The sequence below is a fragment of the Actinomadura madurae genome, assembly GCF_047130825.1.
Taxonomy (GTDB): Bacteria; Actinomycetota; Actinomycetes; order Streptosporangiales; family Streptosporangiaceae; genus Spirillospora; species Spirillospora madurae.
In genome coordinates this window covers 622,424-1,075,731 of record NZ_CP083237.1, presented here as the reverse complement: position 1 = coordinate 1,075,731, position 453,308 = coordinate 622,424, and the positions used below count along the sequence as shown (strand labels likewise).

Annotated in this window: 392 protein-coding genes, 2 tRNA genes, 3 rRNA genes, 3 pseudogenes and 2 riboswitches (2 of these 402 running past the window's edge); of the genes and pseudogenes, 184 read left to right on the top strand and 216 right to left on the bottom strand. The window is 73.8% G+C overall.

Features of this window, described 5'->3' with window-relative positions; genetic code table 11:
- From K8Z49_RS04885 to K8Z49_RS04870, 4 genes are all read left to right on the top strand, one after another.
- Positions 1-191: the final stretch of a biotin transporter BioY gene (locus K8Z49_RS04885; protein WP_412517682.1), read on the top strand. It extends 397 nt beyond the left edge of the window; 191 of the gene's 588 nt are visible here — the last part of the coding sequence; its start codon lies off the left edge, out of view; the stop codon is at positions 189-191.
- Between the two features lie 192 nt (positions 192-383).
- Positions 384-1,652 (top strand): isochorismate synthase, encoded by a 1,269-nt coding sequence (locus K8Z49_RS04880; protein WP_075025024.1) that lies wholly within the window; start codon positions 384-386, stop codon positions 1,650-1,652.
- 111 nt (positions 1,653-1,763) lie between these two features.
- Positions 1,764-2,246, top strand: coding sequence for a cation:proton antiporter regulatory subunit (locus tag K8Z49_RS04875; RefSeq protein ID WP_412517681.1), 483 nt, complete (start codon positions 1,764-1,766; stop codon positions 2,244-2,246).
- Between the two features lie 5 nt (positions 2,247-2,251).
- Complete coding sequence (locus tag K8Z49_RS04870) at positions 2,252-3,496, top strand: cation:proton antiporter (RefSeq protein ID WP_075025026.1); 1,245 nt, start codon at positions 2,252-2,254, stop codon at positions 3,494-3,496.
- Positions 3,497-3,513: 17 nt separating this feature from the next.
- Here K8Z49_RS04870 and K8Z49_RS04865 read toward each other — a convergent pair whose 3' ends face one another.
- Both K8Z49_RS04865 and K8Z49_RS04860 read right to left on the bottom strand, forming a co-directional pair.
- Entirely contained in the window at positions 3,514-4,329 is an 816-nt protein-coding gene (locus K8Z49_RS04865; RefSeq protein WP_075025028.1) for an Fpg/Nei family DNA glycosylase, read from the bottom strand.
- Between the two features lie 22 nt (positions 4,330-4,351).
- A complete protein-coding gene (locus K8Z49_RS04860) occupies positions 4,352-5,383 on the bottom strand; it encodes a fatty acid desaturase family protein (protein WP_412517680.1) in 1,032 nt (343 codons plus the stop codon).
- Between the two features lie 203 nt (positions 5,384-5,586).
- Here K8Z49_RS04860 and K8Z49_RS04855 point away from each other — a divergent pair, with 203 nt between their 5' ends.
- On the top strand, positions 5,587-6,381 hold the full coding sequence (locus tag K8Z49_RS04855; protein ID WP_075021824.1) for a tyrosine-protein phosphatase: 795 nt from the start codon (positions 5,587-5,589) through the stop codon (positions 6,379-6,381).
- A gap of 202 nt (positions 6,382-6,583) precedes the next feature.
- Here the strand turns inward: K8Z49_RS04855 and menD are convergent, their stop codons facing one another.
- The 3 genes from menD to K8Z49_RS04840 all read right to left on the bottom strand — a co-directional run bounded on the left by menD (position 6,584) and on the right by K8Z49_RS04840 (position 10,162).
- Positions 6,584-8,251: a 2-succinyl-5-enolpyruvyl-6-hydroxy-3-cyclohexene-1-carboxylic-acid synthase gene (menD, locus tag K8Z49_RS04850; RefSeq protein ID WP_075021823.1), complete on the bottom strand. Its 1,668-nt coding sequence runs from the start codon at positions 8,249-8,251 to the stop codon at positions 6,584-6,586.
- Positions 8,248-9,198: an o-succinylbenzoate synthase gene (locus K8Z49_RS04845; protein ID WP_412517679.1), complete on the bottom strand. Its 951-nt coding sequence runs from the start codon at positions 9,196-9,198 to the stop codon at positions 8,248-8,250. Before K8Z49_RS04845 ends, menD begins: the two co-directional genes overlap by 4 nt.
- A 64-nt stretch (positions 9,199-9,262) precedes the next feature.
- Entirely contained in the window at positions 9,263-10,162 is a 900-nt protein-coding gene (locus K8Z49_RS04840) for a 1,4-dihydroxy-2-naphthoyl-CoA synthase (RefSeq protein ID WP_021596294.1), read from the bottom strand.
- 113 nt (positions 10,163-10,275) lie between these two features.
- Between K8Z49_RS04840 and K8Z49_RS04835 the strand changes: the two genes are divergently transcribed.
- A complete protein-coding gene (locus tag K8Z49_RS04835) occupies positions 10,276-11,439 on the top strand; it encodes a class I adenylate-forming enzyme family protein (RefSeq protein ID WP_024936034.1) in 1,164 nt (387 codons plus the stop codon).
- A gap of 259 nt (positions 11,440-11,698) precedes the next feature.
- Positions 11,699-13,087: an RNA polymerase sigma factor gene (locus tag K8Z49_RS04830; RefSeq protein WP_021596296.1), complete on the top strand. Its 1,389-nt coding sequence runs from the start codon at positions 11,699-11,701 to the stop codon at positions 13,085-13,087.
- A gap of 76 nt (positions 13,088-13,163) precedes the next feature.
- Here the strand turns inward: K8Z49_RS04830 and K8Z49_RS04825 are convergent, their stop codons facing one another.
- From K8Z49_RS04825 to K8Z49_RS04815, 3 genes are all read right to left on the bottom strand, one after another.
- Positions 13,164-14,363: an esterase-like activity of phytase family protein gene (locus K8Z49_RS04825; protein WP_412517678.1), complete on the bottom strand. Its 1,200-nt coding sequence runs from the start codon at positions 14,361-14,363 to the stop codon at positions 13,164-13,166.
- Between the two features lie 83 nt (positions 14,364-14,446).
- On the bottom strand, positions 14,447-15,331 hold the full coding sequence (locus tag K8Z49_RS04820) for an ABC transporter permease (protein ID WP_024936032.1): 885 nt from the start codon (positions 15,329-15,331) through the stop codon (positions 14,447-14,449).
- Positions 15,332-15,333: 2 nt separating this feature from the next.
- Positions 15,334-16,317: a daunorubicin resistance protein DrrA family ABC transporter ATP-binding protein gene (locus tag K8Z49_RS04815; protein WP_021600240.1), complete on the bottom strand. Its 984-nt coding sequence runs from the start codon at positions 16,315-16,317 to the stop codon at positions 15,334-15,336.
- A gap of 116 nt (positions 16,318-16,433) precedes the next feature.
- On the opposite strand from K8Z49_RS04815, the gene K8Z49_RS04810 reads away from it, so the two are divergent.
- Positions 16,434-16,943, top strand: a complete 510-nt coding sequence (locus K8Z49_RS04810) for a MarR family winged helix-turn-helix transcriptional regulator (RefSeq protein ID WP_021600241.1) — start codon at positions 16,434-16,436, stop codon at positions 16,941-16,943.
- Here K8Z49_RS04810 and K8Z49_RS04805 read toward each other — a convergent pair.
- The 4 genes from K8Z49_RS04805 to K8Z49_RS04790 all read right to left on the bottom strand — a co-directional run bounded on the left by K8Z49_RS04805 (position 16,895) and on the right by K8Z49_RS04790 (position 21,475).
- Positions 16,895-17,659 carry a sirohydrochlorin chelatase gene (locus K8Z49_RS04805; RefSeq protein ID WP_412517677.1) on the bottom strand — a complete coding sequence of 255 codons (765 nt, stop codon included), beginning with the start codon at positions 17,657-17,659 and terminating at the stop codon, positions 16,895-16,897. The two genes, K8Z49_RS04810 and K8Z49_RS04805, sit on opposite strands and share 49 nt — an antisense overlap.
- Positions 17,652-18,866 carry a uroporphyrinogen-III synthase gene (locus K8Z49_RS04800; RefSeq protein ID WP_412517676.1) on the bottom strand — a complete coding sequence of 405 codons (1,215 nt, stop codon included), beginning with the start codon at positions 18,864-18,866 and terminating at the stop codon, positions 17,652-17,654. The genes K8Z49_RS04805 and K8Z49_RS04800 overlap by 8 nt, the downstream gene beginning before the upstream one ends.
- Positions 18,850-19,242: a nitrite reductase small subunit NirD gene (gene nirD / locus K8Z49_RS04795; RefSeq protein WP_412517675.1), complete on the bottom strand. Its 393-nt coding sequence runs from the start codon at positions 19,240-19,242 to the stop codon at positions 18,850-18,852. Before nirD ends, K8Z49_RS04800 begins: the two co-directional genes overlap by 17 nt.
- Before the next feature lie 88 nt (positions 19,243-19,330).
- Positions 19,331-21,475: a molybdopterin oxidoreductase family protein gene (locus tag K8Z49_RS04790; RefSeq protein WP_412517674.1), complete on the bottom strand. Its 2,145-nt coding sequence runs from the start codon at positions 21,473-21,475 to the stop codon at positions 19,331-19,333.
- A gap of 289 nt (positions 21,476-21,764) precedes the next feature.
- On the opposite strand from K8Z49_RS04790, the gene K8Z49_RS04785 reads away from it, so the two are divergent.
- Positions 21,765-22,274 (top strand): NUDIX domain-containing protein, encoded by a 510-nt coding sequence (locus K8Z49_RS04785; RefSeq protein WP_024936028.1) that lies wholly within the window; start codon positions 21,765-21,767, stop codon positions 22,272-22,274.
- A gap of 38 nt (positions 22,275-22,312) precedes the next feature.
- Here K8Z49_RS04785 and K8Z49_RS04780 read toward each other — a convergent pair whose 3' ends face one another.
- Positions 22,313-22,561, bottom strand: coding sequence for a hypothetical protein (locus tag K8Z49_RS04780; protein WP_021598789.1), 249 nt, complete (start codon positions 22,559-22,561; stop codon positions 22,313-22,315).
- 193 nt (positions 22,562-22,754) lie between these two features.
- Between K8Z49_RS04780 and K8Z49_RS04775 the strand changes: the two genes are divergently transcribed.
- Positions 22,755-24,128 carry a nitrate/nitrite transporter gene (locus K8Z49_RS04775; protein WP_021598788.1) on the top strand — a complete coding sequence of 458 codons (1,374 nt, stop codon included), beginning with the start codon at positions 22,755-22,757 and terminating at the stop codon, positions 24,126-24,128.
- Here K8Z49_RS04775 and K8Z49_RS04770 read toward each other — a convergent pair.
- Entirely contained in the window at positions 24,076-24,798 is a 723-nt protein-coding gene (locus K8Z49_RS04770; RefSeq protein WP_021598787.1) for a maleylpyruvate isomerase N-terminal domain-containing protein, read from the bottom strand. The genes K8Z49_RS04775 and K8Z49_RS04770 overlap by 53 nt on opposite strands.
- A 180-nt stretch (positions 24,799-24,978) precedes the next feature.
- Positions 24,979-25,395, bottom strand: coding sequence for a plectin (locus tag K8Z49_RS04765; protein ID WP_075021816.1), 417 nt, complete (start codon positions 25,393-25,395; stop codon positions 24,979-24,981).
- A gap of 132 nt (positions 25,396-25,527) precedes the next feature.
- Here K8Z49_RS04765 and K8Z49_RS04760 point away from each other — a divergent pair, with 132 nt between their 5' ends.
- Positions 25,528-26,094, top strand: coding sequence for a TetR/AcrR family transcriptional regulator (locus tag K8Z49_RS04760; RefSeq protein WP_024936027.1), 567 nt, complete (start codon positions 25,528-25,530; stop codon positions 26,092-26,094).
- Positions 26,095-26,110: 16 nt separating this feature from the next.
- Here the strand turns inward: K8Z49_RS04760 and K8Z49_RS04755 are convergent, their stop codons facing one another.
- The 3 genes from K8Z49_RS04755 to K8Z49_RS04745 are packed head-to-tail and all read right to left on the bottom strand — an operon-like array spanning position 26,111 to position 28,955.
- Complete coding sequence (locus K8Z49_RS04755; RefSeq protein WP_111831592.1) at positions 26,111-26,761, bottom strand: LutC/YkgG family protein; 651 nt, start codon at positions 26,759-26,761, stop codon at positions 26,111-26,113.
- Positions 26,758-28,230 (bottom strand): lactate utilization protein B, encoded by a 1,473-nt coding sequence (locus K8Z49_RS04750; protein ID WP_218163700.1) that lies wholly within the window; start codon positions 28,228-28,230, stop codon positions 26,758-26,760. Before K8Z49_RS04750 ends, K8Z49_RS04755 begins: the two co-directional genes overlap by 4 nt.
- Positions 28,227-28,955, bottom strand: a complete 729-nt coding sequence (locus tag K8Z49_RS04745) for a (Fe-S)-binding protein (protein ID WP_024936024.1) — start codon at positions 28,953-28,955, stop codon at positions 28,227-28,229. Before K8Z49_RS04745 ends, K8Z49_RS04750 begins: the two co-directional genes overlap by 4 nt.
- Positions 28,956-29,235: 280 nt before the next feature.
- Between K8Z49_RS04745 and K8Z49_RS04740 the strand changes: the two genes are divergently transcribed.
- Positions 29,236-29,439 (top strand): DUF5999 family protein, encoded by a 204-nt coding sequence (locus K8Z49_RS04740; RefSeq protein WP_021600469.1) that lies wholly within the window; start codon positions 29,236-29,238, stop codon positions 29,437-29,439.
- A 97-nt stretch (positions 29,440-29,536) separates the two neighbouring features.
- Here the strand turns inward: K8Z49_RS04740 and K8Z49_RS04735 are convergent, their stop codons facing one another.
- Positions 29,537-30,154, bottom strand: coding sequence for an alpha/beta family hydrolase (locus tag K8Z49_RS04735; RefSeq protein WP_024936023.1), 618 nt, complete (start codon positions 30,152-30,154; stop codon positions 29,537-29,539).
- Positions 30,155-30,205: 51 nt separating this feature from the next.
- Between K8Z49_RS04735 and K8Z49_RS04730 the strand changes: the two genes are divergently transcribed.
- Positions 30,206-30,631, top strand: coding sequence for a PPOX class F420-dependent oxidoreductase (locus K8Z49_RS04730; RefSeq protein WP_021599399.1), 426 nt, complete (start codon positions 30,206-30,208; stop codon positions 30,629-30,631).
- On the opposite strand, the gene K8Z49_RS04725 is transcribed toward K8Z49_RS04730, so the two are convergent.
- Both K8Z49_RS04725 and gcvP read right to left on the bottom strand, forming a co-directional pair.
- A complete protein-coding gene (locus K8Z49_RS04725; RefSeq protein WP_075021815.1) occupies positions 30,628-31,761 on the bottom strand; it encodes a tetratricopeptide repeat protein in 1,134 nt (377 codons plus the stop codon). The genes K8Z49_RS04730 and K8Z49_RS04725 overlap by 4 nt on opposite strands.
- A gap of 93 nt (positions 31,762-31,854) precedes the next feature.
- A complete protein-coding gene (gene gcvP, locus K8Z49_RS04720; protein ID WP_412517673.1) occupies positions 31,855-34,725 on the bottom strand; it encodes an aminomethyl-transferring glycine dehydrogenase in 2,871 nt (956 codons plus the stop codon).
- 168 nt (positions 34,726-34,893) lie between these two features.
- Positions 34,894-34,988, bottom strand: a riboswitch (glycine riboswitch).
- A gap of 267 nt (positions 34,989-35,255) precedes the next feature.
- Here gcvP and K8Z49_RS04715 point away from each other — a divergent pair.
- Positions 35,256-37,745 (top strand): lysylphosphatidylglycerol synthase transmembrane domain-containing protein, encoded by a 2,490-nt coding sequence (locus K8Z49_RS04715; RefSeq protein ID WP_024936022.1) that lies wholly within the window; start codon positions 35,256-35,258, stop codon positions 37,743-37,745.
- A 23-nt stretch (positions 37,746-37,768) separates the two neighbouring features.
- Here K8Z49_RS04715 and K8Z49_RS04710 read toward each other — a convergent pair whose 3' ends face one another.
- The 8 genes from K8Z49_RS04710 to K8Z49_RS04675 form a co-directional block, all read right to left on the bottom strand.
- The gene (locus tag K8Z49_RS04710; protein WP_021599258.1) at positions 37,769-38,374 is read right to left on the bottom strand and encodes a MerR family transcriptional regulator; all 606 of its coding nucleotides are present in this window, start codon (positions 38,372-38,374) and stop codon (positions 37,769-37,771) included.
- A gap of 353 nt (positions 38,375-38,727) precedes the next feature.
- The gene (locus K8Z49_RS04705; protein WP_021599257.1) at positions 38,728-39,198 is read right to left on the bottom strand and encodes a bifunctional nuclease family protein; all 471 of its coding nucleotides are present in this window, start codon (positions 39,196-39,198) and stop codon (positions 38,728-38,730) included.
- A 142-nt stretch (positions 39,199-39,340) separates the two neighbouring features.
- A complete protein-coding gene (locus K8Z49_RS04700) occupies positions 39,341-40,087 on the bottom strand; it encodes a MerR family transcriptional regulator (RefSeq protein ID WP_024936021.1) in 747 nt (248 codons plus the stop codon).
- 27 nt (positions 40,088-40,114) lie between these two features.
- Positions 40,115-40,645 carry an FHA domain-containing protein gene (locus K8Z49_RS04695; protein ID WP_021599255.1) on the bottom strand — a complete coding sequence of 177 codons (531 nt, stop codon included), beginning with the start codon at positions 40,643-40,645 and terminating at the stop codon, positions 40,115-40,117.
- A 311-nt stretch (positions 40,646-40,956) separates the two neighbouring features.
- Positions 40,957-41,730 carry a DUF881 domain-containing protein gene (locus K8Z49_RS04690; RefSeq protein WP_075021813.1) on the bottom strand — a complete coding sequence of 258 codons (774 nt, stop codon included), beginning with the start codon at positions 41,728-41,730 and terminating at the stop codon, positions 40,957-40,959.
- Complete coding sequence (locus K8Z49_RS04685) at positions 41,727-42,059, bottom strand: small basic family protein (RefSeq protein WP_111831589.1); 333 nt, start codon at positions 42,057-42,059, stop codon at positions 41,727-41,729. The genes K8Z49_RS04690 and K8Z49_RS04685 overlap by 4 nt, the downstream gene beginning before the upstream one ends.
- Positions 42,060-42,081: 22 nt before the next feature.
- Entirely contained in the window at positions 42,082-42,990 is a 909-nt protein-coding gene (locus K8Z49_RS04680; RefSeq protein ID WP_412517672.1) for a DUF881 domain-containing protein, read from the bottom strand.
- A 42-nt stretch (positions 42,991-43,032) separates the two neighbouring features.
- The gene (locus K8Z49_RS04675; RefSeq protein ID WP_111831588.1) at positions 43,033-43,671 is read right to left on the bottom strand and encodes a LysE family translocator; all 639 of its coding nucleotides are present in this window, start codon (positions 43,669-43,671) and stop codon (positions 43,033-43,035) included.
- 92 nt (positions 43,672-43,763) lie between these two features.
- Between K8Z49_RS04675 and K8Z49_RS04670 the strand changes: the two genes are divergently transcribed.
- The gene (locus tag K8Z49_RS04670; RefSeq protein WP_024936019.1) at positions 43,764-45,104 is read left to right on the top strand and encodes a PLP-dependent aminotransferase family protein; all 1,341 of its coding nucleotides are present in this window, start codon (positions 43,764-43,766) and stop codon (positions 45,102-45,104) included.
- A gap of 25 nt (positions 45,105-45,129) precedes the next feature.
- On the opposite strand, the gene K8Z49_RS04665 is transcribed toward K8Z49_RS04670, so the two are convergent.
- The 3 genes from K8Z49_RS04665 to K8Z49_RS04655 all read right to left on the bottom strand — a co-directional run bounded on the left by K8Z49_RS04665 (position 45,130) and on the right by K8Z49_RS04655 (position 49,594).
- A complete protein-coding gene (locus K8Z49_RS04665; RefSeq protein WP_021599816.1) occupies positions 45,130-47,628 on the bottom strand; it encodes a mannose-1-phosphate guanyltransferase in 2,499 nt (832 codons plus the stop codon).
- The gene (locus tag K8Z49_RS04660; protein ID WP_244938639.1) at positions 47,625-48,329 is read right to left on the bottom strand and encodes a CDP-alcohol phosphatidyltransferase family protein; all 705 of its coding nucleotides are present in this window, start codon (positions 48,327-48,329) and stop codon (positions 47,625-47,627) included. The genes K8Z49_RS04665 and K8Z49_RS04660 overlap by 4 nt, the downstream gene beginning before the upstream one ends.
- Positions 48,330-48,433: 104 nt before the next feature.
- Positions 48,434-49,594, bottom strand: a complete 1,161-nt coding sequence (locus K8Z49_RS04655) for a sensor histidine kinase (RefSeq protein ID WP_218163699.1) — start codon at positions 49,592-49,594, stop codon at positions 48,434-48,436.
- Between the two features lie 141 nt (positions 49,595-49,735).
- Between K8Z49_RS04655 and K8Z49_RS04650 the strand changes: the two genes are divergently transcribed.
- The 3 genes from K8Z49_RS04650 to K8Z49_RS04640 all read left to right on the top strand — a co-directional run bounded on the left by K8Z49_RS04650 (position 49,736) and on the right by K8Z49_RS04640 (position 53,503).
- On the top strand, positions 49,736-50,824 hold the full coding sequence (locus tag K8Z49_RS04650) for a hypothetical protein (RefSeq protein ID WP_111831586.1): 1,089 nt from the start codon (positions 49,736-49,738) through the stop codon (positions 50,822-50,824).
- A gap of 82 nt (positions 50,825-50,906) precedes the next feature.
- Positions 50,907-51,020: riboswitch (TPP riboswitch) on the top strand.
- On the top strand, positions 51,016-52,740 hold the full coding sequence (gene thiC / locus K8Z49_RS04645) for a phosphomethylpyrimidine synthase ThiC (protein ID WP_111831585.1): 1,725 nt from the start codon (positions 51,016-51,018) through the stop codon (positions 52,738-52,740). Its footprint overlaps the riboswitch before it by 5 nt.
- Positions 52,741-52,915: 175 nt before the next feature.
- A complete protein-coding gene (locus K8Z49_RS04640) occupies positions 52,916-53,503 on the top strand; it encodes a TetR/AcrR family transcriptional regulator (RefSeq protein WP_024936016.1) in 588 nt (195 codons plus the stop codon).
- Here the strand turns inward: K8Z49_RS04640 and K8Z49_RS04635 are convergent.
- Together K8Z49_RS04635 and K8Z49_RS04630 are read right to left on the bottom strand one after the other, a co-directional pair.
- Positions 53,500-54,363, bottom strand: a complete 864-nt coding sequence (locus K8Z49_RS04635) for a metallophosphoesterase family protein (protein ID WP_021600221.1) — start codon at positions 54,361-54,363, stop codon at positions 53,500-53,502. The two genes, K8Z49_RS04640 and K8Z49_RS04635, sit on opposite strands and share 4 nt — an antisense overlap.
- A 34-nt stretch (positions 54,364-54,397) precedes the next feature.
- Positions 54,398-54,964, bottom strand: coding sequence for a helix-turn-helix domain-containing protein (locus tag K8Z49_RS04630; protein ID WP_181663297.1), 567 nt, complete (start codon positions 54,962-54,964; stop codon positions 54,398-54,400).
- An 80-nt stretch (positions 54,965-55,044) separates the two neighbouring features.
- Here K8Z49_RS04630 and K8Z49_RS04625 point away from each other — a divergent pair, with 80 nt between their 5' ends.
- The gene (locus tag K8Z49_RS04625; RefSeq protein WP_412517671.1) at positions 55,045-56,478 is read left to right on the top strand and encodes an alpha/beta hydrolase family protein; all 1,434 of its coding nucleotides are present in this window, start codon (positions 55,045-55,047) and stop codon (positions 56,476-56,478) included.
- A 55-nt stretch (positions 56,479-56,533) separates the two neighbouring features.
- On the opposite strand, the gene K8Z49_RS04620 is transcribed toward K8Z49_RS04625, so the two are convergent.
- Both K8Z49_RS04620 and K8Z49_RS04615 read right to left on the bottom strand, forming a co-directional pair.
- Positions 56,534-57,037, bottom strand: a complete 504-nt coding sequence (locus K8Z49_RS04620; RefSeq protein WP_021598655.1) for a DUF1772 domain-containing protein — start codon at positions 57,035-57,037, stop codon at positions 56,534-56,536.
- 32 nt (positions 57,038-57,069) lie between these two features.
- Entirely contained in the window at positions 57,070-57,918 is an 849-nt protein-coding gene (locus tag K8Z49_RS04615) for an NAD(P)H-binding protein (RefSeq protein ID WP_111831582.1), read from the bottom strand.
- An 81-nt stretch (positions 57,919-57,999) separates the two neighbouring features.
- Between K8Z49_RS04615 and K8Z49_RS04610 the strand changes: the two genes are divergently transcribed.
- Positions 58,000-58,968 carry a cupin domain-containing protein gene (locus K8Z49_RS04610; RefSeq protein ID WP_412517670.1) on the top strand — a complete coding sequence of 323 codons (969 nt, stop codon included), beginning with the start codon at positions 58,000-58,002 and terminating at the stop codon, positions 58,966-58,968.
- Here the strand turns inward: K8Z49_RS04610 and K8Z49_RS04605 are convergent.
- The gene (locus tag K8Z49_RS04605; RefSeq protein ID WP_235206505.1) at positions 58,965-60,080 is read right to left on the bottom strand and encodes a carbohydrate kinase family protein; all 1,116 of its coding nucleotides are present in this window, start codon (positions 60,078-60,080) and stop codon (positions 58,965-58,967) included. The two genes, K8Z49_RS04610 and K8Z49_RS04605, sit on opposite strands and share 4 nt — an antisense overlap.
- Positions 60,081-60,149: 69 nt before the next feature.
- Positions 60,150-61,481 (bottom strand): hypothetical protein, encoded by a 1,332-nt coding sequence (locus tag K8Z49_RS04600; protein WP_075021808.1) that lies wholly within the window; start codon positions 61,479-61,481, stop codon positions 60,150-60,152.
- A 226-nt stretch (positions 61,482-61,707) separates the two neighbouring features.
- Here K8Z49_RS04600 and K8Z49_RS04595 point away from each other — a divergent pair, with 226 nt between their 5' ends.
- The 6 genes from K8Z49_RS04595 (at position 61,708) to K8Z49_RS04570 (ending at position 65,821) form a co-directional block, all read left to right on the top strand.
- Entirely contained in the window at positions 61,708-62,412 is a 705-nt protein-coding gene (locus tag K8Z49_RS04595) for a GntR family transcriptional regulator (protein WP_021598660.1), read from the top strand.
- A 101-nt stretch (positions 62,413-62,513) separates the two neighbouring features.
- A complete protein-coding gene (locus K8Z49_RS04590; protein ID WP_412517669.1) occupies positions 62,514-63,950 on the top strand; it encodes a PTS ascorbate transporter subunit IIC in 1,437 nt (478 codons plus the stop codon).
- A 46-nt stretch (positions 63,951-63,996) separates the two neighbouring features.
- Complete coding sequence (locus tag K8Z49_RS04585; RefSeq protein WP_021598663.1) at positions 63,997-64,299, top strand: PTS sugar transporter subunit IIB; 303 nt, start codon at positions 63,997-63,999, stop codon at positions 64,297-64,299.
- Positions 64,296-64,733, top strand: coding sequence for a PTS sugar transporter subunit IIA (locus K8Z49_RS04580; RefSeq protein WP_021598665.1), 438 nt, complete (start codon positions 64,296-64,298; stop codon positions 64,731-64,733). Before K8Z49_RS04585 ends, K8Z49_RS04580 begins: the two co-directional genes overlap by 4 nt.
- Positions 64,726-65,463 carry a sugar isomerase domain-containing protein gene (locus K8Z49_RS04575; RefSeq protein WP_024936524.1) on the top strand — a complete coding sequence of 246 codons (738 nt, stop codon included), beginning with the start codon at positions 64,726-64,728 and terminating at the stop codon, positions 65,461-65,463. Before K8Z49_RS04580 ends, K8Z49_RS04575 begins: the two co-directional genes overlap by 8 nt.
- Positions 65,464-65,563: 100 nt before the next feature.
- Positions 65,564-65,821, top strand: a complete 258-nt coding sequence (locus tag K8Z49_RS04570; RefSeq protein ID WP_021598535.1) for an EF-hand domain-containing protein — start codon at positions 65,564-65,566, stop codon at positions 65,819-65,821.
- Positions 65,822-65,931: 110 nt separating this feature from the next.
- Here the strand turns inward: K8Z49_RS04570 and pgi are convergent, their stop codons facing one another.
- Positions 65,932-67,599: a glucose-6-phosphate isomerase gene (pgi, locus tag K8Z49_RS04565; protein WP_412517668.1), complete on the bottom strand. Its 1,668-nt coding sequence runs from the start codon at positions 67,597-67,599 to the stop codon at positions 65,932-65,934.
- A 195-nt stretch (positions 67,600-67,794) separates the two neighbouring features.
- Between pgi and K8Z49_RS04560 the strand changes: the two genes are divergently transcribed.
- The 4 genes from K8Z49_RS04560 (at position 67,795) to K8Z49_RS04545 (ending at position 72,186) form a co-directional block, all read left to right on the top strand.
- The gene (locus tag K8Z49_RS04560; protein WP_412517667.1) at positions 67,795-68,601 is read left to right on the top strand and encodes an acyl-CoA thioesterase; all 807 of its coding nucleotides are present in this window, start codon (positions 67,795-67,797) and stop codon (positions 68,599-68,601) included.
- A gap of 24 nt (positions 68,602-68,625) precedes the next feature.
- Complete coding sequence (locus K8Z49_RS04555) at positions 68,626-69,615, top strand: hypothetical protein (RefSeq protein WP_412517666.1); 990 nt, start codon at positions 68,626-68,628, stop codon at positions 69,613-69,615.
- A gap of 90 nt (positions 69,616-69,705) precedes the next feature.
- Positions 69,706-70,737, top strand: a complete 1,032-nt coding sequence (locus K8Z49_RS04550; RefSeq protein ID WP_412517665.1) for a lactonase family protein — start codon at positions 69,706-69,708, stop codon at positions 70,735-70,737.
- Between the two features lie 69 nt (positions 70,738-70,806).
- Positions 70,807-72,186 (top strand): NADP-dependent succinic semialdehyde dehydrogenase, encoded by a 1,380-nt coding sequence (locus tag K8Z49_RS04545; protein WP_412517664.1) that lies wholly within the window; start codon positions 70,807-70,809, stop codon positions 72,184-72,186.
- 3 nt (positions 72,187-72,189) lie between these two features.
- On the opposite strand, the gene K8Z49_RS04540 is transcribed toward K8Z49_RS04545, so the two are convergent.
- From K8Z49_RS04540 to K8Z49_RS04510, 7 genes are all read right to left on the bottom strand, one after another.
- Entirely contained in the window at positions 72,190-73,191 is a 1,002-nt protein-coding gene (locus K8Z49_RS04540) for a proline racemase family protein (protein ID WP_412517663.1), read from the bottom strand.
- Positions 73,191-74,132 carry a dihydrodipicolinate synthase family protein gene (locus K8Z49_RS04535; RefSeq protein WP_412517662.1) on the bottom strand — a complete coding sequence of 314 codons (942 nt, stop codon included), beginning with the start codon at positions 74,130-74,132 and terminating at the stop codon, positions 73,191-73,193. Before K8Z49_RS04535 ends, K8Z49_RS04540 begins: the two co-directional genes overlap by 1 nt.
- The gene (locus K8Z49_RS04530) at positions 74,129-75,481 is read right to left on the bottom strand and encodes an NAD(P)/FAD-dependent oxidoreductase (RefSeq protein WP_412517661.1); all 1,353 of its coding nucleotides are present in this window, start codon (positions 75,479-75,481) and stop codon (positions 74,129-74,131) included. Before K8Z49_RS04530 ends, K8Z49_RS04535 begins: the two co-directional genes overlap by 4 nt.
- Positions 75,478-75,744: a (2Fe-2S)-binding protein gene (locus K8Z49_RS04525; RefSeq protein ID WP_021600446.1), complete on the bottom strand. Its 267-nt coding sequence runs from the start codon at positions 75,742-75,744 to the stop codon at positions 75,478-75,480. The genes K8Z49_RS04530 and K8Z49_RS04525 overlap by 4 nt, the downstream gene beginning before the upstream one ends.
- Entirely contained in the window at positions 75,741-76,898 is a 1,158-nt protein-coding gene (locus K8Z49_RS04520) for an NAD(P)/FAD-dependent oxidoreductase (RefSeq protein ID WP_412517660.1), read from the bottom strand. The genes K8Z49_RS04525 and K8Z49_RS04520 overlap by 4 nt, the downstream gene beginning before the upstream one ends.
- A gap of 90 nt (positions 76,899-76,988) precedes the next feature.
- A complete protein-coding gene (locus K8Z49_RS04515) occupies positions 76,989-77,600 on the bottom strand; it encodes a helix-turn-helix domain-containing protein (protein ID WP_024936520.1) in 612 nt (203 codons plus the stop codon).
- 80 nt (positions 77,601-77,680) lie between these two features.
- The gene (locus tag K8Z49_RS04510) at positions 77,681-78,658 is read right to left on the bottom strand and encodes an ornithine cyclodeaminase family protein (RefSeq protein ID WP_412517659.1); all 978 of its coding nucleotides are present in this window, start codon (positions 78,656-78,658) and stop codon (positions 77,681-77,683) included.
- A 160-nt stretch (positions 78,659-78,818) separates the two neighbouring features.
- On the opposite strand from K8Z49_RS04510, the gene K8Z49_RS04505 reads away from it, so the two are divergent.
- From K8Z49_RS04505 to K8Z49_RS04490, 4 genes are read left to right on the top strand one after another with little or no spacing between them, the layout of a single operon-like run.
- Positions 78,819-80,024 carry a branched-chain amino acid ABC transporter substrate-binding protein gene (locus K8Z49_RS04505; protein ID WP_021596798.1) on the top strand — a complete coding sequence of 402 codons (1,206 nt, stop codon included), beginning with the start codon at positions 78,819-78,821 and terminating at the stop codon, positions 80,022-80,024.
- A gap of 24 nt (positions 80,025-80,048) precedes the next feature.
- On the top strand, positions 80,049-80,948 hold the full coding sequence (locus K8Z49_RS04500; protein WP_021596799.1) for a branched-chain amino acid ABC transporter permease: 900 nt from the start codon (positions 80,049-80,051) through the stop codon (positions 80,946-80,948).
- On the top strand, positions 80,945-82,723 hold the full coding sequence (locus K8Z49_RS04495) for an ABC transporter permease subunit (protein ID WP_412517658.1): 1,779 nt from the start codon (positions 80,945-80,947) through the stop codon (positions 82,721-82,723). The genes K8Z49_RS04500 and K8Z49_RS04495 overlap by 4 nt, the downstream gene beginning before the upstream one ends.
- Positions 82,720-83,454 (top strand): ABC transporter ATP-binding protein, encoded by a 735-nt coding sequence (locus K8Z49_RS04490; protein WP_021596801.1) that lies wholly within the window; start codon positions 82,720-82,722, stop codon positions 83,452-83,454. The genes K8Z49_RS04495 and K8Z49_RS04490 overlap by 4 nt, the downstream gene beginning before the upstream one ends.
- On the opposite strand, the gene K8Z49_RS04485 is transcribed toward K8Z49_RS04490, so the two are convergent.
- On the bottom strand, positions 83,438-85,567 hold the full coding sequence (locus tag K8Z49_RS04485) for a thiamine pyrophosphate-dependent enzyme (RefSeq protein ID WP_412517657.1): 2,130 nt from the start codon (positions 85,565-85,567) through the stop codon (positions 83,438-83,440). The two genes, K8Z49_RS04490 and K8Z49_RS04485, sit on opposite strands and share 17 nt — an antisense overlap.
- Before the next feature lie 211 nt (positions 85,568-85,778).
- Between K8Z49_RS04485 and K8Z49_RS04480 the strand changes: the two genes are divergently transcribed.
- The 3 genes from K8Z49_RS04480 to K8Z49_RS04470 are packed head-to-tail and all read left to right on the top strand — an operon-like array spanning position 85,779 to position 89,606.
- On the top strand, positions 85,779-87,317 hold the full coding sequence (locus K8Z49_RS04480; RefSeq protein WP_412517656.1) for an aldehyde dehydrogenase family protein: 1,539 nt from the start codon (positions 85,779-85,781) through the stop codon (positions 87,315-87,317).
- Between the two features lie 8 nt (positions 87,318-87,325).
- Positions 87,326-88,471 carry an NAD(P)/FAD-dependent oxidoreductase gene (locus K8Z49_RS04475; RefSeq protein WP_412517655.1) on the top strand — a complete coding sequence of 382 codons (1,146 nt, stop codon included), beginning with the start codon at positions 87,326-87,328 and terminating at the stop codon, positions 88,469-88,471.
- A complete protein-coding gene (locus K8Z49_RS04470) occupies positions 88,464-89,606 on the top strand; it encodes a Glu/Leu/Phe/Val family dehydrogenase (RefSeq protein ID WP_412517654.1) in 1,143 nt (380 codons plus the stop codon). The genes K8Z49_RS04475 and K8Z49_RS04470 overlap by 8 nt, the downstream gene beginning before the upstream one ends.
- Here the strand turns inward: K8Z49_RS04470 and K8Z49_RS04465 are convergent.
- The 3 genes from K8Z49_RS04465 to K8Z49_RS04455 all read right to left on the bottom strand — a co-directional run bounded on the left by K8Z49_RS04465 (position 89,584) and on the right by K8Z49_RS04455 (position 96,048).
- The gene (locus K8Z49_RS04465) at positions 89,584-90,510 is read right to left on the bottom strand and encodes a LysR family transcriptional regulator (RefSeq protein ID WP_250355333.1); all 927 of its coding nucleotides are present in this window, start codon (positions 90,508-90,510) and stop codon (positions 89,584-89,586) included. The two genes, K8Z49_RS04470 and K8Z49_RS04465, sit on opposite strands and share 23 nt — an antisense overlap.
- A 75-nt stretch (positions 90,511-90,585) precedes the next feature.
- On the bottom strand, positions 90,586-92,643 hold the full coding sequence (gene paaZ, locus K8Z49_RS04460; protein WP_412517653.1) for a phenylacetic acid degradation bifunctional protein PaaZ: 2,058 nt from the start codon (positions 92,641-92,643) through the stop codon (positions 90,586-90,588).
- A gap of 90 nt (positions 92,644-92,733) precedes the next feature.
- Positions 92,734-96,048: a hypothetical protein gene (locus tag K8Z49_RS04455; protein WP_412517652.1), complete on the bottom strand. Its 3,315-nt coding sequence runs from the start codon at positions 96,046-96,048 to the stop codon at positions 92,734-92,736.
- 99 nt (positions 96,049-96,147) lie between these two features.
- Between K8Z49_RS04455 and mgrA the strand changes: the two genes are divergently transcribed.
- Both mgrA and K8Z49_RS04445 read left to right on the top strand, forming a co-directional pair.
- Entirely contained in the window at positions 96,148-97,173 is a 1,026-nt protein-coding gene (mgrA, locus tag K8Z49_RS04450; RefSeq protein ID WP_024936635.1) for an L-glyceraldehyde 3-phosphate reductase, read from the top strand.
- Between the two features lie 25 nt (positions 97,174-97,198).
- The gene (locus tag K8Z49_RS04445; protein ID WP_218163697.1) at positions 97,199-97,468 is read left to right on the top strand and encodes a DUF6343 family protein; all 270 of its coding nucleotides are present in this window, start codon (positions 97,199-97,201) and stop codon (positions 97,466-97,468) included.
- Positions 97,469-97,519: 51 nt separating this feature from the next.
- Here the strand turns inward: K8Z49_RS04445 and K8Z49_RS04440 are convergent, their stop codons facing one another.
- A complete protein-coding gene (locus K8Z49_RS04440; RefSeq protein ID WP_111831567.1) occupies positions 97,520-98,425 on the bottom strand; it encodes a helix-turn-helix transcriptional regulator in 906 nt (301 codons plus the stop codon).
- A gap of 102 nt (positions 98,426-98,527) precedes the next feature.
- On the opposite strand from K8Z49_RS04440, the gene K8Z49_RS04435 reads away from it, so the two are divergent.
- A complete protein-coding gene (locus K8Z49_RS04435) occupies positions 98,528-99,961 on the top strand; it encodes an MFS transporter (protein WP_024936634.1) in 1,434 nt (477 codons plus the stop codon).
- Positions 99,962-99,983: 22 nt separating this feature from the next.
- Here the strand turns inward: K8Z49_RS04435 and K8Z49_RS04430 are convergent, their stop codons facing one another.
- The 3 genes from K8Z49_RS04430 to K8Z49_RS04420 form a co-directional block, all read right to left on the bottom strand.
- Entirely contained in the window at positions 99,984-100,589 is a 606-nt protein-coding gene (locus tag K8Z49_RS04430; protein ID WP_412517651.1) for a flavodoxin family protein, read from the bottom strand.
- Between the two features lie 66 nt (positions 100,590-100,655).
- On the bottom strand, positions 100,656-101,498 hold the full coding sequence (locus K8Z49_RS04425) for a glycosyltransferase (RefSeq protein ID WP_412517650.1): 843 nt from the start codon (positions 101,496-101,498) through the stop codon (positions 100,656-100,658).
- Positions 101,499-101,508: 10 nt separating this feature from the next.
- Entirely contained in the window at positions 101,509-102,396 is an 888-nt protein-coding gene (locus K8Z49_RS04420) for a glycosyltransferase family 2 protein (protein WP_024936631.1), read from the bottom strand.
- A 225-nt stretch (positions 102,397-102,621) separates the two neighbouring features.
- Here K8Z49_RS04420 and K8Z49_RS04415 point away from each other — a divergent pair, with 225 nt between their 5' ends.
- The 10 genes from K8Z49_RS04415 to K8Z49_RS04370 are packed head-to-tail and all read left to right on the top strand — an operon-like array spanning position 102,622 to position 113,597.
- Complete coding sequence (locus K8Z49_RS04415) at positions 102,622-104,262, top strand: carbamoyltransferase (protein ID WP_024936630.1); 1,641 nt, start codon at positions 102,622-102,624, stop codon at positions 104,260-104,262.
- Positions 104,259-105,788, top strand: a complete 1,530-nt coding sequence (locus K8Z49_RS04410; RefSeq protein WP_412517649.1) for an HAD-IIIA family hydrolase — start codon at positions 104,259-104,261, stop codon at positions 105,786-105,788. Before K8Z49_RS04415 ends, K8Z49_RS04410 begins: the two co-directional genes overlap by 4 nt.
- Positions 105,785-106,810, top strand: a complete 1,026-nt coding sequence (locus K8Z49_RS04405) for a glycosyltransferase family 9 protein (RefSeq protein ID WP_021600194.1) — start codon at positions 105,785-105,787, stop codon at positions 106,808-106,810. The genes K8Z49_RS04410 and K8Z49_RS04405 overlap by 4 nt, the downstream gene beginning before the upstream one ends.
- On the top strand, positions 106,807-107,802 hold the full coding sequence (locus tag K8Z49_RS04400) for a glycosyltransferase (protein WP_412517648.1): 996 nt from the start codon (positions 106,807-106,809) through the stop codon (positions 107,800-107,802). Before K8Z49_RS04405 ends, K8Z49_RS04400 begins: the two co-directional genes overlap by 4 nt.
- Positions 107,799-109,016 (top strand): glycosyltransferase, encoded by a 1,218-nt coding sequence (locus K8Z49_RS04395; protein WP_412517647.1) that lies wholly within the window; start codon positions 107,799-107,801, stop codon positions 109,014-109,016. Before K8Z49_RS04400 ends, K8Z49_RS04395 begins: the two co-directional genes overlap by 4 nt.
- Positions 109,016-109,618, top strand: coding sequence for an SIS domain-containing protein (locus tag K8Z49_RS04390; RefSeq protein WP_412517646.1), 603 nt, complete (start codon positions 109,016-109,018; stop codon positions 109,616-109,618). Before K8Z49_RS04395 ends, K8Z49_RS04390 begins: the two co-directional genes overlap by 1 nt.
- Positions 109,615-111,012 carry a D-glycero-beta-D-manno-heptose 1-phosphate adenylyltransferase gene (gene rfaE2, locus K8Z49_RS04385; protein ID WP_024936625.1) on the top strand — a complete coding sequence of 466 codons (1,398 nt, stop codon included), beginning with the start codon at positions 109,615-109,617 and terminating at the stop codon, positions 111,010-111,012. The genes K8Z49_RS04390 and rfaE2 overlap by 4 nt, the downstream gene beginning before the upstream one ends.
- On the top strand, positions 111,009-111,686 hold the full coding sequence (locus K8Z49_RS04380; RefSeq protein ID WP_021600547.1) for an SDR family oxidoreductase: 678 nt from the start codon (positions 111,009-111,011) through the stop codon (positions 111,684-111,686). The genes rfaE2 and K8Z49_RS04380 overlap by 4 nt, the downstream gene beginning before the upstream one ends.
- Positions 111,677-112,630, top strand: a complete 954-nt coding sequence (locus tag K8Z49_RS04375) for a glycosyltransferase family 9 protein (protein WP_412517645.1) — start codon at positions 111,677-111,679, stop codon at positions 112,628-112,630. Before K8Z49_RS04380 ends, K8Z49_RS04375 begins: the two co-directional genes overlap by 10 nt.
- 10 nt (positions 112,631-112,640) lie before the next feature.
- Positions 112,641-113,597, top strand: coding sequence for an NAD-dependent epimerase/dehydratase family protein (locus K8Z49_RS04370; RefSeq protein ID WP_152564144.1), 957 nt, complete (start codon positions 112,641-112,643; stop codon positions 113,595-113,597).
- On the opposite strand, the gene K8Z49_RS04365 is transcribed toward K8Z49_RS04370, so the two are convergent.
- The 5 genes from K8Z49_RS04365 to K8Z49_RS04345 form a co-directional block, all read right to left on the bottom strand.
- Positions 113,598-113,999 carry a DUF2267 domain-containing protein gene (locus K8Z49_RS04365; protein WP_021599440.1) on the bottom strand — a complete coding sequence of 134 codons (402 nt, stop codon included), beginning with the start codon at positions 113,997-113,999 and terminating at the stop codon, positions 113,598-113,600. It abuts the gene before it with no gap.
- 55 nt (positions 114,000-114,054) lie between these two features.
- Complete coding sequence (locus K8Z49_RS04360; protein ID WP_412517644.1) at positions 114,055-114,948, bottom strand: polysaccharide pyruvyl transferase family protein; 894 nt, start codon at positions 114,946-114,948, stop codon at positions 114,055-114,057.
- Positions 114,949-115,164: 216 nt separating this feature from the next.
- On the bottom strand, positions 115,165-115,527 hold the full coding sequence (gene crcB, locus K8Z49_RS04355) for a fluoride efflux transporter CrcB (protein ID WP_412517643.1): 363 nt from the start codon (positions 115,525-115,527) through the stop codon (positions 115,165-115,167).
- The gene (locus K8Z49_RS04350) at positions 115,524-116,009 is read right to left on the bottom strand and encodes a fluoride efflux transporter FluC (protein ID WP_412517642.1); all 486 of its coding nucleotides are present in this window, start codon (positions 116,007-116,009) and stop codon (positions 115,524-115,526) included. The genes crcB and K8Z49_RS04350 overlap by 4 nt, the downstream gene beginning before the upstream one ends.
- Positions 116,010-116,135: 126 nt before the next feature.
- Positions 116,136-116,567 carry an SRPBCC family protein gene (locus K8Z49_RS04345; protein WP_021599444.1) on the bottom strand — a complete coding sequence of 144 codons (432 nt, stop codon included), beginning with the start codon at positions 116,565-116,567 and terminating at the stop codon, positions 116,136-116,138.
- Positions 116,568-116,734: 167 nt separating this feature from the next.
- On the opposite strand from K8Z49_RS04345, the gene K8Z49_RS04340 reads away from it, so the two are divergent.
- Complete coding sequence (locus tag K8Z49_RS04340) at positions 116,735-117,523, top strand: SigB/SigF/SigG family RNA polymerase sigma factor (RefSeq protein ID WP_021599445.1); 789 nt, start codon at positions 116,735-116,737, stop codon at positions 117,521-117,523.
- A 47-nt stretch (positions 117,524-117,570) separates the two neighbouring features.
- Here the strand turns inward: K8Z49_RS04340 and K8Z49_RS04335 are convergent, their stop codons facing one another.
- The 5 genes from K8Z49_RS04335 to K8Z49_RS04315 all read right to left on the bottom strand — a co-directional run bounded on the left by K8Z49_RS04335 (position 117,571) and on the right by K8Z49_RS04315 (position 123,486).
- Positions 117,571-118,461, bottom strand: coding sequence for a trypsin-like serine peptidase (locus K8Z49_RS04335; protein WP_412517641.1), 891 nt, complete (start codon positions 118,459-118,461; stop codon positions 117,571-117,573).
- Positions 118,461-119,978: a glycerol kinase GlpK gene (glpK, locus tag K8Z49_RS04330; protein WP_024936622.1), complete on the bottom strand. Its 1,518-nt coding sequence runs from the start codon at positions 119,976-119,978 to the stop codon at positions 118,461-118,463. The genes K8Z49_RS04335 and glpK overlap by 1 nt, the downstream gene beginning before the upstream one ends.
- Before the next feature lie 36 nt (positions 119,979-120,014).
- Positions 120,015-120,845, bottom strand: a complete 831-nt coding sequence (locus K8Z49_RS04325; RefSeq protein ID WP_111831556.1) for an MIP/aquaporin family protein — start codon at positions 120,843-120,845, stop codon at positions 120,015-120,017.
- A gap of 191 nt (positions 120,846-121,036) precedes the next feature.
- Positions 121,037-122,716 (bottom strand): thiamine pyrophosphate-binding protein, encoded by a 1,680-nt coding sequence (locus K8Z49_RS04320; RefSeq protein ID WP_111831555.1) that lies wholly within the window; start codon positions 122,714-122,716, stop codon positions 121,037-121,039.
- On the bottom strand, positions 122,713-123,486 hold the full coding sequence (locus tag K8Z49_RS04315) for a cyclase family protein (RefSeq protein ID WP_021599085.1): 774 nt from the start codon (positions 123,484-123,486) through the stop codon (positions 122,713-122,715). The genes K8Z49_RS04320 and K8Z49_RS04315 overlap by 4 nt, the downstream gene beginning before the upstream one ends.
- A gap of 219 nt (positions 123,487-123,705) precedes the next feature.
- On the opposite strand from K8Z49_RS04315, the gene K8Z49_RS04310 reads away from it, so the two are divergent.
- Positions 123,706-124,827 carry a serine hydrolase domain-containing protein gene (locus K8Z49_RS04310; RefSeq protein WP_412517640.1) on the top strand — a complete coding sequence of 374 codons (1,122 nt, stop codon included), beginning with the start codon at positions 123,706-123,708 and terminating at the stop codon, positions 124,825-124,827.
- Between the two features lie 85 nt (positions 124,828-124,912).
- A complete protein-coding gene (locus K8Z49_RS04305) occupies positions 124,913-125,758 on the top strand; it encodes a siderophore-interacting protein (RefSeq protein ID WP_111831553.1) in 846 nt (281 codons plus the stop codon).
- A gap of 6 nt (positions 125,759-125,764) precedes the next feature.
- Here the strand turns inward: K8Z49_RS04305 and K8Z49_RS04300 are convergent, their stop codons facing one another.
- Positions 125,765-127,123: an ABC1 kinase family protein gene (locus tag K8Z49_RS04300; protein WP_021599082.1), complete on the bottom strand. Its 1,359-nt coding sequence runs from the start codon at positions 127,121-127,123 to the stop codon at positions 125,765-125,767.
- Positions 127,124-127,214: 91 nt separating this feature from the next.
- Positions 127,215-127,862, bottom strand: coding sequence for a QsdR family transcriptional regulator (locus K8Z49_RS04295; RefSeq protein WP_021599081.1), 648 nt, complete (start codon positions 127,860-127,862; stop codon positions 127,215-127,217).
- Positions 127,863-127,954: 92 nt separating this feature from the next.
- Between K8Z49_RS04295 and K8Z49_RS04290 the strand changes: the two genes are divergently transcribed.
- Both K8Z49_RS04290 and cphA read left to right on the top strand, forming a co-directional pair.
- Entirely contained in the window at positions 127,955-128,788 is an 834-nt protein-coding gene (locus tag K8Z49_RS04290; protein ID WP_021599080.1) for a cyanophycinase, read from the top strand.
- Between the two features lie 2 nt (positions 128,789-128,790).
- Entirely contained in the window at positions 128,791-131,430 is a 2,640-nt protein-coding gene (gene cphA, locus K8Z49_RS04285) for a cyanophycin synthetase (protein WP_075021770.1), read from the top strand.
- Here cphA and K8Z49_RS04280 read toward each other — a convergent pair.
- The 10 genes from K8Z49_RS04280 to K8Z49_RS04235 form a co-directional block, all read right to left on the bottom strand.
- Positions 131,387-132,214: a phosphatase PAP2 family protein gene (locus K8Z49_RS04280; RefSeq protein ID WP_250355310.1), complete on the bottom strand. Its 828-nt coding sequence runs from the start codon at positions 132,212-132,214 to the stop codon at positions 131,387-131,389. The two genes, cphA and K8Z49_RS04280, sit on opposite strands and share 44 nt — an antisense overlap.
- A gap of 193 nt (positions 132,215-132,407) precedes the next feature.
- Positions 132,408-133,565 carry a 4-hydroxybenzoate 3-monooxygenase gene (locus tag K8Z49_RS04275; protein WP_075021769.1) on the bottom strand — a complete coding sequence of 386 codons (1,158 nt, stop codon included), beginning with the start codon at positions 133,563-133,565 and terminating at the stop codon, positions 132,408-132,410.
- A gap of 59 nt (positions 133,566-133,624) precedes the next feature.
- Complete coding sequence (locus tag K8Z49_RS04270) at positions 133,625-134,437, bottom strand: IclR family transcriptional regulator (protein WP_024935264.1); 813 nt, start codon at positions 134,435-134,437, stop codon at positions 133,625-133,627.
- 28 nt (positions 134,438-134,465) lie between these two features.
- Entirely contained in the window at positions 134,466-134,855 is a 390-nt protein-coding gene (gene pcaC, locus K8Z49_RS04265; protein WP_021598600.1) for a 4-carboxymuconolactone decarboxylase, read from the bottom strand.
- Positions 134,852-135,628 carry a 3-oxoadipate enol-lactonase gene (pcaD, locus tag K8Z49_RS04260; RefSeq protein ID WP_021598601.1) on the bottom strand — a complete coding sequence of 259 codons (777 nt, stop codon included), beginning with the start codon at positions 135,626-135,628 and terminating at the stop codon, positions 134,852-134,854. The genes pcaC and pcaD overlap by 4 nt, the downstream gene beginning before the upstream one ends.
- On the bottom strand, positions 135,625-136,797 hold the full coding sequence (pcaB, locus tag K8Z49_RS04255; RefSeq protein WP_083597757.1) for a 3-carboxy-cis,cis-muconate cycloisomerase: 1,173 nt from the start codon (positions 136,795-136,797) through the stop codon (positions 135,625-135,627). Before pcaB ends, pcaD begins: the two co-directional genes overlap by 4 nt.
- Positions 136,787-137,338 (bottom strand): protocatechuate 3,4-dioxygenase subunit alpha, encoded by a 552-nt coding sequence (gene pcaG, locus K8Z49_RS04250; protein ID WP_021598603.1) that lies wholly within the window; start codon positions 137,336-137,338, stop codon positions 136,787-136,789. Before pcaG ends, pcaB begins: the two co-directional genes overlap by 11 nt.
- Entirely contained in the window at positions 137,339-138,004 is a 666-nt protein-coding gene (pcaH, locus tag K8Z49_RS04245) for a protocatechuate 3,4-dioxygenase subunit beta (RefSeq protein ID WP_412517639.1), read from the bottom strand.
- A 124-nt stretch (positions 138,005-138,128) separates the two neighbouring features.
- The gene (locus K8Z49_RS04240; protein WP_021598605.1) at positions 138,129-139,106 is read right to left on the bottom strand and encodes a sigma-70 family RNA polymerase sigma factor; all 978 of its coding nucleotides are present in this window, start codon (positions 139,104-139,106) and stop codon (positions 138,129-138,131) included.
- 8 nt (positions 139,107-139,114) lie between these two features.
- On the bottom strand, positions 139,115-143,656 hold the full coding sequence (locus K8Z49_RS04235) for a tetratricopeptide repeat protein (protein WP_412517638.1): 4,542 nt from the start codon (positions 143,654-143,656) through the stop codon (positions 139,115-139,117).
- A gap of 317 nt (positions 143,657-143,973) precedes the next feature.
- On the opposite strand from K8Z49_RS04235, the gene K8Z49_RS04230 reads away from it, so the two are divergent.
- Positions 143,974-147,630, top strand: coding sequence for a helix-turn-helix domain-containing protein (locus tag K8Z49_RS04230; RefSeq protein ID WP_412517637.1), 3,657 nt, complete (start codon positions 143,974-143,976; stop codon positions 147,628-147,630).
- 30 nt (positions 147,631-147,660) lie between these two features.
- On the opposite strand, the gene K8Z49_RS04225 is transcribed toward K8Z49_RS04230, so the two are convergent.
- Positions 147,661-148,158, bottom strand: a complete 498-nt coding sequence (locus tag K8Z49_RS04225) for an XdhC family protein (RefSeq protein ID WP_021597976.1) — start codon at positions 148,156-148,158, stop codon at positions 147,661-147,663.
- A gap of 150 nt (positions 148,159-148,308) precedes the next feature.
- Between K8Z49_RS04225 and K8Z49_RS04220 the strand changes: the two genes are divergently transcribed.
- Genes K8Z49_RS04220 through K8Z49_RS04210 form a run of 3 tightly spaced genes read left to right on the top strand, consistent with a single transcriptional unit; the run spans position 148,309 to position 150,397 of the window.
- Positions 148,309-148,863 (top strand): universal stress protein, encoded by a 555-nt coding sequence (locus K8Z49_RS04220; RefSeq protein ID WP_024935267.1) that lies wholly within the window; start codon positions 148,309-148,311, stop codon positions 148,861-148,863.
- A 14-nt stretch (positions 148,864-148,877) separates the two neighbouring features.
- On the top strand, positions 148,878-149,522 hold the full coding sequence (locus tag K8Z49_RS04215; RefSeq protein WP_021597974.1) for an adenylate kinase family protein: 645 nt from the start codon (positions 148,878-148,880) through the stop codon (positions 149,520-149,522).
- Positions 149,519-150,397: a 1-aminocyclopropane-1-carboxylate deaminase/D-cysteine desulfhydrase gene (locus K8Z49_RS04210; protein WP_021597973.1), complete on the top strand. Its 879-nt coding sequence runs from the start codon at positions 149,519-149,521 to the stop codon at positions 150,395-150,397. Before K8Z49_RS04215 ends, K8Z49_RS04210 begins: the two co-directional genes overlap by 4 nt.
- A 3-nt stretch (positions 150,398-150,400) precedes the next feature.
- On the opposite strand, the gene K8Z49_RS04205 is transcribed toward K8Z49_RS04210, so the two are convergent.
- From K8Z49_RS04205 to K8Z49_RS04190, 4 genes are all read right to left on the bottom strand, one after another.
- Positions 150,401-151,474: an acyl-CoA dehydrogenase family protein gene (locus tag K8Z49_RS04205; protein ID WP_075021765.1), complete on the bottom strand. Its 1,074-nt coding sequence runs from the start codon at positions 151,472-151,474 to the stop codon at positions 150,401-150,403.
- Entirely contained in the window at positions 151,471-152,664 is a 1,194-nt protein-coding gene (locus tag K8Z49_RS04200) for an acyl-CoA dehydrogenase family protein (RefSeq protein WP_412517636.1), read from the bottom strand. Before K8Z49_RS04200 ends, K8Z49_RS04205 begins: the two co-directional genes overlap by 4 nt.
- Positions 152,665-152,791: 127 nt before the next feature.
- Positions 152,792-153,208, bottom strand: coding sequence for a nuclear transport factor 2 family protein (locus K8Z49_RS04195; RefSeq protein WP_412517635.1), 417 nt, complete (start codon positions 153,206-153,208; stop codon positions 152,792-152,794).
- On the bottom strand, positions 153,205-153,603 hold the full coding sequence (locus K8Z49_RS04190) for a nuclear transport factor 2 family protein (protein ID WP_021597969.1): 399 nt from the start codon (positions 153,601-153,603) through the stop codon (positions 153,205-153,207). The genes K8Z49_RS04195 and K8Z49_RS04190 overlap by 4 nt, the downstream gene beginning before the upstream one ends.
- A gap of 80 nt (positions 153,604-153,683) precedes the next feature.
- On the opposite strand from K8Z49_RS04190, the gene K8Z49_RS04185 reads away from it, so the two are divergent.
- The gene (locus tag K8Z49_RS04185; RefSeq protein WP_024935268.1) at positions 153,684-154,283 is read left to right on the top strand and encodes a TetR/AcrR family transcriptional regulator; all 600 of its coding nucleotides are present in this window, start codon (positions 153,684-153,686) and stop codon (positions 154,281-154,283) included.
- Here the strand turns inward: K8Z49_RS04185 and K8Z49_RS04180 are convergent.
- Positions 154,278-156,294: pseudogene (locus K8Z49_RS04180) on the bottom strand (HelD family protein). The gene K8Z49_RS04185 and the pseudogene K8Z49_RS04180 sit on opposite strands and share 6 nt — an antisense overlap.
- 146 nt (positions 156,295-156,440) lie before the next feature.
- On the opposite strand from K8Z49_RS04180, the gene K8Z49_RS04175 reads away from it, so the two are divergent.
- Both K8Z49_RS04175 and K8Z49_RS04170 read left to right on the top strand, forming a co-directional pair.
- Positions 156,441-157,244, top strand: coding sequence for an SDR family NAD(P)-dependent oxidoreductase (locus tag K8Z49_RS04175; protein ID WP_412517634.1), 804 nt, complete (start codon positions 156,441-156,443; stop codon positions 157,242-157,244).
- 85 nt (positions 157,245-157,329) lie between these two features.
- On the top strand, positions 157,330-158,175 hold the full coding sequence (locus K8Z49_RS04170; RefSeq protein WP_412517633.1) for an ABC transporter ATP-binding protein: 846 nt from the start codon (positions 157,330-157,332) through the stop codon (positions 158,173-158,175).
- On the opposite strand, the gene K8Z49_RS04165 is transcribed toward K8Z49_RS04170, so the two are convergent.
- From K8Z49_RS04165 to K8Z49_RS04145, 5 genes are all read right to left on the bottom strand, one after another.
- Positions 158,108-161,323 (bottom strand): carboxyl transferase domain-containing protein, encoded by a 3,216-nt coding sequence (locus K8Z49_RS04165; protein WP_412517632.1) that lies wholly within the window; start codon positions 161,321-161,323, stop codon positions 158,108-158,110. The genes K8Z49_RS04170 and K8Z49_RS04165 overlap by 68 nt on opposite strands.
- 39 nt (positions 161,324-161,362) lie before the next feature.
- Positions 161,363-162,724 carry a GH1 family beta-glucosidase gene (locus K8Z49_RS04160; protein ID WP_033331770.1) on the bottom strand — a complete coding sequence of 454 codons (1,362 nt, stop codon included), beginning with the start codon at positions 162,722-162,724 and terminating at the stop codon, positions 161,363-161,365.
- Positions 162,725-162,790: 66 nt separating this feature from the next.
- On the bottom strand, positions 162,791-163,681 hold the full coding sequence (locus tag K8Z49_RS04155; RefSeq protein WP_021599289.1) for a carbohydrate ABC transporter permease: 891 nt from the start codon (positions 163,679-163,681) through the stop codon (positions 162,791-162,793).
- Positions 163,674-164,696 (bottom strand): carbohydrate ABC transporter permease, encoded by a 1,023-nt coding sequence (locus tag K8Z49_RS04150; RefSeq protein ID WP_075021759.1) that lies wholly within the window; start codon positions 164,694-164,696, stop codon positions 163,674-163,676. The genes K8Z49_RS04155 and K8Z49_RS04150 overlap by 8 nt, the downstream gene beginning before the upstream one ends.
- A gap of 3 nt (positions 164,697-164,699) precedes the next feature.
- Positions 164,700-166,058 carry an ABC transporter substrate-binding protein gene (locus tag K8Z49_RS04145; RefSeq protein WP_024935274.1) on the bottom strand — a complete coding sequence of 453 codons (1,359 nt, stop codon included), beginning with the start codon at positions 166,056-166,058 and terminating at the stop codon, positions 164,700-164,702.
- 155 nt (positions 166,059-166,213) lie between these two features.
- Here K8Z49_RS04145 and K8Z49_RS04140 point away from each other — a divergent pair, with 155 nt between their 5' ends.
- The 3 genes from K8Z49_RS04140 (at position 166,214) to K8Z49_RS04130 (ending at position 169,755) form a co-directional block, all read left to right on the top strand.
- The gene (locus tag K8Z49_RS04140; RefSeq protein ID WP_075021758.1) at positions 166,214-167,455 is read left to right on the top strand and encodes an ROK family transcriptional regulator; all 1,242 of its coding nucleotides are present in this window, start codon (positions 166,214-166,216) and stop codon (positions 167,453-167,455) included.
- 37 nt (positions 167,456-167,492) lie between these two features.
- Positions 167,493-168,110: a TetR family transcriptional regulator gene (locus tag K8Z49_RS04135; RefSeq protein ID WP_021599954.1), complete on the top strand. Its 618-nt coding sequence runs from the start codon at positions 167,493-167,495 to the stop codon at positions 168,108-168,110.
- Positions 168,111-168,246: 136 nt separating this feature from the next.
- Complete coding sequence (locus K8Z49_RS04130; protein WP_024935276.1) at positions 168,247-169,755, top strand: RtcB family protein; 1,509 nt, start codon at positions 168,247-168,249, stop codon at positions 169,753-169,755.
- Positions 169,756-169,771: 16 nt separating this feature from the next.
- On the opposite strand, the gene K8Z49_RS04125 is transcribed toward K8Z49_RS04130, so the two are convergent.
- Complete coding sequence (locus K8Z49_RS04125; protein ID WP_412517631.1) at positions 169,772-171,205, bottom strand: aldehyde dehydrogenase family protein; 1,434 nt, start codon at positions 171,203-171,205, stop codon at positions 169,772-169,774.
- Between the two features lie 133 nt (positions 171,206-171,338).
- On the opposite strand from K8Z49_RS04125, the gene K8Z49_RS04120 reads away from it, so the two are divergent.
- The 4 genes from K8Z49_RS04120 to K8Z49_RS04105 all read left to right on the top strand — a co-directional run bounded on the left by K8Z49_RS04120 (position 171,339) and on the right by K8Z49_RS04105 (position 176,101).
- Entirely contained in the window at positions 171,339-172,520 is a 1,182-nt protein-coding gene (locus tag K8Z49_RS04120) for an acyl-CoA dehydrogenase family protein (RefSeq protein WP_075021756.1), read from the top strand.
- 167 nt (positions 172,521-172,687) lie between these two features.
- The gene (locus K8Z49_RS04115; protein ID WP_021596147.1) at positions 172,688-174,022 is read left to right on the top strand and encodes an MFS transporter; all 1,335 of its coding nucleotides are present in this window, start codon (positions 172,688-172,690) and stop codon (positions 174,020-174,022) included.
- Between the two features lie 10 nt (positions 174,023-174,032).
- Positions 174,033-174,710, top strand: coding sequence for a response regulator transcription factor (locus tag K8Z49_RS04110; protein WP_021596148.1), 678 nt, complete (start codon positions 174,033-174,035; stop codon positions 174,708-174,710).
- Positions 174,707-176,101, top strand: coding sequence for a sensor histidine kinase (locus tag K8Z49_RS04105; protein WP_021596149.1), 1,395 nt, complete (start codon positions 174,707-174,709; stop codon positions 176,099-176,101). Before K8Z49_RS04110 ends, K8Z49_RS04105 begins: the two co-directional genes overlap by 4 nt.
- Here the strand turns inward: K8Z49_RS04105 and K8Z49_RS04100 are convergent.
- From K8Z49_RS04100 to K8Z49_RS04085, 4 genes are all read right to left on the bottom strand, one after another.
- Entirely contained in the window at positions 176,098-177,021 is a 924-nt protein-coding gene (locus K8Z49_RS04100) for a TAXI family TRAP transporter solute-binding subunit (RefSeq protein ID WP_412517630.1), read from the bottom strand. The genes K8Z49_RS04105 and K8Z49_RS04100 overlap by 4 nt on opposite strands.
- Positions 177,022-177,255: 234 nt before the next feature.
- Entirely contained in the window at positions 177,256-178,047 is a 792-nt protein-coding gene (locus tag K8Z49_RS04095; RefSeq protein ID WP_024935278.1) for an enoyl-CoA hydratase/isomerase family protein, read from the bottom strand.
- The gene (locus K8Z49_RS04090; protein ID WP_412517629.1) at positions 178,044-179,009 is read right to left on the bottom strand and encodes an alpha/beta hydrolase; all 966 of its coding nucleotides are present in this window, start codon (positions 179,007-179,009) and stop codon (positions 178,044-178,046) included. Before K8Z49_RS04090 ends, K8Z49_RS04095 begins: the two co-directional genes overlap by 4 nt.
- Before the next feature lie 78 nt (positions 179,010-179,087).
- Positions 179,088-179,837: a gamma-glutamyl-gamma-aminobutyrate hydrolase family protein gene (locus K8Z49_RS04085; protein ID WP_021596154.1), complete on the bottom strand. Its 750-nt coding sequence runs from the start codon at positions 179,835-179,837 to the stop codon at positions 179,088-179,090.
- A gap of 514 nt (positions 179,838-180,351) precedes the next feature.
- Here K8Z49_RS04085 and K8Z49_RS04080 point away from each other — a divergent pair.
- Positions 180,352-181,482 (top strand): globin domain-containing protein, encoded by a 1,131-nt coding sequence (locus K8Z49_RS04080; protein WP_024935279.1) that lies wholly within the window; start codon positions 180,352-180,354, stop codon positions 181,480-181,482.
- A gap of 9 nt (positions 181,483-181,491) precedes the next feature.
- On the opposite strand, the gene K8Z49_RS04075 is transcribed toward K8Z49_RS04080, so the two are convergent.
- Positions 181,492-182,292 (bottom strand): helix-turn-helix domain-containing protein, encoded by an 801-nt coding sequence (locus K8Z49_RS04075; RefSeq protein ID WP_021596156.1) that lies wholly within the window; start codon positions 182,290-182,292, stop codon positions 181,492-181,494.
- Positions 182,293-182,413: 121 nt separating this feature from the next.
- Here K8Z49_RS04075 and K8Z49_RS04070 point away from each other — a divergent pair, with 121 nt between their 5' ends.
- Positions 182,414-182,818 carry a PaaI family thioesterase gene (locus K8Z49_RS04070; RefSeq protein ID WP_075021754.1) on the top strand — a complete coding sequence of 135 codons (405 nt, stop codon included), beginning with the start codon at positions 182,414-182,416 and terminating at the stop codon, positions 182,816-182,818.
- 113 nt (positions 182,819-182,931) lie between these two features.
- Here the strand turns inward: K8Z49_RS04070 and K8Z49_RS04065 are convergent, their stop codons facing one another.
- Both K8Z49_RS04065 and thyX read right to left on the bottom strand, forming a co-directional pair.
- A complete protein-coding gene (locus K8Z49_RS04065; protein WP_021596158.1) occupies positions 182,932-183,654 on the bottom strand; it encodes a dienelactone hydrolase family protein in 723 nt (240 codons plus the stop codon).
- Positions 183,655-183,715: 61 nt separating this feature from the next.
- Complete coding sequence (thyX, locus tag K8Z49_RS04060; RefSeq protein WP_412517628.1) at positions 183,716-184,513, bottom strand: FAD-dependent thymidylate synthase; 798 nt, start codon at positions 184,511-184,513, stop codon at positions 183,716-183,718.
- A 161-nt stretch (positions 184,514-184,674) separates the two neighbouring features.
- Between thyX and K8Z49_RS04055 the strand changes: the two genes are divergently transcribed.
- From K8Z49_RS04055 to K8Z49_RS04040, 4 genes are all read left to right on the top strand, one after another.
- Positions 184,675-186,717 (top strand): molybdopterin-dependent oxidoreductase, encoded by a 2,043-nt coding sequence (locus tag K8Z49_RS04055; protein WP_412517627.1) that lies wholly within the window; start codon positions 184,675-184,677, stop codon positions 186,715-186,717.
- A gap of 147 nt (positions 186,718-186,864) precedes the next feature.
- A tRNA-OTHER gene (locus tag K8Z49_RS04050) sits at positions 186,865-186,942 on the top strand.
- 404 nt (positions 186,943-187,346) lie between these two features.
- Positions 187,347-188,951, top strand: a complete 1,605-nt coding sequence (locus K8Z49_RS04045) for a TROVE domain-containing protein (RefSeq protein WP_412517626.1) — start codon at positions 187,347-187,349, stop codon at positions 188,949-188,951.
- A 54-nt stretch (positions 188,952-189,005) separates the two neighbouring features.
- Positions 189,006-190,256, top strand: coding sequence for a DUF1266 domain-containing protein (locus K8Z49_RS04040; RefSeq protein WP_412517625.1), 1,251 nt, complete (start codon positions 189,006-189,008; stop codon positions 190,254-190,256).
- Between the two features lie 16 nt (positions 190,257-190,272).
- Here the strand turns inward: K8Z49_RS04040 and add are convergent, their stop codons facing one another.
- Positions 190,273-191,298, bottom strand: coding sequence for an adenosine deaminase (add, locus tag K8Z49_RS04035; RefSeq protein ID WP_021597938.1), 1,026 nt, complete (start codon positions 191,296-191,298; stop codon positions 190,273-190,275).
- A 100-nt stretch (positions 191,299-191,398) separates the two neighbouring features.
- Between add and K8Z49_RS04030 the strand changes: the two genes are divergently transcribed.
- Positions 191,399-192,406: a helix-turn-helix transcriptional regulator gene (locus K8Z49_RS04030; protein WP_412517624.1), complete on the top strand. Its 1,008-nt coding sequence runs from the start codon at positions 191,399-191,401 to the stop codon at positions 192,404-192,406.
- Here the strand turns inward: K8Z49_RS04030 and K8Z49_RS04025 are convergent.
- The 3 genes from K8Z49_RS04025 to K8Z49_RS04015 all read right to left on the bottom strand — a co-directional run bounded on the left by K8Z49_RS04025 (position 192,390) and on the right by K8Z49_RS04015 (position 195,954).
- Entirely contained in the window at positions 192,390-193,307 is a 918-nt protein-coding gene (locus tag K8Z49_RS04025; protein WP_075021748.1) for an SDR family oxidoreductase, read from the bottom strand. The two genes, K8Z49_RS04030 and K8Z49_RS04025, sit on opposite strands and share 17 nt — an antisense overlap.
- A gap of 68 nt (positions 193,308-193,375) precedes the next feature.
- Positions 193,376-193,522, bottom strand: a complete 147-nt coding sequence (locus K8Z49_RS04020) for a GPGG-motif small membrane protein (RefSeq protein WP_021597935.1) — start codon at positions 193,520-193,522, stop codon at positions 193,376-193,378.
- 272 nt (positions 193,523-193,794) lie between these two features.
- Entirely contained in the window at positions 193,795-195,954 is a 2,160-nt protein-coding gene (locus tag K8Z49_RS04015; protein ID WP_083597753.1) for an anthranilate synthase component I, read from the bottom strand.
- Between the two features lie 202 nt (positions 195,955-196,156).
- On the opposite strand from K8Z49_RS04015, the gene K8Z49_RS04010 reads away from it, so the two are divergent.
- From K8Z49_RS04010 to K8Z49_RS03955, 12 genes are all read left to right on the top strand, one after another.
- A complete protein-coding gene (locus tag K8Z49_RS04010; RefSeq protein ID WP_021597933.1) occupies positions 196,157-196,714 on the top strand; it encodes a VOC family protein in 558 nt (185 codons plus the stop codon).
- Between the two features lie 192 nt (positions 196,715-196,906).
- Complete coding sequence (locus K8Z49_RS04005; RefSeq protein WP_021597932.1) at positions 196,907-197,155, top strand: DUF3311 domain-containing protein; 249 nt, start codon at positions 196,907-196,909, stop codon at positions 197,153-197,155.
- Between the two features lie 4 nt (positions 197,156-197,159).
- A complete protein-coding gene (gene mctP / locus K8Z49_RS04000) occupies positions 197,160-198,770 on the top strand; it encodes a monocarboxylate uptake permease MctP (RefSeq protein ID WP_021597931.1) in 1,611 nt (536 codons plus the stop codon).
- Between the two features lie 162 nt (positions 198,771-198,932).
- Complete coding sequence (locus tag K8Z49_RS03995) at positions 198,933-200,048, top strand: hypothetical protein (RefSeq protein WP_412517623.1); 1,116 nt, start codon at positions 198,933-198,935, stop codon at positions 200,046-200,048.
- Complete coding sequence (locus K8Z49_RS03990; RefSeq protein ID WP_075021746.1) at positions 200,045-200,995, top strand: DUF6772 family protein; 951 nt, start codon at positions 200,045-200,047, stop codon at positions 200,993-200,995. Before K8Z49_RS03995 ends, K8Z49_RS03990 begins: the two co-directional genes overlap by 4 nt.
- A gap of 14 nt (positions 200,996-201,009) precedes the next feature.
- On the top strand, positions 201,010-201,354 hold the full coding sequence (locus tag K8Z49_RS03985; protein ID WP_075021745.1) for a hypothetical protein: 345 nt from the start codon (positions 201,010-201,012) through the stop codon (positions 201,352-201,354).
- 11 nt (positions 201,355-201,365) lie between these two features.
- On the top strand, positions 201,366-202,883 hold the full coding sequence (locus K8Z49_RS03980) for an ABC transporter substrate-binding protein (protein ID WP_412517622.1): 1,518 nt from the start codon (positions 201,366-201,368) through the stop codon (positions 202,881-202,883).
- Positions 202,880-203,935 carry a LacI family DNA-binding transcriptional regulator gene (locus tag K8Z49_RS03975; protein ID WP_021598356.1) on the top strand — a complete coding sequence of 352 codons (1,056 nt, stop codon included), beginning with the start codon at positions 202,880-202,882 and terminating at the stop codon, positions 203,933-203,935. Before K8Z49_RS03980 ends, K8Z49_RS03975 begins: the two co-directional genes overlap by 4 nt.
- Positions 203,935-204,861 carry an ABC transporter permease gene (locus K8Z49_RS03970; RefSeq protein ID WP_075021744.1) on the top strand — a complete coding sequence of 309 codons (927 nt, stop codon included), beginning with the start codon at positions 203,935-203,937 and terminating at the stop codon, positions 204,859-204,861. The genes K8Z49_RS03975 and K8Z49_RS03970 overlap by 1 nt, the downstream gene beginning before the upstream one ends.
- Positions 204,858-205,739, top strand: coding sequence for an ABC transporter permease (locus tag K8Z49_RS03965; RefSeq protein ID WP_412517621.1), 882 nt, complete (start codon positions 204,858-204,860; stop codon positions 205,737-205,739). Before K8Z49_RS03970 ends, K8Z49_RS03965 begins: the two co-directional genes overlap by 4 nt.
- 25 nt (positions 205,740-205,764) lie before the next feature.
- Positions 205,765-206,799: an ABC transporter ATP-binding protein gene (locus K8Z49_RS03960; protein WP_111831530.1), complete on the top strand. Its 1,035-nt coding sequence runs from the start codon at positions 205,765-205,767 to the stop codon at positions 206,797-206,799.
- On the top strand, positions 206,796-207,815 hold the full coding sequence (locus K8Z49_RS03955) for an ABC transporter ATP-binding protein (RefSeq protein ID WP_021598351.1): 1,020 nt from the start codon (positions 206,796-206,798) through the stop codon (positions 207,813-207,815). The genes K8Z49_RS03960 and K8Z49_RS03955 overlap by 4 nt, the downstream gene beginning before the upstream one ends.
- Here K8Z49_RS03955 and K8Z49_RS03950 read toward each other — a convergent pair.
- The 7 genes from K8Z49_RS03950 to K8Z49_RS03920 all read right to left on the bottom strand — a co-directional run bounded on the left by K8Z49_RS03950 (position 207,812) and on the right by K8Z49_RS03920 (position 216,552).
- Positions 207,812-208,450, bottom strand: coding sequence for a TetR family transcriptional regulator (locus K8Z49_RS03950; RefSeq protein ID WP_021598350.1), 639 nt, complete (start codon positions 208,448-208,450; stop codon positions 207,812-207,814). The genes K8Z49_RS03955 and K8Z49_RS03950 overlap by 4 nt on opposite strands.
- A 119-nt stretch (positions 208,451-208,569) precedes the next feature.
- Positions 208,570-211,461, bottom strand: a complete 2,892-nt coding sequence (locus K8Z49_RS03945; protein WP_412517620.1) for a M36 family metallopeptidase — start codon at positions 211,459-211,461, stop codon at positions 208,570-208,572.
- Between the two features lie 245 nt (positions 211,462-211,706).
- Positions 211,707-212,321, bottom strand: coding sequence for a TetR/AcrR family transcriptional regulator (locus K8Z49_RS03940; RefSeq protein ID WP_021599708.1), 615 nt, complete (start codon positions 212,319-212,321; stop codon positions 211,707-211,709).
- Positions 212,322-212,408: 87 nt separating this feature from the next.
- Positions 212,409-213,257, bottom strand: coding sequence for a hypothetical protein (locus K8Z49_RS03935; protein ID WP_412517619.1), 849 nt, complete (start codon positions 213,255-213,257; stop codon positions 212,409-212,411).
- 80 nt (positions 213,258-213,337) lie between these two features.
- On the bottom strand, positions 213,338-214,492 hold the full coding sequence (locus tag K8Z49_RS03930; RefSeq protein WP_075021740.1) for an FAD-dependent oxidoreductase: 1,155 nt from the start codon (positions 214,490-214,492) through the stop codon (positions 213,338-213,340).
- A complete protein-coding gene (locus K8Z49_RS03925) occupies positions 214,489-215,073 on the bottom strand; it encodes a hypothetical protein (RefSeq protein WP_075021739.1) in 585 nt (194 codons plus the stop codon). Before K8Z49_RS03925 ends, K8Z49_RS03930 begins: the two co-directional genes overlap by 4 nt.
- 36 nt (positions 215,074-215,109) lie before the next feature.
- Complete coding sequence (locus K8Z49_RS03920; protein WP_083597750.1) at positions 215,110-216,552, bottom strand: FG-GAP repeat protein; 1,443 nt, start codon at positions 216,550-216,552, stop codon at positions 215,110-215,112.
- A 208-nt stretch (positions 216,553-216,760) separates the two neighbouring features.
- On the opposite strand from K8Z49_RS03920, the gene bglX reads away from it, so the two are divergent.
- Complete coding sequence (gene bglX / locus K8Z49_RS03915; protein ID WP_412517618.1) at positions 216,761-219,148, top strand: beta-glucosidase BglX; 2,388 nt, start codon at positions 216,761-216,763, stop codon at positions 219,146-219,148.
- A 15-nt stretch (positions 219,149-219,163) separates the two neighbouring features.
- On the opposite strand, the gene K8Z49_RS03910 is transcribed toward bglX, so the two are convergent.
- From K8Z49_RS03910 to sigJ, 3 genes are all read right to left on the bottom strand, one after another.
- Entirely contained in the window at positions 219,164-219,715 is a 552-nt protein-coding gene (locus K8Z49_RS03910) for a dihydrofolate reductase family protein (RefSeq protein WP_024935288.1), read from the bottom strand.
- A gap of 123 nt (positions 219,716-219,838) precedes the next feature.
- Positions 219,839-220,996 carry an NAD(P)/FAD-dependent oxidoreductase gene (locus tag K8Z49_RS03905; protein ID WP_412517617.1) on the bottom strand — a complete coding sequence of 386 codons (1,158 nt, stop codon included), beginning with the start codon at positions 220,994-220,996 and terminating at the stop codon, positions 219,839-219,841.
- 68 nt (positions 220,997-221,064) lie between these two features.
- Positions 221,065-221,937 (bottom strand): RNA polymerase sigma factor SigJ, encoded by an 873-nt coding sequence (gene sigJ, locus K8Z49_RS03900; RefSeq protein WP_024935290.1) that lies wholly within the window; start codon positions 221,935-221,937, stop codon positions 221,065-221,067.
- A gap of 117 nt (positions 221,938-222,054) precedes the next feature.
- Between sigJ and K8Z49_RS03895 the strand changes: the two genes are divergently transcribed.
- The 4 genes from K8Z49_RS03895 to K8Z49_RS03880 all read left to right on the top strand — a co-directional run bounded on the left by K8Z49_RS03895 (position 222,055) and on the right by K8Z49_RS03880 (position 225,583).
- The gene (locus K8Z49_RS03895; protein WP_021598529.1) at positions 222,055-222,777 is read left to right on the top strand and encodes an SDR family oxidoreductase; all 723 of its coding nucleotides are present in this window, start codon (positions 222,055-222,057) and stop codon (positions 222,775-222,777) included.
- Between the two features lie 153 nt (positions 222,778-222,930).
- Positions 222,931-223,503, top strand: coding sequence for a DUF1989 domain-containing protein (locus K8Z49_RS03890; protein ID WP_021598528.1), 573 nt, complete (start codon positions 222,931-222,933; stop codon positions 223,501-223,503).
- A gap of 49 nt (positions 223,504-223,552) precedes the next feature.
- Positions 223,553-224,683 (top strand): tRNA-dihydrouridine synthase, encoded by a 1,131-nt coding sequence (locus tag K8Z49_RS03885; protein WP_075021736.1) that lies wholly within the window; start codon positions 223,553-223,555, stop codon positions 224,681-224,683.
- A gap of 33 nt (positions 224,684-224,716) precedes the next feature.
- Positions 224,717-225,583, top strand: a complete 867-nt coding sequence (locus K8Z49_RS03880; RefSeq protein ID WP_412517616.1) for a polysaccharide deacetylase family protein — start codon at positions 224,717-224,719, stop codon at positions 225,581-225,583.
- Positions 225,584-225,623: 40 nt separating this feature from the next.
- Here the strand turns inward: K8Z49_RS03880 and K8Z49_RS03875 are convergent, their stop codons facing one another.
- On the bottom strand, positions 225,624-227,180 hold the full coding sequence (locus K8Z49_RS03875; RefSeq protein ID WP_412517615.1) for a PucR family transcriptional regulator: 1,557 nt from the start codon (positions 227,178-227,180) through the stop codon (positions 225,624-225,626).
- Positions 227,181-227,209: 29 nt separating this feature from the next.
- Between K8Z49_RS03875 and K8Z49_RS03870 the strand changes: the two are divergent.
- From K8Z49_RS03870 to K8Z49_RS03860, 3 genes and pseudogenes are all read left to right on the top strand, one after another.
- Positions 227,210-228,373 (top strand): annotated as a pseudogene (locus K8Z49_RS03870) (cytosine permease); the annotation flags it as partial.
- Between the two features lie 26 nt (positions 228,374-228,399).
- On the top strand, positions 228,400-228,711 hold the full coding sequence (locus K8Z49_RS03865; protein ID WP_412517614.1) for a hypothetical protein: 312 nt from the start codon (positions 228,400-228,402) through the stop codon (positions 228,709-228,711).
- The gene (locus tag K8Z49_RS03860; protein ID WP_412517613.1) at positions 228,711-229,682 is read left to right on the top strand and encodes an asparaginase; all 972 of its coding nucleotides are present in this window, start codon (positions 228,711-228,713) and stop codon (positions 229,680-229,682) included. Before K8Z49_RS03865 ends, K8Z49_RS03860 begins: the two co-directional genes overlap by 1 nt.
- Positions 229,683-229,838: 156 nt before the next feature.
- Here the strand turns inward: K8Z49_RS03860 and K8Z49_RS03855 are convergent, their stop codons facing one another.
- From K8Z49_RS03855 to K8Z49_RS03835, 5 genes are read right to left on the bottom strand one after another with little or no spacing between them, the layout of a single operon-like run.
- Positions 229,839-230,669, bottom strand: coding sequence for a carbohydrate ABC transporter permease (locus K8Z49_RS03855; RefSeq protein ID WP_024935293.1), 831 nt, complete (start codon positions 230,667-230,669; stop codon positions 229,839-229,841).
- Entirely contained in the window at positions 230,659-231,600 is a 942-nt protein-coding gene (locus K8Z49_RS03850; RefSeq protein ID WP_412517612.1) for a carbohydrate ABC transporter permease, read from the bottom strand. The genes K8Z49_RS03855 and K8Z49_RS03850 overlap by 11 nt, the downstream gene beginning before the upstream one ends.
- Positions 231,600-232,850, bottom strand: a complete 1,251-nt coding sequence (locus tag K8Z49_RS03845; protein ID WP_412517611.1) for an ABC transporter substrate-binding protein — start codon at positions 232,848-232,850, stop codon at positions 231,600-231,602. The genes K8Z49_RS03850 and K8Z49_RS03845 overlap by 1 nt, the downstream gene beginning before the upstream one ends.
- 15 nt (positions 232,851-232,865) lie before the next feature.
- Positions 232,866-234,464: an FAD-dependent oxidoreductase gene (locus K8Z49_RS03840; protein ID WP_021598445.1), complete on the bottom strand. Its 1,599-nt coding sequence runs from the start codon at positions 234,462-234,464 to the stop codon at positions 232,866-232,868.
- A 1-nt stretch (position 234,465) separates the two neighbouring features.
- The gene (locus K8Z49_RS03835) at positions 234,466-235,482 is read right to left on the bottom strand and encodes a LacI family DNA-binding transcriptional regulator (protein WP_218163693.1); all 1,017 of its coding nucleotides are present in this window, start codon (positions 235,480-235,482) and stop codon (positions 234,466-234,468) included.
- 221 nt (positions 235,483-235,703) lie between these two features.
- Here K8Z49_RS03835 and K8Z49_RS03830 point away from each other — a divergent pair, with 221 nt between their 5' ends.
- A complete protein-coding gene (locus K8Z49_RS03830; RefSeq protein ID WP_412517610.1) occupies positions 235,704-237,572 on the top strand; it encodes a hypothetical protein in 1,869 nt (622 codons plus the stop codon).
- Positions 237,573-237,574: 2 nt separating this feature from the next.
- A complete protein-coding gene (locus K8Z49_RS03825; RefSeq protein WP_181663291.1) occupies positions 237,575-238,549 on the top strand; it encodes an alpha/beta hydrolase in 975 nt (324 codons plus the stop codon).
- A gap of 46 nt (positions 238,550-238,595) precedes the next feature.
- On the opposite strand, the gene K8Z49_RS03820 is transcribed toward K8Z49_RS03825, so the two are convergent.
- Together K8Z49_RS03820 and K8Z49_RS03815 are read right to left on the bottom strand one after the other, a co-directional pair.
- Positions 238,596-239,252, bottom strand: a complete 657-nt coding sequence (locus K8Z49_RS03820) for a response regulator (protein ID WP_021599588.1) — start codon at positions 239,250-239,252, stop codon at positions 238,596-238,598.
- Positions 239,242-241,314 (bottom strand): histidine kinase, encoded by a 2,073-nt coding sequence (locus tag K8Z49_RS03815; RefSeq protein WP_412517609.1) that lies wholly within the window; start codon positions 241,312-241,314, stop codon positions 239,242-239,244. The genes K8Z49_RS03820 and K8Z49_RS03815 overlap by 11 nt, the downstream gene beginning before the upstream one ends.
- Positions 241,315-241,504: 190 nt before the next feature.
- Between K8Z49_RS03815 and K8Z49_RS03810 the strand changes: the two genes are divergently transcribed.
- A complete protein-coding gene (locus K8Z49_RS03810) occupies positions 241,505-243,160 on the top strand; it encodes a carboxylesterase/lipase family protein (RefSeq protein WP_412517608.1) in 1,656 nt (551 codons plus the stop codon).
- Positions 243,161-243,270: 110 nt separating this feature from the next.
- On the opposite strand, the gene K8Z49_RS03805 is transcribed toward K8Z49_RS03810, so the two are convergent.
- Positions 243,271-244,017: an SDR family NAD(P)-dependent oxidoreductase gene (locus tag K8Z49_RS03805; RefSeq protein WP_024935300.1), complete on the bottom strand. Its 747-nt coding sequence runs from the start codon at positions 244,015-244,017 to the stop codon at positions 243,271-243,273.
- 105 nt (positions 244,018-244,122) lie between these two features.
- On the opposite strand from K8Z49_RS03805, the gene K8Z49_RS03800 reads away from it, so the two are divergent.
- A complete protein-coding gene (locus K8Z49_RS03800; protein WP_021599507.1) occupies positions 244,123-244,710 on the top strand; it encodes a TetR/AcrR family transcriptional regulator in 588 nt (195 codons plus the stop codon).
- Positions 244,711-244,866: 156 nt separating this feature from the next.
- Here the strand turns inward: K8Z49_RS03800 and K8Z49_RS03795 are convergent, their stop codons facing one another.
- Together K8Z49_RS03795 and K8Z49_RS03790 are read right to left on the bottom strand one after the other, a co-directional pair.
- Entirely contained in the window at positions 244,867-245,472 is a 606-nt protein-coding gene (locus K8Z49_RS03795) for a response regulator (RefSeq protein ID WP_075021728.1), read from the bottom strand.
- A 16-nt stretch (positions 245,473-245,488) separates the two neighbouring features.
- A complete protein-coding gene (locus tag K8Z49_RS03790) occupies positions 245,489-247,246 on the bottom strand; it encodes a sensor histidine kinase (protein WP_412517607.1) in 1,758 nt (585 codons plus the stop codon).
- A 101-nt stretch (positions 247,247-247,347) separates the two neighbouring features.
- Between K8Z49_RS03790 and K8Z49_RS03785 the strand changes: the two genes are divergently transcribed.
- A complete protein-coding gene (locus tag K8Z49_RS03785) occupies positions 247,348-249,303 on the top strand; it encodes a serine hydrolase domain-containing protein (protein ID WP_412517606.1) in 1,956 nt (651 codons plus the stop codon).
- A 24-nt stretch (positions 249,304-249,327) separates the two neighbouring features.
- Here the strand turns inward: K8Z49_RS03785 and K8Z49_RS03780 are convergent, their stop codons facing one another.
- The 3 genes from K8Z49_RS03780 to K8Z49_RS03770 form a co-directional block, all read right to left on the bottom strand.
- On the bottom strand, positions 249,328-250,557 hold the full coding sequence (locus tag K8Z49_RS03780) for an acyl-CoA dehydrogenase family protein (RefSeq protein WP_021597656.1): 1,230 nt from the start codon (positions 250,555-250,557) through the stop codon (positions 249,328-249,330).
- Positions 250,558-250,646: 89 nt separating this feature from the next.
- Positions 250,647-251,630, bottom strand: coding sequence for a glucosyl-3-phosphoglycerate synthase (locus K8Z49_RS03775; protein ID WP_021597655.1), 984 nt, complete (start codon positions 251,628-251,630; stop codon positions 250,647-250,649).
- Positions 251,631-251,784: 154 nt separating this feature from the next.
- Positions 251,785-253,221 carry a helix-turn-helix domain-containing protein gene (locus K8Z49_RS03770; protein ID WP_024935302.1) on the bottom strand — a complete coding sequence of 479 codons (1,437 nt, stop codon included), beginning with the start codon at positions 253,219-253,221 and terminating at the stop codon, positions 251,785-251,787.
- Positions 253,222-253,370: 149 nt separating this feature from the next.
- On the opposite strand from K8Z49_RS03770, the gene aceA reads away from it, so the two are divergent.
- From aceA to K8Z49_RS03745, 5 genes are all read left to right on the top strand, one after another.
- On the top strand, positions 253,371-254,654 hold the full coding sequence (gene aceA, locus K8Z49_RS03765) for an isocitrate lyase (RefSeq protein WP_021597653.1): 1,284 nt from the start codon (positions 253,371-253,373) through the stop codon (positions 254,652-254,654).
- Between the two features lie 211 nt (positions 254,655-254,865).
- Entirely contained in the window at positions 254,866-256,383 is a 1,518-nt protein-coding gene (locus K8Z49_RS03760; protein ID WP_075021725.1) for a M1 family metallopeptidase, read from the top strand.
- A gap of 113 nt (positions 256,384-256,496) precedes the next feature.
- The gene (locus tag K8Z49_RS03755; RefSeq protein ID WP_111831514.1) at positions 256,497-257,285 is read left to right on the top strand and encodes an ABC transporter permease; all 789 of its coding nucleotides are present in this window, start codon (positions 256,497-256,499) and stop codon (positions 257,283-257,285) included.
- 10 nt (positions 257,286-257,295) lie between these two features.
- Positions 257,296-258,081 carry an ABC transporter permease gene (locus K8Z49_RS03750; protein WP_021597650.1) on the top strand — a complete coding sequence of 262 codons (786 nt, stop codon included), beginning with the start codon at positions 257,296-257,298 and terminating at the stop codon, positions 258,079-258,081.
- Complete coding sequence (locus K8Z49_RS03745) at positions 258,081-259,076, top strand: ABC transporter ATP-binding protein (RefSeq protein ID WP_021597649.1); 996 nt, start codon at positions 258,081-258,083, stop codon at positions 259,074-259,076. The genes K8Z49_RS03750 and K8Z49_RS03745 overlap by 1 nt, the downstream gene beginning before the upstream one ends.
- Here the strand turns inward: K8Z49_RS03745 and K8Z49_RS03740 are convergent.
- The gene (locus K8Z49_RS03740; protein ID WP_024935306.1) at positions 259,025-259,690 is read right to left on the bottom strand and encodes a response regulator; all 666 of its coding nucleotides are present in this window, start codon (positions 259,688-259,690) and stop codon (positions 259,025-259,027) included. The two genes, K8Z49_RS03745 and K8Z49_RS03740, sit on opposite strands and share 52 nt — an antisense overlap.
- On the bottom strand, positions 259,687-261,360 hold the full coding sequence (locus K8Z49_RS03735; RefSeq protein ID WP_052357480.1) for a sensor histidine kinase: 1,674 nt from the start codon (positions 261,358-261,360) through the stop codon (positions 259,687-259,689). The genes K8Z49_RS03740 and K8Z49_RS03735 overlap by 4 nt, the downstream gene beginning before the upstream one ends.
- 158 nt (positions 261,361-261,518) lie before the next feature.
- Between K8Z49_RS03735 and K8Z49_RS03730 the strand changes: the two genes are divergently transcribed.
- Genes K8Z49_RS03730 through K8Z49_RS03720 form a run of 3 tightly spaced genes read left to right on the top strand, consistent with a single transcriptional unit; the run spans position 261,519 to position 264,389 of the window.
- Positions 261,519-262,364, top strand: a complete 846-nt coding sequence (locus tag K8Z49_RS03730; RefSeq protein WP_075021723.1) for an ABC transporter ATP-binding protein — start codon at positions 261,519-261,521, stop codon at positions 262,362-262,364.
- Entirely contained in the window at positions 262,354-263,277 is a 924-nt protein-coding gene (locus K8Z49_RS03725; protein WP_412517605.1) for an ABC transporter permease, read from the top strand. The genes K8Z49_RS03730 and K8Z49_RS03725 overlap by 11 nt, the downstream gene beginning before the upstream one ends.
- Before the next feature lie 56 nt (positions 263,278-263,333).
- Entirely contained in the window at positions 263,334-264,389 is a 1,056-nt protein-coding gene (locus tag K8Z49_RS03720) for an ABC transporter substrate-binding protein (protein WP_021600110.1), read from the top strand.
- Between the two features lie 108 nt (positions 264,390-264,497).
- Here the strand turns inward: K8Z49_RS03720 and K8Z49_RS03715 are convergent, their stop codons facing one another.
- Positions 264,498-264,992, bottom strand: coding sequence for a hypothetical protein (locus K8Z49_RS03715; protein WP_024936805.1), 495 nt, complete (start codon positions 264,990-264,992; stop codon positions 264,498-264,500).
- A 184-nt stretch (positions 264,993-265,176) separates the two neighbouring features.
- Here K8Z49_RS03715 and K8Z49_RS03710 point away from each other — a divergent pair, with 184 nt between their 5' ends.
- The 6 genes from K8Z49_RS03710 to K8Z49_RS03685 all read left to right on the top strand — a co-directional run bounded on the left by K8Z49_RS03710 (position 265,177) and on the right by K8Z49_RS03685 (position 270,521).
- Positions 265,177-265,887, top strand: coding sequence for a hypothetical protein (locus tag K8Z49_RS03710; RefSeq protein ID WP_412517604.1), 711 nt, complete (start codon positions 265,177-265,179; stop codon positions 265,885-265,887).
- Between the two features lie 6 nt (positions 265,888-265,893).
- Positions 265,894-266,439 carry a hypothetical protein gene (locus K8Z49_RS03705; RefSeq protein ID WP_412517603.1) on the top strand — a complete coding sequence of 182 codons (546 nt, stop codon included), beginning with the start codon at positions 265,894-265,896 and terminating at the stop codon, positions 266,437-266,439.
- A 168-nt stretch (positions 266,440-266,607) separates the two neighbouring features.
- Positions 266,608-268,017, top strand: a complete 1,410-nt coding sequence (locus K8Z49_RS03700; RefSeq protein ID WP_412517602.1) for an aldehyde dehydrogenase family protein — start codon at positions 266,608-266,610, stop codon at positions 268,015-268,017.
- A gap of 453 nt (positions 268,018-268,470) precedes the next feature.
- Positions 268,471-268,959, top strand: coding sequence for a hypothetical protein (locus K8Z49_RS03695; RefSeq protein WP_412517601.1), 489 nt, complete (start codon positions 268,471-268,473; stop codon positions 268,957-268,959).
- A gap of 93 nt (positions 268,960-269,052) precedes the next feature.
- A complete protein-coding gene (locus K8Z49_RS03690; RefSeq protein ID WP_021599926.1) occupies positions 269,053-269,907 on the top strand; it encodes a helix-turn-helix domain-containing protein in 855 nt (284 codons plus the stop codon).
- Between the two features lie 71 nt (positions 269,908-269,978).
- On the top strand, positions 269,979-270,521 hold the full coding sequence (locus K8Z49_RS03685; RefSeq protein ID WP_412517600.1) for a hypothetical protein: 543 nt from the start codon (positions 269,979-269,981) through the stop codon (positions 270,519-270,521).
- A gap of 4 nt (positions 270,522-270,525) precedes the next feature.
- Here K8Z49_RS03685 and K8Z49_RS03680 read toward each other — a convergent pair whose 3' ends face one another.
- The 3 genes from K8Z49_RS03680 to K8Z49_RS03670 are packed head-to-tail and all read right to left on the bottom strand — an operon-like array spanning position 270,526 to position 272,909.
- Positions 270,526-270,855 (bottom strand): DMT family transporter, encoded by a 330-nt coding sequence (locus K8Z49_RS03680; RefSeq protein ID WP_021600428.1) that lies wholly within the window; start codon positions 270,853-270,855, stop codon positions 270,526-270,528.
- Complete coding sequence (locus K8Z49_RS03675) at positions 270,855-271,724, bottom strand: LLM class flavin-dependent oxidoreductase (RefSeq protein ID WP_021600429.1); 870 nt, start codon at positions 271,722-271,724, stop codon at positions 270,855-270,857. The genes K8Z49_RS03680 and K8Z49_RS03675 overlap by 1 nt, the downstream gene beginning before the upstream one ends.
- 51 nt (positions 271,725-271,775) lie before the next feature.
- Positions 271,776-272,909, bottom strand: coding sequence for a helix-turn-helix domain-containing protein (locus K8Z49_RS03670; protein ID WP_075021718.1), 1,134 nt, complete (start codon positions 272,907-272,909; stop codon positions 271,776-271,778).
- Positions 272,910-273,036: 127 nt separating this feature from the next.
- Between K8Z49_RS03670 and K8Z49_RS03665 the strand changes: the two genes are divergently transcribed.
- Complete coding sequence (locus K8Z49_RS03665) at positions 273,037-273,831, top strand: class II aldolase/adducin family protein (RefSeq protein WP_021599566.1); 795 nt, start codon at positions 273,037-273,039, stop codon at positions 273,829-273,831.
- Between the two features lie 9 nt (positions 273,832-273,840).
- Here the strand turns inward: K8Z49_RS03665 and K8Z49_RS03660 are convergent, their stop codons facing one another.
- Together K8Z49_RS03660 and K8Z49_RS03655 are read right to left on the bottom strand one after the other, a co-directional pair.
- Positions 273,841-275,280 (bottom strand): ATP-binding protein, encoded by a 1,440-nt coding sequence (locus K8Z49_RS03660; protein ID WP_412517599.1) that lies wholly within the window; start codon positions 275,278-275,280, stop codon positions 273,841-273,843.
- Between the two features lie 50 nt (positions 275,281-275,330).
- A complete protein-coding gene (locus tag K8Z49_RS03655) occupies positions 275,331-276,980 on the bottom strand; it encodes an FAD-dependent oxidoreductase (protein ID WP_235206373.1) in 1,650 nt (549 codons plus the stop codon).
- A 112-nt stretch (positions 276,981-277,092) separates the two neighbouring features.
- Here K8Z49_RS03655 and K8Z49_RS03650 point away from each other — a divergent pair, with 112 nt between their 5' ends.
- Positions 277,093-278,148, top strand: a complete 1,056-nt coding sequence (locus K8Z49_RS03650; protein ID WP_024934898.1) for a Gfo/Idh/MocA family oxidoreductase — start codon at positions 277,093-277,095, stop codon at positions 278,146-278,148.
- Between the two features lie 235 nt (positions 278,149-278,383).
- On the opposite strand, the gene K8Z49_RS03645 is transcribed toward K8Z49_RS03650, so the two are convergent.
- The 7 genes from K8Z49_RS03645 to K8Z49_RS03615 form a co-directional block, all read right to left on the bottom strand.
- Positions 278,384-279,403 carry a coiled-coil domain-containing protein gene (locus tag K8Z49_RS03645; protein WP_075021717.1) on the bottom strand — a complete coding sequence of 340 codons (1,020 nt, stop codon included), beginning with the start codon at positions 279,401-279,403 and terminating at the stop codon, positions 278,384-278,386.
- Between the two features lie 188 nt (positions 279,404-279,591).
- Positions 279,592-280,032: an HNH endonuclease gene (locus tag K8Z49_RS03640; RefSeq protein WP_021600284.1), complete on the bottom strand. Its 441-nt coding sequence runs from the start codon at positions 280,030-280,032 to the stop codon at positions 279,592-279,594.
- A gap of 25 nt (positions 280,033-280,057) precedes the next feature.
- Positions 280,058-280,128: transfer RNA gene (locus K8Z49_RS03635), tRNA-Asn, on the bottom strand.
- 138 nt (positions 280,129-280,266) lie between these two features.
- Positions 280,267-281,253 carry a GNAT family N-acetyltransferase gene (locus tag K8Z49_RS03630; protein ID WP_412517598.1) on the bottom strand — a complete coding sequence of 329 codons (987 nt, stop codon included), beginning with the start codon at positions 281,251-281,253 and terminating at the stop codon, positions 280,267-280,269.
- 78 nt (positions 281,254-281,331) lie between these two features.
- A complete protein-coding gene (gene meaB / locus K8Z49_RS03625) occupies positions 281,332-282,318 on the bottom strand; it encodes a methylmalonyl Co-A mutase-associated GTPase MeaB (protein ID WP_412517597.1) in 987 nt (328 codons plus the stop codon).
- Entirely contained in the window at positions 282,315-284,528 is a 2,214-nt protein-coding gene (scpA, locus tag K8Z49_RS03620; RefSeq protein WP_111831508.1) for a methylmalonyl-CoA mutase, read from the bottom strand. The genes meaB and scpA overlap by 4 nt, the downstream gene beginning before the upstream one ends.
- A complete protein-coding gene (locus K8Z49_RS03615; protein WP_111831507.1) occupies positions 284,525-286,348 on the bottom strand; it encodes a methylmalonyl-CoA mutase subunit beta in 1,824 nt (607 codons plus the stop codon). Before K8Z49_RS03615 ends, scpA begins: the two co-directional genes overlap by 4 nt.
- A gap of 106 nt (positions 286,349-286,454) precedes the next feature.
- On the opposite strand from K8Z49_RS03615, the gene K8Z49_RS03610 reads away from it, so the two are divergent.
- The 3 genes from K8Z49_RS03610 to K8Z49_RS03600 all read left to right on the top strand — a co-directional run bounded on the left by K8Z49_RS03610 (position 286,455) and on the right by K8Z49_RS03600 (position 288,141).
- Positions 286,455-287,633 (top strand): acyl-CoA dehydrogenase family protein, encoded by a 1,179-nt coding sequence (locus K8Z49_RS03610; RefSeq protein ID WP_021600297.1) that lies wholly within the window; start codon positions 286,455-286,457, stop codon positions 287,631-287,633.
- Between the two features lie 113 nt (positions 287,634-287,746).
- Positions 287,747-287,956, top strand: a complete 210-nt coding sequence (locus K8Z49_RS03605; RefSeq protein WP_021600298.1) for an HGxxPAAW family protein — start codon at positions 287,747-287,749, stop codon at positions 287,954-287,956.
- A gap of 2 nt (positions 287,957-287,958) precedes the next feature.
- Complete coding sequence (locus tag K8Z49_RS03600; protein WP_021600299.1) at positions 287,959-288,141, top strand: hypothetical protein; 183 nt, start codon at positions 287,959-287,961, stop codon at positions 288,139-288,141.
- Between the two features lie 2 nt (positions 288,142-288,143).
- Here K8Z49_RS03600 and K8Z49_RS03595 read toward each other — a convergent pair whose 3' ends face one another.
- On the bottom strand, positions 288,144-288,272 hold the full coding sequence (locus K8Z49_RS03595; RefSeq protein WP_021600300.1) for a hypothetical protein: 129 nt from the start codon (positions 288,270-288,272) through the stop codon (positions 288,144-288,146).
- A 190-nt stretch (positions 288,273-288,462) separates the two neighbouring features.
- Between K8Z49_RS03595 and K8Z49_RS03590 the strand changes: the two genes are divergently transcribed.
- On the top strand, positions 288,463-289,551 hold the full coding sequence (locus K8Z49_RS03590) for a carboxylate-amine ligase (protein ID WP_024934901.1): 1,089 nt from the start codon (positions 288,463-288,465) through the stop codon (positions 289,549-289,551).
- A 216-nt stretch (positions 289,552-289,767) separates the two neighbouring features.
- Entirely contained in the window at positions 289,768-290,715 is a 948-nt protein-coding gene (locus K8Z49_RS03585; RefSeq protein ID WP_024934902.1) for a sensor histidine kinase, read from the top strand.
- Between the two features lie 16 nt (positions 290,716-290,731).
- Here the strand turns inward: K8Z49_RS03585 and K8Z49_RS03580 are convergent, their stop codons facing one another.
- Together K8Z49_RS03580 and K8Z49_RS03575 are read right to left on the bottom strand one after the other, a co-directional pair.
- Entirely contained in the window at positions 290,732-291,676 is a 945-nt protein-coding gene (locus K8Z49_RS03580; protein WP_052357399.1) for a phosphotransferase, read from the bottom strand.
- An 11-nt stretch (positions 291,677-291,687) separates the two neighbouring features.
- Positions 291,688-292,230 (bottom strand): hypothetical protein, encoded by a 543-nt coding sequence (locus K8Z49_RS03575; RefSeq protein ID WP_412517596.1) that lies wholly within the window; start codon positions 292,228-292,230, stop codon positions 291,688-291,690.
- 240 nt (positions 292,231-292,470) lie between these two features.
- Here K8Z49_RS03575 and K8Z49_RS03570 point away from each other — a divergent pair, with 240 nt between their 5' ends.
- From K8Z49_RS03570 to K8Z49_RS03550, 5 genes are all read left to right on the top strand, one after another.
- Complete coding sequence (locus K8Z49_RS03570) at positions 292,471-292,914, top strand: hypothetical protein (RefSeq protein WP_412517595.1); 444 nt, start codon at positions 292,471-292,473, stop codon at positions 292,912-292,914.
- A gap of 64 nt (positions 292,915-292,978) precedes the next feature.
- Positions 292,979-293,611, top strand: coding sequence for a GNAT family N-acetyltransferase (locus K8Z49_RS03565; protein WP_111831504.1), 633 nt, complete (start codon positions 292,979-292,981; stop codon positions 293,609-293,611).
- A gap of 310 nt (positions 293,612-293,921) precedes the next feature.
- The gene (locus K8Z49_RS03560) at positions 293,922-294,704 is read left to right on the top strand and encodes an SAM-dependent methyltransferase (protein WP_083597746.1); all 783 of its coding nucleotides are present in this window, start codon (positions 293,922-293,924) and stop codon (positions 294,702-294,704) included.
- Between the two features lie 211 nt (positions 294,705-294,915).
- Positions 294,916-296,229 carry an acyltransferase family protein gene (locus tag K8Z49_RS03555; protein ID WP_083597745.1) on the top strand — a complete coding sequence of 438 codons (1,314 nt, stop codon included), beginning with the start codon at positions 294,916-294,918 and terminating at the stop codon, positions 296,227-296,229.
- A gap of 21 nt (positions 296,230-296,250) precedes the next feature.
- The gene (locus K8Z49_RS03550; protein WP_033331132.1) at positions 296,251-297,429 is read left to right on the top strand and encodes a PucR family transcriptional regulator; all 1,179 of its coding nucleotides are present in this window, start codon (positions 296,251-296,253) and stop codon (positions 297,427-297,429) included.
- Positions 297,430-297,466: 37 nt separating this feature from the next.
- On the opposite strand, the gene K8Z49_RS03545 is transcribed toward K8Z49_RS03550, so the two are convergent.
- From K8Z49_RS03545 to K8Z49_RS03535, 3 genes are all read right to left on the bottom strand, one after another.
- Positions 297,467-298,363, bottom strand: coding sequence for an alpha/beta hydrolase (locus K8Z49_RS03545; protein WP_412517594.1), 897 nt, complete (start codon positions 298,361-298,363; stop codon positions 297,467-297,469).
- Between the two features lie 75 nt (positions 298,364-298,438).
- Entirely contained in the window at positions 298,439-299,314 is an 876-nt protein-coding gene (locus K8Z49_RS03540) for a DMT family transporter (protein WP_021598801.1), read from the bottom strand.
- Entirely contained in the window at positions 299,314-301,392 is a 2,079-nt protein-coding gene (locus tag K8Z49_RS03535) for a phosphatase PAP2 family protein (protein WP_412517593.1), read from the bottom strand. Before K8Z49_RS03535 ends, K8Z49_RS03540 begins: the two co-directional genes overlap by 1 nt.
- Positions 301,393-301,625: 233 nt before the next feature.
- Between K8Z49_RS03535 and pfkB the strand changes: the two genes are divergently transcribed.
- The 7 genes from pfkB (at position 301,626) to K8Z49_RS03500 (ending at position 306,770) form a co-directional block, all read left to right on the top strand.
- Positions 301,626-302,552, top strand: coding sequence for a 1-phosphofructokinase (gene pfkB, locus K8Z49_RS03530; protein WP_244938630.1), 927 nt, complete (start codon positions 301,626-301,628; stop codon positions 302,550-302,552).
- Positions 302,553-302,598: 46 nt separating this feature from the next.
- Complete coding sequence (mtlA, locus tag K8Z49_RS03525) at positions 302,599-303,810, top strand: PTS mannitol transporter subunit IICB (RefSeq protein WP_021599331.1); 1,212 nt, start codon at positions 302,599-302,601, stop codon at positions 303,808-303,810.
- 17 nt (positions 303,811-303,827) lie between these two features.
- The gene (locus K8Z49_RS03520; RefSeq protein WP_021599330.1) at positions 303,828-304,127 is read left to right on the top strand and encodes a hypothetical protein; all 300 of its coding nucleotides are present in this window, start codon (positions 303,828-303,830) and stop codon (positions 304,125-304,127) included.
- Complete coding sequence (locus K8Z49_RS03515; protein ID WP_412517592.1) at positions 304,120-304,608, top strand: PTS sugar transporter subunit IIA; 489 nt, start codon at positions 304,120-304,122, stop codon at positions 304,606-304,608. The genes K8Z49_RS03520 and K8Z49_RS03515 overlap by 8 nt, the downstream gene beginning before the upstream one ends.
- Positions 304,605-305,645 (top strand): zinc-dependent dehydrogenase, encoded by a 1,041-nt coding sequence (locus tag K8Z49_RS03510; RefSeq protein WP_412517591.1) that lies wholly within the window; start codon positions 304,605-304,607, stop codon positions 305,643-305,645. The genes K8Z49_RS03515 and K8Z49_RS03510 overlap by 4 nt, the downstream gene beginning before the upstream one ends.
- Before the next feature lie 23 nt (positions 305,646-305,668).
- On the top strand, positions 305,669-305,944 hold the full coding sequence (locus tag K8Z49_RS03505) for an HPr family phosphocarrier protein (protein WP_412517590.1): 276 nt from the start codon (positions 305,669-305,671) through the stop codon (positions 305,942-305,944).
- 64 nt (positions 305,945-306,008) lie between these two features.
- Complete coding sequence (locus tag K8Z49_RS03500; protein WP_024934906.1) at positions 306,009-306,770, top strand: DeoR/GlpR family DNA-binding transcription regulator; 762 nt, start codon at positions 306,009-306,011, stop codon at positions 306,768-306,770.
- Between the two features lie 51 nt (positions 306,771-306,821).
- Here K8Z49_RS03500 and K8Z49_RS03495 read toward each other — a convergent pair whose 3' ends face one another.
- The 5 genes from K8Z49_RS03495 to K8Z49_RS03475 are packed head-to-tail and all read right to left on the bottom strand — an operon-like array spanning position 306,822 to position 311,585.
- Positions 306,822-308,138: an ABC transporter substrate-binding protein gene (locus K8Z49_RS03495; protein ID WP_024934907.1), complete on the bottom strand. Its 1,317-nt coding sequence runs from the start codon at positions 308,136-308,138 to the stop codon at positions 306,822-306,824.
- Entirely contained in the window at positions 308,056-309,261 is a 1,206-nt protein-coding gene (locus K8Z49_RS03490; RefSeq protein WP_218163691.1) for a branched-chain amino acid ABC transporter permease, read from the bottom strand. Before K8Z49_RS03490 ends, K8Z49_RS03495 begins: the two co-directional genes overlap by 83 nt.
- 2 nt (positions 309,262-309,263) lie before the next feature.
- Entirely contained in the window at positions 309,264-310,142 is an 879-nt protein-coding gene (locus tag K8Z49_RS03485) for a branched-chain amino acid ABC transporter permease (RefSeq protein WP_021593670.1), read from the bottom strand.
- Positions 310,142-310,849: an ABC transporter ATP-binding protein gene (locus K8Z49_RS03480; RefSeq protein ID WP_021593671.1), complete on the bottom strand. Its 708-nt coding sequence runs from the start codon at positions 310,847-310,849 to the stop codon at positions 310,142-310,144. Before K8Z49_RS03480 ends, K8Z49_RS03485 begins: the two co-directional genes overlap by 1 nt.
- Positions 310,842-311,585, bottom strand: coding sequence for an ABC transporter ATP-binding protein (locus K8Z49_RS03475; RefSeq protein ID WP_021593672.1), 744 nt, complete (start codon positions 311,583-311,585; stop codon positions 310,842-310,844). Before K8Z49_RS03475 ends, K8Z49_RS03480 begins: the two co-directional genes overlap by 8 nt.
- A gap of 273 nt (positions 311,586-311,858) precedes the next feature.
- Here K8Z49_RS03475 and K8Z49_RS03470 point away from each other — a divergent pair, with 273 nt between their 5' ends.
- The gene (locus K8Z49_RS03470) at positions 311,859-312,461 is read left to right on the top strand and encodes a TetR/AcrR family transcriptional regulator (protein WP_075021705.1); all 603 of its coding nucleotides are present in this window, start codon (positions 311,859-311,861) and stop codon (positions 312,459-312,461) included.
- Between the two features lie 30 nt (positions 312,462-312,491).
- Here K8Z49_RS03470 and K8Z49_RS03465 read toward each other — a convergent pair whose 3' ends face one another.
- The 3 genes from K8Z49_RS03465 to K8Z49_RS03455 all read right to left on the bottom strand — a co-directional run bounded on the left by K8Z49_RS03465 (position 312,492) and on the right by K8Z49_RS03455 (position 316,113).
- A complete protein-coding gene (locus tag K8Z49_RS03465; protein ID WP_412517589.1) occupies positions 312,492-314,132 on the bottom strand; it encodes a long-chain fatty acid--CoA ligase in 1,641 nt (546 codons plus the stop codon).
- Positions 314,133-314,277: 145 nt separating this feature from the next.
- Positions 314,278-314,730: a MaoC family dehydratase gene (locus K8Z49_RS03460; RefSeq protein ID WP_021593675.1), complete on the bottom strand. Its 453-nt coding sequence runs from the start codon at positions 314,728-314,730 to the stop codon at positions 314,278-314,280.
- 351 nt (positions 314,731-315,081) lie between these two features.
- Entirely contained in the window at positions 315,082-316,113 is a 1,032-nt protein-coding gene (locus K8Z49_RS03455; protein WP_412517588.1) for a phosphotransferase family protein, read from the bottom strand.
- A gap of 443 nt (positions 316,114-316,556) precedes the next feature.
- On the opposite strand from K8Z49_RS03455, the gene K8Z49_RS03450 reads away from it, so the two are divergent.
- Positions 316,557-317,420: an alpha/beta hydrolase family esterase gene (locus K8Z49_RS03450; protein ID WP_021593677.1), complete on the top strand. Its 864-nt coding sequence runs from the start codon at positions 316,557-316,559 to the stop codon at positions 317,418-317,420.
- A 33-nt stretch (positions 317,421-317,453) separates the two neighbouring features.
- Here K8Z49_RS03450 and K8Z49_RS03445 read toward each other — a convergent pair whose 3' ends face one another.
- The 4 genes from K8Z49_RS03445 to K8Z49_RS03430 form a co-directional block, all read right to left on the bottom strand.
- Positions 317,454-317,651 carry an MbtH family protein gene (locus tag K8Z49_RS03445; protein ID WP_021593678.1) on the bottom strand — a complete coding sequence of 66 codons (198 nt, stop codon included), beginning with the start codon at positions 317,649-317,651 and terminating at the stop codon, positions 317,454-317,456.
- A gap of 16 nt (positions 317,652-317,667) precedes the next feature.
- Positions 317,668-318,939 (bottom strand): lysine N(6)-hydroxylase/L-ornithine N(5)-oxygenase family protein, encoded by a 1,272-nt coding sequence (locus K8Z49_RS03440; protein ID WP_244938628.1) that lies wholly within the window; start codon positions 318,937-318,939, stop codon positions 317,668-317,670.
- 14 nt (positions 318,940-318,953) lie between these two features.
- The gene (locus K8Z49_RS03435; protein ID WP_412517587.1) at positions 318,954-319,976 is read right to left on the bottom strand and encodes an iron-siderophore ABC transporter substrate-binding protein; all 1,023 of its coding nucleotides are present in this window, start codon (positions 319,974-319,976) and stop codon (positions 318,954-318,956) included.
- 111 nt (positions 319,977-320,087) lie between these two features.
- Positions 320,088-332,102, bottom strand: a complete 12,015-nt coding sequence (locus tag K8Z49_RS03430) for an amino acid adenylation domain-containing protein (RefSeq protein ID WP_412517586.1) — start codon at positions 332,100-332,102, stop codon at positions 320,088-320,090.
- Positions 332,103-332,222: 120 nt separating this feature from the next.
- Here K8Z49_RS03430 and K8Z49_RS03425 point away from each other — a divergent pair, with 120 nt between their 5' ends.
- Positions 332,223-333,527 carry a salicylate synthase gene (locus tag K8Z49_RS03425; RefSeq protein ID WP_021593683.1) on the top strand — a complete coding sequence of 435 codons (1,305 nt, stop codon included), beginning with the start codon at positions 332,223-332,225 and terminating at the stop codon, positions 333,525-333,527.
- Between the two features lie 8 nt (positions 333,528-333,535).
- Here K8Z49_RS03425 and brxD read toward each other — a convergent pair.
- Positions 333,536-334,692: pseudogene (gene brxD, locus K8Z49_RS03420) on the bottom strand (BREX system ATP-binding protein BrxD).
- Positions 334,692-335,120: a hypothetical protein gene (locus K8Z49_RS03415; protein ID WP_412517585.1), complete on the bottom strand. Its 429-nt coding sequence runs from the start codon at positions 335,118-335,120 to the stop codon at positions 334,692-334,694. The pseudogene brxD and the gene K8Z49_RS03415 overlap by 1 nt, the downstream one beginning before the upstream one ends.
- Before the next feature lie 385 nt (positions 335,121-335,505).
- Between K8Z49_RS03415 and K8Z49_RS03410 the strand changes: the two genes are divergently transcribed.
- From K8Z49_RS03410 to K8Z49_RS03400, 3 genes are all read left to right on the top strand, one after another.
- The gene (locus K8Z49_RS03410) at positions 335,506-335,772 is read left to right on the top strand and encodes a hypothetical protein (RefSeq protein ID WP_412517584.1); all 267 of its coding nucleotides are present in this window, start codon (positions 335,506-335,508) and stop codon (positions 335,770-335,772) included.
- A gap of 441 nt (positions 335,773-336,213) precedes the next feature.
- Positions 336,214-336,474 carry a hypothetical protein gene (locus tag K8Z49_RS03405; RefSeq protein WP_412517583.1) on the top strand — a complete coding sequence of 87 codons (261 nt, stop codon included), beginning with the start codon at positions 336,214-336,216 and terminating at the stop codon, positions 336,472-336,474.
- 116 nt (positions 336,475-336,590) lie between these two features.
- Positions 336,591-337,883: an RDD family protein gene (locus K8Z49_RS03400; protein ID WP_412517582.1), complete on the top strand. Its 1,293-nt coding sequence runs from the start codon at positions 336,591-336,593 to the stop codon at positions 337,881-337,883.
- A gap of 1 nt (position 337,884) precedes the next feature.
- Here the strand turns inward: K8Z49_RS03400 and K8Z49_RS03395 are convergent, their stop codons facing one another.
- Positions 337,885-338,721, bottom strand: a complete 837-nt coding sequence (locus K8Z49_RS03395) for an AraC family transcriptional regulator (protein ID WP_412517581.1) — start codon at positions 338,719-338,721, stop codon at positions 337,885-337,887.
- 126 nt (positions 338,722-338,847) lie between these two features.
- Here K8Z49_RS03395 and K8Z49_RS03390 point away from each other — a divergent pair, with 126 nt between their 5' ends.
- Positions 338,848-339,633 (top strand): phytanoyl-CoA dioxygenase family protein, encoded by a 786-nt coding sequence (locus tag K8Z49_RS03390; RefSeq protein ID WP_111831493.1) that lies wholly within the window; start codon positions 338,848-338,850, stop codon positions 339,631-339,633.
- Between the two features lie 179 nt (positions 339,634-339,812).
- On the opposite strand, the gene K8Z49_RS03385 is transcribed toward K8Z49_RS03390, so the two are convergent.
- The 4 genes from K8Z49_RS03385 to K8Z49_RS03370 are packed head-to-tail and all read right to left on the bottom strand — an operon-like array spanning position 339,813 to position 342,070.
- Entirely contained in the window at positions 339,813-340,223 is a 411-nt protein-coding gene (locus tag K8Z49_RS03385; RefSeq protein WP_021593695.1) for a VOC family protein, read from the bottom strand.
- A gap of 5 nt (positions 340,224-340,228) precedes the next feature.
- Entirely contained in the window at positions 340,229-340,642 is a 414-nt protein-coding gene (locus tag K8Z49_RS03380) for a helix-turn-helix transcriptional regulator (RefSeq protein WP_111831492.1), read from the bottom strand.
- Between the two features lie 3 nt (positions 340,643-340,645).
- A complete protein-coding gene (locus K8Z49_RS03375; protein ID WP_075021694.1) occupies positions 340,646-341,257 on the bottom strand; it encodes a glyoxalase in 612 nt (203 codons plus the stop codon).
- Between the two features lie 60 nt (positions 341,258-341,317).
- On the bottom strand, positions 341,318-342,070 hold the full coding sequence (locus tag K8Z49_RS03370; RefSeq protein WP_075021693.1) for an enoyl-CoA hydratase/isomerase family protein: 753 nt from the start codon (positions 342,068-342,070) through the stop codon (positions 341,318-341,320).
- 190 nt (positions 342,071-342,260) lie between these two features.
- Here K8Z49_RS03370 and K8Z49_RS03365 point away from each other — a divergent pair, with 190 nt between their 5' ends.
- A complete protein-coding gene (locus K8Z49_RS03365) occupies positions 342,261-343,139 on the top strand; it encodes an NBR1-Ig-like domain-containing protein (protein ID WP_021593699.1) in 879 nt (292 codons plus the stop codon).
- A 9-nt stretch (positions 343,140-343,148) separates the two neighbouring features.
- Here K8Z49_RS03365 and K8Z49_RS03360 read toward each other — a convergent pair whose 3' ends face one another.
- Together K8Z49_RS03360 and panD are read right to left on the bottom strand one after the other, a co-directional pair.
- Positions 343,149-344,717, bottom strand: a complete 1,569-nt coding sequence (locus tag K8Z49_RS03360; RefSeq protein WP_412517580.1) for a (2,3-dihydroxybenzoyl)adenylate synthase — start codon at positions 344,715-344,717, stop codon at positions 343,149-343,151.
- Between the two features lie 2 nt (positions 344,718-344,719).
- On the bottom strand, positions 344,720-345,121 hold the full coding sequence (gene panD / locus K8Z49_RS03355; protein WP_021593701.1) for an aspartate 1-decarboxylase: 402 nt from the start codon (positions 345,119-345,121) through the stop codon (positions 344,720-344,722).
- Positions 345,122-345,199: 78 nt separating this feature from the next.
- Here panD and entS point away from each other — a divergent pair, with 78 nt between their 5' ends.
- Entirely contained in the window at positions 345,200-346,447 is a 1,248-nt protein-coding gene (gene entS, locus K8Z49_RS03350) for an enterobactin transporter EntS (RefSeq protein ID WP_111831489.1), read from the top strand.
- Between the two features lie 4 nt (positions 346,448-346,451).
- On the opposite strand, the gene K8Z49_RS03345 is transcribed toward entS, so the two are convergent.
- From K8Z49_RS03345 to K8Z49_RS03335, 3 genes are read right to left on the bottom strand one after another with little or no spacing between them, the layout of a single operon-like run.
- Positions 346,452-349,847 carry an amino acid adenylation domain-containing protein gene (locus K8Z49_RS03345; protein ID WP_412517579.1) on the bottom strand — a complete coding sequence of 1,132 codons (3,396 nt, stop codon included), beginning with the start codon at positions 349,845-349,847 and terminating at the stop codon, positions 346,452-346,454.
- A 52-nt stretch (positions 349,848-349,899) separates the two neighbouring features.
- A complete protein-coding gene (locus K8Z49_RS03340; protein ID WP_075021689.1) occupies positions 349,900-350,919 on the bottom strand; it encodes a FecCD family ABC transporter permease in 1,020 nt (339 codons plus the stop codon).
- Positions 350,916-351,977: a FecCD family ABC transporter permease gene (locus K8Z49_RS03335; protein ID WP_412517578.1), complete on the bottom strand. Its 1,062-nt coding sequence runs from the start codon at positions 351,975-351,977 to the stop codon at positions 350,916-350,918. Before K8Z49_RS03335 ends, K8Z49_RS03340 begins: the two co-directional genes overlap by 4 nt.
- 131 nt (positions 351,978-352,108) lie before the next feature.
- On the opposite strand from K8Z49_RS03335, the gene K8Z49_RS03330 reads away from it, so the two are divergent.
- The 3 genes from K8Z49_RS03330 to K8Z49_RS03320 are packed head-to-tail and all read left to right on the top strand — an operon-like array spanning position 352,109 to position 355,315.
- Complete coding sequence (locus K8Z49_RS03330) at positions 352,109-352,786, top strand: TetR/AcrR family transcriptional regulator (RefSeq protein ID WP_412517577.1); 678 nt, start codon at positions 352,109-352,111, stop codon at positions 352,784-352,786.
- The gene (locus tag K8Z49_RS03325) at positions 352,779-353,681 is read left to right on the top strand and encodes an ABC transporter ATP-binding protein (RefSeq protein ID WP_021599067.1); all 903 of its coding nucleotides are present in this window, start codon (positions 352,779-352,781) and stop codon (positions 353,679-353,681) included. The genes K8Z49_RS03330 and K8Z49_RS03325 overlap by 8 nt, the downstream gene beginning before the upstream one ends.
- The gene (locus K8Z49_RS03320) at positions 353,678-355,315 is read left to right on the top strand and encodes an ABC transporter permease (protein WP_412517576.1); all 1,638 of its coding nucleotides are present in this window, start codon (positions 353,678-353,680) and stop codon (positions 355,313-355,315) included. The genes K8Z49_RS03325 and K8Z49_RS03320 overlap by 4 nt, the downstream gene beginning before the upstream one ends.
- A 6-nt stretch (positions 355,316-355,321) precedes the next feature.
- Here the strand turns inward: K8Z49_RS03320 and K8Z49_RS03315 are convergent, their stop codons facing one another.
- From K8Z49_RS03315 to K8Z49_RS03275, 9 genes are all read right to left on the bottom strand, one after another.
- Positions 355,322-355,468 (bottom strand): hypothetical protein, encoded by a 147-nt coding sequence (locus K8Z49_RS03315; protein WP_021597837.1) that lies wholly within the window; start codon positions 355,466-355,468, stop codon positions 355,322-355,324.
- Positions 355,465-356,484 (bottom strand): aromatic ring-hydroxylating dioxygenase subunit alpha, encoded by a 1,020-nt coding sequence (locus K8Z49_RS03310; protein WP_021597838.1) that lies wholly within the window; start codon positions 356,482-356,484, stop codon positions 355,465-355,467. Before K8Z49_RS03310 ends, K8Z49_RS03315 begins: the two co-directional genes overlap by 4 nt.
- A 97-nt stretch (positions 356,485-356,581) precedes the next feature.
- Positions 356,582-357,376, bottom strand: a complete 795-nt coding sequence (locus tag K8Z49_RS03305) for an IclR family transcriptional regulator (protein ID WP_412517575.1) — start codon at positions 357,374-357,376, stop codon at positions 356,582-356,584.
- Positions 357,373-358,875 (bottom strand): acyl-CoA synthetase, encoded by a 1,503-nt coding sequence (locus tag K8Z49_RS03300; protein ID WP_024934917.1) that lies wholly within the window; start codon positions 358,873-358,875, stop codon positions 357,373-357,375. Before K8Z49_RS03300 ends, K8Z49_RS03305 begins: the two co-directional genes overlap by 4 nt.
- Positions 358,876-358,880: 5 nt before the next feature.
- On the bottom strand, positions 358,881-359,927 hold the full coding sequence (locus tag K8Z49_RS03295; protein ID WP_083597741.1) for a branched-chain amino acid ABC transporter permease: 1,047 nt from the start codon (positions 359,925-359,927) through the stop codon (positions 358,881-358,883).
- Entirely contained in the window at positions 359,924-360,787 is an 864-nt protein-coding gene (locus tag K8Z49_RS03290) for a branched-chain amino acid ABC transporter permease (protein ID WP_021597842.1), read from the bottom strand. The genes K8Z49_RS03295 and K8Z49_RS03290 overlap by 4 nt, the downstream gene beginning before the upstream one ends.
- Positions 360,784-361,536, bottom strand: coding sequence for an ABC transporter ATP-binding protein (locus tag K8Z49_RS03285; protein WP_412517574.1), 753 nt, complete (start codon positions 361,534-361,536; stop codon positions 360,784-360,786). Before K8Z49_RS03285 ends, K8Z49_RS03290 begins: the two co-directional genes overlap by 4 nt.
- Positions 361,533-362,297 (bottom strand): ABC transporter ATP-binding protein, encoded by a 765-nt coding sequence (locus tag K8Z49_RS03280; protein WP_075021684.1) that lies wholly within the window; start codon positions 362,295-362,297, stop codon positions 361,533-361,535. The genes K8Z49_RS03285 and K8Z49_RS03280 overlap by 4 nt, the downstream gene beginning before the upstream one ends.
- Entirely contained in the window at positions 362,294-363,493 is a 1,200-nt protein-coding gene (locus K8Z49_RS03275) for an ABC transporter substrate-binding protein (RefSeq protein ID WP_021597845.1), read from the bottom strand. Before K8Z49_RS03275 ends, K8Z49_RS03280 begins: the two co-directional genes overlap by 4 nt.
- A gap of 137 nt (positions 363,494-363,630) precedes the next feature.
- Here K8Z49_RS03275 and K8Z49_RS03270 point away from each other — a divergent pair, with 137 nt between their 5' ends.
- The 3 genes from K8Z49_RS03270 to K8Z49_RS03260 all read left to right on the top strand — a co-directional run bounded on the left by K8Z49_RS03270 (position 363,631) and on the right by K8Z49_RS03260 (position 365,649).
- Complete coding sequence (locus K8Z49_RS03270; RefSeq protein ID WP_200871800.1) at positions 363,631-364,482, top strand: PaaX family transcriptional regulator C-terminal domain-containing protein; 852 nt, start codon at positions 363,631-363,633, stop codon at positions 364,480-364,482.
- A gap of 95 nt (positions 364,483-364,577) precedes the next feature.
- Positions 364,578-364,973: an STAS domain-containing protein gene (locus tag K8Z49_RS03265; RefSeq protein ID WP_412517573.1), complete on the top strand. Its 396-nt coding sequence runs from the start codon at positions 364,578-364,580 to the stop codon at positions 364,971-364,973.
- Positions 364,974-365,016: 43 nt separating this feature from the next.
- Positions 365,017-365,649 carry a TetR/AcrR family transcriptional regulator gene (locus K8Z49_RS03260; RefSeq protein ID WP_075021683.1) on the top strand — a complete coding sequence of 211 codons (633 nt, stop codon included), beginning with the start codon at positions 365,017-365,019 and terminating at the stop codon, positions 365,647-365,649.
- Positions 365,650-365,679: 30 nt separating this feature from the next.
- Here the strand turns inward: K8Z49_RS03260 and K8Z49_RS03255 are convergent, their stop codons facing one another.
- The 3 genes from K8Z49_RS03255 to K8Z49_RS03245 form a co-directional block, all read right to left on the bottom strand.
- Positions 365,680-367,476 (bottom strand): sensor histidine kinase, encoded by a 1,797-nt coding sequence (locus tag K8Z49_RS03255; protein WP_075021682.1) that lies wholly within the window; start codon positions 367,474-367,476, stop codon positions 365,680-365,682.
- Between the two features lie 305 nt (positions 367,477-367,781).
- Positions 367,782-368,456, bottom strand: a complete 675-nt coding sequence (locus K8Z49_RS03250) for a response regulator transcription factor (protein WP_024934920.1) — start codon at positions 368,454-368,456, stop codon at positions 367,782-367,784.
- Complete coding sequence (locus tag K8Z49_RS03245) at positions 368,447-370,264, bottom strand: sensor histidine kinase (protein ID WP_075021681.1); 1,818 nt, start codon at positions 370,262-370,264, stop codon at positions 368,447-368,449. The genes K8Z49_RS03250 and K8Z49_RS03245 overlap by 10 nt, the downstream gene beginning before the upstream one ends.
- A gap of 438 nt (positions 370,265-370,702) precedes the next feature.
- Here K8Z49_RS03245 and K8Z49_RS03240 point away from each other — a divergent pair, with 438 nt between their 5' ends.
- Entirely contained in the window at positions 370,703-371,557 is an 855-nt protein-coding gene (locus K8Z49_RS03240) for a hypothetical protein (protein ID WP_412517572.1), read from the top strand.
- Positions 371,558-371,563: 6 nt separating this feature from the next.
- Here K8Z49_RS03240 and K8Z49_RS03235 read toward each other — a convergent pair whose 3' ends face one another.
- Together K8Z49_RS03235 and dinB are read right to left on the bottom strand one after the other, a co-directional pair.
- Positions 371,564-372,370: an SAM-dependent methyltransferase gene (locus K8Z49_RS03235; RefSeq protein WP_075021679.1), complete on the bottom strand. Its 807-nt coding sequence runs from the start codon at positions 372,368-372,370 to the stop codon at positions 371,564-371,566.
- Positions 372,371-372,474: 104 nt separating this feature from the next.
- Positions 372,475-373,650 (bottom strand): DNA polymerase IV, encoded by a 1,176-nt coding sequence (dinB, locus tag K8Z49_RS03230; RefSeq protein WP_412517571.1) that lies wholly within the window; start codon positions 373,648-373,650, stop codon positions 372,475-372,477.
- Between the two features lie 243 nt (positions 373,651-373,893).
- Here dinB and K8Z49_RS03225 point away from each other — a divergent pair, with 243 nt between their 5' ends.
- Positions 373,894-374,727, top strand: a complete 834-nt coding sequence (locus K8Z49_RS03225; protein ID WP_412517570.1) for an RNA polymerase sigma factor — start codon at positions 373,894-373,896, stop codon at positions 374,725-374,727.
- On the top strand, positions 374,724-375,770 hold the full coding sequence (locus tag K8Z49_RS03220; RefSeq protein WP_021599007.1) for a hypothetical protein: 1,047 nt from the start codon (positions 374,724-374,726) through the stop codon (positions 375,768-375,770). The genes K8Z49_RS03225 and K8Z49_RS03220 overlap by 4 nt, the downstream gene beginning before the upstream one ends.
- 55 nt (positions 375,771-375,825) lie before the next feature.
- Here K8Z49_RS03220 and K8Z49_RS03215 read toward each other — a convergent pair whose 3' ends face one another.
- Positions 375,826-378,714 (bottom strand): glycoside hydrolase family 48 protein, encoded by a 2,889-nt coding sequence (locus tag K8Z49_RS03215; protein WP_412517569.1) that lies wholly within the window; start codon positions 378,712-378,714, stop codon positions 375,826-375,828.
- A 151-nt stretch (positions 378,715-378,865) separates the two neighbouring features.
- Positions 378,866-379,903: a LacI family DNA-binding transcriptional regulator gene (locus K8Z49_RS03210; RefSeq protein WP_024934924.1), complete on the bottom strand. Its 1,038-nt coding sequence runs from the start codon at positions 379,901-379,903 to the stop codon at positions 378,866-378,868.
- Positions 379,904-380,195: 292 nt separating this feature from the next.
- Here K8Z49_RS03210 and K8Z49_RS03205 point away from each other — a divergent pair, with 292 nt between their 5' ends.
- Positions 380,196-381,071: a cellulase family glycosylhydrolase gene (locus K8Z49_RS03205; RefSeq protein WP_412517568.1), complete on the top strand. Its 876-nt coding sequence runs from the start codon at positions 380,196-380,198 to the stop codon at positions 381,069-381,071.
- Positions 381,068-382,789, top strand: coding sequence for a glycoside hydrolase family 6 protein (locus tag K8Z49_RS03200; protein WP_021599731.1), 1,722 nt, complete (start codon positions 381,068-381,070; stop codon positions 382,787-382,789). Before K8Z49_RS03205 ends, K8Z49_RS03200 begins: the two co-directional genes overlap by 4 nt.
- A gap of 141 nt (positions 382,790-382,930) precedes the next feature.
- Here the strand turns inward: K8Z49_RS03200 and K8Z49_RS03195 are convergent, their stop codons facing one another.
- Both K8Z49_RS03195 and K8Z49_RS03190 read right to left on the bottom strand, forming a co-directional pair.
- Positions 382,931-383,986: a lytic polysaccharide monooxygenase gene (locus K8Z49_RS03195; RefSeq protein ID WP_412517567.1), complete on the bottom strand. Its 1,056-nt coding sequence runs from the start codon at positions 383,984-383,986 to the stop codon at positions 382,931-382,933.
- 79 nt (positions 383,987-384,065) lie between these two features.
- Positions 384,066-385,025 (bottom strand): LysR family transcriptional regulator, encoded by a 960-nt coding sequence (locus K8Z49_RS03190; RefSeq protein WP_412517566.1) that lies wholly within the window; start codon positions 385,023-385,025, stop codon positions 384,066-384,068.
- A gap of 111 nt (positions 385,026-385,136) precedes the next feature.
- On the opposite strand from K8Z49_RS03190, the gene K8Z49_RS03185 reads away from it, so the two are divergent.
- Genes K8Z49_RS03185 through K8Z49_RS03175 form a run of 3 tightly spaced genes read left to right on the top strand, consistent with a single transcriptional unit; the run spans position 385,137 to position 388,196 of the window.
- Positions 385,137-386,480 carry a CitMHS family transporter gene (locus tag K8Z49_RS03185; RefSeq protein WP_412517565.1) on the top strand — a complete coding sequence of 448 codons (1,344 nt, stop codon included), beginning with the start codon at positions 385,137-385,139 and terminating at the stop codon, positions 386,478-386,480.
- Positions 386,481-386,500: 20 nt separating this feature from the next.
- Positions 386,501-387,868 (top strand): acyclic terpene utilization AtuA family protein, encoded by a 1,368-nt coding sequence (locus K8Z49_RS03180; RefSeq protein WP_033331182.1) that lies wholly within the window; start codon positions 386,501-386,503, stop codon positions 387,866-387,868.
- Entirely contained in the window at positions 387,831-388,196 is a 366-nt protein-coding gene (locus K8Z49_RS03175) for an AtuA-related protein (RefSeq protein WP_021598347.1), read from the top strand. Before K8Z49_RS03180 ends, K8Z49_RS03175 begins: the two co-directional genes overlap by 38 nt.
- On the opposite strand, the gene K8Z49_RS03170 is transcribed toward K8Z49_RS03175, so the two are convergent.
- The 3 genes from K8Z49_RS03170 to K8Z49_RS03160 are packed head-to-tail and all read right to left on the bottom strand — an operon-like array spanning position 388,171 to position 391,276.
- Positions 388,171-388,998: a carbohydrate ABC transporter permease gene (locus tag K8Z49_RS03170; RefSeq protein WP_021598346.1), complete on the bottom strand. Its 828-nt coding sequence runs from the start codon at positions 388,996-388,998 to the stop codon at positions 388,171-388,173. The genes K8Z49_RS03175 and K8Z49_RS03170 overlap by 26 nt on opposite strands.
- On the bottom strand, positions 388,995-389,987 hold the full coding sequence (locus tag K8Z49_RS03165; protein WP_021598345.1) for a carbohydrate ABC transporter permease: 993 nt from the start codon (positions 389,985-389,987) through the stop codon (positions 388,995-388,997). The genes K8Z49_RS03170 and K8Z49_RS03165 overlap by 4 nt, the downstream gene beginning before the upstream one ends.
- Positions 389,984-391,276, bottom strand: coding sequence for an ABC transporter substrate-binding protein (locus K8Z49_RS03160; RefSeq protein WP_021598344.1), 1,293 nt, complete (start codon positions 391,274-391,276; stop codon positions 389,984-389,986). The genes K8Z49_RS03165 and K8Z49_RS03160 overlap by 4 nt, the downstream gene beginning before the upstream one ends.
- A 268-nt stretch (positions 391,277-391,544) precedes the next feature.
- Here K8Z49_RS03160 and K8Z49_RS03155 point away from each other — a divergent pair, with 268 nt between their 5' ends.
- From K8Z49_RS03155 to K8Z49_RS03145, 3 genes are read left to right on the top strand one after another with little or no spacing between them, the layout of a single operon-like run.
- Positions 391,545-392,579 carry a LacI family DNA-binding transcriptional regulator gene (locus K8Z49_RS03155; protein WP_024934929.1) on the top strand — a complete coding sequence of 345 codons (1,035 nt, stop codon included), beginning with the start codon at positions 391,545-391,547 and terminating at the stop codon, positions 392,577-392,579.
- The gene (locus K8Z49_RS03150; RefSeq protein ID WP_337959920.1) at positions 392,576-394,939 is read left to right on the top strand and encodes a glycoside hydrolase family 3 N-terminal domain-containing protein; all 2,364 of its coding nucleotides are present in this window, start codon (positions 392,576-392,578) and stop codon (positions 394,937-394,939) included. The genes K8Z49_RS03155 and K8Z49_RS03150 overlap by 4 nt, the downstream gene beginning before the upstream one ends.
- A complete protein-coding gene (locus K8Z49_RS03145) occupies positions 394,936-396,459 on the top strand; it encodes a glycoside hydrolase family 43 protein (RefSeq protein ID WP_412517564.1) in 1,524 nt (507 codons plus the stop codon). The genes K8Z49_RS03150 and K8Z49_RS03145 overlap by 4 nt, the downstream gene beginning before the upstream one ends.
- On the opposite strand, the gene K8Z49_RS03140 is transcribed toward K8Z49_RS03145, so the two are convergent.
- Positions 396,456-397,661: an ROK family transcriptional regulator gene (locus K8Z49_RS03140; RefSeq protein WP_033331136.1), complete on the bottom strand. Its 1,206-nt coding sequence runs from the start codon at positions 397,659-397,661 to the stop codon at positions 396,456-396,458. The genes K8Z49_RS03145 and K8Z49_RS03140 overlap by 4 nt on opposite strands.
- 90 nt (positions 397,662-397,751) lie before the next feature.
- On the opposite strand from K8Z49_RS03140, the gene xylB reads away from it, so the two are divergent.
- Positions 397,752-399,134, top strand: coding sequence for a xylulokinase (gene xylB / locus K8Z49_RS03135; protein WP_412517563.1), 1,383 nt, complete (start codon positions 397,752-397,754; stop codon positions 399,132-399,134).
- A 10-nt stretch (positions 399,135-399,144) separates the two neighbouring features.
- Positions 399,145-400,302 carry a xylose isomerase gene (gene xylA, locus K8Z49_RS03130; RefSeq protein WP_021597353.1) on the top strand — a complete coding sequence of 386 codons (1,158 nt, stop codon included), beginning with the start codon at positions 399,145-399,147 and terminating at the stop codon, positions 400,300-400,302.
- A 64-nt stretch (positions 400,303-400,366) separates the two neighbouring features.
- Here xylA and K8Z49_RS03125 read toward each other — a convergent pair whose 3' ends face one another.
- Genes K8Z49_RS03125 through K8Z49_RS03110 form a run of 4 tightly spaced genes read right to left on the bottom strand, consistent with a single transcriptional unit; the run spans position 400,367 to position 403,852 of the window.
- Complete coding sequence (locus K8Z49_RS03125) at positions 400,367-401,575, bottom strand: ABC transporter permease (protein ID WP_021597352.1); 1,209 nt, start codon at positions 401,573-401,575, stop codon at positions 400,367-400,369.
- Positions 401,572-402,258: an ABC transporter ATP-binding protein gene (locus K8Z49_RS03120; RefSeq protein ID WP_021597351.1), complete on the bottom strand. Its 687-nt coding sequence runs from the start codon at positions 402,256-402,258 to the stop codon at positions 401,572-401,574. Before K8Z49_RS03120 ends, K8Z49_RS03125 begins: the two co-directional genes overlap by 4 nt.
- Positions 402,255-403,295, bottom strand: coding sequence for a peptidoglycan-binding protein (locus K8Z49_RS03115; protein WP_412517562.1), 1,041 nt, complete (start codon positions 403,293-403,295; stop codon positions 402,255-402,257). Before K8Z49_RS03115 ends, K8Z49_RS03120 begins: the two co-directional genes overlap by 4 nt.
- Positions 403,295-403,852: a hypothetical protein gene (locus tag K8Z49_RS03110; RefSeq protein ID WP_021597349.1), complete on the bottom strand. Its 558-nt coding sequence runs from the start codon at positions 403,850-403,852 to the stop codon at positions 403,295-403,297. The genes K8Z49_RS03115 and K8Z49_RS03110 overlap by 1 nt, the downstream gene beginning before the upstream one ends.
- Before the next feature lie 176 nt (positions 403,853-404,028).
- Here K8Z49_RS03110 and K8Z49_RS03105 point away from each other — a divergent pair, with 176 nt between their 5' ends.
- From K8Z49_RS03105 to K8Z49_RS03095, 3 genes are read left to right on the top strand one after another with little or no spacing between them, the layout of a single operon-like run.
- Entirely contained in the window at positions 404,029-404,685 is a 657-nt protein-coding gene (locus tag K8Z49_RS03105) for a response regulator transcription factor (protein WP_021597348.1), read from the top strand.
- Positions 404,682-405,914, top strand: coding sequence for a sensor histidine kinase (locus K8Z49_RS03100; protein ID WP_412517561.1), 1,233 nt, complete (start codon positions 404,682-404,684; stop codon positions 405,912-405,914). Before K8Z49_RS03105 ends, K8Z49_RS03100 begins: the two co-directional genes overlap by 4 nt.
- Positions 405,911-406,426, top strand: a complete 516-nt coding sequence (locus tag K8Z49_RS03095) for a mycothiol transferase (RefSeq protein WP_412517560.1) — start codon at positions 405,911-405,913, stop codon at positions 406,424-406,426. The genes K8Z49_RS03100 and K8Z49_RS03095 overlap by 4 nt, the downstream gene beginning before the upstream one ends.
- Here the strand turns inward: K8Z49_RS03095 and K8Z49_RS03090 are convergent.
- The 5 genes from K8Z49_RS03090 to K8Z49_RS03070 all read right to left on the bottom strand — a co-directional run bounded on the left by K8Z49_RS03090 (position 406,413) and on the right by K8Z49_RS03070 (position 412,382).
- On the bottom strand, positions 406,413-407,717 hold the full coding sequence (locus K8Z49_RS03090) for a glycosyltransferase family 4 protein (RefSeq protein WP_412517559.1): 1,305 nt from the start codon (positions 407,715-407,717) through the stop codon (positions 406,413-406,415). The two genes, K8Z49_RS03095 and K8Z49_RS03090, sit on opposite strands and share 14 nt — an antisense overlap.
- Before the next feature lie 61 nt (positions 407,718-407,778).
- A complete protein-coding gene (locus K8Z49_RS03085; RefSeq protein WP_021597344.1) occupies positions 407,779-408,972 on the bottom strand; it encodes a L,D-transpeptidase in 1,194 nt (397 codons plus the stop codon).
- Positions 408,973-409,177: 205 nt separating this feature from the next.
- Complete coding sequence (locus K8Z49_RS03080; RefSeq protein WP_235206376.1) at positions 409,178-410,314, bottom strand: L,D-transpeptidase; 1,137 nt, start codon at positions 410,312-410,314, stop codon at positions 409,178-409,180.
- A gap of 159 nt (positions 410,315-410,473) precedes the next feature.
- On the bottom strand, positions 410,474-411,253 hold the full coding sequence (locus tag K8Z49_RS03075; RefSeq protein ID WP_235206377.1) for a VC0807 family protein: 780 nt from the start codon (positions 411,251-411,253) through the stop codon (positions 410,474-410,476).
- A 202-nt stretch (positions 411,254-411,455) separates the two neighbouring features.
- Positions 411,456-412,382 (bottom strand): LysR family transcriptional regulator, encoded by a 927-nt coding sequence (locus tag K8Z49_RS03070; RefSeq protein ID WP_021597341.1) that lies wholly within the window; start codon positions 412,380-412,382, stop codon positions 411,456-411,458.
- Between the two features lie 144 nt (positions 412,383-412,526).
- On the opposite strand from K8Z49_RS03070, the gene K8Z49_RS03065 reads away from it, so the two are divergent.
- From K8Z49_RS03065 to K8Z49_RS03055, 3 genes are all read left to right on the top strand, one after another.
- A complete protein-coding gene (locus K8Z49_RS03065) occupies positions 412,527-413,864 on the top strand; it encodes a pyridoxal phosphate-dependent aminotransferase (protein WP_412517558.1) in 1,338 nt (445 codons plus the stop codon).
- A 296-nt stretch (positions 413,865-414,160) separates the two neighbouring features.
- On the top strand, positions 414,161-414,733 hold the full coding sequence (locus K8Z49_RS03060) for a hypothetical protein (protein ID WP_024934936.1): 573 nt from the start codon (positions 414,161-414,163) through the stop codon (positions 414,731-414,733).
- Between the two features lie 218 nt (positions 414,734-414,951).
- Positions 414,952-415,509: a CGNR zinc finger domain-containing protein gene (locus tag K8Z49_RS03055; protein ID WP_021600258.1), complete on the top strand. Its 558-nt coding sequence runs from the start codon at positions 414,952-414,954 to the stop codon at positions 415,507-415,509.
- 27 nt (positions 415,510-415,536) lie between these two features.
- Here K8Z49_RS03055 and folP read toward each other — a convergent pair whose 3' ends face one another.
- On the bottom strand, positions 415,537-416,382 hold the full coding sequence (gene folP / locus K8Z49_RS03050; RefSeq protein WP_033331140.1) for a dihydropteroate synthase: 846 nt from the start codon (positions 416,380-416,382) through the stop codon (positions 415,537-415,539).
- Between the two features lie 178 nt (positions 416,383-416,560).
- Here folP and K8Z49_RS03045 point away from each other — a divergent pair, with 178 nt between their 5' ends.
- The 5 genes from K8Z49_RS03045 (at position 416,561) to K8Z49_RS03025 (ending at position 422,064) form a co-directional block, all read left to right on the top strand.
- Complete coding sequence (locus K8Z49_RS03045) at positions 416,561-417,595, top strand: GDP-mannose 4,6-dehydratase (RefSeq protein ID WP_024934938.1); 1,035 nt, start codon at positions 416,561-416,563, stop codon at positions 417,593-417,595.
- 32 nt (positions 417,596-417,627) lie between these two features.
- On the top strand, positions 417,628-417,891 hold the full coding sequence (locus K8Z49_RS03040) for a ubiquitin carboxyl-terminal hydrolase 14 (protein ID WP_024934939.1): 264 nt from the start codon (positions 417,628-417,630) through the stop codon (positions 417,889-417,891).
- The gene (locus K8Z49_RS03035; protein ID WP_412517557.1) at positions 417,891-419,459 is read left to right on the top strand and encodes an MFS transporter; all 1,569 of its coding nucleotides are present in this window, start codon (positions 417,891-417,893) and stop codon (positions 419,457-419,459) included. Before K8Z49_RS03040 ends, K8Z49_RS03035 begins: the two co-directional genes overlap by 1 nt.
- 82 nt (positions 419,460-419,541) lie before the next feature.
- On the top strand, positions 419,542-420,420 hold the full coding sequence (locus tag K8Z49_RS03030; protein WP_021599871.1) for a LysR family transcriptional regulator: 879 nt from the start codon (positions 419,542-419,544) through the stop codon (positions 420,418-420,420).
- Between the two features lie 51 nt (positions 420,421-420,471).
- Positions 420,472-422,064 (top strand): Na+/H+ antiporter, encoded by a 1,593-nt coding sequence (locus K8Z49_RS03025; RefSeq protein WP_021599872.1) that lies wholly within the window; start codon positions 420,472-420,474, stop codon positions 422,062-422,064.
- Between the two features lie 64 nt (positions 422,065-422,128).
- Here K8Z49_RS03025 and K8Z49_RS03020 read toward each other — a convergent pair whose 3' ends face one another.
- Entirely contained in the window at positions 422,129-423,043 is a 915-nt protein-coding gene (locus K8Z49_RS03020; RefSeq protein WP_021599873.1) for an Lrp/AsnC family transcriptional regulator, read from the bottom strand.
- A gap of 709 nt (positions 423,044-423,752) precedes the next feature.
- Between K8Z49_RS03020 and K8Z49_RS03015 the strand changes: the two genes are divergently transcribed.
- The 6 genes from K8Z49_RS03015 to K8Z49_RS02990 all read left to right on the top strand — a co-directional run bounded on the left by K8Z49_RS03015 (position 423,753) and on the right by K8Z49_RS02990 (position 429,669).
- Complete coding sequence (locus tag K8Z49_RS03015) at positions 423,753-425,189, top strand: GuaB1 family IMP dehydrogenase-related protein (protein ID WP_021600430.1); 1,437 nt, start codon at positions 423,753-423,755, stop codon at positions 425,187-425,189.
- Positions 425,190-425,324: 135 nt separating this feature from the next.
- Positions 425,325-425,936, top strand: a complete 612-nt coding sequence (locus K8Z49_RS03010) for a hypothetical protein (protein WP_024934941.1) — start codon at positions 425,325-425,327, stop codon at positions 425,934-425,936.
- Positions 425,937-425,981: 45 nt separating this feature from the next.
- The gene (locus K8Z49_RS03005; protein ID WP_021599896.1) at positions 425,982-427,460 is read left to right on the top strand and encodes an LCP family protein; all 1,479 of its coding nucleotides are present in this window, start codon (positions 425,982-425,984) and stop codon (positions 427,458-427,460) included.
- A 74-nt stretch (positions 427,461-427,534) separates the two neighbouring features.
- Positions 427,535-427,969, top strand: coding sequence for a hypothetical protein (locus tag K8Z49_RS03000; RefSeq protein WP_024934942.1), 435 nt, complete (start codon positions 427,535-427,537; stop codon positions 427,967-427,969).
- A gap of 75 nt (positions 427,970-428,044) precedes the next feature.
- Entirely contained in the window at positions 428,045-429,106 is a 1,062-nt protein-coding gene (locus K8Z49_RS02995) for an enolase C-terminal domain-like protein (protein WP_021599894.1), read from the top strand.
- Positions 429,103-429,669: an AAA family ATPase gene (locus K8Z49_RS02990; RefSeq protein WP_075021668.1), complete on the top strand. Its 567-nt coding sequence runs from the start codon at positions 429,103-429,105 to the stop codon at positions 429,667-429,669. The genes K8Z49_RS02995 and K8Z49_RS02990 overlap by 4 nt, the downstream gene beginning before the upstream one ends.
- Before the next feature lie 6 nt (positions 429,670-429,675).
- Here the strand turns inward: K8Z49_RS02990 and K8Z49_RS02985 are convergent, their stop codons facing one another.
- From K8Z49_RS02985 to K8Z49_RS02965, 5 genes are all read right to left on the bottom strand, one after another.
- A complete protein-coding gene (locus K8Z49_RS02985) occupies positions 429,676-430,980 on the bottom strand; it encodes an RDD family protein (protein WP_412517556.1) in 1,305 nt (434 codons plus the stop codon).
- 88 nt (positions 430,981-431,068) lie between these two features.
- Entirely contained in the window at positions 431,069-432,223 is a 1,155-nt protein-coding gene (locus K8Z49_RS02980) for an acyl-CoA dehydrogenase family protein (RefSeq protein ID WP_412517555.1), read from the bottom strand.
- Positions 432,220-434,181 carry a biotin carboxylase N-terminal domain-containing protein gene (locus tag K8Z49_RS02975; protein ID WP_412517554.1) on the bottom strand — a complete coding sequence of 654 codons (1,962 nt, stop codon included), beginning with the start codon at positions 434,179-434,181 and terminating at the stop codon, positions 432,220-432,222. The genes K8Z49_RS02980 and K8Z49_RS02975 overlap by 4 nt, the downstream gene beginning before the upstream one ends.
- A gap of 8 nt (positions 434,182-434,189) precedes the next feature.
- The gene (locus K8Z49_RS02970) at positions 434,190-435,782 is read right to left on the bottom strand and encodes an acyl-CoA carboxylase subunit beta (protein WP_181663284.1); all 1,593 of its coding nucleotides are present in this window, start codon (positions 435,780-435,782) and stop codon (positions 434,190-434,192) included.
- Positions 435,779-437,722: an acyclic terpene utilization AtuA family protein gene (locus K8Z49_RS02965; protein ID WP_412517553.1), complete on the bottom strand. Its 1,944-nt coding sequence runs from the start codon at positions 437,720-437,722 to the stop codon at positions 435,779-435,781. The genes K8Z49_RS02970 and K8Z49_RS02965 overlap by 4 nt, the downstream gene beginning before the upstream one ends.
- A 100-nt stretch (positions 437,723-437,822) precedes the next feature.
- Here K8Z49_RS02965 and K8Z49_RS02960 point away from each other — a divergent pair, with 100 nt between their 5' ends.
- Positions 437,823-438,431 (top strand): TetR/AcrR family transcriptional regulator, encoded by a 609-nt coding sequence (locus tag K8Z49_RS02960; RefSeq protein ID WP_021598136.1) that lies wholly within the window; start codon positions 437,823-437,825, stop codon positions 438,429-438,431.
- 15 nt (positions 438,432-438,446) lie between these two features.
- Here the strand turns inward: K8Z49_RS02960 and K8Z49_RS02955 are convergent, their stop codons facing one another.
- Positions 438,447-438,869: an SAM-dependent methyltransferase gene (locus K8Z49_RS02955; protein WP_075021664.1), complete on the bottom strand. Its 423-nt coding sequence runs from the start codon at positions 438,867-438,869 to the stop codon at positions 438,447-438,449.
- A 154-nt stretch (positions 438,870-439,023) separates the two neighbouring features.
- Between K8Z49_RS02955 and K8Z49_RS02950 the strand changes: the two genes are divergently transcribed.
- From K8Z49_RS02950 to K8Z49_RS02940, 3 genes are all read left to right on the top strand, one after another.
- Complete coding sequence (locus K8Z49_RS02950) at positions 439,024-439,317, top strand: YciI family protein (protein ID WP_412517552.1); 294 nt, start codon at positions 439,024-439,026, stop codon at positions 439,315-439,317.
- 447 nt (positions 439,318-439,764) lie between these two features.
- Positions 439,765-441,258 (top strand): phytoene desaturase family protein, encoded by a 1,494-nt coding sequence (locus tag K8Z49_RS02945; protein ID WP_021598139.1) that lies wholly within the window; start codon positions 439,765-439,767, stop codon positions 441,256-441,258.
- Entirely contained in the window at positions 441,255-442,034 is a 780-nt protein-coding gene (locus K8Z49_RS02940) for a fatty acid desaturase family protein (RefSeq protein ID WP_021598140.1), read from the top strand. The genes K8Z49_RS02945 and K8Z49_RS02940 overlap by 4 nt, the downstream gene beginning before the upstream one ends.
- Positions 442,035-442,075: 41 nt before the next feature.
- On the opposite strand, the gene K8Z49_RS02935 is transcribed toward K8Z49_RS02940, so the two are convergent.
- The gene (locus K8Z49_RS02935) at positions 442,076-442,396 is read right to left on the bottom strand and encodes a zinc ribbon domain-containing protein (RefSeq protein WP_412517551.1); all 321 of its coding nucleotides are present in this window, start codon (positions 442,394-442,396) and stop codon (positions 442,076-442,078) included.
- A 217-nt stretch (positions 442,397-442,613) separates the two neighbouring features.
- Between K8Z49_RS02935 and K8Z49_RS02930 the strand changes: the two genes are divergently transcribed.
- On the top strand, positions 442,614-443,228 hold the full coding sequence (locus K8Z49_RS02930) for a TetR/AcrR family transcriptional regulator (protein ID WP_075021661.1): 615 nt from the start codon (positions 442,614-442,616) through the stop codon (positions 443,226-443,228).
- Positions 443,229-443,270: 42 nt separating this feature from the next.
- Here the strand turns inward: K8Z49_RS02930 and rrf are convergent.
- The 8 genes from rrf to K8Z49_RS02890 form a co-directional block, all read right to left on the bottom strand.
- A 5S ribosomal RNA gene (gene rrf, locus K8Z49_RS02925) occupies positions 443,271-443,387 on the bottom strand.
- A gap of 154 nt (positions 443,388-443,541) precedes the next feature.
- A 23S ribosomal RNA gene (locus K8Z49_RS02920) occupies positions 443,542-446,661 on the bottom strand.
- A 425-nt stretch (positions 446,662-447,086) separates the two neighbouring features.
- Positions 447,087-448,584: ribosomal RNA gene (locus tag K8Z49_RS02915) — 16S ribosomal RNA — on the bottom strand.
- Together the 16S, 23S and 5S rRNA genes form the textbook arrangement of a ribosomal RNA operon.
- Positions 448,585-449,200: 616 nt before the next feature.
- Positions 449,201-450,478, bottom strand: coding sequence for a tyrosine--tRNA ligase (gene tyrS / locus K8Z49_RS02910; RefSeq protein WP_412520982.1), 1,278 nt, complete (start codon positions 450,476-450,478; stop codon positions 449,201-449,203).
- 76 nt (positions 450,479-450,554) lie between these two features.
- Positions 450,555-451,007 carry a hypothetical protein gene (locus tag K8Z49_RS02905; protein ID WP_412517550.1) on the bottom strand — a complete coding sequence of 151 codons (453 nt, stop codon included), beginning with the start codon at positions 451,005-451,007 and terminating at the stop codon, positions 450,555-450,557.
- A complete protein-coding gene (locus K8Z49_RS02900; protein WP_111831636.1) occupies positions 451,000-451,635 on the bottom strand; it encodes a DNA-3-methyladenine glycosylase in 636 nt (211 codons plus the stop codon). Before K8Z49_RS02900 ends, K8Z49_RS02905 begins: the two co-directional genes overlap by 8 nt.
- Before the next feature lie 58 nt (positions 451,636-451,693).
- Positions 451,694-453,112, bottom strand: a complete 1,419-nt coding sequence (gene argH, locus K8Z49_RS02895; protein WP_075024400.1) for an argininosuccinate lyase — start codon at positions 453,110-453,112, stop codon at positions 451,694-451,696.
- A 138-nt stretch (positions 453,113-453,250) separates the two neighbouring features.
- A protein-coding gene (locus tag K8Z49_RS02890; RefSeq protein WP_021596134.1) for an arginine repressor crosses the window boundary here: on the bottom strand, positions 453,251-453,308 show its 3' portion. 446 nt of this gene lie beyond the right edge of the window; the window shows 58 of its 504 coding nt (coding positions 447-504); its start codon lies beyond the right edge, outside the window — the gene reads right to left on this strand; its stop codon occupies positions 453,251-453,253.

Here is a 453,308-nt window from a genome sequence, read left to right as displayed (position 1 = left end):
CGATGCTCACCGGAACCCTCGTCATGTACGCCACCGGCGTCCCCTACCTGATGGCCGCCCTGAACATCGACCTCGCCAGGGCCCTCCACCTCGGCGTCACCCCGTTCCTGGCCGGCGACGCCCTGAAGGTCCTGCTGGCCGCCGCCCTGCTGCCCGCCGCATGGAAGATCACCCGCGCCGCCCGCCGCTGACCCGCCCGGCCCCGGCCCGTCTCGCTCCCGCACCCGCGCATGGGAACCGGACGGGCGGGCACACGCCCCCGCGAAGACCGCCACCGCCCCGCACCGAACCGGCGCACACCCCACCGGATGTGGCGCACACCTCACCGCGCACCGCCACCCCGCCCGTTTGAACAGGTTCAAATCTGTCGTACAGTGGCTTGCGTGAAGCTCGCCGTGACAGCACCGGACCGACTCACCGTCCGCACCGTCCCGGTCCCCGACCCGGGCGACCTCATCGCACGGCTCCCGCACCCCTCCGCCCTGGCCTGGATCCGCCACGGCGACGGAATCGTCGGCTGGGGCGAAGCCGCCCGCCTCACCCTCCCCGGCGGCGACGACCGCTTCACAGCCGCCGCCCGCATGCTCGGCGACCTGTTCGGCGCCGCCGCCGTCGACGACCCCGTCGGCGTCCCCGGCTCCGGCCCCGTCGCCTTCGGCACCTTCGGCTTCGACCCCAAATCCCCCGACTCCACCCTCATCGTCCCCCGCCGCGTCCTCGGCCGCCGCGACGGCCGCGCCTGGCTCACCACCATCGGCGACGACACCGACCCCCTCACCCTCACCACCCCACCCCAACCCCCCACCGGCCTGCACTGGAGCGACGGAGCCCTCCCCGAACACGCCTGGAAGGACGCCGTCGCCGCCGCCGTCCACCGCATCCGCGCCGGCCACCTCGCCGCCGGCCCCCCGCACCGCCGCACCGGCCTCGGCAAGGTCGTCCTCGCCCGCGACCTCACCGTCCGCGCCGACGCCCCCATCGACGCCCGCGTCCTCCTCCAGCGCCTCGCCGCCCGCTTCCCCGCCTGCTACACCTTCTCCTGCGCCGGCATGGTCGGCGCCACCCCCGAACTCCTCATCCGCCGCACCGGCGGCGACATCGAATCCCTCGTCCTGGCCGGCACCACCGCCCGCGGCGACACCCCCGCCGACGACCGCGCCCGCGCCGCCCGCCTCTTCGCCTCCCCCAAAGACCGCGAAGAACACCGCTACGCCGCCGAGATGGTCCGCGACGCCCTCACCCCCCTGTGCGCCGACCTCACCGTCCCCACCGAACCCGAACTGCTCACCCTCCCCAACGTCACCCACCTCGCCTCCCCCCTCCGCGGACGCCTCGCCGCCGACCGCTCCGTCCTGGACGTCGTCGCCGCCCTCCACCCCACCCCCGCCGTCTGCGGCACCCCCACCGGCACCGCCCTGGACCTCATCCGCGAACTCGAAGGCATGGACCGCGGCCGCTACGCCGGCCCCGTCGGCTGGGTCGACGCCCGCGGCGACGGCGAATGGGGCATCGCCCTGCGCTGCGCCGAGATCGACGGCACCCGCGCCCGCCTCTTCGCCGGCTGCGGCATCGTCGCCGACTCCGACCCCGACGCCGAACTCGCCGAAGCCCGCACCAAGTTCCGCCCCATGCAGTACGCCCTCCACGGCTGAACGCCCCCCCACGGCCGACCCGACCACACCGGTCCCCAACTGCACCGACACCCCCACCAACCCGGTACGGTCATCCACGGAAATACCACCCCGAGACGGAGAACAACCACCGTGGACGTCGAACGGACCGCCCTGCCCGGAATCGGCCTGCAGCACATCATGACCACCGGCCGAGGCCGCCAGATCGGCGTCATCTCCCACCGCACCGGCCGCCGCGACCTCGTCATCTACGACAAAGAAGACCCCGACAGCTGCATCGCCACCGTCGCCCTCAACCCCGACGAGGCCAACGCCATCGCCGAACTCCTCGGCACCGGCCGCATCATCGAGCACCTCGCCGAACTCCACCGCCAGGTCGAGGGACTCGTCACCGAACAGATCCCCATCGCCCCCGGCTCCCCCTACGACGGACGCCCCCTCGGCGACACCCGCTCCCGCACCCGCACCGGCGCCTCCATCGTCGCCGTCGTCCGCGACGGCCAGGTCATCGCCAGCCCACGCCCCGACTTCATCTTCCACGCCGGAGACATCATCGTCGTCGTCGGCACCGGCGAAGGCACCGCCGCCGTCGCCCAGATCCTCTCCGACGGCTGACCCGCATGCACACAGCCGTACAACTCATCGAACTCGGCGCCATCATCCTCGCCCTCGGCCTCCTCGGCGCCGTCTCCGTCCGCTTCTCCATCTCCCCCATCCCCCTCTACCTCATCGCCGGCCTCGCCTTCGGATCCGGCGGAATCCTCCCCCTCACCACCAGCGAGGACTTCGTCGCCACCGGCGCCGAAGTCGGCGTCATCCTCCTGCTGTTCACCCTCGGCCTCGAATACACCGCCGACGAACTCGTCGGCACCCTGCGCACCTCCGCCCCCGTCGGCCTCGCCGACATCGCCCTCAACGCCACCCCCGGCGTCGCCGCCGCCCTCCTCCTCGGCTGGGGCCCCGTCGCCGCCGTCGCCATGGGCGGCATCACCTACGTCACCTCCTCCGGCATCACCGCCAAGGTCATCGGCGACCTCGGCTGGCTCGGCAACCGCGAAACCCCCGCCGTCCTGTCGGTCCTCGTCTTCGAGGACCTCGCCATGGCCGCCTACCTGCCCATCCTCACCGCCCTCCTCGCCGGCGCCGGACTCCTCGGCGGCGCCGCCGCCCTCGCCATCGCCGCCGCCACCATCAGCGTCATCCTCTACATCGCCCTCCGCCACGGCACCCTCGTCGAACGCTTCGTCGCCAGCCCCAGCGAAGAGGTCCTCCTCCTCAAGGTCCTCGGCCTCACCCTCCTCGTCGCCGGCATCGCCCAGCAACTCCAGGTCTCCGCCGCCGTCGGCGCCTTCCTCGTCGGCATCGCCCTGTCCGGCAGCCTCGCCCACACCGCCCAGAAACTCCTCGCACCCCTGCGCGACCTGTTCGCCGCCGTCTTCTTCGTCTTCTTCGGCCTGCACACCGACCCCGGCGACCTGCCGCCCGTCCTCGGCATCGCCGCCGCACTCGCCGCCACCGGCATCCTCACCAAACTCGGCACCGGCTGGATCGCCGCACGCCGCGCCGGCGTCGCCGCCACCGGACGCCTCCGCGCCGGCGCCGCCCTCACGCCCCGCGGCGAGTTCAACATCGTCATCGCCGGCCTCGCCGTCAGCGCCGGCGCCGACTCCCGCCTCGGCCCCCTCGCCGCCGCCTACGTCCTCATCCTCGCCGTCGCCGGACCCATCCTCGCCCGCAGCGCCGAACCCCTCGCCGCGCGCCTGCGCGCCCGCCGGGCCCACCGCCGCACGGCCCAGACCGACGCCGACGTCCCCGCACCCGCGACCATCCGCATCAGCGAAGAGGACACCGCCGGCACCCCCTGACCCTGCACCCCGGCCCGCTACACCGCCGGCGGCTGGCACCCCGGACACCAGAACAGGTTCCGCCCCGCCAGCTCGGCCGCCGCCACCGCCGTCCCGCACACCAGGCACGGCCGCCCCGCCCGCCGGTACACGTACACCTCGCCCCCGTGGCCGTCCACCCGCGGCGGCCGCCCCATCGCCTCCGGCGTATGCTCCGGCCGCACCGTGTCGATCCGCCCCGCCCGCACACCCTCCGCCATCAGCAGCACCAGATCGTCCCAGATCGCCGACCACCGCTCCGCCGGCAGCGACCGCCCCGGCAACCGCGGATCCACCCCCTGCCGGAACAGCACCTCCGCCCGGTAGATGTTCCCCGGACCCGCCACCACCGACTGATCCATCAGCAGCACCGCCACCGGCGTCCGCGACCGGCTGATCCGCCGCCACGCCACCCCCGGATCCGCGTCACCCCGCAGCGGATCCGGCCCCAGCCGATCACGCAGCAGCTTCACATCCCCCGGCTCCAACAGCGCACACGCGTTCGGCCCCCGCAGATCCGCGTAACGCCCGCCGCCCACCAGCCGCAACCGCACCGCCCCGACCGGCGCGGGCACCGGCGCCTCCCCGAACACGTACTTCCCGTAAATCCCCAGATGCACGTGCAGCGTCCGCTCATCGTCGAACCCCAGCAGCAGATGCTTGCCATGCGCGTCCGCCGCCGTCAGCACCCGCCCGTCCAGCCACCGCGCCCCCTCCGCGAACCGCCCCTGCGGGCTCGACGCGGAAACGGCGAGGCCGCCGAACATCCGCTGATGCTCGGCGGCCAGACGGTGAATCGTGTGTCCCTCGGGCATGGCCCGGAGCATAGCCCCGCACCTACCGCAGCGGCTCGCCGATCTGCCGCATGTGACCAAGGGCCTCCCGGTAGGACGCCACCAGCCCGGTCTCGGTGTAGGGGACGCCGACCGCGGCGCAGTGCTCGCGGACCATCGGCTGCATTTTGCGCAGGTTGCACCGGGGGACGCCGGGGAACAGATGGTGCTCGATCTGGTAGTTCAGCCCGCCCATCACCCAGTCGGTCACCGGGCCACCGCGCACATTGCGGGAGGTCAGCACCTGCCGGCGCAGATGACCCCACCGCTGCCCCGGCTCGGGCATCGCCATCCCCTTGTGGTTGGGCGCGAACACCGCACCCAGATGCAGCCCGAACAGCGCATGCTGCACCACCATCAACACCACCGCCTTCTCCACCGGCAGCAGCGACAGCGCCAGCACCAGGTACCCGACCGCATGGGCGACCAGCAGACCGCCCTCCACCACCCGGTCACGGCGTGAACGCCCCCGCAAGAACAGCACACTGCCGACCTTGAGGTTCACCCCCTCCAGCGTCAGCAACGGGAAGAACAACACCGCCTGGTGCCGCGCCACCCACCGCAGCACACCCCGCTGCCGCCCCGCCTGCTCCGCCGTCCACGCCAGCACCCCCTCCCCCACATCAGGATCCTTCCCGACATGATTCGGGTTCGCGTGATGACGATTGTGCTTATCGCTCCACCACCCGTGCCCCATCCCCAGCAGCAGATTCCCCAGCACCAACCCCAGCCACCGATTCACCCGCGCACTCCGCGCGATCTGCCGATGCCCCGCGTCATGACCCAGAAACCCCGTCCGCGCCGCCAACACCGCCAGCGGAACACCCAGCAGCACCGTCCACCAACTGTCCCCCGCCCACGCCACCGCCCCCCACACGGCGGCCGTCGCCGCCAGGTTCAGCCCGATCGCCCGCACGTAATAGCCGCGACGCCGATCGAGCAGCCCGCTGTCACGGACACGCCGCGCCAGCGGCGCGAAATCACTGCCGGCCCCTTGCCGGGACGGTCGGGAGGGAGCGTGCAGGGCCGCGGGCATGAAGCCTCCAACGGGAGCGGGGACACGATCCCCCGAAGTTACGGAGGGTCAGCCCCAGGGGTCGCCCCGCCAAAGAGCCATCCCGGGTCTGGCTCGCAGGTCCCGGTTCCCACCGCGACCCGTCGCTCCCCTGAATGATCATCGATGGAACCCGCACCCCTGCGCGAAAGCGCCTGCTACGCCCCGATATAAGGTCACAAGTCATGGACGACGACTCTCGGTGGATCGAACTGGACGGTGCCGTCAACGCCCGCGACCTCGGCGGCCTCCCCACGACCGACGGCCGCACGACCCGCCGCGGACGCGTCCTGCGCTCCGACAACCTCCAGGACCTCACCGTCGCCGACGTCCGGCTCCTCCTGGACGGCTACGCCCTCAAGAACGTCATCGACCTGCGCAGCGACGCCGAAGTACGCCTCGAAGGACCCGGCCCCCTCACCCGCGTGCCGTCCGTGACCATCCACCAGCTGTCGCTGTTCCCCGAAGGCGGCCGCCACACCGACGTCGCCGCCGACGTGGACGTCGACAAGGCCCTGCCCTGGCAGGAACGCCCCGCCGACGGCGCCGAACAGGACCGTTCCATCGGCCACTACCTCGGCTACCTCACCGACCGCGGCGACTCCGTCGTCGCCGCCCTGCGCGTGATGACCCGCACCGACGGATCCGCGCTTGTGCACTGCGCCGCCGGCAAGGACCGCACCGGCGTCGTCTGCGCCCTCGCCCTCGACGCCGCCGGCGTCACCCGCGAGGCCATCGTCGCCGACTACGCCCAGACCGGCGAACGCCTCGACGCGATCCTGCGGCGCCTGCGCGGCAGCGACACCTACGCCGCCGACCTCGACTCCCGCCCGGCCGACACCCACCAGCCCCACGCCGCCATCATGGACAAGCTCCTCGCCCGCATCGACGAGGAACACGGCGGCAGCCTCGGCTGGCTGGCCGGCCACGGCTGGACCGACGACGACACCCGAGCGCTCCGCGACCGCCTCCTCGGCTGAGTGACCCCCACACCGCCCACTCACAGCCCGCACGCGTGCCGCGATCCTCGACCCGCCCGCACGCTGGGGATCTCGGCTGATGCTAGATGATGGGTTTTTGGGATTGCAGGTGGGAGGTTGGGCAATCCACTCGGCGCCTTTACGTTGTAAGTTTCAAAGAAAGACGGCAGACGGCGCGGGGGCTTCCCGCCTTCTCGGTCGATCAGGTGAGGACGGCGCGGACGGCGGCCTGGGCGGCCTGGCGGAGGTCGGCGTGCAGCGCCGCGTTCGCCTCCCGGTCGGTGCGGGCCTCGACGATCCGCAGCCCCTCCCCCGCCATCGCCTTCGGCAGGTCCGCCGCCGCGTCCAGGCGGCGGTACGGGACGCCGTGCGCGGCGGCGACCGCCTCCAGGTCCACCTGGTGCGGGGTGCCGAAGACCCGCTCGAACGGGCCGTGCAGCGCCGCCTGCGGCAGCAGCGAGAAGATCCCGCCGCCCCGGTTGTTCACCACGATGATCGCCAGGTCGGGCCGGCGGTCCCGCGGCCCCACGATCAGCCCGTTCTGGTCGTGCAGGAACGCGAGGTCGCCCAGCAGCGCGTAGGAGCGGCCGCTGTGCGCCAGCGCCGCCCCCATCGCCGACGACACCAGCCCGTCGATGCCGCTCGCGCCCCGGTTCGCCATGATCCGGATGCCGCGCCGCGGCCGCATCACCTGGTCCAGGTCGCGGATCGGCATGCTCGCGGCCGTGAACAGCAGCGACCCGCCCGGCAGCCCCGCGACCAGGTCCCGCGCCAACCGCGGCTCGCTGACCTCCGGCACCGCGTCCAGCACCGCGTCCACCGCCGCCGCCGCGGCCAGGTCCGCCGTCCGCCACGACTTCAGCCACGCGTCGTCACCCGACACCACCGGGATCTCCACCTCCGGAGCCACCTGCGTCGCCGACCGGACCGGGTCGGGCCAGTGCGCCAGGTCCGGCGCCAGCACGATGTGCTCCTCGGCCCGGCGCAGCAGCGACAGCAGCGGGCGCGACAGCCCCGGCTTGCCCAGCGTCACCACCACCTCGGGACGGTGCCGCTCCACGAACTCCGGGACGCCCAGCAGGAAATGGTGCGACGACAGCGCGTGGTCGCCGTAGCGGGCGTTGCCGTTCGGCTCGGCCAGCACGGGCCAGCCGGCCATCGACGCGGCCGCCACGTACCGCTTGACGTTCATCGCGCCGTCCCCGACCACCAGGACGCCGCGCCGCGTCGGCGGGACGTGCAGCACCGACCCCGGCGTCGCCGGCCGCACCTTCGTCCACGCGCCCGTCGCGTCACCGTCGAGCGGCTCGCACCACGTCTCGTCGCCGTCCGGGATCAGCGGCTCCCGGAACGACGCGTTCACATGCACCGGCCCCGGGACCGGCGCCTGCGCCAGCCCCCACGCGCGGCTCATCAGCGACCGCCAGTACGCCACCATGCCCGGCCGGTTCTCAGGCACACCGATCTCGGTGCTCCACCGCACCGCCGTCCCGTACAGCTTCACCTGGTCGATCGTCTGGTTCGCGCCGGTGTCGCGCAGCTCCGGCGGACGGTCCGCCGTCACCACCAGCAGCGGGATGCCCGACTCGTGCGCCTCCACCACCGCCGGATGGAAGTTCGCCGCCGCCGTCCCCGACGTGCACACCAGCGCCACCGGACGGCCCGACCGCTTGGCCAGGCCGAGCCCGAGGAACGACCCCGAACGCTCGTCGATCCGCACATGCATGCGGACCCGGCCCGCCTCCTCGGCGGCGTGCAGCGCCAGCGCCAGCGGCGCCGACCGCGACCCCGGCGCCAGCACCACGTCGGTCATCCCGCACCGCAGCAGCTCGTCGACCAGGACGGTCGCCAGCGCGGTCGCCGGGTTCACGGCCCCTCCTCGATCACCGCGGGGCCGTCCAGGTACGCCTGGGCCTCCAGCGCCCGGCCGCGCCACCGCGTGCCGGGGACCTCCCAGCGCCGCAGCGCCTCCTCGTCCACCACCGGCCGCCGCACCTCGATCTCACCCTCCACGGGCCGCAGCGGATCGCGCACGACGTCGCCCTCAAGCAGCGCCAGCGTCCCCAGCCCGCACGCGTACGGCAGCTCCGGCAGCGCGGCCGCGAGCGCGAGACCCGCCGCCAGCCCCACCGACGTCTCCACCGCGCTCGACACCACCACCGGCAGCCCGCACGCCTCCGCCACCCGCAGCGCCGCCGCGACCCCGCCGAGCGGCTGCACCTTCAGCACCGCGATGTCGGCGGCGCCCGCCGCCCGGACCTTCAGCGGATCCTCGGCGCGGCGGATCGACTCGTCCGCCGCGACCGGGACGTCCACCAGCCGCCGCAGCCGCGCCAGCTCCTCCAGCGTCGCGCAGGGCTGCTCGGCGTACTCCAGCTCCCACCGGTCCAGCGCCCGGATCATCCGCGCCGCGCGGTCGACGTCCCAGCCGCCGTTCACATCGATCCGGACCCTGCCCTGCGGGCCGATCGCCGCGCGGACCGCCTCCACCCGCGCCAGGTCGTCGGCCTCTCCCTGCCCGCGCTCGGCGACCTTCACCTTCGCGGTCCGGCAGCCGGACTCCTTCACCATCTCGAACGCCCGCTCCGGGCCGACCGCCGGGACCGTCACGTTCACCGGGACCCGGTCGCGGACGGGCGCGGGCCAGCCCTCGCACGCCGCCTCGCGGGCGGCGGCCAGCCACCGCGCGCACTCGGCCGGGCCGTACTCGGCGAACGGCGAGAACTCCCCCCAGCCGGCGGGGCCCTGGATCAGGGCGCCCTCCCGCCGCGTCACACCGCGGAACCGCGTCCGCATCGGGATGGAGAACACCCGCACGCGCCGACCCCCTGACCTGCCCGCTGAATCAACGTATTCCGGATCACACCGTCCGTACGAACAATTAGTAGTACCACGGGAAACGCGACCAATCGGGATCGCGCTTCTCCAGGAACGCGTCGCGTCCCTCGGCCGCCTCGTCGGTGCCGTAGGCGAGCCGGGTCGCCTCTCCGGCGAACACCTGCTGCCCCACCAGACCGTCGTCGACCATGTTGAACGCGTACTTCAGCATCCGCTGCGCCGTCGGGCTCTTGCCGTTGACCTTGCGCGCCCACTCCAGCGCCACGGCCTCCAGCTCGGCGTGCGGGACGACCGCGTTGACCATGCCCATCCGGTGCGCCGCCTCGGCGTCGTAGGCCTCGCCCAGGAAGAAGATCTCGCGGGCGAACTTCTGCCCCACCTGCCGCGCCAGGTACGCCGACCCGAACCCGCCGTCGAAGCTCGCCACGTCCGCGTCGGTCTGCTTGAACCGCGCGTGCTCTCGGCTGGCGAGCGTCAGATCGCACACCACGTGCAGGCTGTGCCCGCCGCCCGCGGCCCAGCCCGGCACCACGCAGATGACGACCTTGCCCATGAACCGGATCAGCCGCTGCACCTCCAGGATGTGCAGCCGTCCGGCCCGCGCCGGGTCGATCGTCTCCGAGGTCTCCCCCTCGGCGTACTTGTAGCCGTCCTTGCCCCGGATCCGCTGGTCGCCGCCGGAGCAGAACGCCCAGCCGCCATCCCTGGGCGACGGCCCGTTCCCCGTGATCAGCACGCACCCGATGTCGCTGGACATCCGCGCGTGGTCGAGCGCCCGGTACAGCTCGTCCACCGTGTGCGGGCGGAACGCGTTGCGCACCTCCGGACGGTCGAACGCCACCCGCACCGTCCCGTGGTCCACGGCCCGGTGGTAGGTGATGTCGGTGAAGCCGAACCCCTCCACCTCTTTCCACGCGTCCGCGTCGAACAGCTCCGAGACCATGTCATCCTCTCCCGTCGGCGACCGCGCCGCGGCCGGGTCCGCGGCGCGCGTGACCCATTCAACCGGTCCCGCGTTTGAACGCGTTCAGCGGGGTCGTCTACCCTGATCAGATCATGGATCGCCCACTGCACGCCGCCGTTCTGCCGCCCGGTCCGCGCCTGTTCCAGGCCCTGGCCGACGCCCTCGACGGCGGTCCCGCGATCTGCCCGCTCTCCCCCGACCTGCCCGAGCCCGCGCTCCGCGACCTCCTGGACGCCCTGAGCCCGGACGCCGTCCGCACACCGGACGGGCTCGCCCCCCACCGCCCGCACGGCGGCCAGGTCCCCGCCGACGCCGAGACGGCGGTGCTGATCGCCACGTCCGGCTCCACCGGCCCGCCGAAGTTCGTCGAGCTGCCGGCCGGCGCGCTGCGCCACTCCGCCGCGGGGACGCTCGCGCGCATCGAGGCGGCCCCCGGCGACCGGTGGCTGTGCTGCGTGCCCACCAGCCACATCTCCGGCGTCCAGGTCCTCGTCCGCGCCCTCGTCGCCGGCACCGACCCGGTCATCATGCCGCGCTTCGACGCCGCCGCCGTCGCCGCCACCGAGGGCGCGCACGTCTCGCTCGTCCCGACCCAGCTGCGCCGGATCCTCGACACCGGCACCGACCTGTCCCGGCTCGGCGCGATCGTCCTCGGCGGCGCCGCCGCCACGCCCGGGCTGCTCGCCGAGGCCCGCGCCCGCGGAGCCCGGGTGTTCACCACCTACGGCATGAGCGAGACGTGCGGCGGCTGCGTCTACGAGGGCGTCCCGCTGGACGGCATGCGCGTCGGGCTCGGCGCCGGCGGCCGGATCCGCCTCGCCGGGCCGTCCCTGTTCACCGGCTACCGGCTGCGGCCCGAGGAGTCCGCCGAGGTCAGGGACGGTGAGTGGTTCGTCACCCAGGACCTCGGGGCGATCGAGGACGGCCGGCTCCGCGTCCGCGGCCGCCTCGACGACGTGATCAACACCGGCGGGGAGAAGGTCGTCGCCGGCGAGATCGCGACCGTGCTGTCCCGGCACCCGAAGGTCCGCGACGTGGTCGTCGTCGGCCGGCCCGACCCCGAGTGGGGCGAGCGGGTCACCGCCGTCGTCGTCCCCGCCGCGCCCCGCCCGCCGGACCTCGCCGAGCTGCGCGCGTTCGTCCGGGAGACGATGCCGGCGCACGCCGCGCCGCGCGAGCTGGAGCTGGTGGACGCCATCCCGCTGCTGGCGTCCGGCAAGCCCGACCGTGCCCGGTTGCGCACCCCGGCACCCTGACCCCGTGGTCTTCATCACGCTGCCTTCGACCAGCGTCCTTTACGTAGTAAAGTAGGGCAGGATCGGATCGGGCCGTGTGAAAGCGCCGGTCAGGGGCACCACGACCTCCTGGATCGGTCCTCCCCGATCCCGTGCGGAGCGCCGCCGCCCACGGCACCGGGAACAAGAACCCGGTCCTGCGACGTTCCGTTAAGTGCGTGCGCCACGAGCGAACACAATCCGCGCCGCACTCACACACCGAAGGGAGGGGGGTGTCTCCATGCCGCGAAGCGCCGTCGAGACCCCGCTCACGGAGTCGGCGGGCCCCGCGCTCAACGACCTCCTGAAGCGTGGCCGTGCCCAAGGGCACCTCTCGCTCGACGAGGTGAGGGGGGCCTTCGAGTCCGCCGGGCTCAGCCCGGCCCAGGGCCGCTCGATCCTGCGCGAGCTGTCCGAGGCCGGCATCAGCCTGGCCGGCGAGTCCGACACCGCCCGCAAGCGGGCGGCCGCCGCCGACCACGCCGCCGACCACGCCACGGGGGAGACCGCCCAGAAGACGCCCGGCACCGCGAGGACCGCCGGGAAGCGCGCCTCCCGCAATGCCGCCGCGAAGACCGCCTCCCCCAAGGACGCCGGGACCGGCGAGTCCGCCGCCAGGGCGCCGCGGGCGGCCGCCCAGGCCGACGCCCCCGCCGACGGGGGGTTCGAGGTCACCGAGGTCGAGGCCGACGAGAGCCAGGCCGACCTGGACGACCAGACCACCGGGATGGGCGACTCCGTCCACACCTACCTCAAGGCGATCGGCCGCCGGCAGCTGCTCACCGCCGAGCAGGAGGTCGACCTCGCCAAGCGGATCGAGGCCGGCCTGTACGCCGAGTACAAGCTGGAGACCGAGGACCTCTCCCCCGCCCTGCGCGCCGACCTGGAGTGGGTCGCCGCCGACGGGCGCCGCGCCAAGGCCCACATGCTGGAGGCCAACCTCCGCCTCGTGGTGTCGGTCGCCAAGAAGTACTCCGACCGCGGCCTGTCGCTGCTGGACGTCGTCCAGGAGGGCAACCTCGGCCTGATCCGCGCCGTGGAGAAGTTCGACTACTCCAAGGGCTACAAGTTCTCCACCTACGCGATGTGGTGGATCCGGCAGGCCATACAGCGCGGGTTCGCCGACTCGGCCCGCACGATCCGGCTGCCCGTGCACGTGCTGGAGATGCTCAGCAAGCTGAGCCGCGTCGAGCGCGACATGCACCAGCGGCTCGGCCGCGAGCCGACCCCGGAGGAGCTGGCCGCCGAGCTCGACAAGAGCCCCGAGCAGGTCCGCGAGCTGCTGCGCACCAGCCGGCAGCCGATCAGCCTGGACTCCACCATCGGCGAGGACGGCGAGACCCGCATCGGCGACCTCATCGAGGACACCGACAGCCCCGAGGCGTCCGAGCTGGTGGACCGCCAGCTCATGGCCGACCAGCTGCGCCGCACCCTCGACATCCTGTCCCCGCGCGAGGCCAAGATCATGGCGATGCGGTTCGGGCTGTACGACGGGACGCCCCGCACGCTGGACGAGATCGGCAAGGCCCTCGGGCTGACCCGGGAGCGGATCCGCCAGCTGGAGAAGGAGTCGCTGTCCAAGCTGCGGCACCCCAGCAACGCGCGCCCGCTGCTCGACTTCGCCGTCTGAGGCGTCCCGCCGGCACGCGAAGGGCCCGCCCAGCCATCCCGGCTCGGCGGGCCCTTCGCGTTTCCCCGGGCGCGGGTCAGCAGCCCCGGACGGCGAACGCGAGGAACTGGGTGACCTCCCGGCGGTCGAAGTTGTCGTCCGAGCCGGCGACGAGCGTGCACTCGCCCGACCTCAGCCGCGGCCCCCACGCCAGCGCCTCCAGGTTCTGCTCGGGGGCGGCGTGGCGGCCGAGGTCGGCGACGAGCCGCTTGCGCACCGGACGGAACCGCACGCCCTCGCCGAGGCGGTCGCGGTGCAGCACGTCCGTGGCGCCCCGCACGTCGAACTCGTACAGCCTGTTCCGGTAGCCGACGCCCTCCAGCCAGGTCCGCTCCAGCGCCAGGAACCGGTGGCCGTCGACGGCGAGGATCTCCGAGACCCCGCTGTCGGCGATGCCCGAGGGCGGCCGCGGCGCGGCCGGGAGCCGGTCGACGGGGTAGGCGTACTGGGCGCGGACGCGGCCGGCGCGGCTCCAGAGCGTGAGCCGGGTGAGGGCGCCGTGCCCGGCGGCCGGCGGGGCCCCGTCCTCGTAGCGCGGCCCCTCGACCATCGCGGCGATGCCGTGGGAGGTGAAGGTCAGCGCCTCGAAGCCGGAGTTGCGGCGCGGGCCCCGGTGCTCCCCGGTGAGCCGCAGGCCCGGCGGCAGCGGCAACCGGCCGGCGTACCGGCCGTCCCGGGACGCCCAGCGCAGCGACATCTGCGACAGCGGGACGTCCGGGTGCGTCTCGTCGGGGCGGTCGCCCTCGCTGCCCCAGAGCACCCGCCGCGACCGCGGGTCGTACCGGATCGTCTCCGGGTCGACCGACCCGGGCTTGCCGAACCCCGGGTAGGGGCCGCCGTCCGGCCGCCTCAGCGTCGACACGCCGCTGATCCGCACACCGGTGAACGCGCCCGTCGCCGGGTCGATGTCGAGCCGCCCGGTGTAGAACCGCGCCGGGTCGTACCGCCACCGGTCGTCGGAGACGAAGTACCAGGTGCCGGTGCGCGGATCGCGGTCGAGGCCCGACAGCCCTCCGAGCGTGGTACCGGCGACCTTCGTCATGTGCGGGAGGCGCCGCTCGCCGAGGAACCGCGTGATCCGCAGCTCGTTCCGCACCGCCCGCGGCCCCGCCGCCGCGTCCGCGGCCCGCGCGGCGGTCCGCGCGTCCACGACCGCGGCACCCGCCATCGCCGCGAGCACGGCGGCCGTCGCCGCCGCCCCGCGCCACATCGTCCCGTCCCCGTTCAGATCGCCCATCGTCACCCTTCGCATCCGATCGAGCGCGCAGCGTCGCGCACGGTCAGTATGCGTCATCACGGCGGGTGACGGCGGCGGTTCCGTCAGTCGGCGCGGCGGAACTCCCAGATGGCCACGCCCATCAGGCCGACGCCCATGGCGAGGACGATGAGGAGCTCAAGCCAGATCGGCACGACCCAGCCGCCCCAGGTGACACCCGGGTCGAACGTCCGCATCAGCTCCGGCGAGACGTCCAGCCGGGTGAACACCGCGTGCCGCAGCGGATCGACCGCGTAGGTCAGCGGGTTGAAGCGGGTGAGAACGGTCAGCCAGGTCGGCAGCCCGCTCAGCGGGTACAGGGCGCCGGACAGGAACATCATCGGCATCATCGCCATCTGCATGAGGCCGAAGAACGACTGCATGCTGGTGATCCGCGCGGCCATCATGACGCCGAACCCGGTCAGGGCGAACGCCCCGAGGAACATGATGGCGAGCATCTCCAGCAGGAGCAGCGGGTCGTAGGGGACGCCGGCCAGGCCCGCCAGCAGCACGATCACCGCGCCCTGCAGGGTCGCCACCAGCGCGCCGCCGACGCACTTGCCGACCACGATCGCGCTGCGGCTGACGGGCGCGACGAGCATCTCGCGCAGGAACCCGAACTCGCGGTCCCACACGATCGACCCGGCGGAGAACATCGCGGTGAACATCACCGACATGGCGCACACGCCGGGGAAGATGAAGGTCTTCAGGTCGACGGTCCCGGCGGTGCCGCCGCCGCTGGCCATCAGGTTGGACAGGCCGGTGCCCATGACCAGCAGCCACAGCACCGGCTGGACGAGGCCCGACACCATCCGCAGCTTGTCGCGCCAGAACCGGATCAGCTCCCGGTGCAGGACGATCTTCACGGCGCGCAGGTCCTGCCGCAGGCCGCGCTCGGGCACCCGGACCCGGACGACCTCGGTCGCCGCCGGCTCGGCGGTGCTCGCCATGGTCACCTCCTCATCGCGCGCATCGCGGTGCGCATCCCGTCGCTCGCCGACGCCTCGGCGTCGCGGATCGTCGTGCCGGTGAACGACATGAACACATCGTCCAGCGAGGGCCGCGCCACGTTCACCGCCACGATCGGGACGCCCAGCTCGGCGAACAGCCGCGGCACGAACGCCTCTCCGGAGGCGACCGAGAACGTGACCGCGCCCTCCGACACCACCGCCTCCAGGCCGAACCGGTCCTTGATCGCCGCGATCGCCGCCTCGTCGTCGGCGGTCTGGATCCGGATCCGGTCCTCGCCGACGCCGGCCTTGAGCGCCTCGGGGGTGTCGAGCGCGACGATCCGCCCCGAATCCATGATCGCGATGCGCTCGCAGAACTCGGCCTCGTCCATGTAGTGCGTCGTCATGAAGATCGTGATCTCCTCGGCCGCCTGGAGCTGCCGGATGTACTCCCAGATCGACGCCCGGGTCTGCGGGTCGAGGCCGACGGTCGGCTCGTCCAGGAACAGCACCCGCGGCGAGTGCAGCAGGCCGCGGGCGATCTCCAGCCGGCGCTTCATGCCGCCGGAGAAGGTCTGCACCAGGTCGCCGCGCCGGTCCCACAGCCCGACCATCTCCAGGACCTGCCGGATGCGGCCAGCGGTCGCCGACCGCGGCACGCCGTACAGCTCGGCGTGGAAGCGCAGGTTCTGCTCCCCCGACAGGTACCCGTCGAGCGTCGGGTCCTGGAACACCAGGCCGATGTTGCGGCGCACGGCGTCGCGCTCGGTCACCACGTCGTGGCCCGCGACGCGCGCGCTGCCCCCGCTCGGGCGCAGCAGCGTGCAGAGCATGTTGATGGTCGTGGATTTGCCCGCGCCGTTCGGGCCGAGGAAACCGAAGATCTCTCCCGGCCGCACCGAGAGCTCGATCCCCCGCACGGCCTCCACGTCGCCGAACCTCTTCGTCAGGCCGTCGACCTCGACGGCCGGTCCCCCGTCCGGCATGGGGCCTCCCTCCGCGTGGAGCACGAGCCCATGTTTTGGGCCATCCAACGTTAGGTGTACCCTATCTCTCACGTCAAGAGAGATTAGAAGCGCCAACGAAGTCCGAGGAGCCGGACGTGGAGGACCGCCCCGATCCGCTGTACGACTCGCCGACCTACCTCATGTTCGAGACGGTGCGGCTCGTCCGGCGCACCGCGACGCGGATGTTCCCCGGCCAGCCGCGGCTGCCGCACCTGCTCGTCCTGTGGTGCGCGGCGCGGCACGGGCCGCTGTCGCAGCGCGAGGTCGCCGAGCGGCTGCGGATGGACGCCGGCGACCTCGTCGGCATCGTGGACGCCCTGGAGGACGCCGGCCACGTCCGGCGCCGCCGCGACCCCGAGGACCGGCGGCGCTACGCGCTGGAGGCAACCGAGGACGGCCGGCTCAAGCTCGGCGAGGCCCTGGACGCCCGCGTCCGCCTCAACGAGATGCTGTTCGAACCGCTGTCACCGGAGGAGCGGCACCTGTTCCGGGACATGCTGCTGCGGATCCTCGCCCATCACGACGAGCGGTTCACCGGCGCTCTGGAACCGCCCGGTCAGCAGACCGGCACCGGGGTCTCGAGCCGCAGCCGCGCCTCGTCGTAGCGGCGCAGCACCAGCCGCGCGGCGGCCGTGTGCGCGCCGACGGGCGGCGCGACGGCGTCGGCGCCGCAGGCCGCCATGCGGTCGTGGAAGCGGCCGGGCGCCAGCAGGTAGGACGCCACCGCCACGCGCCGGGCGCCGCCCGCGCGCAGACCCGCGACGACCTCGTCCAGCGACGGGCCGCCCGCCGCGACGAACCCGCAAGGGACGGGCCGCCCCAGCCGCCGCGCCAGCAGGCGGGCGGCCCTCCGCACGTCGGCGATGCCCGCCGGATCGGCGGACCCCGCCGCGCCCAGGACGACGGCGTCCGGACGGCGCGACGGGGCCCGGTCCTCCCCTCCACGGGGAGACGGTCCCCCGCGCTCCCCGGCCGGGCGGGCCGGTGCCGCCAGCCGGTCGGCCAGCGCGCCCGCCAGTAGCGCGTCCGGGCCGAGCGGCCGGGAGGTCACCGATCCCGGCAGCAGCCGCCCCGCCCGGTCGGGGATGTCGATGAGCGCGTGGTAGCCGCGCGCCAGCATCAGCGGGACGACGACCACCGGGCCGCCGCGCAGCCCGCGGGCCGCGTCCTCCAGCGACGGCCGCGACAGCTCGCCGTAGGCCTCGGCGACCCGCAGCCCCGGCCGCATCGCCCGCACCCGGGCGAGCAGCGCGCCGACGACGGCGGGCCCGGCCGGATCGCGGGTACCGTGCGCGACGGCCAGCAGGGCGGGCTCAGCCACCGGCGCCCGCCGCGAGCCGGTCGGCCAGGCGCGGGTCGCACGCCAGCCGGTAGCCGCGCTTGACGACCGTCTCGACGATGCCGGGGCGGCCGAGGCCGCGCCGCAGCCGCGCCACCGCCATCTCCACCGCGTGCTCGTCGGCCTGCGGGCGGGCCTCCCGCGGCCGCCCGTCCCGCGTCCAGGCGTCCCTGCCCGCGGGCGCGCCGACCAGCCGGCTCGGCAGGACCCCGCACAGCTCGGCCCGCGACACCACGTGCCCGGGACGCCGCGCGAGCGCCCGCAGGATCGCCATCGGCGCGGGCGCGATGGGCCGCAGCTGGCCGTCCAGGACGACGGCGTGCCCGCGCAGCTCCAGCGAGAACCCGCGCACCGACAGCCGCCGGGACCGGCGCCTCGGCAGGTCCGAGACCAGGGCCCGCACGAGCGCGCCCAGCCTGGCGCGCTCGGGCTGGACGGTGGGGACGTCGCGGTCGGTGAGCGCCTGCGCGGTCACCGGGCCGACGCACGCCGCGACGACCTGGGTGCGCATCGCCTCCAGCAGGGCCTCCTCCAGCCCGTCCTCGGCGGCGACGGCCAGCGTCGCGGCGACCGCGGGCGCGCTGGTGAACGTGATGGCGTCGACCGTGCCGGCGACCGCCTGCCCGACGAGCCGGCGCAGCGGCGTGGAGTCCTCCGACCGCGACCAGCGGTACACCGGGATCTCGATCACCTCGGCGCCGGCGCCGCGCAGCGCGCCGGTCAGCTCCGGCTCCCGCTCCCCGTACAGCTGGACCGCGACCCGCGCCCCGGCCAGGTCCTTCTCCAGCAGGTGGCGGATGACCTCGGCGCACTCCTCCGACTCCGGCGACCAGCGCTCCTGCAGGCCCTCCGAGCGGATCGCGCCGCGCGCCTTCGGCCCCCGCGCCACGATGTCGGTCTCGGCGAGCCGGGCGATCAGCCCGTCGCGCAGCCCGTGCCCGTCGGCGGCCTCCAGCCACGCCCGGAACCCGATCCCGGTCGTGACGACGACGTGGTCGAGGGAGGCGTCGACGCACGCGCGGGTGGCCTCCAGGAGCTCGGTGTCGTCGGCGAGCGGGACCAGCCGGATGGCGGGGGCGAGCACGACCCTGGCGCCGCGCCGCTCCAGCAGCGTCGCGAGCTCCTCGTGGCGGCGGGCCGCGGTCACGCCCACGGCGAACCCGGCCAGCGGCTCACTGCCGGTGCTCATCGGTGAGCGCCACCTCCACCCGGTCGCCGGCGCGGCGGACCGGGAAGGCCGGCACCGCCACCCGCGGATCGTCCAGGCAGGTCCCGGTGCGCAGGTCGAACACCTGCTTGTACATGGGGGACGCGACGGTGGGCGTCCCGTGCCGGGTGCCGAGGATCCCCCGCGACAGCACGCACGCGCCGCTGAACGGGTCGAGGTTCGACAGCGCGTACAGGGTGCCGTCGAAGGTCCGGAAGATCGCCACCTGCGTGCCCTGCACCATCGCGCAGGCGCCGCGCTCGGGAGTCAGCGCGGCGTAGGAGCAGATGTCGAACCACCGGACCGCGGGCCGGACCGCCCGCTCCCTGACGATCGTCGCATCGGGTGAAGTGGTCATCGCGCGGCAACCTCCTGGCGGGAACTGTCGATGGTCCGATCCTCGGCAGAGGCCGTTTCGCGGTTGGGTCCCCTTTGTCACCGGCGTGTTAAAAGGGGCTCACGGCCGGCGCCGGGGACGCGCCGGCGGAACGCGGCCCGGCGTCCTCCTCGCCCTGCTCGACCGGGGCCAGCCGGACGGCGCAGACCTTGAACTCCGGCATCCGCGACACCGGGTCCAGCGCGGGGTTGGTCAGCAGGTTCGCGCGCCCCTCCCCGGCCCAGTGGAACGGGATGAAGACGGTGTCGTCGCGGATCGCGTCGGTGAGCCGCGCCCGGACGGTCGCCGCGCCCCTGCGGCTCTGCACCCGCACCTCGGCGCCGTCCTCGATGCCGAGGCGCCCGGCCAGGTCGGGGTGCAGCTCGACGAAGGCCCCGGGCGCCGCCTCGGCCAGCTGCCGGACGCGCCTGGTCTGCGCGCCCGACTGGTACTGCGCCAGGACCCGACCGGTCGTCAGGTACACGGGGAAGTCGGCGTCCACGTCCTCCGCGGCGCCGTGATGCTCGACCGGGACGAACCGGGCCCGCCCGTCCGGGGTGGCGAAGCGGTCCAGGTAGGGGCGCGGCGTCCCCGGGTGGCCGGCGGACGGGCACGGCCAGAACACCCCGCCCTCGGCCTCGATCCGCTCGTAGGTGATGCCGGAGTAGTCGGCGGCGCCGCCGGCGCTGGCGCGGCGCAGCTCGCCGAACACCGCCTCGGGGTCGGTGCTCCACTCCCCCGGCGCCGCCAGCCTCCCGGCGAGCGCGCCCAGGACCTCCAGGTCGGTGCGGACGCCGTCCGGTGGCCGGACGGCGCGCCGCCGGCGCAGCACCCGGCCCTCCAGGTTCGTCATCGTCCCCGACTCCTCGGCCCACTGCGCGACCGGCAGGACCACGTCGGCGCGCCGCGCGGTCTCCGACGGCACGAAGTCGGCGACCACCAGCAGGTCGAGCGCGCCGAGCCGCTCCTCCACGGCCGCGGCCCGCGGCGCCGACACGACCGGGTTGGACCCGAACAGCAGCAGCGCCTTCGGCCCGTCGGCGGTGCCGAGCGCCGACAGCAGCTCGTAGGCCGACCGCCCGGGTCCCGGCAGCGAGCCGGGATCGACGCCCCAGACCCGCGCGACGTGCGCGCGGGCCGCCGGGTCGTCGATCCTGCGGTAGCCGGGCAGCTGGTCGGCCTTCTGCCCGTGCTCGCGCCCGCCCTGGCCGTTGCCCTGCCCGGTCAGGCAGCCGTACCCGGAGCCCTCGCGGCCCGGCAGCCCGAGCGCGAGGGCCAGGTTGATGAAGGCGCCGACCATGTCGGTGCCGCGCGCGTGCTGCTCGGCGCCCCGCGCGGTGAGGACGTGGGCGCGGCCGGCGCGGGCGAGCAGCCGGACGGCCTCGCGCATCAGCGGGACGGGCACCCCGGTGATCCGCTCGGCCCGGTCCGGCCAGTAGGCGTTCACGACCGTCCGGACGGCGTCGAACCCGGCGGTGCGGGAGGCGATGTACTCCTCGTCGGCGAGGCCCTCGGCGAGCGCCAGGTGCAGCAGCCCGTTGGCGAGGGCGATGTCGGTGCCGGGCGTCGGCTGCAGGTGCAGGTCGGCCTGCCGGGCGGTGGCGGTGCGGCGCGGGTCGACGACGATGAGGGCGCCGCCGCCCTCGCGCATCTCGGTCAGGTGCCGCATGAACGGCGGCATCGTCTCGGCGACGTTGCCGCCCGCGAGCAGGACCGCGCCGGACGCCGCCAGGTCGGTGACCGGTCCGGGCAGCCCGCGGTCCATCCCGAACGCCCGCGCGGACGCCGCCGCGGCCGACGACATGCAGAACCGGCCGTTGTAGTCGATCTGGGACGTGCCGAGCGCGACGCGGGCGAACTTGCCGAGCTGGTAGGCCTTCTCGTTCGTCAGCCCCCCGCCGCCGAACACCGCGACGGCGTCGGGGCCGTGCCGGTCCCGCAGCCGCGTGATGCCGGCGGCGATCCGGTCGAGCGCCTCGTCCCACGTGCAGGGCTCCAGCGGCGCCGTCCGGCTCCGGCGCATCATCGGGGTGGTCAGCCGGTCGGGGACGGTGAGCAGCTCCGCCGCCGTCCAGCCCTTCTGGCACAGCCCGCCCCGGTTGGCCGGCACGTCGTCGCGGGGCGCCACCCGCAGACCGCCCACGTCCTTCTCGTCCCGCAGCGTCATGCCGCATTGCAGGGCACAGTACGGGCAGTGCGTCGGAGTCCCGATCATGCGCCGAGACTCGGCGGGCGCCGTTTCGCCGGCGAGTCCCGGAGGTGACTCCGGCGTTAAATGCGCTTCACCCCCGCGCGTCCGCCGAGGTCAAAAGCCCAGCATGGCGGCGCCCCGGCGACCTTGACGAACGCGTGTCAAGCGTTGTCGAGCCCTGTCATGGCCCTTTCGTCGTCATTTGCCCGCCTATCGAACGGATTCATGGTGACCCGGCGATCTCGCGGTGAATGCGGGCGCCGCCCCGGTACGCCCCGGATCATCGCACGGTGATCACGCCTAACCTCGGTACATGCCCGACCTTGCCTACTACGCCTCCCTGCCGCGCGCCCGCGGCGCCGCGGCGGCCCTGCTCCTGGACGAACTCGGGCGGGTCCTGCTGGTCAAACCCACCTACAGCGAGGGCTGGTACCTCCCCGGCGGGGTGATCGAGGCCGACGAGTCCCCGCTGTCGGCGTGCGTGCGCGAATGCGAGGAGGAGCTCGGCCTCGTCCCCCGGCTCGACGGCCTGGCCTGCGTCGACTGGGGCCCCCCGCGCGACGACGGCGTGGACGCCGTCAACGTCTTCGTCTTCCACGGCGCCATCACCGGCGAGCAGATCGCCGCGATCCGGCTGCCGCCCGAGGAGCTGTCCGACCACATGCTGGTGGCGCCGGAGAAGGTCCCCGAGCTGGCGCCGCCGCACGTGGCCCGCCGGATGGACCCCAGCCTGCGGGCCATGTCCACCGGCCGCGCCGTCTACCTGGAGGACGGCCGCGAGCAGCCGTTCGGCGCCCCCGCCCCCGAACCCGGCGCCGCCTGAGCCCGGCGCCCGAGCCGAGCCCCGCTCACACCGGGACGCTACGCCGGGACCGCGTCCTGGATCGAGCGGGCGCGCTCGGGCTGCTCGGCGCGGGCGCAGTGGGCGCAGCAGTAGAAGTGCCCGCCCACGTCCACGCCGTGCCCCATGATGCGGCACTGGCAGTGCTCGCAGATCGGCGCCATCTTCGTGACCGCGCACTCGAACGAGTCGAACGTGTGCACCTCGCCCTGCGCGTGCACCTCGAACGCCATCGCGTAGTCGTTGCCGCAGACCTCGCAGGTCGCCATCGCTCCAGTCTCCGTTCCCCCGCCGCCCTCGCGGTCCGGTCCTACCCTGACCGGCCCCGCTCTACCCCGCACCTCACAGCCCGGCGGGACACGCTGTGCAGCGGAGTTATCACTGCCGTATGACCGGACACACACGTGCGAAACGCCGGATTCCTACGGTCGGGCCGTCCGAGCGACCCAAGGAGACCGCCTGATGACCGTCACCACCGAAACCGCGCGCCCCGGACGGGCACCTACCCTGAAGGGACGCTGGATCGACGACTGGCGGCCCGAGGACCCCGAGTTCTGGGCGGCCGGCGGCGCCCGGACCGCCCGCCGCAACCTCATCTTCTCGATCTTCTCCGAGCACATCGGCTTCTCGGTGTGGACGCTGTGGTCGGTGATCGTGCTGTTCCTCGGCCCCGCCTACGGCATCGACCCGGCCGGGAAGTTCACCCTCACCGCCGTGCCCGCGCTGATCGGATCCGCGCTGCGGATCCCCTACACCTTCGCCGTCGCCCGCTTCGGCGGCCGCAACTGGACGATCTTCAGCGCGGCGCTGCTGCTCGTCCCGGCCGTCCTCGCCGCGTTCCTCATCGAGCCGGGCGTCTCGTTCACCACCCTGCTGCTCCTCGCCGCCGTCGCCGGCGTCGGCGGCGGCAACTTCGCGTCCTCGATGGCCAACATCAACGCGTTCTACCCGCAGCGGCTCAAGGGCTGGGCGCTCGGGATCAACGCGGGCGGCGGCAACCTCGGCGTCGCCGTCGTCCAGCTCGTCGGGCTGCTCGTCCTCGCCACCGCCGGCAGGGACCACCCCGGCCTCGTCGCGGGCGTCTACATCCCGCTCATCGTCCTCGCCGCCCTCGGCTCCGCGCTCTACATGGACAACCTCTCGCACGCCCGCAACGACCGGCGCGCCATGCGGGACGTCTGCAAGGACGCGCACACCTGGATCATGTCGGTGCTCTACATCGGCACGTTCGGGTCGTTCATCGGGTTCGGCTTCGCGTTCGGGCAGGTCCTGCAGGTGCAGTTCAAGGCCGACTTCGACACCCCGATCAAGGCCGCCTACCTGACGTTCCTCGGCCCCCTGCTCGGTTCGCTGATCCGCCCGGCCGGCGGCTGGCTCGCCGACCGGGTCGGCGGCGCCCGGGTCACCTTCTGGACGTTCGTCGCGATGGCCGCCTCCGCGGGCCTCGTGCTGGCCGCCTCGCAGAGCGGATCCCTCGCCCTCTTCCTCACCGGGTTCGTGCTGCTGTTCGTCTTCAGCGGCGTCGGCAACGGCTCCACCTACAAGATGATCCCGGCGATCTTCCGGGCGAAGGCCCAGCTCGGCGTCGCCAACGGCGGCGACCCGGTGGCCGCCGAGCACGAGGCCCGCCGCCTCGCCGGCGCGCTGATCGGCATCGCGGGCGCCGTCGGGGCGTTCGGCGGCGTCCTGGTCAACGTCGCCTTCCGGCAGTCGTTCCTCACCTACGGGACCGGCGACGGCGCCTACGTCGCGTTCATCGCCTTCTACGGCCTGTGCTGCGTCCTCACCTGGCTGGTCTACCTGCGGATCCGCCCGGGGAAGCCGGCGGGCGTCTGACCGCCTGCCGCCCCGCGCGGCGCCGCCGCGTCCGGCCGGGCCCCTCACCGGGGTCCGGCCAGCGCGGCGAGCGGCCCGACGAGCGCAGCACCGCCTCCCACGCGTCCCCCCGCTCCAGCGGCAGGTGCGGGACGCCCCAGTGCCACGCCGACACCAGCAGGTCCGGGTCCCGCGGCCGGTAGTCCGCCCCGGCCGCGCGGGCCATGTCCCAGGCGTGCAGGTGCCACTCCACGCAGGCCGCGCCCGCGTGGTCGCCGACGGTGTACTTGGTGCCGCGGTAGATCAGATGCGTCCGGTCCCACATGTCGGGCATCAGGTCGGCGTAGGCGCCCGCCGACACCCCGAACGCCAGGATCCGGTCCGGGCCCGGGTCCGGCGGGAGCACCGCCAGCTCCGCCGCGTTCTGCCGCGCCTGCTGCCTGATCAGCACCGCGGTGGCCGCGTCCTGCGCGAACAGCTTCGCCAGCCGGCTGTCGGGCGCGTCCTGGAGGTACTCCAGGAAGTTCTCCGCCACGCACCGCAGGTGCCCCGCGAGATCGATCAGCCGCCAGTCCGCGCAGGGCGTGGGCGCGTCCCAGTCCGCGACGGCCTCCGCCAGCGCCCGGATCGCCCGCACCCCGTCCTGGTAGGACTCGAGTACGCGGCACCGGTCCGGCGGCGTGCGCTCCACCTGACTTCCCCCAACGTCCAGAGCACCGTGTGCCCTCCCCGCCGGGCGCGACCGCGCGCACGCCACGCCGGTGCGGCGTGCGGAGCGGGGCGCCCCCGGCGTTCCCCGAGAGGGCAGACTGTCAAAGATCGGCGGCCGCTGCCACCGGGTGGCGCTGTGTCGTCACACGCCGGGAACCTCTCAGACGCGCACCGCCGGGCGCGTCCGAAAGGCGAGCCGGTGCGCCTCGCGGGCGGTGCGCAGCCGGTCGACCTCGTCCGTCCACGGGCGCACCGCCGGGCGCGCCTTGGCCTTGCGGTAGGCGAGCTCCGCGGCGCGGCGGGCCTTGGCGTCCTGCGCCTCCGTCACGTACGTCCGCGGGCCCGCCGCGACCCGTTCGGCCGCCTCCGCGGCGGCGAGCACGGCCGTCAGCGCCTTGTCGAAGGCGAGCGTCAGCTCGCTCAGCTCCGGCTCGGGCGCGTTCGCGGCCTGCGCGTCCCGCAGCGCCCGCTCCGCCTCGCCCGCCGCCGCGAGCCGCTCGTCGTACTCGGCGGCCAGCCGCTGGTCGGCCTCGTACGGCTCCGCGACGTCCTTGCTCACCCGGCGGCCCAGCGGCATGGTGGTACTCCCTCGACGGTCGTGCGATGTCCGGTCCTGCTGTGTTCGATCGAGGTAAGCGTACGCGGCGGTCAGGCGTGTTGTGACGGTGGACACCCGGCTTCGGCCCTTTACGTAGTAAGGTGCATGCTCATGGTCCGGCAGCCCAGCATCAACGCCCAGCACCGCGCCCCGCTCACCACCGAGCGGATCATCGAGGCGGCGCTCCAGATCGTGGACGGCCAGGGACTCGGCCGCCTCACCATGCGCCGCCTCGGCGACGCGCTGGAGGTCGAGGCGATGGCGATCTACCACCACCTCCCGCGCGGCAAGGAGCAGCTCCTGGACGGCCTCGTCGCGCACGTCGCCTCCTCCCCCGCCGCCGAGGCGGCCGCCGGCCCCTGGCAGGACGCGCTGCGCGCGTGGGCCCGCGACTACCGGGACCGGCTGCTCGCGCACGCCGGCGTCCTGCCGCTGGTCGTCACGCGCCGCAACCCGGCCGCGCTCACCGCGACGGCCGCCTCCCTGCGGGAGGTGCTGCGCCGCGGCGGCGTCCCCGAGGACCCGGCCGCGGTCGCCGCCCACGCCCTGCTCGGCTACGTGATCGGCCACACCGCCCTGGAGGTGCGCGGCACCGCCGAGGACGGCGCCGACCGCGCGGTCGACTGGGACGCCCGGTTCGCCGCCGGCCTCGACCTCGTGATCGCCGGCGTCCGCTGACCCGCGGCCGCCCCGGTCAGGACGGCTGGTCCTCGACGACGAGGACCTCCAGGTGCCGGGGGCCGTGCCCGCCCTCGACCCGCGCCGCCTCGACGCCGTGGGTGGCGGACGGCCCGCTGATCCACGTCAGCGGACGCGCCGGGTCGAGCCGCGCGACCGCCTCCGGGACCGTCCCGACGATCTGGTCGGCGTGGACCACGCACAGGTGGTAGTCCGGGACGAGCGTGAGCGCCCGCCTGCCCTGCGCCCGGCCGCCGTCCAGGACGACCGTGCCCGTCCGCGCCACCGCCGCCGCGCAGCCGGTGACGACGCCGTCCGCCGTGGCGAGGGTGCCGAGATCGACCGGCGGGGTGTCGGCCAGCGCGCGCACGCCGTCCAGCTCCGCCAGCCACCCGAACGGCAGGTCCGCCGGGACGACGATCCGCTTGGCCTCGCGGCCCCACAGCGCCGCCGCCACGGCGGTGCCGAGCTCGTCCGCGCCGACGTGCCGGACCGCGGCCCGGTTGTCGGCGACCCGCTCGGTGAACAGGGCGAGGACGTCCGCCCGGCTCCCGGCCTCCGCCTCGGGCAGCCGGCGGGCGTAGGAGCGCGGCACCGGCGGGCGCGCTCCGCGGTCCCCGCCGAGCGCCTCCCGGACCCGCCTCAGCATCTCCTCCCGCGCGCTCATGTGCGCGTCCTCGCCCACCAGGCGCGGAAGCTCTCCGCCGGCGGCGCCGGCAGGTCGCGTGCCTCGGTCCACGCGCCGAGCAGCCCCGGCAGGCGGCGGATGCGCCCGCCGCGCGACAGCAGCCGCGCCCACCGGGCGCCCCGCCGCAGGGCCGCCTCGTGCCTGCGCGGGTCGCCCATCGTCCAGGCGAGGCCGCGCATCAGCACCATCTCGGGCGTCGGCACCGGGCGCCGCCGCCGCGACTCCACCACCATGCCGCGCAGCCGCACCAGGACGTCCGGGATGTCGATCATCACGGGGCAGACGTCGGCGCAGGCGCCGCACAGCGTCGACGCGTAGGGCAGCGACGCGTCGGCCGCGCTCTCCACCCCGCGCGTCAGCGGGGTCAGGATCGCGCCGATCGGGCCGGGATGGACCGGGCCGTAGGGCCGGCCGCCGGCCCGCTCGTAGACCGGGCAGACGTTCGCGCACGCCGAGCACCGGATGCAGCGCAGGGCCTCGCGCCCGGTGTCGCCTGCGAGCGCGCGGGTGCGGCCGTTGTCGAGCAGGACGAGGTGGAACGCGCGCGGCCCGTCGCCCGGCGTGAGGCCCGTCCAGGACGAGACGTACGGCGTCATCCGGTCACCGGACGACGAGCGCGGGAGCAGCTGGAGGAACACCTCCATGTCCTCCCATGCCGGGACGACCTTGTCGATGCCCGCGACCGTGATCAGCGTCTCGGGGAGCGTGAGGCACATCCTCCCGTTGCCCTCGGACTCCAGCAGCACGAGCGTGCCGGTCTCGGCCACCAGGAAGTTCGCCCCGGTGATCGCGACCCGGGCGCCCAGGAACCGCTCGCGCAGGTGGGCCCGCGCCGCCGCGGCCAGCGCCTCCGGGTCGCCGGCGGGCCCCGGGGCCGCCGCCGGAATCTCTCGCCTCAGCAGCTCCCCGATCTCCGCGCGGTCGCGGTGGGCGGCCGGCGACAGCGGGTGGGACGGCGCGTCCTCGCCGAGCTGGAGGATCATCCCGGCGACGTCGGTCTCGCGGACGGTGGCGCCCGCGCGGGCCAGCGCCTCCACCAGGCCGATCTCCCGGAGCGTCGCCGACGCCGCCTTGACGACCTCCCTCGCCCCGGTCTCCCGGAGCAGGCCGGTGACGATGCGGCGCGCCTCCGCCGCGTCCGCCGCCCAGTGCACGGTGCCGCCCGCCTCCGTGACGGCCCGCTCCAACTCCTCCAGGTGGACGTCCAGGTCGAGCAGGGCCCGGTCCCTGATGGCGCGCCCGGCCTCGCGCAGGTCGTCCCAGTCGGAGATCTCGGCCGCCGCGGCGGCCTCCCGCTCGCGCAGCGCGGCGGTGGCGCCGCGCAGGTTGCGGCGCAGCCGGGTGTCGGCCAGCGCGGACCGCGCGGCGGCCGCGAACTTGGGCCGCGGCGGGGCGGGCCCGCTCGTCCTCGCGGAGGACGGCGTCGTCCCCGGGGAGGAGGCCGTCACGGGGGCCTCGTCTCGGCGAGGATCTCGGCCAGGTGCATCGTCCGGACGCCGGCCCGCAGCCGCGACAGCGCGCCGCCGATATGGGCCAGGCACGCGTCGTCGACCGCGCAGACCACGTCCGCGCCGGTGTCCCGGATGTGCCTGACCTTGTCGGCCACCATCGCGACCGACACGTCGGCGTTCTTCATCGCGAACGCCCCGCCGAACCCGCAGCACTCTCCCGCGGCGGGCAGTTCGACCAGGTCCAGGCCCTGCACGGCGCGCAGCAGCCGCAGCGGCCGGTCGCCGGCGCCGAGCGTCCGCATCGACTGGCAGGACGGGTGGTAGGTGACGCGGTGCGGGAAGTAGGCGCCGACGTCGGTGACGCCGAGGACGTCCACCAGGAACTCCGACAGCTCGTGGACGGCGATGCCCTCGGCGGCGCGCGCCAGCGCCGGGTCGCGGGCCGCCCGCGCGATCTTCGGGTAGGCGTGCCGGACCGTCGCGGCGCACGACGCGGACGGGGCGACCACGGCCTCGCAGCCCTCGAACGCGGCGGCGTAGGAGCGGGCCAGGCCGGCGGCCTCGCGGTGGTAGCCGGCCGTCCAGTGGATCTGGCCGCAGCAGGTCTGCCCCGGCGGGAACACCACCTCGTGCCCGAGCCGCTCCAGCAGGACGGTGGCGGCCTTGCCGGTTCCGGGGAACAGCGCGTCGTCGAAGCACGCGACGGACAGCGCGACCCTCACCGGCCTCACTCCCCCCACGCGCCCGGCAAGCCCGTTCCCCGCCGAACATCGTAGGGGCTTCGACCCCCGGCGGCGTGTCGTTCTCCGCCTGTCATCGCGCGGGAGGTAGTGCTGTGCCTGGCACCTCGGGGTGAGAGGGATCACAGCCGTCCGGTACTCCGGTACCAACGGACAACCGTCCCAACGGGCTATGGCCGGTGTGGGGCGAACCACATCACACTGGGGTGCGTCATACAGGAAAGCATCACGACCGACCAGTAGTTGAGACCGGAGGCACACGATGTGCCCGCACCAGCCGCCCTGTCCTTCCCACGACGCACCCGACCGCGACGCCGCCCGCACGCTGGCCTCGCACCCCGAGCAGGGGTGGAGCCTTCTGTGCAACGGTGTCGTGCTCTTCGAGGACACCGGTGAGCTGCTGCCCGACGGGGGAGTCATCGCACCGCACCGGCCGACGGACCTGCCTGCGCCGTCCGCCGCTTGAGCGGTCCCACGGGGGACTAGTTCAAACGGGTGATCATCCTCGGGGGCACGGCCACCTGCCCTTCGACTCCGGGTCCGCACCGGACCCGGAGCGAAACCTACCTCCGGCCCGTCCGCACCGGACGGGCCGTCCATCTTCTCAGCCACGGCTCCACCGCCCGGCCGACCGCCCCGGGGTCCCGGTTCAGGTCGTGCCGCTCCCCGGCCAGCACCGTCACCTGCGCCGCGTCCGAGGGGTCGGGCACCCCGAACGGGTCCCGGTCGCCGTTGACGACGAGGACCTCGACCCCCGCCGAGCGGAGCTCGTCCACCCGGGTCTTCTCCGGGTTGCGCGGCGGGCGCAGCGGGAACGCCAGCGCCAGCACGCCGGCGGCCCCGGCCGCCGCCGCGGTCCGGCACGCCACCCGCGCGCCGTTGCTCCGGCCGCCCTGCACGAGCGGGACGTCCCCGAACGGCTCCCGCAGCATCCCGACGATCTCCAGCCACGCGGCGTCCTGCTTGGCCACCGGGCCGGGCGCGCGGCGCCCGGCGAACCGGAACGGCTGCGTCACCCGCGCCACGGCGCCGCCCAGCCCGAGCGCCGTCTCCCGCACCGCCAGCAGGTCGGGGGCGTTCACGCCGCCGTTCGACCCGTGCGTCAGGACCAGCAGGAACTCCGGGCGGGGGACCTCGTCCACCGTCACCTCGGCCGGCCCGTGCGACGTCGCGACCTCCATACGGGCCACCGTAGCCCCCGGCCGGATCGATCTTTGCGGCAGACTGGGCGCATGGAGAAGATGACCGACGGCGAATGGCGCGCGTTCGTGATGGAGGGCACCCGCACCGGCAAGGCCGGCGTCACCCGCAAGGACGGGACGCCGCACGTCACGCCGATCTGGTTCGTCCTCGACGGCGACGCCCTGATGTTCAACACCAGCGGCCAGAGCGTCAAGGGCCGCGTCCTCGCCCGCGACCCCCGCGTCTCCATCTGCGTGGACGACCAGACCCCGCCCTACTCGTACGTGCTGATCCAGGCCGAGGCGGAGATCGTCGAGGACCTGGACGAGTCGCTCCGCTGGGCGACCGCCATCGGCGCCCGCTATATGGGGCCCGAGCGGGCCGAGGAGTTCGGGCGCCGCAACGCGGTCCCGTCGGAGTACCTCGTCCGCGCCCGCATCACCAAGGTCATCGCCGAGCGCGCCGTCTCCGACTAGCCCTCGGGCCAGTTCGGGGCGGGTGTGCCCATGGCCAGGCGGAGCCGCTCGGCGAAGCTCTCGTGCAGCAGCGGGCCCCACGGATAGCCGCTCGGGACCCGCACCGCCTTGCCGAGCACCTCGTGCGTCTCCCCCGGGCGGCGCTCCCCCGGCTCGTCGGCGTACCGGACGGCGAGCAGCGCGTACATGTGGTCCAGGGCACCGAACGCCTCGCCGGTGAGGGCGGGGAGCGTCCCGTCCGACACGGCCTGCTCGACGACCGGCTCCCACCACAGGTCGCCGGAGCCGCCGTCGTCGTCCTCGGCGTCGCCGAAGTCGCGGCGGAGCCGCGCCCGCACCTGCCCGGCCACGCCCGGGTCGCCGAGGCCGCGCCGCCACACCTCGCCCGCCTCGCCGGCGCGCCCCCGCAGCGGCAGCGTCCGCGCGAGCAGCTCGGTGGCGAGCGGCCCGACCTCGGGGTCGGACGGGTCCTCCTCCAGCGCCGCGCCGAACGCGCCGATCGCCTGGTCGAGGTAGGAGATGCCGAGCGCGACCGCGAGCCTGGCGTAGGCGTAGGGGGCGGCGCCGCGGTCGATCAGCCGCAGCCCGGCGGCGAGGATCCGCTGCGCCCGCGCCGGATCGCCCCGCTCCAGCAGCCGCTGCCCCAGGTCGTGGGCGGCGGGCGGCCCGTACTCGGCGTCACCGGTGCCGATGACCGCCTCCCAGTGGTCGCGCGCCGTGTCGAAGTCGCCGGCGTCGTCGGCGATCCTGGCCAGCGCGAGATGGGCCGGCGGGAGGTAGGCGGGGTTGCCGAAGTCGACCACGACCCGCCACGCCGGCGCCGCCCGCTCCGGCTCGCCGGCACGCTCGTGGGTCAGGGCCAGGTGGTAGGCGGCGCGGGGGCCGTACTCGGGGTCGGCGGTCGCGATGGCGGCCCGGTCGGCCTCCCGGGCCCGCTCCACCTCCCCGGCGTCGTCGAGGACGACCGCGAGGCCGAGCGCGGCCTGGGCCCGGCACGGCGTGTCGCCGAGCGCGAGCACCTTCTCGAACAGCAGCGCGGCCCGCACCGCGTCGCCGTTCTCGGCGAGGTCGCGGGCCTCCTCGCACAGCCGCACCGCGTCGTCGGATACCGGATCCGGGGACTCGCTCATCGCTCTTCTGCCCTCTGGGGGTCGGGGTCCGCGACGAGCGTAGCGACCCGCCCCCCGCCGCGTCCCGCGGCGACACTCGAAAGCCCGGCAAGATCACATTTCGTAGGCTTCGGGGGGAGGGCAGGAGCAGACCAGGTTGCGGTCGCCGTAGGCCTGGTCGATGCGGCGGACGGGGGGCCAGTACTTGCCCTCGCGCAGGGACGGGAGGGGGTAGGCGGCCTCCTCGCGGGTGTAGGGGTGCTTCCAGTCGTCGGAGACCAGGCAGCCGGCGGTGTGCGGGGCGTTCTTGAGCGGGTTGTCCTCCCGGTCGTAGCCGCCGTCGGCGACCCGCCGGATCTCCCGGCGGATCTCGATCATGGCGTCGCAGAACCGGTCGAGCTCGGCGAGGTCCTCGGACTCGGTGGGCTCGATCATCAGGGTGCCGGCGACGGGGAACGACAGGGTCGGGGCGTGGAAGCCGTAGTCGATGAGGCGCTTGGCGACGTCCTCGGCGGTGATCCCGGTCTCCTTGGTGATCCGGCGCAGGTCGGCGATGCACTCGTGCGCGACGAGGCCGTTGCGGCCCGTGTAGAGGATCGGGTAGTGCGGGGCGAGCCGGGCCGCGAGGTAGTTGGCGCCGACGATGGCGCCCTCGGTGGCGGCGCGCAGGCCGTCCGGCCCCATCATCGCGATGTAGGCCCAGGAGATCGGCAGGATGCCGGCCGAGCCCCACGGAGCCGCGGAGACCGGGCCGGGGCCCGTCCGCGGCCCGGCCTCCGCGCGGAGGGGGTGGCCGGGCAGGAACGGGGCGAGGTGCTCGCGGACGCCGATCGGGCCGACGCCGGGGCCCCCGCCGCCGTGCGGGATGCAGAACGTCTTGTGCAGGTTGAGGTGCGAGACGTCCGAGCCGAACTCGCCCGGACGGGCCAGGCCGACGAGCGCGTTGAGGTTGGCGCCGTCGACGTAGACCTGGCCGCCCGCGTCGTGCACGGCGGCGCACACGTCGGTGATCGTCTCCTCGAAGACGCCGTGCGTGGACGGGTACGTCACCATGATCGCGGCGAGCCGGTCGCCGTGCTTGGCGATCTTGGCGTGCAGGTCGTCCAGGGCGATGTTGCCGCCCTCGTCGCAGGCGACGACGACGACGCGCATCCCGGCCATGACGGCGCTGGCCGCGTTGGTGCCGTGGGCGGACGACGGGATCAGGCAGACGTCCCGGTGCTCCTCGCCGCGGGAGGCGTGGTAGCCGCGGATGGCGAGCAGGCCGGCCAGCTCGCCCTGCGACCCGGCGTTCGGCTGGACCGACACCTTCGCGTACCCGGTGATCTCGGCGAGGTTCCGCTCCAGCTCGCCGATCAGCTCGACGTAGCCGGCGGCCTGGTCGAGCGGGGCGAACGGGTGGATGTTCGCGAACTCCGGCCAGGTGATCGGCTCCATCTCCGCCGTGGCGTTCAGCTTCATCGTGCAGGAGCCGAGCGGGATCATCGACCGGTCGAGCGCGATGTCCTTGTCCTGGAGCCTGCGCAGGTAGCGCAGCATCGCGGTCTCCGAGCGGTGCGCGTGGAAGACCGGGTGGGTGAGGTAGGGGCTCTCGCGGCGCAGCCCGGCCGGGACGGCCTCGGCGGGCTCGCCGGCCTCCGGGACGCCGAACGCGCCGAGGACGGCGGCGACGTGCTCCGGCAGCGTCGTCTCGTCGCAGGCGATCCCCACCAGGTCCGGGCCGTCCGGGCGCAGGTTGACGCCCCGCTCGCGGGCCGCGGCGGCCACGTCCGCCGCCCGGCCGGGGACGCGGGCGAGCACGGTGTCGAAGAACTCGGCGTGGACGACCTCGACACCGCCCGCGCGCAGCCCCGCGGCGATCTCCGCGGCGCGGCGGTGCGTCCGCTGCGCGATCGCGGCCAGCCCCTCGGGGCCGTGGTAGACCGCGTACATGCTCGCCATCACGGCGAGGAGGACCTGGGCCGTGCAGATGTTGCTGGTGGCCTTCTCCCGGCGGATGTGCTGCTCGCGGGTCTGCAGCGCCAGCCGGTGGGCGGCGGCGCCGTCGGCGTCGACGGACACGCCGACGAGCCGTCCGGGAAGCTGCCGCTGGAGGCCCTCGGCGACCGCCATGTAGCCGGCGTGCGGGCCGCCGAACCCGTACGGGACGCCGAACCGCTGCGCGGAGCCGACCGCGATGTCCGCGCCGGACTCGCCCGGCGGGCGCAGCAGCGTCAGCGCGAGCAGGTCGGCGGCCACGACCGCCTTGGCGCCGCGCTCGCGCGCCCGCGCGATCAGGGGCTCCAGGTCGCGGACGGCGCCGGACGCGCCCGGGTACTGCAGCAGGACTCCGAAGAAGTCGCCGTCCGGGAGCCCCCCGGACAGGTCGGCGGTGACCACCTCGATGCCGAGCGGGACCGCGCGCGTCCGGACGACCTCGATCGTCTGCGGCAGCGCGTCGGCGTCGACGAGGAACGTCCCGGGCTCCTTGCGCCTGGACGCGCGGTGGGCCAGGGCCATGGCCTCGGCGGCGGCGGTGCTCTCGTCCAGCATCGAGGCGTTCGCGACCGGCAGCCCGGTCAGGTCGGCGACGACCGTCTGGAAGTTCAGCAGGGCCTCCAGCCGGCCCTGCGAGATCTCCGGCTGGTAGGGGGTGTAGGCGGTGTACCAGCCCGGGTTCTCCAGCACGTTCCGCATGATCACGCCGGGCGTGATCGTCCCGTGGTAGCCGAGCCCGATCATGGACGTCAGCACGGTGTTGCGGGACGCCAGCTCGCGGAGCCGGTCCAGCGCGGCGGTCTCGCTCAGCGCGGGCGGCAGGTCCAGCGGCCGGGAGGTGCGGATCGCGGCCGGGACCGCGTCGTCGACCAGCGCCTCGACGCCGGAGTAGCCGATGGCGGCCAGCATCCGGGCCTGGTCGTCCGGGGAGGGGCCGACGTGCCGGTCGGCGAACGCGGAACGGGGATGCTGCGGCGAGGCCACGGGGGCGAAGAACTGGGCGGTCATGGAGAGCCTCCTGGCTGCTGCGGTCGCTCAGGGCCACCGCCGGCACCCGGGCCGGCGGCCGTCTCCCCCTCTGTCATCGGCACCTGAGAGCTTCGCCCGCGCAGCGGGGTTTCCCCTTCGGTGAGCCGCCCTCCCGCGGTGGGAGCGGCGCCTGCTTTCCAGAGGTGCCTCGCCCGCGCGGTCCTTTTGCCTGAGAGGTTCCGGGGAGGTTGCCCCTTCGGCGCCCCACGCTGGCGGCGTGGGGTCTCTCCCGCACAGGGTCGACGGCATTTCCTCCAGAAACCCTACCCAAAGACCGGATGTCGCGATCGTTCCGCCCGGTGGCGGAGGGGAGCGGCCCCGCTCCGCCGCCCCGGTACCCCCGAGTACGCTGTGCACACTCACCTGGGACGGGACGGGCTCGAGCCCGGGGGCGGAGATGGGCTGTGGGGTGGACGCGCGCGGCCGGACCGGCGGCCCGTCGCTCGACGGCCCGCCGCCGGTTCTGGGACGCTGATCACGATGACGGACGGTCAGGGCGGCGGTACGGCGTGACACAGACCCGCGGCGGCGCGGTGCGGCCGAGGCAGGGCGCGGCGGCCGGCGTGCCCGTCGACGAGCCCGCGCAGCCGGACCGGATCCGCCGGCCCTCCGACGCGATGAGGTTCGCGGCGTCGGTGGTGGGGCTGGCCGTCGTGATGCTCCTGGTCTCGATCGCCCAGCAGACCACGCACGGCCTGCAGACCGACATCGCCGAGGGCACCGCGCACGCGCCCCGGCTGCTGCTGACGCTGGCGACGCTGGTGTCGAGCTTCGGGGTGCTGGCCGTGCCGGTCGCGTTCGCCGTCGAGCGGCTGTTCCACAAGGACGGGACGCGGGTCGCCATCGCGTTGCTCGCCGCCGTGATCGCGTTCGGCATCACGGTGGGCCTGGACGACCTCGTGGTGCGGGCGGGGCCCGGCGGCGTGCTGAACTCGCTGATCTGGGGCGGCACCGAGACCGCCCCGGTGCACACCGACATCGCGCCGGTGATCGCGTTCGTCAGCGCGGTCGGAATGGCGGGCCGCGCGCGCTGGCAGGCGGCGACCTGGTCGATGATCGGTCTGGCGGCGCTGACGGGGCTCACCGCGTCCTACGCGTCGGTCGCGGCGCTCGCGGCCACCTACGCGCTCGGCCGGGCCATCGGGCACGGCACCCTGTACGCGGTCGGCACGCCGAACCCGCGCCCGTCGGGCCGGACGGTCGTCGCGGCGCTCGAACGGCTCGGGCTGCGCCCGAAGCGCGGCGCGCGGCTGGACGAGCCCGCCGACGGAGCCGAGGAGTCCCGCCGCTACGGCGTCGTCCTCGCCCGCGATCCGGCCGGCGGCCTCGGCGGCGGGCGCGGCGGCCGGGTGCCGCTCGGACGGGGCGCGCACGGCGACTGGGATCTGGAGGTCCGCGTCCTGGACCGCGACCAGCAGACCGCCGGCCTTCTCTACCGGATCTGGCGGATGCTGCGCCTGCGCGGCGCCACCACCGGGCGGACGCTGCGGTCGCTGCGCCGCTCCCTGGAACTGGAGTCGCTGATGGCCTACGCCGTGGACGCCGCCGGCGTCCGGACCCCGCGCCTCGCCGGGACGTGCGAGGTCGGCACGGAGGCGGCGCTGCTGGCCTACGAGCACGTGCCGGGGCGGCGGCTCGGGGACGTCCTTGACGAGGAGATCACCGACGAGCTGCTGACCGACGTGTGGCGGCAGTTCCGCTCCCTCCAGGCGGGGCGGCTCGCCCACCGCCGGCTGCAGGAGGAGGCGGTCCTCGTCGGCGAGGACGGCCTCGCCTACATCACGGACCTGCGGTCCGGCGAGACGGCGGCGGGCGACCTGGCGCTGCGGCTGGACCTCGCGCAGCTCCTCACCACGCTGGCGCTGCGGACCGGGCCTGAGCGGGCGGTCCGCACGGCCGCCGCCGTGCTGGGCGAGGAGGCCCTGGGCTCGGCGGTGCCGCTGCTGCAGCGGGTGGCGCTGTCGCGTGCGACGCGCACGGCGCTGCGGCACGACCGGGAGCTGCTCACCCGGATCCGGGAGCAGATCGTCCGGCTCAAGCCGGAGACGGAGGCGCCGCCGGCCCGGCTGGAACGGTTCAGGCCCCGGACGATCTTCAGCATCGTGGCGCTGTCGGTCGCGGCGTACATCGTCATCCCGCAGGTGGCGAGCCTGGACCTCGGCCATCTGGCGTCGACGGCGAGCTGGCACTGGGCGGCGGCGGCGCTCGGCGGGGCGGCCCTGACCTACGTCGCGGCCGCGATGATGCTCGCGGGCTTCGTCCCGGAGCGGCTGCCGCTGGGGCGGACGGTGCTGGTGCAGCTGGCGGCGTCGTTCGTGAAGCTGGTGGCCCCGGCGGCGGTGGGCGGCGTCGCGGTCAACACCCGGTTCCTGCAGCGATCGGGCGTCCGTCCGGCCCTCGCGGTCGCGAGCGTGGGCGCGTCGCAGCTGGTCGGACTGGTGACGCACATCCTGCTGCTGGTGCTGTTCGGGTTCCTGACGGGGTCGACGGCGAAGGCGACGCAGGACCTGGCGCCGTCCCGGACGATCGTCATCGCGGTGCTGGTGCTGGGGCTGCTCGCGGGGCTGGCGATGACCGTCCCGCGGGTGCGCCGGGTGGTCACGACCCGGCTGCGGAGCATGTTCTCCGGGGTCGTGCCGCGGCTGGTGGACGTCCTGCAGTCGCCGCGGAAGCTCGCCACCGGGATGGGCGGGACGCTGCTGCTGACGCTGGCGTTCTCGCTGTGCCTGGACGCCTCGATCCGCGCGTTCGGGGGGTCGCTGCCGTGGACGACGGTGGTGCTGGTGTTCCTGACCGCGAACGCGGTCGGGTCGGCGGCGCCGACGCCGGGCGGTCTCGGCGCCGTCGAGGGCGCCCTCACCCTGGCCCTGACGATCTCGGGGCTGTCGGCGGAGACGGCGACGTCGGCCGTCCTGCTCTACCGGCTGCTGACGCTGTGGCTGCCGGTGCTGCCGGGCTGGGGGGCGTTCGCCTACCTGCAGCGCAAGGAGGCGCTCTAGGGGGCGGCGAGGCGCTCCGGGGGTCAGCCGGTCCGGCGGGCGCGCCGGCGGTCGGCCAGTTCGTCGTGGGGGTGTCCGTTAGGGTCCGCCTCGTCGGCGGTGGCGCGTTCACCGGGTAGTTCGGCCAGGCTGCCCTCCACCTCCTGCCACACCCGTCCGAGGGCGATCCCGAACACGCCCTGCCCGCCCTGGAGGAGATCGACGACCTCGTCGGCGGAGGTGCACTCGTAGACGCTGACGCCGTCGCTCATCAGGGTGATCTGCGCGAGGTCCTGAACGCCGCGGTCGCGCAGGTGGGTGACGGCGGTGCGGATCTGCTGCAGCGACACGCCCGTGTCCAGGAGCCGCTTCACGACCTTCAGGACGAGGATGTCGCGGAAGCTGTAGAGCCGCTGGCTGCCGGACCCGTGCGCCGACCGCACGCCCGGCTCCACCAGCTTGGTGCGGGCCCAGTAGTCCAGCTGCCGGTAGGTGATCCCCGCCGCGGCGCACGCCGTCGGGCCGCGGTAGCCGACATCCTCCGGTGGCGCCGACACCTGCGTGTCGAAGAGCAGGCCCTGCTCTCCGGCGCGCCGGGACGCGACATGCCTCTCGGGGGTCGCCTTGCCCTCGCCGCTGCTCACCGCCACGCGGACCTCCGGCTCCTATCATCCCGTGGCGCTTCGTCAAGGGGGTTTGACGAATTACACCACGGGTGTTCCACCAGCACGGTAGGTGCCGGTCAGGGCGTGGTCAACGTTCACCGTCGGCGCGTCGCATGCCCGGATGAACCGGCTTCACGTGGGCAAACTGCGCACCTTCGCCGCCAACGCACTCCATACCCCGATGGTCCCCTAAAGAAAACCGCCAGGTCCAGGGCCATGCGCGACCAATCACCCCAGAGCATGACCCCGGGCTCCACCGTGACATTCCCCACACCCCGCGGCGGCGCCCGGAGCAGGCGAAACCCGCGGACGCGCGCCTCCGGCCGGCCCCGGTGGCCTCAGCCGGCCCTGCCGAAGTCCTCCGGGGAGATCGTGTCGAGGAACTCGCGGAACTTCTCCACCTCGTCCTCCTGCTCGTCGGGGATGGCCACGCCGGCCTCCTCCAGCACGTCCTCGCTGGCGAAGATGGTGGCCCCGGTGCGCAGGGCGAGGGCGATGGAGTCGGACGGGCGGGCGCTGACCTCGACGCCGTTGGAGAAGATCAGGTCGGCGAAGAAGATCCCCTCGCGCAGGTCGGTGATGTTGACGGTGCGGAGCTGGACGCTGAGGGCGTCGAGCACGTCGCGGAACAGGTCGTGGGTGAGGGGCCGGGCGGGCAGCACCCCCTGCTGGGCGAAGGCGATCGCGGTCGCTTCGACCGCCCCGATCCAGATGGGCAGGTAGCGATCGCCCTCCGTCTCCTTCAACAGGACGATCGGCTGATTGGAGGGCATCTCGACCCGGACGCCGACGACCTCCATCTGCTTCACTGCGGCTCCCTGCTGGTTCTCGCTGTCTCGATCACCACGTGCAGCGGATCGAATTCTGACCGAACCATGTAGCCAACGTACACCCAGGCCCGGACACCTCGTGGTGCGGCGAGGGCGGGAAAATCCTCCGCGGCCCGCATGATCAGGGGTCGAGGCTTTCGCGTAGACCGGCGCTGACCAGCGCGGCGTGCAGCCGGACCGACAGCGCGGCGATCTCCCGCGCGGTCTCGGCGGCCTGCTCGTGGGCGCCGCTGCCGCGGCGGCGCAGCTGCGGCGCGACCATCTGCTCGATGAGGCCGACCTGGCGGTCGGCGGCGGCCTTGACGGCGCGCAGGTGCCGGACCTCGAAGCCGAACTCGCCGAGCGCGGCGGCGACGCGGGCGATGTTCAGCGCGTCGCCGTCGTAGTGCCCGCCGGCGCGGCGGACGAGGCCGTACTCCTCCAGGCGGGCGAGGAGGGCCTCGTCGATCCCGGCGCCGTCCAGGAGCTGGCGGCGGGTGAGGCGGACGGCGGGGTCGGCGGCGGTGGTGTCGGCGGCGACCAGGGTGCGGGGACGGCGCCGCTCCGGCGCGCGGACGGCGGAGTCGCAGGCAGCGGAGTCGCGGACCGCGGGCGCCGGGGCGCTCTCCCCGTGGTCGCGGGCCTCCAGGCGCTGCCTGATGACGCGCAGCGGCAGGTAGTGGTCGCGCTGCGCGGTGAGCACGAACCGGAGGCGCTCGACGTCGGCGTCGCAGAACTTGCGGTAGCCGGAGGGGCTGCGCTCCGGCTCGACGAGGCCCTCGGACTCCAGGAACCGGATCTTGGAGATGGTGATGTCGGGGAACTCCGGCCTGAGCAGCCCGAGGACGTCCCCGATCGTCATCGGGGATCGGGCCGGCTCCGCGTTCAAGGGCCCTCCCATCGTCGCCCCGTACCGTCAGCCGTGCGCCGGGTTGGTCAGGAACACCAGCCGGAACTTGCCGATCTGGACCTCGTCGCCGCCCGACAGCCCGGCCTGGTCGATCCGCTGCCGGTTGACGTAGGTGCCGTTGAGGCTGCCGACGTCCCGGACGGAGAAGGTGCCGCCCTGGCGGGCGAACTCGGCGTGCCGGCGGGAGACGGTGACGTCGTCCAGGAAGATGTCGCTCTCGGGGTGCCGCCCGGCGGACGTGCGGTCCTTGTCGAGCAGGAAGCGGCTGCCGGCGTTGGGGCCGCGCTTGACCACGAGCAGCGCCGTGCCCGGAGGGAGCGCCTCCATGGCCATCTGGTCGGGGCCGACCTGCTCCTCGGCGCCGGTGTCGGTGTCGAGGGCCTCGAACCCGCCGATGGAGATCGTGGACGTGGACTCGCCCGGCGACTCGCGGGGAGGCGGCGGCCCCGCGCTCCTCAGCGGAGTGCCGCAGTTCGAGCAGAAGCGGGCATCATCCGGGTTGGCGTGACCGCACTGCGTGCAGTAGACGCTCGGCATCGATCGGCTCGGCCTCCTACCATCGGCGTGCCGCCCGCGGCGTCCCGCCGCAACGGAAGCCGCCTGCGCCACGCGCATCCTTCACCCAACCCACGCGCCGGGGAACCGCCCCCCGGCCACGGTCCTGCTCACCGCCCGCTGTCGCGACGGTCGCCGCAACTTACGCGGCTATCACCCGAGGGGTCAACTGGAACGGTGAACCGGCTGCACCAAACTACATTCGCCGATGATCGCAGGTCCATGCCGCCGCGCGGACGGCCGCGATCGCGACGCCCCAGCCGGGCGTCCGGTTCACGTCTCCCCCGTTCCCTCTAGGGAGACCGTATCGCGCCCACGGTCACTTTCGCGCGCCGGGCGATCAGGACGGTGGCGCCGGCCCCCTCCAGCGTCCGGACGACGCCGCCCGGGATGTTGAGCGCCGTGGTCAAGGTGTGCGGGTCGCCGATGGCGAGGAAGCGGTACGGGGCGGCGAGGAGCGTGCCGTCCGCCCGGACGCCGTCCCGGCCGTCGACGAAGTGGGTGTCGACGCCGGCCCGGACGTCGTTGACCTGGATGACCTCGGCGCCGGCGTCGCGGAGCTCCTCCAGGGCGTCCAGCAGGCCGAGCGCCCTGACCCGGCCCCCGGGGTCGCCGATGACGAGCTCGATGCCGGGCCCCTCGGCCGGGAGCGTGCCCGCGAGGAGGCCGTAGGTGGCCGCCCGCTCGCGCGCGTCCTCCAGCGCGGTCCCGCCCCGCGCGTCCCGCTCCAGCTCGGCCTTCGTCTGCTCCAGGTCGCGCAGGTCGCCCCGCAGCCGCTCGGACCGCTGGCCCAGGTCGGACAGGATCCCGACGAGCTCGTCCTGGCGCGCGGTGGCGAAGGTGGTGTCGCGCTCGGTCGAGCGCACCTGGGCGACGAAGGCGAAGCCGAGCAGCAGGCAGAGCAGCCCGGCCATGACCTGGCCGGAGCCGGTCCGGGGGCGCAGCAGCGCGGCGAGGGCGGGCAGGCCGCCCGGCTCCGCCGGCGCCTCCGCGGGCTTCTTCTCCTCGCGTTCTTCCTCGCGGTCCTCCGCGGGCTCTTCCCCGCGCGCCCGCTCGCCGCCGGTCATGCGCCGAAGAGCTTCCGCCGGATGGCCGCGGCGTTGGAGAAGATCCGGATGCCGAGGACGACCACGACGCCGGTGGACAGCTGCGAGCCGACGCCGAGCTCGTCGCCGAGGAAGACGATCAGCGCGGCGATGACGGCGTTGCCGACGAAGGAGACCGCGAAGACCTTCTCGTCGAAGACGCCCTCCAGCCGGGCCCGGACGCCGCCGGACATCGCGTCGAGGGCGGCCACGATGGCGATCGGCAGGTAGGGCTGCAGCCAGAGCGGCACGTCCGGTCGCAGGACCAGGCCCAGCGCCACGCCGATCACCAGCCCGATCAGCGCGATCATCCTCGGGTCACCTCTCCCCCGCTCACCGGCCGGCCCCGTCGCCCGGGACGGCGTACCGCAGCCGGGACGTCCCCGCGGCGGGCAGCCGCGCCCGGGGCGCCCGGCGCACGTCGTACCTGATGCCGTACCGCTCCTTCAGCGCGTCGAGCCGCCGGTCGGCGGCCGAGCCCGTGAAGGCGTCCCGAAGGCGGCCGGGGTCGCCCAGCGCGGTCACCTCGTAGGGCCCGGCGAGCGGCCGGTAGTCGACCAGGATCGCCTCGCCCGCGGTGCGGATCGCCGTGGTCGGGGTGAGCCGCAGTCCGTTGACGCCGATGGCCGCGGCGCCGGCCGCCCACAGCCCGTTCACCAGCACCTGGAGGTCCTGATCATAGACCCGGCCGCCGGAGGGGGCGCGGCCGGACGCTGCGTTTCCCGACTCGGCGTTCCCGGACTCGGCGTTCCCGGACGCGCCGCCGCGCGGCGAGTCGTCCAGGGTGACGACGACGCCCTCCCCCGCGGCGGGCGTGGCGGCGGCCGCGGCGGCGGCGCGCGCCAGGTCCAGCCGGAGGCGGCGGCCGGCGTCGGTGCGGGCCAGCGCGGCGGCGCGGCGGCGCTCGGTGTCGGCCCGCAGCCGGCCGAGGCGGTCCTGCAGGGCGTCGGTCTCGGCGGTGCGGGCGCGGATCTCGCCGATGAGCCGGGAGCGCCGCTCGGCCGCGACGGGCTCGCCGCGGCGGGCCTCGGCGCCGGCGACGGCGACGAGGGTCCCGGTGAGCACCAGGACGAGCAGGACGCCCCCGCCCCGCAGCCGGCCCCGGCGGGGCGGGGCGCCGGCGGCGGCCCGGCGCGCGGCCGCCTCGGCGTAGCCGGGGTCGAGCCGCCCGGCGACCAGGTCCGCGAGCAGCGACATGGTGGCGTCCGGCCGCCGGCCCGGGGTGTTCCGTCGTGCGATCACCGCCCCATCATGGCAAGCGCGGGCATCGCTCTGACGGGCCGGTCAGGCCGTGGCGGGACGGTGCAGGCCGATGTGCACGGCGAGCCCCGCGAGCACCGAGCCCATGAGGTACCGCTGGACGCGCCGCCAGCCGGGCCGGCTCGCGAGGAAGGCGGCGACCGCCCCGGCTCCGAGCACGATGAGGGCGTTGACGGTGACGGCGACGGCGATCTGGACGAGGCCGAGCAGCAGGATCTGGACGGCGACGTCGCCCCGGCCGGGGTCGGCGAACTGCGGCAGCAGCGACACGTACAGGACCGCGATCTTCGGGTTCAGCAGGTTCGTGACCAGGCCCATGGCGAACAGGCGGCGCGGCGGGTCGGCGGGCAGGTCCCGGGGGGCGAACGCGGCCGTGCCGCCGGGCCGCAGCGCCTGCCAGGCGAGCCACAGCAGGTAGCCGGCCCCGGCCAGCTTGATCGCCGTGTAGAGGGCCGGGACGAGCGCGAACACGGTCGTGAGGCCGGCGGTGGCGGCGGCGACGTAGACCAGGAACCCCGCGGCGACGCCGGCGAGGGAGACCAGGCCGGCGCGGCGCCCCTGCGTCACCGTCCGGGACACCAGGTAGATCATGTTGGGCCCGGGGGTGAGCACGAGGCCGAGGGCGAACAGGGCGATGGCCGCGGCGGCCGTGTACGAGATCATCGGGACTCCAGTCAAAGCGATGATCTCAATCTAGAAGCCGGAGTATTCTCAGTGCAATAATTATATTGCTCTCGGTGCAATTTGGAGTTCGCATGGAGGACTTCCGGCGGGCCGCCGACGCGGTGGCGGCCGACATCGCGGCGGGGCGGCTGCGGCCCGGCGACCGGCTGCCGCCGCAGCGGGCCTTCGCGCGGAGCCGCGGCATCGCGGCCTCCACCGCGGCCCGCGTCTACCGGGAGCTGGCCAGGCGGGGCCTCGTGGTGGGCGAGGTGGGCCGCGGGACGTTCGTCCGCGCCGCGGAGCGCCCTCCCGGCCCCGCGCTCGCCGAGCCCGCGGACGCCCGCGTCGACCTGGAGCTGAACTACCCCGTGGCCCCGGGGCAGAGCGCGCTGCTCGCCGCGGGGCTGGAACGCCTGCGGCGGCCGGACGTCCTCGACGCGGTGCTCGGGCCCGCCGGCGTCGCGGGGACCGCCGCCGCGCGGGAGGCCGCGGCGGAACTGCTGGCCACGCCGGGATGGCGGCCAGAGGCGGCCGGCGTGCTGTTCGCGGGCAACGGCCGGCAGGCGATCGCGGGCGCCGTGGCCGCGCTCGTGCCGCCGGGCGGGCGGCTCGCCGTCGAGGCGCTGACCTATCCGGTGATCAAGGGCGTCGCGGCCAGGCTCGGCGTCACCCTGGTCCCCGTCGCGATGGACGAGGAGGGCCTGCGCCCCGACGCCCTCGCCGAGGTCCATCGCACCGCACCGCTCGGCGCGGTGTACGTCCAGCCGACACTGCACAACCCGCACGGGACGACGATGCCACCGCGGCGTCGCGCCGAACTGGCCGGCACCCTCGACCGGCTCGGCCTCCACGCGATCGAGGACCGCGTCTGGGCGTTCCTCCCAGAGGACGCGCCCGAGCCGCTCGCCGCGTTCGCCCCGGGGCGCACCGTGCTGGTCGACAGCCTCTCCAAGCGCCTCGCGCCGGGCCTCAGCCTCGGGTTCGCAATCCCGCCCGCGGAGCTGTCGGGACGCCTCGCCGCGGCGCTGCGCTCGGGCGGCTGGGGTCCGGCGGGCTTCGCGCTGGACGCGGCGGCCGGCTGGATGGCCGACGGGACGGTCGAGGCGGTGACGGCCGCCAAGCGCGCCGACGCCGACGCCCGGCGGCGGATCGCGGCCGGCCGCCTCGGCGGCGCGGCCGTCCGGTGGGGCCCCTGCTCGTACTTCGGCTGGTGGGAGCTGCCGACCCGGTGGCGGGCGGAGACGTTCGTCGCGGCGGCGGCGCGGCACGGGATCGCCGTCACGCCCGCCGCCGCGTTCGTCGTCGGTGGCGCCGCCGCCCCCCGCGCGATCCGCTTCGGCCTCGCCTCACCGCCCCCGGACGCCCTGGCCCGCGCGCTCGGCGTCCTCGCCGGCATCGCCGCCGGCAGCCCGGACGACGCCTCCGTCGACTGACCGGGCCCCGGTGCCGGGAGCCGGGTCACGAACCGGCGCGCTCCACCACGACCGCCCACTCCTCCAGCAGCGCCTGGGCGGCATCCGCGTCCGGCCCCTCCGCCCACAGGTGGGTGACGGCCTCGGCGGGGTCGGGCAGCACGAGGACCCAGCGGCCGTCGTCCTCGACCACGCGGACCCCGTCGGTGGTGTCGATCGCGCGGTCCGCGGCGGCCTCCACGACGTGCCGCATCACGCCGCCCTTGGCCGCCCAGGGCGTCGGGACCGAACGCCGCAGCAGGTGCGCGTCGGGGATCCGCCGGTCGATCTGGGACAGCGTCAGCCGGGTCCGCGCGACCAGGCCGACGAGCCGGACGAACGCCGCGATCCCGTCGACGGTGCCGCTGAACTCCGGCATCAGGAACCCGCCGCGCCCGTCGCCGGCGAAGACCACGCTGGGCTGCGCGGCGGCCTTGGTGAGGACGTCCTGGGACGTGGACGTCCACTCGACCTGCACGCCGTGGAACCGGCACACCTGCTCGGCGACCCTGGTCGTCGTCACCGGCAGCGCCACCCGGCCGCCGCGGCGCTCCGCCGCCACCAGGTCCAGCATCACCAGCAGCGCCCGGTCGTCGCCGACCAGCTCGCCGTTCTCGTCCACCAGGGAGATCCGCTCCCCCACCGGGTCGAACCGGACGCCGAACGCGGCCCGCGACGACGACACCAGCTCGCCGAGCCGCTCCAGGTCGCGCATCCGCTCGGCGAGCGTCTCGGTCGGGTTGGCCTCGTCCAGCCCGGCGTTGCGGGTGAGGACCTCCACGCCGACCTTGCCGAGCAGGTTCGGCAGGACGAGCGACGCGACGCCGCCCGCGCAGTCCAGGACGATCTTCAGCCCGGCCTCGCGGACCCCGCGGATGTCGACGCGGCGCAGCAGGTCGCGGGTGTAGGTCTCCACGACCCGCGGCGGGTAGGCCAGCTCGGCGATCTCGCCCGGGAACGCGCGGCGGTACTCCTGCCGGCCGAAGACCCGCTCCAGCTTGCGCTGCGCGCCCTGGGACAGGTCGGCGCCGCCGGCGTCGAGGAACAGGATGTCGACGCCCTGCGGGTCGCCGAGGGTGGTGCGGAGGTAGATGCCGCCGACGGCGTCCTCGCGGCCGGTCTCGAACCGGGCGACGGTCAGCGGCGTCGCCTCCAGGTCGTGGACGTTGATCGCGCTGGCCGTCAGCGCGCTGTTCACCGCGCGCTTGAGGGTGCGGGCGGCGCGGGAGACGTCCCGTCCCGTGACGACCGTGCTGCCCTTCTTCAGCGTCGTCGCGTAGGCGCTGGCGAGCCGGACCGCCAGCTCCGGGGTGATCTCCACGTTGACGAGCCCGGACACGCCGCGCGGCCCGAAGAGGTTGCGCTGCCCGCGCGACTCCCAGATCACGCTGGTGTTGACGACCGCGCCGGCCTCGATGGTCTTGAACGGGTAGACCTTCACGCCGCTGGAGACGTACGCCTCGGCCTCGATGACGCACTCGTCCCCGATGACCGCGCCCTCCTCCACGCGGGCGCCCGCCATGATGTCGGTGTTCTTGCCGACGACGCAGCCGCGCAGGTTCGTGGACGGCGCGACGAACACGTTGTCGTGCACGACGGCCCGGTGCAGGAACGCGCCCTCCTTCACGACGACGTTGCTGCCGAGGACGGTGAACTCGCGCAGCTCGACGCCCGCCTCGACCTTGGCGTAGTCGCCGATGTAGAGCGGGCCCTTCAGCACGGCCTCGGCGTCCACCTCCGCGCCCTCGGCGACCCACACGCCCGGCGACACCTCGAACCCGCCGAGGTCGATGCCGACCTGGCCGGACAGCATGTCGGCCTGGGCCTTGAGGTAGCTCTCGTGGGTGCCGACGTCCTCCCAGTAGCAGTCGGCCACGTACCCGAACAGGCGGGCGCCCTCGGCGAGCAGCTTGGGGAACACGTCCCCGGACCAGTCGACCGGCTCGCCCTCGGCGACGTGCTCCAGGACCTCGGGCTCCATGACGTAGATGCCGGTGTTGACGGTGTCGGAGAACACCTGGCCCCAGGTGGGCTTCTCCAGGAACCGCTGCACGCGGCCCGCGTCGTCCACGATGATGATCCCGAACTCCAGGGGGTTCGGGACCCGCTTCAGGCCGATGGTGACGAGCGCGCCGTTCTCCTCGTGGAACCGCACCATGTCGGTCAGGTCAATGTCGGTGAGGGCGTCGCCCGAGATGACGAGGAACCGGTCGTCGCGCAGCGCCTCCTCGGCGTTCTTGACGCTGCCCGCGGTGCCGAGGGGAACCTCCTCGGTCGCGTAGCTCAGCGACATGCCGAGCTCCTCGCCGTCGCCGAAGTAGTTGCGGATCAGCGCGGCCAGGAACTGGACGGTGACGACGGTCTCGCTGAACCCGTGCCTCTTCAGCAGCCGCAGCACGTGCTCCATGATCGGCCGGTTGACGAGCGGAAGGAGCGGCTTGGGCTGGTTGGCGGTCATCGGACGCAGCCGCGTCCCCTCGCCTCCCGCCATCACGACGGCCTTCATCGGGGGGTCTCAGCTCCCTTCTGGTCGCCGGCCGGCGGTTCCGCGCCCGGATCGGGCGGCCCCGGCTCGCCCCGGCCGCCGGAACCGTGAACGGCATCCGTCCCGGAGGCCGGCGGCGCGCCGCGGCCGGCCAGCACCAGTTGCCGCGTCTGCGCCCAGTACAGGACGGCCGCCCACCAGTACAGCCCCGTCCCCCAGATGGCGAAGGCCCATCCGACGATCTTCGCCGTGGTCGCCGCGCCGCCGTCGTGGTCGCCGAGCAGCAGCAGCGGGAACGCGTACAGCAGGCACATCGTCGCGGCCTTGCCGATGAAGTGGACGGGCAGCGTGCCGCCGTACCCGAGCCGCCGCACGATCGGCGCGATCGGCAGGATCGCCACCTCGCGGGCGACCAGCACGGCCACCAGCCACACCGGGATGATGTCGCGGATGGTGAGCCCGACGAGCGTCGCCAGGATGTAGAGCCGGTCGGCGGCCGGGTCGAGCACCGTGCCGAGCCTGCTGGTCTGGTCGAGCGCGCGGGCCAGCTTCCCGTCCAGCCAGTCCGACAGGCCCGCGAACACCAGCAGGCCGAGCGCCCACCAGTCCGCCTCCACGAGGACGAGCCACAGGAAGAACGGAACGCCCACGAGCCGGGCCAGGCTCAGGATGTTGGGCACCGTGAAGATCCGGTCCTGCGGGGCCTCCTGCAGTGTGCTCACCGACGCGTTCGCCTCCCCTGGTCCCCCTTGATCCTGACCCTACCGGTAAGGGTTGGAAAGCCCTCGGGGCGGCCGCTCGCGGCGCCGGCGGAGGCTCCGCCCCGTCACTGGGGCGCGGCGGCGCCGGCGAGCGGGAGCACGGCGGTGACGGCGAATCCGCCCTCCGGGCCCGGACCGGCGTCCAGCGTCCCCCCGACGCTGCGCGCCCGCTCGATCATCCCGAGGATCCCGAAACCCCCGGGCGTGTCGCCGGACGGGCCCCTCCCGTCGTCGGCGACCCGCACGACGAGGCCCCCGCCGTCCCGGGCCAGGCTCACCTCCACGCGGGTCGCGGCGGCGTGCTTGACAACGTTGGTCAGGGCCTCCTGGACGATCCGGTACGCCGCGACGCCGATCTCCGGCGGCAGCGTCCCCACGTCCCCCTCCCGGAGGTCGACCTCGAGCCCGCCGGCGCGGGCGTCCCGCGCCAGCCCGGCGATGCCGTCCGCTCCGGGCAGCGTCCCCGGCGCCCGCACGTCGGTGCCCCGCAGGACCTGGAGGGTGCCGCGCAGCTCCGTCCGGGCGTCCCGGCAGGTGTCGGCGATCGAGGCGAGCGCGTCGGCCAGCTCCTGCCGGTCGAGCGGCCGGTCCGCGCGCACCAGATGGGCCGCGGCACCGGCCCGGACGCCGATCAGGGTGATGCTGTGCGCCAGGAGGTCGTGCAGGTCGCGGGCGATCCGCAGCCGCTCCTCGGCGACCCGGCGCCGCGCCTCCTCCTCGCGCGTCCGCTCCGCGCGCTCGGCCCGCTCGGTGATGGTCGCGAGCCGCGCCCGGTGCACCCGCCACACCTGGACGGCGATCACGACGGACACCACGGCCTCGATGACGGCGATCTGCTCGTGCAGCGAGCCGCCGCCCGCCCGCATCGCCATGGCGGCCACGCACACCGCGAGCAGGACCGCGGCGACGCTGAGGACGACCCGCACCCGGCGCCCGAGCACGGCGTAGGCGAACAGCGCGATCACCTCGGCGGGGACCAGCGCGTGGTGCTGGTACTGCGCGAGGTGGTACGGCAGCGCCAGGGCCACGAGCGCGACCAGGCCGGGCGCCGGCCACCGCCTGATCACCGCGAGCGGGAGGTGCGCCGCGGCCAGCAGCAGCGCCCCGGGCGCGTCGAGGCCTCGGACGCCCGGCCACAGCACCGCGACCGCGGCCGCGACCCCCGCCAGGAGCGTCGCGAGCAGAGCGTCCTTCGCCGTCACACCGGACCGGGGCACCGTCACCACGCGCCCATTCTCCAGGAGCCCCCGGCCCCCCGTGCATCACCCCGTGCTCCTGGAGGAAATGATCTCTCTCTTCGTGCGCTCCGCCCCGTTCCGCCACCCCGCCCTATAGTTCTGCAACACCCCGTCACGAAGGGCTGACAGTTGTCCGTCCCCCCGCCCGCCGTCCCCCCGCCCGACCTCCGCATGACGCTCGGCCGCAGAGCGTACCGATGGCCGTTCCGGATCTTCCTGGCCGCGCTCGCGGCCGGGCTCGCCGTCTCGCTGTCCACCCGCTCCAACGCCGAGGCCTGGGACCCGGAGAAGGCCCGCCAGGTCATCACCGCCTACGGCGGCGGCGCCGCGCTCGTCGCCCTCGCCGCCGTGCTCTGGGCCGTCCGGATCCATCGCACCCGCCTCATCGTGACCATCGGCGAGAAGGGCGTGACCCTCCGCCGCGGGCGACGGGAGGCCGCCGTGCCCGTGAGCGCCCTGCGAGCGGTCGGGATCACGTGGCCGGTCACCGACCCGGTCTGGACGCTCTGGCTGGAGTCCGAGGCGGCCCCCGACGTGGCGGCCGTCGCCGGGACCGACGGCCGCACGGTCACGCTGCTGCGGAGCGGGTCGCTCCCTTCCGGATGGCTGGAGGCCGTGCGGGAGGCGACCACCGGCACCCTCGGCGTCGCCTGGCGCGTCGTCGACGACGAGGGCGAGGAGGTGCCGGCGCCAGGCGCGGACGCGCTGTCCTCGGCCCGCCGCGTCCTGGTGGACGGCAGGGGGCGGTACCGCGACGAGCGCGGCGGGGCCCTCCTCGCCGTCGCCTGCGGGAGGCTCGCCAAGCGGCCGGGGGGAAGGTCGGGCATGTTCCCGATGAACCCCGCCGCAGGGCGCCGGACGATCGTGCTGCGCGACCCCCACGCCCGCACGCTCCTCGTGTTCAGGCGGCGGTCCCGGCTGCTGGGCCGCGGCGCCATGCGCGTCCTCGACGCGGACGGCCGCCTCCTCGGGATCCTGCGCGGCGGGCAGGAGCCGTCCTTCCACACCACCGACGGCATGCTCCTCGGCAGCACCCGGCCGTCCGGCGACGGCTACGCCGTGACCGGCGTCGACGGGCGCAGGTCGGCCACGCTGCGGACCAGATCCACCGCCGACGACAGCCGCATGTACCTCGAGCGCTCGCCGTCCGCCCCGGACCCGCTCCGGACCCTCGTGCTGGCGCTCCCCATGATGGTGCGGATGGCCCGCCAGCTCTGACCCGCGGCGGCCCCCGGACCGCGGCCCCCTACCTCACGGACGGTGGTTGCGGCAAGCGGGGGCCGTCGGGTTAGCGTCGTGGACGACAGATCGCGGGGGCCCGGCGAACCGGGCTGAGATAGCGGCTGGGACGGCCGCTGACCGCATGAACCTGACCGGGTAATGCCGGCGTAGGGAGAGATCGAGTCGTCATGACCGAACCTGTGGTTCCAGCTGCCCGCAAGACGTACCTCCAGGGCTCGCGCCCGGACATCCGCGTGCCGATGCGGGAGGTGCCGCTGACCAGCGGCGACGCCGTCGTCCTGTACGACACGTCCGGGCCGTACACCGATCCCGGCCAGGACACCGACGTCCGCCGGGGCCTGCCGCCGCTGCGGGAGGCGTGGATCACCGAGCGCGGCGACACCGCCGCCTACGAGGGGCGCGCGGCGCGTCCCGAGGACGACGGGCGCCGGTCGGCGCCCGTCCGGGAGGGGTTCCTGCCGCGCCGGCCGCGCCGCGCGACCGGCGGCGCGGTGACCCAGCGCGCGTACGCGCGGCGCGGCGAGATCACGCCGGAGATGGAGTTCGCGGCGCTGCGCGAGGGCGTGCCGCCGGAGTTCGTCCGGGACGAGCTGGCCGCCGGGCGGGCCGTGCTGCCGGCCAACGTCAACCACCCCGAGATCGAGCCGATGGTCATCGGGCGGAACTTCCTGGTGAAGGTGAACGCGAACATCGGCAACTCGGCGGTCGCGTCCTCGATCGAGGACGAGGTCGAGAAGATGACGTGGGCGACCCGCTGGGGCGCCGACACGATCATGGACCTGTCCACCGGGAAGGACATCCACACCACCCGCGAGTGGATCCTGCGGAACTCGCCGGTGCCGGTCGGGACCGTCCCGCTGTACCAGGCGGTGGAGAAGGTCGGCGGCGACCCGGCCGAGCTGACCTACGACGTCTTCCGCGACACGGTGATCGAGCAGGCCGAGCAGGGCGTGGACTACATGACCGTCCACGCCGGGGTGCTGCTCCCGTACGTGCCGCTGACGGCGCGGCGCAAGACGGGGATCGTGTCGCGGGGCGGGTCGATCATGGCGGCCTGGTGCCTGGCGCACCACGAGGAGAACTTCCTCTACACGCACTTCCGCGAGCTGTGCGAGATCTTCGCCGCGTACGACATCACCTGGTCGCTCGGGGACGGCCTGCGCCCCGGCTCGATCGCCGACGCCAACGACGAGGCGCAGTTCGCCGAGCTGCGCACCCAGGGCGAGCTGACGAGGATCGCGGCCGAGTACGGCAACCAGGTGATGAACGAGGGCCCGGGGCACGTCCCGATGCACAAGATCAAGGAGAACGTCGACCTGCAGCAGGAGTGGTGCGACGGGGCGCCGTTCTACACGCTCGGGCCGCTGACCACCGACATCGCCCCCGGCTACGACCACATCACCTCGGCGATCGGCGCCGCGATGATCGGCTGGCACGGCACCGCGATGCTCTGCTACGTCACGCCGAAGGAGCACCTCGGGCTCCCGGACCGCGACGACGTCAAGGCCGGCGTGATCGCCTACAAGATCGCCGCGCACGCCGCGGACCTCGCCAAGGGCCATCCGGGCGCGCAGGCCTGGGACGACGCGCTGTCGGACGCCAGATTCGACTTCCGGTGGGAGGACCAGTTCAACCTGTCCCTCGACCCGGACACCGCCCGCGCGTTCCATGACGCGACGCTCCCGGCGGCGCCCGCGAAGACCGCGCACTTCTGCTCGATGTGCGGCCCGCACTTCTGCTCGATGAAGATCACGCGGGACGTCCGGCGGTACGCGGGCGAGCGGGGCCTGGCCGAGGACGAGGCCCTCACCGCCGGGATGCGGGAGAAGGCCGAGGAGTTCAGGGCCGGCGGCGGGCGCGTCTACCTGCCGATCTCCCCCGGCGGCTCCTGACCGTCCGCCGCGGGGGCCGCGGCGCCGCGCGCCGCGGCCCCCGCGCGCCCCGGCACCTCCCCGGCGGGAGGTCGCGGGACGGCCGCGGCTAGGATCGAGGGACCGTTCCAAAGCCGCGGATCCCCTCGACTCGCCGCAGGCCCGCCCTACCCGCCGGGAAGGACCGACGACTCAGGTGACCAGCGACGACACGCCGAAGGCCCGCGCCCGGCCGGTACGGGCGGACGTGCGCCGCAACCGCGCCCGGCTGCTCGCCGCGGCGCGCGAGGCGTTCCAGCGCGACGGGGCCGGCGCGTCCCTGGAGGGCGTCGCCCGGCTCGCCGGCGTCGGCATCGGCACGCTCTACCGGCACTTCCCGACCCGGCAGGACCTGCTGGAGGCGGTGCTCGCCGACGTCTACGACCGGCTCGCCGCGGAGGCGCGCGGCCTCATGGCCTCTCCCGCGCCCGGCGAGGCGCTGATGACCTGGCTGCGGACGTTCATCGCGGAGGTCACCGCGTTCCCGGGGATGGCGGCGTCGGCGATGGTGGCGCTGCGCGGCGAGGGCCCGGAGCCGTCGCCGTCCCGCCGGGCGATGCACGAGGCGGGCGGGGCGCTGTTCGCCCGCGCGCAGCGGGCCGGCGACGCGCCCGCCGGCGTCCCCTTCACCGACGTGCTGAGGCTCGCGGGCGCGATCGCGGCGGTCACCGAGCGCGAGCCGGAGGCCGCCGGGCGGCTGCTGTCGCTGGCGGCCACGGGGGTGGCGCCGGGCAAGGGGCGCTAGAGGCTCGGGAAGTCCGGGTACGGGCGGCCGGTCTCCGGGTCGGGCAGGATGCGCCGCGGGCCGCGGGGCGCCTCGGCCCATTGGCGCCATTCGCGCGGGTAGCCGACCGACACCTCGATGTGCGGGACGGCTCCGGTCCAGATCGTCCGCGGGATGTGCAGGTGCCCGTACACGACGGACACCGCGCCGAACCTCGCGTGCCAGTCCGCGGTGCGCTCGGTGCCGCACCACTGGGCGAACTCGGGGTACCACAGGACGCGGGTGGGCTCGCGGACGAGCGGCCAGTGGTTGACGAGCACGGTCCGCGTCCCCGGCTCCAGTTCGGCCAGGCGCCGCTCGGTGTAGGCGATCCGGGCGTCGCACCAGGCGTCCCGTGTGGGGTGCGGATCGGGGTGCAGGTAGACCTCGTCGGTGCACACGACCCCCGACTCGTGGGCGACCTTGAGCGCCTCTTCCTTGGTGGACGTCCCCTCCGGCCGGAAGGTGTAGTCGTAGAGGACGAACAGCGGCGCGATCGTCACCGGGCCGCCCTCGCCGTCCCAGACGGGGTACGGGTCCTCGGGGGTCAGCACCCCGAGGTCGCGGCACAGGTCGACGAGCCCGCGGTAGCGGGCCTCGCCGCGCAGCTGGACCGGGTCGTCCTTGATGGTCCACAGCTCGTGGTTGCCGGGCGCCCACAGCACCGTCGCGTAGCGGTCGCGGAGCGCGCGGAGCGCCCACTCGATCTCGGCGAAGCGCTCGGCGACGTCGCCGGCCACGATCAGCCAGTCGTCCTCGGACCCGGGCCGCATCTCCTCGACGAACGCGCGGTTCTCGGAGAATCCGACGTGCAGATCGCTGATCGCATAGACGCCGCCCATCCAGAGATCGTATTCCCCGCGCCCTTCCCGCCGTTCAGCCGCCGTCGGCGGGCAGGGTGAACAGGCGGATGTGGACGGGGCGGGCCCCCGGCGGGGCGTCCTCGCGGCCGTGGGCGTGCTCGTGCAGCAGCCGCACGTAGGCCTCGAAGAACTCCGCCAGCCCCTCCTCCGTCATGTGGGCGAAGCCGCGCGACAGCAGCGCCCAGGAGCGTTCCCGCTCGTAGGCGCCGGGCAGCCCGCGCAGCATCTCCATGTCCTCGGCGTGGCCGGCCCTGAGCAGCTCGTCCAGGACGGGGCGGTCCTCGGGCGGCAGCGAGGCGGGGTCGGGCATCCGGACGTCCCGCGGGCCCTCGGCCCGGCGCCACCAGCGCTCCCGGCCGGTGGACCGCTCCGGGATCTCCTCGATGAACCCGTGCTTCTCCAGCTGCCGCAGGTGGTAGCTGGTCGTGCCGGTGTTGGCGCCCAGCGCCTCGCCGATCGTCGTGGACGTCGCGGGGCCGTGGACCCGCAGCCGGTGCAGGATCCGGCGCCGCAGCGGATGGCTCAGCGCCTTCATCCGCCCCGGGTCGTCCAGGATGACGGGCTCCTCGTCGTCCTTCATGGGGAGAAGCCTAGTACCGCAGACGGATATTTGCAGAGAACTCTTTGCAGAGCTTTCTCTGTAGTTCTAGGGTCACCGGCATGAAGACAGCGATGACCCTCCTCGTGGCGCTCCTGCTCGGCGCCCTGAGCGCGGCGCCCGCCGGGGCCGCGCCGCCGGAGGCCGGGCCGCCGGGGGCCGGCCCTGTCCCGGCACCGCCCGGCCTGACCTCGACCGAGGTGAGCTTCACCGGGTCCGGCGGGCTGACCCTGCACGGCTCGGTCCTGGCACCGGCCGCGAAGGGCCCGCCCCGGCCCGGCGTCGTCCTCGTCACCGGGTCCGGCGCCGGCGTGCCGCGCGAGCACCTGCGCACCGAGGCCGTCGAGTTCGCGCGGCGGGGACTCGCCGTGCTGATCTACGACAAGAGGTCGGAGGGGTACACCAAGCTCCGCCGCGACTACTCCGAGCTCGCCGGCGACGCGCTCGGAGGGCTGCGGGCGCTGCGCGCGCAGCCCGGCGTCGACCCCGCGAAGGTGGGCCTGTGGGGGCTCAGCGAGGGCGGCTGGGTCGCGCCGCTGGCCGCGTCCCGCTCGGCCGAGGCGGCCTTCGTGATCGTGGTGGGCGGCAACGCCATGACGCCGATCCGCCAGCAGAACTGGAACGAGACCTCCGCGCTGCGCCGGGAAGGCGTCTCCGGCTCGCTGACGGACCGCGGCAAGCCCGCCCTCGCGCGCCTCGCCGGCGACGTCGGCCTGTTCGCCGAGGCCCACTTCGACGCCGAGGGCGTCCTGCGGCGCGTGCGGCAGCCGCTGCTCGGCATCTGGGGCGAGTACGACCTGCAGACCCCGCCCGAGGAGAACCCGCCGCTGTTCGCGCGGGCGCTGCGGCAGGGCGGGAACACCCGCTACACGTTCCGGTTCTTCCCCGACGCCGACCACGGCGCGCACAGGACGCCGGACCGCGGGATCACCCGCGGCGCCGAACTGGCCCCCGGCTACGCCGACCTCGTCGCGACCTGGGTGCGGGACGTGACCGGCGGGAAGGCGCCGGAGGCCGACGCGGCCACGCCGCCCCGGCAGGAGCACGCGAGCGTCGATCTGCCGCCGCTGAGGTGGTGGGAGTCGCGGTGGGCGCAGCTCGCCGCGGCGGTGCTGTTCCTCGTGGCGTTCACCGCGTACCCGCTGGTGGCGCTGGTGCGGAGGGTGCGCGGGCGGAGGGTGCGGCCGGTGAGCCGCTGGCCGCGCGTGCTGGCCGCCGCCGGTCTCGCCGCCGCGTTCGGCCCGGTCGTCTACCTGTTCTACCTGGTGGCCGGCTCCGCGCCCGACCCGGGGCCCGTCCTCGGCGGCCGGCCCCTGCCGTGGCTGATCCTGCAGGCGCTCGCCGTGGCCGCGGTCGTGGCGGCGGCCGGCAGCGCGGTGGCGTGGCGGCGGGCGGCGGCGGTCCCGCCGGGCGAGCGGGTCCGGCTCGGCCTCCTGATCGCCGCAGGCGCGGTGCTCGTCCCGTGGGGCCTGCACTGGGGGGTGCTGCTGCCGTGACGGACGCGGCCCGTGCTCCTTGCCAGGGCACGGGCCGCGTCCGCCTTGCGTGATCTCAGTTGTTCCTTCCCCAGAGGTACACCCCCAGGCTCATGGCGAGGAGGCTCGCCCAGCTGAACACCGCGCGCGCCGTGTTCCAGGCCGTCCAGCGCCCGGAGTGGTCCGACCAGATCTTCGCCGCCTCGGCCGTGTCGGCGGGGATCGTGACGGCGTCCAGGGCGTTGTTCATCGGGATGTTCACCGCGAAGGTCGGGACCAGCGCGCCCGCGAAGTACACGCCCGCGGCGACGAAGAACAGCAGGGCCGCCGCCTTCTGGTCCAAGGTCAGCAGGAACACCCCCGCCGCGATCGCCACGACCGGCACCAGCATGAACATCGCGATGAAGACCGGGTTCTGGATCTTCTGGTTGATGCCCTGCATCGCGTCGATCGCCGAGGCGGGCTTCGCGGCGTTCAGGCCCGGCATCACGCCGGTGGAGAAGCCGAAGAACGTCCCGGCCATGCCGGCCGCCATGATGAGGGAGAGCGTCACCGAGACGCCCGCGAGAGCCGATCTCATGATCTGTCTCCAATCCGTGGGAGGGGGTGGCGTCAGGGGTTCCAGATGCCGCTGGCGGCGGTCTCCCGCGCGTAGCCGGCGAAGTCCCGCGGCTCGCGGCCGAGGGCGCGCCGGACGCCGTCGGCGGGCCGGGCGTTGCGGCCGTCCAGGACGGTCGTGAACAGGTAGGTCAGGAACCCGATGAGCTCCTCGGGCAGGCCCTGCTCCGCGAGCGCCGCCGCGTAGTCCTCGGCGCCGACCCGGACGTAGGCGATCTCCCGGCCGCAGGCGCGGCCGATCTCGGCGGCGGCCTCGGCGAAGGTGAGCGCCCGCGGGCCCGTCACCTCGTAGACCTCGCCGGCGTGCCCGTCGCCGGTGAGCGCCTCGGCGGCCACGTCCGCGATGTCGCCCGCGTCGATGAAGGGCTCGGGCACGTCGCCCGCCGGGAGGGCCACCTCGCCGGCCAGGACGGCGTCGAGGAGGTAGTCCTCGCTGAAGTTCTGCGCGAACCAGCTCGACCGCACGACCGTCCACGCGAGGCCGGACTCCTGGACGATGCGCTCGCACTCCTGCGCCTCCGGCTCGCCGCGCCCCGACAGCAGGACAACGTGCCGGACGCCCGCCTCCACCGCGGCGCCCGTGAACGCGCGGACGGCCGCGGGCGCTCCGGGGGCGGCCAGGTCCGGGTAGTAGGACAGGTAGACCTTCTCGACGTCCCGCAGGACGGGCGCCCAGGTCCCCTCGTCCTCCCAGTCGAAGGCCGGCGACGCCGACCGCGAGCCCATCCGGACCGGGACGTCCCGGGCCTCCAGCCGCTCGACGACGCGGCGGCCGGTCTTCCCGGTCCCGCCGAGGACCAGGGTGAGGCCGCTCTCGATGATGTTCTCCGTCGTGTTCGTCATGCCCTTGAGTCAACAGCCGGCCGTTGCCAACGACCATCGTTGAGAAGCTCGCCTCCATACGCGAGCGTCTACGCTGATGCCATGGACGCTCTGGCCGACCTCCTCGACGGTCCGCGCGCACGGGGGGCGTTCATGCTGCGCGTCGCCCTGGCGCCGCCCTGGTCGATCCGGATCCAGGACGAGGCGCCGCTGTGCCTGCTCTCGATGATCAGGGACGACGCGTGGCTGCTCCCGGACGACGGGGAGCCGCAGCGCGTCGTCCCCGGCGACATGGTCATCTTCCGGGGACCCGACCACTACACCGTCAGCGACGACCCCGCGACCGAGCCGCAGATCGTCATCCACCCCGGGCAGCGCTGCACGACCCCCGACGGGACGAGCCTGTCGGGGGCGATGGACCTCGGCGTCCGCGCCTGGGGCAACGACCCCGACGGGTCGACGGTGATGCTGATCGGCGCCTACCAGATGCGCGGCGCCGTCACGCGGCGGCTGCTGTCCGCGCTGCCGGCGATGGCGGTCGTCCGCGGCGACACCTGGCGGTCGCCGCTCGTCGGCGTGCTGCAGGAGGAGATCGGCAAGGACGAGCCCGGCCAGGACGTCGTGCTCGACCGGCTGCTCGACCTGCTGCTCATCGCGACGCTGCGCGCCTGGTTCTCCCGGCCGGACGCCGAGGCGCCCGGCTGGTACCGCGCCCACGGCGACGCCGTCGTCGGCCCCGCGCTGCGGCTGCTGCACGAGGACCTGTCGCACCCGTGGACGGTCGCCGACCTGGCGGCGAGGGTCGGCGTGTCCCGCGCCGCGCTCGCGCAGCGGTTCACCCGGGAGATCGGGGAGCCGCCCATGTCGTACCTGACGGGCGTCCGCCTCGCCCAGGCCGCCGACCTGCTCCGGGAGAGCGACGCCACGCTGGACGCCGTGGCGCGCCAGGTCGGCTACGGCAACGCGTTCGCGCTGAGCACCGCCTTCAAGCGGGTACACGGCGTGAGCCCGCAGGAGTACCGGACCGGCGCGGTCCCCGTCGGCCAGTTTCGCGTGCCGCCGGACGCCTAGTGCTGCGGGCGGAGGGTGGGCTCGGCGCGGACGGGCGAGTCGTCGGCCGCGTCCGGGATGAACGGGACGACGAACGCGTACTCGGCCAGGACGGCCTCGGGCACCTCCCCCGACTCGCCGAACGCGGCGATCTCGCCCCAGCAGGGTGAGCCCAGCGACCCGCTGCGGTGCCGGACCGAGAGGCCCGCGCACAGGTTGGCGAACCGGAGCCGCTCGGCGAGCGGCAGTCCGGCGAGGGTGGCGAACACGAACCCGGCGGCGAACACGTCGCCCGCGCCGGTCGGGTCGAGGGCCTCGACCGGCAGCGCGCTCGTCTCGGCCCGCTCCCCCGACCGGGAGTCGATGGCGATCGCGCCGTCGCCGCCGCATTTGACCACGACGACCGGCACCCGCGCGGCGAGCGCCTCGGCCGCGTCCGCCGGGGTGCGGGTGCGGGTGTAGGACATCGCCTCGGCGGCGTTCGGCAGGAACGCGTCCACGTGCGCGAGCCGGTCGAGGACCTCGGCCGGCCAGGCGCCGGTCTGGTCCCAGCCGAGGTCGCCGAAGACCAGCGCGCCGCGCTCGCGCATCCGGCCGGCCCACGCCGGCACCGGCCGGTCGACGTCCACGAAGCAGGCCCGCGCGGCCGGCGGCGGCGCGCCGAGGTCGTCCAGCGGGGACGGGACCGGCCGGGCGAACGTCACCATGCTGCGGTCGGAGTCGTAGGCCATCGACACCGTGACCGGCGTCGACCAGCCCCGCACCCGGCGCGACAGCCCGAGGTCGACGCCCTCCTGCTCGGCGAGCGTGCGCCACAGGTAGGCGCCGAACATGTCGTCGCCGAACGGCGCCGCGAGCCCGACCCGCAGGCCGAGCCGGCTCATCGCGACCGCGATGTTGGCGACGCCGCCGGGCGCGGAGCCGAGCCCGTCGGTGACGATCTCGGTGCCCGGCGGCGGCAGCCCCGGCAGCCCGGTGAAGATCATGTCCATGAAGACCTGGCCGGACAGGAACACGTCCAGCCCCGGGCGCTCCCCCGGGGCGCGCAGCCGCTCCCCCGCCGGCTCCCGCTCGGCGCAGGGATCGGCGAGGGACGGCTCGGGCGCCCGGCCCGGCGCGGTCTGCTGAGTCACGAGGCCCCCCATGGCGCGGCTCGGGCACGTGTTCCCACGGACCCTAGCCCGCGCCACCGACAACGACACCTACCTCGGAACGTACAGCCGAATGTCGTCCACCTGCGCGGATCCCTCGTAGAAGTTCATGTGCGGGTCACCGATCATGAACCGGTCCGGGTAGGCGGACCCGGCGGGCCAGGTGTCGCGGTCGACGAGGGTGCCGCCCGGTCCGGTCCAGGTCCAGTCGGCGTTGAAACGGCCGTCGTACTCGTCCGGGCGCTGGTTGTAGTGCCAGATCGGCTCGCCGTCCTGGACGAACGAGCGCGTGTACCGGAAGGTCGCCTTGCCCACGTGCGCGAAGACCCCGGACATCTCCATCGTGTAGGCGCCGCCACGCCGCTCGACCGCGAACGTGTAGGGCTCCCGGGGCAGCAGCTCGGGCCGGAGGTCGACGGTCGAGACGATCGCGCCGGCCTTCTTGAACCCGCACTCGCTCTCCATCAGGTACTCGGTGCCCGGCATCGTCGGGTACCGGCGGTCGTCGGTCATGAAGATCGCGTTGACGCCGTTGCCCGTCCCGGCGGAGTACGGCTCGTACTGCCCGGTGGCGGGGTTGCAGTACAGCAGGCCGGTGCCGGTGTACTTGTAGCGGTTGTAGCCGTCCATCGCGACCTTGCGGTGGCCGTGGATGAAGACGTTGTTGTGCGGCGCCACCCGCCGGTAGTCCATGATCGACATGTAGTAGAAGCCGTTGGAGTCGGTGCGCACGTCGGCCCACTCGCACTCCGGCCTGGCGAAGTCGCCGCCCGACGCCCACGGGAAGTTGGTCTTGCAGCCTTCGGGCGAGTAGCCGTTGATCCGGCCGTCCGGATAGTCCCAGAGCCCGCCTCGCTGGCCGCCGAAGTCCAGGCCGCGCAGGGTCATCTCCACCCGGTACTCGGCGGGCAGGTCGCGGGTGGAGCGGATGACGACTCCGGCCTGGTGGGCCGGCTCGTCCAGCCGCGCGACGCCGTCGCGGGACGTCAGCGACGGGGGCGCGTCCGGCCTCCCGTCCCCGTCGGTGTCGCGGGCGGCCAGCTCGGCGGTGAGCCAGCCGTGCTTCCCGAACGAGAAGGACTTGCGGTAGGTCTTCATCGTGGCGAGCTGCGTGCGGAACGCCGGGCCGCCCACCGTGTCGAAGAAGGCGCCGTCGTTGTCGTAGATGTCGACGTTGTAGGGGCTGGACGGGCCGTCGCCGTCCGGCTTCCACGGGAATCCGGCGTCGTCCAGGCGCCGGTCGAACGGCTCGGCCGACACCAGCCGCCATCCGTCGCGGGAACCGGGCGGGGCCGGCTCCGCGCTCGCCGGGGCCGCGGCCAGCGCCGCCGGCATGAGCGCCGGCAGCGCCAGCGCCACGGCACCGCGCACGAACTTCCTCATCTCGCCGCCTTTCCTCGCCGCGCACCCGGGGCGCGGCCTCGAACGGTCACGATCGACGCGCAGGACGATCTTCCGTGACGGTAGAGCGGGCCCGGCGGCCGTGACCACGGCGAACATCGCCAAAAGTGGTATTGACCAGTCGCCACAATGGGACATACCGTGTGCGGCGACAGGAACAGCGCCGAAGGAGGTGACGTGCGTGCCATCCGCTGGCGAGTCCCGCTCCATGAGCACGAAACGGCAGGCGGTGCGCCGCGAACTGCTCGTGATGATGGACGGGCTCGACGTCGGGGACGCGCTGCCGTCCGAGCGCCGGCTGGCGGAGGAGCTCGGGGTGTCCCGGCCGACGCTGCGCCAGGCCATCGACGGGCTCGTCGCCGACGGCCTGCTCGACCGGCGGCACGGGAGCGGCACCTACGTGGCCGAGCCCCGTATCGCGGTGTCGCTGACCATGACCTCGTTCACCGAGGACATGCTCCGGCGCGGCATGAAGCCGGGCGGCCGGGTGCTGTCGTTCCGCACCGAGCCGGCGGGGGCGCGGATCGGCAGGCGGCTGGCCCTGTCACCGGCCGAAGAGGTATTTACCATTCGGCGGCTCCGGCTCGCGGACGGCGCCACCATGGCCATCGAGACCCTCTACCTGCCGCGGGCGCTGATCCCGGGCCTGCGCCGGCACGACCTGGAGGGGCGGTCGTTCTACGAGCTGCTGCGCGGCCACGGCGTCGTGATCGCCTCGGGCACCGAGACGATCGAGCCGACCGTCACCACCGCCGAGGAGGCCGCCGAGCTGGACGTCCCGGTGCACACGCCGGCGTTCCTGTTCGAGCGGGTCACCAGGGACGAGGGCGGGCGGCCCCTGGAGTACGTCCGGTCCGTCTACCGCGGCGACCGGTACCGGCTGGAACTGGACCTGCGACCCCCCAACCACTGACCGCCCGCGCCGGGCACCGCGCCCGGGCGCACGACCGTCCATCCGCGCTGACGGGGGCGACAGCGCAGGACCAATCCCCCGAGATGTGAGGCGACATCACCATGGACTTCATCAAGGAGATCCTCACGTTCCTGGCCGACAACGTCTTCGGCCAGGTGCCCATCCTCATCGGGCTGATCACCCTGATCGGGCTGATCCTGCAGCGCAAGCGGTTCGAGGACGTCTTCGCCGGAGCCCTGCGCGCCACCATCGGCGTGGTCATCCTGTTCATCGGCGTGGAGGTGTTCACCGGAGGGCTGACGAGCTTCCAGACCGTCCTCGCCAGCGCGATGGGCACTACGCCGCCGAAGGCGGACAAGACCCTCGCGGACTTCCTCACCGACCAGGGCGGGACGGTCGCGCTCGTCATCACGGTCGCGTTCCTGCTCCACGTGCTCGTGGTCCGGCTCTTCCCGGCGGCCAGGTACCTGTACCTGACCGGGCACCTGATGTTCTGGATCAGCACCGTCACGGTCGCGTCGCTGGTGACGATCGCGCCCGGCGCCGACCAGCTCACGCTGGTGCTGTGCGGTGCCGGGTTCGTCGCCGCGTACTGGACCGTCCAGCCGCTGTGGATGCGGCCGCTGATGCGCCGCGTCATGCCGGACGACCGGTTCGGCTTCGCGCACACCAGCTCGCTCGCCTGCCTGGTCACCGGGTACGCGGCCCGCCCGCTCGGCAGCCGGGAGCGGCACGACACCGAGAAGCTGAGGCTGCCCCGGCAGCTGTCGTTCTTCAAGGACGTCAACGTCAGCACCGCGCTGATCATCTCGGTGATCATGCTGATCGGGGTGGCGCTGGCCGACGACGGCGTGGTGGCCAAGGCCGCCGCGGAGATGGACGACAAACTGTCCCCGTGGGTGTGGGCGCTGCTGGTCGGCCTGCGGTTCGCGGGCGGCATCGCGATCCTGCTGTTCGGCGTGCGGATGTTCCTCGGCGAGATCGTCCCGGCGTTCAAGGGCTTCAGCGACCGCGTCATCCCCGGCACCCGTCCCGCGCTGGACGCGCCGACCGTGTTCCCCGTCGCGCCGACCGCCGTCATGGTCGGCTTCGTGGCGTCCACGGCGGTGTTCCTGGCGTGCCTCGGCGTGTTCGCCGCCGCGGGCTGGTTCACCCTGGCCCCGCCCATGATCATGCTGTTCTTCGTGGGCGGCGCGGCGGCGCTGTTCGGCAACGTGGTGGCCGGCTGGCGCGGCGCGGTGCTCGGCGGTGTGATCACCGGGCTGATCCTCGCGGTCGGGCAGGCCGTCACCTGGGACCTGTACGAGCGGACCGCGCCCGAGCTGGCCACCCTCGCCGACCCCGACTGGTACGCGATCGCGTGGCTGCTGAAGGCCGTCGACCCCGTCGTCGGGGAGAACTCGGTCTGGCTCGTGCCCGCCGTCGCGCTGGCCGCGATGGTCGCCACCCTGCTGCTCCTCGGCCGCGCCGAGAAGCGCCGGGCCGCCGCGTCGGACGCGGTGCCCGGGGACGGGGACCAGGCCCCCGCGAAGGCCTGACCGAACCGACGCCGCCTGACCGAACGACAACGAAGGAAGAGCCGACATGGCACTGGACCGGCAACTGGAAGTCCTCGCGGTCTGCGGGGTCGGCATGGGCTCCAGCCTCATGCTCAAGATGACCGCCGAGGACGCGCTGCGCTCGCTCGGCGTGGACGCACGGGTGGAGAACACCGACGTGTCCACGGCGCGCGGGATGTCGCCCGACGTGGTGATCGGCCAGGGCATGCACACCGGCGAGATCGCCGACCTGGCCCCGGTGGTGATCACGATCAGCGACTTCCTCGACAAGGACGGGCTGGAGGCGCGGCTGAGGGAGCACCTGACCGAGCAGGGATGGCTGCCGTGACGGTGCTCGCGGCGGCCGACGCCGTGACCGCGGCGGACTGGCGGGAGGCCGTCCGGAAGGCGGCCTCCGCGCTGGTCGCCGCGGGCGCGGCGGGCGAGGGCTACCCGGAGGCGTGCGTGCGGGTCGTCGAGGAGAACGGCCCGTACATCGTGCTGGCCAAGGGGCTCGCGCTCGTCCACGCCCGCCCCGAGGAGGGCGGGCTCGCCGTCGGCGTCGGGGTGACCCGGCTGGCGGCGCCGGTCGGGTTCGGCCATCCTGACAACGACCCGGTCGACCTGCTGCTCGCGTTCTGCACCCCCGACGCGGACGCGCACGTCGGCACCCTGTCCGCGCTGGCGCGCGCGCTGTCCGGCGGCCTGGCCGACCGGCTCCGCGCGGCGTCCGGCGAGGACGGCCTGGCCCGCGACCTGAAGGAGGCCCTCCCCGATGACTGACCCGCCGCGGTTCCCCGACCGGGTGCGGCACCTGCTGGACGAGCTCGACGCCGCCGCGGGGAAGGCGGCCGGTGACGCCGCCGCCCTGATCCTGGGGTCGGTCGAGGCGGACGGGATCGTGCACGTCGCCGGGGCCGGGCACTCCCTGGCGATGGTGTTCGAGACGTTCTACCGGGCGGGCGGGCTGGCCGCCGTCCGCCCGATCTGGGACCCGGCCGTGTTCCCCCTCGACCACGCCGTGCGCAGCACCCGCGCGGAGCGGCGGGCCGGGGTGGGGCGCGCGGTGGTCGAGAAGGCGGCGCCCGCCCCGCCCGACGTGGCGGTCGTCTTCTCCACCAGCGGCCGCAACCCGTACCCGGTGGAGGTCGCGCAGGAGTGCGCGGCGCGGCGGGTGCCGGTCGTCGCGGTGACCTCGGCGCCTGCGTCGCGCGGCGCGCAGGCGCGGGCGGGCACGGCGCTCGCCGACCACGCGGCGATCGTGCTGGACACGCGCGTCCCGCCCGGCGACGTGCTGCACCCGGCGGCGGCGCCGCGGACGGCGGCGGTCTCCACCATCCTCGCCGCGTACGCGTGGTCGCGGGTGCTGGCCGAGCTCGACGACCTCGCCGCGGCGCGCGGGGTGGACCTGCCGCGCTGGACGAGCGCGAACGTCCCCGGCGGCGACGAGGCGAACGCCGCGCTGCTGGAGCGCTACCGGCACCGCGTCCCCGAGCTGGCCGGGGACGGCTAGCCGGGGAACCCCGCCCGGCCCCACGGCGTTTCTCATTATGGTCCGGCTCGTCCCCTATGACAGGATGCGAGGTTTACATCGGACCGGAACGAGGAGCGAGATGACGACCAGACCGACCGGGGACGACCTTCTAGCCGTGTTCACGCGCGCGGACCTCGGCGGCGATCAGAAGCTCGACCTGATGGAGTTCACGCTCGTCCTGGACGAGCTGGGGCTCGCCTGGACGCGTGCCGAGACGCAGGACAGGTTCGAGAAGGCGGACGGCAACCTCGACGGGTTCATCTCCTATGAGGAGTTCCGCGCGATCCTGGACTCCCAGGGCTGGGCCGAGGGCCCGCTGCCCGGCGCGCGCGCCTGATCACGCCGAAGACGACGGGCCCGCCGGCGCGGCCGGCGGGCCCGTTCCCGCCCGTCCCCGCGGAATCAGGCGCGGCCTGGTGAGGAGCGGCGGGGTCAGGCACGGCGGGGTCAGGCGCGGCGGCCCCGCAGCGACCGGTACCGGCGGACGAGCTCGGCCGTGGACGGGTCGGGCGCCTGCGCGGGCGGCTCGTCCGAGGTGAGCGCGGGGGCCAGGTCCATCGCCATGACCTTGCCGAGCTCGACGCCCCACTGGTCGAAGGAGTCGATGCCCCAGACCGTCCCCTCCACGAACACGACGTGCTCGTAGAGCGCGACGAGCGACCCGAGCGTCTTCGGGGTCAGCTTCGGCGCGAGGATCGTGCTGGTCGGGCGGTTGCCCGGCATCACCTTGTGCGGGACCACCGCGGCCGGCGTGCCCTCGGCGGCGATCTCCTCGGCGGTCTTGCCGAACGCGAGCGCCGACGTCTGCGCGAGCAGGTTCGCGGTGAGCAGGTCGTGCATGCCGGCGCGGTCCTCGAACGGCTCGGCGAAGCCGATGAAGTCGGCGGGGACGAGCCGGGTGCCCTGGTGCAGCAGCTGGTAGAAGGCGTGCTGGCCGTTGGTGCCGGGCTCGCCCCAGAAGATCTCGCCGGTCTGCGCGACGACGGGCGCGCCGTCGGCCCGCACCGACTTGCCGTTGGACTCCATGGTGAGCTGCTGGAGGTAGGCGGGGAACCGGGACAGGCGCTGGCTGTACGGCAGGACGGCCCGGGTCTGCGCACCGAAGAAGTCGGTGTACCAGACGCCGAGCAGGCCCATCAGGACGGGCATGTTCGCCTCGAACGGCGCGCCGCGGAAGTGCTCGTCGATCTCGCGGAACCCGGCGAGCATCTCCCGGAACGCCTCGCCGCCGATGGCGATCATCAGGGAGAGGCCGATGGCGCCGTCGAAGGAGTACCGCCCGCCAACCCAGTCCCAGAAGCCGAACATGTTGGCTGTGTCGATGCCGAAGCCGGCGACCCGCTCGGCGTTGGTGGAGACGGCGACGAAGTGCCGGGAGACGGCCTTGTCGTCGCCGAGCCGCTCGACGAGCCACTGCCGCGCGACCTTGGCGTTGGTGAGGGTCTCCAGCGTCCCGAACGTCTTGGAGCTGATGACGAACAGCGTCTGCTCGGGGTCGAGGCCGGAGAGCTTGCCGAGGATGTCGGCCGGGTCGATGTTGGAGACGAACCGGCAGGCGATCCCGGCGCCGAGGCGGTCGGTCGGGGTCGGTTGGTCGGGGAGACCCGCGAAGTCGTGCAGGGCCTCGTAGGCCATCGCGGGGCCGAGGTCGGAGCCGCCGATGCCGATGTTGACGACGGTGGTGATGCGCTTGCCGGTGAAGCCCGTCCACTCCCCCGAGCGCACGCGGCCCGCGAAGTCGGCCATCTTGTCCAGGACGGCGTGCACGTCGCCGGCGACGTCCTGGCCGTCCACCGTCAGGGCCTCGCCGGGCGGCAGGCGCAGCGCGGTGTGCAGGACGGCGCGGTCCTCGCTGACGTTGATGTGCTCCCCGGCGAACATCGCCTCGATCCGGGCGCGCAGCCCCGCGCGCTCGGCGAGCGCGGTGAGCAGCCTCAGCGTCTCGTCGGTGACCCGGTGCTTGGAGTAGTCCAGGTACAGGTCCCCCGCGGTCACGGCCATCCGGGCGGCGCGCCCCGGATCGTCCGCGAACAGCTCGCGCAGGTGCCGTCCCGCGAGCGCCGCCTGGTGCTCGGCCAGCGCGGACCATTCGGGCGACTCGGTGATATCAGCCATTGCCTCTCTCATCTCCTCGCGGGGCGAGCGCCGAACGTCCCCCGGGCACCCCGCCGTTCCCCATCCGGCGATCATAGGCGGACCGCGCGTGACCGTATCAGGGCGTCCGCGGCGCCGCAGGGATCCGCCCCGGCCGCCGGGGCCCGCATGGCCCGCGAGTAGGGTCGCCCGCAGGCTGGCAGGAGGTTTTCCGGGATGAGCGACGCCCCGCACGGCATCACGAGCATGTTCGACCTCGCGCCGCTCGGCGAGGACTCGTTCATGGCCACGTCGCCGCCGGTGGGCCGGCCCCGGCTGTTCGGCGGGCAGGTCGCCGGGCAGGGCCTGCGCGCCGCGTGCCAGACGGCCGGCGGGCGCCCGCCGCACTCGATGCACGCCTACTTCATCCGTCCGGGGACGCCGGACGAGCCGCTGACCTTCGAGGTGGCCCGCACCCGCGACGGCCGCTCGTTCTCGACCCGGCACGTGACCGCGAGCCAGGGCGGCAAGCCGATCCTGGAGCTGATCGCCTCCTTCCACGACCCCGAGGCCGGGTTCGACTGGCAGGCCGCCCCGCCGTCCGGCACGCCCGGCCCGCAGGGGGTGCCCGAGGCGGAGCCGCCGGCGTTCTTCCGGCACCCGGCCGGGTTCGAGATCCGGGTGGTGAACCCGCCCGGGGAGGGCGAGTTCCCGATCGCGCACCCGTACTGGATCAGGATGGCGGCCCCGGTCGGCGACGATCCCGCGCTGCACGCCTGCGTCATCGCCTACCTGTCGGACATGGGCGTCGTCAGCAGCGCCCGCGCCCCCGGCTCGCCGCGCCGCCTCGCGACCGCGGTCACGCTCGACCACGCGCTGTGGTTCCACCGGCCGCCGCGCGCCGACCGGTGGCTGCTGTACTCGGTGGACCCGGTCACGAACCACGGCGCCCGCGGCCTGGCACGCGGCACCCTCCACACCGAGGACGGGACGCTCCTGGCATCGATCGCCCAGGAGGCGCTCCTGCGCCCGGCATCGGACTAGGGTCGCGGACTAGAGTCCCGGTCCATGGGAGCTCGCGCGAACTACGTCCTGATCGACGCGGACGGCCTGAGCCTGCACTACTCCCACTGGGGCGCGGACGGGGTGTGCTCCGCGCTGGTCGCGGGCCCGGAGGCGGCGAGGCGGTTCATCGCCGCACAGCACCGCTGCGCCGACCCGGCCCGCGACTGGCTGGACGACCGCTGGGCCGAGGGCGGCGCGGTCGTCGACCACACGGCCCGCCGGCTGGTGTTCTACGGCGACCAGCTGATGCTGGAGATCCCGTGCAAGCGGGCCTTCCTGGCACTGCTCGGCCTGACCTGGCCCGGTTGGACGGTGCGGTGGGCCTACGACGGCATCGGCGATCTCGCCGCGGCGGCCGGGTTCGACCGGTCGCTGGTCCGCAGCCCGGACCGGGACGAGCGCGCCGTCCCGGAAGAGACCGAGACGGACCCGGACGACATGCATCACCTGCTCACGGTCCGGACGGCGGAGGGGATCACCGTCTACCCGCTGTACTGGGAGCTCCACACGGCCTGGCAGGGACCGGGCCTGGCGGACCGGCCGCCCGCCGGCGGGCTTCCGCGGCGGGATCTGGGGACCGTGCCGGTCAGCGGGCTCCATGTGGACGTGCCCGCTCGCACGGCGGGCGCCTGGGTGGGCGCGTCCTGCACGGGGCTGGTCCCCGCCCTGGAGGAGCTGTGGCCGGGATGGCGCGTGGAGTTCTGGGAGGACCGGTACGAGGAGCAGCTCGCCCGCTGCGAGGGCGCGGTCACCGTCCCGGCCCGCGACCCGGTCGCCGCCCTCGACGAGGTGGTCTCCACGCTCGGCCGCCGGCGCGGGGACGACCCGGTGCCGCGGATGCTGGAGACCGTCCGCCGGCACGCCGGGGACCGGGAGGTCGAGCTGAACCCGTACTTCACCGCGCACCGGCAGGTCGACGCCGAAGACGACGAATGGCGATCCGTCCTCGACAGCGCCGCCGACCTGCGCGCCCGCCTCGCCGCGCGGTCCTGACCGCTCACCGGCGCCGCCCGGCGACGGGACTAGGCTCGGTCTTGGCCGCCTCACCAGGGGCGGTGGATCGCGTGAGGAGGGAGTCCCGGGGTGAGCGAGCGGGCGTTCTGGGTGGGCACGTACACCGGTGAGGCCGGTCGGGGCGCCGGGATCTACCGGGTGACCCGGCGGGCGGACGGGAAGCTGGAGGGGCCGGAACTCCGGACCGAGGCCGTGTCCCCGTCGTACCTGGCCGCCCATCCCTCCGGGAACGTCCTCTACGCCGTGCGGGAGGAGGAGCAGGGCGGGGTCCTCGCCTACGACGTGGCGGGCTCAGAGCTGCGGGAGATCGGGACACGCCGGGCGGGGGCGCTGCCGTGCCACCTGTCCGTGGCACCGGACGCCGGGCATCTGCTGGTCGCCGACTACGGCTCCGGGACGGTGCGGGCCGTCCCGCTGGGCCGGGACGGAGGCTTCACCGGCGACCCCGCGGTGGCGGAGGGGCAGGGAACCGGGCCCCGGACCGATCGCCAGGAAGGCCCGCACGCGCACGCGTCGGTGCACGCCCCGGACGGGACCGTCCTCACGACCGACCTGGGAGCCGACCTCATCCGCTCCTTCCGGATCGAGGACGGCGCGCTGCGCCTCGTCGGGGAGACGCCCGTGCCGGCCGGGCACGGGCCGAGGCACCTGGTCGTCCATCCGGGCGGCAGCGTGCACGTGCTCGCCGAACTGGTCCCGTCCGTGCTGGTCTTGCGGCCGGTGGACGGGTACGCGCGGCTGGAGCTCGTGGCCGAGTCGCCCGCGACGGCGGATCCGGCGGGCGATCCCGCCCAGGGCGCGGCGATCAGACTCGGGGCGGGCGGCCGGTACGCCTACACCTCCATGCGCGGCACGGACGTCGTCACCGCCCACCGCGTGCTGGACGGCGGCGCGGCGCTCAAGCCGATCGCCGACGTCCCGTCCGGCGGGCACTGGCCGCGCGACCTGTACGTGGACGGCGAGTGGATGCACGTCGCCAACGAGCGGAGCGACACGATCGCGACGTTCCGGATCGGCCCGGACGGTGTCCCGGCGCCCGCCGGGACACCCCTGCGCGTCCCCTCGCCGGTCTGCGTCATCCCGGCCGGGCCCGCGGCGTAAGGGCGTTTCCTGCCGCCCGCCACGGGCACGTCCCCCGAGAACAGGAGGACGAGCAGGGAGCATCCCGACATGACGACGATCGCCACGACCAACCCGGCGACGGGTGAGGTCGAGAAGACCTTCGACGCGCTGGCCGACGAGGAGGTCGACCGGCGCATCGCGCGGGCGGCGGAGACGTTCGCCTCCTACCGCACGACGCGGCTGGAGCAGCGGGCGGAGTGGATGAACGCGGCGGCGGACGTCCTGGACCGGGAGGCCGACCAGATCGGCGCCATGCTCACCACGGAAATGGGCAAGACGCTGAAGGCCGCCGTCACCGAGGTGCGCAAGTGCGCGAAGGCGTGCAGGTTCTACGCCGGGCACGCGGCGGAGTTCCTCGCCGACCGGCGTCCCGCCGAGGCGCGGGAGGTGGGCGCGCGGGACGCCTACGTCCGCTACCAGCCGCTCGGGCCGGTACTGGCGATCATGCCGTGGAACTTTCCGCTCTGGCAGGTGGTCAGGTTCGCCGCCCCCGGCCTGATGGCGGGGAACGTGGGGCTGCTGAAGCACTCCTCGAACGTGCCCCAGACGGCGCTGTTCCTGGAGGACCTGTTCCGCCGGGCCGGGTTCCCCGAGGGCGTCTTCCAGACCCTGCTGATCGGGTCGTCCGAGGTCGAGCGGGTGCTGCGGGACCCGCGGGTGAAGGCGGCGACGCTCACCGGCAGCGAGCCCGCGGGGCGGTCCGTCGCGGCCATCGCCGGGGACGAGATCAAGCCGACGGTGCTGGAGCTCGGCGGCAGCGACCCGTTCGTGGTGATGCCGTCCGCCGACATCGAGGCCGCGGCGCGAACGGCGGCGGAGTCCCGCTGCCTCAACAACGGGCAGAGCTGCATCTCCGCGAAGCGCTTCATCGCCGACATCGGCTGCGCGGACGAGTTCGAGCGGCGCTTCGTGGAGCACATGCGGGCGAAGCGGGTCGGCGACCCGATGGACGGCTCCACCGACGTCGGCCCGCTGGTCAGCGAGGAGGGGCGCGCCGAGGTCGAGGAACTGGTGGCCGACGCGGTGGCCAAGGGCGCGACGGTGCTGTGCGGCGGCGAGCGCCCGGACGGTCCGGGCTGGTTCTACCCGCCGACCGTGGTCTCCGGGGTGACGCCCGAGATGCGGATGTACCACGAGGAGGTCTTCGGGCCGGTCGCGTCGCTGTTCCGCGTCCGCGGGGTGTCGGAGGCGGTGGAGGTCGCGAACGCGACCGGGTTCGGGCTCGGCTCGAACGCGTGGACGCGCGACGACATCGAGCGGGACCGGTTCGTCCGGGAACTGGACGCGGGCCAGGTCTTCATCAACGGGATGGTGACGTCCTACCCCGAGCTGCCGTTCGGCGGGGTCAAGCGCTCCGGCTACGGCCGCGAGCTGTCGGCGGACGGCCTGCGCGCCTTCTGCAACGCCAAGACCGTCTGGGAAGGCTGACCCTCAGAGGACGAAGCCCTCGGGGAACGGGTCGTCGGGATCGAGCAGGTAGGTGGCGGTCCCGGTGATCCAGGCGCGCCCGGTGAACTCGGGGATCACCGCGGGCAGGCCGCCGGCGTCGGCGGTGCCGACGAGCCGCCCGGTGAAGCGGGTGCCGATGAACGACTCGTTCACGAACTCGGTGTACAGCGGCAGCTCGCCGCGCGCGTGCAGCTGCGCCATCCGGGCGGACGTGCCGGTGCCGCACGGCGACCGGTCGAACCAGCCGGGATGGATCGCCATCGCGTTGCGGGAGTGCTTCGCGTCCGAGCCCGGCGCGAGGAACTGGACGTGCTTGCAGCCCGCGATCAGCGGATCGCCGGGGTGGACGGGAGGGTCGGTCTCGTTGATCGCCGCCATGACGGCGAGCCCGGCGGCGAGGATGTCGTCCTTGCGGGCCCGGTCGAACGGCAGGCCGAGCGGTTCGAGATCGGTGATGGCGTAGAAGTTGCCCCCGTAGGCCATGTCGTAGCGGACGTCTCCGAGCCCCGGGACGGTCACGACCGCGTCCCGCCGGAGGGCGAACGAGGCGATGTTGCGGAGCGTGACGTGCTCCGCGGCACCGTCGCGGACGGCGACGCGGGCCTCGACGAGCCCGGCCGGGGTGTCGAGGCGCACGACCGTCTCGGGCTCGGTCACCTCGACCATGCCGGTCTCGACCAGGACCGTGGCGACGCCGATGGTTCCGTGCCCGCACATCGGCAGGAACCCGCTGACCTCGATGTACACGACGCCCCAGTCGGCGTCCGGCCGGGTGGGCGGCTGCAGGAGCGCGCCGCTCATCGCGGGGTGGCCGCGCGGCTCGTCCACCAGGAAGCGGCGCAGCCCGTCCAGGTGCCGGACGGCGTACCGGCGCCGCTCGGCCATGGTGGCGCCCGGGATGGGCGCGACGCCGCCGGTGACGACGCGGGTCGGCATGCCCTCGGTGTGCGAGTCGACCGCGCTGATCGACCGGGCCGACCGCATCAGGCGGCCCGCCGCCGCGCGAGCGCGTCGATCGCGCGGGCCATGTCGGCGGTGACGGCGGCGCGGTGCTCGGGGGTCAGCGGCCCGCGCGGCGGGCGGCAGGGGCCGCCGTACCGGCCGACCTGGTCCATGCCGAGCTTGATGGCCTGGACGAACTCGGTCCGCGAGTCCCACCGGAACGCCGCGACGAGCGGCTCGTAGAGTGCCCGCGCCTCCGCGAGCCTTCCGGCGGTGGCCAGGTCGTAGAGGAGCGCCGACTCGGCCGGGAACACGTTGGGGAACCCCGCGAACCAGCCGGTCGCCCCCATCAGCAGCGACTCCAGGACGACGTCGTCGGCGCCCGCGACGACCTCCAGGCCCGGCGCCCTCTCCTTGATCTCCAGGACGCGGCGGACGTCGCCGGAGAACTCCTTCACGGCGACCACGCCGTCGATCTGGGCGATCTCGGCGAGCAGGTCCGGGGTGAGGTCGACCTTGGTGTCGATCGGGTTGTTGTAGACCATGACCGGCAGGCCGGCGGACGCCACCGCCTCGTAGTGCGCGACGACCTCGCCGCGGTCGGCCCGGTACATCGTCGGCGGCAGGCACAGGACGCCGTCCGCGCCGTCCTCGGCGGCGATCTCGGCCCAGTGCCTCGCCTGGTGGGAGCCGGGGCCGTGCACGCCGGCCACGACGACGGCGTCCCCGCCGACGGCCTCGACGGCGGTGCGGGCGACGCGGCGGCGCTCCTCGTCGGTCAGCGCCGAGTACTCGCCGAGCGAGCCGTTGGGGCCGACGCCGCGGCAGCCGTTGCCGACCAGCCAGCGGCAGTGCTCGGCGTACCGGTCGTGGTCGACGGCGAGCCCGGCGGGGGCCGCGGCGTCCTCGCGGTAGGGCAGCGCCGCCGCGACGATCACGCCGCCCAGGGGCGAGGGCGCGCTCTGCGTCTGGGTGTCGCTCATGGGGAGCTCTCCTTCGTGCCGGGGTCCTCGACGGGCGGCCTCGCGAGTTCGCCCAGCCGGACGGGCTGGGCGATGGGCCGGTGGTGGGGGTGCCCGCTCCGCAGCAACTCGGCGACCGTCGGGCCGCAGATCCGGGCCTGGCAGGGGCCGAGGCCGGCGCGGGTCGCGAGCTTCACCGCGTGCGCGGAGCCCGTTCCAAGGGCGCGCGGCAGGGCGCCGTAGGGGGTGTCCTCGCAGCGGCAGACGATCGTGTCCGGCCGCAGCCAGCCGGGCCAGGCCGCGCCGATCGAGTGGGCGGCGGCCAGGCGCGCGGCGAAGGCCCGCGCCCGGTCGCGGCGGCGGCGCGCGGCCACCGCGGCGGGCGCGTCCGGGGAGCCGAGGCCGGCGGTCCAGCCGGCGAGGAGGCCCTCGGCCCGGGCGGCCGGCGCCCCGGCGATCCCGGTGATCTCCCCCGCGGCGTGCACGCCGGGGACGCTGGTGCGCTGGTCGGCGTCGACCTCGACGAACGCGCCGCCGCGCAGGCGGCACCCGGCCGCGACCGGGAGTTCGAGCCGGGGGGTGAACCCGTGGGCGACGCACAGGGCGTCCACAGCGACGACCTGCTCGGTGCCAGGGACGGCCGACCAGTCGGCACGGAGCCGTGCCGTGACCGCCTCTTCGATTCGGCCGTCGCCCCGTGCCTCGATCACGGCGCGGCCCGTCCGGTACGGGACGCGGTGCCGGGCCAGCAGCGCGGCGTATCCGGCGAGCTCGGCGGCCTTGCCGGTCTGGGCCGCCAGCTCCCAGGGCCGGCGCGTCCAGCCGCGCGCCACGGTCGCGGCGGGGTTGGCCTCCAGCACCGCCCGGACGCTCGCCCCGGCCTCCAGCAGCGACGCGGCGACGGGCAGGAGGAACGGGCCGGAGCCGGCGATCAGCGTCCGGTCGCCCGGCGGCAGCCCCTCCCTCTTCACGAACGACTGCGCCGCCCCGGCGGTGGAGACGCCGGGCAGCTCCCAGCCCGGGAACGGCAGGACGCGGTCGTGCGCGCCCGGTGCGAGCACCAGCGCGCCGGGGCGCAGGACGTGCCGGTCCCGTTCCGCCCCGTCGATCTCCCCGCGCAGCACGTGGACGTGCGGCGGGCCGTCCCCCGCGCGGTCGATCGACCAGACCGCGCTCTGCGGCCACCAGTCGCACCGCGGATGGCCGAGAACGTGGTCGCGGAGCCGTTCGTAGCCGTGCCAGGCGCGGTTCTGGCCGCCGGGTTCCGGCGCCGCGTCGACCAGGGTCACCTCCGACCCGGCGCGCAGCGCTCCCGCCGCCGCGCACAGCCCGGCCGGACCGGCCCCCACGACCACGACGTGCCAGGTCATCGGCCGCCCTCCCCCGCGCGGGACTGGGTGGTGACCGCGTCGCCGTCGCGGGCGCGGCGCAGGCAGGCCCGCACGTCCCGGACCCCGTTCACGGTCACCAGGCAGTCGAAGCACACGCCGATCCCGCAGAACACGCCGCGCGGTGTGCCGGACGGGCTCCGCCGCCAGGACCGGCGGCCGGAGGCCAGCAGCACGCCGGCGATCGTCTGCCCCTCCCTGCCGGCGAGGGTCTCCCCGTCCACGGTGATGCGCAGCGGGCTCATACGGGATCGTCCTCGCACTGGACGGCGGGCCGGGCGGCGCGGAACGGCTCCGCGTCGACGGCCGGCCCGCGGCCGAGCATCAGGTCGCGCAGGACGGCGGCGGTGCCGGTGGACAGCCCGACCCCGGCGCCCTCGTGCCCGGTCGCGTGCCAGAGGCCGTCCAGGTGCGGGTCGGCCCCGATGACGGGCAGGTGGTCGGAGACGTACGGGCGGAACCCGCCGTAGGCGCGCATGACCGGCACGCCGGCCAGCGACGGGAACAGCCGCAGGGCCTTGGCGGCGATGACCGACAGCACCTCGGGGCGCATCCGGTCGTCGAACCCGACGCGGCGGCGCGAGGAGCCGAGCAGGATCGTCCCCGCCCGGGTCGACTCGACGACGGCGGACGCCTGCAGATCCCCGGCCCCGCTCCCGACCGCGCCCACGTAGCCGGCGTCGTAGACCTTGTGGAAGACGGTCGGCGGCATCGGCGCGGTGACCAGGACCTCGCCGCGGCGCGGCGCGACCCCGAGGCGGACGCCGAGCCGCGCGGCGACCCGGCCCGACCACGGCCCGGCGGCGTTGACGAAGGCGTCGCCCTCGATCGTCCCGCCGGTGGTCCGCACCCCGGTGAGGCGGCCGCCGCGCCGGACCGCGCCGAGCACCTCGCATCCGGTGCGCACGGCGGCCCCGGCGCGCGCCGCGGCGGCCAGCAGCGCGGTCGCCGCCCCGGCGGGCTGGACCTGGGCGTCCTGGGGGTAGTGGACGGCCCCGGTGACGTCCCTGGTGAGCTGGGGTTCGGCGGCGGCGAGGGCCGCGGCGTCCAGGTCCTCCGCGGTGACCCCCGCCGCGCGCTGGGCGCCGGCGAACTCCGCCAGGGTGTCCGCCCCGGCGGAGGTGGTGGCGACGACGATGCCGCCCTTGGCGTCCCATTCGGCGCCGGCCGCGCCGGGGGCGCCGTCCAGGACGGCGGGCCACAGCTCCCGCGACAGCTTCGCCAGCTCCAGCTCGGGGCCGGGCCCCTTGTCCGAGACCAGGACGTTGCCCTCGCCGTGGGCGGTCGTCCCGGCCGCGGGCCCGCCGCGGTCGGCGACGACGACCGCGCAGCCCGCCAGGGCCAGCTCGCGGGCGCAGGCCGCGCCGACGATCCCGGCGCCCAGCACCACGACCCGCATGCGACCGCCCGCCAATCGTTCGCTAAACCGAACGATTTCGAGCGTAAGCGGGCCCCGCGCGCGCTGTCAACGAGGGTGCGGCGGCCGGTGTCAGGGGGTCTCGACCAGATGCGACGGAGCGGCCGGGGACGCGTGAAGCCGCTGGTCGGCGCTGTACTCCAGGAGGAGCACGGAGCGGACGGTCCCCTCGGCGGCCGTGTAGCGGTGCGGCAGCCGCGCGTCGAAGCAGACGTAGTCGCCCGGCCCGAGCTCCACGTCGCGGTCGTCCACCCGGACGGCGAGGCGCCCGGCCTGCACGATCGTGTGCTCGACCCCGACGTGGCCGAGCGAGTCCTGGCGGCGGCCGGCCCGGACGACCTGGTCGTACACCTCGACCATGGCGCCGCCGGACTCGATGCCCCGCAGCGGCCGCAGGTCGACGCCCTCGCCGCTCAGCGGCTCCACCTCGGCCGCGCGGACCACGGTGAGCCCGGACGGCCCCCGGTGGTCGAGCAGGTCGGAGATGGGCACCTCCAGCGCGCGGGACAGGCTGAACACCGTCTCGATGGTGGGGTTCCCCGCTCCCGCCTCCAGCTGGGACAGCGTGGCCTTGCCGATCCTCGACCGGCGGGACAGCTCCGACAGCGACAGGCCGAGGTGGAGCCGCGCGCGGCGCAGGTTGCCGGCCAGCACGTCCCGCACCGAGTCCCCTGACGCGTCCACGCTCGCCGCCCCCGTCCCATCACCTGTCCAGCCGTTCGCTCTATCGAACGGTCAGTGTACCGGGTGGGGCTCGGCCGGGCTCAGAGGTCCACCAGCCTCCCGACCCCGGCCTCGCGGGCGCGTGCCACGATGACGGAGGCCGCCGCCGTGTCCTGCACCCCGACGCCGACGCTGTTGTAGAAGACGATGTCGGCGGCGGACGCGCGCCCGGGGGCGAGGCCGGCGACGACCGGGCCGAGCGGGCGCACGGCGCCCGCGTCCAGCAGGCCGTCGCGGACGGCGGCCACCACAGGGCCGGCGTGCTCCAGCGCGGTCGGCACGTCGTCCACCACGACGGACGCGGCGCGGGTGAGTGTCTCGCCGTCCACCTCCGTCCGGTCCGGCGCGAAGGAGCCCACGCTGACGACCGTGCAGCCGGGGCGGAGCCACGCACCCGAGACGACCGGTTCGGCGCTGGTGGTCGCGGTGACGACGATCTGCGCGTCCTCGACGGCGGCGCGGGCGGACGCCGCCGTCTCGACCGGCAGCTCCAGCTCGGCGGCGAGGTCGGCGGCGGCGGTGCAGGTGTCCGGATGGCGGCAGGTCATCGTGACCCGGCCGAGGGGGCGGACCGCCGCCATCGCCCGGACGTGCGCGCGGCCCTGGACGCCGCAGCCGATCACCGCGAGCCGGGACGCGTCCGGCGCCGCGAGGTGCCCGGCCGCCACCGCGCTCGCCGCGGACGTGCGCAGCGTCGTCACGGCCTCCCCCTCGATGACCGCGACGGGCCGGCCGTCCACCGGGTCCTGGACGGTGACGAGCGCGGCCACCGTCGGCAGGCCGCGCGCCGCGTTCCCCGGGGTGACGCTGCCGAACTTGGCGACGGCGCCGGTGTCGGGCAGCCGGGAGACGTAGCTGAACGCGACCTCGCCGTCCGGCCCGTCCAGCAGCACGCGGGGCGCGAGCCGCGCCTCCCCGCGGCCGAGCGCGGCGAACGCGGCCCGCTGCGAGGCGATCGCGGCGGGCAGGTCGAACACCGCGGCCACGTCGGCGGCGGAAAGCAGCAGGACACCTGCCATGGGGAGATCCTCGCGACCGCGCCGCCGCGCTGTCGAGACCGAAAGGGCAAGCGGTGCTTACCGATCACTACATGAGATCGCATGCTTGCCCGTCTCGACGCCCGTGCCTGGACGTTTCACGCTTTCACCATCCCTGGCCGCGAGTGACGGAGAGGCGCCGATGACCCTGCTGACCCCGCGGGACCGCGGACGCCGGTTCCGCCTCATCGCCACCGCCGGCGCCGGGCTGCTGCTCGCCCCGCTCGCCGCGTCCTGCGGCTCGGGCGACTCCGGCGGCGACGGCGCGATCAAGATCGGCGTGCCGGCGCCGCTGAGCGGCGACTCCGCCTCGGCCGGCCAGGACATCCTCGCCGCCGCCAAGGTCGCCGCCGACGAGATCAACAAGGCCGGCGGGGTGGACGGCCGGAAGATCGAGATCGTCGAGGCCGACGACCAGTGCAGCGCCCAGCAGGGCGCGCAGGCCGCGCAGAAGCTGCTCAACAGCGGCGTCGTCGCGGTGGCGGGCGGCTACTGCTCCGGCGCCGCGGTGCCCGCGATCCCGATCTACGGCAGGCGCAACGTCCCGTTCGTGATGGACGCCTCCACCAACCCGTCGCTGACGGACTCCGGCAAGGGCAAGGTCTTCCGCACCTGCGGGCGGGACGACAACCAGGGCCTCGTGGCGGCCAAGTTCATGACCGGGCCCCTCGGCGCGAAGCGGGTCGCGCTGCTGCACGACAACACGACCTACGCCAAGGGCCTCGCGGACGCGGCGGCGAACTCGGTCAAGCAGGCGGGCGCACAGGTGGTCTACGAGGACGCGCTGCAGCCCGGCCAGTCCGACTACAGCCCGGTCCTGACGAAGGTCGCCTCCACCAAACCGGACGTGCTGTACTTCACCGGCTACTTCGCCGAGGCGGGCCTGCTGATGAAGCAGCGCAAGCAGCTCGGGCTCACGTTCACGCTGATGGGCGGGGACGCGACGACCGACTCGACCGTCCTGAAGACCGCCGGCTCGGCGGCCGACGGCTACATCGCCACGACCGCGCCGCTGGCCAAGGACCTGCCGGCCGCCGCGACGTTCGTCTCGGCGTACAAGTCGGCCAACAACGCCGACCCCGGGCCGTTCTCGGTGTACGAGTACGACGCGGTCAAGGTCGTCGCGAAGGCCATCGACGACGCCGGCTCGACCAAGGGCACCGCCATCACCGAGGCCCTCCACAAGATCAAGGACTTCCCGGGCATCACCGGGCCCATCACGTTCGACGACAAGGGCGACCGGACCGACCCCCTCTACATCACCGTTCAGGTCAAGGACGGAGGGTTCACCGCCTACAAGAAACTCGACCAGAGCGGCTCCACCTGGGTGGACGCCAAGGCCTCCTGACCGGGCGCAGCCGAACGGGGTTCCATGAGCGAGTTCGTCCAGTACCTGGTGAACGGCCTGACGATCGGGGCCTTCCTCGCCCTCATCGCGCTGGGCTACTCGATGATCTACGGGGTGGTCCGGCTGATCAACTTCGCGCACGGCGACGTGTTCATGATCGGGGCGTTCGCCGGGTTCGGGACGCTGACCACGCTCGGCGCGACCGGCGGGATGGCGCTGCCCGCCATCGTCGCCGCGGTGGTGATCGGCGCCCTCACCACCGGCGTGATCGGCACCGGGATCGCCAGGGCCGCCTACGTCCCGCTGCTGGCGTCCCCGCGGCTGGCCCTGCTCATCGCGGCGATCGGGGTCTCGCTGGCGCTGGAGGAGGGCGTGAAGGTGCTCACCGACGCCCGGTTCAAGTCCTACCCGCACGCGCTGGACGGCGGCCGGATCTTCAGCGGCGCCGTCCGCGTCACCTGGGGCCAGCTCGCGCTGGTCGTGCTGTCGGTGGCGCTGATGGCGGCGCTGTGGCTGTTCGTCACCCGCACCGTGACCGGGACCGCGATGCGCGCCCTCGCGATGGACCGCGACGCCGCCCGGCTGCAGGGCATCAACGTCGAGCGGCTGATCCTCACGACGTTCTTCATCGGCTCGCTGCTCGCCGGCGCGGCCGGGGTCATGTACGGGCTGTACTACGTGCAGATCAGCTTCGGCATGGGCTTCCTCATCGGGCTGCGGGCCTTCACCGCGGCGGTCCTCGGCGGCATCGGGAACCTGCCGGGGACGATGGTCGCGGGCGTGGCCATCGGCCTCGTCCAGTCGTTCTCCGCCGGGTACGTCTCGTCCCGCTGGACGGACGTCATCATCTTCGGGCTGCTGATCGCCGTGCTGGCGCTGAGACCCACCGGCCTGTTCGGCGAGCGCGTCGTGGAGCGCGCGTGAGGGCCCGGGTCCGGGCGTCCCTCGCGGCGCGGCCGGCGGGCGCGGAGGCTGCGGTCCGGTACGGCGGCTGGCCGCTGCTGATCGCGGCGGCGCTGGTGGCGGGCGGGACCCTCGACGACTACGCGCTGACCGTCGCCGGCACGATCCTGATCTACGCGATCCTCGGGCTCGGCATCAACATCGTCGTCGGCTACGCGGGCCTGCTGGACCTCGGGTTCGCGGCGTTCTTCGCGATCGGGGCGTACGCCTCCGGCCTGCTGATGCTGGAACTGGAGTGGGGCTTCTGGGTCACGCTGCCGGCGGCGGTCGCCGCCGCCGCGGTGGCCGGCGTGGTCATCGGGTACCCGACGCTGCGGCTGCGCAGCGACTACCTCGCGATCGTCACGCTCGGCTTCGGCGAGATCATCCGGATCACGGTGGTGAACCTGGAGGTGACCGGCGGGCCGAACGGCCTCACCGGGATCCCGCCGGTGACGGTCGGCGGGCGCGAGATCGTCACGCCCCGGGACTTCTTCTACCTGGCGCTCGCCTTCTTCACCGTCGTCCTCGCCGCGACGGCGCTGCTGGCGCGGTCGCGGCTGGCCTACGCCTGGCGGGCCATCCGGGCCGACGACACCGCCGCCGAGGCGGTCGGCGTGCCGGCCCGGCGGGTGAAGCTGCTCGCCTACGTGCTCGGCGCGGTGACCGGGGCGGTCGCGGGGCCGCTGAACGCCGCGCAGCTCGGCACCGTCGACCCGTCCAGCTTCACCTTCCTCACCTCGCTGATGATCCTGCTCGTGGTGATCATCGGCGGGATGGGCAGCCGGCCCGGCGTGATGATCGGCGCCGTCGTGATCGTCGCGCTGCCGGAGGTGCTGCGGACCGTCCAGGAGTACCGGGGCCTGTTCTTCGCGCTGCTGCTCATCCTGATCGTGATCCTGCGCCCGCAGGGGGTGTGGCCGTACCGGCCGCGCCGCTTCCGGCTGCCCGCCGAGCCGGGGCCCGCGCCGGACCTCCCGGCCGCGGCGGGCACGCTGCTGGAGGTGGACGGCCTGTCCCGGACCTTCGGCGGCGTCACGGCCGTGGACGGGTTCGCGCTGCGCGCCGGCGCCGGGCAGGTGGTGAGCGTGATCGGCCCGAACGGCGCGGGGAAGACGACCGCGTTCAACTGCATTACGGGGATGCTCGCGCCGTCGGCCGGAACGGTCGTGCTCGGCGGGCGGAGCGTCCGGGGCCTCGCGCCGCACCGCGTGGCCGCCGCCGGGCTGGCCCGCACGTTCCAGAGCATCCGGCTGTTCGACGAGATGACCGTGGCGGAGAACGTACTGATCGGCCGGTTCGCCCGGGACCGCGGCCTGCTGCGGCCGCTGTCGCGGGCCGACCTCGACACCGTCCGCCGCTGCCTGGACTTCACCGGGCTGCTGGACGCCGCGGACCGCCCGGCGGGCGGGCTGCCCTACGGCGACCGGCGCCGGCTGGAGATCGCGCGGGCGCTCGCGGGCGACCCGCGGGTGCTGCTGCTGGACGAGCCCGCGGCGGGCGCGAACCCGACCGAGAAGCGGGCGCTGATGGAGCTGATCTCCCGCATCAGCGCGCTCGGCACCGCCGTGGTGCTGATCGAGCACGACGTCGCCCTGGTCATGTCGATCTCCGACCGGGTGACCGTGCTGGAGTACGGGCGGACGATCGCCGTCGGGCCGCCCGCCGAGATCCGGGAGGACCAGCGGGTGATCGCCGCCTACCTCGGCGTGCCGGACGACCCGGAGACCGACCTCGTCACGGAGGTGCTGCGGTGACGCTGCTGGCCGTGGAGGACCTGCGCAGCCGGTACGGGCAGGTCGAAGCGCTGGCCGGGATCTCGTTCGAGGTCGGGGAGGGGGAGATCGTCGCGCTGCTCGGCAGCAACGGCGCCGGCAAGACCACCGCGCTCCGGACGCTCACCGGCCTGCACCGGGCCCGGTCCGGGCGGATGGAGTTCGACGGCCGCGACATCACCCGGCTCGCCGCGCACCGGGTCGTCGAGGCCGGGCTCGGGCACGTCCCGGAGGGGCGGCGGGTGTTCCCGGCGCTGAGCGTCGCCGAGAACCTGCTGCTCGGCGGGTACCTGCGGCGCCGCGACAAGGCCGCCGTCGCGGCCCGCCGGGAGGAGGTCTACGCGATGTTCCCGCGCCTCGGCGAGCGCCGCGGGCAGCTCGCCGGGCTGCTGTCGGGCGGCGAGCAGCAGATGCTCGCGATCGGCCGGGCGCTGATGCTGCGGCCCCGGCTCCTCGCCCTGGACGAGCCCACGATGGGTCTCGCGCCGCAGACGGCGCAGCAGGTGCTCCGGGTCGTCCGGGAGATCCGCGACCAGGGCACCACGATCCTGATCGTGGAGCAGAACGCCCACCAGACGCTCCGGCTCGCCGACCGGGCCTACGTCCTGGAGACGGGCCGGATCGTCCTTTCCGGCCCGGCGTCGGAGCTCGCGCGGGACGACCGGGTGAAGGCCGCCTACCTCGGCGGCGACCCGGTCATCGAGACGACGTGAGCAGCTTCCCGGCGGCGTCCTCGATGGCCTCCTCGGACAGCAGGACGTGGTAGGCGGCGTCACCGAGGGGGATGAAGCTGTCCTCGCCGGCGACCCTGCCCGCTTTCCCCTGGAAGCCCGCGTCGGCGAGGGCCGCCAGGACGCCCTCGGAGACGCCTCCGGTGCGGCGGGTCTCGTCCGCCACCAGGACGGCGCCCGTGGCGCGGGCCTCGCGCAGCAGGTCCTCGACGGGCAGCGGGGCCAGCCAGCGCAGGTCGAGCACCCGGCAGCCGACACCGCGGGCCTCCAGGCGGCGCGCGGCGCGCAGGCTCATGCGCAGGCCGTTGGCGAACGTGACGATCGTGAGGTCCCGCCCGTCGCCGTAGGAGCGGGCGCGCCCGATCGGGACCGTCCCGCCCGCCGGGGCGAGCCAGCCCCCGTCGCCGTCCTCGTGCAGGTCGCGGACGTGGTAGAGCGCGATCGGCTCCAGCACCGCGCACACCCTGCCCTCGCGCTCGGCGGCGTCCGCGCACGCGCGCAGCATCCCCGCGGCGTCGTCGGGGCGGGACGGTGACGCGACGACCAGGCCCGGGATGTCGCGAAGCGCGGCCACGGCGTTGTCGTTGTGGAAGTGGCCCCCGAAGCCCTTCTGGTAGGCGTAGCCGGCGATCCGCACGACCATCGGGTTGGCGTACTGCCCGGACGAGAAGAACGGCAGCGTCGCCGCCTCGCCCCGGATCTGGTCGGCGGCGTTGTGCAGGTAGGCGAGGTACTGGATCTCGGGCACGGGCAGCATCCCGGCCGTCCCGAAGCCGAGTGCGAGGCCGAGGATCGACTGCTCGTCCAGGATCGTGTCGAACACCCGCGCGGGCCCGGCGCGCCTCATCAGCCCGCGCGTGACGCCGTAGACGCCGCCCTTGCGCGCCACGTCCTCGCCGAAGACGACCATCCCCGGGCGCTCGTCCAGCAGCTCGCCGAGCGTCCGGTTGATCGCCTGCGCCAGCGTGACCCGCTCCCCCTCCGCACGCGGCGCCTCGCCCCGGCTTGCCGCGGCGGGCCGGAGCGGCGCCATGACCTCCGCGGCGGAGCCGAGGCGAGGAGCACCGGCGACCTTCCCGGCGAGGGCCATGACCTCTGCGCGCTTGGCCTCGTAGAGGCCGACGACGTCCTCGGCGGTCGCCGCGCCGCGCTCGACCAGGAGGCGCGCGGTCCGCAGGAGGGGGTCGCGGTCGAGGTCGGCGGCCAGCTCGGCGGGCGTCCGGTAGGACGACTCGACGTCGGAGCCCGCGTGGCCCATCAGGCGGACGGTGCGCAGGTGCAGGAACGCGGGACGGCGGTGCTCGCGGACCCAGCCGGCCGCCCGCGCGGCCACGGCGTAGGCGTCGGCGAGGTCGCAGCCGTCGGCGTGGAAGTAGGGGAGGCCGGGCCGGGACCCGTACGCGGCGTGGATCCAGCCGGGCGGGGTGCGGACGCTGATGCCGATCCCGTTGTCCTCGCAGACGAGGAGGAGCGGCAGGGGCAGGCCCTGGAACCCGCAGTTGATCGCCGCGTTGACGGCGCCCGCGGCCGTCGAGTGGTTGGCGGAGGCGTCCCCGAAGGAGCACACCGCGACGGCGTCGCGCGGCCAGGGCGAGTCCAGGCCGAGGCGGGCGGCCCGTTCGATGGCGAAGGCCACGCCGAGCGCGCGCGGGAGGTGCGAGGCGATGGTGGAGGTCTGCGGGATGATGTGCAGCGGGCGGCTCCCGAACACCTTGTGGCGCCCGCCCGCAATAGGCTCCTCCGCGGCGGCGACCAGGCCGAGGAGCACGTCCCGCAGCGGGCTCTGGCCGGGGACCTGGCGTGCGCGCTCCAGGAAGAACGCCCCCGACCTGTAGTGCAGGAGGGCCGGGTCGTCCGGGCGCAGGACGGCCGCGACGGCCGCGTTCCCTTCATGGCCGGACGATCCGATCGTGTAGTAGCCGTGGCCCTCTGCCCGCAGGTGCCGGGCCGCGAGGTCCAGGTGCCGGCTGCCGAGCTGGGCGTCGAACAGCTCCAGGCAGCGCTCGCCGGTGAGCGGCCCGTCCGGGGCCGGCGAGGCGGGCGCCTCAAGGGTCGCGGCCGTCTCCAGGAAGTGGGCGTCGGCGGGCTCGGGCATGCGCGCTCCTGCGGGAAGGGAGATGCGTGTCGAGCATCGGACGCCGGCCGGCCGGAGCCAACCCGCGGGAGGCCGCGAACCGGTTGGGAGTTGGCCAAGGATCGCTTAACGACGTCCCGGCGAGAGCCTCAGCCCGGCTTGGCCTCGCGATTAGGAAGCCGCGCTCTGCCCGATCTTGGCTCTGGCGCGCCGGTCCGTTCAGGCTGGAGGCGTGCTCTCCTCCGTCATCGGCGGCGCCCGGATCCCGGCGGGGCCGCGTAAATACCGCTCGACCGACCCGTCCCGCACGTCCGAGACGGTCGCGGAGGTGTCCCTCGCGGACGCCGGCGACCTCGTCCGCGCCTGCCGCGCCGCCCGCGACGCGCAGGACGCCTGGCGGGACGTGCCCGCGCCCGTCCGCGGGCAGGCGGTCGCCGCGGTCGGCCGGCTCGTCGAGGCCAACAAGGCGGCGCTCGCCCGCGTCGTGACCCGGGAGGTCGGCAAGCCGTACGCCGAGGCGCTCGGCGAGGTCCAGGAGATCGCCGACACGTGCGCGTTCTTCCTCGGCGAGGGACGGCGGCTGTACGGGCAGACCGTCCCGTCCGAGATGCCCGACAAGCAGCTGTTCACGTTCCGGGACCCGGTCGGCGTCGTCACCGTCATCACGGCGGGGAACTTCCCGGTCGCGGTGCCGTCGTGGTACATCGTCCCGGCGCTGCTGTGCGGGAACGCGGTGGTGTGGAAGCCGGCGGAGTACGCGGCGGCCTGCGCCGAGGCGTTCTACACGCTGTTCGCGCACGCGGGCCTGCCGGACGGCGTCCTCAACGTCGTGTACGCCGACGGCGCGGAGACGTTCCGCGGCCTGGAGCGGGCGCTGGACGGCGGGCTCGTCGACAAGGTCGGCTTCACCGGCTCCACCGAGGTCGGGTCGCGGATCGGCGAGCTGTGCGGGCGCCACCTCCAGACGCCGTGCCTGGAGCTCGGCGGCAAGAACCCGATGGTCGTCGCGGAGGACGCCGACCTGCCGCTGGCCGTCGAGGGCGCCCTGTTCTCCGGGTTCGGCACGGCCGGGCAGCGCTGCACGTCCCTCGGGACCGCGATCGTCCACGAGTCGGTGCACGCGGAGTTCCTCCGTCTGCTGGACGAGGCGGCGCGGGCCGCGGTGGTCGGGGACCCGGCGGGCGACGTCCTGTACGGCCCGCTGATCGGCGAGCGGTTCGCGGACGGGTTCGAGAAGGTCCTCGGCTGGATCGGGCCGGGCCACACCGTGCACGGGTCGTCCGCCACCGGGCGGATCACCGGGGCCGCGCCGCGCGAGGGCTTCACAGGGGACGCCGCGGAGGGCCTGTACTACCACCCGGTGATCGTGGACGGCGTCGGCCCCGGCGACGAGCTGTTCATGAACGAGACGTTCGGCCCGATCATCGGCGTCGCCTCGTACCGCACCCTGGACGAGGCGATCGCGCTCGCCAACGCCCCCGGCTACGGCCTCTCCGCGTCCATCTACACGACCGACCCGGCCAAGGTGTTCGCGTTCCGGCGGCGGATCACCGCCGGGATGGTCAGCGTCAACAACTCCACCTCCGGCGCGGAGGCGCACCTGCCGTTCGGCGGGAACGGGCGGTCGGGCAACGGCAGCCGCCAGTCCGGCGTGTGGGTGCTGGACCAGTTCACCCGCTGGCAGTCGATGAACTGGGACACCTCCGGACGGCTGCAGAAGGCCCAGATGGACGTGCTGGAGATCTCCCCCGACCTCGGCTTCCGGCTGTAGGAGGGCATGTGGAGAGCACGGCCGAGGTCGTCGTCATCGGCGGCGGCGTGATGGGGACGAGCATCGCCTTCCACCTCGCCGAGGCGGGCGTGCGGGACGTGGTCCTCCTTGAACGGGACGAGCTGGGGTCGGGCTCGACGTGCAAGGCGGCGGGCGGCGTCCGCGCCCAGTTCTCCGACGAGGTCAACATCCGGCTCGGCGCCCGCAGCCTGGAGGCGTTCGGCCGGTTCCGCGACCGCCCCGGGCAGGAGATCGACCTGCACCGGGTCGGCTACCTCTTCCTGCTGTCGCGGCCGGAGGACGTCGCGTCGTTCGAGCGGAGCGTGGCCCTGCAGAACGCGCTCGGCGTCCCCAGCCGGATGATCCCGGCCGCAGAGGCGCGGCGGCTCTCCCCCATGATCAGCGCGGACGGGCTGCTGGCCGCCGCGTTCTCCCCCGACGACGGACACTGCACGCCCGAGTCGGTGGTCCTCGGGTACGCGGCCGGCGCGCGGCGGCACGGCGCGGCGATCCGCACGCACTGCGAGGTCACCGGGATCGAGACCGACGGCGGCGAGGTGCGGGCCGTCCGGACGACCCGGGGCCGCGTCGAGACGCCCGCCGTGATCTGCGCGGCCGGGGCCTGGTCGGCGGCGGTCGGCCGGATGGCGGGCGTCGAGCTGCCGGTGGAGCCGCTGCGCCGCCAGATCGTCTTCACCGAGCCGATGCCCGGCCTGCCCCGCCCGGTGCCGATGACCATCGACTTCACCACGTCGTTCTACTTCCACGCCGAGGGCGAGGGGCTGATGCTCGGCATGTCCGACCCGGACGAGCGGCCCGGGTTCCTGCTGAACCGCTCGGACGCCTGGCTCCCCCGGCTCACCGAGGCGATCGGCGCCCGCGCGCCGCGGCTCCTCGACGTGGGGCTGACCGGCGGCTGGGCGGGCCTGTACGAGGTCACGCCCGACCACAACGCGCTCATCGGCGAGGAGGAGACGGTGTCCCGGTTCCTGTACGCGACGGGCTTCTCCGGTCACGGCTTCCTCCAGGGCCCGGCCGTCGGCGAGGTCGTCCGCGACCTGTACCTCGGCCGGGAGCCGTTCACCGACATCGCGCCCCTGCACGCCGCGCGCTTCGCCGGCGACCTCCTCCGCCCGGAGATCAACCGTGTCTGACGTGCTCACGCTGATGGACGAGTGGGGCCCCGAGCGGGTCGTGTGCGTCTCCGACACCCGGACCGGGATGCGGGGCGTCCTCGTCATCGACAACACCGCCCGCGGCATGGGCAAGGGCGGCATGCGGATGAGCCCGACGGTGACCGTCGCCGAGGTGGCGCGGCTCGCCCGCGTCATGACCTACAAGTGGGCCGGCGTCGACCTGTTCTTCGGCGGCGCGAAGGCCGGGATCGCGGCGGACCCGGCGTCGACGGACCGGGAGGCGATCCTGCGGTCGTTCGTCCGGGCGCTGGCGCAGGAGATCCCGCGCCGGTACGTGGCGGGCCTCGACATGGGGCTGTCGGAGCGGGACGCGGCGATCGTCCAGGACGAGCTGGACGACCGCGGCGCGGCGGTCGGCAGCCCGCACGCGCTCGGCGGGATGCCCTACGACGAGCTGGGCGTGACCGGCTTCGGCGTCGCGGAGGCCGCCGACGCCGCCGCCCGGCACGCCGGCACGTCCCTGCGGGGCGCGCGGGTGGTGGTGCAGGGGTTCGGGGCGGTCGGGCACGCGGCGGCGCGGCGGCTGGACGAGCTGGGCGCGGCGGTGGTGGCGGTCTCGACCGTCCACGGGGCCCTGTACGACCCGGACGGCCTGGACGTCGGCAAGCTGCTCGGCCTGCGCGCCGAGGCGGGCGACGCCGCCGTGCAGGAGTACGGCGGCCGGCTCCTGGACGTGGGCGCGGAACTGACCGTCCCGGCGGACGTCCTCGTGCCCGCCGCGCTGCAGGACGTCGTCGACGAGCGCGTGGCCGCGGACGTCCAGGCGAGGATCGTCGTGGAGGGCGCGAACCTGCCGACCGGCCCGGAGGCGCAGCGGGTCCTCGCCGAGCGGGGCGTGACGGTCGTCCCGGACTTCGTCGCCAACGCGGGCGGCGTCGTCGCGGCGGGCTTCGCGATGGACGCCCGCCACTCGGCGTTCCGCCCCGATCCGGACGCGGTGTTCACGGCGGTCTCGGCGAAGATGCGGGAGAACACCGTGACGGTGCTCGACGCCGCCCGCGCGCAGCGCACGACCACGCACCGGGCGGCGGTCGCGCTGGCGCAGGAGCGCGTCCGCGCCGCGATGGAGCTCAAGGGCCGGTGGCGCCGCTGATCTCCGCCTCGACGCCGCGGGCGACCTCGGTGAGGCCGCGCATGGCGTCCTTGACGAGCGGGTTGGTGTTGGTGGTGCGGCGCAGCACGGTGACGTGCCGCTGCGGGCTGCGGCGGCTGAGCCTGAGCATCTTCAGGCCCGGCGACGGGACGCAGCCGAGCGCCGGGACGAGCGCGATCCCGAGACCGCAGGCGACGAGCCCGCACACCACGGCGTAGTCGTTGCTGCGGAACGCGATGTTGGGGGTGAACCCGGCGGTGCTGCACAGCCGCAGCAGCGCCTGCGCGCCGGAGCTCTCCGGGCGGCTCGCGATCCACGTCTCCGTCCGCAGGTCCCGCAGCCGGACGGTGCGGCCCCCGGCGAGCGGATGCTCCCGCGGGACGCACAGCACCAGGTTCTCGTCCATCACCGGCGTCTCCACGATCTGGTCGGGCCAGGTGCGCGGGAACAGGTCGTACCGGTAGACGAGCTGGAGGTCGAGGTCGCCGTCGAGCAGCTCGGGCAGCAGCTCGTCCGGCTCGCCCTCCGACAGCGTGATCTCGATGCCGGGCCGGACCCGGGACAGCTCCGCCAGCACCCGCGGCAGGATGCGGGCGCTGGCGGTCGGGAAGCTGCCGAGCTGGAGCGCGCCGCGCTCGCCGCTGGCGACCGTGCGCAGCTCGCGCTCCAGCGTGTCGAGGGCCGACAGCACGTCGTTGCCCTTGCTGACCATCAGGAACGCGGCGCTGGTCGGCCGCACGCTGCGGGCCCGGCGCTCGAAGAGCACCAGGCCGCAGGCGCGCTCCAGGGCGGCGATCTGCTGCGAGACGGCGGACGCGGTGTACCCGAGGTTGCGGGCGGCGTCCGCGAACGACCCGGTGCGGACGACCTCTCGCACCGTCTGGATGTGCAGGGGACTGATCATGAGAATAGATGCGCACCCCGTTCATCTCTGAACGTGACCGTCTCCCCCGCGGACGTCCTCCCTCTCGCTCAATACTCACCCGTGCCGCGGCCGTTTCGCCACCAGCGTCAGTACGTCGTACTTGGCGACGGACGCCCCTTCCTGGTTCGTGACGTCGGTGTCCCAGCGGACCTCGCCGTAGTCGGCGCCCTCGCGCGGCGAGATCTGCTTGGCGGTCAGCGTGACGGTCAGCTCGTCGCCCGGCTTGACCGGCGTGAGGAACCGCAGGTTCTCCAGCCCGTAGTTGGCGAGGACGGGCCCGGGGGCGGGCTCCACGAACAGCCCGGCCGCGAACGACACGACGAGGTAGCCGTGCGCGACGCGCCCGCCGAAGAACGGGTTGGCCTTCGCGGCCTCCTCGTCCATGTGGGCGTAGAAGGTGTCGCCGGTGAACTCGGCGAAGTGCTCCACGTCGCCGAGCGTGACCGTGCGGGGCCCGCCGACGGCGGTGTCGCCGACGCGCAGGTCCTCCAGGTGCTTGCGGAAAGGGTGCTCGTCGGTGACGGTCCGGTCGGTGCCGGGGACCCAGCGCCCGGTGATCGAGGTGAGCATCGCCGGGCCCGCCTGGACGGCGGTGCGCCGCATGTGGTGCACGACCCCGCGGATCCCGCCCATCTCCTCGCCGCCGCCGGCGCGGCCGGGGCCGCCGTGCACGAGCGGGGGCAGCGGCGACCCGTGCCCGGTCGACTCCTTGGCGTCCTCGGTGTTCAGCACCAGCAGCCGGCCGTGCCAGGGCGCGGTGCCGAGGACGACCCGGCGGGCGAACTCGGCGTCGCCGGTCACGATCGACCCGGCGAGGCTGCCGCGGCCCCGCACCGCCAGCTCGACCGCCTGCTCGGCGCCGTCGTACGGCAGCAGCGTGCTGACCGGCCCGAACGCCTCGACCTCGTGCGGCTCGGCGCGGCCGGGACCGTCGGCGCGCAGCAGGATCGGGGACATGAAGGCGCCGCGCTCGGCGTCCGCGCCCACGACCTCGACGCGCTCGGGGTCGCCGTACACGACGCGCCCGGCGTCCATGAGGGACTTGAGGGAGCGCCGCACCTCGTCGCGCTGGTCGAGGGTGGCGAGGGCGCCCATCCGCACGTCCGGGTCGGCCGGGTTCCCGACCGTGACCTTCCCCAGCCGCTCGCGGACCGCCTCGGTGACGTCGCCGATCAGCTCGGACGGGACGAGCGCGCGCCGGATCGCCGTGCACTTCTGGCCCGCCTTCACGGTCATCTCCGTGACGAGCTGCCGGACGTACAGGTCGAACTCCTTCGTGCCGGGCGCGGCGTCCGGCCCGAGGACGGAGCAGTTGAGCGAGTCGGCCTCGGCGTTGAACCGGACCGCGTTCGCCACGATCACCGGGTGGGTGCGCAGCAGCCGCGCCGTGGACGCCGACCCGGTGAACCCGACGATGTCCTGCTCGGTGAGGTGGTCGAGCAGGTCCCGCGGGTCGCCGCACACCATCTGCACCGAGCCCTCGGGCAGGATCCCGGACTCGACGATCAGCTCGACCAACCGGGCCGTCAGGTAGGCGGTCTGGCTCGCCGGCTTGATCAGGCTCGGCACCCCGGCGAGGAAGGCGGGGGCGAGCTTCTCCAGCGGCCCCCACACCGGGAAGTTGAAGGCGTTGATCTGCACCGCGACGCCGTGGGACGGCGTGCACAGGTGCTGCGCCACGAACGTGCCGCCCTTGCCGAGCGGCTCGACGTCCCCCTCGACCAGAACCCTGTCGTTCGGCAGCTCGCGCTTGCCCTTGCTCGCGTAGGCGAACAGGACGCCGATGCCGCCGTCCACGTCGAACTTCGAATCGTTCAGCGTGGCGCCCGTCCTGGCCGACAGGGCGTACAGCTCCTCGCGGTGCTCTCTCAGGTGGGAGGCGAGGGCCTTCAGCAGGGCCGCGCGCTGGTGGAACGTCAGCTCTCTCAGCACCGGGCCGCCGGCCGACCGCCCGTACTCCAGGGCGGCGCCCATGTCGATCCCCGCCGAGGAGACGCGGGCGACCTCCTCCCCGGTGACGGCGTCATGCAGCGGCGCCCCCTCGTCCTCCGGTGCACGCCATGAACCCGACACATAACTGCGCAGCACGACCACTGGGACCTCCTCGTCCATATCTCCAGACCATTCTTGCCACCTCCCGGCCTCGTTCACGCATCGCAGAGATGACAGCCGGGCCGGGGGCGCTTTGTGTACTCGTTGCCCTCAGCCGCGCGCCGCCGGGGGCGGCGCGACGTCCCAGGCGTCCTGGCGGACCTCCACGTGGGCGGAGCGGCGCAGGCCGTCCAGGAGGTCCCGCCATCCGTCCGGCCACTCGGCGGCCGGGCCCGCCTGCCGGACGAGGGCGACGGCGAGCAGGTGCGACGCGACATCGTCGCGTCCGGCGAGGAGCCGGGCCGCGGGCAGCAGCCGCGCGGTCCCGCCCTCCCTGCGGACGCCGTGGCCGCCGAGCGCGTAGAACAGGCGCCGGTCGGCGATCCTCGCGGTCAGGGCCGGACGGTCGCGGAGGAGGTCCGCCACGGCGACGAGCACGTCCGCGATCCGCTCGGCGCCGGCCCCGTCCCCCGCGAGCCGGGCGGAATCCAGCGCGGCGTCGACGGCCTGGGCGATGTACAGCGGATGCTCCGCGAGCATCCGCACCAGGCGCCGGGCCAGCGGCGCGTGCCGGTGCCCGGCCGGCAGATTGCTGATCGTCTGCGCGATGGACTCCGCCCGCGACCGTGCCCGGCCGTCCGTCCCGGCGGCGAGGAGGGAGCCGAGCACGTCCAGGGCCTCCTCGCCCACCGAACCCGCTCTCACCAGGGCGTTCAGGACGGAGAGCTCCGCGTCTCCGGCCGGGTCGGCGGGATCGGCGACGGCGGTGAAGACCGTGTCGAAGCCGCCGGCGTACCACTGGGCCCACACGGCGAACGCCTTCGACGCCCGGAACCGCACGCCGGGGCCGTCCGCCGCCGTGCCGAGGCGCCGGACCAGGGCGGCGAAGGCGGGCCGATGCGCGGGCGCGTACTCCGAGGGCGCGGCCTGGAAGAGCGCGCGCAGCATCGGCTCCGACGCGTACGGGCCTGCGGCGTCGCCGAGCGCGGCCAGCGCACGCGGATCCTCGGGCATGTGGCGCAGGGCGGTCGCGACGGCGATCCGCACGTCCCGGTGCAGGCCGGGGTCGTTCCAGGCCTGGAGCAGGGCGTCCGCGGCGCCCGGCGGCCGCAGCCTCTCCAGGAGCCGGGCGGCCTGCTTGCGCGCGGTCACCTTGCCGACCGGGCCGGTCAGCGCCTCGGCGACGACCGGCCCGAGGAGCGAGGGCCGGACCGAGGCGCAGCACTGTCCCAGGGCGGCGGTCGCCACCGGCGAGCGGTCTCCCCTGGCGTGCCGCACGAGCACCGGCAGGGCGTCGGCGGGCCGGTCGGCGGCCGCCATCGCCGCCAGGGCGGCCTCGGCGAGGACGGTGTCGTCCCTCCGGTCGGCCAGGGCGACGAGATCCGGGAGGCCGCCCGGCAGCAGGCCGAGGGACGCCACCGCCTCGGTCCTGACGCCGGCCGGGAGCCGCTCGTCCCCCACGGCCGAGGCGAGCGCCGCGCGCACCCGCTCGACCTGGGCCGGTGTCCAGCGGCCCGCGTCCTGCCTTTCGACCCGCGGCGCCCATTCCGCCGTCTCGAACCGTCCCGTGCGGTCGCCGTCGAGGACGGGCATGAGCAGGTCGGTGCGGTGGCGGGCGACGGCTCGCCAGACGGCGGGGAGGACGACGGCGGACGCGTCGGCCGCGAGCAGCTCGACGGCCCGTCGCTCGCGGCGGGCGGGATCGGCCAGCCACAGGGCGGCGGCCCGGCGGGCGACGTCTCCGGGCGCGTCCAGGACCGCGGCGCGCAGGCCGTCCTGGACGTCCGGCAGCGCGAACGCCCGCCGGCCGAGCGCTCCCGCCAGCGCCACCGCCGCCGCATGGCCCCGCAGGTGGGGACGCAGCACGTCGACCAGGTCACGCTCCCGCCCGCGCGGCAGCACGCGGTCGAGGCGGTGGCCGTCGAGCGCCTCCGCCCCGTACCTGGCGACGAGCCGCGCGTAGACGTCGAGCGCCCAGCGGGTGAGCGCGGGCGACCCGGCGTGAGCCAGGACCCGGTCCGCGAGGCCGCGCAGCTCCCGCCGGGCCGACGGCGAGGAGTCGCGCGCGTCGACGACGGCGGCGGCGAGGTCGGCGAAGGGCCCGGCGAGCGGGTCGTCAAGGAGCCCGGCCGGCACGGAGGCCAGGGCCGCGAGCAGGTGCTCGCGGTTCGGGTCGCGCTCGTTCCGCGTCCGCCGCACCAGCTCGGCGACGAGGTCGTGCAGGAGGGCGGGGTCACCGGTGCGGACGGTCAGATCGACGAGCAGGCCGCGCGCGAGACCGCGCCGCCTCGGGTCTCCCTCGAACGCCGCCTCCCGGACGGGTCCCACCGCCTCCGCGTAGGGGAGGTGGGCCGTGAGCTTCAGCGGGATCTCCGGATCGTCCAGCCTCGACCGCGCGGAGTGCCACACCGAGCCGTGCCATTCGAGCATCCGGAGCGCCTCACCGGCCGCCCGCTCCGGCGGCAGCAGGGCCAGCAGAGGGAGGGCTCTCAGCCCTCTGTACTGATCGGCGTGGCGTTCCTTCGCGGCGTCGTACACCTCGGCCCTGCGGCGCGGCGGTACGTGCTGGAGCAGATCCCGCAACCGGTGCGGGTCGCCCAGGAGGAACTCGCCGAGATCCTCCGGCGGGAGGCCGCCGACGTTCTCGAAGTACGCGCGCGGAAGGCGGCCCCGGCGCCCGGTGCGGCGCACCACCCGGGCGGTCCGGACCACGTCCACCCGGAACAGGGACGTGACGAGCGCCTGCGGGAGCTGCCGCACGGCCCACGGGGACGGGTTGCTTTCCAGCAGCTCCAGCAGTCCGGCCGGGTCTTGGCGGCCCAGCGCCTGGAGTCCCGACTTGCACCGGCGCCAGAACGACCACTCCGGGACCCGGTCGCGGGCACGGGCCAGGAACGGGCCGGGGTGGCGGTCGGCGAGGGCCCGCCAGGCGGTGACCGCGTGCTCCAGCTCGGGGAGGAGCCGCGCGACCGTCCCGCCGGTGCACGCGGGCAGCAGCGCCGCGGCCTCCCGGTCGCCCCAGCGGGCGCGGACGCCCGGTAGGAGCCGGTCGGCGAGCGCCGCGCGGCGGGAGTGGCGGAGCGTCCGGTAGAACGCGCGGCGCAGGTCGGCCGGCGCGTCGTCCAGCACCGCCGCGGCGGCGCCGTCGGAGACGGGCAGCGTGCGGACGGCCCGCAGCGCCGCGCGCCTCAGCGCCATGTCGGGCCCGGCGAGAACGCCCTCGACGTACGGGAGATCGCGCGCCGCCATGGCCATGTGCAGGGCCGTGCGGCGCTCGTGGCGGCCGCCCGCGGACAGGGCGGCGAGGAGGTCGCGGAGTTCGGGCGTCCCGGCGAGGCGCCGGGCGCGAAGGGCCAGCTCCCGCGTGCGAAGCGGGCAGGGCAGGGATTCGAGGGCCGGTTCCAGGACCGGCTCGGCGGGGCTCAACGGCCCGGGCGGAGACCGCCCTTCCTGGAGATCATGGGGTCGATCATGACGGACGCGGGCCGCGTCCGGCAAGCGCCCGTTGCTGAAATACTCGTGACCATGACCTATGTGGCGAACACGGACAGATACGAGCGGACTCCCTACCGGCGGTGCGGGCGCAGCGGGCTGCTGCTGCCGGCCATCTCGCTCGGCCTGTGGCACAACTTCGGCGACGACCGGCCCTTGGACGTCCAGCGGGCCATCCTGCGCCGCGCGTTCGACCTCGGCGTCACGCACTTCGACCTGGCCAACAACTACGGCCCGCCGTACGGATCCGCGGAGATCAACTTCGGCCGGATCCTGCGGGAGGATCTCGCCCCGTACCGGGACGAGATCATCATCTCGACGAAGGCCGGGTACGACATGTGGCCCGGCCCGTACGGCGAGTGGGGGTCGCGCAAGTACCTGCTCTCCAGCCTCGACCAGTCGCTGAGCCGGATGGGCGTCGACTACGTCGACATCTTCTACAGCCACCGGTTCGACCCGGAGACGCCCCTGGAGGAGACGATGGGCGCGCTGGACCGGGCCGTCCGGTCCGGGAAGGCGCTGTACGCGGGCATCTCGTCCTATTCGCCCGAGCGCACCGCGGAGGCCGCCGCGATCCTGCGCGACATGGGCACGCCGCTGCTGATCCACCAGCCGTCCTACTCGATGCTCAACCGCTGGATCGAGGGCGGGCTGCTCGACACGCTCGAGCGGGAGGGCGTCGGCTGCATCGCGTTCTCGCCGCTGGCGCAGGGGATGCTGTCCGACAGGTATCTCGACGGCATCCCGGAGGGGTCCCGGGCCAGCAAGGGCACCTCGTTCTCGTCCAGCCTGCTCACCGAGGAGAACCTGCGGCACGTCCGGACGCTGAACGAGATCGCCAAGGGGCGCGGGCAGTCGCTCGCCCAGATGGCGCTGTCCTGGTCGCTGCGGGACGGGCGGGTCACCTCCGCGCTGATCGGCGCGAGCAGCGTCGCGCAGCTGGAGGAGAACCTCGCGGCCCTCGACCGGCTCGACTTCACCGCGGACGAGCTCGCCGCGATCGACCGGGACGCGGTCGAGGCGGGCATCAACATCTGGGCGGCCTCCAGCGCCGGATGACCGCTCCGGCGTGCATCGACCCGGCGTGACGGGGCACGACCAGCACATGGAGCACCGCGACGACGGACCGCGCGACGGCGGGCCGCGGGGCGACGAGCCGCTGCACGCCCGCAGCCCGCTGCGGCTGCGGGCGGTCCTGTCCGCGGTGGCGCTGGTGGCCGCGGTCGCCGCCGCGATGGTGTTCGCCGTCGGCGCGCAGGACGACGGCACGTGGGCGGCGGCGGGCATCTGCGCCGCGGTCGCCGTGATCGCCGCGATCGACCTCGTCGTGATCGCCCGGCGCGCCCGGCACTGACCCGCCCCGCCGCCGGCGGCGGGGCTCAGTGTCGCTGCTCAATGTCGCTGCTCAGTGGCGGTGCTCAGGTGCGGCGGCCTCGGGGTTGGCGAGCAGCCAGCCGATCCGGTCGCGGCTCTCGTCGTCGGTCGGGGTGTAGACGACGAGCCGCGCCCCCGGGGACGCGGTGATGTCCATGCTCGTGGTGCGCGTGCGGATCTCCCCCACCGCCCGGTGCCGGAAGACCTTGACGGCCCCGCCGGGCAGCGCGACGTCCTGGGACGCCCACAGCCGCGCGAACTCGGGGCTCACCGCCTGCAGCCGGCGGACCAGCTCCTTCCAGCCCGGCTCGTCCAGATGCCTGCTGTAGCGGTGCCGGAAGACCGCGACGAGGCCGGGCGCCGTCTCCTCGAGGTTCACGACGGGGTTGCAGCACGGCGGGAGCGTGAACGCCATCCACATCGAGTTGCGCTCGCACGGCCCGGCCGTCGCCACGTGCGGGACCATCGCCGCGTAAGCGGAGTTCCAGGCGAGAACGTCGCAGCGGCCGTTGGACACCGTCGCGGGCATCGGCAGGAGCCCGTCCAGGATCGCCTGCATGTCCATGGGCAGGGTCGGCGCGCCCTCGTCGACCGCGGCGTCGGGGACGTCGGCCAGCCGGTACAGGTGCTCGCGCTCGGCGCCGTCCAGCCGCAGGGTGCGGGCCACCGCGTCGAGCACCTGCGTGCTGGCGTTGATCGGACGGCCCTGCTCCAGCCACGTGTACCAGGTGACGCCGACCCCGGCGAGCTGCGCCACCTCCTCGCGGCGCAGGCCGGGCGTGCGGCGCCGCGGGCCCGGCGGCATCCCCACGTCCTCGGGGGTGATCCGCTCGCGCCTGCTGCGCAGGAACGCGGCGAGCTCGGTGCGGCGGCGCGGTCCGGCCCCGCCGCGGGGGCGCCGTGCGGTGGTCGTGCCGTCGAGGGTCGTCGTGTTCACTCCCCCAGCCTCCCTTTGGACGGCCCTGTCATCCAGGTGCTGTCAGTACCAGTATCGGCAGGCTCTCGTTACCGGTACCGGTCCGCCCGCACGCTCGTACACATGACACAGACAACCGACCTGCGGGGAGTTGTTCCCGGCCGGAGGCCGCGGGACGGGTCCGGCCGGCTCGCGCTCGCCGTGATCCTGCTCGGCCAGTTCATGGCCATCCTCGACGTGAACATCGTCAACGTCGCGCTCCCGACGATGCGCGCGGACCTGCACGCCTCCGGCTCGGGGCTGCAGCTCGTCGTGGCCGGCTACATCATCTCCTACGCCGTGCTGCTGATCACGGGGGCGCGGCTCGGCGACATCGCCGGCCACCGCCGGATGTTCCATCTCGGCCTCGCGGTGTTCGCGGCGGCGTCGCTGGCGTGCGGGCTGGCGCCGTCCACCGGTGCGCTGGTGGTGTTCCGGTTCCTGCAGGGCGCCGGCGCCGCGCTGCTGACGCCGCAGGTGATGTCGATGATCCAGCGGGGTTTCACCGGGGCCGCCCGGGCGCGGGCGCTCGGCCTCTACTCGGCGGTGATCGCCTGCGGCTCCGTCGTCGGGCAGGTCGCCGGGGGGCTGCTGGTCAGCGCGGACCTCTTCGGCACCGGCTGGCGGACGGTCTTCCTCGTCAACGTCCCGATCGGCGTCGCGCTGCTGCTCGCGGGGCCGCGCGTCCTGCCCCGCGACGAGACCGCGCCCCCCGCCGGGGCGCCGCGCACCAGGCCGGACGTCCCGGGCCTGCTCACCCTCGCTCCGGCGGTGCTGCTGTTCGTCACCCCGCTGATCATGGGTCACGAGCTGGGGTGGCCGCTGTGGGGCTGGGCCTCGCTGGCCGGGAGCGCCGCGTTCCTGGCCGCCTTCACCGTCGTGGAGCGCCGCGTCGCGGCCTCCGGCGGGCGGCCGCTGATCTCGCCGCGGGTCCTGCGCGCCCCGCTGCTGGTCCCGGCCTGCGTCGCTGTCGTGTTCGCACCGGGCAGCTGGAGTTCGTTCCTGTTCACCACGACCCTGCACCTGCAGGGCGACCTGGCGCTGTCGCCGCTGGAGTCGGGGCTGGCGTTCGTCCCGTGCGTGACGGCGTTCGCGCTGGTCGGGCTGAACTGGCAGCGGCTGCCCGCGCGCTGGCACGGCCGGGCCGTCCCGGCCGGCTTCGCCGTAGCGGCGGCGGGCTACGTGTGGATCGGCCCCCTCTCCGGCGGCGGCGTGCCCTACGAGGCGCTCACCGTGGTCATCGGTGCCGGGCTCGGCGTGATGCCCGTCATCATGACGACGGCCCTGCGGCACGTCGCCCCCGAGGACGCCGCGGACGCCAGCGGCCTGCTGCTCACGCTGATACAGCTGGCCCAGGTGATCGGCATCGCCACCGCCGGGACGCTGTTCCTCGGCCTGGCGGAGTCGGGCGGCTCGACGGGGCACGCCGAGTACGGCACCGGCTGGGCGCTCGCGGGCGCGACGCTGGTGGGCGCGGTGTGCGCCCTGCCCCTGGCCCGCGGACGGGCGGCGGCGTGACCGTCAGGAGGGCGCGTGACCGTCAGGAGGGCGGGGCGGGGATCGGGTTCTCGGCCAGCGCCCTGGCGACCGCCACCAGGTTGGAGGCCATCGCCCGCCCGGTGCTCTGCGACCAATCCCTGCCCTCCTCGCTCTCCAGGTAGCTCGGGCCGGGGCCCGGGCCGCGGTTCCAGTACGTCCACGCCTGGCCCGGGATCGTGTAGCCGAACTCGTTCAGCGCGCCGCTCAGGTTGTTGATCACGTGGTGCGCGCCGTCCTCGTTGCCCGTGACGATCACGCCCGCGACCCGGTCGAAGGTGACGGGGCGGCCGGCGTCGTCGGTCTCCGACAGCATCGCGTCCATGCGCTCGATGACGCGCTGGGCGATCGAGGAGGGCTGGCCCGCCCACGTCGGCGACGCGAGAATGAGGATCTGCGACTCCAGCAGCGACCGGTGCACGGCGGGCCAGGGATCGCCGTCGCCGAGGTCGGTCTCCACGCCCGGCGGGATGTCGAGGTCCACGGCCCGGATGCCCTCCACCTCGACGCCCCGGTCCCGCAGCGCCTGCTCCACCACCGCGGCGAGGGCCTCGGTGTTGGACGTCTCGGGCGAGCGTTTCAGGGTGCAGTTGATCACTACGGCGCGCATCGGCGCCTCCCTCCGGTTCCGGCGAGCCTGTCCGCGGCGGATACCCCCGGGCGGCCGCGGCGAACGTCAGTACCCGCTCAGCCGGGCGCGGGCGGCCTCCACCGCCGGCGGGACGGGGCGGCGGGCGCGGGCGAGGGCGGGCAGCGCCCGCGCCGCGCCGGCCAGGGCGGCGCGGCCGTCCCGGCTGCCGAGGGCGGACGCGGCGGTCCGCGCGACCACCGGGAGCGGGCGCCGCAGCCACGCGGTCAGCAGCCGGTTGCGGGCCTGCCGGCGCCGGCGGGCGGCCGGGTCGCGGCCCAGCGCGGACGGATGGTGGTGGACGAGCAGTTCCGGGACGTAGGCGAGCCCCCACCCGGCGGCGGCCAGGTCGAGCGCGAGCAGCTCCTCCTCGCCGCCGAAGTGCAGGACGTCGGAGAAGCCGCCGGCGTCGAGGAAGGCGTCCCGGCGGACGACGACGGAGCAGGCGAGGAAGCCGAGGACGGCCGGTCCGGGGAGCCCGTCCGGGCGGCCGAGGGGCGCGCGGGCCATCTCCTCGGACACCGGCTCCGGCCGCTCCTCCTCGCCGACGAGCACCCGCGCGGCGAGCAGCGCCGTCCGGGGATGGGCGTCGAGGATCTCCACGGCCCGCTTCAGTGCGCCGGGCGCCCACCATGAGTCGTCGTCGGCGAACGCGACGTAGCGGGTGGAGGCGCGCTGGGCCCCCGCGTTGCGGGCGGCGGCACCCCGGTTGCGCGGCAGCCGGAGCACGGTGGCCCCGGCGGCCTCGGCCACGGCCGGGGTGCCGTCGCGGGAGGCGTTGTCGGCCACGATCACCGGGGCCGTGTGGCGGCGGAGGCTGCGGCGCAGCTCCCCGGCGCGGTCGCGGGTCGCGACCACGACGGTCACATCGGCGTCATTCGCGTCGGGCACGGCCGGTCTCCTAGCTGACGTAGCGGCGGGCGGTGGATTCTCGCTGGGACGTCTCCAGGCTGCGGAGCCGGGCCTCGACGTCGCGCGGCAGCGTCCTGCGCTCGCGGGCCACCCAGGCGAACCCGGCGGCGGCCTCGGCGAGGGCCGCGGCCGTGACGCGGTCGCGCGGCAGGGTGCGCAGCAGGCCGGCCGTGCGGCGCGCGGCGGTGGGCAGCGGGCGGCGCAGCCAGGTGAACCAGAGCGTGTTGCGGATGCCGTGGCGGCGCCGGAGATGGGGTTCGCGGAGCCGGGACGGCTCATGGTGGACGACGACGTCCTCGGCGAAGCACAGGTGCCATCCGAGCGCCATCAGGTCCGCGCTGAGCAGTTCCTCCTCGCCGCCCAGCCACAGCCGGGCGGAGAACCCGCCGGCCGCGCGGAACGCGTCCGTCCTGACCATGGACGCGCCGGCGAGGAACGACCCGAGCGCGGGGCCCGGCAGCCACGGCGGCCCGGGGACGGGCGAGTGCCGCAGCTCGGGCACGATCGGGTCCTCGCGCCCGCCGGGCTCCACCAGGATCCGCCCGGTGACCACGGCGAGCCGCGGGTGGGCGTCCAGCAGGCGGGCGGCGCGGGAGGGCGCCTCCGGTTCCCACCAGGTGTCGTCGTCCCAGAACGCCATGTACGGGGTGCGGACGTGGTCGGCGGCGAGGTTGCGGGCGACGGCGCCGAGGTTGCGCGGCGACCGGATCAGCGTCGCCTCCGGGAACTCCGCGGCGACGGCCCCGGCGGTCCCGTCCCGCGAGGCGTTGTCCACCACGACGACCGGCGCACGCTCCCCGATCTCCCGCGCGCGGGAGAGGACGGCGCGCAGGGACCGGCGGCGGTCCCGGGTGATCACGACGGTGGTGAAGCGCATGGATCCGCGCGTACCCGCCGAATTCCGATCTATGTGTGCAAATACCGCGTGACCTGCTACTTCGACTAACTGCGACTTTTCTGACTTCGGAGTTTAGGTCCATGGTTCCCGGCAATGTCGAATCACCTATAGGGGATTCACTTCCCCGGCGAGACCGCCAGAGGCCGGTGTCTACGACGAAGGCACCCGCCGGATCACCGAACGCTGCACTGGAACGGGGCTCCCATGCGCGTGCTCGGAATCAATGCGATCTTCCATGACCCGGCCGCCGCGCTGGTGTCGGACGGTACCGTCGTCGCCGCGGCCGAAGAGGAGCGCTTCAGCCGCCGAAAGCACGGGAAACGCCCGGTGCCGTTCTCCGGATGGGAACTGCCGGAGCAGGCCGCCCGGTGGTGCCTGGAATCCGCCGGGCTCGAACCCGGCGACCTCGACGCCGTCGCCTATTCCTACGACCCCGCTCTTGTGGAGCCCGGTCTCGACGGCCACGACACGCAGTGGGAAAGGCTGCGGACCCTGTACGCGCGGCGCGCGCCGAACTTCCTGGCGACGGCCCTGCCGGGGCTCGACCCCGGGATCGTCCGGTACGTCCCGCACCATGTGGCGCACGCCGCGTCCGCGGCGCTCGCCGCCCCCCGGCCCGGCGACGGGGACGTGCTGGTCCTCGACGGCCGCGGCGAGTCGCACTCGCACCTGGCCGGGACGTACGAGGGCGGCGCCCTGACAGCGCTGCGCGCCCAGCGCCTCCCGCACTCGCTGGGCCTCATGTACGAGGACCTCACCGAGCACCTCGGCTTCCTGCGCTCCAGCGACGAGTACAAGGTCATGGCGCTGGCGTCCTACGGCGAGCCGCGCTTCCTGAACGAGCTCCGCGAGCACGTGCGCGCGACCGGCGACGGGGGCTTCGCGGCCGCCCCGATCGACTGGGGCGCCCTCGCGAAGGCCCGCGCGCCGGGCGGCGAATGGACCCGCGACCACGCCGACCTGGCGGCGAGCGTCCAGGCGCGGCTGGAGGAGGTGCTCCTCGACCTCGCGGCATGGCTGCACGGGCGGACCGGTTCCCGCCGCCTCATGCTCGCCGGTGGCGTCGCGCTCAACTGCGTCGCGAACACCCGCCTGGCCGAGGCCGGCCCCTACGAGGACATCTGGGTCCAGCCCGCGGCGGGGGACGCCGGCACGTCGCTCGGCGCCGCCCTCCACGTCGCCCGGTCCGGGGGCGACCCGCTCGCGGCGATGCCGGGCCCGGACCTCGGCCGGCACTGGGACGACCGGGAGATCGCCGCCCGGCTCGACACCGCCGGGATCCCCTACGCGCGGCCGGACGACCTCGCCGCCACCGTGGCGGAGGCGCTGGCCCGCGACGAGATCGTGGCGTGGTTCCAGGGCCGCTCGGAGTTCGGCCCCCGCGCGCTCGGGCACCGCTCGCTCCTCGCCCACCCCGGGCACGCGGGCAACGTCGAGCGCCTCAACGACGTCAAGGGCCGCGAGCGGTTCCGGCCGATCGCGCCGATGGTCGCCCTCGGGCACGCGGCCGAGATCTTCGAGGGGCCGCTGCCGAGCCCCTACATGCTCTTCGTGCACCGGGTGAGACCGGAGTGGCGCGCGCGGATCCCCGCCGTCGTCCACGTCGACGGCACCGCCCGCGTCCAGACGGTCGCCGCGGAGGACGAGCCGCCGGCGCACCGCCTGCTGGAGGAGTTCCGCCGCCGCACCGGCCTGCCCGTCCTGGTGAACACCAGCCTGAACACCGCCGGCCGCCCCATGGTGGACGACCCGCGCGACGCGCTGGAGTGCTTCGGCTCCGCGCCGGTCGATCTGCTCGCCATCGGACCGTTCGTGGTGCGGCGCCGGGAGGTGCACGCCCGATGAACCACACCGTGGTCATCACCGTGGTCATCCCGACGCTCGGCAGGGAGAGCCTGCGGCTGACCCTGCACGCGCTGCTCGCCTCCCCGGAGGGCGGGGCGGGACCCGCGCCGCGCGAGATCATCGTGGTGGACGACCGCCCCGCGCCCGGCGCGCCGCTGCCGCTGCCGCCGTCCGCGGGGCCGGAGATCCGGGTGATCAGGTCCGGGGGCCGCGGGCCCGCCGCCGCGCGCAACGCCGGCTGGCGCGCCGCCACGACGCCGTGGGTCGCCTTCCTGGACGACGACGTCGTGCCCGAACCGGGGTGGCCCGCCAGGATGGCCGCCGACCTGGCCGCCCTGCCGCCCGAGGCCGCCGGCTCGCAGGGCCGCGTCACCGTCCCGCTGCCGGACGACCGGCCGCCGACCGACTGGGAGCGCAACACCGCGGGGCTCGCGGACGCCGACTGGATCACCGCCGACATGGCCTACCGCCGCCGCGTCCTCGCCGGCCTCGGCGGCTTCGACGAGCGGTTCCGCCGCGCCTACCGGGAGGACGCCGACCTCGCGCTCCGCGCGCTGGACGCCGGCCACGCGCTGGTCCGCGGGGAGCGGCGGGTGACCCACCCGGTCCGTCCGGCCGGGTTCTGGGCGTCGGTGCGGGCCCAGGCCGGGAACGCCGACGACGTCCTCATGTGGCGCGTGCACGGCACGTCGTGGCGTACCAGGGCCGGTGAGGGCCGGGGGCTGCTCCGCCGACACGTCCTCACCACCGCGGCCGGGCTCGCGGCCCTGGCCGCCGTTCCCGCCGCACCGCGCGCCAGGGGCGGCGCGGCCGTCGCGCTCGCCGCCGGCGCCGCCTGGATCGCGCTGACGGCACGGTTCGCCGCCGAGCGGATCCGGCCGGGCCCGAAGACACCCCGCGAGGTCACGACGATGCTCGTCACCAGCGCCGTGATCCCGCCGGTCGCCGTCCGGCACCGGCTCCGGGGACTCGCCGTCCACCGCCGGGCACGGGTCTGGGGCGGGCCGCGGGCCGTGCTGTTCGACCGCGACGACACCCTGATCAGGGACGTCCCCTACAACGGCGACCCGGCCCGCGTAGACCCGATGCCCGGCGCCCGCCGCGCCCTCGACCGGCTCCGGCGGCACGGCGTGCGGATCGGCGTCGTGTCCAACCAGTCGGGCGTCGCCAAGGGGCGCCTCACGTCCGGCGACGTGCGGCGCGTCAACGCCCGCGTCGAGGAGCTCCTCGGCCGCATCGACGTGTGGGAGTTCTGCCCGCACGACGGCGGCGACGGGTGCGGGTGCCGCAAGCCGCGCCCGGGCCTGATCGAGCGCGCGGCCGAGCGGCTCGGCGTGGCGCCCTCCGACTGCGCCGTCATCGGCGACATCGGCGGCGACGTCGAGGCCGCCGCGGCGGCCGGGGCGCGCGGCATCCTCGTCCCGACCGGCCGGACCCGCGCCGCCGAGATCGCCCTGGCGGCCGAGACGGCGCCGACGCTGGACGCCGCCGTCGACCTGGTCCTCGGCGGAAGGCGGCGCCGATGAGGGTCCTCGTCGCACGCCAGGACAACCTCGGCGACGTGCTGCTCGCCGGTCCCGCCGTGCGGGCGGTCGCCGGACGCGCCGACGAGGTCGTGCTGCTGTGCGGTCCGCGCGGGCGCGCCGCCGCCGGCCTGCTGCCCGGCGTCGACCGCGTCATCGAATGGCGCGCGCCGTGGATCGACCCCGACCACGTCCCCGTCGAGCGGGCCGCGATCGACGGCCTCGTCCGGGACCTGCGGGGGTTCGACCGGGCGCTGATCCTCACCTCCTTCCACCAGTCGCCGCTGCCGCTCGCGCTGCTGCTGCGCCTCGCGGGGACGCCCTGGATCGGCGGCATCAGCGAGGACTACCCGGGCTCGCTGCTCGACCTGCGGCACCGGCCGGACTCCGACGTCCCCGAGCCGCTGCGCATGCTCGCGCTCGCCGAGGACGCCGGCTTCCCCTCCCCCGCCGACACCCGGCTGCGCGTCCGGGAGCCGCTGCCCGACACCGGCCACCTCACCGGCGGGCCCGGGTACGTGGTGGTGCATCCGGGCACCTCGGTGCCCGCGCGCGCCTGGCCGCCGGGGCACTGCGCCAAGGCGGTGCGGCTGCTGGCCGGGGCGGGGCACCGGGTGGTCGTGACGGGCCACCGGGACGAGAAGGAGCTGACCGCGCACGTCGCCGGCGAGGACGGGCTCGACCTCGGCGGGCGCACGAGCCTGCCGGAGCTTGCGTCCGTGCTGGCGGGCGCGCGCGCCGCCGTCGCCGGCAACACCGGCCCGGCGCACCTGGCGGCGGCCGTGGGCACGCCGGTCGTGTCGCTGTTCGCGCCCACGGTGCCGGCGGCGCGGTGGGCGCCGTTCGGCGTCCCGCTGGCGCTGCTCGGCGACCAGCGGGCTCCGTGCCGGGACAGCCGGGCCCGCGAGTGCCCGGTCGACGGGCACCCGTGCCTGGCGTCCGTCGGCGCGGAGGAGGTGGCGGCGGCCGTCGAGGTCGTCGCCAAGGCCCCGCCGGCGGCGGAGGAGGAGGTGCCCGCCCGATGAGAGTCCTGATGTGGCACGTGCACGGCTCGTGGGCGACGTCGTTCGTGCACGGCCCGCAGACCACGCTCGTCCCCGTCACGCCCGACCGCGGGCCGGACGGCAAGGGCCGCCCCGGCTCCTTCCACTGGCCGGGCCGCGCGATCGAGGTCCCGCCGGAGCGGCTCCGCGACGAGAACGTCGACGCGGTCGTCCTGCAGCGCCCGCACGAGCTGCGGCTCGCCGAGAAGTGGCTCGGGCGCCGCCCGGGAAAGGACGTCCCCGCCGTCTACGTCGAGCACGACACGCCCCGCCGCACCCCGTCCGACATCGGGCTCCCGGAGGAGGTCGTCCCGGACAGCCGACACTTCCTGCACGACCGCTCCGACATCCCCGTAGTACACGTCACCCACTTCAACCAGCTGTTCTGGAACTGCGGCCGCGCGCCGACCACGGTCATCGAGCACGGCGTCGTCGACACCGGCTACCGGTACACCGCCGACATGCCGCGGGCGGGCGTCGTCATCAACGACCCGCTGCGCCGGGGACGCGTCTGCGGCACCGACCTGCTCGCCGAGCTGGCCGCCGCAGTCCCCCTCGACCTGTTCGGCATGAACGTCGCGGGCGTCCCCGAACGCCTCGGCATCCCGCCCGAGTCGCTCTGGACGTTCGAGGACCTGCCGCAGGCGAGCATGCACGAGGAGCTCGCCCGCCGCCGCGTCTACGTCCACCCCTATCGGTGGACGTCCCTCGGCCTCGCCCTGATCGAGGCCATGATGCTCGGCCTGCCGGTGGTGGCGCTCGCCACCACCGAGGCGGTCGAGGCGGTGCCACCCGAGGCCGGGGTGCTGTCCACGCGCGTCGCCGCCCTGGCGGACGCGGCGCGGGCCCTGGCCGCCGACCCGCCGCACGCGCGCCAGATGGGCAAGGAGGCGCGGGCCTTCGCCGTCGACCGGTACGGCCTGCCGCGCTTCCTGCGGGACTGGCGGCGAACTCTCCAGGAGGTGACGCGATGAGGATTGCCATGATCTCCGAGCACGCCAGCCCGCTCGCCGCCGACGGCGGCCTCGGCGGCGCCGACGGCGGCGGGCAGAACGTGTACGTCGCGGAACTGGCCGCCGAGCTCGGCCGCCAGGGGCACGACGTCACCGTCTACACCCGGCGGGACTCCCGCGACCTGCCCGAGCGGGTGCGGCTCGCGTCCGGTGCGACCGTCGAGCACGTGCCGGCGGGCCCGCCCGAGCACGTCGGCAAGGACGATCTGCTCCCCTGGATGCGCGACTTCGGGACGTACCTGGAGCGGCGCTGGGCGGCGGACCCGCCGGACGTCGCGCACGCCCATTTCTGGATGAGCGGCCTCGCCGCGATCCAGGCCGCGCAGCCGGCCGGGGTGCGGCGCGTGCCGGTGGTGCAGACCTACCACGCGCTCGGCACCGTCAAGCGCCGCCACCAGGTCGGCGGGGACACCAGCCCCGCCTCGCGCGTCCGGCTGGAACGCGCGATCGGGCGCGCCGCCGACGCCGTCATCGCGACCTGCTCGGACGAGGTCGCCGAGCTGGCGGCGATGGGCGTTCCCCGCGACCGCGTCCGGGTGGTGCCGTGCGGGGTCGACCTGGACCTGTTCACCCCCGAGGGCCCCGCGTCCGGCGAGGGCGGGCGGCACCGGCTGGTGGTGCTGTCGCGGCTGGTCGAGCGCAAAGGCGTCGACACGGCGATCCGCGCGCTGGCCCATCTCCCGGACGCCGAACTCATGATCGCCGGCGGCCCGCCGCCGGGCGGGCTGACCCGCGACACGGAGGTGTGCAGGCTGCGGAAGGCGGCGCGGAACGCGGGCGTGTCCACGCGGGTGGAGTTCCTCGGCAGGCTCGGCCGGGACGCGGTCCCGCCGCTGCTGCGGTCGGCGAGTCTCGTGGTCACGCTGCCCTGGTACGAGCCGTTCGGCATGGTGCCGCTGGAGGCCATGGCCTGCGGCGTCCCGGTGGTGGCGAGCGCCGTCGGCGGCCACCTCGACACCGTCGTGAACGGCGTCACCGGGACCCTCGTCCCGCCGCGCGACCCGGAAGGGGCCGCCGCCGCGATCCGGGCGCTGCTGGACGACCCGGCCGCGCGCGCCGCGATGGGGTCCGCGAGCGCCCGCCGGGCGCGCGAGCGGTACTCGTGGGCGCGCGTGGCCGCCGGGACGGCCGAGGTGTACCGGCACGCCGCCGCCCTGAGCGGGGTGGCCGCCTGATGACCGCCGAGCCGAGCCTTCCGACCCGCGCGTCCACCGTCCACGACCGGCGGCTGGAGGCGCTCGCCGAGGCGGCGCTGCTGTTCCGCGAGCGGGTCCCCGCGATCGAGGCCTGGGGGCGCCGGCTGGCCCTCGTGCTGCGCGCCGGCGGGCGGCTGCTGGCCTGCGGCAACGGCGGCAGCGCCGCCGAGGCGCAGCACCTGACCGCCGAGCTCGTCGGCCGCTTTGAGAACGAGCGGTGCCCGCTGTCGGCGATCGCGCTGCACGCCGACACCTCCTCGTTCACCGCGATCGGCAACGACTACGGTCCGGCCAGCGTGTTCGAGCGGCAGGTACGGGCGCACGGCCGTCCCGGCGACGTGCTGGTGTGCCTGTCGACCAGCGGGCGCAGCCCGAACGTGGTCGCGGCGGCGCGCCGGGCCCGGCTGCTCGGGATGACCGCGTGGGCGCTCACCGGGCCGGGCCCGAACCCGCTCGCCGAGGCCTGCGACGACGCGGTCATCGTGCGGGCCACCGCCGCCTCGACCGTCCAGGAGGTCCACCTCGCCGCGATCCACCTGCTGTGCGGGGTGCTCGACGAGGCCCTCGGGGCGACCCCGTGACCGCGCCGCTGGTGGTGGTCGGCGACGTCCTGCTGGACGTCGACATCGTCGGCAGCAGCAGCCGGCTCTGCCCGGACGCGCCGGTCCCCGTCGTCGAGCAGGCGGAGGAGCGCCCCCGCCCGGGCGGCGCGGGCCTCGCGGCGCTGCTGGCGGCGGCCGGGGGGCGGGAGGTGGTGCTGGTCACCGCGCTCGCCGACGACGAGCCGGGCCGGCGGCTGCGCGCGATGCTGGAGGACCACGTGGAGGTCGCCGCGTTCCACCTGCACGGCGGCACGCCCTGCAAGCTGCGCATCCGGTCCGGAGGCCAGTCGGTGGCGCGACTGGACGCCGGGGAAGGGCAGGCCCTCGACGGGCCCGTCGGTCCGCGCGTCACCGACGCGATCGCGGGGGCCGGCGCCGTGCTGGTCGCCGACTACGGTCGCGGCGTCGCCCGGCACCGGGCCGTCCGATCCCTGCTGGAGGAACTGCCCGGCGGCGTCCCCATCGTGTGGGACCCGCATCCGCGCGGCGAGCCGCCGGTGCCGGGCACCCGGCTGCTCACCCCGAACGAGCAGGAGGCTGCCCGGCTCGCCGCCGCGGACGGCGCCGACATCACCGGCTCCGGGCTGTCGGCCGCCGGGCGGCGCGGCCGGTACCTCGGCCGCTCCCGGGGCATCGAGGGCGTCGCCGTCACGCTCGGCTCCGCGGGCGCCCTGCTGTGCGACGGGTCGCGGGCGCCGTTCCTCGCCCCCGCCCGGCCGGCGCGGGGCGACACGTGCGGGGCGGGCGACAGCTTCGCGGCCGGGACCGCCGGGGCGCTCGCCGACGGCGCGGGCCTGGCCGCCGCCGTCACCGAGGGCGTCCGCCAGGCCTCGGAGTTCGTCCGGGCCGGCGCCGCCGCGGCCGTCGCGGCGCAGCTCGCCGAGTCCGGCACCGCCCGGCTCGTGCCCGAGCGGGGCGAGGACGCGTGGGACGTCGTCGAGCGGACGCGGCGGGCGGGCGGCACGGTCGTGGCGACCGGCGGCTGCTTCGACCTGCTGCACGCGGGCCACGTCAGCCTGCTGCAGCAGGCAAGGCGGCTCGGCGACTGCCTGATCGTCTGCGTCAACTCCGACGCGTCCGTGCGGCGCCGCAAGGGGCCCACGCGCCCGGTCACGCCCGCCACCGACCGGGTCCGGGTGCTGGAGGCGCTCAGCGACGTCGACGCCGCGGTGGTGTTCGACGACGACACCCCGGCGACGCTGCTGGAGCGGCTGCGCCCCGACGTATGGGTCAAGGGCGCCGACTACGCCGGGACGACACTGCCCGAGGCCGAGATCGTCCGGGCCCACGACGGCGAGGTGGTCCTGCTGCCTCTGCTGGAAGGGCGCTCCACCACGCGCCTGCTGTCCACGACGAAGGGAAACGCGTCATGAACGTCCTCATCACCGGCGGCGCCTCCGGACTCGGCGCGGCCGTCGCGCGCAAGGTGGCCGACGACGGCGGGCGGCCCCTCGTCCTCGACCGGCACCCGCCGAAGGACGACGTCGAGCACATGCAGGCCGACCTCGCCGACCGCCGCTGCGCGGAGCGCGCCGTGCACGGCCTGGCGCGCGCCGCGGGCGGGCTGAACGCCGTCGTCACCGCCGCCGGGATCGACGCGTGCGGGACGCTCTGCGACGTCCCGGCCGAGGACTGGGAGCGGGTCGTCCAGGTGAACCTGCTGGGCACCGCCGCCGTCGTCCGGGCCGCGCTCCCCTACATGGAGAACGAGCCGCACGGGCGGGTCGTCACCGTCGCGTCGACGCTCGGGTTCCGGGCGGTGAGCGACGCCACCGCGTACTGCGCGTCCAAGTTCGGCGTCGTCGGGTTCACCCGGGCGCTCGCCGCCGAGATGGCCGGCCGGGTCGCCGTGACCATGGTCGTGCCCGGCGGGATGGACACCGCGTTCTTCGACGGCCGCGCCGACCGGTACAGGCCGGGACCGGACGCCAGGCTGAACCGCCCGGAGGACGTCGCGGCGACCATCGCGTTCGCGCTCTCCCAGCCGGCCGGCTGCGAGGTGCGCGAGCTGGTCGTGTGCCCTTCCCAAGAGCCGTCGTGGCCGTAGAAGGCCTCGGCACCGCCGACCGGGCGCTCGTGCTGCGGGCGCTCGGCCTCGGCGACCTGCTCACCGCCGTGCCCGCGCTGCGGGCGCTGCGGCGCGGGCTGCCGCGCGCGGAGATCGCGCTCGCCGCGCCGGCCGCGCTCGCGCCCCTCGCCCGCGCCACCGGCGCGGTCGACGGCGTCCTGCCCGCGTCCGGCCTGGACGCCCCGCCGCGGCCCGCCGGCCCCGTGGACGTGGCGGTCAACCTGCACGGCAGCGGCCCGCGGAGCCACCGGCTCCTCGCGGGCCTCTCCCCGGGCCGGCTGCTGGCGTTCGCCTGCCGCCCGTCCCACCCCGGCGGTCCGGAATGGGACCCCGCCGAGCACGAGGTGGAGCGCTGGTGCCGGCTCGTCGCGGCGTACGGGTTCGACGCCGACCCCGGCGACCTGGACCTGCCGGTCCCCGCCGTGCCGTCGCCCGCGCCGGGCGCCGCCGTCGTCCATCCGGGCGCGGCGTTCCCGGCGCGCCGCTGGCCCGCCGAGCGGTTCGCCGCGGTGGCGGCGGCGCTGCGGGACGGAGGGGAGCGCGTCGTCGTCACCGGCGGGCCCGGCGAGGCGTCCCTGGCGCGCCGCGTCGTCCGGCTCGCCGGGCTGGACGGGGCCGCCGACCTCGCCGGCCGCACGCAGCCGCCGGAGCTGGCCGCGCTCGTCGCGGGCGCCCGGCTGCTGGTCTGCGGCGACACCGGCGTCGCGCACCTCGCGACCGCGTTCCGCACGCCGTCGGTGCTGCTGTTCGGCCCGACGCCGCCCGGCCGGTGGGGACCGCCCGACCGCGCCGAGCACCACGTCCTGTGGACGGGGCGCCGCGGCGACCCGCACGGGCGCGAGCCCTGTCCCGGCCTGCTGGAGATACCCGCGGAGCGGGTCGTCGAGGCCGCCGGGAGAGCCCTCGCCCGCCAGAATCGATGAAGGGACCATGATGCGACATCCACGCGCCGTCGTCACCGGAGGATCCGGCTTCCTCGGCTCCCACCTGTGCGAGGCGCTGCTCGCCCGGGGCGTCTCGGTGGTGTGCCTGGACAACCTGCTGACCGGGACGTCGCGCAACATCGCGCACCTGGCCGGGCGGCGGGACTTCCGGTTCCTGCGGCGCGACCTCACCGAGCCGGTGACCGTCCCGGGCGAGGTCGGCTACGTGTTCCACCTGGCGTCGGCGGCCTCCCCGGCCGACTACCTGCGGTACCCGATCCAGACGCTGGAGGTCGGCAGCCGGGGCACCCGCAACGCGCTGGACCTCGCCGAGGCCAAGGGCGCCCGGTTCGTCCTCGCCTCCACCTCCGAGGTGTACGGGGACCCGCTGGTGCACCCGCAGCCCGAGTCGTACTGGGGCAACGTGAATCCCGTCGGGCCGCGCAGCGTGTACGACGAGGCCAAACGGTTCGGCGAGGCGCTGACGTCGGCGTTCCGGCACGCCCGCGGCCTCGACGCCGCGATCGTGCGGATCTTCAACAGCTACGGCCCGCGGATGCGCCCCGACGACGGCCGCGCCATCCCGACCTTCCTGCGGCAGGCGCTGACCGGCGAGGATCTCACCGTCACCGGGGACGGCTCGCAGACCCGCTCCATCTGCCACGTCGACGACACCGTCCGCGGCATCCTCGCGCTCGCCGCGTCCGGGCACCCGGGACCGGTCAACATCGGCAGCCCGTACGAGGTGTCCATGGCCGGGCTTGCGCGGCTGATCATCGAGCTGACCGGCTCGCCGTCCGGCATCCGCTTCGTGGACCGCCCGGAGGACGACCCGCGCGTCCGGCGGCCCGACACCTCGCTGGCCGAGGAGGTGCTGGGCTGGCGTCCGCGTCTCACGATCGAGGAGGGCCTGCGCGCCACGATCGAGTGGTTCACCCGGGAACTGCCCGTCGCCAAGCCCGCCTGATCAGTCGGAGCCTCCCGCGGGCAGCAGGTCGCGGATGTCGGGGGGAAGGGCGTGGCGCACCTTGGCGGTGATGGAGCCCTGGGTGGCGTCGTCCACCACCCCGAGGACGCTGCGCGCGAGGAACGCGGCCTTCGCCTCGTCGGTGCCCGCCCTGATCGCGACGCGCTCGATGAACCCGTGCCTGTCGAACCGCTCCCCGGAGCCCGCGCCGCCGTAGACCTCCGTGCGGCGGAGGTGCTCGCCGATCTCGTGCGGCAGCTGCGCGGCGAGGTTGTCGGCGAGCCCCTCCGGCACCCGCTCGCCGAGCGTCTCCAGCGTCGCGCGGGACGCCCGCTCGGCCTCGCCCCATCCCCCGAGCCGCGCCCGGTCCTGGACCTGTCCGATGAACTCTTCGTGCCGCATGTCGGACGCTCCTCTCTACGTGTGAAATGCAGAGGCTGCCCGAATCGTCCGGCGGCTAACGCGCGCCGAGGACGTCCAGCAGCTCGCCGATCACCGACCCGTCCGGCGGCAGCGCGGGGGCCCGCCCGGCCCCTTCGGCCGACAGGCACCAGTCCCACCAGCGGTCCAGCTCCCGCACGTCCAAGAGGCGCCCGTCCGGCGCCGGAGCGGGCACGGTCAGGACGGCGGGCCACGACCACGCCCGCGCTTGGGCCGCCACCTTGGCGCCGCCGGCGACCGGGTCGACGGCCAGCGCGGGGACACCGTTCTTCAGCGCGAGGACGAGGCCGTGCAGCCGCGTCGTGACCACCACGTCCAGCCGGCGCAGCACCGATTCGAGCTCGGCCGCCGTCGTGAACAGGCGCCAGTCGCGCGGATCCAGCCGGGTGTCCAGCGGGAGCCGCGCGCACCCGCGCGACGCGAGCCACTCCGTCAGCTCGCGCTCGACCTGCCCGTGGCGCCGGCGCCGCCCGTACTCGGACTGGCCGGGTGCGAGGACGACACCGGCCACGGGCACCGACGGCGTCGCGGGCAGCGCCGCGAGGTCGTGCCGCGGCGCCTCGACGGGGGTGTCCCGCGCGAGGACGGCGTCGAAGCCCGTGACCGCCGGGTCGCGCGGCTCGATCACCGACACGCCGACGGCGACCCGCGTGCACTGCGCGTAACGGCGGTGCAGGTCCTCGATCTGGCCGCCGTGCAGCGGACCGCAGGCGAACACCAGATGCGTGTAGGACGCCGGATCGGCGTGGTCGAGGTCGAGACCGCCCGGACGGAAGACCGGGCTCCACGCCAGGTCGCAGTCGACCCCCGCCCCGGCGAGCGCCGCCCGCACCGCCTCCATCGCCAGCACGTCGCCCGCCGTGGCCTCACCGTGCAGGAAGCTCGGCCATCCCGTCACCAGCACGCGCATCGCCCAGCCGCCTTCCGCCGTCTCCCCCGGCTGCTACCCGGTGGCGTCCGGCCCATGTGCCGCGCACGCCGGGACGGGAGGGCGCTCCCCGCACGGTGACAGTTGAGACACCTACCGGTTTACCGACCGGCGCGAAGGGGGAGAGTGACCTCGCGGCCCACTCGCGAGCTCGGAGCCATGTGCCCCCAGCTGCGAGCCTGGGCCGCACCAGGCGTTTCAGCCCGCGATCGACCGGGCGATCATCATTCCGCCGTAGGCGGCGGCGAGCCCCGCCGCGATGGAGGCCGCCGCGTTGAGGACGGCGTACGAGCGCGCCCCGTCCTCGGCGAGGCGCAGCGTCTCGTAGCCGAAGGTGGAGTACGTGCTCAGGGCGCCGCAGAAGCCCGTCCCGGCGAAGGCCAGCACGCCGTCGCCGGCCGGCAGGGCCGCGAGGAGGCCGAGCAGGAACGACCCCGCGACGTTGACGGTGAACGTCCCCCACGGGAACACCGAGTCGTGCCGGGCCTGGACGGCGCGGTCGGCCAGGTAGCGCAGCGGGGCTCCGAGCGCGGCGCCCAGCGCGACGAGCAGGACGGTCACGCGCCGCTCCCCGCCCCGATCGCCCGGCGTGCCGCCAAGCGGGTCAGGCGGACGCCCGCGAGGACGGCCGCGAGCGCGGCCAGGAGCGTCCCGGCGAGGTACGCCAGGCCCACCACCGGCGCGCCGGCGGTCACCGCGTCCTGGATGTCGACGACATAGGTCGAGAACGTGGTGAAGCCTCCGAGCACCCCGACACCGAAGAAGGGCCGCACCAGCGGGTGCGCCCGCCCCGTCTCGGTGACGAGCACCATCAGCGCCCCGATCAGGAGGCACCCCGACACGTTCACCCAGAGGACGACCCACGGGAAGCCGCCCGGCCGGTACGGGAACGCGTCGCTCAGCCCGAACCTTGCGAGCGCCCCCAGTACCCCGCCGGCGGAGATCGCCGCGAGCGTCCGCCAGGGCGCCTCGCGCACCTCGCGGCGCTGTGCGGGGTCATGAAGATCCACGTCGGGGTCGACGGGACGTCCGGGCACGGACACGGGCCCACTCCTACCAGTAGCGACGACATCACCGGTAGGGACCGTCGGCGGATCGCTCCGCGGTTCACCCGGTTCAGGCGCGGCGGGCCCCACCGCCGCCGTCCGGTCGCCCGGACCCCTCGCAGCCTACCCGCGGCCCGCCGCGTACCGGGACTCGATGAACCTCTTGAAGCGCTGCAGGTCCCCCTTCACCCGCCGGCCGAGGGGACCGGGCCCGTCGCCGGTCCGCCCGGCGAAGCCCGCCGGGTCGATCTCCAGCTGGACGGTGACGCGGGTGGTCGTCTCGTCCAGGCGGCGGAAGGTCACCACGCCGGCGTGCGTCGGGCCGTCCAGGGAGGTCCAGGCGACGCGCCCGTCGGGCAGCAGCTCGGTGATCCGGGCGGTGAACTCGCGCGTCACGCCGGCGATCCGGACGGTCCAGCGCAGCGTGCCGTCGGCGAGCCGCCTGATCTCCTCGACGTCCTTCATGAACTGCGGGAACGTCTCGAAGCGCGTCCACTGGTCGTAGGCGGCGCGGATCGGCACGGTGACGTTGACCGACTCGCTGATCGTGCTCACGGCCCACCTCCTGCCCCTTCCCGACGGGTACCCGTGCAGGCCCCGTTCATCCGGCGTCCCAGGTGGAGCGGGCCGTCCGTGTGAGGCGCCGATCGTCGGGTAGGGCGACCGCACCGAGCGATCGCCCCTTACACTCGCCCGCCTCCTCCGTTCAGGAAGGCATCCGCATGACGTCGGCGCAGTCCGCCCACCGGTTCGACGACGGACAGACAGAGCTCCTCCTCGCGGAGATGAACCGGCTCCCGGAGGACGATCCCCGGCGGGAACGCCTGCGGGAGCGCATCGTCGGCCTCCACGGGCCCCTGATCCGCGGGGTGGCGCGCCGGTACGCCAACCGCGGGGAGCCCCTGGACGATCTCCAGCAGGTCGCCTATCTGGGCCTGGTCAAGGCCATCAACCGATTCGACCCGGAAATCGGGGACCGGTTCGTCACCTACGCCTACCCCGTCGTGACCGGTGAGGTGAAACGGCACTTCCGCGACAAGACGTGGGGCATCCGCGTGACGCGCCGCATCCAGGAGCTGCGGCCGGTCCTGCAGCGCACGGTCCAGGAGTTCACCCGCGAGCACGGCCGGTCCCCGACGACCGCCGAGATCTCCGGCCGCATGGACATCACCGAGGAGGAGACCACCGAGGTCCTCATCGCCTGCGACGCCTACCGGCCGCTGTCCCTGGAGGCGCCGGCCGACGGGTCGCAGAGCGGCGACAACGGCACCGTCGGCGAGTACCTCGGATCGGACGACCCGGCCCTCGCCGCCTTCATCGACGGCCACGCCCTCCGCCCCCTGATCGACGAGCTGCCCGAGCGGGAGCGGACGATCCTGCTCCTGCGGTTCTTCGGCAACAAGACCCAGACGCAGATCGCCGACCAGATCGGCCTGTCCCAGATGCACGTCTCGCGGCTGCTCCGCGCCACCCTGGACCGGCTCCGCACGGGCCTGCTGGCGGAGTCGTGACCTCGTCGGCCGGCGGAACGGCTCCTCTCTCCGGCACCGCCCGCCCGTCAGGGCCGGGGTAGGGCGCACCCGCCTCCCAGGACGACGTCGTTGCCGGCGCCGAGGCAGCGGGCGAGCAGGTACGTCTGCTGGCCGTAGTGCGAGCCGTGCCGGACGGTGACGGCGCCGTCGCGGTCGACCTCGCACGGGTTGTTGAACGTGCAGCGCCCGCCGTCGTCGTTGCCGGTGTTGTTGACGCCGACGACGTGGCGGGTCCGGACGTCGATGACCGGCGACCCGGACGTCCCGTGGATCGTCCGGCACCGCGGCGTGTAGCGGATGGAGTCCTTCCACGTCCAGCCGGCCTCGCGCAGCCGGTACACGGTCGCGTCGATCGCGCAGCCGTAGATCGTCCGCCAGTAGCCGGACACGACGCGGATCGGCGTGCCGTCGGCCGGCCTGGCCGTCGACAGGCGCAGCGCGGGAATCCCGTACCGCCGCCGGATCGCGGCGTAGGTGGTGTCCAGCCGGTAGACGGTCACGTCGGTGTCGGTCATGGTGGCGTACTCGATCTTCGTCGCCCGGAGTGAGCCGAGGGTCCGCCCGCCGGAGGGGTCGAGGAGCGTGAACGTCCGCGACGACCTCCGGTCCACCACGACCTCGCCGGCCTTCGGCATCCCCGACTCCAGGCAGTGGCCGTTGGTCAGCACCAGCGCGGCGTCGGTGTCCCGCGAGCGCGGCCCGCGGACGAGGGAGCCCGAGCAGTTGCTGAGCGCGACGATCCCGGTGAAGTCGACGTCCGCCCGGTGCGTGCCGGGCGCCTCCGGCGGGGCGGGCGCGGGCGCGGCCTCGGCGGCGGCCGCCGCGGTGCCCGTGCCCGCCAGCGTCCCGGCGGCGAGCACGGCCGCGGCCCCCCGTACGAGAACATCGAGGCGCCCGAGCCTCCGGATCCCTCCCATCAGTCGACGTCCACCCAGCCGTAGGTGCGCTCGACGGCCTTCTTCCAGCCCGCGTAGCCGTGCTGCCGCTGCTCCTCACTCCATGTGGGTTCCCAGCGTTTGTCCTCGTTCCAGTTCTGGCGGAGCTCGTCGGTGTTGTTCCAGAATCCGACGGCGAGGCCGGCGGCGTAGGCGGCGCCGAGCGCGGTGGTCTCGGCGACGACGGGCCGCGACACCGGGACGGCCAGGATGTCGGCCTGCATCTGCATGCACAGCTCGTTGGCGGTCACGCCGCCGTCGACCTTGAGGACGTCCAGGGAAACGCCGGAGTCCTCCCGCATCGCCTCGACGACGTCGCGGGACTGGTAGCAGATCGACTCCAGGGTGGCGCGGGCCAGGTGCGCGTTGGTGTTGAACCGCGACAGCCCGACGATCGCCCCGCGCGCGTCCGACCGCCAGTACGGGGCGAACAGCCCCGAGAACGCCGGGACGAAGTACACTCCCCCGTTGTCGTCCACCTGACGCGCGAGGGACTCGCTCTGCGCCGCGCCGGAGATGATGCCCAGCTGGTCGCGCAGCCACTGCACGGCCGACCCGGTCACCGCGATCGACCCCTCCAGCGCGTACACGGGAGCGTTGTCCCCGAACTTGTAGCAGACGGTGGTGAGCATCCCCGCCTTGGACCGGACCAGTTCCTCACCGGTGTTGAGCAGCAGGAAGTTGCCGGTGCCGTAGGTGTTCTTGGCCTCGCCCGGCGCGAAGCACACCTGCCCCACCGTCGCGGCCTGCTGGTCGCCGAGGATGCCGGTCAGCGGGACCTCGCCGCCGAGCGGGCCGTCCGCGCGGGTGACCCCGTAGGCGTCCGGTGCCGAGGACGGCTTGATCTCCGGCAGCATCGACCGCGGGATGCCGAAGAACGACAGCAGCTCGTCGTCCCAGCCCAGCGTCTCCAGGTCCATGAGCATCGTGCGGCTGGCGTTGGTCGGGTCGGTGACGTGCACGCCGCCGTCCGTCCCGCCGGTCAGGTTCCACAGCACCCAGGTGTCGATGTTGCCGAACACCGCGTCGCCGTTCTCGGCGGCCTCGCGGACCCCCTCGACGTTCTCCAGGATCCACTGGATCTTGCCGCCGGAGAAGTACGTGGCCGGCGGCAGTCCCGCGCGGTACCGGATCGTGTCGCCCTTCTCGTCGCGTTCGAGGGCGGAGGCGATGCGGTCGGTGCGGGTGTCCTGCCAGACGATCGCGTTGTAGTACGGGCGCCCGGTGCGCCGGTTCCACACCACGGTCGTCTCGCGCTGGTTGGTGATGCCGAACGCCGCCAGATCGCTGTGGCTCAGGTTCGCCCTGTTCAGCGTCGACTGGATGACGGCGCGGGTGCGCTCCCAGATCTCGGTCGGGTTGTGCTCGACCCAGCCGGCCTGCGGCAGGATCTGCTCGTGCTCGAGCTGGTGCCGGGCGACCTCGTTGCCGCCGTGGTCGAAGATCATGAAACGGGTGCTGGTCGTGCCCTGGTCGAGCGCTCCGACGAAGTCGGGCATGGTCTCTCCCTTTCTGCTGGAGGGGACGGGACCCCGTCAGGAAACGTCGTACTCCGGCTCCGGCTTCGCCCCGCCGGGGCCCTCCTCCTCTTCGGGGATGAGCCGGCCGACGAGCAGGAGGTACAGCCCCGCGCCGAGCACGCCGCCGATGAGCGGGGCGACGATCGGCACCCAGAAGTAGAAGTCCCCGTACTGGTCGCGCCACGCGCCGCCGTACCCGGTGAGGTACTGGGCCAGCCGGGGGCCGAGGTCACGGGCGGGGTTGATCGCGTAGCCGGCGTTGGTGCCCCACGCCATCCCGATCGCCACGACGACCAGCCCGATGATGAACGGGCCGAGGTTGGCCAGCGGAGGCGCGTTGCGCAGGTCGGTGAGGGCGAGCACCAGGAACAGCAGGATCGCGGTGCCGATGATCTGGTCGCGGAACGCGCCCCAGGTGTGGATCGGCAGCGCGCCGTTGCCGGGCAGCGTGGAGAACACGAACTGCGACTTGATCGTCAGGCCCGGGTCGAACTTGTGCAGGACCTCGGTGTAGTTCCACCGGACGATCAGCGCCGCGACGAACGCCCCGAGGAACTGGGCGAACCAGAACGGGATGACCTTGCGCCAGGGGAAGCCCTTGAACACCGCGAGGGCCAGGGTCACGGCCGGGTTGATGTGGCCGCCGCTGATCCGGGCGGAGACGTAGACGCCCAGCGTCACGCCCAGACCCCAGGCCCAGGAGATGCTGTCGTGGTCGCCCAGCGCGGGGCCACCGGCGACGACCTGCGCGACGACGCCCACGCCGAACAGGATCAGGATCATCGTGCCGGCGAACTCCGCGGACATCTCCACGGCGAGCTGGGGAACTCTCGGCCGTCGGGTCATGTCTCCTCCTCCTGCCCGTGTGACGTGAGACACAGCCGCCGTGAACGTACGTACGCCCGGCAGGACGGGTCAACGGATTCCTGACGACGATGCGGACACCCTGAGCCGCCCATCACACCCCCTGGAAGATCATCGTGAGAGGGATCGTTCCCAGTGAGCGCGCAACTACACAGTGTCATCGCAGGTCGGCGCTAGTGGCCGCGGAACGCCTCCGCCAGCCACCAGGCCGGGCGCCCCCGGGTGACCTTGGCGTCCACGAGCATGGGACGGTCCCGCGGGCCGGCGAGCCAGTCCGCCACCGCGGCGAGGTCGGCCGGGCGCCGGACGGTCGCGGCCGCGCAGCCGAACCCGCGGCCGATGGCGGCCAGGTCCGCGGGCGGGAACGTGACGGTGTCCAGCGGATGCCCGGCGGGCCCGAAGTGGTGCACCTCGGCCCCGTAGGCCTCGTCGTCGTAGACGAGCACGAGCATTCCCAGCCCCAGCCGGACGGCGGTCTCCAGCTCCGCGACGGACATCAGCGCGCCGCCGTCCCCGAGCGCGGCGACCGTGAGGCGGTCGGGGCGGGCCACCGCGGCGCCGATCGCGGTGGCGAGGCCGAGCCCGACCGACTGGAACGCCTGGGTGAACACGAGGCCGTCGCCGTCCGGGACGTCCAGGAACATCGCGGGATACCCCATGAAGTTGCCGGAGTCGACGGCGACCGTGCGCTCGCGGGGCAGCATGCGGTCGAGCGCGATCGTCAGGGTCCGCGGGTCGATGCGCGGGCCGTCCCCGTCCTTGGCCTCGGGATGCTCCTCGTACGGGACGTCCTGCCAGCGGCCCTCCCGGGCGAGCCGCTCGGCGACCTCGGGCGTCCGGTAGCCGGTGGCGCGGTGGCCGCGCGCCGCCAGCTCCGCGGTCACGGCCAGCGCGGTCTCGGCGGCGTCGCCGATCAGCCCGAGGTCGACGGGGCGGTGCGCGCCGAGGGCACGGGCGTCCACGTCGACCTGCACGACCTTCGTCCGCCGGCCGATGAGGGCGCCGTGCCGCGTCGTCCACATGGTCAGCGAGCAGCCCCAGCCGACGACCAGGTCGGCGCCGCGGATCAGCTCCGCGGCGGCCGGGGTGGCGAACCCCCCGCTGACGTCCAGGGCGAACGGGTCGCCGGTGAACAGGCCGCGCGCGACCGCGGATGTCGCGGGCAGCGCGCCGCAGCGCGCGGCGAGCTCGGCGAGGGCGTCCCGGGCGCCCGACAGCCGCGCGCCCCGGCCGGCGATGAACACCGGCCGGCGCGCCGCCTGCAGCGCGTCGGCGAGGCTCGCGATCGCGGCGGGCGGCGGGACCGGCAGCGGCGGCACCTGCCTCCCCCGGCTCCGCGCGGACGGGGGCGGCGCGTCGTCCGGGAGGTCGGCGCCCTGGACGTCCAGCGGCAGCCCCAGCAGGACGGTGCGGCGCTCGGCGACCGCCGTCCGGCAGGCCCGCGCCACGTCCGCCAGCGCGGTCTGCGGCGAGTGGACCCGCTCGGGGACGGCCCCGACCGCCGCGGCGATCGCCGCCTGGTCGACCCGGAAGTTGGAGCGGACCGCCGCGGCGGCCACCTCGCCCGCGACGACCAGCAGCGGCGTGCGGCTCTTGGCGGCCTCCGCGATGCCGGTGACCGCGTTGGTGAGGCCGGGCCCCTGGTGGACGGTCACGACGCCGAGGCCGCCGCTCACCCGCGCGTACGCGTCGGCCATCGTCGCCGCGCCGGCCTCGTGCCGGGCCGCGACGAACCGGGCGCCGCTCGCGACGAGGGCGTTGGTCACGTGGAAGTTCCCGCTGCCGACGACCCCGAAGACGGTGCCGGCGCCGAGCCGCGCGAGGGCCTCCCCCACGGCCTGCGCGACGTTCATCGCTCGATCAGCGCGAGCACGCGGGCCGGGCTGCCCGAGCCGCCGACGATGGGCAGCGGCGATGCCACCAGCACGGTGCCGCGGGCCGGCAGCCGTTCGAGGTTCTGCAGCTGGGTGAGGCCGTACTTGCCGGCGCCGAGGAAGTAGGAGTGGCACGGGAAGGGCGGGTCGAACGCGTGGGCGCCGCCCGCGTCGGTGCCGACGGTCTCCGTTCCGAGCCCGAGGACGGGGGTCTCCTCGGCGAGCCACCGGGCGCACTCCGCCGAGATCCCCGGCGTGTGCGGGCCGTTCTCGTCGGCGTTGAGGAAGGACTCCTGGTCGCCGGAGCGCGCGTCCCAGCCCGTCCGGTAGAGCAACCAGCCGCCGTCCGGGAGCGGGCCGTTCGCCTTCTCCCAGTCGCGGACGTGGTCGATCTCCAGCAGGAAGTCGGGGTCGGCGGCGGCGTGCGCGGAGGCGTCCAGCACCACGGCGGGGGCGACGAGGCGGCCCGGCGGCACCTGCGAGACGTCCTCGCCGTCGCGGCCGGTCGCCCAGTGCACCGGCGCGTCGAAGTGGGTGCCGACGTGCTCGCCGGTCTCGATGTCGTTCCAGTACCAGGCGGGGCCGCGGTCGTCGTACCGGCTGATCTCCTTCAGCCTGAACGGGACGGTGTTGGCGAACGGCTCCGGCAGCCGCAGGATCGGCGTCCGTTCCGACAGGGGGGCGGTCAGGTCGACGATCTCCACCGAGCCGTCGGCGACGGCGGTGAGCAACTGGGCGAGCACGGACATCGTTCCTCCGGGCGGCACGAGCGGCTGAGGGGGCGCGCGGGGCTCCACGAACGTATCGCAGATGGCCCTGTTCGGAGGGTCACCCGACGCAGGCTCCCGGGTGTTCACCGAAACCCACGTCCGGCTCCGCTTTTCGTGTGATCACGCCATGGACGCAGCGTCGCGGCGCGCTCACCATCGGGGGCGGAACCCCGGCCGATCATGCCCCACGGAGGTCCGATGCGCCGCAGGCCCTGGACGCTCGCGCTCGCCGCAGCCGCCGTCACCGCCGCCCTCACCGCTCCCCCGGCCCACGCCGCTCCCCCCGCTCCCCCCGCCCCGCCCGCGCCGCCGCCCGCCTCCGTCACCGAGCGCCCGGCCGGCTTCGACCCCCTGGTCCCCTCGTCCGACCCCGTCGAGCTGCGCGAGGCGTACCGGCCCCTCTCGGTCACCTACACCTACGAGGGCCGCGAGCACACGCTCGACGACTACCTGGCGCGGACGGGCACGCAGGGCTTCGTCGTCCTCGACGGAAACGACATCGTCTTCGAGCGCTACGTCACCACGAACCGCGACACCCTGTTCCAGTCGTGGTCGATGGCCAAGTCGTTCACGTCGGCGGCCGTCGGCATCGCGCTAGGCGAGGGCTTCATCGACTCGATCGACGACCCGGTCACCCGGTACCTCCCGGAGCTGAAGGGGTCCGGCTACGACGGCGTCTCGCTGCGGGACCTGCTGCGGATGTCGTCGGGCATCGCCTGGGAGGAGACCTCCGACGTCCCGTTCGTGCACGTGGCGGCGAGCCTCGGGTACCCGCTGCCCGAGCTGGCCAGGCGGCAGAAGCGCGGCTGGGAGCCGGGGACGCGGTTCGAGTACACGAGCATGAACTCGTTCGTCCTCTCCTGGGTCGTGACCGAGGCGACCGGGGTCCCGTACCACGCCTACGTCCAGAAGAAGATCTGGGGACCGGCGGGTATGGCGTCCAAGGCGTACCTGGGCAACGACTCCAACGGCAACAGCATGGGGTACTGCTGCTACTACGCCACCGACCGCGACTTCGCGCGGTTCGGCCTGCTGTACCTGAACGGCGGGAAGGCGAACGGGCGGCAGGTCGTCCCCGCCTCCTGGGTGGCGCTGTCGACGCGCCCGTCGGCGCCCTTCAACCAGGGATACGGGCTGCAGTGGTGGCTCGGCAAGGACGGCGGCTTCTCCGCCAACGGCCTCGGCGGCCAGCACATCTGGGTCTCCCCCCGGTACGGCGTCGTCATCGTGAAGTCGACCCTCGCGACCCTCCTCGGCGCGGAGGAGACCGACGCCGCGTTCGAGGCGCTCGCCGCCGAGGTCGCCCGCACCCGCGGATGAACCCCGCCCGCCCCAGGAGGAACATTCCGGGCGGATCACAGGTTAGGGTGACCTAAGTACTGTGATCTGGATCATCGGAGGATGCATGGCGACGGAACCGGCACGCAGGGGACGCAGGCTCCACCGGGGGACGGTGCTGCGCACCGAGCGCCTCACCCCGCACATGATCCGCGTGGTCCTCGGCGGCGAGGGGCTCGCGGAGTTCGGTGCCGGCGAGTTCACCGACCACTACGTGAAGCTGCTCTTCCGCCGTCCCGGCGTCGAGTATCCGGAGCCGTTCGACGTGGAGCGGATCCGCGCGGAGCTGCCGCGCGAGCAGTGGCCGGTCACGCGGACCTACACCGTCCGCGCGTGGGACCCCGCGTCCGCCGAGCTGACGATCGACTTCGTCCACCACGGCGACAAGGGCATCGCCGGCCCGTGGGCGGCGGCCGCCCGGCCGGGCGAGGACCTCTTCTTCAACGGCCCCGGCGGCGCCTACGCCCCGAGCCCGGAGGCGGACTGGCACCTGTTCGCCGGTGATGAGAGCGCCCTGCCGGCCATCGCCGCCTCCCTCGAACGCGTCCCGGAGCACGCCCCCGTCCGCGCCTTCGTCGAGGTCGCCGGCCCGGAGGAGGAGCAGGAGCTGCCCACGCCCGGCGCCGCGGAGATCGTCTGGCTGCACCGGGGCGGCGGCCAGGTCGGCGACCTGCTGGCCGAGGCCGTCCAGAAGCTGGACTTCCCGGACGGCGAGGTGCACGCCTTCGTGCACGGCGAGGCGAACTTCGTCAAGACGCTGCGCCGCCACCTGCGCGTCGAGCGAGGCCTGCCCATGGACCGCCTCTCGATCTCCGGCTACTGGCGCCGCGGCCGCGACGAGGACGGCTGGCAGGCCGGCAAGCGCGACTTCAACCGCCAAATGGACCAGGAAGAAGCCGAAGCCCTCACCTGAAAGGGGCTAGGCGGTGGCTTCGGTGCGGTCGTCCAGGTCGGGGCCGTCGTCGTCGGCGAAGCCGGGGAGCCAGCGTTCCACCTCGGCGCGGAAGGGGCCCTCGGCCTCCAGCTGGCAGAGGACGCCGCCGCAGCCGGACAGGGCGCGGCTGACGGCGAGGTACTGCGGCGGCAGCCGGAACTGGCGGGCGAGGGCGTTCGGGCGCATGTCGGAGGCGATCCCGATGCCGCGGGCGGTCTGCTCGCGGAGCCACTCGCGCGAGTAGCGGAAGCGCTCCACGGCGAACGGGGCGGCGTGCGGGCCGATCAGGTCGGCGACCTCCTCGGGGTCCACGTCGGCGTCCGGCACGAGGAAGCCCTCCTCGCGGAGCGCGTCGACGATCTCGGCGGGGTCGCCGAGGGTCCCGATGCGGGTGAGCCGGCCGATCGACCACTGGAGCTCGGCCGGGACGCGGGCGGCGCCGCCGAAGTCCATGACGCCGAGGCGGCCGTCGTCCAGCAGCCGGAAGTTCCCCGGATGCGGGTCGATGTGGATCATCTCGCAGCGGGCCGGGCCGGACAGCAGGAAGCGGAACAGCAGCAGGCCGGCGCGGTCGCGGCGGTCCTGGTCGCCCTCGGCGATGACCTTCGCCAGCGGGGTGCCGTCCAGCCACTCGGTGACCAGCACGTTGCCCGACTGGGCGACGACGGCGGGGACGACGAAGTCGGGGTCGCCGTCGTAGGCGTCGTGGAACGCGGTCTGGGCGCGGGCCTCGTCGACGTAGTCCAGCTCCTTCTCCAGCCGCCGCTTGAGGTCGGCGACGACCGGCTTGACCTCGACGCCCGGGAACAGCGGGGTGAACAGCCTGCTGAGGCGGGAGATCTGGTTGAAGTCGCTCATCAGCGCCTGGGCGGCGCCGGGGTACTGGACCTTGACCGCGACCGTCCGGCCGTCGTGCCAGACGGCCTTGTGGACCTGGCCGATGGACGCCGCCGCGGCGGGCCGGTCGTCGAACTCGGCGAACTTCTCGCGCCAGTCCTCGCCGAGGCCCTCGGCGAGGACCTGGTGGGTGGTGGACGCCGGCATCGGGGGCGCCGCCTCCTGCAGGCGGGTCAGGCTGGCGCGGAACGGCCCGGCGATCTCCTCGGGCAGCCCGGCCTCGAAGATCGACAGCAGCTGCCCGACCTTCATGGCGCCGCCCTTCAGCTCGCCGAGCACGGCGAACAGCTGCTCGGCGGTGCGGCGCTGCACCTCCAGCGCGACGGCCTCGGCGGGCCGCCCGAACGTCCGCTTCCCGAACCCGAGGGCGGTGCGCCCGGCGAACCCGAGCGGCAGGGTCGCCAGCTTGGCGGTGCGCGTCACCGCGCGGCGGGGGATGTCACTCACGGCCCGGCCGTCCTCTTTTCGACGATGCGTCCAATGAATACAGCCTCTCACGGAGGCGATCACCGGGAAACGGCCCGCCCCCGTCAAGGATTCAGCGTTCGGAGGCGCCCGGGGATTCCCGGCACCCGGACGTGCCGCACGGGCGCAGCAGCAGCTCGACGACCTCCAGCGCCTGGTCGATCTCCGGCCGGTTCCCGCCCAGGTAGTGCGCGTACATGAACGAGTCGGCGACCCGGACGATCGCCTGGGCGATCGTCCGGGTCGGCAGCCGGACGCGCAGCTCCCCGCGGTCGATCTCCGCCTGCAGCTCCTTGGTCAGCAGCTCGGTGGCGCGGTCCTCGATGGTGCCCGGCATGGTGGCCAGCCGGATGAACAGCCGCGGCTCGCGCTCGGTGAACGCCTTCAGGGGCTCGGCCTCCACCACCGCGCGCATGAACCGGTCGAGGAGGGCGAGGATCCGCCCGGCGCCGGAGCCGCCGACGCCCCGCGCGGCGACCCGGTAGGTGCGCTCGGTCATCTCGCCGAGGACGGCCCCGAGGAGCTGCTCCCGGCTCCCGACCCACCGGTAGAGGGTGGCCCGCCCGACGCCCAGCTCGGCGGCCAGCGCCGACATGTCGATCGGCTCGCCGCGCAGGTAGTGGGCGGAGGCGGCGGCGAGCGCGGCCGCGGGCCCGGCCGGGCGGCCGGACGGCGCGGACGGCGGCCGGACGTGGTCGCCCGGAGCTGCGAGGCCGCTCATCCGCACAGCATGTCACAGGCGGGGCGGCGGCCGATCCGATGACATGTCGCGATCGGACGACTACCAGGGGTGAACGGGGGTAATGGGCAGGTGTGAACGAGAAACAGGGGGGCGCCGGACGCAAGGGCCGGCTGCTGATCATCGGCGGGGCCGAGAACCGGACGTGCGGCGCCGGTCCGCTGGAGACGTTCGCCGAGCTGGCGGGCGGCGAGGACGCGCGGATCGTCGTCATCACGACGGCGACCGAGGTGCCCGAGGAGGTCGCCGAGGAGTACACCGCCGTGTTCGGGCGGCTCGGCGTGTCCTCCGTCCGGGAGCTGCGGCTGCTGGGCCGGGCCGCCGCCGACGCGGCGGCCACGCTGCGGGCGCTGGAGACGGCGACCGGGGTGCTGTTCAGCGGCGGCGACCAGTCCCGGATCCGCACCCTGGTCGGCTCGCGGACCAACGACCTGCTCAAGCGGCGGCTAGACCAGGAGGGCCTGGTGATCGCCGGGACGAGCGCGGGCGCCACCGCGATGGGCCACTGGATGATCCTCGGCGGCAACGGCCACGAGGTCGCCGCCTCCAGCGTGAAGGTCGGGCCGGGGCTCGGCCTGCTCGACAACGTGCTGATCGACATGCACTTCAACGAGCGCGGCCGGCTGCCGAGGCTGATGAGCGGGATCGCGCTGGACACCCGGCTGCTCGGCGTCGGCATCGACGAGGACACCGCGATCGTCGTCGGCGACGGCCAGTTCGCCGTCGTCGGGACGGGCGTGGTGACGGTCGTGGACGCCGGGCAGTCGACGGTCGCCTACGCCGCCTCCGACGACGAGCCGATGGCGATGTTCGACGTGTCGCTGCACCTGCTGCCCGCCGGCTGCGTGTTCCAGATGAACGACAAGCTCCCGGCGATCGGCGCCATGCGCGGCCCGGAGGAGGGGTAGCGGTGCGCCTCGACCACGTCCGCCGCCTGGGCGGCCCGAACGTCTACCTCCCCCGCCCGGTCGCGATCGCGCGGCTGGACCTGCAGGGCCTGACCGGTCACGAGACCACCGACCACCCCGGGTTCGCCGAGCGGCTCGTGGACGCGCTGCCGGGCCTGTCCGGGCACCACTGCTCGGCCGGCCGCCCCGGCGGGCTGCTGGACGCGATGGCGCGCGGCACCTACTTCGGCCACGTCACCGAGCACGTCACGCTGGAGCTGTCCGGGCTGATCGGCCGCGAGGTGTACTTCGGCCGCACCGTGCGCGCGGGCGGGCCGGGCGACTACGAGGTGATCCTGGAGTGCCCGGACGACGAGCCGGCGGGAAGCCCGGTGGTGGAGCGGCTGATCGCCCTCGCGATCCGGCTCGTGAACGGGGCGCTCGCCGGGCTCGTGCCCGACCCGTCCGGCGAGCTGGCGCGGGTCGCCGCCGTCCACGAGGAGGAGCGGCTCGGGGTGAGCACCGCGGCGCTGGCGCGGGCGGCGCGCGAGCGCGGGGTGCCGGTGCGCCGGGTCGGCGACCTCAACCTGCTGCGGCTGGGGTACGGGCGGTACCGGCGGATGGTGTGGGCGGCGATGACCGACGCCACGTCGGCCATCGGCATGGAGGTCGCGGGCGACAAGCGGCTCGCGCACCGGGTGCTCGCCGACGCCGGCGTCCCCGTGCCGGAGGGGCGCGTCGCGGCGTCGCCGGCCGAGGCGCTGGAGGCGCTGCGGGCGATCGGCGGGCCGGTGGTCGTCAAGCCGCTGGCCGGGCACCAGGGCGAGGGCGTCCACATCGAGCTGGCCACGCCGCCGGAGGTGGTCGCCGCGTTCGCGTCCGCGGCCGGGGACGCCGGCGAGGTCCTCGTGGAGTCCTACATCCCCGGCAGGGACTACCGGGTGCTGGTGGCCGGCGGGCGGATCGCGGCGGCGGCCGAGCTGACGGCGGCGTGCGTGACCGGCGACGGGTCGAGCACGGTGGCGGCGCTGGTGGAGCGGGTCAACGCCGACCCGGCGCGCGGCGAGGGGCACGGCCGGCCGCTGACGCGGCTCGTCCTCGGCCCGGCCGAGCTGGCGACGGCGGCGCGGCAGGGCCACGGCCCCGGGTCGGTGCCCGCGGCCGGGGAGCGGGTGTGGCTGCGGCGCAACGCGAACCTGTCCACCGGCGGCACGAGCCGGGACGTGACCGGGGAGGTGCACCCCGAGGTCGCCGCGATGTGCGTGCGGGCCGCGGCGGCCGTCGGCATGGACGTGTGCGGCATCGACCTGCGGCTGCCCGACATCGCCTCGCCGCCGCCCGCCGAGCCCGGCGCCGCCGGCGTGCTGGAGGTCAACGCGGCGCCGGGCCTGCGGATGCACCTGGCGCCGCACGAGGGAGCGGGACGGGACGTCGCCGGCGACATCGTCGACCTGATGTACCCGCCGGGGACGCCGTCGCGGGTGCCGGTCGTGTCGGTGACCGGCACCAACGGCAAGACCACGACCGTCCGGATGATCGCCTACATGCTGGAGCTGGACGGGCGGCGGACCGGCATGACCGGCACCGAGGGCGTGTACGTGGGCGGGCGGCTCGTGCACGCCGCGGACGCGTCCGGGCCGCGCTCGGCCGAGATGGTGCTGGGCGACCGGTCGGTGGAGGCGGCGGTGCTGGAGACCGCGCGGGGCGGGATCGTGCGCCGCGGCCTCGGCTACGACCGCGCCGACGTCGCGGTCGTCACCAACATCACCCGCGACCATCTCGGCATGGACGGCACCGAGTCGCTGGACGACCTGGTCGACATCAAGGCCCTGGTCGCCGAGGAGATCCGGCGCGGCGGCCACGTCGTCCTCAACGCCGCGGACGAGGCGGCGGCCGGCCTGGCCCGGCGGCCCGCGGTGCTGCGGCGCGACCCGGTGCTCCGGTTCTTCGCGCCGGCGGCGGACGCGCCCGTCCTCGCCGACCACGTCCGCGCCGGAGGCACCGGCTACCACGTGGCGGACGGCTGGCTGACCGAGGCCCGCGGCGACCGCGCGACCCGGATCCTGCCGGCGCACGAGGTGGCGGGTTCCTCCGGCGGGCGCGCGGACCACGTGATCGCCAACGCGCTCGCCGCGTCCGCCGCGGCCCGCGCCCTCGGCGTCCCCGTCGAGGTGGTGGCGCGGGCGCTGCGCTCGTTCGACCCGCACACGCGCAATCCGGGCCGGGGCTGCGTCTACCAGGTGGGCGACAACCCCGTCCTGGTCGACTACGCGCACAACCCGGCGGCGGTGGCGGCGGTGGGCGCGTTCGTCCAGCGGCGCTGGGGGGCCGCGGGCGTCGCCGCGGTGACGCTGCCGGGCGACCGGTCCGACGAGCTGGTCGGCGAGACCGCGCGTGCGCTGGCGGGGACGTTCGGCCGCGTCGTCGTCTACGAGGACGAGGACCTGCGGGGCCGCCGCTCGGGCGAGATGACCCGGCTGATCGTCCAGGGGCTCCGGGAGCGGCGCCCGGACGTGCGCCACCACCCGGCGGGCGATCTGAAGGGCGCGCTGACGTCGGCGCTGGACATGGCGGGGCCGGGCGAGCCGGTCCTGCTGCTGTACGAGAAGCTGGAGCCGGTCACCGAGCTGCTGGAGACGCTGGGCGCGGAGCCGGCCGGCTAGTGCCGGGCGGGGCGTCCGGCGCCGGCGGGCGCAGCAGCAGGACGGTGACGGCCAGCAGCATCAGCACGACGACGCCGTCCATCCAGTAGTGGTTGGCGGTGGCGACCACCACCGCGAAGGTGGTCACCGGGTGCAGGAGCCACAGCCATCGCCACCGCGTGCGGGACGTGAGGACGAGCCCGACGGCGATGACGGCGGCCCAGCCGATGTGCAGGGACGGCATGGCGGCGTACTGGTTGGAGACCGTGTCCGTCTCGGGCGCCCCGTACACGGCGGGGCCGAAGCGGGCGGCGGTGTCGATGAGCCCCGTGGCGGGCATCATCCGCGGCGGCGCCAGCGGGACGAGCAGATGCAGGACGAGCGCCACGGCCGTGAGCGCCACGATGACCCGCCGCACCCACCGGTAGTGGACGGGCCGGCGCAGGTAGATCCAGAGCAGGAACAGCCCCGTCGCCGGGAAGTGGACGTAGGCGTAGTAGGAGTTGGCCGCGTGCACGAGGAACTCGCTGTGCAGCAGGCCGTGCTGGACACCGGTCTCGCCCGGAAGGCCGAGGACGCGTTCGAGGCGCCACACCCGGTGGGCGTTGTCGAAGGCCTCGGTGACGCGCCCGTTGGCCAGCAGCCGCCCGAGCTTGTAGGCGCCGAACAGCACGATGATCAGCAGCAGCTCGCGGACGGGCCGCGGCCGCCCGCCGGGACGGATCCCGGACGCCCCGGGGCGCGCGGGTCGGCGCAGCCGGGTCAGCGCGCCGGGGGCCCTGCGCGGCTGGTCGAGGAGGCTCACTGCGTGTCCTTCGCGGATCGGCGTCGTCGGGGAGATGCCGAAGCCTCTCACCTTCCACGCCCACGTTCGAAACGACGCGTGACACGCCAACGATAGATCAAGTTTGCTTGGTCGGCAAAAATGCAGAAGCTGCCAAATTACGTGACGTGCATCTCACCGGAAGGCGGCACGAAACCGGGCGCGAGCGTCCTTCCTAGGTGATCGGAAGACCCACGTAGTTCTCGGCCAGCGAGGTCTTGGCCGCCTCCGAGGACACCACGTAGTCGAGGTGGGAGCGCTGGAGCCGCCGCTCGAAGTCGCTCGCGGCGGGGTCGGTGTGCAGCAGCGTGGTCATCCAGTACGAGAAGTGCTCGGCCCGCCAGACCCGCCGCAGGCACGCGGCGGAGTAGCCGTCCAGCAGCGTCTCCGACCCCGTGGCGTACCGCTCGGCGAACGCCCGCGCGAGGACGATCACGTCGGACACCGCGAGGTTCAGTCCCTTGGCCCCCGTCGGCGGCACGATGTGGGCGGCGTCCCCGGCCAGGAACAGCCGGTCGTGGCGCATCGGCTCGGCCACGAAGCTGCGCATCGGCGTGACCGCCTTGTCGGTGATCGGGCCCTCGTGCAGCTTCCAGCCGTCGTCGGTGGCGAACCGCGCCGCCAGCTCGTCCCAGATCCGGGCGTCGGGCCAGGCGGCGAGGTCCTCGTCCGGCGCCACCTGGAGGTACAGGCGGCTGACGTGCGGCGAGCGGAGGCTGTGCAGCGCGAACCCGCGGTCGTGGTGGGCGTAGATCAGCTCCTCGGTGGACGGGGCGACGTCGGCGAGGATGCCGAGCCAGGCGAACGGGTAGTCGCGGGTGAACGTCCGCAGCCCCGGCACCGCCGGGCGGCTCACGCCGTGGAAGCCGTCGCAGCCCGCGATGTAGTCGCAGTCGAGAGTGTGCGTCGCACCGCCGCTCCGGAACGTCACGCTGGGCGCGGACGCGTCCAGGTGCAGGGCCTCCGCCTCGAACCGCACGTCGCCGCCGTCCGCCAGCCGCCGGGCGACCAGGTCCTTGACGATCTCGGTCTGCGCGTACACGGTGACCGTCCGGCCGGTCAGGTCGGTCAGCGGGATCCGGTGCCCCGCGCCGCCGAACCGCAGTTCGAGCCCGTGGTGGACGAGGCCCTCGCGGTCGAGCCGCTCCCCCGCCCCGCTCTCCCGCAGGACGTCGGTCGTGCCCTGCTCCAGCATCCCGGCCCGCTGCCGGTGCTCCACGTAGCCGCGGTCCCGGCTCTCCAGCACCACCGAGTCGATCCCCTGGAGACGCAGCAGATGGGAGAGCAGCAGCCCCGCGGGGCCGGCCCCGATGATCGCCACCTGTGTACGCATCGATCCTCCTCGTGGTCCGCGCAGCTCACCCGCCGATGCTCGCGCCCGTCGCGGCCGCTTCAGGCGCCGGTCTTCCGCTCGGCGGAAAACATGTCGGGATGGCCGTGCCAGTGCGCCGCCACGTCCCGCGACAGCGCCCGCGCCGCCGTGGCCAGCGGCGGCAGCAGCCGCCGCAGGTCGGCGCCGCGGGAGCCCGCCACCAGCGACATCGCCGCCACCACCTCGCCCGCCCCGTCCCGCACCGGGGCGCCCACGGACGACGCGCCGAGCGTCATCTCGTCCCGGGTCAGGGAGTACCCGGCGCGGCGGACCCGCTCGATGCAGCGCCGCAGCTCCGCGGGGTCGGTGATGGTGCGCACCGCGTACCGGGGCAGTTCCCCGTCCAGCACCTTCTCCCGCACCTCGGGCGGCGCGTACGCCAGCAGCACCTTGCCCACGCCGGTGGTGTGCAGCGGCAGCATGGCGCCGACCTGCGTGACGACCGGCACCGACCGCGTGCCGCGCAGCCGCTCGACGATGAGCACGCGGTCCTCGCGGAGCACGCCGAGCTGGACGTTGTCGTGCGTGGCCTCGTACAGGTCCTCCATGTGCGGGAGTGCCAGCTCGCGCAGCCCGGTGACGGCGGGGGCCTGGCTGCCGATGCGCCACAGCCGGGTGCCGATGCGGTACGTCCCGTCCGGGACCCGCTCCAGGAACCCGCCCGCGACCAGCTCGCCGACGAGCCGGTGCCCGGTCGCCAGCGGCAGCCCCGCCCGCCGGCAGATCTCGCTCAGGTTGAGGCGGACGCCGCCCTGCGCGAAGGCGTTCAGGATCGCCATCACCTTGCCGGCCACGCTGACCGGCCGCGCCCGCTCCGCCCTGTGACCTGTCACGTGGCCCCTCCGCCCGGGCTCCCGCCCGTCACTCCTGCTCGGTGAGTACCCGCTGGGCGACGGCGAAGGCCGAGTTCGCGGCGGGTACTCCACAATAGATCGCCGTCTGCAGGAGCACCTCCTTGATCTCGTCGGGGGTGAGGCCGTTGCGCAGGGCGGCGCGCACGTGCATGGCCAGCTCCTCCAGGTGGCCCCCGGCGACCATCGCGGTCAGCGTGATGCAGCTGCGGGTCTTGCGGTCCAGGCCCGGGCGGGTCCAGATCTCGCCCCACGCGTACCGGGTGATCATGTCCTGGAAGTCGGCGGTGAATTCGTCCTTGCGGGCCTCGGCGCGGTCGACGTGCGCGTCGCCGAGGACCTCGCGGCGCGTCCGCATGCCCCGCGCGCGGCGCCCCTCGTCGGTCATGCCCTCGCTCATCGGGCTGCTCCCCTCCGGACGCGGTCCAGGTGCGCGGTGATCGCCGCGGTGACCTCCGCCGGGCGCTCCGCGTTCGCCAGGTGCCCGGCGCCCTCGATCACGGTCAGCCGGGCGCCCGGGATCCCGGCGGCGAGCCGCGCGGCGTGGCCCTCCGGCGGCGTGGGGCCGTCCTGCGCCCCGGCGATCACCAGCGTGGGCGCGGAGATCTCGCCGAGGCGCGCGGTCGCGTCGAACGCGGCCAGCGCGTCGCAGCAGGCGGCATAGCCCTCCGGGGCGGTGGCGCGGAGCATCTCGACGTACGGCTCCGCCCCGGTGAAGGACGGCGTGAACCAGCGTCCCGCCGCAGTGTCGGCGACCGGGCCGACCCCTTCCCGGCGGACGAGCGCGGCCCGGTCCCGCCACGGCCCCGGATCGCCGAAGCGCGGGGAGGTGCAGCACAGGACCAGCCCGGCGACGCGCTCCGGGGCGCGCAGCGCGAGGGCCGTCCCGACCGCGCCGCCGAGGGACACCCCGGCATAGGCGGCCCGGCCCACGCCGAGCCCGTCCAGGAGCGCCGCGATCCCGTCGGCGAGGCTCTCGACGGTCACCGGCCCGTCCGGCGGGGGCGCGCCGCCGTGCCCGGGCAGGTCGTAGCGCAGGACGCGCCACTCGCGGGTCAGCGCGGGCAGCTGCGGCAGCCACAGGTCCGTGGACGTGCCGAGGGACGGGCCGAGGACGACGACGGGCGCGTCCGGCGGGCCGTCCAGGCGGTACCGCGGCGGCGCGGCGGTCATGTGCGGCTCCTGCGGTAGGCGTCGAGGGCCTGGCCGACGAGGACGGCGGCGGCGCCCGGCCCGGGGTCGCCGCCGAGGACGTCGAGCAGGTCGTCCAGGTCGGCCCGCATCAGCTCGGTGGACACCTCCAGGCCGTCCAGCAGCTCGGCGGCCGTCTCGGCGGCGCCGCCGGTGAGGCGCAGGCACTCGCGCAGCGGCTGCCACTCGGCGTGCCACTCCCCCGCGGGCCGCTCGTGCGCGGCGGCCTGCGCGGCGAGGATCACCTGGACCTGCGCCGGAACCTGCAGGGCCGCGGAGCGGATCAGCGCGGACCGCGCCGGGTTGCGCTTGTGCGGCATCGACGACGAGCCGCCGCCCGCGCCCTCGGCGGCCTCGGCGACCTCGCTCTGCGCCAGCAGCCACACATCGGTGGCGATCTTGCCGAGCGCGCCGGCGACCAGCGCGTGCGCCGCGCCGAGGCCGGCGACCGGGGTGCGGCGGGTGTGCCACGGCAGGACGGGGCGCGCCAGCCCCGTCTCCTCCGCGTAGGCCGCGACGAGGTCGAGCCCCTGGTCCCCGAACGCGTCGAGCGTCCCGGCGGGACCGCCGAGCTGGACGGGCAGCACGGCCGCGGCCAGCCGCTCGCGGGCCTCCAGGCAGCCGAGGAGCCAGCCCGCGGCCTTGGCGCCGAACGTCGTCGGCAGCGCCTGGCGGCCGAGCGTGCGCGCCGCCATCGGGGTGTCGCGGTACCGCGCCGCGAGCCCGGCCAGCGCGTCCAGGGCCCGGTCGAGGTGGGCGAGGACCACGCGCCGCGTGCGGGCCGCGACGAGCATGGCGCCGGTGTCGAGGATGTCCTGGCTGGTGGCGCCCTTGTGGACGTGCTCGCCGGCGCTTCCGGCGAGCACCCGCAGGTCGGCGACCAGCGGCACCACGGGATTGCCGGAGGCGCGCGCCCGGCCGGCGATCCCGGCGAGGTCGAACCGGCCCGCCTCGGCGGCCCCCGTGATCGCCTCGGCGGCACCGCCGGGAATGATCCCGAGGCGGGCCTGCGCGCGCGCCAGCGCGGCCTCCGCGTCCAGCATCGCGGTCAGGTAGGCGAGGTCGCTCGTGGCGGCCTCCGCCTCCGTGCCCGCCCGGACGGGGGACAGCAGCCCCGCGTCCGGCGCCGGGCCGCGCTCCTCAGAAGCCAAGGAAGACCGTCTCCCCCTCTCCCTGCAGGCGCACGTCGAAACGGTACTCCCGCTCGCCCTCGCGTTCGGCGACCAGGGTGCCGCGGCGGTCCTCCGGGACGGCGCCGAGCAGCGGGTCGCCGGCGTGGGCGGCCTCGTCCTCGGGGAAGTACAGGCGGGTGAAGACGGGCTTGAGCAGCCCCCGGGCGAAGACCAGCACGGCGATGTAGGGGGCGCCGTCGCCGACCGCGCCGGGCTTGACGGTGCTGAACCAGTAGCCGCCGGCCGCGTCGGTGGCGCACCGGCCGAAACCGGAGAACCCGTGCCCGGCCCGTGCGATCCCGCCGGGGCGCCGCGGGATCTCGCCGTCCCCGTCGGCCTGCCAGATCTCCAGCAGCGCGTCCGGCACCGGCGCGCCCGCGCCGTCCAGCACCCGCCCGCGGATGCGGACCGCGTCGGGCCGCCAGGGCGGGACGACCTCCGGCCCCGCCGCGTACGGGAGCGCGTAGCCGAAGAAGGGGCCGACCGTCTGGGACGGCGTGGTGAGGGAAGGCGTGCTCATTCAGGCCTCCGTCGGGGTGTCGCCGAGGACGATGTCCCACTGGTAGCCGAGCGCCCATTCCGGCACGGTGGTGTCCATGTCGAACCGGGAGACCAGCTTCTCCCGGTCCTTCTCGTCCGGAATCGACTGGAAGATCGGGTCGTAGGCGAACAGCGGGTCGCCGGGGAAGTACATCTGGGTGACGAGCCGCTGGGTGAACGCGGTGCCGAAGACCGAGAAATGGATGTGCGCGGGCCGCCAGGCGTTGTGGTGATTGCCCCACGGGTAGGCGCCGGGCTTGATCGTGACGAACCGGTAGCGGCCGTCGTCGCCGGTCAGGCAGCGCCCGGCCCCGGTGAAGTTCGGGTCGAGCGGCGCGGGGTGGATGTCGCCGAGGTGGTTGTAGCGGCCCGCGGCGTTCGCCTGCCAGACCTCCACGAGGGCGTTCCGCACCGGGCGCCCGGCGCCGTCCAGCACCCGCCCGGTCACGATGATCCGCTCGCCGAGGGGCTCGCCGCTGTGCTGCACGGTGAGGTCCTCGTCCAGCCGGCCGAGCTCCTGGTGGCCGAAGACCGGGGAGGTCAGCTCGACGCTGTCCGGGCCGAGCTTCGGCATGATCAGCTCCTGCGAGGGCGCGCGGAGCACGGTGCTCTTGTAGCCCGGGTACAGGTACGGCGGATGCGTCATGCGCTCTTTTCCCTTCTGTTCCCGCTCGGCGACGGTACCCACGGGACCGCCGCCCACCACACTGGCAGCCGGCACCGGGTGCCCCGTCACCGGGTTTCCGGTCAGCGGAAGGGAAGAGGCGTGATCAGAGCCGCTCGGGCAGCCCGAACAGGGAGAACAGGCTCGTGTCGAAGAACACCGAGACGTGCGCGACGCCGTCGCCCGTGATGCTGAGCACCTGGAGCTGGTACGGGCTGTGGACGCCGTTCTCGTCGAGCTTGTACATCCCGAACGCCGGCTGCCCGTTCGCGGCGGCCGGGACCATCCTGATGTCGCCGGGTGCGGGGCGGCACTGGGCGATGATGAGGCGGACGACGTGGTCGGCGCCGACGAACCACTCGGGGAACGGCGGCATCTCCCAGACGACGTCCTTCTTGAACAGCTCGATGAGCCCGGTGATGTCGGCGTCCTCGAACGCCTTGGCGTAGCGCTCCAGCAGGTCGCGCTGGTCGGGGTCGGAGGGCTCGACCAGCTCGTCCCGGACGGGGGCGTGCTCCTCCAGCTGCGCCCGGGCGCGCTGCAGCGCGCTGTTCACCGCGGGGGTGGAGGTGTCGAGCAGTTCGGCGACCTCGGCGGCCTTCCACTTCAGCACGTCCCGCAGGATCAGCACGACCCGCTGCTTGGCGGGCAGGTGCTGCAGGGCGGCGACGAGCGCCAGCCGGGTGCTCTCGCGGGCGGCGACGATCGTGGCCGGGTCGGTGGCGTCGGCGCCGAGGACGTCGTCGGGGGCCGGCTCCAGCCAGGGCACCTCGTCGGACGCCACGACGGGCCGCTCCGGCTCGTCGCTCGGCCCGCCGAGCCCGGTCGGCATGGGCCGCCGGCCGCGCTGGTCGATCGCCGTCAGGCAGACGTTCGTGGCGATCCGGTACAGCCACGTCCGCAGCGAGGACCGCCCCTCGAAGTCGCCGTACGAGCGCCAGGCGCGCAGGTAGGTCTCCTGCACGAGGTCTTCGGCGTCGTGGATCGAGCCGAGCATCCGGTAGCAGTGCGCCAGCAGCTCGCGCCGGTACGGATCGGCGAGTTCCTGGAAGTCGCGGTCTGTCTCTATGGTGCTGTTCGCCATGGTGGTCGTCACCTCTGCTCGGCGGTATCGCCCGGACGGCGGGCCCCGTCGCCCCCGACCGTAGGCGACCCCACCGACAGAACACGTGCAACGCCTTCGATGGTACGCCCGGCACCTCGTCCGAGCAGCGGTTCCAGCAGGCTCCGCGCCTCGCCGGCCGAGGTCCGGTCACCGGTCCGGCGGCAGACGATCTCCGCCCGCGCGAGATGTTCGCGCGCCTCCTCGGGCCGGCCGAGCGCCAGGTGGATCCGGCCGAGGAGCAGCAGGCTCAGGCCGCGGCCCCACCGGTCGCCGATGCCGGCCTGGATCTCCAGGGCGCGCAGCGCGTGGCGGCGGGCCTCCTCGTGGTCCCCGGCGTCGGAGTGCGCCCGGGCGATGTTGTCGAGGGTGTCGGCCGCGCCGCGCCGGTCGTCGATCTCGTACCGGATGGCCAGCGCCCGGCGCGCGTAGCCGAGCGCCTCGCCGGTGTCGCCGAGCCGCCGCTTCAGCCGGGCCATGGTGTTCAGGCTGTCCCCCTCGCCGCGCCGGTCGCCGATCTCGCGGCGGAGCGCCAGGGCCCGGGTCACGTGTTCGAGCGCCTCGGAGTACCGCCCGGCGTTGCGGTGGATGCGGGCGAGCAGGTCGAGGTCCTCGCCCTCCCCGTACTGGTCGGCGGTCTCGCGGTGAAGGCGCAGCGCCGCGCGGGCCGCGGCGAGGGCGGCCTCCTCCTCGCCGAGCCGCCACCTGGCGTGGGCCAGGGTGTTCAGGCTGTCGGCCTCGCCGCGCCGGTCGCCGATCTCCCGGTGCAGGCCGAGCGCCCGCTCGGCGAGGCCGACGGCGCGGTCGTTGCGGCCCAGCCTGCGGTGGCCGCGCGAGAGGGTGTCCAGGCTCTCCGCCTGGCCGGGCCGGTCGTCGGTCTCGGTGCGGATGCGCAGCGCGAGGCCGGCGTGGCGCAGGGCCTTCCGGTACCGCGCGAGGACGTAGTAGACCCCGGCGAGGACGTCGCGGGCCGCGCTCTCGGCGTCGAGGTCGCCGATCCTGCGCTCGATCTTGATGGCCCTGCGCGCGTGCCGGACGGCGGCCCGGAGCGCGGCCTGCCGCCGGCACACCCTGGCGAGGAGGGTGAGGGTCCTGCCCTCGGCGGCCGGCGCGCCGATGGCCCGCTCGATCCGCAGCGCGCTCTTCAGGACGCGGCGGGCCGCCGGATAGTCGGCCAGCCGGTAGTGCACGAACCCGATGGCCTCCAGGGTCTCCGCCTCGCCGTAGCGGTCGCACGCCGCCCGCTGGATGGCGAGGGCCTCGCCCAGGCGCGCGAGCGACTCGCCGTGGTGGCCGAGGTGCTCCTGCAGCCGTCCGATCAGCGTGAGCGCCTCGGCCTCCCCGGCGCGGTCGTCCATCTCCCTTTTCGCGTCCAGGACGCCGAGGGCCGTCCGCAGCGCGCGGGCGTACCGGGCCTGCCTGCGGTCGATGTGCGCGAGCGTGAGCAGGTCATCGGTCTCCCCGTGCCGGTCACCGGTCCGGCGGCAGATCTCCAGCGACTCCTGGGCGCACTCGCGGGCCCGCGCGTAGCGCGCGGTGCGGGCGTGGATGCGGGCGAGGACGTACAGGGCGTGGCTGGCCCCGGCGAGGTCGCCGATCTCGCGCTGGATCGCCAGGGCCTCCTCGGCGCGGGCGAGGGCCTCGTCGTAGCGGCTCTGGTGCCAGCGGACGAGCGCGATCTTGGCGATGCTCTCGGCGACCCCGCGACGGTCGCCGATCTCGCGCCGGATCCGCAGCGACTCCTTGGCGTGCTGGGCCGCCTCGCGGTACCGGCCGGTGCGTATCCCGAGCCGGGCGAGGACGTCGAGCGTCACGCCCTGGCCGGGCCGGTCACCGGTGTTCTGCTGGAGGCGCAGCGCCTCCTCCGCGTGGCGCCGGGCCGCCCTGTGATCGCCCATCCGGCACTGGATCCGCGCGATGGTGGCGAGGCTCTCCCCCTGGCCGATGCGGGCGGCGCGGCCGGCGCCCTTGCGGGTGTGCCGTTCGAGCGCCGCGCGGGCGTGGACGAGGGCTTCGCCGTACCGGCCGGCGCTGCGCTCGATCTCGGCCAGGTTGTTCAGCGTCCTGCCGAGCCCGGAGCCGGCCTTCATCCTCCGCTGGAGGGCGAGGGCCGACTCGACGTCGCGGCGGGCGTCGGCGTGCCGGCCGAGCCGCCGCTCCACGAGGGCGATGAGGTTGAGCACGGAGGCGACGCCGTGCTCGTCCCCGATCCGCTTCCTGATGGCCAGGGCGTGCCGGGCGTGCCTCATCGCCGCCTGGTACTGCCCGGAGTCGTGGTGGAAGACCGCGATGGTGCACAGCGACTCCGCCTCCCCGTACAGGTCGCCGACGTCCCGGCAGATCCGCAGGGCGCGGGAGGCGTCGTCGAAGGCCGCCGGGCAGTCCCCCAGGTTCTCCAGGACCTGCGCGCGCCCGAGCAGGCTGACCGCGAGCCCGGTGAGGTCGCCGATGTCCTCCCGGACGGCGACCGACTCCCGCGCGCACGCCAGCGCCTCCTTCAGCCGCCCGCCGCGCCGCAGGGCGCGGCACATCCCGTCGAGGACCGCGCCCTGCCCGCGGCGGTTGCCGAGGCGGCGGCGGACCGCGAGCGCCCGCTCGGCGTAGCGGAGGGCGTGGCCCGTCAGGCCGAGCCGGCGCAGGATGCGGGCGATCATCTCCAGGGCGTCGGCCTCGCCCGCGCCGCCGCCCAGCTCCCGGTGGACGCGCAGCGACTCACGGGCGTGACGCAGCGCGGTCCGGTAGTGGGCGAGCCGCCAGTGCACCTGCGCGATCTGCTCCAGTGCCTGGCCGATCCCCTGCCGGTCGCCCTCCCGGGTCAGGACGGCGAGCGCCCGCTCCCCGTACTCCAGGGCCTCCTGGTAGCGGGAGCACTGGCGTTCGACGCGCGAGCGGGTGTTGAGGGCCCAGCCCGCCCGGCGGTGGTCGCCGAGCTCGGTGAAGATCTCGTAGGCCTCTCTGGCCTCCTTCGCGGCCTCCACGTGGTCCCCGGCGTCGCAGTGGACGACGGCGAGCTGGTCGAGCATCAGCGCCTCGGGGTGCCGGTCCCGGGCGGCCCGCGCCGCGGCCAGCCCGAGCCGGTGGACCGCCAGGTTGTCGGCGGCGTGCTTGTCGCGCCTGAGCAGCTGGAACAGCGCGTCGGCGAACTGCCAGGCCAGGTGCGGCCCGGCGCCCTCGGCCGCCCGCCGGGCGACGGCGACGACGGCCGCCCGCTCCCGCTCGAACCAGGCGAGCTCCGGCTCGGCCGGGCGCGGGGCTCCCCCCACCGCCCCGGACGCGGGGCCGACCGCCGTGGGCGCGATCGCTTTGGCGGCCTCGCGCAGCCGGGCCAGGTACCAGTCCTGGAGCCGCCCGGTGGCCGCTTCGGCCCCCGGCCGGTCCTCGCGGGCGAGCCGTTCCGCGGCGTACTCCGCCAGCAGCTCGTGCAGGCGGAACCGGCCGGCCGTGCCCGGCTCGACGAGGTGCTTGCGGATGAGGCCCCGAAGGACGCCCCGGGCCTCCCGGACGGTCACGGCCAGGAGCGCGGCGAGGCTCTCGGCGCCGAAGTCGAGGCCGCGCATGAGGCCGAGCAGCCTGAACGCGGCCTGCTCGCGGGGCGTCAGGTTGTCGTAGGACAGGTCGAAGGCGGAGCGCAGGGCGAGCTCGGGATCGCCGTCGAGCACCAGCGCGTCCAGCCTGCCCCCGCACGTCAGTTCCCCGACGAGGGAGGCGACGGAGTCGAAGGGGCCCGCCTCCAGCCCGACCGCGGCGATCCTGATCGCCAGCGGCAGCCGGGCGCAGGACTCCGCGAGGTCGGCGATCGCCCGCGGCTCCTCCTTGCTGCGCTCGCCGCCGAGCAGCCGGGCGAGGAGCCGCCACGAGTCGGCGATGGACAGCGGTCCGACCGGGATCGAGACGGCGCCGAACCGGGCGATCAGCGCCTCCAGCCGCGTCCGCCCGGTCACCACGACGAGGGATCCGGCACCGCCCGGGACCAGCGGCACGACCTGGTCGGCGTCCGCCGCGTCGTCGAGGACGACGAGGACGCGGCGGACGGCGACCAGGGAGCGGAAGAGCGCGGCGCACCGGGCCTCGTCGGACGGGATGTCGCGGGCCGCGACGCCGAGGTCCTCCAGGAACCGCCGCAGCGCCCGTCCGGGCGTCCGCGCGGCCGGCCCGCCCATGTCCAGGAAGAACTGGTCCTCGAAGCGGTCCGCGTGCTGGTGGGCCCAGTGCAGGACGAGCGCGGTCTTCCCCGCGCCCGCCATCCCGTGGATGTGGGCCACGGTCACCGAGCCGGCCTCCCGGGCCGAGGCGAAGGCGGCGTCCAGCACCGCGAGCTCGTCCTCCCGCCCGACGAAGTCGCGGGGCGCCGCGGGGAGCTGCCGGATCGGCGGCGCGAACCGCGGCGCCGGATAGTGCACGATCTTGTCGCCGGCGACGATGTCGTCGGCGTGGACCTGGTCGTGGAAGCAGGCGGCCGGGCGGGGCACCGGGGCGTGCGGGCTGTCCGGCGCCGTCTCCGCGCCGTCGTCGGGGTCCGTGGCGTCGATCACGTCGCCTCCTCATGGCCGGGTGCGGCCTCACCTGTCATGAGCGGGGTCCTCCTCAGCAGACCGCCCGGCCTGCGGCGATGACAACGGCGCCCGGAATGCCCGTACAAGCCCGTACAGCGGCCGTCACGCGACCCCCGCCACCCGGGCACGGAGAGTCGTGGCCGGGAGCGGACGATGTGTATCATCCGCCCCAGACAGGCGTCTGACTCCGTGTGTCAATCGGTGCGGCGGACGGCACCGGGCTCACCTCGGGGGTGCACATGGCGGCGCGCAACCCGGCAGGAAACGGGACTGGCGGACCCGATCCCCGGCGGATCGTGACCCGGCAGGACTTCGCGGCACAGCTCACCCTGCTCCGGGAGGCCGCGGGCCTGACCGTCCGGCAGGTCGCGCGGGCGTCCGGGATCCCCGACGCGAGCGCCGGGGACTACTTCGCCGGCCGCCACCTGCCGCCGCCGCGGCCCGACCGGCTCCCGGCGCTGCTGCGGGCCTGCGGGGTGACCGGCGCCGAGGCCGAGTCCTGGCTGGACGCGCTGCGCCGGGTCCGCCGGACGCCGGGACGCCGTCCCGCGGTCGTCCCCTACCGCGGCCTCGCCCGCTTCGAGGCCGAGGACGCCGGCTGGTACTTCGGGCGCGAGGCCCTGACGGCCACCCTGCTGGAGCGCGTCCGGGGCCTCGGCGGCAAGGGCGCCCTGGTGGTCGTCGGGCCGTCCGGCGCCGGGAAGTCGTCGCTGATCAGGGCCGGGCTGATCCCGGCGCTGCGGGACGAGGCCGGCGCCGTCCTGCACACGGCGGGTGAGATCGACGCCGGCGCGCTGGCGTCGCTGCGCGCCCGGGCCCCCGCGGTGCTGGCCGTCGACCAGCTCGAGGAGATCCTCGCCGATCGCGCCGGAGCCGGCGAGGAGGACCTGATCGCCGGGCTGCTGGAGCTCCCCGCCGCGGTCGTCCTCGCGCTCCGGGCCGACTTCTACGGGCGGGCGCTGCGCCATCCGGGGCTCGCCGGGGTGCTCCAGACCGGCCAGGTGCTCGTGACCCCCATGAACGAGGACGAGCTGCGCCGGGCGATCGTCATGCCGGCGCAGCGGGCCGGGCTGGAGCTGGAGCCGGGCCTGGTCGACCTGCTGCTGCGCGAGGTGAGCCCGGCGCCGGGAGCCGCGCCCGGCGCCGCCCACGACGCGGGAACGCTGCCGCTGCTGTCGCACGCCCTGCTGTCGACGTGGGAGCGGCGGCGGCACGCCATGCTCACGATCGCCGACTACCGGGACAGCGGCGGGATCCAGGGGGCCGTCGCCGCCACCGCCGAGGAGGCCTACCGGGACCTCGGCGAGACCGAGCGGCAGATCGCCAGGAGGCTGTTCCTGCGGCTGGTGCACCTCACCGGCGACACCGGGGTGACGCGGCGGCGGGTGGCGGAGCGGGAGCTCGGGGACGGGACGAGCGCCGTCCTCGCCCGCTTCGTCGACCAGCGGCTCGTCACCGCGCGCGCCGACGGCGTCGAGATCGCCCATGAAGCGCTGCTGGCCGCGTGGCCGCGGCTGCGCGCGTGGGTCGAGACCGACCGGGCCGGGCTGCGCGCGCACCGCCGGCTCACCGCGGCGGCCGAGGCGTGGGAGGAGTCCGGCCGCGACCCGGGCACGCTGCTGCGCGGGGTGTGGCTCGCCGAGAGCGAGGAGCTGGCCGCCGACCCGCGGCGCGGAGCCGGCCTGAACGAGCTGGAGATCCGGTTCCTGCGGGAGTCGGTGCACCGGCGGGAGGCGGAGGCGCGGGCGCTGCGCCGGCTGGTGCGGCGCGGGCGGCGGCTGATCGCCGTCCTGTCGGTCGTGTCGCTGCTGGCGCTCGGGCTGGCGGCGGTCACGGTGAGCCAGCGGCGCGCCGCCGACGAGCAGCGCGACGAGGCGGTGTCGCGGCAGGTGGCGGTCGAGTCCGGCAAGCTGCGCGGCAAGGACGTCGCGCTCGCGGCCCAGACCGCCCTGGCCGCGTACCGGGTGTCGCCCACTCCGGAGGCCCGCTCCGCCCTGCTGGAGTCCTACGCGGGCCCGGCGGTGACCCGGATCGCCGGACCGCGCGGCGTCCTGCAGTCGGTGGCCGTCAGCGCGGACGGCCGCACGCTCGCGACCGGCGGCGCGGACCGCGCCGTGCGGCTGTGGAACATCGCCGAACGCGGGCGCCCCGCGCCGATCGGCGAGCCGCTGGGCGGGCACCGCGACACCGTGTACGGCGTCGCGATCAGCCCCGACGGCCGGACCGTCGCGGACGGCGGCGGCGGGGGGACGGTCATGCTGAGGCGGATCGGCGGGGCCTCCCGAGCCCTCACCGGACCGCGCTCCACCGTGTACGCGGTGGCGTTCAGCCCGGACGGGAGGACGCTCGTCGCCGCGAGCGCCGACGGGACGGTCCGGTCCTGGGACCCGGCCCGTCCGGAGGCCGGTGGCCGGATCCTCCTGGAAGGCGGCGCCGCCGCCCACACCGCGGCGTTCGGCCCCGACGGGACGACGCTCGCCGTCGGGTTCGAAGACGGGACGGTCCGGCTGGTGGACATGGTCCGCCGCGAGCCCGCCGGCGATCCCCTGAAGGCGGGCTCGAAGACCGTGTTCGCCGTGGCGTTCAGCCGCGACGGGAGGACGCTCGCGGCGGGCAACGCCGACGGGAACGTCCGGCTGTGGCGCGTGTCCGGTGCGCGGGCCGTCCCGTCCGGCGAGCCGCTGACCGGCCCGAAGGGATGGGTCAACGGGGTCGCGTTCGCGCCGGACGGCCGGTCGCTGGCCGCCGCGAGCTCGGACGGCCGGGTCTGGGTCTGGGACCTCGCCGGGGGGAGCCCGCGCACCTCGCTGCCGCACCCGGGTCCGGTGACGGCGGTGGCGTTCCTGCCGTCCGGCGCGCTCGCCACCGCCGCGGCGGACGGCACCGCCAGGATCTGGGACCTGCCCGGCCCGGTCGTCCAGGGGCCCGGCGCCGGGATCTTCGCCGCGGGGCTGAGCCGCGACGGCCGCGTCCTCGCGCTCGCGAGCCAGGACGGGACCGCGCGGCTCTGGTCGGTCGCCGACCCGCGCCGTCCCGCGCCGCTCGGGCCGGTGATCCGGCACGCGGCCGGGGACGGCCGGGCGTCGGGGGCGGCGGCGCTGAGCCCGGACGCCGGCACGCTCGCCATCGGCGGCGTCGGCGGCCCGACGCAGCTGTGGGACGTGCGCTCCCCCGGCCGCCCCGCCGCGATCCCCGCGCGGCTCACCGGCCCCGCCGGCCTCGTCCAGGGGCTCACCTTCAGCCCGGACGGCCGCCTCCTCGCCGTCGCGAGCAACGACGCGAAGGTGTGGCTGTGGGACGTCCGCGACCCGCGCGGGCCGGTGCGCCTGGCCGTGCTGGCCGGCGCGACCAACTACGCGTACCAGGCCGCGTTCAGCCCGGACGGCCGCACCCTGGCCTACGGCACGGCCGACAACGAGGTCCTGCTGTGGGACGTGTCCGACCCGCGGCACCCGGCGCGGCTCGGAGGGGCCCTGACCGAGCACGAGAACTACGTGTTCACCGTGGTTTTCAGCCCGGACGGCCGCACGATGGCAACCGCCGGCGCCGACAACACCGTGATCCTGTGGGACCTCGCCGACCGCTCCCGCCCGCGTCCGCTGCCGCGGCGGCTGCGCGGCCCGACGAACTACATCTACTCGCTGGCCCACGGCCCGGGCGGCGTGCTCGCCGCCGCGGCCGGGGACGGGACCGTCTGGCTGTGGGACGTCTCGGAGCCGTCCCGGCCGTCGGCGCCGGCGACGCTCACCGGCTCGGCCGAGGCGCTGTACTTCGACGTGGCCGACTCCCGCCGGCCCCTGCTGGTGACGACCGGGGTGGGCCGGGAGGTCAGGCTGTGGGACATGGACCCGGAACGGGTCGCGGCGCAGATCTGCGCCGTGGCGGGGACGCCGGTCACCGAGGCGGAGTGGCGGCGCCACCTGCCGTCCAAGCCCTACGACCCGCCCTGCTAGAGAATTCGCACTGCTGGAAGGTCTGCACTGCTAGAACTCGAAGCCGCCGGGGCGGCCGTTGCGGTCGGCGATCAGGCCGGCGAGGGTGGCGACGGCGATCTCCGCCGGGGTCCGGGAGCCGATGTTCAGGCCGATCGGGCGGTGCACGCGGGCGATGTCGGCGGCGGGGACCCCGAGCTCGGTGAGGGCCGGGATGTGCGGGGCCGGGTGCCGGGGGTTGCCCATGACGCCGACCCACCGGACGGGCTGGGTCAGCACGTCGCGCAGGACGGGCCCGAGCTCGGGCCGGTGGTGGTCGGTCACGACGACGTCGGCCGTGGCGTCCAGCGGCGGGAGGTCGGTCGCCCCCTCGCGCGACTTGTCGGGGTCGACGAGGAACGACCGGTAGCCGAGGTCGGCGCCGTAGCGCAGGAGGTGGTCGGCGACCGCGCCGGCGAACACCGCGACCAGCGTCCGCTCCTCGGAGGGCGGCGGGACGTCGCCGTGCGCGACGTCGCAGGAGGGGTCGGCTGCGTGCGGTGTGGCCATACCGGAAAGTCTGCCCCGCGCGGCGGCGGCCGGTCCAGGGGCCACGCCTTATCGCAAACAGGTGTTTCCAGAACGTAGAACTTCGGCGCTGGAACGGGTATGCCTTCTGTCTAGACTGCTGTCACCCGGCGGCCACAGGAGGGACCGACCGTGATCGCGAGACCGGAGGGCGGCCCCCGCGTCGTGGTGGGGGTGGACGACTCCGCGGGTGCGCGCTGCGCGCTGTCCTGGGCGATCGGCGAGGCGCGGCTGCGCCGGCTGCCGCTGCTGGTCGCGCACGCCGCGCCGCTGCCCCCGCACGTGTCGGCGGCGGGGCAGCTCGGCTGCGGCATCACCGAGGCGCTGCGCGCGTCCGGGGCGGAGCTCATCGCCCGGTTGCTGACGGAGGTGTGCGACGGACCGCCCGACGGCGTGGAGATGACCGCGCTGGCGCTCGTCGGGGAGCCGGGGGCCACCCTGGTCCGGCTGGCCGGCGAGGACGACCTGCTGGTCGTCGGGCACGGGGCGCGGGGGCCGTTCTCGAGGCTGCTGCGGCCGTCCGTGCGGCTGCACTGCGCCCGCAGGGCCCGCGCGACGCTGGTGTGCGTCCGCCCGCCCGCGTTCGACACGCTGCTGGAGAGCCTGACCGCGACGGGCGAGGCGCCCGGTCATGCCCCCGACTCGCGGTTCCGCAGGCTCGGCCGCCGCCTGCGCCTCCCGCTCTGACCAGGCGGCCGACCATGCGCAAGTACGTCATCATCGGCCCGGTCGGCAGCGGCAAGGGGACGCAGTCGGAGCTGCTCGCGCGGGACCTGGACATCGTGCACATCAGCGTCGGTGACGTCTTCCGCTGGCACGTGAAGAACCACACCAAGCTGGGCGCGCAGGTGCGGCGCATCATGGCGGCCGGGGAGCTGGTGGGGGACGACCTGGCCGAGAGCGTCGTGCGGGAGCGGCTCGACCAGCACGACTGGAACTACGGGTTCGTCGTCGACGGGTTCCCGCGCAGCCGCCGGCAGACGGAGTTCTTCCTGGAGAGCTACGACATCGACGGGGTGATCCACCTCGACCTGCCGGACGCGGAGGTCCGCCGCCGCGCGCTGGCGCGCCGGCTCTGCTCCCGGTGCGGGATGGACTACAACCTGATCGCCGACCGCCCGACGGTGGAGGGGCGTTGCGACGTGTGCGGGGGCGGGCTGGTCCCCCGCGAGGACGACACCGAAGAGGCGCTCGCCGAGCGGATGCGCGACTACCACGAGAGGACCGACCCGATCCTGGAGCTGTTCGGCCGCAAGGAGTACGTGGTCACGGTGGACGCGCGGCCGGGCATCGACGAGGTGCAGCGCGAGATCCGGGAGAGGCTCGGCCTGCCGATGCCGCGATGACCTCGCCGGTCCTGGAGCTGGACGACGACCGCGCGGCACGGCGCGGCCTGCGGCTGTTCCTGAAGCGGGACGACCTGGTCCACCCGGAGCTGCCGGGCAACAAGTGGCGCAAGCTCAAGCACAACATCGGTCCCGCGCGCGAGCACGGGACGCTCCTGACGTTCGGCGGCGCCTACTCCAACCACCTCCGTGCCGCGGCGGCGGCCGGCAGGATCTACGGGTTCGCGACGATCGGGGTGGTCCGCGGCGAGGAGCACCTGCCGCTGAACGACCCGCTCACCTACGCCGCCCGGATGGGCATGCGCCTCACCTACATGGACCGCGGCACGTACCGGCGCAAAGACGAACCGGACGTCATCGCCGCGCTCCGGCGGGAATGGGGCGACTTCTACCTCCTGCCGGAGGGAGGGAGCAACGCCCTCGCCGTCCGTGGCTGCGCGGAACTCGGGGCGGAGGTCCCTGGCTTCGACGTCGTGTGCTGCCCGTGCGGCACGGGCGGGACCCTCGCCGGCCTCGCCGCCGGCCTGGCCCCGGGCCGGCGCGCCGTCGGGTTCTCCGTCCTCAAGGGCGGCTTCATGGAGGGCGAGGTCGAGCGCCTCCAGCGCGAGACCTACGGCGGGCGGCGCGGGACCTGGCACGTCGAGGACGGCTTCCACTTCGGCGGCTACGCCAGGAGGACCCCGGAGCTGGACGCCTTCATCGGCGACTTCGCCGAGCGGCACGGGATCGTCCTCGACCGGATCTACACGGCGAAGATGATGGCCGGGCTGTTCGCGCTGGCCGGCCGGGGCGCCTTTCCCGAGGGGACGCGGATCCTCGCCGTCCTCACCGGCCGCCCGGACGGCCCCGCCGGCGGCGCGGGACCGTCCGGCTGAGCGTCAGGCCGGGGGCAGGTCGACCAGCGCGGCCAGGGCGGCGCGGTGCCGGTCGGGGGTGCCGAGGGCGATGGAGTCGGCCTTGGCCCGCTTGAGGTAGAGGTGCGCGGGATGCTCCCAGGTGAAGCCGATGCCGCCGTGCATCTGCACGCACTCCTCGGCCGCCTCGACCGCGACCGCCGAGCAGTGGGCCTGGGCGACCGCGACCGCGATCGGCGTGTCCTCGTCGCCGGCGGCCACGCACGACGCCGCGTGGCGAGCGACCGCGCGGGCCTGCGTGACCGACGTCCACAGGTCGGCGAGCCGGTGCTTGAGGCCCTGGTAGGAGCCCACCGGGCGGCCGAACTGGTACCGGGTCTTCACGTAGGCGACGGTGTCGTCCAGGCAGCGCTCGGCGAGGCCGAGCTGCTCGGACGCCAGCAGCGCCGCGCCGGTGAGCAGGGCCGTGCGCACGGCACCGGTCCCCTCGGCGACGCGGCGGGCGGGGGCGCCCGACAGGGTGATGTCGGCGAGCCGCCGGGTCATGTCGAGCGAGGTCACCGCGGTGCGGCCGGCGGCGCCGGCGTCCACCGCCCAGAGCGCGCCGCCGGCCGGGACGAGCAGGACGTCGGCGGCCATGCCGTCGGCGACGCTGGTGACCTCGCCGGTCAGCGTCCCGTCCTCCACTCGGACGGTCTCGGCGGCCTCGCCCGGTCCGGTGCTGAACGGGACGGCCAGGACCGCGATCCGCTCCCCCGCCGCGAGCCGCGCGAGCAGGTCCCGCTCCCCGGCGGCCAGCAGGGCGGCGGTGGCGATCACGGAGCTGGTCAGGAACGGGACGGGCGCGGCGGAACGGCCCAGCTCCTCCATGACCACGGCCGTCTCGCGCCACGTGGCCCCCGCGCCGCCGAGGCCCTCGGGGACGGGCAGCCCGGCGCAGCCGAGCTGCCCGGCGACGGCCCGCCACAGATCCGCGTCGTACGGCTCGTCCTTCTCGGTGCCGGCGAGGACGGAGGTCCAGGGGGCCTTGTCGCCGAGCACGTCGCGGACGCTCGCACGCAGATCGTTCTCGATCTCGCCGTACAGCAGGTCGCTCATTTGGGCAGGTCCTTCCACGCCACGTCCTTGTCGACGCGGATCTCGCCGGGCAGGCCGAGGACGCGCTCGGCGATGATGTTGCGGAGGATCTCCGAGGTGCCGCCCTCGATGGAGTTGCCCTTGGCGCGCAGGTAGCGGTAGCCGGGCGAGCGGCGGGTGAAGTCCACCTCGGTGGGGCGGCGCATCGTCCAGTCGTCGTAGCGCAGGCCGTCCTCGCCGAGCAGCTCCAGCTCCAGGCCGGACACCTCCTGGTTGAGGCTGGCGAAGGCCAGCTTGGCGCCCGACCCCTCGGGGCCGGGACGCCCGGCGGCGAGCTGCTGGCGCAGCCGCGCCCCGGTGAGCCGGGCCGCCTCGGTCTCCACCCACGCCCGCAGCAGGGCGTCGTGCAGTGCCGGGGTCCGCAGCTCGGGACGGTCCCGCCAGAGCCCGGCGACCACCCCGATCATGCCGCTCTCGCGCGGCGCGGCGCTGCCGCCGATCGCGACCCGCTCGTTCATCAGGGTCGTCGTCGCGACCCGCCAGCCCTCCCCGACCTCGCCGAGCCGGTGCTCGTCGGGGATCCGCACGCCGGTGAGGAACACCTCGTTGAACTCGGCCTCGCCGGTGATCTGCCGCAGCGGCCGGACCTCGACGCCCGGCGCGGTCATGTCGCAGACAAAGTAGGTCATGCCGCGGTGCTTGGGGACGCCCGGGTCGGTGCGGGTGACGAGGATCGCCCAGCGGGCCTCGTGGGCCATGGACGTCCAGACCTTCTGCCCGTCGACCGTCCAGGCGTCGCCGTCGCGGACGGCGCGGGTGGCGAGCGCGGCGAGGTCGGAGCCGGCGCCGGGCTCGCTGAACAGCTGGCACCACAGCTCCTCGCCGGTCCACAGCGGGCGCAGGAAGCGGCGCTTCTGCTCCTCGGTGCCGAACGCCAGGATCGTCGGGGCCGCCATGCCGAGCCCGATGCCGTTGCGCTCCGGGTGGTTGGCCGGCGCGCCCGCCTCGGCGAACCGGCGGTCGACGGCGGGCTGCAGGTGCCGCGGGGCGCCGAGCCCGCCGAGCCCTTCGGGGTAGTGGACCCAGGCGAGCCCGGCGTCGAACCGGGCGCGCAGGAACTCCAGGGGCTCGGTCGCCGAGGGGTCGTGTGCGGCGAGGAACTCGCCGACCCGCCTGCTCAGCTCGTCGGCGTCGGGCGGTGCTGTGCTCACAGGGCGAACCTCCGCGCGTGGCGAGGGTGGCGGCCGGGCCACCCGCAACGAACATACCAACCGGTCGGTATGACCGGTCCAGCCTAGGAACCGCCGGGACGGCGAGTCAACCGCCCGAGCGGCCGGATCAGCCAGGTGCCAGCGCCCGCGCCAGCCCCGGGTGGTCGTGGTAGTCGCGGGACTCCACGATGAGGCCGTCCCGGATCCGCAGCACCAGGATGTTGGCGACGGTGAACGTCCGGCCGGTGGTGGCGACGCGGCCGTCGTAGCCGTACTCCACGACGATCACCTCCGGATCGGCGGTGTCGTGCACCACCACGTCGCGGACGCGCAGCTCCAGCGGCCCGGCGCCGGCCCTGCGGAAGTGCCGGTCGAGCGTCGCGCGCCCCTCCAGGCGCGGCGGCGCGGGCGGGGGCGCGAACGGCTGCTCGACGACGGCGTCCTCGGCGTACAGGGCCGCCAGCTCGCCCCAGCGGCCGGCCGAGATGCCCTCACTGAGCCGTGCGAACACCTCGCGGGGCGACGCGGGCGCGGGGCGCGTCATGCCATCGCCTCGTCGAACGCCCGGTGGTGGGCGTAGTCGCGGGACTCGACGATGTGCCCGTCGCGCACCCGGAGGACGAAGATGTTGGGGACGACGAACTCGCGCCCCGTCTCGGTGTTGCGGCCCTGGTACTCGAACTCCGCGATGATGACCTCCGGGTCTGCGGTCTGGTGGACGACGACGTTGCGCGCCTCGAGCTCCATCGGCCACGTCGTCAGCCGGGCGAAGTGCTCGCGCAGCGCCTCGCGGCCCTCCAGGCGCGAGGCGGGGTGGGCGAACGGGTGCACGACCACGGCGTCCCGCGCGTACAGCTCCGGCAGCCCCTCGGGCCGCCGGGCGGTGATCCCGTCGATCAGCCGCTGGAAGACGGCCCGGGGGCTGGCGAACTCGGACATGGCTCTCCCCTACAATCGGAGTACGTGCTCCGCATGAGAAAATACGGAGCGACAACTCCACTTGTCAACGGAAGGCCGCGATGACATCACCGCCGTCCGGCAGGCCCCTTCGCGCGGACGCCCAGCGCAACCGCGCGAAGGTCCTCGCCGCGGCCGAGGAGGTCTTCGCCGTCCAGGGGACCTCGGCCTCCACCGAGGAGGTCGCGCGGAAGGCGGGGGTCGGGATCGGGACGGTGTTCCGGCACTTCCCGACCAAGGAATCGCTGCTGGAGGCGGTCCTCGTCGCGCTGCTGGAGCGGCTCGCGGCGGAGGCGGAGGACCTGTGCGCCGCCGGCGACCCCGGCGCCGCGTTCTTCGGCTTCTTCTCGCGGGTCGTCGCGCAGGCGACGGCCAAGCAGGCCGTCACCGAGGCGCTGGCGGAGGCGGGCGTCGACGCCCGCGCCGCCACCGGCCGGGCCGGGCCCGGGCTGAGGGCGGCCGTCGGCGTGCTGCTCCGACGCGCGCAGGAGGCCGGCGCCGTCCGCGCGGACGTCGGCCCCGGCGAGGTCATGGCACTGCTGGCCGGGATGTCCTACGCGGCCGGCCGCGCCGGCGCCCGCGACGACGTGCTGCGAATCGCCTTCGACGGCCTGCGCCCGCGCGACGGCCGGGCCCCCGCGCCGCCCGCCCCCGCGTCATGAGGCCAGTTCCGCCGGGAGCCCCTCCCGGTGCAGGACGGTGAGGGACGTGACGGCGCGGGTGAGCACGACGTAGAGGCGGGCCAGGCCGCGCTCCTCCGCGGCGGCGATGGCGGCGGGCTCCGCGACGATGACGTGGTCGTACTCCAGGCCCTTGGCGAGCGTCGCCGGGACGACGAGCAGCCGTCCGGTGCCGTCGGAGGCGGCGCCGAGGACCTCGTGGTCCAGCCCGGCCGCCTCCAGCGCCGCCGCGTGCGCCGCGGCCCGCGCGTCGGGCACGATCAGCCCGACCGAGCCGGCGCGGGCGAGGGCCTCGCGGGCGGCCTCGGCGGCGGCCGCGGCGGGGTCGGGGACGCGGCGCACGGCCAGCGCGCCGGCGCCGGGGCGCAGCGAGCGCGGCCGCTCCAGGCCGGGCGCGATGTGCGGGAGCAGCCGGGCGGCGAAGTCCAGGACGGTCCCCGGGACGCGGAAGCCGAGGGTCAGCTCGGTGACCTCCCCGTCCTGCCCGAGGTGGGCGAGGACCTCCTTCCACGACCGCGCCGACCACGGGGTGGTGCCCTGCGCGAGGTCGCCGAGGACGGTCGCCGAGCCCGTCGCGCAGCGGCGTCCGAGGGCCCGCAGCTGCATCGCGGAGAGGTCCTGCGCCTCGTCGACGACCAGGTGGCCCAGCGAGGCGGTGCGCTCGATGAGGTCGTTCAGCTCGTCCAGCAGGGCCCGGTCGGCGGCGGTCCACCGGGCCGACCGGTGCGAGCGCGGGCCTCTCCCACCGGAGCGCGGCCTGCTCGTCCGCGTCCAGGACGCCCTTCGCGGCCCTCGCGAGGAACTCCCCGTCCGACAGCAGCCGGTGCAGCACCTGCTCGGCGGTCACCTTCGGCCACACCGCGTCCAGGACCTGCTTGACGGGTTTGCTGCGCGCGACCTGGTCCTGGACGCGGTCGTCGGGCGCCTCGCCGCGCCGTTCCATCCGGACGAGGATCTGGTGGGCGAGCCGCTGCGCGAACACCGCGCGCCCGGAGCCGTACCGGGTCGTCCCGCGCAGGCCGGCGGCGATCTCGCGGACCTCGTGGTCGGCGAGCCGGTACCGGGCGGCGCCCCGGGTGACGACGAGGCCCTCCTCGGGCTTGCGGACGTGCAGCCACAGCGCCCTGCGGAGCACGTCCGCCATCCGCGCGTCGCCCTTGGCGGCGGCGACGGCCGCGGGCTCCTCTCCCAGCGGCTCCCCGAGCAGGTCGTCGATCGTGGCCTGCTCGACCCTGACCTCGCCGAGCGCTGGCAGCACCGCCGAGATGTAGGCGAGGAACGCCCGGTTCGGCCCGACGATGAGGACGCCCGACCGCGACAGCCGCTCCCGGTGCGTGAACAGCAGGTAGGCGGCGCGGTGCAGGCCGACGGCCGTCTTGCCGGTGCCGGGGGCGCCCTGCACGCACACCGTGCCGGCCAGGTCGGCGCGGACGAGCACGTCCTGCTCCGGCTGGATGGTGGCGACGATGTCGCGCATCGGCCCGGTGCGGGGCCGCTCGATCTCCTCGGTGAGGATGCGGGACGGGCCGAGGTCGCCGCCGTCCAGGGGCTCGTCCTCGAACGCGGTCAGCTCGCCGGCCTGGAACCCGAAGCGGCGCCGCAGCCGCCAGCCCATCGGGTCGGCCGGCCCGGCCTGGTAGAACGCCCGCGCCACGGGGGCGCGCCAGTCCAGGACGAGCGGGCGGCCGTCGGCGCCGTCGTGGACGTGCCGCCGCCCCACGTACATGACGGCGGGCAGGTCGGGGCCGCCGTCGCCGTCGCGGTCCATCCGGCCGAAGAACAGCGGGGTGTCCGGGTGGTCGGCGAGGGCGGCGACCCGCTGGTCGAGCAGCGACTCCAGGAACTGCCGGGACACCCAGTCGGCGGCGACGTCGGCGGTGAGGCTGTTCGCGTGCTCGCGCATCCGGCGCAGCGCGGCGCGCGACTCGGCGAGGTGAGCGCGCTCGGCGGCGAGGACCGCGGACTCGCTGGGTTCGGCGGGCTCGGCGGGCATGCGGGCAGACCTCCTGCGGCGAGGGGTGGAAGAGGGCGAACCCACGACCTTACCGGACCGCCACGGGCGCGGACGGCGGAGCGACGTGCGGGGCGGACGGCGCTGCGCCTTGCCGCGCGGGGCCGGGCTGTGTGACCTTGAGCGGCATGCTGACACTCACCGGGCGGTCCGCGTTGGTCACGGGAGCCTCGTCCGGCATCGGGGCCGTCGTCGCGGAGGCGCTCGCCGCCGCCGGGGCGCGGGTCGGGCTGGTCGCGCGGCGCAAGGACAGGCTGGAGGAGGTCCTCGCCCGCTGCCGCGAGCACTCCCCCGGCTCGGCGATGTGGACGGCCGACCTCTCCGACCTGGACGCGGTCCCCGATCTCGCGGCGGACGTCGAGCGCGCGTTCGGCGGCGTCGACGTGCTGGTGAACAACGCGGCGATGCCGAAGCGGCGCCGCGTCCAGGACCTCACCTCCACCGAGGTCGAGGACGTGATGCGGCTCGACTACCTGTCCCCGGTGCGGCTGACGCTCGCGCTGCTGCCCGGCATGGTCGCGCGCGGCCGCGGCCACCTGGTGGCGATGGGCTCGGTCGCGGCGCGGCTCGGGCCGCCGCACGAGGCCGCCTACGGCGCGGCCAAGGCGGCGCTCACGGCGTTCTGGGAGAGCATGGCGGTCGACCTGGACGGGACGGGCGTGCACGTCCACGTGATCCAGCCCGCGCTGATCGCCGGCACGGAGCTGTTCACCCTGCCCGGCAACGAGGAGCCGCTGAGCGACGTCTCGGAAGCCCTGCCGCCGCGGGAGGTGGCCGACGCGGTCCTCGGCGTCCTGGAGAGCGGGCGGTTCGAGCGGTACGTGCCGGACTGGTTCGCCGAGATGGCGTCGGGCAAGGCCGCCGACGTCGACGCGTTCGTCGCGGGGGTCAAGGAGTGGACCCGCGAGCGGCTGGAGCCCCCGGCGCCCTGACCCTGCCGCCCCGTTGCCGCCGCCCTCGCCCGTCAGTAGGGTGTGGAGCCCCTGGTGACCCACATCACACGAGCCGCGAGGTGCGATGGCCGCCGCAGAGGGCCTGCTGGTCCGCGACGTGACGGTCCGGTTCGGTCGGCTGACGGCCGTCGACGGGGCCGGGCTCGCCGCGCCGCCCGGCACGGTGACCGGTCTGATCGGCCCGAACGGCGCCGGCAAGACGACGCTCTGCGACGTCATCACGGGGCTGCGGCGGCCGGTGGCGGGCACCGTCCACCTGGGCGGCGCCGACCTCACCGGCAGCGCGGCGCGCGAGCGGGCCCGGCGCGGCATCGCCCGCACGTTCCAGCGGCCCCGGCGGGCCGGGGCCTCGACCGTCCGGGAGACCGTGCGCGCCGCCGCGGCGAGGCACGCGATGACCCGCGGGTATCCGGGCCGGACGGCGCGCGACCGGTGGCGCTTCCGGTGGGAGGCCCGCCGGGACGCGGCCGGGCGCGCCGACGCGCTCCTCACCCGGGTCGGCATCGAGGAGTACGCCGGGGAGAGCGCGCGCTCGGCACCGCCCGGCGTGGCGCGGCTCATGGACCTGGCGCGGGCCCTCGTCACCGAGCCGGCCGTCCTGCTGCTGGACGAGCCGTGGCAGGACCTGCCCGAACGGAACGCCCGCGCCCTTGAGGTCCTGCTGCGCGACCTGGCGGCCGAGGGCCTCACGATCCTGCTCGCCGGGCACGAGCTGGAGCCGGTGCTGGGCGTCTGCGACGCCCTCCTCGTCCTGGACGGCGGCAGGGTGATCGCGGCGGGCGCGCCGGCGGAGGTCCGCGCCGACCCCCGGGTGAAGGACGCCTACCGGGACGGGCGGCCCGTCACCAGGTGTCGATCCACCGGCGGGGACGCTCCGGCGGGGGCGGGGCCTCGGCCAGCACGGCGGTGATCCAGCGGCGGGTGTCGGCGGGATCGATCACGTCGTCCAGCTCGAAGACCGTGGCGGCGTGGAGGGCCTTGCCGTACTCGTAGGCGGCGGCGACCATCTCCTCGAAGAGGGCCCGCGGATCGTCGGCGGCCTCCAGCTCCTTGCGGAACCCGAGCCGGACGGCGCCCTCCAGCCCCATGCCGCCGATCTCGCCGGTGGGCCACGCGAGGGTCGCGAGCGGCGCCTTGAACCCGCCGCCCGCCATGGCCTGCGCGCCGAGCCCGTAGCCCTTGCGCAGGACGATCGTGATGATCGGGACGCGCAGGTTGGCGCCGATGACGAACAGCCGGCTGAAGTGGCGGACGGTGGCGGTCTTCTCCGCGTCGGGGCCGACCATGAAGCCGGGGGTGTCGCACAGCGACACGACCGGGAGGCCGTGCGCGTCGCACAGCTGGAGGAACCGGGCGGCCTTGTCGGCGGCGTCGCGGTCGATCGCGCCGCCGAGGTGCGCCGGGTCGCTGGCGATCAGGCCCATCGGGCGGCCCTCGACCCGGACCAGCGCGGTGATGATCCCGACGCCGAAGGCGCGGCGCAGCTCGAGCACCGAGCCGCGGTCGGCGAGGTGGGCGACCGCGCGCCGGACGTCGTAGGCGCGCAGCCGGTTCTCCGGGACGACGTGCCGCAGGATCCGCTGGTCGTCGCACTCCCAGCCGTCCGCCGGCCCGCGGAAGTAGGAGAGGTAGCGGCGGGCGGCGGCGACGGCCTCCGCCTCGTCCTCCACGACGATGTCGACGACGCCGTTGGGCTCCTGGTCGCCGATCGGGCCGATCTCCTCGGGGGCGAACACGCCGAGGCCGCCGCCCTCGATCATGGCGGGGCCGCCCATGCCGATGTTGGCGTCCCGGGTCGCGATGATCACGTCGCAGCAGCCGAGGAGGGCCGCGTTGCCGGCGAAGCAGCGCCCGTTCGCGATGCCGATGGACGGGACGACGCCGCTGAGCCGCCCCATGGCGTGGAACGTCGTGACGTCCAGGCCGGAGATGCCGGAGGTGTCGGTGTCACCGGGCCGGCCCCCGCCGCCCTCGGCGAACAGCACCAGCGGCAGGCGGCGGCGGTGGGCGATGTCGAGCATCCGGTCGGTCTTGCGGTGGTTCTGGTGGCCCTGCGTCCCGGCCAGGACCGTGTAGTCGTAGGACATGACGACCGCCCGCGCGCCGTCGATCTCCCCGATGCCGCAGACCATGCCGTCGGCGGGGGTGCGCTCGATGAGGTCGTCCAGGGACCGGCGCCGCCGCTGGGCGGCGATGGCGAGGGCGCCGTACTCGGTGAACGTGCCCGCGTCGCACAGGTCGCCGATGTTCTCCCGCGCGGTGCGGTGGCCGCGCGCGTGCCGCTTCGCGACCGCCTCGGGCCGGGCGGCGTCGAGGCCGGTCCCGTGCCGGCGCAGCGCCTCGGCGAGGTCGGCGCGGATCAGGCCGAGGTCGGTCCCGGCGTCCTCGGCGGCGTGGTCGCCGTCCGCCTCGGCGGGCTCGGCGAACAGCAGCGGCGCGCCCTCGGCGACGGTGTCGCCGGGCGCGGCGGCGAGGGCCCGCACGATGCCCGGCTCCCCGGCGCGCACGACGTGCTCCATCTTCATGGCCTCGAGGATCAGCACGGGTGTCCCCGACCGGACGAGGTCGCCCTCCGCCACCTCGACGCTCACGACCGTCCCCTGCATCGGGGCGGGGACGGCGACCGTGCCGGGAGGGGCGTCCGGGGCGGCGGCGGCCTCGGGCTCGGCCGCGTCCCGGGCCGTCTCGACGTAGTAGCGGCGGTGCTCGCTCTCCAGCAGCTCGGGCAGGTGCTCGGCGACGAAGGAGGTGTCGGCGCCGCCGGCCGTGAAGCCGGGGTGTCGCAGGACGCCCTGCAGGAGCGGGATGCTCGTCGCCACGCCCGCGATCTCGAACTCGCCGAGCGCGCCGTGCGCGCGGACGGCCGCGGACGGGAGGTCCTCCGCGCGGGCGACGACCTTGGCCAGCAGCGGGTCGTAGCGCAGGCTCGTGCGGTAGCCCGCGTAGCCGCAGGTGTCGACGCGGACACCCGGCCCCGACGGCGGCGCGAACGCGGTCAGCGTCCCCGTCCGGGGCCGGGGCGTGCCGTCCGCGCCGATCGTCTCGGTGTTGACCCGCACCTGGACGGCGCAGCCCGACGCCGGCGGCGGAGCGGCCAGGCCGACGGCCGCCAGGTCCTCCCCCAGGGCGAGCCTGATCTGCGTCTTCACCAGGTCGACGCCGGTGATCTCCTCGGTGACGGTGTGCTCGACCTGGAGCCGCGGGTTGGCCTCCAGGAACCAGAACTCCGCGCCGGCGACGAGGAACTCGAAGGTGCCGAGCCCGTCGTAGCGGACCCGGGCGGCCATCCGCAGCGCCGCGTCCAGCAGCGCGTCCCGGACGCCGGCGGGCAGCGCGGGGGCGGGCGCGATCTCGATCAGCTTCTGGTGGCGCCGCTGGACGCTGCAGTCGCGCTCCCACAGGTGGGTGACCGCGCCGGTGCCGTCTCCGGCGATCTGCACCTCGACGTGGCGGGCGCGCGGCACGTACTTCTCGGCGAACAGGTCGCCGGCGCCGGACGAGGCGAGCGCCTCCGACCGGCACCGCTCGTACGCCGCGGCCACGCCGGCGGGATCGGTGACGGCGCGCATGCCGCGCCCGCCGCCGCCCGCGAGGGCCTTCAGCATGACGGGGCCGTGCTCGCGGGCGAACGCCTCGGCCTCCGCCGCGCTCACCGCGCCGCCCGTGCCGGGCAGCACGGGCACGTCCGCCGCGCGTGCGAGGTCCCGGGACCGGGCCTTGTCGCCGAACAGCTCCAGCAGCTCCGGGCGGGGGCCGGTGAACGTCAGCCCGGCGGAGGCGCAGCGCGCCGCGAACTCCGCGTTCTCGCTCAGGAACCCGTATCCGGGGTGCACGGCCGTGGCACCGGTCTCCTTCGCGGCGGCGATGAGCGCGTCGGCGTCCAGGTAGCCGGCGACGCCCTCGCCCGGCAGGGGCCGGACCGCGTCGGCGCGGCGGGCGTGCGGGGAGCCGGTGTCGTCGCGGGTGTGCACGGCGACCGTCCGCAGGCCCAGCTCCGCCGCTGCCCGGACGACCCGCAGCGCGATCTCCCCCCGGTTCGCCACAAGGATCCCGCCCACCCGGCCTCCCCACCTCGCCTGAGCCGCCGAGCCCCCACTCTAGGGAGCGACCGCGCCGGCGACGAGGTCCCGGTGGGCGCGGATGATCTCCGCGTAGCGGTGCCCGCTGTCCTTGACCACGCGTTCCTGCGTGGCGAAGTCGACGTGCACGAGCCCGAACCGCTGGGTGTACCCGTACGCCCATTCGAAGTTGTCCAGCAGCGACCACGCGAAGTAGCCGTCCAGCGGGACGCCCCCGCGGATCGCCGCCGCGCACGCCGACAGGTGCGCCTCCAGGTAGGCGGTCCGCTCGGCGTCGTGGACGGCCCCGCCGGGCGTCACGGTGTCGCGGTAGGCCGAGCCGTTCTCGGTGACCATGACGCTGCGCGGCGCGTACTCGGCGGTGACGCGCAGCAGGATCCGCTCCAGCCGGTCCGGGTGGATCTCCCAGTCCATGCCGGTGCGCGGCGTTCCCGCCGGGGTGATCTGCCGGGCGCGCGGCGGCGGCCCGGCGGGATCGGCGACGTTCACCGACCGGCGGTAGTAGTTGACGCCGAGCCAGTCCAGCGGCGCGGCGATCGCCTCCAGGTCGCCGGGGCGCACCGGCGGCTCGACCCCGTACTCCTCGATCATGTCGGCGGGCAGCCCGCGGCCGTGGACCGGGTCGAGCCACCAGCGGTTGTGGTGGCCGTCCTCGCGCCGCGCCGCCGCCACGTCCTCGTCCCGGTCGCTTCCCGGCTCGCAGTCGGTGAGCAGGTTGACGATGCCGACGCGGGCGTCCGGGACGGCGGCGCGGACGGCCTGCGCGCCGAGGCCGTGCGCGAGCAGCAGGTGGTAGGAGGCGGGGACCGCCGCGCGGACGTCGGCGACGCCCGGCGCCATCTCCGCCCGCAGGTGCCCGAGCCAGGCCGCGCAGACCGGCTCGTTGAGCGTCGCCCACGAGGCCACGCGGTCGCCGAGCGCGGCGGCGACGACGGAGGCGTACTCGGCGAACCGCTCGGCGGTGTCGCGGGACGGCCAGCCGCCGCGGTCCTGGAGCGCCTGCGGCAGGTCCCAGTGGTAGAGGGTCGGGTGCGGCTCGATCCCGGCCTCCAGCAGGGCGTCCACCAGCCGGTCGTAGAAGGCGAGGCCGGCCGGGTTGACCGGGCCGTCCCCGGCGGGCAGCACCCGCGGCCAGGCGATCGAGAACCGGTAGGCGCGCAGGCCGAGCGCCGACATCAGCGCGAGGTCCTCGGGCCAGCGGTGGTAGTGGTCGCAGGCGACGTCGGCGGTGTCGCCGCCGGCGATCGCGCCGGGGACGCGGCAGAACGCGTCCCAGATGGAGGGGGCGCGGCCGTCCTCCGCGACGGCGCCCTCGACCTGGTAGGCGGAGGTGGCCGCCCCCCAGGCGAAGTCGGGGCCGAACGCGGTCAGGTCGTCGATGGGCACAGGTCTCCCTCTTCGTGGGTCGGGCGGGTCCGTGGTTCGGGCTGTCGGGGGTTCGGCGGGTCACTTGACGGAGCCGGCGGTCAGGCCGGCCACCAGGAAGCGCTGGAGCAGCAGGAACCCGGCGACGACGGGGACGCTCACCACGAGGGAGGCGGCCATCACCTGGTTCCAGTAGACCTCGTGCTGGGTCGAGTAGCCCTGCAGGCCGATCGCGAGGGTCCGGGTCTGGTCGTTGGTCATGACGGAGGCGAACAGCACCTCGCCCCACGCGGTCATGAACGCGTACACCGTCACCGCGACGATGCCGGGCCGCGCCGCCGGGACGATCACCCGCAGCAGCGCGCCGACCGGGCCGCAGCCGTCCACCCGGGCCGCCTCGTCCAGCTCGCGCGGGATCGACTCGAAGTAGCCGGCGAGCATCCAGATCGAGAACGGCAGCGAGAAGGTCAGGTAGGTGAGGATGAGGGCGCCCCGGCTGCCGTACAGGGCGAGGCCGGTCGCGTTCCCGGCGTTGACGAAGATCAGGAACAGCGGGAGCAGGAACAGGATCCCCGGGAACATCTGCGTGGAGAGCACCGTCACCGTGAACACCCGGCGCCCGGCGAACCGGTACCGGCTCACCGCGTACGCGGCGCCGATCGCGATCGCGACCGAGGCCAGCGTGGCGCCGCCCGCGACGATGACGCTGTTCACGAAGTAGCGGGCCAGCGGGACCGTCGACCACATGTCGATGTAGGGGCGGATCGTCGGCTCCGACGGTATCCACCTGAACCGCCGCTGGACGTCCTCCAGGGGTTTCAGCGACGAGCTGACCATCGCGTAGACGGGGACGAGGGTGAACGCGGTCAGCAGCGTCAGCACGACGCGGCGCGTCCACACGAAGGAGGCGGGCGGGTCGGTCGGCCCGCGGCCCTTCCTCCGGCGTCCGCCGATCGTGCGCGTCTCAGCCATGGGCGGGCCTCCGCCTCGAGGTGACGATCAGGTACGACGCCGTGACCAGCAGCAGGAAGAGCAGGAGCAGCACCGACATCGCCGAGCCCGTCCCGAAGTTCCAGGTGACGAACGAGGCGTGGTAGATGTGCACCGAGATCAGGTCGCCGCCGGCGGGCGCCGCCCTTCCGAACAGGACGAACGGCGTGTTGAAGTCGTTGAACGTCCACAGGAACAGCACGAGCACGAGCACCTGGTTGATGGGGCGCAGCGCCGGCAGCGTGATGTGCCGGATCTGCCGCCACATGCCCGCGCCGTCCAGCGCGGACGCCTCGTACAGGTCGCGGGGGATGTTCTGCAGCCCGGCCATGAGCACGAGGAACGCGAACGGCCAGGACCGCCACACGATGACGGTGACCAGCGCCCAGAAGCTGTTGTCCCCGATCAGCCAGAACGGCCGGTCGCCGCCCGTGACGCCCAGCTGGTCGGCCAGCACGTGGTTGATCATGCCGTTGTCGCGCTGGAACATGAACGCCCACGTCATGACGGCGGTGTAGACGGGCAGCGCGTACGGAACGAGGAAGATCGCCCGCAGCGGGCCCCGCCCCCGGAAGCGGTCCTGCATCAGGACGGCGGCGGCGGTGCCGAGCAGCCAGGACAGCCCGACCGCCAGCAGCGTGACGGCGAGCGTGACGAGGAACGAGCGCAGCAGGTCCGCGCCGATGGCGCCGTCGAGGTCGACCGCGACGCGGTAGTTGCCGAGGCCCTTGCCGGGCGCCCTGGACCATTCGCGGATGTAGAAGAGCGTGAGCTCCTTGAAGCTCATCCAGACGCCGACGGCGATCGGCACGATGTGGACGACCAGCTCGGCGACGATCGCGGGCGCCAGCAGGAGGTAGGGCAGCGCGCCCCGGGGCGGGCGGAGCCGGCGGCGGCGCCGGGTCGCGGCGGGGGGCCCGCCGCCGCGACCCGGCCGGTCCCGCTCCGGTCCCCCGGCGCGGGACGCTCCGGGCGCCGAGACGTTGGCCGACGCCATCCGCTACTGGCCCATCTGTTCCTGGGCGGCGGCGAGCTTCTGCCTCACCTTCTCCTCGGTGATGGGCCGCCCGGCGGCGGCGTCGGCGAACAGCTCCTTCATCGCGGTGCCGACGGCCGTCTCGAACTGGCTCTCCTCCGGCACCTGCGGCAGCGGCGCCGCGCTCGTGGCGAGGATGTTCTTGAAGACCTTCAGGTCGGGGGTGTCGAACGCCGGGTCGTTCTGCGCGGAGGTGACCGCGGGCAGCGAGCCGTAGGCCTTGTTGAGGATCTTCTGCTCCTCGTCGCCGGTCATGAACTTCACGAACTCCAGCGCGCCCTCGCGGTTGTCGGTGTTCTTGAAGACGGCGATGTTGATGCCGGCGACCATGGAGGTGACGTCGCGTCCCCCGGGCGGCGTCGGGGACGGCTTCGGGATGGGGACGACGCCCCACTCGCCGGGCTTCATGCCGAGGTTGGTGAGGCCGCTGGTGGTGGCCTGCCACAGCAGCATCGCGGCCTTGCCGGTGGCGAAGTCGTTCAGCGACTGGTTGGCGGAGTACTCGGCGTTGCCGGGCGCCGCGATCTTCTCCTTGGCGAGCAGGTCGACGTAGGACTTGACCGCCGCGACCGCCTGCGGGGTGGCGAACTGGGGCTTGCCGTCCGCGGTGAAGAAGTCGGCGCCGTACATCTGGCCGAGGTTGAACGCCTGGTGGACGTTCTCGGGGATGCTGGCGCCCTCGATCGCGATCCCGTACTTGCCGCCCTTGGTGAGCTCGCGGCCGGCGTCGATGAGCTCCTGCCAGGTCTCGGGAGGCTCCAGGTCCGCGTCCGCGAACATCTTCTTGTTGTAGTAGAGCCCGTAGGCGAGCGAGTAGAGCGGCACGGCGGCCGGGTCCTTGCCCTTGGCCCCGGCGGAGGCGAGCGCGGCCGGGACGAACCGCTGCGCTCCGCCGACCTTGGCCATCGTCGCGGAGTCGAACGGCAGCAGCCCGCCGGTCGCCTGCAGGGACGCCGACCAGGTGTTGCCGATGTTGAGGACGTCCGGCCCCTGGCCGGAGGTGGTGGCGGCGAGGATCCGGTTGAGCAGGTCGGTCCAGGGGACGACCTCCATCTTGACCTTGATGCCGGTCCGCTTCTCGAACTTGGCCAGCTCGGGGTTCAGCACCTTCTGGTCGGCGGCGATGTCGGTGCCCTGGTTGCTGGCCCAGTACGTCAGCGTCTTCGGGTCGCCGTCGCCGCCACCGGACGCCGTCCCGCCGCCGCAGGCCGCGGCGGCGGCGAGCAGCAGGGCGGAGGCCAGGACCGCGGCGGGCCGGAGGGCGCGGGCCCGGGGGCCGCCGGCGGGGACGGGCGTGTGCGCCCGCGAGGTGGGATGACGCATCGGCTCGGCCTTCCGGTCAGAGTGACGGGGGTCACTCGGAGAGTTAGATCACACCTTATTTCACGACGTGATCTAAGCAGTGACATAATGGCCGGGTCAAGACCTGAGAACCTGCGGGGGACGCGGCCGGCCGGGCCGCGCGAAAAGGGGGGCCGATGCCGGAACGGCGCCGGAGGACCGTGCGCGACCTGCGCCGCACCAACCGCTCGGTACTGCTGCGGCGGCTGTACTTCGACGGGCCGCTCAGCCGCCAGGACCTGGCTCGCGAGACCGGGCTCAGCCCCGCCTCGGTCAGCAACGTGGTCAGCGAGCTGATCGAGGCCGGGCTGGTGGTGGAGGCGGGCAGCGTCGAGTCCGACGGGGGCCGGCCGCGCGTGCTGCTGAAGACCGCGGCCGGATACGGCCACCTCGTCGGCGTGGACGTCGGCGAGACCCGGGTCATGGTCGAGCTGTTCGACCTGGAGCTGACCCAGCTCGCCAAGGCCGACCTGCCGCTCGGGGACGGCGGGCACGACGAGCGCGCCGTCGTCCGGCAGATACTGGACGGCCTCCCCGCGGTGATCGAGGGGGCGTCGGTCGATCCCGCGTCGATCATCGGCGTCGGGGTGGGCGTCCCGGGCGTGATCGAGCACGGCCCCGAGGCGGTCGTGCACTGCCAGACCATCGGCTGGGACGGGGTGCCGCTGGAACGGATGCTGCGCGACGGCATGGGCGGCCGGCGCCCCGCCCCGCCGCTGTTCGTCGACAACGGCGCGACCTCCCTCGGCCAGGCCGAGATGTGGTTCGGCGCGGGCCGCGGGCACCGCAACGCCGTCGTCGCGCTGATCGGGTCCGGCGTCGGCGCCGCCGTGATGATCGACGGCTCGCCGTACCGGGGCGCGGCGGGCAGCGCGGGCGAGTGGGGGCACACCACGTCCCGGGTGGGCGGCGCGCCGTGCCGGTGCGGCTCCCGCGGCTGCCTGGAGTCCTACGTCGGCGCGACGGCCCTGCTGGAGCGGTACCGGGCGGCGGGCGGCCCGGCCGGGACGGACGAGGAGGCGGCCCTCGCCGGGCTGCTGGCCGACCCGTCGGACACGGCGGCGGCCCTGCGCGACGACATCGCCGAGCACCTCGGGGCGGGCATCGCCGACCTGGTCAACCTGTTCAGCCCCGAGAAGATCATCATCGGCGGCTGGGCGGGCCTGCTGATCGGCGGCCGGATGCTGGACCGGGTCGTGGCGGCCACCGCCGCGTACGCTCTGCGGCAGCCGTTCGCGCAGACCGCGATCGAGCTGTGCCACCTCGGCCCGGAGGCCGTCGCGGTCGGCGCGGCCACCCTCCCGCTCGCCCACCTGCTCGACGGCGGCGGCGACCCGGCCGGGGGCGCGATGGCCCGGCCGGGGGCCCGCGGGGGATAATGGCCGCCCAGCCCGACACCCTGGAGGAACGACGCCCATGGGCACCGCCGGCCGTTCCGTGCGCGAGTCCCTGCTGGACGCCGCCGCGCACCTGCTCGTGGAGCGCGGGTACCGGGCCGTCCGCATGCAGGACGTCGCGTCCGCCGCCGGGGTGAGCCGGCAGACCGTTTACAACGAGTTCGGCGACAAGTGGGGCCTGGCGCAGGCGGTCGTGGTCCGCGACAACGAGCGCTACCTCGACGGCATCGACGCGGTGCTGTCCGAGCACGACGACCTCTACTCGGCGGTGGTCGCGGCGGTGACGTTCACGCTGGAGATGTCGGCGGACGACCAGCTGGCGAAGGCGGTGCTGACCGGCGCGGGCGGCGACGAGATGCTCCCGCTGCTCACCACCCAGGCCGAGCCGGTGCTGTTCACCGCGAGCGCCCGCATCGCCGAGCACGCCCTGCGCCAGTGGCCGCATCTGGACCGCGAGGCCCTCACCGAGGTCGCGGACGCGGCGGTGCGGCTGACGATGAGCCACATCATGCTGCCGTCCGGCCCGCCGGAGGTCCTCGCCCACTTCGTCGCGCGCATGGTGACCCGCTACATGGCCGCGTCCGGGAGCTCCGCGAAAACGCCTGGCCCGCAGGCGGTCCCCCGCGCTAACGTCTGAACCGCCTCGCGGCTGCTGAACCCGAGGACCGAGCGGCGCCGCAACGCCCGCTCCCCCGCCGTCGCGCCTTTCACGCGAACGGCTCTCCCCCCGCGCGCATCGGCGCGCCTCTCAGCAGCCATGAAGGATCCAGCGAATGCCCGCACGTCAAGACCACCGGCTCGTCCGCACGGGCGAGCACTGGTGCTCCCTCCCCAACCCCTCCGGCGTCCCGGTCGACATCTGCGCGAACGATGACGTCCCTCTGGAGCCCGCCGCCGTGGACGAGGCGCTGGCGCTCCTGGAGACCGCCGCCACCCTGGAACGCCTCGCCGAGGCGACCCCCGGCTACGACGGCCCCGCGCCGCGCATCACCCGCGCCGCCCTCACCCCCGACCTCCACAAGGGCGCCGGCATCCCGATCGGCACGGTCCTGGAGACCGAGCACGCGCTGCTGCCCCAGGCGGTCGGCAACGACGTCAACTGCGGGATGCGGCTGGAGGTGACCACCCTGCGGGCCGACCGCGTCCGGCCGCGGCTGGACGCGCTGGAGCGGCGGCTGCGGCACCTGTTCTTCGAGGGCGGGCGGCGGATCGCCCTCACCCCCGCCCAGCGCGAGGGGCTCCTGCGCGACGGCCTGCCCGGCCTGCTGCTCACCGGCGAGCCGCGCTGGCCCGGCCTGCGTCCCGAGGACGCCGAGGACGGCCTGGACCGCGTGCACGCCTCCGGCTACCCCGCCGGGACGGCCGAGGCGTTCGCCGACTGGATCGGCGGCGCGGGCGGGGCGAGCCACGACAGCGTCATCGGCGGGATCGGCGGCGGGAACCACTTCGCCGAACTGCAGTACGTCGCGCGGGTGCACGACGCCGCCGCCGCGCACGCGTGGGGCCTGGCGCCCGGCACCGTCGTGACGATGGCGCACAGCGGGTCGCTGTCGCTCGGGCACCAGGCCAACGCGACCGCGCTGGACCGCCTCCGCGCCGCCTGGCCCTCCGGGCTTCCCCGTCCCCGCAACGGGATCCTGCCGTTCCTGCTGGACGAGCGCTCCGAACCGCTCCGGCGCGGGTACCTCGACGCGTTCGGCAACGCCGCCAACTTCGCGGTCGGCAACCGGTTCTTCCTCGCGCTCACGATGCGCGCCGGGCTCGCCGCGGAGTACGGCGACATGGCGTCCCGGCTGCTGTACGACGCGCCCCACAACCTGTTCTGGCGGGACGGCGACCGCGTCGTGCACCGCAAGGGCGCGACCCCGGCGGGCGGGCACGCCGAGATGGCGGGCGGCCCCTACGCGATGTGGGGCGAGCCGGTCATCGTGCCCGGTTCGATGGGGGCGTCGAGCTTCGTCCTGCGCGGGCACGGGGACCCGCGCACGCTCGCCAGCGCATGCCACGGCGCGGGCCGCCGGGTGCCGCGCGGCGCGTCCGCCCGTGGCGGCGACGCCGAGCTCGACGCGTTCCTGCGCGAGTTCCGGGTCGTGACCCCGCTCGACCACCGGAACCCGGTGGTGGCGCGGCGGTCCGACGTGATGGCCGCGTGGCGGCGCGACCTCAAGCAGGAGGCTCCGTGGGCGTACAAGGACATCGGCCCGGTGGTGTCGAGCCTGCGGGGCGGGGGCGTCGCGACGCCGGTCGCCGAGCTGCGGCCGCTGCTCACGGTCAAGGGGTGACGCTCAAGGGCGACGGTCAAGGGACGACGGCCTGGAGGTGCACGACCTTGACGGCCGTCATCTCGTCGAGCAGCTCGGGCCCGTAACCGAACCCGCGGCCGCAGGCGCGGCGCGGGGTGGCGGCGCCGCCGGGCGCGCCGCCGAACACCGCGTTGATCTTGACCGTGCCGGCGTTCAGCGCGCGCCAGGCGGCCTGCGCGTGCGCCATGTCGCGGGTGAGGACGGTCGCGGCGAGGCCGTAGCGGGAGCGCCGGGCGGCGTCCAGGGCCTGCTCGAACGAGGCCGCGGCGCGGACGGGCGCGACGGGGCCGAAGGTCTCCTCCGCCATGACCTCCATGTGGTCGGTGCAGCCGGCGAGGACGGTGGCGGGGTAGAACGCGCCGGGCCCGGCGGGGATGCGCGCGCCGGTGAGGGCGCGCGCGCCGTCGGCGAGGGCCTTCTCGACCTGCTGGTGGACCCGCGTGCGGTGCCGCTCGTCGACGAGGGGCCCGAGCTCGGTGGACACGTCCGCGCCCGGTCCCATGCGCAGGTTCCGGGCGCGGTCGGCGAGCGCCTCCAGGAAGGGGTCCGCGACGGCCTCGTGCACGTAGACGCGCTCGACGGAGGTGCAGATCTGCCCGGCGTTGGCGAAGCAGCCGGCGGCCGCCTGCTCCGCGGCCCAGGCCGGGTCGACGCCGGCGTCGACGATCAGAGGGTCGGCGCCGCCGTTCTCCAGCAGGGTCCGCGCGCCGGTCCGCGCGGCCAGCTCGGCGACGCGGCGGCCCGCGCGGGTGGAGCCGACGTGCGCGACGACGTCCACGTCCGGGTGCCCGGCGAGCGCCTCCCCGATCACGGCGCCGCCGGTCACCAGGTTCAGGACGCCGTCCGGCAGGCTTCCGGCGAGCAGCTCGGCGAGGAGGGCGCCGGTGTGGGGCGTCCGCTCGGACGGCTTGTGCACGACCGTGTTGCCCGTCGCCACCGCCGCGCCGATGAGCCCGCAGGCGATGGCGACCGGGTCGTTCCACGGCGTGAGGACGGCCGCGACGCCGAGCGGCTCGCGGGTCGTGAAGTCGGCGGCGTCCCGTCCGCCCTGCAGGGTGCGCCCGCCGTGCAGCGGCCCCAGCTCGGCGTACTGGCGCAGCGTCCCGATCCCCGCCTCGATGCCGCCGAGCGCGTCACCGGACGGCCTGCCCATCTCCGCGGTGACCAGCGCGGCCAGCTCGCCCATGCGCTCCTCGACCGCCCGCGAGGCGGCGTGCAGGGCCGCGCCCCGCTCGGCGGCGGGAACGGCGGCCCAGCCCGGCGCCGCGCCGCGCGCCGCCGCCACGGCGGCGTCCGCGTCGGCCGCGGTGGACACGGCCACCACTCCCAGCGGCTCGCCGGTCGCCGGGTCGGTCACCGTGAACACCTCGTCCCCGCCGCCCTGGCCCCACCGGCCGCCGGTCAGCGTCCACCTGTCACGCGGTCGCATTGCGCTCCCCTCCAGACTCCCCGTCGCGGTGTCGCCTACCCCCGGGCGCGGTGTTCAATGACCACCCGCGTCAGTGACCACTTACTTCGATCGGCTACCGTGGGGCGCACGCGACAGTTCCGAGGGAGGCGCGGTGGACTTCGACCTGCCGGAGAGCGCGGCCGCGGTGCGCGAGGGCGTGCTGGCGATCGCCGGGAAGTACGACCAGGACTACTGGGGCCGCTGCGACGCGGACAAGCGCTGGCCCGAGGAGGTCTGGCGCGAGCTGGTCGCCGGCGGCTGGCACGCCCTGGCGATCCCGGAGGAGCACGGCGGCGGCGGGCAGGGCCTGCTGGAGCTGGCGGTCGCCCTGGAGGCCCTGGCCGAGGGCGGCGCGGGCGGCGCCGCGTCCTTCATGTACCTGCTGACGCCGGCGTTCGGCGGGCTCACCCTCACCCGGCACGGCACCGCCGAGCAGAAGCGCGAGTTCCTGCCGAGGATCGCCTCCGGCGAGATCGAGACCTGCTTCGCCATCACCGAGCCCGACGCGGGCAGCAACTCCATCGCCATCTCCACCCAGGCCCGCCGCGACGGCGACTCCTTCGTCGTCAGCGGCCAGAAGATCTGGATCTCCGGGGTGGAGCGCGCCGACTTCCTCGTCCTGGTCACCCGGACGACCCCGGCGGCCGAGGCGCGTCCCCGCACGTCCGGCTTCACCGTCCTGCTGGTGGACGTCGAGCGGGCCGTCGCCGACGGCACTCTGACCTACCGGCCGATCCCCAAGCTCGGCACCAACACCGTCGCGTCCAGCATGGTGTTCCTGGACGGCGTCCGCGTGCCCGCCGACCGGGTCCTCGGCGAGGTCGGCCAGGGGTTCGCCGTGTTGTGGGACATCCTCAACCCCGAGCGGATCCTGGCCGCGGCGGGCGGCGTCGGGTCCGGCGGCCTGGTGCTGGGGATCGCCTGCGGGTACGCCGCCGAGCGGGCACCCTTCGGCACGCCGATCGGCGCCCACCAGGGCATCGCGTTCCCGCTCGCGCGGATCAAGGCGCAGCTGGAGCTGGCCCGGCTGATGACCTACAAGGCCGCCTGGCTGTGGGACCGGGGCCGCCCCTGCGGCTCGGAGGCCAACATCGCCAAGCTCACCGCGGCGGACGCCGCCTGGCAGGCCGCCGACCGCGCGTTCCAGACCCACGGCGGCATGGCGTACTCGCTGGAGTACCCGGTCGCCCGGATGTTCCGCGACGCCCGCATCGCCAAGAACATCCCGGTGGCCGAGGAACTCGTCCTCGCCCACATCGCCCAGCACGAGCTGGGCCTCCCCAAGTCGTACTGACCCGCCCGGGCCCCGGACGCGCCCCGTCCAGGCCTCCGCCGGGCTCTGCTCAGGGCTCCGCCCGTTCGAAGTGTTAGGGGAACGTTAGACCTCCGGCGATTACGCTGCGCGATCACTCGCCTGCGGTGAGTCTTTGATCTGCAACGGCTCGCTCGCAGGAGGCTCCCATGACACGTTCCCCGGTCGGCGGACCGCCGGACCGCATGCCCTGGCGGGCGGTGATCGGCGGCTCGATCGGCAATCTCGTCGAATGGTACGACTGGTTCGTCTACGCCAGCTTCGCCACCTACTTCGCGGCGGCGTTCTTCCCCCACGGGAACGCCACCGCGCAACTGCTGAACACCGCCGCCATCTTCGCGGTCGGGTTCTTCATGCGCCCGGTCGGCGGCTGGCTGCTCGGCCGGTTCGCCGACCGGCGGGGACGGCGTCCGGCGCTCACCCTCAGTGTGTCGCTGATGTCGGCCAGCGCGCTGCTCATCGCGGTCGCCCCGACCTACGATTCGGCCGGGCACCTCGGCGCGGCGATCCTGCTGGTCGCCCGCCTGATGCAGGGGCTGTCGGTCGGCGGGGAGTACGCGGCGGGCGCCGTCTACCTCGCCGAGTCGGCCCCGCCGGGGCGGCGCGGCCTCGCCTCGGCGTTCCAGTACGTGTCGATGACGGCCGGCCAGCTCACCGGGCTCGGGCTGGAGATCGTTCTCCAGCAGGCCATGTCGGAGCAGAAACTGGAGTCGTTCGGCTGGCGGATCCCGTTCTTCGTCGGGACGTTCGGCGCCGCGGCCGTGTACTACCTGCGGCGCGGGCTGCTGGCGGAGACGGAGGCCTACGCCGGGCAGGAGGACGGCATGCCGGCCCCGGAGCGCGGCACGCTGCGCCGCGTCCTCGCGCACCGGCGAGAGGCCGCGCTCGTCATGGCCCTGACGATGGGCGGGACGGTCGCGTACTACACCTACACGACCTACCTGACGAAGTACCTGTCGTCCACGGCGGGGCTGTCCCGCGAGACCGCGTCGCTGGTGAGCTTCTGCTCGCTGGTCGTCTTCATGCTGCTCCAGCCGGCCCTCGGCGCCCTGTCCGACCGCATCGGCCGCCGCCCGCTGCTGATCGCGTTCGGGCTCGGCGCGAGCCTCGGCACGGTGTCCCTGCTGTCCGCGCTGTCGCGGGTGACCGGCTTCGCGTCCGCGCTGGCGCTGTCGCTCACCGGCCTGGTGATCGTCAGCGGGTACACCTCGGTCAACGCGGTCGTGAAGGCCGAGCTGTTCCCCACGCACGTGCGGGCCCTCGGCGTGGCGCTGCCGTACGCGCTCGCCAACGCGCTCTTCGGCGGCACGGCGGAGTACGTGGCGCTGCTGTGCCGCAAGTGCGGCGTCGAGTCCGCCTTCTACTGGTACGTGGCGGGCTGCTCGGCCGTCTCGCTGGTCGTCTACGTGTTCATGCGCGAGACGCGCGACACTGCACTCACGCAAAGTGACGAAAGCGCCGACGACGTGGCCGCCCATGTCTAGGGTGGCAGGAATGCGGGTGCTCCTGGTCGAGGACGACGACCGGTTCGCCGGGGCGCTGGCGGGCGCCCTCGCGAGGTACGGCCACACGACCGAGCGGACCACCATGGCCACCGACGCGCTCCGGCTCGCGGGCGGCGCCGACTTCGTCCTGCTCGACCTCGGCCTGCCGGACATGGACGGCCTCGACGCGCTGCGCCGCCTGCGGCGCGTCTCCCCGGTGCCGGTCATCGTGGTCACCGCCCGCGCGCAGCCGCGCGACCTGCTGCGCGCGCTGCACTCGGGAGCCGACGACTACCTGGTGAAGCCCTTCCTCATGGCGGAGCTGGTCGCGCGGATGCGGACGGTCATGCGGCGCGGCACCCGGCCGCTGCCGGCGCGCGAGCCGGTCGCGGTCGCCGGCGACATCCGCATCGACCTGGAGGGCCGGGCGGTGACCGTGGCCGGCCGCGCCGTCCGGCTCGCCCCGCGCGAGTTCGACGTGCTCGCGCTGCTGGCGAGCGAGCCCGGCGTCGTCCGCGACCGCGCGGAGATCCTGCACGCGCTGTGGGCCGACACGTCCCAGCCGGCGTCCCGGTCCCTGGACGTCCACGTGTCGGGGATCCGGGCCAAGACCGCGCGGCCGGGTCTCGTGGTGACGGTGCACGGCGTCGGCTACCGCCTCGGCGTCGACACGGCCGGCGACCGGTGAGGGCCCGCCTCGCCGCGCTGTTCACGGCGCTGATGGCCGCGGCGCTCACCGCGCTGGCGGTCCCGCTCGGCTTCGCCTACGCCTCGCACCGCACCGAGCATCTGCTGCTCAAGCGGCGGCCGGAGGTGACCCGGTTCGCCGCGATGGCCGACCGCAGCCTGCACGAGGGCGACTGCACGACACGAAAGGTCGAACGCGAGTGCGCGCTGCTCCTGGAGATCGAGCGCTACGCCGACCTGTACGACGCGGTGCTGCGCGTCTACGACCGACGCGGGCGGCTCGTCCTGGCCGCCGGTGACCTGGACGCCGCCGCCGAGGCCTCGGCGCGGAAACTCGCGGGCACGACGATGCGCGGCGGCAGGATCGAACGGATGCCGCCACTCGGCCCGTTCGGCGCCGGCAGGGTGGCGATGGCCGAGACGGCCGGACGCGACGCCGAGGTGTCGGGCGCGGTGCTGCTGTTCGCGTCGACCGAAAGCGCCCGCTTGGACATCCTGTGCGTGTGGGCGCTCATGGCGGCCGCCGCGGTGGTGGCCCTGGCCTGCACGACCGCCGGTGCCCACGGCCTGGCCCGGTGGATCCTGCGGCCGATCAGCGAGCTGGACGCCACGACCCGCGACATCGCCGAGGGGCGTCTGGAGGCGCGCATCGTCCCGGACACGGGTCCGGTGGAGCTGCGGCGGCTGATGATGCGGTTCAACGCGATGACCGAGGCGGTGTGGGCCGCGATCGACCGCCAGCAGGCCTTCGTCGCCAACGTCTCCCATGAGCTTCGCTCCCCGTTGGCCGTGCTCTCGCTGCACCTGGAGAACCTGCAGCCGCACATGGACTCGGAGGGCCTCGCCGGGCACGAGGAGGCGATGGCGGAGCTGGGCCGGCTCACGGCGTTGCTGGACGGGATGCTCGCCCTGGCCCGCGTCACCTCCGGGCCCCCGGCCCAGGACGTCGACGCCGTCGAGGAACTGCGGCCCAGGCTGGCGGCCTGGGAGGAGGCGCTCACCGCCAGGAACCTGACGCTCACGGTGGACCTTCCCGCCGAACGCCGCGTCCGCGCCGTTCCGGACGCCCTCACCCGCATCACCGACACCGTGCTCGACAACGCCTGCAAGTACGTCCCCGAAGGCGGCACGGTCGCGGTCCGGATGGACGGCACCGCGCTCCGGTTCGCCGACGACGGGCCGGGCCTGACGGCCGGCGAGTGCGCGGAGGCGACGGAACGCTTCTGGCGCGCCGTCTCGCACGAGAACGTCCCGGGAAGCGGGCTCGGGCTGGCGATCGCCGCAGATCTGGCGAAGTCCGGCGGCGGGGCACTGCGCCTGGCGCCGAACGAGCCGCACGGCCTGGTGGTCGAGCTGATGTTGGCGGACCCGGCCGGCGCGCGCTCCCGCTAGTCGTAGACGGAGGAGTAGTACTCCCTCGCACCCGGGTGCAGAGACACGTACCCCGTGCCGATCGCATAGCGCTCGTTCAATGAGCGGCCCGGTAGATGCGCGGGGTTGAGCTCGTTGCGGGCCTCGAAAAGAGTCCTGGTGACCTTCTCCGCCTGTTCCTCGGCGAGCCCCGCCCGGCAGAGCAGGTAGCTGGCCGTCCCGACGGTGGGAACCGCCTCCCCGAGACCGTACGGGCCGGCCGGTACGGACGCGTTCTCGTAGACGGCGCCGTGCTCGGACGTCAGCGCCGGGACCACCTCGTCCAGCCGGACCAGCCGGATCGGCGTGCCCTCCTTCACGAAGTCGACGATCGCGGGGGTCGGCGCGTCACCCGACCAGAAACAGGCGTCGATCCTCTCCGAGCGGAGACCGTCGAGCGAGGGGGCGAGGCGCTTCTCCAGGGTGCGGGGAGGGGCGGTGAGGCCTGCGCATCGCAGCACACGCCCCGCGGTCAGCGAGGTACCCGAACCATGGGCACCGATCGACACCGTGCGGCCGGCCAAGTCCTCCAGCAGGTCGATCCCGGAATCCGCGCGCACGATCAGATGCAGGTAGTTGAGGTACATGCGGGCCAGGGCGGCCACGGTGCCCCGGTCGAGCCTGTAGTGAGCGGAGTCGGAGAGCACGAAGGCCAGATCGGCGCGGTTCTGCGAGCCGAGGTCCGCCAGCATTTCGAGGTTCTGCCGGCTGGCGTTGGTCGCGACCGCCGTGACACGCAGGCCTCGGTCCTTGAGCTGTTCCGCGAAGAGCCGCCCGAGCTTGTAGTAGGCGCCGCCCTCCTCCCCCGTGGCGAGCGTGAGTGCGGAGTCGCTCGCGATGCGCCCGCAGCCTGACACGGCGGTCGCGGCGGCCAGGAGGAACGTCCTACGGGATAGGCGCATACAGGTAACGCTATGTGAGTAGCCCGTCACCGACCTCCGGAAGGCGGCGGGCTTTACCCGGGTCGTGGGCGGCCCGGAGTTCATGCGGATCTTGCCGGAGTGGTTGCGCGGGACGGCCTCGACCACCTCGTACCAGCGCGGGCGCCTGAAGGCACCGATGCGCGCGGCGCCGCACGCGTTCGTGCGGGTCGCGGGGAGCGCGGCGCCGCCCGTCCCAGGCGGACGCCCGGGGGCTCAGCCGAACTCGGGCGGGCGCTTCTCGCGGATCGCCGCGACGCCCTCCCGCACGTCCGGGCCGGTGAACCCGAAGAACTCCATCGCCAGGGACGCGTCGAACGTCGGCCCGGCCAGCCGCAGCCAGTTGTTCAGCGCGTGCTTGGTGAACGACAGGGCCTCGGCGGGGCCGGCGGCGAGCCGGCCCGCGATCTCCAGGGCGCGCTCGTGCACCTCGCCGTCGTCCACGCAGACGGAGACCAGGCCGATCCGCTCGGCCTCCTCGCCGGTGAGGACGTCGTTGAGCAGCAGGTAGTACTTGGCCTTGGCCATCCCGCACAGCAGCGGCCACACGATCGCCGCGTGGTCGCCCGCGGCCACGCCCAGCCGCACGTGCCCGTCGATGATCTTCGCGGTGCGGCCCGCGACGGAGATGTCGGCCAGCAGCGCCACCGCCAGGCCGGCGCCCACCGCCGGGCCCTGCACGGCGCTCACCACCGGCTTGGAGCAGTTCACCACGTTCATCACGATGTCGCGCGCCTCGCGCATGATCCGGCGGCGGGCGGCGTGGCCGGTCATCATCTCCTCGATCAGGGCGATGTCCCCGCCGGCGGAGAACGCCGTCCCCTCCCCCCGCACGACGATCGCGCGCACGTCGTCGTCGGCGTCCGCGTCCCGCCAGATCTCCGCGAGCTCGCGGTGCCCGACCGTGTCGACCGCGTTCAGCTTGCCGGGCGTGCTGATGGTGACACGCAGCACCCCGTCCGCCGCCCAGTCGATCCTCAGCCGCTCGTAGGCGTCATACCGGTTCATGCCGCACTCCCCTGCCGCGCGTGGTCGTCGAATGCCGCGCGCAATCGTCGCACAGCGAACTCCATCGCCTCGGCACCGGCGTCGAAGATCTCGGGGAGCAGGAAGAAGGAGTGCACGACGCCGTCGTAGCGGCGGCGCCCGACCGGGACGCCGGCCGCGGCGAGCCGGTCCGCGTACGCCTCGCCCTCGTCGCGCAGGATGTCGTACTCGGCGGTGATGACGGTGGCGGGCGCCGCGCCGGACACGTCGGGGGCGCGCAGCGGGGCGAGCCTGGGGTCGGACGGGTCGGCGCCCGCCCGGTACAGGTCCATGAACCGGGCCAGCGTCCCGGCGTCCAGCCCGTACCCGGCGCCGTACTCCCGCCAGCTCGGGGTGTCCATCGCCGTGTCGGTCACCGGGTAGACGAGCAGCTGGTGGACGAGCGGCGTCCCCCGGTCGCGGGCCATCAGCGCGACGGCCGCGGCGAGGTTCCCGCCGGCGCTGTCGCCGGCCACCGCGACGGCCCCGGGCACGACGCCGTAGGCGCCCGGCTCCCGCGCCACCGCCGCGACGACGGCCCAGGCGTCGTGCACGGCGGCGGGGAACGGGTGCTCGGGGGCCAGCCGGTAGCCGACGTTCAGCACGGCGCACCCCGCCGCGGCGGCGAGGTCGCGGCAGGCCGCGTCCACGTTGTCGACGCCGCCGAGCACCCAGCCGCCGCCGTGCAGGTAGACGACCGCCGGCAGTGGTCCCCGCTCGGGTGGCACCGGACGGTACAGCCGCACCGGCACGGGCCCGCCGGGACCCGGCACCGTGATGTCGCGGATCCGCGCGAGCTCCCGCCGGACGGCGGGGAACGCCGCGCCGATCCGCGCCCGCATCTCCTCGATCGTGGGCTCGGCGCCGGCCTCCCGGCCCGGGGGCGGGGCCGTCCACGAGGCGAGCAGCTCCAGGAAGCGCGCGGTCTGCGGGTTCAAGGGCATGCGGCGGCCTCCGGTGGTCGGGTTTGCGGCGGAATCTACCGGAACGCCTTCCCCCGGAACCGGACCGTCAACCCCGGGTCAGCGACCGGCGGCCTCGGCGACCAGGGCCTCGAACAGGCGCCGGTCGTCGCCCTCCTCGGGGTGCCACTGGACGGCCAGTCCGAACCGGTGCCCCTGCAGCTCGACGGCCTCGACGACCTGGTCCTCGGCCCACGCCACGGCGGACAGGCCCTTGCCGAGCCGGCCGACGGCCTGATGGTGGTAGGCGGGGACCTCGGCGGCGTCGCCGAGGATCTTGCCGACCAGGCTGGTCGCGCTGATCTGCACCGGGTGCGAGCCGACGATCCCGGTCTCCGGCGCGTGGCCCTTGTGCCCCACCGCCTCCGGAAGGTGCTGGATGAGGGTGCCGCCGCGCGCCACGTTCAGCACCTGCATGCCCCGGCAGATCGCCAGGAACGGCAGGTCGGCCTGGACGACGGCGCGGGCGAGCGCCAGCTCGAACCGGTCGCGCTGCGGCTGCGGCGGCCCGGTCTCGAAGTGCCGGGCGGCGCCGTACAGGTCGGGGTCGATGTCTCCGCCGCCGGCCAGCACGACGCCGTCCAGCCGGGACACCAGGGTCTCCACGCCGCGCAGGGTCGAGGCGGGCGGCAGCAGGACCGGGATGCCGCCGGCCCGCTCGACCGAGCGCGCGTACGGCACCGGCAGCAGCGCGGCTTCGCGCACCCAGACGCCCCAGCGGGCCGGCTCCTGGTAGGTGGTGATGCCGATGAGCGGCGGCGCGCCGTCATCGGGCGCGGGGCGCGGGGCCCCGCGGGCGGTCTCGGACATGCGTGTTCCCCCTCTGCTGAGCACTGGCCACGGGACGCCTTCCGATTTGGGTGATTCGCCCCCCTTTGGCTGCACCTCATGGTGCCTCACCCGCCCCCTCGGACCGTCCCGTCCCCCGGCCTTCTCCCGGCCAGCTTGCCGCACGGCCCGGATCTTCGCAGTCGGAACCGGCGAGCATCCGGCCCGGGGGCGCGCGATGCGGAGGCCGGTCCCGGCCACGCGTACCGGAGAATCGCCAAATCTTCCACCCTGGACCGGATTCGTCCACCACCGGGACACCGATCTCTACCGGGATGCCGGACCAACCGGCAATACCGATCAGTATGCCTACGCGACTCCGCCACTCTCCGGTGACGGACGCGGAGAGATCGCTCACTCTTCGTGACGACCACCGCCTCCCCGGCGGGCCCGTCCTTGAGCGATCGTGAAGCCCGCTGCGAGAATCTCACCAAGCCGGGCACCCGACCTGCCGCGATCGCCGGTGTCCCGCCTTCGACTAGGGAGCGTGCCGGTCATGTCACCGGAACAGCGAATCCTCAAGGAGTGCCTAGCCCGGCTCGACACCGATCCGGCGGGCGCGATGAACTACTTCTACGGGCGCCTGTTCACGGCGGAGCCTCGGCTGCGGGCACTGTTCCCGCCCGCGATGGGCCACCAGCACGACCGGTTCTTCGGGGCGCTCACGCGGCTCGTCTCCGGCCAGGACCACCCGGAGGAACTCGCCGCCCACCTCGAACGCCTCGGCCGCGGCCACCGCAAGTACGGGGTGCTGCCCGAGCACTACCCGGCCGTCGAGGCGGCCCTGACCGCCACGCTCCGCGCCTTCGCCGCCGGCGTGTGGACCCCCGAGGCCGAGGACGCCTGGCGCACCGCCTACCGGTCCGCCGCCGACACCATGATCCGCGCCGCGGAGCGGGACGCGGAGGACGCGCCGCCCTGGTGGGTCGCCGAGGTCGTGGAGCACGACCGCCGCGCCCCCGACCTCGCGGTGCTCACGCTGCGTCCCGAGCGGCCGGTGCCGTTCGCGGCCGGGCAGCACGTGCCGGTCCAGACGGCCCGCTGGCCCCGCGTGTGGCGGCCGTACTCGATCGCGAACGCGCCCCGCCCGGACGGGCTGGTCCGCCTGCACGTCCGGGCCCGTCCCGCCGGCTGGGTGAGCGGCGCCCTCGTCCGGCACACCGGGCCCGGCGACACGCTGCTGCTGGGCCCGCCCGACGGCGGGATGACCCTCGACCCCGGCTCGGACCGGCCGCTGCTGCTGGCCGGCGGCGGCACCGGCCTCGCGCCGATGAAGGCGCTCGCCGAGCAGGCCATCGCCTCCGGCCGCGACTGCGACGTCCACCTCCTCGTGGCCGCCCGGCACGCGACCGGCCTGTACGACCTGCCCGAGCTGCGGCTGCTGGAGTCCCACCACCCCCGGCTGCGGGTCGTGCCCGTCCTGTCGCGCGGCACGGCGGCCGACGGCCTGAGCGGGCGGGTGCCGGACGTCCTGCCCCGCCTCCTGGAGGGCGTCGGCGGCCGCGACGAGCACGAGGCCTACGTGGCCGGACCCGTCCCGATGGTCCGCGAAACGGTCACCGCACTGCAGCGCCTCGGCGTGCCGCTGGCCCGCATCCGCCACGACCTGCTCGCCGCCGGCGGCTGACGCCCGGGATCACATGCCGGCGCGCTCGCGCAGGAAGTCGGCCGTCTCCCGGTCCGCCGGGTAGAACGACTCGATCGCCAGTTCCGCCACCGTGATGTCGACCGGCGTCCCGAACGTCGCGATGGTGCTGAAGAACGACAGCTCCCGGCCCTCCAGCCGCATCCGCAGCGGCACGAACACCTCGTGGCCGGCGGGCGGCGCGATCGCCTCCCCCACGTCCCCCGGGAAGCTCCGCAGCTCCTTGTAGAGCTGGGCGAGCGCCGCGTCCGCGGTCAGCGCCACGTGCCGCCGCACCCGGTCGATCATGTGCGCCCGCCACTCGGCCAGGTTCAGGATGTTCCTGGCCATCCCGTCGGGGTGCATGCTGAGCCGGAGCACGTTCAGCGGCGGCTCCAGCAGCTCCGGCGGCGCGCCCTCCATGAAGAACGCCGCCGCGCCGTTGGCGTCGATCAGGTTCCAGAACCGGTCGACGACCACCGCCGGATAGGGCTCGTGCCCCTCCAGCACCTGCCGCAGCGCCGCGCGGACCGTGTCCATCCTCGGCTCCTCGATCGGCGTCTCGTCGAACACCGGCGCGTACCCGGCCGCCACCAGCAGCAGGTTGCGGTCGCGCAGCGGCACGTCCAGGTGCTCGGCGAGCCGCAGCACCATCTCCCGGCTCGGCGCCGACCGGCCCGTCTCCACGAAGCTCAGGTGCCGGGTCGACACGTCCGCCTCGGACGCCAGCTCCAGCTGGCTGAGCCTGCGCAGCTGCCGCCACGCCCGCAGCTGCTCCCCGATCGGTCTCACGTCGCTCAACGCCGTCGTCATCGTGGTCACGTCCCGACGCTACCGGCCGCCTCGTCGCCCCGGCGATTACGCCCGGGGTAATGGACGAGGGGAGGGACCGGTCGCCAGAGTGACCCCCGTCCACCCCGTCCGAGGAGGCCGAATGACCGTCCAGATCACCCCCGCCCAGCTGACCGACGCCATGCCGTTCGCCCGCGCGCTCGGCGTGGAGATCGACACCGCCGGGCCGGAGGAGGTCACCGGGCACCTGGACTGGGCGCCGGACCGCTGCACAGCGGGAGGCGTGCTGCACGGCGGCGCGCTCATGGCGCTCGCGGACACGCTCGGCGCGGCCTGCGCGTTCCTCAACCTGCCCCCCGACACCTCCACCACGACGCTGGAGTCGAAGACCAACTTCTTCCGCGGGGTGAAGGACGGGCAGGTCCGCGGCGTCTCGCGCCCGCTGCACGCCGGCCGCACGTCGATCGTCGTCCAGACCGACCTGTTCGACGCCGCCGGCCGCCGCGTCGCCCAGGTCACCCAGACACAGGCGGTGCTGCGCCCGTGACGCCCTGAGATCCGTCGGCCGCGTCCGCCACGATCCTCCGATCGGCACAGCGAGAAGAACCGGGCCTGGATCGCAAGGCCTGGCGGCCGTCCTCCGCTCCAAGCCCGGCACCTTTACGTTGTAGATTTTTTAGCGATGTGCTCGGCGAAGAAGGTGAGGATGCGGTCCCAGCCGTCGGCGGCGTTCTCCCGCCCCTTGCCGAGCCCGAAGGCGATCTTCGCCACGGGGCCGAGCGGCGGCCCGGGGGTGAACTCGGTGAGGAAGCCGTGCCCCGTCCCCGGATACTCCTTCACGTCGTGCGCGACGCCGGCGGCCGTGAGGGCCCGCTCCAGCTTGGCCGCGGCACCGCGCAGGGTCGGGTCCGCCCCGCCGTAGCTGGCGACGATCGGGCACGCGCCCCGCAACGACTCCTCGGGCCTGCGCGGAAGGATCGCGTAGTTGGCGGCGGCGGCCGTGAAGTCGTACTTCGCCGCCGCGACGAGCGCGAACCCGCCGCCCATGCAGAACCCGCACACGCCCACGTCGCCGGTGCAGTCGTCCCGGCCGGCGAGCCAGGCGCGGGCCGCCTCGATGTGCTCGTACGCGGGGCCGCGCTGGGCGCGCATGTCCCGCATCGCCTTGGTGACGCAGCGGATCCACGGCGCGCCGCCGTACAGGTCGGGCAGGACGGCGACGTAGCCGTTGGCGGCGAACCGGTCGGCCTGGGCGCGCATGTCCGCGTTCGCCCCCATCGCCTCGAACACGATCACAACGCCGGGCCAGGGCCCCTCCCCCTCGGGGACGGCGAGGTACCCGGGAATCTCACGGCCGCCCGCCGGGATGCTGATATCAGACATACCGTCGAATGCTGCCGCAGGCCACACCGCGCGCCTAGGCCCAACCCGCCCCGGAGCAGGGTCAGACCTTGCGCCATTCGGGGATCCAGGAGCCGTCCTCGACGACGTAGTCGCCGAACAGGTCCGGCGCCTCCCTGCGCATCACCTCGCCGATCTTGCCGAAGAGCAGGCGGATCTCCTCCTCGGCCCCGGGCGCCGTGCGGTTCTCCAGCGTGTGCCGCAGCGTGCGGACGTTGGCCGTCCAGACCAGGCCGGTGCCGACGCCCTCGGGGGCGAAGCGGCGCATGAACGAGGTCTTGTGCTTCTTCTCCTTGAACGGCACGCCCTCGTCGTCCAGGCCGAAGTGCGCGGCCATCCAGCCCTGGAACTCCTCCATCTGCTCCAGCATGGCGGTGGCGCGCTTCATCAGCTCGGCGTCCTCGCGGGCCCACTCGGGGAACCAGAAGGGGATGTCCTGGAGCCGGACGAACCGGAGGGACTCCTGCGAGATGGCCACGCCGGGCCGGTGCCGGACGAGCTCGTGGGTCAGGACGCGGCTGACGTTGTGCAGGACGAAGCTGAAGCTCACGTGCTCCAGCACCGAGCCGTGCAGGCTGCGCAGGATGTTCTGCAGGTACTCGCCGGAATCCGTGCGGATCCTCTTCACGTTCGGGTTCAGGCCCGGCTCCCACGAGCGGTAGCAGAGCCGGCCTGCGAACTCCGCCAGGTTCTGCGGGTCGTTCAGCTCGTCGTCGAGCTCGCCACGGTCGAGCCGCTCCAGCCAGCCCTCCCCGCCCACGTCCCGCAGGTACCGGGCGACCTCGTCGTAGTCCAGTTCGGGGCGCGCAACGAGGAACACCTCGGGCTCGACGCTCTTCACTCTCGTATCTCCCCACGGGTCGTTTCCGTCGCCCCTAGGAAACCACCCCGGTCCGGCACCCGCGACCCGGGGACGGCGGTCGCGTGTCATGAGCATCCGGAACAACGCTCATGATGGTCCATGGCGCAGACTAGTGGGGTTCGTCCAGGTAGGGAGGGTGGATGCGGTCGGAGCTGAAGGTGCTGGGGGCCTGCCCGCTCGACTGTCCCGACGGCTGCTCATGGGTGGTCACCGTCCGGGACGGAGAGGCGGTGGGGCTGCGGGGCAACCCGGACCATCCGTACACGCGCGGGGCGCTGTGCGCGAAGGTGAACCGGTGGCTGGAGCGCGCCGCGCAACCGGACCGGATCCTGCATCCGCTGCGGCGCGTGGGCGCCAAGGGCGAGGGCCGGTTCGAGCGGGTCGGGTGGGACGAGGCGCTCGACGAGATCGCCGGGCGGCTGGAGGAGATCGTCCGCGAGCACGGCGGGGAGGCCATCTGGCCGTACTGGGGGACGGGCACGCTCGGCTACCTGCAAGGCCTCGAGGGGTGCTCGGGCCGCCGGTTCTTCAACGTGCTGGGGGCCTCGGCGCACGACGCGAACATCTGCTCGGCGGCCGGCAGCGCCGGGATGACCGAGGCGGTCGGGTCGCCGGGCGGCATGGACCCCGAGGACCTCGCGCACGCCGGGCTCGTCCTGCTGTGGGGCACGAACCCGCTGACCAGCGGCCACCACGTGTGGAAGTTCGTGCAGGACGCGCGGAGGACCGGCGCGCACCTGGTCGCGATCGATCCGGTGCGGACGCGGACGGCGCGGCGGGCCGACGAGCATCTGGCGCCGCTGCCCGGAACGGACGCGGCGCTCGCGCTCGGGCTGCTCAACGTCATCGTCCGCCTCGGCGCGCAGGACGAGGACTTCCTCGCGCGGCACACGCTCGGGTGGGAGGAGTTCCGGGAGCGGATCGCGGACTTCCCGCCCGAGCGGGCGGCGGAGATCACCGGTGTCCCGGCGGAGCGGATCGTCGCGCTCGGCGAGCGGATCGCCCGGACGCGCCCGACCGGCATCCGCGCCACGCAGGGCCTCCAGCGGCACTCGGGCGGCGGCGCGGCGCTGCGGGTGATCGCCGCCATCCCGGCCGTGACGGGCGACTGGGCCAGGCGGGGCGGCGGGGTCGCGTTCTCCACGTCCGGGCACGTGAAGCTGGACAAGGCCGCGCTCTGGCGCGACGACCTGCGGCCCGGCCCGGTGCGGACGCTGTCGATGAGCCGGCTGGGCGAGGGACTCCTGGACGTCCAGGATCCGCCGGTGAAGGCCCTGTTCGTCATCGCGGCGAACCCGGCGGGCAGCACCCCGCACCAGACCAAGGTGCGCCGGGGCCTGGCCCGCGACGACCTGTTCACGGTGGTGCTGGAGCAGTTCCCCACCGACACCGCCGACTACGCCGACATCGTGCTGCCCGCGACGGCGCAGCACGAGCACGCCGACCTGCACGAGGGGTACGGGCACCTGTACCTGACGTGGAACGAGCCGGCGGTGGCGCCGCCGGGCGAGTGCCTGCCGACGACGGAGACGTTCCGGCGGCTGGCGCGGCGGATGGGCCTTGACGAACCGGCCCTCCACGACTCTGACGAGAGCCTCGCCGAGCAGCTCCTCGCCTCTGACCATCCCTGGATGGCGGGAATCACTCTCGACCGGCTCCGCAAGGAGGGCTTCGTCCGCATGTCGGTCCCCGACCCGTTCCTGCCGTACGCCGGGGGCTTCCCGACCCCAACGGGCAAGTTCCAGTTCCGCTCCCCGGCCGCCGGGCTGGCCGGGTACGTCCCACCGGTAGAGGTGGCGGACGCCGAGCGGGCCGGGCGATACCCGCTCGCGCTGGTCTCGGCGGCGTCGCACGAGTTCCTCAACACCCAGTTCGGCAACAACCCCGAGCTGAGGCGGCGCTCCGGCGGCCTCACCGTCCGGCTGCACCCGGACGACGCGGACGCGCGCGGGCTGAGCGACGGCCAGCAGGTCCGGGTCGGCAACGACCGGGGCGCGTTCGAGGCGGTGCTGAAGGTCACCGACCAGGTCAGGCCGGGCGTCGCCGCGACCGGCAAAGGGCACTGGGCGAAGCTGTCCGGCGGCGCGAACGCCAACGCCGTCGTCGACGAGCGCGACACCGACCTCGGCGGCGGCCCCGTCTTCCACGACACCCGCGTGGAGATCACCGCTATTCCCGACTGATCACGAATATTCAGTTGAATTCGCCGGCCCCCGGCTGATCTCCTAGAGCCATCGCCCTTCCGGTGCGAAGGCCACGGGTTACTTCCCTGTTAAGGAAACCCAACCCCGAGGCCATGTCTGATCTCGGAGGGGCTCGACAACTCCAGAGCGTGCCCGGTGCGCAGGTGAGGGATACTTCGTTTCGGGAACGAGAGGTTGCGGGTTCGAGTCCCGCCGCACGCGCCATGCGCGGGCGTAGCTCAATAGGCAGAGCGCTGACGTCTCCTTCGCCGTCCTGATCTCGGGCACGACCTCTGGCCATAACTGAAAACACGCACCTCCCGGTGCGCAGGCGAACGGATACTTCAGGGTTCGATTCCTTGCAGCTCCACACGTGGGGCTGTGCCCGTCCGGCGGGCATGCCGTACGCCGACTTGATCTCGGGAGGGAGCACTTTTTCGCGGGTGCCCGGTGCGCAGGCAACGGATACTTCCTTTCTAATCCATGGGTCGTGGGTTCGATTCCCACCGTCGCCTTGTGCGGCGTAGCTCAGTCGGTAGAGCAATGGCGATGGCCGTCGCCGACTCTGATCTCGGGCACCTCCGCGGACTCCAGGGCTCCCTCCATTTTGTCGAAGGGAGCCCTAGCTCATGGCGAAGTTCAACCGCACCGCGGTCCGCGGGGCCGTTTCCAGCCCGGTCCGCACCGAGGCGACGCCGTCCGGCCGCACCCACGAGGGCGCGCCCGGCTACGCCCGTGACGCCAGGGGCGAGCTCTTCCTGCTCGCCGTCGCCAACATGGTCGGCGAGAAGACCTTCTACGAGTCCGCCGGCGACCGTGACGCCCGCTTCCGCGATCTCGTCCACCGGGTCGCGGTCGACGACGTCGAATGGATGGCGGGCTTCCTGCCGTGGCTGCGCGGCGAGGCGAACATGCGCTCGGCGCCCGTCGTCGCCGCCCTGGAGGCCGTCCGGGCGCGTCTGGCCGCCGGGCTGGCCGGCGAGAACCGGCAGCTCGTGGCGAGCGTCCTGCAGCGGGCCGACGAGCCGGGCGAGGCCCTGGCGTACTGGACCTCGACCTACGGCCGGGCGATCCCCAAGCCGGTCAAGCGCGGCGTCGCCGACGCCGTCCAGCGGCTCTACACCGAGCGGTCCCTGCTGAAGTACGACACGGGCGCGCGCGGCTTCCGCTTCGGCGACGTCATCGACCTCGTCCACCCGGCCCCGGCGGCGGACAAGCCGTGGCAGGGCGACCTGTTCGAGCACGCCCTCGACCGCCGCCACGGCCGCGACGAGCCGATCCCCGACCGCCTGGAGACCCTCAAGGCCGCGCAGACGCTCGCGGCCCTGCCCGTCGAGCGGCGCCGCGACCACGTGCTGAACCCGGAGCTGGTGACCTCACCGGGCGGCCTGGCGGGTGCCGGGTTCACCTGGGAGCGGCTCGCCGGCTGGCTGCAGGGTCCGATGGACGCCGCGGCCTGGGAGGCGATCATCCCGTCCATGGGCTACATGGCGCTGCTGCGCAACCTGCGCAACTTCGACGAGGCCGGAGTGAGCGACGCCGCCGCCGGCAAGGTCGCGGCGCGCATCGCCGACCCCGAGCGGGTCGCGCGGTCCCGGCAGTTCCCCTTCCGGTTCTTCTCGGCGTATCTGGCGGCTCCCTCGCTGCGCTGGGGCCACGCCCTGGACAAGGCGCTCACGGCCGCCACGGCGAACGTCCCCGAGTTCCGGGGCCGCACCCTCGTGCTGGTGGACACTTCGGCGTCGATGACCGGTGCGGGCGTCTCGGAACGGTCGAAGATGACGTACGCGCAGATGGCCGCCCTGTTCGGCATCGCCCTCGCGGCGCGCGGCAACACGGTCGACCTGCACGGCTTCGCCGACGGAACGTTCCGGCACGACGTCGGCCGGGGCGCGTCGGTGCTGCGCGAGGTCGAGCGGTTCGTCGACCGCATCGGCGAGGTCGGGCACGGCACCCGCATCGCCGACTCCGTCCGGGCGACCTATGCGGGCCACGACCGGGTCGTCATCCTGTCGGACATGCAGACGTTCGGCGGCGGCTGGGTGGGCGACGTCACCGGCGCCGCGCCGAAGCACGTCCCGATGTACGGGTTCAACCTGGCCGGATACCGGCACGGCGCCATGCCGACCGGCTCGGGCACGCGCCACGAGCTGGGCGGCATGACCGACGCGACGTTCCGGATGATCCCGCTCCTGGAGGCGGGCCGGAGCGCCGACTGGCCGTGGCGGTCCTGACGACGTGAGGCCTGATGATCCTTCGGGCCGGTACGGTGTGGTCCGGAGGGTTCGATGACGATTCAGGCCGAGACCGGCGCCCTGCTCGACCGGGCCCGCAAGTACGAGCGGCAGGGCAGGCCCGCGGAGGCCGCGGCGGTGTTCGCGAAGGCCGCCGAGGCGATGGAGGCGCACGGCGACCGGATGTCCGCGGTCGCGGTGCGGGCCCGGCAGGCGCGCGCGCTCGCCGCGGCGGGCACCACCGGCGAGGCCCAGCGGCTCCTGGACGTGCTCGACCGCGGCGCCGCGGCCCTGCCCGCCGAGGTCCGGGCCGGCCTGGACGCCCAGGCCGCGCACGTGCTCGCGGCGGCCGGGCGGACGGGCGAGGCCGCGCGGCGCGCCTGGTCGGCGATGTCGGCGTTCGGGGCGCTGCACGACCCGAAGCGGGCCGGGGCCGCGGGCGTGCACGCGGCGCGGCTCATCCTGAAGGACGCCGGGCCGCGCGGGGCGGAGCGGCCGCTGCGCGAGCTGCTGGCGCAGATGCCGCCGGGCGGGGACGACCACCGGCAGGTCGCCAAGCTGCTCGCGGACGCCGAACGGCGGCCCGGCCGGGACCACGACGTCCTCGTCACCGACCCGGGCAGTGCCGCGTGGGGGCGGCTCGCCGCCGCCCTGGCCGTGGGGGCGCACCTGGCCGTCGGCAACGGGGTCGCCTGGAACGCCCTCGCCGACCGCGGCGCGCGCGACGACCGTGTCCTGCTGGAGCGCGACTGGGGGATCACCGGCGCCGAGGGCTGGCGCGAGCAGATGAACGCGCTGCTCGACGCGCAGAACAGCGACCCGGCCATCCAGATGGTGCTCGACCGGCGCGGGCGCGGCACCGGGGAGCGCGCGTGGCGCGAGGCGATCACCGCCTGGTGCCGCGAGCGCGACATCTCCGACGAGACCGTCCGGCAGGTCGTGGGGCTGTCCGGCCAGATCCTGCGGTACGAGGCGCGGTTCCGGGCGGACGGCCTGCTCCCGCCGGACGGCCGGGTCGAGAGCGTCTACGGCTACGACTTCGGGCGCGCGGTGAACATGGCCCGCTGGGGCCTGAACGCCGGGTACTGCGACGCCGAGGAGGCCGAGAAGTGCGTCCTCACGGCCGGGCACCGCGCCAACCAGGTGTATCCGTCGTGGGGGTCGTTCTCGGCGGGGTACGTCCTCGGCCGGATGCTGCGGTTCGACGAGGGCGAGTTCGGCGAGTGGTACGAGCGCTCGCTCGCCGGCCACCGCATCCTCTCCGAGGACCCCGACAGCCCGTGGCGGCGCATGGCCTGGGGCTGACCGCGCCGCCGGCCCGTCAGCCGAGGGCGTCGATGTCGGCGATGATCGCCTTGCGGCCGTCCTCGTCCAGGCAGGAGGCGGTCACGGCGTTGCGGGCCAGGGCGGCCAGCTCGGCGGGGCCCAGCCCGAACACCTCGGCCGCGACGCGGTACTCGCCGGTCAGGGTCGTGTTGAACATCGGCGGGTCGTCGCTGTTCAGCGTGACGAACAGGCCCTCCTCCAGCATCCGCGGCATCGGGTGCGCGGCGAGGTCGGCGACCTGGCCGGTGCAGACGTTGGACGTCGGGCACACCTCCAGCGGCAGCTGCGTGTCGCGCAGGTGGTCGATGAGGCGCGGGTCGTCCACGCAGCTGATGCCGTGGCCGATGCGCTCGGCGCGCAGCCCCTCGATGGCCTCCCAGATCGTCTCCGGGCCGGTCATCTCCCCCGCGTGCGGAAGGCTGCGCAGCCCGGCGGCGCGGGCGGCGGCGAACGCGTCGCGGAACGCGTCCCGGTGCGGCGGGCGCACCTGCTCGATGCCGCCGATGCCGAAGCCGACGAGCGCCTCCGGCGGGTGCCGCAGCGCGTGGTCGAGGGTGCCGCGGGCGCCCTCGGCGCCGAACTCGCCGGGAATGTCGAAGATGTAGGCGACGCGGACGCCGAGCCGGTCGCGGGCCTCGCGGACGGCGTGGTCGAGCGCCTCGGTGACCGCGGGCATCGGCATCCCGGCCCGCTGGTGGGTGTACGGGGTGACGGTCAGCTCGACGTACCGGACGTTCTGCGCGGCGAGGTCGCGGGCGACGCCGAAGACGAGCGTCCCGACGTCCTCGGGCGTGCGGACGAGGCCGGACACGGCCTCGTACACCTCGGCGAAGTGCGGGAAGTCGCGGAACTCGTAGAAGGCGCGCAGCTCGCGCTCGTCCACGGGGACCGGCCCGTCCGGGTGGCGGCGGGCGAGTTCGAGGACGGTGGGGACGGAGGCGGAGCCCACGAGGTGGACGTGGAGCTCGACCTTCGGGAGGGCGTCGATGAACGCCGCGAGGGTGGTGTTCTCGGTAGGCACGCCGCGAAGCTAACAGTCCGCCGACCTGCCGGGACAGCCGAACCGGGCGAACCTCCCAGGAAATTGTCAGGAACGCTCGGCGATGGGGCAGGATGGTGCCGTGCGTGCTGCTCGGCTGATCTCTGCGGTGCTCCTCCTCCAGTCGCGGGAGACGATGACGGCGGCGGAGCTGGCGCGCGAGCTGGAGGTCTCCGAGCGCACGGTGTACCGCGACATGGAGGCGCTGTCGGCGGCCGGCGTCCCGGTCTACGCCGACCAGGGGCGCGGCGGCGGGTACCGGCTGGTCGGCGGGTACCGGACGCGGCTCACCGGGCTGACCCGCGAGGAGGCCGAGGCGCTGTTCCTGTCGGGGCTTCCCGGCCCGGCCGGCGACATGGGCCGCGCGGACGCGCTGGCCGCCGCCGAGCTGAAGGTCCTCGCCGCCCTGCCCGCCTCGATGCGGGACGCGCCCGCCCGCGCGAACCAGCGGTTCCACCTGGACGCGCCAGGCTGGTTCGGCGAGACGGGCCCGCCGCCGCTGCTGCGCGACCTCGCCCGCGCGGTCTGGGATGACGAGACCGTGGAGCTGCGCTACCGCCGCAAGGACTCCGAGGTCACGCGGACGGCCGAGCCGTACGGGCTCGTCCTGAAGAACGGCACCTGGTACCTGGTCGCGCGGGTCGGCGGCAGGACCCGCACCTACCGGGTGGACCGCGTCACCGCCGTGCGGCCGACGGGTGAGCGCTTCGACCGGGACGAGGGCTTCGACCTCGCCGCGCACTGGGGCGAGCAGGCCGGCGTGTTCGTGCGCTCGCTGCTGCGCGAGGAGGTCACCGTGCGGCTGAGCCCGGCGGGGATGCGCGCCCTGCGGTACGCCGTCGAGCCCTACGCCGCCCGCCGGGCGGCCGAGGAGGCCGGCCGCCCGGATGAGCGGGGCTGGGTGGTGACGGCCCTGCCCGTGGAGTCGGCGGTCGTCGCGGAGTCCCAGCTGATGCGGCTCGGCCCCGAGGTCGAGGTGCTCGCCCCGCCGGAGCTGCGGGAGCGCATAGCGGGTGCCGCCGCCCGGCTCGCGGAGCTGTACCGGGCGGCGGGCCCGCGGGCCCCCGGTCCGGCTACCGGTAGCCGGTGACGTCGGCGGGAAGGTCCTTGTCCTGGACCTCGACGACGTAGCGCCAGGCGTCGGGACGGCTGCCGTCGGCGTCGGTGAACCCGTAGACCTTCGCGAGCCCGCCGCTGGACAGGGAGGCCCCGTTCCAGCGCGCCCGGTCGGGGTCGGCGGCGAGGGCGGCGACGGCGCGCCCGACGTAGACCGGCGACTCGGAGATCGCGAAGTGCGGGACCTTCTCGGTGGCGTCGCGCCAGGTGTCCTCGGTGACGCCGAAGTGGTCGAGCATGGCCTCCGAGCGCAGCCAGCCGGGCGTGAGGGAGAGGGCCGTCGCCCCGTAGGAGGCGATCTCCTCGGACTGGGCGAGCGCCATCCGGATGACGGCGCTCTTGGCGAGGTCGTAGAAGAACCCGACGTCCCGGCGGTACTTCGCGTTGTAGTCGGCGGTCCCGTCGGTCACCTCGACGACGAGGCCGCCGGGCTCGCGGATCAGCAGCGGCAGGGCGTGGTGGCTGGTGATGGCGTGGGTGTCGATCGCCAGGCGGAGCATGTGCAGGCCGTCCTCCAGGGACTGCTCCCACAGCCGCTTGCCGAACTCGAAGAGGTGGTCGCCACCCCAGACGTCGTTGACCAGGACGTCCAGCCGGCCCCGCTCGGCGTCGATGCGGCGCACCAGCGCGGCGACCTGCTCCGGGTCGAGATGGTCGACCCGGACGGCGATGCCCTCGCCGCCCGCCGCCGTGACCAGCTCGGCGGTCTCCTCGATCGTCTCGGGACGGTCCATCTCCGACCGGTGCTCCCTGGTGGACCGTCCCGTCACGTACACGGTCGCGCCGGCGGCGCCGAGCTCGGCGGCGATCCCTCGCCCCGCCCCGCGCGTCGCCCCGGCGACCAGTGCGGTCTTTCCTGTCAGTGCACGGCTCATAGGGACGATGCTTGCATCGAAACCTGACAGGTAACGTCAGGGTTTCGTCCCGGCCGCGCGAATTTCGGTCAGGTGAAGATGCTCACCCCGAAGGGCCCGACGAGCAGCCCGACGACGATGAGCACGATGCCCCAGAGCAGGTCGCGCCGGGCGAGGATCACATAGATGCCGGCGATCACCAGGATCACCGCGATGAGCCACAGGATTGTCATCATGGCTCCGGGGGTCCCCCTGGAGAACGCCAAGAAACACCCAATTCATATTGGATGTCTAAAAAGCCCGTTTTAGACGCGGGAGGGAGGGTGGCCCCCTCCCTCCCGCGTCCGGGATAACGGCGATCATCCGCGCCGGCCGAAACCGCGCGATGTGGCCGGAACCCAGTCTTCCGCCGCGCCCCCGGGCCGCGACAGGACCCTCGGGACCATTCCGCGCGCCGTCCTCTAGTGCCTTGGGACTAGGGCCGGATCCGCTCGGGGGACGGCCGCCGTCAGGGCCGGCACAGGCGCAGGACGTTGGCCACGATGCGGTGGCCCGCCCCGCCGGCCGCGGTGAGGATCGACTCCGGGTGGAACTGGACGGCCCAGCGCCGCCGCTCCGGGTCCTCGACCGACATCACGACGTCCCCCGTCACCGCCGTCACCTGGAAGCCCTTCACCCGGTCGGGCGTGGTGTGCAGCGAGTGGTAGCGGGCGGCCGTGAACTCGTCGGGCAGGCCGGCGAACAGCTCGCCGCCCGTGACCTTCACCTGGCCGGGCTTGCCGTGCGACGGCTCGGCCAGCAGCGTCAGCTCGCCGCCGGCGTGCTCCACCATCGCCTGCAGGCCGAGGCAGACGCCGAAGACCGGCAGGCCCCGGGCGTCCAGCTCGTCCAGGAGCGCGCGGGTGCCGAAGTCCTCGGGGCGCCCCGGGCCGGGCGACAGGACGACCAGGTCGGGCGCCTGCTCGTCCAGCATCCGCACCGGGAAGCCGTGCCGCAGGGTGACCACGGAGGCTCCGTGCTGGCGGAAGTAGTCGGCGAGCGTGTTGACGAACGAGTCCTCGTGGTCGACGAGGAGGACCTTCAGGCCGTCGCCCGGATGCGCGGGAAGCGGCGCCTCCTCCGCCCCGGCGGCCCCGGCGGGCCGCTGCGCGGCGGCGAGCGCGCTCAGCAGCGCGCTGGCCTTCAGGTGGGTCTCGCGCTCCTCCTCGTCGGGGTCGGAGTCGTACAGCAGCGTCGCCCCGGCCCGGACGGTCGCGACGCCGTCGCGGATCTGCGCGGTCCGCAGCGTGAGGCCGGTGTTCATCGAGCCGTCGAAGCCGACGAAGCCGACCGCGCCGCCGTACCAGCGGCGGGGCGACTCCTCGTGGTCCTCGATGAACTGCATCGCCCACGCCTTCGGCGCGCCGGTGACGGTGACCGCCCACATGTGGGTGAGGAAGGCGTCCAGCGCGTCGAAGCCGGGGCGCAGCCGGCCCTCGATGTGGTCCACGGTGTGGATCAGCCGCGAGTACATCTCGATCTGCCGGCGGCCGAGGACCCGCACGCTGCCGGGCACGCAGACCCGCGACTTGTCGTTGCGGTCCACGTCGGTGCACATCGTCAGCTCCGACTCGTCCTTCGCGGACGACAGGATCGCGCGGATCTGCTCGGCGTCCTCCAGGGCGTCGCCGCCGCGCTTGATCGTCCCGGCGATCGGGCAGGTCTCCACGCGGTCCCCGGTGACCCGCACGAACATCTCCGGCGACGCGCCGACCAGGTACTCCCCGTCGCCCAGGTTGAACAGGAACTCGTAGGGCGCCGGGTTGGTCTCCCGCAGCCGCTCGAAGAAGGCCGCGGGCGCGTCGCAGCGCCCGTACATCGCGTGCCCGGGCGTGACCTCGAACAGGTCGCCGCGGACGAACTTCTCCTTGGCCTCCCGGACCATCCGCGCGTACACGCCGGGGACGGGCTGGGCCGGCGATTCCGCCCGCGGCCGGACGGGCGTCGCCCCGGTGTCGCGCGGCAGCCCCCCGGTGCCCGCCCCGTCCACCTCGAAGTCGTAGGAGATCCGGTGCGAGGTCTCGCGCTTGCGGTCGACGACGACCATCTCGTCGGCGAGGTGCAGGACGAGGTCGCGCTGGTCGTCCGGCCGCTCCAGGCGGGTCCGCAGCGGCTCGAACTGCAGCGACAGGTCGTACCCGAAGGCCCCGTACAGGCCGAGGTGCGGGTCCTCGCAGCGGAACAGGTCGACCACGGCGCGCACGGCGGTGAAGACCGTCGGCTGGCGGCTGCGCTCCTCCTCGGCGAAGAACTCCTCCGAGGGCGGGACGAAGACCTCGAACAGGCCGGGCTCGTCCGCCCGCACCTCGCCGGCGCCGCGCAGCGCCCCTGCCAGCGCCGGCAGGACGACCCGGCCGCGCCCGTTCAGCGGCCGGACGGCGACCGTCCGGCCGCGGGCGACGATCTCCAGGCAGGGATCGACGTAGGCCATGTGCCAGCGGCTGTAGCGGCCCGGATACTCCATGCCGGAGCTGAGCACCCCGCCGCGCCGCTCGCCCACGGCGGCGACGAGTGCGTTCAGCACGCTGGACTTGCGCTCGGAGTCGACCGGGGTCGCCGTACGGGTCACCCGTACGCCCCCGGCCGTGACGAACTCGCTGGTCAGCGGCTGCTGTGAGACGGTCTCCACCGTTGGTGGCCCCTCAAGTCGGGCCCCACCCAGGCGAAACGAGAAACGACCGCCGGGTGAGGACGGTCGCCTGGTCTGGAACACGCACGAACCGGCGCCGCCTCAGCGGCGCCACCACCACCGGGAGGCTGCGGTTCGCATGCGGCGAGGTTACCATGGGGACACGGCAAGGGATCACTTACGGCACGGAGAGCGGCGCCCCATGACCAGGAAGAACACCGAGTTCGAGCTGCGCGGGGTCAACCATCTCGCGCTGGTCTGCAGCGACATGAAGCGGACGGTGGACTTCTACGAGGGCGTGCTCGGCATGCCGCTGATCAAGACGATCGAGCTGCCGATGGGCTGGGGCCAGCACTTCTTCTTCGACTGCGGCGGCGGCGACGCCCTGGCGTTCTTCTGGTTCCCCGACGCCCCGGAGCCGGTCCCCGGCGTGTCCGCGCCGAAGGGCCTGCCCGACCGGGGCGAGCTGCTGTCGGCCGTCGGGTCGATGAACCACATCGCGTTCGACGTCCCGCCCGAGCGCATCGAGGAGTACCGCGACCGCCTCATCGCCAAGGGGATCGACGTCGGCGTCCTGCTGAACCACGACGACAGCGAGTTCGGCGTCGCGCCGGAGAACCACGACGGCGTCTTCGTGCGCTCGATCTACTTCAAGGACCCCGACGGCGTCCTGGTGGAGTTCGCCGCGTGGACGCGGGAGCTGAACCTGCCCACCGACGTGCGGCACGAGCCGAAGACCGCCGCGGACCGGACCGTCTGACCGTCCCCTGACCGGCCGTTGATCCGGCTTGACCTGGACGTTCCTGAAATGGACCGATCCATCCAAGTCGTACCGCGGCCGAGATCGAGCTGTGATCAGCGGGTGTGTAGGCTCGCCCGGCCGCATACCCGGGCACGGCCCCCGTTTCGCGAACCGGACGGACCGTGCGCGGGCGAGACGAGGAGGACCCCCTTGGCTCCCGACACATCCAAAGAACCGGCCCCGGACCAGCCCCCGCCGGGGGACGCCCGCTCCGACCGGAGCGCCTGGAACTGGCTGCTGGTCGTCCCGGTCGTGGTCCCGCTGCTGACGCTCCTCTACAACAGCGACAGCCCGCGGCTCGCCGGCTTCCCCGCCTTCTACTGGATCCAGCTCTCCTTCATCCCGCTCGGCGTGGCCTGCACGGTCATCGTCTACCAGATGACGAAGAAGCGGGGCTGAGCCGATGGCGAGCGACCACATCACCGAGATCACCGTATTCGCCGTGCTCTTCCTGCTCGTCAGCGGGATGGGCTTCGTCGCCGCCCGGTGGCGGCGGCCCGACACCATGCACAACCTCGACGAGTGGGGGCTCGGCGGGCGCAGCTTCGGCAGCTGGATCACCTGGTTCCTGATCGGCGGCGACCTCTACACCGCCTACACCTTCGTGGCCGTCCCGGCCCTGGTGTTCGGCGCGGGCGCGGCGGGCTTCTTCGCCGTCCCGTACACGATCGTCGTGTACCCGCTGGTGTTCCTCGTGCTGATCCGGCTCTGGTCGGTGTCGCACGTGCACGGCTTCGTCACGCCCGCCGACTTCGTCCGGGCCAGGTTCGGCTCGCCGACGCTGGCCCTCGTCGTCGCGATCACCGGCATCGTCGCCACGATGCCCTACATCGCGCTGCAGCTCGTCGGCATCGAGGCGGTGCTGAAGGCGATGGGCGTGAACGGGCACTGGCCGATCATCATCGCGTTCGTGATCCTGGCGGCCTACACCTACCAGTCCGGCCTGCGGGCGCCCGCGCTCATCGCGTTCGTCAAGGACCTGCTGATCTACCTGGTCATCATCGTCGCGGTGCTGTACATCCCGGCCAAGCTCGGCGGCTGGGGCGACATCTTCGACGCGGCGAAGGACAAGTTCGACAAGACGCCGGCGCCCGGCGACGGCATCACGATCGCCGGCAGCGGCCAGCTGAACTACGCCATGCTCGCGCTCGGCTCGGCGATGGCCCTGTTCCTGTACCCGCACAGCGTCACCGGCGTGCTGGCCAGCAAGAACCGCAACGTGATCAAGCGGAACATGGCGGCGCTGCCCGCCTACAGCCTCGTGCTCGGGCTGATCGCGCTGCTCGGCTACATGGCCATCGCCGCGGGCGTGACGCCCGTCGGCACCGACGGCAAGGCCGACACCAACACCGTGGTCCCGGTGCTGTTCGACCGCATGTTCCCGGACTGGTTCGCCGGCGTGGCGTTCGCCGCCGTCGGCATCGGCGCGCTGGTCCCGGCGGCGATCATGTCGATCGCGGCGGCCAACCTGTTCACCCGCAACATCTACAAGGAGTACATCCGCCGCGACGCCGACGCGAAGGAGGAGGCGACCGTCAGCAAGCTGGTCTCGCTGATCGTCAAGGCCGGCGCGGTGGCGTGCATCCTCGCGCTCGACCCCGAGTTCTCGATCGACCTGCAGCTCATCGGCGGCGTCATCATCCTGCAGACGCTGCCGTCGGTGGCGCTCGGGCTGATAACGCGCTGGTTCCACCGCGGCGCGCTCATCGCCGGCTGGGCCGGCGGCATGGCCGCGGGCCTGTGGATGCTGTACCAGATCCCGAACCCGGCGAAGGGCAAGGAGCACTTCGGCGGCTCGGCCTACCCGCTGAGCGACCTCGGCCTCGACACCAAGATGACGGTCTACGCCGGCATGCTGGCGCTCGCCGTCAACGTGGTGGTCGCGGTCGCCGGCACGGTGGTGTGCAAGGCCGCCAAGCTCGCGGACGGGGAGGACGCGACCCGCGGGTCGGACTACCTGGCCGACGAGGGCGACCCGAAGGTCAAGGACCTGGAGCTGTCCGCCAGCACCTGACCGGCACCGGCCGGGCACGCAGACGGCCCGGTCGTCCGCTCACGCGGACGGCCGGGTCGTCTTCTTTTCGGCTCTTGACAGGCGGACGGGTGGACATCCATGGTTTGTGAACGATCACGTTAACGTTAATGTGACTCAGTCGACAACGGAAGGCCCCCGCGCATGAGGACCTCTCGTCCCCCCGCCCGCCCCGCGCTCAGGACGGTCACCGCCGCCCTCGCCGCCCTGCTCGTCCCCGGAGCCCTGCTCGTCCCCGCCGGCGGGGCGCAGGCCGCCCAGAAGGGGCGCCGCGGACTCGACCTCCGGATCGCGACCTACAACACCTGCGGGCACGGCTGCCTGCCGACCGAGCAGGAGTGCGTCGACACGATCGGGCGCGACTGCGCGACCAAGCTGGCCCCCTGGGCGGACGGGCGCGCCGCCCGGGTCGCCGACGACATCGTCCGGGCGCGCGCCGGGGTGGTCGTCACCCAGGAGATCGGCAACAACGCGACCCCGACGCAGCCGGGCGTGGACGTCGAGTCGTTCCGCGCGCCGCTCACCGCGGCGATGCGCGCCCGCGGGTACGCGGAGGCCCCCGCGGACTACGCCGGCACGCGGCACCCGCAGGAGGGCTACCCGCTGAAGTCGGGCGCCGGACGGTTCACCTACTACGACGCCCGCCGCTTCTCCCACCTCGACGAGCGCGGCGGGGCGCTCCCCCACGACCTGCTGTGGCTGCCGGACTCGACCGAGATCTACGGCAAGACCATGACGTGGAACACCCTGCGCGACCTGCGCACCGGGACGCGGTTCGTCGTCGTCGACATGCACCTGGAGTACCGCAAGAACGGCGCGACCGACCCGAACGGCTGGACGAAGAACTGGGACCAGGTCCGCTACCTCGACGCGCGCCGGACGGCCGAGTACCTCACCCGGGACAACGCGTCCACGCGCCGGCTCCCGATCGTGTTCGCCGGCGACATGAACTCCGCGTCCAAGGAGGAGGGGCACAGCGCCTACGACGCGTTCGCCGACGTCGGCTACGCCGACGCGTTCGAGGCGGCACCGCCGAACCGCCGGACGGGCGAGGAGTACGCCTCCTTCAACGGCGGCAAGATCCCGCTGCCGAGGTCCGCGGACAAGATCGACCACATCTTCGTGAAGAACGGCACGCGCGTCCTGCAGTGGACGCTCGTCCCGCAGACCACCGCCCAGGCCGGGGAGCCGCGCGACCTGCTGCGCTCCGACCACAACATGATGCACGCCACCGTCAGGATTCAGGAGCCCACTCGATGACGACCCCCGCGAGCGAGCGGTCACCGGCCGCGGAACTCCGCCGGGCCGACCCCGCCCTGTCCCGTTTCGACCCGCTGGACAGGATCCTCGTCCACGACGACTTCAACACCGGGACGCACGGCTGGATCGAGCTGCTCGGCAACTACGACGGGCACGGGAACCTCGACACCGTCGACGACCACATGCGCGACTTCCGGCCGCCGCAGCTCAGCTCCTGCAACTTCTTCGACGTCGGCACGCACGGCGCGATGTCGGGGACGTACGCGCTGAAGGTCGCCACCCGCCCGCTCGCCGGGCACACCGGCGTCGCCATCCGCCGGCTGACGATGGCGGGACGTGGCCGCGTCCAGTTCGAGGCCTACCTGACGTTCAAGACGGAGGCGGCGTCCGAGGAGAACCAGGCGGCGGACAAGGCGGGCGCCGGGCCGTGGGACGCGAACCTGCACCCGTCCGAGCAGCAGTTCGGCGCGTTCACGATCGCGACCGACATCTGCGACGGCGTCCGCTACCACTGCGTCGCCCGGTACCTGAACACCGACCTGGAGAACAACCTGCGGCGGGAGTGGGTGTACCCGACGGTGCCGGAGCCGACGCCGCGCGAGCACTTCGAGGGCAGGATCAAGCTCCCGCCGACCGCCGACTTCACCGCGCCGGAGCCGGACGACTGGAAGCCGTTCGGCGGGCCGCAGGAACTCTGCTACAACGAGGTCCCGACCAAGGTGAACTGGCACTACGTGCGCTGGACGATCGACACGAGCACCAGGTCGAACGTCGAGCTTCAGGTCAACGACACCGTGTACGACATGCGGGACGTGCCGGTCCCGCCGTACGCCGAGGAGTACGGCTCCCTGCGGAACCTGCTCAACTTCTACGTCTCGGTCAGGACGCACACCGACGTGCGCAACTTCCTGTACCTGGACTCGGTACTGATCTCGGTGGACTGGTGAGGAGCCCCGGAAGCATGCGCGAGTCGTTCACGGCCGTCCTGGAACGCAACCGCACCCTGGCGGGCGAGTTCGCGACCGAGCCCTACGAGGTGGCGTGGGCCGCCGAGGCGCGCTGGTTCGTCCGGACGCTGGAGCGGACCGGGACCGGCACCCGGATGCGGGTGACCACGCAGGTCTCCCCCGACGGACTGCACTGGTGCGACCTCGACGCCGAGCGGGAGGTGGCCGGCGACCTGGCCACCTGGGAGTCGTCGGGGTTCGGCGGCTGGCTGCGGCTGAAGGGCACCGTCGAGGGCGAGGCCGGCGACGGCGCCGAGGCGGCGGCCAAGGTGATGATCTACCTCGCGCTGAAGAGCTGAGGGGGACCGCCATGGACGTGCGCAGGCGCGAGTTCCTCGCCCTGGCCGGCCTGGCCGCGTCGGCGGTGGCGCTCGGCGGCTGCGGCCGGCCGGGCGGCGCCGGGGCCGCGCCGGGCGGATCGCTGCGGGCCGCGTTCGGGCAGCCGGTCACCGACCTCGACCCCTACAACGCGGGGACGGCGGTCGACGAGGCCTCGCTGATCGTCAAGCGGCTGGTGTTCGACACGCTCGTCCGGTACGACGGCGAGCGGCTCGCCCCGGGCCTCGCCACATCCTGGCGGCGGGCGGACGAGACGACGTGGGTGTTCGAGCTGCGCCCCGGCGTCCGCTTCCATGACGGGAGCCCGCTCACCGCGCGGGACGTCGTCGCCTGCCTGGAGCGGACCAAGGCGGTGAAGTCGGCGCAGTCCGCGCTGTGGGCGACGGTGAAGTCCGCGCGGGCGGACGGCGACCACCGCGTCACGTTCGTGACGGACGGGCCGATGGGCACGCTGCCGGTGAACCTGACGCTGCTGTTCATCGTCCCGGCGCGGCTCGTCGCCGACCCCGCGCAGAAGCGGCGGCCAGTGGGCTCGGGGCCGTTCCGCGTCACCGGGTTCACCCCGTCGACCGCCGTGGAGCTGGCCCGGTTCGACGGGTACTGGGGCGGCCGGGCCGGGCTCCCGGGGATCTCGATGCCGTTCATCGCCGAGGCCTCCAGCGCGATCACGGCGCTGCGGAACGGGGACGTCGACCTGTTGTGGCCCGTCCCGTCCGACCAGCTCGCCGAGGTGCGGGGGGAGCGCGGCGTCAGGGTCGAGACGGTGCCGAGCTGGACCTACTACCTGACGTGGTTCAACTGCGGCCGCAGGCCGTTCACCGACCCGCGCGTCCGGCGGGCGATGTGGCAGGCGCTCGACCTGGAGGAGATCGTCGGGAGGCTGTTCGGCGCGGGCGCCGAGCGGATGCGCGCGCCGATCCCCTCGACCGTGTTCGGGCACGCCGGGCAGCGGCCGTACGGGCACGACCCGGACGCGGCCCGCAGGGCGCTGCGGGACGCCGGGCTCGGGGACGGGTTCGAGACCACGATGATGTGGTTCGACGCGACCGGCCCGCTCGCCCGCGAGCTGGCCCAGTCGATGATCTCCGCGTGGGACGAGGTCGGCGTGAAGGTGACCCCGCAGAGCATCGAGAAGGCCCAGTGGCTGCAGCGCCTCAACTCCCTCGACTGGGATATGGAGCTGCAGACCAACACCGTGACGACCGGCGACGCCGCGTTCACGCTCGGGCGGCTCTACACGTCCAAGGCCGACCGGATGGGCTACAGGAACCCCGCGCTGGACAAGGTGCTCGCCGAGGCCGGGCAGTCCGCCGATCCGAAGCGGCGCGAGGAGCTGTACGCCCAGGCGTGCGAGACCATCTGGGACGACGCGGTCGGGATCTTCCCGGCCACGCTCACCACCGCCTACGGGTTGCGGAGCGGGATCACCGGCTTCACCCCGGCCGCGAACAACCAGCCCGACCTGTCCACGGTCAGGAGGACCCCATGACACCCCGCCGCAGGGCCACCCTGCGCGACATCGCCGCCGCCCTCGACCTGTCGGTCAACACCGTGTCCCGCGCCCTCGCCGGCAAGGACGCGGTGAGCCCCGAGACCCGCGAGCGGGTGCGGGCCGAGGCGGAGCGGCTCGGGTACGTGCCGAACACGATGGCGCGGTCCCTGGTGCAGGGCAACGCGATGACGATCGGCCTGGTGATCACCAACCCGTCCAACCCGTTCTACGCCCGGCTGATCAGCGCGATCGAGGAGCGCGGGCGGGTGCACGGCTACGCGCTGATGCTGATGGTCACCGAGGACAGCGTGGAGAACGAGCGCCGCGTCGTGGACGAGCTGATGCGCTGGGGCGTGGACGGCGTGCTCGCCGTGCCCGTCCAGCACGGGTCCGACCATTGGGAGCGGCTCCGCAAGTCGGGGACGCCGGTGGTCCTGCTCAACCGCGACCTGCCGGAGCTGGACACCGACCTCGTCGGCGTCGACTACTACGACAGCGCCCGGCGGGCGACCGAGCACCTCGTGGCCGGCGGCGCCCGCGACCTGTACCTGGTCGAGGAGGACCTGGACATCTCCCCGGTGGCGGAGCGCGTCCGGGGGTTCCGGACGGTTTTGGACGAGCACGGCGTCACGGTCCGCGACGACCACATGGTCAAGGTGCCGACGCGGCGCCGCGAGGCCAGCTCGCAGCCGTGGGACCCCGTCGACTCCTACGAGATCGGGCGGGAGCTCGCCGCGCGCATCGGGCCGGGCGCCGCCGTCCTGGCCGGCAACGACTACTTCGCGCTCGGCGTGTACCGGGCGTTCACCGAGCACGGGCTGCGCATCCCGGGGGACGTGCGGATCGCCGGGCACGGCGACCACGCGTTCGCCGCCTACCTCGCGCCGCCGCTCAGCACCGTCCGGCTGCCGGCCGCCGACGTCGGCGCCACGGCCGTGGACCGGCTCCTCGAACGGATGTCGGGCGAGGCCGCGGCGGGCTCCCCGCGGCAGACGCTGCTGCCCGCCGAGCTCGTCGTCCGCGCGTCGTCCCGTGCGGGAGGCGGCTGATGGGACGGTTCCTGCTCAGGCGCGCCGGCCAGGCGCTCATCGTGGCCTGGGGCGCGATCGCTCTCGTCTTCGTCGTCGTCCGCGTCGTCCCCGGCGACCCCGCGACGCTGATCCTGGGACCGGACGCGAGCCCCGCGCAGCTCGCCTCGGTCCGCGCCGACTTCGGTCTCGACGATCCACTGTGGCGCCAGTACCTCGCGCACATGGGCGAGGTGCTGCGGGGCGACTTCGGCGACTCGTGGCGGCTCGGCGGCGGCGCGATGGGCGCCGTCCTCGACCGGTTCCCCGCCACCCTGTCCCTGGCCGCGCTCGCCCTGGTCATCACCCTCGCGGCCGGCTACCCGCTCGGCATGCTGTGCGCGCGGCGCCCCGGCGGCGTCCTCGACTGGCTCGTCTCGACCGGCTCACTGATCGGGCAGGCGGTGCCGTCGTTCTGGCTCGGGATCGTGCTGATCCTGCTGTTCGCCCGGCAGCTGAACTGGCTGCCGAGCACCGCGGGCGGCGGGCCCGAGGCGGTGGTCCTGCCGTCGGTGACGCTCGCGCTCCCCTTCGTCGGCTGGCTCGCGCGGCTCGTCCGCAACGGGGCGCTGGAGGAGAGCGGCAAGGACTACGTCCGCACCGCCCGCGCGAAGGGCACCGGCGAGGGCGCGGTGATGTACGTGCACGTGGCGCGCAACATCGCCCTGCCCGTCGTCACCGTCCTCGGGCTGCTGATGGGCAACTTCATCGCCAACGCCGTGATCGTGGAGGTCGTCTTCTCCTGGCCGGGCATCGGCTCGCTGATGGTCGACGCCATCACCAACCGCGACTACGCGGTCGTCGAGGCGGCGATCGTGACCATCACGGTCTCCTACATCGCGCTGAACCTGCTCGTCGACGTCCTGTGCGTCGCGCTTGATCCTCGCCTTACCCCGGAGAACGCATGAGTGCCATTGCTCCTGCCGCGATCCCGCCGCCGGACGTCCGGCGGCGGAGAAGGAGGCCGCCCGCGCGGGCGTGGGCCGGGCTCGGGATCGTCGGCGTGTTCGTCCTTGCGGCCGTGTTCGGGCCGATGCTGCTGCCCTACGACCCGGTCGCGACGGACCTGCCGCACCGGCTGCTGCCGCCCGGGTCGCGGCTCGGCGACGGGTCGGTCGCGTGGCTCGGCACCGACCAGGTCGGCCGGGACATGCTCACCACGCTGCTCGCCGGGAGCCGGGTGTCGCTGCTGGTCGGCACCGCGACCGTCCTGATCGGCGGGGCCGCCGGCCTGGTGGTGGGGCTCGTGTCCGGGTACTTCGGCGGCTGGGCCGACACCGTGCTGTCCCGCTTCGGGGACATGCAGCTGGCGTTCCCGTCGATCCTGCTCGCCATCCTGATCGCGGGCGTCCTCGGGCCGAGCGTCACCAACATCGTCATCACCCTCGCCGTGACCCGCTGGGTGATCTTCGCGCGGGTGGTGCGGGCGTCCGCGCTCGCCACCCGCGACCTGGAGTACGTCGACTCGGCGCGGGTGCTCGGCGCCGGGAACCTGCGGATCCTCTTCCGGCACGTGCTGCCGTCCTGCTGGCAGCCGCTGCTGGTCGCCGCCACCGTGCAGATCGGCCTGGTCATGGTGGCGGAGGCGTCGCTGAGCTTCCTCGGCCTCGGCATCCCGCCGGACCAGGCGTCGTGGGGCGCGACGGTCTCGGCGGGCCGCGACTACCTCGGCTCCGCCTGGTGGATCTCCACGATGCCGGCGCTCGCGCTGGCGGCCGTGGTCACCGGCGTCGGCATCGTCGGCGACGCGTTCCGCGACCTGGCCGATCCCCGGGCCCAGATCTGATGGCGCACGTTCCTGAGAGGCGCACATGACCGTTCCAGCCGTCCACCCCGCGCAGACCCCGGCGGCCGGGGGCGCCGCCGCCGAGCTGCGCGGCGTCCACATCGGGTTCCGGTCCGGCCGCCGCCTCACCCCCGTCGTGCGGGGCGTCGACCTGCGGCTGCGGCGCGGGCGCGTGCTCGCCCTGGTCGGCGAGTCCGGCAGCGGCAAGAGCCTGACCTCGCTCGCGCTGATCGGGCTGCTGCCGCCCGGCGCGGAGGTCACCTCCGGGAGCGTCGTCCTGGACGGCGAGGACACCGGCGGGTTCTCGGCGCGGCGGTGGCGCGAGGTGCGCGGCGGCCGTGTCGCGATGGTCTTCCAGGATCCGATGGCGGCGCTGAACCCCGGCTTCGCCGTCGGCCGGCAGATCGCCGAGCCGTTCCGGCGGCGCCTCGGGCTCGGCCGGCGGGAGGCCCGGGAGCGGGCCGTCGCGCTGATGCGCGAGGTCGGCATCGCCGACGCCGAGTCCCGCTACGGCGACCATCCGCACGAGTTCTCCGGCGGGATGCGGCAGCGCGCGGTGATCGCGATGGCGCTGGCGCTCGGCCCGTCGGTCCTGCTCGCCGACGAGCCGACGACCGCGCTGGACGTCACCGTCCAGGCGCAGATCCTGCGGCTGCTCGCCCGGCGGCAGCGCGAGGCCGACCTCGCGACGCTGCTGGTCTCGCACGACCTCGGCGTGGTGGCGCGGGTCGCGCAGGACGTCGCGGTCATGTACGCGGGGCGGATCGTCGAGAGGGGCCCGCTGGACGCCGTCTACACGCGTCCCGCGCACCCCTACACGCTCGGGCTCCTGGAGGCCGTGCCGGACGCGGAGGCGGACGGCCGCCTCAAGCCGATCAAGGGCGTCCCGCCGGACCCGAGGCGCCCGCCGGGCGGCTGCGCGTTCCATCCGCGCTGCCCGTTCGCGACGGAGGTGTGCCGCGAGGAGGACCCGCCGCTCGCCGAGGACGACGACCGCGCCGTCGCCTGTCACCACTCCGCCGAGGTCACCGCCTCCCAGGACACCGAGGAGCCCCGATGACGGCCACCGCGCAGGACACCGAGGTCGTGCTGAGGGTCAGCGGCCTGGAGGCGGGATACGAGCGGCCCGGCCGGCACGGGTTCGGGCGGCGGCGCGTGCCCGTCGTCGCCGGGATCGACCTCGCCGTCCGCGCGGGGCGCACGCTCGGCGTCGTCGGCGAGTCCGGCTGCGGGAAGTCCACGCTGGCGCGGGCGATCGTGGGGCTCCGTCCCGCCTTCGCCGGCGCCATCGAGTTCGCCGGCGCCGACCTCGCGGCGGTCCCGGCCCGGCGCCGCCGGCGGATGAGCCGCGACCTGCAGATGGTGTTCCAGGACCCCTACACGTCGCTGAACCCGCGGATGACCGTGGCCGCCGTCATCGCCGAGGGCTGGCGCGTCCACCCCGGGATCGTGCCGCGCGAGCGGGAGGACGCCGAGATCGCGCGGCTGCTCGACCTGGTCGGGCTGTCGGCGGAGCACGGGTCGCGGCACCTGCACGAGCTGTCGGGCGGGCAGTGCCAGCGGGTCGGCATCGCCCGCGCGCTCGCACTGCGGCCGAAGCTCATCGTGTGCGACGAGGCCGTGTCGGCGCTGGACGTGTCGATCCGCGCGCAGATCCTGAACCTGCTCGCCGACCTGCAGTCCGAGCTGGGCGTGGCGTACCTGTTCATCTCCCACGACCTGGACGTCGTCCGGCACATCGCGCACGACGTCGCCGTCATGTACCTCGGGACGATCGTGGAGCGGGGCGCCGCCGCCGAGGTGTTCGGCGACCCGCAGCACCCGTACACGCGGGCGCTGCTGTCGGCGGCGCCGTCCGTGCGCGACCGCCCGGACGACGCCGCGCGAGAGATCGTGCTGCGCGGGGAGGTGCCCTCTCCCGCCGCGCCGCCGAGCGGGTGCCGCTTCCGGACCCGCTGCTACATGGCGGCCGAGGTCTGCGAGCGGGAGGTGCCCGGGCTCGTCCGGCGGGACGGGCTGCCCCAGGCGGTCGCCTGCCACTTCGCCGACACCGCGGGGACGACGGCGCCGCGCTAGCCGGGCCCGTCCGCGGAGCGGGCGCCGGACGCCGCCGCCGGGAGCCCGCCGAGGACCAGGTCGACGAGGCCGTCCACGACGGTCTCGCGCGGCACCTCGTCGACGTGGTCGAGCCACCAGTCGCCGGCGGTCTGCACCATGCCGACGATCGCGTGGCCCCACACGTAGGCGCGGGTGCGGTCGGTCATCTCGCCCTCGGCGACCATCACCTCGGCGAGCTCCCGGCTCACGTCCCGGATCATCGTGCTCATCGCGCTGTGCGTGGCCGTGTCCTCGGCGCTCGCCCGGTGCATGAGGAACCGGTAGAGGTTGAGGTTCCGGGAGACCGTCTCCAGGTAGGTGTCGATGGTGGAGCGGGTCCGGTCGCGGATCGGGTCGCCGCGGGAGAACTCGTCCCGGATGCCCTTGATCAGCTTGCGCGTGTGCCGCTCGGCGAGCGCCTGGTACAGGCCGCTCTTGTCGCCGAAGTGGCGGTACAGGATCGGCTTGCTGATCCCCGCCTCCGCGGCGATGGCGGCCATGGACGCCTCCGGGCCCTCCCGCTGGATCACCCGGTCGGCCGCCTCCAGCAGTGCGCGGCGGCGGCCGGGGTCGCGCCGCGATCCGGGCCCCGGCCTGCTCGCCGTCGTGGTCATGGACAGAAAGGTATCCGGGGTGTTACCCGGGGACAACACGGCCCGCCTGCGCGGAACCCGCCGCCCTCCGGACCGGCGGGGGCGGGGACCGCGTCCCCGCCCCCGCCGGTCCGGTGCGGCTACTTGGCGAAGGCCTGCAGCTCGGCGGCGCGGACGAGGCCCGCCCGGGGGCTGGCGGTGCCGCAGTCGGTGCTGGACCGCGGGTCGTCGTCCTGCTCCCCCGCGTACGCCGGCGCGCCGGTGCACTGGCTGGACACCACCTGCAGCCGGAGGTGCGTCGCCTTCACGTCCCGCAGGTCGAACGAGCGCAGCGTGAGGTCGGGCGCGGTCGGCCGCGGCCGGTCGGCGGGGAACGCGTCGCGCGGGCTGGTGTAGACGGTGCGGAAGGAGCCGGCCTTCGAGCAGTCGGCCTTGGTGGCGTCGCACGCCAGGAGCCGGAAGGCGCGCAGGGCGCTGAAGCGGTTCTGCGCGGTGTTCGGGCCCTCCGGGTCACCCGCGACGGTGGGCCGGAGCATCGCGCTGACCTGCACCCGCCCGACCTTGACCGCCCGTTCGCCGGCGAGGTCGACGGTCACCTGGCGGCCGGCGACCGGAGCCTCGACCGACTGCCAGTTGGTCGCCTCGGTCTCGTCCAGCAGGGAGGGCTGGGACAGGCCGTCGCCGGTGGCGGTCGCGCCGTTGGCGCCCGCGGCCTGGTTGCGGGACATGTCCACCCGCAGGCTCCGCGACCCGCTGACCGTGGCGGTGAACCGCTTGTGCCCGAAGCCCTCGCCCACCGCGACGAACGAGTAGCGGCCGGGCGCCATGGAGAAGGCGTCCCCGAGCGGCGTCGCCGGGTCGGTGTCGGCCACCGGGACGGCCCGCGCCTCGTAGTCGCCGACGTACAGCCGGACCTTGCCGCCCTTCGCGTCTCCGCCGGGCCGGAGCGTCAGCTCGGCGTTGCGCGACATCGGCGACGCGAAGCTCGGCACCGGGTCGGCGTCGGCGGGGCCGTTGCTCGCCGCGCCCTCGCCCAGGCCGTGCTGCGCGAAGACCTTCCACATCAGCTCGTGGTCCTTGCCGCCGAAGCGGATGCTGTCGGCGGCCAGCAGGGCGTCGCGGTGGTCGACGTAGCTGACCGCCCCGGTGGCCATGAGCAGCAGCGCGTCGAACGACAGCTGCGCCCACCGGCGGTTGCCCGGGCACTTGGCGACCGGCACCGCGCCCTCCGCGCACTTGCGCTGCAGGGAGGCGCTGCCCGAGCCGTAGCGCTTGACGAACGCCTGCCGCAGGTCGAACTGCGTGGCGCTCCAGATCTCGCCGTCCGCGTGGACCTGGGTGCCGACCAGGTCGTAGCCGAGGTCGGCGTAGTTCAGGGGGCTCCGGCTCATGTCGTAGTTGCGGATCCCGCTGCGCGGGTCGCCCGTGACATAGCCGCCGACGACGTAGGGCGTCCGGCCGGGCGCCCGCAGCCCGTACTCGCTGAGGTACTCCACCGCGAACAGGTCGGAGGTGCTCTCGTTCATCGCCCCGGCCTGCGGCCCGTTCCACCCGGCGTCCGGTCCGGCGATCATGCGGCCGGAGATGGCGTGGGTGTACTCGTGCCCGATGACGCTCATGTCGAAGTCGCCGTCGACGCACGGCGAGTAGAACGCGCCGGCGATCGGCTGCCACAGGTACATGTTGGTGATGGCGGGGGTGCCGTCGGGCGGCGTGATCTGGTTGGCGTTGTCGCGGATGGTGGGGAACCGGGCCCCGGCCTGCGCGTTGCCCTGCTCCGGGTCGCCGCCCAGGCCGCCGCGGTCGCCGTTGTCGACCTGCATGTTCCAGGCCGTCTCGGTGAAGCCGAGCCGGTAGGACCAGTCGTGCATGCGGTTGTGCTGGACGAACAGGTTGGAGATGGCCGGTTCGAGGTCCGCCTCCTGCGGGCTGTCCAGCGTCGCCGGGTCGCACTTGCTCCTGTACCACTGGTTCTTCCAGGGGTAGAGGTAGTTGCGGTCCGCCTTCGGCGCGCTGGTACGGGTGCCGACTGTGAACGGGTCGTCGCTCGCGCGGTTGTCGAACGAGCGGGCCGCGTTGCCGAGGCTGGTCGTGGTCGAGGCGCCGGTCGCCGGGTCGGCGTCCCAGGGCCGCCCGCTGGACGGGTCGCCGCCGACGACGAACCGGCAGCCCCGCGCGGGGGCGAAGCACCAGACCTGCCGCGCGTCGCGGGAGGAGTAGTCGCCGGGCGGGGTGGCCGGGAAGACCGCCCAGCGCGGGTTGTCGCTGTCGTGGTCGACGAGGTTCTCCCGCACGAGGACCGCGCCGGTGCGGGCGTCGACGTAGGACGTGACCGCCTTCGGCTCCGCGCCGGCGGGGTCCATCAGCGTCACCTGGTACGCGCTGCGGACGCCTCCGGCGGTGGGCACCGCCACGAGCCGCACCTTGCGGGTGTCGTCCGCGGAGACGGCGATCCCCGCGTCGCGGCCGGCCGCGTTCACCGCCTCCTTCTCCGAGAGCGTGGCCGGCGCCGGGGCGGCGCCGTCGCGGGAGAGCGTCGAGGTGACCGAGACGACCTCGCCGCCGGTCACGCCGACCGCCACGAGGCCGTCGTACCCGGCGGGCAGATCCCCGAAGCGCTGGCGCAGGAGCACGGCCGCGCCCTCGCCGACGGGGTTGACCGCGACCTTCTCCAGCGCGCCGACGGCGGCGGCGTCCAGTCCGAACAGGTCGCGGTGCCGGGTCAGGTAGGCGCGCGCCGCCTTCTCCGGGTCGTCCGGGAGGCCGGTGGCGAGGGGCCCGGCGGCGGTGACGGCGGCGGGCGTGCCGAGCCTGTTCCACCGCACCGTCACGCCGCGGGCGGCGCCGCGCTGCCCGCCGGTCGGGGCGAGGCTGCCGGTCCGGGCGTCCCGGTCCGGCAGTTCGGGTTGCTCTCCGGGCGGCACGGGGCGCGGCGGCGGCTGCTCGGCGCGGCCGGGGGCGGCGAGCCCGGCGGTGAGGAGCGTCGCGGTGACGGCCAGCGCGGTGACCCTGGTCCGGCGGGTCCTGGGCATCCTTGCCTCCCGGAGGCGGCGGACGACCCCCGTCTCCGGGGATCGGCCGGTTGATCATCCGGCCGATCACGAGACAAGCAGCAGCCCGGGAGGGCGGCCACGGCGATTGCGACGTCAAGTGGGCGCCCACAGCGGCGATCTTCGCCGTTGACAGCGGCGGCTTGCCATGGTTCGCGAGCTAGGCGAAGGAAGGGCCGCGGTCCCGCGCCGCGTCCGCGGGGACCCTGGCCATGTCCGGCCGGGCGTCAGGACGCGTCGGGCTCTCCGGCGTCCCGGGGGGCGAGGAGCCGGTCCATCATCACGTGCATGTGGGTGCGGAAGGAGGCGACCGCGCGGGGGTCGTCGGACCTGCGCATGCCCGGCGACTTCTGGAGCAGCCCCGAGCCCAGGTAGCCGTGCACGCACCAGACCATCGTGCCGACCAGGTAATAGGGGTTGACGTCCGGCGGCACCACGTCGCGGATCTGGCGGACGGCGATGTGCATCAGCGGCCTCGCGTACCGGTCCTCCAGCTCGGTGATGTCGGCGGCGTCGGCGACCCAGCGGTGGGCCCACAGCAGGCGGTTGTGCGGATGCGCCAGGTGGAAGTCCAGGTAGGCGTCGACCATGCGGTGGACGGCGCCGCGCCCGGGCTCGGTCACGGACACGACCTCGTCGAGCATGATGCGCTCGGCCTCGAAGGCCTGCCGCATCACCTCCAGGTAGACCGCGCGCTTGTCGCCGGCCACCTCGGTGATCGCCGCGGGCGTGACGCCCACGGCGTCCGCGATGAGCCGCACGGAGGTCCCGTCGTAGCCGAGCTCGCTGAACAGCCGGGTGGCCACGTCGATGACCTCTTGCCGCGAAACCACGGTCGCCATGCCGTCACCGTACGCAGGATCCCGCACCGCCAAACGCGCGTCCGGTCATGGCGGGTTCAAGTCACGGCAACGTCCGCGATCCCGCGGCTACAGCACGAAGGACGTGTAGTCGCTGCGGTAGGCCTGGCTGGCCGCCCTCGCCACCGCGAGCCAAGAGGACCTGTTCCCCGGTGTCGGCGTGGAGATCGGCCCGTCGGTGTTGAACCAGCACGCGAACGCGGCCCTCGAACGCTCGCCGCCGCCCGGCGTGCTGGTCAGGTAGGCGATCTGGTCCCGCATCCAGCGCGCGTCCTGGGTGCCGGTCCTGCCGTAGCCGATCTCGGGGACCGCCCACGCGATGCCCTTGGACCGGGCGAACCGCACGGCCGGCCCCCACAGGGACGCCCCGCTCCCGACGTGGGAGTAGCCGTCCACCCCGAAGCAGTCCACCAGCCCGTCGCCGGGCCAGGTGTCGGCGTACGTCGTGCCCGCGGACGGGGAGGTCCCGCTCCAGGTGGTGAGGATCTGGATGGTGTACAGGCGCGGGCGTCCCTCGGCCTGCACCTGCTTGACGAGCCGGCAGAACCGCCGCAGCGCCGCCCTGTACGCCGCCGCCGAGAACTCCCCTCGCCTGATCTTCGCGTCGCCCTCGTGCCAGATGCTGACGAACGCGACGTGGCTCCTCGGGATGGACCGCAGGAACGCCAGGGTCCGCCGGTCGAGGGACCCGTCGGCCATCGCGCCGACGGGCGGCTTGCCCGACCAGCAGGAGGCCCGCTTCCCGACGTCGGCGCCGCCGTTGCAGTCCGCCCAGCTCGCGGGCATCCCCGCGGCCGCCGGCTGGTAGCTCCTCCTGATCGTGAGCGGGCCGAACCGCCGGTCCATGGCCGGGAAGTCCGAGCCGCTCAGCCTTTCGGGGGCCGCCCCCCACAAGATCGCGTTCCTGTCCTCCGCCACGGGGCCTCCACGGTCTCCTGGACTCGCCGACCCCACCGACAGTCTGCCCCGGCGTAGAGTCACCGACCGTGCCGTCACGGCTACAGAAGGCTCTCCCCCGCCGCGCCCACCTGGAAGCGCTTCGGGGGCGGACGCTCACCCGACGCCGCCTCGGCGACGATCCGGCCTATGAGCGGCGCGAACTTGGCGCCGTGCCCCGAGCACGGCGAGGCCACGGTGATCCCGCCGGCGCCGTCGACCACGAAGTCCTCCGTGGGGGTGTTGGTGAACAGGCAGGTCGTCTCGGCGTACGGTTCGGGGACGAGGCCGGGCAGGGTCCGCCGGACGTAGGCGATGAGGCGCTCACGGTTGGCCGGGTCGATCTCGCCGTTCTGGACCGCCGCGCTCCGGATCGGCCGGCCGCCGTTGTACTCGGCCACCTTCAGGCCCGCCCGGCCGTCCGGGAGGGCGCCGTCGCGCCCGCCGGGCAGGCCGTAGACCAGCATGCTCGACGCCTTGTGGATGAACGTCGGCCATGGTTCCTCCGGGGCGTCCCGGTAGGGGAAGTGGTAGACGTTCTCCTGCATCACCCGGAGCGGCGGGATCGCGGCCAGGAAGCCCTCCGGCAAGGGGAGCCGGCCGAGCAGGTCGGGCAGCCAGCCGCCGGCGGTGACGACGACGGCCTCGGCCTCCTCGGTACGCCCGTCCGTGCTCAGCACGCGATGGCCGGCGCCCGCCCGCTCGACCGAGGCCACCGGCCAGTCCGTCTCGACGCGGGCGCCGCCGTCCCGGGCCAGCCGCAGCATGGCCGCGACCGCGGTCTCTGCGTCGATCACCCCGGCGGCCGGGTGCCACAGCACGCCGGCGCCGTCGTCGGCGAAGCGGAACCGCGGCCAGCGCGCGGCCGCGCCGGCGGTGGTGAGCAGCTCGTGCTCGACTCCGGCGTCCTCGAACACCGCGGCCAGGGCCTCCGGGGCCCGGCCCGCTCCGAAGTCGAGCGAGCCCGTTGGGGTGATGAGCCGCTCGCCGCCGAGGCGCTCCAGCTCGTCCCACTCGGCCCGCGCCTCGACCACCAGCCGGGCGTAGAACGGGTCGGGATAGCCGTAGCGGAGGATCCGCGCGGAACCGTGGGAGCTGCCCTGGGCGTTGGCCGGTGCGGAGCGCTCCAGCACGGTCACCTCGTGGCCGCGCCGTGCCAGCTGCCAGGCGGTCGCGGCTCCGGTGAGGCCCGCCCCGACGACGACGAACGCGGTCATGGCGACGCCTCCCGGGCACCCGGCGCGACGGGACGCCCGGCGGCCACGATCGTCGCCGCGAGCGCCATCCGGTGGTCCTTCGTCCAGGGCGGTCCGAGCCTCGCCCGCGGGCCGTGGAGGATCTCTTCGGCTCTCGCGCCCAGGAGCCCGGCCGCCCGGCTCTCCACGTCCTTGGCGTCGTACAGGTGGACGGCCCAGCCGCGCGCCTCCGCCGCCTCGGCCACGACCTGGCGGTACATGACGGAGTCCGCGCGGCTCTCGTACGGCACGCGGCGCTGGACGGCGATGTCCTCGGGGAAGTCCGGGGGCCAGGCGCGGAGCGAGACGGAGACGACCGGCTCCCCCAGCGCGGACGCGAGGGCGTCCAGCGAGGCCGCGGTCGCGCGGGCCGCCGACGACCGGACCCGCGCCACCAGTTCCGCGGCCTCGGCGTCACCGACGGAGCCCGCCAGGTGGTGGACGGGCGCCGCCGGCACGCCGGGCTCGATCAGCTCGACCCGCCGGCGGTCCGCCACCCGGTGGCCGGCCGATGCCGTGACGGCCACGGCCCAGCCGAAATGATGGGCCAACCCCACACGCATGCCCCCGAGTATCGCATCGCCGCCCTCGGCGGCCGGCTATCCGGCGGGGTCCGAGGCGACGCTCGATCCGAACGCGGACCCGTCCGGCACGCCGTCGCGGCCGGCGAACCAGTTGTCCGCCACCACCGCCGTGCCGAACAGCGCCCGCCACGGGATCCCGTGTGCGGCGCCCTTGCCGGCATGGCCGGGGGCACCGACCACGACATGTGCCGCGCCGGGGCCGAACGCCAGCGCCGCGCCGAACCGGGCGCCCGCGCGCGGCTCCTCGCCCAGGCCGTCGGTCTCCTGGCTGATCGCCCCGTCCACCCGCGGGAAGGCCCCGACCTGCACGCCGTGCACCCGGCCCGCGTCGGCCAGGTCGCCCACGTCCTCGCCGGGCGCGCCGATCGCCACCGACAGCTCCGGGCCCGGCAGCGACGCCGACTCGACGGCGCCGGCGGCCACGCTCGCGCCGAACCCGTCGCCGTCCTCGTTGGCCCCCGGCACCCCGGCCGTGTTCTGGTGCACGGCCAGGACCTCGGTGGCCTGCCGGCCGTCGTAGCCGAGGACGGTCACCATCCCGGCGTCCGCCGCGTCGCCGAGGTCCTCGCCGGGCGCCCCGGCGGCGACGCGCACCGGCAGGGAGGGGTCCCAGGCCGCCGCGACGCTCGCGCCGAACCGGTCGCCGGGCTCGGACGCGCCGCTCACCCCGGCGGAGTCCTGGCCGATCCCCGTCTCCTCGATCGCCACGACCGGGTCCTCGACGATGTGGATCATCCCCGCGTCCTTCTTGTCGGAGACGTCCTCGCCCGGCACCCCGATCACCGCGGTCGGCTTGTCGAACGAGCCCGCCGCGAGCGACGCGCCGAAGCGGTCGCCGGCCTCCACGGTGCCGTCGAAGTCCTGCCGGTCCTGGGTCAGCTCCGTCACGCCGCCCACCCGGCCGTCGTCGATCGACACGACGTGGACGGCGCCGGCGTCCGCCTTGGCCTCGTTGTCACCCAGGTCCTCGCCCGGCGCGCCGACGAGCACGGTGCCGCCCATCGCGGCCACGGCGGACCCGTAGCCGTCGCCCGCCTCGGACCGGTCGGGCACCCCGCCGCCGCCCTGCCGCAGGGTGATCGGCGCGGGCTGCCCGTCCCGCCCCGGGCCGAAGACCACGTGCACCGCGCCCGCGCCGTCGTTCTCCCCGGGCGCGCCGACGACCAGGTCGTCGGCGCCGTCGCGGTCGATGTCGGCCACCGCGACCGACGCGCCGAACCGGTCGCCGGCCTCGGGGCGGTCGTCCAGGCCGGCCGCGCCCTGCCGCACCGACAGCCACCGGTCGCCGCACCACACCTGGACCGCGCCGGCCCCGGCCTGCCCGTCGACGGCGGCGGCGGGGTCGCCCGCCGCCGCCCGCAGCTCGCAGTTCTCGGCCGCCCGGGCGGTGCCCGCCGGCACCGGCGCGGCGAGCACGGCCGCCGCCGCCACTCCCACGATCCTTCGCCGTCTGCTCATGAACGCCTCTCCCGCGGGGATTCCTGCATGATCACCTTTAGAAGGGAGACGCCCGATGCCCCGCAACGGGTTACCGCGCCCCTCCCTCCGCACGGCCGGCGCGGTCACCGCTCCACCAGTGGGCCCGGCAGTCCCTTGACACACATCGGACTCCCGTGGTTCGCTCCACACGATCAAGCTCGCTAGACCAATGGCCTAGACCACTCGCGTGGACGCAAGCCGTTTCCGGGGGACGAACCCGGGCGCCGCGCCCAGCACCGGCGCCCCCGAGCCGGGAGCAGGCATGGGCCGGATGAGACGCCTGGCAGCGGTCACGACGACCTTCACGGTGCTGCTCGCCTTCACCGCCGGCGGGACCTCGGCCACGACGTGGGCGAGCAACGAGCGGCTCCTGCAGCCGGTGCAGCGGCCGGCGGGCCGGGGCATCGAGGGCCGGGTGGACGCGCTGCTCGCCAGGATGACGCTGGAGGAGAAGCTGCAGCAGATCCAGCTGCTCTCCGACGGGCAGGTGACCGAGGAGGACGCCCGCAAGGGGCTCGGCTCGGTCTTCAGCCTCGTCGACCCGGTGAAGATCAACCGGCTGCAGCGGATCGCGGTGGAGCAGTCCCGGCTGAAGATCCCGATGTTGTTCGCCTACGACACCATCCACGGCTACCGCACCGTCTTCCCGGTCCCGCTGGGCGCGGCGAGCAGCTTCGACCCGGCCGTGGCGGCCGACGACGCCTTCTACGGCGCGCGGGAGTCGGCCGCGGTCGGAATCAAGCAGGTCTACAGCCCGATGGTCGACGTCGCCCACGACCCCCGCTGGGGCCGGATCGTCGAGGGCGGCGGTGAGGACCCGTACCTGAACGGGGTCATGGCCGCCGCGCGGGTCAAGGCGGCGCAGGGCGGCGACTACGGCAGGCCGGGGAAGGTCGTCACCAGCCCCAAGCACTTCGCCGCGTACGGCCAGCCGGAGGGCGGCCGCGACTACGGCGCCACCGAGATGTCCGAGCAGCGGCTGCGCAACCTCTACCTGCCGCCGTTCAAGGCGGCGATCGACGCCGGCGCCGACACGGTGATGTGCTCGTTCAACAGCCTCAACGGCGTGCCCGGATGCGCCAACCGGTACATCGAGACCGACATCCTCAAGCGCGAGTGGAAGTTCGACGGCTTCATCGAGAGCGACTACACCGCCGTCGCGGAACTGCGCGCCTGCCCGCCGAAGGCGCCCGACGAGGGGCCGTGCGGCCACGGCGTCGCCGCCGACGGTCCCGGCGCCGCCGAGATCGCGTTGAACGCGGGCACCGACTCGGAGATGGTCAGCACCACCATCCGCGACAACGGCCGGAAACTGCTCTCCCAGGGACGGATCTCCATGCGGCGCATCGACGAGGCGGTGCGGCGGATCCTGCGGGTCAAGTTCCGCGCCGGGCTGTTCGAGCACCCCTACGTCGACCCGTCCAAGGCCGAGGCGGCGCAACTGCGCCCCGACGCCGTGGCGGCCGCGCGCAAGGCCGCCGCGCGCTCGATGGTCCTGCTCAAGAACGACGGCGGCGCGCTCCCGCTGGATCCGGCCAAGAAGACCGCCGTGATCGGGCCGCTCGGGAACTCCCGGCACGACATGCTCGGCCCGTGGTCCGGGCAGGGCCGGGACGAGGACGCCGTCTCGGTCTACGAGGGCGTCAAGGCGCAGAACCCGCGGACCACGTTCGCCCCCGGCTGCGAGATGATCGCCAAGGACCCGCCGGACAACACGCCCGCAGACGAGTGCGGGTCCGACGCCGGCTTCCCCGCGGCCGTCGAGACGGCCGAGGACGCCGACCAGGTCGTGCTCGTGCTCGGCGAGAACAGCAACCAGAGCGGGGAGGCCGCGTCCCGCAGCGACATCGGCCTGCCGGGCTTGCAGGAGCGGCTGCTCGAGAGGATCAAGGCGACCGGCAAGCCGTTCGTCGTCGTGCTGGTCAACGGGCGCCCGCTGACCCTGTCCAAGGTGGCCGCGACGGCGCCGGCGATCCTGGAGGCGTGGTTCCCGGGCGTGCAGGGCGGCAACGCGGTCGCGGACGTCCTGCTGGGCAAGGTCAATCCCGGCGGAAAGCTGCCGGTGTCGTTCCCGCGGACGCTAGGGCAGATCCCCGTCCATTACAACCGCGAGCCGACCGGGCGCCCCTGCGACCCGGCGGTGAAGTGGAATTCCCGGTACCGCGACCTGCCGCACTGCGACGCGCTCTACCCGTTCGGCCACGGGCTCAGCTACACCACGTTCAGCATCTCCGGCCTTGAGCTCAGCTCCGCGACTATGCCGTCGAACGGCGAGATCACGGTCTCGGTGAACGTGCGGAACACCGGCAGGCGAGGCGGGGACGAGGTGGTCCAGCTCTACGTCAACGACCCCGTCGCGAGCATCTCCCAGCCGGTGCGCAGGCTGCGCGGGTTCCAGCGGGTGACGCTCGCCCCGGGCCAGTCGAGGAAGGTGACGTTCAAGCTCGGCAGGCAGGACGTCGGCTTCTACGACAACCGGGGCCGCTTCGTGGTGGAGCCCGGCGCCATCAACGTGTACGCCGGTGACAGCTCCACCGCGAAGCTGGGCGCCGCCTTCCGGGTCACCTCCCGCTGACCCCGTCCGAGGGGGTCAGGCCGCGGGGGCGTCCGCGCCGGTGTAGACGAGGTGGACCACGCCGGTCCCCTCGAAGGTGGTCGAGGACAGCAGCTTCAAGGGCACGGTGTCGCCCTCGGTGAAGAGCTTGGCGCCGTGCCCGACGACGATCGGGTGCACGAGCAGGTGCAGCTCGTCGACCAGGCCCTGCGCGAGCATCCAGCGCACCAGTGCGGCGCTGCCCGTCGTGCCGAGCCGGGTGCCGGCCTTGAGCCTGGTCAGCTCCGCCGCGACGTCACCGTTGATCAGCGAGGAGTTCTCCCAGGTGGCCTCGGTCAGCGTGCTGGACACGACGTACTTGCGCGCGCTGTTCATGGTCTTGGTCATCGGGTCGGCGGGATCGGCGTCGGGCCAGTACGAGGCGAACCCCTCGTAGGTGTGCCGGCCGAGGAGCGTCGCCTCGGCCTCGGTCATCAGCTCGCCCACGACGGCGCCCATCTGGTCGTCGAAGTAGGGGAAGTGCCAGGTCTCCGGCGCTTCGATCACGCCGTCGAGGGAGATGAAGAGGCTGGACTTGATGAATCCCATCGGGATGCTCCTGTGGTCGTCCGGGCCGGCGGCCCCGGGAAGGATGGACACCGTCGACCAGAGGTCGAACGGCGCCTCGGTGAATCGACAACCTAGCGGCGAATTCTCCCGGAAGGCGCCGGTTCATGCGGCGGCCTCCTCGTCGCGGGGGAAGAACGGGAGCGCGATGTGCACCCGGTCGGCGGCGGCGAGGATCTTCGCGGGGTCGTCGACCGGCGGGTGGATGGCCTGGTTGATCCGCCTCTTGATCTCCTTGCCCTCCGGGCCGGAGGCCATCACCCGGCGGTCCCAGCCCCGGGTGAAGATCGCCCCGGCGGCACCGAGATCCAGGCAGGTGACGTACGGCCCCGGGGTGAAGTCGCGCGGCGGCACGCCGAGCAGGTCGGCCGCCGCGTTGTACCCGGCGACCTTGCCGAGCGGGGTGGCGTGCTGGCAGGCCTGCATGACCGTGTGGTCGGCGTCGAACGCCGCCGCGGCGGTGTCGCCTGCCGCGAAGACCTCGGGGAGGGCGCGCAGCCACCGGTCCACCGGCACCCGCCCGAGGTGGTCGAGCCGGTCGGAGATCTGCCGCGTGAGCCCGCCGGCCCGCATCCCCGCGGCCCAGACCACCGCGTCCGCCTCGACCTCGGTGCCGTCGGACAGGACGGCGTGCCCGTCGCCGACCTCCGCCACGGACGTGCCGAGGCGGCGTTCGACGCCCAGCTCGTCCAGCGCCGCCTCGATCGCCTCGCGCGGGCCGGGCCCGAGCGGGTGCGCGATCACCCGCGACCGGTCGACCAGCAGCACCCGGCCGCGGGCGGCCAGCTCGGTCGCCGCCTCCAGGCCGACGAACCCGGCCCCGACGACCACCGCGGCGTAGTCCTTCCGGCCGCGCAGACGGCCGGTGAGCCGCCGGGCCCCCTCCAAGGTGTCGATGTCGAAGAGCCGCCTGGCGCCGGGCAGGTCCCGGGGCCGGACGAGCTCGCTGCCCGCCGCCAGCACCAGGCGGTCGTAGCCGATCTCCTCGCCGCCGGCCACCACCGTTCGCCGCGCGGTGTCGATCGTGCTCACCCGGGCGCGCAGGTGCTCCACGCCGATCGGCTCCAGGATCCTGCCGAGCTCCACCCTGGCCAGGTCGGGCTCGGGCTCGTACAGGCGCGGCCGCAGCACCAGGTGCTCGTCCGGCGCGATGAGCGTGATGCGGAGACCGGCGTCTCCGCGGGCGGTCCGGCGCGCCAGCGCCGCTCCCGCCGCGCTCCACACGCCCGCGAATCCGCCACCGATGATCACAACGTGGGCCATCGTCCCGTCCTCTCAGCCTCGTCCCCCCGGGGATCGGAGGGGTTCGGCAGGGAGTCAAGACGGCGGCGTCAGATGTGACCGATGTGCGCGAACTTCTCGGGATTGGCCAGTCTCCGCAACGCCGTGATCCGCCCGCCGGCGATCTCCACGGTGTCGAGCCAGACCAGCTCGCCGCCGCGGTAGGTCGCGAGGGCCGGCCGCCCGTTCACCTCGATGATCGAGAACGCGTCGGGGCGCCGGAGCCCGATCTGCCTGATTGCCAGCACGGCGATGCGCTCGGCGCCGCGGACGGGCTTGCGCGCGGCGGTCACCTTGCCGCCGCCGTCGGCGACATAGACGGCCTCCGGATCCAGCAGCTCGACGAGCCCGGCCATGTCGCCCGCCTCGGCGGCCGCCCGGAACGCCTTCAGGACGCGTTCGGTCTCCGTCCTGGACGCCGTCGGCCGCTCCCGCACCGCGGCGACCCGCGCCCGCGCCCGAGAGGCGAGCTTGCGGCCGGCGGCGGGCGTGGCACCGAGCACCTCGGCGATCCGGTCGAACGGGAAGCCGAAGACGTCGTGCAGCACCAGCGCGACGCGCTCGGCGGGGGTGAGCGCCTCCATGACCACCAGCATCGCGGTGCTGACCGACTCGTCCATGAGCACCCGGGCGGCGGCGTCGGGCCCGGTCAGCAGCGGTTCGGGCAGCCAGGGCCCGACATAGGACTCGCGCCGGACGCGCGCCGAGTTCAGCACGTTGTAGGACGTCCGGGCGGCCACGGTCACCAGCCAGGCGCGCAGGTCCCGCACCTCGGACAGGTCGGCGGCGGCGGCGCGCAGCCAGACCTCCTGGGTCACGTCCTCGGCCTCGGTGACGGTGCCCAGGATCCGGTAGGCCGCCCCGAAGACCGCCGGCCGGTGGGTCTCCCAGTCGGCCTCCGACAGCGCGCGCGTCGCCTCCACGAAGGCCACCTTAAATGTCCGCAAAGCCGGAACAACGCCGGTTTCGGGCCGTTGTCGTCCGGCGATGGGAGAGGCCGTCCGCTCTCCGGCCATCGCTCACCGCCTCGGAGGACTCCCATGACCAGGCACCTGGACGGGCAGACGGTCGTCCTGATCGGCGGCAGCGCGGGAATAGGGCTCGAGACCGCCCGGCTCGCCCGGGACGAAGGGGCCCGAACCGTCCTCGCCGGCCGCGACCCCGGCCGGCTGGAGCGGGCCGCACTGGACGTCGGGGCGCAGGGCACGATGACGCTCGACGCCGATGACGAGCCCGCCGTGGCGCGCCTGTTCGAGGGCCTCCCGCCGCCGGTCGACCACGTGCTGATCACGGCCGGCGGCCCGCACTACAAGCCCCTGATCGAGATGGACGCCGGCGACGTGCGCCAGGCTGTCGGTGGGCACATGGCGCAGGCGCTGCACGTGGCACGCCACGGCGCGCCGAGGATGCGGCCCGGAGGCACGATCCTGCTCATGGGAGGCACCGGCGGGCGCCGTATCCGCCGCGGCCTCGGACTCATCTCCGCCGCCACCGCCGCCATGCCCCCGTTCACCGCGACCCTCGCGCTCGAACTCGCCCCGGTGCGCGTCAACCTCATCGCCGCGGGCTTCGTCGACACGCCGCTTTCGGCGTCCCTCCTCGGAGACCGGCTCGACGAGCGCCGGGAAGAACTGCGGGCCACACTCCCGATCGGCCGCGTCGTCGGCCCGGAGGACGTCGCCGCACTGGCCGTCCACATCATGGCCAACACGGCGCTCACGGGAGCCACCTACGACATCGACGGCGGCCAGCAATTCGTCTAGCGCGCGAAGGCGAGTCGCGTGCCCGTCACCGGCGAATTCCCGCCGATGCGTGGAGGAACATCTAGCATTTGGTCCAAATGCTAGAGATATCTCTATCGATCGCTCGGCGTGGGCGGTGATCTGCTTGCCGGCATGGCGACGACAGGACGAACGATGGTACCCGCCGGAGAGGGCCGGGCGGTCCGGGTGCGCAGCGGACAGCGGGTGCGGGTGGTGGACGTGGAAGGCGGGCAGGTCGGCGACCTGTTCGCCTTCGCCGCGGACGACCCGCGCGAGCATCTGAGCGCCGCGCATACCCGCAGCGTGACGAGCCGGCTGTTCCCCGAGGTGGGCGAGTCGTTCGTCACCGGCCGCCGGCGGCCGATCCTGGCCCTGGCGGACGACACCTCGCCCGGATCGCACGACATGCTGATCGCCGCGTGCGACTCGGCGCGCTACGAGGCCCTCGGTGCCCCCGGGCACGCCTCGTGCGCCCGGAACCTGGACCTGGCCCTCGCCGAGCTGGGGCTGGCCGTGCCCGTCACTCCGCAACCGGTCAACGTGTTCATGCGGATCCCGGTCGAGGAGTCCGGGCGGTTGCGGTGGCTGACGGCCGAGAGCCGCGCGGGCGACGCGATCACGTTCGAGGCCGCCATGGACTGCGTGGTCGTGCTGTCGGCATGCCCGCAGGACCTGGCCGGCATCAACGGGGGCGGCCTGACGCCGCTGGCGATCGACGTCCTGTGAACGGGGCCCCAGGCGGACCCCGGACCACCCACGAGCAAGGAGACGAAGGATGAGCACCACGGCAACGCATCCGGCGCTGGAGCCGGGAAGCGTCGGCGACCTGCGGACGGCCAACCGGCTGGTCGTGGCGCCGATGACACGGGTGTCGGCCGCGCCGGACGGCACACCGACGCCCGAGATGGCCGAGTACTACGGCGAGTTCGCCCGCGGCGGCTTCGGGCTCGTCGTGACCGAGGGGATCTACACCGACGCCGTCTACAGCCAGGGCTACCTCAACCAGCCCGGTCTGGTGTCGGAGCGGCACGCGGCCGCCTGGCGCGACGTCACCACGGGGGTGCGGGAGGCCGGCGGGTCCATCGTCGCCCAGTTGATGCACGCGGGCGCGCTGTCGCAGGGCAACCCCTACCGCGACGAGACCGCGGGGCCGTCCGCCGTGGTGCCGAAGGGGGTCAAGATGCCCGAGTACGGCGGGCACGGCCCCTGGCCGGCGCCCAGGGAGATGGGCTCCGCCGACATCAAGGAGGCCGTCGAGGGGTTCGTCGCCTCCGCGGTGAACGCCGAGCGGGCCGGTTTCCACGGGGTGGAGGTCCACGCCGCGAACGGCTACCTGCTGGACCAGTTCCTCACCGACTACACCAACCTGCGGGAGGACTCCTACGGCGGGCCGGTCGCGAACCGGGTGCGGCTCACGGCGGAGGTCGTCGCGGCGATCCGCGCCGAGGTGGGACCGGACCGGTGCGTCGGCGTCAGGCTCTCGCAGACCAAGGTGAACGACTTCCAGTACCGCTGGCCCGGCGGCTCCCACGACGCGGAAGTGATCTTCGCCGCGCTGGCCGAGGCGGGCGCGACCTACCTCCACATCGCCAGCGAGGGGCGGAACTGGCTCGACACCGCGCGGCTGGCCGGCGGGCTCACCATCACCGGGCTGGCCCGCCGGGTGAGCGGCCTGCCGGTGATCGCCAACGGCGGGATGCAGGACGCCGCGCTGTCCGCGCAGGTCCTGGGGGACGGCCACGCCGACTTCGTCTCGGTGGCCAGGGGCGCCCTCGTCCACCCCGACCTGCCGCGGCGCCTGGCGGCGGGGAAGGCGCCGGAGCGCTTCGACCATGGGATGCTGTCGCCGATGGTCACCCTGGACAACGTCCGGCGCTGGCGGCTGGCGGCCGGTGCGGAGGCCTGAGGCGGCGGGCGGGACGACGGGAGGGGCCGGGACATGAGCGCTGGCTGGCACGGCGGGGCGGCCGCGGTCGTGACGCTGGGCTTCGACGTGGACGCCGAGACCCCGGTCCTCGCCCGGGGCGGCCGGTACGCCTCGCACGCGGGCACCATGTCGCACCAGGCCTACGGGCCGGACGTCGGGCTGCCCCGCATCCTCGGCCTGCTGGACGAGATGGAGGTGCCGGCGACCTTCTTCGTGCCGGGCTGGGTGGCCGAGCGGCGGCCCGGGCTCGCCGCCTCGATCGTCGAGCGCGGCCACGAGGTGGCGCACCACTCCTACGCCCACCGGCCGGCCGCGTCGATGACCCCGGAGGAGGAGCGCGCGGATTTCGTGCGCGCTCTGGAGATGTTCGGCGAGCAGGGCATCGAGATCACCGGGCACCGGGCGGCGCTGTGGGAGGCGTCCTGGCTGACGACGGAGCTGGTGGCCGAGTACGGGCTGCGCTACGACTCGTCCCTGATGGGCGATGACCGGCCGTACCGGGTGAGCGCCGCCGCCGGCGAGATCGTCGAGCTGCCGGTGCACTGGTCGCTGGACGACTGGGAGCAGTACGCCTTCCTGCCCGAGCCCGACGTGGGGTCGGTCATCGAGTCACCGCGCAAGGTGCTGGAACTGTGGCGTGCCGAGCTCGACGGCATGCGGCACTACCGGTGCCTGTTCAACCTGTGCGTGCACCCGTTCCTGTCCGGGCGTCCGGGGCGGGCGCTGGCGCTGCGGCAGTTCATCGAGTACGCGCGCGAGTGCGGCGACGTGGGCTTCGCCCGCTGCAGGGACGTGGCGGAGGCGGCGCTCGCCGACCCCGGGGTCGGGCCGCGCCCGCACCGCCCGCCCCAGGTGGACGCGGACGTCTACCCGCACTGACCGGCCGTGCCACCCCGGCCGTGCCGCCCCGGCGTGACGCTCAGGCCATGTCGGCGGCCTGCAGGGCGAGGAAGAGGTCGACGCGGTCGGCGGTGCGGGCGGTGTCGCGGCCGGTCAACTCGGTGATCTTGGCCAGCCGGTTGCGCAGCGTGTTGACGTGGATCCTCAGCGCGGCGGCGGTGGCCTGCCAGTGGCCGTCGTGGTCCAGGAAGGCGCGCAGCGTGGCCTCCAGCTCGCCGCCGCGCCTGGCGTCGCGCTCGCGGATCGGTGCGAGCACGCCGTCGGCCAGGGTCCGCAGGGTGTCCGCGTCCTGCATGCCGAGCAGCAGCCGGTGGGTGCCGAGCTCGGCGAAGGACCGGACGCCGGGCCCGCCGCCGGCGTGCCGCAGCGCCCTGCAGACCTCGCGCGACCGGACGAGGGGTTCGCGCAGCCCCGCGGGTCCCCGGCCGGTTCCCCCGAGGCCCACGACCGGGCGGTGACCCGGGAACCGGCCGGCCACGGCGGCGGCGAGCCGCCGGGCGAGGGGCGCCGCCTCGCCCTCGTCGTGCCGCCACGACAGGACCGTCACCACGTCCTGCGAACCGGCCGCGACCACCACCGGGATCCCGGCGGAGACGAAGAACTCGCCGACCACCTCCGCGAGCCCGGGGACGGTCGGTTCCGCTCCCGCGAACGCGGTCGTCCACACCGCGAGCGGCCCCTCGGGATCGACGCCGAACGCGCGCAGCCTGCCGGGGACCTCGGCGGCGCGGCTGCCGCCCGACAGCACCATCTCCAGCAGCTCGCTGGCGAACCGCAGCTCGATCGCCTGCACGGCCTGCTGCTTGGCGACCTCCAGGCTGAGGAAGCGGGCCGCCTGGTCCAGCGCGTCCTGCTCGGTGCGGGTCAGGGCGCTCACCGGACGCAGGCAGATCAGCGCCGCGTCCACGTCGCCGACGGCGCCGACCAGGTACAGCGCCGCCCGCCCGGCGGGCCCCAGGTCAAGCTCCAGGGGCGGGGGGCGGCGCGTCAGGCCGGTGGCCACCGTGTGGAGCTGCTCGGCGCTCAGCTCCGCCCCGGCCGAGGCGAGGAGGCGCCCCATCCGGTCGATGACCGCGAGCGGCAGCTCGTGGTCGCGGCGCAGGATCCGCAGCACCCCGGAGGCGCCCGCGCCCCGGGAGATCGCCGTGGCCAGCGCGTCGCCGCGGCGGACCATCCCGACCAGCGCGCCCTGGCGCTCCTCGGCGTAGCGCGTGGCCACCGCCTCCGAGATCGCGGTGAACGGCACCTCCGTCGAGATCTCCAGCAGCGGCACGCCGGCGTCCCGGCAGGCGTCGACCAGCTCGCCCGGCGTGGTGCGCCGCTCCGGGCGCAGGCCGAACACGATGCCCGCCGCCCGCGCCCGCCGGACGTTGGCGACGAACCCGGCGGCCGCGATCCGGTCGTCCCACAGGCCGTTGGTCAGCACCAGCTCGCGCCGGCGGACGTAGCCCGAGGGGTCGGGCAGCTCGGTGTTGTGGACCCAGGCGACCTGCTCCTCCAGTGCCCCCGGCGGGCCCGGAACAAGAACCCGAAGCTGGAGGGACTCGTCGTCCAGCAGGGAATTCAGCGTGAACACCCTGTGAATCTATCCAGGGAAACCACCTGATGGTAGAGCTTCCTCTACTTCTGGCCGGGGCGCCGCGGTGCTTTCGTGTGCTGTACGTCACGGACGGAGGAACCATGTCCATCAACGACCCCGCGCACGCGGACCGGCCTGAGCCGGTGCGCTTCGACGAGCACGGCATCGAGCCCATTCCGGCCGGATCCCGGGACTCCACGCCCTGGCAGCAGTTCTGGATCTGGTGCGGCGCCAACATCGCGCCGATCAACTGGGTGCTCGGCGCCCTCGGCGTCACCCTCGGGCTGAGCCTCGTCGAGACCCTGGCGGTCGTCGCGCTCGGCAACCTGGTGGGCTGCGCGATCTTCGGTCTGTTCAACGTCATCGGCCACCGCACCGGCGTGAACCAGATGGTCCTCGGGCGCGGGCCCTTCGGCCGGCGCGGCGCGATCGTCCCCGGCCTGATCCAGGGGCTGCTCACCATGGGATGGGTCGGGGTCAACACCTGGGTGGTCCTCGACCTGGTGATCGCGATCCTCGCCCGGCTGGGCGTGCACGGCGGCACCGGCACGAGGTACCTGGTCGCCGGACTGATCATGGCCGCCCAGCTGGTCCTGGCCCTGTACGGGTTCTACGCCATCCGCACGTTCGAGAAGTACACCGTCCCGGCCACCGTCGTCGTCATGCTGATCATGACCGAGCTGGCGCTGGCGCAGGCGGAGCCGAACTGGACGGCCGGCACCGCGACCACGTCCGCCGACAAGTTCACCGCGGTCACCCAGCTGCTCACCGCCATCGGCATCGGCTGGGGCATCAGCTGGCTGCCCTACTCGGCCGACTACAGCCGCTTCGTGCGGACCACGGCCCCGGACCGGTCGGTGTTCTGGTCCACCGCGCTCGGCATGTACGTCCCGACCGTGTGGCTCGCCGCGCTGGGCGCCTGCCTGGCCAGCGCGGGCGGCGGCACCGACCCCTCCAGCCTGGTGGCGGAGTCCTTCGGGATCATGGCGGTGCCGATCCTGCTGCTGATCATGCACGGGCCGGTGGCGACCAACATCCTGAACCTGTACTCGTGCTCGCTCGCCGCGCTGTCGGTCGGCATCCGGATCGCCCGGTGGAAGCTGACCCTGGTGGCCGGGATCGTGGCCTCGGCCGTGCTGGCGGTGTTCGTGCAGGCCGACAGCTTCGCGCGGGCGTTCGACCACTGGATGGTGTCCATCCTGGTCTGGATCAGTCCGTGGGCGGCGATCGTGCTCGTCGACTTCTTTTCGTCCTCCGGCGCGGCCGGATCGACGTCGCGGCCCTCTACCGGGACGGCGGCGTCAACGGCAGGGCGATGGTCAGCCTGGCGGCCGGGCTGCTGGCGGGCTGGGCGTGGCAGTTCGGCACGGTCCCGGCGCTGCAGGGGCCGATCGCGCGGACGCTGGGCGACACCGACTTCTCCTGGCTGTCGGGCGGCCTGGTCGCGGGCGGGCTCTACTTCGCACTGGCCCGCGGTGCCCGCGGGCGGGCGGCGCACGCCGCGGTGTCGGCCGAGAGGGTCTCCTGATGAGCGTCAGCGTCCTGACCACCGGTGGCACCATCGCCTCCCTGCCCTCCCCGGACGGCGATGTCCGGGTGGCCGTCCACGGCGCGGAGCTCGTCCCCGGCCAGGCGGTCCGGGTCCACGAGGTGATGCTGGCGCACAGCTTCAACCTCACCCGCGCGGACGTCCTCCGCCTCGCCCGGCGGATCCTGGCGGAGCTGGAAGACCCCGCCGTGGAGGGCGTCGTGGTCACCCACGGCACCGACACCATGGAGGAGACGGCCTACCTGCTCGACCTCGTCCTCCCGCCGGCGTCCACGGTGGTGCTCACCGGCGCCCAGCGGCACGCGTCCGCGCCGGACGCCGACGGCCCCCGCAACCTCGCCGACGCCCTGCGCGTCGCCGCCGATCCACGGGCCCGCGGCATGGGCGCTGTGATCACCATGGGCGGGCAGATCCATGCCGCCCGGTACGCGACGAAGGCCCACACGCTCGCGCTGGAGGCGTTCGCCTCGCCGGGGCAGGGCCCGGTCGGCCTGGTACGGGGAACCCACGTGGACGTCCGCCGTCCGCCGGCCCGGCCGGACGGTTTCCGGCTCGCCGAACTGGGCGACCTGGAGGCCCGCGTGGACATCGTCCCGGTGTTCCTGGACGCCGACGGCGTGCAGATCGCCGCCTGCCGGGCCGCGGGCGCCCGCGGTCTGGTCGTCCAGGCCCTCGGCACGGGCAATCCCACCCCGGGCGTACTGCGCGAGCTGGAGACCTGCCTCCGCGGGGGGATCGCGGTGCTCGTCACCTCGCGCTGCGCTCAGGGACCGGCGACCCCGGTGTACGGGGCCGGCGGCGGCGCCGACCTCGCCAAGGCCGGCGCGGTGTTCGCCGGGTCCCTCAACGCCCCCAAGGCCCGGCTCCTGCTCATGGCCGCCCTCGCCGCCGAGCCCCACCCCGCCAAGGCGCTGGACCGCCTACGCCCCCACCTCGGTCAATACCTGTGAACATGCGTGAACGAACACACCCCTCCCCGTGCCGTCCCACGAGTTATGACCGCAAACGCTCCCACCCGTCTGGAGCGCGACGCGTGGCCGGGCCTGTGAACCAGCCCGGCCACCGCCCGCGGCGGCTGACCGCTCTCGCGTTCGCCGTCCGGCGGCTCAGCCCTTCAGGCCCGAATGGGCCAGGCCCTCGATGAACTGGCGCTGAGCCAGGACGAACACCACCAGGATCGGCAGGGTCGACATCGTCGCCGCGGCCAGCTGGACGTTCCACATCGGCCCGCCGTAGGCGTCCACGAACTGGGTGAGCGCCTGCGGCAGGGTGAACATGTCCTTCGAGGACAGGAACACCACGGGCTCCAGGTAGAGGTTCCAGGAGTGCAGGAAGGTGAAGATCGCCACAGCGCCGAGGGCGGGCCTGGCCAGGGGCAGCGCGACCCGGTGGAAGGTCCCGAAGCGGCCGAGGCCGTCCACCCGGGCGGCGTCCTCCAGCTCGTCGGGCAGGCTGACGAAGAACTGCCGCATGATGAAGGTCGCCAGCACGCTCGGGGCCCCCAGCACCGGCACGAGGATCAGCGGCCAGTGCGTGTCGACCATCCCCGCCTTCTGGAACATCTGGAACAGCGGGACGATCGTCACCTCGCTCGGGATCAGCAGCCCGGTCAGGACCACCACGAACAGGACGTTCTGCCCAGGGAAGCGGATCCGCGCGAAGGCGTATCCGGCCATCGACGACACGGCCATCGTCCCCGCCGTGACGACCAGCGCGATGTACAGGCTGTTGAAGTACTGCCGGGCGAACGGCTGGAGCTCCGACGCCTGCCGGTACGCGGTGAGGTCGAACCGGCCGGGCAGCAGCGACGAGGGGAACGCGAACACCTCCGCGGCCGGCTGGAACGAGGCGGTGACCATCCACCAGGTCGGGAAGACGAACGGCACGCACAGCAGGCACATCAGCCCGTACAGGGACAGTCTCGTTCTAGGACTCATGGAAGACCCACTTCCGCCGCATCCGCCACTGCAGGAGGGTCAGCGCGGCGACGATCGCGAACAGCAGGACCGACAGGGTGGCCCCGTACCCGAAGTGGTGGAACTGGAAGGCCTGCTGGTACAGGTAGTAGACGAGCACGGTCGTCGACGTCCCCGGACCGCCCTGGGTGAGCACCGCGATCTGCGCGAACACCTGCAGCGACCCCACGATCGTGATGATCGAGGTCAGCAGGACGGTCGGGCTGATCAGCGGCAGCGTGATCCGCCGGAACCGGGTCCACGCGCCGGCCCCGTCCAGCGCGGCGGCCTCGTACAGCTGCCGCGGGACGCCCTGGAGGGCCGCGAGGAACAGCACCATGTTCAGCCCCACGTTCTTCAGCACCTGGACGACCACGACCGACGCCATCGCGGTCGACCCGCCGCGCAGCCAGTTCGGCCCGGTCACCCCGACCGCGTCGAGCAGTCCGTTGACCCCGCCGTTGGACTGGAGCAGGAACTGCCAGACGATCGTCCAGGCGACCAGCGAGACCACGACCGGTGAGAAGAACAGGGTCCGGAAGAGGACGGTCCCGCGCAGCCGCTGGTTGAGCAGGACGGCCAGCGCCAGCGCCAGGGTCAGGTTGAGCGCGACGAGCCCGGTCGAGAACAGCGCGGTCGCGCCGAGTACCGACCGCAGCGACGGGTCGGCCGCGAGCTTGCGGTAGTTCTCGCCGCCGGTGAACTCGAACGTCCCGGCCAGCACGTTCCACTCGTGGAGGCTGTACCAGAACACCAGCCCGAGCGGCACGAGCACGAACAGCACCGTGCCGACGAGCTGGGGCGCGGCCATCAGGTAGCCGACCAGGTAGTCGCGGCGCCTGATCGTCCAGAAGGAGCCCCCGGGGGCGGCCTCGGCCGCCGCCTCCCGGGTCTGCGGCCGGGTCGCGACCATCACGATCCCAGCAGCGGCTGGATCTTCGCGCAGACACCGTCGAGCACCGGCCGCACGTCCGCGCCGGGCCTCCACAGCGGGTCGAGCTCCGCCCGGACGGTCTGCGCCAGCTCCGCCTGCCCGGTGTGGCTCGGCTTGACGACGCCCTTGCCGATCCCCGCCACGACGACCTTGTCGAGCTGGTCGCGCTTGAGCAGCGGGTTGCTCTTGGCCAGGGTCTCGGCGTTGAGCTGCGAGGAGCGCGGCGGCGGGAAGTAGGCGGCGAGCTTGGCCGAGTTGGCCCGGTTGGTGAAGAAGGCGAGGAAGTCGGCGGCCGCGGCGGCGTTCCCGGACTTCTTCAGCACGCCGAGCCCGCCCTGGCCGATCACGGAGTACTCCCCCTTCGGGCCGGACGGCAGCGGGACCAGGTCCCAGCCGAACTTCGCGTCCTTCAGCAGCGACGCGCGGGAGATCTGGGTGATCGTCATGGCGGCGTCGCCGGCGAAGAAGTCGACCGTGGTGCCGGGGCCCGGCACCGCCTTGTCGGTGAAGATCGCCTTGTGCAGGAAGGTCATCGCCTCGGTCATCTCCGGGCTGTTGAACCCGCAGGTCTTCCCGTCCTCGCTCCAGGCGCGGGCGCCCCAGCCCGTCCAGACCGAGGCGAGGTTGTCCCAGTTCTTGTAGTCGAAGTCGCGGATGACGAGCCCGTTGCCGCCCTTCGCGGCGACGGCGGCGTTGACGGCCGCGACCTTCTCCCACGTCCACTCGCCCGACTCGATCAGCTTGCGCGGGGACTTCTGCCCGGCCTTCTCGAGCGCGTCGGTGTTGACGAACACGCCGAACGGCGAGGTGGAGAACGGGTAGGCGTACAACTCGCCGTCCTTCTGCCACAGCTTGGTGGTGGAGGGCACCAGCTCCGCGCTGTTCTCGATCTTCGACGTGAGCGGGGCGAGCGCGCCGGAGGCCACGAAGTCGGGTGCCGAGCTCTCCAGGATCCAGGCCAGGTCGGGGGCGTTCCCCCCGGCCAGCTGGGTGGTCAGGGTGGTGGTGTAGGACTCGACCGGGATCGGGTCGAACCTGATCTCGGTGATGTCGGGGTGGGTCTTCCTGTATTCGGCGGCGATGTCGTTGAACAGCTTCAGGTGGGCCTCGTTGGAGGTCCAGATCGTCATGCGCAGCGCGTGCGGGTCCTTGCCGTCCTGCGAGGAGCCGCCGCACGCGGCGGTGGCGGCGAGCAGCGCCGCGACGGCGGCGAGGGCGCGGAGTCTCATGGGGTGGGGGTCTCCTCAGTATCCGACGATCTCGGGCCAGCGCAGGCTGACGCCGTCCCGGGCGAGGCGGTGCTGGAAGTCGGCCAGGAGAGCCTCGTCCTCCCGGACGGCGTGGGGCGTGGCGGCACGGTCCAGGCAGAACGCGGCGAGCGCGCCCGCGGCCTCTCCCGCGTTCCACTCGACCGGATGCAGGCGGTACGCGCCGTTGGTGATGTGGGTGGTGCCGATGTTCTTGCTCGCGGGGAGCAGGTTGGCGACGCGCCGGGGGATCAGCGCGCCGAGCGGGATCTCGAACGGCGAGCAGGCGACGTCGAGGTAGTTGTCGCCACCGGTCGAGGGGTGCAGATCGATCCGGTACATCCCGATGCCGACGGAGTCGGGGTAGGAGACCGCGCCCTTGTCGCCGCGCACCGCCAGCGACAGGTCCTGTTCGGTGACGGTGTACAGCGCCTTGATCCGGCGCGACTCCCGGATGTAGGGGGCCTGGGCGAGGCCGTCGGCGGAGCCGGTGACATCGCCGCGCAGCCGCAGGCCCGGGTAGCCGGTGCCGCCGTCGTGGCGGGGCGCCTCGGTCTGCATCCAGTACAGGACCGACCTCGACAGTTCGCGGGCCGCGGCCAGGTGCTCCGCCGCGTCGGGGACGCCGAAGGCGGGCCCCTCCAGGTAGTCGATCATCGGCCAGTTCACCAGTGTGATATCGCTGGCGTAGGTGCCGGGCAGGAAGGTGCGGCGGGCGGCGATCCGGCGGAAGGTCCACAGGTTGCCGTCGCCGGGGCTGAGCCGCTGGTCGGCCAGGACGGCGAGCGGGTCGTCGTCCGGGTTGGGCGTGAACGACCGCCCCATGATCTCGAGCGTGCGCGGGTTCGGGCAGCGCCAGGACAGGAGCCTGTCGCCCCAGAAGGGCGGCTGGTAGTCGCGCCAGAAACCGTAGGAGGCGGGACGGTCGATCGTGTGGTCGCCGTCGACGTGGTCCATCGCGAAGCACACCGACACGGCCTGCATGTTCAGCGGCTGGGACTCGGCGGGGGCGCTCGGCTCACCGGTCTCGGACTGCGCCTCGAAGCCGGTGACGTACTCGGTCCCGGTCAGCGGGAGAAGCTCGCCGGTCTCGGTCGCGTCCAGGATGTAGGCGCCGGTGACGACCACCTCGCCGGCCTCGCCCTCGAGCGTCACGGAGGTGACCCGGTCGCCGTCCGCGGTGGCGGCGACCGGCCGGTAGGGCTGGAGCACCCGCAGCCGGCCCGGCCCCCGGTAGCGGGCGAGCATCGCCTCGATCACCGCCACCGCGACGCGCGGCTCGTGGCACAGCCTGCTGACATGGCCGCCGCCCGGATTGAGCTCGCGGGCCGCCCGCGCCGCCTCGGTGAGCGGATAGTGATCGCGGTAGTAGCGCCGGATGCCCTCGCGCAGCGCTCGGTAGGAGGCCGTGACGCCGAAGTCCTCCACCCACGACGGCTCGTCCGGCGGCACGGCCTGGCTGGTGAGCTGGCCGCCGAGCCAGTCGAACTCCTCGGACAGGACCACGGTGCGTCCGGCCCGCAGCAGGGCCAGCGCGGCGGCCACGCCGCCCAGCCCGCCGCCGACGACGACCGCGTCCGCGTTGATCTCGTGCACGTCAGGCCTTCCGGTCGCGGGGGGCGGCGAGCGTGGTGCCCTCGACGGGCTCGCACGGCAGCAGTTCCTGCGGCGTTCCGCCGCGTTCGAGGATCTCCGTCAGCAGCTCGACGGCGCGCCAGCCGATCTCGCGCCGCGGGATGCGGAACCCGGTGAAGCCGGGCCGCCGGTCGGGGGTGCCGAGCACCAGGATCGACAGGTCGCCGGGGACCGAGAGGCCCCGGGCCTCGGCGGCCTCGGTCAGGCCGGCGCCGTCGGCCGGTTCCTCGACGAACACGGCGGTGACGCCGGCCGCGCTCAGCTCGTCCAGGATCCGGCCGTGGCCGCCTTCCGCGACGGGGAGGTGCAGGGCCTCGGGACCGGCGGCGTCGCGGAAGCCGCGCATCCGGTCGGTCCGCGACTCGCCGCCCTCCCCCGCCCCGACATAGGCCAGCCGGGTGTGGCCGAGCGCCCTGACCCGCTCGACCAGGGCGCGGACGGCGGGCGGGTAGTCCACCCCGACGTAGGGGACGGGGCCGCCCGCGTCGTCGCGCCGGCCGATCGAGACGAAGGGGAAGCCCTCGGCCAGCAGCCGGGCGAGGTCGTCGCGGTCGACGGTGCGGCCGAGCAGGACGCACCCGTCGGCCAGCCGCACCCGGCTGTCGGCGTTGAAGATCCGCCGCCGCTCCCCCGAGGCCGCCTTGGCACTGGTGAACAGCAGCAGGTCGCACCCCGCGTCCTCGGCCCGCTCCTCGATCCCGAGCAGGAACGGGTGGTAGAAGTCGGCGCTCGCCGAGGGGAACACCGCCTCGTAGGTGAACACGCCGATGATCCGGTTGCGCCGCTCCGCGAGCCTGCGCGCGGCGGGATCGGCGATGTAGCCGGTCTCGCGGATCACGCGCAGGACCCGGTCCCGGGTCTCCGGGGCGATGCGCACCTCGGTGTCGGTGCGGTTGTTCAGCACCATCGACACCGTCGTCTGGCTCACGCCGGCCATCCGGGCGATGTCCTGCTGCGTGAGGCGCTTGGGTGGGGTCACGGTCGGTAGCAGCCCAATCTGGTGATAATGCGCATTGGCATGTCGGCGGGTCTCAGTCTGAGACGACGTTCCCGCACCTGTCAAGAGCTGATTTTCCCTGTAGTAATTCGCATTATCACCTTGACGACCGATCTTGGAGGGGGTGAGACTCAGCGGCCAGCCGGACCTTCGCCGTCACCCAGGGCGAGGGTCGCCGCACCACCCCCCGAGGAGCTGGCACGGTGTTGAACCCCCGAGACCTCAGCCGTCGCGGTCTGCTGACCGGAGCCGGAGCGGCCGCGCTGCTCACCGCCCTGCCCGCGCGCCGCGCCTCCGCCGCGCGCTCGCTGCCCGACCTGGCCCCGCTCGGCCCGGTCGCGCGGGCCGCCATCGCACCGGCGGAGCAGCGTGTCGCGTCCTACCTGGTGTCGCTCGCCCCGATGACCAACGACATCTCCGACGCCGGCGCCGACTACGGCTTCTTCACCGGCGGCTGGTGGCGCACGCCCGCCAGCGCCACGAACGCCCGTGTGCAGGAGCACGTGCTGACCCTGGCCTGGTTCTACTCCAAGGCCCGCTCCTGGAACCCCTACGCCGGCGATCCCGCGCTCCTCGCGGGGCTCGACGCGGCCCTCGGCCACTATCTGGGGCTCCAGCACCCCGACGGTTCCTGGCCGGAGTACTCCGCCGGCGAGCATTCCCTGGCCGCGACGGGGTTCGCGCTCGGCTACCTCAGCAAGGTCCAGTCGCTGCTGCGGTCGGCGAACGCGCTGCCCGCCCGCCGCGCCCGGATCACCGCGGCGCTGCGGAAGGCCATGACCTGGCTCCTCGACCCGTCCAACGGGAGCGCCTGGCAGAGCGACCTGACCTTCTCCAACCAGGTCACCGCCGGGCTCGCCGGGTCGGCCCTCGCCCTCAGGCAGGACCCGGACGCGGCCCTGCGCGCGCGGTTCACCGCGGCGATCGGCCGCCTGGTCGCCGACGGGCAGAGCCCCGCGGGCTTCTTCTATGAGAAGACGGGGGCCGACATGAACTACAACTTCGAGGTGATGCTGCCCGAGCTGGCCGACTGCTGGCGGCAGAGCGGCGACCCGCGGCTCGTCGCCATGGCGTCCGCCTACACGGACTGGCTCGGCTACAACATGCTGCGCGAGCCCGACGGATCCGGCTGGATCACCAACATCGCGCCGTCGTCCCGCACCAGCACCCTGTTCTACAAGGACACGCGGCCAGATCCGGAGCGGACCGCGCTGAACGGGCAGTTCGTCCCGGACGTCCCCTCGCTCGGGGCGTTCCTGTCGGCGCGCGAGGACCTCGCCGCCGCCCGGGCGGCCTGGGCCGCCGACCCCGCGCCCATCCCGGCCCTCGTCAAGCAGGACACCTCGCCGCGCATCATCGCCCACGGGTTCTACGGCGAGCGCTTCGCGACCCGGAAGGCCAAGCACCAGGCGATCGCGCGGCTGCCGTACCTGGCCTCGGAGCACTTCACCGAGCGCCGCGCCGACCTCGGCCAGGAGTTCCTCTTCCTCCGCCGGCGCGACCTCTACCTCGGCGGCTACTTCGGGACGCGCCGGGCCACCACCGTCTCCCGCACCGGTCTGGCCTTCCTGTGGCACCCGGTCGCCGGAACGGTGATCCAGTCGCTGAACGACAACGACCATGGCTGCTGGGCGACGGTCTTCCCCGGCCAGGTCGCCGACGCCGACGGCCCCCAGCCCGTCGAGTTCCTCGGCGGTTCCCCCTACGCCTTCCGCTTCCGCACCCCCGCCTCCTCGGTGGTCACCACCGTGACGGCCGCCGACGGGCGGCTGACCAGGTCGGTCCGCGCGGCCTCGGCGGCCGGTGAGCAGATCCCGCTGGTGCTGCGCGCCTCCGACACCGTCGTCTTCACCGATGGGACGAGGGCTCCCTACGGCGGCTCGGTCACCACCACCGCCGACGGCCTGGACCTGCACCGGAGCGGGGGCGTCGTCCGGTTCCGCTGGGGCGGGCCGCGGACGGTGAGCTTCAGGTCGTCGTCGGTCCATCTGCTGGACGGCGCCCGGCGCACCCACATCCTGCTCGTCCAGCACGACGGGGAGCTCGACCTGTCCATCGTGCTCTCATACTGACCATGCATCCGAACCTGGACCCCGAGCTGCGCGAAGCCCTGACCCGGTCGCCCCTCACCCGGGTCGACTACACCCTCCTGTCCCCGGACGAGCTGCGCGACCTGCGGGAACTGCGGAGGAAGGCCGGCGCGCCACCGTTGCCGGACGTGCGGGTCCAGGACAGGGTCCTCCCCGGTTCGGGGATCCGGGTGCGGATCTACCGGCCGCCGGCCGCCGCTCCGCAGGCCCCCTGCCTCTACTGGATCCACGGCGGCGGGATGATCCTCGGCTCCCCAGAGTCGGACGACGCCCGGGTGTCACGGTACGTCGCCGAGACCGGGGCGGTGGCCGTCTCGGTCGACTACCGGCTGGCCCCCGAGCATCCCCACCCGGCCCCGGTGGAGGACTGCTACGCCGGGCTCGTCTGGACCTGGGAGAACGCCGCCTCGCTCGGCATCGACGCCGCGCGCCTGGCCGTCGGCGGCATGAGCGCGGGCGGCGGCCTCGCGGCGGGCACGGCCCTGCTCGCCCGCGACCGGGGCGGCCCTCCCCTGGCCTTCCAGATGCTGCTCTGCCCCATGCTCGACGATCGGGACGCCACCCCGTCCAGCGAGGCCTTCACCGAGGCGATCACCTGGCCGCGCGCCTTCAACGTCTTCGGCTGGTCGGCCCTGCTCGGCGCGGACGCGGGCGGCCCCGACGTCCCCGCCTACGCGGCCCCCGCCCGCGCCACCGACCTGTCCGGGCTTCCACCGGCCTACCTGGACGTCGGCGAGCTGGAGGTCTTCCGCGACGAGTGCGCCGACTACGCCATGCGCCTGGTCCGCTCGGGCGTCTCCGTCGAGTTCCACCTGTGGCCCGGTGCCTTCCACGGCTTCGACGACGCCCCGCTCCCCGCCACCACCCTCGCCGAACGCGCCCGCACCGAGCAGGTCGCGGCCCTGCACCGCGCATTCCGCGCCGCCACCCGCTGCTCGGACGGCGCGCCGCACCGCTGACCCGGCGGAGGCCGGACGGGAGCGTCGGCCGGTCCGAGCTCGACGATCAGACCAGGCCCGCGTTGTGGGCGGCCAGCCCCGCCTGGGTGCGGTTCTCGCAGCCGAGCTTGACCAGCATCCGCGAGACGTAGCTCTTCACCGTGGCCTCGGTCAGGGACAGCCGCCTGCCGATCTGCGCGTTGGACAGTCCCTCGCCCAGGCAGGCCAGCACCTCGGTCTCGCGCTCGGTGAGCCCGGCGACCAGGCTCCGGGCGCGCTCCCTGTGCTGCTCCCCGGCCGTCGAGGCCGCGACCAGCCGCTTCGCGGCCTCGGACGACAGCACGGTGTGCCCGTCGCACGCCACGCGCACGAGGTCGATCAGGTCCTCCGGCGGCGTCGACTTCACCAGGAACCCGGCGGCGCCGGCCCGCAGGGCGCGCAGGACGAACTCGTCGGCGTCGAAGGTGGTCAGCACCACGACCACCGGGGCATCCGGTCGCGCCCTGAGGCGCTCGGTCGCGGTCAGCCCGTCCATCCCCGGCATCCGGAGATCCATCAGGACGATGTGCGGGCGGTGCCGTTCGACGGCGCGCAGCGCGGCCTCCCCGTCATGGGCCGGCTCGATCACGTCGATGTCGCCTGCGGAACCGAGGATGGTCCGCAGGTGCGCGCACACCATCGGCTCATCGTCGACGACCAGGACGCGGATCGGGTCAGGGCTCATGAGCCGGCTCTTCCGCGGTGCGGGTCGAGGCGGCATGCGACGTGGTGGGCACGCATGCGGGCAGTATCGCATCGAGCACGAATCCGCCGTCGCCGGTGGGCCCCGCCACCAGCGTCCCGTCGACCAGGTCGACACGCTGCCGCACGCCGAGGAGCCCGGTGCCGGAGCCCACGGCCGCCAGGTCCCGGTCTCCGCGGAAGGGCCCGGCGGGCGGCCTGCCGTTGCTGACCCTGACCCGCACCTGCTCCGGGTCGTACCGCACCTCCACGCGGACCTGCGCGCCGTAGGCGTGCTTGCGGACGTTGGTGAGCGCCTCCCCCACGATGCGCCGGGCCGTCCGCGCGATCGCCGGGGACGGCGTCGCCGGATCGCCCGTCTCGACGAGTTCGACCGGCACGCCGACCGACGCGGACTGCGCCGCGAGCCCGGCCAGGTCCACCGGACCTCCGGCGGCCCCGGGGGCGCCGTCACCGGTCTGGAAGGCGCCGGCCAGGTCGTGCAGTTCGTCGAGAGCCTGCCGCCCGGCCGCGGCCAGCTCCGCGGAGGCCTGCGCGGACTCCGCCGAGGGGGCCGCACCGCCCAGCCGGTCCGCCCAGTCCAGCATGTCGTGGACCCGGCCGGACACGATGGCGTGCATCTCCCGGGTGAGCCGGGCCCGTTCCCCGGCCCTCGCCCGTTCTGTGAGCAGCCGCCGTTCACGCCTCGCCCGTTCGGCGCGTTCGGTGAGCGCCACGACGAGGCGGCGCCACACTCCGACGTACAGTCCCAGCAGCGCCGGCAGGCCGATGAACACCGCGGCGACCGAGACGACCACCGCATAGGGGTCCCACGGACGGGCGGCCAGGGCCAGCAGTGCCAGCACCACGGCGGTCCCCAGGACCGGACGCCTGGAATGCGCGGCCACCGTGTAGGCCACCAGTGGCGCGACCGCCGGGACGAGCAGCCTGGTGGAGTCGCCCGTCGCGAGCAGGCCCGCCGAGCCGGTCACGGCGAGCCCGAGGAGGACGACCGTTCCGGCCAGGGTCGGGACGGCGGCCGCATGGGGATGGCGGCGGCGCAGGACGAGCGCGGCGGCGAGAGGTAGCTGGAGCCCGATCTCAAGCCAGGGCAGGGCCGGCTCGCCGCTGCCGACCGGCGGCGCGGTGGCCACGAGGGTGCTGAGCAGCAGCGTCCACACTCCCGCGGCCGCCGCGAAGCACAGATCGGACCGGTCGATCCGCGGCGGCGCCGCCGAAGGCCCGGTGCCGGCCACGACCGGATCACCCGGAGGTCCGGCCACCGGCGCGGGAGCCGCCGGCCGGGAACCGCGGAGCACGCCGATCAGCTCACGGAGTTCGGCCAGCGCCTCGCACCCGATCGCCCGGACGTTCTCGGCCGCGTCCCGGACGGCGGCGTCGGCCGTGGTGATCCGCAGCGCCCCGGCGTGCAGCACCATCAGGCTGACCCGGTGGGTGACGACGTCGTGCAGCTCCACGGCCATGCGGGTGCGCTCCTGGGCCCTGGCCTGCTCGGCGCACAGGTCCCGCTCGCGTTCGGCGTCGCGGGCGCGGTCGGTCAGGGTCCGCACGAGCATCCGCTGCGTCTGGCGGTAGAACCCGAACAGCATCGGGGCGCAGATGTACAGCAGCCCGTCGGCGGCGGCCTGCATCGACGTCGACCACGGATGCGCGGCGGCGACCGTGAGGAGCGCCACCGCGGTCCACGCCCGCCGCCGGTCCCGGGCATAGAGATGGCCGCCGTAGGTCAGGAGGACGGGGGCCAGCGACATCAGCAGGTTCGTGAGCTCGTCCGCGGTGGCGAACCGGCCGGACGCCGCGAGCGCCCACCCCGTCACGCCGGCGACGGCCGCGGCGGCGGCCGCCGGCTCGGCCCCGATCCGGCGGCCCGCGATGATCACGGTGCCGGCGGCGAGCATGGCGGCCGTCCCGGCCAGGGGGCCCCAGTCGGCCGGGCCGTCCGGGAACGGCGGCGCCCAGGTGATGCCGGCGACGGCGAGGAGGACCCCGACGTCCAGGCCCCATGCCCGGACGAATCGCGTCGCAGGTGCCGCCAGGAGTCCCATGCGGCACACGGTACGTCCGGCCCCGGCGAAGGAGGCCCTGATCCGGCCGCGAAGCCGACGAAGGAGGGTACGCGGCGGCGGGGCGATCAACTTTCGTGGACAGGGCGCACCGCCTTCTCCGCTAGTGCGGCCTCCCCGCCGTCCACTGGACTCGTGAGCGGACGATCGAGCACACGGAGGGACGTCACCGATGAGAGCCCGGAACCGGCGCCTGCCACTGGCGCTGCTGGCCCTGACCGCCGGGGTGGCCACGGCGTCATGCGCCGACGCCAAGCCCGCGAAGCTCAGCGCGTCGGGAGGGACCGGAGCGACGCACGACGGCGCCGGGCCCGTAGCGCACACCGTGTACGGTGCGGTACGCGGCAAGGCGACCGGGAACGTCCGCGTCTTCCAGGGCGTCCCGTACGCGGCACCGCCGGTGGGCGACCTTCGCTGGCAGGACCCGCGGCCGCCGGCGCCCTGGGGTGACACGCGGGACGCGACCCGGCCCGCTCCGGCGTGCCCGCAGGGCCCCGGCGAGATCCCCAGCGGAAGCAAGAACGAGGACTGCCTCAACCTCAACGTGACCGCGCCGGCCGGCGATCCCGCCAAGCCGAGGCCGGTGGTCGTGTGGGTGCACGGCGGCGGCTACTACATGGGTGCGGGCGGCAACTACACCGCCGACCGCATGGCGGCTCAGGGCGATGTCGTCGTCGTGACCGTCAACTACCGGCTCGGCGTGTTCGGCTTCTTCGGCCATCCCGGCCTGGAGGGATCGGGATCGTACGGCCTCAAGGACCAGCAGGCCGCCCTGTCCTGGGTGAACCGCAACATCGCCCGGTTCGGCGGAGACCCCCGCAATGTGACCTTCGCCGGCCAGTCCGCGGGCGGGGTCAGCGGCTGCGCGCAGCTCACGTCGCCGGGCGCCAGGGGCCTGTTCGGAAAGGCCATCCTGCAGAGCGGCTCATGCTCCCTCGGCTGGCTCAAGAACTTCGACTACCGCGGCCAGAAGCCGGACGACGTGCTCTTGCCGCTCGCGACCGTCCAGGCCCGCGGTCGGCAGACCGCCGCCGACCTGGGCTGCACCGGCGATGACCCAGCGGTCATCGCCTGCATGCGCAAGCTGCCCGTCGACAAGCTGATGCCCGTGCTCAGCAAGTACATCCACCCGGCCTACGGCACCGATGTGCTGCCGATGCGGCCGTCCGACGCGCTGCGCGCCGGACGCTTCCACCACGTGCCGGTCCTGTCGGGCAACACCCGCGACGAGTCCACCCAGTCCACGGCGATCTATGACGAGGCCGCGGCGGGCCGGCGCCGGCCCATGACCGAGCAGACCTTCAACACGGTGATGAGCGAGACCTTCGGCGAGGACGAGAAGGCGGTCCGGGCCGAATATCCGCGGTCGGCCTACGACTCGGCCGCGCTGGCGTGGTCGGCGATCGTCACCGACCGCAAATGGGTGTACGCGCAGAACGCCATGTCCCGCACCCTGTCCCGGCAGGTGCCGGTGTACCAGTACGAGTTCGCCGACCCCGACCCGCCGGCGCTGACCCCCGGTCCCCCGAAGATGCCGATGGGCGCCCAGCACGCTTCCGAGCTGTGGTACCTGTTCGACCTGGGCGGCCTCCCGCCCGAGCTCGACCCCGAACAGGCGCGGCTCGCCCAGCAGATGATCGGCTACTGGACGAGCTTCGCGGCCTTCGGAGATCCCGGCAGGGCCGGCGGCCCCCGGTGGCCGCTGTTCCGCACGACCGGCGGCCGCACTCCCCACGTCCAGTCCCTCGCCCCCGGCGCGGGCGGCATCCGCCCGGTCGACCTCGCCGCCGAGCACCACCTCCCCTTCTGGACGCGCCTCGCCCGCTGATCGGGACGGAGACCGGCCACCGGCCGCGGCGATGTGGAACGGATCCTCCAGTCCGTCAGCTCGGCGTCGACCCGCTCGCCCGGCCGTGTCGGGTACCTGACACGGCCGGGCTACGCGGCGTATCCGCCGTCGATCCTCAGCACTGCGCCGGTGACGTAGGAGGCCTGCGGGCTGGCGAGGAAGACGACGCCCGCGGCGATCTCCTCCGGCCTGCCGTACCGCCCCATCGCCGCGGTCGGAAGGAACATGGACGCGGCCGGGCCGTCGGCGGGGTTTGCTTCGGTGTCGACGAACCCGGGTTGGACGACGTTGACCGTGATGCCCCGGTGCGCCAGATCGCGGGCCGCGCCCCGGCTGAAGCCCTCAAGGGCCGACTTCGTGCCCGTGTAGTACGCCATCCCCTGGAAACCCGCCCGGGTGGCCACACCCGAGCTGATGCTGACGATCCGCCCGCCATCGGGCAGCAACGGCAACGCCGCCTGGATCCCGGCCACCACGCTCGTGTAGTTGACGGTGAGCTGCCGCTCGACGGCGGCCTCGTCGACGGGCTCGCCGTCGAGCAGGCCGCCACCGCCCACGGCCGCATTGTTGACCAGAATGTCCAGCTTCCCGAACTGCTCGACCACGCGCCCGATCAAGCCGGCCGCCTGCGCCGCGTCCGCCTGGTCGGCCTGGAAGGCCGCCGCGCGCACTCCCTTCGCCTCCAGGTCGGCGACCACGGCCTTGGCCCGATCCGCCGAGGACGAGTAGCTGATCGCGACGTCGGCGCCCTCGTCGGCCAGCGCCAGCGCCGACGCCGCCCCGATCCCCCGCGACCCGCCGGTCACGATCGCCACCTTGCCGTCCAGCTTTCCCATGTGCTTCCCCACTTCCCTAGATGCAACGTGCCATGGAGTTCTTGACCGTGCGGTCCACCATAAGGATGGTGGACCGCACGGTCAAGAACTCCGTATCCTGTCCGCATGGCACGTCCGCGATCGTTCGACGAGAAGCAGGTACTGAACGCCGTCCGTGACCAGTTCTGGGACGCCGGCTACGCCGCGACCTCGCTAGAGGACCTGATGCGGGTCAGCGGCCTGGGCAAAGGCAGCCTGTACGCGGCGTTCGGCGACAAGCGCCAGCTCTTCCTCCGGGCGCTGCGCAGCTACACCGACGACAGCCATGGCCACCTTCGCGACGCCCTCGCCGAAAGTCCACGGGCCCTGGACGCACTACGCATGCTCCTCGAGGCACCCATCGACACCGACACGCGGCGTGGCTGCCTCCTGGCCAACAGCACCTGCGAACTAGGCAACGCCGATCCGGAAGTCCTCGACCACGCCCACCGCGCCTACGAGACGTCCACCGCGCTGATCGCCGACTGCGTCGCCCGCGCCCAACGCGAAGGCGATCTACCGGCAGAAACGGATCCGATCGCACTAGCGCGGGCCCTCCTGGCCGCGCAACAGGGGCTCGTCTTCATGAGCCGGACCGGGCTGGACACGACCACACTCACCGCCACAGCACGATCGCTCGCATCCCAACTCCTACCAAACCACCCCACCAACTAACCCAACACACAACGCGCCGCACGCACCAAGCTTTGCCGGGCAGGGCCGTGCGGCGTGTCGTGCCCTGTCCAGCCCGCGCGCTCAACCCGCTCGCAGGTCTACCGGCTGAACGTGCAGGTCATCGCCGACCCGGTCGGGCGGCTGATGCGGATCCTCCTACAGCCAGTCGGCTTCGGTGGCTATTCGGACGGCGTCGAGGCGGTTGCGGGCGTTCAGCTTGGTGACGATCGCCCCGAGGTAGTTGCGGACCGTGCCGCGCGACAGGTGAAGCCGCGCGGCGATCTCCGACGGGTCGGAGCCGGACGCCGCCAGCCTCAGCACGTCCAGTTCGCGATCGGTCAGAGGGTTCTCCGGCGCGGTGAGGGCGCGCGTGGCAAGCGCCTGGTCGATGACCTGCCGGCCCGCGACGATCCGTCTGATCGCCTCGGCCAGTTCATGTGCCGGCGCGTCCTTGACCATGAAGCCGTGCACGTTGGCGGCCAGTGCCCGGCGCAGCATGGTCGGCGTCGCGGAGCCTGTGACCAAGAGCACCTTGCAGCCGGGGAGTTCGGCGGCGATCTGGGCCGCCGCCTCGATGCCGTCGACGCCCGGCATGCCGATATCGAGCACCGCGATGTCGGGGCGGTGCTCGCGCGCGGCGGGGACGATCTGCTCTCCGCTTCCCACCTCGGCGACGACGGTCAGGTCGTCCTCCCGCTCCAGCAACGCGACCAGAGCACCGCGGACGAGATGCATGTCCTCGCCCACCAGCAGTCTGATCATCGGCTCCTCCGGGTTCTCAGGGGATTCTAGGTGTGCGCGGTCCGCTACCGAGCGATGTCCCGCTGGTCGCGCGGGCGGATCGGGCCGCGTCAACGGACAGCTCGAACCGGCCGTCGGGGAGGGGGCGGGCGGTGAGCGCCCCGCCGAGTGCGCCGGCCCGGGCCGTGAGGTTGGCGAGGCCCTGGCCCGGAGGGCTGGACGGGACGGCTTCGGTTCCGTCGTTGACGACGCGCACCCGGGCGCGGTCGTCGTCGCGTACCGCCTCGACCAGGCAGTGGCGGGCGGCGCTGTGTCGCATCACGTTGGTGACGGCCTCGCGCAAGACGGTGGCGAACAGCGCATCCGTCGCCGGGGGGAGGAGGAAGTCCGGCGGCCACGTCACGGTGACCTCGACGCCCGCCGCGGCGAGCAGGTCGAGTGCTGACTCCAACTCGGCCGCGGCCGACAACCGCCCCGTGTCGTCGCCGGGGATGGCCCGCAGGTCGCCGAGGGCGCTCCGTGCGGCCGACGCGGCGTCCGCCAGCGCCTCGTCCGCCGCGCCCGGGTCGCGGGTCGCCAGGTCGGCCTTGAGCATGATCGCCCAGAGCCCCGCGCCGAGCAGGTCGTGCACGTCGCGGGCGATCCGGCGCCGCTCCTGCGCGACGGCCGTCAGCGCCAGCGCCGCCCGGGTCTCGGCTATCTCGTGGACGAGGCGGGTCAGCAGCGCCAGCCCGTAGAACATCAGCGCGCCGCTCGCCGTTTCGATCGTCCACAACGCCGCACCGGCTCCCTCGTCGCCGCGGACGAGCAGCGTCGCCGGGACGAGCGCGACATACCCCGCGAACAGGGTCCAGGCCCGGCCGGGACGCGCGGCCAGGATGACCAGCACCGCCCCGCCGGCCAGCCACATGAGCTGCGGGTACGGGCGATCGGGCGCGAACAGCGCCGCGGTGGCCAGCAGCGCCTGCGCGGGGAGCGTCCATACCGCGTGCCGTGGTGGCGCGCCAGGCGGCCGGGGCAGGACGTGGTACACCTGCAATCCGACGACCGCGATGATGTCGGCGATGTAGAGGGCGAGCAGCGTCGGCGGCGGCGCCGCCGAGACCAGGTAGATCACCGCGATCACCGGGTACCAGAGGTGCCCGATGACGATGATGGGCAGGGCGGTCCGCGGCGTGAGGTCACCGGGCGGCGGCAGCGGTGCCGGCGCGGGCGGCTCGGGGGCGCGGCGGACCTCGGCCCGGGCCGCCCGGGCGCGTTCCAGGACGCCTTCCGCCCGCCCTTCGGCGGCCAGCCGGATGATCTCGGACAGGGCCGTGCCGAGAGCGTCCTCCAGCGCGTCCGAGACCCGGGCGCGTTCCATGGCCACGGACCTGGCCGCGAGTTCGCCCCGTGTCGTCGCGAGCTCGTCGCGCAGGTCGCTGAGCCGGGTCAGCGCGTACACCAGCAGGCCTTGGCACAGTGCGTTGCCCATGGCGTTCAGGCAGGAGTACAGGCTGCCGGTGTTGAGTGATCCGGCCGCGGCGACCACGACGGCGAACAGCGGCCCGCGCACCGGGCGCGGCAGCATGAGGAGCAGCGACGCGCCGAGGAATCCGGCGGGGCCACCGAGCGGCAGCAGCAGGACCTGCGCGGCGAGGGTCCAGGCGCCGAACCGGTCGCGGAACCGCCGGGTCCGCGGCAGGCAGTGCACCAGTTGCAGGACGAGCATCGCGACCGCCGCGGGATCCGGCACCGGTCCGTCCGGCGAGACCACCAGGCCCACCAGGACGGCGGCGATCACTGCGGTGACCACGCGGGAATCCTAGGGTGTTCTGTCCGGTTCGTGCATTCTGCATGGTGAGGTGGTGCACGTGGCACTGTCGCCGCCGCGGGGTCGCAGGCGAGCCTGGCCGCATGAAGAAGCTCCCGCTCGCGCTGCTGTGCACGCTCGTGACCCTCATCGCCTTCTGTCCGGCCGTGCGTGCGCAGAGCCGGTCTTCCCCCGATCAAGGCCCGGCCGTGTCCCAGGGGCGTGGATCCCGGAATGGCGACATCGCACGGCTGATCGATGGACTGGTGCCGGCGCAGCTGGCCGAGAACAGGATTCCCGGCGCGTCCGTCGTCGTGGTCAAGGACGGAGCGCAGGTGTTCGCGAAGGGATACGGCGTCGCCGACGTCGCGTCCCGCAGGCCGGTCGACCCCGCGTCGACGGCGTTCTTCCTCGGCTCGACGACCAAGCTGTTCACGGCGACCGCCGTGATGCAACTCGTCCGCGCGGGCCGGCTGAGCCTGGACCAGGACGTCAACCGCTACCTCACCACGTTCAAGATCAAGAACACCTATCCCGGGCGTCCGGTGACACTGCGGCACCTGCTCACCTACACCGCCGGGTTCGACGAGCACACGCTGGGCCTGGCGGAACGCGACCCGAACGACGTGGTGTCCCTCGGGCGCAGCGTCGAGGAGTGGCAGCCCGAACGGGTCCGGCCGCCGGGGACGCGTGTCGCCTATGACAACTACGGCATCGCGCTCGCCGGCTTCCTGGTCGAAGTCGCCTCGAAGCAGCCCTTTGCGGACTACGTCAGGGAGCACGTGCTGAGCCCGGTCGGCATGTCCGGGACGAGTGTCGCGCTCCCCCACCCCGGGGCGTTCGCCGCGCGCCTGGCCAAGGGGTACCGCCCCTCCGGCAGCGGCTTCACCGCCGAGAGCGGCCAGTACGGGCCGTGGACGCCGAGCGGCACCGGGCCCGCCGCCACACCCGCCGACATGGGCCGGTTCATGATCGCGCAACTCGGCGATGACCCCGCCCTCGGCGGCGCCGCGGTCACCCGTCCCTTGCGTTCGCGCCAGTACACCCAGATCGACCCGATGCCCGGCATGGGCTTCACCTTCGAGGAGCGGCCCCGAAACGGCCACCCCCGCTACTACAAGGACGGGGACGTTCCCGGCTTCCACAACGTGCTGGCACTGATGCCCGAGCAGCGCGCCGGCGTGTACGTCGTGTACAACGGCGATGGCGCGAACGGAGACGCGAACTGGCTGGCCCAGCGGGTGGCGAACGCCGTCACCGACCATTACACCCCCGCTGCCAGAGCGCAGCCGCTGGCAGCACCGGCGACGAAGGCCCCTGGCGACGCGACCCGCTATTCCGGGACGTACCGGGCCAACCGCACCAGTAACTCCGACCTCACCCGGTTCAACAGCCTGATCGTCAACATCAAGGTGAGCGCCGGCAAGGACGGCACCCTCACCACCACCGGCGTCTCCCCGGACCCGGCCAAGAAGACCCAGCACTGGAAGCAGGTGCGGCAGGGTCTGTTCATCGAGAAGGGCGGGCAGGATCGCCTCGCGTTCGACGGCGAGACGCTGGTCGCGTCCGCGAACCCGGCCGAGTCCTACCAGCGGCTCGCCTGGTACGACGAACCGTCGTTGCACCTCGCCCTGCTGATCGGCGGGGCGTTCGCGTTCATCATCGCCTTCTTCGCGTTCCCGGTGCTCGCGCTCGTGCGGGGTCTGCGGCACCGGCCCGCGCATCCGCTCCCCGCCCGCCTGACCCGTGCCCAGGCCTGGCTGGCCGCCGCACTGACCACCGTGTTCCTCGTCGCAATGGCCCTGGCGATGTCGGACGGCAACTCCCTGATGGAGGCCGTGGTACTCGGCTCACCCCGCCTGACGGTGCTGCCCTACATCGCGACCGCTTCGTTCGTGGCCGCTCTCCCGCTGCCCGTGGCCCTGGTCGGCGCCTGGTGGAAGAACTGGTGGAGGCTCCCCGGCAGGATCGGGTTCACCCTCCTGGTGCTCCTATCCGTCCCCTTCTTCAAGCTGTGCGTCACCTACCACCTTCTGGCGCTCCCGTTCCCTACCACCTGACGAGCGCACCGGCCTGCCGAGACGTCAGCGGACGGGCAGGCCGGTGATGGTGCGGCCGATGACGAGGCGCTGGATTTCGGAGGTGCCCTCGAAGATGGTGAAGATCTTGCTGTCGCGGTGCATGCGCTCGACCGGGTAGTCGCGGGTGTAGCCGTTGCCGCCGAGGATCTGGATGGCCTCCTCGGTGACGTGCACCGCCATCTCGCTGGCCATCAGCTTGGCCATCGAGCCCTCGGCGTTCTGGAAGTCCTTGCCGGTGCGGGCCATCCAGGCGGCGCGCCAGACCATGAGGCGGGCGGCGTCCAGGCGGGTCTTCATGTCGGCGAGCTTGAAGGCGATCGCCTGGAAGTCGCCGATCTTCTTGCCGAACTGCTCGCGCTCCCGCGCGTACTGCAGGGCGTAGTCGTAGGCGGCGCGGCCGACGCCGAGGGCCATCGCGCCGACGGACGGGCGGGTGGTCTCGAACGTCTTCAGCGCGGCCTGGCCCTTGGAGCTCTTGCCCTCGCGGGTGCGGGCGATGCGCTCGTCGAACCTCTCCTTGCCGCCGACGATCAGGTGCGACGGGACGCGCACGTCGTCCAGGACGACCTCGGCGGTGTGGGAGGCGCGGATGCCGTGCTTCTTGAACTTCTGGCCCTGCTTCAGGCCCGGGGTGTTCGGCGGGACGATGAAGCTGGCCTGGCCGCGGCTGCCGAGCTCGGGGTACACCGAGGCCACGACGACGTGGACGTCGGCGATGCCGCCGTTGGTCGCCCAGGTCTTGGTGCCGTTCAGCACCCATTCGTCCTTGGCCTCGTCGAAGACGGCTCGGCTGCGGATCGAGCCCACGTCGCTGCCGGCGTCGGGCTCGGACGCGCAGAACGCGCCGAGCTTGACGTCGTCGGTGGTGCCGAACATCTGCGGCACCCACTCGGCGACCTGCGCCTCGGTTCCCACGGCGGCGACGGACGCGGCGGCGAGGCCGGTGCCCACGATGGAGAGCGCGATGCCCGCGTCCCCCCAGAACAGCTCCTCGAACGCCACCGGGATGCCGAGGCCGGTCGGCTCCAGCCACTGGGTGGCGAAGAAGTCCAGGGAGTAGATGCCGACCTTGGACGCCTCCTGGATGAGCGGCCAGGGGGTCTCCTCCCGCTCGTCCCACTCCTCCGCGGCGGGGCGGATGACGTCCCTGGCGAACTCGTGCACCCAGTCCCTGACCTCGCGGACGTCCTCGCTGGGCTCCAGGGAGAACGGCGTCTGCTCCGCACTCGTCATGATTATTGACCCTCTCTCCAATATCGCTGTTACCAACGGTAGCACCATCTGGCGTTACCACGGGTAACACAGCCACCCGGAGAGGGCGGTCACCTGCGGCCGGGCGAGAAGGACCGCGCGGCGGCGTACGCGGGGACCTCGATCATCGGCGGGCGCTCCCCCACCGCGACGTCGGTCGTGCGGGCGTCGTGCCCGTCCGCGGCGCGGTGGAACCGGGTGAGCGCCGTCGAGGGGGCCTCCAGCGGGAGCATCCGGCCGTGCCGCTCCAGCCGCGACCAGGCGGTCAGCATGATCTGCCCGGACATGGCGCCGAGCGCCTCGGTGGACTGGTGGGCGTGCACCCGGCGGCCGAGGTCGACCTGCGCGATCGCGTCGAGGCCGGAGTCCTGGTAGATGTCGAGGAGCAGGCCGAGCTCCACGCCGTAGCCGGTCACGAACGGCATCCGCTCCAGCAGGGCCCGGCGGCCGGCGTACTCGCCGCCGAGCGGCTGCATGACGCCGGCGAGCAGCGGCCAGTGCAGGTTGATCAGGGGGCGCGCGACCAGCTCGGTGACCCGGCCCCCGCCGCCCTCCACGCGCCGCCCGCCCTCGACCAGCGGCCGGTCGTAGCAGCCCTTGACGTAGCCGACGGACGGGTCGGTCAGCAGCGGCCCGAGCAGGCCGGTGATGTAGGACGAGGCGAACTCGCGCAGGTCGGCGTCCACGAACACGATCAGGTCGCCGGACGTCGCGGCGAGGGACTTCCACAGCGCCTCGCCCTTGCCGGACATGCGTCCCTGCTCCGGCAGGACGGCGTCCTGCGCCACCACGCCGGCGCCGGCGGCGGCGGCCACGGCGGCGGTCCGGTCGCGGGAGCGGGAGTCGACCACGACGATCTCGTCCACCAGCGGGATCCGCTCGACCAGGTCGGTGCGGACGGCGGCGACGATCGCGCCGACCGTCGCCTCCTCGTCCCGCGCCGGCAGCACGACGCTGATCCTGGTGTCGCCCTTGGCGGCGAGCAGCAGGCGCGGCGGCCAGTCCTCGGCCGTGCTGGTGCGGCGGTCCAACCACGACGCGACCTCGGGCAGCACGCGCTCTCCCTCCCGTTCGGGGCGTCCTCGACCGGTGTTCCGGGACCGGCGTCCCCTCACCTACTAGGAAACGCCAGATCTCCCCAGATCATTCACTGTCGGCGCAGCACAGGACGAACCGACCCGAAGAGTTAACACCGCCACAACACGCCGGTCATTCGGCGGCGTGCCGGTCCAGGAACTCGTAGACGTCCGCCTCGTCCACCCCCGGGAAGGCCCCGGGCGGCAGGACGGACAGCACGTGGGAGTGCGCCCGCGCCGACGGCCAGGCCATGCCCTCCCACCGGTCGGACAGCTCCTTCGGGGGCCGCTGGCAGCAGTCGCCGTCCGGGCACGCGGACTTGACCCGCCGGGTCGTCTCCCGGCCGCGGAACCAGCGGGAGTCCTCGAACCGGACGCCCAGCGTGATGGCGAAGTCGCGCTCGTGGCTGGGGTCGATGTGCGACAGGCACCAGTACGTCCCGTTGGGGGTGTCGGTGTACTGGTAGTAGACGGAGAAGCGGTCCGCCGCGCCGAACACGTGCCGCCCGGCCCACTCCCGGCACATCCGCTGGCCCTCGATCGCGCCGTCCTCGTCCTGCGGGAAGGCCAGGCCGTCGTTGGCGTAGGCCTTGTAGATCGTGCCGTTCTCGTCGTTCTTGGTGAAGTGCAGCTGGAGGTCGAGGTGGTGGGTCGCGACGTTGGTGAAGCGGTGCGCGGCCATCTCGTAGGAGACGGAGAAGACGTCCGCCAGGTCCTCCACCGACAGCTCCCGCGCGGCCTTCGCCTCCTGCAGGAACGGGACGACGCTCCGCTCGGGCATCAGGATCGCGGCGCCGAGGTAGTTGGCCTCGACGCGCTGGCGCAGGAAGTCGGCGAAGTCGCGCGGCTGGTCGTGGTCGAGCGCGATGTGCCCGAGGGTCTGCAGCAGGATCGTCCGCGGCGTGTGCATGCCGAGCTGCTCGCGCTCCAGGTAGATCCGCCGGTTGCGCAGGTCGGTGACGGACCGGACGGAGCGCGGCAGGTCCTGGACGTACTGCAGGCTGAAGCCGAAGTGCCCCACCAGCGTCATCAGCAGCCCCTGGGACACGGCGCCGCGCCGGTACCCGACGGCGTCGAGGGTCCGGGACGCGACGTCCTCGATGTCGGCGAAGTGGTTGCCGCGCTCGTGCATCTGGCGGCGCAGCTCCGCGTTGGCCTTGCGGGCCTCCTCCGGGCTCGCGGTGGGCTTGGTGCGGCTGCGCTTCAGCTCCCCGTACAGGGCGAGGATGTGCTCGATGACCTCGTTCGGCATCCGCTTGCCGACCTTGAGGTGCGACAGGCCGAGCGTCCGGTACAGCGGGTCGCGCTGCGCCTCCTCCAGCTGGATCTCCAACTGGGCGCGCCGGCTCGGCGGCTGGCGGCGCAGCAGCTCCTCCACCGGGCACTCCAGCGCGGCGGCGAGGGCCTGCAGCAGCGTGAGCTTGGGCTCGCGCCGCCCGTTCTCCAGCAGGGACAGCTGGGACGGCGCGCGGCCGACGCGCTCGCCGAGCTCCGACAGCGTCAGCCCGCGGCCGCGCCGCAGATGCCGGAGCCGCTGCCCGAAGGTGACGAGATCCACGTCACTCGTCAAGTTGAGGGATTCTTCTGTCCGCAAGGTCGTCACCGCTTCATGATACCGGAATTTTCGCGCTTCTTTCGTTACTTGCGAGTTCATCCAGGGGTGGCGGCCGGGGCATAGTCGAGGCAAGCACCCAGGGGACGACACGGAAGGGCAAGACGATGAGCGATGGTCGCCTCAAGGGCGCAGCCGACGAGCTGCGGCGACAGTGGGAGACCGACCCCCGGTGGAAGGGCGTCGAGCGGACCTACACGGCCGAGGACGTCGTCCGGATCCGCGGTTCGGTCCAGGAGGAGCACACCCTCGCGCGCCTCGGCGCCGAGCGGCTCTGGACGCTCCTGCACGAGGAGGACTACGTCCACTCCCTCGGCGCGCTGACCGGGCTGCAGGCCGTCCAGCAGGTGAAGGCCGGCCTCAAGGCCATCTACCTGTCGGGCTGGCAGGTCGCGGCCGACGCCAACCTGGCGGGGCAGACCTACCCCGACCAGAGCATCTACCCGGCGAACTCGGTCCCGGCCGTCGTGCGCCGCATCAACAACGCGCTGCTGCGCGCCGACCAGGTCCAGTGGGCCGAGGGCGAGGGCGACACGCACTTCCTCGCCCCGATCGTGGCCGACGCCGAGGCCGGCTTCGGCGGCGTGCTGAACGCCTTCGAGCTGATGAAGGGCATGATCGCCGCGGGCGCCGCGGGCGTGCACTGGGAGGACCAGCTGGCCTCCGAGAAGAAGTGCGGCCACCTCGGCGGCAAGGTCCTCATCCCGACCTCGCAGCACATCAAGACCCTCAACACCGCCCGCCTCGCCGCGGACGTCTCGGGCACCCCGTCTCTGATCATCGCGCGGACCGACGCCGAGGCCGCGACCCTGATCACGACGGACGTGGACGAGCGCGACCGCGAGTTCACCACCGGCGAGCGCACCGCCGAGGGCTTCTACCGGGTCCGCAACGGCATCGAGCCCTGCATCGCCCGCGCCAAGGCCTACGCGCCGTACTCCGACCTCATCTGGATGGAGACCGGCACCCCGGACCTGGAGCAGGCCCGCAGGTTCGCCGAGGCGGTCAAGGCCGAGTACCCGGACCAGATGCTCGCCTACAACTGCTCGCCGTCCTTCAACTGGAAGGCGCACCTGGACGACGCGACCATCGCCAAGTTCCAGCGCGAGCTCGGCCACATGGGCTTCAAGTTCCAGTTCATCACGCTGGCCGGCTTCCACGCGCTGAACTACGGCATGTTCGACCTGGCGCACGGCTACGCCCGCGAGGGCATGACCGCCTACGTCGACCTGCAGGAGCGCGAGTTCGCGGCGGCCGAGAAGGGCTTCACCGCCGTCAAGCACCAGCGCGAGGCCGGCACGGGCTACTTCGACATGGTCAGCACGGCGATCAGCCCGGACTCGTCCACCACGGCGCTGAAGGGCTCCACGGAAGAGGGCCAGTTCCACTAAGCCTCCCGGCGGCGCCACCGGCCCGCCGCTCCGGATCGATCCCCGGGCCCCGAAGGCCCCCGCGTTCCTACACCCGCGGGGGCCTTCCGGTCGTCTCGGGGCCCCCGTCCGGCGAGGCGCACCGCGGCCGGATGCGGCTAGGGGCTCGACAACGCCCGATAATCGGCGCATCGTGTTCGCGCTAGTTGATCACTCGGAGAGAGGATCCCTGATGGCGCGTCACCCCCGGTCCATCCGGTCCCGGGCGATCCCCGGCCGGGTGCTGCCGCTCGCCGTCGCCGCCGTGAGCGCCGTCGCGCTCGCGCCCGCCGCCTCCGCGGACGGGCACGGCCACCACGGGCGCTTCACCCCCGGCGCCCCCGGCGTCGGCGACCCGTACTTCCCGCTGGAGGGCAACGGCGGGTACGACGCCCGGCACTATTCGCTGGACCTGCGCTACGACCCCGACCACGACCAGCTCGACGGCACCGTCACCATCACCGCGCGGGCCACCCAGAACCTCTCGCGGTTCGACCTGGACCTGTCCGGCATGGACGTGGAGAAGGTCTGGGTCGACCGGCGGCGGGCCCGCTACGAGCGGCGCGGCCAGGAGCTGATCATCACGCCGCGCAAGGGCCTGCGCAAGGGCTCGGTCTTCACGACCGTCGTCAGGTACGGCGGCGTGCCGCAGACCATCGTGGGGTCGCCGATCGTGTTCGGCTCCCCCTACGGGTTCCTGCACACCCCGGACGGCGCCTTCGTCGGCGGCGAGCCGAACGGCGCCCGCACGTGGTTCCCCGTCAACGACCACCCGAGCGACAAGGCGACCTACGACTACACCCTCACGGTGCCCGCGGGGCTCAAGGCCGTCGCCAACGGGCGCCTGACCGGGCACCGCTCCGCCACCGCCTCGTTCAGCCGCCGCGCCGCGCGGACCCGCGCCGAGGTGTTCAGGTGGCGCGAGGACAGCCCGATGGCGAGCTACCTCACCACGATCGACATCGGCAAGTGGGAGGTGAAGCAGGGGCGCACGCCGGGCGGCGTCCCGAACTACACGGCCGTCGACCCGGTCCTCCTCGCCGGGCAGCCGGACGCGGTGGACTTCTTCTTCGACACCACCAGCGAGGTGACCGACCTCTGGTCGCGGACGTTCGGCCGCTACCCGTTCAGCAGCACCGGCGCCATCGCCGACGACGCCCGCTTCAACGGCGAGCCGCTCGGGTTCTCCCTGGAGACGCAGAGCAAGCCGGTGTACTCCGCGGTGCGCAGCACCGGCACGATCGCCCACGAGCTGGCGCACCAGTGGTTCGGGGACGCCGTCTCCCCGGCCCGGTGGAAGGACATCTGGCTGAACGAGAGCTTCGCGACCTGGTCCGCCTGGTACTACACGGAGAAGACGGGCGGCCGCACGGTTCACGACGCGGCCCGCGCCACGTACGCCGCCCGCCCGTTCCCCGACGCCGCGGGCCGCCCGTACTGGTCGGTGCTGACCGCCGACCCGAAGCGCGACACCATGTTCAACGACCGCGTCTACAGCGGCGGCGGCATGATGCTGCAGTTCCTCCGGGAGAAGATCGGCGACGACAAGTTCCTCACCCTGCTCCGGACGTGGTACGCGCAGCACAAGCACGGCAACGCCAGGACCGAGCAGTTCACCGCTCTGGCGGAGCAGATCTCCGGCCAGGACCTGAGCCCGTTCTTCAAGGACTGGCTCTACTCCCCGATCAAGCCCGCCATCCCCGAGGACTGACCCCCGCTCCACCGACGGCCTCGCCCTCGACGGGCCCCGGCGCGACCCGCCGGGGCCCGTTCTGTGCGAAATTACCTGGTCGCCCCCACCGCGCCTGTCTAAGCTCCCGGTAAGTGGGCGTTCTTCCGTGGGTGTGGTGGTACGGCTTCCGGCGCCACACGGCGTACCCGCTCGGCTCGCTGACCGAGTCGCTGACCAACACGGTGTTCGGCTTCATGCGCGCCTACGTCCTGCTCGCGCTGTGGGACGTGCGCCCCTCCCTCGGCGGGTACGAGGCCGCCGACGCCGTCACCTTCTGCTTCATCACCCAGGCGCTGATCGGGCCGGTGCAGATCTTCGGCGGCATGGACCTCACCGAGCGCATCCGCAACGGCGACGTCGCCATCGACCTGTACCGGCCGGTCGGGCTGCAGGGCTGGTGGCTCGCCGACGACCTCGGCCGCGCCGCCGGCTCGCTCCTGCTGCGCGCGGGCCCGCCGCTGCTGGCCGGCGCGCTGGTGTTCCCGTTCCGGTGGCCCTCCCCCGTGCACGCCGCCGCGTTCGCGGTCGCGACGCTGCTCGCGGCGCTGGTCGGCTTCGCGCTGCGGTACCTGGTGGCCATGGGCATGTTCTGGCTGCACGACGACCGGGGCCTCAGCGCCGTCACCCTGGTGATGTCGCTGTTCTTCTCGGGGATGATCCTGCCGCTCGTGGTGTTCCCCGGATGGCTCGGCGAGGTCGCGCGGGCGCTGCCGTGGGCGGCGCAGATCCAGGTGCCCGCGGACGTCTTCCTCGGCACCTACACAGGCGGCGCGCTGCTCGGGGCGCTGGCGTTCCAGGCGGGGTGGGCGGCGGTGCTGCTCTGGGCGGGCACGCTGGTCACGCGGGCGGCGCGGCGGAGGCTGGTGGTGCACGGTGGCTGATCCGATACGGATGTACGGGCTGCTCGCCTGGACGTGGATACGCGCGGCGGCGCAGTACCCGGTGTCGATGGTGCTGCTGGCGCTGGCCACCGCGATCGTCTCCGTCCTGGACGCGGCGGCCATCCTCGTGCTTTTCTCGCGGGCGCCCCGCATCGCCGGGTTCAACGTGTCCGAGGTGCTCTTCCTCTACGGGACGTCCGCCCTGGCGTTCGCGTGCTCGGACATCGCGCTCGGCACGACCGAGCGGCTCGGCCACCACGTGCGGGAGGGGACGCTGGACGCGATGCTGGTGCGGCCGGTGAGCCCGCTGGTCCAGATCGCGACGGAGGGGTTCACACCCCGCCGCCTCGGCAAGCTGGTCCCGGCGGTGCTGGTCCTCGGCTTCGCGCTGCCCCGGCTGGACGTCTCCTGGACGCCGGGCCGGGCGGCGATGATCCCCGTCATGGTGGCGTCCGGCGCGGCGATCTTCTGCGGGCTGTGGGTGCTGACGGGCGCCGTGCAGTGCGTGCTGGTCGACAGCCACGGGGCGAGCAAGTCGCTGACCTACGGGGGCGCGTTCCTGACCCAGTACCCGATGACGATGTTCGCCCGCGACTTCGTCCGCGGGGTGACCTTCGTCGTCCCGCTGGCGTTCGTCAACTGGCAGCCCGCGCTGTACGTCCTGGACCGTCCCGACCCGCTGGGGCTGCCCCACGCGGCGCGGTTCGCGTCCCCGGCGGTCGCCGCCGCGGTGTGCGCGGCGGCGGCGCTGGCGTGGCGGGCGGGGCTGCGGCACTACCGATCGACAGGGAGCTGATGCCGGTGCCGATGATCGAGGCCGGGGACCTCGTCAAGACCTTCACCGTGCGGGCGCGCTCGGGGCCGCTGCGGCGGAGGACGCGGACCACGCTGCGCGCGGTGGACGGGGTGTCGTTCACGGTCGAGCCGGGCGAGTTCGTCGGCTACCTCGGCCCGAACGGCGCCGGGAAGTCCACCACCATCAAGATGCTGACCGGGATCCTCACGGCGTCGTCCGGCACCCTCCGGGTGTGCGGGCTCGACCCGTCCCGGCGGCGCACGACGCTCGCGCGCCGCCTCGGCGTGGTGTTCGGGCAGCGGACGACGCTGTGGTGGGACCTGCCGCTGCGCGACAGCCTCGCCCTCGTCCGGCGGCTGTACCGGGTCGAGGCGGCGGCGCACCGGGCCCGGCTCGCCGAGCTGACCGCGCTGCTGGAACTGGAGCCGTTCCTGGACACCCCGGTCCGGCAGCTCAGCCTCGGGCAGCGGATGCGCGGCGACCTCGCCGCGGCGCTCCTGCACGATCCGGAGCTGCTCGTCCTGGACGAGCCGACGATCGGCCTGGACGTGGTGAGCAAGGCGACCGTCCGCGACTTCCTGGAGCGCATCAACGCCGAGCGCGGCACCACGATCCTGCTGACCACGCACGACCTCGGCGACATCGAGCGGCTCTGCCGCCGCGTCATGATCATCGACCATGGCCGGCTCGCCTTCGACGGCGGGCTGGACGAGCTGCGCCGCACCGTGGACGCCGACCGGATGCTCGTGGTGGAGCTGGCGCGGCCCGGCCCGCCGATCGCGCTGGACGGGATCGAGGCCGAGCGGGTGGAGGGGCCCCGGCAGTGGCTCCGGCTGCCGCGCACCGCCAACGCGGCGGCGGTCGTCGCCGCCCTCGCCCGCGACCACGAGGTCCGGGACATCTCGCTGCGGGAGGCCGGCATCGAGGAGGTGCTGGCGGGGCTCTACCGCGGCGACCACGCGTACTGGTGCTCGGGGCGCCCGGTGGCCCCGTAGCGCAGCGTGACCACGACCCGCCCGGCCTGGGCGAGGGCGGCGAGGTAGCGCTGGGCGGTGGCGCGGGAGATGCCGACCTGGTCGGCGATCTCGGCGGCGGACCGCGGCTCGTCCGCCCTCCGCAGCGCGTCGCAGATCAGCCGGGTCGTCACCGGCGACTGCCCCTTGGGCGCGGGCGGCTGGCCGTGCAGCGGCGCGTAGAGGGCGCGGACGGCGCCGTCCAGGGCCTCCTGGGTCACCTCGCCGTCGCCGGACAGCGCCTCCCGGTACCGCGCGTAGGCGGTGAGGCGCGCGTTCAGCGCGGCGGCGGTGAACGGTTTGACCAGGTAGTGCAGGGCACCGCCGCGCAGCGCCTCCCGCACGACGCCCGGGTCGGCCGCGGCCGTCGCCATGATGACGTCGGCGTCCAGCTCGGGCAGCAGCGTCAGGCCCGAGGCGTCCGGCAGGTACACGTCCAGCAGCACGAGGGCGGGCGCCAGCTCGGCGGCCATCGACCGGGCCCGCGCCGCGGTGTGCGCGAGCCCCGCGACGGAGAACCCGCGCAGCGCGGCCACGAACCCGGCGTGGACCTGCGCCACGCGGAAGTCGTCGTCCACCACGAGCACGTCGATCACCGCACCGCCTCCGCTCCGAGCACCCCGGGAAGCCGGGCGACCGCCACGGCACCGCCGCCGCCGGGCCCGGCCGATCCGGCGTCGACGAACGTCACGTCGCCGTCGCGGGCGCGGGCGGTGCGGCGCGCCAGCCCGAGGCCGAGGCCGCGCGACCGCCCGGCGGCGGGGTCGCGGGTGGACACCCCGTCGTCGAACACGGCCTCGCGGAGCCCGTCGGCGAGCCCGTCGCCGGAGTCGGTGACGGTGACGTGCAGGTCGCGGCCGTCGCCGAGCAGCTCGATCTCGACGCGGGCGGGCCGCCGCCGCCCGAGCCGCGCGGCCTCGACGGCGTTGTCGACGAGGTTGCCGACGACGGTCGTGACGTCGAGCGGGTCGGCGACGCGGCCGGGGACGTAGCTGGCGGCGCCGATGTCGAGGCGGACGCCCTTCTCCGCGGCGACGGCGGCCTTCGCCGACAGGAACGCCCGCAGGTAGGGGTCCGACAGCGGGTCGGGGAGGTTGTCGGGCGCCGGGGCGCGGCGCGCGGCGTCCTCCATCAGCGCCCCGATGTAGTCGGCGGCCTCCTCGCTGTGGCCGAGCTGGAGCAGGCCGGAGAGGGTGTGCAGCCGGTTGGCGTACTCGTGCCGCTGCGCGCGGAGTGCGTCGAAGAGGGTGCTGACCGAGTCCAGCTCGCGGGCGAGGGTCTCCAGGTCGGTGCGGTCGCGCAGCGTGATGACGGCGCCGAGGTCGCGGCGGTGCCGGCGGACCTCCCGGCGGTTGACGACGAGCACCCGCTCCCCCGCGGTGACGAACAGGTTCGTGGCCTCCCGCCGGCCCGTCAGCACGTCCCGCAGCGCGCCCTCGGGGGCCAGGTCCCCGGCGGGCGCGCCGCGCTCCGGGGTGACGCCGAGCAGCCGGGCCGCCTCGTCGTTGCAGACCGCGGTCCGGCCGCCGGAGTCGACGGCGACGACGCCCTCGCCGACGCCGTGCAGCACGGCCTCCCGCTCGTGGACCAGCTCCACCAGCTCGTACGGTTCGAGGCCGAGCGTCTGTCGCTTCAGCCTGCGGCCGATCGCGACGGAGGCGAGCACGCCGAGCAGGACGGAGCCGGCGACGAACAGCGACATCTCGCGCAGCACGTGGCCGAGCTCCCGGTCGATGGCGCGGGCGTCGAACCCGACGCTGACCTCCCCGAGGATCCGCCCGTCCCGGCCGTACAGCGGGACCTTCCCGCGCGCGGACAGGCCGAGCGTGCCCCGCTCGACGCGGACGACCTCACGCCCGGCGAGCGCGTCGGACGGGTCGGTGCTCACGTGCCGGCCGAGCTCCCTGGGGTTCGGGTGGGAGAGGCGGATGCCCCGGCTGTCGGTCACGACGACGAACAGCGCGCCCGTCCGGACGCGGATCCGCTCGGCCCGGTCCTGGACGAGGCCGTCCTGGACGGCACCATCCTGGACGGCACCGCCCTGGACGGGGCGGCCGGGGGTGGCGGCCGCGACCGCGTCCCGGATCTCGGGGTCGACGGCGACGGTGCGCGCCACCGTGAGGGCCCGCTGGCCGTACTGGTCGCGGAGCCTGCCGTCGAGCATCCAGCCGGTCAGCCCGTATCCGAGGACCGCCACCACGACGACCACGCCCACCTGCAAGATCAGCACCTGGCGGGCGAAGGTGATGCGCGGCCGCACGGACATGACCCGTCACCGTAATCGATGGCGGGCCGCCCGCCCAGCCCCGCGGGAGCAGAACGAGCAAAAGCCGGGATAACGCGCGCAACGTGGGGATTCGCGGCTTGCGAGCACATCGCGGGCAAGGGTTCCGGTGACGCGCGCCACATTCGTACGGTGCCGCCGTGTCCACTACAGCATCGCCCACGCGAGACGGAGCCGGGCGGCCCCCCGGGCCCGTCATCGAGCTGGAGAACGCCACCAAGCGGTTCCGGTCGGCGGGCGGCGTCCACACGGCCGTCCGCGACCTGAACATGTCCGTCGGCCCCGGCGAGTTCGTCGCCGTGGTCGGCCCCACCGGATGCGGCAAGTCCACCACCCTGTCCCTCGTCTCCGGGCTGGAGCCGGCGTCCGCCGGGCGCGTCCTCGTCCAGGGCCGCCCCGTGGACGGGATCCCGGACGGCGTCGGCTACATGTTCCAGCACGACGCCGTCCTGCCCTGGCGGTCCGTCCTGGACAACGTGGCGGCCGGCCCCCGCTACCGGGGCGCGTCCAAGCGGGACGCCCGCGACCGCGCCCGGGACTGGGTCGCCCGCGTCGGCCTCGCCGGGTTCGAGGGCTACTACCCCCACCAGCTGTCCGGCGGGATGCGCAAGCGCGTCGCGCTCGCGCAGACCCTCGTGAACGAGCCGTCCGTGCTGCTCATGGACGAGCCGTTCTCCGCCCTCGACGTCCAGACCCGCGGCCTCATGCAGGACGAGCTGCTGCGGCTGTGGTCGGGGTCCGGCGCCGCCGTCGTGTTCGTCACCCACGACCTGGAGGAGGCGCTCGTGCTGTCCGACCGGGTCGTGGTCATGACCGCCGGCCCCGCGACGATCAAGAGCGTGTTCGACGTGCCGCTGGACCGCCCTCGCGACGCCGAGGAGGTCCGGCTGACCGGCGCGTTCCTCGACATCTACCGCGAGGTGTGGGACTCGCTCCGCGAAGAGGTCCAGATCACCCGGGAGAGAGGAGCCGGCCATGCCGCGTGACGTGCAGGCGAAGGGGGCCACGGCGACCATCGGCGGGGCCGCGCCCGCCGGGGCCGGCGCGCCGGGCCGGCCCGCCGACGACGGCGACCTGGCGGCGATCGCGCGGCTGCGCACCGCCGGGCTGCGGCGCGCCCTCGGCATCAACGCCGTCCGGGTCGCGCTGGTCGCGGCGTGGCTCGGGTCCTGGGAGCTGGCCGCCCGGCACTGGATCGACCCGTTCTACTACTCGATGCCGTCCAAGATCTGGGAGCGGCTCGTCGGGTGGTTCACCGAGGGCACCTCGCAGGGGTCGATCTGGGAGCAGATCTCGGTCACGCTGCAGGAGGCCGTCGCGGGCTTCGCGCTCGGCGCGGCCGGCGGCGTGGTCCTCGGCATCGTGCTCGGCCGCAGCCGGTTCCTGTCGGACGTGTGCGCGCCGTTCATCAAGGCCGTCAACGCGATCCCGCGCATCATCCTGGCCTCGCTGTTCATCATCTGGTTCGGCCTCGGCATGCAGTCCAAGATCGCGACGGCGTTCGTGCTGGTGTTCTTCGCGGTGTTCTTCAACGCCTTCCAGGGGGCCCGCGAGGTCGACCGGAACCTGGTCAACAACGCCCGGATCCTCGGCGCGGGCCGGTTCCAGGTGCTCTGGACGATCGTGGTGCCGAGCGCCACGTCCTGGATCCTCGCGTCCCTGCACTCGGCGTTCGGGTTCGCCATCATCGGCGCGATCGTCGGCGAGTACACCGGCGCCGACAAGGGCCTCGGCCTGCTCATCAACCACTCCCAGGGCACCTTCGACTCGGCCGGGATCTACGCCGGGATGATCATCATCACGGTGCTGGCCCTGCTCGCCGAGTACCTGCTCACGCTGCTGGAGGGCCGGCTGCTGCGCTGGCGTCCCGCCGCGTCCGGGCACGACGTCCAGATCTGACCGCCCCCACCCGGATTCCGCCCGACCAGGAGAACCGCCCGACCAGGAGAACCGCCATGCCCAGCACCCCCGTCCGGGTGAGCGCCGCCGCGCTCGCCGCCCTCACCGCCCTGTCGTCCCTGTCGGCCTGCCGCGACTCCCGTGCCGGGTCCGGCGGGGACGGCGGCTCGGGCGGCACCGTCAAGATCATGGTCGGCGGGATCGACAAGGTCATCTACCTGCCCGCCAAGCTGACCGAGCGGCTCGGCTACTTCAAGGAGCAGGGCCTGGACGTCCAGCTGCTGACCGAGCCCGCCGGGGCGCAGGCCGAGAACGTCCTCATCTCGGGAGACGTGCAGGCCGTCGTCGGCTTCTACGACCACTCCATCCACCTGCAGGCCAAGGGCAAGTGCGTGCAGAGCGTCGTGCAGATGGCCGACGTGCCCGGCGAGGCGGAGATGGTCGCGGCGTCCAAGGCGGGCTCCCTGACGTCCCCCGCCGGGTTCAAGGGCAAGAAGCTCGGCGTCACCAGCCCGGGGTCGTCCACCGACTTCATCACCCGCGCGCTGGCCGTGCGGAACGGCGTGAAGACCTCGGACTACACGACGGTGAAGGCGGGCGCGGGCCAGACGTTCATCTCCACCATGGACAACGGCGGCATCGACGCCGGCATGACGACCGACCCGACCATCGCCAAGCTCGTCAGCACCGGCAAGGCCAAGGTCATGGTCGAGATGCGCACCGAGGAGGGGACCCGCGCGGCGCTCGGCGGGCTGTACCCGTCCAGCTCCCTCTACATGGACTGCGCCTATGTGAAGTCGCACGGCGAGACGGTGCAGAAGCTCGCGAACGCGTTCGTCAAGACCCTCGGCTGGATCAAGGGGCACAGGCCGGCGGAGATCGCGGCGAAGATGCCCGCGGACTACGCGGGCGGCGACCCGAAGCTGTACGAGAGGGCGATCGGCGACTCGATCAGCATGTTCAACGGCGACGGCGTCATGAAGCCGGACGCCGCGGAGAACGTCCTGAAGGTGCTGGCGGAGTTCTCGCCCGAGGTGGCGGAGAAGAAGAACGAGATCGACCTGACCGAGACCTACACGACGCGGTTCGTCGCCAAGGCGAAGCAGGGATGACGGCGGCGCGCGGCACCTGAGACCGGACCGGGCGCCGGGACGCGGGCCGGGCCTTGCGCGGAGGCTCGGCCCGTCGGCGTCCCCGGGCCGCCGCCCCCGGCGCGCGGGTCAGGGGCCCGGGCCGCCCATGCGATCGCGGTGCATGCTGGAGTAGAAGTCCACGTCGGCGTCGTGGTCCGAGCGCCCCGAGCCCCAGCGGCGCGGCGCCCAGGTGGGCATCAGCAGCGCGAACCCCATCATCCCGTAGATGCCGGACCCCAGCAGCATGCGCAGCCCGAAGTCCATGTCGCCCGCCGGCGGCACCTTGCCCGGCAGGTCGAGGACCCGGCCGGGGTCGACCAGGAAGTAGCCGGACAGGCCGAGCAGCGCCAGCGCGGGGACGAGCGAGACCAGCGGCGACGCCCACCGGGCGACGATCACCACGCCCATCACCAGGCCCACGGCGGCGAGCAGGGCGAACGCCCCGTAGATGCGGGTGCGGTCGGTGATCTCCTGCCCGGTGCCGTCGAAGGACTGTCCCGCCTGGACGTACCCCCAGGCGGCGCCGTACACCAGCGCGGGTGTCAGCAGGACGCCGAGGACGAAGCCGAACGCATGGCGCACCGCGCATCACATCCCATTCGAACGCGCCCGCCGCCGGGCGCGCGTGGTTCCGGTAGCGCACCAATCACAACACGCATCCCGGGCGCGGCGCAGGAAATCCTTGCCGTTTTGTGGTGGTTCGTTTTGAACGCGGCTCTCCGGGCATCGGCGGTTCATTCGATCCGACGCACGTTGGAGGAACACCATGTCGACCGCGATATGGGTCGTCATCGCCGTTGCCGTCGTCGCCGCGCTCGCCGCGGCCGGGTACCTGGCGGTGACCCGGTCCCGCTCCGCGCGGCTGCGGCGGCGGTTCGGCCCCGAGTACGACCGGGCCGTGGAGCGCGAGGGCGGCCGGGCGGCCGCCGAGCGGGAGCTGCGCTCCCGCGAGCAGCGCCATGAGGAGCTCGAACTGCGCGATCTCGACCCCCGCCGGCGCGAGCAGTACCGCGAGCAGTGGGTCCGCGTGCAGGAGCGCTTCGTCGACACGCCGGAGGCCGCCGTCGAGCAGGCGGACGGGCTCGTCACGGTGGTGATGGGCGAGCGCGGATACCCGACGCACGGCTTCGAGGAGAAGGTCGCGCACCTGTCGGTAGAGCACGGGCGCACGATGGACCACTACCGGCACGCCCACACGATCAGCGCCAGGACGGCGTCCAAGCAGGCGTCCACCGAGGATCTCCGGCAGGCGATGGTGCACTACCGCGCCCTGTTCGAGGAACTGCTGACGCCCCCCGGCGGGGAACGCGCGACCGGCCGCACCCCGGACGACCAGGCGACCGCGCCCGGCCAGCAGGCGACCGGGCGCACGACGGACGAGACCGCCGGCGAGGCGGCCCCCGCTCCGCACGCGGCCCCGGCCGCGGCCACCGGCCCCGCGGCCCCCCGCCGCGACGACCAGACCCCGAGGAGCTGACCCCCGATGGACGACAGCCGAGCGGGCACCGAAGCGCCGGCCGCGGACGCCGGCCCGGTCGCGGGCGAGCGCGCCCGCGCCGCCGCAACGGCCGATCCGGGCGTGCCCGGTGACCGGCACGTCGCCGGTCCCGCGCCGGAGGCGCCCGTGACGGGGGCGCCGGAGCCCGTCCCCGACACGGCTCCGGACCCCATCCCGGTTCCCGGCGCCGGGCGCGACCCGGTCGCCACCGAATTCCCCGCGCCGCCCTCCGCGGCACCGTCCGGGTCGCCGTCCGGCACCCCGGCCACGCTGCTCGACCCCGCCGAGGGCGAGCGGTTCCGGGAGCGCTGGCGGGAGGTGCAGTCCGCGTTCGTGGACGACCCCGCCGAGTCCGTGCGCAAGGCGGACGGACTCGCCTCCGAGGCCGTCGACGCCCTCGGGCGCGCGATCGCCGCGCACCGCGGGGCGCTCTCGGAGGCCCTGGAGAAGGGCGAGCAGGCCGACACCGAGCGGCTCCGCCAGGCGCTGCGCGGATACCGCGACCTCCTGGACCGCATCTTCGCGGCCTGACGAGCACGCACGGGCGCCCCGCGGAAGGACCCGGGGCGCCCGTCGCCGGGTCCGGCCGGACCCGGCGCATGGGGCCCGTCCCGTGTTCCCGCCCCCGGCCGCTCGTCAGGAGGCCGGCGAGGGTGAATACTGAATCTCATTCGGTAACCCCGTGAGCGGAGGATCCAGGTGCCCGAGAACTTCTCGATGACCATCGACGGCGAGGCCGTCACCGCCCCCGGCGCCTTCGGTGTGATCAACCCGGCCACCGGCGAGGTGGCCGAGCAGGCGCCCGACGCCTCCCGGGAGCAGCTCGACGCGGCGATGGCCTCCGCGCAGGCCGCCTACACCGAGTGGCGCCGCGACGAGTCCGCGCGCCGCAAGGCCCTGCTCGCCGCGGCCGACGTCATGTTCGCCAGGTCCGAGGAGATCGGCCGGATCCTGACGCTGGAGCAGGGCAAGCCGCTGGCCGAGGGGACCATGGAGGTCGTCGGCGCCGGCGTGTGGCTGAAGTACTTCGCCGACCTCGAACTCCCCCGCGAGGTCATTCAGGACGACGGCAACGCGCTGGTCGAGGTCGTCCGCCGGCCGATGGGCGTCGTCGCCGCGATCACCCCGTGGAACTACCCGCTGCTGCTCGCGATCTGGAAGCTCGCCCCGGCGCTGCTCGCGGGCAACACCATGGTCCTCAAGCCGTCCCCGTTCACCCCGCTGTCCAGCCTGAAGCTCGGCGAGGTGCTACGGGACGTCCTGCCGCCCGGCGTGCTCAACGTCGTCACCGGCGGCGACGACCTCGGCGCCTGGATGACCGCGCACGACGTCCCCCGCAAGATCAGCTTCACCGGCAGCGTGGCGACCGGCAAGCGGGTCGCGGCGGCCGCGGCGCCCGACCTCAAGCGCGTCACCCTGGAGCTCGGCGGCAACGACCCGGCGATCCTGCTGGACGACGCCGACCCGGCCGCGGTCGCCGACCTGCTGTTCGGCGCCGCGTTCCAGAACAACGGCCAGGTCTGCTCGGCGATCAAGCGCGTGTACGTCCCGGACGCGCTCTACGGCGACGTGGTGGACGCCCTCGCCGAGCGGGCGAAGGCCGCCAAGGTCGGCGACGGCATGGAGGAGGGCGTCCAGTACGGGCCGGTCAACAACAGGCCGCAGTACGAGCGGGTCGGCGAGCTGGTCTCCGACGCCCTGGCGAACGGCGCGCGCGCCGCGGCGGGCGGCCGGCCGAAGGACGGGCCCGGCTACTTCTTCGAGCCCACCATCCTCGCCGACGTCTCCGACGGCACCCGGATCGTGGACGAGGAGCAGTTCGGCCCGGCGCTGCCGATCGTCCGGTACACCGACCTGGAGGACGCCCTCGCCCGCGCGAACGGCACCCACTTCGGCCTGTCCGGATCGGTCTGGGGCGCCGACGCCGACCGGGCCGCCGAGGTCGCGGGGCGGCTGGAGTGCGGGACCGCCTGGGTCAACACGCACCTGGCGCTCGCCCCGCACCAGCCGTTCGGCGGGTTCAAGTGGAGCGGCGTCGGCGTCGAGAACGGGCCGTGGGGCCTGTACGGCTTCACCGAGCTCCAGGTGATCCACCGCTCGAAGGGCTGAGCGGCGGCGCGCGGGGGTCCGGCGGCCTGCCGCCGGACCCCTACACGTTTCTGGCGCGTACTACATGAGCGGAAAGTCACGACTTCGAGTCCGGAAAGTGACATCACCACTACTGGCGGTCCGACACCGGAATGGGACACTTTCTGGGCGGGGGGCGTGGTGACCGCACCGCCGAGCGTGGAGGAGCCGGATGCACACCTGGGACGTCATGCGCCAGGACGGCCTCGGCAACACGTTCCACGTCGCCGCCCACGACTCGCGGATCTCGGCCCCTGGCGCAGGTCATGGTGCTGGAGAGCGGCACCGGGAACCGGCGGACCCACCGGGTCGAGGGGCCGCCCGGGACCGGCCGTCCGCACCAACCGCGACCTGTACCTGGTCTTCCTGCATCTCGGCCAGGAGGCGCGGGCGGCGTCCTGGTCGCTGTCGGCGTTCCTGCGCTCGCTGTGGAAGGTGAGCGCCACGCTCAGCGACCAGGAACGGCTGGAGCCCGACGACGTGGCGGCGATGTTCGCCGCGGCCTCCACCACCCCGCCCGCCGGCTTCGATCCCGCGTGGAGCGGCAAGGACCTCTCCCTGCCCGGCGGCGAGCCGCACGGCTACGCCGACTGGGAGCGGGTCCTGCTGTCCCAGATCGCCGACCTGGAGGACTTCCTGGCCGCTCCCCCGGGCCCGCAGGCCCGGTTCGGCGTGGACGCGCCCCGGCCGCCCGGCTCCGGCGCCCGCGCCACCCCCGCGCGCTGGTACAACTTCGACCCCGCGACCTACCTGGAATGCGCGGTCGCCGGCAGCCTCGGCGGCTGGGACGCCGGCGACGGCGCGCGGGTGCCGCTGCCCACCGGCCCCGGCGAGCCGCCGGCCCGGTCCTATGTCCGCACCATCACCACGATGACCTGGGACGATCTCGCCCGCATCGCGGTGTGCGGGCAGATGTACGAGTAGCGTGTCCTGTCCGTCCCGGGTGGTAAGACTGGCACTGAGCACGGCGAACCGGGAGGCGTGGAGGGTCGCCCCCCGCGACAGGGAGCAGGCGGCATGCCCGACAGGACGGTCCGGACCAGCGACCGGGGCGGCTGGTGGCTCGCGCAGGGCCGCCCCCACCCCGCGCTGCGCCCGTTCCTGCGCTCCTACGACGGCTACTGGGAGACCGAGGCCGTCCCGACCCGGATGCGGACGCTCCCCACCCGCACCACGGTCGTGATCGTCAACCTGGGCCCGCCGCTCCGCCTGGCGGTCCCCGATCCCGGCGTCCGCGACCGCGAGTACGGGTCGTTCGTCGCCGGGATGCACGACGGCCACGGCATGTACCTCAGCCCCGGCGGGCAGCGCGGCATCCAGCTCGACGTGACCCCGCTCGGCGCCTACACACTGCTCGGCGTGCCGATGGGCCTGCTGGCCAACGCGGCCGTCGAGCTGCCCGACCTGCTCGGCCGCGAGGCGGCCGCCCTGGTCGAGCGCCTCGCCGACGCCCCGTCCTGGGAGGCGCGCTTCGCCATCCTGGACGGCTTCCTGCTGCGCCGCCTCGACGCCGGCCCCGTCCCGGACCGGGAGGTCGTCAGGGCGTGGCGGCTGCTGAACGAGGATTCCGCGGTGTCCGTCGCCGGCATCGCCGCCGACGTCGGCTGGAGCCGCAAGCACCTCACCAACCGGTTCCGCGAGCAGGCCGGGCTCCCGCCCAAGGTGATGGCGCGCGTCCTGCGCTTCCGGCGCGCCGTCGACCTGCTCGGCCGCGGAGCCGGGCTCGCCGAGGCGGCGTTCGCCTGCGGGTACTACGACCAGGCCCACCTCAACCGCGAGTTCCGTGCGCTGTCCGGCTGCACCCCGACCGAGCTCATCGGGGGCCAGCTGGAGCAGCAGCGCGTCAGCACGCTGGCCGAGGATCCTTCCTGAGTCCTGCCCGAGCCCCTCCCGGAGCTCGGCAGGGGCTGGACGTGAACCGGACGCGGGGTGACGATCGAGACATGCCGCGCCTGATCCTGCTCGGTGTCGGAACGGCCCGCTCGTCGCCGCACGCCCCGGCCGGGCTGCTGGTCGAGTACGGGCACGCGCACATCGGGCTGGACGGCGGCCCGGGCTCGGAGCCGCCCGAGATCTCCGCGGCGTGGCTCGTCCGCGACGAGAAGGGCCCGCACCAGCCCGCCCGCCGCCGGATCGCCCGGGAGTGCGGCATGCCCGAGCCGGTCCTCGCGCCGTTCCGGCGGGGCGGGCTGCGCATCGAGCCGCTGCCGGTCCCGCACCGGGGCGGCGCGATGCACGGCTACCGGATCGCCGCCGGGCACCGGACGTGCGTGTGGGCGCCGGAGTTCGCCGAGCCGCCCGGGTGGGCCCGGGGCGCCGACCTGATGTTCGCGGGCGTCGCCAGGGGCGACGCGGAGGCCACCGCGCGGGCCGTGCGGCGGCTCGGCGTGGTCAGGCTCGTCCTCGTCCGGCCGCCGCCGCCGGGACGGGGCGCCCCGCCGGCGTTCGGCGAGTGGGGCGAGGCGGGCGCCCTCTACCGGATGTGACGGGTCAGCCCTGGTGGACGCCGCCGCCGAGGTTCATCACGATCACGCCGATCACGATGATGACGGCGCCCGCGATGGCCACCGGCCTGACCGGCTCGTCGAAGAGCAGGACGCCGCCGACGAACGCGCCGATCGTCCCGAGCGCGGACCAGATCGCGTAGACCGGCCCGACGTTCAGCGACATCAGCGCCCGCGCCATGAAGACGAACGAGATCAGGTACCCGGCCACCACGATGGCGATCGGCACCGGCTTGGTGAACCCGTCGGAGGCGCGCATCGCCAGCGTGGCCGTCACCTCGAAGGCGATCGCGAGCGCGAGCAGCACGAACGGCATCAGGGTTCCTCCCCGTACTCGGCGGCGATCGCCTCGAAGACCGGCATGCGGGCCTCGAAGGGGGTGCCGGCACGGGGCCAATGTAGCGCGATCTCGGTGATGCCGAGCTCGGCGTAGCGGCCGGCGAGGTCGGCGAACGCGCCCGCCGACTCCAGCCACGGCTCCCCGGAGAAGCCGGTCAGCAGGATGCGGTCGCCGATCCGGGCGCCCTCCGCCTCGCACGCCGCGTCCAGCGCGTCCAGCCGGGACCGGACGACGTCCTCGGGGCGGCGGCCCGGCGCGCGGCCGCTGGTCACCCATCCGGTGCCGTGCCGGGCGGCGACCCGCATCCCGCGCGGCCCGTTGCCCGCGATGACGAACGGGACGCGGGGCCGCTGGACGCAGCCCGGCCCCTCCACGACCTCGCGGGCCGAGTAGTACGCCCCCTCGAAGGTGGTCTCGGTCTGGGAGAGGAGGCGGTCGAGCAACTCCACCCACTCGGCGAACCGGGAGGCGCGCTCGTCCGCGCTCCAGTCGTCCCCGCCGAGGATGCCGGCGTCGGAGGCGCGGTTCGTGCCGCCCGCCCCGATGCCGACCGACAGCCGCCCGCCGCTGACGTGGTCGATCGTCTTGATCGCGTGCGCGGTGGGGACGGGATGCCGGAAGTTCGGCGAGGTCACCAGCGTGCCGAGCCGCACCCGGGAGGTGACCGCCGCGGCGGCGGCCAGCGTCGTGTACGCGTCGTACCAGGGCGTCGTCCCGCGCCAGGCGATGTGGTCGTACACCCAGGCGTGCCGGAACCCGAGCTCCTCCGCGCGCCGCCACAGCTCCCCGGCCTCCGGCCAGGACTGCATCGGCCACATCACGACGCCGATCCTCGGTGCGGTCACCGGTACCTCCATCCCCGTCCAGAACGCCCCGCCGCGGGACGCCCCCACAGATCATGCCGTGGCGTCGGCGAGCCATCGACGCAGGGCCCACCACCAGTGCGCGGTGCGCGACACGGCGCCCCCGCCCGCCGGGTCGAGCAGCGGCCGTCCGGCCAGCTCCTGGAACCGCCGGATCCGGTACTTGACGGTGTTGGCGTGGACGTGCAGCGCCGCCGCCGTCGGCTCGATCCGGCCGCCGTGGTCGAGGTAGGCCAGCGCGGTCTCGGCCAGTTCCAGGTGGAACGGCTCGTCCGGGTCGAGCCCGGGCAGCAGCGCGCCGGCGAGCAGCGCGCCCAGCTCCGGCTCGCCCTCGGTGACCGTGAGCAGCGCGAGGTCGGCCAGCTCCCGCGTCCCGGTCAGCCCGGCGCCGGCGCCCGCCCGCAGCGCCCGCCGCCCGAGCGCGTACATCGGCGCGACGCCGCCGGGACGCACCGGCGGCGCCGCCACCAGCAGCGGGCCGGCGGGCCGCGGCTCGGGCAGCCGGGCGACGAGCGCGGCGAACCGGCCGTCCACCAGCCCGCACAGGCCCGGCCCCGCCGCGGTCAGGTTCGCCTCCAGCCCCGCCGCGACCGCCGGGTCGCTGACGTCGGACACCACGCAGTGGTACGTGCCGGACGGGTCGAGCGGCGCGAAAACGGGGACGGCCTCGCCGTGCAGCAGCTGCCGGAGCATCTGGACGCGGCCCTCCCGCACCGTCCGCGCCATCTCCAGCTCCGCGACCCGGTGCGCGTGCACCATCCGCTGGACGAGGATGGTGGTGATCTCGTCGATGCGGGTCACGCCGTCCAGCAGCGCGGCGTCCGGCACGCCCCTGCGGCGGCCGTCGGCGACGAGCGCGCGGACGAGATGGGCGCGGCCCGCCTGGAAGCCGTCCAGGAAGGCCGCGACCGGCACCCCCTGGCGGGCCCGGTCCGAGCCGAGCCGCTCCGCCGCGGCCAGCACCTCCTCGCCCGGCGCGCCCTCCTCCAGCGCGGCGAGCACGCCCCGCACGAGCGCGCGGGTGTGCCGCCTGGTCTCCTCCTCGGGCAGCGCCGCCACCAGCTCCGACCTGCTCCGGGCGGCGTGGACCGCCGCCTCCAGCAGCACCGGGTCGTCGCTGTGCTCGATCAGCAACCGCAGGAACCGGTCGCCCGCGCTGGGCTCCATCCCCCTATTCTGCCCACCGGTTGTCCGGCCGGGACAACCGTCCGGGCGGACGTTGGACCGCCCCGCCCTAGCCGGAGCGCCGGGTTCTGGTGTTCGGTAATGGCAGACGAGCCCAAGGAGTGTCGCGATGTCCGACGAAGACGAGTTCCTGGAGAAGCTGCCGACCGACCTGATCTTCCGGCTGCCGCCCACGTTCGACGATGTCGAGGACGAGCGCCGGCACCGCAAGGAGCGCCTGACCGCCGCGCTGCGCATCTTCGGCAAGTTCGGGTTCGAGGAAGGCGTGGCCGGCCACATCACCGCCCGCGACCCCGAGCGCACCGACCACTTCTGGGTCAACCCGTTCGGCATGTCCTTCAAGCACATCAAGGTCAGCGACCTGATCCTGGTGAACCACGAGGGCAAGGTCGTCCAGGGGCGCTACCCGGTCAACGAGGCGGCGTTCGCGATCCACTCGCAGGTGCACCAGGCGCGCCCGGACGTGGTCGCCGCCGCGCACAGCCACTCCACCTACGGGCGGGCGATCTCGGCGCTCGGCCAGAAGCTGGAGCCGATCACGCAGGACGTGTGCGCGTTCTACCAGGACCACGGCCTGTTCGACGACTACACCGGCGTCGTCACCGACCTGGAGGAGGGCAAGCGCATCGCCGCCGCCCTCGGCGGCCACAAGGCCGTCATCCTGCGCAACCACGGCCTGCTCACCGTCGGCGACAGCGTGGACGCCGCCGCCTGGTGGTTCATCACGATGGAGCGCTCGTGCCAGGTGCAGCTCCTCGCGAAGGCGGCCGGGCAGGTCGTCCCGATCGAGCACGACAACGCCGTCCTGACGCACGGGCAGATCGGCAACGACCTGGTCGGCTGGATCAACTACCAGCCGCTGTACGACCAGATCACCCGCGAGCAGCCCGACCTGTTCGAGTAGCCGCGTCGTTCACGGCCCCGGCGCGCCCGCGGGCGCCGGGGTCTCCTCCTGCTCGGTGAGCGGGAGCAGCACCTGAAAGCGGGTGTCGCCGGGCAGCGACTCCACCCGGATGTCGCCGCCGTGCCGGCCCGCCACGATGCGCCAGGAGATGTCCAGGCCGAGGCCCGTGCCCTGGCCCACCGGCTTGGTGGTGAAGAACGGCGTGAAGATCCGGCCGAGGTTCTCCTCCGGGATGCCCTCCCCGGTGTCGCCGATCTCCACCAGCGCGTAGTCGTTCTCGCGCGCGGTGCGGATCGTGAGGGTGCCCGCGCCCCGCATCGCGTACAGCGCGTTCACGATCAGGTTCGTCCACACCTGGTTCAGCTCCGCCGCGTACACCGGGACGGGCGGCAGCGCCTCGTCGTAGACGGTCTTCACCGTCACGCCCTCGCCGAACTTGCGCTTGAGCATGGTCAGGGTGCTGTCCAGGAGCACGCGGAGATCGGTGCGCTGGTAGGCGGCGCGGTCGAGCTGGGAGTACTGGCGGGCGGAGTCCAGCAGCGCGGTGATGCGGCCCATCGCCTCGGAGATCTCCGCCTGGAGCTGGGTCACCTCCATCACCTCCGCGAGCCAGCGCATCGCCGCCGGAAGGTGCTCGCCCGCCGCCCGCGCGACCTCCTCGGCCTGCTCGGTCCCGATCCCGGCGGCCACCAGCTCGGGCGCCAGGTCCCAGGCCCCGGCGACGCCGTGCTCCTCCAGCCAGTCGCCCAGCTCGTCCTCGGCGTCGCTGACCTCCAGCGGGCTCCGCCGGCCCGCCGGCGGCGCGGGCAGCGCGGGACGCAGCGACACCAGCGCGCTCAGGTGGGTGCAGTCGACGCCCTGCGCGGCGAGGTCGGCCAGGCTCTTCTGCGCGCCGAGCAGCCGGTCGCCGAGCTCCGCGCTCGCCCGCGCGGCGGCCGCCGCCGGGTTGTTCAGCTCGTGGGTGAGCCCGGCGGTGATCGTGCCGAGCGCGGTGAGGCGCTCGCGCTGGTCGACGACCCGGCGCGCGTTGGTCATCCCGAAGAAGACGCCCTCCAGCAGGTGCGTCGCCATCGGGAACCACTTGCGGACGACCTTGGCGAACTTGCGGGCCGGCAGCACGAAGAGCTTCGAGGGACGCGTCGCCCGCAGCGTGTGCTGGTACCTCTGCTCGATCTTGTCGCCCAGGTACGCCTGCACGGCCCCGCCGTAGGTGCTCGGGCGGTCCGTCCGGCTGACCTCGACCGAGTGGCCCCGCACCTTCTGCGTCATGGACATCTCGCCGTCCAGCAGCACGTAGAAGAACTCGGCCGGCTCGCCCTGGTCGCAGATGATGCCGTCCGCCGGGTACTCCTCGACCGTCCCGCACAGCGACAGCCAGGCCAGCTTCTCGTCGTCGAGGTCCTCGAAGAGGAACAGCTCCCGCAGCTCCTCCGGTGACGCTGTCTTCATGCGTTCTCCTTGCGAGGGGGCGACCCCCCGCGCCCCCCGGTTCGCTTCGCTCATGCCTGCTCCAAATAGCGATGAACCAGAGCGACGGCCATCGCGCCGTCGCCGACCGCGGACGCGACCCGCTTCATCGACTCCGAGCGGACGTCGCCGGCGGCGAACACGCCGGGCACGCTGGTCTCCAGGTGGTAGGGCTGGCGGGCGAGCGGCCACCCGGCCGGGCGGCGCCCCCCGGCGACGAGGTCCGGGCCCGTCAGGACGTAGCCGCGCGCGTCGCGCTCGACGTAGCCGTCCAGCCAGCCCGTCCCCGGTTCGGCGCCGATGAACACGAACAGCCAGTGCGCGTCGATGGTCTTCTTGCCGCCGGGCCACGCGAACGTGAGCCGCTCCAGCCGGTCGGCGCCCTCGGCCGCGCACACCGTCTTGCCGGTGTGCACCTCGATGTTGGGCGTCGCGGCGATCTGCTCGATCAGGTAGTGCGACATCGACCTCTCCAGGCCGTCCGCCCGGACGATGACGTGCACCTTCCTGGCGTACCCGGCCAGGTACACCGCGGCCTGCCCGGCGGAGTTGGCGCCGCCGACGACGGCGACCTCCTCGTCCTTGCAGGACGGCGCCTCGGTGAGCGCGGCGCCGTAGTACACGCCGCGCCCGACGAAGTCGTCCACGCCGTCGGCGTTGAGCCGCCGGTAGGAGACGCCGGTGGCGAGGATGACGGCGTGCGCGGCGATCTCCGTGCCGTCCGACAACCGCGCGACGCGGGCGGTGCCGCGCGACTCCAGCGCGGTGACCTCGCCGGCCTGCAGCAGCTCGGCGCCGAACCGGTCGGCCTGCCGGCGGGCCCGGTCGGCGAGCTGCGAGCCGCTCACCCCGTCGGGGAAGCCGAGGTAGTTCTCGATGCGGGAGCTCTGCCCGGCCTGGCCGCCGAGGGCGCGCCGCTCCACCACGACCGTGTTCAGGCCCTCCGACGCGCCGTACACGGCCGCGCCCAGCCCGGACGGCCCGCCGCCGACGACGATCAGGTCGTAGAAGCCGGTGGAGGGGGTGCTCGGCAGCCCGACGGCGGCGGCCAGGTCGGCGTCGGAGGGGGCCGACAGGGTCGTCCCGTCCGCCGTGACGACCAGCGGCAGCTCCGGCGACCCGGCCGCGGCGATCAGCTCGGCGCCGTCCGGGTCGGCGTCCATCAGCCAGGTGTAGGGCACCTGGTGACGGGCGAGGAAGTCGCGGACCTCGTAGCAGCGCGACGACCAGCGGTGCCCGACGACGCGCAGCTCGCCGGGCGGGCGGCGGTCGGTGCGCCGCCACGCGTCCAGCAGCGTGTCGATCACCGGGTAGAACTTCTCCTCCGGCGGGTCCCACGGCTTGAGCAGGTAGTGGTCGAGGTCCACGTCGTTGATCGCGCGGATCGCGGCGTCGGTCTCGGCGTAGGCGGTGAGCAGCACGCGGCGGGCGAAGGGGAACAGGTCCATCGCCCGCTCCAGGAACTCCACGCCGTCCATCTCCGGCATCCGGTGGTCGGCGAGGAGCACGGCGGTGTCCTCGCCGCGCAGCCGCAGCTCGCTCAGCGCGTCCAGGGCCTGGCGCCCGGACTCGGCGCGCACGACCCGGTACGACTCGGCGTACCTGCGGCGCAGGTCCCGCGCCACGGCCCGGGACACGCCCGGGTCGTCGTCGACGGTCAGCAGCACTGGCTTGGGCAACACGTCCCCCTCGTCATGGCACGTCCAGGACAAAAGCCTACGTGGAACCGGCGAATCCGCCACGCGGCGGACCCCGCCGCCCGCCGGGCCGGGCGCCATCGGTCATGATCGTGGCATGGACCTGCGAGTTGCGCTGATCGGATACGGCACCGGCGGCGCGGTGTTCCACGCCCCGCTGATCTCCTCCGTCCCCGGGATGCGGCTGGCCGCGGTCGTCACCGGCGCCCCCCGGCGGCAGCGGGCCGTGCGGGAGCGCTACCCGGAGGCGGAGGTGATCGACGGCGCCGACCGGCTGTGGGGGTCGCCGGGCGGCTACGACCTGGTCGTGGTGACCGCGCCGAACCGGCAGCACGTCCCGCTGGCCCGGGCGGCGATGACCGCGGGCGTCCCGGTCGTCGTGGACAAGCCGGTCGCGGCCTCGGCCGCGGACGCCCGGTCCCTCGCCGCGCTGAGCGCCGTGCGGGGCCTGCCGGTGTTCCCGTTCCACAACCGCCGCTGGGACGGCGACTACCGGACGGTGTCGCGGCTGGCGGCCTCGGGCGCGCTCGGCGACGTCCAGCGCTTCGAGTCCCGGTTCGAGCGCTGGCGGCCGCGGGTGAAGGACGGCTGGAAGGAGAGCGTCGACCCGCGGGACGCGGGCGGCATCCTGTTCGACCTCGGCTCGCACCTCATCGACCAGGCGGTCACCCTGTTCGGCCGCCCCACGCGGGTCTACGCCGAGGTCGACACCCGCCGCCCCGGCGCCGTCGCCCCCGACGACGTGTTCGTCGCCCTCTCCCACCCGGGCGGCACCCGCTCCCACCTGTGGATGAGCGCGACCGCCGCGCAACTCGGCCCGCGCTTCCGGGTCCTCGGCAGCCGCGCGTCGTACACGGTCTCGGGCATGGACGTCCAGGAGGAGCAGCTCCACGAGGGCCTGACCCCGAAGGACCCCGGCTACGGCATCGCCGCGCCGGAGTCGTACGGCCTGCTCGGCACCCCCGGCGGCACGGCTCCGGAGGCCACCGCCCCCGGCGCCTACCACGACTTCTACGCGAGGGTCCTGCGCAGCCTGCGGGAGGACGCGCCGCCCCCGGTCACCCTCGTGGACGCGATCACCGGCCTGGAGGTCATCGAGGCCGCCGCCCGCTCCGCCCGCGAGGGCACCACCGTGGACCTTCCGGCTCAGTAGCGCAGGTCGGCGTGCCGGGCCGGGCGCGGCCGCGGGGTCCGTCGGCCCGCGCGTGCACCGCCAGGCCCGCGTCGGTACCGCCGGCGCCGCCGAGCCTCCGCTCGCCCGACCGGCCGAGAATCGCCTTCTCGCGCCGCTCCCAGGGCCATACCGGACCCGGACGTTCCAGGAGGCGGCCCGGGGGGTCGTCTCGATCAGCGGGCCGTACGGCTGCTCGATGTCGAAGGGCGCGCCGTCAGAGGACGGAGACGTGGATGTGGTCGAAGTGGTTCTGCGTGATGCTGCCCCGGTCCTCCATCTGGCGCCAGCCGCCGCTGCCGCGCATGTCGTAGATGCGCTGCTTCCAGATGACGTACTTGATGCCCAGGCGGGACGCGTTGTCGATCACGAACTGGGCGACGCGGTCGCCGTGGGCCTGGGCGGACGCGCTCGGCATCTTGCCGCCGGTGCTCTCCATGAAGTCGCAGGCCGTGCCGGAGCCGTGGTCCTGGGGGTCGCCGGGGCGCGAGCAGCCGATGGTGGGGAACGGGCCGAACTTCCCGTCGATCTCCACCAGGACGTTGCGCATCCGCGAGGTCATGGAGTTGCCGACGATGGGCGACTTGGTGCCGGTCGCCCCGTCGGGGCGGCCGCCGCCGGGGACGCTCGTGCGGGTCACCTCGGGCTTGTACTTGGCGAGCAGCTTCTTGACGCGGGCGCGCTGGCCCTCCAGGTCGTCGAGCTCCTTCTTGACCTCGGCCAGCTTCTTCTTCGCCGCCTCCTGCGACTGGGTCGCCTTGGCGTTCAGGGCCTGCAGGCTCTGGATGCGGCGGCCGTTGTTGCGGCTGATGTGCTCCAGGACCGCGGCGTCGCGGACGGCGGCGGACGGCTCGGCCGAGGAGACCATCGGGATCGTGTCGAGCCGGCCGGTCATGTAGGTGGTGGAGGCGAGCCGGGCCACGCTGGTGCGGGCGGCCTCGTACTCCCGGCCGGTCTGGGAGGCGTCCGCGCCGGCGCGCTCGGCGGCCTTCTTCGCCTCCTCGAGGGAGACCAGCTCGCCCCGGTACTCCTTGGACAGCTTCTCGGAGCGCGCCTTGAGCTTGGCGTACTCCTTCTTCAGGTCCTTGGGTTCCTGGGGAAGCCCCGCGGCGCTTCCGGACACCGGCGGCAGCGCCGCCGAGAGGCCCGCCGCGAGGGCGATCGCCGTGAGGCGCCGCGCCGCCGTGCGCCCGCGCGAGGGGCGTGCCGTCCTGCCGAGTGGATCGAGGGCCGCCACAGATCTCTCCTAGATAACAAAGCTCAAGATTGGCGGCACGCTACCACAATCACCCATTTAGCCTCAGAAGCTTCAGAAAACACACAGAGTCACACGTAGGCTACTGAAAGATGTCACGGTACAAGATTCAGGGGCCGGACCACCGAAGCGGTCCGACCCCTGGTCCCCGCCACGCGCCGGGCGGCCCGTCAGATGCCGACGAGCTCCTCCCAGCGCGGCACCCGCGGCTCGGACAGCAGCCGCAGGCCGGCCTCGGCGAGCGTGCGGTCCCCCTTGCGGTTGTTGCACCTGCCGCACGACAGGACCGTGTTCTCCCAGGTGTCGCCGCCGCCGCGCGACTGCGGGTGGACGTGGTCGATCGTGTTCCCGCGCTTGCCGCAGTAGCAGCAGGTGCCCCTGTCGCGCAGGTACACGCCGCGCTTGCTCCACGGCGGGCGCCGGCCGTGGCGCCAGCGCATCGCGACGTACCGGACGAGCCGCAGGACCCGCGGCACCGGGAAGCGGCCGAAGGTGCGGCCCTCCTCCGCCTCCTCGACGACCGCCACCTCGCGCACCAGCATCCGGATGGCGTGCCGCAGGTCCACCCTTTGGAATGGCTCGTACGACGCGTTCAGGACGAGCACGTTCACCGGGTCACCTCCTCTGCCCGTGCCGCTCCCCCGCCAGGATTCGAACCTGGATATCCGCATTAACAGTGCGGCGTTCTGCCGTTGAACCACGAGGAAATGCTCCGGCAATTCTCCGCCTTCCGGGCTTTTCCCGGAAGGCCTCCATCAGAGTGCCGATACACCGGTGGCACGGGCAACGCATTTTCCGCCCGGCGGGCGCGAAACCGGGGCAGAGGGGAGGCGGCGGGCGCCCGGTCAGCGGCCGGGGGCGGGCAGGGCGGCGACGGGGGCCAGGTATTCCAGGGACTCGCGTTCGACCCGGAAGCCGAGTTCCTCGTTGACGGCGAGCATGTGGGCGTTGTCGCCGGAATTGTCCGTTTCGATTTCCCGGACCTCGGGGCGTTCCTCCGCCAGCCAGCGCAGCATCGCCGCCTTGACCCAGATGCCGATCCGGCGCCCCCGGTGCTCCGGCACGACGGCCGTGTCGTACTGCGCGGCGCGGCCGGCGGCCCCGGCCGGCACCACGACCTCGGTGAACCCGGCGACGACGTCACCGGTGACGGCGGCGACGGTGTACAGGTCATCGCCGCGCTTGGCGACGATCTCGGCCATCTCGCGGACGCGGTGCGCGTCCCAGGGCGTCCCCTCGTACTCGGCGAAGTCCGCCATGGCGTGCTTGGCGCGGGCGAGGGCGGCGGCGTGCTCGTCCGGGGCCGCGCCCCGCCAGCGGACGAGCCGGTAGCCCTCGGGCGCCGCGGCCAGCAGTCCCTCGACGCGGGCGGCGGGCACGTCGTCCAGCCGCAGCAGCAGGCCGCGCAGGGTCAGCACGCACTCGAAGCCGTGCGACTCCAGGAAAGGGACGGCGGGCGTGCCCGCGAGGACCTGCGCGATCACGCCGGTGCGCCCGTCCGCGCGCAGCCCCTCGGCGGCGACGGCGAGCAGCCGGCTGCCGAACCCGCGCCGGCGGTGCTCCGGGCGGACCCGGATGTCGATCTCGCCGGGGCGTCCCGCGCCGGGCGCCCCGGGCAGCCGGAGCGCCGCCACCGCGACCGGTGCGCCTCCGTCGGCGCCGGCCCACAGCCGCTGCCGCGACCCGGCCTCGGCGCCGAGCAGCCGCCGCGCCGTCAGCTCCGGGTCGGGCGCCGGCTCCGCCGCCGGGTCGGCGGCGTGGACGGCGGCCAGCACGTCGTGCCACTGCCGGATCTGCGCGTCGGTCGGATCATCGAGCGCGATGACGTCCATCCGACTTTTGTACCCGATCCCCGTCCGCGGCGACCGCGACCCTGGTTAACCCGTGGTTTCGGACGCCGGGAACCGGGCTCAGCGGTCCCGCGAGAACGCCTCCAGAATGCGCTCGGCGGCGAGCGCGGGCGTCAGGGTCCCCTCGGCGACCTCCCGCTCCAGCTCGGGCGCCATCCCCCTGACGCCCGGGTGCCCGTGCAGGTCGGACAGGAGCCGGTCGCGCACCAGAGCCCACGTCCACCCGACCTGCTGGCGGCGCCGCCGCGCCTCCAGCTCGCCGGACTCGCGGAGCCGCTCCTGGTGCTCGACGAGCTTCTCCCACACCTCGTCCAGGCCGGTGCCCTCCTTGGCGCTGCAGGTCAGAACCGGGATGGCGCGGGAGCGTTCGTCGCTGCGCAGCAGCCGCAGCGCCCCTGACAGCTCGCGTGCGGCGCGCTTGGCCTCCATCGCGTGGTCGCCGTCGGCCTTGTTGACGGCGATGACGTCCGCCAGTTCCAGGACGCCCTTCTTGATGCCCTGAAGCTGGTCGCCGGTACGGGCGAGGGTGAGGAACAGGAAGGAGTCGACCATCTCGGCGACCGTCGTCTCGGACTGCCCGACGCCGACCGTCTCGACGAGGACGACGTCGTACCCGGCGGCCTCCATGACGACCATCGCCTCGCGGGTGGCCTTGGCGACGCCGCCGAGCGTCCCGGCCGTCGGCGAGGGGCGGATGAACGCGCCCGGGTCGGCGGCGAGCCGCTGCATCCGGGTCTTGTCGCCGAGGATGCTGCCGCCCGTCCGGGTGGAGGACGGGTCGACGGCGAGCACCGCGACCCGGTGGCCCTCCCCCGTCAGGCGGGTGCCGAGCGCGTCGATGAACGTGGACTTGCCGACCCCGGGCACGCCGGTGATCCCGACGCGGCGGGCGTTCCCGGCGTGCGGGGTCAGCTCGACGAGCAGCTTCTGCGCCAGCTCCCGGTGGTCGGGCCGGGCCGACTCCACGAGGGTGATCGCCCGCGCGATCCACGCCCGCGACCCGTCCAGCACCCCGGCCGCGTAGTCCTCCAGGCCCGGCGCGCTCACGTGGCGGCGTGCCCCAGCGCGGCGGACAGCTCGTCCAGCAGGCCGGCCGCCGCGTCCGCGAGGACGGTGCCGGGCCCGAAGATCGCCGCGGCGCCGGCGGCGCGCAGCTCGGCGAAGTCGCCGGGCGGGATGACCCCGCCGACCACGATCATGATGTCGTCGCGGCCCAGCGCGGCCAGCTCCTCGCGCAGCGCGGGCACCAGCGTGAGGTGGCCCGCGGCGAGGGAGTTGACGCCCACGATGTGCACGTCGGCCTCGACGGCCTGGCGGGCGACCTCGGCCGGGGTCTGGAACAGCGGGCCGACGTCGACGTCGAAGCCGAGGTCGGCGAACCCGGTCGCGATCACCTTCTGGCCGCGGTCGTGGCCGTCCTGCCCCATCTTGGCGACGAGGATGCGCGGGCGGCGGCCCTCGGCCTCCGCGAACGCGGCGGTCGCGGCCCGCGCCTTCTCGATGCTCGACACCCGCCCGGCCTCCTCCCGGTACACACCGGAGATCGTACGGATCTGCGCGGCGTGCCGCCCGTACGCCTTCTCCAGGGCGCCGGAGATCTCGCCGACGGTCGCCTTGGCGCGGGCGGCGTCGATGGCGAGGGCGAGGAGGTTGTGCTCCAGGCCGCGCGCCCGGGTGCCGTCCTCGGCGGCCCCGGCGGCGCGGGTCAGCGCCTCCAGCGCGGACCGCGCCGCCTCCTCGTCGCGCTCCTCGCGCAGCCGGTGGAGCTTGTCGATCTGCTGCGCCCGGACCGCCGCGTTGTCGACCTTGAGGACCTCGATCTCCTGCTCGGTGTCCGGGCGGTACTTGTTGACGCCGACGACGGGCTGCCGGCCGGAGTCGATGCGCGCCTGGGTGCGGGCGGCGGCCTCCTCGATGCGCAGCTTGGGCAGCCCCTCGTCGATCGCCCTGGCCATGCCGCCGGCCTGCTCGACCTCGGTGATGTGGCCCCAGGCGCGGCGCGCGAGGTCGTAGGTGAGCCGCTCGACGTAGGCGCTGCCGCCCCACGGGTCGATGGTGCGGGTCGTCCCGGACTCCTGCTGGAGGAGCAGCTGGGTGTTGCGGGCGATCCGGGCGGAGAAGTCGGTCGGCAGGGCGAGGGCCTCGTCCAGCGCGTTGGTGTGCAGCGACTGGGTGTGGCCCTGCGTCGCGGCCATGGCCTCGACGCAGGTGCGGGCGACGTTGTTGAAGGCGTCCTGCGCGGTGAGGGACCAGCCGGACGTCTGCGAGTGCGTCCGCAGCGACAGCGACTTGGGGTTGCGCGGCCCGAACGTCTTCACCAGCCGCGCCCACAGCAGCCGGGCGGCGCGGAGCTTGGCGACCTCCATGAAGAAGTTCATGCCGATCGCCCAGAAGAACGACAGCCGGGGCGCGAACGCGTCGATGTCCAGGCCGGCGTCGCGGCCGGCGCGGATGTACTCGACGCCGTCGGCGAGGGTGTAGGCCAGCTCCAGGTCGGCGGTGGCGCCGGCCTCCTGGATGTGGTAGCCGGAGATCGAGATGGAGTTGTACTTCGGCATCCGCTGCGAGGTGAACGCGAAGATGTCGGAGATGATCCGCATCGACGGCTGCGGCGGGTAGATGTAGGTGTTGCGGACCATGAACTCCTTGAGGATGTCGTTCTGGATGGTCCCCGCCAGCGCCTCCGGCTTCACCCCCTGTTCCTCGGCGGCCGCGATGTAGAGCGCCAGGACGGGCAGGACGGCGCCGTTCATGGTCATCGACACGCTCATCTCGTCCAGCGGGATGCCGTCGAAGAGCTGCCGCATGTCGTAGATGGAGTCGATCGCCACCCCTGCCATGCCGACGTCCCCGGCCACGCGGGGGTGGTCGGAGTCGTAGCCGCGGTGCGTGGCCAGGTCGAACGCGACCGACAGGCCCTTCTGCCCCGCCGCGAGGTTGCGGCGGTAGAAGGCGTTGGACTCCTCGGCGGTGGAGAAGCCGGCGTACTGCCGGATCGTCCACGGCTGCGTCGCGTACATCGCCGGGTAGGGGCCGCGCAGGAAGGGCGCGATGCCCGGGTAGGTGTCGAGGAAGTCGAGCCCGGCCAGGTCGTCGCCGGTGTACAGGGGTTTGACGCCGATGCCCTCCGGGGTCTGCCAGGTCTGGGCGTCGGGGTCGGCGCCCGTGGCGTCGGCGACCGCGGCGCGCCACCGCTTGGCGGCGCCGTCGGCGGGGGGCGCCGTCCCGAGCTCGATCTCGGTGAAGTCGGGGATCATTCGCTCACTCCCAGATCGCGGAGGGTGGTCTCCAGCACCTCGATCGCGTCGCATCCCGCGTACACGGCGGCGTCGACACCCTCGTAGCTTCCCTTACCCGCCAGCCAGACCTTCACCGCGCCCGCGTCGCGCAGAACCCGCGCCGCTCCGGCGGCCTCCTCCTCGTACACCCGGTCACTGGAGCAGACGCAGGCGACCGCCGCGCCGGACGACCCGAACTCCTCGGGTGCGCCGGTGACCGTCTCGATCCCGCCCGCCTGGAACAGGTTGGCGGCGAACGACGCGCGCGCCGTGTGGACGGCGATGGGCCCGAGCGTCGCGAGGAACACCTTCGGGCGCGCGCCGGTGGCGTCCGCGTGGGCGTCGGAGCGGTCGCGGAGCGCCTCGAAGTCCTGCGCGTAGGTGACGACGGGGAGGCCGCCGCCGGGCTCCCGCGGCGCCGGGTCGCGCTCCGGCACGGTCTCGCCGAGGTTCGGGAACTCGCTGACGCCGGTGAGCGGCGCCCTGCGGTGCGCGATGTCCGCGCGGCGCCGGGCCCACGTCGCGGCGAGCCGGCCGGCGACGAGCCCGGAGTCCAGGGCGGCGGCCAGGCCCCCGGCCTTCTCGATCTCGGTGAACCACGTCCACGCGGCCTGGGCGAGGCCCTCGGTGAGGCTCTCGGCGTACCAGGAGCCGCCGGCCGGGTCGACGACGCGGGCCAGGCTGGACTCCTCCAGCAGCAGCGTCTGGGTGTTGCGGGCGATGCGGCGGGCGAAGCCGTCCGGCAGGCCGAGGCGGGCGTCGAACGGCCGCACGGTGACCGCGTCGGCGCCGCCGGCCCCGGCGGCGAAGGCCGCGACGGTCGTCCGGAGCATGTTCACCCACGGGTCGCGCCGCGTCATCATCGCCGCCGACGTGACCGCGTGGACGCGCGCCGACGTCCCCTCGAAGGCGCCGCTGACCTCGGCGACCCGCGCCCAGAGGCGGCGCATGGCGCGCAGCTTGGCGATCGAGGAGAACTGGTCGGCGTTGACCGCGAGGCGGAACTCGATCTGGCCGAACGCCTCGTCCACGCTCAGCCCGGCCCCGGTCAGCGCGCGCAGGTAGGCGACACCGGCGGCGACGGCGGCGCCCAGCTCCTCGGCGTCGCCGCCGCCCGCGTCGTGGTACGGGGTGCCGTCGGCCACGACCGCGCGCAGCCCGGGGAACTCGCGGGCGCACCGGACGGCCAGCGCGGCGGCCTCGTCCAGGGATCCGGCGGTGCCGGTGCGGGCCTGGAGCCCGAGCGGGTCGGCGCCGAGGACGCCGGACGCGTCCGCGGCGTTCCCCCGCTCGGAGACCAGGGAGAGGAAGGCCTCCGCCGCCTCGCCGGCGGAGGCGCCCGCGTCCAGGACGACGGGCGCGAGGTCGAGCAGGACGCCGCGCAGCATCCCGGGCAGCGCGGCGACCGGCGGGCCGCCGTCGCCGAGCCGCAGCCAGACCGAGGTCGCGCCGTTCTCCAGGTCGGCGAGGATCGCCTCCCGGGTGACGGCGGGATCGGGGTGGGCGTGCCGCTGCCGGACGTCCCAGCCGGCGATGCCCTCCCCGTCGGGACGCACCTCGCGGACGTACGGCGCCAGCCCGGGGCGTCCCGGCGGGGAATCGTCGCGCGTGTAGAGCGGGGCGATCGGCACGCCCTCGTACGACTCGCGGGTCAGTAGACCCTCGATCTCGTCGAGGGGGGTGTCCTCGTCCGCCGCGCCGGACCTGCGCAGCACCCCCTTCACCATCTCCCGCCACCGGTCCCGCTCGGCTCGGGGGAAGGCGGCGGCCAGTTCGAGTTCCTCAGGCGGCACCGTCATGTCCTGGATCGTAGGCGAGCGACCGAATCCCGCTCGAAACCGGGTCCCGGTGACCAGGCCCCGGGCGGTACCGGTTAGCGGTGCGCCGCCCGGGAAGGAGGCCGTCATGAGTCTCGATCCGCTCCCCGGCGACCTCTACCACATGCAGGAACTCCTCGACGACCGGGAGAAGGAGGTCGTCGGGCGGGTCCGCGCCTTCCTGGAGGCCAAGGTCGCGCCGATCGCGAACGACTGCTGGGCGCGGGCGGAGTTCCCGTTCGACCTGATCCCCGAGTACGGCGAGCTCGGCATCGCGGGCCTCGCGCACGAGGAGTGCCCGGGCGAGAAGCCGAGCAGTCTGCTCACCGGGTTCCTGGCGATGGACATGGCCCGCGTGGACCCGTCCATGGCGACGTTCTTCGGCGTCCACAGCGGCCTGGCGATGGGGAGCATCGGCCGGTGCGGCTCCCCCGAGCAGCGGGCGCGGTGGCTGCCCGCGATGGGGCGGATGGAGAAGATCGGCGCGTTCGCGCTCACCGAGCCCGAGGGCGGGTCGGACGTCGCGCTCGGCCTGCGCACCACCGCGCGCCGCGACGGCGACCACTGGGTGCTGAACGGCGCCAAGCGCTGGATCGGCAACGCCACCTTCGCCGACCACACGGTGGTGTGGGCGCGGGACGAGGCCGACGACCAGGTGAAGGGGTTCGTCGTCGCCAGGGGGACGCCGGGGTTCACCGCCACCCGCATCGAGAACAAGATCGCGCTGCGGACGGTCCAGAACGCCGACATCGTGCTCGACGGCTGCCGCGTCCCCGAGGCCGACCGGCTCGCCGGGGCGAACACCTTCAAGGACACCGCGGCCATCCTGCGCCGCACGCGCAGCGGCGTGGCGTGGCAGGCGGTCGGGGTGATGCTCGCCGCGTACGAGATCGCCCGCGACTACGCGGTGGAGCGCGAGCAGTTCGGGCGGCCGATCGCCAAGTTCCAGCTCGTCCAGGACCTGCTGGTGCGGATGCTCGGGAACGCCACCGCGTCGCTCGGCATGGTGGTGCGGCTCGCCCAGCTCCAGGACGGCGGCCTCTACCGCGATGAGCACTCCGCGCTCGCCAAGGCGTACTGCACCACCCGCATGCGGGAGGTCGTCGGCTGGGCGCGCGAGCTGATGGCGGGCAACGGGATCGTCCTCGACTACGGCATCGGGCGGTTCGTCGCCGACGCCGAGGCGCTCTACTCCTACGAGGGCACCCGGGAGATCAACACGCTGATCGTCGGGCGCGCCGCGACCGGCCTCGGCGCGTTCGTCTGACCGCCCCCCCGCGGCCCGGAGGGGTACCCCGGAACGCCCTGTGGCGAGGGGCGTTGCTAGAGTTCGGGTCGTAGATCCCCAACCCCCGAACCGTGCAGAGGGAAGACGAACGCATGTCGACTGGCAGCCACGCCGGGCGCCCGAAGTCCTGGGTCGCCGTGGCCATCATCTTCATCGGTTTCGCCATCGGCGGCGTCGGCATCACCCTCGGCCCCGACTGGATGGTGTTCGGGGTGGGCGCGGCGATCACCGTGATCGGCGGCATCTTCGCGCTGGCCGTCGACATCATGACCGACGTCGTCGTCGACGACCCCCGCCAGTAGCGATGTTCGGCCGCCCGCCAATCGAGGAGCGGATCGCCGCGCGGCAGCGCGAGCGCGGTCCGCTCAAGCCGGGCACCGTCTTCCCCCACGGTCCCGCCAAGATGCTGTTCTTCTTCGGCATCGGCGTGGTCGTGGTGACGCACCTCATCGCGCTGTCGATGTACTTCGTCGATCCCGGCCCCTGAGATCAGCGGCCCCGGTCCGAGCCGTTGGGCGGGCCCTCCCGCCTGCCTCCAAGGTAGAACAGGCCGACCAGGACGAAGACGCCGACGGCGACCAGGATGGCCAGCACGCCCATCGCGGTCGATCCGGCCATTGGAGTTCACCTTCCTTCTTCAGGGTGTTCCTCTCCTGACACTGCCCCGGGCGCAGCGGGCCAAAAGAAAGTCAAGAGAGTTCTGCGCCACTGTTTCCCGGCCGTCCAGGAGGTACGAAAAGGAAGGGCGGGCACGTACGGTCGAAGGGAACGTGGCCGCCTGCGTCGCCCCCTGAGCCCGAGGTGGTGGATGGCCCTGCGATTCGGAATCGAGGAAGAGTACTTCGTCGTCGATCCCGTCTCCCGGGAGGTCGTCCCCCGCGCCCCGGCGGTGGTGCGGCGGGCGCGCGCGGCGCTCGGCGACCGCGCGTCCACGGAGCTGGTCGCGTTCCTCGCCGAGGCCAAGACGCCGCCGTGCGACGACCTGGACAAGCTCGCGGAGCAGATCCGGGCGATGCGGGCGGCGATGGCCGCCGCGGCGGCGGCCGAGGGCGTCCGGCTGGCCGCGACCGGGACGCCCGTGCTCGGCGCGGTGGTGCCCGCGCCCATCGGCGCCGGTCCCCGCTACGCCGAGAGCCTCGCCGTGTACCGGGGGCTGGACGACGAGCAGAGCATCTGCTCGTGCCACGTCCATGTCGAGATGCCCGACCGCGAGCTCGCCGTCCAGGTGAGCAACCATCTGCGTCCCTGGCTGCCGACCCTGCTGGCCCTCACGGCGAACTCGCCGTACTGGGCGGGGCGCGACACCGGCCACGCATGCTGGCGCGCGATGGCATGGGCGCGGTGGCCGGTCGCCGGGCCACCGCCGTTCTTCGCGTCGGCCGCCCACTACGACGATCTCGTCGGCACGCTGCTGGGCTGCGGCGCGCTCATGGACACCGGGACGGTCTTCTGGGACGTCCGGCCGTCGGCGCGGCTGCCCACCGTGGAGGTCCGGCTCGCGGACGTCGCCCCGACGGCCGCCGAGGCCACGGTGTTCGCGGCGCTGGTCCGGGGGCTGGTGGGGACGGCGGCCGCCGCGGCCGCGGCGGGCGAGCCGGCGCCCGACCCGTCCCCGGAGATGCTGCGCGCGGCGTACTGGCTGGCCGCGCGGGACGGCCTCGCCGGGACGGGGGTCGACGTGCGCACGGGCCGTCCCGCCGGATTCCGGGAGCTGGCCGGCGACCTGCTAGCGTACGCGCTGCCCGCGCTGCGCGACGCCGGGGACCTCGACGCCGTCGCCGGCGGCCTGCGGCACCTGCTGGCCGGCGGCACGGGGGCGGAGCGGCAGCGCGAGGCCTACCGCGAGCGCGGGCGGCTCACCGACGTGGTCGACGCCACCCTGCTGCGCGATCGCTGACCCCCGCGCGGAAGCGGTTCGACCGCCCAGAACCCGACCTATCGGCCTTTCGCCCGTTTTCCCTTCGCCGTCCGGGGGTACCGCGTGGGGTGGATGATTGTTCAGCTGACCTCGGGGGACGTCCGCGGGGGGCCGGGGCGCACGGCCGCCCGCCTGCGCGTATCCTCGGTCGGATGCACGTGATCGTGGCAGCGGGACGGACGGAGTAATCGCGCGATGAGCCTCAGGCCCGGCGAGCCGGGTGTGGCGCCGGTCGGCCCGTTCGTCCACCCCGCCCTCTTCTACCTCGGCGACGAGGAGTACCTCGCGGGCACCGTGCCGTTCGTCCGGGCGGGCCTCGACGCGGGCGAGCCGGTCGCCGTCGCGGTGCCGGCGGCCCGCCTCGCCCTGCTGCGCGCGGCGCTCGGCGACGCCGCCGGCCGGGTCACCTGGCTCGACATGTCGGAGGCCGGCCGCAACCCCGGCCGCATCATCCCCGGCGTGCTGCGCGAGTTCGCCGACCGGCACACCGGCGGGCGGGTGCGGATCATCGGCGAGCCGATCTGGCCGGGCCGCTCGGCGACCGAGTACCCGGCCTGCGCCCAGCACGAGGCGCTGATCAACCTGGCGTTCGAGGGCCGCGAGGTGACGATCCTGTGCCCCTACGACCTCGCCGGGCTGGACGCCGGCGTCATCGCCGACGCCCGCGCCACCCATCCCGTCGTGATCGACCGCGACGGCGAGCGGGCCAGCGGCGACTACGCCCCGCACCGCGTCATCAAGGACTACAACCGGCCGCTGCCGGAGCCCGCCGACGCGGTCACGATGGGCTTCGACCTCCACGCGCTCCCCCTCGTGCGGGAGTTCGCGTGCCGCTGGGCCGCGCGGTTCGGCCTCGGGCCCGCCGCCGTGGGCGACCTGGAGCTCGCCGTGAACGAGCTCGCCGCCAACTCGTGCCTGCACGGCGGCGGCGCGGGCACCGTCCGGCTCTGGTCCGAGGACGGCCAGGTCGTGTGCGAGGTCCGGGACGCCGGGACGATCACCGACCCGCTCGCCGGCCGCCGCCCGGTGGACATGAGCCCGTACGGCGGCCGGGGCATCCTCATGGTCAACCACCTGGCCGACCTGGTGCGCGTCCACACCGGCCCCTCCGGCACCGTGATCCGCGTCTACATGCGCGCCTGAACGAGAGGGCGCCGCGTCAGCCCCCGAGGGCCCGGCGGAGCCCGGCGAGCGACTCGGCCAGCAGCGCGTCCCGTCCCGTGGACGCGGCGTACTCGGCGAGCGTCGCGCAGAGGTTCAGCGCCAGCGTGCGCGCCGCCGCCGCCCGCTCCTCCGGCACCGGCCCGTACGCCGCCAGGAAGGACTCCCGCGCGGCGCCCTCGAACCCGGCGTAGGCGAACGAGAGATCGACCGCCGGGTCGGCCAGGCACACATCGCCCCAGTCGATCACCCCGGCGGCCCGGCCGCCCGGATCCAGCAGCAGGTGCCGGACGTGCAGATCCCCGTGGACGAGCACCGGGTCCCCGCCCGGCGCCTCCCAGCCGAGGGCCGCGGACAGGAACTCCTCCAGCGCCGGGTCCCGCTCCCACACCCCGAGGGCCGCGAGGGCGTCCAGGCGGCCGGTGGTCCGCGCCGCCCGGAGCGCGGGGTCGGCGCGCTCCATCGGATCGAGCGGCAGCCCCGCGCCGGCCTCCCGGGCGAGCGCCGGATCGTGCAGCGCCCGCAGGAAGGCCCCCGCCTCCGCAGCGAGGGCGACCCGGTCCCCGTCCGGCGGGCGGACGTCGGCGAGCTCCCGGCCGGGGATCAGCCGGGCGCCCCAGAACGGCCACGGGAAGTCCTCCCCCGGCTCGCCCGCGAAGCGGGGGACGGGCACCGCGAGCGGGAGGCGCGGCGCGAGGGCCGGCAGGACCGCCAGCTCGCGCTCGACCCTTGCGACGGCGATCCGGCGGCGCGGGAACCGGAACGCCCACTCCCCCGCGACGAGGAAGACGGTGTTGTCCCAGCCGGTCGCGAGCGGCTCCACCGAGGCTCCGCGCAGCTCCCGGAACCGCCGGCCGATCAGCGCGCCCGCGATCTCCGCGGTGACCTCGTGCTCGGGCGCCCACTCCGGGACCGTCGGCGGGTCGTCCTGGGAAGCCGTCACGTCCGCCGAGGCTACCGCGACCCGGCCGTCCCGGCACGCCCCCACGCGAGGCGGCGGCGCGGCTTGAACACCGACAGGCCCGTGGCGGTGAGCAGCATGACGAGCTGGCCGGAGAGGACCGTCACCTGCCACCACTGGCGTCCGCTGGACGGGTCGGCCCCGCCGGCGGTGGCGTCGGCCAGCGCCTCGGGGGTGAACAGCAGCATCCCGGCGAGGATCACCGCGATCAGCAGGACCAGCTTGGCGAACACCCAGAGGTGGCGCGTCAGGCCCCACGGCGAGCCGACGGCGAGCGCGATGCCGGAGGCGAGCGCGGTGAGGCTGAGCGGTATCCCGCCCCCGAACACCATCACGCTCATCAGCCGGTAGGCGGAGTGGGCGAGCGTCCCGTCCGAGGTCAGCGTCGCGGTGAGGTTGAGCAGCACCAGGCCCCACACCTCCCCGAGCAGCGCGACGGACGCGACCACGTGCACGACGACGATCGTCTTGCGGACGGACTGGCCCGGCCGCCACCACTGTCCGGTGGCGGCGGGGCGCGACTGGATGGCCGACATGGCGGAACTCCCGGATCTTCTCGGCGACAGCCCGAGCATGCAGGCCGGGCACGGGCGGCGTCGTCGGGCGACCGGAGGTTCCCCGGCTGCTCCGGCCGGAGCAGCCGGGGGCACGGCGCCTGCTCCCCCCGTGGTAGCCGGTGCGGCGGTAGGCCGAGACTTGACCCGGCCATCAGGTGCGGGGGACGGACGCCGGGAAGGGATCCCTGCGCAGGTCTCTCCCGACCCCAGTGAGGAACGATGCGTCTCATCGCCCGCACCCACCAGCTGCCCGTACGGCTGGCCGTCGGCTCCTTCGTCCTGAACTCGGGCCTGTCGAAGCTCCAGAACCTGGAGGAGACGGCCGAGCAGACCCACGGCCTGGCCACGACCGCCTACCCGTTCCTGAAATCGCAGGATCCGCGGGACTTCACCCGCCTGCTCGGCCGGACCGAGGTGGCGCTGGGCGCCGCCCTGCTGATCCCGCTGGTGCCGTCCGTGCTCGCGGGGGCGGCGCTCACCGCCTTCTCCGCCGGCCTGGCGGGCCTGTACCTCCGGGTCCCGGGGATGCGGCAGGAAGGCGGGCTGCGCCCGACGCAGGCCGGCGTCCCGCTCGCCAAGGACATCTGGCTGGTGGGCATCGGCTCCTCCCTGGTCCTGGACGAGCTGAGCTGTCTGCGCAGGGACCGGCGCGCCCGCGCGTGACGCGGCCGCTTGACGCGGTGCCGCGGCCCGGTGAGGATCGGCGCGTCCCCCAGGAGGCCGCGCCATGACGTCCCAGTCCCGCCCGTCCCCGCCGGTCCGCACCGCGCGGGACGCCGACGCCGCGGAGATCGCCGCGGTCCTCGGGCGCGCGTTCGACGACGACCCCGTGTGGCGGTGGCTGCTGCCGGACGACACGTCCCGGGTGCGGCGGATGACCGCGCTCTTCGGCATCATGCTGCGGCAGGTGCACCTGCCGCACGGCGCCACGGAGGCCACCGGACGCGACGGGACGCAGGCGGCGGCGCTGTGGGCCCCGCCCGGCCGCTGGCGCATCCCCCTCCACCGCCAAGCGGCGCAGGGGGTGCCCCTCCTGCGCGCTCTGGGCACGAGGACGTCCGCCATGCTGCGCACCCTCGGCGCCATCGAGAAGCACCACCCGAAGGAGCCGCACTGGTACCTGGCGGTGCTCGGCACCGATCCTCCCGCGCAGGGCAACGGGCTGGGCGCCACGCTGCTGCGCTCCAGGCTCGACCGGTGCGACGCGGAAGGCCTCCCGTCCTATCTGGAGTCGTCCAAGGAGCAGAACGTCCCGTACTACGAGCGGTTCGGGTACCGGGTGACGCGGGAGCTGACCCTGCCGGGCAAGGGCTGCCCGCCCGTATGGCTCATGTGGCGGGAGCCCCGGCGGGACCGCTGATCCGGTCGTCCACAGGAGATCTGGCCCTCCGGTCGAGCCGCTGTCATGACCGGAAGCGGCCAACCGCGCTCGCGCCTCACATGGGGAGATGGGCGCACCGCGACCGTCCGGCTCCGCGCCGCGTCCCTGCTGCCGGTCGGCGCCGGCCGCCGGGCGGGCGGTCGGCGGCAAACGCATTGGCCCGATTCGGCCAGGCGGTACGCGGGTTCCGGCCCGGACCACCGGCCGCCGCACGCCGCACGCCGGACCGGGCCGCCTACCGTCGAAGGTGAGCCATTGCACCGCCCCCTTCGGCAAAGGCGACAGGACGATGACCATGACCACGGCCGGCACGAGGGCGCCGGAGACGCGGCTCGCCCTGCACAGGCCGGGTCCGGCACGGGTCCAGGACCACCTCCTCGGCGGCAAGGACAACTACGCGCCCGACCGCCAGCTCGCCCAGCGGATCCTGCGGCTCCTCCCGCACGCCGCCGCGACGGCCCACGCCGCCCGCGCCTTCCTCGCCCGGTCCGTCCGGCTGCTCGCCGAGCGCGGCGTTCGGCAGTTCCTCGACCTCGGCTGCGGGCTGCCGCGGGCCGACAACCCGCATCAGATCGCGGCCCGCCACGTCGGCGGGCCCCGCGTCGTCTACGTCGACCACGACCCGCTCGTCATCGCGCACGCCCGCGCCCTGCTCATCGACGGCGGCAACGTCGCGGCGCTGCGGGCCGACCTCCGCGACCCCGACGCGATCCTCGGCAGCGCCGAGGTGCGCCGGCTGATCGACCCGGCCGAGCCGGTGGCGCTGGTCTTCTCCTCGGTCCTGCACTTCCTGCCCGGCGCGGGCGACCTCGTCGCCGCGCTCGCCGCGGCGGCCGTGCCGGGCAGCGCCCTGGTCGTCTCCCACGCCACCGGCGACTTCGCCCCGGCCGCCGTCGGCGTGGCCGCCCGGCTCTACCGCGAGGCGAGCGGCGTCCCGGTCCATCCGCGCGGGGGCGCCGACATCGCCCGCCTCCTCGGGCCCTTCCGCCCGCTGCCGCCCGGCGTGACGCCGATCGGCCCGGCGGAGCCGCCGTTCGAACCGGTCATGTACGGCGTCGTGGGGATACGCTGACGGCCGGCGGTCCCGGATGTGGCATTGACCACATTCACGCCGTCCGGTGCTCCGCCGCCGCCCACCGTGCCGGGCCCGCGGCAGCCCTTCCGCCGCCGGTCATCCGACCGCCCGGCTCCGTCACGCTCCGTCAGACGCCGGTGCACCACGCGGAGAGAAATCTCATTCAGTCGTTAGAAACGATAACGGTTCGGCCCCTAGGGTGTCCCGGATGCCGACGAACACCCTCACCCCACCGGATACAGAGACCGGCGCTCCCACGGCGAGGGCGCCCCGGATGAGCTGGCTGGACGCCCTGCGCGGCCTCGCCGCCATGGTCGTGGTGTTCGAGCATTCCCTGGACGTCCTGCTGCCCGAGGTCCGCCGCGGCGCGAGCCCGTGGTTCGACTTCGGCCGGTACGGCGTGTTCGTCTTCTTCCTCGTCAGCGGCTACGTGGTGCCGTTCTCGCTGGAGCGGCGCGGCAGCGTCCGGCACTTCTGGGCCGGGCGGGTGTTCCGGCTGTACCCGGCGTGGTTCGTCTCGGCGGCGCTCGCCCTGGCGCTCGGGTCGGCCGGCCTGTCCTACGGGCTCCCCGCCGCGCTCGGCGAGCGCCCCTGGGCGTCCACCCTGGCGCACCTGACCATGCTCCAGGACCTGCTGGGCGTCCCGAACATCGTCAACGTCTACTGGACGCTGTCGTACGAGATGGTCTTCTACCTCCTCGTGACGGCGATGTTCGTCGCCGGCGTCCACCGCTCCAGCGCCCGGGTGGCGCTCGGCTTCGGCGTCGGCGCGGCGATCCTCGGCGTGGCCCTGCCGTCCGGGCTGCTGGCCTCCCGGTGGCCCGGCGGGACGATCCTCGCCGCCGCGCTGTGCCTCGCCGGCGGCCTGGCCGCCATGGTCAGCCGGCGGCGCACGGTGCGCCGCGCCGGGGTCGCGGTAGTGGCCGCGCTGGCCCTCGGCCTGCTGGTCCTCGACAGCCGCATCGGCGCCATCGAGAGCCTGTGCGTCATCGCCACCATGTTCGCCGGGACGGCGATCCGCGGCATCCAGAACGGCAGGCTCCGGGGCCGGCGGGCCGCCGCGATGGTCGCGGTCGTCCCCCTCCTGTCGGTGGCCGCGGGCATGCGCACCCCGACGAGCTGGGCCCTGTACGCCAATCCGAACCCGCTCGGGCGGGACTGGTCCATCGCCGTGGCCGCCGCGTGGCTGACCTTCCTGGCCGGCCTGGCGCTCCGGAACCGCCCGATGCCCCGTTTCCTCGTGTGGCTCGGGCTGATCAGCTACTCGGTCTATCTGCTGCACCCGCTGGTCGTCCAGGGCATCTGGCACGCGGCCGGCAGGGACACCTGGGGCCTGCCCGTCACCGTCCGGGCGGCCTGGGGCGTGGTGCTGCTCGCCACCGTCCTGACGTCCGCGGGCCTCGTGCACCGCTTCGTCGAGCGCCCTGCCCAGAACCTGGGCCGCCGCGTGACGTCCCGCCGCCGTGATGACAGCGTCCGCTTTCTTGCTTACAGTGAGGCCGATTTACGACAAAGCTCCTGAACCTCGTCGAACGGACACCGGATGACAGAAGGGCCCATGCCCGCCGAGCTGCCGGACGTCCTGCGGCAGCATCTCCAGGCCGCCGTCGACGAGATGGAGCGGGAGATCCGCGACCAGGTGCCCGAGTACGCGGGCGCCGACGGCGGCGAGTACGCCAGGAAGGTGGAGCGGGCGGTCAGCGACACCGTCGCGTTCTTCGTCGACTCCGTCGACCATCCGAACGCCGACGCGCGCAACATCACCGAGCTGTACATGCGGCTCGGCGAGGAGGAGGCCCGGCAGGGCCGCAGCCTGGCCGCCCTGCAGAACGCGATGCGGGTGAGCAGCCAGGTCGCCTGCCGCCGGTTCATCAAGGACGCCTACCGGCTCGGCTGGTCGCGCGAGACGCTCGGCCGGCTGACCGACTCGCTGTTCATGCTGCTGGCCCGGGTCGCCGACGCCGCCGCGCAGGGGTACGCCCGGGAGCAGGGGCAGCTGGCGACCGAGCGGGAGCGCCGCCGCGAACGGCTGCGGGACCTGCTGGTCGCCGAGCCCGCCCCCGCGCACGAGGCGATCGCCGAGCTGGCGGTCGCGGCCCGCTGGGACCTGCCGAGGAGCATCGCCCTGGTGGCGCTGCCGCCCGGGGCGCCCGCCGGCGCGCGCATCCTGCCGCCCGCCGTGCTGGCCGACTGGGAGGCGCCGGTCCCCTTCCTCGTCGTGCCCGACCCCGAGGGCCCCGGGCAGGACCGGCTGTGGCCGGCGCTGCGCAGGCTCGGCACGGCGGCGATCGGGCCGACCGTCCCGGTCGGTCAGGGCGCCGTCTCGCTGCGGTGGGCCCGGCACGCCCTCACGCTGATCGAGCGGGGCCTGCTGCCGGACGACGGCCCGGTCCGGTGCGTCGACCACATCGCCTCGCTGGCCGCGCTCACCGCGGAGGAGCTGATCGGCGCCACCGCGGGCGCCGTCCTCGGACCGCTGCTGGAGCTGGCCCCCGCGCGCCGGCTGCCGCTCGCCGAGACGCTGCTGACCTACCTGCGGTGCGGCGACAACGCGGTGATCGCGGCGGAGCGGCTGCACATCCACGAGCAGACCGTCCGGTACCGGCTGCGCCGCATCACCGAGCTGACCGGCGGCCGGTTCACCGAGCCCGAGGGACGGCTGGACGTCATGCTGATGCTGAGCTGGCTGGTGCGGACGGGCCGCGCCGAGCGGACGGCCTAGCCGCGCGGACCGGGGTCCGGCCGGCGTCTCCGAGGGCTCAGCGGGTGGCCAGATGCCGTCCGAGGAAGGCGAGCTGCGGCCGGAGCCGGGACCGCCAGTACGCGGCGTCGTGGCACCCTCCGGTCATCCCGCCCGCCGGATGGACGCGGCCGCGGAACTCGCGGACCCGCTCGGCGAACGGGTCGCTCGTCCCGCAGTCGACGCGGAGCGGGACGCCCTCCTGGAGGCCCGCCGCGCCGAAGACGTCGTGGCGGGCGAAGTCGCCGGGGCCGTCGAACGCGCGGGCGTTGGCGGCGCGCGCGTCCGCGTAGGACGCGAACAGGGCCGGGGACGAGGCGACCACGGCCGCCGTCCGCGCCGCGCCGAGCCGGCGGGCCAGGACGAGGGCGCCGAAGCCGCCCATGGACCAGCCGATGAGGCCGACGCGGCCGGTCCGCGCGCCGGCGTCCTCCAGGCGCGGCAGGAGCTCGTCCACGATCATGGCGACGGGGTCGTCGCCGGACGCGCGGGGGTGCCAGTAGGAGTCGGGTCCGCCGTCCACGGCGGCGAGGGCGAACGGCGGGACGCCGTGGGCGGCGGCGTCCGGCAGGTAGTGGTCCAGTGCCAGCTTCCGGACGAGCGACGCCCCCGTCTCGGCGCTGCCGTGCAGCGCGACGGCGACCGGCAGCCCGCGCAGGGAGCGGCCCGCGGCGGGCGTGACGACGGTCGCGGTGACGGTGGCGCGGCGGTGCGCGGAGCGCCACGTCATCGTCCGGACGTCCGCGGACGCGGCGGGCGGGGCGGGCAGGTCGCCGCACCTGCCGAGGGCGCGGTCCAGCCGGACCTTGCCGGGGAGGACCTCGCTCTCGACGAGGCCGTACCCGGCGCCGCCCGCGGCGGCGACGGCGCCGAGGCCGCCCAGCCCGCCGAGCAGGAACGCGCGTCTGCTGACCAATCGGGGTCCTTCCTCCTGGGAGTTCGGGAATTGGACGCGGCGGCGGGCCCGTGGTTCCCACCTGCGCGCGACGCGTCAGGCGGCGGCCTCCCGGCCCCGGGCGGCGTGCGCCGACCGTGACAGCAGCGCCACCCCGCCGGTGAGGAACACGACGCTGACCGAGACGGCGGCGAACGCCGCGGCCGTCCCGGGCGGGAGGGTCTCGAAGGCCAGGACGGCGACGAGGTAGGACGCGATCGGGTTCGTCATCGTCATCGCGGTCATCGCCGCGGGCAGCGACCCGGCCGCGAACGCCCGCTGCTCGATGACCAGGCCGAGGAGCGTGCTGCCCGCGAGCGCGTACCCGGGCCAGTCCACGGCGGTGGCGGCGACGCCGCGGTGGACGAGGTCGGCGGTGGTGAGCTTGATCAGCACGGCGGTCGCCGCGAAGCACAGGCCCGCGCAGACGCCGAGCAGCGCGGCCCGGACCGGCCCCGCGCGCAGCCACGCGGCCCGGGACAGCACGGCGATGAGCGGCGCGGCGATCAGCCCGGCGAGGAGGATCCGGGGGCGGGACGGCTCGCCCTCCGGCGGGATCGCCCCCGGCACCGTGAACAGGACGGCGAGGCCCGCGGACACCGCGATGCCGCCGAGCAGGTCGAGCCGCGCGGGACGGCGGCCGGTCCCGACCGTGCCGAGCGCGATGGTGAAGACGAGCTGGGTGACCAGCAGCGGCTGGACGATGGCGGTCGAGCCGAAGTGCAGCGCGATCGCCTGCGCGCAGAACCCGGCGAGGTTCACCGCCCACCCGGTCAGCCACACCGGGTCGCGGACCAGCCGGCGGAGCAGACCGTGCGCGGCGGAGGCGTCCGATCCGCCGTGCACGGCGCGCCGCGCCGCCCGGTACTGCAGCGCCGCCGCCGCGGCGAACAGGAACGCCGCGACCAGGCTGAAGCCGACCGACCACGCCATCAGGCCGTTCCGCTCTGCGCGCCGCTGCCCGCGCCGACCTCGGCGGCGAGCCGCTCGAACGCGCGCAGCAGCGCGTCCGGGAACCGGGCCGCCTCGGGCAGCACCCGCGGTTCGGCGGCCACCGAGACGTGCAGCGCCCCGTTCCAGCTCAACGCGCCCACGGCGAACGGCACGCCGTCCGCGAGCGGCAGGATCGGGTGGACGTCGCCGAGCGGCGCTCCGGCGAGCGACATCGGCAGCGGCGGTCCCGGCATGTTGGACACGATGCCGCCGAAGAACCGGCCCCGGTAGGTGCCGCGGGCGGCGCGGGCGTGCAGGGGCGGCGGCAGCGCGCCCATCAGCCGCATCGCGGCGGTGCTGGCGACGGCCCGGCCCGACCGGCGGCGCCGTTCGGCCGCCTCGTGCACGGCGGCCAGCCGGTCGCGGACGGGCATCGGCGCCACCGGGACGTCCAGCCGCAGCGCGGCGGTCAGGTTGCCGGGCACGGCGGTGCGGCCCCGGCCGGGCGGCGCGGGGGCGCGCAGCGTCATCGGGACGGCGGCGCGCAGCGGCCGGCCGTCCACCCGCTCGCCGCGCTCCGCCAGCACCTCCGCGACGACCTCGCCGGTCAGCGCGAGGAGCACGTCGGTGACGCGGGCGCCGGCCGCGCGGGCCGCGTCCCGGACCCCGCCGAGCGGCAGCGTGGCGGTGCCGAAGGCGCGGTCCGGGGCGAGCGTCCCGGTGACCGACACGGTCGGCGCCCGGCCGTCGAGCCCGAGCTGGACGAGGCCGGGCAGGACGGCGGCGGCGCGGGCGAGGCTCCCGGGCCCGCGCACCGGGCCCACCTCCGGGAGCCGCGGTTCGAGGATGCCGCGCAGGATGTCGACGACGCCGATCCCGTCCGCGATGGCGTGGTGGAGGAGGATGACGACCGCGTCCGGGCCGGACGCCCCGCCGCGCACGACCCAGAACCGCCAGAGCGGCCGGTCGCGGTCGAGCGGCTCGGTGACGAGGCGGGCGACGAGGCCGTCCAGGGCGGGGCGCCCGCCCGGCGACGGCAGGTCCACGTCCAGGACGTGCACGCGCAGGTCGACGAGGCCGGCGTCCACCCAGCGCGGCCGCCGCAGGACGCCGCCGGGCCGGACCCGCTGGGTGAGGCGAGGCAGGTCCGGCAGCCGCTCGGCCATGAGGGCGCGGACCCGCTCGGCCGAGGGGCCGGGCCCGGCGAACTCGGCGACGCCGCCCACGACCTGCGGGACCTCCGCGCTCTCGACGTGCAGGAAGAAGGCGTCGGCGGCGGCGACGCGCTGCTCCCGTGCGGGCCCGGCGCCGGGCGCGGCGTCCGGCGGCCGGCGTCCCGGCGCGAGGCCGGCGCGCAGCCGCTCGACCCCGGCGGCGGCCGGGACGAGCAGCAGCCCGCCGGGGATGTCGACGACGTAGTGGGCGGCGGTCGCGACGATCACCAGGCCCGTGACCACCAGGTGCAGGGCGCAGAGCCAGGCGAGGAGCGCGCCGCACCGGGCCCGGACCGCGGCGACGCCGATCCAGGCGACCCAGCCGATGTGCAGGCTCGGCATCGCCGCGTACGGGTTAGCGCCGGCGGACACCACGGTGGTGCCCCAGGTGGCGGGCGGGTGGTGGATGGCGATGACGTCGGTGTAGCCCTCGCCGGGCAGCAGCCGCGGCGGGGTCGTGGGCCAGACGGCGAAGCAGCAGATCGCGATCAGGGTGACGAGGATCAGCGTGTTGCGGGCCCACGCGTACGCCGGGTTCCGCGTCCACCACAGGTAGGCGAGGAGCCCGAAGGTCCCGATGACGTACGTCGTCGCGTACTCCCAGGCGGCGACGGCGCCCAGCCACTCGTGCCGGACGAGCAGGTCGTTGAGCGGGCGCTCGGCGTCCAGCCGCGCCCAGCGCTCGAACTCCAGCAGCGCGCGCCCGTGCGCGTCGCTGGCGGCCCGGTCCCCGCTGAAGGCGTGCGTGAACACCAGGTACACCACCAGGACGGCCAGCGCGGCGGCTATCTCCCGCGCGGCCGACGCGGCCCGTCCCGCGTCCCCGTCCTCCGCCCCGGACGCGACCGCTCCGCTCCGGTTCACGATGCCCCTCCCGCCTCGCGCACCGCCCTCACCGATCATCCTCCCCACGATCGGGCGGAACGACCATGACCCGCCGGGTTCTTCCGTCTTCGCGCGCAGGAATGGGATTTCCTGCGGAAACTCCCGTCCAGGGTCTTGACCTCGGCGACAAACGGGCATAAATACAAGGGAAACAAACTCAAACGGGAGGGAAACCACATGGACCGGGGAACGGCGCGCACATGATCGTGACGGTGACGCTCAACCCCAGCCTCGACCGGACGATCGAGGTGGACGTGCTGACCCGCGGCGCGGTGATCCGGGCCCGGTCCGCGCGGCTGGACCCGGGCGGCAAGGGCGTCAACGTGTCGCGGGCGCTGCTGGCCAACGACGTCGCCTCCGCCGCGGTCGTCGCGGTCGGCGGCGCCGACGGCGACCAGCTCCGCCGGCTGCTGGAGACCGAGGGCATGCGCGTCCGCGCCGTCCGCGTCGCGGGGCGCACCCGGTCGAACGTCACGGTCGTCGAGCCCGGCGGCGTCGTCACCAAGCTGAACGAGCCCGGCGGCCCGCTGTCGCCCGCGGAGCTGGACGAGGTCGGCGCCGTCGTGGCGGCCGAGGCCGGCGCCGCGAGCTGGGTCGTCGGCTGCGGCAGCCTCCCGCCCGGCGTCCCCGACGCGACCTACGCCGACATGTGCCGCCGGTTCGCGCCGGACGGCATCCGCGTCGCGGTCGACACCAGCGGTCCCGCGCTGCGCGCGGCCGTGACCGCCGGCCCCGACCTGATCAAGCCGAACCGGGAGGAGCTCGCCGAGGCGGCCGGCGGCCCGGTCGACACCGTCGCCGACGCCGTGGAGGCGGCCGCGGAGCTGCGGGCGCGCGGGGCCCGCGCCGTCCTGGTCAGCCTCGGCGCGGAGGGGGCGGTGCTCGTCGACGACGACGGCGTCCTCACCGGCGAGGCGCCCGTCGCCCACCCGCGCAGCACGGTCGGCGCGGGCGACGCGCTGCTCGCCGGGTTCCTCGCGGGCGGGGCGCGCGGCCCCCGCGCCCTCGCCGAGGCGCTCGCCTGGGGCGCGGCGGCCGTGCGGCTGCCCGCGAGCCGGATGCCCGGCGCGGCCGACGTGCGGCGCGACGACGTCCGCATCCATCCGCGTCCCGACCTCGCCCGTCCCCTTCTCACCTGATTCCCGCGAGCAGTACGACCCACCCCCGATCGACAGGAGGCCCGAGATGGCCACCACGTACACCCCGGAGCCCACCGGGAGCGGGCTCCGCGCCCACATCCAGCGGCTCGGCGGCAAGATGGCCGGGATGGTGATGCCGAACATCGGCGCGTTCATCGCCTGGGGCCTGATCACCGCCCTGTTCATCCCGACCGGCTGGCTGCCCAACAAGGACCTGGGCGAGCTGGTCGACCCGATGATCAAGTTCCTGCTGCCGCTGCTGATCGGCTACACCGGCGGCCGGATGGTGCACGGCCAGCGCGGCGCGGTCGTCGGCGCGGTCGCCACCGTCGGCATCATCGTCGGCGCCGACGTGCCGATGTTCCTCGGCGCGATGATGATCGGCCCGCTCACCGCGTACCTGCTCAAGCTGTTCGACGACCTCGTCCAGGACCGCGTCCGGACCGGGTTCGAGATGCTCGTCGACAACTTCTCCGCCGGGATCATCGGCGGCGCCATGGCGGTGGCGGGCAACCGGGTCATCGGCCCGGTCATGAACACCTTCTCCGACTGGGCCGGGGACGGGGTGGGCTGGCTCGTCGACCACGACGTGCTGCCGCTGACGTCGCTGCTCATCGAGCCCGCGAAGGTGCTCTTCCTCAACAACGCCGTCAACCACGGCGTGCTCGGCCCGCTCGGCGTCCAGCAGGCCGCCGAGCACGGCAAGTCGGTGCTGTTCATGCTGGAGTCCAACCCCGGGCCCGGCCTCGGCGTCCTGCTCGCCTACTGGTTCTTCGGGCCGCGCCGGCTGCGCCCGAGCGTCCCGGCGGCGGCCATCATCCACTTCTTCGGCGGCATCCACGAGATCTACTTCCCCTACATCCTGATGAAGCCGCGGATGATCCTCGCCGCGATGGCGGGCGGCGTCACCGGTGTGGCGATCTTCGTGGCGTTCGACACCGGCCTGGTCGCGACCCCGTCGCCCGGCAGCATCTTCGCCTACCTCGCGCAGACGCCGCGCGGCGCGAGCAACTGGATCGGCGTCTACACCGGCATGCTGGCCTCCACCGCCGTCTCGTTCGGCGTCGGCGCCGCGCTGCTCGGCTTCGGCAAGCTCGCCGAGCCCGCCACCGACGACGACCCCGAGGCCGCCGAGGGGCAGGACGGCACCGCGAAGGACGAGACCGCCACGGACGAGACCGCCAAGGACGAGGCGGCCAAGACCGAGGCGTCGAAGGACGCCGGCGACGGCGCCGCCAAGGAAACGACCGCCCACTGACGGAAGGCACGGCCACCATGAACGGCAAGGACATCCACAAGCTCGTCATCGCCTGCGACGCGGGCATGGGCAGCAGCGTCATGCTCGCCGGCCAGCTGCGCAAGACGCTGAAGAAGCAGGACGTGACCGTCGAGCACACGCCCGTCGACGCGATCCCCGCCGACGCGGACGTGGTCGTCTGCCACACCGGGCTCGCCGCCCGCGCCCGGCGCGGCGCCGGGGACATCCCGGTGATCCCGTTCGAGGTCTACCTCGGCGACCCGGCGATCGACCGGCTGGTCAAGGCGATCAAGGACGGCGGTGAGGTCGGTGGCTGAGGGAGCCGCCGGCCTGCTCACCCCCGAGGCGATCCGGCTGGACGCCCGCGCCTCCGGACGCGACCACGCCATCCGCGTCTGCGGGCGGGTGCTCGTCGACGCCGGCGCCGTCGAGCCCGCCTACATCGACGCGATGCTGGAGAGGGAACGCTCCATCTCCACCTACCTCGGCGAGGGCGTGGCCATCCCGCACGGCACGTCCGTGGGCCGCGACCTCATCCACCGGGACGCGCTCGCCTTCGTCAGGTTCCCCGACGGGGCGGACTGGGACGGCAACCCGGTCACCGTCTGCATCGCGATCGCGGCGCGCGGCGACGGGCACATGGCGATCCTCGCCGAGCTGGCCCAGGTGCTCATGGACCCGGACCGGGCCCGCGCGCTCCGCGAGGCCTCCGACCCCGGGCAGGTCCTCGCCCTGCTCGAGCCGGAGACCGAAGAAGAACCCACCGAAAACCGAGAAGAACAGGGACACACCGTATGAAGGTCGCCCGTTTCTACGCACCCGGCGACATCCGGCTGGAGGACGCGCCCGAGCCGGCGCCGGGCCCCGGCGAGCTGAAGATCCGCGTCCGGAACTGCTCCACCTGCGGGACCGACGTCAAGATCTCCCGGTTCGGGCACCACCACATCGTCCCGCCGCGGGTGATGGGCCACGAGATCGCCGGCGAGGTCACCGAGGCCGGCGCGGGCGTGGAGGGCTGGACGGCGGGCGACCGCGTGCAGGTCATCGCCGCGATCCCGGACGGGACGTGCTCGGAGTGCCGCCGCGGCCGGATGACGGTCTGCACCGCGCAGGAGTCGATGGGGTACCACTACGACGGCGCGTTCGCCGAGTACATGATCGTTCCGGCGAAGGTGCTCGCCGTGGACGGGGTGAACCGGATCCCGGACGGCGTGTCGTTCGCCGAGGCGTCGGTGGCCGAGCCGCTCGCCTGCGTCCTCAACGGCCAGGAGCTGGCGGGCGTCGGGGAGGGCGACGACGTCGTGGTGTTCGGCTCCGGCCCCGTCGGCTGCCTGCACGTGCGGGTCGCGCGGGCCCGCGGCGCCGCCCGCGTGTTCCTCGTGGAGGTCAACGCCGAGCGGCTGCACCAGGCCGCCGCGATCGTCAAGCCGGACGCCGCGATCGACGGGAGCGTCACCGACGTCGTCGAGCAGGTCCTGGAGCTCACCGGCGGGCGCGGCGCGGACGTCGCCATCACCGCCGCCGCGTCCGGCGCCGCGCAGGAGCAGGCGCAGCGGCTCATGGCGCCGGGCGGCCGGGTGAGCCTGTTCGGCGGGCTGCCGAAGGACGACCCGGTCATCTCCGTCGACGCCAACCGCGTCCACTACCGGGAGCTGTCCCTGGTCGGCGCGAACGGGTCGAGCCCGGCGCACAACGCCCGCGCGCTGGAGCTGATCGGCTCCGGGCAGGTCCCGGTGGAGGACCTCATCAGCCACCGGCTGCCGCTGGACGCCGTGCACGAGGCCCTGGACCTCGTCACACGGGGCGCCGCCATCAAGGTCACGATCGAGCCCTGAACCTGACCCCGAAGGAGTCGGCCATGCCCGAACGAACCGTCGTCATCGCCGCGGCGCAGGGCCTGCACGCCCGCCCGGCGCAGCTCTTCGTGCAGGCCGCCGCGCGGCAGCCGGTGCCGGTGTCGATCCGGGCCGGGGGCAAGGCGCCCGTCCCGGCCAACAGCATCCTCGGCGTGCTGTCGCTCGGCGCGCGGCAGGGCACGGAGGTGACCCTGTCCGCCGACGGCGACGAGGCGGACCGCGCGCTGGACGAGCTGGCCGGCCTGCTCGCCCGCGACCTGGACGCCGAGCCCGCCTGACCGTCCCCGCGGACCCCTCACAATGGACGCGCGGCACAACGGAGACGGGACGGGTGGGACGGTCATGTACGCCGAGGAACGGCAGCAGGCGATCCTGGCGCTGGCGCGCTCGAAGGGGCGGGTGGACGTGGTCGCGCTCGCCGAGGAGTTCTCGGTCACGACCGAGACGATCCGCCGCGACCTGACCGTGCTGGAGCGCGCCGGGACGATCCGGCGCGTGCACGGCGGCGCGATGCCGGTCGAGCGGCTCGGGTTCGAGCCGGAGCTGGCGGCGCGGGACGCGGTGATGACCGAGGAGAAGCAGCGCATCGCCAAGGCCGCGCTGGAGGAGCTGCCCGCCGACGGCTCGGTCATCGTGGACGCGGGCACGACCACCGCCCGGTTCGTCCAGCTGCTGCCCACCGACCGCGAGCTGACGGTGATCGTGAACTCGCCGCCGCACGCCGCGGTGCTGGCCACCCGCCCCAACCTCACCGTGATCATCCTGGGCGGCCGGGTGCGCGGCCGGACGCTCGCCACGGTCGACGACTGGGTGCTGCGCCCGCTGGCCGACCTGTGGGTGGACGTGGCGTTCATGGCGACCAACGGCTGCTCGGTCGAGCGCGGGCTGACCACGTCCGACCAGGCCGAGGCCGCGGTGAAGCGGGCGATGATCGCCTCGTCCCGGCGGCGGGTGCTGCTCGCCGACCGCACCAAGATCGGGCACGACCACCTGGTGCGGTTCGGCGACCTGTCCGACATCGACGTGCTGATCACCGACACCGGGCTGGACACCGACCTGGCCGCCGACCTCGCCGCCGAGGGGCCCGAGGTGGTGCGCGCCTGAGCCGCCGTCCCGCGCCCGGGGCGGTGCGCGGGACGGCGGCGGGCGTGCCCGTCAGCCGGCGGGCGGGATGCCGTTGGCGGGCGCCTGCGGCTGCGGTGTCGTGTAGGGCTGGATCGGGCCGTCACCGGCGTCGGTGGTCAGCGGCTGCCCCTGCTGGACGACGTTCTCGCCCTTGATCGTGCCGATCGCCGCCCCGGTGTAGCCGGCGTGCGACTGCCCGCTGTAGGCGAACGGGACGACCCCCGGCCCGGTGAACTTCGACTTCTCCAGCGCCTCGACGAGGCCCTTGCGCGTCGGGTTCTTCCCGGCCGCCTGGAGCGCCTGCACGAAGGTGTAGGCCACCGACATCCCGTAGACGATGTTGCCGTTGAACGGCAGCTTCGGGATGTACTGGGCGTGGATCTTCTTGAACAGCGCCGTCCAGCTGTTGGAGGCGTCGCCCGGCGCCGACAGGTAGCCGTCGGTGATCATGCCCTGGATGAGCGGGCTGCCCTTGACCTCGCTGCCGCCCTCCTTGGCGAAGCTCTCCAGCAGCCCGGTCAGCGTGATCGGGTCGGACCCGACGTTGCTGACGACGAACGTCGGCTTGTAGTTCAGCTTCAGCGCGGCGAGCCGGAACAGCGCCGTGTAGGTGGGGATGCTGAACAGCACGACGACGTCCGCCTTGGACTGGGCGATCGCCTGGGCCTGCGCGCCGATGTCGGTGTTGCCCGGCTGGTAGGACTGCCGGGACACGACCTGCTCCTTGGGGATGTACTTGTCGAGGCCCTTCACCCCGTCCTGGCCGAAGTCGTCGTTCTGGAAGAAGTAGGCGACCTTCTTCCCGGCGAAGGTCTTCTTGACGTGGTCGCCGAGGATCTTGCCCTCGCGGATGTAGTCGACCTGCCAGCCGAAGGTCTGCGGGTGCTTGTCCGGCTGGTCCCAGCAGCCGCAGCCGGACGCGACGAACAGGTCCGGGACGCGCTGGGCGTTGAGGTAGTCGACCACCTTGGAGTGCGTGGGGGTGCCCAGCCCGTTGAAGATCGCGAAGACCTTGTCCTGCAGGACGAGCTTCTGGGTCACGCTGACGGTCTGGGTCGGGTTGTAGGCGTCGTCCACGTACTTGTAGACGATCTTGCGTCCGTGGATGCCGCCGTTGGCGTTGACGTAGTCGAAGAACGCCTTCGAGGCCGCGGAGTTGGCGCTGTAGCCGGGCGCGGCCGGCCCGGTCAGCGGCTGGTGGCTGCCGATGGTGACGGTCGTGGCGGTCACGCCCGGCGCGGCCGACCCGCCGCCGTCGCCGCCGTCACCGCCGCAGCCGCTCGCCGCGACCGCCAGCGTCGCCGCGGTCATCAGGGCGAGCGCCCGCCTTGTCCGGGGTCGCTTCATCTGCTCCTCCTGGGTGCGTTGTGGTAGGCCCCGATGTGTCACTTGGTGCGGAACCGCGCGGCCCGGGAGCCCGGTCGCGCCTGGTGCGTGCACGGCGCCGGACGGCGCCGCCGATGTCGCGCAGGCCCCCCTGGAGGCCGCGCGGGAAGGCCAGCGTCACCACGATGAGGACGAGGCCGTAGATGGCGAGGGGCAGATTCGACGCGATGTTGTGCGAGAGGCCGGACGAGGTGGACAGGTCGGACGCCCACGTCGGGACGTACACCAGGATCAGCGCGCCCCACACCGCGCCCGGCAGGCTGCCGAGGCCGCCGATGATGATCGCGGCGATCAGCTGGAGGGACAGCGTGAGCGGGAAGGCGCCCGGCGCGGCCAGCGTCGCGACCACCGCGAGCAGCCCGCCGCCGAGCCCGGCGCAGGCCGCCGAGACGACGGTCGCGGTGATCCGCAGCCGGGCGACGCGGACCCCGCTGAGCGCGGCGGCGATCTCGTCGTCGCGGCTGGCGCGCAGCGTCCGCCCGAACCGGCCGCGGGTCAGGTTGGCCAGCAGGAACAGGGTGATGACGGCGCCGAGGCAGGAGATCCACGCCTGCCAGCGCTCCAGCGGGAACGTCTCGCCGAGCCCGGCGGGCGGGATCGGCGGGACGAGCGTCAGCCCGTTCTGCCCGCCGAGCTCGTCGGTGAGCGGCTTGTAGTTGGCGAGGCCGGGCAGCCCGACGGCGAAGGCGAGCGTCGCGCCCGCCAGGTAGGGGCCGTGCAGCCGGGCGGCGACCGCGCCGACCACCACGCCCGCGACCGCGGTGACGCCGGCGGCCGCCGCGAGGACCGCGGCGAGCGGCCAGCCCCAGTTCCCGATGACCAGCGCGGCGGTGTAGGCGCCGACCGCCATGAACGCGCCGTGGCCGAGAGAGATCTGCCCGCCGAGCCCGGTCAGCACCGTCAGCCCGGCGACCGCGCAGGTGAGGTAGGCGGCCTGCGCGATCTGCAGGTCGCGGTACGGCCCGACGGCCGTGGTCAGGAAGTACAGCGCGACGATGGCGACGACCGCCCCGGCCGTGTGCCGGGTCAGGGTCGAGCGGCGCAGGGCGCTCAGGACGGGAGCGCTCACCCTGTCGATCGTCACGGTCACACCCTCCGTCCCACGCTCGCGGCGAACAGGCCGTTGGGTCTGACCATCAGGACGGTGATGAGCGCGGCGAGCGCCCCGAACGTGACCAGGTCCGAGCTGACGTAGCCGGACACGTAGCTCAGCGCGCAGCCGAGCAGCAGCCCGCCGACGACGGCGCCGGCCGGGCTGTCCAGCCCGCCGATCACGGCCGCGGTGAACCCGAAGACGAGCATCGAGTCGAACTGGGCGGGCCCGACGAACACCGACGGCGCGATCAGCACCCCGGCGAGCGAGCCGACGAGCGCGGCGAGGGCCCACCCGAGGGTCAGCATCCGGCCGACGCGCACGCCCTGCAGCCGGGCGATCTCGGGGGCGAACGCCGACGCGCGCAGCCGCAGCCCGATGTCGGTGCGGACGAACAGCAGCGTCAGCAGCACCATGACGCCGGCGACGGCGCCGATGACGAACAGGTCGAACGGCGACAGCAGCAGCCGCGTCTCGCCCACCGACAGCCCCTTGATCGTGAACGCCGGCGGGTAGGAGTGCGGCGTGTCGCCCCAGATCATGCCCGCGCCCGCCTGCAGCAGCACGAACAGCCCGAGCGTGACGATGACGGCGTTGAGCGGCGGCTTGTTCTCCACGGGGCGGACCACGACCCGCTCGACGACCGCGCCGAGCGCCAGCCCGGACACGAGCGCGACGGCGAGCGCGACCCAGTAGGAGCCGCCGCCGTCGATGACGCTCCAGGCGAGGAACGTCGTGAACATCAGCATGCCGCCCTGCGCGAAGTTCACGATGCGGGTGGAGCGCCAGATCAGCACCAGCGCGAGCGCGACCGCCGCGAACACGGCCCCGGAGGTGATGCCGGCGAGCGTGAGATTGATGAAACGGACCATCAGAACCCCAGGTAGGCGTGGCGGAGGCGGTCGTCGGCGGCGATGGTCGCGGCGGGTTCGGACGCCACGACCGCGCCGAGGTCGAGAACGACCGCGCGGTCGGCGACCGACAGGGCGCTGCGGGCGTTCTGCTCGACGAGCAGGACGGTCCGGCCGTCCTCGTCGCACAGCCGCCGCAGCACGGCCATGAGCTGGGCGACGACGCGCGGCGCGAGGCCGAGGGACGGCTCGTCCACCAGCAGCAGCCGCGGCGCGCCGGTGAGCGCGCGGGCCAGCGCGAGCATCTGCCGCTCGCCGCCGGACAGGGTGGCGGCGGCGAGCGCCCGCCGCTCGGCGAGCGGCGGGAACAGCTCGTACATCTCGGCGACCCGCCGGGCGAGCGCGGCCCGGTCGCGCCGCCAGAGCCCGCCGAGCCGCAGGTTGTCCTCGACGGTCAGCTCGGTGATGACGCCGCCGCTCTGCGGGACGTGCGCGACGCCGAGCCGGACGATGTCCTCGACCGGCAGCCCGGTCAGGTCCTTGCCGTCCAGCTCCACGCGTCCGGCGCGGGGCCGCAGCAGGCCGGAGACGGTGCGCAGCAGGGTGGTCTTGCCCGCGCCGTTCGCGCCCAGCACGGCGGTGACCGAGCCCTCGTCCACCGACAGGTCCACCCCGGCGAGCGCGCGGACGGCGCCGTAGTTGACGGTGAGGTCCTTCACCTCAAGCACCCCGCACCTCCTCGCCGAGGTAGGCGTCCAGCACGGCCGGGTCGTCGCGGACCTCCGCGGGCGTGCCGCTCGCGATGACCTTGCCGAAGTCCAGCACGACGACCTGGTCGCAGACGTTCATGACCAGGTCCATGTGGTGCTCGACGAGGACGACGGCGGGGCCGCCGCGCAGGCCGCGGATCAGGCCGGCCAGCTCGTCCATCTCGGCCGCCGACAGCCCGGCGGCCGGCTCGTCCAGCAGGAGCAGGTCGGGCTCGGCGACGAGGGCGCGGGCCAGCGCGACCCGCTTCTGCACGCCGTAGGGCAGCTGGCCGGGCAGCCGCCCGGCCTCGCCCTCGACGCCCAGCTCGGCCAGCCGGGCCAGCGCCCGCTCGCGCAGGGCCGCCTCGTCGCGGTCGGCGCGGGGCAGCGCGAACAGGCCGGAGAAGAACCCGGTCCTCGCGTGCGGGTCGGCGCCCACCATCACGTTCTCCAGGACGGTGAGCCCCGGGAACAGGCCGAGGCCCTGCAGGGTGCGGGCGATCCCGAGCCGGGTCAGGTCGTGTGGCCGGTGCCGGCCGAGCACCCGGCCGCGCCAGCGCACCTCCCCCGACCGCGGCCGGACGAACCCGCACACGACGTTGAACAGGGTCGTCTTGCCGGCGCCGTTCGGGCCGATCACTCCCGTGACCCGCCCCTTCGGCGCCGTGAGCGACACGCCGTCCAAGGCGACCAGCCCGGCGAAGCGGACGGTCACCCGTTGAAGTTCTAGTTTTGCTGAGGAGCCGGACATGTCGCCTCACCTCGCCGATGAATCAGCGTGAATCCCCCGAGGCCAGAATGCACATACCGACTGGTCGGATTCCATGAAGATAGAATCACCGGGCGGCTCCGGTCAACAGCCGATTCGCAGGTCGCCGATTACCTAGTCCGCCGAATCATCTTCGGGCGGTAGGCTGATCGGCGATCTGCGGGCGGCCGTGCCGGGGCGGCGCGAGAACCCCGGTGACTCCCGGACGGAGGTGGAGTGATGACGCAGGCGCCCGTGGGCCGGCTCTCCGGCAACCTGCCGCTACCCGACCGGCTGCTGGCCGTGGCGACCCGGATGTTCGCCGAGAAGGGCTTCGAGAACACCTCGGTCCAGGAGATCGTGAACGCCGCCGGCGTCACCAAGGGGGCCATGTACCACTACTTCGGCTCCAAGGACGACCTGCTCTACGAGATCTACCACCGGCTCCTCGGCCTGCAGATGTCCCGCCTCCAGCAGATCGCCGACGGCCCCGGCACCGCGGAGGAGCGCCTCCGCGGGGCGGCCGTCGACGTCCTCAACACCTCGTTCCTCTACCTGGACGACTTCACCGTCTTCTTCCGCTCGACGCACCTGCTCCCCCGCGACCGCCGCGAGGCCGTCCGCGCCGAGCGCCGCCGCTACCACGAGCGCTTCCGCGCCCTGGTCGAGGAGGGCCAGCGGCAGGGGACGTTCCGGACCGACACGCCCGCGGACATCGCCGTCCACTTCTTCTTCGGCACCGTCCACCAGATCGGCACCTGGTACCGCCCCGGCGGCCGCCTCCAGACGGCCGCCATCAGCGAGCACTACGTCGACCTGTTCCTCAACGGACTGAGGAGCTAGAGGGGCGGCGCCCCTCCGGCTCGCCCGTTATCAGCGTTCCAGGCGCTCGATCTTCAGGGCGTCGTCCTTGTGGCGGGCGCGGAGGGGCTTCTTGTCGAACTTGCCGACGGTGGTCTTCGGGATCTCGTCCAGGAACGTCCAGTACTCGGGGACCTGCCAGCGCGCCACCCTGTCCGCGAGGAAGGACGCCAGCTCCTCCGCGGTGGCGGCGGCGTCCGGGCGCAGGACGACGCAGGCGAGCGGGCGCTCGTCCCAGCGCGCGTCCGGAATGCCGATGACGGCGGCCTCCGCCACGGCCGGGTGGGACATCAGATGGTTCTCCAGCTCGACCGACGAGATCCACTCGCCGCCCGACTTGATGACGTCCTTCGCCCGGTCGGTGATCTGGAAGAAGCCGCGGTCGTCGACGGTGCCGATGTCGCCGGTGCGCAGCCAGCCGCCGTCGAACTTCTCCGGCGCCGGGTCGCGGTGGTAGGCGCCGGTGATCCACGGGCCGCGGACCTCGATCTCGCCGACCGCCTCGCCGTCCCACGGCAGCTCGGCGCCGGAGTCGTCCACGATCCGCATCTCCACGCCGGCGGCGACGCGGCCGGACTTCAGCCGCCACGCCAGGTCCTCGTCGGTGCCGGGCTCGACGCCGGGCGGCGGGAACGCCATGCCGCCGAGCGGGCTGGTCTCGGTCATGCCCCAGCCCTGGATGATGCGCAGGCCGTACCGCTGCTCGAACCGCTCCAGCAGGACGCGGGGCGCCGCGGCGCCGCCCGAGGTCCCCGCGCGCAGGGACGACAGGTCGATCTCCCGCTGCTCCCCGAGGGTGAGAATGCCGTTCCAGATGGTCGGGACGGCGGACGCGAGCGTGCTGCGCTCCTGCGCGATGAACGCCGTGAGGTGCTCCGGCTGCATGAACGGGCCCGGCATGTGCAGCGTCGCCCCGGACAGGAACGCCCCGTACGGCAGGCCCCACGCGTTCACGTGGAACATCGGGACGATGGTCAGGACGCGGTCGGCCTCGGTGATGCCGATCAGCGACGCCGACTGGACGGCCATGGCGTGCAGGAACGTGGAGCGGTGCGAGTACACGACGCCCTTGGGGTCGCCCGTGGTGCCGCTGGTGTAGCACATCGACGCCGCGGAGCGCTCGTCCACCTCGGGCCAGGCGTAGCCGGGCTCCTCGGCGGCGAGGATCTCGTGGTAGCGCAGGACGGGGGCGCCGTTGCCCTCCAGCGGCGCGGCGTCGCCCTCGCCGACGACCACGAACGCCGCGACGGCCGGCAGCTCCCGCGCGACCCGCGCCAGCAGCGGGACGAGGCTGTCGTCGACGATGACGATCCGGTCGTCGGCGTGGTTGACGATGTGCGAGAGCTGCTCGGGGAACAACCGGATGTTGAGCGTGTGCAGCACCGCGCCCATGGCGGGCACCGCGAAGTACGCCTCCAGGTGCTCCTGGTCGTTCCAGCAGAACGTGGCCACCCGGTCGCCCTCGCGCACGCCGAGTCTGGCGAGTGCGGACGCGAGGCGCTCGGCGTTGCGGGCGATCTCCGCGAACGTCGCCCGGCGCGGCGCGCCGCCTCCCGTCCAGGTCACGCACTCGCTGCGGCCGTAGACCCGCGCTCCGTGCCGCAGGATCGCGGCGACCGACAGCGGGAAGTCCTGCATCGTACTGAGGATCATGGCAATTCTCCGAGAAGACCCGCGGCGAGAAAGGGCCGGGAATACCACAAAGCGGGCACATACCGACCGGTCGGTTCACCTTATTTAGGCCTCCGGCCCGCCGTCAATGCCGGACCGGCCGGTCGGTCGGCCGACGAGCACCGGATCAGTCGACGAGCACCGAGAGCGTCTCGGCGACGCACACGGGCTTGTCGCCGCCCTCGCGCTCGATCGTCACCCGGACGGTGGCGCGGGCGCCGGCGGGGCCGCGCTCCAGCGACAGGAGCTCGGCCCCCGCCCGGACCCGCGAGCCGACCGGCACCGGCGCGGGGAACCGCACCTTGTTCGCGCCGTAGTTCACGCCCATCCGCAGGCCCTCCACGCGGTAGATCTGCGCGAGGAGCATGGGGATGAGCGACAGGGTGAGGTAGCCGTGGGCGATCGTGGTGCCGAACGGCCCCCGCGCCGCCCGTTCCGTGTCGAGGTGGATCCACTGGTGGTCGCCGGTGGCGTCCGCGAACAGGTTCACCTGCTCCTGCGTGATCGTGTGCCACTCGCTGTGGCCGAGATGGGTTCCGACGGCCTTCTCGTACTCGTCCACTCCGGTGAACGTTCTCATCCGGTGCCCTCCGTCCGACGGCGCCCGGCCCGGCGCCGGGCGCGACTGTGCGGCAACGCCCCCGATCACAACATACCGACCAGTTGGTATGCAACGCCGCGGAGGGTCAGGGGCCGGCGGGCCGGGCGGTCCGGCGGCGTCCGCCCCGGCACCGCGGAACCGTCCAGCCCGCCGGCGGGTCACCGGCGCGCGCGGCTGACGCGCGGGCTCCCCTCCTGCACGCCCGCCGGCACCACCGCGATCCGGCTCTCACCCTGCACAGCGCCTACGGGCCGTGAGGTGTCACACACGAGCGCGGAACCATGGTCCACCTGGGAGGACGCGGCGTCATTCCGTCCTCGGGACCAGCGCCTACCGGGCCCCGTCGAGGGCGGCGAGCCCGGACCGCAGCAGCGGTTCGACGGCGTCGCCCACGGTCTCGAACCCCTCCCCCACGGTCTGGCCGTGGATGTAGCGGTAGTGGATCCCCTCGGAGATGACGGCGAGCTTGAAGCACGCCAGCCCCACGTAGAAGCCGATCCGCGACACGTCGCGCCCGCTGCGGGCGGCGTAGCGGGCCAGCACCTCCTCCGGCGCGGGGAAGCCGGGCGCGCCGGACGCGTCGGCCGTGCCCGGCACCGGGGTCTGGCGCCCCATGTAGACGAGCAGCAGCGCCAGGTCGGTCAGGGGATCCCCGAGCGTCGCCATCTCCCAGTCGAGGACGGCGGCGATCCGGTCGCCGGAGTCGACGAGCAGGTTGTCGAGCCGGTAGTCGCCGTGCACGATCGCGGGCGCACCCTCCGCGGGGAGGCCCGACTCCAAGCGGGTGTGCAGCTCGGCCGCGGCCGGGAGGTCGCGACTGCGGGAGGCGTCCAGCTGCTTCTTCCAGCGGCGCACCTGGCGGGCGAGGAACCCCTCCGGCCGCCCGAAGTCCGCGAGGCCGGCCTCCGCCGGGTCGACGCGGTGCAGCTCGACCAGCGTGTCGACCATCCGCTCGGCGATCCGCGCCACGCGCTCCGGGCCGAGCGGGCGCAGCTCGGACGCGCTCCGGTACGGGACGCCCTCGACCATCTCCATCACGTAGAAGGGCGCGCCGATGACGGCGGGGTCGTCGCAGAGCGCGTACGTCTCCGGGACGGGGACCGCCGTGCCGGCCAGCGCCGTCATGACCCGGTACTCGCGCGCCATGTCGTGGGCGGTCGCGAGCACGTGGCCGAGCGGCGGCCGCCGGACGATCCAGGAGCTCCGCCCGTCGGTGACCTCGTAGGTGAGGTTCGACCGCCCGCCGTCGATGACCCGCGCGCGCAGCGGCCCGGCGACGGCGCCGGGACGGGCCGCCTCGAAGAAGTCGCGGAACCGGTCCAGCGCGAGCCCGGGGACGCCCACGTCATCGAATACCCGCAATGTGTCTCCTCCGCAGATCCGCACGTCGATAAGACCATACCGACTGGTCGGTTTCAATGTGGACGGCGAGCTTCGTCCAGACCCCTGGGAGGACGGCCCGGCGAGGACCGCGCCGAGGCTCGCGGCGAGGGGACGGTCGTGCACGAGGGACGTGACCGAGACCATGATACTTAGCCAAGCGAATCTATAGCCGACTTTTATGCGAGCGGCCGATACGGCTCGGCGCATGGATTCGCCGTCCGCCGAGGAGCCGGGCGATCGCCCCGGCCCTGCCGGCGCTGGACCGGCATCATCTGGCGGTGCCCGCTCTACGGCGTCACGGCACTGACGACGATCGCGCTGATCGCGCCCATCGCGCTACGCGCCGCGCGCCAAAACGCCCCGATCTTTTCTGCGCGCCGGTGCGTAGCCCCGGGGATGTGACCCGCGTTACAACTACGGTCATGAAGATCGCCGCGCGGGCGGCGATGGTCGTGGCCCTCCTCGCGACGCTCATCGCCCACCCCCTGCCCGCCGGGGCGTCCGACGACGCTCCAGGCACAACCGAGCACACGATCGCCATGGGCGACTGGGAGCGCCCCTACCTCCTGCACGTCCCGCCCGGACGCAGGCCCGGGAGGGCGCTGCCGCTCATCGTGGCCATGCACGGCGGCCTGAACGACGCCGAGTACGTCCGCAGGCAGAGCGGCCTGGACGAGGTCGCCGACCGCGAGGGCTACGTCGTGGCCTACCCGAACGGGTTCCTCGGCACCTGGAACGCGGGGGCCTGCTGCTCGTTCGCCCGCTGGGCGGGCATCGACGACATGGGCTTCCTCGACAAGCTGATCGCCACGCTGGTGCGGCAGGGCGTCGCCGACCCGCGCCGGGTGTTCATGACCGGCTTCTCCAACGGCGGCGGCATGGCCTACCGGTACGCGTGCGAGCGGTCCGGGCGGATCGCCGGGATCGCCGTGGTGTCGGGCGCGCTCGCCATCGGGTGCACGCCGGACCATCCGGTGTCGGTGCTGGCCTTCCACGGGACGTGGGATCCGTCCGTCCCTTACTCGGGAGGCGGGAACATGGACGCCGACGTCCACTTCCCCTTCATCGCCGTCCAGGTCGTCATGGAGTTCTGGCGGTGGGTGAACAAGCTGCCCGCGCTGTCATGGCCGCTGCCGGGCGGGCCGGACGACTGCGTCGGGACGGGTCCGGGGCCGGTCGTCGTCGCGCTGTGCACGAAGGACCGCGGCGGGCACGAATGGCCCGACTACGCGAGCGACCTGATGGCCCGGTTCTTCACCGAAAGGCCGTCCCTCCCGAACGCGTGACCGTGCGGGGCGGGCGCGAGGCCCGCCCCGGGGTCAGGCGGACAGGCTCCGCGGGCGGATGTCCTTCCAGTTGGCCGTGACGTAGCCGATGCAGTCGGACCGCGACTCCGGCCCGAAGACGGTCGTCCAGCCGGCGGGCACGTCGGCGAAGGCCGGCCACAGCGAGTGCTGGCCCTCGGCGTTGACGAGGACGCGGAACTCCCCGTCGGGGTCGTCGAACGGGTTGGTCATCGTGCCTCTCTCTTTCCTAGACGACCGGGGTGACGCGGGCGGACCGCCGGGCCATGGACCGGACGATCTCGCCGGTGCGGACGGCGGTCATGGACAGCAGCGACGAGGCGATCCCGTGGCTGTGCTCGGTGGCGCCCTGCAGGTAGACGCCCCATTCGCGGCCGGGCTCGGTGGCGATGCGGTAGTCGCGCTCCACCACCGGGCGGCCGTCCGGGCCGGTGCGGCAGTGCGCGCCCGCCTCGCCGAGCAGGTCGAACGGGTCGCGCTCGCGGTAGCCGGTGGCGTAGATGACGGCGTCGGCGTCCAGGTCGGCGACCTCGCCGGTGGGCAGGAACGCGACCCGCACGCGCGCGCCGTCCGGGCCTTCGTCCCGGACCTCCACGACGCGGGACACGTTGAGGATGCGCAGCCGTTCGGCGCCCGCGACCTTCTCGGCGTAGGCGCGCCGGTACAGCTCGTCGATGAGGTCGAGGTCCACCACGGAGTAGTTGGTGTTGCGCGAGTACTCGAACAGCATCCGCTTCACGTCGTCGGGCGCCGCGAAGTAGTGGTCCACGGCCTCCGGGTCGAAGATGCGGTTGGCGAACGAGCTGTCGTCGGCCGGGGAGTACCCGTACCGGGCGAACACGGCGCACACCTCGGCGCCGGTGAACGTCCGGTGCAGGTACTCGACGGCCTCGGCGGCGCTCTGCCCGGCGCCGACCACGACGAGCCGGCGCGGGTCCCAGTGCCCGCGCTCGTCCAGCCGGGTGAGCAGATCCTCGGTGTGCCAGATCCGCTCCCCCGGCCGGACGCCCTCGGGCAGGACGGGTTCGAGCCCCGCGCCGATGACGACGTTGCGGGCGAGGTGCTTCTCCAGCTCGTCGTCCCGGCGGACGACGACCTCCAGCGTCTCGTCGTCGTGGGGGCGGAGCGCCACGACCTCCGTCCCGTAGCGGACGCGCCCGGCGAACGCGGCGGCCGCCCATTCGAGGTAGTCGTGGAACTCCAGCCGGGTCGGGAACATCGTCTTGTGGTTGACGAAGTCGACCAGCCGGCCCCGCGCGTGCAGGTAGGCGAGGAAGGAGTAGGGGCTGGCGGGGTTGCGCAGCGACACCAGGTCCTTGAGGAAGTGGACCTGCATGGTCGCGCCGTCGATCAGCATGCCCCGGTGCCAGCCGAACCGCGGCTGCTTCTCGAAGAAGACCGCGTCCACGCCGCCGCCGTGCTCCTCGTCGAGCGCGACGGCGAGCGCGAGGTTGGACGGTCCGAAACCGATGCCGACCACGTCGTGGACGGGTGTCTGCATGCGCTCCTCCGGCATCAGGCGGGCTTGGCCGCGCTGGCGGCCTTGGCGATCTTCGGGACGACCTGGTCGGTGACGTAGGGGACGGCGAGGACGGTGGGGGTGCGCAGCGGCCAGAAGGACTTCAGGTCGAGGGCCACGTAGGAGCCCCGCTTCACGACGCCGAGGCTCGCGAAGAGCTTGTTGCCCTCGACCTTCTTCTGCGTGGCCGGGTCGTCGTTGTAGTGGCTGATCAGGACGTCCACGTCCAGGGCGGAGACCTTCTCCATGCTGAGCTCGGCGGCGAACCCCTCACCGGGCAGCTTCGCGATCGGCTCGGGCAGCTTCATGCCGAACTGCTGGAGCAGCTTCACGCTGGTGTCCTCGGGGGACTTCATCACCCCGATGTTCCCGTTCGGGAAGATGCTGGTGAAGGCGAACTCCTTGCCGCTCAGCTCCGGGTGCCGCGTCTTCACCGCCGCGATCCTGGTGTCGGCGGCGCCGACGAGCCTCCTGCCGTCGGCCTCCCGGCCGACGGCCTTCGCGGCCTGCATCGTGATCGCCTGCCAGGCGTCCTCGGCGGGGCCGGTCTGGTAGGCGACGGTCGGCGCGAGCTCGGAGAGCTTCTCGTACTCCTTGTCGATGTAGAAGTCGCCGCCGGCGAGGATCAGATCGGGCCGCAGCGCGGCGATCTCCTCCAGGTTGAACCCGGCCTCGCCGGCCTTGAGCAGCTTCGGCTTGGCGCCCGTCAGCTTGGGCGCGGTCCACGGGGCGAGCCCGTCGGGCTGGACGCCGGTGAGCTCGGCCATGCCGACGGGCGTGATGCCGAGCGCGAGCAGCGCGTCCTGGTCGACCTCGCCGAGCGCGACGATCCGCTTCGGCGCGGACTCGATCTTCGCGGTGCCGAGCTTGTGGGTGATGGTGACCGGGAACGCCCCGGCGCTCGCGCCGCCGGAACCACCGGAACCGCCGGCGGGTTCGTCGTCGCCGCACGCGGCGGTCATCCCGAGGCTCAGTGTGAGCGCGGCGGTGACGGCGAGGCGCCGCATCGTTCTGCGCATAGAGGACCGGTGTCCTTCCGGATTCAGGGGCGGGGGGTTTCCGGGCTGTCGATCAGGGATATTAGGTTAGGCTCACCTAACTACGCAATGGGTGGGCCGGTATGAGCCCCCTCACTCCAGCCGGGCGAGCAGGCCCGCCACGGTCGGCGCCGCCATCAGGGTCGCGATCTTCAGCCCCGCGCAGCCGGGTTCCAGCCGGATGCGCCGGACGAGCCGCATCGCGAGCAGCGAGTGGCCGCCGAGGTCGAAGAAGTCGTCGTCCGGGCCGACCTCGGGGACGCCCAGCTCCTCGGCGAAGATCCGGCACAGCGCCGCCTCCCGGTCCCCGGACGCGGTGCCGGACGCGGTGCCGGACGCGGTGCCGGCCGGCTGCGCGGTCACGGTTCGCGCGGTGAGCTCGGCGGGCAGCGCGGCGACCTTCGTGCCGGGGTCGTCCGCGACGGCCGCGAGCAGCGCGATCACGCCGTCCGCCAGCGCGGCGGCGGTGTCCCGGTCGAACAGGTCGGCGGAGTAGTCGACGATCAGGCGGAGCCCGTCCGGGACCTCGCGGAAGATGAAGTCCAGGTCGAACTTCGCCGCGCCGGGTCCGAAACGCGCCTCCCGCTGCTCCAGGCCGGGGAAGCGCACGTCGCCGACGCCCTGGTTCTCGTACCCGACCATCACCTGGAACAGCGGGTTGCGGCCCGGCACGCGGCGCGGACGCAGCGCCTCGACGACGGCCTCGAACGGCAGGTCCTGGTTGGCGAGGCCGGCGAGGTCGGCCTCGCGGACGCGGGCGAGCAGTTCCGCGAACGTGGGGTCGCCGGACACGTCGGCGCGCAGGACGAGCGTGTTCACGAAGAAGCCGACGAGGTCGCGCGCGGCGTCCTCGGTGCGTCCCGCGACGGGGCTGCCGAGGGGGATGTCGTCGCCCGCGCCCGTCCGGTGCAGCAGCGCGGCGACCGCCGCCTGGCACACCATGAACATGCTGGCGTTCGCGTCGCGGGCGAGCCGGCCGAGGCCGCGGGCCAGGCTCGGCGGCAGGTCGGCGGTCAAGGTGCCGCCGCGCTGCCCGACGGTGCCGGGGCGCGGCCGGTCCACCGGCAGCGGGATCTCCTCGGGCAGGCCGGCGAGGGCCTTGGCCCAGTGGTCGAGCTGCCGGGCGTGGACGCTCCCGGGGTCGAGCGGGTCGCCGAGCAGCTCCCGCTGCCACAGCGCGTGGTCGGCGTACTGGACGGGCGGCGGCTCCCAGCCGGGGGACTCCCCGTCCAGCCGGGCCGCGTACGCCTCGGCGACGTCGCGGGCGAACGGCCCGAACGACCATTCGTCGAACGCGATGTGGTGGAAGACGGCGAGCAGCAGATGCTCGTCCTCCCCTTCGGGGAACACCGCGACCCGCAGCGGGATGTCCTTGGCGAGGTCGAAGGGCCTGGCGATGACCTCCTCCGGCGGGCAGGTCGCCACCTCCAGCACCGGACGCGCGTCCTCGGGGTCGAGGATCCGCTGGTTGGGGGCGCCGTCGTGCTCGGCGAACACCGTCCGGAGGCTCTCGTGCCGGGCGGTGACGTCCCCGACGGCCGCTTCGAGCGCGGCGAGGTCGAGGGGCCCGCGAAGCCGGACGGCGAGCGGCAGGTGGTAGGCGTCGCGCGGGCCGTCGTCCTCGCGCAGCAGCTGGTCGAGCATCCACAGCCGCCGCTGCGCGGACGACAGCGGGATCCGCTCCGGCCGCTCCCTGGGCTCCAGGACCGGCCGGGGATCCGCTCCGGCGCGGCCGTGCAGGCGCCCGGCCAGCTCGGCGACGGTCGGCGCCTCGAACAGGTCGCGGATCGCCAGCTCGGCGCCCAGCACCGCGCGGGCCCGGCCCACGAGCCGCGTCGCGAGCAGCGAGTGCCCGCCGAGGTCGAAGAAGTCGTCGTCGATGCCGGCGCCGGGCGCGTCCAGGACCTCGGCGAACAGCGTGCAGAGCAGGCGTTCGACGGGCGTCCGGGGCGGCCGTCCGGCGCGCCGCCGCCCCTCCTGGCCGGGGGCGGGCAGCGCGCGCCGGTCGAGCTTGCCGTTGACGGTGAGCGGCAGCGCGTCCAGCGTCATGATCGCGCTCGGCACCATGTAGCCGGGCAGCCGCCCCTTCAGGCTCTCCCGGACCCGCGCGGCCAGCACGCCGTGGTCGCGCGCGGCGACCGGGTTGTTGGCATAGGAGGCGGGCGGGCGCCCGGCTTCTGCCGGAAGGCAAGCCGCTCCCCCGCCGAACACGGCGTCGTAGCATCCCGCCCGGTCGGACGGCGTGAGGACCACGTCCGGGAAGAGCGCGTGCAACGTCTCCGGCTCGACCCCGGCGGGGGCCGCGGCGAGCGCCTCCCGCGCCTCGTCGGGCGAACCGCCGTTGCGGAGCACCCGCAGGGCGGCCGCCTCGCCCGACAGCCGGGGGTCGGGGATCCGCCGGACCCGCAGCGGACCGGCCGGCCGGTCCGCGAGCGCGTCCAGGGTGGTCCAGTCGCGGACCGGGGTGTTCGGGGCGGGCGCCGCCTCCTTGCGGAGGACGACGTCGTAGCGGTGCCGGGTCAGCTCGTTGTGCTGCGTGCCGCGCTTGATGAGGACGTCCACCCGCGCCGGGACGTCCCCGCCGTGCTGGAGCGCGGAGAAGAAGGCCGGGTCGAGGAGGAGTTCCTTCTCCATCCGGACGGCGCGGTCGATCGCCTCCAGGTCGCCGCCGCCGCGGCCGAGCTGGACGGCGGCGTGCAGGCAGCGGACCGTGCGCAGGTCGCGGACGTCGCCGATGAACAGGGCCCCGCCCGGCGCGAGCAGCCGCATCGCCTTGCCGATGACGTCCTGAAGGTAGGCGGCGCCGGGAAAGTACTGCACCACCGAGTTGATCACGATGGTGTCGAAGTGGTTCTCGGGCAGGCCGCCGGTGTCGTGCGCCGGCCGGCAGGCGAGCCGCACGGGCGAATCCGGCCCGATGTCGTGCCACCCCTGGGGGGGCGACCCCCCAGACCCCCCGGCGGCTTCGCCGAGATCATGGACCAGCTTGGCGATGACGGGCTCGGAGAAGTCGGTCCCCCAGTACTCCTCCGTGCCCGGCGCGAGGCGGGTGAGCAGGAGGCCCGCGCCGACGCCGATCTCCAGGACGCGGCGGGGGCGGAGCGAGCGGATCCGCTCCACGGTCGTCTCGCGCCATTCGCGCATGTCGTCCAGCGGGATGGGGGCGCCGTCGTAGCTGCTGTCCCAGCCGGCGAACTCCTCGGTGTGGACGACGGTGCCGACCTCGGTGTACTCGGCGTCGTAGATCTGCCGCCACTCGGCGAGCTGCTCCTCGGCGGCGCCCTCGCGCGAGCCGTCCGGGACGATGTAGCCCACGAGGCGCTTCACCCCGGGGACGTCGGTCTCTGCGGCCACCACCGCGGCCTGCCCGACGCCGGGCTCGGCGGCGAGCGCGGTCTCGATCTCCTCCAGCTCCACCCGGTAGCCGCGGATCTTGACCTGGTCGTCGGTGCGGCCGAGGAAGTCGATGTTGCCGTCGGCGCGGACGCGCACCAGGTCGCCCGTCCGGTACATGCGGCCGCCCGCGAACGGGTCGGCGACGAAGCGCTCGGCGGTCAGGTCGGCGCGGCCGAGGTAGCCGCGCGCCAGCCCGGCGCCCGCGATGTACAGCTCGCCCGGCGCGCCGGGCGGGACGGGACGCAGCCACCCGTCGAGGACGTAGCCGCGCGTGTTCCAGATCGGCCTTCCGACGGTCGGGGTGGGGCTGTCCTCGGTGCCGCCGCCGAGCGTGTTGATCGTGTACTCGGTCGGGCCGTAGAGGTTGTAGCCGAGGACGCCCTCGGCCTGCGCGAGCCGGTCCCACACCGACGCCGGGACGGCCTCGCCGCCGAGGAGGACGAGCGGCGGCCGGTGCCCGCCGTCCAGCAGCCCCTCGTCCAGGAGCTGCTGGGCGTAAGTCGGGGTCACGTTGATGACGTCGATGCGGTGCTGCCGCAGGTAGGCGGTGAGGGCTTCGGCGTCGCGGCGCAGGTCCTCGTCGCAGACGTGCACCTCGTGGCCTTCGATGAGCCAGAGCAGCTCCTCCCACGACATGTCGAAGGAGAACGAGACCGTGTGCGCGATGCGCAGGCGGCGGCCCGCCGAGGCGACCACCGGGTCGAAGATGTTCGCGCGGTGGTTGTACTGCATGTTGGTGAGGCCGCGGTACGGCGTCACGACGCCCTTCGGGCGGCCCGTCGACCCGGACGTGTAGATGACGTAGGCGGGGTGGTCGAGCCGGCCGGGGGTGCCCGGGGCGAAACCGGGCGGCTCGTCCGGTGCGAGGTCGGCGCCGGGCTGCGCGGCGAGGGACGCGGCGATCTCCGGGTCGTCCAGCGCGAGGGTCGGGCCGGAGTAGGTGAGACCGGCGGCGATGCCGCGGTGCGAGACCAGGCAGGCCGGGGCCGCGTCCTGGAGCATGTAGTCGAGGCGGTCGGCGGGGTAGTCGAGCTCCAGCGGCAGGTAGGCCGCGCCGGTGCGCAGGACGGCGAACAGCGCGACGACCATCTGGGCCGAGCGCGGCAGCGCCAGGGCGACGACCTTCTCCGGCCCCGCGCCGTTCGCGAGCAGCAGCCGGGCGAGCCGGTTGACCTCGGCGTTCAGCTCCCCGTAGGTGAGCCGGACGCCGGGCAGCGACACGAGCGCCGGATCGTCCGGCCGCTCCGCGGCCCGCTCGGCGAGCAGCTCGGCGACCGTCAGCTCGGGGACGGGGTGCCAGGCGTCCTCCCAGTCCCGCCGGAGCCGCTCGTGCTCCTCGGGGACGAGCAGGTCGAGGCGGTGGCACGGTTCCCCGGGCGCCTCGGCGAGCCGCCGGAGGACCTGGACGTACCGGTCGGTGATCCGCTCGGCCTCGGCCCCGGTGAACGCGTCGCCCCGGTACATGACGCGCAGGGCGGCGCCCGGCTCGACGACCACGGTGATCGGGTAGTGGGTCGCGTCGCGGACCTCCCGGCCGGTGACGCGCAGGGCTCCGCCGGGGCCGAAGCCGCGGTCGGTGGGCATGCCGGGGAAGTTCTGGAAGACGAACAGCGTGTCGAAGAGCGTGCCGAGCCCGGTGGCGCGCTGGACGTCGGCGAGGGCGACGAAGGAGTGGTCGAACAGCTCCGACTGGGCGGCCTGGACGCGGTCGAGCACGGTGGCGAGCGCGTCCGCCGCCCCCGCCCGGACCCTGACCGGGATGGTGTTGAACAGCAGGCCGACCATGGACTCGACGCCGTCGACGTCGGGGTGGCGGCCGGAGACCGAGGCGCCGAACACGACGTCGTCGCGCCCGGTCAGGCCCATCAGGACGAGGCCCCACGCGGTCTCGAAGAGCGTGCCGGGGGTGACGCCCTGCTCCCGGGCGACGCCGTCGAGGCGCGCGGCGAGGCCGTCCGGCAATGCCCGGTGCACCTCCCCGGCGTTGGCGAGGTCGGCCGGGGCGTCGACCAGGCCGGGCCGGACGAGGGCGGGCTCGTCGAAGCCGTCGAGCGCGCGGCGCCAGGCGTCCACGGCCTCGTCCTTGTCGCGGCCGTTCACCCAGTCCAGGAAGGCGCGGAAGGACGGGACGGGACGTGCGGCCTCGGCCTCGGCGTCGGTGTAGGAGTCGAGCAGCGAGGTGACGAGGAGCCCGCCCGACCAGCCGTCCAGCAGGATCAGCTCGGAGGTGAGGATCAGGCGGTGGTCGTCCTCGGCCAGGCTGGCGAGGGCGAACCGGATGAGCGGCGGCTCGGCCGGGTCGAACGGCTCGGCGCGCTGGGCGTCGACGAACGCGCCGAGGCCGTCCGGGGTGACGTCGGCGTGCGTCCAGGGGACGTCGAAGTCGTCCGGGACGAACTGGACGGCGCGGTCGCCGTCCGTCCGGAACCCGGCGCGCAGGTTGGGGAACTTCTCCAGCACGGCCCGCGCCGCGAGCGCCATCCGCTCCGGGTGGACCGGGCCGGACAGCGTCACCACGGCCTGCTGCACGTAGATGTCGCGGCCTTCCCCGGCCATCATCAGGTGGAAGAGCAGGCCCTCCTGGAGCGGCGACAGCGGAAGCTCGCTCGCGGGTTCCGCGGCCTGCGCGCCCGCGACGCCGGCGGGCGTTCCGGCGGTTCGCGCCAGGGCCTCGACCGTCCGCAGCCGGAACACGTCCCGGACGGTGAACGACAGCCCGGCGCGGCGGGCGCGGGCGACGAGGAGCGCCGCGCTGATGCTGTCCCCGCCGGTGCGGAAGAAGTCGTCGTCCGCTCCCACCGCGTCGCGGCCGAGGACGGTGGCGGCCAGCGCGGCGAGGACGCGCTCCGCCTCCGTGGCCGGGGCCCGCCCGCCGGACGGGCGTCCCGGCTCGGGCAGGGCGCGCCGGTCGACCTTGCCGTTGGGGTTGAGCGGCAGCTCGTCCAGGACGACCAGCTCGGCCGGGACCAGGTAGTCGGGCAGCAGCGTGCCCAGCGCGTCGTGCAGCGCGCCGGGGTCGGCGTCGCCGGCCACGTAGCCGACGAGCCGTGACCGGTGCGCGGTGACGGCCGCCCGCCGGACGCCCGGCTGGGCGGCGAGCACCGCCTCGACCTCCCCCGGCTCGATCCGGAAGCCGCGGATCTTGATCTGCTCGTCGGCGCGGCCGAGGAAGTCGAGCCCGCCGCCGGCGCGGCGCCGGACGCGGTCGCCGGTCCGGTAGAGGCGGGAGCCGGGCGGGCCGAACGGGTTCGCGACGAACCGCTCCGCCGTGCGGGCGGGGTCGCCGAGGTAGCCGCGCGCCAGGCCGTCGCCGGCGAGGTACAGCTCCCCGACCGGGACCTCGCGGAGCGCGCCGTCCAGGACGTATGCGCGGGTGTTGGCGATGGGGCGCAGGCCGCCGTCCCCGTCGCCCGGCAGGGCGATCAGGCTGTCGCCCGCCGCCTCCGAGCAGCCGTACAGGTTGACCAGCCGTCCCGGGACCCGGTCGGCGAGCGCGGCGGGCAGCGCCTCGCCGCTGCTGATCCAGGTGGTGACCGAGGAGGGCGGGCCGTTCTCCACCAGGGCGGCGAGCAGGCTCGGGACGAGCGTGACCAGCCCGGCCCGGTGCCGTTCGATGAAGTCGGCCAGCGCGACGGCGTCGGTGGCGGTCGCGTCGTCGGCGATGACGACCGCGTCCCCGGCGGCGAGGCCGCCGAGCAGCTCGGTCGTCCCGTCGATGAACGCGGGCGAGCTCTTGGCCACGCGGACCCCGGGGGCGGCGAGGCCCGTCCCCCAGGCGAGCCGGTTGGCGAGGGCGCCCTGCGTGCCGACGACCGCCTTCGGCGTGCCGGTCGATCCGGAGGTGAAGATGACGTAGGACGGGTGGTCCGGGTGGATGTCCGGCCGTGCGCGGCGAGGCGCGTCCAGCGGCGGCTCGTCCTGTCCGAGGACCAGCAGCGGGCGGACGGTGTCCAGCATCATCCGCACGCGGGCGGGCGGATACCCCAGGTCGACCGGCAGGTACGCCGCGCCCGTCTTGAGGACGGCCAGCAGCGCCACGGCGAACTCCTCCGAGCGCGGCAGGGCGAGCGCGACGACCCGCTCGGGCCCCGCGCCGGCCGCGGCGAGCCGGTCCGCGAGGGCCTCGGCGCGGCGGTCCAGGTCGGCGTAGGTGAGGACGGTGTCGCCGAACACCACCGCGGTCGCGTCCGGTGTCCTTGCGACCTGCTCCTCGATGAGGGCGGCGACCGTCCGGGCGGGGAGCTCGCGGGCGGTGTCGGGGTGCTCGACGGGCGCCCCGAGGGACGACAGGCGCCGGTCCGGCACCTCGGTGACCTGGGTGAGCAGCGCGTGCAGGTCGTCCAGCAGCCGCTCGACGGTCGCGGCGTCGAAGAGGTCGGCGGCGAACGCGGCGAACCCCTCGACGTCGTCGTCGCCCTCGGCGAAGTACAGGTCGAGGTCGAACTTCACGCCGCCGGTCTCGGGCAGGAACGGCTCGGCGCGCACGCCCGGCAGGGCGAGGCGCACGTCGTCCAGCCGCTGGTGGACGATCATCACCTGGAACAGCGGGCTGCGGGCGAGCGACCGCTCGGGCGCGAGCCGGTCCACCACCCGCTCGAACGGGACGCCGGCGTGCGAGAACGCCGCGAGGTCGGCGGTCCGCACCCGGTCGAGCAGCTCGGCGAACGTGGGGTCGCCGGACAGGTCGGTGCGCAGGACGAGCGGGTTGACGAAGACGCCGACCAGGCCGGCGAGGTCCTCGTCGGCGCGTCCCGCGATGGGCGAGCCGAGCGCGATGTCGTCGCCCGCCCCGGACCGCTGCAGCAGCGCCGCGACGGCGGCGTGCAGCACCATGAACACGCTGGTGCCGGTCTCGCGGGCCAGGCGCCGCGCCCCGGCGGCCGGCAGCCGGAACGGGACGAGCCCGCCCCGGTGGCTCGCCTCCGCCGGACGCGGCCGGTCGAACGGGAGGAGCGTCTCCTCCGGCGCCCCGGAGAGGGTCTCCTCCCAGAAGTCGAGCTGCGGCGCCGGGTCGGGCGCGGCCTCGCGCTCCCAGGCCGCGTAGTCGGCGTACTGGACGGGCAGCGGCTCCCAGCCCGGGTCGCCTCCGTCCCGGCGGGCCTCGTAGGCGTGCGCGAGGTCGGCGAGCAGGGGCGTGAAGGACCACTCGTCGGCGGCGGCGTGGTGGAGAAGGAGGACGAGCGACCAGTCGTCGTCTCCCGTCCGGACGAGGGTGCCGCGGACGGGCAGGTCGGTGCCGATGTCGAAGATGTGGGAGGCGGCGTCCTTCTCGATGGCCGCGCGCCGCTCGGGGGTCTCGGCGCGCGCGTCGACGACGGCGAGGCGGGCGAGGACGTCCGGGCCCTGGACGCTCTGGACGGGCAGCCCGTCCGGCCCCTCGACGAGCAGGGTCCGCAGCGCTTCGTGGCGCGCGACGACATCGCCGAAGGCCCGGTCGAGCGCGTCCGCGTCCACGGGGCCGTGCAGGCGGAGCCCGAGCGGCAGCGCGTAGGAGGCCGACGGGCCGCGGAGGCGTTCCTCCAGCCAGAGGCCGCGCTGCGCGGCCGACGCCGGGACGACCTCCGGCCTCTCCACGTCGCGGACGCGGACGGTGTCGGCCGCGACCAGCCGGGGCGCCAGCGCCGCGACGGTCGGCGCCTCGAAGACGTCCGCGATGGACAGCGACCCGCCGAGGACGGCACGGGCCTTGGCGGCGACGCGCGTCGCCAGGAGCGAGTGCCCGCCGAGGGCGAAGAAGTCGTCGTCGATGCCGACGCCCTCCACCCCGAGCAGCTCGGCGAAGATCGCGCAGAGGGCGGCCTCGCGGGCGTCGCGGGGCGCCCGCCCGGAGACCTCCGCCTCCGGCGCGGGCAGCGCCGCGCGGTCGAGCTTCCCGTTGACCGTCCGGGGCAGCGCGTCGAGCGCGACGAGCGCGGACGGGACCATGTACTCGGGCAGCGCCTTCGCCAGCGCGTCCCGCAGGGCCGGCTCGTCCACCTCTTCGGACGGGACGTAGTAGCCGACCAGCCTCGCGTCACCCGGACGGTCCTCCCGGACGACGACCGCGGCCTGCGCGACGCCCGGCTGCGCGGCGAGCACGGCCTGCACCTCGGCGGGCTCGATCCGGAAACCGCGGATCTTGACCTGGTCGTCGGTGCGGCCGAGGTACTCGATCGACCCGTCGCGGGCGCGCCGCGCGAGGTCGCCCGTCCTGTACATGCGCGACCCGGGCTCGCCGAACGGGTCGGCGACGAACCGCTCGGCGGTCAGGTCGGGGCGGCCGACGTACCCGCGGGCGAGCTGCTCCCCCGCCAGGTACAGCTCGCCCGGCACGCCCGGCGGGACGGGGCGCAGCCTCGCGTCGAGGACGTGCGCCCGGGTGTTCCAGAAGGGGCGGCCGATGCCGGACGCGGGCAGGTCCGCCGAGGTCGCCCAGATCGTCGCCTCGGTCGGCCCGTACATGTCGGTCGCGAGGGAGGCCGCGTCCGCCAGGGACTCGGCGAGGGCGGGGGGCAGCGCCTCACCGCCGACCAGGACGCGCAGGCCCTTGAGGGCGGCCGGGTCGAGCGTGCCCAGCAGCGACGGGGTGCCCTGGACGATGGTCGCGTCCTCCAGCAGCGCGGCGAGGGCCGCGGGGTCCCGGACGTCCGCGCGGTCGGCGAGGACGATCGTCGCGCCGCTGATCAGCGGGGCGAACAGCTCCAGCGCGGCGATGTCGAACGCGATCGTCGTGACCGCGACGAGCCGGTCGCCGGGGGTGAGCCTGAGCTGGGCCTTCGTCGCGATCAGGAAGTTCGTCAGCGCCCGGTGCGGGATCGCGACGCCCTTGGGGCGGCCGGTCGAGCCCGAGGTGTAGATGACGTACGCCAGCTCGTCCGGCTGCGGGGCGGCCCCGGCGTCATGGCGTGCGTCCCCGGGACCTTCGAGGACGAGGAGGTCCGTTCCGTCCGGCAGCAGGCCCGCGGTCTCGCCGGTGACGATCGCGCAGAGCGGGCCCGCGTCGTCCAGCATGTAGGCGAGCCGGTCGGCGGGGTGGCCGAGGTCGAGCGGCAGGTACGCGGCGCCCGATTTCAGGACGCCGAGCAGGGCGACGACGAGGTCGGCCGTCCGCGGCAGCGCGAGCGCGACCACGCTCCCGGCCCCGGCGCCCCGCCCGCGCAGCTCCGCCGCGAGCGCGGAGGAGCGCGCGTCCAGCTCCGCGTAGGTGAGGGCGCGGGCGCCGGCCTCGACCGCCGTCACGTCCGGGGTGCGGGCCGCCTGCTCCTCGAACAGCGCGACGACGTTCGTCTCCGGGAGGGTGCGGTCTGTGGCGTTGGCCCGCTCCACCAGGGCGCGTTCCCGTGCGTCCATGATCTCGAGCGCGCCGATGGAGCGGTCGGGGTCGGCGAGCGCGCCGGCCAGGAGCGTCTCCAGGTGGGCGAGCAGCGCGTCGATGCGCGCGTCGTCGAACAGCTCGCGGCGGAACGTCGCCTCGACCGTCATGCCCTGCGCCCGGACGAAGGCCTCCAGCGACAGGTCGAAGTGCGTCGTCCCGTTGTGGATGTGCGTCCAGCTGGACGTGACCCCCGGGAGGTCCAGCTCGCCGATCTCCTGGGCGAGGAACAGCAGCATCGTGTCGAAGAACGCCGACCGTCCCCGCCCTCTCGCCGGGCGGAGCTCCTGCACGATCCGGTCGTACGGCAGCGCCTGGTGCGCGAAGCCCTCGGTGACCGTCCGGCCGACCCGGCGCAGCACCTCGCGGAACGTCGGCGCGCCGGACAGGTCGGTGCGCAGCACGAGCGTGTTGCCGAAGTTCCCGACGAGTCGCTCGACCTCGGCGTGCTCGCGGTTCATCACCGACGACCCGATCGCCACGTCCTCGGCACCGGTGTAGCGGTGCAGCAGCACGGCGTACCCGGCCATCATCACCATGTACGGGGTGAGGTTCTCGCCGGCGGCGAGCCTCCGCATCCCCTCGGTCACCGCGTCGTCGAACAGCCGCGCGCGGCGGCCGCCGCGCGCGGACACGACGGCGCCGCGCGGATGGTCGGCGGGCAGGTCGAGCGGCGCGGGCGGCGGGTCGAGCCGTGCCCGCCAGTACGCGAGGTCGTCCTCGGAAAGGGGCCGGCGCTGCTCCCACCCGGCGTAGTCGGCGTACTGGACGTCCAGCGGCGGCAGCCCGTCCGGCTCGCCGGTCACGGCCGCGCGGTAGAGGGCGGACAGGTCCCGCGACAGCGAGCCCCAGGTCATGCCGTCCCAGGCGATGTGGTGCACGACGAGGACCAGCGCGTACTCCTCGTCGTCGAGCCGGAGCAGCTCCAGCCGGATCGGCCGCTCGTCGCGCAGCGCGAACGGCGTCGCCGCGAGTTCCGCCGCCCGCGCCTCGGCGTCGTCGCACGGGACCGGCGCGAGGCCCAGGGAGTCGTCATCGGTGACGATCTGGACGGTGCCGTCCTCTCGCTCGGCATAGACCGTCCGGAGCACGGCGTGCCGGCGGATCAATCCACGCAGCGCCTCCCGCAGCGCATCGGTGTCGAGCGGCCCCGACATGCGCACGAGCAGGCAGACGTTGTAGGCCGGGCTGTCCGGAAACGTACGGTGGTGCAGCCACATGCTCTGCTGCGCGTAGGAGAGGGGCGCCGGCCCGTCCGAGCCTCGGGGGGTGAGCCGCGCGATGTCCGAGCCGAGCCCGGCCTCCGCCATCATCCGCCGCATCAGTTCGCGTCGCCGTGCCGTCGTCTTCTGCTCCTGCACGCTCAACTCTTTCGTTGTCGGCTTCGCCACCGCTGGTTAGGTTAGCCTTGCCTGAGAAAATCGTGCAAGGTTAGCCTTACCTAAGTTTGACCTTCCGGTCGCGAAAGGGAGTTGGCTGCCTTGTCCTCTGGTCTCCGCACCGATGCGAAACCCGCCGAGCTGGTCGTCGAGCACACCTCGGACCCGCTCGCGCTCGTGGCCCGCCTGGCCGGATCGGGCCTGTTCGACGACCACGTGGTCTACGAACGTCCCGGATCATGGACGTTCGCGGGCGGTGTGCTCGGCGAGGTGGTGCTGGACGCGGACACCGTCGGCACCCGGTGGCCGGGAAGGCCCGCGACCGCCCGCCCGTGGACGGGCTCCCCCGCGGAGGCATTGCGCGACGCGTTCGCCGAGGCCCCGCTCCCCACCTGGAGCGCCTACGGCTGGATCGCCTTCGAGTTCGCCGCGTCCCGTCCCACCGGGAGGATCGCGCACCTGATCGTCCCGCGCACCGAGGTCCGGATCGAGCAGGGCCGCGCCACCATCACCGGCACCGACGCCCCCGACCGGATCGCAGCGCTCCTGACCGACACGAACAACCATCCCCTCGGAACACCCTCCCCGGTCGACGTCCGCGTGGACGGCGACCGCTACCGCACGCGCGTCGCCGCCGCGGTCTCCGAGATCAACGCGGGCCTTTACCAGAAGGTCATCGTGTCCCGCCGCCTGGACATCCCGTACCCGGTCGACCTCGCCTCCACCTACGTCCGCGGCCGCAGGGCCAACACCCCGGCGCGCTCGTTCCTGCTCTCCCTGAGCGGCTTCCAGGCCACCGGCTTCAGCCCCGAGGTCCTCGCGAGCGTCGACGGCGGCGGCCGCGTCATGACCCAGCCCCTGGCCGGCACCCGCGCCTTCGGCTTCGGCGCGGACGCCGACGCCCGCACCCGCCACGACCTGGAGACCGACCCCAAGGAGATCTACGAGCACGCGGTCTCCGTCCGCACCTCGCAGGACGAGCTGTACCGCGTCTGCGAGCCGGGAACCGTCCAGGTCACCGGTTTCATGACGGTCAAGGAGCGCGGCAGCGTCCAGCACCTCGGCTCCAGCGTCAGCGGGATCCTCGCCCCCGGCCGCACCTCCTGGGACGCCCTCGACGCCCTCTTCCCCGGCGTGACCGCCTCCGGCATCCCGAAGCCCGAGGCGATCGACGCCATCACCCGCTTGGAAGAACACCGCGGCCTCTACTCCGGCGCGGTCGTGACCGTCTCCCACGACGGCTCCCTGGACGCGGCCCTAGTCCTGCGAGCCCTCTACGCCGAGAACGGCCAAGCCTGGCTCCGCGCCGGCGCCGGCATAGTCAGCGCCTCGACCCCCGACCGCGAATACGAGGAAACCTGCGAAAAGCTCTCCAGCATCGCCCCCTACGTAGTCCCCCGCCCCTGAACCGCCCGTCAGCCGGTCCGGGTCGTAAAACGGTGCGGTTCGGTGAGGGCACGCGCAGCGTTGTCGAGGTCGGCGAGGGAGGCGACGCGTTCGGGATGGCGGGCGCCCATGGCGAACAGATCGCGGACGGTGGCCCCCAGTTCCACCAGTTTCGGCAGGTCGAAACCGGTGAGGCGGAGTTGGACGGCGCGAGGCGAGTCGAAGCGCGGGTCGGTGGAGAAGTCGGTGGCGAGTCGCTGCGCGAGCGGCGGCAGCCGCCGGGCGCCCTGCTGCCCGTCGAAGAACGCGGGCGTGCCGGTGATGACGAGGAACAGCCCGGGGAACCGTCCGCCGTCCACCTCGTCGATGAGTTGCCGCAGCGCGTTCAGGGCCTTCTCCCGGACATCGGATCGCACCCTCTGCAGCGTCTCGATCTCATCCAGCACGACCAGTGGCCCCGGATGGCCGCAGTCGCGCAACACGGTCAGCAGCCCTTGCAGGAAGCCGAGCGCGCCGAAATGGTCGAGCTGGCCCTTGATGCCGGCGGCGTGCTTGGCGGACGCGCCGACGTTCGGCTGCCCGCCCACCCAGGCGAGCGGCGCCTCGGCGGTGGCGTGGTCGCCGGCCAGCCGTGCCTTCCGGTAGCCGCGCAGCGCGGACGCGAACAGCGGGGTGGTGCGGGCGACGTCCGCGAGCCGCTGCTCCATCAGCTCGTCGACCCCGGCGGCCAGCGCCGCCAGGTCGGGCTGCCCGTCCTTTCCGAGGGGGATCGCGCCGGCCGCGAGAACCTCCTCTTCCAGGCTGAAGAACCATGCCTCCACGACATCGCGGAGGACGCTCGGCGGATAGGAGGCCGTTGTCAACCGTTCGACGAGCCGCCGGTAGACGTTTCGAGGCGGTGCAGCGGTGTCTCGGTCTCGGAGATCTGGATCGCGGCCGCTGCCATGCCGCGGCGCTTGGCGCGTTCGGCGAGCCAGCGGGCGAAGAACGTCTTGCCGGACCCCTACTCGCCGCGGATCGCCTTGAACACCGCGCCACCGGACTCCGCCGTGGCGAGTTCGTCGTCGATGGCCGTCTCGAACCGCCCGAGCCCTACCGCGAACAGATCGAGGCCCGCTTGCGGGACGGTGCCGCGGCGCAGCGCGTCCACAACCTCGCGGCGCCGGGCGGCGCTGACCGGCGCCATCAGCCGCCACCGCCGAGGAACTGCTCGCGCAGCAGCGGCAGGTCAAGGGCGACGGTGCGGCCGTCGTCGGTGACGGCGAGCACCTGGTACCCGTCGACGTTGAGGAGCCTGGCCACCGTCGAAATGTATCCGTGCATGCGGGCGGGCATCTGCCCGGCGCGCTCGGCCGCGACCGGAACCGGCAATCTCCCGCCGGCTTCGGCGAGCGCATCGAGCAGCGTGGTGAGGCCGGCGTCCTCGACGGACGGGCGGGCGAACTGTTCGCGCTGGGCGGTGAACAGCTCGGAGGCGAGGACTCGGGCGCCGACGCCGTCCGCCTTTGTTTGGGCAGGGCACCGGAGGCCGGGACGTCGAACAGCGGCTCCTCGGCGCGTTTCCTCGCGGGTTTCGGGGCCTCCGTCTGCCGGGGGGCGGTAAACGGGGTCCACCAAACAGGTTCGTGCATGGCGAAGGTGTAGGTCTCCCAGCCGTCCGGGACGAGCCGTTCGGACGGAAGGAGCACCACGATCGACACGACCATCTCGGCGAGGGAGACGCCGCCGTGGTAGCCGCCCTCGCGGGCGGTGTAGCGGATGCGCGTGTCCCACGGGACGACGACGGCGCCACCGGGCGCGAGCACTCGGTGCCCGGTGACGGCGACCTCGCCGTCACCGGGTTCACCGGTCCGGTACCGGGCCGCCTCCGCGCGAACGCTGATCGCGGCGTCACGCCGCGGACCTGAGCCAGGAGTTCGGCAACCTCACCGGCCCCTTCCTGAGACTCGGAGAGATCGAGCGGCGGCTGCGCAGATGCGTCGATCGGATGTGCCCCACGGTGGAGGAACTGCGCCAGGCGTCCGGCTACAAGAACGCAGACGCTTCCCACGACCTCACGATCGGACAGATCATCCGCGTGTTCAGGAAGCAGGAGCGGTGGGCGCGGCTCAACTGGGCGCTGTCGTACGACGAGTTCCTCGCGAAGCTGGACGACGTCCGGAAGATCCGGAACGAGGTCGCGCATTTCCGTCCCGGCCCGCTCACCCCGGAACAGCGGCAGCAAATGGACATCTTCGCCGGCCTGTTGAAGAGCCTCGTCCCGTGACAACGACGGGTCCCCGACCAGCCGGGCGTCCTCGCCCGCTGTATCCGGGACACCCGGCGTTCATCGGGGCAGGTGGGGCGGTAGTCGAGGGCGGGGACGTTCTGCTTCCATTCCTTCTTGGTGAGGCCGCCGCTGGTGTTCTGGCAGAGGCCCGCCTTGGTGAGCGCCGGGCCGAGGTCGTGGGTGAGGACGGTGCCGCCCTCGGCGACGCTGGTGAGGTCGTGCCGTCCCGGGAGAAGACGAGTGCCATGATCTCGGTCTGGTGGCCGGTCAAGGGCAGGGCGTAAGGGCGGTTGGATCCTCCTCGCGCGACGGCGACGAGCGGGCCGACACCCTGCGCAACCTCATGACCTGCCCGGACGTTTCGCTGGCCGCTCTGCTCCCCGGCAGCGGCGAGGTCCTGCACCTCAGCGGCACCGCGGGTCGGCACTGCTCGCGACGATGGCGCTGCGCGACAAGCCGCCGCACCCGGCGATCGTCGAGCACGCCGACCTGACGCGCACCACCACCGTGGACGTCCTGTGGAGCGGCCCGCGCGCCCCCGAGCGCCTACCGGACCTGACCGGGATCGCGACCGCCCACGTGGCGGCCAACGCCGTAGGCGGCCGCACCCAACGAGGGGTACTGATCGGCCGGTACAGCCGGGCAGACCTGATCGAGACCCCGGTTTGGGGATGTGTCGATTTGAATGGCCGCGCATAGGAGCGGTGGACGTCGGGGCTGACTAAAAGCGCGTGGGAGGGGTTTGACCCGGAATTGTCACCTTGTTTGGGCTGACCAGCCGTTGGCCGGGCTCTGTCCGGGCACTGGCTCAGCCGATGCGCGTTTCCGGCCCCTTCACTTACGGGGACTACTGCGGATTCTCGCTACCGGAGGGGCGGCTGGTTGTGCTTGTATGTGCGCTTGTGGCGGCTCCCCGGTATGTCCCTGTTGGAACTTCTGCAGAGCGAATGCATGACGACGGTGGCGTGGTGCGTGTTCTGGCGAGTACCAGACAGCGTCTTGCGGCTCGCGCCTTCGACTTCCTCGCGGCCTTCCTGGTGGTCATGGTGGCCGTGTCGCCGATCTACGTCTTCCTTCATGTGGCCGACAGTTCCACTTCCACTTCGGCGATTCTCGGGTTGGTGGTCCCGGTCCTGATCTTCGGCATGGCCGGTCCGGTGCTGCTGCGCATCGGGACGATCGCGCAGTGGGGGTGCACCGTCGGCCAGCGGGTCGCCGGGATCCGGGTGGTGCGCGAGGAGGACGGGATCCGGCCGCCGGGCTGGCGCCGGTCCGGTCGGCGGTACGCGCTGCCCAGGTCCGCCCAGACGTTCGGGTTGATCAGCGACTCCTGGGAGCAGCGGAACGACACGCGGCTGGGGCAGTGCATGCACGACCGCCGCGCGAAGACGGTGGTCGTCCAGGCTCAGGCGCCACCGGCGGCCGCGGAGACCGGTGGCCTTGCGGCGCTGGCGTCACCCGATTCCGGCTCACCCGCCGCTCACGACCACGTGCGGCGCTGGGAGAAGCGGGAACGCGCGCGGCGCATCGCGCTCGGCTCCGCCATCGGGCTTCTCGGTGCGGTCGTCCTGCCCACGCCGTTCGCCGCGGGACGGCTCGCGGCCGCCGAGCCGTCCCGCGGCGAACCCGCTTTCGAGGTCAGCACCTTCTACGAGGACGCCGCCCGGTTCGAGGTCCGGTCCGGGACGCGTTCGGCGACGTTCGAACGCACGGCGTTCAAGGTCTTGGACGACGAGAAGGGCTGCCTCGCCGGCGCGACCAGCGAGCAGGCCCGCAAGGTCCTGCGGGAGAACAGGTGTACCGGCCGGATCGAGGTCGCGTTCAAGACCACGGACGGCGTGCTGGTCAGCAGCCACATCCTGCGCTTCCCCGAACTGGGCTACGCCAACGAGGCCGAGCGGAGCCTGCGGCACACCGACCTGCGCTTCGTTCCGGGCGGCCGGATCGACCCTCCGGGAGGCGCCCGTTCCGGCCAGACGGGCAGCCCGGACCGCTACGTCGTCTCCACGACCGCCGTGTCTCCGCGGCAGCCGGACGCGGCGTCCAAGGCGAGGAACGCCTTCGTTCTGATGCACGCCCCGACCGTCAGCACCATCCTCTGGCTCTGACTCAGACGCGCCCGAAACGGGTGCGGTAGGCGGCCGGGCTGAAGGCGAAGAAGTGCCGGAAGCGGCGACTGGCGTAGTTGGGGTCGTTCCAGCCCACCAGCCTTCCGACCGCCGCGACGGGCAGATCGGTCTCGATGAGGAGGGCCGCGGCGCGCTCGGCGCGCAGCCTGCCCAGATGGGTCATGGGCGGGACGCCCAGCTGCGCGGTGAACAGGCGGGCCAGGTAGGCCGGCGACGTGGTCACCGCCGCGGCGAGCTCACTCAGGGTCCAGGCGCGCTGGATGTCGTTCTCCAGCAGTTGCGCCGCGGCCGTCACCGCGGGGTGGGTCCGTCCGGCCGGATCGGCGGGAAGCGATGCGGCCGTGCCTCCCAGCAGGCAGAGCAGCATGCCCACCAGTACGGCATGCGGGGGTTCGGGGCGGGGCCGGTCGGTGATCGCGGTGAGGCCGGTCTCGACGATGCGCAGCGTGGTGGGGTCCAGCCGTAGCGGGTGGCCGGAGCGGCCGGCATCGTGCAGGATCCGTCCGAGCTGCGGGTCGGCTCGCGCCCAGGCCAGTTCGCGCTGGAACACCTCCGGACCGACATAGAGGTTGTGGACCACCAGCCGGCGGCAGTCCCGGTAGCCGTGCCAGTCTCCCGGCCGCAGCATCGTCACCGAGCCGCGATCCAGTTCCCGCTCGCCCGCGGCCGAGACGTGCGTCGCGGTGCCGCCGCTGACCACGGCCAGCTCGATGAAGTCGTGGCTGTGGAGGGCGGCGCCGTTCCGCAGCTCGTACCGTTCGGCGACGGCCGGCGGCCCACCGGGCGGGAAGACCTCCGCTCGCCGCACGCGATGCACCGGGTCCTCCCTCCGCGGGTGATCGTCAAGATTGTGCTACATCTGCCGGGTTCCCGTGCTAGCCGCGCACCCCTCGTGATGGCGACAGTTGTCGAGACCGACTCCCGGGACACGAGGAAGATGAGCATGGACGCCGTCGCCGCACACCCCCGCACCACCCCGGAGAACCTCTCCGAGGACATCGTCTCCGCCTACCGCCGTGACGGTTTCGTCCATGTCCCGGGAGTCATCTCCCGGACGGACGCCGCCAGGTACGCCGAAGCCGCGCTGGCGGTACGGAACACCGTCCGCGACAACCACGACGGGATGATCTTCACTCAGCTGCTCCAGCTGTGGCGCCAGGACGAGACGCTGCGCGAGCTCACCCTGCACCCCGGCCTGGCGGCCATCGCGTCCCGGCTGGCGGGGATCCCGCTGCGGCTGTGGCACGACCAGCTCCTCATCAAGGATCCGCACAACGGAGCCGCCACAGAGTTCCACCAGGACCAGCCGTACTGGCCCCACGCCGGCTCCCGGCACGCGCTGTCGGCCTGGGTGGCGCTGGTGGACGTCCCGGTCGACCGCGGCTGCATGACGTTCATCCCGGGCTCTCAGCACCTGGACGGGCTGCGCCCGCAGGATCTTTCCGACCATGCGGACATGTTCGCCGTGGCACCCGAGCTGGAGTGGGAGCACCGCGTCACCATTCCCCTGCGGGCAGGCGACTGCACTTTTCACCACTCCCGTCTCGCGCACAGCGCCACACCCAACTTCACCGACGATCCCCGCATCGCCCACGTCATCATCTACGTGGACGCCGACCTGACCCTCGCATCCGGGCCCTCCCACCCCGTCACCGACCCGCTCGGCCTGGACGCGGGCGAGCCGCTGCCCGACGAGCACTTCCCCTGCTTCCCCGGCGCCCGCGGATGACCGCCTGGCACATCGGGTCGGCCGCTCAACGTGCACGCCGCCACGGCAGAGGTTCGTGCCCGACGATGCCGGGTCGGCGCCGCAGGTGGCGGTGGCCCGGCCTGCCACGCGGCTGAGCGTGGACCCGGATGCGCCGGCTTCCCATGGACGATGTCCGGTTCGGTGCTCAGCACCGTGTCTCAGCGGGCCTGCTGGATACGGATCAGGTTGCCGGCGGGGTCGCGGAAGGCGCAGTCGCGGACGCCGTAGGGCTGGTCGACCGGCTCCTGGACGACCTCGGCCCCGCCGGCCTCGACCTTCTCGAAGGTGTCGTCGAGGTCGGTGGTGGCCAGGACGATCCAGCCGTAGGTGCCCTTGGCCATCATCTCGGCGATGACGCGGCGCTCGTCGTCGGTGATGCCGGGGTCGGCGGCCGGCGGCGCCAGGAGGATGGACGTGCCGGGCTGGCCGGCGGGGCCGACCACGATCCAGCGCATCTTGCCCTGGCCCACGTCGCTGCGCACCTCGAAGCCGAGGACGTCGCGGTAGAAGGCGAGGGACTCCTCCGGGTCGTCGTGCGGGAGGAAGGTCGTGTGGATGGTGATGTCCATGCAGGTCAGGCTAGTTGGGGTGCCGTGGCCCGCGCTTCTCGATTCCTGATCGGCATCTGGCGCAGGTAGGTGCCGGGCGGCATGCCGGCCAGGTCGGTGAAGCGGGTGCTGAAGGTGGCGAGGGACGAGCAGCCGACGGTGAAGCAGACCTCGGTGACGCTGAGGTCGCCTCGGAGCAGGAGTGCCATCGCGTGCTCGATGCGGCGGGTCATCAGGTACGAGTAGGGCGATTCGCCGTAGGCGAGGCGGAACCGGCGGCTGAGGTGGCCGGCCGACATGTGGACGCCGCGGGCCAGGGCCTCGACGTCCAGGGGCTGGGCGTACTCGCGGTCGATCCGGTCCCGGACGCGGCGCAGGATCGCGAGGTCGCGCAGGTGCTGCGCGTGGGCGCGTGCGCGGCTCCATGAGGGGTGGCACATGGGTCAGCGCGTGCCTTCCCAAGCGAAGCCGTCCAGGTCCGTGAAGGGGCCGCTGCCCGCGCCGATGGCGAGGCGGTGCGATCCGGTGCCGTCGGGGTGGACTCCGGCGGTCTTGGCCAGGGCGCGGCGCCCGTAGAGGGCCAGGGTGACGGAGCCGGGCGCGGAGTCGAACTCGACGTACTTGCGGCCGTAGCTCTTCGCCACGGTCAGGCCGTGGTCGACGTAGAACCGCTTGCTCGCGGCCATGTCCGCGACGCCGAGGAGGAGCACGATGTCGTCGATCTCCCGGGTGGCCGGGCCGGTGTCCTTCTTCTCGGACGTCGCGACCTTCCAGATGGTCCCGTCCGGGGCTTGGACGACGCCTCCGTGTCCCCACAGCGACTTCGCGACCGGTTTCACGGGCGAGGCGCCGGCCTCCACCGCGGCGTCGACGAAACCCCGGACGGTGGCGGGCCGGGACACCGTGAGCGACAGCGTGAACCCGCGGAAGCCGGTCGTCGGTGCCTCGGAGGCCCGGAGGCGGATCTGATCGTCCAGGCCGAAGGCGGTCTTGTAGAAGAGTTCGGCGGCGGCGGGGTCGTCCACTTCGAGGGTGACGGATTCGATGAAGGTCATGCCGATGACGCTAGGCGGGGCTCCATGATCCGCGCTTCTCGATTCCTGACCGATCGGTTCCTACGCGCGGGAGCCCATCGTCCGGTCCATGAAGGCCCTGATGCGGCCGTCGGTCGCCGCGGCCGTCCACAGTTCGACGGTGGTGGGCTCGTCGGTGCCGTCGAGCCGTGCGTGGATCTCGCGGCGGAGCTGGCTCTTGGTGTAGCGGAAGGTGTCGGACGGGATGCCGGCGGCCAGCCGGGCGGCGACGGTCTTCGCGTCGTCCAGCAGCGCGTCCGGGGTGCTCAGGGCGTCGACCAGGCCCAGGGCCAGGGCCTCCCGCGGCTCGTGGTTGGTGCCGTCGATGATCACCTTGCGGGCGCCGGCCGGGCCCAGCGCGAACGCCGTGATCTCCAGGGCCGTGTACGGGAACGGCACTCCGACCCGCAGTTCGGGGACGCCGATCGTCCCGGCGGCCATGATCCGGTGGTCGCAGGCCGCGGCCAGGACGCAGCCGCCGGCGATCGCGTGGCCGTTGACCGCGGCGACGACCGGCTTGCCGAGGTCGAAGACGGAGCGGAAGGCGCGGTTGAGCGCGGGCAGGAACTCCGCCACGTACGCGCCGCCGCCGTCCACGACGCGCTTGAGGTCGACGCCCGCCGAGAACGCGGGTCCCGCCCCGGTCAGCACCACGGCCCGGGCGTCGCCCGCCGGGTCGTCGAGCTCGCGCATCGCCTGCTCGATCGCCCGGCACAGCTCCAGATCGAGGGCGTTGACCTTGCCGTGGGCCAGGCGCACCACGCCGATTCCGTCCGCCACGTCGACCTCGATCACCGTGTTCCTCCTCGCCTCGGTTGGTCTCGATCATGGGCGGGCGGGGCGCTCGCGCGCAACGCCCCTGGGCCCCGGCGTAGTCCCCACGGCCTACCGGGAGGGGGTCGCAGGACCCTGTCCGGGCCCTTGCGCGCCGGATAATCTGCGGGCGCGCGACGCCGCCGTCGCGCGGTAGACGAGGGAGCTGGACGTGTCGGCCGGAGACCCGCGCAAGGAGCGTGCCCGCGCGGTCGCGGACTTCGCCGCGGAGCTGAGGGCGCTGCGCGCCTCGGCCGGCACCCCGCCGTTCCGCGAGATGGCGGCCCACTCACGGGCGATCTCGCACACGACCCTGCACGAGGCGGCCCAGGGGCACCGCTTGCCCAGCTGGTCGACGACGGTCGAGTTCGCCAAGGCGTGCGGCGCCGATCCCGAGGACCTCCGCGGTCGCTGGGAGGCGGCGAACCGGGTCGTCCGGGGCGCGGCGCAGGCGGCGCCCCCGGGTGACGACGCGGCGCTCGCCCCGGACATGGTGCGGGACGGCTCCCGCCGCCGGTACGCCGCGCTGGGAACGCTGGTCGCCGCCGCGGTGGCCGCCACCGTGATCGGGACGACCCTCCTGACCGGCACCGCGGGCAACGGCGCCGACCGCCCACCGGATGCGCACGCCGAGCGGCAGGCGACCTCGGCGGACTGCCCGGTTCGGCAGCGGAACCCGCCGCCTGCCCCGCCCCGGCACAGGGGCGACCGCGCCGCGTTCGTCAGCGACATCACCCTGCCCGACTGCACCCACGTGCCGCGCGGCGGAACCGTCACGAAGGTGTGGCGCTTCAAGAACACGGGCTCGGTCGGCTGGTACGGCTACTCGCTGCACCGGATCGACCTGCCGCAGCGCCGCGACCAGTGCCAGACGATCGTGGACGTCCCGATCCCGGACACGCCGCCCGGCCGCCTCGTCGACATCCGCGCCCAGGTGACGGCGCCGCCCGTGCCCGGCTTCTGCTTCGTGCGGTTCAAGATGCTCGACGGCGCCGGGAACGTGGCCTTTCCGGGGAACCGGCCGGTGAACTTCCAGGTGGTCGTCGACTGACCGGGCCGGTCACGTCACGCGGGCGGCGAGGGCCTTCTTGCTGATCTTGCCGACCGGGGTCCGCGGGAAGGTGTCGGCGGTCTCCAGGCGGTCGGGGAACTTGTAGGCGGCGACCCCGCGGGTGCGGAGGAAGTCCTTGATCTCGCGGAGGCCGGGCGCCTTCTCGCCGTCCCTGAAGATCAGGAAGGCGCAGGTGCGCTCCCCCATGACCGGGTCGGGGACGCCGACCACGGCGGCGTCGTGGACCGCCGGGTGGGCCAGGAGGTGGTTCTCCAGCTCCTCGGCGGAGATCTTGTCGCCGCCCCGGTTGATCTGGTCCTTCTCCCTGCCCTCGACGATCAGGTGGCCGGACGGGAGCCGCCGGACGAGGTCGCCGGTCCGGTAGAAGCCGTCCGGGGTGAAGGAGCGGGCGTTGTGCTCGGGGGCGCGGTAGTAGCCGCGGAGGGTGTACGGGCCCCGGGTGAGGAGCTCCCCCACCTCGCCGGGGGCGACCTGCCCGCCGTCCTCGTCGACGATGCGGATCTCGTCGGCCGGGGACAGGGGGCGGCCCTGGGTGCGCTCGATGAGGTCCGGGGGGTCGTCCAGGCGGGTGTAGTTCAGCAGGCCCTCGGCCATGCCGAAGACCTGCTGGACCTTGCAGCCCAGCACGTGCGGGACCTCGGCGGCGCGTTCGGCGGCGAACTTGGCGCCGCCCACCTGGAGGAGATCCAGGGACGAGATGTCCTCGTCGGACCAGGTGACCGCGTCCAGCCACAGCAGGGCGATCGGGGGGACGACGGCGCAGACGGTCGCGCGCTCGCGTTCGATCAGCGGGAACGCCTCGTCCGGGGAGCCGGACGGCGACAGCACGACCGTGCCGCCGGTGGCGAAGACGCCGAGGATGCCGGGGCAGGCCAGCGCGAAGTTGTGCGCGGCGGGCAGGACGACCAGGTAGACGGTGTCGGTGTCGAAGCCGCAGACCTCGGCGCTGGCCTCCAGGTTGTAGACGTAGTCGCGGTGCGTCCGGGGGATCAGCTTCGGCAGGCCGGTCGTGCCGCCGGAGAGCAGGAACACCCCCACGTCGGACGGCGCCGGGGGCGCCGCCTCGACCGGGTCGGCGTCCACGGAGGCGAGCGGCGTGAACTCCTCGGCCTCGCCGTCGACGACGACGTGCTCGACGGGCAGGGTGCGGGCCATCGCGCGGTAGTCGAAGTCGCCGTCGCGGTCGGCGCAGACGTAGGCGCGGGCCTCCGAGAGCTCGCAGAGGTAGCGGATCTCGCTCTCCCGGTGGGCCGGGAGGGCCAGGACGGGCGCGGCCCCGATCCGGACGAGGGCGAGGAACGCGACCACGAATCCCGTGGTGTTCGGGAGCTGGACGACCACGCGGTCGCCCGCGCGCAGGCCGAGCCGCAGGAGGCCGGCGGCCGTGCGAGAGGCCCGGGCGTCCAGGTCGGCGTAGGTGAGGCGGTCGTCACCGACGACCAGGGCCGTCTGCGACGCCTCGCCGCGCAGGACGTCGCCGAGGACGCGGCCGGACCAGTACCCCTCCGCCTCGTAGCGGGCCGCGAGGTCGTCCGGCCAGGGGGTGAAGCCGTCCATGGTCACCGCCCGGCGAGCTGGGCGGGGGCGCCCGGGACGGGCTCGGCCGGGTCGGAGCCGAGCGCGACGATGCGGTTCGCGGCGTCCACGTGCACGACGCGGGGCTCGTGCCGGGACGGGTCGTCCACGGACGCGTACGTGATGATGATCACCATGTCGCCGGGCTGGACCTGGCGGGCCGCCGCGCCGTTGATCCCGATGACGCCGCTGCCCGCCTCGCCGGTGATGGCGTAGGTGACGAGCCGGGACCCGTTCGTGATGTCGACGACGTGGACCTGTTCGCCCTCCACGATGTCGGCCGCCGCCATGAGGTCCGCGTCTATCGTCAGGGAGCCCACGTAGTGCAGGTCCGCCTGGGTGACGGTCGCACGGTGGATCTTTCCGTTCATCAGCGTCCGCTGCACCGGTTCGCCCTCTTTTCTCAAGAACAACTAAGGCTAGGCTTACCTTAGCTACTCCCCCGGCAGAGGAGAACCCCGACGATGCTCCGGCGTCTGGTCATGGACATCGGCCCGCTCCGCGACAGCAGGCCGTTCCGCCACGTCTTCATCGCCCGCACCGTCTCGGTCTTCGGGATCGGGATGCTGGCCGTCGCCATCCCCGTGCAGGTCTACGACATGACCGGGTCGACCGTGCACGTGGGCGGGGTCTCGGCCGCCGAGGGCGTCGCGCTCCTCATCGGGTTCCTGTGGGGCGGCGCCCTCGCCGACCGGCACGACCGGCGGCGGCTCATGCTGTGGGCGCGGACGGCGGCCGGAGCGGGTTTCGCCCTGCTCGCCCTGAACGCGTTCCTGGCGTCCCCGTCGCTCCCGGCACTGTACGGGCTGGCGGCATGGGACGGCCTCATGACCGGCATCAGCATCACCGCGCTGCTGGCCGCGACGCCCGCGCTGGTCGGACCGGACCAGCTCGTCGCGGCGGGGGCGCTCAACGCGCTGACCGTCCGGCTGGGGTCGATGGCGTCCCCGGCGCTCGGCGGCCTCGTCGTGTCGGCGTTCGGCGTCGAGTGGAACTACGCCGCCGCGGCGGCCGGGACGCTCGGCACCATCGGGCTGCTCGTCGGCCTGCCGCCGCTCAGGCCGGCCGCGGGCGAGGAGACGCACGCCAACCCGTTGAGGGCCATCGCGGACGGCTTCCGCTTCGTCGCCTCCCATCGCGTCGTCGGCTCGCTCATGCTCCTCGGGCTGCTGTTCATGGTCGCGGGCGGCATCCCCGTCCTGATGCCGGCGTTCGCGGAGCGGAGCCTGGACGGTGGCCCCACCACGGTCGGCCTGCTGTTCGCGGCACCGGCGTGCGGCGCGGTGCTCGCGTCGCTCACCAGCGGCTGGGCCGGGTCCTCCCGGGCGCCGGGCCTCGCGCTGCTCGCCGCGTCCGTCACCGGTTTCGCCGCCCTCGCCTGCCTGGGCCTGGCCCGCCATCCCGCGCTCGCCGTGGCGATCCTGTTCGCGTACGGGTTCGTCCAGTCGATCGAGGAGATCATGCGGTACGGGCTGATCCAGTCCCACACGCCCGACTCGCACCTCGGCCGCGTCAACGCGCTGTGGGCCGCCCAGGAGACCGGCGGCGGCGCCATCGGCTCGCTCGGCGCCGGGGCCCTCGGCCGCCTCCTCGCGCCCGGCGCCGCCATCGTCGTCTACGGGACGGTCAGCGCCGTCCTCGCGCTGGCCCTCGCGCTCACCCTCACCGGGCTCCGGACGGCGACGCTGCGCCCGGAGCCCGAGCCGGGCTGACGCGTCAGCCGAGGCGGGCGGTGAGCTCCTCCTCGCTCATGGCCTCGACCTCCAGCCAGATGGCGGCGACGGCCTCCAGGCGCCCCGGCGTCTCCTCCAGTTCGGTGAAGCGGCGGCAGATCCGCTCGATCGTCCGCTCGGCGAACAGCACCCGGACCGGCAGCGCGGTCGTGTCGAGCGCCTCCCGCATCCGCGCGACCACGGTGGTGGCGAGGACGGAGTCGCCGCCGAGGGCGAAGAAGTCGGCGTCCGCGCCGACGCGCTCCCTGCCCAGCACGCCGGCGGCGATCCCGGCGAGCACCTTCTCCAGGGCGGTCCGCGGCTCGACGAAGGCCGCCGCGGCCTCACCGGCCTCGGCGGCGGCCAGCGCGGCCAGGGCCGTGCGGTCGACCTTGCCGTTCGCGGTGAGCGGCAGCTCGTCCACGCGGACGAGCAGCTCCGGCACCATGTGCGGCGGCACCAGGTCCCGGGCGCGGGCGAGCACCGCGTCGCGGTCGAGGCCCGCGGGGGCCACGACGGCCGCGGCCAGGCGCCCGCCGGCGAGCAGCGCGACCGCCCGCCCGACGCCGGGGTGGTCCTGGAGCGCGGCCTCGACCTCGCCCAGCTCGATCCGGAACCCGCGCACCTTCACCTGGTGGTCGCGGCGGCCGAGGAACTCCAGCGTCCCGTCCGGCCGGTAGCGGGCGAGGTCGCCCGTCCGGTACCAGCGGATCCCGTCGTGGACGACGAACCGGTCGGCGGTGCGCGCCGGGTCGCCGGCGTAGCCGTCGGCGACGCCCCCGCCGCCGATCCACAGCTCTCCGGTCACCCAGTCGGGACGGTCCCGGCCGAGTTCGTCCACGACGCGGCACGCGACGCCGCGCAGCGGCACCCCGTACGGGACGGCGTGCCAGTCGGACGGCACCTCCCCCGCGACCTCCTGCACCGTGGAATGGATCGCCGTCTCCGTCGTGCCGCCCAGCGCCACGAACCGGCAGCCCGGCGCGCGCTCGGCCAGCAGCCCCGGCAGGTGCGTCCCGACCCAGTCGCCGCCGAGCAGGACCAGCCGCAGGCTCTCCGCCCGGCCGGCGTGGAGCAGCATTTCCAGGACCGACGGGACGCAGTTCAGGACGGTCACCGACCGGCGCCGCACCAGCTCGCTCCACCGCGCGGCGTCCCGGCGCTCGTCCTCGCCGGGCAGGACGACCGCGCCGCCCGCGTGCCAGGCGGCGAACAGGTCGAACACCGACAGGTCGAAGTCGAGCGCCGACACGCCGAACGTGACGTCGTCCTCCCCGATCGCGAACCGCTCGGCCAGGTCGCCGATGGTGTTCATCGCCGCGCCGTGCGACACCTCGACGCCCTTCGGCTCCCCGGTCGAGCCGGACGTGAACAGCACGTAGGCCACCTGGTCGGGACGGACCTTCACCGGCTCGGGCAGCGGCTCAGCCTCGGGAAGCGCCTCCGGCGTGAGCGACGCGGCGACGCCGGCGCCCGCGCGGATCCTGGCCCGCCGCGCCTCCGGCTGCTCCACGCCGATGGGCACGTAGGCGGCACCGGCGGCCAGGACGCCGAGGACGGCGGCGGCCTGGTCCGGGCCCTTGGGGAGCTCGATCGCGACCCGGTCGCCGGGCCGGACGCCCTGCTCCGCCAGCGCGGACGCGATGCGCAGCGCGCGGCCGGCCAGTTCCCCGTAGGTCTGGGTGCCGTCGTCGCCGAAGTGCAGGGCCGGGGCGTCCGGACGGCTGCCGGCGTGGGCGAAGAAGCCCTCGGCCAGGGTGCGCGGCGGCGGGGCCGGGGTCGCGTTCAGCCGGTGCCGGACGTCCAGCTGGGACGGCGTCGCGCCGATCCCGAGGGGCGCGTCCCAGTCGGCGCCGGGCGCGCCGAGGCGGGTGACGGCGGCCGTGTAGGCGTCGAACATCGCCTCCGCGACGCCGTCCGGGAACGCGGGGCGGCGCACGTCCCAGTTCAGCAGCAGCCCACCGGACACCTCGGTCACCTGCGCGTCCAGCAGCACCTGGGGCCCCTGCGAGATGATCCACTCCGGCTCGCCGAACGACGCGCGGACGCGGTCGCCGAACAGCTCGCCGAGGTTCAGCGCGCTCGTGTAGACGATCGGGGCGAGGACCTGCTCGCCGCGCAGCCGGGACAGGTCGCGCAGCACCTCCAGCCCGGAGTAGTCGCTGTGCGCGCCCGCCGTGTGCAGGTTCGCCTGCAGGGCGCGGGCCCGGCCGATGAAGGGCAGGTCCTCGGTGAGGTCGGCCTCCAGCATGATCGACCCGGTGAAGTCGCCGACGACCGAGTCCACGTCCGGGTGGACGGGCTCGCGGTGGAACAGCGGCAGGTTGAGCAGGAAGCGCGGCGTCGCCGACCAGGCGCCGATGACCTCGGCGAACACGGCGGCGAGGGCCATGGCCGGGGTGACGCCCTCGGCGTGGGCGCGGGCGATGAAGCGGTCCTTGTCGTCCGGCGCCAGCCAGTGGTGCCTGCGCTCGACGCGGTTCCCCGGCTCCGGCACGACCGGCAGCTCGGGCGGGCCCGGCAGGTCGGCCAGCCGCTCGGCCCACCACCGCCGGTCCTGCTCGCGGGCCTCGGCGCGCGGGTCGTCGGCGAGGTAGCGGGCGTAGCCGTAGCGGACGGGGGCGAGGGTCTCGCCCTCGTACAGGGCGGCCAGGTCGGCGAGCATGACGCGGTAGCTCATCGCGTCGGCGGCGACCATGTCGACGTCCAGGTGGAGGCGGGACCCGCCGTCCGGGAGCAGGCTGAGCCGGGCGTCGAAGACGCGCCCCTCCTCGATGGGGAGCCGCTGCTCGGACATCTCGGCGCGGATCCGCTCCAGCTCGGCAGCGGGTTCGCCCGCCGAGCGCAGGTCGTGGACGGTCACCGCGGGCCCGGGGCGCTCGGGCAGGATCCGCTGCGTCCCGTCGTCCGACACGGCGGCGCGGAGCATCGGGTGCCGCCGCACCAGCGCGCGGACGGCGTCCTCGAACCGGGCCGGTTCGATCTCGCGCCCGTCGAGCTCGACGTACAGGTGGGCGGCGACGGAGCCGAGGGACTGGCCGGAGTCCCGGCCGATCCAGTACGCGTGCTGCATCAGCGCCAGCGGGAACGGCTCGTCCGGCTCGATGCCGGCCGTGTCACCCGCGTCCGGATCGCCCGCGGCCGCGGCGGCGGCGGCCGGGGCCGGGCCCGCCGCGGCCTCCACCTGGCCCTTCTCGGCGAGCAGCTCCCACCATCCGGCGAGCGTGGGACGTTCCGCCAGCTCCGCGAAGCGGATCTCGATGCCGCGGCGGCGGAGCCGGCCGGTCAGCTGCATGAGCCGGATGGAGTCCATCCCCAGCTCGATGAGGTTGTCGTCCGCCTCCGCGTCCTCGCCCAGCACCTCGGTCAGCGCGGCGTGGAGCTCATCCCAGGTCAGCACGGAACTCCTCTCAAATTAGGTAAGGCAAACCTAATTTAGAGGTCCGGCACCGTCAACGCCGCCGGCCCGCGGCCGCGAGCAGCCAGGCCAGGTACACGCCGCCGAGGACGCCCGTGACCACGCCCACCGGCACCGCCGTCGGCAGGCGCAGGGAGATCAGGTCACTGACGGCCAGCAGCGCGGCACCGGTCAGCGCGGCGGGCAGCAGCTGCGCGCCGGGACGGCGGGTCATCCGCCGCGCGAGCTGCGGCGCGGCGAGCGCGACGAAGGGCACGGGCCCGGCCGCGGCCGTCGCCGCCGCGACCAGCCCCACCCCGACGACCATGAGGAGGGCGCGGGTGCGCTGGACCGGCACGCCGAGCGCCTGCGCGGCGTCGTCGCCCAGCTCGCCCATGCCGAGCGAGCGGGCGAGGACGAGCGCCGCCGGGACGAGCACGGCCAGCGCGAGGCCGAGCGGCACCGCCTGGTCCCAGTCCCGCCCGTTGAGGCTGCCGGTCAGCCAGAACGCGGCCTCGTACGCCTCGCGCAGCTCGGCGCGGGTGATGAGGTAGGAGTTCAGCGCCTCCAGCATCGCCGCCGCGGCGACGCCGATCAGCACCAGCCGGACGCCGTGCACGCCGCCGCCGCGCCGGTAGGCGACCAGGTAGACGGCCAGCGCGGTCAGCACCGCGCCGCCGACCGAGCTGACGGTGATCGCGACCGCGCCGCCGCCGAACACCAGGATCTGCAGCAGCGCGCCGGTCGCCGCGCCGGTGGTGAAGCCGATCAGGTCGGGGCTGCCGAGCGGGTTGCGGGAGATGCTCTGGAAGATGGCGCCGCTCAGCCCGAGCGCGAGGCCCGCGAGCAGCCCCGTCACGGCGCGCGGCAGCCGCAGGGCGGTGACGATGAACTCGGTGGCCCGGTCGCCCTGCCCGGCGAGGACGCGCACGACGTCCGGCGGCGAGATCGGGAACTCCCCCGAGCCGACGACCAGGACGGCCGCGCAGGCGGCGAAGGCGGCCAGCCCCACGCACACCGCCGCGCTCCGCGGTTCCCACCGCAGCGACAGCCCGCCGGCGCGGATGACCTTCACAGGTCGCGCATCCTTCCCCGCCGGACCATCACCGCGAACAGCGGTGCCCCGAGGAACGCGGTGACGATGCCGGTCTCCAGCTCGCCGGGCGCGACGACCCGCCCGATGATGTCGGCGGCGAGCAGCAGCACGGGGGCGAGCAGCAGCGAGCAGGGCAGGACGAGCCGGTGGTCGGGGCCCACCAGCGCCCGGACGATGAACGGGACGGCCAGCCCGAGGAAGGTGATCGGCCCGGCCGCCGCCGTGGCCGACCCGCACAGCAGCACGACCGCGAGCGCGCCGAGCGCCCGCGTCCGGCCGGGGTCCGAGCCGAGGGCGCGGCCCGCGTCGTCGCCCAGCGCCAGCGCGTTCAGCGGGCGGGCGAGCAGCAGCGCCAGGGCCGTGCCGAGCGCGATGAACGGCAGGACGCGCAGGAACACCGGCACGTCCCGCCCGGCGAGCGAGCCGACCTGCCAGAACCGGAAGCCGCTGAAGGTGTGCGGGGTGAACAGCATGACTCCGGCCGTCATCGCGCTGAAGACGGCGTTGACGGCCGCGCCGGCGAGCACCAGCCGGGCCGGTGACGCGCCGCCGCGCCCGCGCGCGCCGATCATGTAGACGAGGACGGCCGCGCCGGCCGCGCCGGCGAACGCCGCCCAGACGTAGACGAGCACCTCGTCCACGCGGAACAGGCCGATGACGAGGACGACCGCGAGCGCCGCGCCGCCGTTCACGCCGAGCATGCCCGGTTCGGCCAGCGGGTTGCGGGTGAGGGCCTGCATCACCGCCCCGGCCAGCCCCAGCGCCATTCCGGCGCCGATGCCGAGGAGGGTGCGCGGGAGCCGCAGCTCGTGGACGATCAGCTCCGCCCGCGACGAGCCGTCCGGGGAGAACACCCCCGGCAGCACCCGGCCGGGCGGGACGTGCCCGGCGCCGATCGCCAGGCTCGCCGCGATCGTCAGGAGCAGTGCCGCGGCCAGCAGGGCCGGCCACCAGAGCCGCCAGAGCCGCCTGTCGCGTGGCCGCCCCACCTCCTCCTCCTGGAGCACCGGCGGGCGCCTTCGCGCGAGGGACAGCACCGGATAAGGCTAGCCTAAGCTAACTCAACCCCTCAAGGTCACCTCTGGCCGCCCCCTTGCCATGCAACAATACAGACGTATGGTATACATGCATATTGGAAGTTGAACATCTGCATTGGAGGGAGGGACCGATGGCGGCGACCGGCCGGCGCGGGAGCCCGGCGCCCGAGGATCTGACGGCCCGCGCCCGGATCAGAGAGGCGGCGCTGGAGCAGTTCGCCCAGCACGGCGTGAAGGGCGCGACGTTCCGCGGGATCGCCGAGGCCGCCGGAGTCTCGGTGGGCCTCGTCCAACACCATTTCGGCTCGAAGGAGGCGCTGCGGGAGGCGTGCGACGCCTACGCGCTCGACGTCGTCCGCGACCTCAGCGCGGCGAGCACCGGCGGCGGCATCCACGACCCCGGCTTCCTGGCCGCTACCGTCCGGGCCGACCTGCCGATCCGCCGCTACCTCGCCCGCGCGCTCGTGGACGGGTCCGCGGCCGCGGCGCACCTGTTCGACGACCTGGTGGACACGACCGAGCGGTACTTCGACGACGTACCGCCCGGCTTCAACCCGCCCAGCACGCGCGACCCGCTCGCCTACTCCGCGGCCCTGGTCGCGATGACCGTCGGCATCGAGGTCCTGCACGAACACCTGTCCCGCGTGCTCGGCGCCGACACCTTCGTCCCCGAGGGCTCGCTGCGGCTGCGCCGGGCCGTCCTGGAGATCTTCAGCGACAAGCTGCTCAGCGACGAGTTCGTGGCCCAGGCGCACGAGGCGATGGACGAATACGAGGCGACACTCTCCAAGGGAGAAGACGATGAATGACGTGGTCCGGGCCGAGGGCCTGGTCAAGACGTTCGGCCGGACGCGCGCGCTCGACGGCCTCGACCTGCGGGTCGCACCCGGCGAGGTGCACGGGTTCCTCGGGCCGAACGGCGCGGGCAAGTCGACCACCATCCGCGTCCTGCTCGGGCTGATGCGCGCCGACGCCGGCACCGCGAGCCTGCTCGGCGGCGACCCCTGGCGCGACGCCACCGCCCTGCACCGGCGCATCGCCTACGTCCCGGGCGACGTCACGCTGTGGCCGAACCTGTCCGGCGGCGAGGTCATCGACCTGCTCGGGCGCCTGCGCGGCGGCCTCGACCGCGAGCGCAGGGCCGAGCTGCTCGACCGCTTCGAGCTCGACCCGAAGAAGAAGGGCCGGGCCTACTCCAAGGGCAACCGGCAGAAGGTCGCCCTCGTCGCGGCGTTCGCGTCCGACGCGGAGCTGCTGATCCTGGACGAGCCCACGTCCGGCCTCGACCCCCTCATGGAGGAGGTCTTCCAGGAGTGCGTCCGGGAGGAGAGGCGCGACGGGCGCACGGTCCTGTTGTCGAGCCACATCCTCAGCGAGGTCGAGGCGCTCTGCGACCGGGTCACCATCATCCGCAAGGGCCGGACGGTCGAGACCGGCACGCTCGCCGACCTGCGGCACCTGACCCGCACGTCCATCCACGCCGAACTGGCGGCGCCGCCCGACGGCGTCCCGCTGCCCGGGGCGCACGACGTGCACATCGACGGCACCAGCATCGCCTTCGAGGTCGACACGACCGAGCTGGACGCCGCGCTCAAGGAGCTCACCCGGATCGGCGTCCGGACGCTGACGAGCCGCCCCCCGACGCTCGAAGAGCTGTTCCTGCGCCACTACGAGGACGACCTCGCCAAGGAGCCGGTCTCATGACCGCCACGACCCTGGACTCCCCCGCTCCCGCCACGGCGGGGGACGGCGGGCTGACCGGCGCCGGCCTGCTGCTCAAGCTCTGGCTGCGCCGCGACCGGATCATGATGCCGGCCTGGATCTACGGGCTCACCGCCCTGGTCTCCAGCACCGTGTACAGCTTCAAGTACGGCTACGACACGCCGGGCCTGACGAGCTTCGCGCGGGGCATCAACGACAACCCCTCGATGCGGGCGCTCTACGGGCCCGTCCTGAACGACCACACGGTGGGCGGCGTCAGCGCCTGGCGCGTGGGCTCGACCGGCAGCGCGATGGTCGCCGTCATGTGCGTCCTGCTCGTCGTCCGGCACACGCGCGCCGAGGAGGAGACCGGGCGCCTCGAACTCGTCGGCGCCGCGTCCGTCGGCCGCCGCGCGCCGCTGGCCGCCGCGCTGCTGACCGCCGTGACGGCCGCCGGGACGCTCGGCGCCATCGCCGCGCTCGTCATGGTCCTCTTCGGGCTGCCGGTGGCCGGGTCGGTCGCGTTCGGCCTGTCCTGGCTCGGCGTCGGGCTGGTCTTCGCCGGGGTCGCGGCGCTCACCGCCCAGCTCACCGAGACCTCGCGCCTCGCGAACGGCCTGGCGCTCGCCGTCCTGGCGGCCACGTTCCTGGTGCGCGCGGTCGCCGACGCGGGGTCGGCGCACTGGCTGTCGTGGCTGTCGCCGATCGGCTGGGCGCAGCACGCGCGCCCGTTCGCGGACGAGCAGTGGGCCGCCCTCCTGCTCCCGCCCGCCGCGTTCGTGCTGCTGGTCGCCGCCGCCTACGCGCTGACCGAGCGCCGCGACCTCGGCGCCGGGGTCATGGCGTCGTCCCTCGGCCCGGCGCGGGCGGCGCCGTCCCTGCGCGGCCCGCTGGCCCTCTCGTGGCGGCTGCAGCGCGGCGCGCTGCTCGGCTGGGCCGCCGGGTTCCTGCTGTACGGGCTGTCGATCGGCGGGGTCGTGGACGGCGTCGACGACCTGGTCAACGGCAGCGAGGCCGTCCTGGACGACATCCGCAGGATGGGCGGCGGCCAGCAGGATCTCTCGGACGCGTTCCTCGCCACCGCCATGGGCCTCATGGCGCTGTTCACCTCCGCCTACGCGGTGCAGAGCGTCCTGCGGATGCGCGCCGAGGAGAGCGGCGGGCGCCTCGAACCCGTCCTCGCCACCCCCGTCGGGCGGACCCGCTGGGCCGTCGCGAACCTGGCGGTCACCGCCGGGGGCACGGTGGTCCTGCTGGCCCTCACCGGCCTCGGCATCGGCCTCGTCCACGGCGCCCGCTCCGGCGACCTCGCCGGTGTGCTCCCCCGCGACCTCGGCGCGGCGCTCGTCCAGCTCCCCTCGGTGTGGGTCGTCGCCGCCGCCACCGTGCTGCTGTTCGGCGCGCTGCCCCGCGCGTCGGCCGCGGGCTGGGGCGTCCTGACCGTGTTCCTGCTCCTGGGCCAGGTGGGGCCGCTCCTGGAACTGCCCCAGCTCGTCATGGACCTCTCGCCGTTCACCCACACGCCGAAGCTCCCCGGCGGCGACGCCGACCCGCTCCCCCTCGTCGCCTTGACGGCCACGGCCGCGGCGCTCACGGCGGCGGGCCTGGCCGCCTTCCGGCGCCGCGACGCCGGCTGAGCCCGCTCAGGCGGCGGGATGGTCGGGATGCGCCAGGAGCCAGGCCCAGATCTCCACCGGGTCCTCGGCGGTGAACTGGGCGCCGCAGTGGCAGATGCCGGTGAGGCGGTCGGAGCCCGGCGTCCACTCGACGCGCAGGCGGCCGGTGCTCACCCGGCCGCCTGGCGCCGCAGGATGCGGCGGGCGGCGAGGCCGCCGGTGTCGATGTTGATGGACAGCTCCTGGTAGCCCTCCGGCTCGGCGGCGATGACCCTCTCCAGAATGTTCAGCGCCTCCACGTCCTGCAGGACGACCGTGCGGTTGCTGTCGGCCAGGAACGTCGAGATCTTCTCGTCGCCCTGGGCGAAGTCGCGGGCGACGAGCCAGAAGTCGTGCGTGCTGGTCTCGGTCTCGGGGGTGATGGCGTAGCCGACCTCGACGTGGAACGCCCGCGAGTCGTCGCCGTCCGGGCCGGGCTCCACCCCGGTCGGCGCGATGCGGCTGTGCAGGAGGTACAGGCACGGCGGGTGGTACTCGATGTCCTGCCAGCGGTCGATGCGCCCCTCGATGCCGGTGGACTCGGCGTAGAAGGGCGGGCACTCCACGTCCTTCATGCGGCGGCTCACGTAGACGATGCCGGCGTCCTCGTCGACCTCGGTGTTGATCGGGGTCTGCGCCACCTCGGGGGTGCCGATGTAGCCGGCGTGCAGGTACGTCTCGTGGGACAGGTCCAGAAGGTTGTCGACGAGCAGCTCGTACCGCGCGGCGAGCGGCTCCATCCCGCGGACGGTCGTGTAGTCCGGCGAGCCGAACCACGGCGCGCGCGGGATCGCGGAGGCGTCGCCCTGCCCGTCGCCGATCCACACCCAGACGAACGAGTCCTGCTCCACGACCTGGTAGGCGGGGACGCGGGCGGTGCGGGGGACGCGGGTCTGCCCGGGCACCGCGACGCACACGCCGTCGGGGGCGTAGGTGAACCCGTGGTAGCCGCAGACGATGCGGTCGCCGTCGCGGTTGCTCTCGGAAAGGGGGTAGCGGCGGTGCACGCAGCGGTCGGCGAGCGCGACGGCCTCGCCGGCCTGCGTCCGGTACATGACGAGGGGTTCGCCGCAGATCGTCCGGGCGAGCAGGCCGTCGCCGACCTCCTCGCCGTAGGCCGCCACGTACCACTGGTCGCGCGCGAAGACCATGGATCTCTCCTCCCAGGTGGACGAGGGGATGGGACGACCCTCTCCGCGTGGCGGCGGCGCGGGCCACACCGGTTCCGTCCAACGGAAGGAACGCCCGTCAGCGGGCGTGCAGGGCGGTCTCCGGGGGACGCAGCGCGCGCGGCGCCCCGAGGGCCCGGGAGATGCCGCGGGCGCTGGCGCGGACGGCCGGGACGAGCGCCCGCGCCTCCCACCCGTCCGCGGGGACGACGATCGCGACGGCGGCCACGACCGTGTCGTCCGGGCCGAACACCGGCGCGCCCACCGAGAGCGCGAACGTCTCGACCTGGCCGTCGCTGATCGCCACGCCGGTGCGGCGGACCTCGGCGAGGACGCGCCGCAGCTCGGCGCCGGAGGCGATCGTCTTGCCGGTGAAGCGGCGCAGCGGCCCGGCGATGGCGCGCTCCTGCACCTCGGGGACGGCGTGCGCGAGCATCGCCAGGCCGACGCCCGTCGCGTGCGCGGGCCAGCGCCCGCCGACCCGGGAGAACACGTGCACGGCGTCGCGGGCGGAGATCCGCTCGATGTAGACGACCTCCAGCCCGTCCAGGACGGCGAGGTGGACGTTCTCGTGCGTCGCCTCGTAGAGGTCCTCCAGGAACGGCATCGCCGCGTCGCGCAGGACGGGCCCGCGGGGGGCGAGCGCGGCGACCTCCCACAGCCGCAGGCCGATCCGGTAGAGGCCGGCGGCGTCGCGTTCGAGCACGCCCCGGCACGTCAGCTCGCCGGCCAGCCGGTGCGCGGTGGACAGCGGCAGGCCGGCGCGGTGCCCGATCTGCGTGATGGTGAGGGCCGGGCGCTCGGCGGAGAACGCCTCCAGGATGTCCAGGACGCGGCTGGTGACCGTCGGGCGCCGCTCGTCGCGCGCCGTCATGGCATGCCGTACTCCTCCCGCAGCCGCGTCTTGAGGATCTTGCCGGCCGCGTTGCGCGGGATCTCCGCGGCGAGCACCGCCGACTTGGGGATCTTGTAGCGGGCGAGCCGGTCCGCCAGGGAGGCGAGCACCTTCTCCGGGCTCACGTCCGCGCCGGGCCGCGGGACGAGGACGGCGCGGCCGACCTCGCCCCACCGGTCGTCCGGGACGCCGATGACCGCGCACTCCAGGATGTCGGGGTCGGCGAGGATCGCTTTCTCGACCTCGGCCGGATACACGTTCTCGCCCCCGGAGATGATGACGTCCTTGATGCGGTCGACGATGAAGGCGTACCCGTCCTCGTCGAGGCGGGCGGCGTCGCCGCTGCGGAACCAGCCGTCGGTGAACACGGCGGCGGTGGCGTCGGGCCTCCCCCAGTAGCCGGTCATGACGTGCGGGCCACGGACGACGATCTCCCCGGTCTCACCGGGCGCCACGTCCGCCATGCCGGGCCCGACGACCCGGACGTCGCTGAAGAAGTGCGGCACTCCGGCCGACCCCGCCTTGGACACCGCGTGCTCGGCGTCCAGGAACAGCGCGCCGGGCGCCGCCTCGGTCATCCCGTATCCCTGCAGGAACGTCAGCCCCCGCTTCTGGTAGGTCTCGATCAGGGACGGCGGCACCGGGGCGCCGCCGCACGTCAGGATACGCAGCGAGGACAGGTCGGCGCCGGCCCAGCCCGGTTCGCGGGCGACCCGCTGGAACATCGTCGGCACCCCGAACATGAACGTGACCCGCCGCTCCTCGATGAGCCGCAGGGTCGCGGCGGGATCGAACGCGGCGACGAGGACGCACGTCCCGCCCTTGAGCAGCACCGGCAGCGTGAGCATGTTCAGCCCGGCGGTGTGGAAGAGCGGCGCCGACACGAGCGCCACCTCCCCCGCCACCAGGTCGTGGTCGATCAGGACGTTGATCGCGTTCCAGGTGATGTTGCCGTGGGTGAGCGTCGCGCCCTTGGGCGACCCGGTCGTCCCGGACGTGTACATGATCATGCAGGGGTCGTCGAGCGCGACCGGGAGGTCGAGCGGGGTGTCGTCCGCGGCGGCGAGCAGCTCCTCGTACCGGCCGTCGAGGGCGATGTGCTCCCGGACGGGCGTGCCGCCCCGGACGCCGTCCACCAGCTCGGCGTGCGAGGGCGCGTGGACGAGCACCGACGCGCCGCAGTCGGCGAGCTGGTAGGCGATCTCCGGACCGGCCAGCCGCGTGTTGAGCGGGACGAACACCCCGCCGAGCATGCCGGTCGCGAAGAGCGTCTCCATGAAGGACGGGTGGTTGGCGCCGAGGTAGGCGACCCGCTCGCCCGGCTCGACACCGAGGTCGCGCAGCGCGTTGGCGAGACGCGCGACGCGGCCGAGCAGCCCGGCGTAGGTGAGCGTCCCGTCCTCGTGGATCAGGGCGGCCGCCCGCGGGGTCTTGCGGGCACGGCGGGCCGGCCAGGACCCGAGTCCTTCGTTGCGCATGCGCGTCATCCCTCCATCGTCTTCGAGGCCGTGCGGCGCTCCCACCAGCCGGTGGCGGACGGCACGAGCCCTCTCGGCAGGAACAGCACGACCACGACGAGCAGCAGCCCGTAGACCGCGTAGGACAGCACGGTAGGCGCGGACGCGGGCATCCCCTCCCGTGTGCCGATGTCGTTCAGCAGCTGCAGCAGCAGGGTGATCGCGGTGGCGCCGGCGAGCGCGCCCCAGATCGTCCCGGCGCCGCCGACGACGACCATCACGACGTACTCGAACGACAGCAGGACGGGGAACGAGCCGGGCGCGACGTACCCGATGTAGAAGGCGTAGACCCCGCCGGCCAGCCCGGCGAACCCGGCCGACAGGGCGAACACCGCCTGCTTGTAGGCCGCGACCGGCACGCCGGACGACGCGGCGGCGACCTCGCTGGTCGCCAGCGCCCGCAGCCCCCGTCCGGGCCGGGACGTCACGATGTGCCGGGTGATCAGCACGGCCAGCCCGAGGGCGCCGAGCGCCAGGTAGGCGTAGGAGATCTCACCCGCGAACTCGTACCCGGCGACCCGGAGGCGCGGGACTCCCTGCAGGCCGATGTCGCCGCCCGTCCACTCCTGCCGCCCGACCAGGCTCAGCAGGATCAGCTGGATGGCGAGGGTCGCGAACGCGAGCTGGTGGCCGCGCAGCCGCAGCAGGGGGACGCCGACGAGCGCGGCGGCCGCCGCGGCGGCGAGCGGGGCCAGCAGCAGGCCGAGCCCCGTCGGCAGGCCGTGCGTCGCGGTCAGCGCCGCCGTGTAGCCGCCGATCATGGTGAAGGACGCCTGGCCGAGGGAGACCTGCCCGGCGTACCCCATCAGCATGGACAGGCCGACCACCACGGTCGCGGCCAGCACGAGCAGCACGTACACCGACACCTGCGTCTCGGGGAGCAGCACCGGGACGAGCAGCGCCGCCACGGCGACGAGGGCCGCGGCGAGGGCATGGGGCGAGGGCCGCCGCCGCGGCGCCGGCCCGGCCGCGGGACCGGAGGCGCGCGAGGACTTGCGGACGGACACGCTCATCGGGCGGCCTCCTCCTGCAGCGCGGTCCTCCGCGAGGCCCGCACCAGCATGATCGCCAGCATCAGCGCCAGCGCGACGACGGTCTGGTAGGACGCCTCGCCGTAGCCCGCGACCATCGCCTCCGCGACGCCGAGCGTGAGCGCGCCGGCGAGGGCGACGCCCGGCCGGTCCAGCCCGGCGAGCACGGCCGCGGCGAACCCGTTGGTGATCAGCAGGACGTCGCTGTTGTAGGAGATGGGCTGCAGCGGGGTGAGCAGGACGCCGCCGAGGCCGCCGAGCATCCCGCCGAGCGCGAACGCGACCAGGCCCATCCGCAGCGGGTCGATGCCCATGGCCCGCGCCGCGTACGGGTTGGACGCGCACGCGCTGAGCGCCTTGCCCGCGTAGGTGCGCCCGAAGAACACCGCGAGCAGCCCGAACACGGCCGCCGTGACCGCGATGACGAGGAACGACTGCTTCTGGACGTGCGCGCCGAACAGGGTCACGGCGCCGCCGAGCCCGGGGAAGGAGCGCGGGGTGTCGCCCCAGATCATGATCTCCACCGCGTACGCCAGGAAGCCGAGGCCGAGCGTGACGATCAGCGCCGCCTGGGGGGACGTGCCGCGCCGCCCGGTGGCGACGAACCCGACCGCGAGCCCGGTGGCGCCGGCGACGGCGACCGCGGCGGCCTCCGCGGCCCCGTGCGGCAGCCCGGCCGACAGCAGCGAGCCCGCCGTCATCCCGCCGACGACGGCGAACATGCCCTGCGCGAAGTTCACGACGCGGGTCACCCGGTGGATCGTGACCAGGCCGCTGGCCAGCAGCGCGAACCCGCAGCCGACGGCGATCCCGGAGATGAGGTACTGCAGGAAGGCGCTCATGCCCGCTCCTCCGTCCCGCCGCCGTCGCGCCCGCCGAGGTAGGCGTCGGCGACCTCCGGCCCGGCGGCCAGCTCGGCGGCGGGCCCCTCGGCGCGGATGCGGCCCGCCTCCAGGACGTACCCGCGCCCGCACAGGTCGAGGGCCAGCCGCGCGTTCTGCTCGATCAGCAGGACGGCGAGGCCGCGCGCCGCGTTCAGCGCGCGCAGGTGCGCGACGAGGTCCGCGGTGACGAGGGGCGCCAGCCCGAGCGACAGCTCGTCCACGACGATCACGTCGGGCTCGGCCATCAATGCCCGGCCGAACGCGACCATCTGCTGCTCTCCGCCGGACAGCGACCCGGCGCGCCGCCTCCGCAGCTCGGCCAGCCGCGGCAGCACGTCGTACACGCGGCCGGTGTCGCGGGCGCCCTTCGCGCGGCGGCGCCGCCACGCGCCGAGGACGAGGTTGTCCTCGACGGTCAGGTCGTCGAACATCTGCCGCCCCTCGGGGACGAGCGCCACCCGCCCGCGCAGGTCGACCCGTCCCGCCGCCGGGCGCAGGACCCCGGCGATCGCGTTGACCAGCGAGGTCTTCCCGGCCCCGTTCGGCCCGATCAGCGCGACCAGCTCCCCCGCCCCGACGGTCAGCCCGACCCGGTCGAGCGCCGTCGCCGTCCCGTACCGGACGACCAGGTCGCTGACCTCGACCACGGCCGCCCCGCGATCAGCCGCGCCCTCACTCCGCTCGCTGCGCTCGCTGCGTTCAGTCATGCGGCATCACCCAGGTAGGCCCCGATGACGGCGGGGTCGTCGCGGATCTCCTCCGGGGTGCCCTCGGCGATCAGGCGGCCGAGGTCCAGGACGCTGACGCGGTCGGCGAGGCGCGCGACGAAGGCCACGTCGTGCTCGACGAGCATGATGGTGAGCCCCTCGGCGCGCAGGCCCTCGACGAGCCGGGCGAGGGCCTCGCGCTCCCCGGCCCGCAGCCCGGACGCCGGCTCGTCCAGCAGCAGGAGCCGCGGGCGCGCGCACAGGGCGCGCGCCACCTGCAGCGACCGCTGCTGGCCGAGGGGCAGCACGTCCGCCGAGCGGTGCGCCCAGTCGCGCAGGCCGACCCGGTCGAGCGCGGCGAGGGCGTCCGCCCTGATCGCGGCCTCCTCGCGGCGGTGCGCGGGGAGGCGCAGCGTGGCCGACAGGAAGCCGTGCCGGGTGCGCGCGTGCGCGCCGACCATGACGTTCTCCAGCGCGGTCATCCCGTGGAAGAGGCGGGCGCTCTGGAACACGATCGCGATGCCGAGCCGCGCCCGCGCGTGCGGCGGCAGGCGGTCGATGGGCCGCCCGCCGTACCGCACGGTGCCGTGGTCGGGGGCGAGGTGCCCGCTGATGAGGTTGAAGAGCGTGGACTTGCCCGCGCCGTTGGGGCCGATCACGCCGCGGGTCTCGCCCTCCGCGACCGTCATGGCCACGTCGCGGACGGCGTACACGCCGCCGAAGGCGCGCGCGACGGAGCCGATCTCCAGGAGCGGCGTCATCCGGCGGCCTTCGCGGTCTCGGCGAGCTGCTTCACCGACCATTCCGTGGGGACCAGCTTGCCGTCCTTGACCCGGTTCATGGAGATGTCGGTGGGACGCAGGCCGGAGTGGTCGGTCTTGGAGTAGGTGTACTTGCCGCAGGGGGTGACGAGGCTGAGGCCCTCCAGCGCGTCCCGGATCTTCTCCCGGTCGGTGCCGCCGGCCTTCTCGATCGCGGCGGCCAGGAGCTTGACGCCCGTGTAGCCGTCCATCGCGAACTGCGGCGGCTCGTAGCCGTACTTCTGCTTGAACGGGACGGACATCTCCTCGACGGCCTGCTTGAGCTTGCCGGCCGGCAGGTGGTCGCCGACGACGCCGATGGCCGACTGGACGTACACGCCCTCGGCCGCCTTCCCGACGGGGTCGAGCCAGAGCTTGCTGGCCTGCGAGCCGGTCATGTAGAGCGGGAGCTTCAAGCCGGACGACGGGTACTGCTTGGCGAGCGTCACGCCGGGCGAGCCGCTGGCCCACGCGACGAGCGCCTGCGCACCGGAATCGCGGACGTGCGTGAACAGCGGGCTGAAGTCGGACGCCGTCGTCTCGTACGTCTCCTCCTTGACGATCTGGACCCCGAACTGCCCCGCGTGCTCCTTCATGCCCGCGAAGCCGGCCTTGGCGTAGGCGCTCTTGGTGTCGTAGGCGACCGCGACCCTGGTGATGTCGTGCGCCTGGAAGTACCCGAGCATCGCCCGCGCGTACATGGACGAGATCGCCGGGACCACGAACGTGTACTTGCGGATCGGGTCGACCTGCTCGTCCGCCGGTGAGAGCGAGATGTAGGGGATCCGCTCCCGCTCGGCGAGCGGCTCGACCGCGAGGCCGACGTTGGAGAAGGTCGAGCCGAGGATGGCGGTGACCTTCTCCGCCTTGAGCTTGTTGAAGTGCAGCACGCCCTGGTCTGGAGCGGTCTTGTCGTCGAGGGTGATCAGCTTGATCTTGCGGCCGTCGATGCCGCCGGCGGCGTTGATCTGTTCCACGGCGAGATCCACGGTCTTCTTCGCCTCGCCGCCGAGCGGAGCGTAGTTGCCGGTCAGCGACTCGATGAAGCCGACCTTGATCGTGGAACCGCCGCCCGATCCGCCGGAGTCGCCGCACGCGGCGGTGAACCCGGCGGCGAGAACGACGGTGGCCAGAAGCGGGACGAGTTTGCGACGCACTGGGACCTCCCGGGGTGGGCGTGCCCCGAAGTTAGGCGTACTCTTCACGACAGTCAATGTTTTGCCCAACATCGACGCGACGGCGGCGGGGCGCCCCCGCGCCGTCGTTACGCTGGCCGGATGACGGGAGCCGCAGTGTGAGTGCACAGAGCGAGGCCGGGCCGGTGCCGTCCGGGCGGCCGTCCCCGCGGCTCCGCCCGCAGTCGCTGATGCTGACCTATCTCGGCAACTACGTCCTCGGGCGCGGCATCGCGGTGTTCTCCGGCAGCTTCATCGACACCTTCGCCCGGCTCGGCGTCGGCGAGCACGCCGTCCGGTCGACGCTGACGCGCATGGTCGGCCGCGGCCTGCTGGAGCGGCACCGCGAGGGCAGGCGCATGCACTTCGGGCTCACGCCGCGGTCCGAGGCCATCCTGCACGACGGCGAGGAGCGCGTCTGGCGGCGCGGCGTGCTCAACACCGACTGGGACGGCAACTGGACCGTCCTCGCGTTCTCCATGCCCGAGTCGTGGCAGCGCGTCCGGCACGACCTGCGGGCCCGGCTCACCTGGGCCGGGTTCGGCTCGCTCGGCAACGGCACGTGGATCGCGCCGTCCCGGGTCGACGTCCGGCCGATCGTCGCGGGCCTCGGCCTGAACGGGCACCTGAAGGTGTTCGCCGGACCGGCCGAGGAGCCGACGGACGTCCCGCACATGCTGCGCGAGGCGTTCGACCTGGACGGCCTCGCCGCCGGCTACCGGGCCTTCCTGGACCGCTGGGACCGTCCCGACCCGCTCCCCCACGCCCCCGACGACCTCGCCCGCTACCTGTGGATGACCACCGAGTGGCTGCAGCTCGTCCGCGACGACCCGCGGCTGCCCGTCGAGCACCTGCCGGAGGGCTGGCCCGCCGTCCGGGGCCAGCAGGTGCTGCTGGACCTGCGCGACCGCTACGAGGCCCGCGCGCGGTCGCTCGCGGACGCGGCCATCGAGTACATCCGGGTGTGCTGACCGCCGCTCCCGCTCCGGCCCGCCGCATGACCTCGCCTCTCGCGGGTACGTCGCGTGCCTGCGACAACATGCCGACGAGGACGCGAGGTGATCGCATGCCGCCAGGGCCCGGCGGACCATCGGGCGCCGCACCCATCGATCCGCTGCGCCTCCGCAGCGGCGCCCGCGGGCCCTGCCTGCTCATCGAGGCGGAGGGCGAGCTCACCATCCTGACCTCCGACCAGCTGCGCGAGCACGCGCTCGCCGCGATGCGGACCCACGACGGCCCGCCGCTGGTCGTCCTGGACGTCGGCGAGGTCAGCTTCTGCGACTCCTCCGGCCTGAACGCGATGATCATCCTCTGGAAGGCCGCGCACCAGGCCGGGGGCGAGCTCGTGCTGGCGCGGCCGAGGCGCCGGTTCCAGACGATCATCGAGCGCAGCGGCCTGGACCGGCACCTCGTCGCCTACCCGACCACCGACGAGGCCGTGGAGGCGCTCGGCTCGCGCTGACTCCGCGCCCGCGCGGCGCCCGGCGGCTAGAGTCGGCCGGGAGATGACGAGCGACGGCGACGAACTCCTGCGCAACCTCCTCACCGGCGTCCCGGAGAGCGAGCCGCAGACCGACCGCATCCTGGACGCGGCGCTCCGGTCCTTCGAGACCTACGGGCCGCGCCGCACCACCATGGACGACATCGCGCGCGAGTCCGGCCTCGGCCGCGCCACGATCTACCGGCGCTTCCCCACCAAGGGCGACCTCGTCACCGGCGTCCTGCTCCGGGAGGCGCGGCGGTTCTTCGCCGAGCTGGACGAGGCCGTCGCGGCGCTGCCGACCCTGGAGGAGCGCCTGGTCGAGGGGTTCGCGGTCGCGCTGCGGATCAGCCGCGAGCAGCGGCTGGTGACCCGGCTGATGGTCGTCGAGCCCGAGCTGATCCTCCCGCACTCCACGGTCAAGGCCGGGCCGCTGCTGGCCGCCGCCCGCGGCTACCTCGCCGGCCGGCTGCGCACCGCGCAGCGCCGCGGCGCCGCCCCGCCGGACGTCGACCCGGAGGTGGTCGCCGAGATCCTCGTGCGGCTCACCCACTCCCTCGTCCTCACCCCGGAGGGGCACATCCCCCTCGACGACGACGGTGCCCGCGACTTCGCCCGCCGCTACCTGCTCCCGATCGTCCGCAACACCCCGGCCTGACGCCGCCGGCCGGCGTCCGCGTCGCGACCGCTAGAGCGGGGCCTCCGGGCGGGGGGCCTGGCCGTCCTCGCCGTGGGCGGGGAGGGTGATGCGGACCGTGGTGCCCTTGCCGGGCGGGCTCTCCACCTCGACGCGGCCGCGGAGCGCGCGGACGCGGTCGGTGAGGCCGGCCAGGCCGCCGCGCGGCGACGTACCGGCGCCGCCGACGCCGTCGTCGCGGACCTCGGCGACGATCACGTCCGCACCGGGCCGGACCGCGAGCGTGATCGAGTCCGCCCGCGCGTGCTTGACGGCGTTGGTGAGCGCCTCGCAGAGCGCGAAGTAGAGCGTCGACTCGATCTCGGGCGCGAACCGGCCGGCGGGCAGGTCGAGGCGGACCGGCACCGCGGCGCGCGCGGCGACCAGCTCGATCGCCTGCGCGAGGCCCTGGTCCTTCAGGATCGCCGGGTGCACGCCGCGGGCCAGGCCGTCCAGCTCGGCGACCGCCTCGGCCAGCTCGCGGCGGCACGTGCGGGCCTGCTCCCGGGCCCGCGGGTCCGCCGCGGCGTCCTCCAGGCGCGCCAGCAGCTCCTCCAGGCCCCGGAGCCGCTGCTGGGCGCTGTGCTGCAGCTCGGCGGCCAGCCGCTCGCGCTCGGCCGCCTGCACCCGGACCAGCCGCTCCTGCGCGTCGCGGGCCCGTTCGAGGTTGGCCTGCGCCGCGGCCTGCAGCCGGACGGTCTCCAGCGCGCGGCCGCCCGCGATCAGCGCGGCCTCGACGAGCGGCTCGTGGTCGCGCAGCGCGATGGCGACGTCGACGGTGGCGAGCGGCTCGCCGCCGGACGTCCGCACCTCGTGCCGCCAGCGCCCCGGGGCGGCGCCCGGCGCGCCCCGGATGCGGCGGCCCGCCACGTCGACGTAGCCGCCGTCCGCCCACAGCCACAGGTCGAGGGTGTCGTCGCGCAGGACGGCCCGCAGCGCGTCGCGGACCCTCGCCATGGAGACCGGGTCGGCGAGCAGCCGGTGCATCCGCTCGGCGACGGTCAGCTCGGCGAGCCGGGCGCGCAGCGCGGTGCCGAGGAACGCCACCGGCATCACGGTCGCGCAGATGCCCTGGACGAGATAGACGTCGAGCACGTCGTCCAGGCCCACGCCGCTGCCGGCGAGCGTGCCCTGGACGGCCAGCGCGCCGGTGACCCCCAGCGTGAGGGCGATCGCGACCGGAACGGTGAGCGCGCGGTCCAGCCGCCCGGTGCGCGGCATCCGGGCCACCAGGATGACCACCAGGACGCCGGCCAGCGCCGCCATCGCGGCCGTCAGCGCCCGCTGGACGCCGTGGAACACCGCCTGGTCGGGGCGGACCACCGGCCAGGCGACCGAGGCGGCGAAGCCGTTCCAGCCCGGCCGGGAGACCGCGCACAGCAGCGCCTGGCCACCGACCATGATCACGACGGCGGCGGCCGTCCAGAGCCGGACGGCGGCGCCCTCCAGCCGGCCGCCCGGGTACAGCAGCACGCCGACGCCGATCGCGAGGAAGAACACCGACTGGGCGAACACCGACACCAGCGGCAGCACGCCGGCGTTCCAGGCCGCCGACCAGGTGACCGCCCAGGCCGCCGCCGCGAACACGAACACCGCGCCCGTCCGCCGGCCGAGCCGCCCGGCGGCCAGCAATCCGCCCGCGATCGCGAAGCCGCCGCAGCACACCAGCGTCACCGCGGCGGCCGGCGGCTGCACCCGCCAGTGCGGCCAGCCGCACACGAGGGCCGCCGCGGCGACCGCCGTGCCGGCGGCCAGGGCGCGCCGGACCCCTGGGCTGAGCCAGAGCGGCCACCGGGAGACGAGCCTCACGCGGTCCCTTCCGTGTCGTCGTCCCGGGAAACCACCGTCCGGGAGTGGTGTTTTCCCGGATGCGCGCGGGGGCACGGCGCCGGGAACATGGGAGCGTGCCGGACACGGTCCTCGAAACGGGCCCGGCGCCGGGCCCGTGGCGCGTCCCGGTGGCGTGCGGGGGCCACCACCGGGCCGCCTGACGCGACCGGACTCGCGCGGTCAGTTTTCCGTACGGCGAGCACGGAGCGCGAGGGGCCGTTACCCGATTGATGCGCGGCCGGGCGCGGCCGGCCGCGGGACGGCGCGCGGCCGTCCGGATCCGGTCAGCGGGACTCGGCGGCGCGCAGCCACGTCAGGACCGCGAGCACCCGCTTGTTGTGGTCCTGCGGCCCCGGCGGCCCGCCGGACGAGGCGATCTTGAGCTTGGTGAAGATGGCCCGCACGTGGTCCTCGACCGTGCGGGCCGACAGGTGCAGCCGCTTGCCGATGCCGGCGTTCGAATGGCCCTCCGCCATCAGCGCCAGCACCTCCCGCTCGCGCTCCGACAGCCGGGACAGCTCGTGCTCGCGGTGCCGCGCCTCGACGAGCCTGGCCACCACGTCGGGGTCGATGACGACCTCGCCCCGGATGACCCGCTCCAGCGCCGAACGCAGGTTCTCCACGTCGGTGACGTGGTCCTTCAGCAGGTAGCCGACGCCGCGCGGCTCGTCGCGGAACAGCTCCAACGCCGGCGGCGTCTCGTTGTAGGCGGACAGGACGAGGACCCCGAGGCCGGGATGGCGCTCCAGCAGCCGGCGGGCCGCGACGACGCCCTCGTTGGTGAACGTCGGCGGCATGTGCAGGTCGACGATCGCCACGTCGGGCGGGTCGCCGGCGACGCGGGCCAGCAGCTCCTCGCCGGAGCCGGCCGACACCACGACCTCGATGCCTACCGTGGTGAGCAGGGTGACCAGCGCCTGCCGGAAGATCCCGCTGTCCTCCGCCACGGCTACTCGCATGGAAGGTCCATCCTTACCGTCATGCCCTCGCCGGGACCGCCCCCGACCTCCACAGTGCCGCGCAGCGCCCGGAGGCGGCCGGACAGCCCGGCCAGCTCCGCGCCGGGATCGGCGGACGCGCCGGAGCCGTCGAGTCCCACCTCGGCGACCAGCCGGCCGTCCTCCTCGCCGACCCGCACGAACACCTGGGTCGCACGCGTGCGGTCGACAGCGTACGACAACGCCTCGCAAAGCGCCGAGTAAAGCGTGGACTCGATCTCCCTGGAGAAGCGGCGGGAGGTGACGTCGAGCTTGACACGCGTGCCGAGACGCTCGGCGACCACCTCCAGCGCGGGCCCGAGGCCGTCCTGGACGAGAAGCGCCGGCTGCACCTCGCGGGCGAGCGTCCGCAGCTCGGCGAGGGCCTCCATCAGCTCCGCGCGGCAGGTCCGGGCGTGCTCCTTGACCGCGGGGTCGTCGGCGACGGCCTCCAGGGCCCCGAGCATCGCGCCGAGCGCCAGCAGCCGCTGCTGGGCGCCGTCGTGCAGGTCGCGGGCGAGGCGTTCGCGCTCGACGGTCTCGGCGCGGACGAGGCGCCGGTAGGCGGACCGGACCTGTTCGAGCCCCGCGTGGACGCTGGCCTGCAGCCGGGCGGTCTCCAGCGCCCGGCCGCCGGCGACGAGCGCGGCCTGCACGAGCGAGCCGTGGTCGCGCAGCGCGCCGCCGAGCTCCACGACGGCGAGCGGGTCCCCGGCGGCGCTGCGCACCCGGCGCCGCCAGCGGCCCCCGTCACGGCCGGCGCGGTCCCCGTCCGGTCCCGGCGGGTCCTCGTCCTCGGGGTCGACGTCCACCGGACGCCCGGCGGTGTCGACGTAGGTCCCCTCCATCGGCGCCCAGAACCACAGCTCCAGCGTCGGGTCGTGCAGCACGTCCCGCAGCGCGTCGCGGACCCGCTCGACCGACACGGGCGCGGTCAGCCGGAGCATCCGCCCGGCGACGGTCAGCTCGGCGAGGCGGATGCGCAGCCCGGACGCCAGCAGGGTCAGCGGGACCAGGACGACGACCGCGCCCTGCACCACGTAGACGTGCAGCAGGTCGTCCAGCGGGATGGACGCCTCCATGATCGGCTTCTGGGTGAGCGCGGCCGAGATGCCGACGGACGCGATGGCGACGGTCACCGGGAGGGCGAGCAGGCGCCGCATCCTGCTCATCCGGGGCAGCCGCAGCAGCAGCACGATGGCGAACGAGAAGGCGAGAAAGACGTAGAGGGCGGCGGAGACCTGGAGGACGGCCTGGAACACCTCGAAATCGGGGAAGGGCGCGGGCCACCACACCGACTCGCCCCGGAACGCGGCCCATTCGGGCTTCGACGTCGTCCACAGCGCGGTCGGGCAGAGCCAGAGGATCGCGCACGCCAGGACCGCCCAGATCCGGTCGACCAGGTACTCCAGCCGCCCGCTCGGATACAGCAGGACGCCGATCATGAGCGCGAGGTAGAAGTTCGCCTGGGCGTACGGGGACATGATCGGCCCGACGGTCGCGTCCCAGCTCGCCGCCCAGTTGGCCGCCCAGCAGACGGACGCGGCCGTGAACAGCAGGCCGGTGCGGCGGGTGCGCCCCCCGGTCGCGAGCAGCACCCCCACCACGGCGATCGCGGCACAGCTCACCAGCGTGATCGCGGCGGCGGCCGGATGGTCCCGCCAGTACGGCCAGCCCGCGCCGAGCGCCAGCCCCGCCACCGCGAGCCCGGAGCCGAGGGCGCGCCTCGTCTCCGCCCCGAACCACGGCGGCGACCTGCGCCTCCGCGGTGCGGAAATCACCACGACCATCCTCTCCATGCTGGGACCTCGGGCCGCGTCCTGCCACCGGAAACCCCCGGGACGGCGGTCCGTGCTTTCCCGGATGCGGGGCCGCCCCGCCGCTTCCCGGTCCGCGGGCGCACCGGAAGTCTTCCCGGTCCCGCGGCCGGCGGCGGCGCCGTTACCCGATCGATGCGAGGCCGTTCCCGGCCATTCCGTCCCGATCATGCGGGACTCCGGCCCCGCATGATCAGGACCATTCGGGACGCGTCCCCCTTGACGCGGCGCCGGCACCCGGCCACCGCGCCTCCCGGCGGGCCTTTCATCACCTGTTGAAAGGAAAGGACATTCACCGGGAAAACCCGGCAGGCCGCCCGGGAGAGCCTGGGTTGCCGGTCCGGCCGCTCAATGCCAGGATCGTTTTCCGCCGGCGCCATGGGGGGATCGGAAGAAAGGGGCACGGGGGAAATGAGCAACGAGACGGCGCTGCGGGCCGGGAGGCCGGCCCGCGGCGGACCGGACACCGCGGCGGGCGACGCGGTGGCCGACACGGCGGGCGGGACGCGGGCGGGGGCCCTGCGTCCGGTGCTCGTCGACGCGTCCGCCCCGGCGCTCCCGGTCGTGGACCGGGCCCGGGTCCGCCCGCGCTACCGCGCGATCCTGGCCGTGGACATCGAGGGCTCGACCACCCGCACCGACCCGGTGAAGGCCGAGCTGCGCCGCACGCTGTACCGGCTGCTGGAAGAGGCCTTCCTGCGCGCCGGAATCGAGGCGCGCTACCGGGAGGAGTATGTCGACCGGGGCGACGGGGCGCTCGTTCTCGTGCACCCTTTCGACGAGGTCCCGAAAACGCTGCTGCTGCACCCGGTCGTGCCGATCCTGTCCGCTCTGCTGGCCGAATACAATTCCAGGATGGCGGCGGAGGAGGACCGCGACCGGCGAATTCGCGTGCGCGTCGTCGTGCACGCCGGAGAGGTGCACAACGACGGCCGCGGCAATTTCGGCGAGGCGCTCGACGTCGCCTTCCGGCTGCTGGACTCGCCCGAGGCGAAGAGCGCGCTGCGGAGGGCGGGGACGCCGCTGGTCCTCGTCGTGTCCGAGGACATCTACCACTCCATCGTCCGGCACGGCTACGCGGGGATCCGGGCCGACGCCTACGTCCCGCTCGTCCGGCTGGAGGTCACCGGCCGCAGCCACCAGGGCTGGGTGCACGACGCCACCGGCGCGGCGGCGCCCGCCGCGCGGCGCCCGGCACTGGTGCGGCTCGGGGTGCGCGGCAGGTACGGCGCGCGCGGGCGCGCCCGGCGGCTCCTGCCGTCCTGACCGCGGTCAGCCGCGGCGGCCGACACCGGCCAGGGTGAAGGTGCGCTCGGGGTGCGCGGCGCCCCCGCCGGGCCGGTCCGGCCGCCACAGGGAGGTGAAGGTCAGGCCCGGCTCGACGAGGTCGAAGCTGGAGACGATCTCCTGGATCTCGGCGCGGCGGCGGCCCCAGAAGTGGCCTCTGGTCGGCTTGAACAGCCTGCCGACCTCGCCGCTGGACTCGGGCTGGGGGTCCCGGGTGATGTGCGTGAACACGACGTGGCTCCCCGGCGACAGCGCGTCGTGCAGGCGGGCCACGGCCTTGGCGGCCTCGGCGGTGTCGTCGACGAAGTGCAGGACCCGGTCGAGCACGAGCCCGACCGGCCGCCCGAAGTCGATGAGCGCCCGCACGTGCGGGTCGCTCGTGATCGCGTCGGGGTGCTTCGGGTCGCACTGGACGACGGCGGCCCGCTCCGTGCCGGCCAGCAGCGCCCGCGCGTGCGCCAGGACGACGGGGTCGCCGTCCGCGAACAGGACCGTGGCGTCGGGCGCGACTTCGGCGACGACCTCGTGGACGTTGCCCTTCGCGGGGAGCTTGGAGCCCATGTCGATGAACTGCCGGACGCCCTGGCCGGCGAGGTAGCGCACGGCGCGCCCGATGAAGGCCTGGTTCTCCCGCGCCGCCGTCCGCGCCTCGGGGATGACCGCGAGCAGCTGCTCGGCCACCTCGCGGTCGGCGGCGTAGTTGTCCTTGCCTCCGAGCAGGTAGTCGTAGATCCGGGCCGTGTTCGGCGTTTCCAGATCGACGGCGGCGGGCGACCACCTCTCGTCAGCCATCGCAACTCCACTCGAATCCCCGGGAAAACGATCGTCTCATGGAACGCCCGGTGCTCCCACGGAGACCCTCGGTGAGCCCTCCGCGGCCGTCTTGACGCGGGCGGTCAGTCGGGCAGCATCGGAACGGACAGTCCGGGATCGCGCCCGATTAGCACGGCGCGGGTGATGGCAGACGAGCCGAACCGCCCCCGGACGCCGTCCACCGCGCCGTCCACGGCCATGGCCTGGTCGAACGGGAGCGAGAGCTGGACGGCGCGATCGTCGTGCAGGTTGCCGAGCGACACGCCGATGAGCGTCAGGCCCCGCTCCTCGATCAGCGGCGCGGCGGCGGCGAGCAGGCTCCGCGCCGTGCGCAGGATCATCGGGGTCTCCGCGGTCGACTGGGCGAGAGTGTGCGCGCGCGTCGCCCGCCCGTAGTCGCCGAACCGCAGGCGGAGCGTCACCGTCCGGCACACGCGCCGGGCCTTGCGCAGCCGCCCGCCCAGCCGGTCGACGATGCCGACCAGCATCGCGTCCAGCTCCTCCGGTGATCGCCGGCGGCGGCCGAGCGCCCGCTGCGAGCCCATCGACCGCCTCCGCGTCCCGGTGCGCACCGGGCGCGGGTCGCGGTTGAGCGCCAGGGCGCGCAGGTGGCGTCCCGGTCCGGGGCCGAGCAGCGACACGAGCGCGGCCTCCGGCATGGCGGCCACGTCCCCGACCGTGGTGACGCCGAACCGGGCGAGCTTGCGGGCGGTGGCCGGCCCGACGCCCCAGAGGCGCCGCACCGGGAGCGGGTGCAGGAACTCCAGCTCGCCGTCCGGCGGCACCACCAGCAGCCCGTCGGGCTTGGCGACGCCGCTGGCGACCTTGGCGAGGAACTTGGTGCGGGCGACCCCCACCGTGATCGGCAGCCCGACCTCCTCGGCGATCTCCCGCCGCAGCCGCCCCGCGATGTCGGCGGGCGGCCGGCGCAGCCCGTCCACGTCGAGGAACGCCTCGTCGATGGACAGCCCCTCCACCAGCGGCGTCGTGGCCCGGAACACGGCGAACACCGCCTTGCTCGCCTCGCTGTAGGCGCTCATCCGCGGCGGGACGACCACCGCCCGCGGGCACAGCCGCCGCGCCTGCCCGCCGCTCATCGCCGTCCGCACCCCGAAGGCCTTGGCCTCGTAGCTGGCCGCGAGCACGACCCCGGCCCCCACGATCACCGGCCGCCCCCGCAGCCCGGGGTCGTCCCGCTGCTCGACCGACGCGTAGAACGCGTCCAGGTCGGCATGCAGGATCGAAGCACCACCGGACACGAACATATGTTCGCATGCCTGCGGGCCGCGCCCAACCCTCCGCGGCCCCCGTGATCTGGGTCACACTGGAGCGCGCGTTTTCCGGTATGTGTTCCTATTTGCTCCGCACCGATTTTCCAGCAAGGGAACCTCATGCACATTTTGTCGGGGGCGCCGCGCGGATCGGCGCGTGGCGGAGCAATGGACGTGACGCGTTCTCCTAGCGGAGCCGGCCACGGCCTCCCGCGACAGAAAGCGAGACCGATGTCCCTCACCCACATGCTCATCACGGGCGTGTTGTTCACCCTCGTAAGGGCGCTTCACGAGCTCTGCGCCCTCGCCATGGCCTTCCGGGTCGCGCCGGGGAGCACCGTCCAGGTCACCCTGTCCTCCCGGACCAGCCTGCACTATCAGGCCGCCGGCGGCGACACGCCAACGCAGCACCCCACCACCATCGACGATGAGGATTCGGCAGAACGCACGGAAGCCGACTTCATCGAGTTCACGCGGAAGACCTACGAAGATGTCTATAAGACGACCTTCGAAGCGTTTCCAGGTTTGAAGGAGGATGTCCAAGAAGTCGTCAATGACGTTTACGCTGCCATCTGGACAGACTGGGGAAAGCACTCCCGGAAAGACGCCGAGCGCCTGCGGCGGTACGCCACGAAGGCCGCCCGGAACAGGACCATCAGCCGGATCAGAACCGCGAAGAGCGCCGAACGGGCTCTCGATAGGTACCGGCGGGCGCTGGCGGCCCCTCCCGACCCGGACATCCCGCGCGCCGATGACGACCCCACGCTGGTCCAGGCCGTCCGCGACACCCTGCGGAGCCAGCTGGCGAAGACCCCCAGGAAGTCGCACCAGCAGATCATCACGCTTCGTTTCACCCACCAGCTGACCGCCGCCGAGATCGCCGCCGCGACGGGGATCAGCGAGCGGACCGTGTACCGGGTCATCAAGGCCACACGCGAGGAGCTGATGGCCCGGCTCGGCCTGGATCACCCGGAACTGGTGGAACGGATCGCGATCGAGACGAGGCGGCGTCGCCGCGGAAACCGCTCCGCGGCGGGCGAGACCGAAGAGGAGGCCGGCCAGTGAGCGTGTTCCGCCGCCGTCGGCACGAGACCGACGCGCTGACCCGGCTGATCCGTGACGCGCACCGGCCGGAGCCGCCGGAGATCGACATCGACGCCGCGCTGGCCGACATCCGGCGCCGCGTGCGGCCGCCTCGCGCCGCACTGCCCCGGGTCGCTTCCCGCCGCCTCCGCGAGGCCCTGCGGGGCGGTGTCGCCGCGGCGTCCTGGCCGCGCCCCAGGACACTGGCGGGGAGCGTGGTGGCGGCGGCAACGGTGATCCTGGCGATGGGTCTCTGGGGCGGCCACGGAGTACGCCCCCGCCCGGCGCCGCCGCCCGAAGCGGGCCGCACGCATGAACCGAATCGACCGGAGCACGTCCCGACGACCACCTCCGCGGGGACATCCCTGCATCGGACACCGCCTCCCGGTGGGACCGGCGGGAGGTCCACTCCGCTCGGCCGGCTGAAGCTGGTCCACACCCCCGGCTTCGAACCCGACCTCGGATCCGTCACGATCGCGGGACAGCAGTTCGAGTACGGCTGGCAGGTGGGCCCCGAGCAGGTCGCCGCCATGTCCGCGAGCGACCTGTCCTTCGGGTACAAGCTGGATGTCGCGTCCACCGAGTTCGTGGCCACCGTCGGCGCGCACGGCGACGGCCGGGGCGCCCCTGGATGCGTGTGGAGCCTCAGAGCCGACAGCGGCGCGGTGGTCACCAGGACCGTCGCATCAGGAGGAAGCCGGAACATCCGGCTCCCGCTCCGGGACGCGACGGAGTTCAAGATCAAGGTCGCCGCGAACGGCTCGCCCGGAGCACATCACACGGCGCCGACGTGTCCCATGGGCGATCCTCGCGTCCGCCGTTCGGCAGTCCCGGCAGAACGATCGGGGGCTCCGGCTGCGATCCCGTCCGGACGCCCCCCGGGCGGCGAGACCCCGGTGCCCACCTCGACCCCTACCGTCGCGCCGCCGGCCACGACGCCATCGGCGACCCCGACGGACGACGGCGGGCCGGAGCGGAGAACCGGAGGGAGCCCCGGTCCGAGGCCCAGCGTCGAGACCGGGTGAGGGCAAGGGCCCGTGCACGCGGCGGATGCTGTGCGCACGGGCCCCTTGGGGTGGGTCACTCGTCGAAGAGGCGGCCGTAGTCGGCCATGGCCAGGGCTATGTCGGCCTGGGCCCAGAAGCGGTGGTAGGTGAACACGGGCACGGTCGAGCTGTCGCCGTTGGCGTAGGCCATGACGCGCTGGTAGTCGGGATCGCTCTTGTAGAAGGAGCGGATGGACATGAACGTCGAGCTGGAGTTGATGGGGTCGCCGTTGGGCATCGTCCCGGTCCAGCCGGACGGGATGTAGACCGGGTCGATCACGCGCCGGTAGTCGGCCTTGCTCTCCTCGACGGAGACGCCCTTCGCGTCGGCGTGCTTCCAGAGGGCGTCGAGGAGGTCCTTGGCGGCCTGCTTGGCGTCGGCGTCGCCGGACCTGGCGGCGTAGTACGTCAGGGTCTTGGCGTACGCGGCGGCCACGCCGACGTCGCTGGTGTAGTCCTTCACCGAGACGTGCAGGTCGTCGTTCGCGGGCGGCATGCCGGTGGACGACGACCAGTTCGCGTCCGGTTGCCCGGTCCACGTCAGGGTCGACGGGATCTGGATGGATCCCGTGGACGGGTCGACCGTCGTCTCCGACAGCGCCCAGGAGACCCACCTGTCCAGGATCGCCTTGGCGTCCGCGTCACCGCTGACCTGGTAGTACTCGGCGACCCGCTCCATCGACCACGCCTGGAACCCGAACCACTGGTTGCTCGGCGGGTCGTGGTAGACGGGCTGCCAGTCGTAGGCCATGCCGAAGAACTCGGTGAGGCCGGTGGGCGGGGTGCTGTAGCTGCCGTCCCAGCTGTTGGTGACGCCGCCGGCGATGCCGCCCTCGGCGGACTGCAGCCACTTGTAGAGCTGGAGCTGCCGGGTCAGGCTCTTCTCCCAGTCGGCCTTGGCCGTCGCGCCCTTGGGGGCGAGCGCGGGGTCGTTCACCAGCGCGTACGCGGCGAGCGGGTTCTGGTAGCCGAAGTGCGAGGCGCCGTCGCCGATGCGCCACGCCCAGCCGGCGTTGGAGTCCGTGGCGCCGCCCCAGGCGTAGTACCAGGACAGCAGGTAGTGCTCGCTGTCCTTGCCCGTCCCGGCGGGGCAGGACGAGGCCGGATGGCAGTCGCCGATCTTCTTGAAGTACTTGTCGAAGAACGCGTAGCGCAGGTAGTCGCCCATCTTGCCGGCCTTGGCCGCGGTGGCCGAGACGTCGCCGCCCTTGCCCTGCTCCTTGGCCCAGACGTTCGCCCAGTACGCGGCCTGGATCGCGCGGGCGTCCGCGTCGGGCGCGTTGGTGAACTTCCACTGCTCGGCGTAGGAGGAGTCCTTGATGAACAGGTCCAGGTAGCCGTTGGGGCCGCCGAACGCGAACCGGTCGCACGTCGGCTGCGGGACGGTCTCGAAGACCGACTCCTGCGAGCCGCGCTGGTAGGTGTTGATGTAGGAGGGGCCGTCGGCGCCGGGGCCCTCCTCGCAGCCGCCTCCCGGGGTGTTGCCGTAGCCGTACACGTTGTCCACGTCCTGGAGCCAGTGCATGCCGTAGACGTCGTCGGTGCCGTAGGCGGACTTCAGCTCGCTCGCGATCGGGTCCTGGCCGACCGGGATGTCGCCGTCGATCTGGGACGGGTAGTCGCTCGGCAGCGGGTGCTCGGCGGCGTAGGTGGCGGGTTCGGACGGCCGGTAGAAGGAGTTCGTCGGCTGGTCCGCGTGCGTGGGGATCATGTACTTCTCCATCAGCGCCCAGGAGGCGTTGAAGGGGTCCCAGTCCTGCGTGACCTTGCCGTACATGGCCTCCAGCCAGATGAGGTAGCTGTAGGCCTCCGACGTCGTCTCGTGGCCGTGGTCGGGGGCCTCGACCATGAACGTCTCCACCGAGTGGTACGGGATGCCCTCGGGGCTGAAGTAGCCGTTCGCCGGGTCCTTGATCTTGTTGTACTGGTCGAGGAACCGCTGCGTGTAGCCGTCTGCGGAGACGGCCACCTCGGTAGCGGTGACCTCGGCCGCCGTGTACCCGGGCGCGGACGAGGTGAAGGTCGCCTGGCCCGTCCCGGAGTCATCCGCGGTGAGCGTCACGTTCTGCGCGGTGGACCAGTTCCGCGGCGTGAAGGTGAGCGTCCCGCCGCCGGTCACGGACAGGCCGCTGTTGCCCGCGGTGCGGGACGTCGTCACCGTCACGTCCGAGGACGGCGCTTCCGACAACCTGACCGCGTACGTGGCCGTGGCGCCCTGCGCGATCGTCAGCGCGGCCGGGCTCGCCACCACGCTCGCCTCGGCGGTGACGGTGACGCCGACCGGCGCCGACTCGGCCGTCGCGCCCGTGCTGTCGGTCACCTTGGCGTAGATCGAGTAATCGCCCGCCTGCGACGGCGTCCAGGTCAGGCCGTAGGGCGCGCTCGTGTCGGCGTCACCGAGCGGCCCGTCCTGGCAGTGGAACTCGACCTTCGACACCGACGCGCCGGATCCGGCCGCCGCGGTCGCCGCCAGGGGCACCGAGGCGCCGACCGAGTACGTCGCTCCGGCGGAGGGGCTCGTCAGAGCCACCGTCGGCGCGGACGAGCTCTGGTTGCACGGCGTGCCGTTCAGGCTGAACGCGGTGGGGTCGGCGTTGGTCCCGCTGTAGGTGAACTGCGCGCCGACGTTCACGGAGGCGCCGGAGGCGAGCGCCCCGTTCCAGCCCTCGTTCTCAACGGCGACCTGCTGCCCCGACTGGGACCACTTGCCCGACCAGCCGCCGGCGAGCTTCTGGTTCCCCGAGTAGGAGTAGGTCAGCTTCCAGCCGTCCAGGGCATCGCCCTGGTTGGTGATGTCGATGCTCGCGGTGAAGCCGCCGCCCCAGTCGTTCGTCTTGTAGACGACCTTGCAGGCCGCCGCCGCGGCGTGTACCGGAGCCATCACGCCGAGGCCGCCGCAGAGCAAGGTCAGCGTCGCGCCCACGGCAGTGAGGGAGCGCCATCGATGACGTCTTCTCACCGTTCTTCCTTCCTGTCGCGCCCGTTCTCCGGGCATGGCGGGCTCCACCGCCGGCGGAGCCCGGCGGTGGTGTTCGCGGGGGATGCGGGACGGAGCCCGCGTCAGCCCGGGGCCGTCAGCCGGACTCCCGGACGATCAACTTGGTGCGCAGCACGACGCCGCGCTCGGTGTTGGGGCGGCCGCCGGTGCAGGCGCGCAGCTCGCGCGCCAGCCGGGCGCCGAGGTCCTCCGCCGGCTGCCGGACGGTCGTCAGCCGGGGCCGGACCTGCCGGGCGACCGGGGCGTCGTCGAACCCGACGACCGCGACGTCGTCGGGGACGCGGCGGCCCGCCCGGCGCAGCGCGCCGAGGGCGCCGACCGCCATCTGGTCGGACGCGGCGAGGACGGCGTCGACGTCGGGGCGGCGCTCCAGCAGCCGGCGCATCGCCCGCTCGCCGGACAGCCGGCCGAAGTCGCCCTGGCAGACGAGCCCGTTGACGCAGATCCCGGCCTCCCGGGCCGCGAGCCGGTAGCCGGCGAGCCGGTCGACGGCGGCGCCCATGTCGGCGGGCCCGGCGATCGTGCCGATGCGGCGCCGCCCGGACGCCAGCAGGTGCCGGACCGCGGCGTGCGCGCCGCCGCGGTTGTCGACGTCGACGTAGGGCAGCGCCACCTCGTCGAGGGGGCGCCCGGCGAGCACCACGGGGGCGCCGGCCGCCGCCTGGACGAGCGGGGCGACCTGGTCGCGGCGGGCGCCGACGAGCAGCACGCCCGCGGCGCGGCCGCCGCGCAGGTAGCCGGTGGTCGCCCGCCACTCCTCCGCCCGGCCGGCCATGAGCACGACTAGCGGCGCGCGGCCGTCCAGCTCCCGCCGCACGCCCCACAGCAGGCGCGCGAAGAACGCGTCGCCGAGGACGCGGCAGCCGTCCTCGCAGACGACGGCGGCGATCGTGCCGGAGGACTCGCGGTCGGGGGAGCCGGTCCGGCGGCGGACGTAACCGAGCCGCTCGACGGCCTCCTCGACCTGGAGGCGGGCGGCCTTGCTGACGCGGGCGGAGCCGTTCAGGACGCGGGACGCGGTGGCGGGGGACACGCCGGCGAGCTGCGCGACGTGCGCGAGGGTCGGCGGCCGGTCCGGGAGGGCGGGGTCGTGCGGGGGGTGGGTGATGGTCACGCTTTCGGCACTCCCTTCGGGGGTTCCCGGCCATTCGCGGGGGCGGGACCGGGTCGGGAGTAGTGGGAGCGCTCCCAAGAATCCGTTCGGACGCCGATCGTGTCAAGGGTCGCGACGCGATCGAATTCGCCCGGCGACTCCCGTCCCTCACCGCGCGCGCGAGGCGGCGTGAAACATCGTGAAAGGAATGGAACAAGGCTTCCATGCCGCGTCCGAAGCGTTCTACGTTCGCCGCAGTCCAGGAGTGGGAGCGCTCCCAAATGAACGGACACGATGTGAAAGCGGAGATCACATGAGATCGCTTTCCCCGCGCACCGCCGCGGTGGCCGCGCTGACCGGCGCGCGGTTCGCCTACAGCGGCACCAACGCGCCCCCTGCCGCCTTCACCCTCAACGGAACGGAATGCGACACAGGCGCCGACCCGACCGACCCGCCGACCACTCCCCCGCCCGACGGCCCGGCGCCCGAGCTGCCGGTGTCGGGCAACAGGTTCGTCGACTCCGGCGGGAACACGGTGCGGCTCCTCGGCGTGAACCGGTCCGGCGGCGAATTCGCCTGCGTCCAGGGCAGCGGAATATGGGACGGGCCGATGGACGCGCCATCGGTCGCCGCCATAAAGAGCTGGAACGTCAACGCCGTCCGGGTGCCGCTCAACTCCGACTGCTGGCTGGGCTTGGACAACGTCGACCCGGCTTACCGGGGCACCGCTTACCGGAATGCCGTCAAGAATTACGTCGCGCTGCTCGAGGAGAACGGCATCACGCCCATCCTCGAACTGCACTGGAGCCACGGGACGTGGACCGGCTACGACAGCCATTGCGAGACGGCGGACGCCGACTGCCAGAAGCCCATGCCGGACGCCGAGCACGCGCCGGAGTTCTGGCGGCAGGTCGCCACCGCGTACAAGACCGACACGGCCGTCGTGTTCGACCTGTTCAACGAGCCGTACCCGAACAACCTCCAGGTCATGGACTACGGCCAGTGGCTCGCGCGGAAGCCGTCCGACCCGGCCGGGAACCTCGCCGCCGCGTGGCACTCCTACGACTTCAACCACTGCAAGGACTCGGCACGCCGACCGCGTACGGCGCGGGCCTGCGCGACCACCTGCCGGCCCTCCCCTGACCTTCCGGAAGCAGCCCACCCCAACCAGATGGAGGAATCCGGATGAGACACCCCCTCCCGCGCAGGAGACCCGGCGCCCGCCGCCGCGGCCTGGCCGCCGCCTCGGCGGCGCTCCTGCTCGCCTCAGGCACGGTCGCGCTGGCCCAGGCCCAGGCCAGCGCGGCCGCCGGCTGCGAGGTCGAGTACACCACCGACGACTGGGGCACCGGCTTCACCGCCTCCGTGACGGTCACCAACCTCGGCGACGCGATCAGCGGCGGCTGGACGCTGGAGTGGGACTTCGCCGGGAACCAGCAGGTGACCTCGGGCTGGAACGGCACCTTCGGCCAGTCCGGACAGCACGTCACCGTGACGAATCCGAGCTGGGCCACGACGCTGGCCACGAACGCCTCGGTCAACCCCGGCTTCCAGGGCACCTACTCCGGCACGAACGCGGCTCCCACTCAGATCAAGCTCAACGGGACCGTGTGCGACGGGTCGACGGGCGGGCCGACCGATCCGCCCACGGACCCGCCGTCCGGTGACCGCGCCGACAACCCGTACGCCGGGGTGAAGGCGTACGTGAACCCCGAGTGGTCGGCCAAGGCGGCGGCCGAGCCGGGCGGAGACGCCATCGCGAACCAGCCGACCGGTGTGTGGCTGGACCGGATCGCCGCGATCGAGGGCGTCAACGGCGGGATGGGCCTGCGCGACCACCTGGACGAGGCTCTGGAGCAGGGCGCGGGGCTGGTCAACCTCGTCGTCTACGATCTGCCCGGCCGCGACTGCTCGGCGCTCGCCTCCAACGGCGAGCTGGGCCCGACCGAGCTCGACAAGTACAAGACGCAGTTCATCGACCCGATCGCGGAGATCCTCGGCGACGCGAAGTACGCCGGCCTGCGGATCGCCGCGGTGGTGGAGATCGACTCGCTGCCCAACCTGATCACCAACGCGGGCGACCGGCCGACCGCCACCGAGAACTGCAACGTCATGAAGGAGAACGGCAACTACCAGAAGGGCATCGCCTACGCGCTGCAAGAGCTCGGCGCCCTGTCCAACGTCTACAACTACATCGACATCGGCCATCACGGCTGGATCGGATGGGACGACAACTTCAGCCCGACCGCGCAGCTGCTCGCCGAGGTGGCGGAGATGTCCGGCTCGAAGGACAACGTCGCCGGGTTCATCACCAACACCGCGAACTACGGTGCGCTGACCGAGCCCTACTTCACCATCAACGACACCGTGAACGGCACGTCCGTCCGCCAGTCCACGTGGGTGGACTGGAACAGGTACGTGGACGAGCTGTCCTACGCGCAGGCGTTCCGCCAGGAACTCGTCGGCCAAGGGTTCGACTCCGGAATCGGCATGCTCATCGACACCAGCCGCAACGGCTGGGGCGGGTCCGAGCGCCCGTCCGGCCCCGGCCCGACGACGGACGTGAACGCCTACGTGGACGGCGGCCGGACCGACCGGCGCATCCACCTCGGCAACTGGTGCAACCAGGCGGGAGCGGGCCTCGGCGAGCGGCCGAAGGCGGCCCCCGCGTCCGGTATCGACGCCTACGTGTGGATGAAGCCCCCGGGCGAGTCGGACGGGGCCAGCGAGGAGATCCCGAACGACGAGGGCAAGGGCTTCGACCGGATGTGCGACCCGACGTACGAGGGCAACCCGCGTAACAACAACAACATGAGCGGGGCGCTGCCGGACGCGCCGCTGTCCGGGCACTGGTTCTCCGCCCAGTTCCAGGAGCTGCTCAGGAACGCCGACCCGCCCGTCCAGTAATCGCCGCCAAGGAGGAAACGGCCCCGTGACACGCTCCGGTCACGGGGCCTCTCCATGTCCGTGGGCGGGGTTCGGGAAAGGGAGCGGCCCGCGGCGTCCCCTGCCGGACGCCGCGGGCCGTGTCGTGTGCCGGAGGCCTTCTCAGGAGGTCATGCAGTGCGGTTCGAGGGCGGTCGCCGCATCCGCTGTCTTGGCGGTGAAACCGAAGGTGGTCGAGGCGCCGACGGCCAGCGAGCCGTTCCAGTTCGCGTTCGTGACCGTGACGTCCGGCCCGGACTGCGTGTAGGTGCCGTTCCACAGGCTGTCGACCGTCTCGCCGTTGGCGAAGGTGAAGTGGGCCATCCAGCCGTTGAGCGGGAGGGTGCCGGTGTTGGTGACGGTGATCTCGCCCTGGTAGCCGCCGCCCCAGCTGCCGGTGGAGCGGTACGCGGCGGTGCAGACCATGCCCGGCTCGCCCGGCGGGTCCGTCGGTCCGCCGCCGTCCTCGCCGACGCCGGTGACCTCGCCGTTCCCGCCGTCGAAGACCACGTCGGAGCAGCCGTAGAACGTCTCGTCGCTGTCCGAGCGCTCCCACACGGTGTAGATGATGTGGCGGCCCGACCTGCCGGACGGCAGCGTCGCGTTCCAGTGGTAGTAGGCGTCCTCGTTGCCCGGCGAGCCGACGCTCGGCGGGTCGGTGGCGCTGTAGAACGGCTGGTCCTCCAGGTCGTCCCAGCCGAGCGGGCGCGTCGGGCTCCAGGTGTCCTTGGTGATGTAGGTGCGGAACGTCCCCGGGTGGGCGGCCCACTTGTTGTACCGGAACTCGATGCCGGCGCCCGACGTCAGGTGGGTGACCGGCCAGTCGTCGCGGGCCAGGTCGTAGCCGCTGAAGTCGTAGACGACGGCGCCGCCGCTGCACAGTTCCCCGTCGGGGATGAAGCCGCGGGTGCGGCCCGCGCCGTCCGAGCGCAGCACGGCGAACCAGTTGTAGAGCGAGCTGGAGCCGCTCTGCGCGACCGCCGCCGCGCAGGCCGGGTTGTGCGGGGTGATCTGCCCTGTCGGGCTGAGGCCGTCCTTCCAGCACAGGTACGTGCGGCTGCCGGGCACCATCATCGCGCCGTGCGCCGACGCCGGCGGGGCGGTGAGCAGCGCGCCCGCCACCATCGCGGGGCCGAGCACCGCCCCCGCCGCCAGCGCCCGTCGTCTTCGCTTTCCCATGTTCCTCCCGTCGCGGGCCGAGGAGACCGTTGTCCAGGCGGACGCTAGCTCCGCCTCCGCCGGCCCGTGAACGGCCCTTTCAGGCTTTCACCGGCCGTCCGGGGACGGGGGTCCATTCGGCGCCTTCGGGAAGGTCGAGGCCGAGCCCCGGGCTCGTCTCCAGCAGGTCGAGGAAGTGCCGGACGGCCGGGGCCCGCGGCCGCCGCGGGTCGGACACGACGCCGATCGGGCGGGAGAGCGCGGGCCGTTCGAGCCGCCGCCGCTCCAGCCGCGCGAACTCGATGAGCGGGAGCACCAGCCCGGGGACGGCCGACACCCCGAGCCCGGCCGCCGCGAGCCCGGCGACGGCGGCGATGTTGCGGGCCTCGGTGACGGGGCCGGGCCGGGCGCCCGCCTCCCGCAGGCCGCGGTCGGCGAAGCTGCGGACACTGCTGGCCCGGTCGAACGCGATGAACTCGTGGCCGCCGAGCGCGGACCAGGGGACGGGCTCGTCCGGGCCGCCGCGGCCGAGCGGGTGGCCGGGCGGGAAGACGCAGAAGAAGTGGTCGGCGGCGATCTGGCGGAAGGCGAGCGGGCCCGGCGGCTCGGTGAGCACGGTGACCGCGAGGTCGGCGTGCCCGGCGTCGACGCGCTCCAGCACCTGGCCGAGCAGGGCGTCCTCGATCTGCACGCGGACCCCGGGCCGGTCGCGCCGGTACCGGGAGACGACGGCCGGCAGCAGCGTCGCCGCGAGGGACGGCAGCGTGGCGATGCGGACCTGCCCGCGGGTGCCGGCGAGGAAGCCGCTGAAATGGTTGATGCCGCGGTCGAACTCGCCGACTATCCGCTCGGCGACCCCGGCGAACTCGTGCCCGGCCGGCGTGAGCAGGACCTGGCGGGTCGTCCGCTCGAACAGCGTGACGCCGACCCGGCGCTCCACATCCGCGACGGTCCGGCTGAGCGAGGACTGGGCGAGCCGCATCCGCTCCCCCGCCGCGGTGAAGCCCCCCTCGCGCGCCACCGCGAGCACGGCCCGGAGCTGCTGGATGGTCAGGTCCATGCGCACCACCCGATTCATGCGTCGACCACATCAATGCATGTCCAATTGATGTTGGACCTACAAGAGTGCCGTGGCTCACACTCGTGGGCAACCCGGACAAGGGAGGTCCCCATGGTGGCCACGCTGGGCTTCGTGACCATCGGGCTGTTTCTCGCCCTGACCGTCACGCGGCGGCTGTCGGTGCTGCTCGCCCTGGTGCTGGTGCCGGTCGCGACCGCGCTGATCGGCGGCTTCGGCGGCGAGCTCGGCGCGATGGTCGCGGACGGGGTGGTGAAGGTGGCCCCGGTCGCCATCATGATCACGTTCGCCGTGCTGTACTTCAGCCTGATGATCGACACCGGCCTGTTCGACCCGGCGATCCGGCGGGTGCTGCGCTGGGCCGCGGGCGACCCGATGCGGATCACCGTCGGCACCGCGGTGCTGACCCTGTGCGTGGCGCTCGACGGCGACGGCGCGTCCACCTTCCTCATCACGGTGTCCGCGCTGCTGCCGATCTACAAGCGGCTCGGAATGCGGCCGCTCGTGCTGTCCGGCGTGGTGTGCCTGGGCGCTGGGGTGATGAACCTCGTCCCGTGGGGCGGCCCGACGGCGCGCGCCATGGCCGCGTTGAAGATGGACAGCTCCGAGCTGTTCGTGCCGCTGCTGCCCGCGATGGCGGCCGGCATCGCCTGGGTGCTGTTCGCCGCGTACATGATCGGGCGGCGGGAGCGGGCGCGGCTGCGGGAGGAGGGCCGCGGCGAGGTCGTCCTGGAGCCCGGCGCCGAGCCCGGCGAGGAGACCGGGGTGCCCGGCGGCGGCCCGGGGACCCCCGCCGCGGCCGACCTGCGGGCGCCCGCCGGATGGCGGCTCTGGTTCAACCTGGCGCTGACGGCCGCGCTGATCGTCGCGCTGGTCGCGGAGCTGATGCCGCTGGAGGTGCTGTTCGTGCTGGCCTTCGCGATCGCGGTCCTGGTGAACCGGCCGGCCTGGGCGCAGCAGCGGGAGCTGCTGGACCGGCACGGCCCGAACGTCGTGCTGGTCACCACGATGATCTTCGCGGCCGGGGTGTTCACCGGCATCCTCGGCGGCACCGGAATGATCAAGGGGATGGCGGAGGCGCTGGTGTCGGCCGTCCCGGACGGGGCCGGGGGCCTGCTGCCGACCGCCACGGCGGTGACGAGCATGCCGCTCAGCCTCGTCTTCACCCCGGACGCCTACTACTTCGGCGTGATGCCGGTGATCGCGGAGACGGCGTCCGGCCTCGGCGGCGACCCCGCCGAGATCGGCCGGGCGGCGCTGCTGGGCCAGATGACCACCGGCTTCCCGCTGAGCCCGCTGACCGCGTCCACCTTCATCCTGGTCGGGATGACGAGGGTCGAGCTGGGGTCGCACCAGCGGTTCATCTTCGGCTGGGCGTTCGGGACGACGATCGTCATGACCGCGGCGGCCCTGCTCACCGGGGCCATCACGGCGTGACCGGCGATTCGGGGGACCCCATGACACGACCGGAGGACCCGCGCACGGTGCGGGTCGGGAGCGGCGCGGGCTTCGAGGGCGACCGGATCGCCCCGGCCGTGGACCTCGCCGAGCGCGGGAACCTGGACGCGCTCGTCCTGGAATGCCTGGCCGAGCGGACCATCGCGCTCGGCCAGCGGCGCCGCCTCGCCGACCCCGCCCAGGGGTACGACCCGCGCCTGCGCGCCCGCCTGGAGGCGCTGCTGCCTCCGGCGTCGCGGGCCGGCGCGCCGATCCTGTCCAACATGGGCGCCGCCAACCCGCGCGCCGCCGGGCGGGCCGCCCTGGAGATCGCGGCCGGGCTCGGGCTGGGCGGCCTGCGGATCGCGGTCGTCACCGGCGACGACGTGCTCGACCGGCTCGACCTGGACGCGCCCGCGCTGGAGGACGGCCGCCCGCTCGGCGAGCACGGCCCGGTCATCTCGGCCAACGCCTACCTCGGCGCCGACGCCCTGCTGCCCGCCCTCGACGCGGGCGCGGACCTGGTGATCACGGGCCGGGTCGCCGACCCCTCGCTGTTCCTCGCGCCGATCGCGCACCGGCTCGGCTGGGAGGCCGCGGACTGGCCGCGGATCGCCGCCGGGACGCTGGTCGGCCACCTGCTGGAGTGCGCGGGGCAGATCACCGGCGGGTACTTCGCCGACCCCGGGTACAAGGACGTCCCGGGCCTGGCCGACCTCGGCTTCCCGTTCGCCGACGTCCGCGCCGACGGGTCCGCGACGATCGGCAAGCTGCCCGGCACCGGCGGCGTCGTCTCCCGCGCGACCGTCCGGGAGCAGCTCCTGTACGAGATCACGGACCCGGCCGCCTACCGGACCCCGGACGTCCTGCTGGACGTGCGGGGCGTCACCGTCGAGGAGACCGGCCCCGACCGCGTCCTCGTGCGGGGCGCCGCGGGGCGTCCGCGCCCGGAGGCGCTGAAGGTCAGCGTCGGCTACCACGCCGGCCACCGCGCCGAGGCCGAGATCTCCTACGTGGGGCCGAACGCCCGGCGCCGGGCGGAGCTGGCCGCGCGGATCGTCGAGGAGAGGCTCGCCCGCGCGGGCGTCCGGCCGCGGCTGGACCTGATCGGGACCCTGCCCGCGGAGCCGCGGGACGGCCGGGCGGGCGAGTGCCGGCTGCGGGTCGCCGCGCTGGCCCCCGACCCGGGCCGCGCCGGCGACGTGTGCCACGAGGTCGAGGCCCTCTACACCAACGGCCCGGCGGGCGGCGGCGGCGTCCGCACGCGGGTCGACGACGTCATCGGCATCGTGTCGGCGCTGCTGCCCCGCGAGGCCGTCGCCCCCGCCACCGAGATCCTGGAGGTCCCCGTTGCGCGTCCCGGCGAACCGGCGCACCCCACTGCATGAGATCGCGCACGCCCGCGCCGGCGACAAGGGCGACACCTCGACGCTGTCGGTGTTCCCGTACCGCGACGAGCACTATCCGGACCTCGTCCGGGAGCTGACCGCCGGCGCGGTGCGGCGGCACCTCGGGGACCGCGTGCGCGGCGAGGTCGTCCGCCACGAGCTGCCGAACCTGTGCGCGCTGCTGTTCGTCTGCCGCCAGTCGCTGGACGGCGGCGTCACCACGTCGCTGGCCCTGGACGCGCACGGCAAGGGCCTCAGCTCGATCCTGCTGTCCCTGGAGATCGAGGTCGGGGAGATCGAGGTCAGCCCTTCGTCGCCCCCGCGGTGAGCCCTCCGATCAGCTGCCGCTCGGCCAGCGCGTAGAAGGCGATGGCGGGCACCATGGCGAGCACGATGTAGGCGATGACGAGCGCGTAGTCCGTCGAGTACTGCCCCTGGAACTGCTGGATGCCGACGGGGATCGTCTGCCATTTCGGGTCGGCCAGCACCAGCAGCGGCAGGAAGAAGTTGTTCCAGCTCGTCACGATGGCGAGGACGGACACGGTGCCGAGGGCGGGTCTCGCCATCGGCAGCAGGATGCGCCAGAAGAAGCCGAGCCGGGTGCAGCCGTCCATGATGGCGGCCTCCTCCAGCTCCCCGGGGATCGTCCGGAAGAAGGACCTCAGGATGATGATCGTGATGGGGAGCGCGAACGCGGCCTGCGGCAGGATGATGCCGAGCGGGTTGTCCAGCAGCCCGAACGAGCGCAGCAGGACGAACAGCGGCAGCACCGCCACCGCGGGCGGGAACATCAGCCCCGCCGCGAACAGCGTGAAGAACAGCTCGCGGCCCCGGAAGGCGTAGCGGGCGAACGCGAACGCCGCGAGCGCCGACGCCGCGACGGTGATCAGCGTGGTGGCCACGGCGACCAGGACGCTGTTGCCGATCTGCCGCCAGAAGTCGCCGGACGACAGGATGCCGGTGTAGTTCGACACCTTCCACGGATCCGGCAGCCCGAACGGGTCCGAGGTGAGGTCGCCGGTGGTCTTGAAGCCGGAGACCACCGCGTACAGCAGGGGCACGACGACGAAGGAGCCGAGCACCCACACCAGCGTGTGCCGGGACAGGCTCCGTGCGAGGCTCGCCCTCATCGGCGGCCTCCCGCGGAGGTGACCGCGCCCTGCAGGTCGCGGCGCAGCGCGTAGCGCTGGTACAGCAGGGAGAAGGCCATGCAGATGAGGAACATGGCGACGCTGATCGCGCCCGCGTAGCCCATCTGGTAGCGCTTGAAGCCGAACTGGAACATGGTGACGGCCATCGTCTCCGTGGAGTGCGTCGGCCCGCCCGTCGTGGTGACCCACACGAGGTCGAACAACTGGATGGAGCCGATGACGGACAGGAACACGCTGATGCGCAGCGTCGGGGCGAGCAGCGGAAGCGTGACGCTGCGGAACCGCCGCCACGGGCTGGCCCCGTCGATCGAGGCCGCCTCCAGCACCTCCGACGGGATGCCCTGCAGGCCCGCGAGGTAGATCATCATGTGGAAGCCGAAGTACTTCCACGTCATGACGGCGAAGAGGGTGGGCAGCGCGGTGTCGGGGTCGGCGAACCACTTGCCGGCGAGGCCGCCGAGCAGCGGCAGGTCCTCGACGATCTTGTCGGCCAGCCCGTCGCCCGGCAGGAAGATGATGCCGAACAGGACGCCTGCGATCACCTCGGACAGGATGTAGGGCGCGAAGAAGACGGCCCGGTAGATGGCCCGGCCGCGCATCCGCTGGTTGAGCAGGACGGCCGTGCCGAGCGCGATCGGCAGCTGGACGGCCACCGAGAACACGATGATCAGCAGGCCGCGCCACAGGTCGCCGCGGAAGACGGGGTCGTCGGCGAGCTTGCGGTAGTTGCCGAGCCCGACGAAGTCCTCGGGCCAGCCGAAGCCGCCCCAGCGGAAGAAGCTCGTGTAGAACGCGACGAAGATCGGGATCAGGACGAAGAAGAAGAACAGCAGCAGCGCGGGCAGCAGGAACCAGGTGGTCGAGGTCCAGGCGCGCAGCCGCTGCCCCACCGACGCCTTGGGGCCCCGCCTGCGCGGGGCCCGGGCGGCGTGCCGCGGCCGGTCGTCGGTCGTGGCGGACAGGGTCATTGGCTCTTGGCCACCTTGGTGACCGACTCCGTGACCTGCTGGGGCGTCTTCTTGCCGGCGATGAGCGCCGCGACGCTGTCGTTGACCTCCTGGCCGACGGCGGGCGGGAAGGCCTGGTCGAGGTAGAGCTGGAAGCCGGTGGAGGCGTTCAGCGCGTCGGCGACCAGTTTGCGGTTCTTGTCGAGCTCGCTCTCGGCGCCCTTCACGACCGGCATGAAGGCGCCCGAGGACACGAGCTTCTTCTCGTTCTCCTGGTTCATCAGGAAGGCCAGGAAGTCGATGGCCTCCTTGGGCGCGTCCTTGCTGAGCGCGTGCCCGTTGCCGCCGCCGAACACCTCGGTCGCCTGGCCCTGGCCGCCCTCCACGGTCGGGAACGGGAACCAGCCGAGGTCGTCGCCGAGGTCCTTGCCGGAGGCGTCCTTCTGCACCGCGGGCGCCCACTGGCCCATCAGCTCCATGGCGGCCTTGCCGGCGCCCATGGTCGCGGCCTGCCCGCCGGGGGTGTCGTAGCCGGCGTTCTGGAAGCCCTTCTGGAAGGGCTGCAGGTCGGCGAGCTCCTTGACCTTCTGGCCCGCGGTGACGAAGCCGGCGCCGCCGAAGTCGTTGGCCTTCTCGGCCTGCTGCAGCGCGGGCAGGCCGCCGATGCGCATCGCGAGGTAGGCCCAGTAGTACATCTCCGGCCACTTGTCCTTGCCCGCGATCGCGATGGGGGTGACCCCCGCGGACTTGAGCTTGCGGACGGCGTCCAGGTACTCCGACCAGGTCTTGGGGGTGCCCTCGATCCCGGCCTTCTTGAAGAGGGCCTTGTTGTACCAGAAGCCCACACCGCCCATGTCGTAGGGGATGGCGTAGGTCTTGCCGTCGAACTGGTACGGCTTCTGCGACACCGGCGTCATGGTGTTCAGGATGGCCTTGCCGTCCGAGGTGACGTCCTTCACCAGGCCGGCGTCGATCTGCTGCTTGAGGACGCCGCCGCCCCAGGTGACGAAGATGTCCGGCAGCTTCCCGGAGGCGGTGAGCGCCGTCATCTTCGACTTGAACGCCTCGTTCTCCAGGTTGGTCAGCTTGATCTTGACGTTCGGGTGCGAGGCCTCGTAGGCCTTGGCGATCTGCGGATAGAGCGTCTGGGACGGCTCGGTGGTCGCGATGTCCATCCACTCGATGGTGACCGTGCCGCCCTCCGAGTCGCCGTCGCCGCAGGCGGCGAGGAGGGGCGCGGCGGTGGCCACCACCGCGCCCGCGGAGATCGCGGTCAGGAAGGAACGGCGCGACAGGTGAGGGATGCCCATGGTGGCCTCCTGGATCGGGGGGTGGGCTTGGCCTGAGCGGCGGGACGAGACACCGTCCCGCTTCGAAAAATTTCGAAAGTCTTCGAGAGTGCCGTTGCCGTGGAACTCTAAGAAAGGGGCACCCCAGGGTCAAGGCTTCGCCCTGCGTTGACCGAAATGAAACCTGAAGAACGCGGCACTCGGGGGCTAGGAGAGAGCGAAACATTGCGATACTGTTCGCAATCGTTTCCTCGGGGAGGAGTGAAGCGTGCCCGTGCGCACCGACGAGATGCCGGACCCGCCGTCCCGGCCGACGCTGGCCCTGATCGCGTCCGAGGCGGGGGTCTCCCCCGCCACCGTCTCCAAGGTCCTCAACGGACGGACCGACGTGGCCGCCGCGACCCGCGAGCGGGTGGAGGCGCTGCTGCGCACCCACAACTACCCGGGCCCGGGCGGTGCGCGCCGCGCCCGCAGGTCCGGCCTGATCGACCTGGTCCTGGCCGGCCTCGACAGCCCGTGGGCGGTGGAGATCCTGCGCGGCGTGGAGGCCGAGTGCGCCGAGCACGGCACCGGCGTCGTCGTGTCGCTCGTCCGCGAGGACGACGCGCGCCCCCCGAGCTGGCAGAACCTGCCCGCGCTGCACCACAGCGACGGCGTCATCCTGGTGACGTCCCGGATGACGCGCCGCCAGCGCGACCAGCTCGAACGGGCGGGGGTCGGGCTCGTCCTGGTCGACCCGGTGAACCTGCCCGACACCGAGATCGCCAGCGTCGGCGCGACGAACTGGGCGGGCGGGCTGGCCGCCACCGAGCACCTGATCGGCCTCGGCCACCGCCGCGTCGGGATGATCGGCGGCCCCGCCGACATGCTCTGCACGCAGGCCCGCGTGGACGGCTACCGCACGGCGCTGGAGCGCGCCGGGATCGAGGTCGACAAGGACCTCGTCCGGTACGGCGACTTCCACCACCGGGGCGGCTTCGCCCGCACCCGCGAGCTGCTGGCGCTGCCCGACCCGCCGACCGCGATCTTCGCGGGCAGCGACGAGCAGGCCATGGGCGCCTACCAGGCGGCCCGGCTCGCCGGCCTGCGCATCCCCGAGGATCTGAGCGTCGTCGGCTTCGACGACCTGCCGACCTGCGAGTGGCTGTCGCCACCGCTGACGACCGTGCGCCAGCCGCTGGAGGAGATGGGCCGCGTCGCGGCCCGCACGCTGCTCCAGCTTCTGGACGGGCGGCCGCCGCTGACGCCCCGGGTGGAGCTGGCCACCGACCTGCGTGTCCGCGCCTCCACCGCCCCGCCGCCCCCTTCGGAGGATGCCAAGTGAGCGAAGCGATCCGGGGGGTCGTCCCCGCGCCCGCGACACAGACCGGAGCCGACCCCGCCGCGCCCGCGGCCCGCGAGCCCTGGCGGGACCGCGGGCTGCCGGTCGCCGAGCGGGTCGCCGACCTGCTGGCCCGGATGACGCCGGAGGAGAAGGCGGGCCAGCTCGCCGGCTTCTGGGCGATGCCCGCCGAGGCGGGCGCGCCCGTGGCGCCGATGGAGGACGACTCGCACGAGCCCGCCCCGCCCCTGGAGGAGGTGCTGGACCGCGGCCTCGGCCAGCTCACCCGCGTGTTCGGCACCCTGCCCGTCGCGGCCGCGGACGGCGCCGCCCGGCTCCGCGAGCTGCAGGGCCGCGTCGCCGCCGGGAACCGGTTCGGCATCCCGGCGATCGCGCACGAGGAGTGCCTCAACGGCTTCATGACGTGGGGCGCCACCGTGTTCCCCAGCCCGCCCGCGTGGGGCGCCACCTTCGACGCGGAGCTGGTCGCCGAGATCGCCGCGGCGATCGGCGCGAGCATGCGGGCGGCCGGCGTCCACCAGGGCCTCGCCCCCGTGCTGGACGTCGTCCGCGACGCCCGCTGGGGCCGCACGGAGGAGTGCATCGGCGAGGACCCGTACCTGGTCGGGGTCCTCGGCACCGCCTACGTCGAGGCCCTGGAACGGTCGGGCATCGTCACGACCCTCAAGCACTTCGCCGGCTACTCCGCCTCCCGCGCCGGACGGAACATGGCCCCGACGCCGATCGGGCCGCGCGAGTTCGCCGACGTCGTCCTGGAGCCGTTCGTGATGGCGCTGCGCGAGGGCGGCGCCCGCTCGGTGATGCACTCCTACACCGACGTGGACGGGATGCCCGCCGCCGCCGACGAGCGGCTGCTGACCACCCTGCTGCGCGAGGAGCTGGGCTTCGAGGGCGTCGTCGTCGCCGACTACTTCGGCATCTCGTTCCTGGAGAGCCGGCACCGGGTGGCCGGGTCGCGGGGCGAGGCCGCCGCGCTCGCGCTGCGCGCCGGCATCGACATGGAGCTGCCGACCGTCCGCTGCTACGGCACACCGCTGATCGAGAAGATCCGGGAGGGCGAGGTCCCCGCGGACCTGCTCGACCGCGCCGCCGCCCGCGTCCTCACCCTGAAGGCCGAGCTCGGCCTGCTGGACGAGGTCCCCGCGGACGGCGACGGGGCGGCCCTGGACTTCGACCCTCCCGAGCACCGCGCGCTGGCGCGGCGGGCGGCCGAGGAGTCGGTCGTCCTGCTGTCCAACGACGGCGTGCTGCCGCTGCGCTCCGGCTCCGGGGTCGTCCTGGCCGGGCCGCTCGCGGACGACCCGTTCGGGATGCTGGGCTGCTACACCTTCCCCAGCCATGTCGGCCGCGAGCATCCGGAGCTCGGGCTCGGCGTCGACATCCCGACGCTGGCGGACGCCCTGCGGGCGGAGCTGCCCGGCGTCCGCGTGGCCGCCTCCGACGACGTGTTCGTCGCCGACGACGCCGACATCGACAAGGCCGTCGCGGCGGCGCGGGACGCCGAGGTGTGCGTGCTCGCGCTCGGCGACCGGGCGGGGCTGTTCGGCCGCGGCACGTCCGGGGAGGGCTGCGACACCGAGACGCTCGCGCTCCCGGGGCGGCAGGCGGAGCTGGCAGCGGCCGTCCTGGACACCGGCACCCCCACGGTCATCGTGATGCTCACCGGGCGCCCGTACGCGATCGAGTCGATCGCCGACCGGGCCGCCGCCGTCGTGCAGGCGTTCTTCCCCGGCGAGGAGGGCGGCCGGGCCGTCGCCGGGCTCCTCGCGGGACGTGTGGAGCCGTCCGGGCGGATGCCGATCAGCGTGCCGCGCCGCGCGTCCGGCCCGCCCGTCACCTACCTGCGGTCGCTGATGGACGGCGGGCACGACTGGAGCGTGGTCGACCCCGTCCCGCTGTACCCGTTCGGCCACGGCCTGACCTGGACGTCCTTCGAGTACGAGGAGCTGAGGACGGGCGAGCGGGCGGCGACCGACGGGACGGTCTCGGTCGGCGCCGTCGTCCGCAACACCGGGGACCGCGCGGGCACGGAGGTCGTCCAGCTGTACCTGTCGGACCCGGTCGCGTCGGTGGTGCGGCCGGCGCGCTGGCTCGCCGGGTGGGCCCGGATCCGGCTGGAGCCGGGCGAGGCCGCCCGGATCGAGTTCGAGGTGCACGCCGACCGAACCTCCTTCACCGGCCCGGACCTGCGGCGCATCGTCGAGCCCGGCGTGGTCGAGGTGGCGGTCGGCCGGTCGAGCGCCGACCTGCCGCTGCGGGGCTCGTTCACGCTGGAGGGACCGATCCGGGAACTCGGCACCGACCGCGTCCTCACCGTCCCCGTGAAGGTCACACCGCTATGACCCGGTTCGCCAACCCGGTGCTGCCCGGATGCCATCCGGACCCGTCGATCTGCCGCGTCGGCGACGACTTCTACCTGGTGACGTCGACGTTCGAATGGTTCCCGGGACTGCCGGTGTTCCACAGCCGCGACCTGGTGCACTGGCGGCAGGCCGGGCACGCGCTGCACCGGCCCGACCAGCTTCCGCTCGACGGCGTGCCCGCGTCCGGCGGCCTGTACGCGCCGACGCTCCGCCACCACGACGGCACGTTCTACCTGGTCTGCACCCTGGTGGACGGGACGGAGTGGTCGGGGCACTTCGTGCTGACCGCGACCGACCCCGCCGGGCCCTGGTCGGACGCGCACCGGCTGGAGGGCGCGGGCATCGACCCGTCCCTGTTCTTCGACGACGACGGCCGCGCCTGGTGCACCGGCACGCGGCTCACCGGGCGCTACGAGGGCCACACGGAGATCTGGCTGCGCGAGTTCGACCCGTCCGCCCTGGAACTGACCGGGGAGGAGCACGTCATCTGGGACGGGGCGGTGAAGGGCGCGATCTGGTCCGAGGGCTCGCACCTCTACAAGATCGACGGGCGGTACCTGCTGCTCACCGCCGAGGGAGGCACGGCTCTCGACCACGCGGTGATGGTCGCGCGGGCCGACGCCGTCACGGGACCTTACGAGGGGAACCCGCGCAACCCGGTGCTGACCCACCGCGACCTCGCCGCCGGTCATCCGGTCGTCGGGACCGGGCACGCGGACCTCGTGGAGACTCCGGACGGCGAGTGGTGGATGGTGCTCCTCGCGATGCGCCCGCACCACGGCGACCGGTGCGCCCTCGGCCGGGAGACGTTCCTGACCCGGGTCACCTGGGAGGACGGGTGGCCGGTCACCGGCGGCCGGATCGAGCCGGCCCCCGCGGCCCCGTCGCTGCCGCCGCGTCCGTGGCCGGCCGTCCCGGCGTGCGACCACTTCGACGGGCCCGAACTGGACCCCGCGTGGAACATGCTGCGCCCTCCGCGCGAGCGGTGGTGGAGCCTGGCCGAGCGTCCCGGGCACCTGCGGCTGCGCGTCCGCCCGGAGACCCTCGCCGACACCGCCAACCCGTCGTTCGTCGGGCGGCGACAGCGGCACCACGACTTCGCCGCCTTCACCGCCCTCGACTTCGCGCCCGCCGACGACGAGTGGGCGGGGCTCGCGCTCGTCCAGAACAACGACTTCCACGTGCTGCTGGTCTCGACGGGCCAGGGGCTCCGCCTCGTCAAGCGGGAGCAGGGCGTCGAGACGGTGCTCACCAAGGGGCCCGCCGCCCACGGGGCCGTCCGGCTCGGGTTCGAGGCCCACGGCCGCTGGTACCGGGCGTCGTACGCCGTGGAGGCGGGGGCCTGGACGCCCTTCGGCGAACCCCTGGACGGCGACATCCTGACCAGCCAGGTCGCGGGCGGTTTCACCGGCGCCTACATCGGCCTGTACGCCACCTCGCACGGCCGGGCGAGCACGAACCACGCCGACTTCGCCTGGTTCGAGTACGTCCCGCTCTAGAGGAGCAGCGCCGGGTCGGCGATCACCCGTTCCACGACGAGCCCGGCGGCGCCGAGGACGGCGGCGCCCTCGGCGAGGCCGGACACCTCGATCGGCGGCGCGCCCCGCCGCAGCGACCCGGAGCCCTCCGCGAGGACGGCCCGCAGCGGCGGCCGGACCCACGCGGCGAGCGGGGAGAAGACCCCGCCGAGCACGATGGCGTCGGGGTCGAGGAGGTTGACGACCGAGGCGAGCGCGGCGCCGAGCGCCCGGCCCGCCCCGGTCACGGCGGCCAGCGCGGCCTCGTCCCCCGCGTCGAGGCGGGCGACGAGGCGGCCCACCGAGCCCCCGGGACCCGCGGCCGGCCGCGTGACCGGCAGGCCCGCCGCGCGCAGCAGCGCCTCCTGGCCCGCGATCTGCTCCAGGCATCCGCGCCCGCCGCAGGAGCAGGCGGGGCCGGACGGGTCGGCCACGAGGTGCCCGAGCTCGCCGGCGAAGCCGTGGGCGCCGCGGAACACCCGGCCGTCCACGACGATGCCCGCGCCGATCCCGATCTCGCCGGAGACGTGCACGAAGTCGCCGAGGCGGGCGCCGCCGCCGAACCACAGCTCGCCGAGGGCCGCGAGGTTGGCCTCGTTGTCGTACTCGGCGGGAAGGGCCGTGGCCAGGCCGGGGGCGCCCGCGACGGGGACGTCCGCCCAGCCGAGGTTCGGGGCGTGCCGCACCACCCCGTTCTCGCGGTCGAGCATGCCGGGCAGGGCGACCGCCGCGCCGGCGACGGCCAGCCCCTGCCCCGCGGCGGCGGCGACCGCCTCGTCGGCGAGCGCGGACAGGGCGGCGAGGACGGCGGCGGGCTCGCGGCCGCGGTTGTCGGCGCTGACCACGTGCCGGTAGCGGACCTGCTTGGCCAGGTCGAGGACGCAGGCCGCGAGGTAGTCGACGTTGACCTCCAGGCCGAGCCCGGCGGCGCCGCCGCCGTGGACGGACACGCCCACGCCGGGGCGGCCGCGCTCCCCCTCGTGGACGGGCGCCCCGTCCCGGACCAGCCCCGCGCCCTCCAGCAGGGCGACCAGATTGGACACGGTCGTCTTGGTGAAGCCCGTGAGCTCGGCGAGGCGGGCCCGCGTGACGGGCTGGTGCCGCGCCACGTGCTCCAGGACGACGGCGAGGTTCCGCTCCCGCATCGTCGCGTGCCTGACCGGGCCTTTCGGGGACTTCGTCATGGATGAACCCTAAATGAATCGCATGTATAGGCAGGGTGGAGGCCCTCTGCTACGTTAATTAGTCCAAGCTCTTTACGAAAGGGGGGCGGGATGACCGGGAGCCTGGTCGCGGGCGTCGACTCCTCGACGCAGTCGACGAAGGTCGTCCTGTGCCGCGCCGAGGACGGCACCGTCGTGGCGGAGGCGTCCGCCCCGCACCCGGACGGCACCGAGTGCCACCCCGACCACTGGTGGGCGGCCCTGTCCCAGGTCCGGGAGCTGCTCGAACGGGCCGACGCGGTCGCGGTCGCCGCGCAGCAGCACGGCATGGTCGCGCTGGACGGCGCGGGCGACGTCGTCCGGCCGGCCCTGCTCTGGAACGACACGCGCTCGGCGCCCCAGGCCCGCGCCCTCGTCGCCGAGCTCGGCGGGCCGAAGTCGTGGGCGGAGCGGACCGGCAGCGTGCCGCTGGCGTCGTTCACCGTGACCAAGCTGCGCTGGATGGCCGAGCACGAGCCCGGCAACGCGCGCCGCACCGAGCGGGTGATGCTCCCGCACGACTGGCTGACGCTGAGGCTCGGCGCCCGCGAGCCGGTCACCGACCGGGGCGACGCGTCCGGCACCGGCTACTGGTCCCCCGCGACCGGCGCCTACCTGCCCGAGCTGCTGCGCGCGGCGCTCGGCCACGACGCGGAGCCCCCGCGCGTCGCCGCCCCGGGCGAGCGGGTCGGCGAGACGGCCTGGGGCGCCGCGCTCGGGCCGGGCACCGGCGACAACATGGGCGCCGCCCTCGGCCTCGGCCTGCGTCCCGGCGACGTCGTGGTGTCGATCGGCACGTCCGGGACGGCGTTCGCGGTCGCCGCCGATCCCGCCGCCGACCCGTCCGGCCTCGTCGCGGGCTTCGCCGACGCCACCGGCCGGTTCCTGCCCCTCGTCTGCACCCTGAACGCCGCGCGGATCCTGTCGGCCGCCGCCGCGATGACCGGGGCCTCGCTGGACGAGCTGTCCGCGCTGGCCCTCGCCGCCGGACCCGGCGCCGGCGGGGTGACGCTGCTGCCCTACCTCGACGGCGAGCGCACCCCCGACCGCCCGGACGCGACCGGCGTCCTCGCCGGGCTGACCACGGCCAACGCCACCCGGGAGAACCTGGCGCGGGCGGCGGTGGAGGCGCTGCTGTGCTCGCTCGCCGACGCCGTCGACCACCTCGCCGCGCAGGGCGTCCGGCCGCGCCGCACGCTGCTGATCGGCGGCGGCGCCCGCTCCGCGGCCGTGCGCGCCCTCGCCCCGGCGATCCTCGGGACCCCGGTGACCGTCCCCGAGCCGGCCGAGTACGTCGCGCTCGGCGCCGCCCGCCAGGCCGCCTGGGTCCTCACCGGGACGCCCGAGCCGCCCGCCTGGCCCGCACCGCCCGCCACCGAGCACACCAGCGAGCACTCCGGGGCGGAGGTCCGCGAGCGCTACGCCGCGCTGCGCGACTCCGCGCCGCAGATCTGAGGAGGACCCGATGACCGACTACACACCCGCACCCGAGGACCGGTTCTCGTTCGGCATCTGGACGGTCGGCTGGCAGGGCGTCGACGTGTTCGGCCCCGGCACCCGCCCGCCGATGCCCGCCGACCGGGCCGTCCGCAAGCTGGCCGAGATCGGCGCCTACGGCGTGAACTTCCACGACAACGACGTCTTCGATTTCGACGCCTCCCCCGCCGAGCGGCAGGGCGCCGTCGACGCGTTCCGCAAGGCGCTGGACGAGACCGGCCTCGTCGTCACCACCGCCACCACCAACCTGTTCGGCCACCCGATCTTCAAGGACGGCGCGTTCACCGCGAACGACCGCGACGTCCGGCGTTTCGCGCTCCGCAAGGTCATGGACAACCTGGACCTCGCCGCCGAGCTGGGCGCCAGGACGTACGTGTGCTGGGGCGGGCGGGAAGGCGCCGAGTCCGGCGCCGCGAAGGACGTCCGGGCGGCGCTGGACCGCTACAAGGAGGCGTTCGACGTCCTCGGCGCCTACGTCGCCGACCAGGGCTACGACCTGCGGTTCGCGATCGAGCCGAAGCCGAACGAGCCCCGCGGCGACATCCTCCTCCCGACGATCGGGCACGCGCTCGCGTTCATCCAGACGCTGGAGCGCCCCGACGGCGTCGGCCTGAACCCCGAGGTCGGGCACGAGGAGATGGCCGGGCTCAACTACGCGCACGGCCTCGCCCAGGCCCTCTGGCAGGGCAAGCTGTTCCACATCGACCTCAACGGGCAGCACGGCCCCCGCTACGACCAGGACCTGCGCTTCGGCGCCGGCAACGCGCGCGGCGCGTTCTGGGTCGTCGACCTGATCGACCAGAGCGAGTACGACGGCCCGATCCACTTCGACTTCAAGCCGCCGCGCACCGAGGACGACGAGGGCGTGTGGGAGTCGGCGACGGCGTGCATGCGCAACTGGCTGATCCTGCGGGAGAAGGTCCGCGCCTTCCGCGCCGACCCCGAGGTCCAGGACGCCCTGCGCCAGGCCAAGCTGGACGAGCTCGCCCGCCCCACGCTGGCCGACGGGGAGGACTGGCGCTCCGTCCGCGGCGCCACCGCCGACGCCGAGGCCCTCGGCGCCCGCCGCACCGCCTTCGAGCACCTCGACCAGCTGGCGCTCGAACACCTCTACGGCGTGCGATGACCCGGTCGGGGGCCGGGGGGCCTCCGGGCGTCGGACGCCCCCGGCCGCCCGGCCCCCGACCGGGTCACGGTGCCGCCAGGGCCTCGGTCGGGGACAGCCGGGCGGCGCGCAGGGCCGGGTAGAGGCCGGCGACGCCTCCGATGAGGAGGGTCGCGAGGATCCCGCCGGCCATGGCCCAGAGCGGGACGACGGTCGGCCAGCCCTGCGTCACCGCGAAGACCGCGGTGACCACGATGCCGATGGCGACGCCTCCCGCCCCGCCGAGCGCGGCGAGGAGCTGCGACTCGGTGAGGAACTGCATCCGGATCTGGCCGCGGGTCGCGCCGAGGGAGCGGCGCAGGCCGATCTCGGCGCGGCGCTCCAGGACGGAGATCACCATCGTGTTGGCGACGCCGACGCCGCCCACCAGCAGCGCGACGCCGCCGAGGCCGAGGAGCAGCCCGGTGAACGCCCGGTCGGTGGCGTTCTCCGCGGCCAGCGCGTCCGAGGGGCGGCTGACCTCGACCTCGTTCGGCGCCTGCGGGTTGGCGGTGGCGGCGAGCAGCTCCCGCACCTGCGCCACCGCGTCCTTGCGGGCGCGGGTGTAGACGGTGGTGGGGTGGCCGTCGAAGCCGAGGTGCGCGGCGGCGGCGTCCCAGCCGACGAGCGCCGCCGAGTCCAGGTCCGGTGCGAGCTGGTTCGGTTCCAGGATGCCGACGACCGTGAACCACCGCGATCCGAGCCACACCTGCATGTTCGGCGCCGACACGCCGAGGCGGTCGGCCGACTCGGCGCCCAGCACCACGGCCGGGTACTTCGCCGTGCCCGCGTTCAGCCACGTGCCGGCGGCCATCGTGAGGCCCACGGTCTTCGGGAGGTCGAGGCGCGCCGCGAGGACGCCGATCCCGCCGCTCTCCCCCTCCGGGATGTGGTCGTTGCGGTAGACGTTGGTGTCGTCCAGCTTGGCCGTCGCCGACGCGGACTCCACGTCCGGCATCCGGCCCACCATGCCGATCGACTCCTTCGGCAGCTTGGCGTCCTCGCCGAAGAGGTCCCGGCCGGGCCCCACGGTGAGCAGGTTGGTGCCGAGCCGGTCGAGGGTGGCCTGGAGCTGGGCGCGGCTGGACGTCGAGATGCCGACGACGCCGATCATCGCGGCGATGCCGATCGCGATGCCGAGGGCCGACAGGAACACCCGCATCGGGCGGGACCGCAGGCCGGCGGCGCCGACGCGCAGCACGTCCCCCGGCCCGAGCCGCGCGGGCGCCTCCCGCGGCGGGATCTTCTCGGTCACGGCGCCTCCACCAGTGCGTCGTCGTGGACGACCCGGCCGTCGCGCATCCGCACCTGGCGGGGCAGGAGCGCGGCGATGTCCCGGTCGTGCGTGATGAGGACGACGGTCGTCCCCGCGGCGGACAGCTCGCCGAGCAGTTCCAGGACGCCCGCGCCGGACGCGGAGTCCAGCGCACCGGTCGGCTCGTCCGCGAGCAGCAGCGCGGGGTCCCCGACCACGGCGCGGGCGATCGCGACGCGCTGCCTTTCGCCGCCGGACAGCTGGTGCGGCCGGTGGCCGAGGCGGTGCCCGAGCCCGACGCGCTCCAGGGCGATGCGGGCCCGGCGGCGCCGCTCCGCCAGCGGCACGCCGCCGTACAGCAGCCCGTCCGCGACGTTGTCGAGGGCGCTCACGCCACCGGCGAGATGGAACTGCTGGAAGACGAAGCCGATCCGGCGGGCGCGCAGCGCCGACAGGCGCCGGTCCGGCAGCCGCGACACGTCGGTCCCCTCGACCAGGACGGTGCCGGCGCTCGGCCGGTCCAAGGTCCCGAGCAGATGCAGCATCGTCGACTTCCCGGACCCGGACGGCCCCACGATCGCCACCAGCTCGCGCTCCTCGACCTTGAGCGACACGGTGTCCAGGGCGGTGACCCCGCCCGGGTAGGTCTTGGTGACCTCGCGCAACTCGACGACGGTGCTCATGAGGGGACCCCGACCTTCATGCCCTCGGACAGGCCCGAGCCCGAGACCTCGACCATGCCCTCGGTGAACACGCCGGTCTCCACCGGCACCGTGCGGACCCGCCCGCCCTCCACGACCTGGACGGCGTAGCCGCCGTCGCCCTGGGCGAGCAGCGCGCCGATCGGCACGGCGAGGACGTCGGCGTGCCGGCTCGCGGTGAGGTGCACCACCACGGGCGCCTTGTCGTAGGAGCCGAGCTCCTTGCTCCCGGCGACCGCGATCTCGACCTCCACCGTCGCGGGCCGGTCGTTGCCGCCCGCCTCGGCGACCTTCCCGACCGAGCCGATCCTGCCCTTCACGGTGTCGCCGGACGGCAGCTCGACCTCCACCGCCGCGCCCTTCCTGGCGAGCCGCTGGTGCTCGACGTCCAGGTCGACGGTCACGACCCGGGTGGTCCCGGTGTAGGTGAGCACCGGCCCGCCGACCTTGTCGCCGACGGCGGCCTTGCGCGCGGCCACCCGGATCCGGCCGGGCGCGACGACGGCCTCGCCGGGCCGGACGGTGCCGGTCTCGGTCACGCCCAGGTCCTCCTGCCACCGCTTCACGGCCGCGGTGGTGGCGGAGCCGAACGTCTTGTCGACGGTGAACCCGGTGTAGCCGAGGGCGCTGAGGTTCCGTTCGAGCTGCAGGACGTCGGCGCCCTCGGTCCCTTCCGCGAGCGCCCGGTACAGCGGCAGCCTTCCGTACAGGAGCGGAACCGGAGTGTCGTCCACCCGGTACACCGACCGGCCCCTGGAGACCACCGAGCCCGGACCGGCCAGCCAGGTGACGGTCCCCCGGCCGGTGCCGGCGATGGTGCGGGTGCCGCCGTAGCCGAGCGTCCCGTCGACGTCCTGCGTCTCGACCAGCGTCGTCCGCTCGACCGGGGCCGTCGCGGGCGGCAGCGAGCTGTGCGCGGCGGTCGGCTCGCCGCCGCCGAGGCCGGCGGTGGCGAGGCCCGCGCCACCGGCCACGACCATCCCGGCCGCACCGAGCGCGATGGTGCGCGTCCTGGCCACTACTTCCGACCCGTGCTCAGCATGGGGCCCCTGCCACCGTTCGGCGAGTGCTTCGAACACGCCTTCTGGGCCTTCTGGTACTTCTGGCTCTCCGGGTTCAGCCCGGTGCCCTTCCCCGCCTCGATCCTCATGCCGCCGTCGGGCTGCGGGTCGGGGAACTCGCTGATGCCGTTGTCGCGCATGCACTTGGAGAAGGCGCGCATCTTCGCCAGCTCCTCCGGCTTGGGCTTGGGCGGCTTGCCGCCGTTCGGCATCAGGTGCCGGCACTTCTTGTGCGCCGCCTCGACCTTGCCGTCCACCTTCTTGGTCTGGCCGGGGCCGCCGCTCTGGCCGGGTGCTGCGGACGCCCGGATCTCCACCCGGCCGTCCCCCGTCGGGTCCTTCATGTCGACCCCGTTGTCGCGCATGCACTGCGCGAACTTCCGCATCTTGTCCTGGTCGCTGGCGGCCTTGGCGGTACCGCTCGCATCCGCGCTCCCGCCCAGGGTCCCGCAGCCCTGCGCGCCGAGGGCGAGGGCCGGGAGCAGCGCCAGGGCCGCGAGCGTCTGTCGTCGCATCGGTCGGTCTCCTTGTCGTGTCCGCCGGGCGGAGCGCCGGCGGTGACCGCAAGTCCAGCGGCGCGCGGGTAACCCCGGCGTAACCGGATCGCGTTATGCCCGCGTTACGCCCCCTCCCCGAAGCTGGGTCGGCAGGACGCGCCGGGCGGCGCGCCGCGGAGACGAGGACGGGACGCGTGCGGATACTGGTCGCCGAGGACGAGCGGATGCTCGCCGATTCGATCGCCGAGGGGCTGCGGGCCGAGGCCCTGGCCGTGGACGTGGTCTACGACGGGGACGCCGCGCTCGAACGGCTCGCGGTGCACGACTACGACGTGCTCGTCCTCGACCGCGACCTGCCGGTCGTGCACGGCGACGAGGTGTGCCGCTCGGTCGTGGGGTCGGGCGGGCTCGTCCGGGTGCTGATGCTCACCGCCTCGGTCACGGTCCCGGCCCGGGTCGACGGGCTGCGGATCGGCGCGGACGACTACCTGACCAAGCCGTTCGCGTTCGAGGAGCTGGTCGCGCGGATCCAGGCCCTCGGCCGGCGGGCCCGCCCGGCTGCGCCGCCGGCGCTGGAGCGCGCCGGGATCAGGCTCGACCCGGCCCGCCGGGAGGTGTTCCGCGACGGCCGGTACGTGCACCTGGCGCGCAAGGAGTTCGGGCTGCTCGCCGAGCTGCTGCGCGCCGACGGGACGATCGTGTCCGCCGAGCGGCTGCTGGAGAAGGTGTGGGACGAGCACACCGACCCGTTCACCAACACCGTCCGGGTGACGCTGATGAAGCTGCGCCGCAAGCTCGGCGATCCCCCGGTCATCGAGACCGTCCCGGGAGTGGGGTACCGGATTCCATGACGACGTTCACCGACCGGCTGCGGCCGACCATCCGGATGCGGCTGACGCTGCTCTACACCGGCCTCTTCGTCTGTGCCGGCATCGTGCTCCTGGGCCTGACCTACCTGCTCGTCCAGAACAATCTGCAGCCGGCCGGCGACGCCAAGCCGCTGAACAGCGCTTTCAAGGCCGTGGGGCCCGCGGGCGCGGCCGCCCCGGCGCCCGACGACACCGTCATGGTCACCGCCGCGAAGGTCGAGGGGGTCCTGGTCAAGGGCCGCGAGGACTACGAGCGGGAGACGCTCAACGCCCTGCTCACCCCGGGCGGCGTCGCGCTCGGGCTGGTCGCCGCGGCGGGGCTCGGCTTCGGCTGGCTGCTCGCCGACCGGGCGCTGCGCCCCGTCCACGCGATCACCGACACGGCGCGGCGGGTGGCGCGCAGCCACGACCTCACCGAGCGGATCGCCTACGAGGGGCCGCGCGACGACGTCAAGGAGCTGGCCGACACCTTCGACACGATGCTCGGCCGGCTGGCGCGGGCGTTCGACGGGCAGCGCCGGTTCGTCGCGAACGCCTCGCACGAGCTGCGCACCCCGCTCGCGATCAACCGGACGCTGGTCGACGTGGCGGTGCGCCGCCCGGACGCGACCGACGACGTCAAGCGGCTGGGCGAGTCGCTCCTGGTCGTCAACGGGCGGCACGAGCGGCTCATCGACGGGCTGCTCACCCTCGCCGGCACCGAGAACGTCGTGATGGACACCGGGCCGCTGGACCTGGCCGACGTGGCGGGGCACGTCCTCCAGCAGGCCGCCGCGGAGGCCAGGGCCCGCGACGTGACCGTCGACCGGCGGCTCGGCCCGGCCCCCACGGCGGGCGACCCGGTGCTCGTCGAGCGGCTCGTGCAGAACCTCGTCGAGAACGCGGTCCGGCACAACCACGAGGGCGGCGAGGTCCACGTCGCCACCCGGGGACGGGACGGGTGGGCCGAGGTCGTCGTCACCAACACCGGCCCGGCCGTCCCCGCCTACGAGGTGGAGACGATCTTCGAGCCGTTCCGCCGGCTCGGCAACGACCGGGTCCGCTCCGACCGCGGCTCCGGGCTCGGCCTGTCGATCGTGCGCGCCACCGCGACCGCCCACGGCGGCACGGTGACCGCGGCGCCGCGCGAGGGCGGCGGCCTCGTGGTGACCGCCCGCCTGCCGAGCCGGGTGCGCGAGCCGGTGGCGATCAAGGTAGCGTCGGGGCAATGACCAGTGCACAACTGCTCACCGACGCGTTCGACCGGATCCAGCAGGTCGTCCACGGGGCGGCCCGGGGCCTCACCGCGGACCAGCTCGCCCACCGGCCCGCCGGCGGCGCCAACTCGATCGCGTGGCTGGTGTGGCATCTCACTCGTATCCAGGACGATCACGTCGCCGACGCCGACGCCGCCGGCACCGCGCAGGTGTGGACCGGCGGCGGCTGGGCCGACCGGTTCGGCCTGCCGCTCGGCACGTCCGACACCGGATACGGGCACACTCCGGACGAGGTCGCCGCGGTCCGGGTCGAGTCGGCCGACCTGCTGACGGGCTACCACGACGCCGTCCACGACAGGACCGTCGAGTACGTGGCCGCGCTGACCGACGGCGACCTGGAGCGGATCGTCGACCGGTCGTGGGACCCGCCGGTCACGCTGGCCGTGCGGCTGATCAGCGTGATCTCCGACGACCTCCAGCACGCGGGCCAGGCGGCCTACGTCCGGGGGCTGCTCAGCGCCGGCTGACCGCGGGCCGCCGGCGGCCGCCGTCCCGGCAGGACGCGGAGATGAGCGTGGACCACCGGGGGCCGATGCGGTCCAGGTGGTGGGCGCGCGCGGACCGCAGCGCCTCCTCGCCCAGCCGGTCCCGCAGGCCGGGGTCCTCGATCAGCGTGCGGAGGGCCGCCGCGAAGGCGTCCACGTCGCCCGGCGGAACCAGCAGCCCGTCGCGGCCCGGGGTGATCAGTTCGCCGGGGCCGAACGGGCAGTCGAACGACACCACCGGCAGGCCCATCCCCATGGCCTCGATGACCACCATCGGCATGCCCTCCCGGCGGGACGACAGCGCATAGACGGAGGCCCGCTCCATCTCGCCGTGCAGGTCGCGGGTACGGGGGAGCAGCTCGACCCGGCCGGTGAGGCCGAGCTCCCCGATCAGGGCGAGCAGCTTGTCCCGCCGGGGGCCTCCGCCGAAAACGCGCAGCGTCCAGTCCGGGTGGTCGGTGGCGACCGGCGCGAAGGCGCGGATGAGCAGGTCGAAGCCCTTGGTGTGCACGAGCCGCCCGGCGGCCAGGACGACCTTGTGCTCGCGCCGGGACGGGCGGGACGGCAGGCGCGGGGCGGCGTTCGGGATCTGCACCACCCGCACGCCGGAGCCGGCGAGGGCGGCCCGGTAGCCGGCGCCGGCGGCCTCCGTGAGCGTGGTGACGACGGTGAGGCGCCGGTAGCGGCGGAGGATCTCCCGGCGCAGCCAGGGCTGGTAGGACTCCAGGCTCATGTGGTCCTGCCCGATCGTCACGGCGCCGCGCGGGCAGAGCTCGGCGACCAGCAGGTTGAGGGACGGCCGGGTCGGCATGAGGACGTCGGCGGGGCTGCCGTACACGGCGCGCAGCAGGCACAGGTCCGACCAGAGGTTCATCAGGCGGAACGACGCCTCGTCCACCGGCGTCAGGACGCTCGGGAGCCGGGAGAGCAGGCGCGCCGCCCTGCCCTTGGGGGCGAACCCGTCGTCCGCGTAGGTCACCCTCACCCCGGCGGGGATGGGGAAGAACGGCTTCCTGCTCCGCTTCAGGACGCTGACGATCTCGACGTCGTGGTCGCGGGCCAGGTGCCCGGACAGGTTCAGCACCGTGCGGATCGTCCCGCCCGTGCCGTGCGCGTTCTGCAGGAGGATCCGGACGCGGAGCCGCTCACCGCGCGGCGGGACGGGCCGCAGCCGCAGCGGGCGCAGCGCCCAGAGCGCCGAACGGCGCAGGACACGGTGTGCCCTGCGCCGGACGCGGCGCTTCAGTCGCAGCGGTCGCGCTGACTTCTCCACCGGACCCTCCGGTCGCAGACGGCCTTTGTCCGGCTCGTACCCGCGACGGGTCCGGTCATCGTCACCCGGTGGTCACGGTTCGGTCGAGCGCCCCGCCCTTGACCCAGCGGCTCCACGACATCTGGTAGTAGCTCCAGCCGTTCAGCGGGTCCAGCTTCCGCTTGCTGCCGGTGATGATCACCGGGTCGCCGCGGTAGGACCAGCTGTAGTACCAGCGGGCGTCCTTGGGCGGCGAGTTGACGCAGCCGTGGCTGACGTTCTGCCGGCCCTGCGCCCAGACGGTGGCGGCCATGGAGTGGATGTACTCGCCGCTGTTGGAGATCCGCACCGCGTGCGGGATGACCTCGCGGTAGCCGCCGTTCTTCTTGTCCTTCGGATCGACGCCCATCCACTCCGACGTCATGATCGCCGGATTCTCCTTGCCCATGGTCAGGTGGATGCCGCTGGTGGTGAGGTAGGTGTCGACGCCGTTGACGACGCGGCCGCCCTTGCCCGCGCTGATCGGCCAGCTGCGGACCTTCTTGCCGTTCTTGGTGACGACCGCCTTCTTCTTCTTGGTGCTGATGTTGACCATGTGGGCGTCGCCGATGCGGAAGCCGCGGGTGAAGTCCGACACGCCGTAGGTCCTCTTGCCCGACTTGACACCGGACAGCTTCGCCGTGAGCGTCACCTTCTGGTTGGGCGCCCACCAGGTGCCGTTCTTGGTGCGGAAGATCACCGTGGTGTCGTTCATCCAGTACCACGCGCCGGTGGCGGGCTTGGCCGACTTGACCTCCAGCGCCTTCTCGACGGCCTTCTTGTCGCCGACGGCGCGGTTGAAGGTCACCTGGATCGGCATGCCGATGCCGACCTTCTCGTTCTTGCTCGGGGTGACGTCCACGATGTCCAGCTCGTTCGCCGCCTTCAGCGTGGCGAACGAGGCGTTGACCGTGGTCGACTTGCCCTTGGGGCTCTTGGCGACGGCGGTGACCTGGTACTTGGTGCCGGGGCGCAGCGTGCGCGACTTCCAGCTGGTCTTGTCGGCGGCCATCGCGCCGTCCACCGGCTTGCCCCTCAGGGTGACGGTCACCTGCTCGAGCGTGCCGCCCGCGGCGGTGACGACGACGCCGTCCTCGGGCTTGGCCTTGGTGTTGCCGTTGCCCGGGTTGATCGTCACCTGCGGGGCATTGGCGTCGCCCTTCTCCCCGACCGTGACGCCGGAGTCCTTCTCTCCCCCACTGCAGGCCGTCGTCAAGAGCAGCACGGCCCCTGCCATGCCCGCGCCTGCGCGAACCCCTGCGGAAACCCTCCGCTGCACCACAACCTCCAGAAACCCCGCCGTCTATCACAAAGACATTAGCGACAAAAGTCGACGATCATGCCACGACCCGGGGTTTTGGCGGGCGTCCGAGATCAAAGCGTTGCATGAGCGCGGATCGCCGGCCCCCCGGGCCGTGGCCGAACGCGGTTCGGGACGCGGTTCAGCGGAGCGCGCTGCCCTCCTGCCACTTGCCGAAGGAGAGCTGCCAGAAGCCCCAGCCGTTGTCGTGCTCGACCTCGCGGTCCGTGCCGGTCAGCTTGATGACGTCGCCGCGCTGCATGATGTCGTAGTACCACTTGGCGTTGGCCGGGCTGACGTTCAGGCAGCCGTGGCTGACGTTCGCGGAGCCCTGCGAGCCGACGGACCACGGCGCCGAGTGCACGTACTCGCCGCTGTTGGAGAAGCGGACCGCGTAGTTGACGACCTGCTTGTAGTACCCGGGGTCGCCCTCCTTGCGGCCCGGCGACGTCATCGTGACCGGGTTGCCCTTCTCCATCAGCAGGTGGACGCCGCTGGTGGTGGTGTACTCCCGCGTCTGGCCGTTGCCGGCGCTGAACGGGACCGTCCGCAGCTTCTTGCCGTCCCGGGTGACGGTCATGTGGTGGCCGCCGATGTCGCCGGTGGTGATCTGGGCGGCGCCGATGGTGAGGGTCGCCTTCGCGTCCTTGGCCCCGTAGACGCCGCCGCCCGCGTTCACCCCCGCGAGGTTCGCCTGGAAGCGGACCGTCTGGTGGGGCTGCCAGTACGTCTTCGTCCGGTAGATCACCTGGTCGTTGCCGACCCACCGCCACGCGCCCTCGACCGGCTTGTCCGGCGTGACGCGCAGCGCCCGCTCCACGGCGGCCCTGTCGGTCACCGGGCGGTCGAACCGGACGATGATCGGCATGCCGACGCCGACCTTCTCCCCCGTGACGTTCGGGGTGATGTCCGAGATCGACAGCGTCTGCGACGGCTTCAGCGTCGTGAACGAGCTGGTGACCGTCCGGGACTTCCCGCCATCGGTCTGCGCGGTGACGGTGTAGGACGTGCCGGGCGTCATGGTGCGGGTGGACCGCCACGTCTTGCGGCCGTCGCCGAACTTGCCGGTGACGGTGGCGCCCTGCCCCTGGACGGTGACGGTGCGCAGCTTGGTCCCGGAGGCCTTCACCTCGATCGTCCCGTCCGGCTTGACCTGGGCGGTCCCGTTGGCCGGCGTGATCGTCACCGCCGTGTCGGACCCGCCCGAGGCGAGCTTGCCGGCGCTCCCGATCGAGCAGCCGGTCACCAGCAGCACCACCGCGCCGGTGCCACCGGTCACCACAAGCCCCAAACGACCCTTGCTTGCCACGAACTCCCCCAAACCCCGTGAATTCACCCTGTGTCCGGTGAAATCTGTCTGTGTAGGGAGACGCTCCGAACCGGCCGCGGGTTCGGAGCGAGACGGGAATCGCTGTGCGGGCGGGGCGGGCGGGACCGGTCAGGCGGCGGAGCCGGTGCCGGACGCGCGCGCGGGCTCGCGGTTCACGTGGCGGACGACGCGCTTGAAGCCCCAGACCGACACCGCGATGCCGATCGCGCCCAGCCCGGCGACGATGCCGGTGCGGATCCACAGGTACATGCTGATCGACTGGTTGAACAGCATCCAGAGGCTGATGCCCACGTTGGCGAGCAGCACCGCCGACCACAGCAGCGAGATGCGCAGGAAGAACTGGTGGACCCTGGCGTGCTTGTAGAACGCGTCAGGGATCGGCGCCATGTCCTTGGCGAGCTTCATCGCGAGCGGTTTCCCGAGCGGCACCGAGGCGAGGAAGGCCATGCTCACGGCGAGCGTGCCGAGCGTCGGCTGGAGGAAGTAGACGACCGCGCTGTGGGTCGCGGCGGCCAAGATCGCGCGGACCGTCACACCGACCGCGGCCAGCATCAGCATCCCCGACACCGGGTGCCCGCGGACGTACCGGTAGATGATCCCGCCGTACACCCAGGCGACGGCGGCCACGAGCGCGCCGTTCAGCCCGAGGAGGGTGAGCGCGGCGTAGAACACCGCGACGGGCGCGATGACCCCCTCGACGAACCGCGGGAGCGCGTGCATCAGCAGCGCGGTCACCCGCGGCAGCTCGAACACGTGGTGGCCACCCGCGTGGCCGTCCTGCGGCAGCTCCGCCCGAACCGCCCCTGGCGGTTCGGCGGTCATGGTCGCCGGTCGTTCCATCGAGCGCTGCGCTCCCCGATCGGTGTGCATGGACTCGGATGTGCTCACGATTCGCACCACCGTACGTGATGATCCGCACGTGGCCGTCCGTTTTCGAACGATCCGTAGCGCGCGGCTTGTTCCCTCCTTAGTTCGGGCCCGGCGTCCGTTTGGTTCGGAACCGGGGCCGCATCGCCGCGGATGCGGGCCGGAATCGGCCATGCCCGAGGACTCCGCCTTCAAGCCTCCGCCGACCTCGGAAAACCGCTGGTCAGTCCTCGGGCGGGGCCGGCTGGACGGCCTGGGCGGCGGCGTAGATGGCGCGCAGGGTGACCGCGACCGACGGCCTCCGCACGCTCGCGGACCGGGTCACCGCGTACACCTCGCGGGCGAGCGTGCACTCGGGGATGCGCCGCACCGCCACGTCCTGGTCGCCGGCGGCCAGCGCGAGCGCCGGCACGGCGGTGATGCCGATCCCCCGCGCCACAAGGCTCAGGATCGTGTGCAGCCCCTCGAACTCCCAGGGGACGGGACGGGCCCCGCCGACGGCGTCCAGCAGCCGCTCGACGGCCTGCCGGGACGGTTCCCCGGGCGGGGCCGCCATCCACGGCTCCTCCCGGAGCTGCTGCAGGTCGACGGCCCGGTCCGGACGCGACATGGGGTGCGTGCCCGGGACGACGAGGACGAGCGGGTCGCGCCGGAGGTGGAAGAACTCCAGCGCGGCGGGCGACTGCTCGGGGACCTTTCCCGTCCAGTCGTCGATGAGCGCGATGTCGACCTCGCCGTTCTGTACCTGGCGGATCCCGGCGCCGGGCGCGGTCTGGCGCAGCACGAACGTGAGATCGGGATGGTCGCCGAGGCTGTGCGCCAGCGCGGGCGCGAACGCGACGGCGGCGGTCGGGAACGCCGTGACCACGACCCGGCCCATGGGGGCGTCGGCCTGGGCCGACAGCTCCGCCTCGGCCGTCTCCACGAGGTTGAGGATCTCCTCGGCGCGGTCGGCGAGGCGCCGTCCGGCATCGGTCAGCTCCGCGCTGCGGGCGGTCCGGTCCAGCAGCGGGACGCGGGCCTCCCGTTCGAGCGCGGCCAGCTGCTGGGAGACCGCCGAGGCCGTGTAGCCGAGGGCGGCGGCGGTCGCCGCGATGCTCCCGCGGCGGGCGAATTCGGCGAGAAGCCGCAGGCGGCGAAGCTCTAGCATCAGCCCATCTTACGGTCACCATCGATGAGACTCGCTTGTGATGATGCTAAATGCGGGCAAGCATGAAGCGAACCCGGCCGGGTCGCAGCACACGGGGATTTCCACGGTCACCCACCGTCTATCACGCATGCCTTGGAGTAGTTCATGCCTGCCCAGAACCATCCCGCGGCCCTCCGTCCGGTGTCGTTCGCCCCTCGCCCGGTCCCGCTGTCGGCGACGCTCGCGGTCAACGAGGCCATGGCCCGCAAGCGGAGACGCGGTGAACGCGTGCTCCCCCTCGGTTTCGGGGAGGCCGGGATCCCCCTGCACCCCGCGCTGACCCGCGAGCTCGGCGCGGCCGCGGGCCGCGGCGGCTACGGGCCGGTGGCCGGCTCGCCCGCGCTGCGAGCCGCCGCGGCCGGGTACTGGGCGCGCCGCGGGCTGCCCACCGACCCGTCCATGGTGGTCGCCGGCCCGGGGAGCAAGCCGCTGCTGTTCGCCCTGCTGACCGCTCTGGGCGGTGATGTGGTGGTCGCCGCGCCGAGCTGGGTGAGCTACGCGGCGCAGACGTCCCTGGCGGGGGCGGAGCCGATCCGCGTGGCCACCCCGCCGGGCGAGGGCGGCGTGCCGAGCCCCGCGCTGCTGGCCGACGCCGTGGTGCGGGCGCGGGCTCGGGGTCGCGACGTGCGGGCCGTGGTGGTGACGCTGCCCGACAACCCGACGGGGACGCTCGCGTCCGAGGCGACCGTCCGGCGGTTGTGCGCGGTCGCGCGCGAGCAGGACCTGGTCGTGATCTCCGACGAGATCTACCGCGACCTGGTGCACTCCCCCGGGCGGACGGTGCCGTCCCCCGCCCTGTACGCGCCGGAGCGCACCGTGGTGACGACCGCGCTGAGCAAGAATCTGGCGGCCGGCGGCTGGCGGATCGGGGTGGCGCGGCTGCCGGACGGGCCGTTCGGCGCCGCGCTGCGCGGCAGCCTGCTCGGGGTGGCGAGCGAGATCTGGTCCAGCGCCCCGGCGCCGATGCAGCACGCCGCCGCGTACGCGTTCGCCGAGCCGCCCGAGCTGGTCGAGCACGTCGACCGCAGCCGGCGGCTGCACGCCGCGATCACCGGCGCGGTCGCCGACCGGTTCGCCGCCGCGGGCGCGCGGGTCACGCGTCCGGAAGCGGCCTTCTACCTCTACCCCGACTTCGGGCCGATGCGGGAGGCCCTGGAGGCCAACCACGGCGTCCGGACGGCCGCCGACCTCACGCACCTGCTGCTGGAACGCTACGGGGTCGGCGTCCTGCCGGGCAGCTCGTTCGGGGACGCCCCGTCCGCGCTGCGCATGCGGGTGGCGCCGAGCCTGCTCTACGGGGAGGACGACGAGCAGCGCCTCGCGGCCCTCGCGGCGCCCGCCCCGGCGTCCCTGCCGTGGATCTCCGACGCGCTCGACCGGCTCGGCGAGGTGCTCGCCGACCTGCCGGCCTCCGTCACCGTGGGTGAGCCCGCGCTCGCCTAGGGCGGTCCCCGCCGCGGGCCGTCCAGCGCTCCGGGACGGCCCGCGGACGCCTGCCCGCGTGAGGCTCCGCGCGCGGATGGTGACGGCGCCCGCCCCGGCCGGGAACGGCCGCCGAGAAGATCGGCGCCCGCCCCGACCGGGGCGTATAAGCGTGGTGTAAGGTCCAACGACGCACGGGGCGAACGTCGCTTATCGACCAGGGGCAGGCCAAAGGGCGTCCCGCCCGCACCGCCCGTGGTAAACCCAGGGCGAACGTGAGGCCGCGGAAGTGATGACAGAAGGCGAGGGGGCCCGCCATGAGGCATGCACGGGACGGGGCTGCCGCGGCGATGAACGCCGCCTCCAGAATCCTGGTCGCGCGGGGCAAGAACGAGCCCCAGGAGATGGAGAACCCCGACGTCGCCTGGGGGCAGCGGGCCCGTGACGGAGTGTGGGTGCCGACGCGGGACGGGCAGCGGATCCACTTCGGCATCGACGTGGCGGCCGCCGACACCGTCGCCCAGGTCCTGCGTCCCAGCCTGCGGGTGTTCGTCGGCGTGGACGTCGACACCGACATCGTCGCGCAGACGACGGCCGGCGGGGTGCGGCTCCTCACCGTCATCCACGGCCCCGACGCCCCCACCGAGTTCCGGTTCGCGGTCTCCCTCGCCGACGGGCTGACCCTGGAGTCGATGCCGTCCGGCGGCTACGACGTCGTCCACCTGCGGTACGGCGCGACGGTCGGGCGGCTCTACAACCCGTGGGCGAGCGACTCGATGTTCCGCCAGGTGAAGGCGGACTACACGCTGGAGGGCTCGGCGGTCACGATGCGGGTCCAGCACACCGACGCGTTCTACCCGGTCGTCGCCGACCCGCACTACGAGCGCTGAGGACCGGCTTCATCCAGGCCCCCACCACGCCGTTGGGCCCCGCGTCCGGAAGTGGACCGTTCCGGCCGACCAGGCTCTCCCCGCGCTCCGGCATAAATTGGCGGCGTGCCAGTAAAGGGAGGCGCTCCTCGTCATAAGGTGGGGTCCGCGGGCCGCGTGCCGGCCCCGGCGGCGCCGCCGGGAACACGACCGCCCGGCCCACGGAGACTGGAGTCGTTGTGATCTTCACTCATGACACCGAGCACGCGCTCGCCGTCGTCGTCGACCTGATCAACACCGGCGCGGCGGCGTCCGGCGCGGAGGGCCTCGGCGGGCTGCCGGGCCTGCGCGGGTTCGTGGAGCGCAACGCCTTCAGCGACGTCGGCGCGCTCACCGAGGCGGACCTGGCCCGGGTCCTCGACCTGCGCGCCCGGTTCCACGCGGTCTTCCGCGCGGAGGGCGTCCCGGCCGCGGTCCGGCTGATCAACGAGATCGTCGGCGAGGTCCGCGCCACGCCGCACCTGACCGACCACGACGGCTACGACTGGCACGTGCACTTCTTCGCGCCCGGCGCCCCGCTCGGCGAGCATCTGGCCGCGGACTGCGGGATGGCGCTGGCCTACGTGGTGGCCGCGGGCGAGCTGGACCGGCTGCGCACCTGCGAGGCGCCGGACTGCTCGCGGGTGCTGGTCGACCTGTCCCGCAACCGGTGCCGCCGCTACTGCGACAGCCGCACGTGCGGGAACCGCATGCACGTGGCCGCCTACCGGGCCCGCCGGCGCGAGGCCGCCCACTGAGCCCGCACTGAGCCCGCCCGCGTGGTGTCAGCGCGCGGCGCCGAGGCGGCCGACGGCGGCCAGGGCGGCCCGCGCGGCGGGGACGTCGTGGACGCGGAACACGCGGGCGCCGAGCACCGCGGAGACGCCGAGGACGGCCATGGTGCCGACGCCCCGCTTGTCGACGGGGCGCCCGAGGGTCTCGCCGATGAAGTCCTTGTTGGACACCGCGACCAGGACCGGCCAGCCGGTGGCGGTCAGCTCGCCGAGCCGCCGGGTGATCTCCAGCGAGTGGCGGGTGTTCTTGCCGAAGTCGTGCGCGGGGTCGATGAGGATCGCGTCCCGGCGGACGCCGAGGGCGGCGGCGCGCTCGGCCTCGGCCGTGACGTGCCCGACCACGTCCGCCACGACGTCGCCGTAGCCGATCCGGTGCGGGCGGGTGCGGGGCGCGAGGGCGCCGGCGTGCGCGCAGACGAGCCCGATCCCGTGCGCGGCGGCGACCTCGGCGAGCCGCGGGTCCGGTCCGCCCCAGGTGTCGTTCAGCAGGTCGGCGCCGGCCCGCGCCACCGCCTCGCCGACCTCCGCGCGCCAGGTGTCGACGCTGATCACCACGTCCGGGTGCCGTTCCCGGACCGCCGCGACGAGGTCGACGACCCGGCGCAGCTCCTCGGCGACGCCGACGTCCTCCCCGGGGCCGGCCTTGACCCCGCCGATGTCGACGATGTCGGCGCCGGCCGCGACGGCCCGGCCGGCGGCGGCGAGGGCCGCGTCGAAGCCGTAGGTGGCGCCGCGGTCGAAGAACGAGTCGGGCGTCCGGTTCACCACGGCCATGATCGCGTGCGGGCCGATCTCACGCCCGTTCAGCCGCAGCGGCGGCGCGTCCGGAGAGCTCATGATGGGTCTCACCGTGGCACACGCGCGGGCCGGCGAGCGAACCAGAAGGGAATTCGGTTCAAACGGCGCCCTCCCTCGTCATGGACATGTCCTGGTCGGTAACCTCATATTTCACGCTCGTTGCGGGTTCTGCCCGTGGTGGGCCCGCGTCGGACCTAATTCAGCCATGGAGGATCCGCTGTCCAGGCGAGCACTCATCACCGGCATCACCGGACAGGACGGCTCGTATCTGGCCGAGCATCTGCTCGGGCTGGGGTACGAGGTCTGGGGCCTGGTGCGGGGGCAGGCGAACCCCCATGTGTCGCGGCTGCGCAAGCACATCGGCGACGTGCAGATCACCACCGGCGACCTGCTGGACCAGGGCAGCCTGATCTCGGCGGTCGAGCGGGTCCGGCCCGACGAGGTCTACAACCTGGGCGCGATCTCCTACGTGCCGATGTCGTGGCAGCAGGCCGAGCTCACCGCCGAGGTCACCGGCATGGGCGTGCTGCGGATGCTGGAGGCGATCCGGGTGGTGTCGGGCATCAGCCCGTCCCGCACGCCCGGCAGCGAGCAGATCCGCTTCTACCAGGCGTCGTCCTCGGAGATGTTCGGGATGGTGCGGGAGACCCCGCAGAACGAGAAGACGCCGTTCCACCCGCGCAGCCCGTACGGGGTGGCGAAGAGCTACGGGCACTACATCACGCAGAACTACCGCGAGTCCTACGGGATGTTCGCGGTCAGCGGCATCCTGTTCAACCACGAGTCACCGCGCCGCGGCGCGGAGTTCGTGACGCGGAAGGTGTCGCTGGGCGCGGCGCGCATCAAGCTCGGCCTGGCCGCCGAGCTGCGGCTCGGCAACCTGGACGCGCGGCGCGACTGGGGCTACGCCGGCGACTACGCCCGCGCGATGCGGATGATGCTGGCGCAGGACTCCCCCGAGGACTACGTCATCGGAACGGGCCAGACGCAGTCGGTGCGCGAGCTGGTGGAGTTCGCGTTCCGCACGGCCGGCCTGAACTGGGAGGACCACGTCGTCCTGGACGCGAAGTACACGCGTCCGGCCGAGGTCGACCTGCTGTGCGCCGACCCGAAGAAGGCCCGCGAGCAGCTCGGCTGGGAGCCCGTGGTGTCGTTCGAGAGCCTGGTGACGATGATGGTCGAGTCGGACCTTCGGCTGCTGTCGGAGTCCGCCCGCCCGGAGGACGAGCCCTTCAGCCCCGATCATTGGTGATCCGGTTACCGGCGTCGTGGCACGATTCAGACATGGCCACTTGCGAGCACGTGCAGACCGTTCCGGTAGAGGATCCGTCCCCGAACACGCCGCAGGGCTGTGAGGAGTGCCTCGCCGAAGGGACGCGGTGGGTCCACCTGCGGCTCTGCCTGGGTTGCGGGCATGTGGGCTGCTGCGACTCCTCCCCCATGCGGCACGCCACCGCCCACTACCAGAAGGAGGGGCACCCGATCGTCCGGTCGTTCGAGCCGGGCGAGGACTGGCGCTGGTGCTTCGCCGACAACCTGATCGTCTGATGCCCGACGTCCGGCTGCGCAGCGGCCCCGGACGGTGGATCCTGCTGGCGACCGTGCTCGGGTCGAGCGTGGCGATGCTCGACGCGACGGTCGTCAACGTGGCGCTCCCGGCGCTCGGCCGGGACCTCGGCGCCGACGTCGCCGGACTCCAGTGGACGGTCAACGCCTACACGCTGACCCTCGCCGGCTTCATCCTGCTCGGCGGCTCCCTCGGCGACCGGTTCGGGCGGCGCCGCATCTTCCTGGTCGGCGTGGTCTGGTTCGCGGTCGCGTCGGTGCTGTGCGGCGTGGCGCCGAACATCGAGACGCTGATCCTGGCGCGGGCGCTGCAGGGCGTGGGCGGGGCCCTGCTCACCCCGGGCTCCCTGGCGATCATCCAGGCGTCGTTCGCGCCCGACGACCGTCCCCGCGCGGTCGGCGCCTGGTCGGGCCTCGGCGGCGTCGCGGGCGCGGTCGGCCCGTTCGCCGGCGGCTGGCTGGTCGAGGCGGCCGGCTGGCGGTGGGTGTTCCTGCTGAACGTCCCGCTCACCGCCGTCGTGGTGCTGGTCGCGGCCCGGCACGTCCCCGAGAGCTTCGACCCGCAGGCGCGCGGGCGCTTCGACATCCTCGGCGCGGTGCTGGCGGCGCTGGCGCTCGCCGGGACGACCTACGCGCTCACCGAGGCGCCGGGCGGGGGCGCGGCGGCGCCGGTCATCACCGCCGCCGCGCTCGCCGGGCTGGCGGCGGCCGTGGCGTTCGTGCTGGTCGAGCGGCTGCGGGGGCGGGGCCGGCACCTGCCGGGCGCGCGGACGGGACGCCCCGCGCCGCAGCCGATGCTGCCGCTGGACGTGTTCGCCTCGCGGCAGTTCTCCGCCGTCAACGTCGTCACGTTCATCATGTACGGCGGCATGGGCGTGCTGTTCTTCCTGTTCGTGCTCAACCTCCAGGTCGTCGGCGGGTTCTCGCCGATCGCGGCGGGGACGGCGCTGCTGCCCGTCACCGTGCTGATGCTGCTGCTGTCGGCGCGGGCGGGCGCGCTCGCGCAGAAGATCGGCCCGCGGCTCCCGATGACCGTGGGGCTGCTGGTGGCGGCGGGCGGGATGCTGCTGGTCGGCCGGATCGGGGAGGACTCCTCCTACGTCCGGGACGTCCTGCCCGCCGTGGTGGTGTTCGGGCTGGGGCTGTCCGCGGTGGTCGCGCCGCTCACCGCGACCGTGCTCGCCACCGCCGACGCCCGGCACGCGGGCGTGGCCAGCGGCGTCAACAACGCGGTGGCGCGGGCGGCCGGGCTGCTGGCGGTGGCGGCGATCCCGCCGCTGACCGGGCTGACGGGCGACGCCCTGAACGATCCCGGCGAGTTCGCGCAGGGGTTCCGGCTCGCGATGATGACGTGCGCCGCGCTCCTGGCCGCCGGGGCCGTGCTGACCTTCCTCACCGTGGGCGACGACGCGCTGCGCACGCCGTCCGGGGAGGCCGTCGAGCCGGAGTGCAGGCGCCACTGCGGCGTCGGCGCCCCGCAGCTGCAGCCCGAGCGGGAGAACGTCCCGGCGGCGCCGTCTGCGGGCCCGGCACCGGACGCCAAGGCCTGATCGGCCGTCCCGGCGCGGCCACACCCGGTCCGAATCCGGCTATGTCCAGGACCGCAGCGGTTCGTTGGCATACGGTCGGTGCATGAATCTGCGGCAGCTGCGCTATGTCGTGGCGACCGCCGACCACGGCACGATGACGTCGGCGGCCCAGGCCCTCTACGTGGCTCAGCCCGCGCTGTCGCGGGCCGTCCGCGAGCTGGAGCGCGAGCTCGGCGTCGAGCTGTTCGCGCGGTCGGGCCGCGGCGTCGCGCTGACCCCGGTCGGCGAGCAGGTCGTCCGGCAGGCCCGCGTCGCGCTGGACGCCGTCGACGCGATCGAGGGCCTCTCGGTCGCCCGCGCCGACGGGCGGGGCGCGGAGCTGCGCATCGCCGTCACCGCGTCCCTGGAGCCGGAGCTGACGGGCCGGCTCATCCCGCGCTTCGCCCGGGACCAGCCGGCCGTCCGGGTCCGGGTGATCCGCTGCGCGGACCGCGACCAGGTCGCGGCGGCGCTGCGGGTGGGCCGCGCCGAGCTGGCGCTCACGGACCTGCCCGTCCCCGGCGACATGACCGCGCACCCGTTCGAGCAGCGGGAGGTGGTGTTGATCTCGCCGCCCGCGCTGAAGGTCCGCGAACCGGTGCCGCCGGCCGCGCTGGACGGGATGCGGCTGGTGCTGCCCGCCCGCGGCAGCGCCCCGCGCGCCGAGATCGACACGATGCTGCGGCGGATCGGCGCGCGGCCGGTCCCGGCGGTGGAGTCCGACGAGCGCGGCGCGTGGCTCGGCTGGGTGCGGGCCGGGATGGGCTCGCTGCTCTGGTACCGCAACCAGATCGACGACACCGAGGGCGTGACCGTCCGGTCGTTCATGCCGCCCCTCACCCGCATGATCGGCCTCGTCCACGCGCACCGCCGGCTGCCGCCCGCGGCCCGCGACTTCCTGACGTTCGCCAAGGAGACGCCCCGCGACCACCACGCCCGCTGACCCGCCGCCTCGCCGGTGCCGGGTTCCGCCGGCCATGCCATGATTCGGCGGGTGGAGACGACGCACGCGCTGTGGCTGCTGGCCGTCCCGGTCGGCGCCCTCATGGTGGCCGCGGGGGCGCGCCGCATCGGACTGTCGGCGCCGCTGGTCCTGGTGATCGCGGGACTGGGCTTCTCGTTCGTCCCGGGCGTACCGGACTTCGAGCTCGACCCGGAGTTCGTGCTCTACGTGGTCCTGCCGCCGCTGCTGTTCTCCGCGGCGTGGAAGAGCTCGTTCACCAACCTGCGCGAGAACGCGTGGTCGATCGGGCTGCTGTCGATCGGGCTGGTGCTGTTCACGACGTTCGCCGTCGGGTACGCGGCGTCCCTCCTCGTCCCCGGGCTGCCGCTGGCGGCGGCGTGCGTGCTCGGCGCGATCGTGGCGCCGCCCGACGCGGTGGCGGCGGTGAGCGTCGCGCAGCGCCTCGGCCTGCCCCGCCGGACGGTGACGGTGCTGGTCGGCGAGAGCCTGTTCAACGACGCGACGGCGCTCACCGCGTTCCGGGTCGCGCTGATCGCGGCGACCGGCGCCGGGTTCACGCTGGTGGACGGCGTCTGGCGGTTCCTGTTCGCCGCCGTCGCCGGCGCCGCCGTGGGCCTGCTGCTCGGGCCGCCGCTGCACTGGCTGCGGACCAGGCTGGACGACCCGCTCGTGGAGAACGGCGTCGTGCTCGTCGCGCCGTTCGCGGCCTACCTCATCGCCGAGAGCGTGCACGCCTCCGGGGTGATCGCGGTGGTGGTCAGCGGGCTGTACCTCGGCAACCGGGAGACCGAGTCCGGGGCGGTGACCCGGCTGATCGGGCATTCGTTCTGGAAGGTGCTGGTCTTCGTCCTGGAGTCGGTGGTCTTCCTGCTGATCGGGCTCCAGCTGCCGCCGGTGGTCGGCGGGCTGTCGGGGTGGAGCTGGCAGGAGCTGGCCTGGTGGGCGATCGCGGTCTTCGCCGTCACGGTCGCCGCCCGGTTCGCGTGGGTGTTCCCGGCGTCCCAGCTCTCCCGGCTGCTGTCGCGGCGGGAGCGGGCCCGCGGGAACGTCGGCTGGCGCGGCATGGTGGTGGTGTCGTGGGCGGGGATGCGCGGGGTGGTGTCGCTCGCCGCGGCGTTCGCGATCCCGTTCGCCGCGGACGGCCGCCCGTTCCCGGGCCGCGACCTGATCCTCTTCCTGACGTTCACGACCGTTCTCGGGACGCTGCTGGTGCAGGGCCTGACGTTCCCGGCGCTCATCCGCGCGCTCGGCATCGGCGGCGACGGCGAGCGCTACAGCGACACGGTGGCGGAGGCCGGCGCGCAGCACGCCGCCGCGCAGGCCGCGCTCGAACGGCTGGAGGAGCTGAACGCCGCGGAGAGGCTGGACGACTCGGTGGTGGAGCGGCTGCGCCAGCTCACCGAGCAGCGGCAGCTGCGGGCCTGGGAGAGGCTCGGCGGCGGGACGGGCCCGGAGGGCGAGGAGGTGCCGACCGCGACGTACCGGCGGCTGCGCAGGGAGATGCTGGACGCCGAGCGCCGGGTGTTCGTCCGGATGCGGGACGAGCGGCGCATCGACGACGAGGTGCTCACCCGTGTCATGCACGAGCTGGACCTGGAGGAGGTCGCCCTCAACCGCGACTAGCGCGACTAGCGGGACGTGCGGTGGCCCCGGCCACGGTGCGCCGTGGCCGGGGCGGCGGTCCGGGTCAGGACGACCCGTTGAGGGGCTGGGCGGGGAGCTCGACCGTGTAGGACTCCTTGACCACGTCCAGGTGGTGCCAGGACTCCCGCACCGTGACGCCGGGCACGGACCGGATGGCGTCGAGCACGGAGACCAGCTCGCCGCGCGAGGCCGCCTCGGCCTGCCCGACGATGTCGTAGCGCCCGAAGCCGGTCGCCAGGTACCGGACGCCGTCCTGGGCCGCGACCGCGTCGGCCACGGCCCGCAGCCCGCCGGTCACCACCAGCCCGAATCCGCCGAGCTCGGCGGCGCCGAGGGCCAGCGGGTCGGCCAGGCCGGTGACCTGGATGACGCCGGTGCGCATGAGCCGGACCACCCGGGCCCGGGTGGCCGCCTGGGAGAGGCCGATGACGTGCGCGAGACGGGTGTAGGGAGCGCGCCCGTCGCGCTGCAGCTCGTGCAGGAGCCGCCAGTCGATGTCGTCGAGGGTGACCTCGCCGAGCTCGCGCACCACCGTGTGCGTGTCGCGCACGGTGGACACCGACCGGAACACCTCCGCCGCGCGGACGCCGGGGACGGACCGGATCTGGTCCACCTCGGCCGCGAGCGCGGCGTCGTCGCGGGTGCGCACCTGCGCGACGAGGTCGTACGGGCCGGCGGTCAGCGCGGCGAAGCTGACGGCGGGCCGCTCGGCGACCGCCTTGGCGACCTCCCGGGCGGAGCCGTCCACGGTGACCGACACGTGCCCGATCGCCTCCGCGCCGACGACGGCGGCGTGCACGATGCCGACGACCCGGACGACCTGCGTTTCGAGAAGGTGCTGCACCCGTGCCCGCACGGCCGTGCGGGAAAGCCCGACGCGGTCGGCGAGCGCCTGGAACGTCGCCCTGCCATCCCGCTGGAGCTCGCGGACGAGCACGGCGTCGACCGCATCCAGCACGGTTCTCCTCCTCGACGTGTGGTGAATCGTTCTGCCAGCGACTGCAAGATCATTCCATTTCAGGACGGTATGACGTCAAATATTGATCTTGCTCGTGTTCGCCATGCCCGGCGGCCGTCGATGCGTCGGCGACCGGTTCCGGCAGGCGACGTTTCCGACGTCGCCTCGACCGGCGCGGGAGCGCAACGCTGCCGGGCCGCGCCGCGCGCTCGGCGCGGCGCGGCCGTGCGGGCGGCGGGCGTGCGCGGGCGCGGTGATCACTCGGGCGACCGCCGCGCGGCCGGGACGGCCCGCGGCGCAGGCGGACGGGGCACACCGGGGCCGAGTGCGTGACCTGCATGCGCTTCTCCCGGTGTTCTGCTGTCACGCCCCCTCCGGCGGATCCACCGTCCGCATGAGGCACATGTAAGAAAAGTGCATCGAGGGCGCAGTTACGTCAAGAGGTAACTTTACAGAGAGCCAAGCCCCACGTTGCACCGTTTTCAACCAGGTCTGCCCGGTCACTTTCGTTGTGCCTGGAAGGAGGCGGACACCGCGGCGGAGATCACATCGGCGCCGCCGCGGGGACACCGTGTCATCACCCCTGGGTACGGCCCCTGCGGGCCAGCGCGCGGCGGGCCCTACCGGCGTGTCCGGAGCATCGCCGGGTATGACCGACAATGTTCGGTGGCCCAGCCACTCTGATCCGGGATTGGTGTGTAGTACAGCCGTGCACCTGCTGAACGGTGGGCGTTCCGCTCACGATCTCACCTACAACGACGTCTTCATGCTCCCCCGCCGCTCCTCGGTCGGGTCGCGGCTGGACGTCGACCTCGCCACCTCCGACGGCAGCGGCACCGCCATCCCGCTCGTGGTGGCCAACATGACGGCCGTCTCGGGCCGCCGGATGGCGGAGACGGTCGCCCGGCGCGGCGGTGTCGCGGTGCTCCCGCAGGACATCCCCGCCGACGTCGTCGCCGAGGTCATCGGCTGGGTCAAGGGCCGCGACCTGGTCGTGGACACCGCGATCCGGCTGGACCCGTCCAGCACGGCCGGGGACGCGCTCGCGCTGCTGCCGAAGCGGGCGCACAACGCCGTCATCGTCGTCGAGGACGACCGGCCGGTGGGCGTCGTCACCGAGGCCGACTGCCAGGGCGTCGACCGGTTCGCCCAGCTCCGCGACATCATGTCCCGCGACCTGGTGACGCTGCCGGCCGGCGTCGACCCGCGCGAGGCGTTCGACCGGCTGCACGAGCGCGGCCACCGGCTCGCCCCCGTCGTGGACGGCGAGGGCCGCCTCGCCGGCGTCCTCACCCGCACGGGCGCGCTGCGCGCCACCCTCTACACGCCGGCCGTGGACACCGCGGGCCGGCTGCGCATCGCGGCCGCGGTCGGCGTCAACGGCGACGTCGCGGGCAAGGCCAAGGCGCTGCTGGAGGCGGGCGCCGACCTGATCGTGGTGGACACCGCGCACGGCCACCAGGAGAAGATGTTCGGCGCGCTCGCCGCCGTCCGCGGCCTGGACCCCGCCGTCCCGGTGGTGGCGGGGAACGTGGTGACCGCCGAGGGCACCCGCGAGCTGATCGAGGCCGGCGCCGACATCGTCAAGGTCGGCGTGGGCCCCGGCGCGATGTGCACGACCCGGATGATGACGGGGGTCGGCCGCCCGCAGTTCTCCGCCGTCCTGGAGTGCGCCGCCGAGGCGCGCCGGCACGGCCGGCACGTGTGGGCGGACGGCGGCGTCCGGCATCCCCGCGACGTCGCCCTCGCGCTCGCGGCGGGCGCGGCGAACGTGATGGTCGGCTCGTGGTTCGCCGGCACCTACGAGTCCCCGGGCGACCTGCAGCGCGCCGCCGACGGGCGGCTCTACAAGGAGAGCTTCGGGATGGCGTCCGCGCGGGCGGTGCGGCTGCGGACCGCCGAGGACTCCCCCTTCGACCGGGCCCGCAAGGCCCTGTTCGAGGAGGGCATCTCCACGTCCCGGATGTACCTGGACCCGCAGCGCCCCGGCGTGGAGGACCTGATCGACTCGATCGTGGCGGGGCTGCGCAGCTCGTGCACCTACGCGGGCGCCCGCACCCTGGAGGAGTTCCACGAGCGCGCCACGATCGGGATCCAGAGCCCGTCCGGCTACGCCGAGGGCAAGCCGCTGTCCAGCAGCTGGTAAACGCCGCCTCTCGCACCGGGCGGCCGGCGCCGCAATTCGCGACACGCCGCCTCCGGCACGCCGTTATCCCCGCGCTGACCTGCACGCTCTTACTCCGGGACGGAGAGGGGTCTTCGTCGGCAAAGGGGGCGGGGCATGATCGACGGCGCGCCGGCGGGCACCGCGACGCGAGCGCGGCCGAAGGACGCGCCCTGCGCGCCGCCTCCCGCCCCCGGACGGGACGCCCGGGCCGGGGACGCCGCACTGCGCGGCCTGGCCGAGGCGCTGCTGATCGCCGGGGTCTCGCCGGCGCTGCCGGGGATCGCGCTCCTGCGCTCCGGGCGCGTCCGGTGCGGCTCGGCGCTGCTCGCCGGGCAGGCGCTCGCGCTGGCGGCCGCCGCCCTCGCCGCCGGGCACGGCCCGCCGGCCGGGCCGGTCTGGCCGGCCGCCGCCACGGCCGGCTGTGTGCTGCTCGCGGCGCTGTGGGCGGCGCTGATCGTCCATGCCTACGCCGTGCTGGTGCCGGACGGGCTGCCGCCGCTGCTGCGCCTCGCCGGCGGCACCACCGTCGCCGTCCTGTGCCTGCTGGTGATCGTCCCGCCGCTCGGCGCCGCCCGCGCGCTCGCGCCCGGCGCCGTCCGGAAGATCATCCCGGCTTCCCTGACGGGGACGGATTCAATATCCTGGATCACAGCTGTACCAGAGGCCACACCCGCTCGCATGCGGTCGACTCCCACGCAACCTTTGCCCGGTTCCGCGCGTCCATAATGTGAGCCAGGGCTTAAATCACCGTGGGTGGGAATCGGAGCGTACATGGGTCGGTCCGCGAGGCGGCATGCCCGGGGAAGGGACGAGGACGGCACCTCCGGCGGAGCCGGGGGTCTCCCTCGCGCGCTGGCGCTGACGCTGGCGTCCGCCCTGGTGTGGGGCATCGCCCACTTCGCCGCGGGCCGCCGGATCGCCGGCGGGCTGCTGCTCGCCCTGTACCTGACGGTCGCCGTCGCCATGGCGGGCGCGGCCACGGTCTACCGCTCCGACCTGGTGCACCTCGCGGTCCAGCCGGCGGCGCTGCAGCGGATGTCCGGCGGGCTCGTCGCGCTCGGGGTGGTGTGGATCCTCGTGGTGATCCGCTCCTACCTGGTGCTGCGCCCGGCCCGCCTCGCGGTCGGCGCCCGGGCGCTCGGCGCGGCCTCCGTCGCGGTGATGTGCTTCGCCGTCGCCGTGCCGGTCGCGTGGTCGGCGCACAGCACCTACGTCTACCGGAACGCGCTCACCAGCATCTTCCGCAGCGGCAGCGAGAACGGCAAGAAGGTCGACGCCGAGGACCCCTTCAACGGCGAGCCCCGCGTCAACGTCCTGCTCCTCGGCGGCGACGCGGCCTCCAACCGCACCGGCGTGCGCACCGACAGCATGACGGTGGCCAGCGTCGACACCAAGACCGGCGACACCGTGCTGCTGAGCCTGCCGCGCAACCTGGAGAGCTTCCCGATGCCGCCCGGCCCGGCCCGCGACCGGTTCCCCTACGGCTTCACCGGCGACGGCCCGCAGAACCCGGGCCTGCTCAACGAGGTGTACGAGTACGCCGAGAACCACCCCGACGTGGTGCCCGGCGTCGCCAAGAACCACCGCGGCCCCGAGCTGCTGAAGGCCACCATCGCAGGCATCCTCGGCGTGCGCGTCGACTACTACATCCTCGTCGACATGTTCGGCTTCGCCGACATCATCGACGCCATGGGCGGCGTCAAGATCAAGATCACCGAGCCGATCCCGTACGGGCTCCAGGGCGCCGTCCTGCAGCCCGGCGACCGGACGCTGTCGGGCAAGGAGGCCCTCTGGTACGGGCGGTCCCGCACCAACAGCAGCGACTACGTCCGGATGAGCCGGCAGAAGTGCCTGATGCGCGCGATCGCCGAGCAGGCCGACCCGCAGACCGTCCTGCGGAGCTTCGACAAGCTCGCCGCCGCGGCCAAGCGGACGCTGTCGACCGACATCCCGCAGGAGCTGCTGCCCGCGCTGGTGAAGCTGTCGAACAAGGTCAAGAACGGCGCGCAGATCCGCAGCCTGCAGTTCGTCCCGCCGCTGATCTACACCGGCAACCCCGACTTCGACAAGATCCGCAAGCTGACGTCCGAGGCCGTCAACAGCGACCCCCGGCAGGTCAGCGCCAAGCCGAGCGGCACCCCGGGCGGCACGCCGGGCACAACGCCGACCCAGTCGCCGGACTCCCCGGACGGCTCCGAGTCCCCCAAGCCCGACAGCAAGCCCGTCTCCCTGAAGAGCAGCTGCCCCTGAGCCGGCCCCGGCCGGCCCGGAACGCCCGCGCCCGCGGGGTTTCCCGGCGCCGGGCGGCAGGGGAAACTGGGCGCGTGAAACGGGCGCATCGGGTGCGGCAGTTGGTCAACGCGGTCAACCTGTCCACGGGGCTGGGGCTCCTGCTGGCCGCGACCACGGCGCGCGGCGCGGGGTTCCGCAGGGGCCCGGACGGGCTGATCGTGGCGGGCGGCTACCGGCTGCCGGTGCCGGTCGCGTCCGCGTTCACGGTCGGCAACGTGATCCTGCTGCGCGGCGACGCGTCCCGGCTGTCCGACACGTCGCGGCTGCTCCGTCATGAGGGGCGCCATTCGACGCAGTACGCCTGGTGCCTCGGCGTCGCCATGATCCCGCTCTACGGGGCGTGCGCGGGCGTGTCGATGCTGCTGTGCGGGGACTGGGCGTCCTACAACCCGTTCGAGCGCCTCGCCGGCCTCGCGGACGGCGGATACGAGCGGCGGCCGCTCCGCCCGTTCCTGCGGCGGTCCTGACCCGCGCCGATGTCCGCGCCGGTCCGCCGAGGGGGGATCATTGAGGGAGACGACTACCTCGAAGGGCTGGTACGGGTGCCTCTGATCCAGGGCTGCGACGCCTTCCACGTGGCGATGCCGCGCGGAAGGCGGCCGGAGAGCGTCCTCGTCCGCCTCCACGGCGGCGGCGACGCGGTCGGCTGGGGCGAGATGCCCGTCCCGGGCGGCGCGGCCGGCGCGGGCCCGGCCTGGGCCGACATCGAGGAGCGCATGGGCCCGGCCCTGATCGGGCTCGACTGGGACCGTCCCGAGGACGTGTCCGCCGCCGCGGACCTCGGCGCCAGCGAGGCCGCCGCGGCCGTCGACACGGCCTGCTGGGACCTGTGGTGCCGGACGCGCGGCCTGCCGCTCGCGCACGCGCTCGGCGGCACCCGCACGTCCATCGTGACGGGGTCGCGCATCTCCCCGGAGCCCGCGCTGGACACGGTCACCCTGCGCGTCAACAAGGCCGTCGGGGCGGGCCACACCCGGGTCACGCTGGACGTCCGCCCCGGCTGGGACATCGAGCCCGTCCGGGCGATCAGGCAGGCGTATCCGGCGCTGGCGCTGGTCGCCGACGCGGGCCACGCCTACACCGAGTCGTCCGACCACATGGCGGTGCTGGAGGCCCTGGACGCCTACGGCCTGGCGGCGATCGAGCGCCCGTTCCCGTCCGGGGACCTCGCCGCGCACGCCCGGCTCCAGCTCCGGGTCGGTACCGCCGTCGCCCCCGCCGTCGGCGACCTGGACACCCTGGACGCGGCGCTGTCGCTGCAGGCCGGCCGGGCGCTGCACCTGCGGCTGGACCGGCTCGGCGGGCTGACCGCGGCCCGCAGCGCCCACGACCTGGCGTACGCGGCGGGATGGGACGTGTGGTGCAGCGGGTGCGGCTCGTTCGGCATCGGGCAGGCCGCCGCGGTCGCCCTCGCCGCGCTGCCGGGCTGCACGCTGCCGAGCGACGTGTCCGACCCCGCGGGCGGGCCGGTGTTCGTCACCCCGCCCGTCCGCTCGTCCGGCGGCGTCGTCGGGGTCCCGCTCACCCAGCCGGGCCTCGGCCACGAGATCGACGAGGCGCGCATCGAGCGGCTGGCGACCCGCCGCATGCGCCTGTCGACGTGACGCCCGCCCCGGTCTGGGTGGTGGCGGGCCCGCCCGGCTCCGGCAAGACGACCGTGTCGGACCTGATGCTGGAGCGGCTGCTCCCCGTCCCCGCGCTTCTGGACAAGGACACGATGTACGGGCCGTTCGTCAAGGCGACCCTCACGGCGTTCGCCCGGGACCCGGGCGAGCGGGAGGGCCCGTGGTACGACGAGCACGTCAAGCCGCACGAGTACGCGGGGATGACCGCCACCGCGCGGGAGATCCGTTCCCGCGGCTGCCCGGTGCTGCTGAGCGGCCCGTTCACCGGGCAGATCCGGGACGCGTCGCGCTGGACGGAGTGGACGGCGTCCCTGGGCGGCCCGCCGGTGCGCCTGGTGTGGGTCAGGACGGACGCCGCGACCCTCCGCCGCCGCCTGGAGGACCGGGGCTCCCCGCGCGACACCGGCAAGCTGGCGGACTTCGACGCCTTCGCCGCCCGGATGCTGCCGGAGACGCCTCCTCCGGTGCCCCACGTGGCCGTGGACAACCGCCTGACCGCGCCGGCCCCGCTGGAGGCACAGCTCGACGCTCTCCTCGTCTGAGGCCGCTCAGACGCGCTCCTCCGGCGGCTCGTCCCGCTGCTGCGGAATGTACGGCTGGGGCTGACCGTACGGGCCGGGCGGCGGCTGCCGGCCCGGCTGCCCGTACGGTCCCGGCTGGTGCTGGCCGGGCTGCGCATACGGGTCTGGATGGGCGTACTGGCCCGGCTGGGCATAAGGGTCGGGCTGCGCGTGCTGACCCGGTGGCGCATACTGCCCAGGCTGGGCGTACGGGCCAGGTTGAGCGTACGGGCTCGGCTGGGCGTACTGGTCGGGTCGGGTGTACGGGTCGTAGTGCGGTTCGGGTGGAAGGATCGCGGGCGTTTCGGGGGGCTGCGGGAGCGGTTCGTCCTTGCAGGCCGCGCGGCGGTCGTTGTAGGCGTTCTTGAGGCGGCCTCCGAGACGCCTGCCCATGTCGCCGGCCTGCTGGGCCCGTTCGCCGTGCATCGCGTCCTGCATCCTGGTGACGGACCGGCGGCCGAGCTCCTGTGCCTGCCGGCCGCGCTCGGAGTGCAGGGCCCGCTGCATCGACTCGGCCTGGGCGAGCCGGGCGGCGTTGTCGCGGACGGCCCGGCCCGCGACCTGGCCCGCCGCCTGCGTCCCGTCCCAGGCGACGCCGGCGCCCTGCCGGGCGGCCTCGGCGGCACGCCGGTAGCCGCCCGCGCGGACCAGGACGGTGCCCGCGAGCAGGTCGGCGAGGGTGCGCCGCCGGGCGCCGACGAGGGCGGGTGCGCTGTTGGCCAGGAACACCGCCACGGCGGCCGCCCACACCACGAGGGCGAAGAAGAACATGCCGTGCAGGAGGAGGATCCATGCGGTGCAGTACAGGCCGGTCCCTCCCGCGGTGGTCACCAGGGAGCGGCGCAGGGCGCGGGACTTGGCGGTCTTCGCGTCCGCCACGCGCAGGTCGAGCACGGCCTTGCCGATGGTCCGCCCGGTCATGGCCTGGCCCGCGAACTGGTGCAGGAACTCGACGAGGATGAGCAGCAGCAGCGCCTGCTCGATGGCGCCGGCGATCTCGTGCCAGATGTCCAGCCCGAAGTCCTTGGCCGCGTTCTGGACGTCGCCGCCCGACAGCAGGAGCCCGCCGGTCGCGGACAGCGCGTCCCACCACAGCCCGTCGCCCAGGACGCCGTTCAGCCGTCCCCACGTCATCATGCCCAGGAGGACGGCGGCGCCGATGATGAGCGCGGTGTCGATGCTCCAGGCAGCGAGGCGCCGGCCGCGCGGCGCGGCCGGGGGCGCCTCCGGCTGGTCGGGCGGAGGGACGGGCGGGGGGCCGCTGGGCAGCGGAACAGGCGGCGGACCGTACACGGGAGTCCCTCGGGTCGCGTTGTCAAGTTGGTCGAAAAGTCCCGAACGGTCAGGAGTGTAGGGCGCTCGATGCCTCCCCGCCACCGCGTCAGTAGGACTTGGGCAACCCGAGCGAGTGCTGCGCGACGAAGTTCAGGATCATCTCGCGGCTGACCGGCGCGATCCGCATGAGCCGCACGACCCCGGCGAGCATCCCGACGCCGTACTCGGTGGTGAGGCCGTTGCCGCCGTGCGTCTGGATGGCCTGGTCGACGCAGTGGATCGCGGCCTCGGCGGTGGCGTACTTGGCCATGTTCGCGGCCTCGCCGGCGCCCATGTCGTCGCCCTGGTCGTAGAGCCAGGCGGCCTTCTGCGCCATGAGCCGGGCCAGCTCCAGCTCGATCTTCGCGGCGGCGAGCGGGTGCGCGAGGCCCTGGTGCGCGCCGATCGGGGTCTTGAACACCTGCCGTTGCCTCGCGTAGGCGGTCGCCTTGCCGAGGGCGAGCCGGCCGATCCCGGCGCCCATGGCGGCGGCCATGATCCGCTCGGGGTTGAGGCCGGCGAACAGCTGCAGCAGGCCGCCGTCCTCGTCGCCGACGAGCGCGTCGTAGGGCAGCCGGACGTCGTCGAGGTGGCAGACGAACTGCTTCTCCGGCGACACGATCTCCATGTCGATAGGGGTGAAGGTGAAGCCCGGCACGCCCGTCGGGACGATGAACAGCGAGGGCCGCAGGTTCCCCTTCTGGTCCTGCGTGCGGGAGACGAACAGGACGGCGTCCGCCTCGTCCACGCCGGAGATGAACGTCTTCTGCCCGTTCAGCACCCAACCCCCGCCGTCGCGGCGCGCCGTGGTGGTGATGCGGTGCGCGTTGGAGCCGGCGTCGGGCTCGGTGATCGCGAACGCCATCTTCACCGAGCCGTCGGCGAAGCGCGGCAGCCAGTGCTTCTTCTGGCCGTCCGTGCCGGACCGGGCGATGATCGTCGCGCAGATCGCCGGGGACACGACCATGAGCAGCAGCGGGCAGCCCGCGGCGGCCAGCTCCTCGCACACGGCGGCGAGGTCGCCGATGCCACCGCCTCCGCCACCGTACTCCTCCGGGACGTTGACGCCGAGGTAGCCGAGCCCCGCGGCCTCGGCCCACAGCTCGTCGGTCTTCAGCCCGACCCTGGCCTTCTCCACGTAGTAGGAGGAACCGTACTTGGCACCGAGTTCCGCGACGGCCGCGCGCAGCGCCTGCCGCTCCTCGGTCTCGACGAAGCTCATCCCGGGGTCCTTTCGATGACGGCGAGGACGGCGCCGGACTCGACCTGCCGTCCCGCGGCGACGTTCAGTTCGGTGACCGTCCCGGCGGACGGCGCGGCGACGCGGTGCTCCATCTTCATCGCCTCCAGGACGACGAGGACCTGCCCCGCGGCGACCTCCGCCCCCGCCTCCGTCTCGACGCGCACGACGGTCCCGGGCATGGGGGCGAGGAGGGAGCCGGGGGCGATCTGGTCGCTCGGGTCGGCGAACCGCGGGACGACGTCCAGCGTCACCGGGCCGAGGCGGGAGTCGACGTGCACGCGGTTTCCGGCCGCGGTCACGGTGAAGGTCTCGCGGAGGCCGTCACGGTCGAGGACGACCTGCTCCGGTGCGGCGCTCACCAGCGAGACGCCGGGGAACCGCTCGGAGGTGAGCCGGCCCCGGTTCAGGTCGTAGTCGACGTCGACGCGGCCGTGCGGTCCGTGGAACGTCCTGCGCTGCGGCTGGGACCGGACATTGCGCCAGCCGGACGGGAGGCCGCCGAGCACCGCGGCGCCGGCCCGGCTCGCGGCGGCCCGGGCGAGCGCGGCGGCCAGCGCGGAGATCCGCACGGCCGCCTCGTCCGCCAGCGGCGCGGCCAGGGCGCCGAGGCCGACGCGGTCGAGGTAGCCGGTGTCGGTGTCGCCGTCCAGGAAGGCCGGCTCCTCCAGGATCCGGACGAGCAGGTCGCGGTTCGTGGTCAGGCCGTGGATGCGGGCGCCGCGCAGCCCGGCGGCCAGCCTGCGGGCGGCGGCGGCCCGGGACGGCGCCCAGGCGATCAGCTTGGCGAGCATCGGGTCGTAGTGGACGCCGACCTCCGTGCCGCTCTCGACGCCGCTGTCGAGCCGCAGCCCGTGGGCGGCGGGGACGGCGAACGCGGCGTCGGCACCCGGCACCTCGAAGGTGTGCAGGGTGCCGCTGGCGGGCCGCCAGTCCTGCGCGGGGTCCTCGGCGTACAGGCGGACCTCGATGGCGTGGCCGCGGGGTTCCGGCACGTCCTTCGGCAGCCGCGCGCCTTCGGCGACCTCGATCTGCAGCCGTACGAGGTCCACGCCGTACACGCACTCGGTGACCGGATGCTCGACCTGCAGCCGGGTGTTGACCTCCAGGAAGAAGAAGCGGCCGTCCGGGGCGAGCATGAACTCGACCGTGCCGGCGCCCTCGTACCCGATCGCGCGGGCCGCGTTCGCCGCCGCCTCGCACAGCCGGGCGCGCAGGTCCGGCCCGACGGCCGGGGACGGCGCCTCCTCGACGATCTTCTGGTGGCGGCGCTGGATCGAGCACTCGCGCTCGCCTAGCGCCCAGACGGTGCCGTGCGCGTCGGCGAGGATCTGCACCTCGATGTGCCGGGCGTCCTCCAGCAGCGGCTCGCAGAACACGGTCGGGTCGCCGAAGGCCGACTCCGCCTCGCGGCGGGCCGCCGCGAGGGCGTCCTGCAGCCCGCCCGGCTCCCGGACGATCCGCATGCCGCGCCCGCCGCCGCCCGCGGACGCCTTGACCAGCAGCGGGAAGCCGTCGCCGGGCACGCCGGCGGGGTCGAGGTCGGGCAGGACCGGGACGTCCGCCGCGGCCATCAGCTTCTTCGCCTCGATCTTGGAGCCCATCGCGGCGATCGCGGCGGGCGGCGGGCCGACCCAGGTCAGCCCGGCGTCGATGACGGCCCGCGCGAAGTCCGCGTTCTCCGACAGGAACCCGTAGCCGGGGTGCACCGCGTCGGCCCCGGCCTGCTCGGCCACGGCGAGGATCCGCCCGGCCGACAGGTACGTCTCCGCGGGCGACGCGCCGGGCAGCCGTCCCGCCGCGTCCGCCTCCCGGACGTGCGGCGCGCCCGCGTCCGGGTCGGAGTGGACGGCGACCGTCGCGATGCCGAGGTCGCGGCAGGCGCGCAGGACGCGGCGGGCGATCTCGCCGCGGTTGGCGACCAGCAGACTCTTGATCATTTGTACGCTCACATCCGGAAGACGCCGAAGCCGTCGGCCCCGCGCACGGGCGCGTTGCAGACGGCGGACAGGCACAGCCCGAGGACGGTGCGGGTGTCGCGCGGGTCGATCACGCCGTCGTCGTAGAGGCGCCCCGACAGGAAGAACGGCAGCGACTCGGCCTCGATCTGCGCCTCGACCATCTCCCGCATCGCGCGGTCCTGGTCCTCGTCGTACACCTGCCCGCGCGCCTCGGCCGCCTGCCGCGCGACGATCGACAGCACGCCCGCGAGCTGCTGCGGCCCCATCACCGCCGACTTGGCGCTCGGCCACGCGAACAGGAACCGCGGGTCGTACGCGCGGCCGCACATGCCGTAGTTGCCCGCCCCGTACGAGGCGCCCATCACGATCGAGATGTGCGGGACCTTGCTGTTGGCCACCGCGTTGATCATCAGGGCCCCGTGCTTGATGATCCCGGCCTGCTCGTACTCCTTGCCGACCATGTAGCCGGTCGTGTTGTGCAGGAACAGCAGCGGGGTGTCGCTCTGGTTGGCGAGCTGGATGAACTGTGCCGCCTTCTGCGCCTCGTCCCCGAACAGGACGCCCTGCGCGTTGGCGAGGATCCCGATCGGGTGGCCGTGGACGCGCGTCCAGCCGGTGACCAGGCTCGTCCCGTACAGGGGCTTGAACTCGTCGAACCGGGACCCGTCGGCGATCCGGGCGATGACCTCGCGCGGGTCGAACGGGATCTTCAGGTCCTCGGGAACGATCCCGGCCAGTTCCTCCGCGTCGTACAGGGGTTCCTCCACCGGGCCCGGGGCGGGGCCGAGCTTGCGGTGCCCGAGGTTCTTCACGATCTGGCGGCCGAGGCGCAGCGCGTCCGTCTCGTCCGCGGCCATGTAGTCGGCGAGCCCGGACGTGCGGGCGTGCATCTCGGCGCCGCCCAGTTCCTCGTCGGCGGCCTCCTCCCCCGTCGCCATCTTCACCAGCGGCGGCCCGCCGAGGAACACCTTCGCGCGCTCCTTGACCATGACGACGTAGTCGCACATGCCCGGGATGTACGCGCCGCCGGCGGTGGAGTTCCCGAACACCAGCGCGATCGTCGGGATGCCGGCCGCCGAGAGCCGGGTCAGGTCCCGGAACATCCGCCCGCCCGGGATGAAGATCTCCTTCTGGGTCGGCAGGTCCGCGCCGCCCGACTCGACCAGGTTGATGAGGGGGAGCCGGTTCTCCAGGGCGATGTCGGACGCGCGGAAGCTCTTCTTCACGGTCCACGGGTTGCTCGCCCCGCCCCGGACCGTCGGGTCGTTCGCCACGATCACGCATTCGACGCCCTCGACGACGCCGATGCCGGTGACGATGCTCGCCCCGACGGGGAAGTCGCTCCCCCATGCCGCGAGCGGGCTCAGCTCAAGGAACGGCGAATCGGGGTCGAGCAGCAGCTCGATGCGTTCCCTGGCCAGCAGCTTCCCGCGCTTTCGGTGGCGGGCGACGTACTTCTCGCCGCCGCCCTCCAGCGCCTTCGCGTGCTCGGCGTCCAGCGCGGCCAGCTTCTCCAGCATGGCCTCGCGCCGTTCCCGGTACTCCGGGCCGTGGGTGTCCAGGGTGCTCTTCAGCGTCACAGGATCGTCTCCGGGATGTCGGCGAGGCGGGACCGCAGCCACTCCCCGAGTGCCTTGCCCTGCGGGTCGAACCGGGTCGAGGCCGACACCCCCTCCTGCAGCAGCCCTTCGACGACGAAGTTCACCGCACGCAGGTTGGGCAGCACGTGCCGCCGGACGACGTGGTCACGGGTCTCCGGGAGCAGCTCGCGGATCTTGTCGATGGTGAGGAAGGGCTCCAGCCAGCGCCACTGGGCGTCCGTCCGGGCCCACACGCCGATGTTGGCGTCCCCGCCCTTGTCCCCGCTCCGCGCCCCGACGACCCGCCCCAGGGGTTCACGGACGGTGCCCGACGGACCGGGGTTGTCCACAGATGCGGGTTCGGCCCCCAACCCGGGACCTGGGCGTTCGACACTGGGATTGGGCTGGACCCCCCGGGCGGGTGGGGACTGGGCGGAGACACTTTGGTCCCCCCCTCCCTCGGCAGCCGAGGACTGGGCGGGTGAGGACTGGACGGGTGAGGACTGGACGGAGAAACCTCGATCCTCCCCTCCCTCGGCAGCCGGGGCGGGGCCGCTGGCCGGGGCGGGGCCGCTGGCCGGAGCCGGGGTGGAGTCGTCTGTGGGGAGTGGAGTGACGGTGGGGGGCGGTGCGATCGGGATGCGGGTGCCCTCGTGGGTGACCGCCACGTGGTCGACCATGTCGTTGGGGACGAACGCCGGTTTGTAGACGCCGTAAGGGCTGCCCTTGCCGGGCGGGGACGTCATCGTGAAGCCCGGGTAGCCGGCGAGGGCGAGTTCCACGGCGGCTCCGCTGAAGGCGCGGCCCGCCTTGTCCGGGTCGGGGTCCAGGACGGCGCAGCGCAGCAGGGCCGTGGCCTCGCCCTGGGTCGCCGGGTCGGGTTCGGCGGTGCCGATGAGGGTCCACTCGACCCGGGCGGGGCGAGCGTCGCCGAAGGCCTCGTCGAGCTGCGCCTTCGCGAACTCGGCCTTCGCCTCGATGTCCAGGCCGGTCAGGACGAACGTCATCTCGTTGCGGTGGCCCCCGAGGTGGTTCAGGCACACCTTCGTGGTCGGCGGCGGCGGGACGCCCCTCACCCCGGCGATCCGCACCCGGTCGGGGCCGTCCTGCGCGAGCTCGATCGTGTCGAACCGCGTCGTCACGTCCGGGCCGGCATAGACCGGCCCGCCGATCTCGTACAGGAGCTGGGCCGTGACGGTCTCGACGGTCACCGCGCCGCCGGTGCCGTCGTGCTTGGTGATCACGCTGGAGCCGTCGGGGCGGATCTCGGCGATCGGAAAGCCCAGCGCCTTTACATTGTAGATCTCCTGGAAGAAGGCGAAGTTGCCGCCCGTCGCCTGGGCGCCGCACTCCAGGACGTGCCCGGCGGCCGTCGCGCCGGCCAGCGCGTCCCAGTCGTCGCGCGCCCAGCCGAAGTGCGCGGCGGCCGGGCCCACGACCAGCGACGCGTCGGTGACGCGGCCGGTCACCACCACGTCGGCCCCGGCCCGCAGGCACTCGGCGATCCCCCACGCGCCGAGGTAGGCGTTGGCCGTCAGCGGCGGCCCGTAGCGCTCGTCCGCCGGCCAGAGCTCGCCCGCCCGCGCCAGCAGGTCGTCGCCTTCGACATGCGCGATCCGGACGTCGAGGCCGAGGCGGGCGGCGAGCTCACGCAGCCGGTCCGCGAGCCCGCGCGGGTTGAGCCCGCCCGCGTTCGTGACGATCTTCGTGCCGCGCTCCGCCGCGAGCCCGAGGGACTCCTCCATCTGCCGCAGGAACGTCGTCGCGTACCCGGCGTCCGGGTCCTTCATCCTGCCCCGGCCGAGGATCAGCATCGTCAGCTCGGCGAGGTAGTCGCCGGTGAGGACGTCCAGCGGCCCGCCCTCCAGCATCTCCCGGACCGCGGAGAAGCGGTCGCCGTAGAAGCCCGAGGCGTTGCCCACCCGCAACGGTTGGCTCATGCCAGAACCCTGCCAGCCCGTCCCGAAAAAATCAATCGCGCATGATTGTTTCTCGCCGTGATCCTTTGGTTGACTGGAAGGCCACCGACCCGAGGACCGCATGACCGCCCAGGCACTCCCCCGCGAGCCCCAGCAGGACCGCAGCCGCGCCACCCGCCGGCGCCTCCTGGAGGCCGCCGTCGGCTGCCTGGCGTCCGTCGGCTGGGCGGGGACGACCGTCGCGGTGGTCGCCGAGCGCGCGGGCGTCTCCCGGGGCGCCGCCCAGCACCACTTCCGGACGCGCGAGGAACTGGTGACGGCGGCCGTCGAGTACGGGTCGGACGTGCGGATGGCGCAGATGCGCGAGCGCCTGGACGCGCTCGCCGACCACCGTCCGTCCACGCTGGACGTGGTGACCCTGCTCGGCGAGATGTACACCAGCCCGCTGTTCCGGGCCGCCCTGCAGCTCTGGGTCGCCGCCAGTTCCGACGAGCAGCTCCGCGCGCGGATCGTGCCCCTGGAGGCCAAGGTCGGACGCGAGGCGCACCGGCTCACCGTCGAGGCGCTGGGCGCGGACGAGTCCGTCCCCGGCGTCCGCGAGACGGTGCAGGCGACCCTCGACCTCGTCCGCGGCCTCGGCCTCGCCGACCTGCTCACCGACGACTCGGCGCGCCGCACCCGCCTGCTGAGGCAGTGGGCGATCACCCTGGACCGGGCGCTCGGCCGCTGACCGGGCCCGCCCGGGTCAGAGAGGAATCTCCCGCAGGGGATCGCCGCCGTCGATGAAGAGGCGGCCTCCCGGCGCCAGCACGGCGGCGATGCGCTCCCTGGCCTTGCGCCCGGCCTCGGGGTGTCGGCCGTCGAGCGCCCCGACCCGCACGGCGAGGACGAGGTCGAAGGGGCCTTCGCCGGGTTCCGGGGTGAACCCCTCGATGGCCGCCCGCCGGACGCTCATCCGTCCGGACGCGATCTCCTCGGCCGAGGACGCCTCCGCCTGCGCGATCGCCTTGGCGGAGCGGTCGATCGCGAGGATGTGCCCGGTGTCCAGCCGGGCGGCGATAGCGCGGGCGGCGGCCCCGGGTCCGCACCCGATCTCCAGGACGCGCATGTCCGGCGTGAGCGGCAGCGCGTCCACGATCTCGGCGAGCCGGGCTGAGAGCGGCGGCACGCTACCTCACCTCCAGGTTCTGAATGCAGAGGTCACGCGGCAGCACGATAGCGGGATGGACGGCCTCGCGCGTCGCCGAGGCCGTCCAGTCCGCCGGGCCTCGCGCGTCCTCTGGCAGACTCGTCCGGTCGCGGACGGGGATCGGGGAGGTCGAATGCTGCACCTGCTGCGGCTGGAGTACACGGGTTCGGAGCAGGCGGCCGAGCCGCATGTCGCCGGTCACGTGGCGTTCCTCGAACGGCACCATGCCGCCGGCACGTTCGTCCTCTCGGGCCAGACCGTCCCCACCTCGCAGGGCGGGCTCATCATCGCCGCGGGCGTCGACCGCCAGGGCGCGGAGGACGTCGCCGCCGAGGACCCCTTCGTCAAGGCGGGGGTCGCCCGCTACCGCATCACCACCGTCACCCCAGGACGCGCCCACCCGGACCTTGCCCGGCTCTGGAGGTAGAGGTCGCGGAGCAGCGCGATCCCTGCTTCGTGGTGGACGACCTCACGGTTGATGTACAGGACGAGCGCGACGAAGGGGAAATCCTCATACCCCCCCCCGCGCCTGCCGCCATCGGGCTCGTCGCCTCCCCCTGTGGGCGGACGCTCCAGCCTCCCGGCGCCGGCTCCCAGAAGTACTCATCATCGGGTGAGCCCCTCCAGCCGCGACCTCAACCGGTTCCGCCAGTACCAGTCGAGCTGACCGGGCCAGCCGAGATCCATCCCAGCAGCCTGGCACTTCCCGCCCGCAGGCCTGCGTCGCGCTTCTCGCCGCATCGGCCGACGCGGCCGCCTCCGGCCATGTCGGGCACATCACGTTGACGCCGACACATGATCGGCAGACTCTGAACGTATGTTCAGAACAAGCGTTCAAAACGCACGCCCGCCGAGGGCGGCGCCGCGGTTTCCGGTGTCGTGCGAGGTCGCGGTGCTCGGCGGGGGCCTGGCGGGCATGGCGACGGCGGCCCGGTTGCAGGCGGCCGGGGTGTCCACGCTCGTCGTCGAGGCGCACGGGCACGTGGGCGGCTGCGCCGGCTACTACCGGCGGCGGGGGTTCTCGTTCGACGTCGGCGCGACGACCATGGTCGACTTCGAGCCCGGCGGCGTCGGAGCGGAACTGCTCGACGCGATCGGCATGGACCCGGTCCCCGGGGAGGCCCTGCCCGGTTACGTCGGCTGGCTGCCCGACCGCACGGTGACCCTCCACCGCGACACCCGGGCATGGCATCGAGAGCGGCTGCGGGCCCTCGGCGACGGCCCCGCCCACCGCGCCTTCTGGACGCGGCTCGATCACCTGGCCCAGGTGTTCTGGGACGCGAGCCGCGCCGGGGTACGGCTGCCGGTTCGGCGTCCCGCCGACCTGACCCACAACCTGCGGGCCCTTGGGCCGCGGGGCCTCCCGCTCACCCGGCACCTGAACACGACCCTCGGCGACGTCCTCGTCCGGCACGGCCTGCGCGGCGACAAACCGCTCGTGGGGCTGCTGTCGATGCTCGTCGAGGACACGGTGCACAGCACCGTCGACCGCGCCCCCCTGATCAACGCCGCGCTGGGGGTCACCATCCGCGGTGCCGGGCTCACCCGCGCCGACGGCGGGATGCGCGGCTTCTGGCGCCGCTTCCTCGCGCACTACCGCGGTATGGGCGGCCGGCTCCGGGTCGGCTGCCACGTCGACCGGGTCACCGGACGCGCCGGAGCGTTCGACGTCCACACGAAACGCGGCGTCGTCCACGCCCGGCAGGTGGTGAGCGCCCTGCCGGCGCCGACGACCGCGCGTGTCGTCCCGGACGCCGCCCGGCCGCTGCGCCCCTACCTGGAGCGGGACGAGAAGGACATGGGCGGCGCGATCGTGGTGTTCCTCGGCGTGCCGGAGGACGAGGTCGCCGGCCAGGAGTTCACCCATCACCAGCTGCTCCAGGACTACGACCGGCCGCTCGGCGACGGCAACAACATGTTCGTGTCGGTGTCCGCGCCGGGCGACACCGACAGCGCACCACCGGGCGACCGCGCCGTGATGATCTCCACGCACACCGCGCTGGCGGACTGGGAGGGCCTGCCGGACGCCGACTACGAGGTCCGCAAACGGGCCGCAGGGGAGCATCTCGTCGGCCTGGCCCGCCGCGTCCATCCGAACCTCGGCGAGCGTGCCCGGGTGTGGGACGTCGGCACGCCCCGGTCGTACGAGCGCTTCGCGTTCCGGCCCGGCGGCGCGGTCGGCGGTGCGCACCAGACGCCGCGCAACGCCAACCAGAACGCGATCCCGCACTCGCTCGGCGTGCCGGGCCTGTGGCTCGTCGGCGACTCGACCTGGCCGGGGCTGGGCACCGTCGCGTGCGCGCTGGGCAGCAGGATAGTCGCGGACGAGGTGCTCAGGACCGCGCGCCGGACGGGGGTGTCCCGATGATCCCCAGGCTTTCCGAACTCGGCCCCGACCTGCTCGTCACCACGCGGCGGCGACGCGTCCTCACCCTGTCGCTGCCGTACGCCGGGATCGTGCTGTTCGCGGCCGTGTGGGCGGCCGGATGGTGGTGGTTCACCCCACTGGTCGCCTTCGGCATCTTCGTGGCGGTGGTGACCGCGACGCACGACGTCGTCCACCGGTCACTAGGGCTCGGGAGACGGTCGACCGAGTGGTTCCTGTTCCTCCTCGGCGCCGTGCTGCTGGAGAGCGGCCACGCCTACCGCGCCACCCACCTGCAACACCACCGCACCTTCCCCAGCGACGAGGACCCGGAAGGCCATCCAGCGGACCTGTCGGCGGTCGGCGCGGTCCTGTACGGACCGGTGTTCCTCGCCCGCCTGTGGGGGTGGGCGTTCCGCCGTGCCTCCGTGAGCCAGCGGGCGTGGCTGCTGGCCGAAGCGGCCCTGCCGTTCGCGGCCGTCGGCGCCGGGCTGCTCTTCTCCCGGGGCCTGCTCGTGTACGCGGTGATGGTGCTCGTGGGAAGCTGGGTGTATCCGCTGCTGACCGTCCACCTGCCGCACCGGCATTACGGGGACACGCCGCTCACGCAGACCCACACCCTGCGCGGCCGCGTCGTTCCCGCCCTGTTCCTGGAGTTGACGTACCACTTGGAGCACCATCTGTACCCGCAGGTGCCGAGCCACCATCTGTCCCGGCTCGCCCGCCGCCTCGACCCCGTCCTCGCGGAGGCCGGAGTACGGCCGCGGAAGGTGATCTGACGGCCGTGACTCCTCCGCTCCCTGAAGGGAGCGGCTTCTCGCTAGGCCGCTTCCGCGGCGTCGCGAAGGGCAAGCCCTGCCCTCAAGATGTTGATCGCCGCGCTCACGTCGGCGTGCGCGGTGTGCCCGCACGCCGTACACGCGAACGCGGCTTGGGTGACGCGGTTCTCCGCAGCGCAGTGCCCGCAGCGGGCACACGTGCGGGAGGTGTTGCGGTGCGCCCTGACGAACAGATGCACGTGGTCGGGCATCACCTCAAGCGCCACGATCTGCCACCCGTGCCCGTCGGCCTTGGCGCGGATCAACTCCTCCAGGCGGTCCTTGACCCGGCCGCCGAGGACGGGCAGCGGTACTTGGCGCACCACACCACGTGGTACCCGAGGTCATACGCCGCACCGGGAGAAGTGCGCACCCGACGAGTCACACGCTCATTACACGAGCGTTGCCTATCTAACGAGGTCGGAAGGATGAACCAGTGCGCACTTCGTGCTTGATCCTGTCCCGCTGGCGCGGGCCAGCCCCTACCGGGACCCCGATACACCCGTCGCCTGAAAGCCACGGTCCACTCGGGAGGTTTTGATGGCGCCCCGCGCGGAAGCGAGGAGACGTCTGCTCGAGGCGGCCATCAGGACGCTGGCCGTCGAAGGCTACGGCGGGACGACCGCCCGCTCGATCGCCAGGACGGGCGGTTTCGCGCCGGGCGTCATCTACTACCACTTCGAGGACCTGGAAGACCTGTTCGTCGCCGCCCTCGGCCATACGAGCCGGGCGCGCAGGGAACGCTACGAAGAGGTCCTCGACTCCTGCTCGGACGCCACCGAACTGCTCGCCCGTCTCCGCGAGCTGTACGCCGAGGACATGCAAGACCAGGGGCACATCGACGCCGTCCAGGAATTGTTCAGAGCGTCGTCGGCGTCGCCTCGGCTGCGTGACGAGCTGCTCGCCCATGTCGAGTCGTGGTCGGAGTTCGCCGCGGCCACGGTGCGCCGGCTCGTCGCCGGGACTGCCTTCGAGAGCCTGGTCCCGTCCCGCGACCTCGGCATGATCGCCGTCGCGATGTTCCTCGGCGTGCAGACTCTCACTCATCTGGACGGCGACCGGTCCCGCATCGAATCGCTCTTCACCACGGCCGAACCGGCCGCCATCCTCTGGGACACCTTCGCCGGACGCGGCGGCCCCGCACCGGAGAAATGAGAAAGGCCCCGCCGAAATCGGCGGGGCCTTCCTGCAATATAGGTCCGGCGGTGTCCTACTCTCCCACACAGTCTCCCATGCAGTACCATCGGCGCTGAGAGGCTTAACTTCCGGGTTCGGAATGGGACCGGGTGTTTCCCCCTCGCCAAAACCACCGAACGCCTCAACGCACCACCCCCAGCGGGGGTGTGCAAGTCTCAACGTCCGAGCCAGGCTCGGTATTCACTTGATTAATGCGGGTTCCCGGTTGTTTTCCAGGAACCACACAGGGACGCGAACAACTCACAACAGCGATTCGGTTTGAACGTCATGTGTGTTCAAGCCACTCGGCCTATTAGTACCGGTCGACTCCACACGTCACCGCGCTTCCATCTCCGGCCTATCAACCCGATCGTCTACCGGGGGCCTTACACCCACAAAGGGGTGGGAGAACTCATCTCGAGGAAGGCTTCCCGCTTAGATGCTTTCAGCGGTTATCCCGACCGAACGTAGCCAACCAGCCGTGCCCCTGGCGGGACAACTGGCACACCAGAGGTTCGTCCGTCCCGGTCCTCTCGTACTAGGGACAGACCCTCTCAATTCTCCTACGCGCACAGCGGATAGGGACCGAACTGTCTCGCGACGTTCTAAACCCAGCTCGCGTGCCGCTTTAATGGGCGAACAGCCCAACCCTTGGGACCTACTCCAGCCCCAGGATGCGACGAGCCGACATCGAGGTGCCAAACCATCCCGTCGATATGGACTCTTGGGGAAGATCAGCCTGTTATCCCCGGGGTACCTTTTAGCCGTTGAGCGACACCACTTCCACACGTAGGTGCCGGATCACTAGGCCCTGCTTTCGCACCTGCTCGACACGTCCGTCTCACAGTCAAGCTCCCTTGTGCCCTTGCACTCGCCACCTGATTGCCAACCAGGCTGAGGGAACCTTTGGGCGCCTCCGTTACACTTTAGGAGGCAACCGCCCCAGTTAAACTACCCACCAGGCACTGTCCCCCACCCGGATCCACGGGTGCGGGTTAGACGCTCAAAACGACCAGAGTGGTATTTCACCAACGACTCCACCGACACTGGCGTGCCGGCTTCACAGTCTCCCACCTATCCTACACAAGACGCTTCAGGCGCCAATGCCAAGCTGTAGTGAAGGTCCCGGGGTCTTTCCGTCCTGCTGCGCGAAACGAGCATCTTTACTCGTACTGCAATTTCACCGGGCCTGTGGTTGAGACAGCGGGGAAGTCGTTACGCCATTCGTGCAGGTCGGAACTTACCCGACAAGGAATTTCGCTACCTTAGGATGGTTATAGTTACCACCGCCGTTTACCGGCGCTTAGATTCTCAGCTTCGACACCCAAAAGGCATCTAACCGGTCCTCTTAACGTTCCGGCACCGGGCAGGCGTCAGTCCGTATACAGCGTCTTACGACTTCGCACGGACCTGTGTTTTTAGTAAACAGTCGCTTCCCCCTGGCCTCTGCGACCCCACCCAGCTCCCCGTGCAAGACGGTTCACCAGACGTGGTCCCCCTTCTCCCAAAGTTACGGGGGCAATTTGCCGAGTTCCTTAACCACAGTTCACCCGATCGCCTTGGTATTCTCTACCTGACCACCTGAGTCGGTTTAGGGTACGGGCCGCCAGTACACTCGCTAGAGGCTTTTCTCGACAGCATGGGATCACTCACTTCACCTAAAACGGCTCGGCATCACATCTCACCCTTCACACGCCACGGATTTACCTATGGCGCGGGCTACATGCTTACCCCAGGACAACCATCGCCTGGGCTGAGCTACCCTCCTGCGTCACCCCATCACTCACCTACTACCCCCTCGGGTCCCACGCTCGCCGAGCAACAGGCCCGAAGGCCCACAACCCGGTTCAGGTGGTTAGCATCAGAGGGTTCAGCGTTGGCGCATACCAGCGGGTACGGGAATATCAACCCGTTGTCCATCGACTACGCCTGTCGGCCTCGCCTTAGGTCCCGACTTACCCTGGGCGGATTAGCCTGCCCCAGGAACCCTTGGTCATCCGGCGCACACGTTTCTCACGTGTGATTCGCTACTCATGCCTGCATTCTCACTCCCGCAGCCTCCACCACTCGATCACTCGGCGGCTTCGCCGGCTACAGGACGCTCCCCTACCCATCACACCCCCCGAAAGGGATGCAATGCCACGGCTTCGGCGGTGTGCTTGAGCCCCGCTACATTGTCGGCGCGGAATCACTTGACCAGTGAGCTATTACGCACTCTTTCAAGGATGGCTGCTTCTAAGCCAACCTCCTGGTTGTCACGGCAACTCCACATCCTTTCCCACTTAGCACACGCTTAGGGGCCTTAGCCGATGATCTGGGCTGTTTCCCTCTCGACTACGAAGCTTATCCCCCGCAGTCTCACTGCCACGCTCTCACTTACCGGCATTCGGAGTTTGGCTGACGTCAGTAACCTTGTAGGGCCCATCAGCCATCCAGTAGCTCTACCTCCGGCAAGAAACACGCAACGCTGCACCTAAATGCATTTCGGGGAGAACCAGCTATCACGGAGTTTGATTGGCCTTTCACCCCTAACCACAGGTCATCCCCCAGGTTTTCAACCCTGGTGGGTTCGGGCCTCCACACCGTCTTACCGGCGCTTCACCCTGCCCATGGCTAGATCACCCCGCTTCGGGTCTACAGCATGCGACTAAAAACGCCCTATTCAGACTCGCTTTCGCTACGGCTACCCGCCACCGGTTAACCTCGCCACACACCATAACTCGCAGGCTCATTCTTCAAAAGGCACGCCATCACGAACAAAGGAAAAACAAGTTCCCCCTTGAGGACGCTCTGACGGCTTGTAGGCACACGGTTTCAGGTACTATTTCACGACCCCTCACCGGGGCACTTTTCACCTTTCCCTCACGGTACTAGTCCGCTATCGGTCACCAGGAAGTATTCAGCCTTACCACGTGGTCGTGGCAGATTCACACGGGATTTCACGGGCCCCGTGCTACTCGGGAACACACCCAGAAGCCACTCGAATTTCGTCTACCGGACTCTCACCGTCTACGGTCGGCCATCCCAAGCCGTTCAACTATCCGAGCAGTTTGTAACTCCTCGCCAGCGCGGCAGCACTGACCGGATGGTCCCACAACCCCGCACACGCAACGCCTGCCGGCTATCACACGCGCACGGTTTAGGCTCCTCCGCTTTCGCTCACCACTACTCACGGAATCACTATTGTTTTCTCTTCCTGCGGTACTGAGATGTTTCACTTCCCCGCGTTCCCACCAACCTGCCTATACATTCAGCAGGCGGCGACACCCCATGACGAGTGCCAGGTTTCCCCATTCGGAAATCCCCGGATCAAAGTCTGGTTGCCGACTCCCCGAGGCATATCGCAGGCTCCCACGTCCTTCATCGGCTCCTGATGCCAAGGCATCCACCGTATGCCCTTAAAAACTTGAACACACAAAACGATCAAAACAAATCGCAGATAAGAGACACAACCCCAAAAGAGGCCATATCCCTCACCAGAGATGCTCGCGTCCACTGTGCAGTTCTCAAAAAACAACCGGGCCCACCAAAACCACACCCCCGACAAAGGAATGTGGTCCTGGTCCCGCGATCCAGAGGTCACCCGGGCTTGCGCCCGTTCCCTCAGGACCCAACAGCGTGTCCAACCCACCACCCGCCCGACACCGCCGTTCCCACTCCCCCCAACACCCTCACGGGTCTGGGAGGCGGTACTTGCCGGCTCACACGAGCGGTGAGCTGAGTAGCCAGTGCTCCACATCTATGAGCAGCCACCTGACGAACGTGCGTCGTCAACGGCGGCCACCGACCCGGGCCTTCCACAGGGGAAGCAGCCCTGGCCAGTTGTGTGCTCCTTAGAAAGGAGGTGATCCAGCCGCACCTTCCGGTACGGCTACCTTGTTACGACTTCGTCCCAATCGCCGGCCCCACCTTCGACCGCTCCCCCCACAAGGGTTGGGCCACGGGCTTCGGGTGTTGCCGACTTTCGTGACGTGACGGGCGGTGTGTACAAGGCCCGGGAACGTATTCACCGCAGCGTTGCTGATCTGCGATTACTAGCGACTCCGACTTCACGAAGTCGAGTTGCAGACTTCGATCCGAACTGAGACCGGCTTTAAGGGATTCGCTCCACCTCACGGTATCGCAGCCCTCTGTACCGGCCATTGTAGCATGTTTGCAGCCAAGACATAAGGGGCATGATGACTTGACGTCATCCCCACCTTCCTCCGAGTTGACCCCGGCGGTCTCCCATGAGTCCCCACCCGAAGTGCTGGCAACATGGAACGAGGGTTGCGCTCGTTGCGGGACTTAACCCAACAACTCACACGACACTGACGACAGCCATGCACCACCTGTCACCGGCCCAAAAAGGACCCCACACTGCAGGTTTTCCGGCAATGTCAAGCCTTGGAACTTCGCGTTGCGTCGAACATGCTCCGCCGCTTGTGCGGGCCCCCGTCAATTCCTTTGAGTTTTAGCCTTGCGGCCGTACTCCCCAGGCGGGGCGCTTAATGCGTTAGCTACGGCGCGGAATCCGTGGAAGAACCCCACACCTAGCGCCCAACGTTTACGGCGTGGACTACCAGGGTATCTAATCCTGTTCGCTCCCCACGCTTTCGCTCCTCAGCGTCAGTACAGGCCCAGAGAACCGCCTTCGCCACCGGTGTTCCTCCCGATATCTGCGCATTTCACCGCTACACCGGGAATTCCATTCTCCCCTACCTGCCTCTAGTCTGCCCGTATCCACCGCAGACCCACGGTTAAGCCGTGGGCTTTCACGACAGACGCGACAAACCGCCTACGAGCTCTTTACGCCCAATAATTCCGGACAACGCTTGCGCCCTACGTATTACCGCGGCTGCTGGCACGTAGTTAGCCGGCGCTTCTTCTGCAGGTACCGTCACGTTAGCTTCGTCCCTGCTGAAAGAGGTTTACAACCCGAAGGCCGTCATCCCTCACGCGGCGTCGCTGCGTCAGGCTTCCGCCCATTGCGCAATATTCCCCACTGCTGCCTCCCGTAGGAGTCTGGGCCGTGTCTCAGTCCCAGTGTGACCGGTCGCCCTCTCAGGCCGGTTACCCGTCGTCGCCTTGGTAGGCCATCACCCCACCAACAAGCTGATAGGCCGCGAGCCCATCCCCAACCGAAAAACTTTCCACACACATCCCATGCGAGAGTGCGTCACATCCGGTATTAGACCCAGTTTCCCGGGCTTATCCCAGAGTCAGGGGCAGGTTGCTCACGTGTTACTCACCCGTTCGCCGCTCGAGTACCCCCGAAGGGGCCTTTCCGCTCGACTTGCATGTGTTAAGCACGCCGCCAGCGTTCGTCCTGAGCCAGGATCAAACTCTCCATTAAGGCCTAACGACCAACCAAGGCGCGAACCCCAGCCGGCCAAACCTCGAAGAAAATCCCAGCAAACACAAAACCCCAAGGGTCTGTGCATTGCCTCAAAGAAATCCCAGACCACCCCCACACGGGGACGGTCACGGGGCGGTCCAGCCACAACAGGCCGAACCGATAAAGGCACTGGCTTTTAACACGCTGTTGAGTTCTCAAGAAACGGACACCCACCGCGCCGGACCCCGCTCTCACGGTCCCGACTCCGGGGCAACCCTTCAATCGTACCCGATCCGTCCTCTTCGTCCAACTCTGGACGGTACGGCCCTAGACGTCCCATTTGAGCGGAGACGAGTCTCCGCCGAGTGGTCTGTCAGGGGTTCCTCACCGGGCCGGCCGCCTTCCGGCGTCCCGCTCCCCCGTGGGGCGTGTAGAACATTAGATCCACCCGACAGGAGCGTCAAATCGACTCGGCCGGGCTTGATTCCGCAGGTCACATGTTGTTTTCCGGCCTATGAACATGCCCGGATCCGTCGCTCGTAACCGCACTGTGACGTGTATCTACCGAAGTTTTCCCTCACCATGGCGACCGCCCGCCCGGAACAGGCCGGACGGGCGGTCGCGACGGGTTGGTTCAGGACGCCGTCACCTCGACGCCGCCCACGTTGCGCTTGCCGCGCCGCAGGACGAGGAAGCGGCCGTGGAGCAGGTCGGCGGCGGCCGGTACGGCGTCCTCCGACTGCACCTTGGCGTTGTTGAGGTAGGCGCCGCCCTGGGCGATGGCACGGCGTGCCTCCGACTTGCTCTTGCACAGGCCGGACGCCGCCAGCAGGTCCACGACGGTCGGCAGCTCACCCGGGGGGACCTCAGTGCGGGGCACTTCGGCCAGGGCGGCCTTCAGCGTCCGCTCGTCCAGTTCCTCCAGGGCTCCCTGGCCGAACAGGGCGCGCGAGGCCGCGATGACCCTGGCGGTCTCGTCGGCGCCGTGCACGAGCGTGGTCATCTCCTCGGCGAGCGCCCGCTGCGGGGCACGCGCGGCCGGACGGTCGGCGCCCTGCTTGACCAGGTCCTCGATCTCCTCGCGGGGACGGAAGCTGAAGAACTTGAGGAACTTCTCCACGTCCCGGTCGTCGGCGTTGATCCAGAACTGGTAGAACGCGTACGGCGAGGTCAGCTCCGGGTCGAGCCAGTAGGTCTCGCCGCCCGCGGTCTTGCCGAACTTGGATCCGTCCGCCTTGGTGAGCAGCGGGGTGGTCAGAGCGTGCGCGCTGCCGCCCTCGACGCGGCGGATGAGGTCGACGCCCGCGGTGAGGTTGCCCCACTGGTCGCTGCCGCCGGTCTGCAACAGGCATCCGTGGCGCCGGTACAGCTCCAGGAAGTCCATCGACTGGAGCAGGACGTAGCTGAACTCGGTGTAGCTCATCCCCGTCGTCTCGAGGCGTGCCTTGACCGTTTCGCGGGCGAGCATCCGGTTCACCGGGAAGTGCTTGCCGATGTCGCGCAGGAACTCGATGGCCGACATCGGGCCCGTCCAGTCGAGGTTGCTGACCATGGTGGCGCCGGTCGGGCCGTCATGGAAGTCGAGGAACGTCGACACCTGGCCGCGGACCCGCTCGACCCAGGCGGCGACGGTGTCCTCCGAGTTCAGGACGCGTTCGGCGCTCTTGCCGCTCGGGTCGCCGATGAGGCCGGTGGCGCCGCCGACGAGGCCGATGGGCCGGTGCCCCGCCCGCTGGAAGCGGCGCAGCGTGAGGATCTGGATCAGGTTCCCGAGGTGCAGGGACGGCGCCGTCGGGTCGAAGCCGCAATAGAGGGTGACCGGTCCCGCGGCGAGCAACGCCCGCAGTTCGTCCAGATCGGTGGACTGCGCGATCAGGCCGCGCCACGCGAGATCGTCCAGGATGTCGGTCACGGTCTCCCTCGTCTCCGGCTTGCTTTCCATGTGCCCGCCAGGGTGCCTCGGCGGGCGGGTGTCACGCCAACGATATTCAACGTCCGCCGACGAAGTAGCGGGTGGGAACGAACACCTCGTGGCCCGACGCGAATGTCACCCTGATGCCTCTGTCGTCCCATTTCACGGCCTTGATGACCGGGCGCTGCTCGGGCGTCCCGAAGCCCAGGCGGACGAAGTATCCGTAGTGCAGGCTCGGATCGCTTCCCGTGTACAGCCGGTAGTTCACGTGGCGGTCGAATACCCAGCTGCGGGTGCGGGTGACCGCGGCGTAGTGCGTGCGGCCGTCCTGGTACTTCACCGAGGCGGGCTGCTTCTGGACGCCGCCGACCACGGAGGTCCGCCCGAGCAGGCGGTCGAGGATGACCGCGGCGGTGAGCACCAGGAGCACGGCGAGGGCGGCCGCGAACAGCAGCCGCGCCGGACGTCGCCGGCGGCTCGCCGGCGCGGCGCCGCCGGCGAGCGCGGCGGGCGGTGCGGGGTCAGCCATCGGCGGGGGCCTTCCTGCGCTGCCGCGGGACGTGGGGCCGGTAGGGGGACACGGTCCGGTCGCCGTCGATCCAGAACCTCCACGGGACCTCCTTGGCCCCGTTCACCCCGGTGCGCGGCCCGTTGCGGATCAGCCGGGGGTCGGCGGAGTCGCCCTCGTGGACGGTCATCGGCCCGCCGGGCGAGCACACGTCCAGGCCGTTCTGCTCCCGGGCGACGCCGAGGGCCTGGCAGAGCCGGGCGGGGCCGCGGGCCAGGTCGCGGACGGTCGAGCGGGGCCGCCGCGCGCGGGCGATGTCCTCCCCCACGATGATCTCGCCGGCGCGGAGCAGCACCGCCATGGACGTCCCGTCCGGCCCGCAGACGAGGTTCATGCAGAAGTGCATGCCGTAGGTGAAGTACACGTAGACGTGGCCGGGAGGGCCGAACATCACCTCGTTGCGCCGCGTCCGTCCCCGGTAGGCGTGGGACGCGGGGTCCAGGGGACCCGCGTACGCCTCGGCCTCGGTGAGCCGCGCGGCCACCTCGCCTTCCGGGGTGCGATGCGTGATCACATGCCCCAGGAGCGACGGTGCCACCTCGTCCACCGGGCGGTCGAAGAAGTCCCGTGGCAGCAACGCTCCGTACATCGCCTCATCCTGGTCCAGGAAACGGTTCACCGGCCGGCCCGCGGCGCCGCGCGCCGGCTCAGGAGTCCGAGCCGGACGCCCAGGCGGCGTGCTCGTTGACGAGCGCGCGCAGTGCGCCGATCTGCTCGCGGACGCGGTCGGGCGCGGTCCCGCCGTAGGCCTTGCGCGAGGCCAGGGCGCCCTGCACGTTCAGGACCTCGCGGACGTCCGGCGTCAGGTGCGGCGACACCTTGCCGAGCTCCTCGTCGGTGAGGTCGTCGAAGTCCTTGTCGTGGACCTGGCACCAGACGACGAGGTGCCCGACGACCTCGTGGGCGTCCCGGAACGCCACGCCGCGCCGGACGAGCAGCTCGGCCAGGTCGGTGGCGAGCGCGAAGCCGGCGGGGGCGAGGGCCTCCAGCCGCTCGGTGTTGACCCGCATCGTCGCGATGAGCCCGGACATGGCGGGCAGGACGAGCAGCAGCGTCTCGACGGCGTCGAAGGCGCCCTCCTTGTCCTCCTGCAGGTCGCGGTTGTAGGTGAGCGGGAGGCCCTTGAGGGTCGTGAGCAGGCCGACGAGGTGGCCGATGAGGCGGCCCGCCTTGCCGCGGGCCAGCTCCGCGACGTCGGGGTTCTTCTTCTGCGGCATGATCGACGACCCGGTGGCGTAGGTGTCGTCCATCTCGATCCAGCGGAACTCCTGCGACGCCCAGAGGCAGATCTCCTCGCCGAGCCGCGACAGGTGCACGCCGGCGAGCGCCGCCGCGAACAGGAACTCGGCGACGAAGTCGCGGTCGGCGACGGCGTCCATCGAGTTGGGCGCGGCGCCGTCGAAGCCGAGCTCGGCGGCGGTGGCCTGGGGGTCCAGCGGGAGCGACGACCCGGCGAGGGCGCCGGAGCCGAGCGGGGACACGGCGGCGCGCCGGTCCCAGTCGCGCAGCCGGTCGATGTCGCGGGTGAGCGGCTGGACGTGCGCGAGGAGCTGGTGGGAGAACAGCACGGGCTGGGCGTGCTGGAGGTGCGTCATGCCGGGCGCGGCGACGCCGAGGTTGTGCTCGGCCTGCGCGATCAGCGCGGTCTCCAGTTCGACCAGCCGCGAGACGATCTGCCGGGCGTGGTCGCGGAGGTAGAGGCGCAGGTCGGTGGCGACCTGGTCGTTGCGGCTGCGGCCGGCGCGCAGCTTGCCGCCGAGGGCGCCGAGGCGTTCGAGCAGGCCGCGCTCCAGGGCGGTGTGGACGTCCTCGTCGGCGACCGTGGGGCGGAACTCGCCGCTGCGGCACGCCGTCTCCAGGTCGTCCAGGGCACCGATCATGCGTTCCAGCTCGTCGTCGGTGAGCAGCCCCGCGCGGTTCAGGACGCGGGCGTGCGCGCGCGAGCCCATCAGGTCGTAGGGGGCGAGCCGCCAGTCGAACTGGACGCTCACCGAGAGCCGCGCGAGCGCGTCCGACGGGCCGCCTTCGAACCGGCCGCCCCACAGCCGCGTCGGTGCCTTGGTCACGGAGATCCTCTTCTTCCCACCGCTGAACGTTCGGTCATTGCCATCTCACCACGCCGTCCGGCCGCCCCGCGCACGGACGCGGCACGCGGCGGCGCGGCGCTCGTGGCGTCCGCCACAGGGTACGGCGAACGCGCCGGCCTAGGCTCGTCGCTCGCGGCCGCCGGTCAGCCTGAGCAGCGCCTGCGCCAGGTCCTCC

Excerpts from the sequence above, each read along its gene's own strand:
- K8Z49_RS03040 (WP_024934939.1), top strand. The coding sequence starts at position 417,628 with ATGGCCACTTGCGAGCACGTGCAGACCGTTCCGGTAGAGGATCCGTCC.
- K8Z49_RS04870 (WP_075025026.1), top strand. The coding sequence starts at position 2,252 with ATGCACACAGCCGTACAACTCATCGAACTCGGCGCCATCATCCTCGCC.
- K8Z49_RS04815 (WP_021600240.1), bottom strand. The coding sequence starts at position 16,317 with ATGCCGGACGGGGGACCGGCCGTCGAGGTCGACGGCCTGACGAAGAGG.
- K8Z49_RS03200 (WP_021599731.1), top strand. The coding sequence starts at position 381,068 with ATGAGACACCCCCTCCCGCGCAGGAGACCCGGCGCCCGCCGCCGCGGC.
- K8Z49_RS04065 (WP_021596158.1), bottom strand. The coding sequence starts at position 183,654 with ATGTCTGATATCAGCATCCCGGCGGGCGGCCGTGAGATTCCCGGGTAC.
- K8Z49_RS03440 (WP_244938628.1), bottom strand. The coding sequence starts at position 318,939 with ATGCAGACACCCGTCCACGACGTGGTCGGCATCGGTTTCGGACCGTCC.
- K8Z49_RS03905 (WP_412517617.1), bottom strand. The coding sequence starts at position 220,996 with ATGGCCCACGTTGTGATCATCGGTGGCGGATTCGCGGGCGTGTGGAGC.
- K8Z49_RS03450 (WP_021593677.1), top strand. The coding sequence starts at position 316,557 with ATGAAGATCGCCGCGCGGGCGGCGATGGTCGTGGCCCTCCTCGCGACG.
- K8Z49_RS04295 (WP_021599081.1), bottom strand. The coding sequence starts at position 127,862 with ATGAGCGGCCTCGCAGCTCCGGGCGACCACGTCCGGCCGCCGTCCGCG.
- K8Z49_RS04360 (WP_412517644.1), bottom strand. The coding sequence starts at position 114,948 with ATGCGCGTGCTGGTGACGGGATGGCCGAGCTTCCTGCACGGTGAGGCC.
- K8Z49_RS03385 (WP_021593695.1), bottom strand. The coding sequence starts at position 340,223 with ATGGACATCACCATCCACACGACCTTCCTCCCGCACGACGACCCGGAG.
- K8Z49_RS04310 (WP_412517640.1), top strand. The coding sequence starts at position 123,706 with ATGCGCCGCAGGCCCTGGACGCTCGCGCTCGCCGCAGCCGCCGTCACC.
- nirD (WP_412517675.1), bottom strand. The coding sequence starts at position 19,242 with ATGACCACTTCACCCGATGCGACGATCGTCAGGGAGCGGGCGGTCCGG.
- K8Z49_RS04695 (WP_021599255.1), bottom strand. The coding sequence starts at position 40,645 with ATGCCGAGCGTCTACTGCACGCAGTGCGGTCACGCCAACCCGGATGAT.
- K8Z49_RS03760 (WP_075021725.1), top strand. The coding sequence starts at position 254,866 with ATGGCGCGTCACCCCCGGTCCATCCGGTCCCGGGCGATCCCCGGCCGG.
- K8Z49_RS03155 (WP_024934929.1), top strand. The coding sequence starts at position 391,545 with ATGCCGGACCCGCCGTCCCGGCCGACGCTGGCCCTGATCGCGTCCGAG.
- K8Z49_RS03985 (WP_075021745.1), top strand. The coding sequence starts at position 201,010 with ATGCGCGAGTCGTTCACGGCCGTCCTGGAACGCAACCGCACCCTGGCG.
- K8Z49_RS03070 (WP_021597341.1), bottom strand. The coding sequence starts at position 412,382 with ATGCTAGAGCTTCGCCGCCTGCGGCTTCTCGCCGAATTCGCCCGCCGC.
- K8Z49_RS03920 (WP_083597750.1), bottom strand. The coding sequence starts at position 216,552 with ATGAGCAGACGGCGAAGGATCGTGGGAGTGGCGGCGGCGGCCGTGCTC.
- K8Z49_RS03330 (WP_412517577.1), top strand. The coding sequence starts at position 352,109 with ATGGCGGCGACCGGCCGGCGCGGGAGCCCGGCGCCCGAGGATCTGACG.
- K8Z49_RS03500 (WP_024934906.1), top strand. The coding sequence starts at position 306,009 with ATGTACGCCGAGGAACGGCAGCAGGCGATCCTGGCGCTGGCGCGCTCG.
- K8Z49_RS03860 (WP_412517613.1), top strand. The coding sequence starts at position 228,711 with ATGAGCGTCAGCGTCCTGACCACCGGTGGCACCATCGCCTCCCTGCCC.
- K8Z49_RS04435 (WP_024936634.1), top strand. The coding sequence starts at position 98,528 with ATGACACAGACAACCGACCTGCGGGGAGTTGTTCCCGGCCGGAGGCCG.
- K8Z49_RS03650 (WP_024934898.1), top strand. The coding sequence starts at position 277,093 with ATGGACCTGCGAGTTGCGCTGATCGGATACGGCACCGGCGGCGCGGTG.
- K8Z49_RS04240 (WP_021598605.1), bottom strand. The coding sequence starts at position 139,106 with ATGGCGAACAGCACCATAGAGACAGACCGCGACTTCCAGGAACTCGCC.
- K8Z49_RS04665 (WP_021599816.1), bottom strand. The coding sequence starts at position 47,628 with ATGAAGGCCGTCGTGATGGCGGGAGGCGAGGGGACGCGGCTGCGTCCG.
- K8Z49_RS04625 (WP_412517671.1), top strand. The coding sequence starts at position 55,045 with ATGAAGACAGCGATGACCCTCCTCGTGGCGCTCCTGCTCGGCGCCCTG.
- K8Z49_RS04465 (WP_250355333.1), bottom strand. The coding sequence starts at position 90,510 with ATGATCAGTCCCCTGCACATCCAGACGGTGCGAGAGGTCGTCCGCACC.
- K8Z49_RS03980 (WP_412517622.1), top strand. The coding sequence starts at position 201,366 with ATGGACGTGCGCAGGCGCGAGTTCCTCGCCCTGGCCGGCCTGGCCGCG.
- K8Z49_RS03590 (WP_024934901.1), top strand. The coding sequence starts at position 288,463 with ATGGCCCTGCGATTCGGAATCGAGGAAGAGTACTTCGTCGTCGATCCC.
- K8Z49_RS04555 (WP_412517666.1), top strand. The coding sequence starts at position 68,626 with ATGGGAGCTCGCGCGAACTACGTCCTGATCGACGCGGACGGCCTGAGC.
- K8Z49_RS03930 (WP_075021740.1), bottom strand. The coding sequence starts at position 214,492 with ATGACCGCGTTCGTCGTCGTCGGGGCGGGCCTCACCGGAGCCGCGACC.
- K8Z49_RS03785 (WP_412517606.1), top strand. The coding sequence starts at position 247,348 with ATGAAGAAGCTCCCGCTCGCGCTGCTGTGCACGCTCGTGACCCTCATC.
- K8Z49_RS03140 (WP_033331136.1), bottom strand. The coding sequence starts at position 397,661 with ATGACGAAGTCCCCGAAAGGCCCGGTCAGGCACGCGACGATGCGGGAG.
- K8Z49_RS04775 (WP_021598788.1), top strand. The coding sequence starts at position 22,755 with ATGACCGTCACCACCGAAACCGCGCGCCCCGGACGGGCACCTACCCTG.
- K8Z49_RS03250 (WP_024934920.1), bottom strand. The coding sequence starts at position 368,456 with ATGCGAGTAGCCGTGGCGGAGGACAGCGGGATCTTCCGGCAGGCGCTG.
- K8Z49_RS03390 (WP_111831493.1), top strand. The coding sequence starts at position 338,848 with ATGGACGCCGTCGCCGCACACCCCCGCACCACCCCGGAGAACCTCTCC.
- K8Z49_RS04325 (WP_111831556.1), bottom strand. The coding sequence starts at position 120,845 with ATGACCCGACGGCCGAGAGTTCCCCAGCTCGCCGTGGAGATGTCCGCG.
- K8Z49_RS04315 (WP_021599085.1), bottom strand. The coding sequence starts at position 123,486 with ATGTCCGTGCTCGCCCAGTTGCTCACCGCCGTCGCCGACGGCTCGGTG.
- K8Z49_RS03325 (WP_021599067.1), top strand. The coding sequence starts at position 352,779 with ATGAATGACGTGGTCCGGGCCGAGGGCCTGGTCAAGACGTTCGGCCGG.
- K8Z49_RS04755 (WP_111831592.1), bottom strand. The coding sequence starts at position 26,761 with ATGAGCGCGCGGGAGGAGATGCTGAGGCGGGTCCGGGAGGCGCTCGGC.
- K8Z49_RS04600 (WP_075021808.1), bottom strand. The coding sequence starts at position 61,481 with ATGAGGAAGTTCGTGCGCGGTGCCGTGGCGCTGGCGCTGCCGGCGCTC.
- K8Z49_RS04190 (WP_021597969.1), bottom strand. The coding sequence starts at position 153,603 with ATGTCCGAGTTCGCCAGCCCCCGGGCCGTCTTCCAGCGGCTGATCGAC.
- K8Z49_RS03990 (WP_075021746.1), top strand. The coding sequence starts at position 200,045 with ATGACGACCCCCGCGAGCGAGCGGTCACCGGCCGCGGAACTCCGCCGG.
- K8Z49_RS03205 (WP_412517568.1), top strand. The coding sequence starts at position 380,196 with ATGAGATCGCTTTCCCCGCGCACCGCCGCGGTGGCCGCGCTGACCGGC.
- K8Z49_RS04595 (WP_021598660.1), top strand. The coding sequence starts at position 61,708 with ATGAGCACGAAACGGCAGGCGGTGCGCCGCGAACTGCTCGTGATGATG.
- K8Z49_RS04690 (WP_075021813.1), bottom strand. The coding sequence starts at position 41,730 with ATGACCGGCGGCGAGCGGGCGCGCGGGGAAGAGCCCGCGGAGGACCGC.
- K8Z49_RS04585 (WP_021598663.1), top strand. The coding sequence starts at position 63,997 with ATGGCACTGGACCGGCAACTGGAAGTCCTCGCGGTCTGCGGGGTCGGC.
- K8Z49_RS04420 (WP_024936631.1), bottom strand. The coding sequence starts at position 102,396 with ATGCGCTTCACCACCGTCGTGATCACCCGGGACCGCCGCCGGTCCCTG.
- K8Z49_RS04840 (WP_021596294.1), bottom strand. The coding sequence starts at position 10,162 with ATGGTCTCGGAGCTGTTCGACGCGGACGCGTGGAAAGAGGTGGAGGGG.
- mctP (WP_021597931.1), top strand. The coding sequence starts at position 197,160 with ATGGCGAGCGACCACATCACCGAGATCACCGTATTCGCCGTGCTCTTC.
- K8Z49_RS04610 (WP_412517670.1), top strand. The coding sequence starts at position 58,000 with ATGGACGCTCTGGCCGACCTCCTCGACGGTCCGCGCGCACGGGGGGCG.
- K8Z49_RS04780 (WP_021598789.1), bottom strand. The coding sequence starts at position 22,561 with ATGGCGACCTGCGAGGTCTGCGGCAACGACTACGCGATGGCGTTCGAG.
- K8Z49_RS03035 (WP_412517557.1), top strand. The coding sequence starts at position 417,891 with ATGCCCGACGTCCGGCTGCGCAGCGGCCCCGGACGGTGGATCCTGCTG.
- K8Z49_RS03925 (WP_075021739.1), bottom strand. The coding sequence starts at position 215,073 with ATGCGTGTGGGGTTGGCCCATCATTTCGGCTGGGCCGTGGCCGTCACG.
- K8Z49_RS04760 (WP_024936027.1), top strand. The coding sequence starts at position 25,528 with ATGGTCCGGCAGCCCAGCATCAACGCCCAGCACCGCGCCCCGCTCACC.
- K8Z49_RS04485 (WP_412517657.1), bottom strand. The coding sequence starts at position 85,567 with ATGCCCGAGCCCGCCGACGCCCACTTCCTGGAGACGGCCGCGACCCTT.
- K8Z49_RS04215 (WP_021597974.1), top strand. The coding sequence starts at position 148,878 with ATGCGCAAGTACGTCATCATCGGCCCGGTCGGCAGCGGCAAGGGGACG.
- K8Z49_RS03380 (WP_111831492.1), bottom strand. The coding sequence starts at position 340,642 with ATGTGCCACCCCTCATGGAGCCGCGCACGCGCCCACGCGCAGCACCTG.
- K8Z49_RS04275 (WP_075021769.1), bottom strand. The coding sequence starts at position 133,565 with ATGCGTACACAGGTGGCGATCATCGGGGCCGGCCCCGCGGGGCTGCTG.
- K8Z49_RS02965 (WP_412517553.1), bottom strand. The coding sequence starts at position 437,722 with ATGAGCCAACCGTTGCGGGTGGGCAACGCCTCGGGCTTCTACGGCGAC.
- K8Z49_RS04825 (WP_412517678.1), bottom strand. The coding sequence starts at position 14,363 with ATGGGCGATCTGAACGGGGACGGGACGATGTGGCGCGGGGCGGCGGCG.
- K8Z49_RS03300 (WP_024934917.1), bottom strand. The coding sequence starts at position 358,875 with ATGCGCAACGAAGGACTCGGGTCCTGGCCGGCCCGCCGTGCCCGCAAG.
- K8Z49_RS04045 (WP_412517626.1), top strand. The coding sequence starts at position 187,347 with ATGGCGAAGTTCAACCGCACCGCGGTCCGCGGGGCCGTTTCCAGCCCG.
- K8Z49_RS03960 (WP_111831530.1), top strand. The coding sequence starts at position 205,765 with ATGACCGTTCCAGCCGTCCACCCCGCGCAGACCCCGGCGGCCGGGGGC.
- K8Z49_RS03260 (WP_075021683.1), top strand. The coding sequence starts at position 365,017 with ATGACGAGCGACGGCGACGAACTCCTGCGCAACCTCCTCACCGGCGTC.
- K8Z49_RS03850 (WP_412517612.1), bottom strand. The coding sequence starts at position 231,600 with ATGGTCGCGACCCGGCCGCAGACCCGGGAGGCGGCGGCCGAGGCCGCC.
- K8Z49_RS04535 (WP_412517662.1), bottom strand. The coding sequence starts at position 74,132 with ATGAGCGACACCCAGACGCAGAGCGCGCCCTCGCCCCTGGGCGGCGTG.
- K8Z49_RS03890 (WP_021598528.1), top strand. The coding sequence starts at position 222,931 with ATGGTACCCGCCGGAGAGGGCCGGGCGGTCCGGGTGCGCAGCGGACAG.
- K8Z49_RS04320 (WP_111831555.1), bottom strand. The coding sequence starts at position 122,716 with ATGAACGTCGCGCAGGCCGTGGGGGAGGCCCTCGCGCGGCTCGGCGCC.
- K8Z49_RS03845 (WP_412517611.1), bottom strand. The coding sequence starts at position 232,850 with ATGAGACTCCGCGCCCTCGCCGCCGTCGCGGCGCTGCTCGCCGCCACC.
- K8Z49_RS04070 (WP_075021754.1), top strand. The coding sequence starts at position 182,414 with ATGACCGTCCAGATCACCCCCGCCCAGCTGACCGACGCCATGCCGTTC.
- K8Z49_RS03565 (WP_111831504.1), top strand. The coding sequence starts at position 292,979 with ATGACGTCCCAGTCCCGCCCGTCCCCGCCGGTCCGCACCGCGCGGGAC.
- K8Z49_RS03630 (WP_412517598.1), bottom strand. The coding sequence starts at position 281,253 with ATGGACGTCATCGCGCTCGATGATCCGACCGACGCGCAGATCCGGCAG.
- mtlA (WP_021599331.1), top strand. The coding sequence starts at position 302,599 with ATGGCCACCACGTACACCCCGGAGCCCACCGGGAGCGGGCTCCGCGCC.
- K8Z49_RS04685 (WP_111831589.1), bottom strand. The coding sequence starts at position 42,059 with ATGATCGCGCTGATCGGGCTGGTGATCGGCGTGGCGCTGGGCCTGGTC.
- K8Z49_RS03710 (WP_412517604.1), top strand. The coding sequence starts at position 265,177 with ATGTCGACCGCGATATGGGTCGTCATCGCCGTTGCCGTCGTCGCCGCG.
- K8Z49_RS03680 (WP_021600428.1), bottom strand. The coding sequence starts at position 270,855 with ATGCCGTTCGTGCTGCTCGCGCTCGCGATCGCCTTCGAGGTGACGGCC.
- K8Z49_RS04100 (WP_412517630.1), bottom strand. The coding sequence starts at position 177,021 with ATGCGCCTATCCCGTAGGACGTTCCTCCTGGCCGCCGCGACCGCCGTG.
- K8Z49_RS03540 (WP_021598801.1), bottom strand. The coding sequence starts at position 299,314 with ATGGCGTGGTCGGTCGGCTTCAGCCTGGTCGCGGCGTTCCTGTTCGCC.
- K8Z49_RS04095 (WP_024935278.1), bottom strand. The coding sequence starts at position 178,047 with ATGAACCGGTATGACGCCTACGAGCGGCTGAGGATCGACTGGGCGGCG.
- K8Z49_RS03145 (WP_412517564.1), top strand. The coding sequence starts at position 394,936 with ATGACCCGGTTCGCCAACCCGGTGCTGCCCGGATGCCATCCGGACCCG.
- K8Z49_RS03180 (WP_033331182.1), top strand. The coding sequence starts at position 386,501 with ATGACACGACCGGAGGACCCGCGCACGGTGCGGGTCGGGAGCGGCGCG.
- K8Z49_RS03305 (WP_412517575.1), bottom strand. The coding sequence starts at position 357,376 with ATGACGGCGCGCGACGAGCGGCGCCCGACGGTCACCAGCCGCGTCCTG.
- K8Z49_RS03320 (WP_412517576.1), top strand. The coding sequence starts at position 353,678 with ATGACCGCCACGACCCTGGACTCCCCCGCTCCCGCCACGGCGGGGGAC.
- K8Z49_RS04155 (WP_021599289.1), bottom strand. The coding sequence starts at position 163,681 with ATGGCTGAGACGCGCACGATCGGCGGACGCCGGAGGAAGGGCCGCGGG.
- K8Z49_RS03885 (WP_075021736.1), top strand. The coding sequence starts at position 223,553 with ATGAGCACCACGGCAACGCATCCGGCGCTGGAGCCGGGAAGCGTCGGC.
- K8Z49_RS03720 (WP_021600110.1), top strand. The coding sequence starts at position 263,334 with ATGCCCAGCACCCCCGTCCGGGTGAGCGCCGCCGCGCTCGCCGCCCTC.
- K8Z49_RS04865 (WP_075025028.1), bottom strand. The coding sequence starts at position 4,329 with ATGCCCGAGGGACACACGATTCACCGTCTGGCCGCCGAGCATCAGCGG.
- K8Z49_RS04090 (WP_412517629.1), bottom strand. The coding sequence starts at position 179,009 with ATGCCCTTGAACCCGCAGACCGCGCGCTTCCTGGAGCTGCTCGCCTCG.
- pgi (WP_412517668.1), bottom strand. The coding sequence starts at position 67,599 with ATGGCTGATATCACCGAGTCGCCCGAATGGTCCGCGCTGGCCGAGCAC.
- K8Z49_RS04085 (WP_021596154.1), bottom strand. The coding sequence starts at position 179,837 with ATGTCCGAGACCGCCCGCGGGGCCCCGCGCCCCGCGCCCGATGACGGC.
- K8Z49_RS03895 (WP_021598529.1), top strand. The coding sequence starts at position 222,055 with ATGACCAGGCACCTGGACGGGCAGACGGTCGTCCTGATCGGCGGCAGC.
- K8Z49_RS04390 (WP_412517646.1), top strand. The coding sequence starts at position 109,016 with ATGACCGCCGAGCCGAGCCTTCCGACCCGCGCGTCCACCGTCCACGAC.
- K8Z49_RS03615 (WP_111831507.1), bottom strand. The coding sequence starts at position 286,348 with ATGACGGTGCCGCCTGAGGAACTCGAACTGGCCGCCGCCTTCCCCCGA.
- K8Z49_RS04110 (WP_021596148.1), top strand. The coding sequence starts at position 174,033 with ATGCGGGTGCTCCTGGTCGAGGACGACGACCGGTTCGCCGGGGCGCTG.
- K8Z49_RS03750 (WP_021597650.1), top strand. The coding sequence starts at position 257,296 with ATGTACGGGCTGCTCGCCTGGACGTGGATACGCGCGGCGGCGCAGTAC.
- K8Z49_RS03375 (WP_075021694.1), bottom strand. The coding sequence starts at position 341,257 with ATGACCTTCATCGAATCCGTCACCCTCGAAGTGGACGACCCCGCCGCC.
- folP (WP_033331140.1), bottom strand. The coding sequence starts at position 416,382 with ATGAGCTCTCCGGACGCGCCGCCGCTGCGGCTGAACGGGCGTGAGATC.
- K8Z49_RS03295 (WP_083597741.1), bottom strand. The coding sequence starts at position 359,927 with ATGAGCGTGTCCGTCCGCAAGTCCTCGCGCGCCTCCGGTCCCGCGGCC.
- K8Z49_RS02975 (WP_412517554.1), bottom strand. The coding sequence starts at position 434,181 with ATGATCAAGAGTCTGCTGGTCGCCAACCGCGGCGAGATCGCCCGCCGC.
- K8Z49_RS03795 (WP_075021728.1), bottom strand. The coding sequence starts at position 245,472 with ATGATCAGACTGCTGGTGGGCGAGGACATGCATCTCGTCCGCGGTGCT.
- K8Z49_RS03970 (WP_075021744.1), top strand. The coding sequence starts at position 203,935 with ATGGGACGGTTCCTGCTCAGGCGCGCCGGCCAGGCGCTCATCGTGGCC.
- K8Z49_RS04195 (WP_412517635.1), bottom strand. The coding sequence starts at position 153,208 with ATGACGCGCCCCGCGCCCGCGTCGCCCCGCGAGGTGTTCGCACGGCTC.
- K8Z49_RS02980 (WP_412517555.1), bottom strand. The coding sequence starts at position 432,223 with ATGAGCTTCGTCGAGACCGAGGAGCGGCAGGCGCTGCGCGCGGCCGTC.
- K8Z49_RS03855 (WP_024935293.1), bottom strand. The coding sequence starts at position 230,669 with ATGAGTCCTAGAACGAGACTGTCCCTGTACGGGCTGATGTGCCTGCTG.
- K8Z49_RS04860 (WP_412517680.1), bottom strand. The coding sequence starts at position 5,383 with ATGCCCGCGGCCCTGCACGCTCCCTCCCGACCGTCCCGGCAAGGGGCC.
- K8Z49_RS04670 (WP_024936019.1), top strand. The coding sequence starts at position 43,764 with ATGGAGGACTTCCGGCGGGCCGCCGACGCGGTGGCGGCCGACATCGCG.
- K8Z49_RS04545 (WP_412517664.1), top strand. The coding sequence starts at position 70,807 with ATGACGACGATCGCCACGACCAACCCGGCGACGGGTGAGGTCGAGAAG.
- K8Z49_RS03005 (WP_021599896.1), top strand. The coding sequence starts at position 425,982 with ATGGGTCGGTCCGCGAGGCGGCATGCCCGGGGAAGGGACGAGGACGGC.
- K8Z49_RS04675 (WP_111831588.1), bottom strand. The coding sequence starts at position 43,671 with ATGATCTCGTACACGGCCGCCGCGGCCATCGCCCTGTTCGCCCTCGGC.
- K8Z49_RS03735 (WP_052357480.1), bottom strand. The coding sequence starts at position 261,360 with ATGTCCGTGCGGCCGCGCATCACCTTCGCCCGCCAGGTGCTGATCTTG.
- K8Z49_RS04020 (WP_021597935.1), bottom strand. The coding sequence starts at position 193,522 with ATGATGACAATCCTGTGGCTCATCGCGGTGATCCTGGTGATCGCCGGC.
- K8Z49_RS03085 (WP_021597344.1), bottom strand. The coding sequence starts at position 408,972 with ATGGCAGGGGCCGTGCTGCTCTTGACGACGGCCTGCAGTGGGGGAGAG.
- K8Z49_RS04025 (WP_075021748.1), bottom strand. The coding sequence starts at position 193,307 with ATGAGCCGTGCACTGACAGGAAAGACCGCACTGGTCGCCGGGGCGACG.
- K8Z49_RS04370 (WP_152564144.1), top strand. The coding sequence starts at position 112,641 with ATGCGACATCCACGCGCCGTCGTCACCGGAGGATCCGGCTTCCTCGGC.
- K8Z49_RS03520 (WP_021599330.1), top strand. The coding sequence starts at position 303,828 with ATGAACGGCAAGGACATCCACAAGCTCGTCATCGCCTGCGACGCGGGC.
- K8Z49_RS04830 (WP_021596296.1), top strand. The coding sequence starts at position 11,699 with ATGCCGCGAAGCGCCGTCGAGACCCCGCTCACGGAGTCGGCGGGCCCC.
- K8Z49_RS02900 (WP_111831636.1), bottom strand. The coding sequence starts at position 451,635 with ATGTACGGAGCGTTGCTGCCACGGGACTTCTTCGACCGCCCGGTGGAC.
- K8Z49_RS03660 (WP_412517599.1), bottom strand. The coding sequence starts at position 275,280 with ATGAAGACAGCGTCACCGGAGGAGCTGCGGGAGCTGTTCCTCTTCGAG.
- K8Z49_RS04175 (WP_412517634.1), top strand. The coding sequence starts at position 156,441 with ATGCTGACACTCACCGGGCGGTCCGCGTTGGTCACGGGAGCCTCGTCC.
- K8Z49_RS03815 (WP_412517609.1), bottom strand. The coding sequence starts at position 241,314 with ATGGGACTCCTGGCGGCACCTGCGACGCGATTCGTCCGGGCATGGGGC.
- pcaC (WP_021598600.1), bottom strand. The coding sequence starts at position 134,855 with ATGAGCGAGGGCATGACCGACGAGGGGCGCCGCGCGCGGGGCATGCGG.
- K8Z49_RS03460 (WP_021593675.1), bottom strand. The coding sequence starts at position 314,730 with ATGAGAACGTTCACCGGAGTGGACGAGTACGAGAAGGCCGTCGGAACC.
- K8Z49_RS04305 (WP_111831553.1), top strand. The coding sequence starts at position 124,913 with ATGGCGACGGAACCGGCACGCAGGGGACGCAGGCTCCACCGGGGGACG.
- K8Z49_RS04080 (WP_024935279.1), top strand. The coding sequence starts at position 180,352 with ATGTCACCGGAACAGCGAATCCTCAAGGAGTGCCTAGCCCGGCTCGAC.
- entS (WP_111831489.1), top strand. The coding sequence starts at position 345,200 with ATGCTCCGGCGTCTGGTCATGGACATCGGCCCGCTCCGCGACAGCAGG.
- K8Z49_RS03745 (WP_021597649.1), top strand. The coding sequence starts at position 258,081 with ATGCCGGTGCCGATGATCGAGGCCGGGGACCTCGTCAAGACCTTCACC.
- K8Z49_RS04075 (WP_021596156.1), bottom strand. The coding sequence starts at position 182,292 with ATGACGACGGCGTTGAGCGACGTGAGACCGATCGGGGAGCAGCTGCGG.
- xylB (WP_412517563.1), top strand. The coding sequence starts at position 397,752 with ATGACCGGGAGCCTGGTCGCGGGCGTCGACTCCTCGACGCAGTCGACG.
- K8Z49_RS03280 (WP_075021684.1), bottom strand. The coding sequence starts at position 362,297 with ATGACGCCGCTCCTGGAGATCGGCTCCGTCGCGCGCGCCTTCGGCGGC.
- K8Z49_RS04335 (WP_412517641.1), bottom strand. The coding sequence starts at position 118,461 with ATGGGAGGGATCCGGAGGCTCGGGCGCCTCGATGTTCTCGTACGGGGG.
- K8Z49_RS02960 (WP_021598136.1), top strand. The coding sequence starts at position 437,823 with ATGACCGCCCAGGCACTCCCCCGCGAGCCCCAGCAGGACCGCAGCCGC.
- K8Z49_RS04785 (WP_024936028.1), top strand. The coding sequence starts at position 21,765 with ATGCCCGACCTTGCCTACTACGCCTCCCTGCCGCGCGCCCGCGGCGCC.
- gcvP (WP_412517673.1), bottom strand. The coding sequence starts at position 34,725 with ATGACCGCCCAGTTCTTCGCCCCCGTGGCCTCGCCGCAGCATCCCCGT.
- K8Z49_RS03610 (WP_021600297.1), top strand. The coding sequence starts at position 286,455 with ATGAGTCTCGATCCGCTCCCCGGCGACCTCTACCACATGCAGGAACTC.
- thiC (WP_111831585.1), top strand. The coding sequence starts at position 51,016 with ATGACCGAACCTGTGGTTCCAGCTGCCCGCAAGACGTACCTCCAGGGC.
- K8Z49_RS04505 (WP_021596798.1), top strand. The coding sequence starts at position 78,819 with ATGACCCTGCTGACCCCGCGGGACCGCGGACGCCGGTTCCGCCTCATC.
- K8Z49_RS03285 (WP_412517574.1), bottom strand. The coding sequence starts at position 361,536 with ATGACTGAACGCAGCGAGCGCAGCGAGCGGAGTGAGGGCGCGGCTGAT.
- K8Z49_RS03030 (WP_021599871.1), top strand. The coding sequence starts at position 419,542 with ATGAATCTGCGGCAGCTGCGCTATGTCGTGGCGACCGCCGACCACGGC.
- K8Z49_RS03010 (WP_024934941.1), top strand. The coding sequence starts at position 425,325 with ATGATCGACGGCGCGCCGGCGGGCACCGCGACGCGAGCGCGGCCGAAG.
- K8Z49_RS03485 (WP_021593670.1), bottom strand. The coding sequence starts at position 310,142 with ATGGTCCGTTTCATCAATCTCACGCTCGCCGGCATCACCTCCGGGGCC.
- K8Z49_RS04380 (WP_021600547.1), top strand. The coding sequence starts at position 111,009 with ATGAACGTCCTCATCACCGGCGGCGCCTCCGGACTCGGCGCGGCCGTC.
- K8Z49_RS03435 (WP_412517587.1), bottom strand. The coding sequence starts at position 319,976 with ATGCGCAGAACGATGCGGCGCCTCGCCGTCACCGCCGCGCTCACACTG.
- K8Z49_RS03550 (WP_033331132.1), top strand. The coding sequence starts at position 296,251 with ATGACAGAAGGGCCCATGCCCGCCGAGCTGCCGGACGTCCTGCGGCAG.
- K8Z49_RS03400 (WP_412517582.1), top strand. The coding sequence starts at position 336,591 with ATGCGCGTTTCCGGCCCCTTCACTTACGGGGACTACTGCGGATTCTCG.
- K8Z49_RS04395 (WP_412517647.1), top strand. The coding sequence starts at position 107,799 with ATGAGGATTGCCATGATCTCCGAGCACGCCAGCCCGCTCGCCGCCGAC.
- K8Z49_RS03095 (WP_412517560.1), top strand. The coding sequence starts at position 405,911 with ATGACCAGTGCACAACTGCTCACCGACGCGTTCGACCGGATCCAGCAG.
- K8Z49_RS03805 (WP_024935300.1), bottom strand. The coding sequence starts at position 244,017 with ATGGGAAAGCTGGACGGCAAGGTGGCGATCGTGACCGGCGGGTCGCGG.
- K8Z49_RS04125 (WP_412517631.1), bottom strand. The coding sequence starts at position 171,205 with ATGCGACCGCGTGACAGGTGGACGCTGACCGGCGGCCGGTGGGGCCAG.
- scpA (WP_111831508.1), bottom strand. The coding sequence starts at position 284,528 with ATGATCCCCGACTTCACCGAGATCGAGCTCGGGACGGCGCCCCCCGCC.
- K8Z49_RS04150 (WP_075021759.1), bottom strand. The coding sequence starts at position 164,696 with ATGGCGTCGGCCAACGTCTCGGCGCCCGGAGCGTCCCGCGCCGGGGGA.
- K8Z49_RS03690 (WP_021599926.1), top strand. The coding sequence starts at position 269,053 with ATGCCCGACAGGACGGTCCGGACCAGCGACCGGGGCGGCTGGTGGCTC.
- K8Z49_RS03505 (WP_412517590.1), top strand. The coding sequence starts at position 305,669 with ATGCCCGAACGAACCGTCGTCATCGCCGCGGCGCAGGGCCTGCACGCC.
- K8Z49_RS02950 (WP_412517552.1), top strand. The coding sequence starts at position 439,024 with ATGCTGCACCTGCTGCGGCTGGAGTACACGGGTTCGGAGCAGGCGGCC.
- K8Z49_RS03190 (WP_412517566.1), bottom strand. The coding sequence starts at position 385,025 with ATGGACCTGACCATCCAGCAGCTCCGGGCCGTGCTCGCGGTGGCGCGC.
- K8Z49_RS04055 (WP_412517627.1), top strand. The coding sequence starts at position 184,675 with ATGCGGTCGGAGCTGAAGGTGCTGGGGGCCTGCCCGCTCGACTGTCCC.
- K8Z49_RS03065 (WP_412517558.1), top strand. The coding sequence starts at position 412,527 with ATGCCTGCCCAGAACCATCCCGCGGCCCTCCGTCCGGTGTCGTTCGCC.
- pcaD (WP_021598601.1), bottom strand. The coding sequence starts at position 135,628 with ATGACCGCCGCGCCGCCGCGGTACCGCCTGGACGGCCCGCCGGACGCG.
- K8Z49_RS04820 (WP_024936032.1), bottom strand. The coding sequence starts at position 15,331 with ATGGCGAGCACCGCCGAGCCGGCGGCGACCGAGGTCGTCCGGGTCCGG.
- K8Z49_RS03225 (WP_412517570.1), top strand. The coding sequence starts at position 373,894 with ATGTCCCTCACCCACATGCTCATCACGGGCGTGTTGTTCACCCTCGTA.
- K8Z49_RS03725 (WP_412517605.1), top strand. The coding sequence starts at position 262,354 with ATGCCGCGTGACGTGCAGGCGAAGGGGGCCACGGCGACCATCGGCGGG.
- K8Z49_RS04560 (WP_412517667.1), top strand. The coding sequence starts at position 67,795 with ATGAGCGACGCCCCGCACGGCATCACGAGCATGTTCGACCTCGCGCCG.
- K8Z49_RS03170 (WP_021598346.1), bottom strand. The coding sequence starts at position 388,998 with ATGAGGGCGAGCCTCGCACGGAGCCTGTCCCGGCACACGCTGGTGTGG.
- K8Z49_RS04730 (WP_021599399.1), top strand. The coding sequence starts at position 30,206 with ATGGAGAAGATGACCGACGGCGAATGGCGCGCGTTCGTGATGGAGGGC.
- K8Z49_RS03510 (WP_412517591.1), top strand. The coding sequence starts at position 304,605 with ATGAAGGTCGCCCGTTTCTACGCACCCGGCGACATCCGGCTGGAGGAC.
- K8Z49_RS04170 (WP_412517633.1), top strand. The coding sequence starts at position 157,330 with ATGGCCGCCGCAGAGGGCCTGCTGGTCCGCGACGTGACGGTCCGGTTC.
- K8Z49_RS04540 (WP_412517663.1), bottom strand. The coding sequence starts at position 73,191 with ATGCGGTCGGCCCGGTCGATCAGCGCGGTCGACTCGCACACCGAGGGC.
- K8Z49_RS03185 (WP_412517565.1), top strand. The coding sequence starts at position 385,137 with ATGGTGGCCACGCTGGGCTTCGTGACCATCGGGCTGTTTCTCGCCCTG.
- pcaG (WP_021598603.1), bottom strand. The coding sequence starts at position 137,338 with ATGAGCACGCCTTCCCTCACCACGCCGTCCCAGACGGTCGGCCCCTTC.
- K8Z49_RS03240 (WP_412517572.1), top strand. The coding sequence starts at position 370,703 with ATGAGCAACGAGACGGCGCTGCGGGCCGGGAGGCCGGCCCGCGGCGGA.
- K8Z49_RS04735 (WP_024936023.1), bottom strand. The coding sequence starts at position 30,154 with ATGGAGGTCGCGACGTCGCACGGGCCGGCCGAGGTGACGGTGGACGAG.
- K8Z49_RS04400 (WP_412517648.1), top strand. The coding sequence starts at position 106,807 with ATGAGAGTCCTGATGTGGCACGTGCACGGCTCGTGGGCGACGTCGTTC.
- K8Z49_RS04590 (WP_412517669.1), top strand. The coding sequence starts at position 62,514 with ATGGACTTCATCAAGGAGATCCTCACGTTCCTGGCCGACAACGTCTTC.
- K8Z49_RS04340 (WP_021599445.1), top strand. The coding sequence starts at position 116,735 with ATGACGTCGGCGCAGTCCGCCCACCGGTTCGACGACGGACAGACAGAG.
- K8Z49_RS04635 (WP_021600221.1), bottom strand. The coding sequence starts at position 54,363 with ATGGGCGGCGTCTATGCGATCAGCGATCTGCACGTCGGATTCTCCGAG.
- K8Z49_RS03235 (WP_075021679.1), bottom strand. The coding sequence starts at position 372,370 with ATGGCTGACGAGAGGTGGTCGCCCGCCGCCGTCGATCTGGAAACGCCG.
- K8Z49_RS03195 (WP_412517567.1), bottom strand. The coding sequence starts at position 383,986 with ATGGGAAAGCGAAGACGACGGGCGCTGGCGGCGGGGGCGGTGCTCGGC.
- K8Z49_RS03120 (WP_021597351.1), bottom strand. The coding sequence starts at position 402,258 with ATGAGCACCGTCGTCGAGTTGCGCGAGGTCACCAAGACCTACCCGGGC.
- K8Z49_RS03245 (WP_075021681.1), bottom strand. The coding sequence starts at position 370,264 with ATGGTCGTGGTGATTTCCGCACCGCGGAGGCGCAGGTCGCCGCCGTGG.
- K8Z49_RS03955 (WP_021598351.1), top strand. The coding sequence starts at position 206,796 with ATGACGGCCACCGCGCAGGACACCGAGGTCGTGCTGAGGGTCAGCGGC.
- xylA (WP_021597353.1), top strand. The coding sequence starts at position 399,145 with ATGACCGACTACACACCCGCACCCGAGGACCGGTTCTCGTTCGGCATC.
- K8Z49_RS04725 (WP_075021815.1), bottom strand. The coding sequence starts at position 31,761 with ATGAGCGAGTCCCCGGATCCGGTATCCGACGACGCGGTGCGGCTGTGC.
- K8Z49_RS03160 (WP_021598344.1), bottom strand. The coding sequence starts at position 391,276 with ATGGGCATCCCTCACCTGTCGCGCCGTTCCTTCCTGACCGCGATCTCC.
- K8Z49_RS04790 (WP_412517674.1), bottom strand. The coding sequence starts at position 21,475 with ATGATCGGGACTCCGACGCACTGCCCGTACTGTGCCCTGCAATGCGGC.
- K8Z49_RS04135 (WP_021599954.1), top strand. The coding sequence starts at position 167,493 with ATGGGCACCGCCGGCCGTTCCGTGCGCGAGTCCCTGCTGGACGCCGCC.
- K8Z49_RS03880 (WP_412517616.1), top strand. The coding sequence starts at position 224,717 with ATGAGCGCTGGCTGGCACGGCGGGGCGGCCGCGGTCGTGACGCTGGGC.
- K8Z49_RS04570 (WP_021598535.1), top strand. The coding sequence starts at position 65,564 with ATGACGACCAGACCGACCGGGGACGACCTTCTAGCCGTGTTCACGCGC.
- K8Z49_RS03825 (WP_181663291.1), top strand. The coding sequence starts at position 237,575 with ATGCATCCGAACCTGGACCCCGAGCTGCGCGAAGCCCTGACCCGGTCG.
- K8Z49_RS04185 (WP_024935268.1), top strand. The coding sequence starts at position 153,684 with ATGACATCACCGCCGTCCGGCAGGCCCCTTCGCGCGGACGCCCAGCGC.
- K8Z49_RS03265 (WP_412517573.1), top strand. The coding sequence starts at position 364,578 with ATGCCGCCAGGGCCCGGCGGACCATCGGGCGCCGCACCCATCGATCCG.
- K8Z49_RS04415 (WP_024936630.1), top strand. The coding sequence starts at position 102,622 with ATGCGCGTGCTCGGAATCAATGCGATCTTCCATGACCCGGCCGCCGCG.
- K8Z49_RS03975 (WP_021598356.1), top strand. The coding sequence starts at position 202,880 with ATGACACCCCGCCGCAGGGCCACCCTGCGCGACATCGCCGCCGCCCTC.
- K8Z49_RS03800 (WP_021599507.1), top strand. The coding sequence starts at position 244,123 with ATGGCACGTCCGCGATCGTTCGACGAGAAGCAGGTACTGAACGCCGTC.
- K8Z49_RS03560 (WP_083597746.1), top strand. The coding sequence starts at position 293,922 with ATGACCATGACCACGGCCGGCACGAGGGCGCCGGAGACGCGGCTCGCC.
- K8Z49_RS04130 (WP_024935276.1), top strand. The coding sequence starts at position 168,247 with ATGCCCGCACGTCAAGACCACCGGCTCGTCCGCACGGGCGAGCACTGG.
- K8Z49_RS03575 (WP_412517596.1), bottom strand. The coding sequence starts at position 292,230 with ATGTCGGCCATCCAGTCGCGCCCCGCCGCCACCGGACAGTGGTGGCGG.
- K8Z49_RS04405 (WP_021600194.1), top strand. The coding sequence starts at position 105,785 with ATGAGGGTCCTCGTCGCACGCCAGGACAACCTCGGCGACGTGCTGCTC.
- K8Z49_RS03310 (WP_021597838.1), bottom strand. The coding sequence starts at position 356,484 with ATGGTCTTCGCGCGCGACCAGTGGTACGTGGCGGCCTACGGCGAGGAG.
- K8Z49_RS04040 (WP_412517625.1), top strand. The coding sequence starts at position 189,006 with ATGACGATTCAGGCCGAGACCGGCGCCCTGCTCGACCGGGCCCGCAAG.
- K8Z49_RS03445 (WP_021593678.1), bottom strand. The coding sequence starts at position 317,651 with ATGACCAACCCGTTCGACGACCCCGACGGGGAGTTCCGCGTCCTCGTC.
- K8Z49_RS03995 (WP_412517623.1), top strand. The coding sequence starts at position 198,933 with ATGAGGACCTCTCGTCCCCCCGCCCGCCCCGCGCTCAGGACGGTCACC.
- K8Z49_RS03705 (WP_412517603.1), top strand. The coding sequence starts at position 265,894 with ATGGACGACAGCCGAGCGGGCACCGAAGCGCCGGCCGCGGACGCCGGC.
- K8Z49_RS04210 (WP_021597973.1), top strand. The coding sequence starts at position 149,519 with ATGACCTCGCCGGTCCTGGAGCTGGACGACGACCGCGCGGCACGGCGC.
- K8Z49_RS03100 (WP_412517561.1), top strand. The coding sequence starts at position 404,682 with ATGACGACGTTCACCGACCGGCTGCGGCCGACCATCCGGATGCGGCTG.
- K8Z49_RS03165 (WP_021598345.1), bottom strand. The coding sequence starts at position 389,987 with ATGACCCTGTCCGCCACGACCGACGACCGGCCGCGGCACGCCGCCCGG.
- aceA (WP_021597653.1), top strand. The coding sequence starts at position 253,371 with ATGAGCGATGGTCGCCTCAAGGGCGCAGCCGACGAGCTGCGGCGACAG.
- K8Z49_RS03820 (WP_021599588.1), bottom strand. The coding sequence starts at position 239,252 with ATGAGCCCTGACCCGATCCGCGTCCTGGTCGTCGACGATGAGCCGATG.
- mgrA (WP_024936635.1), top strand. The coding sequence starts at position 96,148 with ATGACCTATGTGGCGAACACGGACAGATACGAGCGGACTCCCTACCGG.
- K8Z49_RS04575 (WP_024936524.1), top strand. The coding sequence starts at position 64,726 with ATGACTGACCCGCCGCGGTTCCCCGACCGGGTGCGGCACCTGCTGGAC.
- glpK (WP_024936622.1), bottom strand. The coding sequence starts at position 119,978 with ATGCCCGACTTCGTCGGAGCGCTCGACCAGGGCACGACCAGCACCCGT.
- K8Z49_RS04500 (WP_021596799.1), top strand. The coding sequence starts at position 80,049 with ATGAGCGAGTTCGTCCAGTACCTGGTGAACGGCCTGACGATCGGGGCC.
- K8Z49_RS03360 (WP_412517580.1), bottom strand. The coding sequence starts at position 344,717 with ATGGACGGCTTCACCCCCTGGCCGGACGACCTCGCGGCCCGCTACGAG.
- K8Z49_RS03810 (WP_412517608.1), top strand. The coding sequence starts at position 241,505 with ATGAGAGCCCGGAACCGGCGCCTGCCACTGGCGCTGCTGGCCCTGACC.
- K8Z49_RS03945 (WP_412517620.1), bottom strand. The coding sequence starts at position 211,461 with ATGCCCAGGACCCGCCGGACCAGGGTCACCGCGCTGGCCGTCACCGCG.
- K8Z49_RS02930 (WP_075021661.1), top strand. The coding sequence starts at position 442,614 with ATGGCGCCCCGCGCGGAAGCGAGGAGACGTCTGCTCGAGGCGGCCATC.
- K8Z49_RS03910 (WP_024935288.1), bottom strand. The coding sequence starts at position 219,715 with ATGGGATTCATCAAGTCCAGCCTCTTCATCTCCCTCGACGGCGTGATC.
- K8Z49_RS04800 (WP_412517676.1), bottom strand. The coding sequence starts at position 18,866 with ATGAGCACCGGCAGTGAGCCGCTGGCCGGGTTCGCCGTGGGCGTGACC.
- K8Z49_RS03605 (WP_021600298.1), top strand. The coding sequence starts at position 287,747 with ATGTCGACTGGCAGCCACGCCGGGCGCCCGAAGTCCTGGGTCGCCGTG.
- K8Z49_RS03465 (WP_412517589.1), bottom strand. The coding sequence starts at position 314,132 with ATGATCCTCAGTACGATGCAGGACTTCCCGCTGTCGGTCGCCGCGATC.
- K8Z49_RS04225 (WP_021597976.1), bottom strand. The coding sequence starts at position 148,158 with ATGGCCACACCGCACGCAGCCGACCCCTCCTGCGACGTCGCGCACGGC.
- K8Z49_RS03110 (WP_021597349.1), bottom strand. The coding sequence starts at position 403,852 with ATGCGACGACAGACGCTCGCGGCCCTGGCGCTGCTCCCGGCCCTCGCC.
- K8Z49_RS03950 (WP_021598350.1), bottom strand. The coding sequence starts at position 208,450 with ATGACCACGACGGCGAGCAGGCCGGGGCCCGGATCGCGGCGCGACCCC.
- K8Z49_RS03600 (WP_021600299.1), top strand. The coding sequence starts at position 287,959 with ATGTTCGGCCGCCCGCCAATCGAGGAGCGGATCGCCGCGCGGCAGCGC.
- K8Z49_RS04615 (WP_111831582.1), bottom strand. The coding sequence starts at position 57,918 with ATGACGAACACGACGGAGAACATCATCGAGAGCGGCCTCACCCTGGTC.
- K8Z49_RS04525 (WP_021600446.1), bottom strand. The coding sequence starts at position 75,744 with ATGAGCCCGCTGCGCATCACCGTGGACGGGGAGACCCTCGCCGGCAGG.
- K8Z49_RS03470 (WP_075021705.1), top strand. The coding sequence starts at position 311,859 with ATGACGCAGGCGCCCGTGGGCCGGCTCTCCGGCAACCTGCCGCTACCC.
- K8Z49_RS03965 (WP_412517621.1), top strand. The coding sequence starts at position 204,858 with ATGAGTGCCATTGCTCCTGCCGCGATCCCGCCGCCGGACGTCCGGCGG.
- K8Z49_RS04765 (WP_075021816.1), bottom strand. The coding sequence starts at position 25,395 with ATGCCGCTGGGCCGCCGGGTGAGCAAGGACGTCGCGGAGCCGTACGAG.
- K8Z49_RS04855 (WP_075021824.1), top strand. The coding sequence starts at position 5,587 with ATGGACGACGACTCTCGGTGGATCGAACTGGACGGTGCCGTCAACGCC.
- K8Z49_RS04510 (WP_412517659.1), bottom strand. The coding sequence starts at position 78,658 with ATGGCAGGTGTCCTGCTGCTTTCCGCCGCCGACGTGGCCGCGGTGTTC.
- K8Z49_RS03670 (WP_075021718.1), bottom strand. The coding sequence starts at position 272,909 with ATGGAGCCCAGCGCGGGCGACCGGTTCCTGCGGTTGCTGATCGAGCAC.
- paaZ (WP_412517653.1), bottom strand. The coding sequence starts at position 92,643 with ATGGACGAGGAGGTCCCAGTGGTCGTGCTGCGCAGTTATGTGTCGGGT.
- K8Z49_RS04520 (WP_412517660.1), bottom strand. The coding sequence starts at position 76,898 with ATGCGGGTCGTGGTGCTGGGCGCCGGGATCGTCGGCGCGGCCTGCGCC.
- K8Z49_RS03595 (WP_021600300.1), bottom strand. The coding sequence starts at position 288,272 with ATGGCCGGATCGACCGCGATGGGCGTGCTGGCCATCCTGGTCGCCGTC.
- K8Z49_RS04010 (WP_021597933.1), top strand. The coding sequence starts at position 196,157 with ATGACCAGGAAGAACACCGAGTTCGAGCTGCGCGGGGTCAACCATCTC.
- pcaH (WP_412517639.1), bottom strand. The coding sequence starts at position 138,004 with ATGACGCATCCGCCGTACCTGTACCCGGGCTACAAGAGCACCGTGCTC.
- K8Z49_RS04630 (WP_181663297.1), bottom strand. The coding sequence starts at position 54,964 with ATGAAGGACGACGAGGAGCCCGTCATCCTGGACGACCCGGGGCGGATG.
- K8Z49_RS04365 (WP_021599440.1), bottom strand. The coding sequence starts at position 113,999 with ATGCGGCACGAAGAGTTCATCGGACAGGTCCAGGACCGGGCGCGGCTC.
- K8Z49_RS03665 (WP_021599566.1), top strand. The coding sequence starts at position 273,037 with ATGTCCGACGAAGACGAGTTCCTGGAGAAGCTGCCGACCGACCTGATC.
- K8Z49_RS04430 (WP_412517651.1), bottom strand. The coding sequence starts at position 100,589 with ATGCGCGCCGTAGTGATCAACTGCACCCTGAAACGCTCGCCCGAGACG.
- K8Z49_RS03060 (WP_024934936.1), top strand. The coding sequence starts at position 414,161 with ATGAGGCATGCACGGGACGGGGCTGCCGCGGCGATGAACGCCGCCTCC.
- K8Z49_RS03780 (WP_021597656.1), bottom strand. The coding sequence starts at position 250,557 with ATGACGAGTGCGGAGCAGACGCCGTTCTCCCTGGAGCCCAGCGAGGAC.
- K8Z49_RS02905 (WP_412517550.1), bottom strand. The coding sequence starts at position 451,007 with ATGGCTGACCCCGCACCGCCCGCCGCGCTCGCCGGCGGCGCCGCGCCG.
- K8Z49_RS04620 (WP_021598655.1), bottom strand. The coding sequence starts at position 57,037 with ATGAGATCGGCTCTCGCGGGCGTCTCGGTGACGCTCTCCCTCATCATG.
- K8Z49_RS03685 (WP_412517600.1), top strand. The coding sequence starts at position 269,979 with ATGCCGCGCCTGATCCTGCTCGGTGTCGGAACGGCCCGCTCGTCGCCG.
- K8Z49_RS03495 (WP_024934907.1), bottom strand. The coding sequence starts at position 308,138 with ATGAAGCGACCCCGGACAAGGCGGGCGCTCGCCCTGATGACCGCGGCG.
- K8Z49_RS03570 (WP_412517595.1), top strand. The coding sequence starts at position 292,471 with ATGCGTCTCATCGCCCGCACCCACCAGCTGCCCGTACGGCTGGCCGTC.
- K8Z49_RS04835 (WP_024936034.1), top strand. The coding sequence starts at position 10,276 with ATGGATCGCCCACTGCACGCCGCCGTTCTGCCGCCCGGTCCGCGCCTG.
- K8Z49_RS04205 (WP_075021765.1), bottom strand. The coding sequence starts at position 151,474 with ATGAGCGACCTGCTGTACGGCGAGATCGAGAACGATCTGCGTGCGAGC.
- K8Z49_RS04145 (WP_024935274.1), bottom strand. The coding sequence starts at position 166,058 with ATGCGTCATCCCACCTCGCGGGCGCACACGCCCGTCCCCGCCGGCGGC.
- K8Z49_RS04740 (WP_021600469.1), top strand. The coding sequence starts at position 29,236 with ATGTGCCCGCACCAGCCGCCCTGTCCTTCCCACGACGCACCCGACCGC.
- K8Z49_RS04530 (WP_412517661.1), bottom strand. The coding sequence starts at position 75,481 with ATGACCTGGCACGTCGTGGTCGTGGGGGCCGGTCCGGCCGGGCTGTGC.
- K8Z49_RS04115 (WP_021596147.1), top strand. The coding sequence starts at position 172,688 with ATGACACGTTCCCCGGTCGGCGGACCGCCGGACCGCATGCCCTGGCGG.
- K8Z49_RS03555 (WP_083597745.1), top strand. The coding sequence starts at position 294,916 with ATGCCGACGAACACCCTCACCCCACCGGATACAGAGACCGGCGCTCCC.
- K8Z49_RS03585 (WP_024934902.1), top strand. The coding sequence starts at position 289,768 with ATGAGCCTCAGGCCCGGCGAGCCGGGTGTGGCGCCGGTCGGCCCGTTC.
- K8Z49_RS04140 (WP_075021758.1), top strand. The coding sequence starts at position 166,214 with ATGCCGGAACGGCGCCGGAGGACCGTGCGCGACCTGCGCCGCACCAAC.
- K8Z49_RS04410 (WP_412517649.1), top strand. The coding sequence starts at position 104,259 with ATGAACCACACCGTGGTCATCACCGTGGTCATCCCGACGCTCGGCAGG.
- K8Z49_RS02940 (WP_021598140.1), top strand. The coding sequence starts at position 441,255 with ATGATCCCCAGGCTTTCCGAACTCGGCCCCGACCTGCTCGTCACCACG.
- K8Z49_RS03405 (WP_412517583.1), top strand. The coding sequence starts at position 336,214 with ATGGCGCTGCGCGACAAGCCGCCGCACCCGGCGATCGTCGAGCACGCC.
- K8Z49_RS03940 (WP_021599708.1), bottom strand. The coding sequence starts at position 212,321 with ATGGCGACCGTGGTTTCGCGGCAAGAGGTCATCGACGTGGCCACCCGG.
- K8Z49_RS03290 (WP_021597842.1), bottom strand. The coding sequence starts at position 360,787 with ATGAGCGCCTTCCTGCAGTACCTCATCTCCGGGATCGCCGTCGGCTGC.